This window comes from Achromobacter mucicolens (genome assembly GCF_029866465.1).
GTDB lineage: Bacteria > Pseudomonadota > Gammaproteobacteria > Burkholderiales > Burkholderiaceae_B > Achromobacter > Achromobacter mucicolens.
In genome coordinates this window covers 5,158,445-5,604,703 of the sequence record NZ_CP123364.1, presented here as the reverse complement: position 1 = coordinate 5,604,703, position 446,259 = coordinate 5,158,445, and the positions used below count along the sequence as shown (strand labels likewise).

The window sequence follows — 446,259 nt, the reverse complement described above, 5'->3', positions numbered from 1 at the left end:
TTTTGCCGGCAACGCGCGGCTTGGCGACACTTACAAAAAACTTTGACAGTAGCCCTTCATCTCAGTTATGCTAAAGGGCTTACTGCTTTATTTCGCGCGCAAAATCAGCACGCTCAGGCAGACAGTTCAGGGTCATGGTCGAAGGTGCGTCACGAGCCTTTTGTCCTTGCTCCAGCTTGTAGCAACTGTTTTTCTGGCTGCCCCCGATTTTGTGCGTTTGTCATGGTTTGTTGGCAAGCCCGCTCTTTTACGTATTTGAACGTTTGAGGCGGTTTTGCGCGAACTGCCTTCTCCGAAAGCTCACCCGCTCCAGGAGACGAGTACGTAAGTACTTACCAGTGGTACGTAAAAGGGATTTCAAAGGTCATGCCTACCATTAGCCAACTCGTGCGCAAGCCGCGCGAAGTCAGCATCATCAAAAGCAAGAGCCCCGCGCTCGAAAACTGCCCGCAACGCCGTGGCGTGTGCACCCGCGTGTACACCACCACCCCCAAGAAGCCGAACTCCGCTCTGCGTAAGGTTGCCAAAGTGCGTCTGACCAACGGTTACGAAGTCATTTCGTACATCGGCGGTGAAGGCCACAACCTGCAAGAGCACTCGGTGGTTCTGGTGCGTGGTGGCCGTGTGAAGGACTTGCCCGGTGTGCGTTACCACATCGTGCGCGGTTCCCTTGACCTGCAAGGCGTCAAGGACCGTAAGCAAGCCCGCTCGAAGTACGGCGCCAAGCGCCCGAAGAAGGCTTAATTACAAGTCAGAAGTACCCCCACGTGACGGAAGTCCGTCACCCGGGAAGTGCGACCGCGCCATCCAGATGATGGGAAGGTGCGCGGCACGTAAGGGGTCGTCCCAATGGGCGGCCATGGCCGTGTAATGAAACACGGTTCAACTGAACAGACACAAGGAAGCAACAATGCCCCGTCGTCGCGAAGTACCCAAGCGCGAGATTCTGCCCGATCCCAAGTTCGGCAGCGTCGAGCTCGCCAAGTTCATGAACGTCGTCATGCTGGACGGCAAGAAGGCCGTCGCCGAGCGCATCGTTTACGGCGCCCTCGAGCAAGTCGCCACCAAGACCGGCAAGGAGCCGATCGAGGTGTTCAGCCTGGCGATCAACAACATCAAGCCGATCGTCGAAGTGAAGAGCCGCCGCGTTGGCGGTGCCAACTACCAAGTGCCGGTTGAAGTGCGCCCCGTGCGCCGCCTGGCCCTGGCTATGCGTTGGCTCCGTGAAGCCGCCAAGAAGCGTGGCGAGAAGTCGATGGATCTGCGTCTTGCTGGCGAACTGATCGACGCCTCCGAAGGTCGTGGCGCCGCGATGAAGAAGCGCGAAGACACGCACAAGATGGCAGAGGCCAACAAGGCCTTCAGCCATTTCCGCTGGTAATTTAAGGATTAATCCACCATGGCCCGCAAAACCCCGATCGAGCGCTATCGCAACATTGGTATCTCTGCGCACATCGATGCAGGGAAAACCACCACGACCGAACGTATCCTGTTCTATACCGGCGTCAATCACAAGATTGGCGAAGTGCATGATGGCGCAGCCACCATGGACTGGATGGAGCAAGAGCAAGAGCGTGGCATCACCATTACGTCGGCTGCTACGACGGCGTTTTGGCGTGGCATGGCCGGCAACTACCCCGAGCACCGCATCAACATCATCGACACCCCGGGACACGTGGACTTCACCATCGAGGTGGAACGTTCCATGCGCGTCCTGGACGGTGCCTGCATGGTCTACTGCGCGGTGGGCGGTGTTCAGCCGCAGTCCGAAACCGTGTGGCGTCAAGCCAACAAGTACGGCGTGCCGCGTCTGGCCTTCGTCAACAAGATGGACCGCACCGGCGCCAACTTCTTCAAGGTCTATGACCAGCTGAAGAACCGCCTGCGCGCCAATCCCGTGCCGATCGTCATCCCCATCGGCGCCGAAGACACGTTCCAAGGCGTGATCGACCTGGTCAAGATGAAGGCGATCATCTGGGACGAAGCCAGCCAAGGCACCAAGTTCGACTACAAGGACGTTCCGGCCGAGCTGGAAGGCACCGCCGCCGAATGGCGTGAAAAGCTGGTTGAAGCCGCCGCCGAGTCGTCGGAAGAGCTGATGAACAAGTACCTGGAAACGGGTTCCTTGGACGAAGCCGAAATCAACTTGGCCATCCGTCAACGCACCATCGCTGGCGAAATCCAGCCGATGCTGTGCGGCACCGCCTTCAAGAACAAGGGCGTGCAGCGCATGCTGGACGCGGTCATCGACTACCTGCCTTCGCCCGTGGACATTCCCCCGGTCGACGGCCAGGACGACGATGGCAACGCGATCAAGCGCAATGCCGACGACAACGAGAAGTTCTCGGCGCTGGCATTCAAGCTGATGAGCGATCCGTTCGTGGGTCAATTGACCTTCGTGCGTGTGTACTCGGGCGTCCTGAAGTCGGGCGATACGGTCTACAACCCCATCAAGGGCAAGAAGGAACGTATCGGCCGCATTCTGCAGATGCACGCGAACAACCGCGAAGAAATCAAGGAAGTGTTGGCCGGCGACATCGCCGCCGTGGTTGGCCTGAAGGACGTGACCACCGGCGAAACGCTCTGCGACGTCGATTCGCACATCCTGCTGGAACGCATGGAATTCCCCGTGCCCGTGATCTCGCAGGCCGTGGAACCCAAGTCCAAGGCTGACCAGGAAAAGATGGGTCTGGCGCTGTCGCGTCTGGCTCAGGAAGATCCGTCGTTCCGCGTGCGCAGCGACGAAGAATCCGGCCAAACCATCATTTCCGGCATGGGCGAGCTGCACCTGGAAATTCTGGTCGACCGCATGAAGCGCGAATTCGGCGTGGAAGCCAACGTCGGCAAGCCGCAGGTGGCCTACCGCGAAACGATCCGCAAGGTCTGCGAAGAAGTCGAAGGCAAGTTCGTCAAGCAGTCGGGCGGTCGCGGCCAGTACGGTCACGTGGTCCTGAAGGTCGAGCCCCTCGCTCCTGGCGGTGGCTACGAATTCGTCGACGCCATCAAGGGCGGTGTGGTTCCTCGCGAATTCATCCCCGCGGTGGACAAGGGCATCCAGGAAACGCTGCCTTCGGGCATCCTGGCCGGCTACCCGGTCGTGGACGTCAAGGTCACCCTGTTCTTCGGTTCGTACCACGATGTGGACTCGAACGAAAACGCGTTCAAGATGGCCGGTTCGATGGCATTCAAGGAAGGCATGCGCAAGGCTAGCCCCGTGCTGCTGGAACCGATGATGGCCGTCGAAGTCGAAACGCCGGAAGACTACGCTGGCACCGTGATGGGCGATCTGTCCTCGCGTCGCGGCATGGTCCAAGGCATGGATGACATGGTCGGCGGTGGCAAGACCATCAAGGCCGAAGTGCCCCTGGCCGAGATGTTCGGTTACGCCACGAACCTGCGTTCGCTGACGCAAGGCCGTGCCACGTACACGATGGAATTCAAGCATTACTCCGAGGCCCCCAAGAACGTCGCTGACGAAGTCATCGCCGCTCGGGCCAAGTAAATAACCCTTGCCGGGTCCGTCCAACCGGACGGCCCCGGCAGATATCAAGTTTCCTTGAAAGTCAAAGGATAGAGATCATGGCAAAAGGCAAGTTTGAACGTACCAAGCCGCACGTGAACGTGGGTACGATTGGTCACGTTGACCACGGCAAAACGACGTTGACGGCGGCGATCACGACCGTTCTGTCGACCAAGTTCGGCGGCGAAGCCAAGGGCTACGACCAGATCGATGCAGCTCCTGAAGAAAAGGCGCGCGGCATTACCATCAACACGGCTCACGTCGAGTACGAAACGGAAACGCGTCACTACGCGCACGTTGACTGCCCGGGCCACGCCGACTACGTCAAGAACATGATCACGGGCGCTGCCCAGATGGACGGCGCGATCCTGGTCGTGTCGGCCGCTGACGGCCCCATGCCGCAAACGCGCGAGCACATCCTGCTGAGCCGCCAGGTTGGCGTGCCGTACATCATCGTCTTCCTGAACAAGGCTGACATGGTTGACGACGCCGAGCTGCTCGAGCTGGTGGAAATGGAAGTTCGCGAACTGCTGTCCAAGTACGACTTCCCGGGCGACGACACCCCGATCGTCAAGGGTTCGGCCAAGCTGGCGCTGGAAGGCGACAAGGGCGAACTGGGCGAACAGGCCATCCTGTCGCTGGCTGCCGCGCTGGATTCGTACATCCCGACGCCTGAGCGTGCCATCGACGGCGCGTTCCTGATGCCGGTTGAAGACGTGTTCTCGATCTCGGGTCGCGGCACCGTGGTGACCGGCCGTATCGAACGCGGCATCATCAAGGTCGGCGAAGAAATCGAAATCGTCGGTATCGTTCCGACGGTCAAGACGACCTGCACGGGCGTGGAAATGTTCCGCAAGCTGCTGGACCAAGGTCAAGCTGGCGACAACGTGGGCATCCTGCTGCGCGGCACCAAGCGTGAAGACGTCCAGCGCGGTCAGGTTCTGGCCAAGCCGGGCTCGATCACCCCGCACACGGACTTCACGTCCGAGGTGTACATCCTGTCCAAGGAAGAAGGCGGCCGCCACACCCCGTTCTTCAACGGCTATCGTCCCCAGTTCTACTTCCGCACGACGGACGTGACGGGCACGATCGACCTGCCGGCCGACAAGGAAATGGTTCTGCCGGGCGACAACGTGACGATGACCGTCAAGCTGCTGGCCCCGATCGCCATGGAAGAAGGTCTGCGTTTCGCCATCCGTGAAGGCGGTCGTACCGTCGGCGCCGGCGTCGTCGCCAAGATCCTGAAGTAATCGGATCTACTGAGCAGCACCCAACCAGCGAGGGCGTGATCCCGCCCTCGCATCTCGTTCTTTAGGAAACGCCATGAAAAACCAAAAGATCCGCATCCGCTTGAAAGCCTTCGATTACAAGCTGATCGATCAATCGGCCGCCGAAATCGTCGACACCGCCAAGCGCACGGGCGCTGTCGTCCGCGGTCCGGTGCCGCTGCCCACGCGTATCCGTCGCTATGACGTCCTGCGTTCGCCGCACGTCAACAAGACGTCGCGTGACCAGTTCGAAATCCGTACCCATCAGCGCCTGATGGACATCGTTGATCCCACCGACAAGACCGTTGACGCCCTGATGCGTCTGGACCTGCCGGCCGGCGTCGACGTCGAAATCGCGTTGCAGTAAGACGCTCCGAGCCTGCTACCTTCGCCGGCAGGTTCGTCAAAAATGGCCGCACTCCTTCGGGAATGCGGCCATTTTGTTTTGCGGCTCCTGAGGTCCAAGTGAGCAGGCGCTCACTCTCGTGCAATGTGCGCCCCCAGGCCATGCGCGTACCTGGCCGCAGCTCCGGGCGCGCAAACCGTCGCAAAAATGCCCACCGCGGCATGCCTTGAATCCGCTAAGTGCTTGTGCCGCTTAGAAAAAACATGCTAATATGCGAAGCTTGCCATTTTGTGGCAAGTCTAACTATGGATAAAGCGAAAACCGCCCTGCAGTTCGAGGACGGCGCGCCAAGTCCAGGTTGAACATAGTCGTAGGGCAAAGGCCGTTACCTTTTGCCTGATTAGCCCCGACCAATCGCAGTCGGGAATGGAGAAAACGATGTCGAATTCGACACCCACGCCCGCCGCTCACCGGCTGGGGCTGGTGGGTCGCAAGGTCGGCATGACCCGCATTTTTACCGAGGAAGGTGAATCCATCCCGGTGACCGTGCTGGACGTGTCCAACAACCGCGTGACCCAAGTTAAGTCGCTGGAAACCGACGGCTACGCCGCTATCCAGGTGGCTTATGGCACTCGTCGCGCCTCGCGTGTGGCTCAGCCGCAAACGGGCCACTACGCCAAAGCCGGCGCTGAAGCCGGTAGCATCCTCAAAGAATTCCGCCTTGATCCCGCTCGCGCCGCTGAATTTTCGGCCGGTTCCGTGATCGCCGTGGAATCCGTGTTCGAAGCCGGCCAACAGGTCGACGTCACGGGCACGACGATTGGTAAGGGCTTTGCCGGTACCATCAAGCGTCACAACTTCGGTTCGCAGCGCGCGTCGCACGGTAACTCCCGTTCGCACCGCGTTCCCGGCTCGATTGGTCAAGCTCAGGATCCGGGTCGTATTTTCCCGGGTAAGCGCATGGCTGGTCACCTGGGTGACGTCACCCGCACCGTTCAAAACCTCGACGTCGTTCGCGTTGACGTTGAGCGCGGCCTGCTGCTGGTCAAGGGCGCTGTCCCCGGCCACGCTGGCGCCGACATCGTTGTGCGCCCGGCCATCAAGGCCCCGGCCAAGAAGGGAGCGTAAGTAAATGGATCTCAAGCTCCTGAACGACCAAGGTCAGGCCGCTGCTACGTTCAGCGCGCCCGACACGATCTTCGGCCGTGACTTCAACGAAGCGCTGATTCACCAGATCGTCGTGGCTTTCCAAGCCAACGCGCGCTCCGGCAATCGTGCTCAGAAGGACCGTACGGAAGTCAAGCACTCCACCAAGAAGCCCTGGCGTCAAAAGGGTACCGGCCGCGCTCGCGCCGGTATGACTTCGTCGCCGCTGTGGCGTGGCGGTGGTCGGACTTTCCCGAACTCGCCCGAAGAGAACTTCAGCCAGAAGGTCAACAAGAAGATGTACCGCGCCGGGATCCGTTCGATCCTGTCGCAGCTCGCTCGCGAAGACCGCATCGCCGTCGTTGAATCGTTTGATCTGGAATCGCCCAAGACCAAGGCAGCCGCTGCAAAGCTGAAGAGCCTGGGTCTGGACTCGGTCCTGATCATCACCGACAGCGTCGATGAAAATGTTTACCTCGCCACCCGCAACCTGCCGCACGTTGCCGTTGTCGAGCCCCGTTATGCCGATCCGTTGTCGCTGGTCCACTACAAGAAAGTGCTGATCACCAAGCCGGCCATCGCTCAACTCGAGGAGATGCTGGGATGAACGCTGAACGCTTGATGCAAGTCATTCTGGCTCCGATCGTGACCGAAAAGGCCACGTTCGTCGCTGAGAAGAATCAGCAAGTCGCTTTCCGTGTCGTGGCTGACGCTACCAAGCCGGAAATCAAGGCTGCCGTCGAACTGCTCTTCAAGGTGCAGGTCGAGTCCGTGCAGGTCCTCAACCGTAAGGGCAAAGTCAAGCGCTTTGGCCGATTCGTTGGCCGCCGCCGCAATGAGCGCAAGGCCTACGTCTCGCTCAAGGACGGCCAGGAAATCGACTTTGCGGAGGTGAAGTAAATGGCCCTCGTAAAAGTTAAGCCGACTTCGGCTGGCCGCCGTGGCATGGTGAAGGTTGTCAGCCCGAACCTGCACAAGGGTGAGCCCTACGCGCCGCTGCTCGAAAAGAAGACCCGTGGTTCTGGCCGTAACAACAACGGTCACATCACGATCCGTCATCGTGGCGGTGGTCACAAGCAGCACTACCGTATCGTCGACTTCCGTCGCGATAAGGACGGCATCCCGGCAAAGGTCGAGCGTCTGGAATATGACCCCAACCGTACGGCGCACATCGCTCTGCTGTGCTACGCCGACGGCGAACGTCGTTACATCATCGCTCCCCGTGGCCTGGAAGTCGGTGCGACCGTGCTGTCGGGCACCGATGCTCCGATCCGCGCTGGCAACACGCTGCCGATCCGCAATATCCCGGTCGGTACGACGATCCACTGCGTCGAAATGCTCCCCGGCAAGGGTGCCCAGATGGTCCGCTCGGCCGGCGCTTCCGCCGTCCTGCTGGCTCGCGAAGGCATCTACGCTCAGGTGCGTCTGCGCTCGGGTGAAGTCCGCCGTGTGCACATCGAATGCCGCGCCACCATCGGTGAAGTCGGTAACGAAGAACACAGCCTGCGCCAAATCGGCAAGGCCGGTGCAATGCGTTGGCGCGGTGTCCGCCCGACCGTTCGTGGCGTTGCCATGAACCCGGTGGATCACCCGCACGGTGGCGGTGAAGGCCGTACCGGTGAAGCACGCGAGCCGGTCAGCCCGTGGGGCACTCCGTCGAAGGGTTACAAGACCCGTCGCAACAAGCGGACGAACAATATGATCGTCCAACGGCGCAAGCGCAAGTAAGAGGCGAACACTATGTCACGTTCGATCAAGAAAGGCCCGTTTGTCGATGCTCACCTGATCAAAAAGGTGGACACGGCCGTCGCGGGCAAAGACAAGAAGCCGATCAAGACCTGGTCGCGTCGTTCCACGATCCTGCCCGAGTTCATCGGTCTGACGATCGCTGTGCACAACGGCAAGCAGCATGTTCCCGTGTACATCAACGAGAACATGGTCGGTCACAAGCTGGGCGAGTTCGCGCTGACCCGTACGTTCAAGGGTCACGCCGCGGACAAGAAGGCGAAGAGGTAAGCGATGGAAACTACTGCCATTATCCGTGGGGTTCACATCTCCGCACAGAAGACCCGTTTGGTTGCGGACCTGATCCGTGGCCAGAAGGTCGGCCGTGCCCTGGAAATCCTCACCTTCTCGCCGAAGAAGGCTGCCGTCATCCTGAAGAAGGCTGTCGAGTCCGCCATCGCCAACGCCGAGCACAACGACGGCGCCGACATCGACGAACTGAAAGTCACCACGATTTTTGTGGACAAGGCTCAGTCGATGAAGCGCTTCTCCGCTCGCGCCAAGGGCCGCGGCAACCGTATCGAGAAGCAGACCTGCCACATCACGGTCAAGGTCGGAGCTTAAGGAGTCACGATGGGTCAGAAAATTCACCCCACTGGGTTCCGTCTCGCGGTCACCCGTAATTGGTCCTCGCGTTGGTTCGCCGACGACAAGGCCTTCGGCTCGATGCTGGCCGAAGACATTCGCGTTCGCGAGTACCTGAAGAAGAAGCTCAAGAGCGCCTCCGTTGGTCGCGTGATCATCGAGCGTCCCGCCAAGAATGCCCGCATCACCGTCTACTCGGCTCGTCCGGGCGTGGTGATCGGCAAGCGCGGCGAAGACATCGAAAGCCTGAAGGCTGATCTGCAGCGTCTGATGGGCGTGCCCGTGCACGTCAACATCGAAGAAATCCGCAAGCCGGAAACCGATGCTCAACTGATCGCCGACTCGATCTCGCAACAGCTCGAGAAGCGCATCATGTTCCGCCGCGCCATGAAGCGCGCGATGCAGAACGCCATGCGTCTGGGTGCCCAAGGCATCAAGATCATGAGCTCGGGCCGTCTGAACGGTATCGAAATTGCTCGCACCGAGTGGTATCGCGAAGGCCGTGTGCCGCTGCACACCCTCAAGGCCAACATTGACTACGGCACCTCCGAAGCCCACACCACGTACGGCGTGATCGGCATCAAGGTCTGGGTCTACAAGGGCGACATGCTGGCTAACGGCGAATTGCCGCCGGAAACCGCAGCCCCGCGTGAAGAAGAACGTCGTCCGCGCCGCGCTCCGCGTGGCGATCGTCCGGACGGTGCTCGCACCGGTCGTCCGGGTGGTCGTGGCCGCGCTCCCCGCAAGGCGGATGCTGCTCCGGCGCCTGAAGGAGAATAACCATGCTGCAACCCTCCCGCAGAAAGTATCGCAAAGAGCAGAAGGGCCGCAACACCGGTCTGGCGACCCGTGGTACCCACGTGTCGTTCGGCGAGTTCGGCCTGAAGGCTACCGGCCGTGGCCGTCTGACCGCTCGTCAGATCGAAGCTGCTCGTCGCGCCATCAATCGTCATATCAAGCGTGGCGGCCGTATCTGGATTCGCATTTTCCCGGATAAGCCCATCTCGCAGAAGCCTGCCGAAGTCCGTATGGGTAACGGTAAGGGCAACCCGGAGTACTGGGTTGCTGAAATCCAGCCCGGCAAGGTGCTCTACGAAATGGAAGGGGTTAGCGAAGAGCTCGCGCGTGAAGCTTTCCGCCTGGCCGCTGCCAAGCTGCCGATTTCGACCACGTTCGTCGCGCGTCATATCGGTGCTTAAGGAGTACTAACATGAAAGCTAGCGAACTCCGTTCGAAAGACGCCGCCGAGCTCGGCAAAGAGCTCGAAAGCCTGCTGAAGGCACAATTCGGTCTGCGCATGCAGAAAGCCACGCAGCAACTGGCCAACACCAGCCAGCTGCGCAACGTGCGCCGCGACATCGCTCGCGTCCGCACCTTGCTGACCGAGAAGGCAGGGAAATAAAGATGAGCGAAACTCAAAACACCCAAGTGGCCAAGCGCCAGCGCACGCTGGTTGGCAAGGTCGTCAGCAACAAGATGGACAAGACTGTCGTCGTTCTGGTTGAGCGCCGCGTCAAGCACCCCATCTTCGGCAAGATCATCATGCGTTCCGCGAAGTACAAGGCGCACGATGAATCGAACCAGTACAACGAAGGCGATACGGTTGAAATCGCTGAAGGCCGTCCCATCTCGCGCTCGAAGTCGTGGCGTGTGGTGCGTCTGGTTGAAGCCGCACGTATCATCTAAGTGAAAGCTGCACCTCGGAACGGTTCGCCGTTCTGATATAAAACGGCAAGGGCCAAAACCCTTGCCGTTTTTTTATGTCTCGCATTTGGGAAACCTGAAAGTAAGCATGCTCAGCGTCAGCAAATCAGCCCGGCTTGCCGGTGCGGCCCTGTGCTGGATGGTCATGACCGCCGACGCGGCGATGGCGCAGGAGCTCGCCGCGCCCGTGCAGCCCGACCTGCCGCCGCCGACACCGTCTCCGAAGCCGTCGCCATCCCCGACGGACGCCACGACGCTCGGCCAGCAGCTGCTGAACGCCGGACCGGACCCTCGGGTGGAACTGGACGGCAGATCCCGCGACCATGCTGCCATCTTTGGCACCGATGACCCTGATGAGCGGGCCTTGCTGGATCAGGAACGCGCGCTGCAGGCGCAGCGCGACCAGCTCAAGGTTCTGGAACGCGTGCTGAACGCGCCGCCGCCGGGCGCCGATTCCCATCCGCCCGCGATGATTCCCCTGACTTCCGGGCGTCCCATGAATGTGCCGCAGTTGCTGCCCGCGCCTTCCGGTTCGCAACTGGATCAGCAGCGCAGCGAAACCCGGCGCAGCGTCGACGACATGCAGCGGCGCGTCGACGGACTGAGACGGGAGGCCGATGCGCTCAGGCAGGGCGGCAAATAGCCTGGGCCTGGGTCAGGGACAAGCGCCCGGGTCGCGCAAGTAAGTCGTACCGCAAGCGCGCGATCGCCTGTGCGCTACGTGCGTCTTGCAAGCTCCCTGAGCCGTCCAGCGACACCGGTCGGAAAGTAGTACACCGACAGCACGAACAGAATCCCAAGCCACAGCAGCCAGCGATCTGGCTCGAACAAGAGCGCCAGCGGCGGGATGCCGGAGACGACCTCGTGCACGGCGTGCAGGCCGTCCTGCAGGTAGCTCTGGGCGAACACGAACAGGGTGGCGCCGACCACCGCGCCGTACATCGTGCCCATCCCGCCAATCACCACCATCAGCAGGATGTTGAGCATGATCTCGAACGACAGCGTCGTATCAGGGCCGTTGTAGCGCAGCCAGAGCGCGTACAGCGCGCCGGCCAGCGTCGCGAACGCGGCGGCAAGCAGGTTCGAGAGGCTGCGGTAGAGCACGGTGCGATAGCCGATCGCCTCGGCCCGAAAGGGGTTTTCGCGGATGGCTTGCAGCACGCGGCCAAAGGGCGAGTTCACGATGCGCAGCAACATCAGGAACAGCACCAGGCAGACCGCTGCAATCAGGTAGTAGGTGATGATCCGCCCGTCCACGGTGACGCCGAACAGGGGCTCGGACAACGGGCGAAACGCGGGCCGCAGCATCTGCGGGACCTTGAAGTTCAAGCCGTCCTCGCCGCCCGTCAGTTCGGATAGCTGCGATACCAGCGTTTGAAACGCCGCGGCAACCGCCAGGGTGATCATCGCGTAAAAGATGGCCCGCACGCGCAGGCTGGCCAGACCGATCACCAGCGCGAAGGCGAGCGACACCGCCAGGCCGGCGGCGGTGCCGGCAAGCACCGCGGTCCATCCCGGTTCCATGCGGATGCTGGCGATCGCCACGCCGTAGGCGCCGATGCCGAAGAACATGGTGTGCGCGAAGCTGACGATGCCGGTGTAACCCAATAACAGGTCGTAGCTCGCAACCAGCACGATGAAGACCAGGACCTTCGCCGCGACCGCCAGCGCTTTGGGACCGGGGAACAGGAAGGGCGCTGCGGCCAGCGCGGCCACGATTGCAACAAACAGCAGCGCCAGGATCGCGCTGCGCGGAGGATCGCCGGAAAGCAGACGAAACGACATGTCGGCGGCTCCTAGCGGTTGGTGACGGGATACACGCCTTGCGGCCGCCACAACAAAATGGCGACCATCAGCGCGATGTTTGAGAACAGGGCGGCCTTGGGCATCAGAAAGCCCGTGTAGTTGGCCATCAACCCGACCAGCAACGCGCCGATCAGGCAACCCACGGTGGAACCCAGGCCGCCGATCATGATGACGATGAAGATCAGCACGTTCACCTGTGCGCCCAGCTGCGGCACGATCGACTGCTGATACATCCCCCACAGCACGCCGCCCAGGCCGGCCAGCATCGAGCCGGCGACGAACACGCCGACAAACAGATGCCGGATCCGGTAACCCAGGCTTTCGACCATTTCGCGGTCCTCGACGCCGGCGCGGATCAGCAGGCCAAGCTTGGTGCGGTTAAGCACCCACAGCATGCCGCCCAGCACGATGAGGCCCACCGCCAGCGCGACGACGCGGTATTTCTCGATGGCGGCGTCGCCCAGCAGGAATGCGCCGCGCAACGATTCCGGCAGGGGCAGCGTGATCGCCTGCGGTCCCCACATCATCTTGATGATCTCTTCGCCGATGATCATGCCGCCCATGGTGATGAGGATCTGCTTGAGGTGCTGACCGTAAACCGGGCGCACGATCACGCGCTCGAAGGCAAAGCCGACCGCGCCCGCCACCAGCATGCCCACGATCATGGCCGGCAGCACCGCGGCCAGATTGGTCCACAGGCTGCCCGACTGCGTCCAATCCGCCATGGAACCGAGCACGGTGGCCGCCATGTAGGCGCCGATCGCGATGAAAAGGCCATGCCCGAAGTTCAGCACGTCCATCAGCCCGAAGACGAGCGTCATGCCCGACGCCACGATGAAGATGATCATGCCCATTGCCAGGCCGGCGAAGGTGAGCGTCACCCAGGTGGAAAACGAACCGACCAGCGGCAGCGCGATCGCGGCCAGCGCCAGCACCAGCAGCACGGGCATGAGATCCGCGCGCGCGCGGGGCAGGGGAGCTTCGATGTCCAGCGTGCTCATTGATGGCTTCCCAATGACAGGCCCAAGAGGCGCGTCTGCAGCGCCTCGTCCTCGGCCAACTCGGCCATCGTGCCTGCGTGCACGACCTGGCCGTTGTCCATGATCGCCGCGAAGTCGCCAACGCGGCGGGCGAAGTTGAAGTTCTGTTCGACCAGCAGGATGGTGGTGCTGGACTGCTTGAGTTCGATGAACGCGTCGATCATGTTCTGGATGATGGCGGGCGCCAGGCCCTTGCTGGGCTCATCGACCAGCAGCAGGCGCCGCGGTTCGATGATCGCGCGCGCCATTGCCAGCATCTGCTTTTGCCCGCCCGACAGCTTGCCCGCCGGATGCAGCCAGAACTTCTTGAGCGCTGGGAAGAACCCGAAGATCCATTCCAGCCGCGCGGTGTCCAGTTGCGCGGCATTCCTGGCCATGCGCGCGGCCAGAAGGATGTTCTCCTTCACGGAGAGGTCGCCGAAAATGCCCATGTTCTCCGGCACGTACGCCATGCCCATGCGCGCCATGTCGGGCGGAGAGGTGCGCGTGCCAGGACCGCCGATTGGCGTGCCGTCCAGGCAGACCTGGCCCTGCGTCGCGCGCCACAGTCCCATGATGGTGCGCAGCGTCGTTGTCTTGCCCGCACCGTTGCGCCCGAGCAGCATCGTCACGGCAGACGCCGGCACCGACAGGTTTACGCCGTGCAGGATGTGATACGCGCCGATGTGCGTATGGACGTCCTTCAGTTCCAGAAGCGGCTGCACGGTCATGATGCCTCCGGCGCGCTGATGCCCAGGTAGGCCTGCTGCACGATCGGCGAAGCGATCACGGTGGCCGGATCGCCATCGGCCATCAGCCGGCCGTTGTGCAGCACGACGATCCGGTCGGCCAGTTCGCGCACGACGTCCATCTTGTGTTCGACGAGCAGGATCGTCTTGGACGCGTCAGCCTTCAGTTCGCGGATGAGGTCCAGCACGATGGGCACATCATCCACGCTCATGCCGGCGGTGGGTTCGTCGAACATGAACACCGCCGGTTCCAGTGCGATGAGCATGGCGATTTCAAGCTTGCGCTGATCGCCATGCGGCAGGTCGGCGGCGGGCTGGTCGCGGCGCGCCGCGAGCCGCGTTCGCTCGAGCAGCGCGTCGGCGCGATCCATGAGGCCGCGATCGTCGCGCCACGTGCGCCAGAACCGGATGTGGCGCCACCCCATGCCCTGCTGCCGCGACTGCAGCGCCAGCCGCACGTTCTCGTGAACGCTCAGCCGGGGGAAGAGCTGTGTGAGCTGAAACGCGCGTCCCAGCCCCGCGTGCATGCGCGCCGGAGCCGACAGCGTGGTCAGGTCTCGTCCGTTCAATGTCACGGTTCCGGCGCTGGCGCGCAGCTGGCCCGAGATCAGGTTGAAGTACGTCGTCTTGCCAGCGCCGTTCGGGCCGACGATGGCGGTCAAGGTGCCGGGCGCGTAGGCGCAGCTGACATCGTTGACCGCCACGTGGCCGCCGAACCGCACCGTTAGCGATTGGGTCTCAAGCATGAGTGCGGGGCATCAGCGCTTGTTCTGGATGGGAACGGCCATCTGGTCCGGCGTGATTTCCTTGACCAGGTCCTGTACCGCCCACGGCACCGACGGGTCGTTCTTGATCCGGAAGTGGTACATCGACTGCATGGCCTGATGGTCCTCCGGCCGGAAGGTCATCTTGCCCTTGGGCGTGTCAAAGCTCATGCTCTCCATCGCCTTGATCAGCATGTCGGTGTCCGATTTGCCGCCTGTCTTGTTCAAGGCGGCGACGATGGCGATGCCCGATGCCATGCCGCCGGCCGTGAAGAAGTCGGGCGGCTGGCCGAATCGTTTCTGGTGCTCGGCCACCAGCCAGTCGTTGACCGGGTTCTTGGGGATGCCGTAGTAGTAATAGGTGGCGCCTTCCATGCCCGCCAGCGACTTGAGCGGCGTCATGGCTGTCAGCGTGTTGCCGCCCGTCGCGATCTCGATGCCGTAACGCTTGGGATCCAGATCGGCGATCTTGAACGGGTTGCCGGCGCCGGCCCACAGGATGAAGATGATCTTGCGGCCGGGCTTGTCCTTGAGCGCATCGAACAGCCGCTGCGCGCCTGCGGTGAAGTCCGTCGCGTTGGCGGGCAGGTATTCCTCGTGCACGATCTTGGCATTCTTGAGCGCGCCCTTGAATGCCTTCACACCGTCGCGGCCAAAGGCGTAGTCCTGCGCCAGCATCGCGATCGACGTGCCTTCCTGGTCGAATGCCACGGCGTTCGCGATGGCGTCCTGCGAGGAATTGCGGCCGGTGCGGAAGATGTACTTGTTCCATTTTTCGCCGGTGATCGAGTCCGCCACCGCCGGCTCCACGAGCAGGATCTTTTCGTACTCTTCGGCGATGGGCAGCATGGCCAGCGCCACGCCTGACGACGTGGGACCCACGGCGATGTCGGCGTTGTCGTCGGCATAGGCGGACGCCAGCTGCGCGCGGGCGACGTCTGGCTTGCCCTGGTTGTCCTTCTCGATGACGCGGATCTTGCGCCCGGCCACCGTCATGGTGCCCTGCGTGGCGTACTCGAGTCCCAGCATCAGCCCGTTCTGCGTCTGCTTGGCGTAGGCCTCCAGCGGGCCGGTCTTGTCATAGACATGCGCGACAACGAAGTCCTTTGCCGCCAGCGCGGAACTCATGCACAGGCTGGCCATTGCGGCGAGCAAAATGCGTTTCATGGAAGTCTCCTGGTATCAGTGGGCGCGCGTGGCGGTGTCGTCCGGTGCGGCAAGGAATTGGCGGATGGGGTCTATCTGGGATGCCACATTCAGGGCGGGGGCGTGACCGCAGCCGGGAAAGTCGATGCGGTGCGCGCGGGGACCGCGCTGCGTCATGGCGTGTGCGACCTCCGGCAGCAGCAGGTCCGAATCGGCGCCGCGCAGCAGCAGGGTCGGCATGCGCAGCGTGTCGTATCCCGCCCACCGGTCGTAGTCATGGGGATGATGGCTGAATTGGCCGACGATGGCCGGGTCGTAGTGGGCGGTGACCTTGCCATCGGGCAGACGGCGCACGGAGGTCTCGGTCATGCGGCGCCATTGTTCGTCGCTCTGCCAGCCGTAGGGCTTGTAGGCGGCGCGCAGCCAGGCTTCCAGTTCCGTCACCGTGTCGAAGGCGGGCGGGTTGCCGGCATACGCCAGGATGCGCTCGATGGCTGGCTGTGGCAGTTCCGGTCCGATGTCGTTGACGACCAGGTGCGAAATGCGATCGCGCAACGTGGTTGCCGCGGCGTGCATGCCCGTGGCGCCGCCCATGGAGGTTCCCACCCAGCGCACACGCGTGAGCGACAGACCGTCCACCAATGCGCGCGCCAGCGTGGCGTAGAAGTCGAGCCGGTACTCGGCCACCGGATCGGGACTCCATTGCGACAGGCCTCGGCCGATCGCATCGGGACAGATGACGCGGTAGTCGCCGGCAAGGGCCCGCGCCAGTTCGTCGAAGTCGCGGCCCGTGCGGGCCAGGCCATGCCACATGATGATGGGGGGCGCTTCGGCATGGCCCCATTCGGTGTAGTGCAGCTCGCGTCCCGCGCAGCGCAGATAGCGCGAAGCCAGCTTGGGGGGCGTGCCTGCCGTCCCTGCCTCGTCCATGGGTCTCCTCCCGGGTTGGCCAGGTTGTGTGCTTATCGGGCTGAATATAGACTTGCGACACGCGCGCCCACAATGCGCCGTCCACCCCACAGCAGGGTGAGTCAACAATATGTAGACGCAAGATCAATTTGCGCGCCCGTGCACCAGGAGACGTGCCATGCCAGATACGGAATTCGCCATTTCGGCCAGCGCCGGCGCCGACCGGCGCGATCAGTGGCGCGCCGCGCTGGCCGATGCCTTCGGGCCGTTCGAGGTGCACGGCGGCAAAGCCGGCCAGTTTGCGGGCCACGTCCGCTACGCGCGCCGCGCCAGCCTGCAATTCAACGACCTGCATTACCAGGGCCAGCGGTTGGAACGCACCGCAGGCAATGTGTCGCGGCTGGACCAGGAGTTCTACACGTTTGGCCTGCCGCTGGCCGGTCCGCTGGCGGTGCGTCAGCAGGGCCGGGAATTCCAGGTGGAACCGGGTTGCGTATACCTGATGAACCAGAGCCTGCCCTACCAGGCCACCGCCAACGGCGCGACGGGCTATCGAAGCCTGAGCGTCTCGTTTCCCCGTAGCGCGTTGTCGCAGCGGGATTCGCGCATCGGCGCCTTCTACAAGCTGCGCACCGACGACGGATCGCCGCGCGGTGCGCTCCTGGCCGGCTACATGGATCACCTGTTCAAGGGCATGGAAGGCTGGTCCGATACCGAAGCGGCCGAACTGGGCGAGCGGTTGATCGATCTCATCGTGCTCTTTCTGGTGCAGCCCGGGCACGGGCAGGTGTCGGAGGCGGACAGCAGCGTCACGGTGGCGCATCGCGCGCGCGTGCTGGCTTACATCCGCCAGCACCTCGCCGATCCTGATCTGTCGCCCTCACGGGTGGCGCAGGGCTGCGGCGTTTCCGTCGCCTATCTGCACCGCATCCTGCGCGCGGGCGGACTGTCCGTGGAGTCATTCATCTTCGAGCAGCGGCTGGACCGGTGCCGCGAACTGCTTCTGGACGCGCGGCATCGTCATCGCGGCATCGCCGAGCTGGCGTATCAGGTGGGCTTTTCCCATCCTTCGCATTTCAGCCGGCTGTTCAAGCAGCGCTTTGGCGTGACGCCCCGGGATCTGCGGGCAGGTGGCCGTGCCACCCAGGATTGAGCACGAATCGCCAATGCGCAACGGCCCGCTGGATCAGCGGGCCGTGGGCCTTTCAGGGCAGGTGATACCCGCTTAGAACGGCGAAGGCTGGTTGGACAGGTTGACGATGCTGTTGGTGGTCAGGTCCAGGCGGATGTGCTCGGACGGCGCGCCGTTTGCCAGCTTCAGCATGATCGCCATCAACGGCTTGAAGCGCGCCTTGAACAGATCGGCCGGCGTGTTGGCGTTGCTGACGCTGTTGCCGTTCATCTGCACGGCGGCGTTGGTCTGGTTAAGCGCCTGGGCCAGCAGTTTGTACTGGCTGGCGCGCTGCGCCGGAATATCCGTGAACGCGAGGTCGCCCGCATTGGCAAGGCGGACGAAGTCGCCCGCCATTTCCAGCGCCGTCCACTGCGCGAAGTCCGACAGCTGCATGCCGTTGGCCTGGGCCAGGGCTTGTGCGCGCGTCTGGGCGTTGGCCGCATCCGCGGCATAGGCCGCATTGCTCGCGCCGCTGCCGCCGCCATCAGACAGGCACGCGAAGAACGCGGGCGTCAGGTTGTTCTGGTTGCCGGTGTTTGCCAGTTCCTTCAGCGTCACCGTCGTCTGCAACTGGGACAACGCCAGCAGGTCCGCGCCCGTCAACGGGCTCTTGACCAGTTCGCGCATTTCGCAGCGCCAGTCGTCGTTGAGCAGACGCAGACGCACCAGCTCGCTCATGTAGCGATACGTGAAGTCGCCGTAGTCCTTGGCGTCCAGGATCGACACGTCCCAGCGCGGCGGCACGGTGTAGGCGTTCTCGGCGCGGTAGAGGTCGAACAGTTCATCAAAGCGCGGCACCTCGTCCAGACGGATGGTCTGCACTTCGATTTCGTCGGCGCTCTGCAGCGTCATGAGTTTGTACGCGGGCACGTAGGCCGCCATGGAGGGCGCCTGGATGTTGAAGAGCGCGTGTTCGCCGCCGTAGTTGCGCAAGGCCATGTCATTGAAGTGCATGTGGCCGCCCACGTGCACCTTCAGGCCGGTCTCGGCCAGCGCGCGGGTGGTGTTCTCCGCGGGGCGGCGGATCATCTGCATCTTGTTGGCGCCCAGCAGCGCCTCGATGTCGTCTGACGCGCCATTGAAGAACTCGGACATCGGGAAGTGGCTGAAGGCGATGACCTGCTTGCCCTGCGCCTTGCCGCGCGCGACCACGTCGGCCAGCCACTTGATGACGTGGGCCTTGTGGGTCAGCATCTTGTTGTAGCCCTGGTCGCCCGAACCGGTGAAGTCGTTTGCGCCCGGGCCCGTGGGCACATAGACGTTGGCGTCCAGGCCCACCAGCCACACGCCCTTGACGGGTTCGACCACGTAGGACGTGTCGGGCACCATCTTGCAAAGCGTGTAGTTCTGCGGCTTGTTCGGTCCGCCAGTGCCTTCGGCGCAGATCTCGTACTGGCGGTTGATCCAGTTGGCTTGCGCCGCCGCGGTCGCGTAGTCGTAGTCTTCGTACTTGTAGGTGCTGTAAGGCGTCTCGTAGTACACGTTTTGCGGCTGGGGCATGAAGCCGTGCTGCTCGAGCGCGGCCGTGATGCCCGAGTAGCCCATGTGCAGCACTTCCTCGGTGCAGTACGTATTGCCGATCCGCGTCCAGTCGCCGCTGTAGGCCGTGTTGCACACATTGGCGCCGCGGCTGTAGATCGGTTGCGAGAAACCGATCGCGCCCGTCACGGGATCCAGGCCAAGATAGTCGCTCTTGCCGGCCGGCTGGTTGAAGGGGCGGTTGGGATCGTGGTTGCCCGGTGCGGCGAAGAACTGGATGCCGTGCTTCTTCGAATAGTCATCCATGATCTTGACCAGGCCGCGCATGTGCACAGGCTGGCCGTCGTCCGAGAAGTCGCCCGGCAGCGCGATGTACTTCACGCCGCGCTTTGCGGCATCGTCCAGCGCGGCCAGGAACGCAAAGTAGTTCTCGTTGAACAGACGCGTGGACGTCAGTTGCGCGTACATCGTGCGGATGGTCGCGTTGTCGCCGGCCTTCGGGTTCGGAATGCCGGGGAACGAGCCATCCTTGAAGTCCGCGTAGACGTCATGGAAGTGGATGTCGGGCATGAATGCAACCTGCACGGGGGCGGGCGGCTGCGCGGGCGTTTCGGTCGGGGGCGGCGTCTCCGCAACGGGCGGCGTCGTGTTGTCGTCGTCCTTGTCGCCGCCGCATGCGGCGAGTAGGGCAACGAGCAGCAGCGAGGCTGCGGTGCGGACGGGGCGGTAAGGGCGAAGCGTCATCGGGCTTGGATATCCTGGATAGTTCGGTGCGGCGGCGTTCGGGCAGGGGTGTTGGTCATGCCGGGCCGGCAGCCGCAGGTCAGCTGCCTGGGTCGGTTTTTTGGGTCAGCTACTTGTAAGCGGGCCCAATGCTCACTGACCCGCATGACAGCGTCATGAATGCCGAACCGGTCCGCGTCACGCGACAGGCAAAAAAAAGCCCCGCACATCAGGTGCGGGGCTTTGCGATGCGGCAGTCGCAGGATCAGACGTGCGTGATGAACTTCGTGACCAGGTAGCCTTCGAAGGTTTCCGTGCCGCCTTCGCTGCCGATGCCGCTGTCCTTGATGCCGCCGAAGGGCGTCTCGGCCAGGGCGCTGCCGAAGTGGTTGATGTTGACCATGCCGGCTTCCAGGCCGTTGGAGACCTTGGTCGCGGTCTTCAGCGAGTTCGTGAACACATACGAAGACAGGCCGAACGGCAGGCTGTTGGCGCGGCGCAGCACCTCATCGGTGTCGCTAAAACGAACCACGGGTGCGACCGGACCGAAGGGCTCCTCGGTCATCAGCATGGCGTTGTCGGGCAGGTCCGTGACCACGGTGGGCGCAAAGAAGAAACCCTTGCGATCCAGCGGACCGCCGCCGACCACCACCTTCGCGCCGTGCTTCTTGGCGTCGTCGATGAAGGCGCTCATGGCGGGCACGCGGCGCTCATGGGCGAGCGGCCCCATCTCGGTGCCGGCTTCCAGGCCGTCGCCCACCTTGATGTTCTTGAGCACTTCCGAGAACCGTGCAAGGAACTGCTCGTACGCACCGTCCTGCACATAGAAGCGGGTGGGCGACACGCAGACCTGGCCGGCGTTGCGCACCTTGAACTTGGCCAGCATCTCGGCCGCGCGGTCGATGTCCGCGTCGTCGAACACGAGCACGGGCGAATGGCCGCCCAGTTCCATGGTGACGCGTTTCATGTGCGCGCCGGCCAGCGCCGCAAGCTGCTTGCCTACCGGCACGGAGCCAGTGAACGACACCTTGCGCACGATCGGCGAACGGATCAGGTAGTCCGAGATCATGGCGGGCTCGCCCCAGACGATGTTCAGGCAGCCCTTGGGCAGACCGGCGTCGTGGAACATGCGCGCAATGGCCATGACCGCGCTGGGCGAATCCTCGGGCCCCTTGAGCACGACCGTGCAGCCGGCGCCGATGGCGGCGGCGATCTTGCGGATGGCCTGGTTGTACGGGAAGTTCCAGGGCGTGAAGGCGGCGCAGACGCCGATGGGCTCGCGCACCACGATCTGGCGGACGTCGGGGTTGCGCGGCTGGATAACGCGGCCGTAGATGCGCCGGCATTCCTCGGCGTGCCAATCGGCGTGCTCGGCGCAGGAGGTGACTTCGCCCACGGCTTCGGCCAGCGGCTTGCCCTGATCCAGCGTCATGTTGCGGCCGATCTCCTGGGCGCGCTCTCGCGACAGCGTGGCGACCTTGCGCAGGATCGCCGAGCGGTCCATGGGCGAGGATTTCTTCCACGATTCGAAAGCGCGCTGGGCGGCGGCAAGGGCGCGATCCAGATCCGCTTGCGTGGCGTGGGGCAGCTGGCCGAGCACCTCGAGCGTGGCCGGGTTGATGACGTCCTGGGTGCGCCTGCCCTCGCCGGCGACGAATTCGCCGTCGATATACAGCGCCAACTGTTCATACATGCCTGTCGTTCCTTGCGAAATAGGAATGGGTAGCGGAAGGGAGCAGCGGCTGCTGCTGCCCACGGCAGTCTAAACCAGCTTGTCCCGGTCAAACGGAGCCAATCCCCGATGTGAGCTTGGGGCCATTGGGCTCATCGCATGCTTGCGCGCGCGCATCGCCAGGGGCAAAAATAGGGAATCTTCGGCTGTCTTTTCGTCTACCTATGGTGCAACCCGTCGATGCGCGCCCGGCCACCCATCCCAGCCTATACTCCCGGGTGTTTTTCGGTTTCATCGACTGGCTGCGCCAGCGCATCGCGCAGGCCTCGCTGGTGGGCGACAAACCCATATTCCAGAACAGCCAGTTCCCCTGGATTGCCGCCCTCGAAGCGCGGGCGCCCGCCATCCGCGCCGAACTGACCGGCCTCTTGGCCGACCGCCAGGCCTTGCCTGCCTTCCATCAGATTTCACCGGACGTGGGCATGATCACGTCCGACGACCAATGGAAGACCTTCGTCTTCATGGGCTACGGCCTGCGCTCCGAACGCAATCTTGCGCGCTGCCCGGATACTGCCCGCGCGCTGCAGGACATTCCGGGCATCCGCACCGCCTTCTTCTCCATCCTCGAGGCCGGCAAGCGCATTCCGCTGCATACGGGGCCGTACAACGGCGTGTTGCGCCTGCACCTGGGCCTGGTCGTCCCCGAGCCGCCGGAGCAGTGCTGGATCGAGGTGGGCGGCGAACGCTATAGCTGGCGCGAAGGTCAGGCTGTCGTCTTCGACGACCTGTATCCCCATCAGGTGCACAACGACACCGACGGCCTGCGGGCGGTGCTTTTCGTGGACTTCGAGCGTCCTTGCCGCGCTCCTGTAAAATGGTTGAATCGCCTGGTGCTCATGGCTGCGCCGTTCACGGACGAAATCCGTCGCGGCAAGGCAAATCATGACGCCTGGGAGAAGGGCTACTACCGCCAGAAATAGGGGCGGATGGCCCGCCAAACCGACCCCCTTGACAGGGGGCGTGGTCTTTTGTGCGCAATCCCAACAAAGTGCTTGCGCTCAAAAATTAACCACGTTAGAATTATCAGCTTTCCCAGATTGTCGATTCATCGAAGCCGAAGGCTAGATGAGCGCGTCGGGGGGAATACCCGCAGGATTTCAACCCAGGGTCGTTGCGTTGCCAACCGGTTGCTGGTCCAAGTAGTTACGGACTTGCCGACATAAAAGCAGGGCGGCTGACCTGACGGGACCAAAACTGGCAGGAATTGCAGTGTTCCCTTGTTGGGAAAACCGTATTTCCAGTTAAGTTGGAACAGGAAAAATCATGATCCAAATGCAGACCACGCTGGACGTGGCCGATAACACTGGTGCGCGTCATGTCATGTGCATTAAGGTGCTCGGTGGCTCCAAGCGCCGTTATGCCGGTATCGGCGACATCATCAAGGTGAGCGTCAAAGATGCGGCTCCGCGCGGACGCGTCAAGAAAGGCGAAATTTACAATGCCGTGGTGGTTCGTACCGCCAAGGGCGTGCGCCGTAAAGACGGTTCGCTGATTCGTTTCGGTGGCAATGCCGCCGTGTTGCTCAACGCCAAGCTGGAGCCTATCGGCACCCGCATCTTCGGACCCGTTACGCGTGAACTGCGTACCGAGAAGTTCATGAAGATCGTGTCGCTGGCCCCGGAAGTGCTGTAAGGAGCCCTACGATGAACAACATTCGTAAAGGCGACGAAGTCATCGTCCTGACCGGTCGCGACAAGAAGCGTCGCGGTACCGTGCTGGCCCGCGTTGGCGCCGACCACGTCCTGGTCGAAGGCGTCAATGTTGCCAAGAAGCACGTGAAAGCCAACCCGATGGCTAACAACCCGGGCGGGATTGTCGAAAAGACCATGCCGATCCACATCTCGAATGTGGCGCTCTTCAACCCCGCAACCGGTCGTGGCGACCGCGTGGGCGTTCAAGAAGTCGAAGGTCGCAAGGTCCGCGTGTTCCGTTCCAATGGTGCCGTTGTCGGCGCCAAGGCGTAAGGGGCGATAGACATGTCTCGTTTGCAAGATTTCTACAAGAGCAAGGTCGCTGGCGACCTGCAGGCCAAGTTTGGCTACAAGAGCGTCATGGAAGTGCCGCGCATCACCAAGATCACCCTGAACATGGGTGTCTCGGAAGCGGTCTCCGACAAGAAAGTCATTGAACACGCTGTGTCGGATCTGACCAAGATCGCCGGCCAAAAGCCTGTCGTGACGAAGACCAAGAAGGCTATCGCCGGTTTCAAGATCCGCGAAAACTACCCGATTGGTTGCATGGTCACGCTGCGTGGTCAACGCATGTACGAATTCCTGGATCGCCTGGTGGCGGTTGCGCTGCCTCGCGTGCGCGACTTCCGCGGTATCTCGGGTCGTGCGTTCGACGGCCGTGGCAACTACAACATCGGGGTGAAAGAGCAAATCATTTTCCCCGAAATCGAGTACGACAAGATCGACGCGCTGCGTGGGCTGAACATCAGCATCACCACCTCCGCGAAGACCGACGAAGAAGCCAAGGCGCTGTTGACGGCCTTCAGCTTCCCGTTCCGTAACTAAGGGGCTGATGACGTGGCTAAACTTTCCCTCATCAATCGCGACATCAAGCGCGCCAAGCTGGCTGACAAGTTCGCTGCCAAGCGCGCTGAGTTGAAGGCGATCATCGACGACCAGTCGAAGACCGACGAAGAACGTTACCAAGCTCGGCTCAAGCTGCAACAGCTGCCGCGCAATGCCAACCCGACGCGTCAACGCAACCGTTGCGTGGTCACCGGTCGTCCTCGCGGTGTGTTCCGCAAGTTCGGTCTGACGCGCCACAAACTGCGTGAAATGGCGATGAAGGGTGAAATCCCCGGCATCACCAAGGCCAGCTGGTAGGAGAAACAATATGAGCATGAGCGATCCCATCGCCGATATGCTGACCCGCATTCGCAATGCGCAGCAAGTGGACAAAGTTACGGTGAGCATGCCCTCCTCGAAGCTGAAGGCGGCTATTGCCGCTGTGCTGAAAGACGAAGGCTACATCGACAGCTTTGAAATCAAGGGCACCCAGGCCAAGCCTGAGCTCGAGATCACCCTGAAGTACTACGCTGGCCGTCCGGTCATCGAGCGCATCGAACGCGTCTCGCGTCCTGGTCTGCGTATCTACAAGGGCCGTACCAGCATTCCTCAGGTCATGAACGGCCTGGGCGTGGCTATCGTTTCGACCTCGCGCGGCGTCATGACCGACCGTAAGGCTCGCGCCAACGGCGTCGGCGGCGAAGTGCTGTGCTACGTGGCCTAAGGAGAAATTCGAATGTCACGTATCGCTAAGTATCCGGTCGAACTGCCCAAGGGTGTCGAAGCTGACATCAAGCAGGATCAGATCACCGTCAAGGGCCCGCTGGGTTCCTTGACCCAACCCCTGACTGGCGACGTCACGATTTCGCTGGACGGTGGCAAGCTCACGTTTGCCGCTGCCAACGATTCCCGTCACGCCAATGCCATGTCGGGTACCGTGCGCGCGCTGGTGGCCAACATGGTCAACGGCGTGAGCAAGGGATTCGAGCGCAAGCTGAACCTGGTTGGCGTGGGTTACCGCGCCTCGGTTCAAGGCGACGCCGTTAAGCTGCAGCTCGGTTTCTCGCACGACGTTTTGCATCAGTTGCCGGCCGGTATCAAGGCCGAATGCCCCACCCAGACGGAAATCGTCATCAAGGGCTCCAACAAGCAAGTCGTCGGTCAGGTGGCCGCTGAAATCCGCGCGTACCGCGAACCCGAACCCTACAAGGGCAAGGGCGTGCGTTACTCGGACGAACGCGTCGTCATCAAAGAAACCAAGAAGAAATAACGGCGCACGCAAGGACGAATCATGGACAAAAAAGTTTCCCGTTTGCGTCGTGCGGTTCCGACTCGCCGGAAGATCAACGAGCTGCGCGTTCATCGCCTCTCGATTTTCCGCTCGAACCAGCACATCTACGCCAACATCATTTCGCCGGAAGGCGATCGCGTTCTGGTCAGCGCCTCTACGGTGGAAGCCGAAGTGCGTGCGCAACTGGCCGGCCAAACCGGTCAGGGTGGCAACAAAGCCGCTGCGACGCTGGTTGGCAAGCGCGTGGCCGAAAAGGCCAAGGCTGCCGGTATCGAACTGGTCGCTTTCGATCGCTCGGGCTTTCGTTACCATGGCCGCGTCAAGGCGCTGGCCGATGCCGCGCGTGAAGCCGGCCTGAAGTTCTAAGCGAGGATCTGTCAAATGGCTAAAGTACAAGGCAAGAACGCCGCGGAAAAAGAGAACGATGACGGCCTCCGCGAAAAGATGATCGCGGTCAACCGCGTGAGCAAAGTGGTCAAGGGTGGTCGCACCATGAGCTTTGCCGCGCTGACCGTGGTTGGCGATGGCGATGGCCGCATCGGCATGGGTAAGGGCAAGGCGCGTGAAGTGCCGGTGTCCGTTCAGAAGGCCATGGAACAAGCCCGTCGCGGCATGTTCAAGGTCGCTCTGAAGAACGGCACGCTGCACCACACCGTGGTTGGCAAGCATGGCGCCGCTACCGTGCTGATTTCGCCCGCTGCTGAAGGTACTGGCGTTATCGCCGGCGGCCCGATGCGCGCTATTTTCGAAGTGATGGGTGTGCGTAACGTGGTTGCCAAGAGCTTGGGCTCGAGCAACCCCTACAACATGGTTCGCGCCACGTTGAACGGCCTGCGCGCCTCCCTGACCCCGGCCGATGTTGCTGCCAAGCGCGGCAAGACGGTCGAAGAAATCCTGGGGTAAATCATGGCTCAGAAGCAGATCAAAGTGACCCTCGTGCGCTCGGTGATCGGTACCAAGCAATCGCACCGTGATACGGTTCGCGGTTTGGGCTTGGGTCGCATCAACAGCAGCCGCGTGCTGGTCGATACGCCCGAGGTGCGTGGGATGATCCGTAAGGTGGATTATCTCGTTTCCGTCTCGGAAGCCTAAGGAATCACCATGTCGGATATGCAACTTAATACGCTGAAGCCCGCCGAGGGCAGCAAGCACGCCAAGCGCCGCGTCGGCCGTGGCATCGGTTCGGGTCTGGGTAAGACCGCCGGCCGTGGCCACAAGGGTCAGAAGTCGCGCTCGGGCGGTTTCCACAAGGTTGGCTTCGAAGGCGGTCAAATGCCGCTGCAACGTCGCCTGCCCAAGCGTGGTTTCACCCCGCTGGGTCAACACCTGTATGCACAAGTTCTCTTGTCGGACCTCGAAGCCCTGCCCATCGACGAAATCGATGTGCAAGCGCTGAAGGCGGCCGGCGTGATTGGCCAGGCGGTTCGTTACGCCAAGGTCATCAAGTCTGGTGAACTCTCGCGCAAGGTCGTGCTCAAGGGCATTACCGCGACGGCCGGCGCTCGCGCCGCCATCGAAGCCGCGGGCGGCTCGCTTGCTTGATCAGAGGTGACGAGTGGCTAACGCGCAGGCATTGGGCAAATCCGGAGCACGATACGGCGATTTGAAGCGCCGTCTGGTGTTCCTGGTGCTCGCCCTGGTGGTTTACCGTTTGGGTACACACATCCCGGTTCCGGGTATCAACCCGGACGCGCTGGCGGACTTGTTCCGTCAGAACCAGGGCGGGATCCTGGGCCTGTTCAACATGTTCTCGGGCGGGGCGCTCTCGCGTTTCTCGATTTTTGCCCTGGGGATCATGCCGTACATTTCGGCATCCATCATCATGCAGTTGATGTCGGTGGTGGTGCCGTCGCTGGAAGCGCTCAAGAAAGAGGGCGAGTCCGGTCGTCGGAAGATTACCCAATACACCCGCTACGGCACGGTCGTGCTGGCGCTGGTGCAAGCAGTGGGCATTTCGGTGGCGTTGGAGTCCCAACAGGGACTGGTGATCGATCCGGGCATGCTGTTCCGCTTCACGACCGTCGTGACCTTGGTCACCGGCACCATGTTCGTCATGTGGCTGGGTGAGCAAATCACGGAGCGCGGTCTGGGCAACGGGATCTCCATTCTGATCTTCGCAGGTATCGTTGCGGGTCTGCCCGCGGCGCTGGCTGCACTGCTGGACCTGGTCCGCACCAACGCGATGTCTGTGCTTTCGGCGCTGTTCATCGTGGCTCTGGTGGTGCTGGTTACCGCTTTTGTGGTGTTCGTGGAACGCGGACAGCGCAAGATCACGGTGAACTACGCCAAGCGTCAGGTCGGCAACAAGGTCTACGGTGGTCAGAGCTCGCATCTGCCGCTGAAGCTGAACATGGCAGGGGTGATTCCGCCGATCTTCGCGTCGTCGATCATTCTGTTCCCGGCCACGATCACGAGCTGGTTCTCCAGCAGCGAGAACATGCGCTGGCTTAGCGACCTGGCTGCGGCCCTGTCGCCTCGTCAACCGCTCTACATCACGCTGTACTCGGTCGCGATTATTTTCTTCTGCTTTTTCTACACGGCTCTGGTTTTCAACAGCCGCGAAACGGCGGACAACCTGAAGAAGAGTGGTGCGTTTGTTCCGGGCATCCGTCCGGGCGAGCAAACGGCGCGCTACATCGACAAGATCCTGATGCGTTTGACGCTCGCAGGTGCCATCTACATCACGTTGGTGTGCCTGTTGCCGGAATTCTTGGTGATGCGCTGGAACGTTCCTTTCTACTTCGGTGGTACGTCTCTGTTGATCATTGTGGTGGTGACGATGGATTTCATGGCGCAGGTTCAGGCCTACATGATGTCTCACCAGTACGACTCGTTGCTCAAGAAGGCCAACTTCAAGGGCGCGGGTTTGCCGATGCGGTAAGCAAAAGAATGTCCAAGGACGACGTCATTCAGATGCAAGGTGAGGTTCTTGAGAACCTCCCGAACGCGACATTTCGCGTCAAGCTCGAAAACGGCCACGTGGTGTTGGGCCATATTTCCGGCAAGATGCGTATGCATTACATCCGGATCCTGCCGGGTGACAAGGTCACAGTGGAGCTCACGCCCTATGATCTGACGCGAGCCAGGATTGTTTTCCGCTCCAAGTGAGCGAAACCGGATTACGGAAAATTAGGAGTCAACCATGAAAGTAATGGCATCGGTTAAGCGGATCTGCCGCAACTGCAAAGTTATCAAACGTCACGGCGTGGTGCGCGTTATCTGCACCGACCCGCGTCACAAGCAGCGTCAAGGCTAACTCGGGTTAGCGACTACGCAACGGATTTATTCAAGGAACAGTCATGGCCCGTATTGCTGGCATTAACATTCCGCCGCAACAGCACGCCGAGATCGGCCTGACCGCCATTTTTGGCATCGGTCGTACGCGCGCTCGCAAGATTTGCGAAGCGGCAAACGTACCCTTTGACAAAAAGGTCAAGGATCTGAGCGACGCTGAATTGGAACGCGTCCGCGAACATGTTGGTTTGTTCACGGTTGAAGGCGACCTGCGTCGTGAAGTACAGCTCTCGATCAAGCGTTTGATCGACCTGGGAACCTACCGCGGTATGCGTCACAAGCGCGGTTTGCCCGTGCGCGGCCAGCGCACTCGCACCAACGCCCGGACCCGCAAGGGCCCGCGTCGTGCTGCTGCGTCCCTGAAGAAATAATCGAGGAACAGGATTATGGCGAAAGCTTCCACCAGCGGCGCTTCGCGCGTGCGCAAAAAGGTCAAGAAGAACGTCTCGGACGGCATCGCGCACGTTCACGCTTCGTTCAACAACACCATCATCACCATCACCGACCGTCAGGGCAACGCGCTGTCGTGGGCCACGTCGGGCGGTGCTGGCTTCAAGGGTTCGCGTAAGTCGACCCCGTTTGCCGCGCAGGTTGCCGCTGAAACGGCCGGCCGCGTTGCGCTCGAGTACGGCATCAAGACGCTGGAAGTCCGCATCAAGGGCCCCGGTCCTGGCCGCGAGTCGTCGGTTCGCGCACTGAACGCGCTGGGCATCAAGATCTCGTCCATCGCCGACATCACGCCCGTTCCGCACAACGGCTGCCGTCCGCCGAAGCGTCGTCGTATCTAAAGGGAATCCACATGGCACGTTATATTGGACCCAAATGCAAGCTCTCGCGCCGCGAGGGTACTGACCTGTTCCTGAAGAGCGCCCGCCGCTCGCTGGATTCCAAGTGCAAGCTGGATTCCAAGCCTGGCCAACACGGCCGCACTTCGGGTGCCCGCACTTCCGACTACGGCCTGCAGCTGCGCGAAAAGCAAAAGCTCAAGCGCATGTACGGCGTGCTGGAAAAGCAATTCCGCAAGTACTTCGCTGAAGCCGAGCGTCGCCGTGGCAACACCGGCGAAACGCTGATCCAGCTGCTGGAATCGCGCCTGGACAACGTCGTCTACCGCATGGGCTTCGGCTCGACGCGCGCCGAAGCTCGCCAGCTGGTGAGCCACCGCGCCATCGAACTGAACGGCCACACGGCTGACATCGCTTCGATGCTGGTCAAGGCTGGCGACGTCATCTCGGTTCGTGAAAAGGCCAAGAAGCAAGGCCGTATCAAGGAATCGCTCGACCTGGCCACCAGCATCGGCATCCCCCAGTGGGTGGAAGTCGACGCGGCCAAGCTGACCGGCACGTTCAAGTCGGCTCCCGATCGCGCTGACGTCGCTCGCGACATCAACGAATCGATGGTCGTCGAACTGTACTCGCGTTAATCACGCCTGCCGGCACCTCCTTCGCAAGGTGCTGGCAAGCTGGTCCCGCGACCCGGTCGACCCGTTTGCACGTCCCGCAGCAGCCCGCTTTCGCCGTTTTGGTGGAGCGGGCTTTGCGGTAAGTATCGGGCGGCTTTTCGCAGCCCGTGTTTCAAGCTTTACCGTCTCACCCTGTCCATCAGCCTTATCGGTGTAACGAGCCGAGGGTATTGAAAAGGAATTCAGTACATGTCCACTCAAGGTTTCCTGAAGCCGCGCTCCATTGAAGTCGAACCGGTCGGCACGCACCATGCCAAGATCGTGATGGAGCCGTTCGAGCGTGGCTACGGTCACACGCTGGGCAACGCCCTGCGCCGCATCCTGTTGTCTTCGATGACCGGCTACGCGCCGACCGAAGTCCAGATGACCGGTGTGGTGCACGAATACTCGACCATCCCGGGCGTTCGCGAAGATGTCGTCGACATCCTGCTGAACCTGAAGGGCGTGGTCTTCAAGCTGCACAACCGCGACGAAGTGACGCTGGTTCTGCGCAAGTCTGGCGCCGGCACCGTGCTGGCCAGCGACATCGAGCTGCCGCACGACGTCGAGATCATCAACCCCGGCCACGCCATCTGCAACCTGACGGAAGCGGGCAAGCTGGAAATGCAGATCAAGGTCGAGAAGGGCCGCGGCTATGTGCCCGGCAACGTGCGCGCGCTGTCGGAAGACCGCACGCACACCATCGGCCGCATCGTTCTGGACGCCTCGTTCAGCCCGGTTCGCCGCGTGAGCTACGCCGTTGAAAGCGCCCGCGTGGAACAACGCACCGACCTGGACAAGCTGGTTCTGGACATCGAAACCAACGGCGTGATCTCGCCCGAGGAAGCGGTGCGCCAATCGGCCCGCATCCTGATGGACCAGATCTCGGTGTTCGCCGCCCTGGAAGGCGCCGGCGATTCGTACGAAGCCCCGGTCCGCGGCACGCCGCAGATCGATCCGGTGCTGCTGCGCCCGGTCGACGACCTGGAGCTGACGGTGCGTTCGGCCAACTGCCTGAAGGCCGAAAACATCTACTACATCGGCGACCTGATCCAGCGTACCGAAAACGAGCTGCTCAAGACCCCGAACCTGGGTCGCAAGTCGCTCAACGAGATCAAGGAAGTGCTGGCTGCACGTGGCCTGACCCTCGGCATGAAGCTCGAGAACTGGCCGCCCCTGGGCCTGGAGCGTCCCTAAGTCTTGAAAGGGTGCCGCCCCTGCGAAGGGGCGTCTCCCACAGCGCCCGGCCTTCGTTGCCGGGCGATTTGCGAAATCGTCGTAAAATGCCCCGTTTTCTACCGGACCGCAGCCTGATTGCAGGCTGATAGAAGAGCCGGCAACCCGATGGCGGAAACGCCGTCTTTAGATTCAAAGGAAACTTATCATGCGTCACGGTAATGGCTTGCGTAAGCTCAACCGCACCAGCAGTCACCGTCTTGCCATGTTCCGCAACATGGCTGTTTCGCTGATCACTCACGAAGCAATCAAGACCACGCTGCCGAAGGCGAAAGAATTGCGCCGCGTCATCGAACCCCTGATCACGCTGGGCAAGGAGCCCACCCTCGCGAACAAGCGTCTGGCCTTTGCCCGTCTGCGCGATCGCGATGCGGTTGTGAAGCTGTTTGCCGAAATCGGCCCGCGCTACGCGGCCCGTAACGGCGGCTACACCCGCGTGCTGAAGATGGGCTTCCGTCAAGGCGACAACGCTCCCATGGCTTTCATGGAACTGGTTGACCGTCCGGAAGTCGATGAAGCCGCTGAGGACAGCGCCGAGTAATTTCGGCAGCTAGATAAGCGACAAGGGCGGGTCTTCGGACCCGCCCTTGTTTTTTTCGCCTTCCTTCGCTTACTGCGCGCATTCGCCGCGTTCATTTTCCACGTTCGGGGCCGCCGCGCAGTTGCCCGCGCAATTGCGCGGCCGTGGCCGCCAGCGCTTCCGGCGGCGACTGAGGCGGCATCTTGAAAGTCAGATCCTGCTGCTCGATGTACTGCGTCGATGTCACGTCCTGCGGGTGGTGCATCGGGATGACGTGCGCATGCGCGTGCGCAACGTGGATCCCCGTGAAGGCAAAACCCACGCGCTCAACGCCGTACAGGCGCTTCATCTGGCGCCCCAGCCGCTGACCCAGGTTAACGATGCTGGCCGCCAGGTCGGCCGGCATGTCCTCGTAGTAGGGATAGTGCTGCTTGGGGATGATGAGCGTGTGGCCGGCGCGCACGGGGTGGATATCCAGGAAGGCCAGGAGGCGGTCGTCCTCTTGGACGACGTGCGCGGGGATCTCGTGACGGGCGATGCGGCAGAACAGGCAGTTGTCGGACATGCTTGCCTCGGCGTGAAAAGGGATGGCGCGGCGGCCGCGCGACCGGCAGCGCCGGGGAGTTGGCCGCAATATCGATAAAATACCTCGAGTTACATCCCACGCGGGTATCCCAAGGAGGTTCCATGTTGCGCGATGACGACGTCGTGCTGGTCATCAGCAATGCGCCGGATCTGCTTCTGGCCAAGCGTATCGCGCACGTGCTCGTCGAGGACGGGCTGGCAGCCTGCGTGAACCTTGGCGCGCCGGGGTTGTCCATCTACCTGTGGAACGGAGAGGTCGAAGGGACGGAGGAAATTCCCATTCACATCAAGACGACCTACGCGCGGCATGCGGCCGTCGTGCAGGCCCTGTCGCAGATGCACCCCTACGACGTTCCCGAGATCATCGTGCTGCCAGTCATCGGCGGCGCGGCGCCATACCTGGACTGGGTGCGCGAGCAGACGGCCATTACGCAGAACAAGAGAAACTGATGTTGCAACTTGCCGGTACGGTTGGCGCGCGCGGGCGCGCCGGCAGCGTGACCCCTTCGATCCTGAGGCACTGCCTGGCATTGCTGGCAGTGATGCTTCTGCTGCTGGGATGGCAGACCGTCGCGCGTGCGCAAGCCGAATTCCTCGAACCGGAAAGAGCCTTTGTGTTCAGCGCGCAGATGGCGTCGCCGGATACGCTCGAATTGCACTATCGCGTGGCGCCCGGCTATTACATGTACCGCGAGCGCTTCGGGATTGCGATCACCCCGGCCGACGCCACCACGCTCGGGCAAGCCGTTTATCCCAAGGGTGAAGTCAAATACGACCCGACCTTCGAAAAAGACATGGAGGTCTTTCACAAGGACGTGACGATCCGCGTCCCCGTTGGCGCGGGAGGACAGCCCTTCACGCTGACGTTGACGGGCCAAGGCTGCGCGGATGCCGGGCTGTGCTATCCGCCAATGGACAGCACCGTCAAACTCACGCCCGTGGCCGGCGGTTATGCGGTGGCGGGCACGGGAATTGGCGGGGCCGCGTCTGCGGCGCCGGCAACTTCCGGCGGATTGTCCGCGTTGGTGAACGCGGGCGACACGGGCCTGGCCGATGCCTTGGGCGGTCTGGGTTGGATCAAGACAGCGGGCGTCTTTTTGGTGCTGGGCCTGCTGCTGGCTTTCACGCCATGTGTGCTGCCCATGATTCCCATCCTGTCGTCGATCGTGCTGGGCGGGGCGCAGCACCACCGGCCGAGCCGCAGTCGCGGTCTGGCGCTGGCCGCGACGTACGTGCTGGGCATGTCGGTCGTGTACACCGCGCTGGGCGTGGCGGCCGGGCTGAGCGGCGCGGGGCTTGCCGCCTGGCTGCAGACGCCGTGGATCCTGTCGCTTTTCGCCATCCTGCTGGCCGTGCTGGCGCTGGCCATGTTCGACGTGTTCACCTTCCAGATGCCTTCCGGCATCCAGGCCATGCTGTCGGACCGGTCCTCGCGCATGCCGGGCGGGCGATATACCGGGGCGCTGGTGATGGGCGCGCTGTCGGCCCTGATCGTCGGGCCCTGCGTGGCAGCTCCGCTTGCTGGCGCCTTGCTGTACATCTCGCAGACAGGCGACGTGGTCTTGGGCGGATCGGCGCTCTTTGCAATGGCGTGGGGCATGGGCGTGCCGCTGCTGATCGTCGGCGCGTCGTCTTCGGCATTGCTGCCCAAGGCCGGTCCCTGGATGGACGGCGTCAAGCGGCTGTTCGGCATGCTGTTGCTGGCGACGGCGTGGTGGATGCTCATCCCCGTCGTGCCGACGTGGGTGCAGATGACGGGCTGGGCATTCCTGGCCGTCGTGTCGGCCGTGATGCTGCGCGCCTTTGATGCCCTGCCGCCGGGCGCAGGCGCCGGTCGCATGTTTGGCAAGGGACTGGGCCTGCTGCTCGCCCTGGCGGCCGCGGCGTGGCTGTTGGGGGCCGCCAGCGGGGGCCGCGATGTCCTGCAGCCGCTCTCGCACCTGGCCGCGCGCGGTGAAGCGCCGGCAGCTGGCGAGGCCGCGGCGGGCGAGGTCCAGTTCACCCGGGTTCGCAGCAACGCCGAACTGGACGCGGTGCTGGCGCAGAGCACCCGGCCGGTGATGCTGGACTTCTATGCGGACTGGTGCGTGTCGTGCCGCGAGATGGAGCGATTCACCTTTACCGATGCGGGGGTCGCGCAGCGCATGGCTGGAATGGTGCTGGTGCAGGCCGACGTGACGGCGAACAATGCCGACGACCGCGCGCTGCTCAAGCGATTCCGTCTGTTCGGCCCGCCGGGCATCATGTTCTTCGAGCCCGGCGGCAAGGAGATCGCGGAAGCTCGCGTCGTGGGATTCCAGGACGCCAAGCGCTTTACCGAGTCGCTGGACCGCGTCCTGGTCCGCTGAGGGCGCGGCGGACAAGCAGGCGGTGCGCCATCGTCTGATGCGCGCAACGCGGACCGCCGCGCATTGAATCAAGGGAAGGGGCGATATACCATGATCGCTTCGCTGCCCGCGCGGCGCATCCATCTCCCTCCAGGCTGACGCCGTGACGTCCCCCACCGTTGATGCAAGTCAGGACCGGCATGGTCTGATCTATCTTCAATTGATGTTCGTCATGGCCACCTGGGGCCTGAACATCGTCTCCATCAAATATCTGACGCAGCACATGGACATCCAGGCGCTGGCCGCCGTTCGGATCGTCATTGCGTTTGTCACCGTCACACTCATCATCAAGGCGCGCCGCGGCCGCATCCCGAAGCTGGGTGGCGCGCAGTTGGGCTGGGTGGCGCTGGCCGGGTTCCTGGTGGTGTACGCGCACCAGGTGGCACTGGTGTCGGGACTGCGCTTTTCATCGGCGGCCAACGGCACGCTCATCATGGCCACCAGCCCGTTGCTGTCCGCCTTTCTGGCCGCCATCTTCTACCGCGAAAAGCTCACGACCACCCGCATCGCCGGCGCGCTGCTGGGCCTGTTGGGTGTGGGCATGGTGGTGGTGGGCGGCGGCGCGCAACTCGGACTGACGGGCTGGGGCGACGCGGTGGTGTTCGTGGCCGTGCTCGTCTTTGTGTTTGGCGGCCTGGTGATTCAGCGGATGTCGCGGATGATGGATCCGCTGGGCATGCTTTGGTACATGTATCTGGCCGGCGGATTGATGCTGGTCGGGCATGCCGCGCTGACGCCGTCTTCGTACCAGGCGGGCACGTGGCAGATGGCATGGTGGCCCTGGGCCGTGCTGATGTTTTCGGCGGTGATCGCCTCGGGTGTCAGCAACATCGTCTGGAACGCGGGCATCGCGCGGCTGGGGATCAGCCGCGCCGCGCTGTTCGTGAATTGGTTGCCGATTTTCGGGCTGCTGTTCGCGGCCCTGTTCCTTGACGAGCACGTCACCCTGACCCATGTCGTCGGACTGGGGTGTGTGCTGGGCGGAACGTGGCTGGGCCTGCGCCGCGGCGCACAACCGGCACGCGCTGCCGCTGCAAAGGCCTGATTCGATGGGGGTTGCCGGCGCGCAGGCCGCCAAAGCGGGGAAAGGGCGCAGACGGCAGTCCGCCGCGCCCGCCGGCTTTAGCGCTGGCTTTTCAGCAGCTTGGCCGCTTCGATGGCGAAGTACGTCAGGATGCCGTCGGCGCCGGCGCGCTTGAAGGCGAGCAGCGCCTCCATCATGACCTTGTCGTGGTCGAGCCAGCCATTGGCGGCGGCGGCCTTGATCATGGCGTATTCGCCGCTCACCTGATAGGCGAAGGTCGGTACGCGGAACGTATCCTTGACCCGGCGCAGCACGTCCAGGTACGGCATGCCCGGCTTGACCATGACCATGTCGGCGCCTTCCTGCAGATCGCCGGCCACTTCGCGCAGCGCCTCGTCGAGGTTGCCCGGATCCATCTGGTACGCCATCTTGTTGGACTTGCCCAGGTTGGTGGCCGAGCCCACGGCGTCGCGGAACGGACCGTAGAACGCGCTGGCGTACTTGGCCGAATAGGCCATGATGCGCGTGTGGATGTGACCGTTGGCTTCGAGCGCGCGGCGCACCGCGCCGATGCGGCCGTCCATCATGTCGCTGGGGGCGACCATGTCCACGCCGGCTTCGGCCTGCGTGAGCGCCTGCTTCACCAGGATTTCGACGGTGGGCTCGTTGACCACGTAGCCGTCCGCGTCGATGACGCCGTCCTGGCCGTGGCTGGTGTACGGGTCCAGCGCCACATCGCACAGCACGCCCAGTTCCGGGAAACGCGACTTCAGTTCGCGGACCACGCGCGGGATGAGGCCGTCGGGATTGGTGGCTTCGATGCCGTCCGGGGTCTTGAGCGCCGGGTCGATGGCGGGAAACAGCGACAGCACCGGAATGCCCAGCGCCACGCATTCCTCGGCCACGGGCAGCAGGGTGTCCAGCGAATAGCGGACCACGCCGGGCAGGGACGCCACCGGCTGGCGCAGGCCGGAGCCTTCGGCCACGAATACCGGGTAGATCAGGTCATTGACCGTCAGGGCGTTCTCGCGCACCAGACGGCGGGTGAAGTCGTCGCGACGCAGGCGGCGGGGGCGGGAAACCGGAAACTCAGGGGTGATGATCTGCGGGTTCATGGTACGACCTTCGGGGAAATCCAATTTTCGATGTGAGCGCCGGCCTCTTCGAGCCCGATGCGCTCGGGCGCCGAGAAGGGGACCGTATGCAGCGCGCCGATGTCGGCGAGGTCCTTGCGGACCGAGAAGACGGTGCGCATGCGCTGGCCGTACGGCAGCTTGTCGGCCTTGGTCAGCAGGGCCAGCACCGGGCGGCCGGTGGGCGCGATGAAGTTGGCCAGGCGCCGGTCCAGTTCGGTCACGCCGCGGCGGATGTCGATGAGCAGGACGATGCCGACCAGCGATTCACGGTCGCGCAGATAGCCGCCCAGGATGTCTGCCCACTTTTCCTTTTCGTTGCGGGCCACGGACGCATAGCCGTAGCCGGGCAGGTCGACCAGATAGCCGATGTGGGCTTCCGGGTCCAGCGGGTCGGGCAGGCTGAACATGTTGATCAGGCGCGTGCGGCCCGGCGTCTTGCTGGAGAACGCAAGACGGCGCTGGTTGCACAGCACGTTGATGGCCGTGGATTTGCCGGCGTTGGAGCGGCCAACGAAGCAGACCTCGGGAGCGCCGGCGGGCGGCAACTGGTCGAGGCGAGCCGCGGAGGTGAGGAAGGAGGCGCGATGTAGGAGGGACACGGATGGCTTTCGATACGGTTGGTTTCGAGCCCTATTGTATAATCCGGCGTTTGCTACAGTGGTCCGCGTGTGCGGAGCCGTCTTTTTTGCTTACTGTTTAGCTGCCATCCAGACGTTTTGTAGCCCTTCTTGGGCCGATGGATGCAGCACCGCAGCAAGATCGCAAAGCAGGACAAGCAAAACAGGTTCGATACGGTTTACTGCAAGTGCGGGCAGGCGTGGGCGCCTTTTTGCGCCTTGATCGATGTGATCGTCGAGGTCTTCATGAAGCGTGTGCTGTCCCGGATGTTGGTTGCGAGCGGGCTGTTGCTCGGCGCCTCCGCCTTCTCTGCTACGAGTTTCGCCGCCAATGGCGCTGCGGGCCCGGCCAAACCAGACGCCGCCAAGGGCGGTCAGCTGTTTGACCAGGGCGACGCGTCCCGCGGCATCATTGCCTGTGCTTCCTGTCACGGCGCGGCGGGTAACAGCACCATTCCGGTGAACCCGAACCTTGCCGCGCAGCCGCACGAGTACTTGGCCAAGCAGCTTGCCGACTTCAAGGTGAAGGAAGGCGCCAAGACCCCCGTGCGCAATGGCCCCGACGGCAATCCCAGCCCCATGACCGCCATGGTGCAGAACCTGACGCCGGCAGACATGCAGAACATTGCTCTGTATCTGGCCCAGCAGCCCCTGAAGGAACCCGCTACCGCCGGCCATGAGAACTTGGTTGAGCTAGGTCAAAAGATCTGGCGTGGCGGTTTGCCTGACCGCAACGTCCCGGCTTGCGCGGCGTGCCATTCTGCCAATGGCGCGGGCATCCCTGGCCAGTACCCCCGTTTGTCGGGGCAGTTCCCCGTGTATATCGAAGAGCAGCTGAAGCTTTTCCGCAGCGGCGACCGCAAGAACGACGTCATGCACGCCATCGCGGACCGCATGTCGGATGCCGACATCAAGGCGGTGTCGGACTACGCGGCTGGCCTTCGGTAAGCAATTGGCCGCAACGTGCGCGGCCGGTCCGCGTTGATGCAACTTGCGCGCGCCGGAACCTCGTTCCGACTCGCACTGTCTATGAGGGGGGTAGCCGATAGCGCGGCCCCCCTTTTTTCATGAATTCGACCCGAACCCACTCCCGCCCCTCTCTGCGCAGCCTGCCAGGCGATCTCTTTGAACTTCTGGGTTCGATGCGTTTTGCCGTCAGCCTGCTGATGTTCATCTGCGTGGCCAGCCTGGTGGGTACGGTGCTGCAGCAGAACCGATCGTCCAACAATTACATCGACCAGTTCGGGCCGTTCTGGTTCGAGGTCTTTGACAAGTTCTCCATCTGGCACGTCTACAACAGCTGGTGGTTCCTGCTGATCATGGGCTTTCTGGTCGTATCGACCTCGGTGTGTCTGATCCGAAATGCCCCCAAGATGCTTCGCGACGCGCGTTCGTTTCGCGAGCACGTGCGCGAAGGCAGCCTGCGCGCCTTTCCGCATCGCGTAGAGACCACCGAGCCCACCGGCGTGCCGCAGACGGTGACCGGCCTGAAGGCGCTGCTGGGCCGCATGGGTTACGCGGTGCGCGTGCGCGAGGCCCAGGATGGCGTTCTGCTGGCCGCCAAGAAGGGCAGCGCCAACCGGCTGGGCTATGTGTTCGCCCACGCCGCCATGGTCATCATCTGTATCGGCGGCCTGCTCGACAGCGAACTGCCGGTGCGCCTGCAGGTCATGTTCGGCGGCAAGCAACCCATCGTCGAAAACATGCTGATTTCCGAGGTGCCTGAAAGCGGGCGCCTGTCGGTCAACAACCCGAGCTTTCGCGCAAGCGTCCTGGTGCCCGAGGGCGGGCAGGCCAGCACGGCGGTCGTGATGGTGGGCGATGGCGCGCTGGTGCAGCCCATGCCTTTCACGCTCAAGCTCAAGAAGTTCATCGTCGACTACTACTCCACCGGCATGCCCAGCCGCTTTGCCAGCGAAGTCGAGGTCACGGATCCGGACACGGGCAAGACCTTCGACTCGACCATCGAAGTGAACGAGCCGCTGCGCTTCAAGGGCATGACGGTGTATCAGTCGAGCTTTGACGACGGCGGCAGTACAGTCGTGCTCAAGGGGTACCCGCTGGTGGGCGTCAACGACGCGACCTTCTCGGTCGACGGTACGGTGGGCAAGACCAGCGAGCTGACCGCACAAACGGCCAAGGGCCCGCGCAGCATGGGCATCGAGGTCACGGCCCTGCGTCCGATCAACGTCGAAGACCTGACCCGCGGCGACCCCAAGGGCGCCGACCAGAGCTTTGCCGAACACGTGGCCTCGGTCGCGGGCAGCGCGGCCGGCAAGAAGAACGAAAATCTGCGCAACGTGGGGCCCAGCGTCGAATACAAGCTGATCGACGATGCGGGTCAGGCGCATGAGTTCCAGAACTACATGCTGCCCGTCGAACTGGACGGCGCGGCCGTGTTCCTGGCCGGCGTGCGCAACAACGCCGGCGAGCCCTTCCGCTATCTGCGCATCCCGGCCGACGACGACAGCTCCATCGCCGAATTCATGCGTCTGCGCGCCACGCTGGCCGATCCGGCCGCGCGCAAGGAAGCCGCCCGCCGGTTCGCCGAGCGCAACAGCCCATCGGGCGCCGATCGCCAGCCGCTGGAAACCGCGGCCGAACGTGCGCTGGACACCTTTGCCGCCGGCGGCCTGCAGGCCGTCGCGGCGTTCCTGCAAGCCAATACCCCCGCCGCCGATCTGGAGCGCGCCGCCGATGTCGTGATTCGCCTGATCGGCGCCAGCATGAACGAATTGCGCGCCATCGCGCGCGAACGCGCCGGTCAGCAGCCGGTGGCCGTCGATGGTCCGGAAGGCGAGCGCGCGGCAGTATGGTCGCGCCTGGCCGTGGCCGCGTTGTCCGACCTGACCGTCTATCCCGCACCCGTGTTCCTGTCGCTGGCCGACTTCAATCACGTGCAGGCCAGCGTCTTCCAGGTCAGCCGCACGCCGGGCAAGAACACCGTCTATCTGGGCAGCCTGTTGCTGGTCCTGGGCGTGTTTTCGATGTTCTATATCCGCGACCGCCGCGTCTGGATCTGGGTCAAACCGCAAGACGGCGGCAGCAGCGTCCTGGCGGCCATGACGTCACAGAAGCGTACACTTGACTTCAATCAAGAGTTCGAACGCTTCAAGCAGGCGCTGCTGCGCCAGAAAAAAGGGTCTTAAGGTTATTTATGTCCACCACGACCACCACGCCACCCCCGTCGCCTGAATCGCTTTGGCAGGACGCCTTGTCCGAAACCGGCGACAGCCGCGCGCAACGCGGAAAGCCCGACTGGACTGACATCGTCTTCTTTCTGCTGCTGGCGGTGGGGGCAGGTTTCGCGCTGACCCGCTACGGGCACGCGATGGACTATTACGAGAAGATCATCCTGTGCGGCACGGTGCCGGCGGTGGCCTGGCTGGGCTGGTTGTGGCGTCCACTGCGCCGTTTGATGATCGCCTGTGCGATCTCCGCGGGCTTCGCGCTGATGCTGTACGGCAACGATCTGGCTCGCGCCGAGCAGGTGTTCTTCCTGAAGTACCTGTTTTCCTCGCAGTCCGCGATCCTGTGGATGAGCGCGCTGTTTGCGCTGTCGATGGTGTGCTACTGGATCGGCCTGTTCAGCCCGACCGCCGCCTGGCTGGGCACGGCGCTGAGCTGGGGCGCGGTGTTCGCGGGTGTCACGGGCTTGCTCGTGCGCTGGCGCGAGGGCCATCTGATGGGTCCGGACCTGGGGCATATCCCGGTCAGCAACCTGTACGAAGTCTTCGTCCTGTTTTCGCTCATCACCGCGCTCTTCTACCTGTACTACGAACGTAAGTACGCCACGCGCGCGCTCGGCGGCTTCGTGATGCTGGTGGTGACCTCGGCCGTCGTGTTCCTGCTCTGGTATTCGTTCACGCGCGACGCGGGACAGATCCAGCCGCTGGTGCCTGCGCTCAAGAGCTGGTGGATGAAACTGCACGTGCCGGCCAACTTCATCGGCTACGGCACGTTCTCGCTGGCGGCGATGGTGGGCTTCGCATACCTGGTCAAGCAGCATGGCCACACGACCTCGTGGGCCAAGCTTGCGCCGCTGTTCATCCTGGGCGTGTTGCTGTGCGCCGAGCCCATGGTGTTTCGCACCGATGGGCTTTCCGCGACCTGGATGTTGTACTTCGGCGTGGGCGCCGTGATCGTGGGCGCCATCCTGCTGGGCCGCCGCCGTATTGCGGACGCGCTGCCGTCGCTGGAAGTGCTGGACGACATCATGTATCGCGCCATCGCGATCGGGTTTGCCTTCTTTACCGTCGCCACCATCCTGGGTGCGCTGTGGGCGGCCGATGCGTGGGGCGCGTATTGGCAGTGGGACCCCAAGGAAACCTGGGCGCTGATCGTCTGGCTGAACTACGCGGCATGGCTGCACATGCGCCTCATCAAGGGCCTGCGTGGCGCCATGGCGGCCTACTGGGCGCTGTTGGGCCTGCTGATCACGGGCTTTGCCTTCCTGGGCGTGAACATGTTCCTGTCGGGCCTGCACTCGTACGGCCAGCTCTAGGCCCGCGCCCACGCGGTGTACAAAAAAGGCCCCTGCATGCAGGGGCCTTCGTGTTTTACGGCGCGCTGATTCAGGGAAGCAGCGATTCGCCGCGGAGCTGATCGGCCAGCGTTTCGCGCTGGCGCACGACATAGTATTTGTCACCGTCGACCATGACCTCGGCCGGGCGGCCGCGCGAGTTGTAGTTGCTGGCCATGGTCATGCCGTAGGCGCCGGCCGATTCCACCGCCAGCACGTCGCCTTGGCGGATGGCCAGCAGGCGCTGCTTTGCCAGCCAGTCGGCGCTTTCGCAGACGGGGCCGACGATGTCGTACTCGGCGGTGTCGCCGGCGCGCGGGTGCAGGGGCTGCACGCCGTGAAAGGCCTCGTAGAGCGCCGGGCGCAGCAGGTCGTTCATGGCCGCGTCGACGATGGCGAAATTGCGGGCTTCGGCGTGCTTGATGTATTGGACGGTGGTGAGCAGCATGCCGGCATTGCCGACGAGCGAGCGTCCCGGTTCCAGGACCAGATGCAGATGCCCCTGGCCGCGCGCGTTCAGCCGCTCGAAGACGCGGTCCAGCAGGGCGCGTGGCGATGGGGGCGTTTCGTCCTGGTAGCGGATGCCCAGTCCGCCGCCCAAGTCCAGGTGTTCGATGCGGATGCCCGCCTGTTCCAGGCTTTCGATCAGGTCCAGCAGCTTTTCCAGCGCGTCGAAGTAGGGACTGATATCGGTCAGCTGCGAGCCGATATGGCAGTCCACGCCGACGATACGTAGGCCGGGCAGCGACTGCGCGGTGCGGTAGGCAGCCAGCGCCTGCCCGATGGCGATGCCGAACTTGTTTTCTTTCAGGCCGGTCGAGATATAAGGGTGTGTGCGGGCGTCCACGTCCGGATTCACGCGCAGCGATACCGGGGCGCGCACGCCCATGTTTGCCGCGACGTCCGACAGGCGATGCAGTTCGTCCACCGATTCAACGTTGAAGCACTTCACGCCGGCGAGGAGGGCGTCGCGCATTTCCCAGGCCTGCTTGCCGACGCCCGAGAACACGATTCGCGATGCGTCCGCGCCCGCGGCGAGCGCGCGATGCAGCTCACCGCCCGACACGATGTCAAAGCCGGCGCCCAACCGGGCGAATTCGCCCAGCACCGCCAGGTTGGAATTGGCCTTCATCCCGTAGCAGACTAATACCGCACGCTGGCCGATGGCGCTGCAATAGGATTGCCACGCGGCTTTCAGCGCCGCGCGGGAGTAGACGTAAAGGGGCGTTCCCAACCGTTCGGCCAGATGGTCAAGCGGCACATCCTCGGCGTACAACACATTATTGCGGTACTGGAAGTAAGGATGGCCGGCCAATTCTGGCGGGGTGGGGAACGGGGGCGTCATGGGAGGGACGGGGCCGGAGGGATTTGCGCAGGCGGCGGTGTTTGCTGCGTGCGGGCCGGCGCCTTGCCTTCAGGGGGCGGGGGCATGAAGAGCGGCCCCTTGTACCCGCAGGCCGCCACGATGCCGGTCGCCAGGAGCGTGGCTACAATGCGAAGAGCCATGCGGCTGTATGCCAATTGGAACACTGGGAACTCCGTAATTCTTGCAGGCTCGATTATGACCGAAACCGAATTTCTTGCGTTGATCGACCAGGTGCTGGACAGCATCGAAAGCCAGGCCGATGACTGGGCGGCTTCGCTCGACGTCGATGTGGAAACCAGCCGCAGCGGCAATGTGCTGACCATGGTTTTCGAGGACAACACCCACGTCGTGGTGAACAGCCAGGCTGCCATGCAGGAGCTGTGGGTCGCCGCGCGCAGCGGCGGCTTTCACTACCGCTACGATGGCCAGCACTGGAACGATACTCGGGGCGGGCCGCAGTTGCCGGACGCCCTGTCCCAGATCTGCTCGGCTGCCGCCGGCGTCCCCGTGACGATCCGGCTGTAAAAAAAGGCCGGCCCGATGGGCCGGCCTTTCTGCATCAGAAGGGAATCTTCTGCGACCAGGGCGTGGCGGTCTGCGTGCCCACGCCCGGCGCGACCTTGATCCGGGTGTCTTCGCCGGAGCCGCTGGTGAGGCCGTTCAGGAATTCACCCAGCGTGTCGGCTTCCGGCAGTCCCAGACGGGCCACTGCTTGTCCCGGCGGGAACTCGGAGAAGTAGAACTCGCCGTTTTCCACGAGCAGGCCGTCCGGACGCGGGCGCTGCTTTTCTTCCGGCACGCCCTTGAGCACGCTCTGCATGTAATCCACCCAGATCGGCATGGCCACGCCGCCGCCGGTTTCGCGCGAACCCAGCGACTTGGGCTGGTCAAAGCCCAGCCAGGCGGTCGCGGCCAGCGTGGGCGTATAGCCCGAGAACCAGGCGTCCACGGATTCGTTGGTCGTGCCCGTCTTGCCGGCGATGTCGCCGCGCTTGAGCAATGCACGCGCACGCGCCGCAGTGCCGTACGTGGTGACGCCGCGCAGGATGTCGTCCATGACCCAGGCGGTGCGCGGGTCGATGGCGCGGGCTGCGGCGTCGCCAGCGACAACCGGCTTGGACTGCATGATGACCTTGCCGCTGCTGTCGGTGACGCGGTCGATCAGGTAGGGCGTGACGCGGTAGCCGCCATTGGCGAACACCGAGAAGGCGCCTGCCAGCTGCAGCGGCGTGACCGAGCCGGCGCCCAGCGCCAGCGGCAGCACGGCCGGCTGGCGCGCCTTGTCAAAGCCGAAGCGGGTGAGGTAGTCCTGCGCGTACTGCGGACCGATGGCCTGCAGGATGCGGATCGACACCATGTTCTTGGACTTGTACAGGCCCTGACGCAGCGTCAGCATGGGCTCGTACTGGTTGCCGTAGTTCTTGGGGTTCCAGGCCTTGGAGCCGGTTTGCGCGGCGGTCAGCTCGAACGGCTGGTCCGAGATCTGCGTGCCCGGCGTCAGGCCGCGTTCCAGCGAGGCGGCGTAGATGAAGGGCTTGATGTTCGAGCCCGGCTGGCGCCATGCCTGCGTCACACGGTTGAAGTTGCCGCGGTAGAAATCAAAGCCGCCGACCATGGCGCGGATGGCGCCGTCCTGCGGCGACAACGCCACGAAGGCCGCCTGCACCGAAGGCATGTTGATGATTTCCCAGTTGTCGCCGAACTTGCGGATGTAGACCACGGAACCGCGCTTGATGCGCTGTTCCGGTTTGGCCTTGTCGTTCAGCGCGCGGGCCACCACGCCCAGCACCTTCTTGTCCGTGACGGTGATGATTTCACGCGAGCTGCGCGCCAGCTTCACTTCGGTGGGGCTGGCCGACAGCACCACTGCGGTCAGCAGGTCGCCGCTGTCGGAGAACTTGTCGAACACGCCATCCAGGAATTCGTCCAGCGCGGCGGGGTTGTTCTCGGTGCCCGGGGGCAGGTCGAGCTGCTCTTCCGGCCCGGGATAGGGCGCGCGGCGCGTGTATTCCAGCACGCCTTCGCGCACGGCGCGGTAGGCGGCTTCCTGGTCCTTGGACTGCACGGTCGTGTAGATGTTGATGCCGCGCGAATAGACGTTGTCCTGGTACACGTTGTAGAGCAGCTGGCGCGCCAGCTCGGCCACGTACTCGCCATGGATGGAATAGCCGCCGGCCGGCGTGCCTTCCGCGGACTTCATGACGATCGGCTGCGCCATCGCCTGCTTGTATTCCGGTTCGGTCAGGTAGCCCAGCGAATGCATGCGGCCCAGCACGTAGCGCTGGCGCAGTTCGGCGCGGGGGCGGTTGGCGATGGGATTGAAGCGCGAGGGCGCCTTCGGAATGCCGGCCAGCATGGCGGCTTCGGCCGGCGTGACTTCCGACAGCGGCTTGCCGAAATACGTGCGCGAGGCGGCCGCAAAGCCGTAGGCACGGTGGCCCAGGTAGATCTGGTTCATGTAGAGCTCGAGGATCTGGTCCTTGGTGAGCTCGGATTCAATCTTGAATGTCAGCAGCAGTTCGTAGAACTTGCGCGAGTAGGTCTTTTCGGACGACAGGTAGAAGTTACGCGCGACCTGCATCGTGATCGTGCTGGCCCCCTGCGTCTTGGACATGCTGATCAGGTTGGTCAGGCCGGCGCGCACCACGCCCATCCAGTCGATGCCGCCGTGCTGGTAGAAGCGGTCGTCCTCGGCCGCCAGCACCGCGGACTTCATGACGTCCGGGATTTCGTTAAAGCGCAGCACGTTGCGGCGTTCTTCGCCGAACTCGCCGATCAGGACGCGGTCTGCGGTGTACACGCGCAGCGGCACCCGCGGCCGGTAGTCCGTCATGGCGTTCAGGTCGGGCAGGTTGGGCCACGCGAGCGCCAGCGCCATGCCCGCGAGCAACACACCGCACAGGAACAGGCCGGCGAAAAGAATGCCGGTTTTTACGAAGAACCGCAGTATCGGGGAGCCGCTGCTGGCGGGCTTGTCTTTCTTGGAGGAATTCTGGGGCTTGCTCATCGCGGCGATTTTACGGGTATCTCCGGTCCCGCCTTATCGCGGGGGATCGGTTTCTGTAACAAAATAGGTCAGTGTGGTGCGCGGGCAACTGCGGCAAATGTGATAATGCCGGCATGAACTTTGCCGCTAACTCATGTCCGGAGGCAGCCCCGGACCCGGCGCGCGCCGACGCAGCGCCTGAAAGCCAGCCCTGCGCCGTCGAGTGCACGGGCAAGACCGTGTCGTTGCCGCACGACCTGCCGGTATTCTTGGTCGGAATGATGGGCGCGGGCAAGACAACCATAGGCCGTAGCCTGGCGCGTGCGCTGGGGCGCGACTTTATGGATCTGGATCATGAGCTCGAGGCGCGTTGCGGCGTACGGGTGCCGGTAATCTTCGAAATCGAGGGCGAAGCCGGTTTTCGTCGCCGAGAGTCCGCCGCCTTGGAAGAGTGTACCCAACGGCGCAACATAATTCTTGCCACCGGCGGCGGCGCCATTCTGGCCCCCGAAAACCGGGAGCTCTTGCGTCAGCGCGGGATTGTCGTCTATCTGAGGGCCAGCGTGGATGAATTGTTCCGCCGGACCTGCCGCGACCGTAACCGGCCCCTGTTGGCCACTGCCGATCCGCGCGGCACGCTGCGCGACCTGATGACCCGGCGCGAGCCGCTATACAAGGAAGTGGCCGACCTGGTGGTGGAAACGGGGTCCATGCCCATCCACACCCTGGTCAAGGCGCTGCTGCCGCAATTACAAGCTTTCGAGAAGCGCATATGAACGTTGTTGACGTCGACACCCCGGGTGGAAGCTATCCGATCCACATCGGACCTGGCCGCCTGGATTCCCTGGATCAATGCATTCCCGCGGATGCGACCGCGATCGCCGTGGTCACCAACCCCACGGTGGCGGCCCTGTACGGCGAGCGCGCTGAAGCGGCGCTGGCGCGCACGGGCAAGCGCGTGCTGCGCATTGAACTGCCTGACGGCGAAGCCTACAAAGACTGGCAGTCTCTTAACCTGATCTTCGACGCGCTGCTCGGCAACCGCCTGGACCGCCGGTGCGTGCTGGTTGCGCTGGGCGGCGGCGTCATCGGCGACATGACCGGCTTTGCCGCGGCCGTGTACATGCGCGGCGTGCGCTTCCTGCAGGTGCCCACGACGCTGCTGGCGCAGGTGGACTCGTCGGTGGGCGGCAAGACCGCCGTGAACCACCCGCTGGGCAAGAACATGATCGGCGCGTTCTATCAGCCGATCGCGGTGGAAATCGACACCGATGTGCTGAACACCTTGCCCGCGCGCGAGGTCTCGGCCGGCCTGGCCGAAGTCATCAAGTACGGCCTCATCCTGGATCCGGCGTTCTGGAGCTGGTGCGAGGACAACGCGCAGAAGCTACGTGCGCTGGACGGCGACGCCGTGGCCTACGCGATCCGCCGCTCGTGCGAACTGAAGGCGCAGGTGGTGGGCAAGGACGAGCGCGAATCCGGGTTGCGCGCCATCCTGAACCTGGGCCACACATTTGGCCACGCCATCGAGTCGGGTCTGGGCTACGGCGCCTGGCTGCACGGCGAGGCAGTGGGTTGCGGCATGGTGCAGGCAGCCGAGCTGTCGGCCGATGTGGCGGGCTTCGATCGCGCCGACGTGGCGCGTGTGCGTGCGCTGGTGCAGGCCATCGGGTGCCCGGTCGTCGCGCCCGACCTGGGTGCGGACCGCTGGCTGGACCTGATGCAGGTGGACAAGAAAACGGAAGGTGGCTCGATCCGCTACGTGCTCATGCCGCGCATCGGCGAGGCCGTGATGCGGCCGGCGCCGGACGATGCGGTGCGCGCCGTGCTGGCCCGAACTACCCAGTAAACGCAGTGATGGACGGTGTTGCAGATGAATGAACTGGCTTCCTATGCTTCTCACCCGTCCCGATCGCGCGGCCGGACCCACGCCGAGCCGCCGCCGGAAAACCGCACGGAGTTTCAGCGCGACCGCGATCGCATCGTGCATTCCAGCGCCTTCCGGCGTCTGGAATACAAGACGCAGGTCTTCGTCAACCATGAAGGCGACCTGTTTCGCACACGCCTGACGCATAGTCTGGAAGTGGCCCAGATCGCGCGCACGCTGGCGCGCAGCATGGGGCTGTCCGAAGACCTGACCGAAGCCATCTCGCTGGCGCATGACCTGGGCCACACGCCGTTCGGCCACGCCGGGCAGGACGAGCTCAATGCCTGCATGCGCGAACTGGCGCCGCAGGCGGGCGGCTTCGAACACAACCTGCAAAGCCTGCGCGTGGTGGACGAGCTTGAAGAACGCTATGCCGACTTCAACGGCCTGAACTTGTGCTTCGAGACGCGCGAGGGCATCCTCAAGCATTGCTCGGTCGCCCATGCACGGATGCTGGGGGAGGTCGGCGAACGGTTCCTGAACCGCACGCAGCCGTCGCTGGAGGCGCAGCTTGCCAATCTGGCCGACGAGATCGCGTACAACAACCACGACGTCGACGACGGTTTGCGCTCGGGGTTGATCACGCTGGATCAGTTGAAGGACGTGTCGATTTTCGAGCGCCACCATGCGTATGTGCTGGACCGCTATCCCGGGCTGGCGCCGCGGCGCGCGGTGGCCGAAACGATACGCCGAATGATCAACACGCTGATCGTCGATCTGACCCGCACGTCGCTGGCGCGCATCCGCGACGCGGCGCCGGCCAGCGCGGACGATGTGCGGCGCTCGCCACCGCTGGCGGGTTTCTCCGACGATATCCGCCGCGAAGCGGACACGCTGAAGAAATTCCTGTTCGACAACCTGTACCGGCACTACCGCGTGCTGCGCATGACGAGCAAGGCGCGCCGCATCGTGCGCGAGCTGTTTGCGGCCTTTCTGGACGATCCGCGCCTCTTGCCGCCCGATTACCGCCGCGAGCAGTTCAACGATCAGGCCCGCGCCATCGCCGACTACATCGCCGGCATGACCGACCGCTACGCCATCCGCGAACACAAGCGGCTGTTCGACATGGCGTAGCCGCGCCGCGGGCAAGCCCGTCGTCAGCGGTGTTTGCGGTAGGGTTCGTCCGCGTCGACGAAGGTGGCTTCGGCCAGCGCGTCCCGCGTCCACTCCTGCATGGCGGGCAGCGCCAGCACGGCATCCATGTACTCGCGCACGGGGCCTGCGGCCGCGATGCCGTAGGTCGTGAAGCGCGAGACCACCGGCGCGAAGAACGCGTCGGCAATCGAAAACGCGCCAAACAGGAAGGGGCCGCCCTGGCCGAACTGCCCACGCGTTTCCTGCCAGATGGCCTGCACGCGCGCCACGTCCGCGCGCGCCGCTTCCGGAAATTCGATGCCCGGCAAGTGGGCTTCGACGTTCATTGGCATGGCCTGGCGCAGTGCGCCAAAGCCGCTGTGCATCTGCGCGGCCAGCGAACGCGCCCGCGCGCGTGCCTTGGCGTCCTGTGGCCACAAGGCGGCCTCGGGGTGGCGCTCGGCGGCGTACTCGCAGATGGCCAGCGAATCCCACACGGCAAAGTCGCCGTCCAGCAGCACAGGCACGAGGCCTGCGGGCGACACCTGCGCCACCCGCTCTGAAAACGCCTCGGTGAACAGGCCGACCTTCTGCTCCGCGAATGCGATGCCGGCGGCGCGCAGGGCGATCCACGGACGCATGGACCAGGAAGAGTAGTTCTTGTTGCCGATGATGAGGGTGTACATGCTGGCGTTTCCTATGCAGATAGGGAAGGTTCAGTCGGCCGGCTTGCGGCGCAGTAGCTTGCCCAGGTACTGGCCGGTGTGGCTGGCCTTGGCCGCCGCAACCGTCTCCGGCGTGCCTTGCGCCACGACACGGCCGCCGCCGTCACCGCCCTCGGGGCCCATGTCGACCAGCCAATCCGCGGTCTTGATGACGTCCAGGTTGTGCTCGATGATGAGCACGGTATTGCCGGCGTCCACCAATTGATTGAGCACCTGCAGCAGCAGCTCGATGTCGCGAAAGTGCAGGCCCGTGGTCGGTTCGTCCAGGATGTACAGCGTGCGGCCGGTGCTGCGGCGCGACAGCTCCTGCGACAGCTTCACGCGCTGCGCTTCACCGCCGGACAGCGTGGTCGCGCTTTGCCCCAGGCGGATATACGACAGGCCCACGTCGATGAGCGTGTGCAGCTTGCGCGAGATGGCGGGCACCGATTCGAAGTACTCGAGCGCCTGCTCCACGGTCAGGTCCAGCACTTCGCTGATGTTGCGGCCGCGGTAGCGGATTTCGAGCGTCTCGCGGTTGTAGCGCTTGCCGTGGCAGACGTCGCAAGGCACATACATGTCCGGCAGGAAATGCATCTCGACCTTGACCACACCGTCGCCCTGGCAGGCTTCGCACCGGCCGCCCTTCACGTTGAAGCTGAAACGGCCCGGATCGTAGCCGCGCGTGCGCGCTTCCGGCACACCCGCGAATAGCTCGCGGATGGGTGTGAACAGGCCCGTATAGGTGGCCGGGTTGCTGCGCGGCGTGCGCCCGATGGGGCTTTGATCGACGCTGATGATCTTGTCGAAGTTCTCCAGCCCCTGCATCGACACGTAGGGGGCGGGCTCGCTCTGCGCGTGGTGCAGCTGGCGCGATACGGCCACGGCCAGCGTATCGTTGATGAGCGTGGATTTGCCCGAACCGGACACGCCCGTCACGCACACGAGACGGCCAGCCGGCACACGCAGTTCGACGTTCTTGAGGTTGTTGCCGGTGGCGCCGGTCAGCGTCAACCACGGCAGTTCGTCGTCGACGGGACGGCGCTTCGGGATGGCGATGGCGCGCGCGCCGCTCAGGTACTGCCCCGTCAGCGAATTGGGATCGCGCTGCACGGTCTCGGGGTCGCCCTGGGCGACGACTTCGCCGCCGTGTTCGCCGGCGCCGGGGCCCATGTCCACCACCCAGTCGGCCATGCGGATCATGTCTTCGTCGTGCTCGACGACGATGACGCTGTTGCCCAGATCGCGCAGATGTTGCAGCGTGCCGATCAGGCGGTCGTTGTCGCGTTGGTGCAGGCCGATGGAGGGCTCGTCCAGCACGTACATCACGCCCGTCAAGCCCGAACCGATCTGGCTGGCCAGACGAATGCGCTGCGCTTCGCCGCCGGAGATCGTGTCCGCGCTGCGGTCCAGCGACAGATAGTTCAGGCCCACGTTGTTCAGGAAGCTGAGCCGCGCCTCGATCTCGCGCACGATACGCTGCGCGATCTCCTGTTTGGCGCCGGTCAGGTTCAGATTGCGGAACCATTCCAGGCAGCTGGACAGCGGCATGGACTCGACTTCATAGATGGCCTGGCCGTGGCGCTCGCCGCCGCGCGGGTCGTGCCCGATGAGCACGTTGCGCGCTTCGGGGCGCAGCCGCGAGCCCGCGCAGTCGGGGCAGGTCTTGATGTTGCGGTACTTGCCCAGTTCCTCGCGCACCGTCGCTGAGTCCGTTTCGCGCCACCGGCGCTCCAGGTTCGGGATGACGCCTTCGAACGTATGGCGCTTGACGGTGCTGCGGCCTTTTTCGTTCAGGTACAGGAACGAGATCTCTTCTTCGCCGGACCCGTACAGGACCTTGTCGCGCAGCGCCTCGGGCAGCTCCTCGAAGGGCGCCTCGATGTCGAATTCGTAATGGGCGGCCAGGCTGGTCAGCAGCGAGTGCGTGAACGCATTGCGGCGGTCCCAGCCGCGGATCGCGCCGGCGGCCAGGCTCAGTTCCGGAAAGGCGACGACCCGCTTCGGATCGAAGAAGCCCACCTGGCCGATGCCGTCGCAGCTGGGGCAGGCGCCCATCGGATTGTTGAAACTGAACAGGCGTGGCTCCAGCTCGGGCAGGCTGTGGCTGCACACCGGGCAGGCGTAGCGGCTGGAGAAGACCTGCTCGCGCTCGTTGTCCATGTCCAGCGCCAGGGCGCGGCCTTCTGCAAGCTGCAGGGCGGTTTCGAAGCTCTCGGCCAGGCGCTGCTTGCTCTCGGGCCGGATGCGCAGGCGGTCGATGACGACGTCGATGTCGTGCTTCTCAGTCTTTTTCAGCGGCCCCATGCCGTCGATTTCCAACATCTGGCCGTCGACGCGCAGGCGCACATAGCCCTGCGCCTGCAGGCTGGCGCATTCGTCCTCGAAGCTGCCCTTCTTGCCGCGCGCGATGGGGGCCAGCACGGCCAGCCGCGTCTCGGGCGTCCAGCCCAGCACCGCGTCGACCATCTGGCTGACGCTCTGGGCCTGCAGCGGCAGGCCGTGATCGGGGCAGTAGGGCGTGCCCACCCGCGCGTAGAGCAGGCGCAGGTAGTCGTGGATCTCGGTGATGGTGCCGACCGTGGAGCGGGGATTGTGTCCCGCGGCCTTCTGCTCGATCGAGATGGCCGGCGACAGCCCCTCGATGAGATCCACGTCAGGCTTGTCCATCAGTTGCAGGAACTGGCGGGCGTAGGCGGAAAGACTTTCCACATAGCGCCGTTGGCCCTCCGCGTACAGCGTGTCGAACGCCAGCGAGGATTTGCCGGACCCGGACAGACCTGTGACCACCACCAGCTTGTGGCGCGGCAGGTCCAGCGAGACGTTCTTGAGATTGTGGGTGCGGGCACCCCGGATGCGTATGCTCACGTCTGTATGGGTAACGTCCAGTTGCGTCGAAGACGCCTTTGATCCCGCGCACCCTTTGGGCGCATTTAAGCGGTTTCAAAGGCCAACTTGGTACTATAGCGCGCCGAATCCCCTCGCGTTCAAGGTCCTCCATCTGGTGGGACGGAACCGGGGCCGGCGCCGCACCGCCAGAATCAGACCGTGAGCGTATGACGTCAGATGCATGCGCGCCGCCCTAGTCATCGTTGAAATTTCCGCATGCCGGCAGACACCAAACTGAAATTGACCCCTTCCGAGCGCCGCGCCAGCGTGGCCTTGGCCGGCCTGTTTGCCGCGCGGATGCTGGGACTGTTCCTGTTGCTGCCGGTCTTTGCAGTGGCCGCAAGCGGCATGCCGGGCGGCGACGATCCCGCCCGCGTCGGCCTCGCCTTGGGGATGTACGGGCTGACCCAGGCTTTCATGCAGATTCCCTTTGGCCTCGCGTCCGACCGGTGGGGGCGCCGCCCCGTGGTGCTTTTCGGGCTGCTGCTATTCGTCATCGGCAGCGTCGTCTGTGCGCAGGCGACCGATGTGTTCTGGATCACGATCGGCCGCGCCATCCAGGGGGCGGGGGCCATTTCCGCGGCCGTCACCGCCTGGCTGGCCGACGCCACCCGCGACGAGGTGCGCACGCGCGCCATGGCGATGGTGGGCGGATCGATCGGCCTGTCGTTCGCCGTATCGCTGGTGCTTTCGCCCGTGCTGGTGGGCTGGTGGGGGCTGTCGGGACTGTTCTGGACGATCGCCTGCCTGGGCGTCGTCTGCCTGGCCGTGGCGCGCTGGGTGGTGCCGGTGGTGCCTCGCACGCAGGCCCGCACCATGCAGGCGGCCAGGCCGCGCGAGGTCCTGACCCATCGTGACCTGCTCCGGCTGAATTTCGGCGTGTTCGTGCTGCATCTGATCCAGGTGTCGCTCTTTGTCGTGGTGCCGGCGCTGCTGGCCAAGGTCGGGGGGCTGGACGCGCGCGACCTCTGGAAGGTCTACCTGCCGGTCATCCTGGTGTCTTTCGTTCTGATGGTGCCGGTGGTGTTCGTCGCGGAAAAGCGGCGCGCGCACCGCGGCGCGCTGCGGGCGTCGGTGGCCGGGCTGGTGCTGGTGTGCGCGCTGCTGCCGGCCGCCAGTCACGGCTTCTACACGCTGGCCATCGCCCTGACCGGCTTTTTCGTCGCCTTCAACGTGCTGGAGGCTTTGCAGCCCTCGCTCGTGTCGCGCGTGGCGCCGGCGGCCTACAAGGGGCTGGCGCTGGGCTTTTACAACACGGCGCAGGCGGCAGGGCTGTTTGCGGGCGGAGCCCTGGGCGGATGGCTGGCCGCGCATTCGGGCGCCAGCGCGGTGTTCGTGGCCGCGGCGGTGCTGTCGGCGATCTGGCTGGCGGTCACCTGGGCGCTGCGGCCTCTGGCGTGATCGCTGGGACTTTCCCGCAGCGTGAGGAAAGTCGCCGATCTGGTCGCAAACGGCGTCCAACAGCGTCGAAATGGTTTGCCAGCGGTGATCGATTTGTCACCGAACCCGTTTGGCGCGGCGAGCGCTTTCGTCGATAATACGCATCAACACAGGCTTCACCTGAGCAATCGCCGGTCATCGCTTCGCTGACCGGCGACTTTCATGAAGCCGGTCTTCAACATCGCTTTTTTATGTTGTTGCCGGCGCGCTCGCGGCAACGCGAATCGCAGGCTGTCAACAACAGAGGGACATCGGCATGGCATCGGTTAACAAAGTCATACTCGTGGGCAATCTGGGTCGCGACCCGGAAGTCCGCTACAGCCCCGACGGGGCCGCAATCTGCAACATGTCGATCGCCACGACCTCGTCCTGGAAGGACAAGGCCAGCGGCGAAAAGCGCGAAGAAACCGAATGGCACCGCGTCGTCATGTACAACCGCCTGGCTGAAATCGCCGGCGAATACCTGAAGAAGGGCCGCTCGGTCTACATCGAAGGCCGCCTCAAGACGCGCAAGTGGCAAGACAAGGACACCGGCGCCGACCGCTACAGCACCGAAATCGTCGCTGACCAGATGCAAATGCTGGGTGGCCGCGAAGATGGCGGCGGCGGTGGCGGTGGCGGCTACGACGACGCCCCGCGCCAGCAACGCGCCGCCCCGGCGCAGCGCCCCGCGCCCCAGCAGCGCCCGGCGGCTCCCGCAGCGGCCCCGGCCAGCAGCGGCGCCAATCTGGCGGACATGGACGACGATATTCCGTTCTGAGCGAATTTCAATTCGGCCAAAAATGGCGGACCTTCGGGTCCGCCATTTTTTTCGTCTCGAAGGGCGGGCGGAGAGGTCTACGAACTTGCTTACCTGCATCTCGGGTATCAACCATGCTGTGTAGCGGTTGAATTTCACGCATTCCGATTAAGTTCTGCCACCAAGTCTGGACTTCACCGGTTTTGGTGGAACAAAAATGTGCGCATCTGCCAGCGGAACGGACCCTCCGCACGACGGCTTACCAGACCTAAATTACATCTATAGCTGCAAGGTAATAATTTCACGGGTTACGCAATGGTTGGTGGATATTGGTAACAATGTGAATTCTATATATGGATTGCGCCGATTGTTTAACTATTCCGGGCTTTGCCTTGTGTCCGGAGCGGCGCTGCCGCTTGCCCCGGACGTGACTCTCTGATAGCCTCTTCGGCGGTCAACCGATTGTTCTGAAAAAATGGTCCGTCACTGGCCTAAAATGCTGCGAAAAAGGAACATCGATAGTGCGCGACAATAACTTGATTAACGCCGCGGCCCGGGAAAACGGTGCTGACGCGCCGGTGACGCCGCGTGGCGATTATCCAAGGGAAATTTTTTGGGGGCGTTTATTCTGCAACTGGAAAACACTGGCAATCGCTGCAGTGTTTGGAGTCGCCTGCGGCGTTGCGGCTTATTTTTTTGTGCCGAAAAAATGGCCGGCGATTCTTATCGTCCGTGTCGGCGATGTCAAAGCAGGACATGACCTAAAACCCGAATTGCTGGAACAGGTCTCGCTGACTTCGGAGTGGATGAAAAGCCACGAATTCGTTGACGCGGTGGTGTCGTCGGCAAATGCTGCGTCGCCCGGCCAGGGTGGCGGCGCATCGCGCGACGCTAAACTCTTTCGTGAGTCGCTGACTGTAAGGCCGATTCCCGGCACCCAACTGCTTAGAGTGGATTACCTGGGATATTCGCACCACCAACTGCAGGTCTATGTCAACGCAATTGAAAAGCAGGTACGCGCGTCTCACGACAAGGTGATGGACGCGCGCCTGGAAGCGCTGATTGACTTACGTAATAAATATGATGGCGAGGTCGCGGCGGAGGGAAGAAAATTTGAGAGCTTGGGCCGCAAGTACAACTACGTTGTGCGGGGTGATCCTGATGTGTCGCTCTGGCTTGCTCCGCAATTAAGAGCCGAAATTTCCCAGAGCGAACTGATGATCGGAATTTTGCGCCGATCCATAGACGAGTTGGATGATCGCATTGCTTTGGCAGGGCACTATTCGGCGGATGTCGCCCAGGCCGAAATCCTTGTGCAGCCGGTATTTCCAAGACTGAGAAATCTGCTGCCTCCGGCGATGTTGTTGGGGATTTTGTGCGGCTTCATCTTTTTGGTTATTCGAGGCAAGACGCGTTTTGTTCTCTTAAAGTAGCAGTCGACGTCTTGACGCGGCGCCTGCGGCATCCTTGACGGCTTGTGGGTTCGTAGCAATGAAGATTGCCTGGAAGGGCTTCGAATGTCAGCCCTAGAGCATCCTTTATGTTACGGAAACTTCCTTTGGTCTATCCGTGAAATTAATCCGACATTCCGTTTACAACCTGCTCGGCCTGGGGCTTCCGCTACTCACCGCAGTATTCAGCATTCCGGTTCTCATCCGCGAATTGGGGGATGCACGGTTTGGGTTGTTGACGCTGATCTGGGCAGTCGTCAGCTACCTGAGCCTGTTTGACCTGGGACTCGGCCGTGCGTTGACGCAGCATCTTGCGGTGATGCTCGAAGGCAAGGAGCGGCGGCGAGTGGGCGCCCTGGTGGTTACCGCCATCGCAGTGATCGCGCTTTTCAGCATCGTTGCGGGCGCATTGATGGCTGCGGTGGGCCCCTGGGGGCTGGGATTCATCAGCGCCGTGCCGGACCAGGCGGAAGTGCTCAATGCCATCTGGATCATGGCGCTGGCCATGCCCGCTGTCGTGTTGACTGCGGGCTTTCGAGGGATTCTGGAGGCCAGGCACGCATTCGCGGTCATCAATCTGATCAGGCTGCCGATGGGCCTGTTGACCTTTTTGGGGCCTCTGGCCGTGGTGCTTTATGGCCCGCCCCGGCTGGACGTGATAACGATGGTTCTGGCCGGTGGGCGTGTGGTGACGTGCGCATTGCATGCGTGGTACGCGAAGCGCTACCTGCCGGACGATGTGGGGCCCTTCAAGTTCGACAAGTCACTGATTCGGCCGCTATGCAGTTCAGGGGGGTGGATGACAATCAGCAATATCGTCAGCCCCGTCATGAGTTACGCTGATCGATTCATTGTGGGCGCTGTCATCTCGTCGGCCGCCGTTGCTTATTATGTTACGCCGCAAGAGTTGATCACCAAATTGTCGATTCTGCCTGGCGCCTTGACGGCCGTGTTGTTCCCGGCTTTGGCGGCGCAGATTGCCCGGCAAGACAAAACGGTAATGCCGTTGATAAACAAGGCAGTGGGCTGGATTTTCCTGACCCTGTTGCCCATTACGGTGGCCATCGCGATTTTTGCCAAAGAGCTTTTGACGTTGTGGGTGGGTGAATCCTTTGCGTCGCAAAGCTATGTGCTGCTGCAAATATTCTCGGCTGGCATGTTTATTACCTGTATTGCTCAAATACCCTTCACCGTCATTCAAGGGGCCGGAAAATCGCATTTGACAGCCATATTTCATATGATCGAGGTGCCGCTATTTCTGGGAGCGTTGCTTCTTCTCGCGCGGAATTATGGCTTGACAGGGGCCGCCATCGCGTGGTTTCTCCGTGTCGGGGTTGACGCCATTTTGATGTTCTGGGGCGTCAAGCTTGTGCTGAACCGTTCGATGTTCACCAGTGCGAAGCTTCGACTCCTTTCGGTTTCAGGCCTGGCAGTAGTGGGATTCGTGGGAGCGCTCGTGCCAAGTCCATCCGTCCGTGCCGCCTGGCTGGCTGCGGTTGTCGCATTGGTGTTGTTGATTGCTATGCGCGGCAGCGCGCGTTTTGGCCGTGGGAGCAGGGCATGACTCAGGATATGGCGTTGCCTTACCGTTTCGACACGCGGCTTGCGTTGTTTGTCATCCTGCTTCCGTTCTTTCTGTTGTTCGTCGGCGATATACAGGTGCCTGTTGGCGTAAGCACGATGACCGTCCCGATGGGATTATTCATTGTCCTGCCGCTGCTGCTCACGGCAATTGCGCTTCCCCGGATTGTGATTCCCGCGCCCGCCATATTGCTGGCGGGAGCGGTAGTTTTTGGGGCGGTTGGCGTGGCGATGACGCCCGAGGGAGCACATATGCGGGCGGCCGCCGGCGCCTTGCCGATGATCTATGCAATTTGCACGTTGATTTTTTACGCGCAGTTTCACCAGTTCATCAAGCAGGATTGGATCGTGCGCATGATGCTGACCGGCGGCGTCGTGCTGGCACTTACCGTCATTGTGCTGTTTTACATCGCTACATATAGTCCGGGCGATTATTACGCGCGTAAGTTGTTTATCGCGACGCCGCTTGGTAGATCGAATTATCTTGCCGCCTTTCTCGTATTTTTGTTTGCACTTGCTTCGGCTAGAATGCGCGTGCTGCGGTGGCTTTTTGCGATCGCCATTTTGTGCACGATGTCCCGCGGCGGTGCCATCATATTGGCGTTGTACCTCGTTGCGCTAATGATGGACAGGAAGCGGCTGCTGTGGCTCGTGTGGGTCGTGCCAGTGGTCGGATTCGCGTTGGCGATTCTATTTTTTTCGATTGATGGTCAAAACCAGCTTCGTGACTATGGTGGGCCGTTTGCCAGCGAACTGAGCTCCGCGGTAAATCGCATGTTGCTGTGGGCGTTCAGCTTCGACCTTTGGCTTCAGCACCCTTGGTTTGGCATTGGCCCCAATACATTCCGGACGTTCATCGAGGCCAACCCGGGCATCGAGGACGTCTGGGGGACGCATAACTCCATCCTCCAGCTGCTTCTGAATTACGGACTATTCGGGGCCGTATTGTATGGATGGTACTTGCGGCTAATCTATAGGCACCTGGTCCGGGCAGAGCAGACGTCGCCGTGGTTCCGCTATCTGCGCGTGGTTTTTGTTGTACTGCTGGTGTTTTCCCTGTTCGAGCCCCTGGTGGGTTCGGCAGCATTCGAAGTGTTGCTTGTATTCATGTTGATTCTGGCACTGACACACGCCCTCCCCGCCGGCTCGGGAAGACTGATGATAATTGCGATAAGTTATTCAGAAAATGGAAATATTGCTATCCGTTGTGATTCCCACGCACAATCGCTCCAAGTATGCGATTCATGCGGTTCGCTCCATACTGGCCATCGGGGATCGCAGCCTGGAACTGGTTGTCAGTGACACCAGTACAGACGGACTGCTCGAAGAGTTGGTTCGCCAGGGTGATAATCCGCCCTGCGATGACCCCCGGTTCAAATATTTGCGGCCCGCAGAAAAGCTGGATATGACCGGGAATCACAATAATGTGATCGGCGCCGCCTCCGGAGAGTTTGTCTGCCTGATCGGCGACGACGACACCATCACGGAAGACGCGTTGCTGGCGGCGCGGTGGGCCAAGGAAAATCAGATCGACGTTATCGCGCCGAAGGTCATGTCGAATTATGTATGGCCGGATTTCAGGTCCAAGATTTTTGGCGCGGGGCACGCCGGCAGGTTGTATCTGCCGAGCCGGATCGGACCCGTGGTTGTTCGCGAGTCTTCCGACAGCCTGTCCGCAGCCTTGTTGAATGCCGCCCAGGGAACGGATGGCCTTCCAAAGATCTACCACGGGATCGTGCGGCGCAGCCTGCTCGAAAAAATGAAAACGCTGTCTGGCGCGTTTTTCCATGGATCCAGCCCCGATGTGTCCGGCGCGATCGGCTTGGCGCTGTGCGGTGGCCGGTTCGTAGAGATCGACTATCCTCTGACCATTCCTGGCGCGTCGGGCGGCAGCAATACAGGCCGCAGCGCCATGAACCAGCACAAGGGAAAGCTGGGAGTCGAATCGCAAACCAAGGCGTTCGTAAGCGCCGGTTGGACGGAAGGGGTGCCGCGCTTTTTTTCCGTTGAAACCGTCTGGGCGCATGCGGCGCTGGAGACCATTGCAAAAATATCCCCGGCCGAGGTGTCGCGATTCAATTTCGCGCGGTTGATCGCCGTGTGCCAGACGTTGCACGGCGAGTACGCTTCTGAGATTGAGCAGGCGATTCCGCTGGCCGCAGGCATCGTCGGCATGCCGCGCTCTGATTTCCTTAAGAAAGTGGCATTCGAGAAAAGGCGTTATCGCCGCCAGCGGCTCGTCAGGCTCCTGCGCCGGGCGTTGCGTCCCACGGTTGCCGGCGGGCGGGAATATACCGGTGCCATCGATACGGTGGCTCAGACGCCGGCGGTGCTCAAGGCGCACATGGCGGGCCGTCATTGGAGCTGGGACAAGGCGGTCAAGCGCTGACCCGCCAGACGCTGCTGGTCGCGGCGGCTACTTTTTCCCGGGGGCCGGCGTCGGTTGTTCGTCGGCCGGGAGAAGGGCCTGCACCAGAAAATCAATGAAGGCGCGCGCGCGGGCGGTCTGATTGCGGCGCTGCGGATAGTAGACAAATAGGTCGGCCGACGGCAGCGTGAAGTCGGGCAACACCACCCGCAGCCGGCCGCTTTCCAGGTATTTGGCCAGATCCCATTCCGACCGGATCAAGATGCCGTGGCCGTCCAAGGCCCAGCCCAGAACGATGTCACCGTCGTTGCTGGAAAGCCCGCCTTCGACCTTCACCACCTCTACATTGCCTTGATGCGTAAAGCGCCAGACGCCGTGCGCTTCGTCGTTTTGCCGGTGAAGAATGCATTGGTGATGGGCGAGGTCGGCAAGGGTGGCGGGCGTGCCGTGCGCCTTCAGGTAGTGAGGCGAGGCGCAAAGAAAGCGGCGATTGGTCATGATGCGCCGCGCGGCAAGACGCTTGTCGGGGAGTTCGCCGAAGCGGATGGCCAGGTCGAAGCCGCCTTCCACCAGGTCGATGGGACGGTCGGTCACCTCCAGTTCGACCTGGACCTGCGGATAGCGCCTTGCAAAGTCCGAGACCAGCGGCGCGATGGTCGTGCGGCCGAAACCCAGCGTGGCATTGACCCGGATAAGGCCGCGCGGTTGCGCGCTGCTGCTCGACACCACGTCCTCCATTTCCCGCAGGTCGGCAAGGATCCGAGCCGCGTAGGTCAGATAGGTTTCGCCTTCATTGGTCAGACTGATGCTGCGCGTCGTGCGGTTGACCAGCCGCACGCCGAGGCGCTTTTCCATCAGCGCGAGCCGCTTGGTGGCCGCAGGAGGCGTCAGGTCCAGTTGCCGCGCCGCTGCGGACAGGCTGCCCAGCCGCGCGATCAGCACAAAGAATTGCAGCTCTGAGGCAAGGTCCGCTTTCACTGGAAGTTAATAATCAAATGAACTTGGGTGAATTCTAGGGCAGGGATGCGCCACTAATCTATCGATTCACGATGCGCCCCAACTGGAGACTAGCCATGAGAATCGTCGATATCCGCGAGCAGACCCTGCCCATCAGTTCACCTATCCGCAACGCCTACATCGATTTCAGCAAGATGACGCTAAGCCTGGTCGCGGTGATCACCGACGTGATCCGCGACGGCAAGCCGGTGGTCGGTTACGGTTTCAACTCCAACGGCCGCTATGGCCAGGGCAAGCTGATGCGCGAGCGCTTCATCCCGCGCGTGCTGGAGGCGGACCCGGATTCGCTCACGGATGCCACGGGGCGCAACCTGGATCCGCACAAGGTCTGGGATGCGATGTTCAAGAACGAGAAGCCCGGCGGCCACGGCGAGCGATCGGTGGCGATCGGCACGATCGACATGGCCGTGTGGGACGCGGTGGCGAAGATCGAAGGCAAGCCGCTTTTCCAATTGCTGGCCGAACGCTATGGCAATGGCCAGCCCGACCGTCGGGTGTTCGTGTATGCGGCAGGCGGCTACTACCACCCGGGTCAAGACCTCGCCGCGCTCAAGGACGAAATGCGCAGCTATCTCGACCGCGGTTATACCGTCGTGAAAAAGAAGATCGGCGGTGCATCGCTGGACGAAGACCTGCGCCGGATCGACTCGGTGCTCAGCGTGCTGCAGGATGGCCAGAAGCTGGCTGTCGACGCGAACGGGCGGTTCGATCTGGATACGGCGATTGCATACGCCAAGGCGCTGTCCCAGTACGATCTCTTCTGGTACGAGGAGGCCGGCGACCCCCTGGACTTCGAGCTTCAGGCGACGTTGCGCAACTACTACGACAAGCCCATGGCGACGGGCGAAAACCTCTTTTCGATGCAGGATGCCCGCAACCTGATCCGCTACGGCGGCATGCGCGCGGACCGCGACTATCTGCAGTTCGATTGCGCGCTCAGTTACGGGCTGGTGGAGTATCTGCGCACATTGGCGATGCTTCGTCAGCACGGCTGGTCTGCCAGCCGGTGCGTGCCGCATGGCGGGCACCAGATGTCGTTGAACATCGCGGCGGGCCTGGGGCTGGGCGGCAACGAAAGTTATCCGGATCTGTTCCAGCCGTTCGGCGGGTTTCCAGATGGCGTGAAGGTGGAAGCTGGCCATGTGACGATGCCCGATCTGCCTGGCATCGGCTTCGAGGGCAAGTCCGATCTGTATGCCGTCATGCGCGCACTGTCGGCGTGACGCAGGGTGGGGCGGCTCCGTTGGCTGAGTCGCCGGACCGCCCGGCGCAGCGTTGCGCGTGCCGCCGGGCCCCTACAGGCTGTGTTGCCAATCCGCCCCACGAAATAAATTGTTTCACTTAAACCGCTTGCGCTGTCTATCTAGTAGTAGGTAAGATTCATCCATCGACGCGGCGCACCCAACAAAACCGCCCGGCGCCGAACCCAGAAATACAGTAGGACCGCTTTTTTATTTCGCTCGACATCTACCTACAAGTAGATAGCTAACTGAAACGCACACTTTAACTTATCTCGGAGATTGACCATGAAGACCCTCGTATCCGCCCTGATTCTTTCCGCTTCGTTCATCGGCGCCGCCCAAGCCGGCGAACTGGACTACCCGCCTGCCCTGGACACGCACAGCACGGTGACCCGCGCTCAAGTCCAGCAAGAACTGGCCGCTGCCCGTGCCAACGGCGCACTGGCGTTTGGTGAAGAAGGCTACGCCGCCGCCCCGATCGCTTTCGCCGGTGACAAGACCCGCGCCCAAGTGAAGCAAGAACTGGCTGCCGCCCGCGCCCAAGGCCTGACCGACAGCGGCGAACTGGACTACCCGCCCGTTCAAGGCTGATTTTTTTCGACCGCTTATCTATCTATAACTAGATAGCTGTAACCCAACTTCGACGCAGCAACTCACATTGACTGGAGCATTCTCATGAAGACCCTCGTATCCGCCCTGATCCTGTCCGCTTCCTTCATCGGCGCCGCCCAAGCCGGCGAACTGGACTACCCGCCCGAACTGAACACCCAAAGCACCGTGACCCGCGCTCAAGTGCAGCAAGAACTGGCTGCCGCCCGTGCCAACGGCGAACTGGTGTTCGGCGAAGAAGGCTACGCCGCCGCCCCGATCGCTTTTGCCGGTGACAAGACCCGCGCCCAAGTGAAGCAGGAACTGGCTGCCGCCCGGGCTCAAGGCCTGACCGAAAGCGGCGAACTGGACTACCCGCCCGTTCAAGGCTGATTTTTTCCAGCCTCTTATCTATCTACAACTAGATAGCACCAACGCAACTTCGATATAGCAACTCACATTGACTGGAGCATTCTCATGAAGACCCTCGTATCCGCCCTGATCCTGTCCGCCTCCTTCATCGGCGCCGCTCAAGCTGGCGAACTGGACTACCCGCCCGCCTTGAACACGCAAAGTACGGTGACCCGCGCTCAGGTGCAGCAAGAACTGGCCGCCGCACGCGCCAACGGTGAACTGGTGTCGGGCGAAGAAGGCTACGCCGCCACCGCGTATGCCCACGCCGGCGACAAGACGCGTGCCGAAGTGAAGCAGGAACTGGCCGCCGCCCGCGCCCAAGGCCTGACCGACGGCGGCGAACTGGACTACCCGCCCGTGCAAGGCTGAAGCAGATGGCAATCGAAGCGGACCCCGGGAACGGGATCATTCCCGGCCGGGGTTCGCTGGCACTGTCGGCGGCTTGAGCGGCCCTCTCGGCAATACCGATCAGGGACCGTCCCAATGACGAGCCGACCTATTAGTAGGTAATATGCAGCCATGGATACCCCGACTTCCAACACCACTCGCGAATTGCTTCTGGCGCATGCCGAGAAGCTGATCCGCATGCGCGGATGCAACGGCTTCAGCTACCGCGACCTGGCTGAGCATGTGGGCGTGAAGACGTCCAGCATCCACTACTACTTTCCGGGCAAGGACGACCTGCTTTACGAAGCCGTCGAAGCCTACAGCACGCGCGCTCTTGGCGCGGTGCGCGGAATCGATGCCACGCTGCCGGCGCAGGCGCAGCTTGAAAAATACCTCTCGATGATGGAATCGGCCGCGTGCGGTTCCGGTGAACTCTGTCTGGGCGGCATGCTGGCCGCCGACGTGATGAGCCTGTCCGAGCGGGTCCGCGGCGCGTTGCAGGGATTTTTCCGCGCGCACGAAGCGTGGTTGGCCCGCGTGCTGGCCGAAGGCGCGGCGCAGGGCACGCTGAAGTTTTCCGGAACGCCCGAAGCCGCGGGGCGCGCCGTGTTCGCGACGATCCAGGGCTGCCTGCTGGTGTCGCGACTGTTTCAGCAGCCGCCGGCGCTGTGCGAAGCAATCAGCGCGCTTTACGTCGAATGCGAAGGCAAGACGACGGGACACGCAGCCTGAACGTTGTGCTTCGGCACCCGCCTTTCACGGATTCACGGCCGCCTTGCGTTTGCAGGCGGCCGTTGTCATTGGGCCCAGGGGCACCACTGGGGCAGCACGGCGGCCGGCCTATGCCAACGCGCGGGCCATGTCGGTACTGGTGCGTTGCTGCACGCCAAGATCCCGCATGCGATGCAGAAAACCGGCCTGCGCGTTGGCAAAGCCCGCGACAGGACTCATGCAGTCGGTCAGCAGCACGATGCGCGACAGATTGCCGCCGGGCAGATGCTCGGCCAGGTGCTCGACGGTGGCCTTCACGCAGTGGCTGCCCGCTTCGCCCGCCACAAGAATCAGATCCGCGCGGTCCAGCGAGTCCAGCAAGCCGCGGTTGAGCTGGCTGCGCGGATCGTCGGCGTCTGGCACTTCGGCCATCAGTGCGCTGTAGTGTTCCGTCCAGGGGTTGGCGCCCTTGGGCACCTTGCGCACGATGAACTGGCGGTCTTCCTCCCAGCGGCCGTAGGCGGCGCGCACGTCGGCATGCACGTTGTGGCCCCAGGTGCCGATTTCGCAATGCACCGGCCAGGCCATCAGGGTGTAACGGCCGCGGGCTTCCAGTTCGTCCAGGTAGTTCAGGGTGCGGGGCACGTCGTCATCATGCCGTGGCACGAATTCGCCCGCGCGCAACTGAGCGGCCGTGATCGGCGTGAAGGGCGGCACCGGGTCGCCGTTGCCCATGCGCCAGAAGGTGGGGTGCGCGATATCCAGCCGGTGGTGCGAATCGAGCGTGACCGTGATCGACGAGAGCGCGTGAGCGGTGGCGTCGATGAAGCGCGCCAGCCGCTGCATGTCCGCGTGCGCGCCTGCGATGGGCAGGGCGGGCTCGACCGGCGATCCGGTCAGGGGATCGGTGGGCCGATAAGCGTCGGGCAGGTCGCAAAAATCGTTTTGCGGGTCGACGATCAGCAGATGAATGGAGCGCGTCATGGTGTGTGGGGCGGAGTGGAAACCGGACGGTATTCCCGGGCGCCCGGACTCAGAACAGCACGAGATGGTCGGCGCGGTCGGGCAACTGGCGCAGCAGCGCGCGCCACTGGCGCCAAAGGACGGAGGATACGCCTAATGCGCCTATCGGAATGAGAATCCACATGGCCTGCTCCTGTCAATATTCGCACGGTCGTGCGAAATTTAGCGAAAGTAAATGCCGGGACGGAGCCGGCAAGGTGGGACTACTCGATGTACTTGAAGCTGCGATATGTGGAGATGAGGCGTTCGTAACCTGCCTTCACGCGCTCGTGCGCCTTGGGATCGCGAAGGAACCGGGCGTCGTGCATCAAGCCGATCATCAGGCTGTAGACCTCGAACACCAGCTGCTGCGGATCGGTGTCGGGACGCAGATGCCCGGCCTCCAACGCCTGGTTCACCGTGCGCACCATGGCGGCGCGCCAGCGTTTCAGGTTGTGTTCCAGCACCGAGCGTAGCGGGGAGTCGACGTCGTCGTATTCAAATGCGCCGGCCACGTAGATGCAGCCGGTAAGCGTCTCGACATTGCTGGCGCGGTCGATCCACAGCGAAACCAGGGCATTCAGGCGCGGCAGACCGCGCGGATACGCCATGGCCGGCGTGAAGACGGCTTCGACGAAGCGCCGGTCGTATTCATCGAGCACCGCCTGCTGCAGGGCTTCCAGCGAGCCGACGCGCGAGAACACGCCGCTCTTGCTGATGCCGAGCCGTTTGGCGACCTGGCCCAGCGAAAGGCTTTCCATGCCTTGCGCGGCGGCCATGTCGAGCGCCGTGTTCACGATCGCCGCGAAGGTGAGTTCGCTTTTCTCGGTCTTTGCTGTCATGGTGGGAATTTAGCACGATCGTGCGAAAAGGTCGCTGCCTTTAATTCGGGGCGGATGCTGGCGTGAGATCCGGCTTGCGCGATCGCCTTGGCGGGCAGTGTCAGCCGAAAAAAAAAGCCGGACGGCAATGCCGTCCGGCGTGGTCACGCTTGCACAGCCTGGATCAGGCGCGCGCGGCCTTGTACTCCAGGCGGTACTTGTGCAGCAGCGGCTCGGTGTAGCCGTTGGGCTGCGTCAGCCCTTCGAACACCAGCGCGCACGCGGCCTTGAACGCCAGCGAGGTGTCAAAGTTGCCTGCCATCGGCTGGTAGAGCGGATCGCCCGCATTCTGCCCGTCGACGATCTTGGCCATGCGCTTGAAGGTCTCCATGACCTGATCGCGGTTCGTGATGCCGTGGTGCAGCCAGTTGGCGATGTGCTGGCTGGAGATGCGCAACGTGGCGCGGTCTTCCATCAGCCCCACGTTGTGGATGTCGGGCACCTTCGAGCAGCCCACGCCCTGGTCGATCCAGCGCACCACATAGCCGAGAATGCCTTGCACGTTGTTGTCCAGTTCCTGCTGGATGTCGGCGGCGGACCATTTGGAAGGATCGCCGACCGGCACGGTGAGCAGGCCATTCAGAAGCTCGTCGCGCACGCTGTCCAGCCGGGTGCGTTCGAGTTCCTGCTGGACCGCCTGCACGTCGATCTGGTGGTAATGCAGCGCGTGCAGCGTGGCGGCCGTGGGCGAGGGCACCCAGGCGGTGTTGGCGCCCGCCTTGGGATGCGCGATCTTCTGTTCGAGCATGGCGGCCATCAGGTCGGGCATGGCCCACATGCCCTTGCCGATTTGGGCGCGGCCGCGCAGGCCGGCGTCCAGCCCGACCAGCACGTTGTTGCGTTCGTAGGCGGCGATCCATGCGCTGGACTTCATGTCGCCCTTGCGCATCATGGGGCCGGCTTCCATGCCCGAGTGCATCTCGTCGCCGGTGCGGTCCAGAAAGCCCGTGTTGATGAAGGCGACGCGCGAGGCGGCGGCTTCGATGCAGGCCTTCAGGTTGACACTGGTGCGGCGCTCTTCGTCCATGATGCCCATTTTCAGGGTGTTGCGCGGCACGCGGATCAAGTCTTCGACGCGGTCGAAGAGCTCGCTGGCGAACGCGGCTTCGGCGGGGCCGTGCATCTTGGGTTTGACGATGTAGACCGAGCCCGTGCGCGAATTGAGCTTCTTCTGGCGGTCCTGAAGCGCGGCCAGGCTGGTGACGACGGCGTCCAGAATGCCTTCGGGGATCTCCTGGCCGTCGCGGTCCAGCACGGCCGGGTTGGTCATCAGATGGCCCACGTTGCGCACGAACATGAGCGAGCGGCCATGCAGCGTCAGCGCCGAACCGTCCGGCCGCGTGTAGTTGCGGTCCGCGTTGAGCTTGCGGGTGAAGGTCTTGCCGCCCTTGGTGACGTCCTCGGTCAGGTCGCCCTTCATCAGGCCGAGCCAGTTGCGATAGATCTGGACCTTGTCGTCGGCGTCGACCGCCGCGACCGAATCTTCGCAGTCCATGATGGTGGTCAGCGCCGCTTCGACCACCACGTCCTTGACGCCCGCCGCATCGGTGCCGCCGATCGTGCTGGCGCGGTCGATCTGGATCTCGAAATGCAGGCCGTTGTTCTTGAGCAGGATGGCCGTGGGGGCGGACGCATCGCCCTGGTAGCCGACGAATTGCGCGCCGGACTTGAGGCCGGTTGCGCCGGTGGCAAGCGCCACGCGGAGCTCTCCGCCCTCGACCGTGTAGCCCTTGGCATCGGCGTGCGAGCCCTGCGCCAGCGGCGCGGCCGTGTCCAGGAAGCTGCGTGCGCGCGCGATGACGGCCGCGCCGCGTTCCGGGTTGTAGCCGCGGCCCGTGTCGCCGGGCGTGGCGGGGATGGCGTCGGTGCCGTACAGGGCGTCGTACAGGCTGCCCCAACGCGCGTTGGCGGCGTTCAGCGCATAACGAGGATTGGACATCGGCACGACGAGCTGCGGGCCGGCCTGCTGCGAGATTTCGGTATCCACGTTGTCGGTGGTGGCGCGCACGGTGGCCGGTTGCGGCAGCAGATAACCGATGCCTTCAAGGAACTTGCGGTAGGCGGCCGGATCCGTGATGGGACCAGGATGGGCGCGGTGCCAGGCGTCGAGCTCGGCCTGCAGGCGGTCGCGCTCGGCGAGCAAGGCCCGGTTCTTCGGCGCCAGATCGTGCACCAGGGCTGCAAAGCCTTGCCAGAAGCCGTCGGCATCCAGGCCGGAGCCGGGCAGCGCTTCCTGTTCAATGAATTGACTGAGATTGGCCGCCACTTGCAGGCCGTGGTGCTGGATGCGTTGAGTCATGCGGATCTCTGGCGATAAGTAAGGCAGACCGGCGCGCCGCGCCGGGTGAGGGGTGCTGACATCATCGTCCGCGCCCGCCCCGATGTCCATACGAAAACCAGCTGGTCATACCAGTTTGTGACGTAAGCGTCAGGCGAAGCACCGATTTTTGTGGTTTGATATCAGCCACTTACCGAGGCAAGGCCGAGCCGCGCAAGCGTCGACCGCGCATGGTCATACCACTGGTGCGGAGATTGCATGCACGCGGAAATCGAAGAAAAGCCCCGTCAGGTGGCCGATGAAGTCGCCGAACGGATAGAGCGCCTGATCCTGGATGGCGTGCTCAAGGCGGGACAGGCCCTGCCGTCCGAGCGGCGCCTGACCGAAAAGCTGGGCGTGTCGCGCACGGCGCTGCGCGAGGGCCTGAAGCTACTGCGCGCGCGCGAGATCATCCACACCGCGCAAGGCAAGGGCTCGTTCGTGGCGCAAATCTCGAAGGTGGACGCCGGCCCGCTGATGCATCTGTTCAATTCGCAGCCGCGCACGCTGTATGACCTGCTGGAAGTGCGGTCGTTGCTGGAGGCCGAATCGGCGCGGCTGGCGGCCATTCGCGGAACCGAGGCGGATTTCATCATGATCCGGCGCCGATATGACGAGATGGTGTCCGCGCAGGGCGCCGCGACCGACACTGCCACGCACGCGCATCTGGATCACGCCTTTCATCTGGCGATCTGCGAGGCCTCGCACAATCCCGTGCTGGTGCATACGCTGCAATCGCTGACGGATCTGCTGCTGGGGTCGGTGTTCGCCTGCGTGAACAACCTGTATCACCGCGAACCGGAAAAGCGGCAGATCGACCGGCAGCACACGCGGCTTTTCAATGCCGTGATCGGGCGCCAGCCCGAGCAGGCCCGCAAGGCGGCGGCGGACCATGTGGATAGCGTGCGCCAGAGCCTGGCGGACATCGAGCAGGAAGAACAGCGCCTGGTGCGTGCGACGCTGCGCCTGGAAGGCTGGACGTAACGCCGCACGCACGAAAGCGGGGGGCGCGCGTGCGGCCCCGGAACCGCTAGCGGTCGGCTACCGCGCAGCCGGCCAGCGCCAGGGGCTTGCCCGCATAGATGCGGCCGAAGCGGTTGGTGAGCAGCGCGTCCAGACCAATGGCCTCTTGTCCCACAAAGCCCTGCTGCGCCAGCACCCCGTGCGCCACCAGATCGAGCGCGGCGCAGATGCCGGCAGCGGTGGACAGCTGGATCGCGCTGAGCCGATGGCCGTCCACCTCGGCGCCGAACACGCGGATCGGATACGACTCTTCTTCCAGGCGGCCATGCCGATAGCCGGAGGCCGATGCCTGGATGACGATCACGTCCTGCTCGGTGGTGGGGATGGCCGACTCGAAGATGTCCTTGAGCAGATCGCGGCGATCGCGCAGGCGCAGGTCATTGAGCAGCAGCTTCATGATGCTGCAATGACCGGGATAGCGCACCGACTTGTAGTCGACGTTGCGGGCGCGGCCCAGCAGCGTGGCGGGCAGGGTGCCCAGGCCGCCCGAGGTGTTGAAGGCCTCGTATTCGACGCCGTCCAGCGCAAAGGTTTCGTAGCCTTCCAATGCGGACACGCTGGTCAATTGTCCGTCGACGATGGCCTCGCACGGATTGCAGTATTCGTTGATGAGCCCTTCGGTGCTCCACGTCAGGTTGTAGCGCAGGCTGTTGGAGGGATAGCGCGGCAGTGCGCCGACCCGCATCCGCAGGTCCAGCAGGGTGTCGAAGCGGCGCGCCAGCGCATTGCCGACGATGCCGATGAAGCCGGGCGCCAGGCCGCATTGCGGCATGAGCACGCTGCGCGCTTCGCTGGCCAGCGCCTGGATCGCATGCGTGCTGGCGACGTCTTCGGTGAGGTCGAAGTAATGCACGCCGGCCTTGGCACATAGGCCCGCCACCGCGACTGCGCGATGAAAGGGCAGCGCATTGACCACGGCGTAAGCGCCTTCAATGCAGCGGGCCACGCCGGCGTCGTCGCTTACCTGTCGCGTTTCGCAGCCCAGTTCAGCCAGCACGGCAAGGCGGCCAGCGTCCTGGTCCGCGACCAGAACCGAATAATCGCCGCTGCGTTCCAGCATCAGCGCGATCGCGAAACCGATTTTTCCGGCGCCCAGCAGAACGATGGGTTTGGTGTGCGTGGACATGATGCTGCTCCTGCAATGAGAGGGAAGGGAAGTGGCCTCAATCCTATGCGGGAGTGCTGTCGATTTGTAGCAGCAAAAATGTCGAATCGGTTTTAAGTAACGTCGTTATGACTTATTTATCTGTCGAAACGTCAAACAAAAAGCCCTCTGGCTTGTGGCCAGAGGGCTGCCTGGTTGTGATTCACGGCCGGCGCGGCCCGTGGATCAGCTGCCCAGGTGGGGGGGATAGTCCATGTTGCCGAAGGTCACCAGGCCTTCGGTCTTGGCTTGCGCCAGTTGCGATTCAACTTGGGCGCGGGTCAGCGTCGAGGCGGAAGCCGAAGCCGCGACGGGCGGGTAGTCCATGTTGCCGAAGGTGACCTGGCCGGCGTTCTTGGCCTGGGCCAGTTCAGCTTGCACTTGCTGCGAGGTCAGGCTGCTGCGCTGGGCGATGGGGGCGGGGTAGCCTTCTTCGCCAAAGGTGTATTGGCCCGAAACCTTGGCTTGTTGCAGCTCGGCTTGAACCTGAGCGCGGGTGGTGGCTTGGTCGGCTTCGGCGGCTTGGGCGCCGGCGGCCAGAACGGACATGGACAACATCAATGCGGTAGCAAGGGTTTTCATGGCAGACCTCCGAGTCTTGTGAGCTTGGGATTCGAGCCTCAGACCTGATTGCCTGGGCTCGCTTGCTGTGTCCCGATGAGAGGCATTCTGTGCCTAAACAACCCTGGGATAAACCCTTATTCCTTGAAAACATCTTTCCATAATCATGGCTAATCGACATGGATTGTCCATGTTGGCGCCATGGGTGGCGATATTTCCATGGGATGACGTGTCAGATTTCCGGCAGCGCGCCGGGGGCTGGCGGGTGCAGCGAAGACAGGGGGAGGGGGGCCAGAAGTCGGCCAGAAGGAGATGGCCGGAAGTCGGCCGGAAGGAGGTGGCCAGCGCGGCGAGCCGCCCTGGCCAGCAGACTGCGGCGGATCAGCGGTTCAGATCGGCCAGTGCGTCGTTGTATTCGGCCTGCGCTTCTTCGAGTTTGCGCTGGGCCTTGTCGATCTTGTCCTGTTTGCCCTTGGCCTTGGCCTCTTTCAGCTCCTGCTCGCGCTCAGTGACCTTGGATTGCTTCTCGCGCACGTCGGCCTCGCGCTGCGATTGCAGGCGGCTGTCGGTGCAGCTTGCCTTGGCCTCGGACAGCGCCTTGCGCAGACCCGCCTCGCGGCGTGTGTTGTTCTGCGCCTGCGCGGCGGCGATGTCGTTTTCGATGTGGCAGAACTTGGCCGCGCAACCGCGCAGCGGTGCGCAGTCGGTGGCGGCCTGCGCCGGCAATGCGGCAAAGAGGGCGCACGCGGCGGCGGCGACAGTCAGGGATTTGAACGATGCGGGCATGCGGTGACTCCGTGACGTGGGCGGAAAGGCCATCATCGCCCGCGCGCGGCAATCCCGCAAACAGGCGGGCCGAAGCGGCAAACGCCACGGCCGGGCGCCGTGGCGTTTGCTGGGGATCAGCGGATCAGCGCACCCGCCAGCGCGGCCACGACAAGCAGCGCGCCCAGCCACAGGTTGGCGCGAAAGAGCATGAAGTTACGATCGGGGCGCTGAATGTCGAAGACTTTCAATTGCCACGCGAGGTGCGCCGCCACGGCGATCATGCCCACCTGATAGGCCCACGACAGGCCCATCGCATGCCCGCCCCAGGCCCACAACAGCACCGTGCCCACGTAGAAACCGCCGATCCAGAGCTTGCCCTGGTCGCCAAAGCGCATGGCGGTCGAGTGCAGGCCCAGGCTGCGATCGTCGCGCACGTCCACGTAGGCGTAGATGCTGTCGTAGCCTACCTGCCACAGCACGGCGCCCATCCACATGGCGATGGCGGCAAGCGGCACATGGTTCTGCGTGTCCGACCAGGCCATGAGCATGCCCCAGTTAAAGCAGATGCCCAGCACGACCTGCGGCCAGTACGTGACGCGCTTGCACAGCGGATAGATGAAGACGAAGGGCAGGACCGCCACGGCCAGCCAGCGGCTCATGTCGTTCAGGAAAAAGAGCAGCGAGCCGCAGACCAGCAGCTGGCCGAGCAGGAACCAGATGGCGTTCTTCATCGTCAGCTGGCCGCTGGTCAGCGGACGGAAGCGCGTGCGTTCGACGTGCTTGTCGAAGTTGCGGTCGCACATGTCGTTGACGGTGCAGCCGATGCCGCGCATGAGCAACGCGCCCAGCGAGAACACGATGAGGCGTTTGAAGTCGGGCAGGCCGCCCGCGGCCTGGACCAGCGCGGCGATCGCCGGCAGCAGGGTCAGCCAGGTGCCGATGGGGCGGTCCAGGCGGCACAGGCGGGCATAGGGACGCCATGACTTCGGAAGCCAGCGTTCGACCCAGTCGGTGAAGACGATGTCACTGAGGTCGGCGGGGGAAGGTTGCGAAGCGCTCACTGTCTCGGTCAAAAGAGGTCGGGAAAGCCGACAGCATAAAACAACGGCCGGGCGCTGCGCCCGGCCGATCGGTGATCAACGCATCCGCGCCGCCCCTTCGGGGACGGCCGCGGACGTTGTCATTCCGCCTTCAGCAGCTTGCCCAGGATGGCGATGCCGGTGCGGATCTTGTCTTCCGGCACGGTCGCGAAACTGAGGCGCAGCGTGTTGCGCTTGCCTTCGCCGCTGTAGAACGGCGCGCCGGGCACGAAGGCCACGTTCTGCGCGATGGCTTTTTCGAGCAGCTTGGTGCTGTCGATGTGCTCGGGCAGCGTCAGCCAGATGAACATGCCGCCTTCCGGCTTGGTCCAGGTGACGGTGGACGGGAATTCCTTCTGGATGGCGTCCAGCATGCAGCTGCCCTGCGCGCGGTAGATCTCGCGCACGTTCGGCAGATGTTCGGCCAGGAAGCCGTCCTTGACGATTTCGTACACGGCCATCTGGGTCAGCGTGGGCGTGTGCAGGTCCGTGGCCTGCTTGGCCTGCACCAGCTTGTTGATCAGGGCGCGGCCGCCAACGATGTAGCCCAGGCGCAGGCCCGGCGCCAGCACCTTGGAGAACGTGCCCAGGCGGACGACGTTCGCGCCGTATTCCTTGGCAAGCGCGATCAGGCCGGGCTGCGGCTCGCCGGCGTAACGCAGTTCGCCGTAGGGATCGTCCTCGACGATGGTCAGGCCCAGTTCGGCGGCGCGCTTGACCAGCGCGATGCGGCGTTCCAGGTTGAGCGTGCGGCCCGTCGGGTTCTGGAAGTTGGGCAGGGCGTACAGGAAGCGGGCGCCTTCGGCCAGTTCGGGCGTGATCGCTTCGGGGATCAGGCCGCCTTCGTCGGTGGGCACCGGCACGAAGTTCGGCTGGTACAGGCTGAACGATTGCAGCGCGCCCAGATAGCTCGGGTCTTCGACCAGCACCTTGCTGTCCTTGTCGATGAGCACCTTGCCCAGCAGATCCAGCGCCTGCTGCGAGCCGGAGACGATGAGGACCTGGTCGGGGGCGACGTCGGCGCCGGACGCGGTCAGTTCATCGGCGACCCACTTGCGCAGGGGCGCATAACCTTCGGTGGGGCCGTATTGCAGGGCCGCGCGGCCGTTGGTGGACAGGACCTTGTCGAATGCCGCACGCACCACTTCTACCGGAAAGCCGCCGGGCGCGGGCAGACCGCCTGCGAACGAAATGACTTCGGGGCGCTCGGTGACCTTGAGAATCTCGCGGATGGCGGAGCTGGTGAGTTGCAGGGCGCGTTCCGAAAAGGAAAACGCAGGTTCGATAGGCTTGTCCATGGAGTGCTTCTTGATCAAGAAGGGTGGGTCGGGTGATACGGTTGACAACAAAGTATTGTCCCATACGGTAACAGCCCGGCCCCTTTATCGGGGGGAACCCCTAAAATCACCTGCATCGATAACCGCCTGTACAGTTACATTCCATGTTCGAAGCCGCTCCCATCGTCGCCGAGTCCAAAGCCGCCCTGTATGCCGAACTGGCCGTCCAGGCGCGTGCGCTGCTGCAAGGCGAGCCCGACCGCATCGCCAACGCCGCGAACCTGAGCGCGCTGGCGTTCCAGGCCCTGCCCGAACTGAACTGGGTGGGGTTTTATTTCTTCGACGGCACGGAACTGGTGCTGGGCCCCTTCCAGGGCAAGCCCGCCTGCGTGCGCATTCCGCTTGATCGCGGCGTCTGCGGCGCGGCGGCCAGCCAGCGCCAGACGCAGCTCGTGCCGGACGTGCATGCCTTCCCCGGCCACATCGCCTGCGACGCGGCTTCGCGTTCGGAAATCGTGGTGCCGCTGGTGCACCGGGGCGAACTGATTGGCGTGTGGGACGTGGACAGCCCCGTGCCGGACCGCTTCGACGAAGACGACCGCAAGGGCATGGAAGCGCTGTGCCAGGTGTTCCTCGCGACGCTCGGCTGATTGCCCTCCCGCGGCCACCGGATTCGGCCGGAAATGCCTGTCGTTGACACCGCCGCGCCCGCCCGGTAGATTGCTGCATCCGCCGCCTATCGCGTCCCCGCTCATTCATGATTCATCAGGCCCACCAGACTGCTAGCCACCTCCGCGCCCTTGGCGTGGTGCTGGCTGCCGCCGGCCTGAAATCCAAAAAACAGCCGCTCATCTGACCGGAGCATGCTGTTCCGTCAGATGGGCGACGGAACAGCGGCCTGCCGGCAGCGCTTTGGCGCACCCGCGCGCACCCCCACTGATATCCCGAGCACTTCTGTACGGTCCCCCAACGGTCCATACGAAGGAGTGTTCTCATGCAATCGAATCAATCTCTGTTCCAGGGTGTCTGGGTGCCCCTGGTCACGCCGTTTTCGGGCGGCCATGTCGACGGCGGAGCCCTGCGCCGCCTCGTGCGTCACTATCTGGCGGCGGGCGTGGACGGCCTGGTCGTGTGTGGCAGCACCGGCGAGGCGGCGGCCCTGGACGATGCCGAGCAGCTCGCCGTGCTGGACGCGGTGCTGGCCGAAGCCGGCCCGCTGCCCATCGTGATGGGACTGGCCGGCAATCACCAGGGCCATGTGCTGCAGCGGCTGTCGGCCTTCGGCACGCGGCCGCTGGCCGGCATCCTGGCGCCCGCGCCGTATTACGTGCGCGCGGGCCAGGAAGGCGCCGCCGCCTACTTCCGCTGCCTGGCCGATGCCTCGCGGTTTCCGCTGGTGCTCTACGACATTCCGTACCGGACCGGCACCACGCTGGACACGTCCACGCTGCTGACGCTGGCGGCGCACCCGAATATCGCCGCCATCAAGGACTGCGGCGGATCCCTGGAAAAGACGGTGGCGCTGATTGCCGATGGTCAGATGAACGTGCTGGCGGGCGAAGACCTGCAGTCGCTGTCCGCAATGTGCCTGGGGGCCACAGGCATGATCGCTGCCGCCGCGCACGTGCGTCCCGATCTTTTCGTGGCCATGCACCGCGCGGTGCGGGCGCAGCGGCTTGACGAAGCCAGGACCCTGTTTCATGCGTTGGCGCCGGTGATCCGGCTGACGTTCGGCGAGCCGAATCCGGGGCCGCTGAAGGCGCAACTTGCCCGCCAGGGGCTGCTGTCGAACGAATTGCGTCTGCCCATGTTGCCGGCCAGCGCGGCGCTCGCGGCGCAGCTGGATGCCGCGGTGGATGCGCTGGATCGTCGGTTTCCGGCGGGTGGACCGGCGCTGCGCGCGGCATGAGCGCTTTGTGGCGTCCGGATTCAATTGGTAATACTTGCCCTACCGGGAAGCTGACGGATTGCTTATGATGCGGCCATTCTTCGGGGTGAAACAAAACCTTCATGGGCCAAGCTTTTGAAGCCTTGTCCGCCTGGCAGGTCATGCTGGCGGGGCTGCTCTTTTTCGGCGGCATCTACCTGGTCTTTGGCGCGGCCACTTGGCTGCTGACGCGGCACATCCTGCCGGCCCTTGGCCTGGGCCGGCCGCTCGATCCGCGGCCCCTGGCGCCGGGACAGCTGCGGCGCGAGCTGGCGCAGTCGGGTCTGTCGATCCTGCTGTTCGGCACCGGCATGATCTTCCCGTGGGGCCTCTTGCAACTGGGTTGGGCGCGCCTTGACCCGGACGCGAGCTGGCAGCAGATCGTGCTGGAAATCCTGGCGCTCGTGGCCTGGAACGACGTGCATTTCTGGATCAACCACCGGCTGCTGCATACGCGGCTGCTGCGCCGCTTTCACCTGCCGCACCACCGTTCGGTCGTGACCACGCCGTTCTCGACCTACAGCTTCCATCCCATCGAGGCGCTGATGCTGGGCAACGTGATCCTCTTGCCGATGGTGGTGCATGATTTCAGCTTCTGGTCGCTGCTGTCGGTGCCGCTGTTCAGCCTGTTCTTCAATTGCATCGGTCACGCCAACTACGATTTCTTTCCCAAGGTGTCGTACGCGCACTGGTTTGCCGCCAGCCGCCGGCACCATCTGCACCATGCCTGCTACAACGGCAACTACGGCTTCCAGTTCACCTTCATGGATCGCCTGTTCCGCACGCGGCTGGGGGCGGACGCCGCCGAACGCCAGTTGCAGGCGCACCGCCAGCGCGAGTCCGGCGCGGGCCTGCGAGGCTCCGCATAGTGGCGCCAAGCTTGGGCCCGCGGCGCACGCTCCCCGCGCTGCGCAATCGGCGCGATTGGCAGAGCCTGGCCTACCTGGCCGCGCTGCCCCTGCTTGCCGGCTGGCAGTGGTTCCACGGGTTCTGGTGGCCGGCCTACGCGCTGATGCTGTTCCTGACGCTGGGCATCGGCGTCATCCATCACAATCACACGCACTTGAGGATGTGGCGCGGCCGCCGCGCCAACCGCGTCACCGATTTCTGGATCACATTGCTGCAGGGCCATCCGACGTTCGTGTTCTACCCGGCCCACGTCGCCAATCACCACCGCTTCAAGCACGGCGCGCGCGATGTGGCGCGCACCTATCGGTTTGGCGGCGATACCAACCATCTGTGGGGCTACCTCATCCATCCGGTGCAGGCGGCCTGGGTGCTGTATCCGTTGTTCTTTGCGTGGCTGGGCCGGTTGCGCCGGCACTGGCCAGGCGCCTGGCGCTATTGCATGGCGCAGTACGGCGCGTGGCTGGGCCTGTGGGCCGGTCTCATCGCCGTGAATCCTGCCAAGGCGCTGGTGTTCGTGATCGTGCCGCAGCTTCACGGCCTGCATTGGCTGCTGGCCACCAACTATCTGCAGCACGCGCACGCGGACGGCGGGCCGCGGCAGGTGGCGGGCCTGAACTATGCGCGCAATTTCGAGGGGCTGGTCAATCCGCTGCTCTTTAACATCGGCCTGCACACTGCGCACCACGAGCACCCGCGCGCGCACTGGTCCGAACTGACCCGCCTGCATCGCGACCACTACCGCGGCCGCGTGCGCGCCGAATTGAATGAGCGCGGCCTCGCGCCCTACATGTTCCGCGTGTTCGTGCTGGGCGCCTTCGTCCCCAGGTTTCGCAGCCGTTCCTGCATGGCGCCCGAGCACGTCCGCTAGCGCCGCACTCCCCCTTTTCTAACCAGAGATCCGTCATGCCCATTGCGTTTCATCGTGTCTACCTGGAGAGCGCCGGTTATTTCATGCCGGGCGAGCCCGTGTCCAACGAGGCCATGGATGACTACATCGCCCCGCTGAACCGCATGTCCAGCCGGATCAAGACCCGCATCCTGGCCGAGAACGGCATCAAGCAGCGCTACTACGCCATCGACCCCGAGGGCGCGACCGTGTTTTCCAATGCGCAGCTGGCGGCCAACGCCATCCGCGATTGCCTGCGGCGCCACGACACCGACCTGTCGGCCATATCGATGCTGGCCAGCGGTTCGTCCGGGGGCGATGCGCTGATGCCGGGGTTTTCCAACATGATCCAGGGCGAGCTGGCCGCGCCGCCCATGGAAACGCTGTCGGTGCATGGCATCTGCGCCGCGGGTGTGTCGGCGATCCAGGCGGCCGCGCAAGGCGTGGAACTGGGCGCGCATGCCAGCGCGCTGGCGGTCGCCAGCGAATTGCCGTCGCGCCTGTTCAAGCGCTCGCGCTTTGCCGCGCGCGGCTACGACGCGGACTTCGACGCGCACTTCCTGCGCTGGATGCTGTCGGACGGGGCCGGCGCGGTGTTGCTGGGCAACAGCGGACGGCCGCTGCCCGGCGCCTCGCAGGGCGTGCGGCTGCGCCTGAAGTGGGTGCATCAGCGCTCGTTCTCGGGCGACTATCCGGTGTGCATGCAGCTCGGGCTGTCCGCCGACCGGAGCAAGGGGCATCTGGACTACCCTTCGTGGAATGAGGCCGAGACTGACGGTGCGCTGTCGCTGCGCCAGGACATCCGCCTTTTGCCGCATCTGTTCGACATCGGCATCCACGAGTACGCCAAGCTGGTGCGCGACGGATGGGTGGATCCGGACCAGGTCGATCATTTCCTGTGCCATTACTCGTCCGAGAAATTCATTCCCGTTGTGGAAGACCTGATGGAGAAGGCCGGGCTGGTTATCCCGCGCGAGCGCTGGTTCAGCAACCTGGCGTGGCGCGGCAACACCGGCGCGGCATCCATCATGATCATGCTGGCCGAGTTCCTGGAGACGCGCGAGGTCAAGCCCGGCGAGCAGATCTTCTGCTACATCCCCGAATCCGGACGCTTCATGGCGGCCTACATGCTGCTGGAAGCCGAAGCGGTGCACGCAACGCCCGCAGTGGCTGCCGGTGCGCCCGCCGCGGCCGCGCGCGAGGATGCCGGGTCCGCCGATGCCGACGCGATCGCGCCGCCGCATGATCCCGACATGGCGCCGCAGGGCCTGGGACAACTCTTGACCGAGCTGGCGGCGATCTGGCACGACTACCGCTCTCGCGTATGGCGCACGCCGGTGATCCGGCGTCTGCGCAACCGGCAGTTCCAGACCGCGGACTACCTGGCGTGGATGGAGAACTGGATTCCGCAGGTGCGCGAAGGCAGTAAGTGGATGCGCGAGGGCGCCGCGTCGCTGTCCGAGCAATACGCGCCGCTGGCCGCGCTGATCGACATGCACGCGGGCGAGGAGCAGAACGACTTCCAGATCCTGTTCCAGGACTATCGCAACGCCGGCGGCGCGGTGGACAGCATCGACGCCTTGCGCCGCAATCCGGGCGGCGAAGCGCTGAACGCCTATCTGCACAGCCTGGCCGCCACGCGCGACCCCATCGGACTCTTGGGCGCGATCTACATCATCGAAGGCACGGGGCAACGCATCGTGCCTGCGCTCTTGCCGCTGCTCAAGGCCAGCCTGAAACTGCCGCCCGACGCCTTCCGCTTCCTGGAATACCACGGCCACAACGATGAGCACCATCTGGCGCGGTGGCTGTCGGCGGTGGAACTGGCGCTCGATTGCGACGAGGATGGGCGCGCCGAACAGCGCATTGTCGACACCGCGCGCCGTACGGCGGCGCTTTACCTGATGCAGTTTCATCATGTGATGGAGGCGGATGCGGCATGAAGAAGGAACCCGAATTCCTTGCCCGGGAACACGATCCGGCAGACCCCAGCCCCTGGCTGGCCCTTTACCTGGATCGCAGCACGCCGCTGCCGGACAAGGTCAAGAAAGCGTGGCTGACGGATTCCAGCTGCGCGTCGCGGCAATACCTGCTGCCGTTCCTGCGGCCGATCGCGCGCGCCTTCATCATCCTGATCCAGATCGTCAAGACGTTCCTGCCGCGCCGCTGGTCGCATTCGCGGCTGCTGCACCGCATCCTGGCCTGGGGCTTGAAGCGCTTCGTGTCGCCCGAGGCGAACTGGCTGATTTTGCGGCACTTCCATCTGGGGGCGCAGGCGCTGTCGTTCATCGCCGCGAACTCGCCGGTGCCCATCAGCACGACGCCGCTTGAGCCGATGACGATCGACGATCTGAAGGACGACCTGTTCGTCAAGCACGACCTGAACCTCTTTAACTTCGTCATCCGGCTGAACCAGGCGCTGCGCGACGCGGGCGTGGAGATGCATGCCCCGCAGACGGTGGACTATTCGATGCTGCGCGATCCGCCGATCCGGCTGGAGGACATGCCGCAGGGCAAGCTGAACTTCCTGGACCTGCAAAGCGCCATCGAGCTGTTCACGCCGCTTTACCAGCTTTTGCTGACCGACAACGATTTCTGGCGCGCGGCCAATTCGCTTCAGCTTGACGAGACCGTGGGCATCTATGCGGCCAAGCTGCTGGGGGCCCCGCAGCACCTCATCCTGGTCAACAACAACCATCCGCTGGTGCCGATGTCCACGCTGCGCGCGGGCTACCGGCTGGTGCTGCACGGGCTTTCGACGGAAATGCTGCACAGCCTGCTGATGGAGATGAAGGCGGCGCAGGCGGGCGCCGAGCCGCCGGCCCCGATCGCGTAGAAAAGGCGGCAGGGATCAGTGTTGACCCTGCGTTACACCGGCCGGGCGCTGGGCTATATTGCGACGCTTGTCCGACAAGCCCGGCGGCGCCCGTAGCCGCCCGGCACCCTAGGAAATGCCGCAAATGCCTCAGACGCTAGAGGTCATCGCCACCATCCTGTTCGCCGTGGCGGTCCTCCATACTTTCTCGGTTCCCTTCTTCGCGCGGCTCGCGCATCGAGGGGGGCCGCACGCGGGCTTCTGGCATCTGTTCTCCGAGGTCGAGGCCGTCTTCGGCGTCTGGGCGTTCGCGCTGATCGTGACCATGGCCGCGCTGGCCGGGCCGGCGACCGCCATCGACTACATGGACACGCGCAACTTCACGGAGCCGCTGTTCGTCTTCGTCATCATGGTCGTGGCGGCCAGCCGGCCGATTCTTGAACTGGTGGGGCTGCTGGTGCGCATCGTTGCGCGAGCCCTGCCCATGCCGCGCGAGCTGTCCACCTTCTTCGTCGTGATGGCCATGGTGCCGCTGGGCGGCTCGTTCATCACCGAACCGGCCGCGATGACGCTGGCCGCGATCCTGCTGCGCGACGCCTACTTCCGCAGCAGCGGCCGGGCCGGTTTCAAGTACCTGACGCTTGGCGTGCTGTTCGTGAACGTGTCCATCGGCGGCGTGCTGACGTCCTACGCGGCGCCGCCCGTCCTGATGGTGGCGGGCACGTTCGGCTGGGATTCGGCGTTCATGCTCCAGCACTTCGGCTGGCGCGCGGCGCTGGCGGTCTGCCTCAATGCGGGGCTGCTGACGTTCATCTGCCGCAAGGCGCTGCTGGAAGGCGCGGTGGGCACGCGTGGCGGCGTCGATGCGCCGGATGGCGCGGGCAAGCGCGCGCCGGTGCCGGCCATCGTGATCGCGGTGCACCTGGTGTTCCTCATCGCCATCGTGCTGACTGCGCATCATCCGGCCATTTTCCTGGGCCTGTTGATGATGTTCATCGGGTTCTCCGAGGCCTACAAGCGCCACCAGGACCGCCTGATGATCAAGGAGGGCCTGATGGTGGGCTTCTTCCTGGCCGGACTCGTGGTGCTGGGCGGACTGCAGAAATGGTGGCTGCAGGACCTCTTGGGAGGGCTGGAGCCCTTCGTCCTGTTCTGGGGCGCGACCGCGCTCACGGCCATTACCGACAACGCGGCGCTCACCTACCTGGGTTCGCTCGTGGAGGGCACCAGCGAGGCCTGGCGTTACATGCTGGTTGCCGGCGCCGTCACGGGCGGCGGGCTGACGGTGATCGCCAATGCGCCGAACCCGGCCGGCTTCGCGATCCTGAAGAACCATTTCCCGGACGGCAGCATCTCGTCCGGGCGCCTGTTCCTGTGCGCCCTGGGACCGACCCTGGTGGCGGCCGTGATGTTCCTGCTGCCGGTGTAGGGAGCCGCCCGCCTGCCCGGGCGGTCTGCCCCCCGGGCGGGGCCCGGGGCCTGCAGGCCGGGCCGGACTCCGACGCTTTATGAAAAACCGCTAAAATTCAAGACTTTCCCGTATTTTTCTAGCCTGGCCCAGCGGCCGCGCCCCGCGCCCGCGCGCGGCGGCAGGCCGATTTTGATATGCCCGGCTTTTCGCCTGGGAGTCCTCGATGCCCATCTATGCCTACAAGTGCAGCGCCTGCGGCCATGCCAAAGACGTCTTGCAGAAGATCTCTGACGCGCCGCTTTCGGAATGCCCCGAATGCGGTCAAAGCACGTTCTCCAAGCAGGTGACCGCGGCTGGATTCCAGCTCAAGGGCTCCGGCTGGTATGTCACGGACTTCCGTGGCAACGGCAGCGGCGGCAGCCAGGGCGCAGCGCCCGCGGGCGCGTCAGCCCCGGCTGAAAGCGCCGCATCCGCCGCCGCGCCTGCCGCGGCGCCGGCAGCCACGCCCGCCCCGGCGGCGCCTGCTGCCGGCAGCGCCGCCTCCTAGAGCGCTCGCGATGCGAATGCGCGTCATCAAGAAGTACTTCATCACCGGGCTGTTGATCTGGGTTCCCCTGGTCATCACGGTGTGGGTACTGGGGCTGCTGGTCGCCACCCTGGAAGGGTTCGTGCCTGGCTTTCTGTCCTCCGAATCGCTGTTCGGCCTGGACATTCCCGGTTTCCGCTTCGTCCTGGTGATCGCGGTGGTGCTTCTGACGGGCGTGTTCGCCGCCAACCTGATCGGCCGCACGATGGTCGACCAGTGGGAAAGCCTGCTGGGCCGCATCCCGCTCGTGCGCTCCATCTACAACTCGGTCAAGCAGGTCAGCGATACCGTGCTTGCCCCCAACGGACAGGCGTTTCGCCGCGCGGTGCTGGTGCAGTATCCGCGCGCGGGGGCCTGGACCATCGCTTTCGTCACCGGCACGCCCAGCGGTGAAGTGGCCGACAGCCTGCCTGGCGACCACATCAGCGTGTACGTGCCGACGACGCCCAACCCCACGTCCGGCTTTTTCCTGATGGTGCCTCGCGCCGAGGTGATCGACCTTCAGATGAGCGTGGACGCGGCCCTGAAGTACATCGTTTCCATGGGCGTAGTCGCCCCGGCCCCGGCGGCAACGCCCGTGGTCCGGCCGGCTGCGCTCTCTCCGGCGCCGGGCGTGCAGGACGCACCCCGCGCCGATTCGTAACCCTTAAACACCAAGCACACAACGGAGTCATCCCGCATGCGTACCTGCTACACCGGCCAGGTTTGCCGTGACCATCTCGGCCAGACCGTCACCCTGTACGGCTGGGTGAACCGCCGCCGCGACCACGGCGGGGTCATCTTCATCGACCTGCGCGACCGCGCGGGCCTGGCGCAGATCGTGTTCGATCCGGACAACGCCGCCTTCGCCACCGCCGAGCGCCTGCGCAATGAATTCTGCATCCGCGTCACCGGCCTGGTGCGCGAGCGTCCGGCGGGCACGGCCAACGCCGAACTGGCCTCCGGCGAAGTCGAAGTGCTCTGCAAGGAAGTCGAGATCCTGAACGCGTCGGTCACCCCGCCGTTCCAGCTGGACGACGACAACCTGTCGGAAACCACCCGCCTCACGCACCGCGTGCTGGACCTGCGCCGCCCGCAGATGCAGCGCAACCTGATGCTGCGCTACCGCGTGTCCATCGAAACCCGCAAGTTCCTGGACGAGCTGGGCTTCATCGACATCGAAACCCCGATGCTGGCCAAGAGCACGCCCGAAGGCGCGCGCGACTACCTGGTGCCCTCGCGTGTGAACGCCGGCCACTTCTTCGCGCTGCCGCAGTCGCCGCAGCTGTTCAAGCAGATGCTGATGGTGTCGGGCTTTGACCGTTACTACCAGATCACCAAGTGCTTCCGCGACGAAGACCTGCGTGCCGACCGTCAGCCGGAATTCACCCAGATCGATTGCGAAACCTCGTTCCTGAACGAGATCGAAATCCGCGAGATCTTCGAGAACCTGATCCGCCACGTGTTCAAGGTGGTGCAGGGCGTCGACCTGCCGTCGCCGTTCCCGATCATGCCCTGGACCGAAGCGATGCGCCGCTACGGCTCGGACAAGCCCGATCTGCGCGTGCAACTCGAGTTCACCGACATCACCGACGTGATGCGCGACGTGGACTTCAAGGTGTTTGCCGCCGCCGCCACGGCGCCCGGCAGCCGTGTGGTCGCCCTGCGCGTGCCGGGCGGCGCCGAGATGTCGCGCAGCGAGATCGACGCCTACACGCAGTTCGTCGGCATCTACGGCGCCAAGGGCCTGGCCTACATCAAGGTCAACGACGTGGCCAAGGGTCGTGATGGCCTGCAATCGCCCATCGTCAAGAACCTGCACGACGCCGCGCTGGCTGAACTGGTCAAGCGCACCGGCGCCCAGGACGGCGACATCATCTTCTTTGGCGCGGACCGCGAGAAGGTCGTCAACGACGCCATCGGCGCGCTGCGCGTGAAGATCGGCCACAGCGAATTCGGCAAGAAGACGGGTCTGTTCACGGCCGGCTGGAAGCCGCTGTGGGTGGTCGACTTCCCGATGTTCGAATACGACGAGGAAGACGGCCGCTACACCGCCGCCCACCACCCGTTCACCAGCCCCAAGGACGGCCACGAAGACTTCCTGGAATCCGATCCCAGCAAGGCGTTCGCCAAGGCCTACGACATGGTGCTGAACGGCTGGGAAATCGGTGGCGGCTCGGTCCGTATCCACCGCGAGGAAGTGCAGAGCAAGGTGTTCCGCGCGCTGAAGATCGGCGCCGAGGAAGCCCGCGAGAAGTTCGGCTACCTGCTGGACGCGCTGCAGTACGGCGCGCCTCCGCACGGCGGCATCGCCTTCGGCCTGGACCGCATCGTCACCATGATGACCGGCGCCGAATCGATCCGCGACGTGATTGCCTTCCCGAAGACGCAGCGCGCCCAGGATCTGCTGACGCAAGCGCCTTCGGAAGTCGACGAGAAGCAACTGCGCGAGCTGCACATCCGCCTGCGCAACGTCGAAAAGGCGTAACCACTTCCGAAGCGTCCTTGGCGCTTCGGAAGCGGGTGTCTGACACCCAGGTGCGGGGCTCTCGGATTGAAGGGCCTCTCGCGCGGGTGTCAGACACCGGTGCCGAGCTCACGCTGTCGCAAAGATGGGACGGCCGGCTGAAATGGAGTAATCTGGCTAACGCCGCCAACCACGGCGGCGGCTGGCCAGAGGACCTTCCGGGACCCGGCCGGCAGTTCCCAAGATTTGAAAGGCGCCATTGCTTCCATGTCGCTCATCCGAGTCGTCAGCTACAACATACACAAGGGCCGTTCGGCACTAGGCCGGCGCGACTCCCTGAATGAACTTCGCCTGGGCCTGTATGGCCTGCGCCCAGATCTGGTCTTCCTGCAGGAAGTCCAGGGCCGCAACGAGCATAAGTCGCTGCTCGACGCGCAGCACGAATCCCTTGCCGCGGCCTTGCGGCTGGATGTGGCCTACGGCCGCAACGCCGTGCGCCATGCCACCGATCATGGCAACGCGCTGCTCTCGCGCTATCCCATCATCGACCACGAAAATCTCGACATTTCCGATCACCGTCTCGAGCAGCGTGGACTTCTGCACGCGCGCGTCGAGGTCGGGGATCGTGCCGTGCATTGCTTCGTGGTGCATCTGGGCCTGTTCGCCGGCAGCCGCAGCCGCCAGATCCTGGCGCTGACCGAGCGCATCAAGCGCATGGTGCCCGATGGCGAGCCCATCCTGATCGCCGGCGATTTCAACGACTGGAACGACAGGCTGGCGCCGATGTTCGTGCAGCAGCTCGGGTTGTACGAAGTGTTCTCGCATGCCCCGCGCAGCCATGGCGGCGATCTGCCGCGCCTGCGCGACTCGGTCAAGCGGTTGTCCAACGCCTTGCGCGGATTGCCCAATAGCGGCGTCTCGGTCATGGAGCGGACTAACCAGCTTGGCATGGGGGGAAGTTCGTTGCTCGCTCCGCCGCCGCGAACGTTCCCGGCGGTGTTTCCCTGGTTCCGCCTGGACCGCATCTACCAGCGCGGCTTCGCGGTGCGCAGCGCCCGCGTGCTGCGCGGCCGCGAATGGGCCAAGCTGTCCGATCACTCCCCCTTGCTCGCGGAGCTGGAACTCCCGTGAAGGACGAGCAGGACAGGCTGGAATGGGTGCCGGGCAACGATATCCGTCTGCTCCAGAATGGCGCCGACTTCTTTCCCGCGCTGTGCGCGGCGATCGATGCCGCCACCGTGAGCGTGCATCTGGAAACCTACATCTTCATGATCGACCGCACCGGCGCGAAGGTGCTGGAGTGCCTGGCGGCGGCCGCGCGCCGTGGCGTGAAGGTGCGCGTGGTGCTGGATGGGTTTGGCAGCGCCTTGCATGGCGAGCGCGTGCGGGTCGCGCTGACCAATGCAGGCGCGCAGTGCCGCATCTTCCGGCCTGAGCCGCGCTGGTTTGCGCGGTACGTGCCGTCGCGCAGCCGCCTGCGGCGCCTGCATCGCAAGGTCACGATCATCGATGGCCGCATGGCGTTCATCGGCGGCATCAACGTCATCGACGACTACGACGATCTGGATCCGACCGACGGCCTGACGGGACCGCGGTTCGATTTCGCCGTGCAGGTCGAAGGCCCGCTGGTCACGCAGGCGGCCCACGCGCAGGAACTGTTGTGGGTGCGCCTGAACTGGGCGCGTCTGCGGCGCCATCCGCGCGACTGGCATCGCCTGCAGCTGCTCAAGCCGCGCGACGTTCCCGCGCCGCCAGGCGGCATGCTGCGTGCCGCGCTGGTGCTGCGCGACAACCTGCGCTTTCGGCGCACGTTCGAGCGCGCCTATCTGTTCGGCATTTCGCGCGCGCGCCGCGACATCCTGATCGCCAATGCCTATTTCTTTCCCGGCGTGCGCTTTCGCCGCGCGCTGGCCAAGGCCGCGGCCCGCGGCGTGCGGGTGCGCCTGCTCTTGCAGGGCAAGGTCGAGTACCGGATGCAGTACCACGCCACGCGTTCGCTGTACGACAAGCTTTTGCGCGACGGCATCGAGATCTACGAGTACATGCCGGGTTACCTGCACGCCAAGGTCGCGGTGATCGACAACGTGGCCACCGTGGGCTCGTCCAACCTGGACCCCTTCAGCCTGCTGCTGGCGCGCGAGGCCAACGTCGTGGTCGACAGCCAGCCGTTCGCGTGGGACCTGCAAGAACGCCTGGAAACCGCCATCCGCGAGGGCGGGCGCTTCATCCGGCCGCTGGACTATCAGCGCCGGGGATTCGTGCGGCGTTGGATCGACGCGGCGTCCTACGCGCTCTTGCGGATCGGCGTGGCGTTCACGGGAACGTCGGACAAATACTGAGCACGGGCGCACCCCGTCGCGGCAGTAAACTACCCGCTTTGGAGGCCTGCCCTCCGATCAGGCACAACGCAATGAGCATTCTCGTCACCGGAGGCGCCGGGTTCATCGGATCCAACTTCGTGCTGGATTGGCTGGCGCTTGGCGATGAGACGGTCGTCAATCTGGACAAGCTGACCTACGCCGGCAACCGCGCCAATCTGGGTAGCCTGGCGCACGACGCGCGCCATGTGCTGGTCGTGGCGGACATCGCCGACACGCATCGGGTGACCGAGGTGCTGCGCCAGCATCGTCCGCGCGCCATCATCAATTTTGCCGCCGAAACCCATGTCGACCGTTCGATCGCGGGCGCTGGCAATTTCGTCAGGACCAACGTCGGCGGCACGTTCGGTTTGCTGGAAGCCGCCCGCACGTTCTGGAGTGAACTGGACGGCGCCGCGCGCGATGCATTCCGGTTCCTGCATGTGTCGACGGACGAGGTCTACGGCTCGCTGGCGCCATCCGATCCGGGCTTTACCGAAACCAGCCCCTACCAGCCCAACAATCCCTACGCCGCCAGCAAGGCGGGCGGGGACCATCTGGTGCGCGCGTGGGCGCAGACCTACGGACTGCCGGTGCTCATGACGCACTGTTCGAACAATTTCGGCCCTCGGCAGTTTCCCGAAAAGCTGATTCCCCTGATGATCCATCACGCGCTGGCGGGCAAGCCACTGCCCGTTTACGGAGATGGCCTGCACGCGCGCGACTGGCTGTATGTCGCCGACCATTGCGACGGCTTGCGCAAGGTGCTGGAACGCGGCCGGCCCGGCGAAACCTACAACCTGGGCGCGGGTAACGAGCGCACCACGCTGCAGGTCGTCGAGGCGGTGTGCGCCTTGCTGGATGTCTTGCGGCCGCGGCCCGATGGCAGGCCGTACCGCGGCCTGATCGCGCTGGTCGCCGACCGGCCCGGCCACGATCGCCGCTACGCCATCGATGCGCACAAGGCGCGGCAGGCGTTGGGTTGGCAGCCCGCCGAAACGTTTGCCTCGGGCCTGGAAAAGACCGTCCGGTGGTATCTGGATCATCCGCAGTGGCTGCGTGATGGGGCAGGGCACGCGCGCCCGGCCGAAGGAGATGCGCCATGACGGCAACGGGCGCGCGCAAGGGGATCATCCTGGCGGGCGGGTCGGGCACGCGGCTGCATCCCGCGACGCTGGCGGTCAGCAAGCAGCTCATGCCCGTCTACGACAAACCCATGATCTATTACCCGCTCACCACGCTGATGCTGGCCGGCATACGCGAGATCCTGATCATCTCCACCCCCGACGACCTGCCGCGGTTCCGGCAGTTGCTGGGCGACGGCGGGCAATGGGGCCTGTCGCTGGAATACGCGGTGCAGCCGGCGCCCGAAGGCCTGGCGCAGGCGTTTCTGATCGGGGCGGACTTCATCGGGCAGGCGCCCTGCGCGCTGGTGCTGGGCGACAACCTTTTCTACGGGCACGATTTTCACCAGCTGCTTGCCGGCGCCATGGCGCGTCAGGCGGGCGCCACCATCTTTGCCTATCATGTCCAGGATCCGCAACGCTACGGCGTGGTCGAGTTCGACGCGCACGGCAACGCGCTGCGTATCGAGGAAAAGCCCGCGTCGCCCAAATCGAACTACGCAGTGACTGGACTGTATTTCTACGACAATCGGGTGATCGACCTGGCGCGCCAGATCCGTCCGTCCGCGCGCAACGAGCTGGAAATCACCGACGTGAATCAGGCGTACCTGGAACTCGGGGCGCTCAACGTCGAAATCATGGGACGAGGGCATGCGTGGCTGGATACGGGCACGCACGATAGCCTGCTCGATGCATCGCAGTTCATCGCGACGCTTGAACGCCGGCAAGGCTTGAAGGTGGCATGCCCTGAAGAGATCGCATTCCGTAAGCGCTGGATCGACGCGGCGCAACTGGAAACGCTGGCCCGTCCGCTGGTCAAAAGCGGCTATGGCCAGTACCTGATGAACCTGCTTACCCGGCTGCCTCATTGATGCGCGTGACGCCCTTGTCCATACCCGAGGTCCTGCGCATCGATCCCGTGATGCACCAGGACGACCGCGGCTATTTCGTCGAGACCTATGTGCAATCGGTCTTTGACGCGGTAGCCGGCCGGCCGGTCCGCTTTCTGCAGGATAACCAGTCGCACTCGCGGCGCCATGTCCTGCGCGGCCTGCATTATCAGACGCTGCAACCGCAGGGCAAGCTGGTGCGCGTCACGGAAGGCGAGATCTTCGATGTCGCGGTCGATATGCGGGAAGGATCGCCCACGTTCGGCCAATGGACGAGCGAGATCCTGTCGTCGGAGAACCTGCGCCAGCTCTGGGTGCCCGAAGGCTTTGCGCACGGATTCCTGGTGCTGTCCGAATACGCCAATGTGGTCTACAAGACGACCGCGCCGTACCTGCCGGCGCATCAGCAATGCGTGATGTGGAATGACCCGGCGATTGCGATTGCCTGGCCGGTGCAGGCCGAACCGATATTGTCCGACAACGACCGGCGAGGTCTTGCCCTGGCGCAAGCGCCGCGGATGGCGCCGGCCTGACCGGGCGTTCAGCGGGGACGCTTCATTCCGACCAGTCCCAACGCCAGCGCGGTGCCGACAAGAATGATGCCCGCGCCCGCGAGGATGGGCGCGGTGATGGCTTCGTCCAGGAACCACGCGCCCCAGACCACCCCGAAGATGGGAACCAGGAACGTGACACTGACCGCGCCGGTCGGGCCCACGTTGGCGATCAGCCGGAAGAACACGATGTACGCGGCGCCGGTGCACACGACGGCAAGCAGGACCGTCGCGCCCCAGGCCTCCCAGGACACCGGCTGTTGCGGCCAGGTGGCCACGGCCGCGGGCAGCAGGACCAATGCCGCCGACACCATGCTGCCCGTTGCGCTGGTCAAGGGGTCCACTCCTGTCAGGAACCGCTTCGTCCAGTTTGCGGCAACGCCGTAGAAGACGGGCGCGGAGACGGCGGCGAGCACGGCAAAGCCCGTGCCGCCGGATTGGAAGTCGAGCTTGTCCCAGACCAGCACCACGATGCCGGACAGACCGATCAGCAGTCCCAGCGAGCGCGTCCACGGCAACCGGTCTTTCAGCCACAGCCAGCCGATCACGGCGCCCCACACTGGCGTCACGGCGTTGGCGACGGACAAAAAGCCCGCGCCCAACGACTGGGCGGCGTACGCGTAAAGCAGGAAGGGCAGCGCGGCATTCAAGGTGCCGACCACGAGAATGGCTTTCCAGCGGCGCGCGATCAAGGGCAGCTTGTTGCGCCAGATCGCGGCGGGCAGGAGAAAGAGCGCGGCCAGTCCCACGCGCAGTTCGATGAGCGCCACCGGCCCGAACTCCGGCACGGCGACACGCATGAAAAGAAAAGAGCCGCCCCAGACGGCGGCTAGAATCAACAGGTCCTGCAGATCGCGGCGTTGCATGTTCAGCTCTGAATCAACCGTGGCTGCGGCTCGTGACCAGGTTTCTCATCTTCACCCGGTGCGCCAGCACCGCGCACGTGAGGGAGAGGAAAATACACAGGATCAGGCCGGTGCGCACGCCCGAGAGCACCGTGCTGTGGGAAATCAGGATGCCGACCACGGCGGTGCCCAGCGCGCTGCCGATGGCGCGCGTCGTCTGCACCAGCGCCGAGGCGACGCCCACGTCGCGCCGTTCGCTGAGCATCTGCATGAAAAGCGTCAGGTTGGGCAGCAGAAAGCCCAGTGCACAGCCGTTGACGAAGAATGCGCCAAGAATCCACCACGCCGACGTGCCTGGCGAAATCAGCAGCACCATCAGCGATCCGGCCGCCAGCAGGACGCCGCCGAACACCATCAGGCGCTGCGGTTCGGTCTGCTTGGGAAACATCCGGCCGTTGATGATGCTGCCCACCGAGATCGCGGCCACCAGCGGCGTCAGCAGCAGTCCCGCCTGGCTGGGCGTGTAGCCCAGCACCTGTTGCAGCAGCAGCGGGCTGTAGAAGATCAGGATGAACATCACCGCGCCGACCATCATCGCCGCCACGTTCAGCAGGCGCGGTTCGCGACCCGAGAGCACGCGCAGCGGGAAGATGGGTGACTTCACGCGGCGCTCGGTGGGAATCAGGATGGCGATGGCGGCGGCGCCGACCAGCGCCAGCGTCAGCCCAAGGATCGGGTGCGCGTGTTCGCCGCTGGCAAAGGCTAGCTCCAGCGCGGCCAGCGGCGCGCCCACGGCCAGCACGAGCAGGATGGCGCCAAGCCAGTCGATCTTGCGGCTGCCGTCATGGATGGGCCGGATGCGCGGGAAATAACGCGCCAGGAGGAAAAAGGCGCCCGCGGCCGCGATGGGCGAGATGAAGAACGCGGCGCGCCATCCCAGGGCCTGCGTGGCCGCGCCGCCCAGCACTGGACCGATGCCGCTGGCCATGGCGAAAGCGGCGGACACCAGCGCCATCCATCTGACCCGCTGCTTGGCGTCGGGAAACAGGTCCGCCGGCGCGGCAAAGGCGGTGGCGATCATCATGCCGCCGCCCACCCCCTGCAGGGTGCGGAACACGATCAGCTGCGTCATGGACTGCGCCAGGCCACAGGCAATGGAGCCAAGCGCGATGATGAGCACCGACACCAGCATCAGGGGCTTGCGGCCAAACATGTCGCCAAGCCGGCCGAAGATCAGGATGGAAGCCGCCGTGGCAAGCAGATAGCCCGTGCCGACCCAGGCGTACAGCGCCATGCCGTTCAGGGCCTCGGCCACGCGCGGCAGCGTGGTGCTGATGATGGTGGAATCCAGGGCGGCAAGCACAACGGTGGCCGACACCCCCGCCATCGCCATCAGCAAGTCCCGTCTTGAACGTGCGGGATCAGTGGCTGGCTGAGCGGGTGGCGGCGGCGGAGTCATGCCGCCTAGGATATCACCGGCACCCTAGGGTTATCACTTGTAAAAAGCGTGGTATCCCCAGAATACGGCGATCACCAATACGACCAGCATCCAGGACCAGCGGGAATTGGACAGGCCCCGCGGTTCGGGTTCGGGCGGCGGTGGCGGGGGCGCCAGACGCGGCTGGGCCGCCATGTGGTCGATGAAGGCAGTGAAGAACTTGTCGACGATTTTCTCGGCGGCCTTCAGGAGCACGCCTTCCCCGCACTCGCCCAGCTTGCCGCCTGCCATGCCGGCAACGGTGTAGGCCACGCGGGTGCCCTCGTCCTTGGTGGTCAGGTTGACCTGCGCCGTGCCGATCGCCAGGCAGGCGGCTCGCCCCTTGCCTTCGAACACCAGCGTGCAGCTGTTCGGGGCGTTGACATCGGAGAGCAGGATCTCACCGTCGTAGTCGGTGTCGATACCGGCGATCTTGGCGCGCAGCGTGACCGCGTACTCGGTCGGGCTGCGCATCGCGACTTCCACACACCCCGGAATGCACTTCTGTAACACTCGCGGGTCGGTCAACGCATCCCAGGTCTGGTGCTGCGTCGAAGGAATCCATTGGGCATCGGCAATGCGCATGGCTGTCTCCCTGTTCCAACAGTGTTGTGAATCCATTGTGGACCGGTCTGGAGAAAATAGCCACGAGACGGCGGCACCGCCAGGTCTTAGTAATAGTGAGACGTACTATTGTTTGTAGATCTGAATGAGTAATACCGTCGGAAAATCCGCTTCGGCCTGCGTTTTCAGCATGTTATGATGTTCAGTTGCACTAAAACTTAGTATGCGCACCTTGCGCCCTGAGGTTTCGTCCGTTCATTTTGAATAATTTGCAAAACCAATGTTGCGAATAATTTGCTGGTTGTAATTTGGACGCCCGGCCTTTAAAGCGATAGGTCGGCAGCATATTACGGCGCTTTTTTCCTGATGAATCAGCCTCTGAATGGCCGCTCCCGGGTTTTGGCGGCGTCAGTAATGCAATTATTTCCAATAACTTTATGTCCGCCCCGGATTTCGTAAGAAGCGGGACGGTCAAGTGGGATAGGTAGTGTGAATCCTCATCAGGCACAGCGTGTATCTCCGGCTGCGATGTTCGACAGCATCTGGAGCAATCGAAAGCTCGCGGTTCAAATGTGCAAGCGGGAAGTCCTGGGCCGCTATCGCGGCTCGATCTTCGGGCTGGCGTGGTCTTTTTTCACGCCGCTGCTCATGCTGACGGTATACACGTTTTTCTTTACCGTAGTGTTTAAGGCGCGCTGGGGCGTCAGCCAGGACGCCAGCCACGCGAATTTCGCGGTCGTGCTGTTCGTCGGGTTGATCGTTCACGGGCTGTTTTCCGAGTGCATCAGCCGCGCGCCAGGCCTCATCCACAGCAACGTGACCTACGTGAAAAAGGTCGTCTTTCCCCTGGAGATCTTTCCGTGGGTGGCGATGGGCGCCGCGCTCTTTCATGCGGCGATCAGCGTGTGCGTGCTCTTGATTGCTCAATTGGTGCTCAGCGGCTCCATCAGCTGGACGGCGATATTTTTCCCGGTCGTGCTGATGCCGCTGCTGATGGTGACCATGGGATTTGCCTGGTTCCTGTCGGCAACGGGTGTTTATGTGCGCGACATCGGCCAGACGATCGGCCTGTTGATGTCGGTGCTGCTGTTCGTCTCTCCCGTGTTCTATCCGATTTCAAATCTGCCGCCCAAGGTGCAGATGGTTGTGATGCTCAATCCCCTTACCTTGATTATTGAAGAATCCCGCAAAGTGCTGCTTTACGGTGAATTGCCGAATTGGGGCGCGCTTGGTATTTATGCGGCCATCAGCATGGTGATTGCGTGGGCAGGTTTTTGGTGGTTCCAGAAGGCGCGCAAGGGGTTTGCTGATGTCCTCTGATGGCAATGTCATTCGCGTAGATCGCCTGAGCAAGTGTTATCAGATCTACGATCGGCCGCATGACCGGCTGAAGCAGTTTGTCGCGCCCCGTCTGCGCAGCATGCTTGGCCGGCCGCCGGTCAACTATTTCCGCGAATTCTGGGCGTTGCGCGACGTGTCCTTCAATGTGGGCCGCGGCGAGACCGTGGGCATCATTGGCCGCAATGGCTCGGGCAAGTCCACCCTGCTGCAGATGATCTGCGGCACGCTGATGCCGACCTCGGGCACCGTGGAGACGCAAGGCCGCGTCGCCGCTCTGCTGGAACTGGGCGCGGGATTCAACCCCGAGTTCACCGGGCGCGAAAATGTGTTTCTGAATGCGATGGTTTTGGGGTTGAGTCAGCTCGAAATCGAGGCGCGTTTTGATGAGATTGCGGCATTTGCCGATATTGGCCAGTTTATCGAGCAGCCGGTCAAACATTATTCCAGCGGCATGTACGCCCGCCTGGCTTTCGCTGTGGCGATCAACGTGGACCCGGATATCCTCGTCGTTGACGAGGCACTGGCCGTTGGTGACGAACCCTTCCAGCGCAAATGTTTTGCGCGAATCGACGCGATCAAGAATCGCGGCGCTACGATCCTGTTCGTTTCGCATTCGGGCGCGGCCATTATCAATCTGTGCGACCGCGCGGTGCTGCTCAATGCAGGCGAACGCCTGTTCACCGGTATTCCGAAGCGGGCCGTTTATTTTGGCCAGAAGCTCGGCAACACCACCAGCGATAAAGCCGTCGAGCTGATCGCGGAAATCCGCCGGATCGACGCCGAGGGCGAGAGCGCGGCCAGTCTGGCCGAGCCGGCGGCCGGCGAAGCCAAGCCGGCCGCTGCCGCCGATTCGGTCCCGTCGGGCGGCCTGGAGCCGTTCTTCGATGCGAGCTTCGTGCCGGATACGCTGTCCTACGACGAAGTGGGCGCCAAGCTGTCCGCGCCCATGCTTCAGACATTGGGCGGTGCGCAGGTCAATCACATTCTTCGCGGCCATCGCTACAAGCTCAAGTGCAGCGTGCAGTTCACCGAGGATTGCCCCGCGGTCCGGTTCTACGCGCTGATCCGCACCACGTCGGGTATCGATCTGGCGGGCTGCGCCCACCCCATCCTGGACGAACACGGCATCGACTTCACCGCCGGCACCTCGTTGGACCTGGAATTCGAGTTTGAATGCTCGCTGAACCCGGCAACGTATTTTTGCACCTTCGCCGCTCAGGGCGAGGACGGTTCATTGCATCATCGTATTGTCGACGCGATTGTGTTTCGCGTGATGGCTGACGAGCCGCGTCCAGCCACTGGCCTTTTCGACATCGGATTTCAACCCAGGATCTTGCTGGATGCCGTTTCCGAGTAATCGGCGACGCCTGGCAGGATAGAGAACTGAAATGCACAATCTTCCGACGGATTACAAAGAACACAAAGGAATGCTGTTTCCGGAGACGGACGGCAGTATTCCCGAATTCACGTACACCGATGGCGCCGACTTCGAACAGCAGATCGAGCGCATCATCGCCGACGCCAAGGATCGCTCGCTGTTTTCCCGCGAATTGGTGGGCGCCATCTGGGACTGGCGGTCCGCCTGCCACCTGTCGCCCGTGCGCGCCAACATCCTGCGCCCGCTCGAGAAGTTGTGCCGGGGCCGCGTGCTGGAACTGGGATCCGGGTGCGGCATCATCACGCGGTATCTGGGCGAGCTGGGCGGCGATGTCGTGGCCCTGGAGGCCTCGGCTCACCGCGCCTCGATCACGCGCCAGCGCACGGCCGACTTGAACAATGTCACCGTCGTCTGCGACCGCATCGAAGATTTCAACGCCGAAAAGAAATTCGACGTCGTGACGATGATCGGCGTATTGCAGTACGCCCGGCTTTTTTCCCATTGCGGCGACCGCGCCGAACTGGACCTGCTGGCCAATGCTGCGCGCCAGCTCAATGACGACGGCGTTCTGGTCATCGCCATCCAGAACAAGCTGGGTCTGAAGTATTTCTCGGGCTTTCCCGAGCCGAACGTGGACGTGCCCTACTACGGCGTGGAGGGGCAATACGGGCCCGAGACCATAATCCGTTTCGGGCTGGATGAGCTCAAGGGCATCCTGGGTTCCGTCGGACTGAGCGCGCAGGAAGTGTATTTCCCGCTGCCGGACTATCACATGCCGGTGTCGCTCCTGACCTCGAAGGGGCTGGATCCGAAGGGCCAGTTTGCCGCCCGTCCGCTGTTGACCGGCACGGTCGGCCGCGACCGCGCCCGGCCCGACTGGATCGTGCCGGCTTTCTCGCTGGAGCAGGCCTGGGCCTCGATCCACGAAAACGGCCTGGCTGAAGACCTGGCGAACTCGTTTCTGATCATTGCCGGCAAGTCGGAGCGGGCCGTGGCCGCGCTGCGCGAAGCGCAGGATCTTGCCTGGCACTATAGCGTCGAGCGCCACCCGGCGTTTGCCACCGCGAAGCGCTTCTACCTGGACGGCGGCGAAGTCCGCACGGCGCGGGACCGCGTGACGCAGGAAGCCGCGCCGGCGTTGCCGGTCAGCCATTCGATCGACGATGGACCGTATCTGAAGGGCAATCTCTGGTGGCTGGGCCTGGTAAAGGTGCTGAACACGCCGGGCTGGTCGGCGATGGACGTGTGCAACTGGGCGCGGCCCTGGATCGACGCGATCTGCCGCGAGGCGGATCTGGGCCCGGCGGTGTCGCTGTCGCTGGACAAGTCGGTGCCCGGCGCTCTGTTCGACTGGACCCCCTTGAACTGCATGGAAGTCGCGCCCGGCGAGCTGGCCTTCTTCGACAAGGAATGGAAGCTCGAATCGGACCTGACGCTGTCCTACGTGATCCTGCGTGGCCTGTTCGGCAGTCTGGCCAGCGTTTCCAGCTGCGCCCAGCCCGCCGAAGGCACGCCGCTGGAAATCCTGGAGCTGTTGCGTGAATCGCTGCGGATGCAGAGCATCGGCATCACCGATGATCACGTCGAGAAGTACATCGCACAAGAATCCAGCGTGCAGCACTGGATCAACGGCGGCGTTGAAGGCCGCATCGGCGCGCCTTGGGTTACCTACGTCAAGTCCGCCAAGCTGGTGGTGCGCATCGACGGCCGGCACATGCGCGCGCTGCTCGAGGACGCCAAAGCGCATGACGCGAACCAGCAGGCGGTGATCCAGACGCAGGCCGCGGAGATCGCTGCCATGCGCACGACGCTGGAACAGTATCAAAGCAGGGCGCTTGCGGAAGCCGGCTCCCGGTGGCGGCGTGCGTTCCGGGCGTTGTTTGGACGGTCCGCCTGAGCCTTACGCGGTTTTTGGGGCGACGACATTAGCGCATGGTTGCGTTGTCGCTATTACAAGAGTGAATGAAATCCCATGTAGCGCCAGGCGGAGGGGAAACCATGAAAAACGTACATGGTCAGCGTTCGCAACAGGCCTGGTTCGACATAAGAGGATTGGCGGGCACACGATGAGAGTTTTGCAAGTTAACGGATACCAGTCGCCGGGACGCCGCTTCAATGGGCTGTCCCTGAAGCCTCATCTCGAGGCGCTTGGTGTTTCCTCCAAGCATTTCGTGTGGGAGCAGGACCGGCAGGAAGAGGGCGTCGTGAGCCTGCACGGCAAGCTGCTGCGCAAGGTCAACCGGTTGACGCGAGGCGTCGAGAAAGTGCTGTCGCTGCAATCGCAGCTGTATTCGAACGGCATGCACATGCGCCGCATGGAGGCGTTCCGCGAAGCGGACCTGGTTCACTACCACATCATCCATTCGGGTTTTCTGAGCATGCAGTCGCTGCCGGCGATGACCGCCGAGAAGCCCTCGCTGTGGACGCTGCACGATCCGTGGGCGATGACCGGCCATTGCATTCACCCTTTTTCGTGCCAGCGATGGAAGACGGGCTGCGGCCAATGCCCCGATCTGAAGACCGATTTTGCGATCCAGCGCGACACGACAGCGCTGAACTTCCGGCTCAAGCGGATGGCCTACCGGCGCTCGAACTTCGAGATCCTGGTGGCCTCGAGCTGGATGGAGAACATGGTCCGGCAGTCGCCCCTGATGGACGGCGTGCCCGTTCATAAGGTGCCGTTTGGCCTGGACCTGGATTTCTTCAGACCCGGTGACCAGGCAGCGGCCAAGGCCCGCCTGGGCATCGAGCCGCATCGGCTGGTGCTGTGCTTCCGGTCCGTGGTCAACGACTTCAAGGGCCTGCAGTATGTGATCGAGGCGCTGGACCGCTTGCAGACGCAGGTGCCCATCTGCCTCTTGACGCTCAACGACAAGGGTCGGATCGAGAAGTTCAAGGACAGGTTTCAGGTCGTCGAACTAGGCTGGACGAATGACGATAGCGTGATGCAGGACGTCTACAGTGCGACTGACCTGTTCCTCATGCCGTCGCTGGCCGATTCGTTTGGGTTGATGGCGGTCGAGGCGATGGCTTGCGGCAAGCCCACCATCTGCTTCGAAGGGACCGCCTTGCCCGAGGTCGTGTTCACGCCGGAGGCGGGGCTGGCGGTGCCGTCCCGCGATTCGGCCGCGCTGGCGGCGGCGATGGAGCGGCTGATCGGCGATCCCCAGGAGCGGCTGGCACGAGGCGCAAGATCGCGCCAGCTGGCCGAGCAGCACTATGACATACGCTTGCAGGCCGAGCGTATGGTGGACGTTTACGAACGTGTGATCCACGGAAGGCAGTCGGGAAAATGACAACGGCGGATACGTTGACCACCAGGATTGCGGATCCGAAGTCCGACGCGGTGCCTGGCAAACAGAGAGCGGCCTGGGCGGACCTGTGCCGGGTGGTGGCCATCTATGGCGTGATCCTGATTCACTCCTGCGGCGCGGCGTTCTACGCCTTCGGCAAGAGTCCGTTGCCCGACTGGCTGTCGGCCAACGCGCTGGATTCCGCCGTGCGCGTGGCGGTGCCGCTGTTCGTGATGATTTCGGGCGCGATGCTGCTGCGCCCGGGGATGCAGGTGGTCTCGACCGGCAACATCCTGCGCCGGGTGCTGAAGGTGTTCATCCCGCTGGTCTTCTGGAGCGCCGCGTTCCTGTACCGCAACGGTGCGCTGGGCAGTTACGGCGCGGGCCTGCTCGCGATGTTTTCCGAGCCGGTGATGTACCACCTGTGGTTCGTGTACATGATCGTCGGGCTGTATGTCCTGCTGCCTTTCCTGCAGGCGATCTACGAAGTGCTGCGCAGCCGGCCGGCGCTCGGCGTCTATTTCTTCGTGATCTGGTTTGCTGTCACCAGCGTGCCGCAGTATTGGCCGCTGCCGGTCCTGCGGATCATGCAACTCACCAGCTTTCTTGGGTATGGCGGGTTGTTCATCCTGGGCGGCCTCTTGGCCGGCGTTGACCGCAAGGCCATCCCGCGGTGGGCGTGCATTGCCGTCTATGCCATCTGCTCGGCGATCACGTTCTATCTGACGTGGCGCTTCAGCGAAAAGGCCGGCGTGCCGGTCGAGCGCGCCTACGTCTATTTCACGCCTAACGTGGTCATTGCGTCGATCGCGGCGTTTCTGGCGTTCGTGACGGTAGATCTGTCGGCCCGGTCCGCGGCGATTGCGAAATGGCTGAGCGACCGCGCCTTCATCATCTTTTTCGTGCATGTGGTGGTGCTGGAGCATGTTCGCTTCAGTAGCGCGATCCGCATTGCGACGGAGCACCTGCCTGCCGGGCTCGTGATCCTGTTGATTTCCCTCAGCACGTTTTTGATCTGCGGCGTTATCGCGGCCGCGATTCGCCTGATTCCGGGAGCCAGCCGTGTTGCCGGATAACGATTCGACCACCATGGACCATCCGAACGCGCGCAAGGGCAGGATTCTGCTGTTCAGCTACGCCTTCCCGCCCATGCAGGTGCAGATGACGGCAGCGGTCTACAAGCCCATGGCTGCGCTGGCCCGGTCCGGATACGACGTCGACGTCGTGTGCGCGGACTCCTTCTGCGCGGAATTGCCGCTGGACCACAGCCTGCTGCCGTTCGCCGAGAAGACGTTCGGCCGGATCGACCGGCTGCGGCCTGCGAAGAACCTGATGAGCCTGGTGCGATCCTCCATCCGCAAGCTCGATCGCGTTCCGGACCTGATGACCGTGCTGCGCGAATCCGCGTACAGCAAGCTCATGGACATGGATCTCAGCCAGTACGACGCCGTGATGACCTGGTCGCCGTTTCATTCGGTCAACGCCGTGATGACGCGCGTGAAGAAGGCGCGGCGCAACGTGAAGTGGCTGGCACAGTTCAGCGACCCCTGGGCGGGCAATCCGCTTGAGGTCAGCCGGCTGACCAAGCTGTGGAACGCCCGGCACGAGCCGCGCGCGGTGGCGGCAGCCGATTTCATCGTGCACAGCTCGCGATATTCCCTGGATCTGATGATGCAGGGGCAGCCCGAATCCGTGCGCCGGCGCACCGATGTGATTCCCCATGCCTTCGATGAAGCCCTCTTTCCGCAGCGTCCGAAAGCAAGGAACGATCGCATCGTCATGCGTTATGTGGGCGTGTTGTACGGCCGCCGCTCGCCCGAACCGCTGTTCCAGGCACTGGGACGCCTGTTTCAGCGCCGGCCGGACCTGCGCGGCGTGCTTTGCCTCGAGCTGATCGGCCTGGTGCCGCCCGAGATGCTTGCCACCGAGGCCGCCATGAGTCTGCCGGAGGGCACCGTGCGCGCCGTCGGCAACGTATCGTTCGTCGAATCGCTGGAGCAGATGTACGACGCGGACATTCTGCTGCTGATCGAAGCCAATGTGCGCCAGAACCTGTTCCTGCCCAGCAAGCTGTCCGACTACATCGGCGCGGATACGCCCATCGTGGGCCTGACGCCGCCGGGCGGTTCCGAGGACGCAATGAAGCACCTTGGCTGCTGGCACGCCCGCCCGTCCGAGGTCGAGGATATCGAGAAGGCGGTTGAAGGCGCCGTGGACCACGTGCTGCGCAAGGACGGGTCCGATTGGTGCAATCAGGCCTACCGCGATACATTCAGCGGCAATCGGATCGCGCAGCGCTTTGGCAAGATCCTGGAGGGGCTCTGACGCTGGCTTGCCCGCAGGCAACGCCAGTTCCCGCATACCCATGCCCATAAGCTACTAATCAAAATGGCTGTAGAAGTCGTCTTATACGCACCCAACGTGCATACCGGCGGCGGCCTTGTGCTGCTGCAGGCGCTTTTGGGCGCCTGGCCGGCCGGTTCGCCGCTGCGTCTTTTTCTGGACGCCCGCAACGAACTGCGGGTGCAGATTCCTGAGGGCGCTGCCGTGCATTGGGTAGCGCCGACGGCGCTTGCCCGCCTGAAGGGAGAATTCGCGGCGCGCCGGGCCGCGGGACCCGACGACATCCTTTTCTGCTTTCATGGCCTGCCGCCGGTGCTGCCTTCACGCGCTCGCGTCGTCGTGTTCCTGCAGAACCGGAATTACCTGCGCGGCGTACGGCTGTCGCAGTTTCCGCTGCCCACGCGGCTGCGCCTGATCTTCGAGCGGACAATCGGGCGGTGTTTCCGCCATCGGGTTTCGGAATACGTGGTTCAGACGCCGACCATGCGCCGCGAGGTGCTGGATTGGCTTGGTGCCGCCGAGCGGGTGCCGCCCGTCAGGATCGCGCCTTTCGTGGCCGACATCACCGTGGGCGATCCCGCAGTGCAGGCAGAGCGGACCCGCCAGTGGGATTTTGTCTATGTGGCCGACGGCGTGGCGCACAAGAATCATCGGCGCCTCCTCGAAGCTTGGCGGCTGCTGGCCGAGGACGGTTTGCGTCCGTCGCTTGTTTTGACCCTGGGCCCTCGGGACAAGGTCTTGGCGCAGGAACTTCTGGCCGTGGCGGACCGCCACGGGCTGCGGGTCGAGAATCGGGGCGAGCTGACGCGTGAAGGCGTGGCGGCGCTGTATGCGCAGGCGGGCGCGCTGGTGTTCCCGTCGTTCGGCGAATCGTTTGGCCTGCCGTTGATCGAGGCCGCCAATGCCGGCCTGCCGATCGTGGCGTCCGAGCTCGATTATGTGCGCGACGTGTGCGTGCCCGTCCAGACGTTCGATCCGGGCTCGGCCACGTCGATTGCAAGGGCGGTGCGCCGCCAGCTCGCCGTGCCTAGCCCAATTGTGGCGCCCGACACGCCTGCCCAGTTCTGGGCCCGGCTCCGCGACTCCTCAGCAGCGAGCGCCTCGTGAGAATCCTGATCGTCAGCCAGTATTTCTGGCCGGAGCAGTTCTTCATCAACGACTTCGTGCGCGCATTGACGGCGCAGGGGCATGTGGTCGAAGTGCTGACCGGCAAGCCCAACTATCCGGACGGCAAGATCTTCGACGGCTACACCGAGGAGGGTTGCACGAACGAGCAGTGGGATGACGGCACCGTGATTCATCGGGTGCCGCTGCGCACGCGGCGCGCGGGCGGTGGCAAGAATCTGGTCCTCAATTACCTGTCGTTTGTCATAAACGGGCTGCGCCATGGTTACCGGGCTGTCGGGCACAAGGATTTCGATGTCGTCCTGGCGGTGGCATTTTCGCCGATCACGTCGGTAATCCCCGCTATTTACCTCAAATGGCGCAAGAGGCTGCCGCTGGCGATCTGGATTCAGGATCTCTGGCCGGAAAGCCTGAGCGCGACCGGCTTCGTGCGAAACCGCACGATTCTTGCCGGCGTGGGCATGATGGTGCGCGCGATATATGGGGCCGCATCGCTGCTGCTCGTGCAGTCCAAGGCATTCCGCGAGCCCGTTGCACGCCTGGCTTCTGACCGCAAGATCGTCTACTACCCCAATTCAAGTCCCGATCCGCGCGCAACGCCACTGAAGCCTTGCACGTTGCCGGCCTCCCTGCTGGCAACGCTGGAGAATAATTTTTGCGTCGTCTTTGCAGGTAACCTTGGGACTGCCCAATCGCTGCATACAATCCTTGCCGCCGCGCGCAAGCTCAAAGGGCGCAACGATTCCAGAATCGTGCTGGTGGGCAGCGGCAGCGTGCTGGGGCGAATCCGAGACGAGGTGGAGCGAGAAGGCTTATCCAATGTCGTGCTTGCCGGGCGCTTTCCCAATGATCAGATGCCGCATATCTTTGACAGGGCGGCGGGGTTGCTGGTCACTTTAAATAGGGACGCGATCCTGGCGCAGACGATTCCCAGCAAAGTGCAGGCGTACTTGGCCGCGGGCCGACCGATCATCGGCGCGCTGGACGGGGCGGGCGCCGAGGTCATTCGTGATGCGGGCGCCGGACTGGTATGCGCCGCCGAGGACTCGGATGGTCTGGCCGATTGCATAGAACGCCTGCGCGCAATGAATGAGGGCGAGCGCGAGGCGCTTGCCGCCTCCGGCCGCCGGTTCTACCTTGAGCATTATGAGATAACCCGTCAGGTCGACCGATTAGTGAGTATTCTTTCTGAGAAACTCGAATTGAAAGAGAAGGCTTAGCATGAAAATTTTGGTTCTAGGGGTAACGGGCATGCTGGGTAGCGCGGTTTTTTCGCGCTTCAGCGACGATCCGGCATTCGAGACGTACGGGACGCTGCGCGGTGCGGCTGGCCTGCGCCATTTCGATGAGCGCCATCGCAATAATCTGCTGACCGGCGTCGACGTGCTGGATAATGATTCCCTCGTGACGGTAATGGCCCGGGTCAAGCCGGACGTGGTCATCAACTGTGTCGGTTTGATCAAGCAGCTTGCCGATGCCAAGGATCCCTTGGCGGCGCTGCCGGTGAACGCCATGCTGCCGCACCGGCTGTCGCGCCTGTGCGCGCTGGCGTCGGCCCGCCTGATCCACGTCAGCACCGACTGCGTGTTCGATGGCCGCAAAGGGATGTACCTGGAATCGGATCCCTCCGATGCCGAGGACCTTTACGGCAAGTCGAAGTACATTGGCGAGGTGACGTCCGACGTCAACGCCATCACCCTGCGCACGTCGATCATCGGTCACGAATTGGGCAGCAATGTGGCTCTGGTGGACTGGTTCCTGTCGCAACCGGGCCCCGTCAAGGGATTCACGCGCGCCGTGTTTTCCGGCCTGCCGACCACCGAGCTGGCGCGGGTGATGAAGGACTTCGTGATTCCCCACCCCGAGCTGCACGGCCTGTATCACTGCGCCGTTGCGCCGATCGACAAGTATTCGCTTCTGAAGCTCGTGGCGCAGGTGTATGGCAAGGACATCGACATCATTGCAGACGATCAATTGAAGATCGACCGGTCGCTGGATGCCACGCGCCTCTTGCAGGCGACGGGTTATGTGCCTCCCTCGTGGCCGGAATTGATTCGTGAAATGCACGCGCATCGCCTGGTTCCCTAACGGATTGAATGGTTAATTTATGTTCGACAATAAAGTTCTCATGATTACCGGCGGCACCGGGTCCTTTGGACATACGGTGCTCAAGCGTTTCCTTTCCACGGATGTGCGAGAGATCCGCGTCTTCAGCCGCGACGAAAAAAAACAAGAGGACATGCGCATTGCCTTGGCCGACGACAAGGTCAAGTTCCACATCGGTGACGTGCGCGATTACGACAGCATCGCCCAGGCGATGATCGGCGTGGACTATGTGTTTCACGCGGCCGCGCTCAAGCAGGTGCCGTCCTGCGAGTTCTATCCCATGGAAGCGGTCAAGACCAACGTGCTCGGCACGGAAAACGTCCTGAACGCGGCGATTGCAGCCGGCGTGCAACGCGTGGTCGTGCTGAGCACGGACAAGGCGGTGTACCCGATCAACGCCATGGGCATCTCCAAGGCAATGGCCGAGAAGCTGGTGGTGGCCAAGTCCCGCGTCGCCGTCAATAACGGTCCGGTGATCTGCGCGACGCGCTACGGCAACGTGATGGCCTCGCGCGGGTCGGTGATTCCGCTGTTCATCAGCCAGCTGAAGACGGGCGAACCGCTTACCGTCACCGATCCCAACATGACGCGCTTCCTGATGTCGCTCGAGGATTCGGTGGACCTGGTGCTGCATGCGTTCGAGCACGCCAAGCAAGGCGACATCTTTGTCCAGAAGGCGCCGGCTTCCACCGTCGCCGACCTGGCGGTTGCGCTCAAGGAACTGATTGGCGGTGACAGCCCGCTCAAGGTGATCGGCACGCGGCACGGTGAAAAGCTGTACGAGTCGCTGATCTCGCGCGAGGAAATGGCAAAGGCCGAAGACATGGGCCGCTATTACCGGATTCCCGCCGATAACCGGGATCTGAACTACAAGAAGTATTTCGTCGAAGGCGAAACCGAGATTTCCGAGTTGGACGATTACACGTCGCACAACACGGAGCGGCTGGATGTGGAAGGTGTGAAGAAGTTGCTGTTGAATCTGGAATACATCCGGGGGCAGATCGATGCTTAAGGTCATGACGCTGGTCGGCACGCGTCCGGAACTCATCAAGATGAGCCGCGTCATCGCGGAACTGGATGCGCAGGTCGATCATGTACTGGTGCATTCCGGCCAGAATTACGACTACGAACTGAACCAGGTGTTTTTCGACGACCTGCAGATTCGCAAGCCGGATTATTTTCTGGGCGCAGCGGGCGATACCGCGGCCAAGACGATCGGCGACGTCATCATCAAGTCCGACGAGATCTTCGAACAGGAAAAGCCGGACGCGCTGCTGCTGTACGGCGACACCAACACCTGCCTGGCGGTGATCGCCGCCAAGCGCCGCAAGATTCCGGTGTTCCACATGGAGGCGGGCAATCGCTGTTTCGATCAGCGCGTGCCCGAAGAGCTGAACCGCAAGGTGCTCGACCACCTGAGCGACATCAACATGGTCCTGACCGAGCATGCGCGCCGCTACCTGATCGCCGAAGGCATCCGTCCCGAGACGATCATCAAGACCGGTTCGCACATGCAGGAAGTGCTGGCGTACTACATGGACGACATCCAGAAGTCGGACGTGCTGGCGCGCGAAGGCCTGACTGAAGACAAGTTCTTCCTGGTCAGCGTGCACCGCGAAGAAAACGTGGACACGCCGCAGAACCTGCGCGATCTGCTCGACACGCTGCGCCACCTGGCCGACACGTACGAATACCCGATCATCGTGTCGACGCACCCGCGCACCCGCAAGCGCCTGGAGGCGTTGGGCGACGCGCTGGACCATCCGCTGATTCGCTTCGTCAAGCCGTTTGGTCTGCTTGACTACATCAAGCTGCAGATGGGCGCATTCTGCGTGCTGTCCGATAGCGGCACGATCACGGAAGAAGCGTCGCTGCTGAACCTGCCGGCCATCACCGTGCGCAATGCGCACGAGCGTCCCGAAGGCATGGACGAGGGCACGTTGATCATGAGCGGCCTGAAGGCCGAGCGGGTGGCCGACGCGGTTCGCGTGGTCACCAGCCAGCATCGCCGCGGCGAGCGCGTGATTCCCGTGGTCAAGGACTACGAAGGCGGCCCGGTCTCCAAGCAGGTCGTGCGCGTGGTATTGAGCTATACGGACTATGTGAACCGGACTGTGTGGTCGAAATCCTGAACCGTCACCTGACTGCTGAATCATGCCTACAGTGATTTTCTGGTGCATTCTGGCGGCGGCCCTGGGTCTGGCCTGGGTACTTACCGGCGCGCTGCGCCGGTATGCCCTGGCCAGCCGCAGGCTGCTTGACGTCCCGAACAGCCGTAGTTCGCATGTGGTCACCACCCCGCGTGGCGGCGGCGTGGCCTTTGTGCTGAGCTTTCTGCTCGGCCTGCCGGTGCTCGTCTGGCTGGGCCTGCTGCCCGCGGTGACCGCGGTGGCGTTGGGCGGAGCGGGCACGGCCGTGGCCATCATCGGATTTCTGGACGACCGCGGCCATGTCGCGGTCCGCTGGCGGCTGCTGGTGCATTTCGGCAGCGCGGCCTGGCTGATGGCCTGGTTTGGCGGGCTGCCCGCGGAAGCGCTGGGCCAGGCGTCCGCGTTCTGGGCGGCCGTGGCAAGCGTGCTGGGTGTTTTTGCACTGGTCTGGCTGCTCAACCTGTACAACTTCATGGATGGCATCGACGGCCTGGCTGCCTCGGAGGCGATCTGCGCGGCGGTCGGGGCAAGCGTGATCTACGTTCTGACCGGCCATGAAGGCGCCATTGTGGCGCCCCTGCTGCTGGCTGCGGCCGTGGCGGGTTTTCTGTTGTGGAATTTCCCGCCGGCGCGCATTTTCATGGGCGATGCCGGCAGCAGCTTTCTGGGAATCGTCCTGGGTGGCCTGGCGCTGCACGGCGCGTGGCAGCAGCCGGCCTTGTTGTGGGCCTGGCTGATCCTGCTGGGCGTCTTTGCCGTGGATGCAACCTGGACGCTGCTGCGACGGCTGGGACGCGGGGAGCGCGTCTATCTGGCGCATCGCATGCACGCGTACCAGCACGCCACGCGACGCTTCGGCGCGCACAAGCCGGTCCTGCTGACGGTGATTGCGTTGAATGTGTTCTGGCTGTTCCCCATCGCGCTTTGCGTGGCGCGCGGCTGGCTCTCGCCGCTGGCAGGCGTGCCTTTGGCGTATGGCCCTTTGCTGGCGCTTGCGATAGGCTGCAAGGCGGGCGTGCCCGAGAACCCCGGTCACCATCCGCAGGCGTCATAAGACGGCACTGAGGCAACCTCAGTTATGTGTTTTTCCCGGTCCGCTTGCGTGGCGGCCGTATTGCTACACTTTCATTTCGAGTCTTGGATTGAGACCACGAAGACCAAACGCCCACAATGACGAGCGGCATGAGTTTCCGGCAGATGCCGCTCGTTTGGGGTGACAAAAAGGGACAACAAGAGACGATGGCGAGATCGCTAGTGATTATCGGGGCGGGCATGCACGGACGCGCGGTGGCCGAGGCCGCCGAGCTCAGCGGCCATTGGCAGGAAATCCTGTTTGTGGACGATCGCTGGCCCGCCTTGCAGGAGACCGCGGGCCGCAAGGTCGTGTCCAATCTGGCGGGCTTGAGCAGCTTGAGCGGCTTGGCGGCCGATCAAGCCCAAGCGATTGCGGCAGTCGGCAATAACGCGTTGCGCGCCGGCTGGGTCAAGGCCATCGAAGCCGCGGGCTTGCCCCTGGCGACGGTGATTCATCCGGCGGCCTGCGTCAGTCCCAGCGCCACCATCGAGGCAGGTACGGCCATCCTGGCGATGGCGATGGTGGGGGCGAGCGCCCATATTGGCACGGGGTCCATCCTGAACGCGCACAGCACCGCGGATCACGATACCCATCTGGAAAACTATGCGCACCTGGGCACCGGCGTGCATCTGGCCGGCGGCGTGAGAGTCGGCGCGGGCGCCTGGCTTCAGGCGGGCTGCTGTGCGGGCTATGGCGTGGTCGTTCCCGCGGACACGGTGTATCCCCCGGGAACCGCGCTGAGCCATTGATTCGTTTTGACCGAATTTGTCGTCAATCCTTTAACTGGACGTCGCTGGACGTAAACCGTGCCATTACCCATCGCTTTTCGTTCGCTCATGGTGTTTCTGTTCGACCTGTTGGCGGCCCTCGTCGCCTGGGTGGGGGGCTTTCTACTGCGCTTCAATTTCGAATGGCCGGTGGGTTACGGCAACCAGATGCTGTTCGGCCTGCCGCTGCTGCTGATCGTGCACGCGATCGCTTGCCGTTGGGCCGGTCTTTATCGCGGCATATGGCTCTTCGCCAGCCTGCCCGACCTGAAGCGCGTCCTGAAGGCCGTGGCGGTCTCGGCGATCGCGCTGCTGATCGTCGCCAACCTGGTTCCCCCCTCGTTTTCGATTCCCCGCTCGCTGTTCCTGCTGTACCCGCTGCTGCTGCTCCTGTTCATGGGCGGCGGCCGGGCGGCGTGGCGGATGTGGAAGGAGCACCGGCTGTACGGCGGCCTGATCGCCCAAGGCAAACCCGTGGTGCTGGTGGGGGCGGGCATGCGCGCCGCTTCGCTGGTGCGCGAGCTTGAGCGCAGCCCGGACTGGCAGGTCGTCGCGCTGGTCGACGACAACCCCAAGAAGTGGGGCCGGGAGCTGGGCGGCTATCCCGTCGTGGGATCGCTGGATCGCTTGCCCAGCGTGTTGCAGGAGTTCAAGGCGCGGCACATCATCCTGGCCATGCCGGGCGCGTCCGCCGACGTCAAGCGCCGCGTGACGGAGTTGGCCGTGCATTCGGGCGCGCAGGTCTTTGTGCTGCCCGAGGTGGACGACCTGATGAGCGGGCGCGTCGCCATCAGCCAGATGCGGCCTGTCGAGATCGAGGATCTGCTGGGCCGCGACCCGGTGCAGATCGACTCGGCCCACGTCAGCACGCTGTTGCGGGGCACCACCGTGCTCGTGACCGGGGCCGGCGGGTCGATCGGCAGCGAGCTTTGCCATCAGCTCGTGCGCTTTGCGCCGGCGCGCGTCGTGCTGGTCGAAACGAGCGAATACGCGCTCTACAAGATCGAACAATGGTTTTCCACGCATTGGCCGGGCGTCAGCCTGATCACGCTGGCGGGCGACGTGAAGGACGCCGACCGCATGGACGAGATCTTTGCGCGCTACCGGCCGCAGGTGATCTTCCACGCCGCCGCGTACAAGCATGTCCCCCTGATGGAGGTCGACAACGCGTGGCAGGCGGTGCGCAACAACGTGGGCGGCACGCTGGTCGTGGCCCAGTGCGCGCAGCGGCACAAGGCTGAACGCTTCGTCCTGATTTCCACCGACAAGGCGGTCAACCCCACCAATGTCATGGGCGCGACCAAGCGCCTGGCCGAAATGGTGTGCGAGGCCTTCCAGGCCGAAAAGGGCGGGACGCGCTTTGGCATCGTCCGATTCGGCAACGTGCTGGGCAGCACCGGCAGCGTCATCCCGAAATTCCATCAGCAGATCCAGCACGGCGGGCCGGTCACGGTCACGCATCCGGACATCACCCGCTATTTCATGTCCATTCCCGAAGCCGCGCAGCTGGTGCTGCAGGCGGCCGCCATGGGCGACGGGGGCGAGATCCATGTGCTGGACATGGGGTATCCGGTCAAGATCGTGGATTTGGCACGCAACATGATTCGCCTGTCGGGGTACGACGAAGAGCAGATCCGGATCGAGTTCACCGGCTTGCGGCCGGGCGAAAAGCTCTATGAAGAATTGCTGGCCGATTGCGAACAGACGCGGCCGACGCCGCATACCAAGTTGCGCATCGCCCGCTCGCGGCCCGTGCCGCCGGCGTTCCTGCGGGAACTGACCGAATGGCTCGAAAGCAGCAAAACCTACAGCGACGAAGTCGTGCGCGCCGGGTTGTTGCGATGGGTGCCGGAGTACACGCCCAAGGCGCATGAGGCCGGGTCCGGAGCGATGGCGGACGTTTCCGCGCGCACGGAGGCATCGTCATGATGGCCGTCACCGATACGCGTCGCGTGGGCGTGCTGGGCGCGACCAGCCTGGTGGGCGCCGCGCTGCTGAGCGAACTGAAGGCCCAATCATTCGCGCCCATCGCCTATTCCCGCCGGCGCGCCGCGTCCGCGGACGATGGCGTCCAGTGGCGCGCGCTTCCCGAGGCCGGCGGCAAGCCGGAATCGGTGTTTGGCGAACAAGACATTGCGGTATGGGTGTCGCTGGCGCCCATCTGGATCCTGCCGCAGTATTTCGACGCGCTGCGCGCCAGCGGGGCCAAGCGAATTGTCGCCCTGTCCTCGACCAGCCGGTTCACGAAGACGTCGTCTTCGGTGGAATCCGAACAGGCCCTGGCGCGCAAGCTGATCGACGCCGAGGCCGCGCTGATCGCCTGGGCTGAAGCGGCCGGCGTCGAGTACGTGATCCTGCGTCCGACCCTGATCTACGGGGGCGAGCACGACGGCAACATTTCCGAAATTGCCCGTTTCATCCGCCGGTTCGGCATGTTCCCGGTGTTTGGCGCCGCGCGCGGGCTGCGGCAGCCCGTCAAGGCCGCCGATATCGCGGCGGCAAGCGTTGCGGCCGTCACCGCGCCGGCGGCGGCCAATCAGGCGTACAACCTGTCGGGCGGCGAAACCCTGCAATACCGGCAGATGGTGGCCCGGGTGTTCGCGGCGATGGGCAAGCGCCCGCGCATCCTGACCGTGCCGCTGGGCATCTTCAAGCTTGCGCTGGCCGGCGTGCGCCTCGTGCCGCGCTACCGGCACTGGTCGGTCGGCATGGCCGAACGCATGAACGAAGACCTGGTGTTCGCGCATGACGACGCTCAGCGCGACCTGGGCTATCGGCCTTCAAAGTTCGAACCCTAGGCAAGGCACCGGGCGCGCATGGATCCGGCGGTTTGTTGTAAATTGCCGGAATTCGCGGGATTTTCCATTGCCTTTCAATTGGTCCAAGCAACCGTGATCGACGCTTGCACACGGCCTGAACCATTGCATTCTTCTTGATGCCCACTCGCATTCTCATTGTCCGCACGTCTTCCCTGGGCGACCTCGTCCACATGCTGCCGGCGATCACGGATATCGCCCGGCATGTGCCGGACGCGCAGATCGACTGGGTCGTCGAGGAAGCGTTTGCCGAGATCCCGACGTGGCATCCCGCTGTCAACGAAGTCATCAAGGTCGCGCACCGGCGCTGGCGTAAGTCGTGGTGGTCCGCCCAGGTGCGGGCCGAGCGCCGCGCGCTGCGCGAGCGCCTGCGCGCCGTGCGCTACGACATCGTCCTGGACATGCAGGCCCTCTTGAAATCGGCCTGGCTGGTGCGCCAGACGCAGGGCGTCAAGCACGGGCTGGACTGGCGGTCGGCGCGCGAACCGCTGGCCTCGCTGTTCTACAACGTGCGTCATCGCGTCGAGTTCTGGCAGCCCGCCGTGATCCGCCAGCGCAAGCTGGCCGGCCTGACGTTCGGCTACCAGCATGCCGGCCTGCCGGATTTTGGATTGCAATCCTTTGCGCGCCAGGCCACGCAGGCGCCCGAGCCGGTCGTGGAAGTGGGCAGCGGCGGCCTGAACGCCGCCGAGCTGCCCCGGCTGCATCACCTGGACACGGACCGCGGCTATGCGGTGATCATGCCGTCGGCCAGCCGCGACGACAAGCTGTGGCCCGAAGAGGACTGGCGCGTGGTGTTCCGCCGCCTGCGCGAGGCCGGCTGCACGCTCAAGCTGCTGGCGGGCAACGAACAGGAAGCCGAACGCGCCCAGCTGCTGGTCGCCGGCATGGAAGGGGCCGAGGTGATGCCCCGCATGGACCTGACCGCGGTGGCCAAGCTGCTTGCCGGCGCGCGCCTGATGGTGGGGCTGGACAGCGGCCTGACGCATCTGTCGGCCGCCCTGGGCCGTCCCACGATCGGCATCTACCGCGCATCCACGCCGGTGCGCACCCCGCTGGTCGGATCCAATTACACAGCCAGCCTGGGCGACCGCGGCGCCTCGCCGTCGCGTGAGGCCGTCATGGCCTCGGTCGAGCAGGCGCTCGCCGCGCAGTGACATGAACCGCGGCGTCTACACGCTGGCGCTGCGGACCCTCGCGCCGCTGATCTGGCTGTGGATGGCCCGCCGGGCCAAACGCGCAGGCGGGCGCTGGGAAATCTTTTCACCCGAGCGTTTCGGCCGCCTCGAGCCCGCCTCGCAGTCACCGGACAACCCCGTCTGGGTGCATGCCGTCAGCCTGGGCGAGACACGGGCCGCGCTGCCGCTCTTGAACGCGTTGCTGGCGCAAGGCCTGCCTGTGTTGCTGACGCACACGACGGCGACGGGCCGCGCCGAGGGCGAGCGCCTCTTCAAGGACGCAATCGCCCAGGGACAGCTGCGCCAAGCCTGGCTTCCCTACGATTTTCCCGGCGCGACCCGCCGCTTCATGGCGGCGCACCGTCCGCGCTGCGGTCTGCTGATGGAGCGCGAGATCTGGCCGAATCTGCTGGCAGCGGCCCGGCAGGCCAAGGTACCCATGGCGCTCGTCAGCGCGCGCTATTCCGCGTCGTCGCTACGGCAGGCGCGCCGGATGGGCAGCGTGATGCGCGAGGCGCTGGCCGGTCTGGATAAAGTACTGGCGCAGACGGCGGAAGATGCCGGCCGGCTGGCGCAGGCTGGGGCGCCCGCGGCCGAGATCACCGGCAATCTCAAGTTTGACCTTGTGCTGCCTGCAGCGCAGGTCGAGGCAGGACACGCCTGGCGCGCGCAACTGGGACGTCCCGTGGTGGCCGTGGCCAGCACGCGTGAGGGCGAGGACGCCCCGTTCATCGCGGCAATCAAGCGCCACGCGGCTGCGCCGGGCGCGCCGCTCTTTCTGTTGATTCCGCGGCATCCGCAGCGGTTTGACGAAGCGGCGGGGCTGCTGTCGAACGCGAAAGTGCCGTTCGAACGGCGCTCGGCGGGCGGGACCGCGTCGCCGGACACGGCCGTGCTGCTGGGCGACACGCTGGGCGAAATGGCTTTTTATTACGCGGCTTCGGATGTGGCGATCGTGGCGGGCAGCTTTGCGCCGCTGGGCGGCCAGAACCTGATCGAAGCCTGCGCAGCGGGCGTGCCCGTGATCGTCGGGCCGCATACGTTCAATTTCAAGCAGGCGGCCGAGGATGCCATCGAGGCCGGCGCGGCACGCCGCGCGGCGGATCCGGCGCAAGCGGTGGACGCCGCGATGGCGCTGCTAAGCGATACGGCCGGCAGGCGTCAGGCGAGCAAGGCGGCCAGGGCCTGGTTCGACCAGCACGCCGGCGCGACGGCGCGCACGATGGCCGCGCTGGCGCCCTGGCTGGACGAGCCGGCCGCGCGCCGTTAAGGCGTTCGTCAGGGCGCTCTTCAGGGCGCTAGTTAAGGCGTTTTGCGCGGCGTCAGCGTCACGGCGCCGGGGTTCAATTCCTGGCTGAACCGCCGCGCATCCCGGCCCTCGTCCTCGGGCCGGGCGCCCAGCCAGCCCTGTCCCAGCGCAAAGACGCCCAGGTTCGCAAGCAGGATCAGGATGAAGAGCACGCGCATGCCGGACCTTCGTCAGAAAGAGGTGTTCAACGTGGCGCGCGCCACGGCGGCCAGCCCGTCCAGGACGGGATGGTCCAGGTAGACGGGAACGGGCGTCGCACCAAACGCGCCGCCCGCATCGGCCAGCAGGCGTTCGATTTCTTGATGTACTTCGGGCCAGCCGCCGCCGGCCGCGTAGATCTGCGGCGTCTGGCCGTAGCGCTGGCGGCCCGCCAGCCATTGGCGCACGACGGCGCCGGCCTGGGCCGCGGCAATGCCCGAGGCGATGGCCTCGTGCGTGTCCGTGGGGTAGGGCACGACCTGGCCGTTGGCGATGGGCAGGTTGGCCGTGCCGTGTGCAAGCGAGGTGCGCATCATGGCCGGGCCCGGCAGGATCAGGCCGCCCGCGAAGACGTTGTCCGGTCCGACGGTGTCGATGGTGGTGGCGGTGCCGAAGCTGGCCAGCACGAAAGGCGGATGCGTGCCCGGCAGGCGCGAGAGCACGCCTAGCAGCGATGCCCAGCGGTCGGCGCCCAGCTGGGTGGGGGTGCGATAGCTGTTGACCAGACCCAGCGTCGTTGCTTGCGACAGCGACCAGGTGACCGCGCAGCCGTGTTTGCTCAGGATGTCCGCGATGGCGTCGCCGCGGGCCGCGCCGGCGACGTTCACGCCCAACGCGCGCAGCGGCGGCCGCGGCAGGGCGGCCAGCCAGTCATCCAGCGCGTTCAGGTCCAGGCCGTCGAAGGCGACGGCCGCGGGCTCGCGCGGCATGTCCGGATTGCTGGCGTCCAGCCAACCCACTTTGAGTCGGCTGTTGCCGGAGTCGATGAGAATAATCATGCTTGGCGTCGAATCGAAATTTCACCGACCGAGATCGGTGTGGCGCCCTCGGGCGTTTGCACCAGCAGGCGGCCTTGATCGTCCACGCCACAGGCGGTGCCGCTTAGAAGAATAGCGCCCTTGTCCAGCACGTTCACCTTGCGGCCCGCCAGGGCGTCCACCTGGTCGAAACGCTGCCGGAATACGCCGAAGCCTTCGCGTTCGAGCGTGCGGACCGCCTCGTGCCAGGCCGTGGCGCTGGCGCAGACCAGATCGGCGGCCGCAGCCGCGTGCGCGGCGCCGGCCTGCACTTGGGTCCAGTCCGCGACCTCGCGGCCCAGGGCAAGCGACAGCTCGGCCGCATCGATAAGGTTCACGCCCATGCCGATCACCACGGTGTATCCGGCGTCGCGGCCGCCCGGATTGCGGGTGGTTTCCACCAGGATGCCGGCCAGCTTGGCGTCGTGCCATTGGACGTCGTTGGGCCATTTCATGCACAGGCCGCGCGGCTCGGGCCCGGCGACGGTGCGCAGCGCCTCGCAGGCGGCCACGCCGGCCAGCGGCGATAACGCGGCCAGTTGCGTGGCCGGCAGGTGCACGTCGAATGCGCACGAGAACATCAGCGTGGAGCCCGAGCGGTTCTGCCACGGGCGGCCGGCTCGGCCCCGGCCGGTCTCCTGCAGATGCGTGCCCAGCAGCCAGGGCTTGCCCGCGCCGGCGCCCGTGCGCGCGCGCGCAAGCAGGTCGGCATTGGTCGATCCGGTGCTGCGGGTCCAGGCAATGTCCTGGAAGGCGGGCAGGCGGTCCGCGAGCGTCCGGGCAAGCGATTCCGGGGCGGGCAGGTCGATGGGGCAAACGGGGGCGGGCATGGCCGCGATTGTAGGGCACGCGGGCCGCGCTCGCGGCTGCGGGGCCCCAGCGTTTATGATTGGCGATACATTTTGCATCGGTACCCTGACGACATGCCGCATTCCGCATTGCTTGCGACCGCCGCCGCGCCTTTTCGCTACGAAGGCGGGGTTTGCCACGTGGGCGGCGATTGGAGCGTCCTGGCGCTGGCCGAGTCGGGCGAGGTCGAACGCAGGCGCGCGGCCCTCGCGCAGGCGGCCAAGGACGGCGCCCGTTGGGACATGCACAGCATCCATCGGCTGGACACCATCGGCGCGCTGATCATCTGGCAGGCCTGGGGCGAGAAGCTGCCCGAGCGCGTGCGCTGGGGCGCCGGGCAGCAGGATGTCTTCAACACGCTGGCGATGAACAAGGGCGAGACGCCCGCGGCGGCGCCCAAGCCCGAGACATGGTCGTGGGTACGCGCCACCGGCGGCGCGGTCCTGCAGGCCGCCGAAAACGGCAAGGCGCTGCTCATCATGCTGGGCCAGCTCGTGCTGGATGTCGGCGCGATGCTGCGCCGGCCCTGGCTGGGCCCGTGGCGCGAGATCTCCGCGCAGGTGTACCGGACCGGCGCGCAGGCGCTGGGCATCACCGCGCTGGTGGGCTTTCTGATCGGCGTGGTGCTGTCTTACCTGTCGGCCCAGCAGCTACAGATGTTCGGCGCCGACCGCTTCATCGTGCGCCTCCTGGGGGTCTCCATCGTGCGAGAGCTGGGACCGGTGCTTGCGGCGATCCTCGTGGCCGGCCGGTCGGGATCCGCGATTACGGCGCAGATCGGGGTGATGCGCGTGACGCAGGAACTGGACGCGATGCTGGTGATGGGCATTTCGCACGGCCAGCGCCTCATCCTGCCGCGCGTGGTGGCGCTGGCGGTCACGATGCCGCTGCTGGTGCTGTGGACCAGCGCCATGGCGCTCCTGGGCGGCATGCTGGCGGCGATGGCGCAGCTGGGCGTGTCCGCGCAGTGGTTTTTGCAATCGCTGCCCGATGCAATCTCGCTGACCAATTACTGGATCGGCATGCTCAAGGGCGTGACCTTCGGCATCCTGATCGCGCTCATTGCCTGCCACTTCGGCCTGCGCATCCAGCCCAACACCGAAAGCCTGGGACGCGGCACCACGACATCCGTGGTTACGTCGATCACGGGCGTGATTTTGCTGGATGCGGTGTACGCGGTCATCTTCAGCACGGTGGGCATTTGATGAATAGCGCCGCGCAACACCGGCTGTTTACCGAAGAGGGCGTCACCGTCGAGCCGGTCATCACCGTGCGCGGCCTTCGCACGGCCTTCGGCGATCACGTGGTGCACGAGAACCTGGACCTGACGGTGTTTCCGGGAGAAATCCTGGTGCTGGTCGGCGGCTCGGGCACGGGCAAAACGGTGCTGCTGCGGCAGATCATCGGGCTGGACGTGCCGGCAGCGGGCACCGTGAAGGTGCTGGGGCATACGCTTTCGGAACTGTCTCCGGGCGAACGCCGGCGCCTGTCATACCGCTGGGGCATGCTGTTCCAGGCGGGCGCGCTTTTCTCGGCGCTGTCGGTGTTCGACAACGTGGCGCTGCCGCTGCGCGAACTGCGCACGGTGCCCGAAGACCTGGTGCGCGACGTGGTCATGTGCCGGCTTGCGATGGTGGGCCTGTCGTCGCGCGATGCGGACAAGCGCCCCTCGGACCTGTCCGGCGGCATGGTCAAGCGCGTGGCGCTGGCGCGCGCGCTGTCGCTGGACCCGGAATTGCTGTTCCTGGACGAACCCACGGCGGGGCTCGATCCGCTGCGGTCCGACGAATTCGTCGACCTGGTGCGCAGTTTGCACCGGCAGCTTGGCTTTACCGTCGTCATGGTGACGCACGACCTGGACACGCTGCTGGCGCTGGCCACGCGCGTGGCCGTGCTGGCCGAGAAACGGGTGATCATTTGCGACACGGTGCCTGAAGTCCTGAAGTTCGATCACCCGTTCATTCATACATTCTTCCTGGGCGAGCGCGGCTTGCGCGCGCTGGGAGATTTGGCACCGAAGGGAATGCACCATGGAAAACCGTAGTCATGCGCTCATGGCCGGTATCTTCACGCTGGTCCTGCTGGCTGCCGCGACGCTGACAGCCATCTGGATCGGCCGCGACCGGACGCAATTGCAGCCATACGAAATCATTTCGGCCACGGCCGTCACCGGCCTGAATCCGCAATCGGCGGTGCGGTACCAGGGCGTGCCCGTGGGCCGCGTGCAGTCGCTGGCGCTCAATCCCGACAAGCCGGGGCAGGTGCGCATCCGGATTGGCGTGGCCCCCAACACGCCGATCACCGAATCGACCTGGGCCGAACTGGGCGTGCAGGGCGTGACCGGCATGGCCAACGTGGACCTGCGCGATGACGGCTCATCGCTCAAGCGCCTGACGTCCACGGCCGAGCATCCGGCCGCCATTCCGCTGCGTCCGGGCTTTCTGGACCGCATCGAAAAGCGCGGCGACAAGCTGATTTCCAACGTCGAGGTGGCGACGGAGCAACTGAAGCGCGTGCTGAGCGAACAGAACGTGCAGGCCCTCACGGCCAGCCTGCAGAACGCCACCGACATCTCGCAGTCCCTGAAGGACGCCACCCGTGATCTGGCGCCCACGCTGGCCAAGCTTGGTCCGTTGATGGATTCCTTGAACACCACCTCGCGCCAGGCCGACCGCGCCGCGCGCGAGATCGGCGACCTGGCCCAGCAGGCCCGCCAGTCGCTCGCGCGATTGAACGCGCCCGACGGCCCGCTGGCCGTCGCGACCCGCAGCCTGAACGACATCGCGCTGGCCGCCGCGCGGCTCGATGGCGAGACCTTGCCGGCCTTCACCACCATGGCCAACGATGTCAGCACGGCCGCACGGGGCGCCACCACCACCTTGCGCCGTGTGGACAGCACGCCGCAATCGTTCCTGTTCGGTCCCGCGCCCATTGCGCCGGGACCCGGCGAGCCCGGCTTTGCCGGATTCCGGAGATAGATCCCATGAAGATGCGCAGCGCCATTCTGATCCTGACCCTGGCCCTGGCCGGTTGCGGCATCGGCCGCGTGGACGCGCCGCCCCAGTTGTTCGACCTGGGGCTGGACGCGCGGCCCGTGCCTGCGTTGCCGGCGCGCGATCCGATCGCGCTGTCGTTCCAGGCCGCGCCGGGGCTGTCCGACACCGGCATGATCTGGCGCGTGGGCGACAGCGCCGCGCCCCGGTCGTACGCCACCTATCGCTGGGCGGCGTCGCCCGCCGAGCTGGTGCGCCAGCGCATCACCGATCGCCTGTCGCGCCAGGGCGCGGTGCTGGGCGACCGCGTCACGTTGCAGACGCCGCAATTGCAGGTGTCGCTGGCGCAGTTCGAGCAGGTGTTCACCGAGGACGGCCAGTCGAGCCAGGGACGCCTGCTGTTGCAAGCCGTGTTGCTGAACGGGCGCGAGGTCGTGGACCAGAAGCGCATCATGGTGGCCGCGCCCGCGCCCACGCAGGACGCCGCAGGCGGCGTGGCCGCGCTGCGCCAGGCCACCGACGAGGCCAGCGACCAGCTGGCGCAATGGCTGGCGGCGACGCTGCGACCGCCTGCCGCCGCCCGCGGAAAGTGAGCTCGGGCTCGCGCTTGCGCGCGCCGTTGACGGTTGACCCGGATTTCGCCGCGCGGGCCGGGCGGTTAACATCGTTCCTTTTTCCGCACGTTGAGTCCCGCCATGTCCGCACGCACTGAAACCCACGCTTTCGTCGGCGCCGCCGGCCGTATCGATTGCGCCATCGACTGGCCCGCCGACGCGCCGCGCGGCTGGGCGCTGGTGCTGCATCCGCATCCGCTGCAGGGCGGCGCACGCGAGAACAAGGTGGTCACGACCCTGTCGCGCGCCTGCGTGCAGCACGGCCTGGTGGCGGTGCGTCCCAACTTCCGCGGTGTCGGCCACTCCGAAGGCGTGTTCGACAAATCCGTCGGCGAAACCGAAGACATGCTGGCCGTCGTGGCGCAGATGCGCGAGCTGCACCCCGAGCTGGCGCAGGCGCCGTGGGTGCTGGCGGGATTCTCGTTTGGCACGGCGGTCGCCGCGCAGACCTACGCCGCGCTGGCCGAGCAGGGCGACGCCGTTCTGCCGTCGGCGCTGATGCTGATGGGGCCGGCGGTCAACCGCTTCCAATCGCACGAAGTGCAGGTGCCCGACGACACGCTGTTGGTGCATGGCGAAGAAGACGAGGTGGTGCCGTTGTCCGAAGCCATGGACTGGGCGCGGCCGCGCTCGATTCCGGTCGTGGTGGTGCCGGGCGCCTCGCATTTCTTCCATGGCAAGCTGCTCGTGCTGCGTCAGCTGGTGCAGGCCCGCCTGAAGGTCGCGCTGGACTGAAACGGGCCTTGCCGCCGCGGCAGGTTGCATCAGGTTGCATGTTTTAGGCGCGCAGGGAACCCTGCGCGGCCGGGATGGGTCTGATCGACTGCCTATAATTGTCAGCCACTTGCCCCGCGCCGGCGGGCGTCATTCCTGGACCCACGTTGCCGATGAAGAAATTGCCTCACTCCGCTCAATCCCCCGTTGTCTTTACCCGCCGCCTGATCTCGGGCGCCGTGTTGTCAGCGATGCTGGCGGCCTCACTGCCGGCGTGGGCGCAGCAGGCGCCAGCCGCACCCGCCGCCGCGCCGGCCGCGACGGCCCCGGCGCCGTCGCCCTCGGGTGCAGTGCCTGTTGGCGACGTGTCGGCCGTCCCGGCTCCCACCATCGCGGCCAAGGCCTGGATCGTCATCGATGTGAACAGCGGCCAGACGCTGGCCGCATCCAACCCCGACATGAAGGTCGAGCCGGCCTCGCTCACCAAGATCATGACGGCCTACGTCGTGTTCAACGCGCTGGACGAAAAGCGCCTGACGCTGGAGCAGACCGTGCCGGTGTCCGAGCACGCGTGGCGCACGGGCGGCTCGCGCATGTTCATCGAGCCGCGCAAGCCGGTCACGGTGGACGAACTGAACCAGGGCATGATCGTGCAATCGGGCAACGACGCCTCCGTGGCGCTGGCCGAAGCCGTGGGCGGCAGCGAATCCGCCTTTGCCGCGCTGATGAACCAGGAGGCCGAGCGCCTGGGCATGAAGAACACGCACTTCATGAACGCCACGGGCCTGCCCGATCCCCAGCACGTGACGTCCACGCGCGATCTGGCCACGCTGTCCGCGCACCTCATCACGGATCACCCGGACTTCTTCCACTACTACAAGCAGAAGAGCTACACCTACAACAAGATCACGCAGCCCAACCGCAATCGCCTGTTGTGGGCCGACCCCTCGGTCGATGGCATGAAGACCGGCCATACCGACTCGGCCGGCTACTGCCTGGTCTCCACGGCCATGCGTGGCGACCGCCGCATCCTGGTGGTCGTGGTGGGCACCGACAGCGAAGCCACCCGCGCCGAAGAAAGCCTGAAGCTCCTGAACTGGAGCTTCCAGAACTTCGACACGGTCAAGCTGTTCGACAAGAGCCAGCCCGGCATCGACGCCCGCGTCTGGGAAGGCACCGCCGAAAACGTCAAGCTGGGTCCGCCCAATCCGGTGTCCATCGCCGTGCCGCGCGGCAAGGCCGGCGACTTGAAGCCGGTTGCCCAGCGCACCGATCCGCTGATCGCGCCGCTGGCCAAGGGTCAGCAGGTCGGCACGCTGCAGTTCACGCTGGACGGCAAGGTGCTGCGCACCGAACCGCTGGTGGTGCAGGACGCCGTCGAGCGCGCCGGCTTCTTCGGCCGCATGGTCGACACCGTCAAGCGCTGGTTCCAGTAAATCGGCGCACCGCGGCCAGGGCCGCGGGTGTAAGCTAGCAGCGGGCGTTTCGTGCGCGAAACGCCCGTTTTGCATTCTTCGGGGGCGGGCCGCGCGGCTCGTCCCTGTTCCATTTCAAATTCAGGAGTGCCTCATGATTCCGGGCGTGCCGGGCGAAAGCCAGGTGTATCTCAACGGTGAATTCCTGCGCATGGACGAGGCCAAGGTCTCCGTCCTGGACCGCGGCTTCATTTTCGGCGACGGCATTTACGAAGTCGTCCCCGTGTACCAGGGCAATGCGTTCCGCATGGCCGAACACCTTGACCGTCTTGACCGCAGCCTGGCCGCCTTGCGCATCGCGCAGCCGTTCGACCGCAGCGGGTGGATCAACCTGATCGAGCAGTTGCTGGACCGCTCCAACCTGGACACCTGCATCGTCTATCTGCAAGTGACGCGCGGCGTGGCCAAGCGCGACCATCCGTTCCCGTCGCCGGCCGTCACTCCCACGGTGTTCGGCATGATCGCGGCCTGGTCGCCGCCGACGGCCGCGCAACGCGCACAGGGCCTGTCCGCCATCAGCATCCCCGACGAACGCTGGCTGCACTGCGAGATCAAGTCCGTGTCTCTGTTGGGCAACGTGCTGGCCAAGCAGCAGGCCGTGGATGCGCAGGTGGACGAAGTCCTGCAGTTCCGCGACGGCTACCTGACCGAAGGCGCGTCCACCAATATCTGGGTCGTGTCCGGCGGCAAGCTGCTGGCCCCGCCCAAGAACAACCTGATCCTCGAAGGCATCCGCTACGGCCTGATGGGTGAACTGGCCGCCGAGGCCGGCATCCCGTTCGAGTCCCGCCGGATCTCGCAAGCCGAGGTGGAGCAGGCCGACGAGCTGATGCTGTCGTCCGCCACCAAGGAAGTGCTGGCCATCGTTTCGCTGGACGGCAAACCGGTCGGATCGGGCAAGCCCGGCCCTGTTTTTGAGCAATTGCGTGCGGGTTATGATGCCCGCATCGCCGCGCTGTAGTCCCGGCGCGGGGCGGCCCGCTTGCGATACCTGCGGGTCGGCCGCCCGCCCCGGCGGCGCCCGCCGGCACTTGCCGGCGCGCCGCTTGCCCCCATATAAGAACATTCAGGGGCAACTCTTACTTTAGGCACATCATGCACATTCCGCCCGAAGATTCGTTGATCGAATATCCCAGCGACTTTCCCATCAAGGTCATGGGCAAGCACCATCCCGACTTTGCGCAGACGCTGACCGAGGTCGTATTGCAGTTCGATCCGGCATTCGACGCCGCGACCGTCGAAATGCGGCCCAGCAAGGGCGGCAACTATCTTGGCCTGACCTTCACCGTGCGCGCGACCTCGCGCGAGCAGCTCGACGCGCTGTACCGGGCGCTGCATGGCCATCCCATGGTGTCCATCGTCCTGTAAGGCAAGACCGCTGTGATCAAGTGGCTCGCGCGGCCGGTGGATTACCTGCCGGTCTGGCAGGACATGCAGGCGTACACCAGTCAGCGCGACGCCGGCACGCCAGATGAAATCTGGCTGTGCGAGCACACGCCGGTCTACACGCTGGGCCAGGCGGGCCGGCCGGAGCACGTGCTCAACCCCGGCAACATTCCCATCGTGCATTGCGACCGGGGCGGTCAGGTGACCTATCACGGCCCCGGGCAGGTCATGGCCTACGCGCTCTTTGACCTGCGCCGCGCCGACATGTACGTCAAGGAATACGTGGCGCTGCTGGAATCGGCCGTCATCGACACGCTCGCGCAGTTGGGCGTGGGCGGGGCCTGTCGCAAGCCCGGTGCCCCGGGCGTCTACGTGCCGCATCCCGAAGGCGGTGAGCTGGCCAAGATCGCGGCGCTGGGCATCAAGATCCGCAACGGCCGCGCCTACCATGGCGTGTCGCTGAACGTCGAGATGGATCTGGCGCCGTTCCTGGGCATCAACCCCTGTGGCTACGAAGGCTTGCGCACCGTCGACATGGCGGCCTGTGGCGTGCGGTGCTCTCCCACCGAAGCGGGCGATGCGCTGGCGCAGAACCTGGCGCTCGCCTGGAATTGCCGAAGGAACGCGAATTGAAGACCTACACCGCGGCCGAGGTCGCCGCCACCACGCCCGAACAGCTTGCCCGGCTGCGCGAATCCGGGCCGCCCGAGGAATACGCCGCATGGATCCGCGCCGCCGCCGACCTGGGGCTGACCGAGGCGCAGACGATCTACGGGCAGATGCTGCTGGACGGCGTGGGCGTCGAACGCCAACCCGCCGAGGGCCTGTCGTGGTTCAAGCGCGCGGCGCACGCCGATCACCCCATGGCCATCAACATGGTGGGGCGCTGCTATGAAAACGGCTGGGGCGTGGCGGCCGACGATACGGTCGCGGCCTACTGGTTCCGGCGTGCGGCGGACGCGGGCCTGGATTGGGGCATGTACAACTACGCGCACATGCTGCGCACGGGCCGCGGCGGCGTCACGCAGAATCAGGCCGCGGCGCTGGCGCTGTACCAGCAGGCTGCTCAAGCCGGCCACGTGAAGTCGATTGGCGTGGTGGGCCGCTATCACGAAGCGGGCGACGTGGTCCCGCAAGACCTGGAGCGCGCGTTCGACTGCTATCGGCGCTGCGCCGAGGGCGGCGATTTCCGGGGCATGTTCCACCTGGGCCGCATGCTGCTGTTGCAGGGCCGCAAGGAAGACGCCGTGGCGTGGCTTGTGCGCGTTCCCGAAACCGCCACGCAGGCTTTCCTGAAGGAAGCCAACGGCATGCTGCAGGACTGCGGCTTTCCCGCCCTGTACGAGGTCGCGGACTGACGCGGATCAGGTGCTGAGCCGCAGGTCCAGCACCACATCGATCATGTCGCGCTGGCCCGCGCCGCGCTCGCCTTCCAGCCGGTCCAATAGCAACTGGCCGGCCCGCCGGCCCAATTCGGCGGCGTCCACGCCCAGCGTGGTCAGGCCCTGCACCCACTGCACGGCGCTGCCGTCATCCGAAAACCCCAGCACGGCCAGATCCTGCGGCACCTGCAGGTCGCGGTTGTGCGCTTCCGACACGGCGGCGGCCGCCAGCAGGTCGGACGTGCAGAACACCGCATCGAAGATCGTGTTGGTGGCCAGCAAGCGCAGAAAAGCCATGCGGCCGTCGTTCATGTGCTGGACCTCGGGCTGCACGATGTCGGCGACCCGTTCCAGGCCCAGCGCGGCGGCGCTGCCGACGAAGCCCTCGCGCCGGGCGCGCTCCCAGGGCGTGTCGGCGCTGACGCAGGCGACGCGCAAATGGCGCTTTTCGGCCAGGTGCCGAGCCGCCATGCGGCCGGCCTCGGCGTTGTCGATCGCCACCGCGCTGTCCAGCATCTGGGGCGAAACGCTCCAGGTCTCGACGACCGGAATCTCCAGCGCAGCGAGCGTGGCGCGCAGCGCGGCGTTGTCCAGGGGACCGACGACGAGGGCGGCCGCTGGCCGCAGCGCCTCCAGCAGCGGCAGCGCCGCGGCGTCGTGCCAGGGCGCCGCCGCCAGGTAGTAGCCGGCGGGGGCCAGCCGCTCGCTGCACGCCTGGAGGGCACGGGCGGTCGGGCCGGCATCCAGACGGGCGGCAATCACGGCAATCGGGGCGGGCGAGGGCAGGCAGGGCATGGCAAAAGGCAGGAAATGCGTCAGGCCAGACGATAACCCAGGGCCGGCGGTCCCCGGGGGCGTGGGACGTTCCCGCGGCGGATCGGGCCGTGAGGGGTAAAATGCCTGTTTTCTCCCAGACCCGGCCGTTTTTGCGCGCCGGTCACGAAGGTGTCCCATGTCCACGCTCGCCGAGTCTCCTGTGCCCTCGAACGAATCCGCCGCCGCGCCTGCCGAGGCGGTCTACGATCCGACGCAAAAGCAGAAATCGCAGGCCAAGACGGCGCGCATTCCCATCAAGATCATTCCGGCCGAGCGCCTGAAGAAGCCCGAATGGATCCGCGTGAAGGCCGCCGCGCCCGGTTCGCGCTTCTACGACATCAAGCGCATCCTGCGCGAGCACAACCTGCACACGGTCTGTGAAGAGGCCTCGTGCCCCAACATCGGCGAATGCTTCGGCAAGGGCACCGCCACCTTCATGATCATGGGCGACAAGTGCACGCGCCGCTGCCCGTTCTGTGATGTGGGCCACGGCCGGCCCGATCCGCTGGACACCAAGGAACCCGAAAACCTGGCGCGCACCATCGCCGCCATGAAGCTGTCGTACGTGGTGATCACCTCGGTCGACCGCGACGACCTGCGCGATGGGGGCGCGGGCCACTTCGTGGACTGCATCACGCATATCCGCGAACTGTCGCCCACCACCCGCATCGAGGTGCTGGTGCCCGACTTCCGCGGCCGCCTGGACCGCGCGCTGACCATCCTGAACGCCGGTCCCCCGGACGTCATGAACCACAACCTGGAAACCGTGCCGCGTCTGTACAAGCAGGCGCGTCCGGGCTCGGACTACATGCACTCGCTGAAGTTACTGGCCGAGTTCAAGAAGCTGCATCCGGAAGTGCCCACCAAATCGGGCCTGATGCTGGGCCTGGGCGAGACCGACGAGGAAATCCTGCAGGTGATGCGCGACATGCGCGAGCACAACGTGGACATGATCACGATCGGCCAGTACCTGCAGCCGTCCGAACACCACCTGCCGGTGCTGCGCTATGTGCACCCCGATACGTTCGCGATGTTCGAGCGCGAAGCGTACGCGATGGGGTTCTCGCATGCGGCGGTCGGCGCGATGGTGCGGTCTTCGTACCACGCCGACGAGCAGGCGCACGCGGCTGGCGTGAACTGATCGTCTGATCGGTATGGGCGTGGCCTTGCGTGGCCGCGCCCGCTACGCCTGCGAAAAAAACTTCTCCACGCCGCAGGCCACGAGCGCATCCAGGCTCTCGTCCACATACGTGGTCCAGTCGGCCGGCGCAAAGCCGGTTGCCAACGCCAAGGCCGTTGTGTCCAGCCGTGAGTTGCGCGGCCGCGCGGCGTCTGCCGCATAGTCCGCCGACGCCACGGCGGCAATCTGCTCAGGTTTCAGCGTTAGATTGACGCCCCGCTTGCGGGCGCCCGCGACAAGGTACTGCGCGTACGCATGCCAGCTTGTGGAGCCGGCGGCTGCGACGTGATAAAGCCCCGACGGCAGCGTCCGCGCCTGATGCAGGGCGATGCAGCGCACCGTGGTTTGCGCGATCAGCGAAGCGGGCGTTGGCGTGCCGTGCTGGTCCGCCACGACCTGTAGCGATGCACGCGTGCGGGCCAGGCTCAGGATCGTGCGAAAGAAATTGCGCCCGTGCAGCGAATGGATCCAGCTGCAGCGCAGCACCAGCGCCTGGCAACCGCTTGCCGCAATGGCGCGTTCTCCGGCCAGTTTGGTGGCGCCATACACATTGATGGGATTGGGCGCGTCGGCTTCGGTGTAGGGCCGCGCAAGCGCGCCGTCAAAGACGTAATCCGTGGAGTAGTGAACCAGCAGCGCGCCGCTGGCCGCCGCGTGCCGTGCCAGCGTGGACACCGCCACCGCGTTCACCTGGGCGGCTGCTTCGGGTTCGCGCTCGGCCTGGTCGACTGCGGTCCATGCGGCCGCGTTGACGATGATGTCGGGGCGATGCGCGTCCAGCGCAGCGGTAATGGCCCCCTGGTCGCGCATGTCCAGGGCATCCCGGCCCAGCGCCGTCAGATCGCCCGCCGCCGGCAAGACGGCCTGCAGCGCACGGCCCAGCTGGCCGTCCTTGCCCAATAACAGGATGCTTGGCATGAGGGCGGGCTCCGGAAGGCGCGAGGACAGGTCAGCGGCGCGCCTGCGCGCCGGCCCAGAAGGTGTCCTGCTGACCAAGATGCCGGTTGACGTAGCGAGCCAGCACGAACATCAGGTCCGAGAGCCGGTTCAGGTATTGCCTGACCGGCGCGTTGACGGCTTCGACGCCCGCCAGCGCCACAACGGCGCGTTCCGCGCGCCGGGCCACCGTGCGGGCCATGTGCGCCAGCGCCGCGGGCCGGGAACCGCCGGGCAGGATGAATTCACGCAGCGGCGGCAGCGCCGCGTTGTAATGCGCCAGGCGCGCATCCAGGTGGGCAACCTGTTCATCCTTGACCGCCACGTGGCCGGGGATGCACAGCTCCGCGCCCATGTCGAACAGGTCGTGCTGGATGGTGAGCAGGTCGGCGGCCACGTCCTCGGGCAGCGCTTCGGTCAGCAGCAGGCCGATGACGCTGTTCAGCTCGTCCACGTCGCCCAGGGCGGCGATGCGGGGGGCGTCCTTGGGGATCCGGGATCCGTCCCCCAGTCCAGTGGTGCCATCGTCACCGGTGCGGGTGGCAATGACGGATAAGCGGTTGGCCATGGTGATGTGATTCGGTGTGGTGAGAAGCGTGTGGTGAAAGAGGTAAGCGGCTTGCGTCCGACGGTAAGCGCGCCCGCCACGAACAGGGGCTGTCAGCAAACAACCGTCAGGATTGTTGCGCACTGGCAGCGGAACTGTTGCATTCGCGCAGTATCCTAGCACTGTAAAAAGCGGCAAGACCGCCTCGGCATCTTGCCCGCTCGGACCGCATAGGGAGGTTTCATATGGGTTTTAACCGCAAATACACAACGCCCATGGCCGTTGCCACCGCAATGGCCGTCGTCTCGCTGGCCACGCCCCTGGCGTTCGCGCAGCAGGCCGACGCCACGGGCGAGGTGCGGCGCGTGGACGCCGCTGCGGGCAAGGTCACGATCAAGCACGATGCCATCAAGGCGCTGGACCTGCCGGCGATGTCGCTGGTCTATCAGGCCGATCCGGCGTTGCTGGCCAATATCAAGGCGGGCGACAAGGTGCGCTTTACCGCCACGCGCAAGGACGGCAAGTACGTGGTGACGGCGATCTCGAACTGACGCCGGCCTAATGAAAAACCCCGCCGCAATCGCTTGCGGCGGGGTTTTTTGCGTCCGGTTGCGCCGGGGGCGGGATCAGAGCACGTAACGCGCCAGGTCCTGGCTGCTGGCGGCTTCGGCCAGCTGCGCGTTGACGTAGGCGGCGTCGATCCTGACGTGCCTGTCCTGGCTGGAGGTCGCATCGAAGGACAGCTCGTCGAGCAGCTTTTCCATCACCGTGTACAGACGGCGGGCGCCGATGTTCTCGGTGGTTTCGTTGACCTCGAAGGCCAGCTCCGCCAGGCGGCGCACGCCTTCGTCGGTGAATTCGAGCTCGACGTCCTCGGTGGCCATCAGCGCCGTGTACTGCTTGGTCAGCGACGCATCCGTGTCGGACAGGATGCGCACGAAGTCTTCGGCGGTGAGCGATTCGAGTTCGACGCGGATCGGGAACCGGCCTTGCAGCTCGGGGATCAGGTCCGACGGGCGCGACAGGTGAAAGGCGCCCGACGCGATGAAGAGGATGTGATCGGTGCGGACCATGCCGTAGCGCGTGTTGACGGTGGTGCCTTCAACCAGCGGCAGCAGGTCGCGCTGCACGCCCTGGCGCGAGACATCGGCGCCGCCGGATTCCTGGCGGGCGGCAATCTTGTCGATCTCGTCCAGGAAGACGATGCCGTTCTGCTCGACGTTGGTGATCGCCACGCTGCGCAGGTCTTCTTCGTTGACGCGCTTGGCGGCTTCTTCGTCGACGATGAGCTTGAAGGCTTCGCGCACCTTCATCTTCTTGGGCTTTTTCTTGTCGCGCGCCATGCCCGCGAACATGCCGCGCAGCTGCTCGGCCATTTCTTCCATGCCCGGGGGCGTCATGACGTCCATTTGCGGCACGGTCTGGGCGACTTCGATCTCGATCTCCAGATCGTCGATCAGCCCTTCGCGCAGGCGCTTCCTGAAGGTCTGGCGGGCGCTGTTGTCTTCGCCGCGCTGCGGTTCGCCCGAGGCGCCGCGGGGCGGAGGCACCAGCGCGTCCAGGATGCGGTCTTCGGCGGCGTCCTCGGCCTGGGTGCGCACGCGGCGCATTTCCAGCTCGCGGGTCTGCTTGATGGAGTATTCGGTCAGGTCGCGGATGATGGTGTCCACGTCGCGGCCCACGTAGCCGACCTCGGTGAACTTGGTGGCTTCGATCTTGATGAACGGCGCGTTGGCCAGCTTGGCCAGGCGGCGCGCGATCTCGGTCTTGCCGACGCCGGTCGGGCCGATCATCAGGATGTTCTTGGGATGGATTTCGTGGCGCAGGGGTTCGGCGACCTGCTGGCGGCGCCAGCGGTTGCGCAGCGCCACGGCGACGGCGCGCTTGGCGCGGTTCTGGCCGACGATGTACTTGTCGAGTTCGGAGACGATCTCTCCGGGCGTCATGTTGGATGCGGACATGAGGGCGGATCCTTGAAGCTAGGGCGGGCTGGGAGGGCGCCGCGGCGCAGGCTGCGCCGCGTGGCGGGCGTCACTCGCCCAGCGTTTCGATGACGTGGTTCTGGTTGGTGTAGATGCACAGGTCGCCGGCGATCTCGAGCGATTGCTTGATGATCGTCTCGGGCGGCAGGTCGGTGTTGCGCAGCAGCGCGAGGGCGGCCGACTGGGCGTACGCGCCGCCGGAGCCGATGGCGGCCAGGCCGTGCTCGGGTTCCAGGACGTCGCCATTGCCGGTGAGCACCAGCGTGTGCTCGGCGTCAGCCACGATCAGCATGGCTTCCAGACGGCGCAGGACGCGGTCGGTGCGCCAGTCGCGGGTCAGTTCGACCGCGGCGCGCATCAGGTTGCCCTGGTGCTTTTCAAGCTTGGCCTCGAAGCGTTCCTGCAGCGTGAACGCATCGGCGGTGGCGCCGGCAAAGCCAGCGAGAATCTTGTCGTGATAGAGGCGGCGGATCTTGCGGGCAGTGCCCTTGATGACGATGTTGCCCAGGGTGACCTGGCCATCGCCGCCCAGCGCGACGCGGTTGCCGCGGCGCACACACACGATGGTGGTGGCGTGAAATTGTTCCATGCGTTCCTTCCTATGAAAAAGTTAGCTGGGGGCGGTCGCGGGGATATCAAGGTCTGGGGACTTCATGCGCCCCGGGGACGATAAAAAAGGCCATGCGCGGAAACCGGCATGGCCTTTCAGGGGACGGAGCGAATGCGGGACGGGTCAGTCGCCGTACAGCTTCTGACGCATCTCGCGGCGTTCCTGCGCTTCGAGCGACAGGGTGGCCGTGGGGCGGGCGAGCAGGCGCGGGATGCCGATGGGCTCGCCCGTTTCTTCGCACCAGCCGTATTCGCCGCTGTCGATGCGGGCGATGGATTGCTGCACCTTCTTGAGCAGCTTGCGCTCGCGGTCGCGGGTGCGCAGTTCCAGGGCGTGCTCTTCCTCGATGGTGGCGCGGTCGGCGGGATCGGGCACGAATTGCGTTTCACGCAGGTGCTCGGTGGTCTCGCCGGCGTTGGCCAGAATGTCCTGCTCGAGTTGTTTGAGCCGTTCCTTGAAGAACGCCAATTGGCGGTCGTTCATATAGTCGGACTCGGGCATGGCCAGCAATTCCTTCTCGCTGGGCAGATCAATCGCCGTATCGCTCGTCGACTTGCTTGATTTTTTGGTTGCTGCCTTGGTAGCCATGTAAACACTCCACTATGAATCGATCCTGGCGCGGGCGTCCGTCCCGGTCCGTGTTACTTGTTGCCTACGCTATCCGTACCTCACAGTACTGCCTTCGTCGCATCGCGTCACGCAGGAATGGGGATTACCCCGCCAGGCACTGCTCCAAGCCCCGGGTAAAAATCTCCTGGGGCAGCTTACGTCCGATGAACACCATCTTGGTGGACGGTTTTTCGGCCGCGGTCCACGGCTTGCCGGGTTCGGCGCCCATCATCATGTGCACACCCTGGAACAACATGCGGCGGTTGATGCCCTTCATGTACAGGATGCCCTTGTAGCGCATCAGGTCGGGGCCATAGACCTGCACGACGCCGCCCAGGAATTCCTCAAGGCGCGCGGGATCGAACGGCTTGTTGGAACGGAACACGAACGCGCCGATTTCGTCGTCGTGCTTGGGGTGGTGATGATGGGCATGATTGCAGTGCGCGCCGCATTCGCCGTCGTGGTCATGATCGTGACCGTGGTCATGGCCGTGGCCGTGATCATGGTCGTGATCGTGCCCGTGGGCGTGGTCGTGCGCGGCGTCCGGATGCTCATCGGCCAGGAACTCCGGGTCGATGTCCAGAATGGAATTCAGGTTGAAGCCGCTGATGTCGATGATGGACTTGAGGTCGACGTCGCCGAAGTTGACGGCGGTGATCGGCGCGCGCGGGTTCATGTGAACCAGGCGGTGGCGCAGCGCTTCGTAGTCGACTTCGTTGACCAGGTCTTTCTTCGAGATCAGGATGCGGTCGGCGAAACCGACCTGCTTCTGGGCTTCGGGTTGTGCGTCGAGCGTGGCCATGCCGTGCTTGGCATCGACCACCGTGACCACCGCGTCCAGGCGGTAGTACTCGGCGATGTCGTCATCCATGAAAAACGTCTGGCACACGGGGCCGGGGTTGGCCATGCCGGTGGTTTCGAGGATGACGCGTTCGAAATTCAGGTCGCCGGCTTCGCGCTTGGCGCGAAGATCGGACAGCGTGCGCATCAGGTCGCCGCGCACCGTGCAGCAGACGCAACCGTTGGACAGTTCGATGATTTCTTCGTCGCTGTCCTGCACGAGCAGGTCGTTGTCGATGCTTTCCGGCCCGAATTCGTTTTCGATGACCGCGACGCGGCGGCCATGGAATTCGGTCAGGATGCGTTTGAGCAGGGTGGTCTTGCCCGCACCGAGGAAGCCGGTGAGGATGGTGACGGGAACCATTTTGTCCAAACTGCGCGGGGTATTCATGGCGAAGCTGCTAGCGTGATGTCAGGGGCGTGAAACACGGCGCCTGACGGGGTTTTCAGTCCCTGCCGGAGATGTCTGCCACAGGCTGCGACAGCCGCCGATAGCGGCCGGACGCAGGATTACAGCACAGTCGGGGGCAGGGGGCAAACCCCGGGCCAACCCGGGGGGCCGTGGCCGCCAGATGGCAGCCGTACGCCGTCAAGTATGGGGCGATACCCCTATTTTGGGGCGGTTTGCGGGGTTTCAAGGGCGCATGGGCGCGCAAGCGGTAACCGCGCTGAAACGTTCCGGTCAGGCGGGCGCATCCAACGGATGAAACGAAAGTGGGAAGATCCCCGTTCAGTGGTGATGGTGGTGGTGACCCGCGTCGGCCGGCTGCGTCTTTTGGCACTGCGGGCACAGGGCGCGGATCTCGGTTTCGTGCGTGGCCAGCGCATAACCCGTCTGGGCGACGCGTTCGGCCAGCTGCCGGCTCATGGCCGGGTCGGAGACTTCGGCAACGGCGCCGCAACCGGTACAGACCACGAGCAGGTCGTGCGGCGCGCCGCCGGCGTCGTGGCAGGCGCTCCAGGCGTTGACGGCATCCAGGCGGTGTATCAGGCCTTCGTCCATCAGGAAGTCCAGCGCACGGTACACCGTGGGTGGCGCGGCGCCGGGGTGAACGGCGCGCATCGCGTCCAGCAGCTCGTAGGCCTTCAGGCTACGGCCATGGCGCAGCAGGAGTTCAAGGACCTTGCGGCGGATGGGGGTCAGGCGGCGTCCGCGCTGCGCGCACAGCGTTTCGGCGACGCTGAGCTGAGCGCCTACGCTGTCGTTGCGGGGTGGACGGGACGGTGCGGACATGGCGGGCTTTATCTGAATGGAAAGCGCGCGCGCGATGCGCGCGCGAGATGCCTGGAAGGTAGCAGAAAACCCCTGGGTCCGGGAACTGGCCGGCGGGCTAGTTCGGTTTGGTTATGATATAACATAATAAAACCATCGCTGTTCCTTTACGCTGCCGCTTTCCGCTGTTGCCTGCCATGTCCCACTTCACGCTCCTGCCCCCGCGGTCCGGCGCCGCGCCCGGCCGGCGCGCGCCCGCCCGATCCGCATTTCTTGTTTCCGCATGGCGCCGCATGGCGTATGCCGCGGTGGCCGCCGCCGTGCTGTGGGCGCTGACGGGCTGGGCGCTGGACTGGTGGACGCTTGCGGGGTGGCTGCGATGACGGCGGCGCCCATCACCGTCGAGCTGGCCGACGCCTCGTTCGGCTGGCACGGGCGGCCCGCGCTGCGCTCGGTCTCGGGCAGTTTCGCGCCGGGCGTCATGACGGCCGTGGTCGGCCCCAACGGCGCGGGCAAGTCCACGCTCATCAAGGGAATCATGGGCGTGCTGCGCCCGATGACGGGCAGCGTGCGCATCCAGGGCGCCGGGCGGCCGGCGCTGGCGTGGCTGCCGCAGGCGGCGGAACTGGATCGGTCGTTTCCCACCACGGTCCTGGACCTGGCGGCCATGGGCGCCTGGCGACGCGTGGGCGGATGGCGCGGGTTCGGTGGCGAGGAACTGGATTGCTGCATGCAGGCGCTGGAAACCGTCGGCCTGGCCGATGCCGCGGACCGGGGCGTGGACACGCTGTCGGGCGGGCAGATGCAGCGCGCCCTGTTTGCGCGGATGCTGGTGCAGGACGCGCCAGTGCTGCTATTGGATGAGCCCTTCGCGGCCGTGGACAGCCACACGGCCGAGGACCTGATGGCCCTGCTGTGCGGCCTGCATGGACAGGGCCGCACCGTGATCGCGGTGCTGCACGATCTGGACCTGGTGCGCGATCACTTTCCGCAATGCCTGCTGCTGTCGGGCTCGGTGGTGGCGTGGGGCGACACTGCCGCGACGTTGAGCGAGGCCCACCTGAAGGCGGCCCGGCAGCGGCAGGCGGGAGCCTGGTCATGACGCTTGCACAGTGGCTGGTGTCGCCGTTCCTGGACTACGGCTTCATGCGGCGCGCGTTGGCCGGCGCCTGCGCGTTGTCGCTGGGCGCGGCGCCCTTGGGCGTTTTTCTCGTATTGCGGCGCATGAGCCTGATGGGCGACGCGATGTCGCACGCCATCCTGCCAGGCGTGGCCGCGGGCTTTCTGATGGCGGGCCTGTCGCTGGGCGCGATGATGCTGGGCGGCATCGCCACCGGTTTGGCCGTGGCATTGCTGGCCGGGCTGGTGGCCCGGCTGACGCCGCTGCGCGAAGACGCCAGCTTTGCCGCCTTCTACCTGATCTCGCTCGGGCTGGGCGTGCTGCTGGTGTCGCTGCGCGGCTCCAACATGGACCTGCTGCACGTGCTGTTCGGCACGGTGCTGGGGCTGGACGACGCTGCGCTGCTGCTCGTGACGGCCACGGCCAGCGTGACCTTGCTCGTCCTGGCGGCAATCTACCGGCTGCTGGTGGCCGAATGCCTGGACCCGGGGTTCCTGCGCGCCAGCGGCGGCATGGGCGGCCTTGTGCACATGGGCTTTCTGGTGCTGGTGGTCGTGAACCTGGTGGCGGGCTTTCAGGTGCTGGGCACGCTGATGGTGGTGGGAATCATGATGCTGCCGGCCGCCGCGGCGCGGTTCTGGGTGCGCAGCGCGGCCCGGCAGATTCCGCTGTCGGCGGCGATCGGCGTGGCGTCTTCCGTGGCCGGGCTGCTGGTCTCCTATCACTTCGACGTGCCGGCCTCGCCCGCGATCATCCTGGCGGCCGGCGCCTGCTATCTGTTTTCCATCGTGGGCGGCCCGCAGGGCGGGCTGCTGCGGGCAACGCGCCGCGCGCGACCTGCCTGAGACTTCCTGAGGAGATTGACCATGCGTTCGATTCTGCCGGCCCGCCGCCGCGCACTGCTGGCCCTGGCGGGCGCCTGCCTGACGGCCGTCCTGGGCACGGCACAGGCGGCTGAGCCGTTGAAGGTGGTGGCCAGCTTTTCCATCCTGGGCGACATCGTGCGGGAAGTGGGCGGCGCCGACATCAGCCTGACCACGCTGGTCGGCCCCGACGGCGACGCGCACGGCTACGAGCCCACGCCGGGTGATGCAAGAAAGCTTGCCGAGGCGCGCGTGCTGGTGGTGAACGGGCTGGATTTCGAGACCTGGCTGCCCAAGCTGACAAAGGCGTCCGGCTTCGCGGGACAGAAGGTGACGGCGTCCCAGGGCGTCGCGCCGCGCAAGTTCGCGGGGCATGGCGACGGGGACGGTCACGACCATGATCACGATCACGACCACAAGCACGATCACAAGCACGATCACGACCATGATGATGACCAAAAGCATGACCATCATCATCACCACGGCGACGCCGATCCGCACGCGTGGCAGAGCCTGGCCAACGGCGTCATCTACGCGCGCAATGTGGCCAACGGCCTGGCGGCCGCAGACCCTGCGCACGCGCAGGCCTACCGCCAACGCGCCGACACGTATATCGCCAAGCTGCAGGCGCTGGACGCCAGCGTGCGCAAAAGCTTCGATGCCATTGGCGCCGACCGGCGCAAGGTTGTGACCTCGCACGACGCGTTCGGTTATTTCGGCGACGCCTATGGCGTGACGTTCATCCCCGCGATGGGCGTGTCGACGGACGCCGAGCCGTCGGCGCGCGAGGTGGCCGGGATCATCGAACAGGTGCGGCGCGACAAGGTGCCGGCGGTGTTCGTCGAGAACATCAGCAGTCCCAAATTGGTCCAGCAGATTGCCCGCGAGACCGGCGCCAAGGTGGGTGGTACGCTCTACTCCGATGCCCTGTCCAAGCCCGGACAGCCGGGCGCCACCTATCTGGAAATGTTTGAATGGAACGCACGCCAGCTTGCCGCGGCCTTGCAACCCTGAGCGCCGTGGCGGCGCTGCTGACGGCGGGCGCCGCCAACGCGCACCCGCATATGTGGATCGATGCGCGCGCGCAGATCGATGTCGATGCCGAGCAGCGCATCACCGCCGTGCGGCAGGTGTGGCGGTTCGACGACATGTTCGGCGCCTATGCGACGCAGGGCTTGAAAAAGGGCAAGGACGGATCCCTGCCCGCGGCGACGCTGCAAGGCATGGCGCAGGACTGGATGAAGGCGCTGGGCGAACCGATCTCCCACTACTTCACCCGGGTCACGGTCAACGGCAAGAGCGCGGCATTCGCCGCGCCGCGCGACGCCCGCGTCGACTGGAACCCCAAGACCACGCGGCTCACGCTGTCCTTCACGTTGCCGCTGGCCGAGCCCGTCGCGCCGGGCGCGGGCGGCGCGCAAGTGGACATCTACGACCCTACCTATTTCGTGGCCTACGCATTTGACGCGAAGGGCGCGGTGTCGCTGGGCGGACCGCAGGGCGCGGCCTGCACGGCCGACTATCGCAAGCCCAAGGAACTGGATTGGAAAACCATGCAGGAACTGGCCGCGATCCCGGCCGACCCGGACGCCTTGCCGGACGAGCTTTTTGCCATCACCAAGGGGCTCACGCACCGCATCGAGGTGCGATGCCCGTAACCCGGCCGCAACGCGCGCTGGCGGTCGTTCTGCTGCTGATGCTGGGCGGCATATCGGCCGCCGCCGCGCAAGGCGCGCATCCGTTCGGCGTGCCCGAAAGCGGGGGCGGGCTGGCAGGGCCCGGCTGGCTGTCCAGCTTCTTTGGCAGCGTGTCCGTCTGGCAGTCGCACTTCTACCGGCAACTGACGGGCGCCGTGCGCGCCTGGCAGGCGGACGGCGGCGCGGCGTGGGCCCTGATGGGCCTGTCCTTTGCCTATGGCGTCTTTCATGCGCTGGGACCGGGCCACGGCAAGGCGGTGATCTCATCCTATGTGCTGGCCAACCGCCAGACGGCGCGCAACGGGGCGCTGCTGGCCTTGGCGTCGTCACTGATCCAGGCGCTGGTGGCGATCGTGATGGTGGCGGTGCTGGCGGTCGTGTTCAACGCCACCGCGGCCACCATGAACGAAGCCACGCGCTGGCTGGAGCTGGCTTCGTACGCGCTGGTGACGCTGTTGGGCGTGTGGCTGGTGTGGATCAAGGCCGTGAGACCGCTGCTGCGGCGGGCCGGCGCGCGTGGGCAGGCAGACGCGCAGGGACACGCACATGCGCATCATCACGAACACGCACATGCACATGCAAACGCGGAGGCCCACGCCCATCACCACGGCTACGATCCCAACGACCATCACCACGATCACGATTGCGGCTGCGGACACGCGCATGTGCCCGCGCCCGAGCAGGTCGCCGGTCCGCTGAACTGGCGGCGCGCGTGGTCCGCCATCCTGGCGGTGGGCCTGCGGCCGTGCAGCGGGGCGTTGATCGTGCTGGTGTTCGCGCTGTCCCAGGGCTTTTTCATGGCGGGCGTGGCGTCGGCGCTGGCGATGGGATTGGGCACGGGACTGACGGTGGCGGCGTTGGCCTGCCTGGCCGTCGCGGCCGGGGGCGCCGCCACGCGCCTGGGCAGCCGCATGTCCAGCGCGGGCGCGGCATGGCTGCGTTATGGCATCGAGGCGTTGGCGGCGACTGCCGTGCTGTTGCTGGGGGTGATGCTGCTGGGCGGCATGGTCGCCGCGGGCGGCTAGCGGTCGATGACGGGCAACTCGCGGCGTGGCCGCGGGTGTCAGGACTTGCGCCCGGCGCGCGGATGCGCCTGGTCGTAGGCCTTGGCCAGATGCTGGAAGTCCAGCCGCGTGTAGATTTGCGTGGTCGAGATGTTGGCGTGGCCCAGCATCTCTTGCACGGCGCGCAGGTCCTGCGCGGACTGCAACACGTGGCTGGCAAAACTGTGGCGCAAGACGTGAGGATGCACATGCGTGGGCACCCCGGCCGTCTGCGCGATGCGTGCGAGCTGCAACTGCACCACGCGCGGCGAAATGCGGCGTCCGCGTGCGCCCAGAAACAGCGCGGCAGCGTCTTCGGGCAGCGGCGAGGGCGGCGCGAGCTGCGGACGCACCTCGATCCATTTGCGCAGCGCGGCCATGGCCTGCTGGCCTACCGGCACCGAGCGGCGCTTGCCGCCCTTGCCCAGCACCACGACCTCGGCTTCGTCCGGATTCAGCCAGCCGCGCGACTCGTAGTCGGCAGTGCGCGTGTAGCGCAGGTCCAATCCCACCAGCTCCGACAGGCGCAATCCGCTGGAATACAGAAGTTCGAACATGGCCTGGTCGCGCAGAGCGGCCGGTTCGGTGGCGACCTGGGCTGGCGCGTTGTCCAGGAGGGCCTGGGTCTGCTCGACCGACAGCGCCTTGGGCAGGCCGCGGGGGGCCTTGGGCGCGCGCACGCCTGCCACGGGGTTGCCGGCCAAATCGGCGGCCGGCGCCCACCATTGGTAAAAGCCACGCCAGGCCGCCAGCGTGCGCGCCAGACTGCGCGGGCCGCGGCCCTGCGCGTGCAGGCGTGCCACGAATTGGCGGATGTGCCCGTTGCCGAGCTTGTCCAGCGGCAGACCGGCCTTGTCAGCGAGTTCGCGCAAAAAGTGCAGTTCGCGCCGGTAGCCATCCAAGGTATGGGGCGAGTACCGGCGGTTGGTCTCCAGATGGCGCAGCCAGGCGCTCATCGGATCGGGCAGGGCGGGCGGATTGGCGTTCGGCTCGGTGTCGCGCATCGCGTTGTCCTTGTCCGCCCGGCAGCCTTACGCCTTGGGCGAAGCCGGATTCAGCCGATGCAGCGCGGCCGACGCGAGCTGGGCGATCGACTCCAGGAACGTCGTGCCCATTTCGGGCGTGAAACGTTCGGGGTCGTCGGAGCCCAGCACCAAGAGGCCGACGGCCGGGCCGTCGGCTTCCAGGCGCAGGGGCACCAGTGCCAGCGACTTGGGCTTGGCGTCCAGCCAGGCCACCGCTTCGAAGGCAGTGTCGGTGCCGACATAAGGCGTCTTCAGGCTGTCGGTGAAGGTGCGCACGTCTTCGGAGACGGGCTCGCCGTAGCCTTGATTGGGCAATTCGGACAGGTTCCACAGGCGCAGCGCCACGTGGTTCAGTTCGAATTGCTCGGCCAGACCCAGCGCGATCTCGCCGGGCACCAGTTGCGGATCGCATTCGGACAGGAGGCGGCAGCACCACTTGGCCACGTGAGAACCAATGGTCTCGTTGGCGGAGGCGTTGCGCACCAGTTCATTCAGGCGCCATTCCAGTTCGCGGGTGCGCTCGCGCAGCGTGAGGATCTGGCGTTCGCCCAGCGAGATGGCGCGCGAGCCGTGCGGGTGCGGCACCTGCAGGGTGGCGAAGACGTCGGCGTGTTCGTCGAAGAAACCGGGGTTTTCTTGCAGAAAGGCTGCGATGTCCTGGGCGGTGAAAGCGGTATCGGTCATAGGGGTTATCGGTTCAGCGCCATGGAGAAAACGAGCTTGTCGATGTCAACCTGGCCCGTGAAGACGGATTCGGCCGGGCCGGTCATGCGCAGTTGTTCGCCATTCCAGGCGACGGTCAGCACACCGCCGCGCGTTTGCACGCGCACGGGCGAATCGAGCAGGCCGCGGCGGATGCCGGCCGCGACCGCGGCGCAGGCGCCCGTGCCGCAGGCCAGCGTTTCGCCGGCGCCGCGTTCGAAGACGCGCAGGCGGATGTTGTGGCGGTCAACAACCTGCATGAAGCCGGCGTTGACGCGGCGGGCAAAGCGCGGATGGGTTTCGATCAGCGGACCCAGCACGGCGACGGGTGCGGTGTCGACGTTCTCGACCACCTGCACGGCGTGCGGATTGGAGATGGCAACCGCCGACACGGCGACCACGCGCGGCAGGCCGGCGGGCGCGTCCAGATCCAGTTCCCAGACGGTGTCCTGGCCCTGCGTGGCCGAAGGCAGGCCGGCGGTGTCAAAAGGCAGCGCGGCCGGGTCGAAGCGCGTGCTGCCCATTTCGACGGTGACCTGCTCGTCGTCGCCTTCGTCCAGGACCAGGATGCCCGTGGCGATTTCCGCGCGCAGCGGGTTGCGGTCGGACAGGCCTTGCTCGTGCACGAAGCGCACGAAGCAACGGGCGCCGTTGCCGCAGTGTTCGACCTCGCTGCCGTCGGAATTGAAAATGCGATAGCGGAAGTCGGCGTCCGGCCGCGTGGCGCGTTCGACCAGCAGGATCTGGTCGGCGCCGATGCCGAAGTGGCGGTCGCCGAGCGCGCGCGCGCGCTCGGGCGTCATCTCGATGGTTTGGCGAACGCCATCGAGCACAACGAAATCGTTGCCCGCGCCGTGCATTTTGGTGAAGTTCCAGTTCATCACCGGATTATCGCCCATTCTCGCGGCGCGGCGAGCGACGGCGGTCAGTACAGCTTGGGCTCGCCTTCGGGGCGCGTCTTGAAGCGGCGGTGGACCCAGTAATACTGGCTGGGGCAGCGGCGCACCCAGCTTTCGAGTTCGCGGTTCAGGCGGGCGGTGGCCGCTTCCAGGCTGTCGCTGCCGGGGAAGTCTTCAAGCGGCGGCAGCACGTCGACGTGGTACTTGCCGGTGTCCGGATTCCAGAATCCAACGATCGGCAGGACCGCGGCGTTCCATTTCTGGGCAAGTTGGGCCGTGGCGAGCAGCGTGGCGGCGGGCACGCCGAAGAACGGCACGAAGACCGAGCCCTGCCGGCCGAAGTCCATGTCCGGCAGGTAGTAGACGGGGCGGGGCGCGCGCAGATGCCGGATGAGGTCGCGCACGCCGTCCTTGCGGCTGACGAGGAACACTTCATTGAAGCGCGCCCGCCCGGCGGCCACGACGGCGTCGATGTGCGGATCGCTTTGCGGCGTGTACATGGTGGCCGCGCTGGGCACTTCCATGGTGAGGCGGGTGGCGGCCGCGTCCAGCGCAATGAAGTGCGGCGCAAGCAGGATGACGGCGCGGCCTTCGGCGGTCAGCGCATTGATGCGGTCGGCGCCCGTCTGCGTGACCATGTCCTTGATGGCGTCGGGCGTGCCGTACCAGAGCACGCCGCGGTCGACGATGGACTGCGCCAGCGCCCGGAAGTGGTCGGCCACCCATTGTTCGCGCACGGCCTCGGGCTGGTCGGGAAAGCACAGTTCCAGGTTGCGGCGCACGATGCGCGCGCGCGACTTGGCCAGCCGGGGCGCCAGCCAGCCCAGCACGGCGCCGATGCGCAGGCGCGTCGACGGCTTGATACGGCCGAACCATTTCAGCAGGGAGACCAGCGTGCGCGTTTTTTTATCGTTCATGGATGCGGAATGAGACCGGGCGGCGGGATCGGCGGAAAGGCTCAGGCGGCCGGGGGCGGCGGTTCGGCGCCGGGCGCCGGGCTGGCGCCGCGCGGGGTCTTGTAGCGGTTGTAGCTCCAGAGGTACTGGTCGGGGCAGCGGCGGATCAGTGTTTCCATTGCGGCGTTGATGAGCGCGGCCTGGGCCTCGGGCTCGGCCGGCAGCGGCTCGGGCACCCGGACGTAGTGGATGCGCCAGCCGCGGCCCTTGGGCAGGCGTTCGCCGGCGGTGAGGATGATGGGGACATTGGTCTGCGACGCGAGCTTGCCGGGCAGTGTCATGGTGTAGGCCAGGCGTCCGAAGAAGGGCACCCACACGCCGTCGCCCACGCTGGGGGCCTGATCGGGCAGCATGCCGACGGATTCGCCGCGGCGCAACGCGCGCACGAATTCGCGCACGCCCTGCATGTTGGCGGGCACCGCATTGACGGCCGAGCTGTTGCGCGCCGTTTCCAGCAGCGGCGCCAGCGCTTGCTTGCGCGGGGGGCGGAACATCACCGTCATGGGCATCTGGCGGGCCAGATAGCGGGCGGTGATCTCGAAGCAGCCCAGGTGGGGGGTCAGAAAGAGAATGCCCCGGTTTTCGGCGCGGGCGGCGGCGACGACGTCGTCATCGTCCGAGACCACCTGCGCCAGGCTTTCCTGGTTGCGGAACCAGACGCGGGGATTTTCGAGGATCATCGCGCCGGCTTCGGCCGCTGCGCGCCGGGCGAATGCTGCGCCGGGGTAGCCGGCCTGCGCCGCATTGGCCTGCAGGCGCCGCCGGTACTTGCCCGGCAAGGCGTAGATGGCGCGTCCCGCGAACCGCCCGATCGCATGCGCGACGGGGAGCGGCAGGGCGGCAAAAAGTCGGAACAGGGGCAGCAACATGCTTCAAAAGGTTGAAATCGGGCAGGGTAATACCGCTGATCGAGGCATATGGATACACCCCGGCCGCAAGCATAAGAACGGCATTTTCGCTTAAAATGCGCCCAGTCGCCGAGTTAACCGACAACTTGCGGGGCGACGGCAAGGGCAAAGCGCTTAGCGCGGCCCGCGCCAAATCCGCTAAAGCGTCGCGCCCAGTTGGCATTGTCATGCAGACCGGGGTGCAACGCGCCTCGAGAACCTATGCGCCGGCAAGACCGGACACTAAGGACGCATCTGTGGCCAACAACGATTTTCTCTTTACTTCCGAATCCGTCTCCGAAGGGCACCCCGACAAGGTTGCCGATCAGATCTCCGATTCGATCCTCGACGCCATCTTCACGCAAGACCCGAACGCGCGTGTCGCAGCCGAAACGCTGTGCAACACCGGCCTGGTCGTGCTGGCTGGCGAAATCACCACCACCGCCAACGTCGACTACATCCAGGTCGCGCGCGACACGATCCGCCGCATCGGCTACGACAACACCGAGTACGGCATCGACTACAAGGGTTGCGCGGTGCTGGTCGCCTACGACAAGCAGTCGCCCGACATCGCGCAGGGCGTGGACCGCAGCTCGGAAGACTACCTGAACCAGGGCGCGGGCGACCAAGGCCTGATGTTCGGCTACGCCTGCGACGAAACCCCCGACCTGATGCCCGCCCCGATCTGGTACGCGCACCGCCTGGTGCAGCGCCAGAGCGAACTGCGCAAGGACGGCCGCCTTGGCTGGCTGCGCCCGGACGCCAAGTCGCAGGTCACGTTCCGCTACGTCGACGGCCGTCCCGCCGAAGTCGACACCGTCGTGCTGTCGACCCAGCATGCACCGGAAGTCTCGCAAGAGACCATCCGCGAAGCGGTCATCGAAGACATCATCAAGCCCAGCTTCCCCGAAGGCCTGATCACGCCCAAGACCAAGTTCCTGGTCAACCCGACCGGCCGCTTCGTCATTGGCGGCCCGCAAGGCGATTGCGGCCTGACCGGCCGCAAGATCATCGTCGACACGTACGGCGGCGCTTGCCCGCACGGCGGCGGCGCGTTCTCGGGCAAGGATCCGTCCAAGGTCGACCGTTCGGCCGCCTACGCCGCCCGCTACGTGGCCAAGAACATCGTGGCCGCCGGTCTGGCGCGCCAGTGCCAGGTGCAGGTCAGCTACGCCATCGGCGTGGCCGAACCCATCAACATCACCGTCTACACGGAAGGCACGGGCGTCATCCCCGACGACCAGATCGCCAAGCTGGTGCGCGAGCACTTCGACCTGCGTCCGAAGGGCATCGTGAACATGCTGGACCTGCTCCGCCCGATCTACACCAAGACCGCCGCCTACGGCCACTTCGGCCGCTCCGAGCCCGAGTTCTCGTGGGAAGCCACGGACAAGGTCCAGGAACTGAAGAAGTCCGCCTGACGCCAACCGCTACCCCGGTTGAAAAAAGCGCCCGATCCGATCGGGCGCTTTTTCTTTTTCAGAGTCCCCAGGCCGACAGGTCCGGATGCCGCGGCACGGGCGACAGCACCGCTTCCAGCGCCGCCGCGCAATCGAGCAGCGCGGCATCGGCACCCGCCGGCGCCAGCAATTGCACGGCGCTCGGCAAGCCCTGCGCGTCCAGGCCTGACGGCAGTGCGATCGCCGCCGCACCCAGGAAGTTGGCCGGGCGCAGCAGCTTGCCCAGGCCGGCGTGGCGCGTGTCCTGCGCGTCCAGCGCCTGCGCGGCCTGATCGATCGCGGGCATGAGCAAGGCGTCGATGCCCTGCATGGCCTGCCCGAAGGCCGCCATGTCGGCCTGGCGGCGCGACAGCGCGGTCTCGTAGCTGGCCTGTGTGATCCGGCCGCCAGCGGCGATGCGCGCGCGCACCACGTCCCACAACGGCTGCGAAGGGTCTTCGGCCAGCGCGCCGAAATGCCGATAGGCCTCGTAGGCCAGCACCAGCGAGTTGTCGTCGGCCATGCGGGCAAAGGACAGCGACGCGGGCGGATGCCAGGCGGTGGGCGTGTAGCCGGCCTGAGACAGACGTTCCTGCGCCGCATGCCAGACCTGCAACGCCTCGTCGGTGAGCGGGGCGGGCCAGGACTGCGGCGCCAGCACGGCGACGGCGCCCGGCTTTCGGGGGGCGCTGTGCCGCAGGCTGGTGAAGCAGGTGGCGGGCAGCGCAAGCGTGGCGGCGTCATCGACGTCCGGCGCGGCCAGCAGTTGCGTAAGCAGACGTGCGTCGGCGACGGTGCGCGCGATCGGACCCAGTACATCCAGCGTTTCGGACAGCGGCAGGCAGCCGGCCCGGCTGATGAGACCGGAGGACGTCTTGTAGCCCACCACGCCGTTCAGCGCCGCCGGCGCGCGCACGGAGCCGCCCGTGTCGCCGCCCAGTGCGATCGGGGCCAGGCCCGCGGCCACAGCCACGCCCGCGCCGCTGGACGAACCGCCAGGCGCGCGCGCCATGTTGGCGTCCCACGGATTGCGGGCGGTGCCCTGCGTCGGGTTTTGACCCGACAGCCCGAACGCGAATTCCGTCATGCGCGTCTTGCCCAGGATCACCATGCCCGCTGCCGCCAGTCCGCGAGCCGCGGCGGCGGTCTCGGTGCTGACGACGCCGGCGCGCGCCTGGGAGCCGCCGCTGACGACGGTGCCTTCCCACTGCACGCTGTCCTTGACCGCGACGGGCACGCCATGCAGCGGACCGGCGCAGACACCGGCGTCCAGCAGCCGGTCCGCCGCCTCGGCCTGCGCCAGCGCGCGCTCGGCCGTGACCACGCTATAGGCCGCCAGCGCCCCGCCGCGTTCGATCCGGTCAAGGAAATGCAGGGTGAGATCGCGCGAGCGCAATTTGCGCTCGCGGATGGCGCGGGCAAGCTGGCGCGCATCCTGGAAATGCAGGTCGATGTCTTGGACGGGCATAAGTCTCATCGAAAAGGAAAAAGCCTTCCGGTCCGCGGCGGGACCGGAAAGCGATGTGTGGGAAGGGCGCGAGAAGAGGACGGCCTATTTCAGGACCTGGCCCTTCGTCTCGGGCATGCGGATGAAGGTGATCAGCGTGATCACGGCGCCGGCCAGCACGTAATAGAAGAACCAGCGCTCCATGCCCTTGCTTTGCAGCCAGGTCAGCAGGTAGGGCGTGGTGCCGCCCAGCAGCGCGACGACCAGGTTGTACGGCGTGCCGATGCCGACGGCGCGCACGCTCGTGGGGAACTGTTCGGACATGATGGCGGGCGCAATCGCGGTGTACATCGCGTACAGCACCAGCCCGAACAGCTCGACCGCCAGGATCGAACCGAACGACGGCCCGAGCGTGGTCATGACCGGGTAGAAGAAGATCAGGTAGCCTGCGGCAAAGAAGATGAGCTGCGGCTTGCGGCCGATGCGGTCGGACAGCATGCCGAACAGCGGCTGCACCAGCATGAACACGATCAGCGCGACGGTGTTGGCCGCAAACGCGGTCTTGGGATCGGCGCCAACCTGCCGGATGGCATAGGTGGGCACGTAGGCCACGAAGATGTAGAACGCAAACGTGGTCAGGACCGAGAAGCCGACGATGCGCAGCACTTCGCGCGGGTGGTCGCGCAGCAGCGTGCGCAGCGGCTGCTTTTCAACGCCGGCCTTCTTGGCGTGCGAGAACGCTTCGGTTTCCGGGATGGCGCGGCGGATCCACATGCCGGCCAGGCCGCCCAGCGCGCCCAGCATGAACGGGATGCGCCAGCCCCACTCGGCCATGTCGGCCTTGGTGAGAACGGTGGTGAGGATCCAGCCCACGGCCGAGGCGGCCAGGATGCCGACCGCGGCGCTGAAGAACACGAAGCTGGAGTAGAAGCCGCGCTTGTTGGGCGGCGCCATTTCCGCCAGAAAGGTCGTGGCCGAGGCATACTCTCCGCCCAGCGACAGGCCTTGCAGCAGGCGTGCGGCGGTCAGCAGCAGGGGAGCAGCGATGCCGATGGTGGCGTAGGTGGGCGTGATGGCGATGATGAGCGAGCCGCCCGCCATCATGAGGATCGTCAGGCCCAGCGCGGCCTTCCGGCCATAGCGGTCCGAGAAGATGCCCAGCACCCAGCCGCCGACGGGACGCATGAAAAAGCCCACCGCAAAGATGCCGAACGTCGCGAGCAGGGCGGTGGTTTCGTTGCCCGGCGGAAAGAACTGGCTGGAAAAGAAGATGGCGAACGACGCGTAGATGGTCCAATCGAACCATTCCACCGCATTGCCTACACTACCGGCCAGAATCGTGCGGCCGCGCGAAACGGGCGGGGCGCTTGCCCCTTGCGCCTGACGCAAGGTTGCGGATGTGCTGCTCATGACGTCCTCAAAGTAGGTTTTGTTTTTTGGTCAAATAGACCAATAAAATTTGTGTTTTTATCAATGCGCGAACGTTAGATTAATGAATATGGTCACGTCAAGTAAGGGTAATTCCCTAATCGGCGAGTTGGACGAGACGGATCTCGCGTGCCTCGTCGCTTTGCAGGCGCAGCCTCGTGCCTCCTGGCGGGAGCTGGGCGCGGCAACCGGCATCGCAGAGCGAACCGTGGCGCGGCGCATCAAGCGCCTGATGGACGCGGACGCGCTGCGCGTCATCGCGGAACCGGATCCGCTGGCCACCGGGCGTGGCGTGGTGCTGCACGCGTGGGTGCGTTGCCGCTCGGGCCGCGTGCCGGACGTGGCCGAGCGTCTGGCGCGGCTGGACATCAGCCAGCTCGTCGTGACGCTGGCCGGATCGGCCGACCTGATGGCCGAGCTGACGCTTGCCGACGCGGCTGACATGCCGGATGTGGTGACCCGCGTGCTGCCGTGCATCGACGGGGTCGAACACGTGGAGGCGCGACTGGTGCTGCGGCCATTCCGGCGCGCGGGCCAGTGGCGCATCCAGCCGCAGGCCGGCGGCGATGCGGACGCGCCGCGGCTGTCGCCGCCCGCGGCGTTGACGGATCCCGAACAGCGCATGGTGACGCACCTGATGCGCGACGGGCGCGCCAGCCTGGCCGAATTGGCCGAGCGTTCCGGCGTCAGCGAACCGACCGCGCATCGCCTGCTGCAGAACCTGGTGGAGCGCCGCGCGCTGAGCTTTCGCGTCGAAGTCGAGCCGGCGTTGGTGGGCTTTCCGGTAGAGGCGGTGATTTCCGTGCAGGTGCGGCCGCAGGCGGTCGACGCGCTGGCCGCGCATCTGGCGCTGGACCCCAACACGCGCTGCCTGTTCGGCACCAGTGGCGCCTCGCAGCTCTTCTGGCATGTGCTGTGCCGCGACAGCCTGCATCTGTGGGACGTGGTGACGCGCCGGCTGGGCGAGCTGGACGGTGTGCTGAACAGCGAGGTGGGCGTGGTGATGCGCGCGCACAAGCGTTGCGGCATTGTGCGCGCGGGGGCGCGGCTGGATCCGGACGCGGCGTGACGGGGAGACGGCGGCCGGCGGGGCAGCCGCCTTGCCGCCGCCCCGCCGGTCAGGCGCCGAGGTACGCGCGGGCCAGCGCGCCGTCCTGCGCGATGTCGGCCGCAGCGCCGTGCGCTGCAACCCGGCCAGATTCCAGCACGTACGCGCGGTCGGCCAGCGACAGCGCCAGCGCGGCCATCTGATCCACCAGCAGGATCGTCATCGATTCCTTGCGCAGCCGGTCCAGCGCCTCGAACAGCTCGTCGATGATCTTGGGCGCCAAGCCCAGCGACGGCTCGTCCAGCAGCAGGATCACGGGCTTGGCCATCAGGCCGCGCGCAATCGCCAGCATCTGCTGCTCGCCTCCGGAAAGCAGTCCCGCGCGCTGGTGCAGCCGTTCGCGCAGGCGCGGAAAGCGCGTCAGCATTTCCTCGACGCGCGCCTCGCGGTCCTCCGGATGCAGGAAGGCGCCCAGCCGGATGTTGTCCAGCACGCTCAGCCCCGGAAACACCTGGCGGCCTTCGGGCACCAGCACCAGGCCGCGCGCGACGATGCGGTCCGCGGCCAGGCCGTGCAGTTCCTGGCCCTGCAGGTGCATGCCGCCCTGCGCCGGCCGGTGCAGCCCCGCCAGCGTGCGCATCAGCGTGGATTTGCCCGCGCCGTTCGCGCCCAACAGCGCCACCATCTCGCCCTGCCTGACCTGCAGATCGATGCCGTGCAGCACGGGGTTGGCGCCGTAGCCGGTTGTCAGGTTGCCCACGCCCAGCACCTCGGGCGGCAGCGCCTCGCCCGCCGGCCTGTGCCGAGCGGCCGGCGCACGGCGCGCGGCCTCGTCGCCCAGGTAGGCTTGCCGCACCTCGGGGGATTGCTGGATCTCGGCGACGCTGCCCTGCGCCAGTTCGCGTCCGGCATCGATTGCCACGATGTGATCGGACACGCCCATCACCAGCGTCATGTCGTGCTCGACCAGCAGCACGCCCGCGCCCGCGTCGGCGATGCGCCGCAGCAGTCCGGCCAGCCGCGTCTTGTCCTCGCGCGAGAGGCCCGCCGCGGGCTCGTCCATCAGCAGCACGTCGGCGTCGGTGGCCAGCGCCCGCGCAATTTCCACCAGCCGCCGGTCCACGTGCGGCAGGTCGGCGGCGGCGATGTCCAGCGCGCCTTCGTAGCCGCAGAACGCGAGCAGGGCGCGCGCACGTTCGCGCACGTCGGCCGCCAGGTATCGGTGCGAGGCCAGCAGCCCGCCCAGGCGGCCTCGCAACATGCCCAGCGCGACGTTGTCCTCGACGCTCAACGTGTCAAAGAGCTGCGAGGTCTGGTAGGTGCGGGCGATGCCGCTGCGCGCCACGCGGTGGGCCGCCAGCGCGGCCAGCGGCGCATCGCCCAGCTTCACGTTGCCGCTGGTCGGCTGGTAGTAGCCGCTCAGCATGTTGATGACGGTGGACTTGCCCGCGCCGTTGGGGCCGATCAGCGCGGTCACGGCGCCGGGCGGCACGGTGAACGACACCGCCTGCACGGCGCGCACGCCGCCGAAGGTCATGGTGAGCGCGTCGGCATGCAGTGTGCGGCGGGCCCGCACGGACGTGGGCATGGCGCCGTGGCGGGGCGCCAGACCCTGCGTCTGCGCGCGCCGGCGCCAGCGTGCCAGCAGTCCGGCGGCGCCTTCCGGCGCGGCCCACAGCACCACCAGCAGGAAGGCGCCGAAGAACAGCAGGCGGTATTCCTCCAGGCTGGAGAGCATTTCCGGCAGCAGGCCCACCACCACCGCGCCCAGCAGCGGTCCGGCCAGCGAGCCCGCGCCGCCGATCGTCACCGCCAGCACGAACAGGATGGACTGCATGAAGTTGAAGTTGTGCGGCGTGATCATGCCGGTCAGCGGCGCATACAGGCCGCCCGCCAACCCGACCACGGCGGCCGACACCATGAAGGCCACCGCCTTGACCGCCAGCGGATTGATGCCGATCGATTCGCTGGCCGTCTCGCTGTCCTTGACCGCGCGCATGGCCGCGCCCCATGTGCCGCGCGACAGCAGCGCGTAGCCGATCAGCGCGGCAAACACCGCCACGATGGCCAGCATGGCCACGCCGCGGTCGCCGCCCAGGCTGCCGATGGCGGGCTGCACGATGCCCATCAGGCCGTTCTGGCCGCCGGTGAGGGCGCCGCCCTCGATCAGCGCGTGCTCCACGATGAAGCCGAAGGCAATCGTGATCATCGCCAGGTAGGGGCCTTTCACGCGCAGCGCCGGCACCGCGAGCAGCAGGCCGAACGCGGCGCACACCAGCGCGGCGGCCGGCCACGCCAGCCAGAAGCTCCACCCGGCCTGGCCGGTCAGGATGGCGACCGTGTAGGCGCCGATGGCGTAAAAGCCCGCGTGGCCGAACGACATCTGGCCGGTCAGGCCCAACAGCACGTTCAGGCCGATGCCGGCCAGCGCCAGCAGCGCCACGTTGCCCAGCACGAAGACGTAATAGCCGTTCACGGTGGCCGCCAGCATCAGGGCCACCGCGGCCAGCAGGGCGTACAGCGCCGGCGGCAGCCAGCGCATTGCGGATTGCGTGTTCATCAGACCTTCCTCACATCGGCGCGCCCGAACAGGCCATTGGGCAGCACGGCCAACATGACGATCACCAGCGTGAAGCTGATGATCTGCGTGTACCCCGACCCCAGCGCCACGGTGATCAGCGCTTCGACCACGCCGAACAGGAGGCCCGCGATCATCACGCCCCACGCGCTGGTGATGCCGCCCAGGATGGCGACCACGTAGGCCTTCAGCCCGAACAGCGTGCCCATGTCCGCCGTCACGTTAAAGAGCGGCGCGACCAGCGCGCCGGCCACGCCCGCGAACAGCGTGGATACCGCGAAGGCGGCCATGATGGCGTGGCGCACGGGGATGCCCATGAGCCGCGCGGCGTTCGGGTTCTGCACCACGGCAAGCAGCGCCACGCCCCAGCGGGTGCGGCGCGACAAGGTGTGCAGCGCCGCCGCCAACGCCAGTCCGACCACCGGAATCAGCAGTTGCAGCGGGTAGATGCCCAGCCCCAGTCCGCCGATTTCAAGCGGCGCTTGCGCCAGCGGCGACGGCAGGCTGCGCGGCTCCTTGCCGAACGTGAACATGACCACGTTGTCCAGCACGATGCCCAGCGCCACGGTGGACATGAGCCACGCGTTCGAGCCGCGGCTGGCAAACGGCCTGACCGCCAGCCGTTCCACGACCAAGCCGTAGAGCGCGCACAGCGCCAGGGCGAACACCAGCGCAATGGCCAGCGGCCAGCCCAGCGTCTGGGCGAACGTGTAGGTCAGCACGGCGCCCAGCATCATGGAGCTGCCCTGGGCGAAATTCACCGTGCCGGACACGGCGTAGGTCAGGTAAAAGCCCAGGGCCATCAGGCCGTACATGCTTCCCAGGCCCAGGCCGCTGACGATGGCGGACATCAACAACATGCGCGTCTCCCGCGTGGTCCGGCCGCGTTACTGCGTGCCCTTGACGGGCAGGATGCGGTTGTCGATGAAGTGCGTCCAGACGTAGTCCTCCTGGCGCAGCGCGTCGTGCGTGGCCGGCGTGAAGGGCTGCTCGTACGTCTTGATCAGGCCTTCGTACTTGCCGATCTTGTAGAAGCCCTGGCGCACCGCGTCGCCGTCGGTGGAACCGGCCTGCGCGATAGCCAGCGCGGCCAGCTGCATGCCGTCGTAGGCGTTGGCCACGCCCACGGCGGGCGTGATGTCCTGCGGTCCCTTGATGTCGGAGTACTTGGCCTTGAGCGCCTGCATCACCTTCTCGCCCACCGGTCCCTGCTTGCCGAAGAAGCTGTAGGTCTGCACGAAGTGCACGTTCTTGGCATTGGGACCGGCCAGTTCCGTGAAGCGGCCGCCGGCAGGGCCCCAGTGCGAGACGACCGGCACCTTCCAGCCCATGCGGTCCAGCGACTTCACCACCTGCGCCGACGGGCCTACGTTGCCCACGAGGAACAGCGTGTCGGCGCCCGCGGCCTTCAGGCGGCTCAGTTGCGGCACGATGTCCAGGTCATTGGGCTGGAATTTCTCGACGCCGGCGGGCGTGACCTTGGCCGCGGCCAGCGCGGCATTCAGGCCTTTTTCGTTGGACTCGCCCCACGGGTTGTTCACCAGGATCATGCCGGGCTTGGCGCTCTGGAACGTCTTTTGCGCGTACTGCACCATCGCGCTGTCGACGATCTCGTCCATCGCGGACACGCGGAACACGAAGTTGGGGTTGCCCTTGTTCTGCGTGATGGCCGTGCCGGCGGCCCACGGGCCCATGAACGGCACTTTTTCCTGGTTCACGATGGGCACGATGGCCATGGAGACCGGCGTGTCCAGGCCGCCAAACAGCACGGCAACCTTTTCCTTGTAGATCAGCTCGCGCGCGGCGGCCATGCCCTTGGCGGGATTGCCTTCGTCGTCGCGGCGCACCAGCACGACCTGGCGTCCGCCCAGAAGGCCGCCGCGCGCGTTGATCTCGTCGATGGCGACCGTCATGCCGCGCGTGAGCGCTTCGCCCGCGCGCGCCGACTCCCCGGACAGCGCGGTGATCAGGCCGATCTTGATCGGGTCCGCGGCCAGCGCCGGCTGCGTGGCCAGGCCCGCGGCGAAAAGGGCGGCGGCGGTCGCGCGGCGCATGAAGGAACGACGGGTCGAGGTCATCGGGACACTCCTGAAAAAGTGGAATGAATCTTGCATGGGGTTAAGTGCTGCTTCGTTCCCTCATGCAAGATCCATGCCACCTGTTCCACGCCGCCTGCCGTATGCCGACTGCGCCCCGCCGCCGCAGGGCGCGGGTGGCGCAGACGGGGTTTGTGCACACCGATGCCAGGATTTTGTCGCCAAAACCGCAGCAATTTTGTTCACAATCATGCTTCAGGATTTGCACCAAAATGAATCCATCCTCGCTTCAAAGCACTAAACCGGGGCGCGACGATCAGTCGCCGTGGACGCCGCAACCCCTGGCGTGCCACGGCCGCTTTCCGTATCGCGGCATCGCCGGCCGCGCCGATTATTCGTGGCCCAACGGCGCGCGCCTGGCTGTGTACCTGGGGTTCAACATCGAGCACTTCGCCTTCGGAGAGGGGCTGGGCGCCGAGCTGGGCCCGCCGTCTCCGCATCCGGACGTCCTGAACTACGCCTGGCGCGAATACGGCAACCGCGTGGGGGCCTGGCGCTGTCTGGAACTGTTCGACGAACTGCGCCTGCCAGCCGGCGTGCTGATCAATACCGCGCTGTACGAGCACTGCCCGGAACTGGTGGATGCCTTTCTTGCGCGCGGCGATGAGTTGATCGGCCACGGGTACAGCAACGCGCACCGGCAGGGCGGGCTGCCCGAAGCCGAGGAACGCGCGCTGCTTGCGCATTGCCGCGATCGCATCCTGCGGCATGCGGGCAGCGAGCCGGCCGGCTGGCTGTCGCCCTGGATCTCCGAGAGCCACGCGACGCCCGACCTGCTGGCCGAGGCGGGCTACCGGTACACGCTGAACTGGTGCCATGACGACCAGCCGATGCGCATGCGCACCCGCGCGGGCGACCTGTGGGCGATTCCTTATCCGCAGGAGCTCAACGACATTCCGATGATCATGGGCCGCAAGATGGACGCGCGTGATTTTGCCGATATGATCCTTGACCAGTTCGAGGAAATGCGCGCGCAGGCGGTCCGCCAGCCGCTGGTCATGGGGATCGCGCTGCATCCGTACATCGTCGGCCAGCCGTACCGGCTGCGTCACCTGCGGCGCGCGCTGGCGCCGCTGGCCGCCGCCCGCGACCGGGGCGAGATCTGGTTCACCACGCCGGGCGAGATCTGCCGGCACGTGGACAGCCTGCCGCCGGGCGTGATCGACTAGGCGCTGTCCCGCCACCTTGATGTGTTTCCCTTGTTGAACCGAGTCCCGCATGTCCACCAAAAGCGCCGCCAAACCCCGCAGTCCCGCCTCCGCGCGGTCCAAGTCCGCCAAGCCCGCCGCGGACGATGACGTCCTGCCCGACGCCGACATGGAGCGCCGCATCTGCGAAGCGGTCTACGAAAGCGTGATGAGCCAGCGGCTCACGCCCGGCACCAAGCTGCCCGAAGCCGCGATCTGCGAACTGTTCGGCGTGTCGCGGTCGGTGGCCCGCAAGGCGTTGCAGCGGCTGGCGCACGAGCATGTGGTGGACCTGCATCACAACCGCGGCGCGGTGGTGGCTGAACCCACCCCTGAAGACACTCGCCAGATCTTCCAGGCGCGCCGCGCGCTGGAAGCCGCGCTGCTGCCGCTGGCCGCGGCCCGCGCCACGCGCGCCGACTACGCCTCGCTGCGCCGGCAGCTGCGCGACGAGCACGCGCTGCTGCATCGTGCCGGGCAACCGGCCTGGGCGCGGCAGGCCAGCGCCTTTCACGTCCGCCTGGGCGAACTGTCCGGCAACACCATCCTGCACGGCTACCTGGCCGAGCTGGTGTCGCGCTGTTCGCTCATCGTGGCGCTGTACGAGCCGCCGGGCAATGCCGCCTGCGAACACGGTGAACACGTGCTGATCGTGGACATGCTGGAGCGCGGCGACGTGGCTGAAGCCGTGCGGATCAACGACAACCACCTTGCGGACCTGGAGCGGCGCATCAGCCTGGAGCGCCCGCAGCCCGCGCAAACCCTTGCCCAGATGCTGGGACTGGCCTGATATGGAAATCGACTTCGACGCTATCACCGAATACCAGCGCTACAAGCTGATGGCCAGCCTGATCGTGCCCCGGCCGATCGCGCTGATCACCACGCTGTCCGAGACAGGCGTGGTCAACGCCGCGCCGTTCAGCATGTTCAACATGCTGGGCGAGGACCCGCCCATCGTGATGGTCAGCATCAACCGCCTGGAAGACGGCGGCCTGAAGGACACGGCGGTCAACATCGCGCGGGACAAGGAATTCGTGGTCCACCTGACCGACGAGGCCATGGCGGAAAAGATGCACCGCTGCGGCGACCGCCTGCCGTCCTATGTCAGCGAACTGGCGCATGCGGGCCTGGACGCCGCGCCCAGCCACCGCGTGGCGCCGCCGCGCATCGTGCAGGCCCCCGTTGCGTTCGAATGCACGCTCTTTGAAACCCTGGAGACAGCCAGCCGCCAGATCTTCATCGGCCAGGTCCGCTGGCTGCATGCGCGTGACGGGCTGATCGACACGGAAACGTGGCGCGTGCGGCTGCAGGACTACTTTCCGGTGGGGCGGTTTGGCGCCAGCTTCTATGTGCGCACGCGCGACCGCTACGCCATCGACGCGGACAGCGCGCCCGCGGGCGCTGCCGCCCGCACGCCCATCGACGAGATCTGAGCGCTCACCACACCGCGGCGTCCGAGCCCGGCGCGCGCACGCGTCGCGCAAAGCGTCGCGACAGGAAGTCGACGAAGGCCAGCGTCTTGGCCGGCAGGTTCAGCCGTTCCGGATACAGGGCGTGGATGTCGGCGGGCGGGGTGCGCCAGTCCGTCAGGACCTCGCGCAGCCGGCCTTCGCGCAGGTGCGCCGCGGTTTCCCATTCGGAGCGCATGACGATGCCGTGGCCGTCCAGCGCCCATTCCAATGCGCTCTGGCCGTCGTTCGAACTGACCGGCCCGCGCACCTTCACGGTTTCCGCGCGGGTGCCCGATTCCAGCCGCCAGGTGCCGTAGGCCACGTCGTTCTCGCGCACGACGATGCAGCGGTGGCGCTGCAGGTCGCCGGGCGTGCGCGGCTCGCCATGCGTCTCCAGGTAGCGGGGCGATGCGCACAGCAGACGCCGGTTGGACGCGATCCGGCGCGCGGTCAGCCGCGCATCGGGCAGGTCGCCGAACCGCACCGCCACGTCAAAGCCTTCCTCGATCAGGTTCAGCGGCCTGTCGGTCAGCCGCATCTGCACTTCCACTTCGGGGTACTGCCGGCAAAAGTCCGAGACGGCCGGCACGATGTGGGCCCGTCCGAAGCCGAACGTGGCGTTCAGCCGCAGCAGCCCCTGGGGCTGGGCGCGCGCACTGGACACCGATCGCTCCAGCGCCTGCAGGTCGGCCAGGATGCGGGATCCCTCGGCAAGATACAGCTCGCCTTCCTGCGTCACGCTGACCCGGCGGGTGGTGCGGTTCAAGAGGCGCACCCCCAGGCGCTGCTCCAGCTTGGCCAGGCGCGTGCTGACCGCGGGCGGGGTCAGCCCCAGTTCGCGGGCGGTGGCGGACAGGTTGCCGTGCTTGACCACGAGCGAGAAAAAGGCGAGATCGGAGAGCGCATCCATGGCTATTTATAAATCCGATTTAACAAAGCTTTATTTTTTCTCCGAATTATAAGAACCGACTGGGTCTATACACTGGGTTCACCGATACAGAGCCGCATCCACGCGGCCAACCGAGGAGACCCGAAAAATGAAGACAGCCAGATTGGCCGGCGCAGTGTGCGCCGCCCTTGCCGCATCCTGTTGGGCCCATTCCGCCGCCGCCAGCAACGCCTTTCCCGAGCGTGCGGTGACGCTGATCGTGCCGTTCGCGCCGGGCGGCAGCGTGGACATCGCGGCCCGCCTGATCTCCGATGCGTGGGCCAAGGAACTGGGGCAAAGCGTGATCGTGGAGAACCGCGCCGGCGCGTCCGGCAACATCGGCATGACGGCCGTGGCGCGCGCCGAGCCCAACGGCTACACGCTGGGCATCAACACCATGTCGCTGGCCATCAATCCGGCGCTCTTCAAGACCATGCCGTTCGATACCGCGAAGGACCTGCGTTCCGTGGGCACGGTGGGCACGTCGCAGCATGTGCTGACGGTCACCAATGCGTTGCCCGTGCAGTCGGTGAGCGAACTGCTGGCCTATGTGCGCGCCCGTCCCGCCAACGACCTGAGCTTTGGTTCGGCCGGCACCGGCAGCACGTTCCACATGGCGGCCGAGTTGTTCAAGTCCGTTTCCAAGACGCAGATCATGCACGTGCCGTACAAGGGCGGCGGTCCCGCCATGCTGGACACGATCAGCGGACAGGTGCAGATGAGCTTTCCGGTGCTGTCCGCGGCCAAGCCGCAGGTCGATGGCAAGAAGCTGCGCGCGCTCGGGGTGACGGGCACGGCGCGCTCGCCGCTGCTGCCCGACGTGCCGACCATCGCCGAGTCCGGCCTGCCCGGCTACGAATTCAACACCTGGTTCGTCATCAGCGCGCCGGCCGGGACGCCGCAGCCGGTCATCGACACGCTGAACGCCAAGCTTGGCCAGGCGCTGAAATCGGCCGCGCTGACGCAGCGCATGCAGAAAGAGGGCTTCGAACCCCTGATCACGTCGCCGGACAAGACCGATGCGATGGTGGCCGCGGAGATGACGCGCTGGTCCGGCATCGTCAAGGAAGCCGGGATCGAGGCGAATTGATCGCCTTCCAAGGTTTAACGCGCATTACCCGCCCGCGCGCGCCGCGGGCGCATTCTTCAAGCAAGGAAGCACAGACATGCCCGGCATGACGCTATACGACAAACTGGTGGCCAGCCATGAGGTGGCCCGGATCGACGGCGAGCACGTGCTGCTCTACGTCGACCTGCACATCATGAACGAGTACACCAGCCCGCAAGCCTTCAGCGGCCTGGCCGCGCGCGGCCGGGGCGTGTTGCGGCCGGGTCAGCAGATGGCGGTGGTGGACCACATCATCCCCACGCATCCCGTGCCGTCCGCGCTGCGCGTGATCGCCGACGACGCCTCGTCGCGCCAGGCGCTGAACCTGAAGCGCAATTGCGACGAACAGCGCATCGCGCTCTTTGACACCACCGATCCGCTGCAGGGCATCGAGCACGTCATCGCGCCCGAACTCGGCATGATCCTGCCCGGCATGGTGGTGCTGTGCGGCGACAGCCACACCACCACGTATGGCGCGCTGGGCGCCCTGGGCTTCGGCATCGGGACGAGCGAAGTCGAGCACATTCTGGCGACGCAGACGCTGGTGTACCGCGTGGCGCGCAACATGCGGATCCGCATCGACGGCACGCTGCCGGCGCATGTGTCGGCCAAGGATCTGGTCATCTACATCGTGCACCGCATCGGCGCGCAGGGCGCGCGCGGCCATGCCGTGGAGTTCTGCGGCGAGGCCGTGGCCGCGCTGTCCGCCGAAGCGCGCATGACCCTGTGCAACATGACGGTCGAGGCCGGCGCGCGCGCCGCGCTGATCGCGCCGGACGCCGTCACCGACGCCTACGTCACGGCGCACGCGCCGCAGCTGCGCGGCGCGTTGCTGGACGAGGCGCGCGCCTGGTGGGCCACGCTGCGCTCGGACGACGGCGCCCGCTTCGATGTGGAACACGTGTTCGACGCGAGCCGCATTGCGCCCTTCGTGACGTGGGGCACGAGCCCGGACCAGGCGATTGCCGTCGACGGCGCGGTGCCGGATCCGCGCGACGAGCCGGACACGCTGGCCCGGCTGGCGCTGGAGAAGGCGATGGACTATATCGGCCTTGCCGCCGGCGAGCCGATCGCCGGGGTGCCGATTGATCGGGTGTTCATCGGCTCCTGTACCAATGGCCGAATCGAGGACCTGCGCGTCGTGGCGGGTCTGGCGCGCGGCAGGAAGGTGGCCGCGGGGGTGCGCGCGATGGTGGTGCCGGGGTCCGGCGCCGTGCGCGCGCAGGCCGAAGCCGAGGGGCTGGCGGCCGACCTGATCGCGGCGGGTTTCGAATGGCGCCAGCCCGGCTGTTCGATGTGCCTGGCGATGAACGACGACGTGCTGCGCCCGGGTGAGCGCTGCGCATCCACCACCAACCGGAATTTCGAGGGACGTCAGGGGCGGGCAGGGCGCACGCACCTGATGAGTCCCGCCATGGCCGCCGCCGCCGCGCTGGCCGGCCGTATCGTCGACGTGCGCGCATGGGGAGACGCCAAATGACTGCAATGATCGAAGGCGTGGCCGCGCCGCTGCCGTATTCCAATCTGGACACCGACCAGATCATGCCCAAGCAGTTTCTGCGCATCATCGACAAGGCCGGGCTGGACAAGGGCCTGCTGTACGACCTGCGCTTTGACGAACAGGGCGCGCCGCGGCCGGACTGCGTGCTGAATCAGCCGGCCTATGCGGGCGCCAGCATTCTGGTGGCGGGCCCCAACTTTGGCTGCGGCTCCAGCCGTGAACACGCCGTCTGGGGCTTGCAGCAGTTCGGCATCCGGGCGGTGATCGCGTCCAGCTTTGGCGAGATCTTCTATTTCAACGCGCTCAACAACGGCTTGCTCTTGGTGACGCTGCCGCCCGCCGAGGTCGACGCGCTGCTCTCGAAGGTGTCCAATACCCCGGCGGCCGGATCCAACCGCGTTGGCATCGACGTGATCGCCGGCCAGGTGCGCGCCGCCGATGGCTGGCAGGCCCGCTTTGACCTGCCGGCGCGGCATCGCAGCATGTTCGCGCAGGGGCAGGACATGGTGGGCGCGACGCTGCAGCAGTTGCCAGAGGTCGCGCGTTTCGAAGCCCGCCATTGGGCGCGCTTTCCGTGGATGAAGGACGTGGCGCGCCAGGTGCGCGACCGGCTGGACGCCGCCTGACGCGGCAGCCGCGCCACGACGATAGGAGATGACGCAGATGACCGCCTTTTTCGACCTGCCGGTGCGGCGCTTTGCCGCCAACGGTGTGGAGATCGCCGCCCGCATCGACGGTTCGGGTCCGCCGCTGCTGCTCTTGCACGGGCATCCGCAGACCCACGCCATCTGGCACCGCGTCTGGCCCGAGCTGACGCGTCATCGCACCTGCGTGGCCGCGGACCTGCGCGGCTATGGCGACAGTGACAAGCCCGCCGCCAGCGCCGATCACGCCAAGCATTCCAAGCGGGTCATGGCGGCGGACATGGTGGCGCTGATGCGCGGGCTGGGTCACGACCGCTTCGAGATCCTGGCCCATGACCGCGGCGCGCGGGTCGCGCACCGGCTGGCGCTGGATCATCCCGAGGCCGTCGCCCGCATGATGCTGCTGGACATCGCGCCCACGCTGGATATGTACGAAGGCACGACGCGCGCCTTTGCGCAGGCCTACTTCCATTGGTTCTGGCTGATCCAGCCGGCCCCCGTGCCCGAAACGATGATCGAACACGACCCGGTCTTCTACCTGCGGTCCGTGATGGGCGGCCGGCCGGGCGGGCTGGCGCACTTTTCCAACGAGGCCATGGCGGAATACGAGCGCGCCGCGCGTCAGCCCGGGTGGGCCACGGGCATCTGCGAGGACTACCGCGCCTCGGCCACGATCGATCTTGCGCAAGACGAAGCGGGCCGCGCGGCCGGCGAGCGCCTGCGCATGCCCGTGCGCGCGATGTGGGGCGAGCGCGGGGCCGTCGGCCGCAACTTCGATGTGCTGGCGCTGTGGCGCGCGGTGGCCGACGACGTGACGGGCGGGCCGCTGCCGGGCGCGCATTACCTCGCCGAGGAATCGCCGGACGCGGTGCTGGCCGAGGCAGGCGATTTCTTCGGTTGGCGCTGAGGCAGGCGGGGCGGGTCCGCGTGTCAACCAAGCCTTGGCGGGCGATAGGGATATCCAAAAAGGGACGCACCCCTGGTGTTAACCTTCGCCCCATGAATCGTTACTTCGCCGATCTTTCCGAATTGCCCGACGCCGAGGACGCGCAACGCGCCTTCAAGGCCTCGGATTCGCCCTGCGTGGCCGTCTGCTCTACGCTGTTTGACGACATCTGCCGCGGCTGCGGCCGCACCGCCATGGAAGTCGCCAACTGGGTGTTCATGTCGGAAGCCGAAAAGCGCGAAGTCTGGATCCGCATCCGCTCGCAAGGGTATCCGCGGCGCAACAACTGACGCGCCGCGCCGGGGGCGCCACACCGCTTTCGTGGCCTTGAGGGCCGGGACCCTGTCCCCGTCTTGGGCTTGTCATATGGCGTAGGCTCAATAGCGCCATTGCCCACTTCCGGCTCCATCATGCGCATCGTTCTCGTCACGGATGCCTGGCATCCGCAAGTCAACGGCGTCGTCCGCACCTGGACGACCATGCGGCAGATCCTCAGCGAATGGGGCCACGAGCTGATCGTGGTGAGCCCCGAGGGCAGCCGAACCCTCCCCGCGCCTTCCGAACCCGATCTGCGGCTATGCCTCACGCCCGGCCGCCAATTGCGCCGCGTGCTGGGCGACACCATTCCCGATGCGCTGCACATCGCCACGGAAGGCCCGCTGGGGTTGGCGGCCCGACGCATGGCGCTGCGGCGCGGCTGGCGCTTCACCACGTCCTTTCACACCATGTTTCCCGACTACCTGCAGGCGCGAATGGGCATCCCCGCCGCGCTGCCGTGGCGCTACCTGCGCTGGTTTCACCGGCCGTCGCAGTGCGTGCTGGTGCCCACGCCCACGGTGCGCGACATCCTCGTGCGGCGCGGTCTGGCGAATCTGCGGGTCTGGTCGCGCGGGGTGGACCCGCGCAAGTTCCAGCCCGCGTCCAGCCAGGCGTTCCGGGATCTGCCCCGGCCCGTCTGGCTGAGCGTGGGCCGCGTCGCCAAGGAAAAGAACCTGGATGCCTTCTTGTCCCTGGATCTGCCGGGCACGAAGGTGGTGGTGGGCGCGGGACCCGACGAGGCGCGCCTGAAAAAGCGCTTTCCGGACGCCGTCTTCCTGGGCATGCAGCAGGACGGCGCGCTGCCGGGGTATTACGCGGCGGCCGACGTCTTCGTGTTTCCCAGCCTGACCGATACCTTCGGGCTCGTCATGCTGGAGGCGATGGCCTGCGGCACGCCGGTTGCCGCCTTCCGCAGCGAGGCGCCCATTGCCGTGGTGCAGGAGGGCGTCACGGGCCGGCTGGACGACGACCTGAAGCACGCCTGCCTGGCCGCGCTGCCGCTGGACCGCGACGCCGTGCGGGCACACGCGCTGACCCGCAGCTGGGATTCGGTCGCCGCGGACCTGCTGGATGCACTGGTGCCGCTGACGCAGGGGGACTCGCGCGGGGCGGCCAACGCCTGGGCCACCACAACCTGATACAGACGCGCGGCCCGGATGTGCTGGCCGTTCGGGGCGCCAACCTTGTACAATGCCCGGCAATCCTGAGGAGCGTTGCGACGACCCTGCGGTCCCCCAGATGGCCCCCTTGCGCGGCCACCCCATGCGGACCCCGGCTCGCCAGGCTCAGGAATCCTTGTTCAAGCGCCGCGCCTTGCGCGTCGCTACAGCAACGGCGCTCACCTTTGTCGCGTATGGCGGGAAAGGCGAGCACTCGACTGTCGTGGTGTATTCGCGTTGTCCGGCCATCTCGTGCGCCGTTCGTAATTTACGTGGAGCCTACACACCATGAACGCTGTGACTGATAAATCCTTTACCGACTACCTCGTCGCCGACATGTCGCTGGCCGGCTGGGGCCGCCGCGAGCTCGCCATCGCCGAAACCGAAATGCCCGGCCTGATGGCCATCCGCGAGGAATTCGCCGCGTCGCAGCCGCTCAAGGGCGCGCGCATCGCCGGCAGCCTGCACATGACCATCCAGACCGGCGTGCTGATCGAAACGCTGGTGGCGCTGGGCGCCGAAGTGCGCTGGGCCTCGTGCAACATCTTCTCCACGCAGGACCACGCCGCCGCCGCCATCGCCGCGTCCGGCACGCCGGTCTTCGCCGTCAAGGGCGAGACGCTGGAAGAGTACTGGCAGTACACGCACAAGATCTTCGAATGGCCCAACGGCCAGAACGCCAACATGATCCTGGACGACGGCGGCGACGCCACGTTGATGCTGCACCTGGGCACCAAGGCCGAAAAGGACCTCTCCGTCCTGGCCAACCCGGGCAGCGACGAAGAGCGCATCCTGTTCGCCGCCATCAAGGAAACGCTCAAGCGCGATCCGAAGTGGTACTCGACCCGCCTGGCGCTGATCAAGGGCGTGACCGAAGAAACCACCACCGGCGTGCATCGCCTGTACCAGATGTCGCAAAAGGGCGAGCTGGCGTTTGCCGCCATCAACGTCAACGACTCGGTCACCAAGTCCAAGTTCGACAACCTGTACGGCTGCCGCGAATCGCTGGTTGACGGCATCAAGCGCGCCACCGACGTCATGGTCGCCGGCAAGATTGCGGTTGTGGCCGGCTACGGCGACGTGGGCAAGGGCTGCGCCCAGGCGCTGGTAGCGCTGCGCGCGCAAGTGTGGGTCACCGAAATCGACCCGATCTGCGCCCTGCAGGCCGCCATGGAAGGCTTCAAGGTCGTGACGATGGAAGAAGCCGCCGCTCACGGCGACATCTTTGTCACCGCCACCGGCAACTACCATGTGATCACGCGCGAGCACATGAACGCCATGAAGGACCAGGCCATCGTCTGCAACATCGGCCACTTCGACAACGAAATCGACGTCGCTGCCCTGGCCGACTGCCAGTGGGAAGAAATCAAGCCCCAAGTCGACCACGTCATCTTCCCGGACGGCAAGCGCATCATCCTGCTGGCGCAGGGCCGTCTCGTGAACCTGGGCTGCGCCACCGGCCACCCCTCGTTCGTGATGTCGTCCTCGTTCGCCAACCAGACGATCGCCCAGATCGAACTGTTCACGCGCAACGACGCCTACAAGTCCGGCGAAGTCTACGTGCTGCCCAAGCACCTGGACGAGAAGGTCGCCCGCCTGCACCTGAAGAAGCTGGGCGTCAAGCTCACGACGCTGCGCCAGGATCAGGCCGACTACATCAGCGTGCCGGTCGAGGGCCCCTACAAGCCCAATCACTACCGCTATTGATGGATGTAGCACAATAGGAAAATACCGCGCCATGTCGGCGCGGATTTTCCGATCTGCGGGTCACGCCCGTCTTCGCCCGGCGTCGACGGGTCCGCGGAGCGTCAATACAGGAGTTCGAACATGGTGACACTGATACTCGTCTGGATCCTGAACGCGGTGGCCTTGCTGGCCGTTGCCTACCTGCTGCCCGGCATCACGGTGGCCAGTTTCGGTTCGGCGCTCATCGCCGCGCTGGTGCTGGGCCTGGTGAACATGCTGGTCAAGCCGGTCCTGGTGCTGCTGACGCTGCCCATCACGATCGTTACCCTCGGGCTTTTCCTCATCGTCATCAATGCCTTGCTGTTCTGGTTCGTGGGCTCCGTGCTCAAGGGCTTCCAGGTCAACGGGTTCTGGTGGGCCGTGGGTGGCGCGATCCTGTACAGCATCATTTCCGGTCTCCTGACCAAGCTGATCCCGTAGAGGGCCCCCCCGAGCGCTGCGCGCTTCCCCCAGGGGCGTGCCTGCGGACCGGCGGAGCCGGATCCGCGGCACCCCGCGCTGTCACACTGGCCGAATGCGGCGCTTAGCCATAAAAATACTGATATGTCCGAATCGATTTCTCCTGCTTTCAGTCTGGAATTCTTTCCTCCCCGCGACCTGGCCGGCCAGGAGCGGCTGGTGCGCGCGGCCAAGCAGATGCTGGCCATCCAGCCCAAGTACGTCAGCGTGACGTTCGGCGCGGGCGGCTCCACGCGCGCCGGCACCGCCGACGCCGTACGCACGCTGCGCAACCTGGGTTGTGACGCCGCGCCGCACCTGTCGTGCGTGGGCGCCTCGCGCCAGGACCTGCGGGACATCCTGCAGGCCTACAAGCGCGAAGGCGTGCGGCGTGTGGTGGCCCTGCGCGGCGACCTGCCGTCGGGCATGGGCGGCGACGCGGGCGAGCTGCGCTACGCCAACGAGCTGGTGTCGTTCATCCGCCAGGAAACCGGCGACTGGTTCCACATCGAAGTGGCCGCCTATCCCGAAATGCATCCCCAGGCCGCCAATCCCTCGGCCGACCTGGATCATTTCGTGACCAAGGTGAAGGCGGGCGCCGATGCCGCCATCACGCAGTACTTCTTCAATGCCGACGCCTATTTCGACTTCGTCGACCGGGCCCGCGCCAAGGGCGTGAACGTGCCGATCGTGCCGGGCATCATGCCCATCACGAACCATACGCAGCTGCTGCGGTTCTCCGAGATGTGCGGCGCGGAAGTCCCGCGCTGGATCCGCCTGCGCCTGGCCGAATTCGGCGACGACAAGGCCTCCATCCGCGCCTTCGGCGTGGATGTCGTGACCGAGCTGTGCCAGACGCTGCTGGACAACGGCGCACCCGGCCTGCATTTCTACACGCTGAATCATTCCGAAGCGCCGCTGGCGATCTGGAAGGAACTGACAGTGTAAGCGGTCGGCGGCGCGGCGGCGGACATACCGCTGGCTGCCGTCGTGAAAGGCCGGCGTCTTCCCCAGTCTTAATAAGTTGGTCAGATCGATCCCCACGAAGCGTTACGCTGCGTGGGGATTTTTCTTTCTGGTAACTCAGACTCGCGCCTCAGCAGTTTCGAAGTATTCATATGTGCAAGGGCGCGGCTCCGCCTTAGATTGAACGACTTTTTGTTCAATCAACGAGTGAAACTCACATGGCGGGAGCGGCGACTGATTTGATGGCCGATGCGTCCAGATGGACGCGTCGGGTGGTAAGTACATTGCCATGTCCGGATTGGACCTCGCTGGAACACGGTATCCGCCCCTGGATTTTTCTGGACGGCGCCCGCAGCGACACACTCGAAAGCGACGTTCTGCGAATCACAAGGGCATTCGAGCACCGGTGGGTCTGGCGCGACACGCCTCGGGAGTACCGCAACCCAGGCTATCGCCATGGTCCCCTGCTCGTGCCCCTGGACGAGGCCTTGTTCACTCACGCCCTTGACCATTGGTTCCGTCAGCAAACCGGGATCATCCTGCTCGCCTCTGACGATCACGACACCCTGGTCGCCCATCTGCAACAGTTGCATCAACTGACGGGTTCAGACGGACTTCCGATCAGCTTCAGCCTTAACGGCGCGCGGGCGCTTGAAGAGTTCTGTGAAGGCTTGAACGCGCACGCCCTGGCCAGGCTGTTCGGCCCCCTCCAACGCTTCATCTGGTATGCGGGCAACCCGCATCAGGGCGAATGGCTGGTTGCGGACTCTCCGGTATCGGGGCAAGCCATGCCTGCGCTGGACGAGCCCCTCGCCTTGACGAAAGCCGACGAGATCTCACTCGACCAGGCCAGCCTCGCGTGGTTCATGCGCGACTGCGTGCGTAGTGTCCGCCAACAAACCTCTGCGTATAACGACCCCAAGAATGATCCGGCCTTGTGGCGGCACGCGGACCTGTTCGTTCGCGAGGCGGCGGATCAACTTGCATTCACCCTGGAACGCGACGTTCGCCGCTACGTCGATCTGCGCTTTCGCTACCCGCAAGCGGCTTTCTCCACAGACAACGTGCTTCGCGAAATGCTGACCAGCCGGCACATTCCGGGAAAACAGCGGTTGGTCGACGCCGAAGCGCGGCTCTCGACCCTTGTGGCGCGGTAAAGGAGCCTCATCAGGTGGACGACAAAGCGGTGAACTACAAAAAGGCACTGGGCTCCATTCGCCCGAATGAAAAGCGCCTGGGCAAAGCCATCTCCCCACCGCCCTGCGAACGCGGTGTGCCCCTGTATCCGCTGCGCTATGGCATTGCCGATTACGCGTGGGACAGGGAGGTGTTTCCCCGCCTGAACACCGAGGGCTATCCCGCACTCACGGCAGGCAAAGCGTACGGATTGCGCACCTTGCGTCCGGGCACTTACGTCTACCTCTTCTACTTCGAGCACGGGCGCATGTGGACGCAGCATTACCAAGTCACCGAAGACGTCCGCTTCGCCCGTATCTGGTGGAGTGATGCGGACGACGACGATGCCACGCCGGGCCGGCTCAGCCGGCCCGATACGGTGGGTGCTCAGACGTATCTCTTCGCGCCGGACGCAAAGACTGCCGAAACCGTTCACATCCTGGTCAGCGACACGCTGCTGTCCCACCGCACGTTGTGGGCCATCGAGACCAATGATGGCGGCCTTCGCGATGTATTGAGCACGCAATGCAGGCCTGCGGGCAATGCGTATCAAGAACACATCTTCGACGCGACGCTGCTGGGCGAGGCCGCACCGGAACTTGTCTCGCCATCCGGACATGGCGCTCCCCGGCCTTTTGGATGGAGCGAAATCCAGTTCTCGGAAATGGCGCCCAACCACCACAACGTTCTGGCCAACATGTACCTCGCGTTGCTGCCACGCAAGGACTTCACGCCCCTGGTGGTTGCGTTGCAGGATCCGATCGGGATCGCCAGCGAGCTTCATTATCGGATTACCCATTCCGTGACCCGCAAGACGGAATACGCCGGACGCAACGCGCACAAATTGCAGAGCGCAACGCTCATCCGCAATTACTTCGAGGCGATGAAGAAAGAGGCGGGTAAAAACCCAGACGTCGCCAACACGATCACGCGGCAGCAAAACTTGGTGAACTACAGCGGCGCCATGTCATTCCCCGACGTCTACGCGAAGGAAATCGAAGCGTTTGACCGCACTATCGCAGCAGCGGTAGCGGATTCCGTTGCGTGGGTTCGCCTTATCGATCCGTCGCGGCTACTCGGCAAGACGCTGCGTTGCTTTGATCGCGGCGTGATCCACAACGCCCATGACTATGAGGACGCCGTCCTGCAGTGCATTGGCGGTCTGGTGCACGCGAAAGATGGAATACAGGTGCTGAACGACCTGATCAATCTTCCGGTTGAGAAAAGTCCCTTTTGGCTCGCGCTGGCCAATGGCAGTGAACTGCTTCTTGCCCGTCTGAAGGCCAGTTCCGGGGAGCTTGCCAAGAATCTTTTCAGCGTCTTGGACAGGTTTCTGGAAGAGCACAAGCTAACGGCAGCCTCCAACGCCCTCATTGGGCTGCTGCAGGCTGTGCCGGAATCCAAAGTGGCGGAGGCATTTGTGCCTCGTCTGCGGCACGTGATGGAGATCAGAGCCGGCATCGCCATTGTGCGATATGACTTCGGAATTGCGGATTTGCAGCGTGCAGCTTACGAATTTCAAGGGTATCAAGCCTTAGGCGAAGAGAAATTTCGTGAGTGGAAGATGCCGCCCCCGAAGATCAATCCCGCAGACTCCGCAAAAAGGGCGTCAGTCTTTGACTGCGTGCAGGCTGATGACGCGACTTCCCGAACAACTGATCCGATCCGAGGCGATCGATCTGCACTCCCGGCACCACGTTCAATTCAGATGACGGGCAATCCGTTCATCAATATGTTGAACCGTGTGCGAGGGCCCCTAGGACATTTGTTTTCCGGTCTGGGTGGGCTCTTAGCTTTAAAAGGCTTGGCTAGTGCCTGGAAGAAACAGAAAGACAACAGCGCTCCGGTTGCCAACTATGTGGGTCTTTTCGGAGCCATGAGTACGGTCGTCGCTGCCAGCATAGAACTTGGCACATCTATGGTTTCCAGCACGACCACAGGACGTGCGAGCAAACTTGCCGAAAGGGGAATGAAAATCCTTTCAGCAAAATATGGGATGGCAGTTTTTGGAGCATTGGGATCCGGACTTGTGTCCGCATCTGACTCCATCAGATCGATCAGCGCTTTTAAAGACAGTAACCCTGTCCTTGGGGGAATGCTGATGGGTTCAGCGTTAGCAGGTGGCGTGCTGACCGCAGCCACGTGGGGAGGCGGCATGGCAGCAGCCGCGACTATCAGCAATGGCGGGGCAGCCGTTGCCGCCCTCGGGCTCACTCCGTTGGGCTGGACAATCGTCGCGGGCGTCGCGGTTATTTTCATTGTGGGGTTTGCATTCGGTGCCGACCTGGCCAAACACGGTCCGGTCGAAATCTGGCTTAAACACAGTGCGTGGGGTGTTCACGAACGTCATTATTCCAACCATGAAGAACTCGACGCTATCCACAGTTTGTACTACCGACCGCGTTTGACACCCGCCTGGAATAATGCGCCAGATCATTCAGTGGGCAACCTCCGGATCAGTTGCCAAATCCCTGGAATATGCGACATGCCGGCAGAAAGATTCCAGACAAAACTGGTCTTCTCCTTAAGCGGCATAAAGCTTTCTCCCGTGCATGGACCAATCATCCTCGCCCGCGGGTCGAGCGCGATCGACTACCGCCGAGAATGCCTCGTTACCTCATTAGGCAGCACTGGCAATGAGTGCGGCTGGGCGATTCAAATGCATAAGGACACAAAAGTAGAACTGCAATATCTCTACTTCCCCGACCCCGATGAACACCCTGATCTCATGCTGCGACAACCTGATGCGCCTGCGCCAATGGTATTCACTTCGAGTGGTTGGTTTCGTAACTCAATCGATCCGGCAAAACTCGAACCCATAGGTGCGCCGAGATGACCGGCACAATAAAGCGCCTCCCAAAGAGCTTTCGCTTTGGAGGCACACCTCTATCTGAAAGGGACGCCCTGTCTGCACGTCCGGAACCGGATGGCGTACGAAGGGTCAACGCGAACTGCATTGAGCTCGATACCTATGCCAACTATGCACAACGCGGTGCCGCAGCATCAATCGGCATGTCCATAAACATCGCCATCGCAACATTTATCGTCGGCGTCCTTGCGGTTGGCCTCGAAAATATGTCCCTGGAACGGACCATGATGATGATTGCCCTGTCGCCTGCTCTGACCGTCATGGCGTTTATCTTTTATCTCGCCAGCGGCGCCCACAGAAGTCGTGGCGCGTTCGTACGCATCCATCGAGGCACTCGTAAACTGTATTTCGTCTATCCAAGCCGGAAGCTCCTTCACGTTCTCGACTGGGACGAGCTCGAAGCGATGGCCGGCTACATCCCTATCGTCTCAGCAAGCGGCTATACCAGCCGACACCCGCTTTACCTGATCGGCGTCGACTATGCGATGGATCCGCCAACTGAAATCTGTGCGGCATGCGGCAACCTCGGCCTGTTGGACGGAGACCGATCAGCCAAGTCGCTGTGGTCTTATCTCCAAGCCTTTATGGCTCGTGGACCCGAAGGTTTGCCCCAGCCTGCGCCGTTACCCCCTCGACTTAGCCGCACACAAGAGACCCTTCAACCTTACCGAGACTGGTATGCCGGATTGCGCGGCAGGCTCGTTCGGCCCTACGGCGTCTTGAAAGCGCCGATCACCATTCCGCTGTGGATCGGCTGGCTCTTGATCATTGTTTTCCCCGACAGCGTGGAGGCCTTCATTCAGTACAACGTGCCTTACGCTCGGTTTCCCAAGGAAATTGACCAGCTGTGCGGATTCGACGATATCCAGCCAGGGGCCATTGGCATCAGCGGCGACCGCATTCCCCCCTAGAGCAGGCTCAAGCGATGACGCCCTAAGCCTGCGTCATCGTGAACCAGCGCGGGTCTACCGCCTAGAACGAAGCCGTCCGAACGCCAACGTCCCTGGCTGCATCAAGTGTTTTCCGACAAGGCCACCGCTTCTGAGGCGTACCCCTTCATTCGGAGGCGTACCCCTTCATACGGGCGCTGCCGAGATGGCCTTGTTGTGTTCCGCTGCGGCGCCCAGGCGGGCGCCGCAACATGCCTCAATCCGCGTACACGCCCGCCTTGCGAATCACGCCGCCCCACTTGTCGACTTCAGAGTTCAGCCACGTCTGCAGGCCCTCAGGCGTCTGCTTGGCTTCGGGCACGATTTCGGCGCCCAGCTCGGCCATCTTCTGTGTGAAAGCCGGGTCCTTCAGTGCGGCGCGCAGCGCGGCGTTGAACTTGTTGATGGCCTCGGGCGGCGTGCCCTTGGGGGCGTAGACACCGTGCCACACCTTGACCTCGAAATCCTTCAGGCCGCCTTCTTGCAGGGTGGGCGCGTCGGGCAGCGTCTTGATGCGTTCCTGGGTCGTGACGCCGTACAGCTTGACGCGCTCGGCCTTGATCTGCGGGATGGTCTGCGTGGTCTGGTCGCACAGCACGTCCACCTGGCCGCCCAGCAGCGCGGTCATGGCGGGCGCGGTGCCCGCGTAGGGCACGGTCGTGAACTGCACGCCCAGCGACTCCTGTAGCAGCATGCCGCACAGCTGCGACACGGCGCCCAGGCCGGCATTGGCCAGGTTGATCTTGTTGCCGTTTTCCTTGGCGTACTTGATGAAGTTGGCCATGCCGTCGGCCGGCAGATCCTTGCGGCCCAGCAGGGTCATGGGCACGTCGGCGACCTGGCCGACATAGGCGAAGTCGGTCAGCGGATTGAACGACAGCTTGCGGTACAGCGCGGGCGCCGTGGCCATGCCATTGTGGTGGATCAGGAAGGTGTAGCCGTCGGGCGCGGCGCGTGCCACGTGTTGCGAGGCCAGGGTGCCGCCCGCGCCGGTGCGGTTTTCGATGACGACGCTCTGGCCCAGCGTCTTGGCCATGGAGGCGCCCAGGCTGCGGGCCACGACGTCGGTGGGACCGCCCGCGGCAAACGGCACGACCAGTGAAATCGGGTGATTCGGGTAGGCCCCCTGCGCGCCGGCGTTGCCAACAGCCAGGCAGGACAGGGCCAGCACGGGCCAGGCTGCGCGCTTGATCGCGCGCGCGTATCGGTGGGACATGTCTCGCTCCTTGTAGTGTCTTTGGCCCGCGATGCTGCGCATGGCGGGCAGGCATCGGCAGTGTGGCGCGACAAGGGCGAGGTTGGGAATTCGCGGTTTCGCAAGCCGGGCTTCGGCGCGCGGAAAGGAGGGTTTACGTGGATTTGCCCGCAGAAGCGATAAGAAGCGTGCGTGTAGCGCCTCGGATGGGCAGGGTCTCACTTGGGGCCGGGCCGGTGCGAACTGCGCGCACGGGTTCCCGAATGCGCCCGCGCCGGGCCATCACGGCTCCGGGATGTTTTCCCGGAAGATCACCTGCAGCCGCGGCAGGTAGCTGGGTTCGGGCGCGCCCTTGACGGCCGCCACCAGCAGCTTGACGATCTCGCGCGCCTCGACGCGCGGGTTCTGGTCGATCACCGCGTCCATGGTGCGATCGAGCAGCAGGCGGCGCGTGGCCTCGGTGAGGTCGTGACCGACGAAGACGATGCGAGACGCAGAGGACGCCTTGCTCGGCCGGGCCGCGTCAGGCCGGGCCGCGTCAGGCCCCGCGTCGCCCGCCCATGCCTCAACCGGCCGGGCCTCCTTCAGCGCCCGTGCGATACCTTGATTGCCGGCGCCGATGTTGTAGATCGCGTGAGGCGGGTCCTTGCGCAGCAGATCCTGCGTGACGGCAAAGGCGCGGTCGCGGTCGTCGCCGATCTCAAGAATGTGGGCGATGCGCAGGTGCGGAAACTCTTCGCTCAGCAGCGACCGAAAGCCCATCTCCCGCTCTTCGTGGCCGCGATAGGCCAATGACCCGACGAACACCGCGACCTTCCGTTCGGTGTGCTGCGGCAGAAACCGGCCCAGCAACAGCGCGGCCAGACGGCCCGCGGCGCGGTTGTCGATGCCCACGTACCCCAGGCGCGCCGAGATCGGAATGTCCGACACCAGGGTGCTTACGTGCACGCCGCTGTCGCGCAGCGCCATGATGGCGTCGCGCACCTGGGGATGGTCCAGTCCGACCAGGCCAACGGCCTGCGTCTGATCGCGCAGTTCGTAGAGCTTTTTTGCGAGCTTGTTGGCATCGAACCCCTCGATCAGATGCAGGCGGGCCTGCACATCGGGGCGGGTGGCGGCTTCTTCGAGCAGGTGCCGGCCCAATGCGGTCATGAAGCTGTTGGTGCCGGCGGGCAAAACGAAATCGACCCGCACGTCCTGACTGGCGGCCTCGGCGCCCGGGACGAAGTAGCCCAGGCGATTGGCAATCGCCAGCACGCGGTCGCGGGTCTTGCCGCGCACGCCGTCGCGGTCGTTCAGTACCCGGTCCACGGTGGCGGTGGACATGCCGGCTTCGCGGGCAATGAGGGAAATGGTGGGGCGCATGCGGGATCGGGCTCTCAAGACACCATCAGGACGATGGCGGCGCGGCCATCATAAGCCATCATTTGCAATCATTCGAGATCAAAAAGGTAACGCCGCCGTCCTATGAGCGCCTATCGCCTTTACCCCTGATTGTTTTGATGTGAATATCGCGGCTCAATACATCAAACACCGCACGGCAGGGTGCCAGGCAGTCGACAGGGCACACCACGCCGGCAGGAGGAGACCATGTCGCACCCTACCTTGGTGCCCGACCCGCCCGTCCGGGAACGGCGCTTTCGCATCGGCTGCATCGGCGCCGGCATGATCATGGCCGAATGCCATCTGGCCGCCTACCAGCAGGCCGGCTTCACGGTGGCGGCGATTGCGTCGCGTACCCGCAGCAAAGCGGCCGCGGTTGCCGAGCGCTACGGCATCCCGCGTGTGCACGAGGATCCCCTGGCCCTGATCGCCGATCCGCAGATCGAGATCGTGGACATCGCATATCCGCCCGACCTGCAGCCCGCGCTGATTCGCGCCGCATTGGCCGCCCCGCACGTGCGCGGCGTGCTGGCGCAAAAGCCCCTCGCCCTCTCGCTGGATGAAGCCCGCGCCTTGCGCGACGAGGCGCGCGCCGCAGGCAAGATCCTGTCGGTGAACCAGAACATGCGCTACGACCAGTCGATGCGCACGCTCAAGCAGCTGCTTCACCAGGGCGTGCTGGGCACGCCGGTGTTCGCGCAGATCGACATGCACGCGATCCCGCACTGGCAGGATTTCCTGCGCGGCTATGACCGGCTGACGCTCTCGAACATGAGCGTTCATCACCTCGATGCCCTGCGTTACCTGTTTGGCGAGCCCACCGAGATCACCAGCATCACCCGCCCCGACCCGCGCACCGAGTTCGCGCATCGGGATGGGCTGGTCTGCACCACGCTGCGATTTGGCAACGGCCTGCTGGCGCTGTCGCTCGAAGACGTGTGGTCCGGCCCGCGGGCCGAGGGATACCCCGACGACCAGCACATCCGCTGGCGCGTGGAAGGCACCGAGGGCGTGGCGCGCGGCACCATCGGCTGGCCCACCGGCGAGCCGTCGACCCTGAGCTACGCCTCGCGCGCGGCCCAAGGCCATACCGACGGGCGATGGGTGACGCCCACGTGGGACACGATGTGGTTTCCGCATGCCTTCATTGGCGTGATGGAGCAGTTGCAGTACGCGCTGGCCAGCGGCACCGAGCCTGCGTTGAGCGTGACCGACAACGTACGCACGATGGCGCTGGTCGAGGCCGCGTATACGTCCATCGCCGAAGGCCGCACGGTACGGCTGCCGGCTGTTGAATAACCAGACAGAAAAACAGACGGAGACAACCATCATGATCCAGACCGGAATCTTCTCGGGCTACTTTCCCTATGAGCTGGAGCGCACCGCCAAGGTGATCCGCTCGCACGGCTTCAACACCGTGCAGCTGGACCTGCATTTCAAGGACATGGAGCTCGGCCCGGGGCAGCTGACCGCGCAGAAATGCACGCAGATCCGCGACACCTTCCGCAACTATGACCTGCCGGTGTCCTGCATCTCGGCCTATACCAACATCGTTCATCCCGATCCCGCCGAGCGCCAGCGCCGTAACGGCTATCTCAAGGAGATCCTCACGCACGCGCGCCAGCTGGGTTCGCCTTACGTGATCTCGGAAACGGGCACGTTCGACCCCGACAGCGACTGGGTGCATCACCCCAAGAACAAGACCGAGGAAGGCTGGGACCAGTGCCGCGCGGTGATCGCCGAGCTGTCGCAGCATGCCTATGACCATGGCGCGGTGTTCCTGCTGGAGACCTACGTGAACAACGTGGTGGGATCGGTCGAGGAGACGCTGCGCATGTTCGCCGAGGTGGATCACCCTGGCCTGGGCCTCCTGATGGATCCGACGAACTACTTCGAAGCGCACAACATCGACCAGATGGACAGCACGCTCAATCAGGTGTTCGACGCGCTCTCGGACAAGATCTGCATCGCGCATGCCAAGGACGTGAAGCGTTCGGGCGATGACAAGTCGGAAAAGCACAGCGATATCGGTGACGAGGGCGCGGCCGAAAGCCATACGTTCCGTGGGGTCGGCGAGATCGAGCTGCCCGCGCCGGGCCTGGGCGCGCTCAATTACGACCTGTACTTGCAGCGCCTGGCAAAGAAGCACCCCAACATTCCCATCATCATCGAACACCTGACCGAAGACGACGTGCCGCGCGCCAAGCAGTTCCTCGACGAGCGGCTGCGCGCGAACGGTCTGTAGGCCGGCGCCGCACGCGAACCAGGCGCACCGCGAAGCCATCCTCGAACAAGGCCCGCGGCGCGCCGCTCGAACACGATTCTGAACACCGACACCGGCAGACGCGCGCCCGCGCATCCGCCAGGGAGAACTCATGCCTGATATTTACGGAACCTGGATGACGCGCCGCGACGTAGAGGCGCGCACCGGACAGCTTGCGCAGTTTGCCGGCGTACGCCTGATGACGCTGGACGACGGGCTGGAGCGCGGTATCCGCATGCTGGAGTTCCGCAGCGGCACGGGCCTGCGTTTCACGGTGCTGGTGGATCGTGCGATGGACATCGCCGATTGCGAATACCGCGGTTTTGCCATGGGATGGCAATCGCCCTCGGGCTTTCGCCATCCCGGACTGCATGACTACGAAGGCGAGGGCGGGCTGGGCTGGATGCGCTCGTTTTCGGGACTCATGGTCACCTGCGGGCTGGATCACATCCTGTTCATGTACGACGCGCCGGCCGACAACTATGTGTACGGCCCCCGCAAGACGGCCAAGCAATCCATCCATGGCCGCGTCGGCACCATTCCCGCGCGGCTGACCGGCTACGGCGAACGCTGGGACGGCGATCACTGCGTGCTGTGGGCCGAAGGGGTCGTGAGCCAGGGCACCGTGTTTGGCGAGCATCTGGAGCTGCACCGCCGCATCGAGATCGAGGTGGGCACCAACGACATCAAGCTGTCGGACCGTGTGGTGAATCGCGGCTTTTACCGCACGCCCCATATGCTCTGCTATCACATCAACCTGGGCTATCCGGTGCTGGACGCCGGCTCGCGCTATCTGGCCCCGATCCGCGAGGTGGTGTGGGCCGCGCACGAGCAGGACTACCGCAAGCAGGGCGTGGGCTACCGCCGCATGCCGGCGCCGCAGCTGGGCTTTCATGAGCAGGTGTGGCAGCACGAGATGGCCGCCGCGGCCGACGGCAGCGTGCCGGTCGCCCTGGTGAACGATGCGCTGGGCCTCGGGATGCAGGTCAGCACCTACAAACATCAATTCCCCTGCCAGTATCAGTGGCAGAACCTGCAATCGGGCCAGTACGCGATGGGCATCGAACCGTCCACCAACCATGTGTTGGGGCAGGGCGCGGCGCGCGAGCGCAACGAGCTCATCTGGCTGGAGCATGGCGAGGCGCGCTGCTACGACACGACGTTCAGCGTGCTGGGCTCGGCCGCCGACATCGCAGCCTGCGAAGCACGCATCCGCGCGATTGCGGCGCAGCCCGAGACCGACTATCCGCCGTTGTCGGGGCGCTTTGCGCCCATCGCGGGGCGCCCATGAGCGCGCGCTTTTCCTTGCAAGGCCGCCGTGTGCTGTACACAGGCGCGGCGGGCGGCTTTGGCGTGGACACCACGGTCGCGCTGCTGCAAGCGGGCGCCCATGTGATCGCGCTGGATAACCACGCCGGGCATATCGATCGCCTGCGCAGCACCGTGCCGGCGCAGCTTGCCGGGCAGCTTCAGATCCTGCAGGCCGACCTTGCCGACGCCAGCGCGCTGCAAGCGCACCTTGAGCAGCTGACCGCCGAGGGCACGATCGATGTGGTCATCAACAACGCGGCCATCTATCCCTCGCGCCCGTTCGAGGAATACAGCGATGCCGAGCTGGCGCGCGTGCACCGCGTGAACGTGGAGGCCGCCGTGCAGATCGTGCGCGCGGCGCTGCCGGGCATGCGCGAGCAGCAATGGGGCCGCGTGATCAACATCTCGTCGATCACGCTGTCGGGCGGGTGGGAAAACCTGCTGCCCTACGTGCAGTCCAAAGGCGCGATGGTGGGCGTCACGCGCGCCTTCGCCCGCGAGTTTGGCAAGTGGGGCATCACGGTCAACGCCATTTCGCCGGGCGCGTTCCCGACCGACGCCGAGAAGATCCATCCCGATCCCGAGGGCTACAACCGCATGGTGCTCGAACGCCAGTCGGTCAAGCGCCGCGGGCACGCCGGCGACATCGCCGCGGCCATCGTGTTCCTGGCCTCGGACGAGGCGGGTTTCATTTCCGGACAGACGCTGGCGGTGGACGGCGGCTGGGTCATGCATTGAAAGGCGCATCGGCGCCACGCAGAGGGTAGAAGCAATGAGCATTCTTTCTGGCTACAAGGTTCTGGACTGCTCCATCGCCATGGCGGGGCCGTTCGCGGCGCAGCGCCTGGGCGACCTGGGCGCCGACGTCATCAAGATCGAGCCACCCACCGGCGAATGGCAGCGGCACGCGCCCGCCGGCGGCATCACGGGCAACAAGATCAACGTGTCCTTTCTTTCGCTGAACCGCAACAAGCGTTCGCTCGCGATCGACCTGAAGAGCGCCGGCGGCAAGGAGATCATCCAGAAGCTCGCGGCGCAGGCTGATGTGTTCATCCAGAACTACCGGCCGGGTGTCGCCGGCCGCCTGGGCGTGGACTACGAGACCTTGTCGGCCCTGAACCCGCGCCTGATTTATGTATCGATGTCGGGTTTCGGCGAGGACGGCCCCTATGCCACGCGTCCCGGACAGGATCTGCTGCTGCAGGCGATGTCGGGCGCGATGCTGTCGTCGGGCCGGGCCGGCGAGGCGCCGCGCGCGGCGGGGCAGTATGTGGTCGACGCCGTCACCGCGTATTGCGCGTTCGAAGGCGTGCTGGCCGCGCTGCTGCACCGCGAGCGCACCGGCGAAGGCCAGAAGGTCGAGGTCAACATGCTGGATGCCATCACCACGATCCAGATGCAGGAGCTCTCGGTGTACACGGTGGGGCACAAGCCGCAGGTGCGCAGTGCCGAGCCGCATGCCCACGTATACATCCGCGCGCCCTATGGCACCTTTGCGACCAGCGACGGCTATCTGGCGCTGGCCATGCCCGATATGAACGTGCTGGCGCGCGTGACTGAAGAACCGCGCCTGGCGGACTACGCCGGCGAGCGCGACGGTTGGGAAAAGCGCGACGAGATCTACGCGCTTGTGCGCGACACGTTGGCCCGCGCCTCGACCGCCGACTGGTTCGCCAAGCTGGATGCCGCCGGCATCTGGTGCAGCCCCGTGTATGGCTACGCCGATCTGGTCGACGATCCGCAGATCGCGCACAACGGCACGTTCGTCGAATACGAACATCCGACCGAAGGCCGGATCAAGACGCCGGGCTTTCCGATCCGCTTTTCGAAAACCCCTAGCCAAGTGGTGCGCGGCGCGCCGCTTACCGGTCAGCACACCGACGAAGTGCTGCGCGACTTCGGCTTCAGTGCCGACGAGATCGCCGCACATGCGGCCTCGGGCGCGGTGCTGCGAGGGGCCTCGGAATGAGCGAGCGTGCGTTGCCCTATCGCGGCCTGACCTGGGATCACCCGCGCGGCTACAACGCGCTGCACGCGGCCACCGCTCACACGCCGCTGGTGCACTGGGACAAGCAATCGCTCGAGGGCTTCGAGTCCGCGCCCATTGCCGAACTCTGCGCGCGCTATGACCTGGTGGTGCTGGATCACCCCCATCTTGGCGAAGCCCTGGCGCACGATTGCCTGCAAGCGCTGGACACCGTGTTCGCGCCCGACGAGCTGGCGCCGATCGCGCGCGACAGCATCGGGCTGTCGTACGACAGTTACCGCATGGCCGGTCGCCAATGGGCGTTGCCGCTGGACGCCGCCACGCAGGTGATGGCCACGCGCGCTGACCGGTTGGACGGCTCCGTGCCGCGCACCTGGCATGAGGTGCTGACGCTGTCGCAACGCAGCGGCTCGGTCGCGCTCAGCTGGGGCGGACCGCATCCGTTTCTGTCGCTGCTGTCGATTGCCGCCGCGCTTGCACCCGATACGGACTTGCGGCCGCACGGCGCCTGGCACGACGAGGCGACGCTCGCCGACGCATGCGACGTGCTTGTCGAACTGGCGCGGCGCACGCCCGCGCACGCCTTGGCTTACAACCCGATCGCGCTGCTGGGCCACATGAGCGCGCGCGACGACATCACGCTATGCCCGCTGGTCTACGGCTACGTGAACTACGCCACCTCCGCGGTCGCCAAGCCGCTCACGTTCCGCGACGCGCCCCAGGCCGACGCTGGCCGGCCCGGATCGATCCTGGGCGGGACCGGCATTGCGATATCGCGGCGCTGCGTCGTGGGGCCGGCGTTGCGCGCGCACCTGTTGTGGTTGCTGGCAGCCGACACCCAAAGCCGCTTCATCCCGCAGCATGAAGGCCAGCCCAGCCATCGCGGCAGCTGGGCCGATGCAGACGTGAACGCGGCCAGCGGCAACTTCTATGCCAATACGGCCCGCACATTGGAAGCGGCCTCGATCCGGCCGCGGCACGACGGCTACATCGCCTTCCAGGGCGAGGCCTCGCAGTTTCTGCGCGACGGCGTTGCCGCCCGCGCACCCTCCCACACCTTGGCGCGCGGCCTGACCCAGCGCTTTAAGGCCAGCCTGGCCGCCGCCTCCCCGCACCCCGCTGCATAAGGATTTCGACGTGAGCGCACTCGTCAATCTCAGTATCGATGGCCATGTCGCCATCATCGAACTCAACCGTCCCGAGAAGCTGAACGCGATGACGCCCGAGATGGCCGACTTGCTGATCGCCGCGGTAGAAGCGTGCAATGCCGACGCGCAGGTGCGCGCGGTAATCCTGACCGGCGCGGGTCCCAAGGCCTTCTGCGCCGGCTCGGACATCACCGAGCTTGACCGCTACGCCACGCCCTGGGATTTCCGCAACCGGCTCGATTACTGCGACTGCGTGCGCATGTTGAAGAAGCCCACCGTGGCTGCGATCAACGGCTATACGTTCGGCGGCGGCCTGGAGATGGCATTGGCTTGCGATATCCGCATCGCCGCCGACAACGCGCGCCTGGGCGCGCCCGAGATCAAGCTGGGATGGATTGGCGGCGGCGGCATGACCGCGCAACTCGTCCATGCGATCGGCCCGAGCAATGCCGCCCTGATGGTGCTGACGGGCGATCCCATCCGCGCCGAGCAGGCGCTGGCCTGGGGGCTGGTGAGCGAGGTGGTGCCGCAGGAGCAGCTTCGCGAGCGCGCGCAGGCGCTTGCCGCCACCATCGCCTCGCGCGCGCCCATTGCGGCCGAGACGGCCCGCGTCAATCTGCGCGCCGCGTTGTCGATGCCGCTGGAAAAGGCCGTGGAATACGAGCGCGATCTGCAGGCGATCTGCTTTGCCACCGCCGACGCCAAGGAAGGCCGCAAGGCATTCGAAGAAAAGCGCGCGCCGAAGTTCGAGCGGCGCTGACGCGGCGGGCGCCGTCCAGCGCGGCGCCGGAACCCTCTCAGTTGGGCTGGTCCTTGCCCGGGTCTTCGGCCAGCACCTGCGGCGTCACGTAGGCGCTGCGCGCCGCATCGGCCGGCTCCATGCGCAGGGGCTGGTGCACCCGCGACGGCGGCACCAGCGAGCCCGGCGCGTCCGGGTTGGTCCACAGCGGATCGGGGATCTCGGCAAAGACCTGGCGCAGGCGTTCGCCCCAGGTGCCGCGGATCATGCGGAAATACTCGTTGTGCTCGTCGATGCTGGCAAAGTGCGTGACGCGCAGCGAATTGGCGTCGTACACCAGCAGGTCCAGCGGCAGGCCCACCGAGATATTCGAGCGCAGCGTGGAATCCATCGAGATCAGGGCGCACTTGGCGGCTTCGTCCAGCGAGGTGTCCGGTTGCAGCACGCGGTCCAGGATGGGCTTGCCGTACTTGGCCTCGCCGATCTGGAAGTACGGGCATTCCTGGCCCGCCTCGATGAAGTTGCCGGCCGAATACACCTGGAACAGGCGGCATTGCTCCATGCCGATCTGCCCGCCGAAGATCATGCTGACGTTGAAGTCGACACCCTGTTCGTGCAGGGCGGCGGCCTCGCTGTGATAGACCTCGCGCACCGCCGCGCCCACCAGGCGCGTGGCCGTGAACATGTCGGGCGCGTTCCAGAGCGTGTCGGCGCCTTCCTCGCGCTGGCGGGTCAGCACGTTCAGCACGGCCTGGCTGACCGCCAGGTTGCCGGAGGTCATCAGGACCATGACGCGCTCGCCCGGCCGCTCGAACACGGTCATCTTGCGAAAGACACTGATCTGGTCGACCCCGGCATTGGTGCGGGAGTCGGAAAGAAACACCAGGCCGGCGTCCAGGCGGGCAGCTACACAGTAGGTCATGATCGGAAAGAGGGAAAAGCCACCCCGCATTGTATTGCGGCGGGGCGGGGCGGATGTTACGGCTTACTGCTGCGCGCCGGCCTGGACCTGGACGCTGATTTCCATGGACTCCTCGCCACCGCCGGTGCGCACGCCCCGCACGGGCGATGCCGAGTCGTAATCCCGGCCCACGGCCAGCCGGCAATGGCATTCCGAGGCGAACTGGCTGTTGGTGATGTCCACGCTGGTCCAGCCCAGGTCGGGCAGCCAGACGTCGGCCCAGGCGTGGCTGGCCGCGTGCTCGGCCGTGGTGTACAGGTAGCCGCTGACGTAGCGCGCGGGCACGTTCAGGCCGCGCACGCAGGCAAGGAACAGGTGGGCGTGGTCCTGGCATACGCCATGACCCAACGCCAGCACCTGGTTGGCGGCGGTGGTGACGTCCGTGGTGCCGGGCTCGTACGCCACGCGCCCGTGGATGGCGTCCGCCAGCGTCAGGATGTCGTCCGAGGTCGACAGTCCGTTTGGCAGCACCGCGCGCGCGAACGCAAGAACCGTCTCGTCCGCCTGCGTCAGCCGCGTCTGCACGCAATAGGCATGCACTGGCAGCCGGCTGTCCTCGCCGCCCAGCACGCCGCGCACCAGCGGCGCCACCAGCACCTGGCCGGACACGCGCAGCTCGATGTCGCTGTGCGGCTGGTTCAACGTCAGCGTGTGCGTGATGTTGCCGTAGGCGTCGACCTGCTTGTCCAGCTCGCCCGGCGCCTCGATGTTCCAGCGCAGAACACGCTGGTGTTCGTCGTCGCGCGGCGTCAGGCGCAGGGTCTGGATGCTGTAGTTGACCGGCGCGGTGTAGCGGTAATGCGTGACGTGCGTGATGATCTGCTTCATGGCTGTCTCCGTGTTATGCCGACAGCGGCACCAGGAAGTCCTGGCTGATCCGGTTGCCCAGGTCGTTGATACGGTCAAGGAACCGGTCCAGGTACCGGTGCAGTCCGCTCGCCAGGATGTCCTCGACGCGGCCGTACTGCAGCTCAGCACACAACATGCCCGCGCGCCGCTCCGTCTCGGTGGAGCGCTGGTTCGCCACGCGCGCCAGGTCGTCGGCCACCGCCCGCATCGAGGCCAGCAGCGACCGCGGCATGTCGCCGTGCAGGATCAGCAGTTCGGCCACGCGATCGGGGGTAATGACATCGCGGTACACCTTGCGGTAGATCTCCAGGCCGGACACGGAGCTGAGCAGCGCCGACCAGCGGTAGAACTCGCTTTGCACGGCTGCGGCGCTGGCCGGTTCCGCGCGGCTCTCCTGCGCGCCCGCGCTGCTGCGTTCGTGGAACTTCACGTCCAGCATGCGGGCGGTGTTGTCGGCGCGCTCCAGGTGCATGCCGATGCGCATGAAGTACAGCGCCTCGTCTTCCAGCATGGTGCCGATCGTGACGCCGCGCGCCAGGTGCGAACGGAACTTGACCCACTCGAAGAATTCGCCCGGATTGCGTTCCAGCAGCCCCGTGTGCAGATGCTTGAGCAGCTCGAGCCACGTCGTGTTGTAGGTTTCCCAGACTTCCGTCGTGAGGCTGCCGCGCACGGCGCGCGCGTTTTCGCGGGCGGCGCGCATGCACGAATAGATCGACGAGGAATTCTCCGGGTCGCGCACCATGTATTCCAGCACGTCGTGCGGCGAGATCGACGCGTACTTGCTCTGATACAGCCCCTGCAATTCGGAGATGCGCAGCACGCCCAGCCACGAGCCTTCTCGCGTATGCGTGTCCTGCGGCAGCAGCGACATCTGCAGGTTCACGTCCAGCATGCGGGCGGTGTTTTCGGCGCGCTCGGTGTAGCGGCACATCCAGAACAGGTTGTCGGCGGTTCGGCTCAGCATGATCAGTCCTCCAGCACCCAGGTGTCCTTCGTGCCGCCGCCCTGGCTGCTGTTGACCACCAGCGAGCCCTCGGTCAGCGCCACGCGGCACAGGCCGCCCGGCACGGTGCGGATCTCCTTGCCGCACAGCACGTACGGCCGCAGATCCACGTGGCGCGGCGCGACGCCCGATTCCACGTACGTGGGCGTGGTCGACAGCGCCAGCGTGGGCTGCGCGATGTAGTTGGCGGGATTGGCGCGCACGCGGTCCCGGAACGATTCCACCTCGGCGCGCGAGGCGGACGGCCCGACCAGCATCCCGTATCCGCCCGCGCCATGCACTTCCTTGACCACGAGGTCCTGCATGTTGGCCAGCACGTGCGACAGCTCGTCCGGCCGGCCGCAGCGCCAGGTCGGCACGTTCGACAGGATGGGTTCCTCGCCCAGATAGAAGCGGATCATGTCGGGCACGTAGAGATACGTGGACTTGTCGTCGGCGATGCCGGTGCCGATCGCGTTGGCGAGCGTGACGCGGCCGGCGCGATACACCGACAAGAGGCCCGGCACGCCCAGCGCGGAATCGGCGCGAAAGGACAGCGGATCGAGAAAATCGTCGTCCAGCCGGCGGTAGATCACGTCGACCTTGCGCGGCCCGCGCGTGGTGCGCATGTAGACGGTGTTCTGCTCGACGAACAGGTCCTGGCCTTCCACCAGTTCCACGCCCATCTGCTGGGCCAGGAAGGCGTGCTCGAAGTAGGCGGAGTTGTACATGCCCGGCGTCAGCACCACCACGGTGGGATCGTCGCCGCCGTGCGGCGCGACCTCGCGCAGGTTGTCCAGCAGCAGGTCGGGGTAGTGCGCGACGGGTTCGACCTTGATGCGGCCGAACGCGTCGGGCATGAGCCGCATCGACATCTTGCGGTTCTCCAGCATGTACGACACGCCGGACGGCACGCGCAGGTTGTCCTCCAGCACATAGAATTCACCCGCGCCCGCCCGCACGAGGTCCACGCCGGCGATGTGGCAGTAGATGTCCTCGGCCACGTCGACGTCCTGCATCTCCGGACGGTATTGCGCGTTCAGGAAGACCTGCTCGGCCGGCACGATGCCCGCGCGCACGATGTCGTGGCCGTGATAGATGTCGCGAATGAACAGGTTCAGTGCGCGCACGCGCTGTTTGAGGCCGGCTTCCAGGTGGCGCCATTCCTCGGCGGGAATGATGCGCGGGATGAGGTCGAAAGGGATCAGGCGCTCGGTGCCGGCGGCGTCGCCCGCGACCGAGAATGTGATGCCGACGCGGCGAAAGCTCAGGTCGGCCTCCAGCCGGCGCACGGACATGGCTTCGTCCGACTGCTCGTTGTGCCAGCGCTCGAACGCCTGGTAGTGGGAGCGGATGCGGTTCTCGCCATCGCGCATTTCGTCAAAGGCGGATGGACGGGCGGGTAGGTCCTTCATGGCTCCTCCGTGCAGATGCTTGCGGCCGCTTGCACGCGGCCGTCATCCGGCCGTGGCCGGCCGGTCAAGGTGTACAAGCAACCCGCATGCCAGCTTTGTCGGCAGACGGGGCGACACGGCATCAATATGCGCTGCGGGTGGGGGAAATGCCATCCCCGGGGCGGACGACGGCGTAATCCGGGGACGGGAGGCCGTCAGGGGGGCGAAGGCGGCTGGAGAGCTGCCCGGGCGCGCGCACCAAGCTGGTGCGTCACGCCGGACGAAACTGGTGCGTCAGCGGGGACCCGTCAATTCATGCGATAGGAATGCAGCACCGATCCGCTCTTGCCACCTTGCTCCAGCGGCGCATGCGGCACCCAGCCGTCCTGCGTCAGCACCGCGTCCAGGCGGACATCGTGCGCGGCGGGGACATATCCCGGGTCCAGCTCGCCGCAGCTCCAGGCGATGCCGATGGCGGTGAAGGGGTGGCCGCGGTCGCGCAGGGCGGCCAGGGTGCGGTCGTAATAGCCGCCGCCATAGCCCAGGCGGTCGCCGAGTTCGGTATAACCCAGCGTGGGCACCAGCACCACGTCGGGCAAGAGTTCCGGACCGGCCACGGGTTCCTGGATGCCGTAGGGGCCGGCGCGCAGTTCGGCCTCGGGCGTCCAGGGCAGAAAGGCGAGCGGCGCGTTGCGCTCGCGCACGACCGGCAGTGCCACCGTCATGCCGGCCTCGCTCCATTGCGTCAGGAGCGGGCGCAGATCGGGTTCGTCGGCCATGGGCCAGAAGGCGGCGACAGTGGTGGGTGCCGGATGGCCGGCCTGCACGGCCTGGTCGCGGGCCACATTCAGCCAGGTGAAAAGGCGTGCGCGCATGAGCAAAGCGCCCCGGCTGCGCTGGTCTTCAGGCATTTCGGTGCGCAATTTCCGCAATCGCGTGCGGTGGACTGCGGTATCCTCTGGAGTATTTTGCGTAGTCATGCGGTGGCTGTAACCGGGGGGTTGAATATGAAGGCAAACATGCTGAAGACGAACATGCGTATGCTCAGCATGCGGGTGCGTCGCGAGACAGGCGCCCGGCAGCCCCCACGGTATCAGAATTCCTCGTTGCAAGCCGCCGACGCCCGCGCCGGGCTGCGCCGCTTGCTGCCGCTGGTGGCGCTTTTCACGGCTGCCTGTGCGCCCGTCGATGCGCAGCAGCGCAGCGCCGCCGTCAATCCCCAGCCTCAGCCCGCCGTGCAGGCGGCCCAGCCGATGATCGCCGTGCCTCCCGTGGTGCTGGCAGGCCTGCCGCCGACCGCGGAAACGCCCGCGCTGGCCGCCGTGGTCGCCGCCCGCGAAGCCATGAACCGCAAGCAGTGGTCGGTGCTGGGCGCGCTGGTGCCGCAGGCCAAGGGCGACCCGCTGGGCATGTATCCGGAATACTGGCTGCTGCGCTATCAGCTCTGGACGCCGCCCGCCTCGGGCCGGCCCGTGGCGGCGCTGCAGCAGTTCATCAACAGCAATGGCGACGCCTACCTGGCCGACCGCCTGCGCGGCGACTGGCTGCTCGCCGCCGCCCGCAGCGGCGACTTCGAAACGGTGCGCAAGCTGGCGCCCGTGAAAAACAGCAACGCGCAGATCGAATGCGCCATCCTGGACGGCAAGCACATGACCGGCCAGCGCGCCACGGCCGCGCAGGCAATGGCCGTGTTCTCGCCCGGCAGCGCATGCTGGGCGCTGTACGACCAGCTCGTGGCCGACGGCATCCTGGGCTGGGAGCAACTCGAGCCGCAGCTGCGCGACGCCATCGAGGCCAACAAGACCACCGATGCGCGCAAGTTCGTGCAGTACATGTTCGAACCGCGCGACGTGAAGACCTACGACGTCATCATGAAAGACCCCATGAAGTGGCTGACGCGGCAGGACCGCATGCCCGTGGGTCGCAACGAAAAGGAACTGGTCACGATCGCGCTGGCCCGCCTGGCGCGCTCGGACGTCAGCGTCGCCGACTCCTACCTGCGCCGCGAATGGGCCAAGTCGATGTCCAAGTCGAACCTGGCCTGGGTGCGCGGCCAGTACGCGCTGACCGCCGCGCTGGGCCTGGACAGCCGGGCGAACGATTGGTACCGCGAGGCGGGCCATATCCGCATGACCGAATACAACGCCGCCTGGAAGGTGCGCGCCGCGTTGCGCCAGCCGAAAATCGACTGGAAGTGGGTCATCGAATCCATCGACGAAATGCCGCCTTCGCAACAGGCCGAGACGGTCTGGGTGTACTGGAAGGCCCGCGGCCAGGCCGCGACGGGCAACAAGGACAAGGCGCAGGCCGCCTACGCCAGCATCGCCGACCGCTTTGATTTCTACGGCCAGCTGGCCGCGGAAGAGCTGGGCCGCCGCATCAATGTGCCGCCGCGTCCCGCGCCCATCAGCGACCGCGAGATCGCCGAGGCCCGCGCCAATCCGGGCCTGCAACGCGCCGTGCTGCTGTTCCGCCTGGGCTGGCGCGCCGAAGCCGTGCCCGAATGGAACTTCACGCTGCGCGGCATGAGCGACCGCCAGCTGTTGGCCGCCGCCGAGCTGGCCCGCGCCGAGAACATCTACGACCGCGTGGTCAACACGTCGGACCGCACCGAAAAGGAATTCGACTTCAGCCAGCGCTTCATCGCGCCGTTCGAGGGCCGCGTCACCGCGAAGGCCAACGCCATCGCGCTGGATCCGGCCTGGGTGTACGGGCTGATCCGCCAGGAATCGCGCTTCATCATGGATGCGCGCTCGCACGTGGGCGCCTCGGGGCTGATGCAGCTCATGCCCGCCACGGCCAAGTGGGTGGCCGGCAAGATCGGCATGAGCGACTTCACGCCGGCCAGCGTCAACGATTTCGACACCAATACCGTACTGGGCACGAACTACCTGAACATCGTGCTGCGCGATTTGAATGGTTCGCAGATGCTGGCCAGCGCCGGTTACAACGCGGGCCCGGGCCGGCCGCGCAATTGGCGTTCGACGTTCACGCATCCCGTCGAAGGCGCCATCTTTGCCGAGACCATCCCGTTCACCGAAACCCGCATCTACGTCAAGAACGTGATGTCCAACGCCACGTATTACGCGGCCATGTTCACCGGCCAGCCGCAATCGCTGAAGGAGCGCCTGGGCAACGTCGTGCCGGCAGGCACCGAAACCGCCGCCGCGCCATGACGCGCGATCCGGCGACCGAAGGCCTGCGCGCCTATATCGTTGGCGGCGCGGTGCGAGATGCGCTGCTCGGCCTGCCGCACGGCGATCACGATTGGGTCGTGGTGGGCGCCACGCCCGAAGACATGACCGGCCGCGGCTTCATCCCCGTCGGCGGCGATTTCCCCGTCTTCCTGCACCCCCGCACCAAAGAGGAATACGCCCTGGCGCGCACCGAACGCAAGTCGGGGCGCGGCTACAAGGGCTTCACCTTCTACACGGGCGCGGACGTCACGCTGGAGGACGACCTGCGCCGGCGCGACCTGACGGTAAATGCCATTGCCCAGGACGAAGACGGCCGGCTCGTGGACCCGCTGGGCGGCGCGGAGGACCTGCGCGCCCGGATCTTTCGTCATGTGGGCGATGCGTTCGAAGAGGATCCCGTACGCATCCTGCGCCTCGCCCGCTTTGCCGCGCGCTTTGGCGATTTCAGCATTGCGCCGGAAACGATGGCGCTGTGCCGCCGCATGGTCGAGGCCGGCGAGGCCGATGCGCTGGTGGCCGAACGCGTCTGGAAGGAGTTGTCGCGCGGCCTGATGGCGCAGGCGCCTTCGCGCATGCTGGGGGTGCTGAACGAATCCGGCGCGCTGGCGCGCGTGATGCCCGAATTGCAGGGCGTGGACGAAGTGGCTGCGCAGTTGGATCGCGCCGCGGGGCAGGGCTTGCCGCTGGCAAGCCGCTACGCGCTGATGTGCCGCTTGACGCCGCAGCGCGAAGCGCTGGGACGGCGGATGCGCGTGCCCACGGAATGCAACGACTACGCGCGACTCTTGCCTGAAGTCCTCGACGCATTGGGTGCGCAGGATGGCATGCCGGATGGCCCGGACAGGGCCGATGCGCAGTTGGCGCTGATGGAGCGCGCCGATGCCTTGCGCAAGCCGGAACGCTTTTTTGAACTGTTGGATGCCGCGGCCGTGTTGCGCGCGGTGGACCTTCCCGCGTGGCAATCGCGGGTGGCGGCGGTGCGCGGCGTGGACGCGGGCGCCATCGCCAAGGCTTGCGCGGGCGAGCCGGCGCGCATCAAGGACAGCGTGCGCCAGGCGCGCCTGGCGCGTCTGGCCGACTTGCAGGCCGTCTGATCCGGCTTGCGCGCTACAGCTTGCCCAGCCGGTCGCCGCGCGAGAACCCGCTCAACGGCGCCGTCATGCCGCGGCCGACGGCCAGCACCTTGAACAACTCGCCCATCTCCGCCTCCGATAGCAGCTTCTGCACCGGTGCCACCGCCTGCGCGTAGGCCTGCGCATCGGACGGATCCAGTCCGGCCAGCAGGTCCATGAGGCCCGCGTTCATCAGGAAGCGCGCCTGCGAGGTGTAACCCAGCACCTGCATTCCCGCCGCCAGCGCGGCGTCCGCCATCGCGGTGAAATCCACGTGCGCCGTGATGTCCTGCAGGCCCGGCGCGGTGAACGGGTCGCCGTGCGCGTGGTGCCGCAGGTGGCACATCAGCGTGCCGCCCGCGCGCTGCGGGTGGTAGTACTCGCCGCGCGGAAAGCCATAGTCCACCAGCAGCGCCGCGCCGCGTTCCAGCCAGCTGCCCATTGCCGCGATCCACGCCTCGCCCTGCAGATTGATTTCCGACACGTAGCCCGGCAGCGCCGGCATGCGCGCCGCGACCGCGGCCGCGAGGGTGGCCGGGGCGGGGCGATCTTCCCAGGTGAAACCGCCGTCGGCATCCACCGCCACGCCGCGTTCCAGCACCTGGCCGGCGTCGCTCCAGACAAAAAGGGAAACCGGCATCGCGTCCAGCACTTCGTTGGCCAGCACGCATCCGGAAAACGCGTGGGGCAGGGCGTCCAGCCATTGCACCCGGTCGCCGAAGGGCGCCAGCCGTTCGGCCTGGCGCGCGCGCAGGTCCGCCGACACTTCCAGAATCAGATAGCGCGTGTCGGACAGCCCCAACGCGTCCAGTTCGCGCAGCACGCCTTCGGCGAGCGCGCCGGTGCCGGCCCCGAATTCCAGCACGGCGCGCGTGTCCGTCTGACGCAGCACCTCGGCCGCCTGGCGCGCCAGCGTGCGCGAGAACAGCGGCGTGAGCTGCGGCGCGGTCACGAAGTCGCCGGCGGGCGTCTTGCCGCCGTCGTCGGCATCGGCCAGCTTGACGTTGCCCGCCGCGTAATAGCCCAATCCCGGCGCGTACAGGGCCTCGGCCATCCAGTGATCGAACGGCAGCCAGCCGCCGCTCGCCGCGATGGCGGCGCGCAGGTGGGCGGCCGTGGCGTCGCTGTGTTCGCGTGCGGCGGGGGACAGGGGCGGAAGATTGGCGGGGGCGGGGCGTTGCATGAGCGGATGGTACCGGGGCAAACCGGCATTTTCCCAAAAAAAAGCCCCGCAGCATGGCCGCGGGGCTTTTTTCGGATCAGTGACCCGTCCTGGAATTGGTTGACACCTTTTCGAGAGAAAAAAGGAGAGTCAATTGGAATCAAGGATCAAGCGAACCCAGCGGGACTACAGTCTGGCTTTTAAACTGTCGGTGGTCGAGCAGGTGGAAAAAGGCGAGCTGACGTACAAAGAGGCTCAGCGCCGCTATGGAATCCAAGGCCGGTCGACAGTGCTGGTGTGGCTGCGCAAACATGGCCGCCCGGGCTGGAGCGGCTGGAGCCTGCCGACGGTCAGAGGAGTGGACATGGATCGTCAAGGCAAAGTGCTTACCCCCGAGCAGCGGATCAAGGAACTGGAGATTCAGCTCAAGGAAGCCCGCGAGAAGGCGCAGTTGTTTGAGGCCGTGGTCAATGTGTTGGAGAAGGATTACGGGGTACGCGTCGTAAAAAAGCCTTTGGGCAAGTCCTCACGCAAAAGCTCGTCCAAGGGCTGAGCGTGGCAAGGGCTTGCCGTTACATGGGCCATAGCCGCCAGGCGTATTACAAGAGCAGGCACAGAGAGCGCGAGCGCCAGCAGCAGGCATGCCAAGTAGTATCGATGGTCACCGCGCTGCGGGTACGTCAACCGACGTTGGGTACGCGCAAGCTGCATCACATGCTGGGCCAGCCGCTACGCGAGGCGGGGATCAAGGCCGGGCGCGATGCGCTGTTCGACATTCTGCGCAGCGCCCGGATGCTGGTGCGGCCACGCCGGGCGTATCACAAGACCACCGACAGCCATCACCGCTTCCGACGCCACCCGAACCTGCTCAAGGAAGGCGAAGGCCAAGTGGTGCCGACGGGGCCCGAGCAGGTCTGGGTAGCCGATATCACCTACCTGCCGACCGCCCAACGGTGCACCTACTTAAGCCTGGTGACCGACGCCTACTCGCGCAAGATCGTGGGCTACCACGTGGCAGAGAATCTGCAGACCGAAGGGGTGCGCCGCGCACTGGAGATGGCGTTGCGCTCGCGGCGCTCGAGCCAACCGCTGGTGCACCACTCGGATCGAGGCATCCAGTACTGCTCAACGTACTACCAGCGCCTGCACGCGCGGCACGGCATCCGTTGCTCGATGACTGACGGCTACGACTGCTACCAGAATGCCTTGGCTGAGCGGGTCAACGGCATCCTGAAGGGAGAGCTATTGCTCCACAAGCCCGCCGATCTGGCCCAAGCCCGGCTCATGGTCAAGCAGTCCGTCGAAATCTACAACACCGAGCGTCCGCACCTGTCCCTACAATGCAAAACACCCGATGAAGTTCACCGGGTGTTCAGTCCGTAGCCTGCTACGGATACCGTGCCGTAGGTGTCAACCTATGGCAGGACGGGTCACAGACGGACAGATTAGCCGCGGCGATCGGTCGACTTGGTGAAACGCTTGGCGGGACCGCCGGGGCGCTTGTCGAACGAGGGCTTGCCACGGAAGCCGCCTTCGGGACGGTCGCCGCCACGGAAGCCGCCTTCGCGCTGGGGACGGTCACCGAAGCTGGGACGGTCGCCAAAGCTGGGGCGCGCGTCGCGATCGCCACCGCGGAAACCGCCTTCACGAGGGCCGCGCTCGCTGAACGGACGGGCGTCGCGCTGGGGACGGTCGCCGTAGCTGGGGCGGTCGCCAAAGCTGGGACGCGAATCGCGGTCGCCGCCACGGAAGCCGCCTTCACGCTGGGGACGGTCGCCGAAGGGGCGATTGCCCTGGTAGCCGCCTTCGCGCTGCGGACGATCGCCGAAGCTGGGACGGTCGCCAAACGAACGCTGCGGGCGGTCGCCGAACGGACGGTCTTCAAAGGAACGGTTGCCCTGGTAGCCGCCGTCGCGCGGCTTGAACTCGCCACGCGGGCCGCCGAAGGAACGGCCTTCACGCGGGGCGCCGTCGCGGGCGCCGGCAAAGCCGCCCGACCCATGACGCGAACCGCCGAAGCCGCCGGGACGCTTGCCGAAAGGCTTGCCAAAGGGCTTGCCACCGCCGCCACCGGTGGACGGACGCGGGGTGCGCTTGGGTTCCAGACCGGCGATCACTTCAGGCGTGATCGACTGGCCGATGTAGTGCTCGATGCGGCGGACCTTGTGGCGCTCGGAATGCGTGGCCAGCGTGAACGCCAGGCCGCTGCGGCCGGCGCGGCCCGTACGGCCGATGCGGTGCACGTAGTCTTCAGCCTGCATCGGCAGGTCGAAGTTGACGGCGTGGCTGATGCCTTGCACGTCGATGCCGCGGGCGGCCACGTCGGTGGCCACCAGGATGCGCAGCTGGCCGCGTTGCAGTTGCGACAGCGTGCGGGTGCGCTGGCGCTGGTTCATGTCGCCGTGCAGGGCGGCGGCGGCAAAGCCCTGGTCGGCCAGGCGGTCGGCCAGGTCGTCCGCGCCGCGCTTGGTCGACGTGAAGACGATGGCCTGATCCAGCGAGGCGTCGCGCAGCACGTGGTCCAGCAGCTGCATCTTGTGGCTGGCGTCGTCCGCGTACAGCAGGCTTTGCGTGATGTTGGTGTGCTTTTCCTTGGCGCCGGCGATCTCGATGCGCTGCGGCTCGCGCATCATGCGCGCGGCCAGCTTGGCAACGGTGCCGTCCAGGGTGGCCGAGAACAGCAGCGTCTGGCGCTCTTGCGGCAGGCGCTCGATGATGGTCTCGATATCTTCGATGAAGCCCATGTCCAGCATGCGGTCGGCTTCATCCAGCACCAGGGTGTGCACGGTGTTGAGCTTGACGCGGCCCGATTGCAGGTGATCGATCAGGCGGCCGGGGGTGGCGACCAGCACGTCGACGCGGCGCGACAGCGCCTTCAGTTGCGCGCCGTAAGGCATGCCGCCCACGACGGTCGCGGTGCGCAGGTCGGCCAGCTTGCGGCCGTAGGTGGCGGTGGCGTCCGTGACTTGCAGGGCCAGTTCGCGGGTCGGGGTCAGCACCAGCACTTGCACGCCGACGCCCTTGTTGGCGGGCATCTGGGCAATGCGATGCAGGGCGGGCAGCATGAAGGCCGCGGTCTTGCCGCTGCCGGTCTGCGAGGACACCATCAGGTCGTGGCCGGCCAGCGCTTGCGGAATGGCGGCGGCTTGAACGGTGGTGGGGGTGGTGAAGCCAGCTTCTTGAACGGCCGACAACAGGGCGGGCGCGAGACCCAGGGTTTCGAAAGACATTACTTTCCCTTGCCGCAATCAATGCGACGCAGTGCTTGGTCGGGCCAGGGGATTAGGCGGCCGGATCCAGGCGACGGTTGATGGAGCATCGTGCCGACCGGATCAACCATGCGCGTGGCGCGTTCTCTTGTACTGATGGAACGCAGGGCGAAAGGAAAGGGGTCAGGAATCGATGATAGTTCGGCATGAGGCCGGGGGTTGGTTTCCCGGCGGACTGCAAAAAATTCCGCTAAATCAAGGCGGTAAATGCCGAACTCGTTTTGTGCAGTGCGGCGATCATAACCTGAATTCACCCTGCAAGGGAATTATTTTTTTGTCCAGCCCCCAATCAATAGGGTTTTTCCCTTGGTTTTCCAGCCACGCGTTGGTGGCCCGGAAATGACCGCAGCCCAGGAACGGCACCGGGGGGCGCCGGGCGGACAGCGGGGAGGGGTGGTTGGACATCAGCACCAGATGGCCGCTGTCGGGCGGCAGCAACAGCCGCTTGGCCTGAGCGTGGGCGCCCCACAGCATGAACACCTTGGGCGACGGATCGCGCGCGACGAGCTTGATGAGGGCATCGGTCACCGTTTCCCAGCCGCGCTTGGCGTGCGACGCGGGCTGGCCGTCTTCCACGGTGAGCGCCGTGTTCAACAGCAGCACGCCCTGCTCGGCCCAGGCGGTGAGGTCATTGCCGGCCGGAACGCCCACATCCGGATAGTCGCGCGCAATCTCGTTGAAGATGTTGCGCAGGCTGGGGGGGCGCTTGCAGTCGTCCGGCACCGAGAACGCCAGCCCCTGCGCCTGGCCGGGGCCGTGGTAGGGGTCCTGGCCCAGGATCACGACCCGTACGTCCGAGGGCGCCAGGCCTTGCAAGGCGCGAAAGGGCGTGGCGGGATACACCACGGCGCCCTGCGCCAGGCGCGCTTCCACATGGCTGGTCGCGGCGGCGAGGGCTGCGGCCACGGCGGGGTCGGCGGACAGGGCGGCCTGCCAGGCGGCAGGCAGTTGCCCGGCCTGCGTGGCCAGGGCGTTGGGTGTAAGGCGGTTGTCGGTCGGCATGGGCGCGATTTTGGCATATCCGCCTGGTCAGCCCGACCGGCGCCGCCCGCCCGTTCAGACCGGCCAGCCGGCCTGCCGGTGCGCCGAGTCCCAGAACATCCATTCCAGTTGGGCGGCGTGCGTATAGGCCTGGTGCATCGCTTCGACGGTCTGCGGCGAGGCGGTTTGGGCCGCCCGATCCACGGTGGCGATCACCGCGCGGACCAGCGCGTGGAAGTCATCGCCGGCGTAGGTGTCGATCCAGGCGGCGTACGGATTGGGCCGAACGGCGCGCGCGTGGATGTCGCGCCCGATCTCCGCGTAGATCCAGAAGCAGGGGAGCAGGGCAGCCAGGGCGACCGGATAGGGTGCGCTCCAGGCGGTGGCGATGAGGAAGCTGGTGTAGTGATGGCTCGCCGGCGTCAGCGGCGTGGCCTCGAACGTGGCCGCGTCGATGCCGAACTGTTGCATGAAACCGGCATGCAGGCTGCGTTCGGCCACGACGGCGCCCTTGGCGGCTTCGGCAAACTGCACGACGCCGTCTGCGTCGTCGGCCTTGGCGGCGGCAATGGCCAGCGCGCGTCCAAACGCGACCAGATAGTGCGCGTCCTGGATCATGTAGTGCTTGAACGCATCCTCGGCAAGCTGGCCGCTGGCCAGTTCGCGGTTGAACGGCATGTCGCGCGTCTTTTCATAGAGCGCGGCGTTGCGGGTCCAGGCGTCGGAGCTGAAAGACATGGAATTCCTCTTAGGCGTCGCCTCGCGCGCGCGTGGATGCGCGGCGCCGGCGGGGCATAAGCGTACCAAGACAGCGGGGGGAGATTCAGGCCGCGCGCTTGCGGTGATGGCGGGCGAATTCCAGGAGCGCGTCGCGCAGCACCACGGCCTGATTGTGTTCGGTGTTGCGCGCACCGTACAGCAGGGTCAGGGGGCGATCGCCCGCGGCCTCCAGCAAGGCCGCCATGCGCGCTTGCTGCTCGGGCGTGGCCAGTTCGGCCAGGTACTTGGCGCGGAATGCGTCCCAGCGTTCCTCGACGTGGCTGAACCATTTGCACAGTTCAGCGCTGGGGGCGATGTCGCGGGCCCATTCGTCCAGGCCGAGGTCCGCGCGGCGCAGGCCGCGAGGCCACATGCGGTCGACGAGGGCAAGGTAATGCCCTTGCGGACCGGTGCCTTCGTAAACGCGCTGCACGATGATGCGGGACGATTTCATGCCGGCTCCTGCGACGTGGGTGCGGACAGTCTACTTCACGGGCCGAGCGGCCAAGGCCACGCGCGCGGTCAGTTTGCACGTCGTTGAGCCGCTACGGCAAGAACCTGAACGGTAACTGAATGTATATAACCTGCGTCTTTCTTCCCTGAAATCGAGGTCTATTGCCACGGAAGTCACGTCATCTGCGGGCTGTGTCCCCGCCTCGAGACAGAGAGGCTTGTCGGGCTGCGGCGTTGTGGTTTACATTCGCTTAAATTCTATGTAACAACTCCGTTGGAGGCCGACCCAGTCGGCCTTTTTTTGAACCCACGCCCAACAGTCGTGGCTTGGCCAGGCTGCCTGGCGCCCCTTGCCGTCATGCCGCCACGCCATCATCCCGTCCTCCTTGCCTTGCCTGGCACCGCCGACACCCTTTGCCGGCATCGGCAGGCCCCTGCGCAACCCCCCTGCAGCAGCCCGCTGCTCCGCCCATGCTGAATTCCGACGATCTTCCCGCTAGCCACGCCGGGACGGGCGGCTCCTTGCGCATCCTGCATACGGAAGCCGCCACGGCCTTCGGCGGCCAGGAATTCTGTATCTATAAGGAGATGGTCGCCATGCGCGAGCGCGGCCATCACCTGGAAGCGGTCTGCCAGCCGCACGCCGAACTGACGCAGCGGCTTCGCGACGCCGGGTTCACCGTGCACACCGTGAACATGGACGGCGCCGTCAATTTCGTGCGCAGCGTGGCGTTCGTGCGGCGCGTGGCGGCGCGCGGCCGCTTCGACGTGGTCAACACGCACAGCCGCTGCGACACGGTGCGCGCGGCAATGGGCGCGCGCCTTGCCCGCACCCCGCTCATCGTGCGCACCCGCCACCTGGCCAAGCCGATCAACTCGTTGTACGCCTACACGTGGCTGGCCCACCGCGTCATCGCCGTGAGCCGGCACGTGCAACGCCAATTGCTGGATGGCGGCGCGCCGCCCGAGGCCGTCGCCACCATCCATTCGCCGATTGTGTTGCCCGAAGGCGACGGCAAGGGCAGCCTGCGGCAGGAACTCGGCCTGCCGGCCGATGCGCTGGTCGTGGGCTGTGTGGCCGTCATGCGCACGGAAAAGGGCCATGCCGACCTGATCGACGCTTTCCAGCGGGTGCTGGCCGCGTTTCCGCAAGCCCATCTGGTGCTGGCCGGAGACGGCATGCCGGTGTTCGAGCGCCTGAAGGGACAGGTTCAGGCGCTGGGCCTGGCGTCCCGCGTGCACTTTCTGGGCCGGCGGCATGACATCGGCAACGTGCTGCAGGCGTTTGACGTGTTCGCCTTGCCGACCCATCGCGAAGCCTTCGGCACGGCATTTGTCGAAGCTGCCGCCATGGGCGTGCCCGTGATTGGCACGGACGTGGGGGGCGTTCCCGAAACCATGCAGGCGGGCGTGACCGGCCTGCTCGTGCCGCCGCGCGATCCCGCTGCATTGGCCGCCGCGCTGGAAAGCCTGCTCGCCGACCCCGAACGCCGCCGCCGCATGGGCGAGGCGGGCCGGGAGCTCATTCGGGGGCAGGGGCTTTTCAGCGTCGACCGCGCGGCGCAGTTGGTCGAAGCGGCCTACGCACGCTGGCTGGGAGAACGGCGGGGGCGGGCCCCCGCGGCGCCCAGCGGCTCGATGCCGTAGAACGGTTGGTGCGGTAGAAAGCCAGTGCGGTAAAACGGTCAGTGCGCGGGACCGCTCAATGCCACAGCAGCGCGTTCATCGCTTCGACCAGACGGTCGCGGTAGCGCGGCAGCAGGGCCGACACCGCTTCTTGCCGGCGCTTCCAGGAATCGGGCTCGGCGCCCGGCGCGATGCGCGGCGCCGCCCAGATCGGATCCGGAAAATGCCGGTCGCCGCGCCAGCGCGGGATCACGTGCCAATGCAGATGCGGCACCATGTTGCCGAGCGATGCCAGGTTGACCTTGTCGGGCGTCAGGATCGCCTGCTGCGTCTCCTCGACCACATACACCGCCCGCATGAGCAGGTCGCGCCCGTGCGTGGACAGGCTGGTCATCTCGGCCAGGTGAGCGTTCCAGATCACCCGCGTAAACCCCGGATAGTCGGGGTCCTCGACCTCGATGATGCGCAGGTGCGGTCCCCGCCACAAGAGCGTGCCGCCGTCTTCCTGGCACAGCGGACAGTTGGGATCGCGCGCGCTCAAGCCATCACCTTGCGGTACTGAATGAAGCCGGACCGGTCGGCAATGCGGTCGTAGAGCTGCATGGCGGTCGCGTTGGTTTCGTGCGTCAGCCAGTAGACGCGGGCGCAATTGGCCGCGGCGGCTTCGGCGTAGACGTGTTCGATCAGCTTGCGCCCGGCGCCCGTGCCGCGCGCCTCCTGGTCCACATACAGATCCTGCAAATAGCAGTAATCGCCCGCGGTCCAGGTGGAGCGGTGGAAGATCCAGTGCACCAAGCCCACCGCGCGGCCGCTTTCGTAGGCTAGCGCCGCGTGCATGGGCTCGGCCGGATCCAGAAAGCGCGCCCACGTGTTGCGCGTGACGGCGTCGTCGATGTTGACGCGGTAGAAGTCCTGGTAGCCCTTCCACAGCGGCAGCCATGCGTCGAAGTCAGCGGCAACGATGGGACGGATATCTGCGGTACTCATGGGGCGGAGCCTCCTGGCGGAATTCAGAGTTGGTTTTCCATGGCTTCGACGATATGCCGCAGCACTTGCAGCCGAGCGTAACGCTTGTCGTTGGCCGACACCAGATGCCAGGGCGCGTGGGGCACGTCGGTCCGCATCATCATCTCGTTGGCCGCCGCCGAGTACTCGGGCCATTTTTCGCGGTTGCGCCAGTCCTCGGGCGTGATCTTGAAATTCTTGAACGGCGATTTTTCGCGTTCGCGAAAGCGGGCAAGCTGTTCGTCGGGCGTGACCGCCAGCCAGAACTTGAGCACCAGCGCGCCGCTGGCCGCCAGCTGTTCTTCGAAGTCGTTGATCTCTGCGTAGGCCCGGCGCCACTTGGCGGGGGGAATCAACTTCTCGACTCGCTCGACTAGCACGCGGCCATACCAGGAGCGGTCGAAGATCGCGATCCGGCCATGGCGCGGAATGCGGCGCCAGAACCGCCACAGGTAAGGACGGGCCAATTCTTCGGAGCTGGGCGCGGACACGGGCGTGATGTCGAATTGCCGGGCGTCCAGCGCGTGCGTGACGCGGCGGATGGCGCCGCCCTTGCCGGCCGCATCCTGACCTTCAAACACCAGGATCAGCGAGCGATCCTTGAACTTGTCGGAGCGGGCGGCGAGCGCCAGCCGGCCTTGCAGCAGGCCGAGTTCGGATTCGTAGTCTTCCTTCTCGACCTTGGCGTCATAGTCCAGCTTGCCCAGGCGGTCGACGATGCGCGTCGTGCTGGAATGCGCCACGAAGGCGGGCGGCAGGCGCGGCACGCCGCGCCGGCGCAGCGCCGTCAGCACCGCCTCGGCCGTGCGCGCGGTGCGCATGTTCTCGTCGGCGCTGGGGATCACCACCCAGGGCGCGTGACCGCAGTCCGTGTGATTGAGCACGACGTGCGCGCCCGACCGGATGCGGTCGAAACGCTTGTTCACCTTCATGTCGACCGGGCTGACCTGCCACGCGGTCTCGGGACTGGCGAGCAGGCGCTGCGCCCGTTCCTTTTGCGCCTTGGCCGACAGGTGGAACCATAGCTTGACGATCTGCACGCCTTCCGAGGCCAGCATCGTTTCAAAGCGCATGATGGCGGCGGCATGGGCCTCGATGGCGTCTGCATTGGGCTTTTTGCGCACGGCTTCGATGACCAGCGGCGTGTACCAGGAGCCGAACACGATGCCGGTGCTGCCCTTGGGCGGCAGATCGCGCCAATAGCGCCACAACGGCGGGCGATCCAGTTCGTCGCCCTCGCGTGGCCCATAGGCCAGCGTGCGGATGTGGCGCGGATCCATCCATTCGTTGAGCAGGTTGATCGTGGCGCCCTTGCCGGCCCCGTCGATGCCCGCCACGACGACCAGAAGCGTCTTGTCGGCCTGGCGCAGGCGTTCGTACTGCGCATTCAGCAGTCCGACCCGCAGCCGCGTTTCCAGCGCCTTGAATTCATCTTTGGAGAGGGTAGGGTCTGCTTCGGCTTCGGCGAACATGGATGCGTCGGATCGGGTGGCTGCGATCGGGCGATCTTGCGGGATATGGCCGTGCGGCGCAAGTGCGCCGCGGCCAGGTGTCAAAGCGCGTTGACGGGAATCTTCAGATACCGCACGCCGTTGTCCTCGGCCGGCGGGAAATGTCCCGCGCGGATGTTCACCTGGATGGCGGGCAGGATCAGTGTGGGCATCGATAGTGTCGCGTCCCGCCGGGTGCGCATGGCGACGAATTCATCTTCGGTGATGCCATCGCGCACGTGGATGTTGCCGCGGCGCTGGTCGGCCACGGTGGTCTGCCAGGCGGCGTCGCGGCCCTCGGGCGGATAGTCGTGACACATGAAGAGGCGCGTGTCGTCGGGCAGGCTCAAGAGGCGCCGGATCGACTGGTACAGCAGGTGCGCATCGCCGCCCGGGAAATCGCAGCGCGCCGTGCCGACATCGGGCATGAACAGCGTGTCGCCCACAAACGCTGCATCGCCGATCAGGTAGGCCATGTCGGCTGGCGTGTGTCCCGGCACGTGCACCGCCGTGGCGGTCAGCGCGCCAATCTGAAAGGTCTCGCCGTCGGCGAACAGATGGCCGAACTGCGATCCATCGAGCTGAAAGGCCGGCTCCAGGTTCAGGATCTTCTTGAACACGCCCTGCACGCTGCGGATGCTTTGGCCGATGGCGATGACGCCGCCCAGCTGCCGTTGCAGATAAGGCGCGGCGGACAGGTGATCGGCGTGGGCATGGGTTTCCAGCAGCCAGACCGTCCGCAACCCCCGCGCGCGGACATAGTCGGCCACACGGTCCGCATTGGCGGTGCTGGTGCGGCCCGACTTGGGGTCGAAGTCCAGCACCGAATCGATGATGGCGCAGGCGCCGCCGGGCCCTGCCTCGTGAACGACATAGGTGATGGTCGAGGTGACGGGATCAAAGAAGGCCTGGATGTGCGGATTCATGGGGGCTCGGGAATGGAGGGCGGGCACGTCGGAACAGTTTACGTAAAAAAATAATATTTGCGAATAGTTTATTCAGAAATATAATGACGACGCTGTTGCCTCGTTTTTCCTCCACTGTCAGCGCCCCGCCATGAATGCCCCGCTTACCGAATGTGAAGTCTCCTCCCTGCGTGAATCGGCCTCCCAGGCCTGCACGCTGCTCAAGGCCCTGGCCAACGAAGACCGCTTGCTCCTCTTGTGCCAGCTCGTCCACCACGAACGCAACGTCGGCGAGCTGGAATCGCTGACCGGCATCCGCCAGCCCACGCTCTCGCAGCAGCTTGGCGTGCTGCGCGACGAAGGCCTCGTCGTCACGCGGCGCGAAGGCAAGTACGTCTACTACCAGATGGCCAGTTTCGAGGTCAGCCAGGTGATGAAAACCCTGTCCAGCCTGTACTGCGGACGCGCACTGGAGTCGCTCAAATGAACGTGGACTGGTCTGCCTTTACGCCCCTTGCCGGCACGGCGGGGGGGCTCCTTATCGGCGCCGGCGCGGTCTTGCTGATGCTGGGCGCCGGGCGCATTGCCGGCATCAGCGGCATCGTGGGTGGTCTTTTCACCCCGACCCGAGGCGACGGTTGGCGCGTCGCCTTCCTGCTGGGACTGTGCGCCGCGCCATGGGTCTACCGGCTGTTCGCCACCCTGCCGTCCATCACCGTCGATGCCAGCACGCCCCGGCTGATCGTGGCCGGCCTGCTCGTCGGTATCGGCACGCGATACGGGTCCGGCTGCACCAGCGGCCACGGCGTCTGCGGTCTGTCCCGCGGATCTCGCCGTTCGTTCGTCGCGACGGCAATCTTCATGGCGGCCGGATTCGTGACGGTCTACGTGTTGCGCCACGCGGTGGGAGGCTGACATGGCTGCGATCTACGCTTTTGCCGCCGGGCTCGTCTTCGGATTCGGCCTGTTGGTGTCGGGACTTGCCGACCCCGCGCGCGTGTTGGGATTTCTGGACCTGGCAGGCTTGTGGAATCCCACCCTGGCGTTCGTGATGGGCGGCGCGGTCGTCGTGGCCAGCATCGGATTTGCGCGCTTGCGTCGCCGCCGCGCCAGCCTGTCGGGCGAACCCATGCGCTGGCCGCAGGCCACGCAGCTGGACTGGCGTCTGGCCGGCGGCAGCCTGGCGTTTGGCGTGGGCTGGGGCGTGGCGGGATTCTGTCCCGGACCCGCCGTCGTCGCCGCGGCGGCCGGCATCGGCGAGGCCGGCATTTTTGTGGTCGCCATGCTTGCGGGGATGGCGATCCACGCCATCATCGAACGCGCCCGGCGCGGCGGGGCCTGACCCGGCGTCCGCCGCCTTACTCGTACGTGCGGATGTCGTCGATCACCTTGCCGTCGTTCGGCAGGCCGCCTGCGTCCACCCATTGCACATCGGCGCGCAGCTTGGTCACGTCGCGCGCCGAATCGGCGATGCGCTTGGCCAGGTCATCGTTCTGCTCGCGCGACTCCACCTTGAGCACCATGCGGTCCGAGCCCGTGCTGCCGCTGATGACCAGCCGCGCCCGCAGGATTTCCGGATGCCGCCGGACCACGTCGGCCACCTGCGAGGGGTGCACGAACATGCCGCGCACCTTGGTCGTCTGGTCGGCGCGCCCCATCCAGCCCTTGATGCGGGTGTTGGTGCGCCCGCACGGCGAAACGCCGGGCATCACCGCCGACAGGTCGCCGGTGCCGAACCGCACCAGCGGGTAATCCGGGTTCAGCGTGGTCACCACGACCTCGCCGACTTCGCCGTCGCGCACGGGCTCGCCGGTGCCCGGACGCACGATTTCGACGATGATGTCCTCGCCCACCACCAGCCCCTCGCGGGCAGGCGTCTCGAAAGCGATCATGCCCAGGTCGGCGCTGCCGTACGCCTGGTAGCCATCGATGCCGCGCGCCGCCAGCCAGTCGCGCAGCGAGGGTGGGAAGGCCTCTCCGGAAACCAGCGCGCGGCGCAGCGAATCGAGCTTCACGCCCAGTTCATCGGACTTTTCCAGGATGATCTTCAGGAAGCTGGGCGTGCCGGTGTAGCCGCTGGGCGACAGGTCCTGGATCGCGCGCACCTGCTGTTCGGTCTGCCCGGTGCCGCCGGGGAATACGGTGCAACCCACCGCATGGGCAGCCGTCTCCATCATCGAGCCGGCCGGCGTGAAGTGATAGGAAAAGCAGTTGTAGGCCAGTTCGCCGGCGCGAAAGCCCGCCGCGTACAGGGCGCGCGCAAAGCGCCAGTAATCCGATCGCGCGCTTTCCGGTTCGTAGATCGGGCCCGGCGAGGCAAACACCCGCATCGCTTCGCCCCAGCCGATCGCGGAAAAGCCGCCGAAGGCCTTGGCGGGCCCAGTGGGTCGGGCGGCGTCATCGCGGCTGTGCTGCTGGCGTTCAAGCAATTCGTGCTTGCGCAGCACCGGCAGCCGGGCCAGCGCCTCGCGCGAGGTGACCGTGGCCGGGTCCACGCCGCGCAATTGCTCGGCGATGGCCGGCGCGCGCGCGATGGCCCGCGCAATCGCCCCAGGCAGGGCCGCCATCAGATCGCGCTCGCGTTGCTCGGGCGCTCGGGTTTCGAGGTCATCGAAAAACTCGGACATGGAATCGCACCTTCTCGTGTGCCGGTTGGCGGCGCCGTTGCCGGCGCCATGCGGCAAGCGCTGGCTTGCCCGCGTCGGAAATCAGGCCAGCCAGCGTTTGCGGCGGCGGTAGAACTTGTTGTCCCGGAAACTCTTGCGCTCTCCGCTGGAGATGCCCAGGTAGAACTCCTTGACGTCCTCGTTCTGCGCCAGGTCGGATGCGGCGCCGTCCATCATCACGCGACCGTTCTCCAGGATGTAGCCGTAATCGGCGTAGCGCAGGGCGATGTTGGTGTTCTGCTCGGCCAACAGGAAACTCACGCGCTCGCGCTGGTTCAGGTCGCGCACGATCTCGAAGATTTCTTCGACGATCTGCGGCGCAAGACCCATCGACGGTTCATCCAGCAGGATCATGTTCGGGTTGGCCATCAGCGCGCGGCCGATCGCGGTCATCTGCTGCTCGCCGCCCGAGGTGTATCCGGACTGGCTGGTGCGCCGCTGCTTCAAGCGCGGGAAATACTGGTAGACCCGTTCAAGCGCGGCGGCGGTGTCGCCGCGGCTCATGCTGCGCGTATAGGCGCCGGTCAGCAGGTTTTCCTCGATGGTGAGGTGGGCGAAGCAGTGCCGGCCTTCCATCACCTGCACGACGCCGCGCTTGACCAGCTCGGCCGGCGTCAGCTTTTCGATGCGCTGGCCGCGGTACTGGATGTGGCCCTTGGTGACGTCGCCGCGCTCGCCCTTGAGCAGATTGGAGATCGCGCGCAGCGTGGTGGTCTTGCCCGCGCCGTTCGCGCCCAGCAGCGCCACGATCCTGCCTTCGGGCACCTGCAGGGACACGCCCTTGAGCACCAGGATCACGTGGTTGTAGATCACCTCGATGCCGTTCACATCGAGCAGCACCGGCGGGGCGCCTGCGGCGGCAATATTGGCGTCGTTCATAAACATTCCTGCAGCGTGGCGGCGGCCGGCCGGAAAGCCGGCCGCCGGGTCATATCAACATGCGTTGCGCACCCGCGGCGTGGCCGCCGCGGGCGCTCCAGGGGCATCACTCACACTTGCGGGGCGTAATGTTCTTTTCCTTGGCGTACTTGGCCGCCGATTCCTTGACCATCGGGTCCAGGATCGTCTTGTCGGCCTGATACCAGTCGGAAACGACCTTGAACTTGGAACCGTCCCACTGCACGATGCGAGCCCAGTCGTCGCCCTTGTGGTTGGCGCACGAAGTCTTGACCGGACGCATGATCTGGCCAAAGCCCAGCTTGTCGAGCTTTTCCTGCGTCAGGTCGAGGTTCTCGAAGCCCCAGCGCACCTGCTCCGGCGTCAGCGCCTTGCCCTTGCCGTACTTCTCCTGCGCGGCGCGGATCGCTTCGACCTGCAGCATCGAGATCATCATGCCGCGCGTGTGGGCGATGGTGCCCAACGTGGTCTTGCCGGTCTTGTCCGCGCCTTGGCCCTTGTCGTAGACGTACTTCTTCAGATCGTCGTAGACCTTGTCGCTGTCGGCGCCGCTGTTGTGGATGGTGATGGCGTTGTAGCCCTTGGCGACATCGCCCAGGTCCTTGACGTCGCCTTCCGAGCCGGCCCACCAGATCGCGTACATCTTGTCGCGCGGATAGCCGCTGGCCTGTGCTTCGCGGATGGCGGTGGGCGTCATGATGCCCGCGCTCCACAGCAACACGTAGTTCGGGCGTGCCTGGCGGATCTGCAGCCAGGTGGACTTCTGCTCCACGCCCGGCGCCGTCACCGGGTACAGCAGCAGTTCAAAGCCTTCCTTGGCCGCGCGCTTTTGCAGCAGCGGGATCGGCTCCTTGCCGTACGGCGAGTCGTGATAGACCAGGGCGATCTTCTTGCCCTTGAGCTTGTCCATGCCGCCTTCTTTCTTGGCGATGTCCTGGATCATCACGTCGGCGGCGGTCCAGTACGTGCCCAAGAGCGGGAAGTTCCACTCGAACACGCTGCCATCCACCGATTGCGACAGGCCGTAGCCCATCGTTTCCACGGGCACCTTGTCGACGATGGCCTTGTCGCTGACCGCGAAGGTGATGCCGGTGGACTGGGTGTCGAAGCCCGATGCGCCGGTGCCCTTGCCCTTCAGGCGCTCGTAGCATTCCACGCCGCGGTCCGTGGCGTAGGCGGTTTCGCATTCTTCGTACGTGATCTTGACGCCGTTCACGCCGCCATCGCGCTCGTTCACGAGCTTCAGGTAATCCAGCTTGCCATCGGCCCAGGGAATGCCCAGCGGCGCGAACGATCCCGTGCGATACACCAGCAACGGAACGAACTGCTCTTCGGCCGCCATTGCCGGCGTGGCCACGGCGCCTGCGGCGCCGGCTGCGGCCATCAAGGCTGCCGCCAACTTCAGGTTAAGACGCTTCATCTCCATTTACCTCCTGCGTGGTGTTTGGGTCGTTCAACCCTGTGACACCGGGATTGGCCCGGTCTTGAGCCGGGTATTCGGGGCGGGGGTCCAGCGCGGTTGTGCTGCGATGGACCCACGGAAATCAAAACGAAACACGATCAGTGCGGGAACGGCCAGATCCTCAACTTCTCCTTGCCGATGTTCCACAGCCGCGCCAGGCCGTGCGGCTCGGCGATCAGGAAGAACACGATCAGCGCGCCGAACACCATGTGCTCGATGTGGGCGGCGGTGTCCACCGACAGCGGCAGGCCAAGCATGTGCGGAATGTTGGACAGCGCCACGGGCACCAGCACGATGAACGCGGCGCCAAAGAAGCTGCCGATGATCGAACCCAGCCCGCCGATGATGACCATGAACAGCAGCTGGAACGAGCGGCCCAGGTCGAACGCCAGCGGCTCCCACGAACCCAGGTGGATGTAGCCCCACAAGGCGCCGGCCACGCCGACGATGAACGAACTGACCGCAAACGCCGTCAGCTTGGCGTACATGGGCCGGATGCCGATGACGGAAGCGGCGACGTCCATGTCGCGAATCGCCATCCATTGGCGGCCGATGGCGCCGCGCACCAGGTTCTTGGCCAGCAGGCTGAAGATGACGACCAGGATCAGCACGAACAGATACTTCTCCATGGCGCTCTGCACCGGCAGCCCGAAGGCCGTGAGCGGCGGCACCGACACGCTGCCCGAGGACGAATAGTTGGTGAAGAAGGGGATGCGCAGGAAGGCCCAGTCCACGAAGAACTGCGCGGCCAGTGTCGCCACCGCGAGGTACAGGCCACGGATGCGCAGGCTGGGGATGCCGAAGATCACGCCGACAAGGGTGGCAAAGCAGCCCCCCAACAGAATCTGCACCACCAGCGGCATGCCGGGAAAGCGCACGCCGAAGTTCCACGCCGCATACGCGCCCACCGCCATGAAGGCGCCTGTTCCCAGCGAGATCTGGCCGCAGTAGCCGACCAGGATGTTCAGGCCCACGGCGGCCAGCGCCAGGATCAGGAACGGAATCAGGATGGCGCGCAGCAGATAGTCGCTGGCCATCGCCGGCACGGCGATGAACGCCACCGCCATCAGCAGCCAGATGAAGACGCGATCCTGGCGGATCGGGAAGATCTGCTGGTCAGCGCGATAGCTGGTCTTGAATTGGCCGTTTTCGCGATAGAACATGTTTTATCCTCGGTGACGCAGGCTTAGACGCGGTCGATGATCTTCTCGCCGAACAGCCCTTGCGGACGGAACAGCAGGAACACCAGCGCCAGCACATAGGCGAACCAGATTTCGATGCCGCCGCCCACCAGCGACCCCAGATACACCTCGGACAGCTTTTCCCCCACCCCGATGATGAGCCCGCCCAGAATGGCGCCCGGCACCGACGTCAAACCGCCCAGGATCACCACCGGCAACGCGCGCAGCGCGGCGGTGGACAACGTGAACTGCACGCCGAACTTCGATCCCCAGATGATCCCGGCCACCAGCGCCACCAGACCCGCCACGCTCCACACGATCACCCAGATGCGGTTCAGCGGAATGCCGATCGACTGCGCAGCCTGATGGTCGTCGGCCACGGCGCGCAGCGCACGGCCCGTCGAGGTGTACTGGAAGAAGAGCGCCAGCGCCGCCACCAGCAGCGCCGCAATGACCGCGGCGGTCAGGTCCTCCAGGTTGATGAGCAGCCCCCCCTCGAACACCGAGTCCAGGATCAACAGCGGATCCTTGGGCATGCCGACATTGATGGAATACACCGAGCTGCCGAACGTGATCTGGCCCAGTCCGTCCAGGAAATAGCTGATGCCCAGCGTGGCCATCAGGAGCGTGGTGGCTTCCTGGTTGACCAGATGGCGCAGCACGAAGCGTTCGATCGCCACGGCCAGCAGGAACATCACGATCGCGCTGACAATGAACGCCAGCACGTTGGCCAGGATCATGTTGTCAAAGCCCAGCCAGCGCGGCAGCCATTCCGAAAAGCGCGCCATCGACAGCGCCGCCACCAGCACCATCGCGCCCTGCGCGAAGTTGAAGACGCCGGACGCCTTGAAGATCAGCACGAAGCCCAGGCCGATCAGCGCGTACAGCATGCCGCTCATCAGGCCGCCGAATAAGGTCTCTAGAAAAAATCCCATGTCTTTCCGCCTTGGGTTGTCCGGCTTAGTGCGACACGCCGAGATAGGCGCGAATGACGTCTTCATTTGCCCGAACTTCATCGGGCTTGCCGTCGCCGATCTTCTTGCCGTAGTCCAGCACGACCACGCGGTCCGAGATGTCCATGACCACGCCCATGTCGTGTTCGATCAGCACGATGGTCGTGCCAAACTCATCGTTCACATCCAGGATGAAGCGGCTCATGTCCTGCTTTTCCTCGATGTTCATCCCGGCCATCGGCTCGTCCAGCAGCAACAGGCGCGGCTCCATCGCCAGCGCGCGGCCCAGGTCGACGCGCTTTTGCAGGCCATAGGGCAGGCGGCCGACCGGCGTCTTGCGGTAGGCCTGGATTTCCAGGAAGTCGATGATGTTCTCGACGAACTCGCGATGCTGGATCTCTTCGCGCTCGGCAGGCCCCAGGCGGAACGCCTGCGCCAGCAGGCCGCTCTTCATGCGCAGGTTGCGGCCCGTCATGATGTTGTCTAGCACGCTCATGCCCTTGAACAGCGCCAGGTTCTGGAACGTGCGCGCGATGCCCATCTCGGCGGCGCGGCGCGGGTTCATGCGCGAGAACCGCTGGTTGCGGAATTCAATGCCGCCTTGCTGCGGCGTGTACACGCCGTTGATGACGTTGAGCATGGAGCTCTTGCCCGCGCCGTTGGGCCCGATGATGGCGCGGATCTCGTGCTCGCGCACGTTGAAGGAAATATCGGTCAGCGCCTTGACGCCGCCGAAGGACAAGGAGATGTTCTGCATGTCCAGCATGACATCGCCGATACGCTGGTCGCGGTCGTTATGGCTCATGATCTCTACGCGGCTCGGGCGGTGATGGCGGGAAACGTCTTGACCGGGCAGATCCGCAGATCCGCCGAAATCTTGCCGGTGCGTCCGTCTTCGAATTTCACTTCAGTCTCGATGAACTGCGACTGCTTGCCGCCAAAGAGCGCATCGATCAGCACGCCATACTTCTGCGCGATGAAGGCGCGGCGCACCTTGCGCGTGCGGGTCAGCTCGTCGTCATCGGGGTCCAGTTCCTTGTGCAGGATCAGGAAGCGGCTGATCTGCGAGGCCGCCAGCTTGGGATCGGTCGCCAGGTCCGCATTGACCTGCTCCACGCATTCGGCAATGAGCTGATAGACCTCGTCCTTGCCCGCCAGGTCCGTGTAGCCGGCGTAGGCCAGGCCGCGGCGCTCGGCCCAGTTGCCCACGGCTTCCAGGTCGATGTTGATGAACGCGCACACATCCTCGCGGTTCGCGCCAAACGCCACCGCTTCCTTGATGTGCTGGAAGAACTTGAGCTTGTTCTCGATGTACTTGGGCGCGAAGAGGCTGCCGTTGGCCAGCTTGCCCACGTCCTTGGCGCGATCGATGATCTTGAGCTGTCCGTCGGTGTCCAGGTAACCGGCATCGCCCGTGTGGAACCAGCCATCGGCGCTGCGCGCCTCGGCCGTGGCGTCCGGATTGCGGTAGTACTCCTTGAACAGGCCCGGGCTCTTGACCAGGATCTCGCCGTTGTCGGCCACGCGGATTTCCACGCCGGCCACGGGCGGTCCGACGGTGTCGTCGCGCACCTGCCCGTCGGGCTGCACGCAGACGAAAACCGAGGTCTCGGTGGACCCGTACAACTGCTTCAGGTTGATGCCGATGGAGCGGTAGAACACAAAGAGGTCGGGCCCGATGGCCTCGCCCGCCGTGTAGGCCACGCGCACGCGGCTCATGCCCAGCGCGTTGCGCAGCGGGCCGTAGATCAGCACGTTGCCCAGTGCATAGCGCATGCGGTCCCAGGCGTTCACGGACTCGCCGTCCAGAATCTTGGTGCCGACGCGGCGCGCCAGCTTCATGCAGGAGCCAAACAGCTTGCGCTTGAGATATCCCGCGTCTTCCATGCGGATCATCACGTGCGTCAGCAGCCCTTCCAGCACGCGCGGCGGCGCAAAGTAATAGGTGGGGCCAATGTCGCGCATGTCGATCGACACGGTATCCGGCGACTCGGGATGATTCACCGTGAAGCCCGTGACCAGCAGCTGCGTGTACGAAAACATGTTCTGGCCGATCCAGGCGGGCGGCAGGTAGGCCAGCACGTCTTCCTGGTCGGTCAGCTTTTCCATGTCGGACACGGCGCGCGCGCGGTCGATGAGCGCGTGGTGCGTCAGCACGACGCCCTTGGGCTTGCCCGTCGTTCCGGATGTGTAGAACATCGCCGCGGGGTCCTGCGGCTGCACGGCGGCCACGGCGCGCGCATAGAAGTCCGGGTGCTTGGCCGCATATTCGCTTCCCAACGCTTCCAACTGCTCGTAAGACAGCAGCATGGGATCGGCGTAGTGACGCAAACCGCGCGGGTCGTCGAAGACGACGTGCTTGAGCGCGGGGCATTGCTCGCGCACCTCGATCATCTTGTCGACCTGTTCCTGGTCCTCGACGATCGCGACGCTGATCTCCGCATCCTGCAGCACGTAGACCATTTCCTGCGCGACGGCGTCCTGATAGAGCGGAACCGGAATCGCACCGAGCGACTGCGCGGCCATCATGGCCATGTACAGACGCGGGCGATTCTCTCCGATGACGGCCACGTGCATGCCGGGCTGGATGCCAAGCGATGCGAGACCCTGCGCGACGTGACGGACATGCTCCGCCACTTCGGACCAGGTCAGGGTTTGCCAGATCCCCAGGTCTTTCTCTCGTATCGCGGGCCGCGACCCACGAACGTTGGCATGCGCGAGCAGCAGCGCCGGAAAGGTGTCCGGCGCCGCCGGCATCTGTGCAGATGCGGGCGATGAATGTGCCACGTTGTCTCCTCCGGTTTGGGCGCATCGCGCGCGGTGCCTGCGTTGAAGCGGCTGCGGCGGCGTGCTTGACCAGTTGGTTTTAGATTTACGGCAGGAGTTAAGGTATAAGGTTGGGTTGCTACCAACTGTCACCATCGCGACATTCAAGGACCTTTTAGGGTATTCCCGATGCAGCTATCCGACTCCCTGCAACTCGCCGCCGCCTGGTTCCGCGTCCTCGACGCAGAGCAGCAAGCGCGCGTGGAGCGGGACCTTTCCGTGCAGCAAGTCGTTGCCGGATCGATCATAGAGCGCAAAGGCGAACTCGCCCAGGCATGGATCGGTGTGCTTGCGGGACTGGTGAAGGTGTCGGTGGGCAATTCGGAAGGCAAGGTCGCATCGCTGACGGGCGTGCCCGCCGGCGGCTGGATCGGCGAAGGTTCGCTCCTGAAGCGCGAGGTCCGCAAATACGACATCGTGGCGCTGCGCGACTCGGTGGTGGCGCGTCTGCCGGGCGCGACGTTCGACTGGTTGCTGGATACCAGTATTCCGTTCAACCGCTATCTGCTGCACCAATTGAACGAGCGCGTGGCGCAGTTCATCGGCAAGGCGGAGTACGACCGTCTGCTGGATCCCGACGCGCGCGTCGCCCGCTGTCTGGCCGAGCTCTTCAACCCTTTGCTGTATCCGGGCATGGGCATGCGCCTGACGATTACGCAGGAAGAAGTCGGCTATCTGGCCCGTGTCTCGCGCCAGCGCGCCAATCAGGCGCTGCGCAAGCTTGAGGAAGCGGGATTGCTGAATGTCGAATACGGCGCGGTGCGCGTGCTGGATCTGGACGGCCTGAAGCAATACGGCTCGGATCGGGGCACGTCGGAAACGGAGCAGGCAGCGTAAGCCAGGGCAAGCCAAGGCGCAAAAAAAAGTGTTGACGATAAATCGCGCGCTATTTAATATTGCGCCATGAAATCCAGAAACAAGACCAAAGGCGCTTTCAACCCGCTGCTGCTGGACAGCCAGTTGTGCTTCGCCTTGTACTCGACCTCGCTGGCGATGAACAAGGTGTACCGCAAGCTGTTGCGCGGGCTGGATCTGACCTATCCGCAATACCTGGTGATGCTGGTGCTGTGGGAAGGCGACGAAATCACGGTGACGGATATCGGTGATCGCCTGTTCCTGGATTCCGCCACGCTGACGCCGCTGCTCAAGCGCCTGGAAGCCGCCGGACTGGTGACGCGCAAGCGCGCCGTGAACGACGAACGCCAGGTAATCGTGAGCCTGACCAAGCAGGGCCGCGACCTGCGCGAAAAGGCCGAAGCGGTGCCGCATGCGGTCGGTGCGGCGGCGCAGTGTTCGCTGGACGAAGCGCAGGGCATGACGAAGACGCTTCACGCGCTGCGGGAAAAGCTGGTCGAAAGTCTTTAAGGTTGGGGGTGATGCCTGTCATCATCCGGTTTTATAAGTAGCGCACGATATTGTTGTTCGCTATTTAAAGTTTCAGGAAAGTCGCAAGTTCATCGTTGACCGCCAACCCGGGAAGGGTCCCGCAAGGCAAGCAGTACAAACTTCATTCAAAGGAAATACACCATGTCGATCGAAAAAGTCCTCTACCGCGCCAACGCCACCGCCACCGGAGGCCGCGAAGGCCGTGGCGTCAGCGACGACGGCAACCTGGACGTCAAGCTGACCACGCCGCGTGAACTGGGCGGCGCCGGCGCCGCGGGCACGAACCCGGAACAACTGTTCGCCGTCGGCTACTCGGCCTGCTTCCTGGGCGCCATGAAGTTCGTCGCCAACCGCGACAAGATCGCGATCCCGGCAGACGTGTCCGTGAACGGCACCGTCGGCATCGGCGCGATCCCCACCGGCTTCGGCATCGAAGTCGAACTGAAGATCTCGCTGCCGGGCCTGGACCGCGCCGAAGCCGAAAAGCTGGTCGCAGCTGCACACATCGTGTGCCCGTACTCGAACGCCACGCGCGGCAACATCGACGTGACGCTGACGATCGTTTGAGGTTGACGTTGCATTGAGGGTGATGTGACGTGAGCGTGGGCCTTGCAGGGGATGACCGAGTTGGTCGGTTGCCTGTGAGGCCCATCTTGTTTTGTGCGAGGGACTGTTTATTGGGTCGTTGGTGTTGTGGCAGGCGGTTCTTCGTGGGTTGTTGATCTTGCTGCTACGAGGTGCTTCGTAGGTCGCCCGACGCCGCGGTCACCGTGGGCACGATCGCCCACGATTGCGGTCCGGAGCCTTCGCTCCGGACTCCCCCCTCGTCATCTTCGTCCGCCTTCGGCTCCCTTCAGATTCCCTCGGGCGCATCGACGGCGCTCGCACCCACGGTGCCCACGACGCCGTGCTGCGAGGGTCTGTGGTATGTGGCGCTGTAAGACCTGTGGTCAGGGAAGGGGATTTGCGGGGCCGCCGAATTGCTGCCGCCCGGGCGGCGGCAATCGGCATCGGAGACGTGGGTCGTCGGTGCGGGGTGCGCTTGCGCGCGGGCGCAGATCAGTTTTCGAATGACGCTCGTCAGAGGGGGGAGAGCGGTGATGGGCGGCGCGGCGACGGTCAGCTACAACTTGCCGACCCGTACGCGCCGCCCATCGGGCACCGCGGTTCAAGTGACGATTAATGCCGTGGCTGCCTGAACCTGCCAAGAGCGTCTGCCGCTGCCGGTGTCTGACACCCTCGGGAGACGCCCTCGGTGGGGAGTGTCAGTATTTTTGTGTTTGAGGCGTTAGAAGCCTGATAGTTGTTTCTATCAGGCTTATGGATGCTATCTCAGCGATACGGGTCAGTGAAGCGTTCTGCATAAATCACGGCGAACTGGTTCATAGCGGCCTTCCAGTCGTGCGTGGCGCTGCCCCAGGCCCCGGTGATGTTGCGCAAGACCAGCCACAGTAGCTTGGTGGCCGCTTCGTCGCTCGGGAAGTGACCTCGCGTTTTCACCGCGCGGCGCAGTTGGGCATTAATGCTCTCGATCGCATTGGTGGTGTAAATCACCTTGCGGATCGCCGGTGGGAACGTAAAGAACGGGATCACACGGTCCCAGGCCCGGCGCCATGCGTCAGCGATCGGGGCGTAGCGCTGGCCCCAAGGGCCTTGCTCGAACTGCACGAGCGCGGCCAGCGCTGCCTCCACGGTCGCTGCCGTGTAGATCGGCCTTAGCGCCGCAGCCACCGTGCGGCGCTCCTTCCAACTGGCGTATTCCAGGCTGGAGCGGATCAGGTGCACGATGCAAGTCTGCAGCGTCGTGGCCGGGAACACCGCATTCAGCGCCTGCTCCATGCCCTTTAGACCGTCAGTGACAGCGATCAGGATGTCCTGCGTGCCACGGGTCTTGAGCTCGTTGAACACCTTCATCCAGAACTTGGCGCCCTCAGTCTGCTCGATCCACAGGCCCAGGATGTCGCGCGTGCCGTCTGGCAACACCGCCAGCGCCAAGTACACGGCCTTGTTGCGCACCACGCCGTCCTCGCGGATCTTGACCCGCAGCGCGTCGAAGAACACCACCGGATACATCGTCTCCAGAGGCCGCGTCTGCCAGGCCGTGACCTCCTCCATCACCGCGTCGGTCACCGAGCTGACGAACTCCGGCGAGACTTCCGTGCCGTACTGCTCGAGCAGAAACCCTTGGATCTCGCGCACCGTCATGCCGCGGGCGTACATGGCGATGATCTTGTCGTCGAACCCGGTAAAGCGGCGCTCGTGCTTGGGGATCAGGATCGGAGCGAAGCTGCCATCGCGGTCGCGTGGGATCTCCACCCGCAGCGGCCCGTCATCGGTCAGGACTGTCTTGGAACTCTTGCCGTTGCGTTGATTGGTGGCCTGCTCGGGGCGCTCGCCGCCCGCCGGATAGCCCAGGTGGTGGCCCAATTCTGCTCCCAGGGCCCGTTCGATCAGCGCCTTCTTGAACGCCATCGACAGGTCCTGCACCGCCTCGGCGGTCATAGGGCCTTTGACGAATTGATCAACCAACTCTGCTGGAATCGCCGGCAGTTCCCTCAGCGGCGTTTTTTTCTTGGTAGCCATACATGCTCCTTGAGCAACATGTTAGGCCCCAAACACAAAATTTATGACACTCCCCCTCGGTGTGAAGCGAATCTCCCCAGGGTGTCAGACACCTAGAGCAGAAGCAGCCACACGCGAAGCGTCATCGCCCCGACGCAAGACGGCGCGTAAGCCCCCGAAGGCCGCCCGCGCGGCCGCCGCGGGCGGGCCCCGCAAGATCTTTCTCTCTCCCCCCTCCGTGGGCAAGAACCTAAAGAACTCAACTCGCCCCGCAGACCGCAAAGCTGAATCTACAAGAGCCCGTCGCAGCGGGGGCCGAGGCGCGCGGGGCGTGTAGATGCGCCCGAGGGAAACCGAAGGGAGCCGAAGGCGTACGAGATTCTATGGTCTCGGTCAAGTAATTGACGGTCGCAATTTCTCTGGATCAAAGGGTTGGCCTGTTCGCCATACCCCGTATGCGATCCGCAAGAGTTTGCGGGCAATTATGACCAAGGCGGCAGTCGAGGCCAGCCCTCGAGCCCTGAGCATGGCGTAGTAATCCTTGAATTGTGCCGTGCGCGCCGCTGAGCTAGCCGCGTTGTAGAGCAATGTCCTCGCCGCCTTATCGCCCTGCTTGCTTAGTCGGCGGCGACCGACTTTTCTTCCGGATTCGTGCGGCCTCGGATCCAGGCCACAGAAGGCGACCGCCGCATCGCTGCTGGCAAAGTCGATCCGGCTGAACAAGCTCGTCAGGGCAACGCCGGTTATCGGTCCTATGCCGCATATGCCGGTGAGCAGACCGTATGTCTTGGCCCAGTCACTCTGGGCCTTAATCTTGGCAATCATTTCCCGTTCGAGCTGATCTGACCACGCCGTCAAACTTGCGAGAGCCTTCTTCTGATGGCTGCTTACGCAACCATGTCGCTGAGCCGACAATCGCAAGGATGTGCCCACTCGGACCACCGTCGATCTCAACGCCTGAAGTGCTCTGACTTCCTGCAATTCTGGAGATATCGGTTCGTAACGATGCAGTTTTTTGTGATGCTGCGCGATGTATTGCGCGATGACGGCGGCATCCAGTCGATCTGTCTTGCCGCGGTTCCCCAAAGAGATGGCGTAATGATGGACGTGGGTCGGATTAAGGACATAAACCTCAAATCCACGCTCATGCGCCGTACGAGCCAGGAGCTCTTGATAGCCTCCTGAGGCTTCCATGGCGATCACACTAGGGGCCGGCAGACGCTTTAACCAGCCCACGATGCTGGAGCGATTGTTAGGCAAGACGCCCGTCACGATCTCTCCGTCAGACGCGGCTACTTGAAGCTCAAACTTGCCGACATCGACCCCAATAAAAACGACTGAAGTTTGCATGACAGCTCTCCCTGCGATACGTTAAGTCCGCTGGGGTAGCCACGCCTCGGGCGTTACCTTGCGATCAATCGGCGGTCTCGGCCGCTAGATTCCTTATCGACGCGTGAGGCGGGGTGGGATGCTCTCGTCCTGGCAGTCCGGGTGCAACCGGCTGATGGTTGACAACGTCCCTTACCCCAGCGCCTTTCTTCTTCGAAAGACGCATCCACACCATACAAGGTTGACGAAGGGGCAGTCCGGAGCGAAGGCTCCGGACCGCAATCGTAGCCCCGCGCGCCTCGGCCCCCGCTGCGGCGGGCGTCTAAAGAACCACCCTCAACGCCAGCCTAAAAAAAACCCCCCAAAAAAACCTCAATGCGACCCACCCAAATAAGCCGCCACCACCGCCGGATCATGCTTCAGCTTCTCCGCACTCCCGTGCACAGAAATCCGCCCATTCTCCAGCACATACCCATAATCCGCGACATTCAACGCCGCCGCCGCGAACTGCTCCACCAGCAGCATCGTCACGCCTTCTTCCTTGAGCCGCGCAATGATCCGGAACACTTCCTCCACCAGGATCGGCGCCAGTCCCATCGACGGCTCGTCCAGCAGCACCAGTTCGGGATTCAGCATCACCGCACGCGCCATCGCCAGCATCTGCTGCTCGCCGCCCGATAACGTGCCTGCCAGCTGATCGCGCCGTTCCTTCAGCCGAGGGAACAGATCCATCGCCCGCCCCAGATCCGCCTGTACGTCACCCTTCGGCCGGCTGCCCGTCAGGCGAGGAAACGCGCCCAGCAGCAGGTTGTCCGTCACCGACAGCGTCGGAAACACCCGGCGGCCCTCTGGTGAATGCGCCAGTCCCAATCGGGCAATCCGATGCGACTCCAGCCCGTCGATGCGCTTGCTGCCCAGCGTGATCTCGCCCGCCGTCGGCCGGATCATCCCCGACAATGCCCGCATCGTCGTCGTCTTGCCGGCCCCATTCGAGCCGATCAGCGTGACCACCTTTGCCTTGGGCACCTCCATGCTGATGCCGTGCAGCACCTTCACCTTCCCGTAGCCTGCTTCCAGATTCTTGATCGATAGCATCTTGTTGTCCCCTTGGCGTCAGGCGGGCGCGCCGCCCAGATACGCCTCGATCACCTTGGCGTTGCTTTGCACTTCATTCGGCAGCCCTTCGGCGATCTTCTGGCCGAAGTCCAGCACCGACACGGTGTCGCACACGCCCATCACCACATCCATGTGGTGTTCGATGAGGATCAGCGTGATGCCGTGGTCGCGCACCTTGCGGATGATGGCCAGCAGCTCCACGATGTCGGGCGCTGTCAGGCCGGCCGCCGGTTCGTCCAGCAGCAGCAGTTGCGGATCCAGCGCCAGCGCGCGTGCGATCTCAAGCAGGCGTTGCTTGCCGTACGGCAGGTTGCGCGCTTCTTCGTTGGCCAGCGATTCCAGCCCCACGAACTCCAGCAGCGCCATGGCCCGCGCCCGCGCGCCCTGTTCCTCGGTCTTCCATTTTGGCGTGCGCAGCGCGATGCCCGCCAGGCCCGTCGTGAAGGTGTGGTGCAGGCCCACCAGCACGTTCTCCAGCGCGGTCATCTCGCCAAAGAGCTGCACGTTCTGGAATGTGCGGGCGATGCCGGCTTCGGCGATGTGGGCCGGGGGCAGGCCGACAAGCGACTTGCCCGAGAATTCCACCGCGCCGGCCGTGGGCACGTAGATGCCGGTCAGCACGTTCATCATCGTGCTCTTGCCGGAGCCGTTCGGTCCGATCAGCCCGTGGATCGTGCCGCGTTTGACGGTCAGGTCCACTTCGTTCAGCGCCTTCAGACCACCAAACTGCATCAGCACGCTCTTGGCCGCCAGCAGCGTCTCGCCCTTGCCCGCCACCGCGTCGGGCACGGCGTCCTGTTCTTTCACCAGGTCCTTCTTCACCGTCAGCGCGGCGCGGCGCGAGGAGAAGAACAGGTTGCGCACGAAGCCCACGATGCCGTCGGGCAGGTAATACACGACGAACAGGATCATGGCGCCGAAGATGGTCAGGCGCCAGTCTGTCACGGCCTCCAGCCAGTACGAGAAGACTGCCAGCACGATCGTCCCGATCACCGGCACCGCCACCTTGCGCGGTTCGGTGCGGCCTTTCGAGATGGCCACGGCGCTGCCTACCGTCACCAGGATCGCCACCGCCAGCGCGATCAGGCGGAACGTGCCGATGTCGTCCAGCATCTTGGGCAGCAGCACGATGATCGACGCGCCCAGCAGCGCGCCCGTGCGGCTCTTGCGTCCGCCCATGATGATGGCCAGCAGGAACAGGATCGTGAGCTCGAAGTTGTACGTGTTCGGCGAGATGTACTGTTCCGAATACGAATACAGCGCGCCCGCCAGGCCGGCAAAACCCGCACTGATGACGAACGCGATCACCTTGTGGCGGTACACCGACACACCCATGCAGTCCGAGGCGATCGGACTGTCACGCAGGGCTTCGAACGAGCGGCCCAGGTGCGACTTCAGGATCCGGTGCACCACGATCAGCGAGATCACCAGCAGCGCGGCGACCAGCCAGAAATACTCGGCCTTGGTCAGTACGTGCCCCGCGATGGACGGCTTGGAGATCTTGATGCCCAGCGGGCCTTCGGTCAGGAAGGTCATCTCGTTGATCAGGATCTGGATGATCGTGCCGAATGCCAGCGTCACCATCGCCAGATAGGGGCCCGTGACGCGCAGCGCCGGCAGGGCCAGCACCGCACCGAAAGCGGCGGCGATGAGGATGGCGGCAGGCAAGGTCAACCAGATCGGAATCTGCAGGTGAAAGACCAGCACGCCGGCCACATACGAGCCGATGCCGAACAGGCCCGCGTGGCCCAGCGACACCTGGCCGGTGTACCCCACCACGATATCGAGCCCGAACAGCAGGATCGAATAGATCATGATGGTTTCAATCAGGTGCAGGTAGTACGTGTTGGTCACGCCCAGCGGCACGGCGGCCAGGCAGGCCACGGCCACGATGGATAGGAGAAGGTGCAGGGGTTTCATCGCTTACACCTTCTTGATCGCGGTCTTGCCGAACAGGCCGGCGGGCTTGAAGGTCAGCACGAGCAACAGCAATACCAATCCCGGCACGTCTTTGTATCCCGTTGATAGATAGAAACCGGTGGTCGTCTCGGCGATCCCCAGGATCAGCCCGCCCACCACGACGCCCATCCCGCTGGACAGGCCGCCAATGATCGCGACGGCAAACGCCTTCAGGCCAAGCACCGCGCCCATCGTGGCGCCGGTCAGCGTCAGCGGCGCGACCAGCACGCCGGCGAACGCGGCGGTCAGCGACGACAGCGCATACGAGAACGTGATGACCATGCCCGTGTTGATGCCCATCAGGCCGGCCGCGTCGCGGTCGTTGGACGTGGCGACGAAGGCCTTGCCGTAGATCGACTTGCGGTTGAAGATTTCCACCAGGATCATCATGCCCAGCGCGCCAAACACCACCAGCAACTCCATCGGCAGCACGTTTGCGCCCAGCACCTGGATGGGCGCCTCGGGCAGCGGCGAGGGAAAGCGCAGGTCGTCACGGCCCCAGATGTTCTCGGCCACGTTCTTGAAGATGATGCCCAGCGCAATGGTGGCCATGATCCAGCCGAATTCGGATCGCGTCTTGATGGCGGGCCGCACGCCCACGCGCTCGACCAGCGCGCCCTGCGCGAAGCCGAAGATGCAGACGATGGGAATCATGACCCAGTAGTTCACGCCCAGTCCGACAAGCGTCAGACCGACGAGCGCACCCAGCATCAGGGCTTCGCCCTGGCCGAAGTTCAAGGTGCCGGACGTGGCGAAGGTGAGCTGGTAGCCAAAGGCAATGACCGCGTAGATCATGCCTAGCGCGATACCGCTATAGATGAGCTGTAGAAGAATCATGGTGTGTGTCTTGAGGCGCTGTGTTCCGTCCCAACCCCCTTGGGCAGAACGCTGTTTTCAGGCGGCTGCATGCCCCGCGCCCTGAGTTTGGGGCGCGGGCGGCGGCGGCCGGGCAGCCGCCGCCTTCCTGCTTGTCGGGATTAGTTGGCCTTGACGACCCGGCCGCCCTTGACCTCGCCGATGACCACTTCCTTGGCGGTGATCGCGTCGTGGTTGTCGTGCGAGAAGGGCTTGTTGTAGGTCATCACCACGCCCTCGACCGGGGTCTGCAGGTTTTCCAGCGCTTCGCGCACCTTGGGACCGTCGGTGGAGTTTGCCTGCTTGATGGCGGCTGCCAGCAGGAAGATCGAGTCATAGCCCTGCGCGGCCGACACGGGCGAGTCGATGCGGTTGTTCTTGGGCTTGAACTTGGCCAGGTAGGCGTCGATGAACGCCTTGCGCTTGGGCGTGTCCGGGTCCTGGATGAAGGTCTGCGGCATGCGCGCGCCTTCGCCGTTGGCGCCGGAGTTGTCGATGTAGTTGGCCATCGACAGCGTCCAGCTGCCGATGATCGGCACCTTCCAGCCCAGCTTGGTCATGCCGTTGGCGATCTGCGCCAGCTCGGGGCCGATGCCGTAGGTCAGCACGGCTTCGGCGCCCGCGGCCTTGGCCTTGAGCAGCTGGGCCGTCATGTCGACGTCCTTGATGTTGAACTTTTCCACGGCCACGGGCTTGATGCCCTTGGCGTCCAGCGCTTTCTCCAGGTCCTCGCGGCCAAGCTGGCCGTAGTTGGTGGAGTCGGCCAGGATCGCCACTTTCTTGAAGCCGCGGCGCGTGATCGCTTCTTCGACGATCATCGGGGCCTGGATGCTGTCGTGCGCCGCGTTGCGGAACACGTAGTTGTCGGGGTATTCCGGCGCCTTGAACTGATGCGTGATCACGCTGCCGGTGGCCACGTTGTTGAACACCGGGATCTTGGCGTCCTGGTAGAAGCGCTGGGAGGCCAGCGCCACGCCCGTGTTGATGTAGCCGACGGTGGCGGTCACCTGTTCCTTGTTGATCAGCTCCTGCGCGATCTGCACGCCGCGCTCGTTCTTGGCTTCGTCATCGCGTTCGACGGCGACGAGCTGGCGGCCCAGCACGCCGCCATTCTTGTTGATCTCTTCGATGGCCAGGCGCACGCCGTCGCGCATGCTGACGCCCATGGAGGACGAGCCGCCGGTGTAGGGGCCGGCCACGCCGATCTTGATGGGGTCGGCGGCGTAGGACGCGGCCGATACGGCAAATGCAAGAGTTCCTGCAAGCAGCTTCAAACGAAAATCCATGGATGTCTCCGTTGTAATTGGGTGAACTGCGTGGAAAGCCGTGTGCCGGCGCCAGTCGGCGTGGGTTGTTTTGTTGGCGCGCTCCTTTATTGCGTGTCGTGACTGTCTGCTTAATCGCTTACGCGAATCTGACCCGGCGGTGCTTTTCCGCGTAAATACCTAGTGCCGCTGCAAGGTTCCTTTCAGACTGCTGAACGTCTTTAGCCTGATGGCGGGCCAGCAGCCGCATCGGTGCGCCGGGCGCGCGCAGACGTGCTGGCCGCATCCTAGCGATCAGGGTGCGGCGTCGTGCGGAAATTCATTCCGCAATCAAGTGGAAATTTATTCCTGACCGGCCTCGGGCCCGCATGGCCATTGGGCTGCGCGCTGGCAGACCTCTGTCAGCCATAGGGAAAACGCCTGGACTGCGCCGCCAGGTGCGCGTGTGGTTTCGGTGCACAGGTAGTACTGCGACTCGCCGGGGATTTCCACGTCCAGCAGGCGGACCAGCTTGCCTTCGTCCAGCCACTCGGCGGCCAGCGACCGGCGCGTCAGCGCCACGCCCTGGCCCGCGCGTGCGGCGGCGAGCATCATGCCCAGGTCCACCAGCCACACGCCGCGCGACGGCTCGGGCCAGTCCAGGCCGGCGGCCGCCAGCCAGGGACGCCACGGTTCCATCGGACAACGCAGCAGGTCCGCGCGCGCCAGGTCCGCTGGCCGCAGGAACGGGCCACGCGCTGCCTGGTAGCCAGGCGAGCACACGGCGAACACGGGATCGTGCGTGAGGGGGTGGGCGTTCAGGCCGGGATACTTGCCGCTGCCAAAGCGGATCCAGACGTCGGCGTTGGGCGGCATGATGTCCAAGTAGGGAATGGACAGCATGATTTCCAGTTCGACGTCGGGATGCGCGGCGGTGAAGCCGGGCAAGGCGGGGATCAGCACCTGCCGGGCGAACGTGGGCGTGGACACCACGCGCAGCGTTTCCAGCTTGGGTTCGTTGCGCTTGTGCAGCGAGGCGTCCGACAGCAGGTCGAGCGCCGTGCGCACCTGTTCCAGATACTCGCGTCCGGCCGCGCTCAAGGTTGCGCCGCGGCTGCTGCGGATGAACAGGGTGACGTCCAGCAGCGTCTCAAGCGAGGCAATACGCTTGCCGATGGCGCTGGCGGTGACAAAGAGCTCTTCGCTGGCGCGCTCGAAAGAACCCAGCCGGGCCGCGGCTTCGAACGCCTGGATGGCGGCAAGCGGCGGCAGGCGCACGTCTTTGGAAGGGGAAGGTCCGCGCATGGAGCGGTGGCGGGCCGGCCCTGCGCCCGACGGAAAGTGGTGAGGCGACGATTATAAAAGTGGTGGCCTGCGAGCCTCAGACGCCCTTGACCGCCAGGCTGACCGCCAACCCGGCCATGACTGCGGCGATGACGCCGTCCAGGACCCGCCAGGCCGTCGCGCTGGCAAAGAACGGGGCGAAGAGGCGCGACCCGATGCCCAGCACGGCGAGCCACAGCAGGCTGGCCGTGAAGGCGCCGGCCGCGAAGGCCATGCGGGCGTCTTCGAAGCCATGCGCCAGCGAGCCCACCACCACCATGTCCAGCCAGAAATGCGGATTGAGCAGCGAAAAGCCCAGCGCGCCCAGCATGGCGGCGCGGCGCGACGGCACCACGTCGCGGGCGGCGGCCAGGCCGCCCGTGGCCGTCCAGGCGCGGCGCGCGGACTGCGCCGCGTACCAGGTCAGGAAGGCCACGCCGAACCACAGCACGGCGGTGGTCAGCCAGGGGAACCACGCGGTCAGCGCCTGCAGGCCGGACACGCTCGCGAAGATGAACACCAGGTCGATCAGCGCGCAGATGGCGACGACGCTGAGCAGGTGGGCGCGCATGAGGCCCTGGCGCAGGATGAACGCGCTTTGCGCACCCACGACAGCGAACAGGCCGAGGCCCGTGGCCGTGCCGCTGGCCCAGGCGGTGAGGAAGGCGGGGGATGACAACGTCGCAAACATGGAAGGGATACCTGTGAAACCGGTGACTGCAACGCCTGTGGCGGCGTTTCGATGGGTGGCCGGGCGCGTGGAGCGGGCGGCATGGTGTGATTTTCCCTTGCCATGTGTATGAAATACAGCTAATTTTCCTTCACTATATTAAGCATAGCTAATGTCATGAGAATCGATCACGGCAACCTGCGCGCACTGGCCGCGGTGGTGCGCGAAGGCAGTTTCGAGCGCGCGGCGCTGTCGCTCAGCGTCACGCCGTCGGCGGTGTCGCAACGGATCAAGGCCCTGGAAGACCGCATGGGCCGGCTGCTGGTCCAGCGCACCGTGCCCGCCGCCGCCACGGCCGATGGCCAGGTGCTGGTCCAATTGGCCGAGCAGACCGCCTTGCTCGAGCACGACGCGCTGAACCGGCTGGGCGTGGCCGATGACGACATCCCCCACGCCAGCATCCCGATCGCCGTCAATCACGACAGCCTGGAAACCTGGTTCGTCGACGCCGCCCTGCAGTTCGCCGCGCGCACCCGCGCCACGCTCGACATGCTGTCCGAAGACCAGGACCACACGGCTGCCCTGCTGCGCAACGGTTCCGTGCTGGGCGCCGTGACCACGCTGGCCGATCCCGTGCAGGGTTGCCGCATCCATGCGCTGGGCAGCATGCGCTACGTGGCTACCTGCACGCCCGACTTCCACAAGCGCTACTTCGCGTCGGGGGTCAATGCGCAGACGCTGGCCCAGGCGCCCGTGCTGGTGTTCAACCGCAAGGACGCCCTGCAGGCGCGCTTTGCGCACAAGATCGCCGATCCCGCGCCGTGGGAGCCGCCGGTCTGGTGGGTGCCGTCCACGCGCGCATTCGTGCAGGCGACGCTGGGCGGGTTGGGTTGGACCATGAACCCGCTGCCGCTGGTGCAGGAACACCTTGATGCCGGTCAACTCGTCCTGCTGCGCGGCCGGGCGTGGGAGGACGTGCCGCTCTACTGGCAGCATTGGCGGGTAAACTCCGAGGCCATGGAAGCCTTGACCGACGCGGTGCTGTCAGCCGCCCGCAGCCTGGTCAGGCGCCGTTAACGTCTCAGGAGGACACGCATGAACATCCGCAAGTTTGCCGCCATTGCCGCGATTGGCCTGTGCACCGCCGGTTCGGCGTGGGCCAAGGACTACAAGGTGGGCCAGGTCGAAATCGACGATCTCTGGGTGCGCGCTTCCGCGCCGGGCCAGGCCAACGGTGCGGGCTACATGGATATCGACAACGACGCCAAGGCACCGGACCGCTTGCTGTCCGTGTCGTCGGATGCCGCCGAGCGCGTGGAACTGCACACCGTGCAGACCGAGAACGGCGTGTCCAAGATGCGTCAGGTCGAAGGCGGCATCGCGCTGCCCGCCGACACCGAGGTCAAGCTCAGCCCGGGCGGCTACCACGTCATGTTCATCAAGCTGAAGGCGCCGTTCAAGGACGGCGCCACCGTGCCCGCCACGCTCAAGTTCGAAAAGGCGGGCGAAGTGGCGGTGCAGTTCAAGGTCATGCCGGCCTCGCACAACCCCGGCATGAGCCACGGTCATGGCGGCATGAAGCACTGATCCCGGCAAGCCCGCGTCCTCGGGGCGCGGCAGGCTTGCCAAGTGGCTGCGGCCTTGCCGCCGCCAATAAAAAGGCCGACTCGCAAATGAGTCGGCCTTTTGCTTGGTCCGCTTACCTGCGCCGCTGCGGGCGAGGGTCAGCGGGCAGAGATCAATACAGGCCTTGCTGGCGCATGGCGTCCGCGACCTTCACGAAGCCGGCGATGTTGGCGCCGTCCAGGTAGTTCACGTACTCGCGCTCGGAGTGGCCGTGACGCACGCAGTTTTCGTGGATGTCGCGCATGATGGCGTGCAGGCGGGCGTCCACTTCCTCGCGGGTCCAGGACAGGCGGGCCGAGTTCTGCGCCATTTCCAGGCCCGACACGGCCACGCCGCCGGCGTTGCTGGCCTTGCCCGGCGCGTACAGCACACGGGCGGCAACGAAGGCCTTGGCGGCTTCGAGCGTGGCGGGCATGTTCGCGCCTTCGGCGACGGCCAGCACGCCGTTCTTGATGAGCGTCTGCGCATCCGACAGCTCCAGCTCGTTTTGCGTGGCGCAGGGCAGGGCGACGTCGACGGGCACGTGCCACGGGCGCTTGCCGGCCTCGTACTGCAGGCCGAATTGGCGGGCGTAGGTGTCCAGGCGGCCGCGCAGGTCGTTCTTGATGTGCATCAGCGCCACGAGCTTCTCGTGGTTGAAGCCGGCCTCGTCGACGACGGTGCCGTTCGAATCCGACACGGTGATGACGCGGGCGCCCAGGGCCATCGCCTTCTCGATGGCGTATTGCGCCACGTTGCCCGAGCCCGACACGGAAACGCGCATGCCATCAAAGGACTTGCCCACGCGCTTGAGCATTTCTTCGGCGAAGTACACGGTGCCGTAGCCGGTGGCTTCGGGACGGATCAGGCTGCCGCCAAAGGTCAGGCCCTTGCCGGTGAACACGCTGGCCGTCGAGTTGGACAGCTTTTTCATCATGCCTGCCATGAAGCCGACTTCGCGCGCGCCCACGCCGATGTCGCCGGCCGGCACGTCGGTGTCCGGGCCCAGGTGGCGGTACAGCTCGATCATCAGCGCCTGGCAAAAGCGCATGACTTCGGCATCGGACTTGCCCTTGGGATCGAAGTCCGAGCCGCCCTTGCCGCCGCCCATGGGCAGCGTGGTCAGCGAGTTCTTCAGGGTCTGTTCGAAGGCGAGGAACTTCAGAATCGACAGGTTCACGGACGGGTGAAAGCGCATGCCGCCCTTGAACGGGCCGATCGCCGAGCTGTGCTGGATGCGGAAGGCGCGGTTGACCTGGGCGCGGCCCTGGTCGTCTGTCCAGCAGACGCGGAACTGGATGACGCGCTCGGGTTCGACCAGGCGTTCGAGCAGGGCGTGTTCAGCGTAGTGGGGATGCTTCTCGACGAAAGGCCACAAGCTGAGCATCACCTCCTGGACGGCTTGCATGTACTCGGGTTGCTGCGGGTCGCGCGCGGCGACGCCACGCAGAAAGTCGTCCAGACTCTGCACTTTCACCATGATCTCCTCGGGGGTGCTTCGAATAGGTGCGGAAATTGCGCCAAATTGGGGCGCGATCAGTTTGTTTTGGTGCAAGACTGCACCGGTATGGTGCGGCGATTGTAGGGGCAAAATGTTGCCCTGCGCAAAGCGAAAAACCGCGCCATCACGTTGATAACAAACGGATTTTTCGAAGCAAAAATCGGGGACGTATTTCCGGGGCGGCGTCTCGCGATGCGGAATCCAAAGGTGCGCGTTTGGGCGTGATGCTTGAAATATCAGGGGAAATTAATATGTCCCCATTTTAAATTCCTGCCTCGTCATAGAGGCGGCTGCCCGTGCCCTCAGGCCGCGAGGTCATTGTCAGGCCGCTTGCATGCGCAGTGGCCCGCGACTCGCACGTAATGCGACCCCAATTAAATATTGAGAAAAATCACGCGCGCAAGGTGGTGTCGTAATCGATCGTCAACGGCGCGTGATCCGAGAAGCGCTCGTCCTTGTAGATGGCCACGTTACGCGCCTTGGCGGCGATGCCCGGCGTGGCGATCTGGTAGTCGATGCGCCACCCGACGTTCTTGGCCCAGGCCTGGCCGCGGTTGCTCCACCAGGTGTATTGGTCCGGACGGTCATCAATGGTTCGAAACACGTCCACAAAGCCGCGCTTGTCGAAAACGTCCGTGAGCCACGCGCGCTCTTCGGGCAGGAAGCCGGAATTCTTCATGTTGCCCTTCCAGTTCTTCAGGTCGATTTCCTTGTGCGCGATGTTCCAGTCGCCGCAGATGACGAATTCGCGGCCGGTCGTCTTGTGCTCATGCATCAGGGCATCGATCCACGGCCCGAACCGGTCCAGGAAGCGGTACTTCGCCTGCTGGCGTTCGTCGCCGCTGGAGCCGGAAGGCAGGTAAGCGCTGATGATCGACAGATCCTTCCAGTCGGCGCGGATGATGCGGCCTTCGTTGTCGAACTCTTCACAATCAAAGCCGTTGTTCACGCGCTCGGCAGCATCTCGCAGGTAGATGCCCACGCCGCTGTAGCCCTTTTTCACGGCGTGGTGAAAATGGCCGGTGTAGCCGGGCGGATGCCGCAGGTCGTCGGTCAGGTCCTCGTGGGACACCTTGATTTCCTGCAGGCACAGCACGTCGGCGGCGTGCTTTTCCATCCACGGTTGCAGGCCCTTCTTGAAGGCGGACCGGATGCCATTGAGGTTGATCGACGTGATGCGCAGCAAAGCGAAACTCCTGTAATGCGGCCGCAGGGGGGCGGACAATGCCAGGAATTTAACCGACTCGGCGGCGCCGTCCGGGAAAGTCCCCGACAGCGGATAAAATGCGGGGTCTGCCACCTACCGGAACCCCTTGCATGCCCGCCGCCCAGTCCTCCGTCACCGCCCTGGATTTCGTCCGCTTCGCCTTGAACGAGGGCGTTCTGCGCTTTGGCAGCTTCAAGGTCAAGTCGGGCCGTATCAGCCCCTATTTCTTTAACGCGGGCCTGTTCAACAATGGCCGCTCGGTCGGCAAGCTGGCGCAGTTCTACGCGCAGGCCCTGCTGGATTCCGGCGTCGAGTTCGACATGCTGTTTGGCCCGGCGTACAAGGGCATCCCGCTTTCCACCGCCACCGCCGTGGCGCTGGCCGGCCATCCTGACATGCAGGGCCGCAGCGACGTGCCGTTTGCCTACAACCGCAAGGAAGCCAAGGACCATGGCGAAGGCGGCACCCTGGTCGGCGCGCCGCTCAAGGGCAAGGTCGTCATCATCGACGACGTCATCACTGCCGGCACGTCGGTGCGCGAATCGGTGGAAATCATCCGCGCCGCGGGCGCAGAGCCGGCCGCCGTGCTGATCGCGATGGACCGCATGGAGCGCGCCGGCCCGGACGACGCCTTGTCGCCCCACTCGGCCGTGCAGGACGTGGCCAAGACCTATGGCATCCCCGTGATCGCGATTGCTTCGCTGACTGACATCCTGGCCTTGCTGCAAGACGATGCGGCGTTTGCCGAGAACCGGGATGCCGTGCTGGCGTATCGGACGAAGTACGGGGTGAAGTAAACGGGCCGGTCTGCCGGAAGCAACACGTAGGGCGGCCAATGGCCGCCCGTTTTATTGGCAAACATAATTCGCGACGGGTTCGGCGACCCCATGGGGTTGGCCGAACACGGTAACGCCGCTGGCACGCGCCGCGTCCGCCAGCTTTCGGTCGAAGGTGGCCAGACAGGCGCGGTGCCGAAGGGAGAGCTCGAGATAGCTCGCGTCGTAAGCCGTCAAACCATGGGTGCGGGCGATCTCGCAGGTGCGCGCGATGTGGTGAGCGGCATCGTCGTGGTCAGGGCGAAAGGGCAGGCTGTCCAGAAGCTGGTTGAATGCAGCGACCTGATCCTGCGAGATACGCCGGCTGCGCTCGGCACGCAGAACGCCATTGGCGACCTCGACGCGCCAGATGTGAGGCACCGTGTTTTGCGAGCCGTGGGCGACGTCGAGCAGGTGCCGGGCAAGGAGCGATTCGTGAATATCCACACGATCGAGCAGCCATGCAAGCGCGACCGACGCATCGGGTACCAGATTGAAGGTGTTCATTCTCTCCCTTCTTCGATCCATTCGCGGATGGTTTCGTGAGAGACGGGGGCCGCTGTCTGCAGGCGCTTCATGGCCTCAAGGGCGTCGTGCGCGCCGAGCGAGGTTTCGGGCAGGACGGGCGTCAGCCTGGCACGGCGCACGCCGTCGACCGCGATGATGAAGTGCTGCCCCTGGTTTAGGGCCTGCAGGTAGTCGGTGAATCGGTGCAGCAGGTCGTTGCTGCTGACCTCGATGTATTTCATGGCCAAGTCTCCGGCGAATTCGACCAGATCATTCTTGGCCAAGCAAAAGGCCGCGGCAAGATGCCGCGGCCTTTGACTTAGTCTGATATTGCGCCGGTCCCCCGTTTGGCGAACCGGCTGCCCATCAACTATCCAACTTCTGCTTCAGCAAGTCATTCACCTGCTGCGGGTTGGCCTTGCCGCGGGCGGCCTTCATGATCTGGCCGACCAGGGAGTTGAACGCCTTCTGCTTGCCGGCGCGGTACTCCTCGACGATGGCCGGGTTGGCGGCCAGCACCTCGTCGATCATCGCGCCGATGGCGCCCGTGTCGCTGATCTGCTTTAAGCCGCGGGATTCGATGATGGCGTCGGCGTTGCCGCCGTTCTCGCCGGCCCACATGGCGCCAAAGACCTCGCGGGCGATCTTGTTGGAGATCGTGCCGTCGATGATGCGGCCGATCAGGGCCGCCAGCGCGGGAGCGGCGACGGGCGATTCGGCGATGGTCTTTTCTTCCTTGTTAAGCACCGCGGCGACTTCGCCCATGACCCAGTTGGACGCAAGCTTGGCCTGACCGGCCGGCAGCGCGTGCGCCACGGCTTCAAAGTAGGCGGCCAGGTCGCGGCTGACGGTCAGTTGGGCCGCGTCGTAGGCGGGCAGGCCGTATTCCGATTCGAAGCGGGCGCGCTGGGCGGCCGGCAGTTCGGGCATGGCGGCGCGGACCTCGTCCACCCAGTCGCTGGAGATCACCAGCGTGGGCAGGTCGGGGTCGGGGAAATAGCGATAGTCGTGCGCGTCTTCCTTGCTGCGCATGCTGCGCGTTTCGTCGCGGTCGGCGTCGTACAGACGCGTTTCCTGGACGACGGTGCCGCCGTCCTCGATCAGCTCGATCTGGCGGCGCGCTTCATAGGTGATGGCGCGTTCCAGGAAGCGGAACGAGTTGACGTTCTTGATCTCGGTGCGGGTGCCGAATTCCTTCTGGCCCACCGGGCGCACCGACACGTTGGCGTCGCAGCGGAACGAGCCTTCCTGCATGTTGCCATCGCAGATGCCCAGCCACACGACCAGGCTGTGCAGCGCGCGCGCATAGGCCACGGCTTCGGCGGCCGAGCGCATTTCGGGTTCGGTCACGATTTCCAGCAGCGGGGTGCCGGCGCGGTTCAGGTCGATGCCGCTGGCGGGGCTGCCATTGGCCAGGCTGAAGTCGTCGTGCAGGGACTTGCCGGCGTCTTCCTCCAGGTGGGCGCGCGTCAGGTTGACGGTCTTTTCTTCTTCGCCCACGAAGAACGACAGCGAACCGCCCACCACCACGGGCAGCTCGTACTGACTGATCTGGTAGCCCTTGGGCAGGTCAGGGTAGAAGTAGTTCTTGCGCGCAAAGACCGAGCGCGGCGCGATCTTGGCGCCCACGGCCAGACCGAAGCGGATGGCGCGTTCGGCGGCGCCGCGGTTCATGACCGGCAGGCTGCCCGGCAGGGCCAGGTCGACTTCATTGGCCTGCGTGTTGGGCGCGGCGCCGAATTGCGTGCTGCTGCCCGAAAAGATCTTGGAGTCCGTGGAAAGCTGCGTGTGCGTTTCCAGGCCGATGACGATTTCCCAGTTCATGTTCTCAGCCTTGCTGGACAGGGGCACGCTGATGCCAGTCCGTCACGTGTTGGTAGCGGTCGGCGATGGCCAGGAGGCGGCCTTCGTCGAAGTAGTTGCCGATGATCTGCAGGCCGATGGGGCGATTTTGTTTTTCGCCTCCGAAACCGCAGGGGATCGACATGGCGGGCAGGCCCGCCAGGCTCACGCCCAGCGTGTAGACGTCGGCCAGCCAGTCGGCGGTCGGGTCGTCGCGGTTGTCGCCGATGTTCTTGGCGACCGTGGGCGTGACCGGTCCCATGATGACGTCGCACTGGTCCGCAAAGGCGCGCTGGAAGTCCTGCGCGATCAGGCGGCGCAGGCGCTGCGCCTGCAGGTAGTAGGCGTCGTAATAGCCGTGGGACAGCACGTAGGTGCCGATCAGGATGCGGCGCTTGACCTCGTCGCCGAAACCTTCGGCGCGTGAGCGGCTGATCATCTCGTTCAGGTCGCCGTACTGCTTGGCGCGGTGGCCGTAGCGCACGCCGTCGTAGCGCGCCAGGTTGCTGGACGCTTCGGCGGGGGCGATCACGTAGTACGCCGGAATGGCCAGCTCGGTGCGCGGCAGCGAGACCGGCACGCGCACGGCGCCCAGCGCCTCGAACTGCTCAAGCGCGGCCTGCACGGCAGCGGCCACGTCGGGCGCCAGGCCAGCGCCAAAATATTCCTCGGGCACGCCGATGCGCAGGCCCTTCAGGGGCTGGCTGCCGGCGGCGTCGAAACGCCCTTGCGCGGCGTCGAAGTCGCGGCGCACGCGGCCGGGCTCGTTGACGGCGCCGTCGCACTTTTCAAGGCTGGTGGCGTCGCGCGGGTCAAAGCCGCTGATGACGTCCAGCAGTTCGAGCAGGTCGCGGCTGCTGGGGGCCAGCGGGCCGGCCTGGTCCAGGCTGGAGCCGAAGGCCACCATGCCATAGCGAGACACAGTGCCATAGGTGGGCTTGATGCCGCTCACGCCGCACAGGGCGGCGGGCTGGCGAACCGAGCCGCCGGTGTCGGTGCCGGTGGCGGCAGCGACCAGGCGCGCGGCCACGGCGGCGGCCGAACCGCCTGACGAGCCGCCGGGCACGGCAGCGTGGTCCCACGGGTTCTTCACGGCGCCGTAAGCGGAGTTCTCGTTGCCGGAGCCCATGGCGAATTCGTCGCAGTTCAGCTTGCCCAGCGAAACCGCGCCGGCCGCTTGCAGGCGCTCCACGACGGTAGCGTCGAACGGGCTGGTGTAACCCTCGAGCATCTTGCTGCCCGCGGTGGTGCGCCAGCCGCGTGTGACGAAGGCGTCCTTGTGGGCGATCGGGATGCCCGCCAGCGGCCCGGCGGTACCGGCCGCCAGCGCGGCGTCGGCTGCGCGCGCCTGGGCCAGCGTCAATTCGGCGTCAATATGTAAAAAGCTGTTCAGGCCGCTGGCCGCTTCGGCGGCCGACAAGGCGCTTTGCGCCAGGTCGACGGCACTGACTTCGCGTTGGGCGAGGGCCGTGCGCAGGGCGGCGATCCCCTCGAACTGGGTGTGCAGGGCAGGTTTCGTCATGACTTATTCCAGGACCTTGGGAACCAGGAACAGGCCGTCCTGGGCATCCGGCGCGTTGGCCAGCAGTTCCTCGCGGCGGGCTTGCGAACCGGCTTCGGTCACGGCGTCTTCACGCAGGCGCAATACGATGTCTTCGTGGGCGGACAGCGGATGGGCCAAAGGTTCCACGCCTTGCGTATCGACGGACTGGAGCCGCTCGATCAAGTGGAGGATGCCGTTGAGTTCGGCCTGCGCGACGGTGCGCTGGTCGGGGGTCAGTTCGATTCTGGCCAGCCGGGCAATGCGGGCCACATCTTTGTCGTTGAGCGCCATGGGGAATTGCAAAAATCGGTGAGCGAAGGCCGCGGGGCGGGAGTGGGCAGTATGCACATGCCAAACCCGTTACAAAGCTTGAATAGCCTGCATTTATGCGCTATTTCCGGGAAAATTATAAGTTATGATTCACGGTTTAATCGCCGTGATGACAGGCGGACCCGTCGTTTTACGGGCCAAACGCCCCGCGGCTTGACCCCAATTCCCCCCAGAATTTAGCTGAGCTCCCATGTTCGGATTCCTGCGCAGTTATTTTTCCAGCGATATGGCGATTGACCTCGGTACCGCCAATACGCTGATTTACGTCCGCGGCAAGGGCATCGTTCTCGATGAGCCTTCCGTGGTCGCAATCCGTCATGAAGGCGGGCCCCACGGCAAGAAGATCATTCAAGCCGTCGGGCACGAAGCCAAGCAGATGCTCGGCCGCGTTCCAGGCAATATCGAGGCCATTCGGCCCATGAAGGACGGCGTGATCGCCGACTTCACGGTCACCGAGCAGATGCTCAAGCAGTTCATCCGCATGGTGCACCCCCGCAACATGCTGGCGCCCAGCCCGCGGATCATCGTCTGCGTTCCCTGCGGTTCCACCCAGGTTGAACGCCGCGCCATCCGCGAATCGGCCCTCGGCGCCGGCGCCTCCCATGTATTCCTGATCGAAGAACCCATGGCCGCTGCCATCGGCGCCGGCCTGGCCGTGTCCGACGCCAGCGGCTCGATGGTCGTCGACATCGGCGGCGGCACCACCGAAGTGGCCGTCATCTCGCTGGGCGGCATGGTCTACAAGGGTTCCGTGCGCGTCGGCGGCGACAAGTTCGACGAGGCCATCGTCAACTACATCCGCCGTAACTACGGCATGCTGATCGGCGAACCCACGGCCGAACTGATCAAGAAGGAAATCGGCTCGGCGTTCCCGGGTTCCGAAGTCCGCGAAATCGAAGTCAAGGGCCGCAACCTGGCCGAAGGCGTGCCGCGCAGCTTCACGGTTTCGTCCAACGAGATCCTGGAATCGCTGACCGATCCGCTCAACCAGATCGTGTCCGCCGTCAAGATCGCCCTCGAACAGACGCCGCCCGAGCTGGGCGCCGACATCACCGACAAGGGCATCGCCCTGACCGGTGGCGGCGCGCTGCTGCGCGACCTGGACCGCTTGCTGCAAGAAGAAACCGGTCTGCCGGTCGTGGTGGCCGACGATCCCCTGACCTGCGTCGTGCGCGGTTGCGGCGAGGCGCTGGAACACCTTGAGAAACTGGGCGCCATCTTCATCAACGACTAATATTGCCCGCCAGCCCGGAGCCCCGCTTTTTTCTGGCTCCGGCCGCTGCGGGGGCCTCGGACGCGGGCGCCCGGGCTGAGATTCATGCAACGACAAGGGACTCCCCCCCTATTCAGGCGCGGCCCACCGGCAGAGGTGCGGCTGGTTGTTCTGGTCGTCCTTGCCCTGGCCCTGATCGTCATGGATTCACAATGGCGCATGCTGGAGCCGGCGCGCCGGACGATCGCCGTGGCGCTTTATCCCTTCCAGCGCGCCGTCATGGCGCCGCGCGACCTCGTCCAGCAAGTCAATGAGTGGGTCAACGCGGCCAATCTCATCCGCAGCGAAAACGAGGCCCTGCAACGCCAGCGCATCGAGCTTGCCCAGGTCGCGTCCCACGCCGCCCAGCTCGCCGCCGAAAACTCCCAGTTGCGCCGCCTGCTTGGTGTGACCGACACCGTGGCGCAGTCCGCGGTGGTGGTCGAAGTCATGTACGAACCCACCAACGCGTTCACCCAGCGTCTGGTCTTCAACAAGGGCAGCAAGGCCGGTCTTGCCCCCGGCATGCCCGTCATCGACGAAGGCGGCGTGGTCGGCCAGATCGTCCGCGTGACGCCGATGACCGCCGAGGCGGCCCTGGTCACCGACGAACAGGTCTCCATCCCGGTGCAATTGCTGCGCAACGGACTGCGTCTGATTGCATTTGGCGGCAATTCCCCTGGCAAGATGGAAGTGCGCTACCTGGCGGCCAATGCCGACATCAAGGAAGGCGATACTATTGTCACCAGCGGCGTCGGCGGCCTCTTTCCCGCCGGCCTGCCCGTGGCCAAGGTGACCTCGGTCGAACGCGATACCGCATCCGGTTTCGCGCGCGCCGTGTGTGAACCCCTGGCCCACCCCGAACGCTATCGCCACTTCCTGGTTCTGCAAGTGGATGTGGATCGCGCCGAGTCCAACCGTCAGGAGGTCGATTCCGGTGGATCGGACTAACCAACAAGCCGCAGGGCAGTCTCCGCGCCGCCTTGGCACGCCCAGCAACGTGCAGCCCGACAGGCTGTCGGGGCCCGCGCATGCCTTCTTCGTGTGGGGCACCGTGCTGCTCGCGTGGCTGGTGTCGCTGCTGCCGTGGCGCCTGTGGCAGGGCGCGCCCGACGTGCTGCTGCTCATCATCGCCTTCTGGTGCGTGCACGAGCCGCGCCGCGTGGGCCTGTTCACGGCCTTCTTCTTCGGCCTGCTGATGGACGTGCACGACGCGGGCCTCTTGGGCGAGCATGCGCTGTCGTACACGCTCGTCGCCTACGGCGCGGTGGTCCTGCACCGCCGGCTGCAGCGCTTCGACCTCTGGAGCCAGGCGATGCACATGCTGCCTGTGTTCTTCATTGCGCGCTTTGTCACCCAGATCATCCACGCGTGGCTGGCCGGCAAATGGCCGGGCTGGGACTGGGGCATCAGCGTGCTGTTGACCGCCGCCCTGTGGCCGCTGGCGGGCTGGGTGCTGCACCTGCCGCAACGTGGTGTCGACGACGCCGAATCCTCATCCGCCTGACGGCGGCGTCGCGTCATGTTTGAATTCAAGAAAACCGGCCAGCAGCAGAAGCAGCGCTTCCGCCTGCGCGCGTGGGTGGGCGGCGCCTTCGCGCTGGTATGCTTTGGCGTGCTGGTGGGCCGGTTCTGGTACCTGCAGGTCGACCGCTACGAAGGCCTGTCCGAACGCGCCGACCGCAACCGCATCGCGGTCGTGCCGATTCCCCCGCGCCGCGGCGAGATCCTGGACCGTAACGGCGAGGTCCTGGCCCGCAACTACCGCACCTACACCCTCGAAGTCGTGCCGGCCCACGCGGGCAACATGAACGAACTCTTCGAGCGCCTGACCGAAGTCGTCTACATCAGCCCGTCCGACCAGCGCCGCTTCAAGCGCCGCGCCGCCGAGTCCAGCCGCTACGCCAGTCTGCAGCTTCGCAACAACCTGAACGAGACCGAGGCCGCGTGGTTTGCCGCGCACGCGTTCCAGTTTCCGGGCGTGGAACTGCGCGCCCGCTGGGTGCGCGAGTACCCGCAGGGCGTGTCGGCCGCGCACGTGGTGGGCTACATCGGCCGCATCGCCGACAACGACATCGAGGAACTGGACCGCGCCGGGCAACTGGGCAACTATCGCGGCACCGAGGTCATCGGCAAGAAGGGCATCGAAAAGACCTGGGAAGAGCAACTGCACGGCCGCACCGGCCTAGAAGAAGTCGAGGTGACGGCGGGCGGCCGGCCCATGCGCACGCTGCGCCGCATCGATCCCGTTCCTGGCTCGGACATCATGCTGTCCATCGACATGGGACTGCAGAAAGTGGCCGAAGAGGCGTTCGAAGGCCAGCGCGGCGCGCTCGTCGCCATCGATCCGGACACGGGCGAAGTGCTGGCTTTCGTGTCGCAGCCGTCATTCGATCCGAACCTCTTCGTGGACGGCATCGATGTCGACAATTGGCGCATGCTGAACGAATCGCCGGACCATCCCCTGATCAACCGTCCCCTGTACGGCACCTATCCCATCGGCTCCACCTACAAGCCCTTCGTGGGCCTGGCCGCGCTGGAACTGGGCAAGCGCCGCGCGACCGACCGTATCTCGGACCCGGGCTACTACGAATTCGGCGGACAGAAGTTCCGCAACGCCGGCGGCGCCGCCTATGGCATGACGGACATGCACAAGGCCATCGTCGTGTCCTCCGACACGTATTTCTATTCGCTTGGCCCCGAAATCGGCGTGAACGCCCTGCACGATTTCACCAAGCAGTTCGGGTTTGGCCAGATCACGGGCATCGACCTGGAAGGCGAAAAGCGCGGTGTGCTGCCATCCACCGACTGGAAGCGCGCGGCCTACAAGGACAAGGAACGCCAGCGCTGGTACGCGGGCGAGACCATTTCCGTCGCGGTGGGCCAGGGCTACAACGCGTTCACGCTGCTTCAGCTGGCGCAGGGCACCTCCACGCTGGCCAACAACGGGCTGTACCGCCGTCCGCACCTGGTGCACGCGGTGCGCGATCCGCGCTCGGGTGTGGCCAAGCCGACCGAGTCGCCGCCCGACTATCGCATTCCGCTCAAGCAGGCCAATGTGGACGTCATCAAAAATGCCATGGCCGACGTGGTGCGGGCCGGCACGGCGCGGCGCGCGTTCGCCAACACGCCCTACCAGGCCGCCGGCAAGACCGGCACCGCGCAGGTGTTCAGCCTGCGCGGCGGCCACTACCGCGCCAGCGCCATCGACGAGCGTCTGCGCGACCACGCGCTGTTCATGGGCTTCGCGCCGCTTGAGCACCCGCGCATCGCCGTGGCGCTGATCGTCGAGAACGCCGGTTGGGGCGCCAGCGTGGCGGCCCCCGTCGCGCGCAAGGTCTTCGACTACTGGCTGGCCAAGGACCGCCAGGACAAGATCGTTCGTCCCGAGCGCGCAGACACCATGGCGACCGTCGACGACATCGCCTCCGACCTGGTGCGCCAACAATGAAGCGTCTTGGCCTGATCCTGCTGCGCGTCTTCACGGCCTTCGACTGGCCGCTGCTCGCGATCCTGACGATGTTCGCGGCGCTGGGCCTGACGGTGATGCACTCGGCCGTCGGCGGCACCGACTGGCGTTTTGCGGAACAGTCGCGCAATTTCATCATCGCCTTCTTCGCGATGTGGACGATGGCGCTGATTCCGCCGAAGCTGCTGATGAAGCTGGCCTTGCCGTTCTACGTGGTGGGGGTGGTGCTGCTGCTGGGCGTCGAATTCTTCGGCGAGACCAGCAAGGGCGCGACCCGCTGGCTGAACCTGGGCGTGACGCGCATCCAGCCGTCCGAGATGATGAAGATCGCGGTGCCGATGATGCTGGCCTGGTACTTCCAGCGCCACGAAGGCGCAGTCCGCGTGCGCGACTTCCTCGCCGCGGCCGCGATGCTGGCCGCGCCTTTCGGCCTGATCGTGCTGCAGCCCGACCTGGGCACGGCGCTGCTCGTGTTCGGCGCGGGCTTTTTCGTGATCTATTTCGCCGGCCTCTCGTTCAAGCTGCTGGTGCCGATCATGCTGGCTGGCATCATTGCCATCGGCACGCTGGTCTACTACGAAGACCAGCTCTGCGAGCCGGACGTGGACTGGGTGGTGCTGCACGATTACCAGAAGCACCGGGTCTGCACGCTGCTCAATCCCAGCTCCGATCCGCTGGGCAAGGGCTTTCATACGATCCAATCGATGATCGCGGTGGGCTCAGGCGGCGTCTACGGCAAGGGCTACATGAAGGGGACGCAGACGCACCTGGACTTCATCCCCGAACGCACGACCGACTTCATCTTCGCGGTGTACGCCGAGGAATTCGGCCTGTACGGCGGCATCGCGATCCTGGTGCTGTACGGCCTGATGATGGCGCGCGGTTTGACGATCGCCTCCCGGGCCTCATCGCAATTCGGCCGCCTGCTGGCCGGCGCGCTGACGATGATGCTGTTCATCTATGTCTTCGTGAACGTGGGCATGGTGACGGGGATCCTGCCCGTGGTGGGGGTGCCGTTGCCTTTCATGAGCTACGGGGGGACGGCGTTGTTCACGATGGGGATTGCGTTTGGGATCATGATGAGTATTAGTCGGCATCGGTCTGTGAAGACTTGATGTTGATGGTTGTTCTTCGTAGGGCGATAGTCTTTGCGCTACGGAGTTCTTCGTAGGTCGCCCGACGCCGCGGTCACCGTGGGCACGATCGCCCACGATTGCGGTCCGGAGCCTTCGCTCCGGACTTGCCTAGGCGGCCCCCCCCTTCGTCATCTTCGTCCGCCTTCGGCTCCCTTCAGATTCCCTCGGGCGCATCGACGGCGCTCGCACCCACGGTGACCGCGTCGCCGTGCTGCGAGGGTCTTTGGTATGTGGCGCTGTAAGACCTGTGGTCGGGGAAGGGGATCTGCGGGGCTGCCGAATTGCTGCCGCCCGGGCGGCGGCAATCGGCATCGGGCCGGTGGGACGTCGTGGCGTTGTGCGCTTCGCGCTGGCGGAGGTTTGTGTGCTGATGGCATCACGAACAAGGGGAGGGGCGGTGATGGGCGGCGCGCGTCGACCGCCAGCCACAACTTGCCGACCCGTACGCGCGCCGCCCATCGGGCACTGGGGTTCAAGTGACGATTAATGGCGAGCCGGGCGTGATTCGCAGTTGGGTTCGGACAGCGCAATGAGTGTCGGCTTTCTGCCGGTGTCTGACACCCTAGGGAGAAGCACTTGGTATGACGGAAATCTCACCAGGGTGTCAGACACCTTGAGCCGTCGCAGCCACACGCGAAGCGTCATCACCACGACGCAAGACGCCGCGTAAGCCCCCGAAGGCCGCCCGCGCGGCCGCCCGGGGGCGGGCACCGCAAGATCTTTCTCTCTCCCCCCACCGTGGGCAAGAACCTAAAGAACCCAACTCGTCCCGCCGCCAGTAAAGCTGAAGCGACTGGAGCACGTCGTAGCGGGGGCTGGGGTGCGCGGGGCGTGTAGATGCGCCCGAGGGAAACCGAAGGGAGCCGAAGGCGTACGAGATTCTATGGTCTCGGTCAAGTAATTGACGGTCGCAATTTCTCTGGATCAAAGGGTTGGCCTGTTCGCCATACCCCGTATGCGATCCGCAAGAGTTTGCGGGCAATTATGACCAAGGCGGCAGTCGAGGCCAGCCCTCGAGCCCTGAGCATGGCGTAGTAATCCTTGAATTGTGCCGTGCGCGCCGCTGAGCTAGCCGCGTTGTAGAGCAATGTCCTCGCCGCCTTATCGCCCTGCTTGCTTAGTCGGCGGCGACCGACTTTTCTTCCGGATTCGTGCGGCCTCGGATCCAGGCCACAGAAGGCGACCGCCGCATCGCTGCTGGCAAAGTCGATCCGGCTGAACAAGCTCGTCAGGGCAACGCCGGTTATCGGTCCTATGCCGCATATGCCGGTGAGCAGACCGTATGTCTTGGCCCAGTCACTCTGGGCCTTAATCTTGGCAATCATTTCCCGTTCGAGCTGATCTGACCACGCCGTCAAACTTGCGAGAGCCTTCTTCTGATGGCTGCTTACGCAACCATGTCGCTGAGCCGACAATCGCAAGGATGTGCCCACTCGGACCACCGTCGATCTCAACGCCTGAAGTGCTCTGACTTCCTGCAATTCTGGAGATATCGGTTCGTAACGATGCAGTTTTTTGTGATGCTGCGCGATGTATTGCGCGATGACGGCGGCATCCAGTCGATCTGTCTTGCCGCGGTTCCCCAAAGAGATGGCGTAATGATGGACGTGGGTCGGATTAAGGACATAAACCTCAAATCCACGCTCATGCGCCGTACGAGCCAGGAGCTCTTGATAGCCTCCTGAGGCTTCCATGGCGATCACACTAGGGGCCGGCAGACGCTTTAACCAGCCCACGATGCTGGAGCGATTGTTAGGCAAGACGCCCGTCACGATCTCTCCGTCAGACGCGGCTACTTGAAGCTCAAACTTGCCGACATCGACCCCAATAAAAACGACTGAAGTTTGCATGACAGCTCTCCCTGCGATACGTTAAGTCCGCTGGGGTAGCCACGCCTCGGGCGTTACCTTGCGATCAATCGGCGGTCTCGGCCGCTAGATTCCTTATCGACGCGTGAGGCGGGGTGGGATGCTCTCGTCCTGGCAGTCCGGGTGCAACCGGCTGATGGTTGACAACGTCCCTTACCCCAGCGCCTTTCTTCTTCGAAAGACGCATCCACACCATACAAGGTTGACGAAGGGGCAGTCCGGAGCGAAGGCTCCGGACCGCAATCGTAGCCCCGCGCACCCCAGCCCCCGCTGCGGCGGGCGTCAAAAGAACCCGCCTGAATGCCAGCCTCAACGTTTCGCCATTGAAACGGCCACCGCTAACACCGACCGCTTCAACGCCGCCGTTTCAAAACCTTCCTCAAGGCAACGCTTCAGGCACCCCAAGCTCCACGGCCAACTTCGTCAACCCGTCCCAAATCCGGCTATCAAACTCCACCGAATCCGCATTGACCGCCCGATTGCGAGCCTCGTACTCCCCCGGATACTGCACCGCTTCCACGCCGGGTTGCGGCTTGCACGCATGCAGGTAGTCGATGAAGGCGCCGACTTCCATCGACCGCCAATCCGTATTGAAGTCCACCTGCGGATCCAGCAGCAGCGCGAACATGTTGTTCGTCGCCACGCCGATGCGCGGATGTTCCGGTTGGATGGTGCCGCCGCCGGACAGCACGCCGGCGAGCAGTTCGGCCACCAGTCCCAGCGCGTAACCCTTGTGGCCGCCGAATGGCAGCAGTGCGCCGGGCGGGTCGGTGAAGAGCGCGCCCGGGTCCGTCGTTGGGTTGCCGTCGGCATCGATCAGCGACCCCGGCGGCGCCTGTTCGCCCTTCGCCGCCAGCACGCGCGCCTTGTTCACCGCGATCGAGCTGGTGGCCATGTCCACGATGAACGGCGGACGGCCGCCGGGCAGGGGACCGGCAAAGCACAGCGGGTTCGTGGTCAGGCACGCCTGAGCGCCGCCGAACGGGGCGACGGTGGGCGAGCGGTTGATCACGTTGGTGAAGGCCAGCAGGATCAGGCCCTTGGCCGCCACCATTTCGCCAAAATGGCCCATGCGGCCAAGGTGATGGCTGTGGCGCAGGGTCAGGATGCACTGGCCGTGTTCCTGTGTGCGCTCGATCGCCTTTTCGATGACGACCTTGCCCACGTACTGGCCCAGTCCGTGGTGGCCGTCGTAGGCCAGCATGGCGCCGCGGTCGTTGAGGAGTTCTGGCCGGCCGTCGGGTTGGGCCAGGCCCTCGGACAACACGCGGCGGTAGTTGGTCAGGATGGACAGGCCGTGGCTGGTGTAGCCGACACGGTCGGATTCCACCAGGTGTTCGGCCACGTCGCGGGCGATGTCCTCGGGCACGCCCTGTGCCATCAGCACCCGGCGGCCGTATTCGTTGGCTTGGGCAATCGTGATCTTCATGAAGATTCCTTACAGCCAGCCCAGCCAGCGCCAGTACGTCATGCCCATCAGCAGCATCAGCAGGTAGCCGACGATGGTCACAATGATCCCGACCTTGGCGAACTGCTTGGCGTTGAAGGTTTCGGTACCCAGGCACACCATGTTCTGCGGTGCGTTGATGGGCAGGATGAAACCGTAGCTGACCACGAAGCCCAGCAGCATCGTCATGCCCAGGCGGCTGAAGTCGCCCGGCAGCGTTGCCAGCACCGAGATCAGGATGGGCAGCATGGCCGAGGTCAGTGCCGTGGCGCTGGCAAAGCCCAGGTGGATCACGATCAGGAAGGCGGCCAGGATGGCGAAGATGGCGAGCGGGCCAAGGTGGTCCAGGCCGGTGTGATGCACCACCTGGTTGCCCAGCCATTGGCCGGCCTGCGTCGTCAAAAGCGCCGTGCCCAAGCTGATGCCGACGCCGAACACGATCACCGTGCCCCATGGGATGCGCGATTGCACGTCTTTCCATGTCATCACGCCAAAGCGCGGCAACATCAGCAGCACGAGGCCGAAGTAGGTGGTCGAGGTGGTGTCGAATTTGTGCAGCTTGCCTTCGGTCGACCAGAACAGCAGCAGCATGATGGACACAGCCATCAGGCGCTTTTGCGCGCCGGTCATGGGACCGAGGTCGAGCAGCGACTTTTCGACGGCTTCCTTGCCGCCGGCAATGCTGTTGCTTTCAGGCGGCAGCAGCTTGAGCACGATGACGATCAGCACGGCGGACATGATGAGCGACCAGGGGGCGCCGGCAATCAGCCAGTCCGACCAGGCCACGCGTTCGCCCAGCATCTTTTCCATGAAGCCGACCGTCAGCAGGTTCTGCGCTGCGGCGGTCTGGATGCCGACGTTCCAGATGCTGGTGGCCTGGGCCACGATGATCATGATGCCGGCGGCGATGTTCGAGCGCTTGTCCACGCCGAAGGCCGCGATCACGCCCATCATGATGGGAACCACGGCGGCGCTGCGCGCGGTGGCGCTGGGCACGACCAGGCTCAGCACGATCGTCACGGCGATACATCCGATGAGGATGCGGCGCGTGCTGGTGCCCACCTTGGACAACGTGACCAGCGCGATGCGGCGGTCCAGCCCCGTGAAGGTCATGGCGGCGGCAATGAACAAGGCGCCGGTGACCAGCGCCAGCGCCGAATTTGCGAAGCCGGTGAGCGCCATGCTGATGGCGGCCGACGTGCCGTACAGCACGTTGGGATCCTTGATGGTGGGTGCGGTGCCCAGCAGGAAGGCCATCAGTGTCGTGATCATGATGGCGCTGGCTTCGTAGGAGACGGCTTCAGTGATCCAGACGACCACGGCAAACGCCAGGATAGCCAGCATGCGGTGTCCTGCAACGGGCAGGTCCGCGGGCAGGGGCATCATTAAAACGCCGATCATCACGAGGATGCCGGCGATGAGCCCGATTGGTATTTTGGCTTTTTTGGGGGCTTGCGAGGCGGGGACTGCGGTTTCCGCGGCCATATCCTTCTCCGGTTGAGGTCAAACTGACGAAACACCGCCCGCGAGCACGGGGTCAATCAAATCGGTGTGTCGACGCTACAGGATGATCGTGACGGCATTGAGGAAAACCCGTATTGATGAACATCAAGCAAGCGGAGAACAGCGCTTGTGGAAAACTTGTCCCGGGCATTATGCTCGTCGCCCCCTGCGTGGGGCAAGCAAGTGAGTGTTGCATTTACACGAACCAATCGGGTCACGATGAATGCGTTTTACCCCGCAAGGGCCGCGCGCATTGTTCCGTGAAATGACGCTAATGCAGGCGGTTCAGCCCAAGGCCAGGCGCAGTTGTTCGTCCAGATGCAGCGTGGGGGTGACGCGCCATCCGCTCTGCGCGTAGCGCAGCCAGCGGCCCAGCACCAGATGCGTCAGCAGGCTGGCGTGCGCGGCGACATTGGCTTCCTGCGGCAGGCCGCCATCGGTGATCGCGATGCGCAGCGACTGTTTTAGCGACGCCTCGATGCGATCGTTGATGTGGTTGATGCGTTCCTGCAGCCGGTTGTCTTCGGTGACCAGCGCGTCGCCGGTCAGCACTCGCGTCATGCCCTTGTTGCGTTCCGAGAAGGTCAGCAGCATGGCGACGGTCTTGTGCGCCTGGGGCACGCCGTAGGGCTCGGCGGTGGCGATCTGGTTCACCAGCGTGAAGATGCTGGTTTCGATGAATTCGATCAGCCCCTCGAACATCTGCGCCTTGCTGGCGAAGTGCCGGTAGAGGGCGGCTTCGGAAACCTCAAGGCGCGCGGCCAGCGCGGCCGTGGTGATGCGGGACGCGTGCGGCTGCTCCAGCATTTCGGCCAGAGTCTGCAGAATCTGGGTCTTGCGCTCGCCGGGTTTGCTCGCCATGGAAGGGACTGCTTCGCGCAGGATGACGGGTGGAGGGGGAGTGGAACGCGCCGTCAGGCCCGCAGGGGGCGTCGGCGTAACAGCAAATCACTGACGCAGTTTACCCGCAAGTCGACGTAGGCCGGACGGTGCGAGCGTCCGCGGCCGAAGGGCGTGCCGGGGTGGTAGACGTGGACCGTCTTCAAGCCCGCCACGCGGGCGCCCCGCAGGTTGGCGAGCGTGTCCTCCACGAGCACGGCGCGGTGGGCGGGAACGCCTTCGCGCGCCAGCACGTAGCGCAGCAGTGCCGCGGAAGGCTTGGGACGGTATTGGCCATGCAGCCGCATGTGCTCGATGGCCCACAGGCTGTCGAACTGGCGCAGGATGCCCAGGTGCGACAGGACGGAGCGCGCATAGTGCAGCGGCGCGTTGGTAAGCAGCACCTTGCGGCCGGGCAGGCGGCGCAGCTTGTCGGCGAGCGCCTTTTCCGACCGCATCAGCGGCGCGACGTCGAAGTCATGGCTGCGATGCAGGAAGTCATGCGCATTGACGCCGTGGTGCCGCACCATGCCGATCATGGTGGCGCCATAGCGTTTCCAATACTGCGACCGCACCAGGTTGGCGGCATCCACGTCCACGTTGAGCGCCTCGGCCACCGCCATCGTCATGCCGTGATCGATCTTGGAGAAGATGGCGTGCGAGGTGTCGTGAAGCGTGTTGTCCAGGTCGAAGAGCCACAGGCGCTCGGGCGCGCCCGTGGCGATCCCGCGCGACCGGCGCATGCGGACCGCGGGCCGCAGCAGCTGGCGACGTGCTTGCATCATGAGAGGCTCACGGCGCGCAGTGCTGCGAAATCGGGCTGCATCAGTGCGAGCTGATCATCGTGCCGACGCCCTGGTCGGTCAGGATTTCAAGAAGCAGGCAGTGCGGCACGCGGCCGTCGACGATGTGCACCGAGTTCACGCCGTTCTTGGCTGCGTCCAGCGCGGACGAGATCTTGGGCAGCATGCCGCCGGAGATCGTGCCGTCGGCAAAGAGCTCGTCGATGGTCTGGGCGGACAGGCTGCGCAGCAGCTTGCCGCCCTTGTCCAGCACCCCGGGGGTGTTGGTCAGCATCAGCAGCTTCTCGGCGCCCAGCACTTCGGCCATCTTGCCGGCGACCACGTCGGCATTGATGTTGTACGCCGTGCCGTCTTCGCCATAGCCGATGGGCGAGATGACGGGAATGAACTGGTCGTCCTGCAGGGCCTTCACGACGGCCGGTTCGACCATGGTGATGTCGCCCACGAAGCCGATGTCGATGGGCTCGGACGGGTTGTCCTTGTTGGCCATCAGTTTCTTCTGGGCCTGGATCAGGCCGCCGTCCTTGCCGGTCAGGCCCACGGCCTTGCCGCCGACCTCGTTGATCATCATGACGATGTCCTGCTGGACCTGGCCGCCCAGCACCCATTCCACGACTTCCATGGTCTCGGCGTCGGTGACGCGCATGCCCTGGATGAAGGTGCCTTGCTTGCCAATGCGGCGCAGGGCGTCATCGATCTGCGGACCACCGCCGTGGACCACCACCGGGTTCAGACCCACCAGCTTGAGCAGCACGACATCGTGCGCGAAGCTGCGCTGCAATCGCTCTTCCGTCATGGCGTTGCCGCCGTACTTGACCACGATGGTCTTGCCGTGAAATCGTCGGATATACGGCAGAGCCTCGGACAGCACGGCGGCTTTGACGGCGGGAGACGAAACGGCAGCAGGGTCGGGGGTGTCGGTCATGGCAGCTAAGTCGGCAAATAAATAACAGGTAAGTTAGCGGGCGTTAAAAAAATGCCTGCACAAGAACGCGGTTGGAACGCGGCTAGCGCAAGCATACGACGGATTGTAGTCCCCTCAGGTTTCTTATGCTGGAAAGCCATGTCCTTATGCCCGACAAATAACCGGCATTCAGGTAAATTGGGGGCGTTTTCACAACGGCTGGCCCCGCAAAAGGGGGCTCGCCCGAACCTGCGGGGACATCTATCCCCGTTTTTCATACATAAAAGAGGCAAGACATGCGTTTGAACTTCGTCCGTTCCGCCCTGGCGGCGTCGGTCCTTCTGGTTGCCGCCAATGCGGCCCATGCCGAGAAGGTGGTCGTCGGCGCCACGCAGGTTCCGCACGCCGAGATCCTTGAAGTGGTCAAGCCCAAGCTGGCCAAGGAAGGCGTGGAGCTCGACATCAAGGTGTTCAGCGACTACGTGCAGCCCAACCTGCAACTGGCGGACAAGCAGCTGGACGCCAACTTCTTCCAGCACAAGCCGTACCTGGACAGCTTCAACAAGGACCGCAAGGCGACCCTCGTGCCGGTGGCGCTGGTCCACGTCGAGCCCTTCGGCGGTTACTCCAAGAAGATCAAGAGCCTGTCGGACCTGAAGGACGGCGCCACGGTCGCCATCCCCAATGATCCGTCCAATGGCGGCCGCGCACTGGTGCTGCTGCAAAAGCAGGGCGTCATCAAGCTCAAGGACCCGGCCAACATCCTGGCCACGGCCGCGGATGTTGTCGAGAACCCCAAGAAGCTGAAGTTCCGCGAACTGGAAGCGGCCATGCTGCCGCGTGCGCTGGACGACGTGGATCTGGCGCTGATCAACACCAACTACGCGCTGGAAGCCGGCCTCGTGCCGACCAAGGACGCCCTGTTCATCGAAGGCGCCGATTCGCCCTACGCCAACGTGCTGGTGACCCGCAGCGACAACAAGGACGCCCCGGGCATCAAGAAGCTGGTCGACGCGCTGCACTCGCCGGAGGTCAAGACCTTCATCCAGGAAAAGTACAAGGGCGCGGTAGTTCCCGCCTTCTGATGCACGGCGCGGGAGGGGGGCGTGAGCCGCCCGCTCCCTCCCATCGGCATGCCCCCAAACAAAACGCCGCCCGTTATTTTGCGGGCGGCGTTTTGTTTGGGGGCTGCTTGCTTGGGCGGATCAGCCGGCGGCCAGGGCCTTTTCCACCGTGGCGTGGAATTCGGCCTTGTCGTATTCGCCCAGATAGCGCTTGATGATGCGTCCCTCTTTGTCGATGAGGAACGCCGTGGGCGTCAGGCGGATGTCGCCGAAGGCGCGCGCGATGTCGCCCTTGGTGTCCAGCGCAACGGGGAACGGCAGCTTGCGGGTCTCGGCGAAGTTCAGCACGAAGTTGGGCGGGTCGTAATTCATGGCGACCGCAATGGCCTCATACCCTTTGTCCGCATACTCGTTGTAGGCGGAGATGGTGTCGGGCATTTGCTTGACGCACGTGACGCAGCTGGTCGCCCAGAATTTGACCAGCACGACCTTGCCGCGCAGGTCCTGCATCGAGAACGTCTTGCCTTCCAGGGTGGTGAAGGTGACGTCGGGGGCGGTCTGGGCCGGACGCATGGCGAACCACGCGCCGATGCCGACCGCGACCAGGACTGCGAGGGCTACGATGGCTTTTTTCATTTGATGGGCATTGCTTCGACGCCGCCGCTCGTGCCGCCGGTGCCCGCCGCGTTGTCGGTGGCCGGACCGGTGCCGCTTTCGATGGGCGCCTTGCTTTCGGTGGTGGCGGGTTTGGAGCCGCTTCCCGACAGGCGGATCGCCTCTTCGCGGCTGATGGTTTCAAAGAGCTTGACCACCTTGGTCACGCCACCGACGTCGGCGGTGGCGTTGGCGGCGTAGTCGCCTTCGGCCTGGGTGACCTTGCCCATCAGGTAGACGACGCCGCGGTCGGTCGTGACGGCGATGGTGCCGGAGGGCACGTACTTGGTGTTGAGCAGGGCGGTCTTGACCTTGGAGGTCAGCCAGGTGTCGTTGGAGCGCTGGCCAAACGAGGCGATGGGGCCGACATTGAGCTGGTTGATGACCTGCTTCACGTTTTCCACGCCCTGGGCAATGGTCGTGGCCTGGTTCTTGGCTTCTTCGGAGGGCACGTCGCCCGTCAGCAGAAGGTGGCCGCCGTAGGCCATGGCATTGACACGTGCGGTATCGCCCAGCTTCTGGGAGATCAGGTTCTGCGCCTTGAACGCCATGTTCTGGTCTTCGAGCTGGACGCCGGACGTGCGGCGGTCGGTGACGACCACCGCCGTGGTGGCGGCGGCGCCGCCCACGATCAAAGGCGCGCAGGCCGTCAGCGAAAGCGCCGCGGTGGACAGCGCGGCGGCAAGCATCAGCGGGCGGACTGCGGGTCTGACGTCAAGAATCATTCGGTGTCTCCAAGCAGAAGAGCGTCGATGCCGTCGCACAGCGCGTGCAGCAGCAGAATATGGACTTCCTGGATGCGCATGGTGCGATCGCTGGGAACACATAGATGGACGTCCATCGGGGTAATGAGTTCCCCCATGACGCCGCCGCCCTTGCCGGTCAAGGCCAGGACGTGCATTTCGCGTGCGCTGGCGGCTTCCATGGCGCGGACCACGTTGGGCGAATTGCCGCTGGTGGAAATGGCCACGAGCACGTCGCCGGCCTGCCCGAAGGCGTTGACCTGCCGTTCAAAGACTTCGTCAAAGCCGTAGTCGTTGCCGACCGCCGTGAGGATGGAGGTGTCGGTATTGAGCGCGATGCCCGCGAGCGGCAGGCGTTCGCGTTCGAAGCGGCCCACCAGCTCGGCGATGAAATGTTGCGCGTCGGCGGCCGAGCCGCCATTGCCGCAAGCCAGAATCTTGCCGTTGTTCGCCAGGGCGCCGAACAGCACGTCCACGGCCACGGCCAGCGGTTCGGCCAGGACGTTCATGCTTTGTTCGTGAGCGGCCATGGCGTCGCGAAAGTGCGACGTCATACGAGAGGTCATATCCATGGGCGCGATTATCTCACGGGGCCGGGCCGCGGTTCTGTCCTCGCGCAACGATCGCCGAGGGCCGGCGCCGGACTGCGCCAGCCGGATCAGGGCAGCCAGAAAGCGCCGCGCAGCCAGGCCGGCTCGCCGTCGTCGAAAACCACCGCGTCGAAACGGGCGGGCGGGGGCGTGCCTTGCCAGTGGCGGCGGGCCAGTTCGGGCAGCCACAGCGCCGCCGCCCGCGCCAGCCGCGCCTGCTTTTCCCGGCCGATGCTGGCGGCGGCCCCGCCGAACCGGCGGTTGGCGCGCGCCCGGACCTCCACGAAGACGAGCGTGTTGCCGTCGCGCATGGCCAGATCGATTTCACCGGCGCGGCAGGCCAGGTTGCACGCCAGCAGCGTCAGGCCGTGCGCCAGCAGCAGGCGCAGCGCGGCCGCTTCATGATGATCGCCGCGCCGCTGCGTGGGCGAGCGGCGCGGGGGCGGACGGTCGGCCGGCGTGCGTCCGGTGCGCCGCCGGCGTTTGGCGGCGCGGCGGCGGGCGGCCAGGGCAAGTTCGCAGGCCAGGCGCAGGGTGTCGTCCGTCATGGATTCCAAAGGCAGCGGGCATAGGCGGCTACACTGACATGGTTTTCCGAGTCCGCAGGCTGCAATGAATCAAAACGTCTCACCTCCCGTTGCCAGCGATGCCTGGTCCCGCGTGTCGGAACGCGTGGCCGGCCAGCATTGGCCCGCCTCGACGCTGTATGTCGTGGCCACGCCCATCGGCAATCTGGGCGACCTGGGCCTGCGTGCCTGGCACGCCCTGCAGCGGGCTGACGTGATCGCTGCCGAAGATACGCGCGCCAGCCGCACGCTGCTCGATGCCTGGGGCGTGGGCACGCCGCTCATGGCGGCGCACCGCCACAACGAGGCAGCCGCGGCGCAGGCCATCTGCGAGCGCCTGGCGCAAGGCCAGCGCGTGGCGCTGGTGTCCGACGCCGGCGCGCCCGCCGTCAGCGACCCCGGCGCGCGGGTGGTCCGGGCGGTGCGCGCGGCCGGCTATGCCGTGGTGCCGGTGCCCGGCCCCAGCGCCGTGATCGCCGCGCTGATGGGCAGTGGCGTCACCACGGACGAGAACCCCGCCTACGCCTTCGCGGGCTTTGCGCCACCGAAGGCGGTGGCCCGCCAGCGCTGGCTGCGCCAGTGGTGCGCATTGCCCGCGCCCGTCGTGATGTTCGAGTCGCCGCACCGGCTGGCGGCCACCTTTGCCGACCTGCTCGAGGTGTGCGGTCCCGACCGCGAACTGACCGTGGCGCGCGAGCTGACCAAGCGTTTCGAAGAGATCGGCACTTTCCGGCTGAGCGAGGCGTCCGCCTGGCTGGCCGCGGATCCGCACCGCGAGCAGGGCGAATTCGTGCTGATCGTCCATGCCGAGCCCGAAGCGGCCGCGGACGAGGATGTGGACCCGGCCCACGACGTTCTGCTGGACGCCTTGCTGGAATCGCTGTCCGTGCGCGATGCCGCGCGCGTCGCCGCCAAGGTGACCGGCCAGCCTCGCGACGTCCTGTACAACCGCGCCCTGGCGCGCAAGAAGACGCAGGAATAATCCATGGCGTATTCGACGCTCGTGTCCAACAAACCGGCCGACCCGAACGAGCGGCTGACCTATCGCGACATGCCGACGCCGCTGGGCGAGATGCGCCTGGTCGCCAGTCCCAAGGGATTGCGCGGCGCCTGGTTCACCGATCAGGCGCTGCTGCCGTCGCCGGAAGGCTGGACGCTGTCCGGCAACGACCCCTTCCTGGAACAGGCGCGGCGCGAACTGGACGAGTGGTTCGCCGGCGAGCGGCGCGTGTTCGACGTGACGCTCGACCCCGTGGGAACGACGTTTCAGCATCAGGTCTGGCATGCGCTGTGCGCGCTGGAATTCGGCGTGCTCACCAGCTACGGCGAGCTGGCCCGCGCCGTGGACCGGCCCAAGGGCGCGCAGGCGGTGGGCGGTGCCGTGGGCCGCAACCCCATCAGCATCATCATTCCGTGCCACCGCGTGATCGGCGCGGACACGTCGCTGACGGGTTTTGGCGGCGGGTTGCCCCGCAAGCAGGCGCTGCTGGCCCACGAGGGCAATCGCTATCTCAGCCGCAGCGCGCGCGCCCGCCGGGTCTGCGACGGGCAGGCAGAGCTATCCTGGTAGGCAAGTCCGGCGCCCGGCCGTTTATTTGGGCGCCGACTAGGCCGCTGATTTGGCCGCCGGCCTGGCCAATTACCGCGATGCGTTATTGCGACGCGATGGTCGGCAGAATGCCGATGCGGTCCGACACGAGCGGCACGGCATTGAGCGCGCTCTGGCGGTCGGGATACGGACCGATCCGCACCCGGTAAAGATTGTTGGTCTGTTCCACCGTCGCCGCTGGCGCGCCTTCGGCGCCCAGTTGCGTGTTGATGCGGCTGACCAGCGACTGCGCATTGGCGGGCTGGCTGAACGCGCCCACCTGCAGGTAGACGCTGCCGCTGGCCGCGCCGGCCGCCGGACGCATCGGCGCGCGGCTGGGCGCGGCTGGCGCCAGGGGCTCAGGCGTCAGCGCCACGGGCGTCGCGGCCACGGGCGCCATCACGGGCGTCGAGCCTGTGGCCGATTCCGGCTCCGGCGCGGGGGCCGCGGGCGCGCCTTGCGAGGCCAGCCGGCGGATCTCGTCGGCCTGGATCGCTTCCACGACCACCTGGCCGCTACCCGGGCCAATGATGCCCAGCTTGTAGGCGGCCACGTACGACAGGTCCATGATGCGGTCGCTGTGGAAGGGCCCGCGGTCGTTCACCCGCACGATGATCGTCTTGCCGTTGACCAGGCTGGTCACCCGCGCATAGCTGGGAATCGGCAGCGTCGTGTGCGCGGCCGTCATGGCATACATGTCGTAGGTCTCGCCGATCGACGTGGAGTTGCCATGGAACTTCTTGCCGTACCACGACGCGATGCCGCGCTTTTTGTAGGGCTGTCCGCTCGTGTCCGGCACGTAGCGCTGGCCGAACACGACGTAGGGCCGGTTCGCGCCGCTGGCGTAGGGTTCCAGCTTGGGCACGGCGTCTGGAATCTGATCCAGGTTCGACGGCGGATTGGCATCCGGCCCGTCGTCCTTGTAGTAACCACCCTTCTTGCGTCCGCCGCTGGTCGAGCAGCCTGCCACGGCGATCGCCAGCAGCAGCACGGAAATGAGATGTAGGGGGCGGGAAAGCGTCATGCGGTTTCGTCGGGCAGTTGCGTGCGGTGGCGCACCAGGAGCGGGTCGTGATCGGCAAAGCGCAGCGCCAGCTGTTCCACCACGTACACCGAGCGGTGCTGGCCGCCGGTACAGCCGATGGCCACGGTCAGGTAGTTGCGGGTGTCCTGCGTGTACAGCGGCAGCCAGCGCTTCAGGAAGCCCGCGATGTCGTCGATCATCAGCCCCACCTGCTCGTATCCCGCGAGCCACGTGGCCACGGGCTCGTCGCGGCCCGTCAGCGGGCGCAGATTGCGGTCGTAATGGGGATTGGGCAGGCAGCGCACGTCGAACACCAGGTCCGCGTCTCCGGGCACGCCGCGCTTGTACGCGAAGGATTCGAACGTCAGCACCAGCGGCGCGCGGTCTGCCTTGATCAGGTCGCGGATCCAGGCGCGAAGCTGGCCGGGCGTCAGGTCCGAGGTGTCGATGACGTGTTCCTGCTCGCGCAGCGGCGCCAGCAGTTCTCTTTCCAGGGCGATGCACTCGGTCAGCGACGGCGCGGTGCCGCCGCGCTGTAGGCGGTCGGTCAGCGGATGGCGGCGGCGCGATTCGGAATAACGCTGCACCAGCGTGGCCGTGTTGGCATCCAGGAATACGACCCGCAGGCTGGTGCCCATGGCGCGCAACGCGGTGACCACATCGGGCAGTTCGGCAAGCTCGCCCGGCGAGCGCACGTCGATGGCGACCGCCACGCGCTCCATGCCGTCATCGCGCGCCTGGGCAATGAACTCGGTCAGGAAGCGAACGGGAAGATTGTCGACGCAGGTATAGCTTGCGTCCTCGAGCATGCGCAGCGCGACGGATTTGCCGGAGCCGGAAATGCCGGTGACGAGGACGACTTTCAACATGGACATGATTGTGGCACGCTTTTCCAGGACGATGCCGGCGGGATAGCATCTGATATGGCCATAAACTCAGGAACTGCTTCTGTTCCCTGCTGTTTGCCCTGACGTAAGCTAGGGGCCGCAAACTCCGCAGTTCCATCGCAGTTCCACTTTACGCGCCCCGCCGTCTCGATTCGGGGTTTGGAATTCGACCTAGATGTTAGCCCTCATTTCCTCTTGTAGTGTTTCACTGCTGCGGTTTTGGACGATCCCAAGGGCCTTGGCCGCGGCGGCTGTTGTGTTTATGTCCGCGCCCGCGCTGGCGCAGCAGCCCGACCCGCCGGTCTTGCAGCCCGACACCATGGCGGCGCGCGTGGCGGCCTGTACGGCCTGTCATGGCGCGCAGGGCAGGGCGGGGGCCGATGGCTACTACCCGCGGCTGGCCGGCAAGCCGCAAGACTATCTCTACCACCAGCTGCTTAATTTTCGCGACGGACGGCGGCAGTACCGGCCCATGACGCACCTGCTGGCGGGACTGCCCGACGACTACCTGCGCGAAATGGCCGCGTATTTTGCCGACCAGCATGTGCCGTATCCGGCGCCCGTGCGCGCGGACGTGTCCGCGGCCACGCTCGAGGCTGGCCGCAAGCTCGCCCGCGATGGCGACGCGGCGCGCGGCCTGCCGGCCTGTGCGTCCTGTCACGGCGCGGCGCTCTCGGGCATGCTGCCCGCGATTCCCGGCCTGCTGGGGCTGCCCCGCGATTACATCGGCGCGCAGATCGGCAGCTGGAAGAACGGCCTGCGCCGCGCCGCCGCGCCGGACTGCATGGCCGACATCTCCCACAAGCTCACGCCTGCCGACATCGGCGCACTGGCGGCCTGGCTGTCGTCGCAGCCTGTCGTCGAGCCCTACGTGCCTGATGCCGCGAATTCGGTCCGGCTGCCCGCGGAATGCGGCAGCCAGGCGCAACGCTGAACGGGGCCGCGAATGACGCTGACGAAAAGAGTGCTGGGTGTCCTGTTGCTGGTGGCCGTGGCGGCCGTCGGCGGGTTGTATTGGCTGGGCACGCGTGACGATGCCAGTACCGGGCCCACTGCCGCGGCAGCCGAGGGCGCCACGCTGATCGAACGCGGCCGCTATCTGGCGCTGGCCGGCAACTGCATGGCGTGCCACACCAGCCAGGGCGGCAAGACGTTTGCAGGCGGCACGCCCATTCCCACGCCGTTCGGCACGGTCTACGGGCCGAACATCACGCCCGATCCGGAGACCGGCATCGGCGCATGGACGGCCGACGACTTCTGGCAGGCGTTGCACAACGGGAAATCGAAGGACGGCACCTTGCTGTATCCGGCGTTCCCGTACACCGAGTACACGCGCGTCAACCGCAGCGACGCCGACGCGCTCTTTGCCTATCTGCGCAGCGTGTCGCCCGTCAAGCAGGCGAACCGTCCGCCCGACATGAATTTCCCGTACGACCAACGCGCGCTGCTGGCGGCGTGGCGCGCGCTGTACTTCAAGCCTGGCGTGCAAGCGCCCGATCCCGGTCAGTCGGTCCAATGGAATCGCGGCCGGTATCTGGTCGAGGGGCTGGGGCATTGCGCGGCCTGCCATACGCCGCGCAACAGCCTGGGCGCCACGCGCACCCGCGACGCGCTGGCGGGGGGCGTGATTCCAGTGCTGGATTGGTACGCGCCGCCGCTCACGAACGACATGCAGACCGGCATGGGGCGCTGGTCCGCGCAGGACATCGCCGCGCTGCTCAAGACCGGCATTTCGGCGCATTCGACCGTCAGCGGGCCGATGGCCGAAGTCGTGCTGGGCAGCACCCAGCATCTGACCGACGACGACGCCCTTGCCATCGGCACGTATTTGAAGTCGTTGCCCGCCACGCCGCCCGCGACCGATGCGCGTGCCGCCGTCCCCGCGCCCGCAGCCATGGAGCTGGGCGGCAAGCTCTACCGCCAGCAATGCGCGCAATGCCACCAGGCCGACGGCAAAGGCAGCGGCACGGCATGGCCCGCGCTGGCCGGCAATCCCACGGTGACCGCGCCATCGCCCGTGAACGCCATCCGCATGGTGCTCGACGGCGGCTACGCCCCGGCCACGGCCGCAAACCCGCGTCCGCACGGCATGCCGCCGTTCGGCCAGGTGCTCAACGACAACGACATCTCGATGCTGGTGACCTACATCCGCAACAGTTGGGGGAACGAAGCAGGCGCGGTGAGCGGCCTGGAGGTCAAGCGCGCACGGGCGTCGTCGACGTTGAACTAGCGCCCGGCGGTGGCCGCGCGGCAGGCCTCGTGCGCCAGGTCGCCCAGCGTGCGGATCGCCGCTTCGGTGCTTGCGTCCCACGGGTGCCCGTAGTTCAGGCGTAGCGCGCTGCCAAATTGGCCGCTGGCAGAGAAGATCGGGCCGGGCGCCACGCTGATGCCGCGCGCCAGCGCCTGGCGGTGCAGCGACAGCGCCTCCACGGCGGCCGGCAGTTCCAGCCACAGGAAGAATCCGCCCTGCGGCCGGGTCACGCGCGTGCCGGCAGGAAAAGCCTGCGCGATGGCGTCGGCCATGCGCTCCTGCTGCGCCTGCAAGGTCTGCCGCAGCCGGCGCAGATGGCGGTCGTAACCCCCCTGTTCCAGGTATTCGGCAATCGCGCCCTGCGCGGGGCCAGACGCCGACAGCGTTGATGACAGTTTCAGCCGTTGCACCTGCTGGGCGTAGCGCCCGGCGCTGGCCCAGCCAATGCGATAGCCGGGCGCAAGGCATTTCGAAAACGACGAGCAGTGCAGCACCAGCCCGCGCGTGTCGTAGGCCTTGGCGGGAACGGGCCGCGTCGCGCCGAAGTAGAGCTCGCCATAGACGTCGTCTTCGATCAGCGGAATGTCGTGCCGGGCAAGCAGTTCGACGAGCCGGCGCTTGTTGTCGTCAGGCATCAGGCAGCCCAGCGGATTCTGGAATTGCGTCATCAGCCAGCAGGCGCGTGGCGCGTGGCGCAGGATGGCCGCCTGCATCGCGTCCAGGTCGATGCCGGTGCGCGGATGCGTGGGCACTTCCAGCGCTTTCAGCCCAAGGCGTTCCAGTGCCTGCAATGCGCCGTAGAACGTCGGCGCTTCCACCATGACGGTGTCGCCCGGCTGTGTGACCGCCTGCAGGCAGAGATTCAAGGCTTCGAGCGCGCCATTCGTGACGACGATGTCGGTGGCGGGCAGGTTGATGCCGCCGATCAGGTAGCGCAGCGCGATCTGCCGGCGCAGGCGCGGATTGCCGGGCGCCAGGTCTTCAACGGTGTCGCGCGGGTCCTGGCGCTTCAGATGCGTGGCCATCGCCTGCGCCAGGCGCGGCAGCGGAAAGAGCAGCGGCGAGGGGAAGGCCGAGCCCAGCGGGGCGACATCGCGATTGCGCACCGAGCCCAGGATGTCGAAGATCCGTTCGCTGATCGCAAGTTCGGTCGATTCACCGTCGGGGCATGAGGCGCCGGGTTCGGGCGGCAGCGATTCGGCGGGGGCGTTGACGTAGTAGCCCGAGCGCGGCTGCGCGCGGATGAGGCCGCGTGCTTCAAGCAGGTAGTAGGCCTGGAACACCGTCGAGGGGCTGACACCGCGCGCGGCACACGCGTCGCGCACGGAGGGCAGCTTGTCGCCGGCGCGCAGCACGCCGCTTGCGATCGACGTGGCGATCTCGTCGGCCAGGGTCTCGTAGAGGCTCAAGATGCCGCAGGGCGACGACGCGGGCTCATTTGCTGCTTTGGAGGATCGCCATGGCCTGGCGTTCCATGAATTCGCCCAGCGTGTCGATGCCGCGCAATTTCAGGATGGTGTTGCGCACGGCCGCCTCGACCAGCACGGCCAGGTTGCGGCCCGCGGCCACCTGCAGCATCACTTTACGCACGGGCAGACCCAGCATGTCCTGCGTGATGTCTTGCAGCGGCAGGCGTTCGAACTTGTCCTGCGCGGTGGCGCGCACCAGGTGAACGATGAGCTTGAGCCGCATCTTGCGGCGCACCGAGGTTTCGCCAAAGATGGTGCGGATGTCGAGCAGGCCCAGGCCGCGGACTTCCAGCAGGTTCTGCAGCAATTGCGGACAGTGGCCTTCGATCATGTTGGGCGCGGTGCGCGAGAACTCGACTGCGTCGTCGGCCACGAGGCCGTGGCCGCGCGAGATCAGTTCCAGCGCCAGTTCGCTCTTGCCCAGACCCGATTCGCCCGTGATCAGCACGCCTAGTCCCAGCACGTCCAGGAACACGCCGTGCACCGTGGTGGTGGGCGCCAGCTTCTTGCCCAGATAGATGCGCAAGAGGTCGATCAGTTGCGCGGCCGCGACCGGCGTGGACAGCAGCGGTACCTGGTGCTGGTCGCATTGGTCGACGAGGTCTTGCGGCGGCGTCAGGCCATCGGCCAGCAGAATCGCAGGGACGCCGCCGATCAGCAGCTCGTCCATGTGGTGCATGCGGCGGCGCAGGTCGAAGCGCGTGTAATACGCCAGCTCTTCCTGGCCAAACACCTGGATGCGAGATGGGTGGATCAGGTTCAAGTGGCCGACCAGGTCGGCGGCCGCCATGCCGTCATCGGGAATCGCGCGGTCCGCCGCGCCTTGGCCCGAGATCCAGTTAAAAGGGATTTTGTCGGCGTTGTCGTCGACGAGTTCCTGCACCGTGAGCATGGCAGCGATTCCGCGTGGGATCAGAGTTGGCCGGTCGTGAGCATTCTGTGCACGATGGCCGGGTCGGGCTCGGTGGCCAGCGCCTCGCGCAATGCCTTGTTGGACATGAGCTGGGCGAGTTCGGCCAGGATGTCCAGGTGCTGCTGCGTAGCCGTTTCAGGCACCAGCAGGCACAGCAGCATCGACACGGGTTGTCCGTCGGGCGCGTCGAACGTGATGGGCTGGGCAAGGCGGATGAATGCCGCCAGCGCTTGTTCCAGACCTTTCACGCGGCCGTGCGGCACGGCCACGCCCTGGCCGAGGGCGGTTGACCCCAGACGCTCGCGGGCAAAAAGGCTGTCGAACACGAGTGCGCGTGCCAAGCCGTTGTTGTTTTCAAAAAGCAGACCGGCCTGTTCGAACGCACGTTTCTTGCTCGTGGCGAGCATATCGAGCACGACGTTGCCGGCGGGGAGGATGCGCGACAAATGATTCATCAGGGCATTATAGGGTTATATGACGCACTGCAACAATCAACCGCCCCGGACGTTTCGGACGACCGGAAGCGATCGGGGCACAAGAGCGACAGCATAGTCTGATCGCGGCGCGTTGTGGGCATTCTGGGGGGTGGCGATCATCACGGCGCGGCGCACGTCCGGCAAAAGCCAAGTAAAACGCCAATCTGCCGGCGGGCGCCAGCGGGATGAAACACGAGGGGGGAGGGGACTTTGCCGATGCCCCGGCTGGACACAAGGTCTAGCGGGACACCGGGACTTGGGCAGGATCCTGGGATCCCTGTACGGCTAGTCGCTCAGGTGAGCGGTCATGAAGCGCGTTACTGCTGGGGTGGCGACAGGGTCGCCGCTTGCCGCTTCACGGACTCTGCTGAATGACTTCTTACCTTGTCCTTGTGCTTGATGACCTGACGGTCGACTTTGTCAGCAAGAAGGTCGATGGCTGCATAGAGGTTTTCATCGGTTGCTTCACAATGAATGTCCTTGCCGCTCAGTCGCATGGTGATTTCGGCTCTATGCCGCAGGGGCTCTACTGAGAGCATGACCTGGGTATCGATGACGTGATCGAAATGCCGCAGCACTCGCGCCAGTTTGTTCATGACATATTCCCGGATGGCCGGGGTGACGTCGAGGTGACGACCGCAGATGCTCAGGTTCATAGTGTGCTCTCCTTCTAAAAGAGGAAAAAGGTGCGCAAAAGGCGCGGTGAAGTCGTTAGGCGTTCTCCTTCAATAAGCAGGTTCGTTTAGTACTAGTGTATAGACTCGGGCCGATAAAACAAGCTGACCTACCGCAAGTTCATGGCAATTTTATGGCTGAGCCCCTAGGGCGTATGGCCCTTCTTTCCCAGGCGTTACGGTGTCTTTCAGCATGGGGTTACATCCGGAAGTGTTCGCCCAGGTACACGCGGCGAACGGCGGGGTCGCCCACGATTTCCTCGGGGTGGCCGTCGGTCAGCACCTTGCCTTCGCTGATGATGTAGGCGCGGTCGCAGATGCCCAGGGTTTCGCGCACGTTATGGTCGGTGATCAGCACGCCGATGCCGCGGCCCTTCAGGAAGCGCACGATGCGCTGGATCTCGATGACCGCGATGGGGTCCACGCCGGCAAACGGTTCGTCCAGCAGGATGAAGCGCGGGCTGGTCGCCAGCGCGCGCGCGATTTCCACGCGGCGGCGTTCGCCGCCCGACAGCGAAATTGCGGCATTGCTGCGGATGTGGCCGATCTGCAGTTCTTCGAGCAGCGACTCCATCTGTTCATTGATCTTGGGCGTCGTCAACGGACGGCCGTCCGGACCCACCTGCAATTCCAGCACGGCGCGGATGTTCTGTTCGACCGTCAGGCGGCGGAACACGGAAGCGTCCTGCGGCAGGTACGACAGGCCCATGCGCGCGCGCTTGTGGATGGGCATTGCCGTGATGACGGCGCCGTCGATTTCGATGCGGCCCGCATCCGCGGGCACCAGGCCGACGATCATATAGAAGCTGGTGGTCTTGCCGGCGCCGTTGGGGCCCAGCAGGCCCACGACTTCGCCGCTGACCACGGACAGGGACACATCCTGCACCACGGTGCGGCCGTTGTAGGTCTTGCGCAGTCCGGTTGCGCGCAGGCTGCCCTGCTTGACGCCCGAAGGGGCGGAGGTCACGGGGGTCGGCACTGAAGGTTGGTTCATCGTGGCTGCGATTGGTGTTGCATGGGAAGCGCTTCAGCGCCCTTTCTTGGCTGCCTGCTGCTTGCGGCATTCGGCGACGGCGGCGTCCAGCTTGGCGCGCGGTTCGGCCAAGGAACGCACGCGTCCGCCGGCCGCGGCGGAATTCGGGCCGCCTTGCGCTTCGTACGTGCCGGACTTCTCGTTGTAGCGTACCCGTTCGCCGCGAATGGTATCGAACGGTTTCCCACAGACGTAGCGGGTCACGATGGCCTGGCCGATCAGGTCGAACGTGCTGTTCGTGCCGTCGTATTCGGCGCGCAGGCCCTTGCCTTCGATGAGTTCGAAGTTTTCGGGGCGTTCCTGGCGGATGGTGACGACCTTGCCCTTGTTGGCGGTGGCCGTGCCGTATTGGTTGCCCTGCGCGTCCTCGTTCATCTGCAGCGTGTCGGACGTCAGCGTCATCAGGCCGCGGGTCATGTTGACGTTGCCGGTGAACACGCTTTGTTTCTTCACGTCGTCGTAGTGCAGCGTGTCCGACAGGATCAGCGTGCTGGGCTCTTCTGCTGGCGTTGCCGCCTTCGGGTCCGCGGCATGGGCCGGCGCAAACGCGCAAGCCGTCAACAGCACGGCGCCCATCAGGCGGGTCGTCGGGGCGAAGAGGGTCCGAAGGTCGGTCATGGTTTTTTCTGGTTAGAGTTGTTGGCAGGAATTTCGGTGCGGCGCTGCTGCCTGCCTTCCGAACCGGCAATTTCCACGTCGGTCGACGCCGACACCTGCAATTGGCGAGTCTTGTTGTTGTAGTGCATGCCCGTGCCCTGCATGCGCGAGCGGCCCTTCAGGACCGTGGCGGGCAGGTCGGTGAAGACCACGTCGTCATCGGGCAGGATGATGAGTTGCTGGCTGCGCACGTCCAGCATGTCGTTTTCGGCATCGGGCTGGCGCAGCACGTGGGCATCCCCCTGCATGACGATCCGCTTGCCGCCCTGTTCCATCACGGCCGTCTTTGAAACCGCGACCGTGATCGGATTGGTCTCGCGCTGGCCCACCGCGCGCGGCGCGGTGACGTGATACGAATCGTCGTCGGGAAAGTGCTCCATGTAGTCGCCTTCCAGGCGATTGATGGGCTTGCCCGTGGGATCGGTGCGCAGCATCACGAATTCGCGCGACCATGCGTCCATTTCGTGGGTGACGCGGCGCGGCGGGTCCACCTGGATGGCGCGCTGCGCGTAATCGGCCGCCCACCACGAGCTGGTGACCAGCACCAGCAGCAGGAACAGCGCGATCAGTGAGGGAAAACGTTCTTTCATCGGGTGCGCCGCGAGGGCGTATTCGTTAACGGGGCGATCACTGGATGGCTCCGGGGCCGAGCAGGCCCGGCGAAGCCAGGAACGCGCCCAGGCGGCCTTGCGAGGCCAAGAGGAGGTCGCAGCATTCGCGTACGGCCCCGCTTCCGCCGGGCAGGGTGGAAACCCAGTGGGCCGCCTGGCTGACGTAGCCGGGAGCGTTGGGCACGCTGGCCGCAAAGCCGGCGCGCTGCAAGGCCGGCAGGTCGATGATGTCATCGCCCATGTAGCCGGTTTGATTCAGTTGGACACCGCAGCGCTGCGCAAGTTCGGTCAAGGCGCTGCCCTTGTCGCGCACGCCCTGGATGACTTCGGCGATGCCCAGTTCCGCGGCGCGGCGGGCGACGATGGGGCCGGAACGTCCGGTGATCAGCGCCACTTTCAGGCCGCCTTCCATCAGCAGCCGCAGCCCGTGGCCGTCCAGCGCGTGGAAGCGCTTTTGCAGTTCACCGCCTTCGCCGTAATAGAGGCTGCCGTCGGTCAGCACGCCGTCCACGTCGAAAACCATCAGGCGCACGGCCGCGGCGCGTTCGCGCACGATGGCAGGGATACGGGCAAGCACCAGCGCTTCGGCCGGGTGATTCACGGAAGCAGAAAGGTTCATAGTCATACCACTTTAGCGGCCATCAGATCGTGCATGTGCAATGCGCCGACCAGCGCGCCGTCATTGTCCAACACCAGCATGTGATTGAGCCGTTGTTCGTCCATCTGCCGGGCGGCCTCGACCGCCAGCGCCTCGGGATTGATGCTGCGGGGCGAGCGCGTCATGCCCGCCTCGACGGTCAGGCTGCGGATGTCGCCGTGCCGCGCGATGAGACGGCGCAGGTCGCCGTCGGTGAAGATGCCCTGCGGGCGGTGCTGCGCGTCGGTGACGACGGTCATGCCCATGCCCTTGGCCGACATGACCTCCAGCGCCTGCGATACCGGGGTGCCCGCCATGACGATGGGCAGGGCGTCTCCCTGGCGCATGACGTCGCGCACGTGGGTGAGCAGGCGGCGGCCCAGCGCGCCGCCCGGGTGCGAGCGGGCGAAGTCCTGCGGCCCGAAACCGCGGGCCTCCAGGCAGGCGACAGCCAGGGCGTCGCCCAGCGCCAGGGCGGCGGTCGTGCTGGCGGTGGGCGCCAGGTTCATCGGGCAGGCTTCCTGGGCCACGCTGGCATCCAGGTGGATGTCGGCCTGCCGGGCCAGTTCGGATTGCGGGTTGCCGGTGATGGCAACCAGCCCCGCGCCCATGCGGCGCACGACGGGCAGGATGGTCAGCAATTCCGAGCCTGAGCCGGAATAGGAGATCGCGATGAGGACGTCGTCGCGGGTGATCATGCCCAGATCGCCGTGGACGGCCTCGGCTGCGTGCACGAAGAAGGCGGGCGTGCCGGTGGAGGCCAGCGTCGCGGCGATCTTGCGGGCGATGTGTCCCGTTTTTCCGATGCCGCTGACGACCACCCGGCCGCGGCAGGCGAGCAGCAGGTCAACGACACGCGTGAAGCTGTCGTCCAGCCGGGCGGACAGGTCTTGCAGCCCTTGGCTTTCAATCTGAAGCGTTCTGCGCGCAGATGCCAGCGCGGTGCCGGACGAAGAGGTGGGATGGTCGTTCATGGGGCGGATTTTAATCGCAGTACGCTAGTTTGCCCCGCGCAGGGGCGTATGGCATGCTGGCGAGTCTTTCAACGGCTTTCAAACTTTCCTTCCAGGCCCGCTCCATGTCCAGCATTTCCAGTCCCGTCCTTGGCACGCCACTGTCCCCCTTGGCCACCCGCGTCATGCTGCTGGGTTCCGGTGAACTGGGCAAAGAGGTCATCATCGCCCTGCAGCGCCTGGGCGTCGAAGTCATCGCGGTGGATCGGTATGCCGACGCCCCGGGCCATCAGGTGGCGCACCGGGCGCATGTGGTGTCGATGACCGACCCGCAGGCCTTGCGGCAGGTCATCGAAGCGGAGCAACCGGACGTTATTGTCCCCGAAATCGAGGCCATTGCCACCAGCTTGCTGGTGGAACTGGAAGCGGCCGGCGTGGCGCGGGTCACCCCCACGGCCCGCGCGGCACAGCTCACCATGAATCGCGAAGGCATCCGCCGCCTGGCGGCCGAGACGTTGGGGCTGCCGACCTCGCCCTACCGTTTTGTCGACACCGAGGACGAGCTGCGCCAGGCCATCGACGGCGGCATCGGCTATCCCTGCGTCATCAAGCCGGTCATGTCCTCGTCGGGCAAGGGGCAGTCGGTCATCAAGAGCGCCGACGACGTGGCCTCCGCGTGGCGCTACGCCCAGGAAGGCGGACGGGTCGGGGGCGGCCGCGCCATCGTCGAGGGGTTCATCCGCTTCGACTACGAAATCACGCTTCTGACCGTACGGGCCCGCGGGGCCGACGGCCAGGTCGAGACCTGCTACTGCGAACCCATCGGCCACAAGCAGGTCGACGGCGACTACGTCGAAAGCTGGCAGCCGCACCCCATGTCTCCGGCGGCGCTCCAGCGTGCGCGCGACATCGCGCTGGCCGTCACGTCCGAGCTGGGCGGACTGGGCATTTTCGGCGTCGAGCTCTTCGTGGCGGGCGACCAGGTCTGGTTCTCCGAGGTCAGCCCGCGTCCGCACGACACCGGCATGGTCACCATGATTACCCAGGTGCAGAACGAGTTCGAACTGCACGCGCGCGCGCTGCTGGGGCTGCCGGTCGACCCCAGCCTGCGCCAGCCCGGCGCCAGCAGCGTCATCTATGGCGGTGTGGAAGCCCGGGCGGTGACGTTCCATGGCGTGGCCGAGGCGCTGGCCGAGCCCGGCACGGACATCCGCCTCTTCGGCAAGCCCGAATCCTTCGTGAAACGCCGCATGGGCGTGGGCCTGGCCGTGGCGGAAGACGTTGCTGCCGCCCGCGCCAAGGCCAAGCGCGTGTCGGCCGCCGTGACCGTCAAGGCCGGTTGATCGTCCGCGCGGGCCTGTCCCGGACCGGGTAGCGCCCGCCGTTACCCCGCTTTTTCCCCCCCCATCAACGCCACCCGCCAACCGGCCGGTGGCGTTTTTGCTGGGCGCCATTCCCCGATTTGTGTTGTATGGCTGTCACGTTCGGCGGCTAATTTGGCCTGCCCGTGCCCTGAATGGCGCCCGGTTGCGCCTTCGCCCCTGAGCGCAGTGTGGTTTGCGCTTTCTCATCGTTTGTTCGATAATTTCAGAAATTTCTGAAATCGAAGTAACTGCATGTGTCGTGCTGCCCTTCGCTGTGTTACTGGCTGATCCTCATGGCGCTTTCCCCCCAGATCGAACGATTTGTCCTGCACTTTGGTGAAATGGGCAGCCGTTGGGGCGTGAACCGCACCGTCGGCCAGATCTACGCGCTGCTGTTTCTCGCGCCGCAGCCGCTGAACGCCGACGATATCGCCGAGGCCCTGGGCTTTTCGCGCTCGAACGTCAGCCTCGGGCTGAAAGAGCTGCAGTCCTGGCGCCTGGTCAAGCTGATGCATCAGGTGGGCGACCGCCGCGACTACTTCGAGACCCCCAAGGACGTCTGGGAAATCTTCCGCATCCTCATGGAAGAGAAGCGCAAGCGCGAAGTCGACCCCACCCTCACGCTCCTGCGCGACACGCTGCTGGAGTCGCCGTCCGGGCCCGACGAGGCTTACGCGCAACAACGAATGACCGAAATGCTGGAGCTCATCGAACTATCCACGGGGTGGTTCGATGAGGTTCAACGGCTGCCGCCCGAAACCCTGCAAAGCCTCATGAAACTTGGTTCCAAGGTTCAGAAGGTGTTGGGTTTCGCCGGCAAATTGCGGGGCAAGGGCTGACCCGTCACGCCTCGATTTTTCAGGAAACCTCTATGAAGTTGTATGCAACGCCCCTAACATGGCGCGGTAGACGGCCTGGGAACCATGCCGGTTGCCGCAGCGCGTCGACGCCTTGGGAGCAGCCTCATGATTGATCTCGATGTCGTGAATCTCTCGCGGTTCCAGTTCGCCGCGACTGCGCTCTACCATTTCATCTTTGTCCCGCTCACGCTTGGCCTGTCGTTCATCCTGGCCATCATGGAAAGCGTGTACGTCATGACCGGACGCGCCATCTGGAAGAAGATGACGATGTTCTGGGGCACGCTGTTCGGCATCAACTTCGCGCTGGGCGTGGCCACGGGCGTGGTGATGGAGTTCCAGTTCGGCATGAACTGGTCCTACTACAGCCACTACGTGGGCGACGTCTTCGGCGCGCCGCTGGCCCTTGAAGGGCTGATGGCGTTCTTCCTGGAAGCCACCTTCGTCGGCCTGTTCTTCTTCGGCTGGAACCGCATGTCCAAGGTCAGCCACCTGGCCGTGACCTGGCTGGTGGCCTTCGGCACGAACTTCTCGGCCCTGTGGATCCTGATCGCCAACGGCTGGATGCAGAACCCTGTCGGCGCGGTCTTCAATCCGGACACGATGCGCATGGAAATGACCGACTTCGCCGCGGTCATCTTCAACCCGGTCGCGCAAGCCAAGTTCGTGCATACCGTCAGTGCCGGTTACGTGGCGGGCGCCATGTTCGTCATGTCGATCAGCGCGTGGTATCTGCTGCGCGGCCGTCATATCGACCTGGCCAAGCGCTCGATGGCGGTAGCTGCCAGCTTCGGCCTGGCCGGCGCACTGTCGGTGGTCGTGCTGGGCGATGAAAGCGGCTATCTCACCACCGAACACCAGAAGATGAAGATCGCGGCCATGGAGTCCATGTGGCACACCGAGCCCGCGCCCGCGTCCTTCAACCTGATCGCCATCCCGAACCAGGCCGAGCGCCGCAACGATTTCGCGATCGAGATTCCCTATGTCATGGGCATCATCGGCACGCGTTCGCTGACCACGCCGCTGCTGGGCATCAACGACCTGATCCTGCGCGCCGAGAATCGCATCCGCGACGGCATCGTGGCCTACGAGGCCCTGCAGAAGATCCGCGCGAACCCGAAGGATGTGGATGCGCGCATGGTGTTCGACAGGACCTGGCCGGACCTGGGCTACGCGCTCCTCGTCAAGCGCCATCAGCCCGACATCAGCAAGGTCACCGAAGCGGACATCAAGCAGGCCGCGATCGATACCGTGCCGACCGTGGCGCCGCTGTTCTGGGCGTTCCGCATCATGGTCGCGGTGGGCATGTACCTGATCCTGTTCTTCGGCGTGGCGTTCTGGCTTGCCTCGCGCGGCCGCCTGGACAAGCGTCCGGCGCTGCTCAAGGTGGCGTTGTGGAGCCTGCCGCTGCCCTGGGTCGCCATCGAAAGCGGCTGGTTCGTCGCCGAGTACGGCCGCCAGCCCTGGGTGATCGAAGGCGTGCTGCCCACGTACTACGCGGCGTCGGGCCTGACCATGACCGACCTCGTCATCAGCCTGTCGATCTTCCTGGTGCTGTACACGATCCTGCTCATCATCGGCGTGAAGGTCATGCTGCACGCCATCAAGGCCGGACCGAAATCCGACGGGCCGGCGCCGGGTGATGCCGCCGCCGATCCCGTCCACGCCGCCGTGCGCGCCTGAGGGGAGAAACGCAAATGGATACCCTAATTCCTTTTGACTACGGCACGCTGCGCGTGGTGTGGTGGGTGCTGCTGGGCGCCTTGCTCATCGGCTTTGCCGTCATGGACGGCTTTGACCTGGGCGTGGCGGCGCTGTTGCCGGTGGTCGCCAAGACCGACGCCGAGCGCCGCATCGTCATCAACGTGGTGGGGCCGGTCTGGGAAGGCAATCAGGTCTGGCTCATCACCGCGGGCGGCGCCATCTTTGCCGCGTGGCCCTTGCTCTATGCCGCCTCGTTCTCGGGCTTTTACCTGGCGATGATGCTGGTCCTGCTGGCGCTGATCCTGCGGCCGGTGGGCTTCAAGTACCGCAGCAAGATGGAAGGCACGCGCTGGCGCAATCGCTGGGACGCCGTGCTGTGCTTCTCGGGCGTGGTGGCGTCGCTGGTGTTCGGCGTGGCGATGGGCAACATCGTGCTGGGCGTGCCGTTCACCTTCGATGCCGTGACGCTGCGCCCGATCTACGAAGGGCACTTCTTCCAGCTGTTCATGCCGTTCGCCCTGCTTGCAGGCGTGCTGAGCGTGGTGATGCTGGCCATGCACGGCGCGGTGCTGCTGGCGTGGCGCACGGATGATCCCGTGTCCGCGCGCGCTCGCAACTGGGGCCGCCTGTGCGCGGTGCTGACGGCAGTGCTGTTCGTGGCCGGCGGTTTCTGGGTCGCGGGCGGCGTGCCGGGCCATGCAATCACCAGCGCGGTCGATATGTCCGCACCGTCCGATCCGATGCTCAAGACCGTGTCGGTGCAGACAGGCGCCTGGATGGCCAATTACGCGAAGTGGCCGTGGATGTGGATCGCGCCCGCGCTGGGCGTGGCCGGCGCGGTGCTGGCGGCGCTGCTCTTGACCGTGCGCGCCAACATGCTGGCATTCCTGTCGTCCTCGGCGTCGATCGCCGGCGTGATCCTCACGGTGGGCTTCTCGCTCTTTCCGTTCATCATGCCGTCCTCGACCAATCCGAAGGCCGGCCTGACCATCTGGGACGGCTCGTCCAGCCACCTGACGCTGTGGATCATGGTGATTGCCGTGGCCATCTTCCTGCCGATCGTGACCGTCTACACCGGCTGGGTGTACCGCGTCATGCGCGGCAAGGTCACCCATGATTCGGTGGGCGACACGCCCAACTCGTACTGATAAAGGAGCCTCGTCCATGTGGTATTTCTCGTGGATTCTCGGCCTTGGCCTGGCGTGCGCATTCGCCATTCTCAATGCGATGTGGTTCGAGCTGCGCGAAGGTCAGACCCATGACCCGCGCGCCAGCCGCGACGTCGAGTGAGCGGCGGCGCAAGCAGCCTCGAGCACGACCCGTCGGCGTCCCTGCAGAAGCCGCCGCGCGAACAGTCGCGGTGGCTGATGGGACTGGCCAGGACGGCGCGGTATCCGCTGATCGTGGCGGGCGCCGCGCCGCTGGTCAGCGGCGCATTGCTCGTCGTGCAGGCCTGGCTTCTTGCCAGCGTGCTGGACTCGGCGATCGTTGGCGGCGTGCCGCGGCATGAACTGCTGGGCGGCATCGCCGGTATTGCGGGGCTGATGCTGCTGCGCGCGTGCATCGCCTGGGCGGGCGAGCGCGCCGGCGCGGATGCCTCCGAGCGCATCAAGCGCCACGTTCGCCAGTCGCTGTTCCTGCGGCTGGTGCAAAAAGGCCCTTACTGGAGCCGCGGCAAAACGTCGGGTGAACTGGCGAGCGCGGTGGTCGACCAGGTCGAGGCGCTGGATGGATTCTTTGCGAAGTATCTGCCCGCGATGGCCGCGGCCGCGATGCTGCCGGTGGCATTCGCGGTGGTGCTTCTTCCCGTCGACGTGATCGCGGGCTTGGTGCTGCTGATCACGGCGCCGCTGATTCCGCTCTTCATGGCGCTGGTGGGGTGGGGCGCGCAAGGCGCCAGCCGCCGCCACCTGCGAGCCTTTGCCCGGCTGTCGGGGTTTTTCGCGGACCGGCTGCGTGGGCTGTCCACGCTGAAGCTGTATGGGCGCGCGCAAGCCGAGGCCCAGTCCGTCGTGGCGGCCAGCGATGCGCTGCGCCAGCGGACGATGTCGGTGCTGCGCATCGCGTTTCTGTCCTCGGCCGTACTGGAATTTTTTGCCGCGTTGGGCGTGGCGGGCATTGCGGTATACATCGGCCTGACTTACCTGGGATTTCTGGACATGCGCTGGTCGCCGCTGACGCTGCAGGCCGGGCTGTTCTGCCTGTTGATGGCGCCCGAGGTCTACGCGCCGCTGCGCCAGTTTGCCGCGCATTATCACGACCGCGCGACGGCGCTGGCCGCCGTCACGCAAATCGCCGTCCTGTTCGATGGCCTGCCGCAAGCCGAGGCCGAAGCAGCGCCCGCTTTGGGCGGCAAGCCCGCGCATGCCGGCAAGGGCGCCGCGGTTGCCATCGATGGCTTGCGGGTCGAGGCGCCGGGACGCGGCCACGCGGTGCTGGCCGATGTGGCGCTTACGCTCGCGCCGGGCGAGCATATGGCGCTGATGGGACCCAGCGGCATCGGCAAGTCCACCCTGATCGAAGCCATCGCGCGCCTGCGGCCCGCCGACGGTGATATTCGCATCGATGGCCTGCCGCTGGCGCAATGGGACGAGACCGCCTTGCGCCAGCGTGTGGCGCTGATCGGCCAGCGGCCGCAATTGCTGGCCGGATCGATCGCCGACAACATCCGGCTGGGCCGGCCCGGCGCCACGGATGCGCAGGTCGAGGATGCCGCGCGTCGCGCTTGCGTGCTGGAATTCGCGCAGGACCTGCCGCAAGGATTGGATACCGTGCTGGGCAGCCGCGGCCACGGCTTGTCCGGCGGGCAGGCGCAGCGCGTGGCGCTGGCCCGCCTGTTCCTGCGCGATCCGGGGCTTATCCTGCTGGACGAACCCACCGCCCACCTGGACGACGCGACGCAGGCCCGGGTGCTGGATGAGATTCTGCAATTTGCCGCTGGCCGCACCTTGGTGCTGGCGACGCACGCGCCCGCGGTGGCCGCGCGCTTGCCGCGCGTGGCGCGCATCGCCGCCGGCGCCGTGGAAGACGCATGAAGAATCTGTTGTTGCTCCTGCCGCTATACGCACGCCGCAAAGGCGGGCTTTTGCTCGCATTGTTCTGTGCGCTGGCGACCGTGGCCGCCGGCGTGGGACTGCTGGGCGTGTCGGGCTGGTTCCTGACGGGCGCGTTCCTGGCCGGCGCCGGCAGCGTCTTCAACCTGTTTGCGCCGTCCGCGCTGGTGCGGGGACTGTCCTTCCTGCGGATCGTGTCGCGCTATGCCGACCGGGTGGTCGGTCATGCCGCCACGCTGCGCTTGTTGGCGGATCTGCGCGCCTTGGTGTTTTCGGCGCTGATCCGGCTGACGCCGCGTCAGCTTGCGCGTTATCGCAGCGGCGATCTGGTCGCCCGCATGACGAACGACGTCGATGCGTTGGATACGGTCTTTCTGTTTGTGCTGGCGCCGCTGGCCACCGCCATCGTTGCCGGCGCGGTGCTGACCGCCGTGCTGGGGCAATGGGTTCCCGCGGCGGCGCTGGTCTTTGCACTGGCGCTGCTGACGGCGTGCGTGATCGTGCCCCTGTGGCTGCTGCGCGCGGCGCGCAAGCCGGGCGCAGCCGCGCAGGAAAGCGCGGCGGGGTTGCGCGCCGCCACGCTGGATGCGGTTGACGGCCACGCCGACATGGTGGCCCTGCATGCCCAGGCCGAGACGCTGGCGCATTTCGAGCGTCTGTGCGAAGCCAGCGCCCAGGCGCGCCGCAGCCAGGCGCGGGTGGCGGTGCGCGGGCAATGGTTCCTGCAGGTGGCCGCGGGCGTGGCGGTGATGGCGCTGTTGTGGTTCGGGCTTGCCGCGCATGAGGCGGGGCGGATCGAAGCCCCCGTCCTGGCGGGCTTGCTGCTGGCCGTCATCGGCATTTTCGAGGTCGCCGGTCCGATCATGCGGGGCGCATCCCGGATGGGATCGGCAATGTCGGCCGCCGCGCGCATCCGCGAGGTCACGCAATGCGAACCCGACATGCAGGATCCGGCGGGGCCGCGCCCCTTGCCCCACAGCGGCGCGCTGGAACTGGATGGTGTCGGCTTCGCCTATCCGGCCCGCGCCGCCGGCGATGGCGTGCGGGTACTGAAAGACATCAACCTGCGAATCGAACCGGGCGAACGCGTGGCCATCCTGGGCCCAAGCGGCGCGGGGAAGTCCACGCTGCTGCATCTGATCCTAAGGCTTGAGGATCCGCAGGCAGGGCAGGTCCGCTTCGGCGGGTGCGATGCGCGCGAATGTGCGCAGGCCGACTGGCACCGGCGGATCGTCCTGCTTTCGCAGGATTCGCCCCTGTTTCTGGGCACGCTGCGCACGAACCTGTTGATCGGCAATCCCGACGCCGACGATGGCGCGCTTTGGCAGGCGCTGGATGCAGCAAGACTCGGTGATTTCGTGCGCGGCCTGCCCGATGGCCTGGACACCTGGGCTGGCGAAACCGGCTCGCAGCTGTCGGCCGGGCAAGCGCGGCGCCTGTGCCTGGCCCGGGCGTTGCTGGCGCCCGCCGCGGTCATCGTGCTGGACGAGCCGACCGCGGGATTGGATGGCGCGGCAGAAGCGGCATTCTTTGCGGACCTGGAACACGCGGTGCGCGGACGCACCGTGGTGCTGGCCACGCACGCGGCCCTGCCCGAGGGCGCGGTGCACCGTTGCCATGTGTTGCGCAACGGTCGGCTGCATGACATGTCATCGCATGCGGCAATCCTGGCTTAAGCGCGGCGGCGCGGTTATAGTTCGCCTTGCTTCAATTCACTCAGGGCCGTATCCATGCAGACCGACAACGCCGAGTTCATCCGGCGCACCATCCGCAGCGTTCCGGACTGGCCCCAACCCGGTGTCACGTTCCGCGATATCACGCCGGTGCTGCAGGATCCGCGTGCGTTCCGCGTCCTGATCGATCTCTTCGTCTATCGCTACATGCGCCAGCGCCTGGATCTGGTGGCGGGTGTGGACGCGCGCGGCTTCATCGTGGGCAGCGTGCTGGCCTATGAACTGAATCTGGGCTTCGTGCCCGTGCGCAAGAAGGGCAAGCTGCCTTACCGCACGGTGGCAGAGGAATACTCGCTCGAATACGGCAACGCGGCCGTCGAGATGCACACGGATTCGGTCCGTACGGGCCAGCGTGTCCTGCTGGTGGACGATCTGATCGCCACGGGCGGCACCATGCTCGCGGCCATCAAGCTGCTGCAGCGCCTGGGCGCCAACGTGGTGGAAGCCGCCGCGATCATTGATTTGCCGGATCTGGGCGGGTCCGCCAAGGTGGCTGCCACCGGCACGCCGCTCTACACGGTCTGTCAGTACGGCGCAGACACGACGCCGTAGCGGTACGGCATCAGCCGCCTCCTTCGCAGGAGGCCGCCCTGCGCACCTTCCTCAGGCGTCAGACAAGCGGGGCTGGATGAAATCCAGAAAAGCCTTGGTCTTGGCCGGCAGCATGCGCGAGGGCAGCAGCGCAAACAAGGGCAGGGGCGTCAGGCTCCACTCCGGCAGCACGCGCACCAACCCCGTTTGCTTGATGGCGCGCTCCATCGCGTCGAACACCAGCAGCGGGGTGATGCCCAACCCCTGACCGGCCAATCGTCCCAGCATCCCCACGTTATTGGCCGACAGGCGGCCAGACACCTGCACGCGCTCGACCTTGTCGCCCGAATGGAGCATCCAGAAGGACGATTCCTCGCGCATGGTGGGGCGCAGGCATTCGTGGTGGGTCAGGTCCGCCGGTACCCGCGGTTCGCCGTGGCGGGCCAGATACTCGGGCGACGCATAGAGCTGGTGCGCCATCAGCACGATCTTGCGCGAGATGAGGCTGGAATCGGGCTGCTGCCCGAAACGCAGGATCAGGTCGAAGGGATTACTGATGGGATCGATCGGGCGCATGCTCAGATCGAAGTCGCATTCGATATCCGGATGCTGTTCGCGAAATTCGCGGATCACGGCGGGCAGGAACAATTGCGCCAGGCTGGTCGGCAGCGAGATCCGCAGACGGCCCTTGGGCTGCACGGCCATGTCCAGCAGTTGGTCGTGCGCGATGCGCGCCTCTTCGACGATATGGCGGCAACGTTCGAAGTAGATGGCGCCGGCTTCGGTCAGATCGATCTTGCGGGTGCTGCGGTTGAGCAGCCGCATGCCCACGCTGCGTTCCAGTTCGCTGACCCGGCGCGAGAGCGTGGAGGTCGGGATATTCAAGGCTTCGGCGGCGTGGCTGAAGTTCTTGCGCTTGGCGACCTCGACGAATAGCGCGATGTCGTTAAGCTGAATGTCCATGAATGTCCTCGAGACTCAAGTTTCCATTTCTGGCAGATTCGTATGATAAATGGAATTATTGTCCCGCCAGTAGAAATGTCTATTTCTCCACTTTGAACAACAATTCCATCGCGTGGGGGCTTCATATTGCGATACCCACCTTGCGGGAAACTGAACAAATTCGAGGTTTGGCATCATCCTGCGCAACCATTGCGGGCCCGTTCCACATAGAGCCATGACGCGGATCCGGCAAGCAATTGTCCCATCCGTGCAAATATGTTCCCCAAATTAAGGGTTTTTACTAAGCGCCAATCGCCAGATACTTCGTCCCAGCAATCAAATTGTCATATCGAGCCCGCCAGCCTGGCGCAAGACGATGTGCAACGTTTAGGATGGAGTCATCGCAATGAAAGCCCTAGCAACCGCACTCATGGTTACCGCTACTCTGGTTGGCATGTCCGCCGCTCACGCCGATGGCAAGACGCGTGAACAAGTCCAGCAGGAACTACAAGCCGCCAAGGCCGCAGGCACCGTCACGTTCGGCGAACTGGACTATCCGCCCGCTGCCCCCCAGACCACCAGCCTGTCGCGCGATCAGGTTCAGCAGGAACTGCAAAGCGCCAAGGCCGCAGGCCAGGTGACGAGCGCTGAACTCGACTATCCGCCCAAGGCCGTCTCGCAGACCGCCGGCAAGACCCGTGCGGAAGTTCGCCAGGAACTGGCCGATGCCAAGGCGCGCGGCGAATACACGTTCGGCGAACTGGATTACCCGCCCAAGGGCCGCTGATTCAAAACCGGCTATCCAGCCGCCCGGAAGGTCACCGAAAGAACCCCTTGTGACGCCGAGGGGTTTTTTTGCGTCCTGCTTTTTTTGCGTCCTGCGTTTTGTGCGGCGGCTGAATCCGTGTGGCATTTACGCTGCAAAAACTGTTCCGCTCCCGCTACATCTGTTTCCCGCCAGGACGCGCGCCGCATGGCCGATCCGGTGATGTGAAAGCGCGATGCGAGCAATGATTCATATTTGAGATCAAGGTGTTAGCAGGCGCCAAGTGACGCCGCGCGCCTTCAGGGGCGCGTCATTATCCCAACCATGGAAAGTAGTTCGTCGAAATCCGGGTTACTACGAACTGCTACAAGCCGGACACTACCTCCAGTGCATCAGCCGCGCGATTGGACGCAGCGGCATGCGAGGTTCCGCGGTCTTGCGGCGCCAAGCAGTGCGCCTTTCATCTCGCCATTTTGGGGTTTCAAATGAAGAAGACGTTTTTGGCCGTCGCGTTGCTGACCGGCTTTGCCGGCGCCGCGCAGGCCGCCGATTCCGTGACGCTGTACGGTTTGATCGACGCTGGCCTTGGCTACGAAAAAGTGAAGTTCAAGGGCGACTCGCAGAGCCGCATCGGTGCGGTGCAGGGCGTGAGCAGCGGTTCGCGCTTCGGTCTGCGCGGCACGGAAGACCTGGGCGACGGCCTGCGCGCGGTGTTCACGCTGGAAGGCGGCTTCGGTCCCCTGAACGGCAACTCGCTGCAGAGCAACCGCCTGTTCGGCCGTCAGGCCACCGTCGGCCTGGACAGCGATTCGTGGGGCCGTCTGGAATTCGGCCGTCAGACCAACCTGGCCTCGAAGTACTTCGGCTCGATCGACCCGTTCTCGATCAGCTACAACAACGCCAACATGGGCACCACGTTCGGCAGCGCCAACACGATGCGCCTGGACAACATGGTCCTGTATCAGACCCCCAGCCTGGGCGGCCTGAAGGTCGGCCTGGGTTATGCGTTCAGTGCGGACGACACCGTTACCGACTCGACGCAGAAGGGCTTTGCGACGGGCAACAACAACCGCGTGATCACCGCCGGCGTGCAGTACGTCAACGGCCCGCTGAACCTGGCCGCCGCCTACGATCGCTTCAACCCGTCCAACGACCGCGTCGGCGGCAAGGATGCGGCGCGCATTCAGGAATACATCGTCGGCGGTTCGTACGACTTTGAAGTCGTGAAGCTGGCCGCCGCCTTTGGCCAGACCCGCGACGGCTGGTTCATCGGCCAGAACATGGGCACCACGCCCGACGGCATGAACAAGCTGGGTTCGTTCAAGCTGGCCGACGGCTTTCGCGCCAACTCGTACATGGTCGGCGCCACCGTGCCGCTGGGCCGCCACGCCGTGTTCGGCTCGTGGCAGCGCGCCACCGCCAGCAATGACAAGCTGACGGGTGACGACGCAACGTTCAACGTGTACAGCCTTGGCTATACCTACGAGTTCACCAAGCGCACGAACCTGTACGCGTACGCCTCTTATGGCGACAACTACGCGTTCCAGCACGATGCCACCGATACGGCGGTTGCCGTCGGTCTGCGTCACCGTTTCTAAGCAACAGCGCGTCCGGCCGGACCTTGCTGAATGCGCGGGCCATTCTCCGTGGACCGCCGAGTGACAGCGAACCCCCCCTACATTGGGTTCGGCCGGGCGTGACTTGCGCCCAGAAGGGAAGGGCCTCCGCAAGGAGGCCCTCTCGCATTGCAGCGCCGGAACTACAGGAAGAGCTTGTAGGCCGGGTTGTCGGTCTCGTTCCAGTGGGGATAACCCAATTCCGCCACGAAGTTGCGGAACAGCTTCTTGTCCGCGGGCGGCACCTGGATGCCGATCAGGATGCGGCCGTAGTCCGCGCCCTGGTTGCGGTAATGGAACAGGCTGATGTTCCAGTCGGGATTCATCGCATTCAGAAAGCGCATCAGCGCGCCCGGACGCTCGGGAAATTCAAACCGGTACAGCAATTCGTTTCGCGCCAGCGCCGAGCGGCCGCCCACCATGTGGCGCAGGTGGGTCTTGGCCATTTCGTCGTGAGTCAGATCCAGCGTGTCGAATCCGTGCCGGCGGAAGTTCGCGGCGATCTTGTCGGGTTCCGCGGCGGACGAGACCTGGATGCCGACGAACACGTGGGCGCGATCCGCGTCCGAGATGCGGTAGTTGAATTCGGTGACGCTGCGTTCGCCCACCAGTTCGCAGAAGCGGCGGAAACTCCCGCGCTGCTCGGGCATGGTGACCGCGAAGACGGCCTCGCGCATTTCGCCGACCTCGGCGCGTTCGGCCACGAAGCGCAGCCGGTCGAAGTTCATGTTCGCGCCGCATGCAATGGCGACGAGCGTCTTGTTCTTCAGGTTGTGCTCGGCCGCGTACTGCTTGGCGCCTGCCACCGCCATCGCGCCGGCCGGCTCCAGCACGCTGCGCGTGTCCTGAAAGACGTCCTTGATGGCCGCGCAGATCGCATCGGTGTTGACCACCACGTAATCGTCCACGTACTTGCGCGCCAGCTTGAAGGTCTCGGCGCCCACCATCTTGACCGCCGTGCCGTCCGAGAACAGGCCGACGTCGTTCAGCTGGACGCGCCGGCCCGCGCGCACGCTGCGCAGCATGGCGTCGGAGTCCTCGGTCTGCACGCCGATGATCTTGATTTCGGGACGCAGCTGCTTGATGTACGCCGCGACCCCGGCAATGAGGCCGCCGCCGCCGATGGCCACGAAGATCGCATCGATGTGGCCGGGGTGCTGGCGCAGGATTTCCATGCCGACGGTGCCCTGGCCGGCGATCACGTCGGGATCGTCGAAGGGATGGACGAAGGTCAGCTTCTCTTTCTTTTCCAGCACCTGCGCGTGCGCGTAGGCATCCGAAAAGCTTTCGCCGGCCAGCACGACCTCGCCGCCCAGGCGGCGCACGGCATCGATCTTGACCTGCGGGCTGGTCGTGGGCATGACGATCACGGCGCGGCAGCCCAGGCGGCTGGCCGCCAGCGCGACGCCCTGCGCGTGGTTGCCGGCCGAGGCGGCGATGACGCCGCGGTTGCGGGCCGCCGGACTCAGGTTCGCCATCTTGTTGTAGGCGCCGCGCAGCTTGAAGCTGAACACCGCCTGGGTATCCTCGCGCTTGAGCAACATCGTGTTCGACATCCGCTGCGACAGCAGGGGCGCTGCCTCGAGCGGGGATTCGACCGCAACGTCGTAAACCTTGGAAGTCAGGATGCGTTTCAGATAATCAGTGGACATGGACCGCGCGACAGGGCAAGAGTGGGGACTGGCCAGGATTATTGCAGGGAATGCCTGTCGCCTTCCCGGTTTCCCGCGGCTACACTGCCGCAACCATGGAAGAAAGTCTCTTATCCGCAGTTCATTGGCTCTTGGGGGTGCTGGCGCTGCCCTCCGTGGGCCTGCCGGCCATCTTCACCGTCTCGCTCGTGTCCGCGACCCTGCTGCCGCTGGGCTCCGAGCCGGCGGTGTTCGGCTATATCAAGCTATCGCCGGACATGTTCTGGCCCGCCGTCCTGGTGGCGACGGCCGGCAACACCGTGGGCGGGGCCATCAGCTACGCGATGGGGCTTGGCGCCGAGAAAGCGGTCGAGCGCTGGAAGGAAAAGCATCCCCATCCGCATCCCAAGGCCACCGAAGGCGGCCGGATGCGCGGACGCTGGAACGAGCGTGCCCACGATTGGCTGCATCGGATGGGGCCGCCGGCGCTGCTCTTGTCCTGGTTGCCCGCGGTGGGTGACCCCCTGTGCGCCGTCGCGGGCTGGTTGCGCCTGTCCTTCTGGCCCTGCGTCTTCTACATGGCCATCGGCAAATTCATGCGCTATCTGTTCATGACTGCCGGCCTGCTCTGGTTCTTCCCGGGCAAAATCTAGCGCTGACGCCACACTTAAACGGGGACGAAACACGTCGTCCCCGATGCGCTTTTGCACGGCTTGCCCGGGTTATTCGGGGCCAGGTCGGGACAATGGCATAAAATACTTTTTTAAGGGCCCCCTCTTGCCGCCATGAACGCCCCACTCGCCAGCCACATCTTGAACGGGGCGATGCCGCCCGCCGCACCCGCGCGATTGCGCGAAATCCCCTACAACTACACGTCGTTTTCCGACCGCGAAATCGTGGGCCGGTTGCTGGGCGAAGATGCCTGGAGCCTGTTGAGCGATCTGCGCGGCGAGCGCCGCACGGGCCGTTCCGCCCGGATGCTCTACGAAGTGTTGGGCGATATCTGGGTCGTGCGCCGCAACCCTTACCTGCAGGATGACCTGCTCGACAATCCCAAGCGCCGCAAGCAGCTCATCGAGGCCTTGCATCACCGCCTTGGCGAAATCGACAAGCGCCGCGAACCGGGCGCGCCCGCCGAAGCCGGCCACGATCCGCATCGCGACGAGAAGGTGGTCGGGCTGCTGGCCCGGGCGCGTTCGGCCATTGCCGCCTTCGAAGGCGAGTTCGACCAGACTGCCATGATGCGCAAGCAGGCCCAGAAGGTGCTGGGCCGCATCACGGCGCGCGACAACATCAAGTTCGACGGCCTGTCGCGCGTGTCGCACGTTACCGATGCGACCGACTGGCGCGTGGAATACCCCTTTGTCGTGCTCACGCCCGACACCGAGGACGAGATCGCCGCGCTGGTCACCGCCTGTATCGAACTGGGCCTGACCATCGTGCCGCGCGGCGGCGGAACCGGGTACACCGGCGGCGCCATTCCGCTGACCTGGAAGTCGGCGGTCATCAACACCGAGAAATTCGACAAGCTGGGCAAGGTCGAGTCCTGTATCCTGCCCGGCCTCACCGAGCCCGTCGCGGTCATCCATGCCGGCGCCGGCGTGGTCACCAAGCGCGTGTCCGAAGCGGCCGAGGCGGCCGGCTTTGTGTTCGCCGTGGACCCGACGTCCGCCGAGGCCTCGTGCGTGGGCGGCAACATCGCCATGAACGCCGGCGGCAAGAAGGCCGTGCTGTGGGGCACCGCGCTGGACAACCTGGCCTGGTGGCGCATGGTCGATCCGGACGGCAACTGGCTGGAAGTGACGCGCCTGGACCACAACATGGGCAAGATCCATGACGTGGAAGTGGCCCGCTTCGAACTCAAGTGGTTCGACGGCAAGGGCAAGCCCGGCGAACGCCTGCTCAAGACCGAGACGCTGGAAATCCAGGGCCGCGTGTTCCGCAAGGAAGGCCTGGGCAAGGACGTCACCGACAAGTTCCTGGCAGGTCTGCCCGGCATCCAGAAAGAAGGCTGCGACGGTCTGATCACGTCGGCGCGCTGGGTGCTGCACCGCATGCCGCGCCACACGCGCACCGTCTGCATGGAATTTTTCGGGCAGGCGCGCGACGCCATCCCGTCGATCGTCGAGGTCAAGGGTTACCTGGACGGCGAAGGCAAGGCGCGCGGCGCCATCCTGGCCGGCCTGGAGCACCTGGACGAACGCTATCTGCGCGCGGTGGGCTACGCCACCAAGAGCAAGCGCGGCGTGCTGCCCAAGATGGTCCTGATCGGCGACATCGTCGGCGATGACGACGACGCGGTGGCCGCAGCCGCCAGCGAGGTCGTGCGCCTGGCCAACACGCGCCACGGCGAAGGCTTTGTGGCCGTCAGCCCCGAGGCGCGCAAGAAATTCTGGCTGGACCGTTCGCGCACCGCCGCGATCGCCCGTCACACCAACGCCTTCAAGATCAACGAAGACGTCGTGATCCCGCTGCCCCGCATGGGCGAATACACGGACCACATCGAACGCATCAACATCGAGCTCTCCACGAGCAACAAGCTCAAGCTGCTGGGGGAACTTGACGCCTATCTGTGCACGCCGCTGCCGGTGGGCAAGATCGACGATGCCGACATCGAAACCACCCGCGCCGAAGCGCTGGCCGAGCGCACGCGCCAGGCCATCGAACTGATCGCCGCCACGCGCCAGCGCTGGCAATGGCTGCTGGACAACCTGGACCTGCCGCTGGGCGAGGCGCTGCCGCAACTGGACGGACTGGGCCTTGGCGAACTGCGCGCCACGTTGACCCAACGCCTGGCCGCCCAGCCCGGCGCACGCGTCTTTGACGTGGTGCAGGACCGCACCATCCGGGTCTCCTGGAAGACCGAGGTGCTGGCGGGCCTGCAGCGCGCGTTCTCGGGCGCGGCCTACAAGAAGATCGTCGACGAACTCGTCGCCATTCACGCCCGGGTGCTCAAGAGCCGCGTGTTCGTCGCGCTGCACATGCACGCCGGCGACGGCAACGTGCACACCAACATCCCGGTCAACTCGGACGACTACGAAATGCTGCGCGAGGCCCACGCGGCCGTCGAGCGCATCATGCAGATCGCCCGCGACCTGGACGGCGTGATCTCCGGCGAACACGGCATCGGCCTGACCAAGTACGAGTTCCTGACCGAAGCCGAGCTGGCCCCGTTCCAGGACTACAAGCGCCGCGTCGACCCGAATGGCCACTTCAACGCCGGCAAGCTCATGCCCGGCGCGGACCTGCGCCATGCCTGGACGCCCAGCTTCAACCTGATGGGCCACGAGTCGCTGATCATGCAGCAGAGCGACATCGGCGCCATCTCGGAATCGATCAAGGACTGCCTGCGCTGCGGCAAGTGCAAACCGGTGTGCGCCACGCACGTGCCGCGCGCGAACCTGCTGTACTCGCCCCGCAACAAGATTCTGGCCACGTCGCTGCTGGTCGAAGCCTTCCTGTACGAAGAGCAGACCCGCCGCGGCGTCAGCCTGAAGCACTGGGAAGAGTTCGAAGACGTTGCCGACCACTGCACCGTCTGCCACAAGTGCTACAACCCCTGTCCGGTCGACATCGACTTCGGCGACGTGTCGATGAACATGCGCGCCGTGCTGCGCCGCATGGGCCGCAAGTCGTTCAACCCGGGCACGGCCAGCGCCATGTTCTTCCTGAACGCCAAGGATCCGGCCACCATCAACGCCACCCGCAAGGCGATGGTGGGCGTGGGCTACAAGGTGCAGCGCGCCGCGCACGACCTGTTCTCGGGCCTGGTCAAGAAGCAGACGGCCAAGCCGCCCGCCACGGTAGGCAAGCCGCCGCTGCGCGAGCAGGTGGTGCACTTCGTGAACAAGAAGATGCCGGGCGGGCTGCCCAAGCAGGCCGCGCGCAAATTGCTCGACATCGAAGACGCGAACTACGTGCCGATCATCCGCGACCCCAAGGCCACCACGGCCGACACGGAAGCGGTGTTCTACTTCCCGGGCTGCGGTTCCGAGCGCCTGTTCTCGCAGGTGGGCCTGGCCACGCAGGCGATGCTGTGGCACGCCGGCGTGCAGACCGTGCTGCCGCCCGGCTACCTGTGCTGCGGCTATCCCCAGCGCGGCAACGGCATGACCGACAAGGCCGAGCAGATCATCACCGACAACCGGGTGCTGTTCCACCGCGTCGCCAACACGCTGAACTACCTGGACATCAAGACCGTGGTGGTCAGCTGCGGCACCTGTTACGACCAGCTTGCCGGCTATGAATTCGAAAAGATCTTCCCGGGCTGCCGGCTGATCGACATCCACGAATACCTGCTGGAAAAGGGCATCAAGCTGGAAGGTGCCAAGGGCGTGCGCTACATGTACCACGACCCCTGCCACACGCCGATGAAGCTGCAGGAACCCATGAAGACCGTGCGCGCGCTGGTGGGCGATGGCGCGATCAAGAGCGACCGCTGCTGCGGCGAGTCGGGCACGCTGGCGGTCAGCCGACCCGATATCTCCACGCAGGTGCGCTTTCGCAAGCAGGAAGAGCTGCAGAAGGGCGATGCCGCGATCCGCAACGACGGCTTCACGGGCGACGTGAAGGTCCTCACCTCGTGCCCGTCGTGCCTGCAGGGCCTGTCGCGCTACGAAGGCGACACCGGCATGGAAGCCGACTACATCGTGGTCGAGATGGCGCGCCACATTCTTGGCGAAGGCTGGATGGAAGACTACGTGCGCCGCGCCAACGCGGGCGGGATCGAACGGGTCCTGGTGTAATCCTCGCCCTGCGCAATCGAGAACCGCGGCCAGCGATGGCCGCGGTTTTTTTTTGCGTCGCGCAATGCGGGAAACCGGGCAATGAAGGCGGTGGCACCAGCCCTTTTTTCCCCCCTTGAAACTCCAAAAACCGCTCCCATACTTGGCACTGAAGCGATCAGACGTGCGGTCGCGGTGGTGGCGATTGTGGCGCGTCTGCATCGGTCCCTTTTTTGATCCGAGGAGACCTTCATGAGCAACTTTCCGTTCAACGACAGCGGCTTCGCGTCGGCCTTTGACGCCATTCAGGAACACATGGGCCGCGTGCTGCGCGGCGCTGGGGTGCCTGCCGCCTTGCGCGCCACGCCCCAGGGGTACTTTCCGCCCGTCAACGTCGGGGTGTCCGGCGATTCGATCGAAGTCGTTGCGTTCATTCCCGGTGTGGATCCGGATGGCTTGAACGTGTCGATCGAAAAAAGCCTGTTGACCATCAGCGGCGAGCGCAAGCCGCAGGACCTGCCCGAAGGCGCCCGCTACTACGCGCGCGAGCGTACGCAGGGCCGTTACACGCGCGTTATCGAGCTGCCTGCCGACGCCGATCCGGACAATGTGCAGGCGCGTTACACGGACGGCTGCCTGGCCATTTCGATCAAGCGTAAGGAATCGGCCAAGCCGCGCACCGTGACCGTGCAGTGACCCGCCAACGCAACCGCATAGGAGTAACGATCATGAATGAACGCAAAGACCTGACCGTGCCCGCCGAAGCGGCCGTCTCCGAAAAGCGCGACGGACGCGGGGTGACCGTGCCGGCCGTGGACATCTACGAGGACAAGGAAGGCATTACGCTGCTTGCGGACCTGCCGGGCGTGTCCAAGGAAAGGCTGCGCATCAACGTCGAGGCCGACGTGCTGCAGATCGAGGGCGAGGCCTCGGTCGAGACGCCGAGCGACCTGCGGCTGGTGCTGGGTGAAATGCGCGCGCCGCTCTTTCGCCGGGCGTTCCGGCTGGGGCAGGAGTTCGACCGCGCGCAGATCAGCGCGAGCCTGAAGCAGGGCCTTCTGACGCTGCGCATTCCGCGCGTGCGTGAGGCGCAGCCGCGGCAGATTCCTGTCGTGGCGGGGTGATTCGGGCGTCGGGACGCCATTTGGCGCCGGCCCACGGGTGTCGGGCGCCCGACGAGTCTCCACGGCAAATGGGGACTGTCTGCGCCGGGTGTCTGACACCATTCCAAGCAGGCCCATGAAAAAGCCGCGGTCGACTGACCGCGGCTTTTTGCCTTGCCGGATGGCGCCGGAGCGATCACTCCAGCTTGATGTTCGCCTTCTTGATGACGTCGGCCCAGGCGCTGCGCTCCTGATCGGCATACGTCTTGAAGTCCTGCGCCGACATCGGCATGGGGATGACGCCCATGTCCAGCATCTTCTGCGAGACCGCGGGCGACTTGAGCGTGGCGTCCAGGTCGGTCGACAGCTTCTTGACGACGGCTTCCGGCAGGCCGGCCGGGCCGACCAGGCCTTGCCAGGCGTAGGCCGTGAAGTTGGCCACGCCCTGTTCGGCCATCGTCGGGACGTCCGGCAGCACCGTCACGCGCTCGGGCGTGGCGGCGGCCAGCACGCGCAGCTTGCCGGCCTTGACGTTGGGCAGGCCCGATCCCAGATCGATGAACATCATGTCGACCTGGCCGCCCAGCAGGTCCTGGATGGCGGGCGCCGCGCCCTTGTACGGAACGTGCAGCACGTTGACGCCCGTGCGTTGCTTGAAGAGTTCCAGCGCCAGGTGATGCGGCGAGCCCGCGCCGGCGGATGCAGAGGTCAGCTTGCCCGGTTCCTTCTTGGCGGCAGCGAGTACGTCTTCGACCGTCTTGTACGGCGAATTGACGTTTACGGCCAGCAGCAGCGGGAACTTGGCGATGCCGCCGATGTAGGTGAACTTGGCGGGGTCGTAGGACAGCTTGGCGTAGAGCGACGAATTGAAGGCCAGCGTGCCGGAGTCCGCCGTGCCCACCAGGTAGCCGTTGGGTTCGGCCTGGGCGATGGCCGTGGCGCCGATGATGGTGCCGGCGCCCGGACGGTTCTCGACAACGATGGTCTGGCCCAGCGTCTTTTCCAGGCTGCTGGCCACGGTGCGGGCCACCACGTCGGTACCGCCGCCGGCGGGGTAGGGAACGATCCAGCGGACCGGTTGCGTGGGCCAGGATTGGGCGGATGCCGCGGTGGCGGCCAGCGACAGGGCGGCAAGCGCCAGCAGGCGCTTTGCGTGCTTGTGCATGAAGTGTCTCCTCGTGCGGGATATCGTGAGCGCGGCGCTTGCGTCGTTGATCGACGTCAACTTACGCCGCATATTTTTTGCGTGGCTATTATGCCTTGCGCCTGCGCAAAAAGGGGCCCGTGCATTGGGCCCCCTCAAACTCCCGCATCTCCGTCTTATTGCGGATCCGGATAACTTCGCGCGCCGAAGATGGCCGAGCCGATGCGGACCTCGGTCGAGCCCTCCTCGATGGCCAGTTCGAAGTCGCCGCTCATGCCCATCGACAGACGGTCCAGCGAAACGCCGGGAATGTTCTCTTTTGCCAGCCCATCGCGCAGCTCGCGCAGCGCGCGAAAGCAGGCACGGACTTCATCGGCATTGGGGGAGTTGACCGCCAATGTCATCAGCCCCTGCACGCGCAGCGTGGGATAGTCGGCGGCGATGCGGCGCAGGAACGGGCCGACCTCTTCGAGCGCCATCCCGTACTTGCTGGGTTCGGACGAGGTCTTGACCTGCACCAGCACGTCCAGCGTGCGGCCCGCATTCTGCAGGCGGCGGTGCAGGGCGTCGGCCAGTTCCACGCGGTCCAGGGATTGGACTTCCGACGCATCGCGCGCGGCGTCCTTGGCCTTGTTGGTCTGCAGGTGCCCGATCAGCACCCATTGCAGCCCCAAACCTGCCAGCGCCTCGGCCTTCTGGCGGATCTCCTGGGTCTTGTTCTCGCCAAAGCGGGTCAGGCCCAGCGCCATCGCTTCGCGGATGGCGTCCTCGCCAAAGGTTTTGCTGACGGGCAGCAGGGTCACGCTGCCAGGAGGACGGCCCGCCCGTTCGCAGGCCTCTCGGATGCGTTGCTGGATCCGGGCGAGGCGCCCGGCCATGGTGTCGTCGGCGGTCATGCAGCTCTCTGGGAAAACGGGATGTCCCATAGTGTAGGACGTGTTTTGGCGCTTGTCGGCGCGCGGACTAATAACCGGGCAAGGCTGGCGTTGACCCTGTCAGAGGGGCAGGCTTAGAATTTGCGGAGATTTGTTTATATTTCAAAGTTCTATGCCGTCCGGCGCCGCCCATTCGGGCGACACGATCCCCCTCCTACTCAGCCATTCCGCCATGTCCAGTGCAGCGCCCGAATACGTCTTTGCCACGCCGTTCCTGAACCCTCCCGCCTCGCCCATCCGATCGCTCATGCCCTACGCCATGCGTCCGGGCACCATTTCGCTGGCTGGCGGATATCCGGCGCAGGAATTGTTCGACGTCGACGGCTTGTCGATCGCGTCCACGCAGGTCATGGCCCGGCTGGGCGCCTGCCTGCAGTATTCCAACATCGACGGCCAGGCCAGCCTGCGGCATGAGCTGGCGCGCCTGTCCGCGGCGCGTGGCCTGCATTGCAATGCCGATACGGAACTGGTCGTGACGGGCGGCTCGCAGCAGGCGCTGGCGCTCCTGACCCGCGTGATGCTGCAGCCTGGCGACCACGCCATCATCGAATCGCCGGCCTTCCCGAACTCCGTGCAGGCCTTGCGCTACACGGGGGCGACGGTCCACACCGTGCCTTCTGGCCCGGATGGCATCGATGTGGACGCGCTGGACGAATTGGCCGCGCGCGTGAAGCCCAAGATGGTCTGCGTGGTTGCCTCGTTTTCGAACCCCTGCGGCGCCACCATTTCGCGCGCGCGCCGCCTGCGGTTGCTGGAGCTGGCGGTCAAGCACCGTTTCCTGATCGTCGAAGACGACCCTTACAGCGAACTGCGCTTTGCCGGGCAGGCCGTGCCGCCCATCGCGGCGCTGGCCGAGGGCGAGGCCCGCCATTGGGCGGTGTACCTGGCCAGCATGTCCAAGACCATGGCGCCCGCGCTGCGCATCGGCTGGCTGGTCGCGCCGCCCGAAATCCGCCGCCGCTGCGTCGCCGCGAAGGCGGCCGACGACATGGCGTCCTCGGCCTGGATCCAGGAGGTCGTCGCCCAGTATCTGGCCAACGGCCGCTATGACGAACACGTGCCGCGCATCCGCGCCGCCTACGGCTTGCGCTGCACCGCCATGGCCGACGCATTGGCGCGCGAACTGGATGGCCGCATCACTTTCAGCAAGCCCGAGGGCGGCATGTTCTTCTGGGCGCGCCTGACTGGCGATGTGGATGCGACCCGCCTGTTGCCCTACGCCATCGAGCACGAAGTCGTCTACGTGCCGGGCAAGGCGTTCTACGCCGACGCGGCGCAGGCGGATCTGTTCGCCATGCGCATGTCGTTCGCCACCATGAATGAAACCCAGATCGCACAGGGCATGGTCCGCCTGGGCCGCGCGCTCGACGCGTGCCAGGCCAACGAGCCGGTGTCGATTTCGCTGGCGGCTTGACGGCGCGCAGCGTCACGCCCACCCCGCGTTGCTATCCTTTCTGCGCAGGTCCGCCGGCACGCGCCGGCGGCATACCTAAATAAGCGTCCGTTATTTGGCGGGGGCGCTTCATGTCTATAAGCTGCTTGCCTTGGCGCGCTTTCGCGCCCGGTAGCAGAAAGGAATTCTTGTCATGAACATTGTAAAAGGGTTGGTGGGCGCGGCGCTTCTGATGGCAGCCGCGCAGGGCGCGCAGGCCGCAACACTGGACATCGTGAAACAGCGCGGCGCCGTCGCATGCGGCACGACCACGGGCTTTGCGGGCTTTTCCGCGCCCGACGCGCAAGGCAAATGGCAGGGCCTGGACGTGGACCTGTGCCGCGCCATCGCCGCCGCGGTGTTCGGCGATGCGAACAAGATCAAGGTGGTGCCGCTCAATTCGCAGCAGCGCTTCACCGCGCTGCAATCCGGCGAAGTCGATGTGCTGACGCGCAACACCACGGTGACGCAGCAACGCGACACGGCGCTGGGCATCATCCATGCCGGCATCAATTTCTACGACGGGCAGGGCTTTCTGGTGCCCAAATCGCTGGGCGTGAAAAGCGCCAAGGAAATCAACGGCGCCACGGTCTGCCTGCAGACCGGCACGTCCAACGAGAACACCCTGGCCGACTGGGCGCGCGCCAACAACGTGACCTACAAGCCCGTCGTCATCGAGACCTTCAACGAGGTCGTCAACGCGTTTGCCTCGGGCCGTTGCGACGTGTTCTCGACCGACGCCTCGGGCCTGGCCTCGATCCGCATCTCCAAGTTGCAGAATCCCGACGACTACGTCGTGCTGCCCGAGATCATCTCCAAGGAGCCGCTGGGCCCGTTCGTGCGGCAGGGCGACGACGCGTGGCTGAATATCGTGCGCTGGTCGTTGTCGGCCATGATCGAAGCCGAGGAATACGGCGTCACGTCCAAGAACGTGGACGAACAGGCCAAGAGCGCCAATCCCAACATCAAGCGCATCCTGGGCGTGACGCCCGGTAGCGGCGCGAATCTGGGGCTGGACGAGAAGTGGGCCTACAACATCGTCAAGCAGGTGGGCAACTACGGCGAGAGCTTCGAGCGCAACGTGGGCGAGGGCAGCCCGCTCAAGATCAAGCGCGGCTTGAATGCGCAGTGGACGCAGGGCGGGTTGATGTACGCGTTGCCCATCCGTTGATCCCGTGTGTCTAAGTCTCCGCGTGTCAGGCACCTTGTGTGTCTGACACCGGCTGAATTTGGACGGAATCAGGCGCTCTTGTACAACTCTCCGATCTTCACAAACGCCGCGCGCAGTTCTCGCGTGCCGCCCTGAAAAATCACCGGCTTTCCGCGGTGTGTGAAGACGACGAGCCGCTTGGAAAACACCATTGGCACGAAGCGCGCGAAGCGCACGTCTTCCCAGGCCACTTCGCGCCGCGTGAACCATGTCTGGCGGATGCCGTGATCGTCGATCGTGGTGATGGACGTCTGCATGTGCCACGAGACAAACAACAGCGCCACAAAGCACAGCACCACGCCCACTGCCAGCAGCGTGTCGAAGGGCTGTGAGGGCGCGCGGATGGCGGTGGTGACAACCTGCACGCCCAGCACCGCAAGCAACACCCAGGTCAGGATGCGCACCCAGTCCGGCCAGGCCTGGCCCGCCAGGGGCAACGGGCCGATGGCGCGGAGCAGCGCCGCGAGGTCTTCGGGCGCGCGGGTGGCTGTCGGGGTGGTCATGCGGGCCGGGTCATGCGGACGGGGGCGTGCGGCGCGGGATCAGGCCGCGCGCTTGGCGGCGATGGCGTTGCCGGCGCGGCTGGAGCCCTTGCGGTTCAGATGCGCGGACATCCATTGCCCGATGTCGACCACGGCGTCGAAGTCCACGCCCGTGTCGATGTCCAGGCCGCGCAGCATGTACAGCACGTCTTCCGTCGCGACGTTGCCGGTGGCGCCCTTTGCGTAGGGGCAGCCGCCCAGGCCGGCCACCGACGTGTGGAAGATGGAAATGTTGGTTTCCAACGCTGCCAGGATGTTGGCAAGCGCCTGGCCATAGGTGTCGTGAAAATGGCCCGACACGCGCGCCGGATCCACGACCTGCGTGACGGCGGCCATCACTTCGCGCACACGCTTGGGGTTGCCCACGCCGATGGTGTCGGCCACGTCGATCTCATCGACCTGCATCGCCAGGTAGCGCTGCGCCACGTCCACCACGGCCTCGACGGGAACTTCGCCCTGGTAGGGACAGCCCAGCGCGCAGCTGATGCTGCCGCGCACGCGGATGCCGGCTTCGCGCGCCGCCTGCACGACGGGCTCGAAACGCGCGATGGATTCGGCGATGGAGCAGTTGATGTTCTTTTGGGAAAAGGCCTCGCTGGCGGCGCCGAAGATCACGATTTCGTCCGCGCGGGCGGCCAGCGCCCCTTCAAAACCCTTCATGTTGGGCGTCAGCACCGAATAGATGGTGCCGGGCCGGCGTTCGATGCGCGCCATCACGTCGGCGCCGTCGGCCATCTGCGGCACCCATTTGGGCGACACGAACGACGCGGCTTCCACATTGGGGAAGCCTGCGGCGCTCAGGCGGTTGACCAGTTCCACCTTGATGTCGGTGGGGACGAATTCCTTTTCGTTCTGCAGACCGTCGCGAGGCGATACCTCGACGATCTTCACGCGGGAGGGCAATGCCATGTCTCTTCCTGTGTCGGTATTGGGTGGCCGGTGCTACAAGGCTGCGGCGCTGCCGAACATATTAGCGCCATCGCATCCGGCCCCGTTGCAGTGCTAGTGCAAACGCTGGTAGCGGCCATCGTCCAGCCGGGCGATGCGGCCCTGCAATTCCAGTTCGACCAGTTGCGTCTGCAGGTCGGCCGTCTCCAGGCCGCACCGCGCCTGGATCGCGTCCAGATGCAGCGGGTCGAAACCCAGGACGTCGAGCACGGGATGGGCGGGGGCCGGGGCCGGTGTCTGCCTGCGCGCGGGCGGCGTCGGCGTGGGGCCCCCGCCAAGCTCGTCCGTGATGTCCATGGCGGTTTCGACCAGCTTGGCGCCCTGGCGGATCAAGGCATGGCAGCCGCGCGACAGCGGCGAATGGATGGAGCCGGGGATGGCAAAGACTTCGCGTCCGCATTCTCCGGCTAGCCGCGCGGTGATCAGCGACCCGCTCTGCTTGGCCGCTTCCACCACCAGCACGCCGCGCGCCAGGCCCGCCACGATGCGGTTGCGCTTGGGAAAATGCTGCGGCCGCGCGCCGGTGCCCAGCGGCAGCTCCGACACCAGCGCACCGTGCGCGGCGATGCGGTGCGCCAGGTCGCGATGGCTGGCCGGGTAGATGCGGTCGATGCCCGTTCCCATGACCGCAACGGTGCCCGCGCCCTGCGGGCCGGCGTCCAGCGCCCCTTCATGTGCGGCGGCGTCGATGCCTAGCGCCAGGCCGCTGACGACGCGCCAGCCGTTGCCCGCCAGATGCCGGGCAAACGCGCGCGCATTTTCCTGGCCGCCGGGCGTGGCATTGCGCGCGCCCACGACCGCCAGCGACGGCCCCTGCAGAAAAGCGGGATCCCCGGCGACGTACAGCAGGATGGGCGGGTCGGCGATCGTCAGCAGGCTTTGCGGATACGCGGGATCGGCCAGCGTGAGGACGTGGCGGCCGGGCTGCTGCACCCATTCCAGCGCCGCCTGCACCTGCTTTTCCATGTCGGCCGGCATGGGCGCGGCCAATTGCCGCGCCAGCGCTTCCGGCACGTGCCGCGAGAGCGCGGTGGCGCGCTGCGCGTAGATCTGGTCGGGCAGACCAAGGGCGGCGAGCAGCTGGCAGGCGGTCGCGGAACCGACGTTGGGTTCGAGGGACAGCCGCAGCCAGGCGGCGAGTTCTTCGGGCGATTGCGTGAGGGGCATGAAACGGGCGCGGAAAAGGCGTCTGGGGTTCGAGAGTGTCGCATGCGCCACGCGCGTCCATCAGGACCGGGGTGGACGGATATGCGCGGCCGCGCAAATGGCGAAACCCCCCTGCAAAAACGGTGCCGCAGCAATGTCCGCAATCCCTGAATTAGCCGAAAACTATTAGAAATCAAGACTCTAATGAATTAAACTCTCGACCAAGCATCACTACTGGCGATCCCTCTTCAATGGCTTTACTTCCCATCCTTCGCTACCCGGATCCGCGCTTGCACAAAAAGGCCAAGCCGGTTGCCGAGGTCGACGACCGCATCCGCCAACTCGTGCGCGACATGGCCGAAACCATGTACGACGCGCCGGGTGTCGGCCTGGCCGCGACCCAGGTCGACGTGCATGAGCGCGTCGTCGTGATCGACGTATCCGAGGAAAGCAATGCGCTGCTGACGCTGATCAACCCCGAGATCACCTGGCGCAGCGACGACTACAAGATCTACGAAGAAGGCTGCCTGTCCGTTCCCGGCGTCTACGACGAAGTGGAACGCGCGTCGCGCATCCGCTGCAAGGCGCTGGACATCGACGGCAAGCCTTTCGAGTTCGAGGCCGACGGTCTTCTGGCCGTTTGCGTGCAGCACGAACTCGATCATCTGGAAGGCAAGGTGTTCGTCGAGTACCTGTCCAACCTCAAGCAGAATCGCATCAAGACCAAGCTCAAGAAGGCCGAGCGCGAAGCGCTGCGCGCCTGACGGAGAGCCGGTCCATGCGTATCGTCTTTGCCGGAACCCCGGAATTTGCCCGTATCGCGTTCGACGCCCTGCGGGCCGCGGGCCACGAAATCCCCTTGGTCATGACGCAGCCGGACCGGCCGGCGGGGCGGGGCCTGAAGCTCACGCCCAGCCCGGTCAAGCAGGCGGCGCTGGACGCCGGCATTGCCGTGGCCCAGCCGCGCAGCCTGCGTCTGGATGGCCGTTATCCGGACGAGGCCGCCGAGGCCCGTGCGTTGCTGGAAAACGTGGCGCCCGATGTCATGGTGGTGGCCGCGTACGGATTGATCTTGCCGCAATGGGTGCTGGATCTGCCGCGTCTGGGCTGCCTGAACATCCACGCCAGCCTTTTGCCGCGCTGGCGCGGCGCCGCACCCATCCAGCGCGCCATCGAGGCGGGCGATGCACGTACCGGCGTCACCATCATGCAGATGGACGAAGGCCTGGATACGGGCGACATGCTGCTCGAACGCATCGTGCCGATCTCGGACGAGACCAATGCCGCGCAGCTGCACGACGCGTTGGCGCAGGCGGGTGGTGAAGCCATCGTCCAGGCGCTGGATGCGTTGGCCAATGGCGGCCTGACCGCGCGCAAGCAGCCGGAAGACGGCGTGACCTACGCGGCCAAGCTGGACAAGGCCGAAGCCGCGCTCGATTGCAGTCAGCCCGCCCAATTGCTGGCGCGCCGCGTGCGGGCTTTCAATCCCGTCCCGGGCGCCAGCATCCGGTTGCCGGGGCTGCCCGATGCCGTGAAGGTCTGGCGCGCCCAGGCGCTGGCCGAGACCACCACGGCGGCGCCGGGCAGCGTGCTGCGCGCCGATGCGGCGGGCATCGACATCGCCACTGGCCAGGGCGTGCTGCGCCTGCTTGAACTGCAAAAGGCGGGCGGCAAGCGCCAGCCGGTGGATGTGTTCGTGCGCGGCTGGCAGCCCGCCTGACGGCGCTGCGCCAGGCGGCTCACGCCTGGCCGCGCGCCGCCAGCAGATCCAGATACGCGCCCGACAGCAACTGCTCGGGCGCGACGCCCAGCCCGGCCATCAGCGTTCGGGCCTCTTCCATGCCTGCTTCGACGCTTTCGTCGTCGCGCAGCACCACTTCCAGTTCCAGGAATTCGCCCAGGCCCTGCACGCGGTCCAGGTGGATGCGCGTGCGCCCGGCGATGAACACCGTGCGGTGTTTCCTGACGCGGCCGATCACGCCATAGGCGTGCGACAAGGCCTCGCGCAGTGTGTCGGGCGCGTCGGTGGGGGAGATGACGTAGAAGCTTTCCTTGGGGCCGCTATCGTCGGCGCGCCGATAGAAGATCAGCTCGCCCGAGCCGTCCGCGAAGGCGCGCAGCTTCAGGCGGCCGTTCGCGCACGTGAAGAAGGTGTCGTCCTGGTCGATGAAGACCGGCTCTTTTCCCGATAGCGCCGCGGCCAGGTGTTCGAGGGCATCCAGGCTGTCCACCCGCGCCTTGATCTCGACATTGCGTGCCATGGCCGCGCTCCGGAATCAGTAAAGCGAACCGGCCACGCGGGCGGGCAGTTCGCGATCGTAGGTCACGCCGTCGAACGTGCCCGCGGTCAGGTCGGACAGAATGCGGCCGACGCTGGGCAGCGCGGTGCGGGGGATCTGCGTCTGCGGGTCCCAGAGGCGCGAGCGCAGCAGGGCGCGCGAGCATTGGAAATAGACCTTCTGCACGTCGATGACCAGCACGGAGCGGGGCAGCTTGCCGTCCATCTCGAAGCGCGCCAGAAGCGCCGGGTCGACGCTGATGCGCGCCGTGCCGTTCACTCGCAATGTTTCGCCCACGCCCGGCACGAGGAACAGCAGGGCCACGCGCGGATCGGCAATGACGTTGAGCAGGCTGTCCACGCGGTTGTTGCCGCGGCGGTCGGGCAGGAGCAACGTCTTTTCATCTTCCACCGCCACAAACCCGGCGGGGTCGCCGCGCGGCGAGGCGTCCAGCCCATCCGGTCCCGCCGTCGCCAGCAGCGCGAACGGCGCGGCCTCGATGAACGCGCGGTAGTGCGGATGCACGTGGTCGACCTCTTTTTTCAGGGAGGCTTCGCCGGGCGAACCGTAAAGCGCGTGCAGGGCGTCGGCGTCGGTAATCAGGTGAGCGGGATCGGTAGGCATGGGGTCTGGGCGTTATGCCAGTGCGTTGGGAAGGTCTTGAACCGCCAGGAACAGCTCGTCGGGGCCGCGGCCGCGCAGGGCGTCGACATGGTTGTAGCCCCAGGCAACCGACCCGACACGCACGCCCGCCTTGCGGGCCGCGTCGATGTCGCGCATTTCGTCGCCCACCAGCAGGAACCGCTCGGGGGACGTGCCGTGCTGCTTGAGCAGGCGGTCGATCTTGGCGGCCTTGCCGAACAGGTCGCTGCCGCATTCGTAGTCGTCAAAGAGCGCCGCGGTTTCCTCGCCCAGCACGCGCTTGACGTTCTCGACGGAGTTCGAGCTGACCACCGCCAGGCGCAGGCCGCTCGCCTTCAGGCGGGCCAACGCTTGCGGGATGCCGTCAAACAGCTGCACGCTGGGATCGATTTCCTGCATCAGCGTGCGCACGTGCGTCATGATCGCGGGCAGCTTCCATAGCGGGATGTTCAGATACTTCAGGATCTCCATCGCATCGCGGCTGCGAAGCGCTTCGCGTTCGGACGCATCGATCTTGCGGAAGTTGTACTTCTCCGCGACGGTATTGAGAATGGTGTTGAACCACGGCATGGTGTCTGCCAGGGTCCCGTCGAAGTCGAAGGCTGCAATGTCGTATTTCAATTCTTGAATCCAATGCCGGCAGGCTGGGCGGGGACGCCTCTCCCACGCTGACAGGCGTCGTCGCGCATCCCTACATGCCGTGCGGGTGAAGCAAATAGTGCACGACCGGCGCCAGGTCTTCAAGCGGCGGAGCGCCGGCGACCACGCGCGCTGCGCTGGTCCAGGGGTAGTCCAGGGCCAGCAGCCAGCCGAACACCGCGGACGCATCGCCCGGGGGCAGGGTCACCATGGTTTCGATCGTGATGGTCAGGCGCTTGGCGCGATACGGGTCGGGCTGAAATTCCCAGTCGTATCGCCCACAGCCCACGCGCACGTTGCCGGTCGCCTTTTCGGTCATGCCGACCAGCCAGTCGCAGTGGTAATCCGGCAGGCGCGTGTCCGCCGGGGGGCGCGACAGGTAGAAGGTGTAGACGTTGTCGTAGGTCTGGCCGAACTTGCGCACCAGCGTGTCGGTGATGGCGGCCAGGCCATGCGATTCAGGCGGAAAGGCGATGGCCTGCGTGCGCAGGGCCATTTTCAGCACGGCGTCGGGCGCGAAGGCGCGGGCCATGTAGTGCGGGCGGTTCTCGTCCTTGGCGTGAAAATAGTCGCGCAATACGGACTCGGTGCAACCGGGGAACAACGAATCGGTAGGCATTGCGGGGGCTTCCGTTCAGGTCTTTGGCGTGGGGGTCAGGGCTTTCGGATCGGATCGAACCACTTCGAGACGTTGGGCGGCTCGTAGATGGCGTAGCGATCCAGCAGCAAGGCAGGGTCTTCTTCCACCACCAGCATGTCGCGATGCTGGGGACGGATGAATGCTTCTTCCACGGAGTGGTCAATGAATTGCATCAGGGCATCGTAGTACCCAGCCACGTTCAGCAATCCGCAGGGCTTCTGGTGCATGTTCAGTTGCGCCCAGGTCCAGACTTCGAAGAATTCTTCCAGCGTGCCGGCGCCGCCGGGCAGGGCGACAAAGCCGTCGGCCTTCTCCATCATCATCGCCTTGCGCTCGTGCATGTTTTGCACCGTGTGCAGCTCGGTCAGCCCCAGATGCGCCTGTTCCTTCTTGAGAAGCAGTTCGGGGATGACGCCGATGACGCGGCCGCCGCCGGCCAGCACTTCGTTGGCCACCACGCCCATGATCCCGACGATGGATCCGCCATACACCAGGCCCAGGTCGCGCTTGACGAGTTCGCGCGCCAGCACGCGGGCCTGCTCGACGTAGTCCGGGCGCGTGCCCGGGTTGGAGCCGCAATACACGCAGATATTCTTCAGAGTCATAAAACGGGTGGGAAATTGCCGGCCGCGTTACAGATTGCGTCACGCGGCCTTTCGCGAAGCCGATAGTTTACGCAAGGTTGCCGGGGGACTCCCGAGACCCTGGGCGAGCACCGCGGGCAGACGCGGGCAATGTTTGGACACAGCAAGTTCCGGCGCGCTCGGTAGACTGAAGATGGCGAAAACGACTGGAAGTCCAGCGTCGTGCTGCTTTCACGGACTAGAGGAGCTAACGATATGGAACAAGCAAACCGCAACCCGCAGGAAAACAAGCGTCCCTTCGATATGGACGTGAAGGCGATTCGCGCCAAGGCGCGCAAGGACATTGAATCCGGCGCCATCACCGACACGTATCGCGCAGACCGTGAAACCGTGCTGAAACTGCTGAATGAAGCGCTGGCCACGGAAATCGTCTGTGTGCTGCGCTACAAGCGCCACTACTTCATGGCCCGCGGCCTGAATGCGGAACCGGTCGCGGCCGAGTTTGCCGAGCATGCTGCGCAGGAGCAGGATCACGCCGACAAGCTGGCCGAGCGAATCGTGCAGCTGGGCGGCGAGCCGAACCTGTCGCCCAAGGGCATCCTGGACCGCAGCCATTCCGAATACGTCGAAGGCGATTCGCTGGAAGAGATGATCAAGGAAAACCTGATCGCCGAACGTATCGCCATCGACAGCTATCGCCAGATGATCGATTACATCGGTGAACAGGATTCCACCACGCGCCGTCTGCTGGAGGAAATCCTGGCGGTGGAAGAGGAACACGCCGACGATCTGTCGGACTTCCTGGCCAAGTCCTGATCGGGCGCCGCCCCGTTCGCGGGGCGGATTGATGGGCGGTAATGGGGTCCCGGGATCCCGCCCCGTGCTCGTCCAAAGAAAAACGCCGTCCGGCGCGTGATGCGCCGGACGGCGTTTGTCCGAAGGCGCTGCGATTACAGCGCGTCGGCCCAGAGGTCGTACTCGTCGGACTCGGTGACGCGCACGCGCACCATGTCGCCCGGCTGCAGAGGCTTGTCCGAACTGACGTAGACGCAGCCGTCGATTTCCGGCGCGTCGCCCGCGCTGCGGCCCACCGCGCCGTCCTCGTCAACTTCGTCGATCAGCACATCGATCTCTCGGCCGACCTTCAGCGCCAGGCGCTGGGCGGAGATGGTCTGCTGCAGCGCCATGAAGCGCTCCCAGCGATCCTGCTTGACGTCGTCCGGCACCGGATCGTCCAGCAGGTTGGCCGGCGCGCCTTCAACCGGCGAATACTGGAAACAGCCCACGCGGTCCAGCTGCGCTTCCTGCATCCAGTCCAGCAGATATTGGAAGTCTTCCTCGGTTTCGCCGGGAAAGCCGACGATGAAGGTTGAGCGGATCGTCAGGTCCGGGCAGATTTCGCGCCAGCGCTTGATGCGCGCAAGCGTCTTGTCTTCGAAGGCCGGGCGCTTCATCAGCTTCAGGATGCGCGGACTGGCGTGCTGGAACGGGATGTCCAGATAGGGCAGGATCTTGCCCTCGGCCATCAGCGGAATCACTTCATCGACGTGCGGGTACGGGTACACATAATGCAGGCGCGTCCAGACGCCCATTTCGGACAAGGCCATACAGAGCTCGGTCATGCGGGTCTTGACCGGGCGGCCGTTCCAGAAGCCGCTGCGGTATTTCAGGTCCACGCCGTAGGCGCTGGTGTCCTGCGAGATCACCAGCAGCTCTTTCACGCCGGCCTTCACCAGGCGCTCGGCTTCATTGAGCACATCGCCCACGGGACGGCTGACCAGGTCGCCGCGCATCGAGGGAATGATGCAGAAGCTGCAGCGATGATTGCAGCCTTCGGAGATCTTCAGGTAGGCATAGTGGCGCGGCGTGAGCTTCACGCCCTGCGGCGGCACCAGGTCCACGTAGGGATTGTGGTCCGTGCGCGGGGGCGCCACGCCGTGCACGGCGCGCACGACCTCTTCATATTGCTGGGGACCGGTCACCGACAGCACGCTGGGATGCACGTCGCGGATCACCGATTCCTCGACGCCCATACAGCCGGTCACGATGACCTTGCCGTTCTCGGCCAGGGCTTCGCCGATGGCTTCCAGCGACTCGGCCTTGGCGCTGTCGATGAAGCCACAGGTGTTCACGACGACCACGTCGGCACCGTTGTATTCCGGCGTGATTTCGTAGCCTTCGGTGCGCAGCTGGGTCAGGATGCGTTCGGAGTCGACCAGGGCTTTGGGGCAGCCCAGCGACACGAACCCCACGCGCGGCGCGCGCCCCGGGTTGGCTTCCTGGGCGGCGGCCGTGATGGCGTCCAGCGTCGCGTCGGCGCCGTTGCTGGGAGCAGTGCCGGCGCCTTTGCCGGGGCGGGAATGTTCAATAACTTCCAATCTAATTCACCGTAGGTTCGCGCACGGGCATTGGGCGTGCGGCGGGGTAATCGTCAAAGGGTCAGGGCCAGGCCGGGGCGTCCACGGAGGACAGGTGGCGCAGCGTTTCGGGATGCAGCATGGCAACCCGCAGCAATGTCTGCGCGGCGCCTGAAGGGTTGCGCCGGCCTTGTTCCCAATCCTGCAAGGTACGCACGCTAACGCCCAGCAACGCCGCGAAATCGGCCTGCGGCAGGCCCACGCGGTTGCGCGCTTCGCTGATGTGCGACGCCTGCCACCGGACGGACCGGGCAAGCGGAACAGCCTTATTCATAACTCAGTCAGGGGGGAGGGGGGGCGGCGTTTTCCCGCCAACCGGATTCCAGGCTGGCGGCCGCTCCCGTGGCGATAGCGGGGAAAGCGCAGAATTATACGGCATTGCCGTAGGCGCGGATAGCGCCGGGTGCGCAACCGGCCTGCGAAAAGGGGGGGCGGAGAAGCGGACGCGGACCGTCGGCCCGTGTCCGGTTCAGGCCGCGGTTCGCCGATACAGCGCCAGCGTCCCGGCCAGACCGATCAGCATGCCCCCGCAGATCCGGTTCAGCCAGCGCAGGCCGCCCGCCTGGAAGGCGCGGACCATCTGGGCGCCCAGGGTGGCGTACGCCAGCATCGTCGCCACGTTCAGCAGTGCCAGGATCCCGGCCAGGATGGCATATTGGGCGGGCAGCGGCGCCGCGGGGTTGATGAACTGGGGCAGAAAGGCCGACATGAAAAGCAGGGCCTTGGGGTTGGTCAGGGCCACGACGAAGCTGCGCATGCCAAGGGCCAGGCCGTCCGGACGGGCGTCTCGGGGGCGCTCGGACGGCAGGGTCAGCGCCGCGTCCGAACGTACGAGCTTGACACCCAGCCACGCCAGATACGCCGCGCCCGCCCATTTGACGATCTGGAAGGCGACCTCGGAGGCCGCCAGCAGCACGCCCAGGCCGCAGGCCACCGCGCCGATCAGGACCAGATCCGCCAGCACGGCGCCGCCCATGCCCCAGCATGCGGCGCGCACGCCGTGGCGCGAGCCGTTGGACAGGGCGAGAAGCACGGTGGGACCGGGCGTGATGATGGCGACGGCAGAGGCCAGGACGAACAGCAGCAGCGTGGCAAGGGTCATGATCGGGCTCCGGGGCAGGCACCCAGTGTGCCGCGCCCGCCGCCCTCTCGTCCAGGTCCGGGCTACCATAGCGGTCTTACTCTTTGATTTCGCCCCATGTCCACGCGTTCCGACTCCCCCAATCTGGCTCCTCCGCTCTCTTCAGTCCTTCTTGCCAGCGCGGAAGTGGTGGAGGATGTGCTCGACGGCCGTTCGCTCACCGAGGCGCTGGCCGACGTGGACGCCGCGCTGCGTCCGGCCACGCAGGCCGTGTCGTTTCATGCGATGCGCTACCTGGGTTGGGCCGATGCGGTCGGGCGCGAGATGGTGCAGCGCTATCCCAGCGTGCTGTTCGAATCCCTGCTGCTGGTGTCGCTGACGCTGCTCAAGGAAGAGGGCGATGCGGCCGTGGCCTTGCCCGGCATGCCGGTCTATGCGCCGCACACGGTCGTCGACCAGGCGGTGACCGCAGCCGCCGGCTCGCGCGCCCTGGCGTCGTACAAGGGCATGCTCAACGCCTGCCTGCGCCGCTTCCTGCGCGAACGCGCCGCGCTCGATGCCGCGGTGGCCGACAGCCCCGAGGCGCAATTCAATCATCCCGGCTGGTGGGTCAAGCAGCTGACCGTGGCCTATCCCAAGCAATGGCGTGACATCCTGGCCGCCGCCAACCTGCCGGCCCCGCTGACGCTGCGGGTGAACCGTCGGCGCGCCACGCGCGAACAGGTGCTGGCGGCGTTTGCCGATGCGGGCCTGGCGGCCGAGCCGGTGGGCCAGTCGGGCGTGGTGCTCGCCACGCCCAAACCGGTGACGCAGTTGCCCGGCTTTGCCGAGGGCTGGTGGTCAGTGCAGGACGCGGGCGCGCAACTCGCCGCCGAATTGCTGGCGCCCGCGAACGGCATGCGGGTGCTGGACGCGTGCTCGGCGCCGGGCGGCAAGACGGCGCATCTGCTTGAGCTGGCCGATATCGACCTGCTTGCCCTGGACGCCGATGCCGACCGGCTTGCCCGCGTGGAACAGAACCTGGCGCGGCTGGGATTGGGCAGCGGTCACGTCCGGCTCAAGGCGGCCGATGCGGCCGACCTGGATGCCTGGTGGGACGGCAAGCCCTTTGACGCGGTGCTGGCCGACGTGCCCTGCACGGCGTCGGGCATCGTGCGGCGTCACCCCGACATCCGCTGGCTGCGCCGCGAGAACGACCTGCGCCGCACGGCCAGCCTGCAGACCCGGATCCTGGACGCGCTCTGGTCCACCGTGGCGCCGGGCGGCCGCCTGCTCTATGTGACATGCTCGGTCTTTCCGATTGAAGGCACGCGCCAGGCCCTGGAGTTTCTGCAGCGCCACCCTGACGCAACCCGCCTGGAGGCGCCGGGCCAATTGCTGCCAGTTGCGGTCGATGCAACACCCGCGGCGCAACACGACGGGTTTTTCTACGCCTTGTTTGCCAAGCAGTCCTGAATCCCGAAGAATAGGGGCATGACGTAGTCCCGGTGCCGTATGTCCATTATTTCGCGCGTATTTCTTGGGTTGTTGCTGGTATCTGCCGTGCTTTTGACCGCGCCGGGCGGCTTGGCGCATGCGTCCGAACCCCGCGTCACCCGGGTGGATCCGGTGGTGCGGGACGGCAACCTGGAAATCGACGCGGATATCGAATTCGAGCTGAATCAGCAGTTGCGCGACGCCGCCCAGCGCGGCGTCGCCTTGTATTTCACGGCCGACCTCACCATCACCCGCGAGCGCTGGTACTGGTTCGACAAGTCGCTGGTGGACACGTCCCGCACCTGGCGGGTGGTCTATAACGCGCTGACCCGGCAATGGCGGGCGGGCGTGGGCGAGCTGTCCTTTCCGGTGGCCTCGCTGGACGACGCGATGAGCGCCATCCGGCACATCCGCAATTGGCGGGTGGCAGAGGCGAGCGAGTTTGATGCGGGGTCGGAATACAACGGGCAATTGCGCCTGAGGCTGGATACGTCGCTGTTGCCGCGGCCGTTCCAGGTCAATGCCCTGAACAGCAGTTCGTGGGCGCAGGCGACGCCGTGGATGGACTTCTCGTTCATGTTGGGCGACAAGGAGAAAGATCCCTCATGAGGCTTTTGCTTCGGCTGGCGCTGATGGTAGGCGCCGTGAGCGGTCTGGCGCTGCTGGGCCTTCTGGCCTGGTCCACCGGAAACGCCTCGCGCTTTGCGCGCTACTACGACACGCTGCTGGTCCTGAACGGCATTTTCGCGCTGGCGCTCTTTGTCTGGGTGGTTGCGCTGACGGTGCGGCTGGCCCGGCAGATCCGGCGCCGGCAGTTCGGCGCGCGGCTTACCGCCCGCTTTTCCCTGGCGTTCGCCCTAATTGGCGTGGTGCCCGGCGCGCTCATCTACACCGTGTCGGTGCAGTTCATGTCGCGCTCGATCGAATCCTGGTTCAACGTGCGCGTGGATACGGCGCTGGAAGCCGGCCTGAACCTGGGCCGCGCCGCGCTGGATTCGCTGCTGGCGGACCTGGACGCGCGGGCGCGCTCGATGGCGGTCGAACTGAACCGCAGCACCGACAGCGGCGTGACGCTGGCGCTGACCCGGCTGCGCGAGGCCAACGGCGTGCAGGAAGCCATGGTTTTCACGGGCAGCGGCCGCATGGTGGCGTTTTCGACCAGCCAGTACGGGCAACTGCTGCCTGCAATGCCGCCGTCCACGGTGATGAACCAGTTGCGGCTGGCGCGCGGTTACTCGGCGGCCGAAGCCGACGATCCCGTAACGCCGGGCGCCGAGGGCGGCCTGCATCTGCGCGTGGTGATCCCGCTGAACGGCCCGGACCGCTACGACAACCTGCTGGGGCCGGCCTCCGAACCCCGCTGGCTGCAGCTGCTGCAGCCGGTGCCCGAGCAGATCGCGCACAACGCCAACCTCGTGCAGCAGGGCTTTCGCGATTACCAGGAACTGGCGCTGTCGCGGCTGGGCCTGCGCAAGCTCTACGGCATCACACTGACGCTGGCTCTGCTGCTGGCGGCGTTCGGCGCCATCGCGGTGGCGCTGTCCCTGTCCAAGCGGCTGGTGCGCCCGCTGCTGAGCCTGGCAGGCGGCACGCAGGCGGTGGGCGTGGGCGACTACCGGCCCTTGCCCGAACCGCCGGAACGCGACGAAGTCGGCCAGCTTACGCGCTCGTTCAACGCCATGACGCGCCAGCTCGACGAGGCGCGCCGCATGGTCGAAAGCAACCGCCAGCAGCTCGAGCGCTCCAATGTCTACCTGGAAAGCGTGCTGTCCAACCTGTCCTCCGGCGTGCTGGTGTTCGATGAAGCCTTCCGCGTCACCACGGTCAACCAGGGGGCCCAGACCATCCTGGGCGCCGACTTGCGTTCGGTGATCGGCCGCCCGCTGGAGACGGCGGACGGCATGCTGGAATTTGCGAACATCGTGCGTCAGGCGTTTTCCACGCATGCGGCGGTCGGTTCCGAACGCCAGCACTGGCAGCAGCAGTTCGAAATCGCGCCCGCCGCGGTCGAAGGCGAGACCGCATCGCAGCCGCTGACGCTGCTGGCGCGGGGCACGCACCTGCGCGTGGACGGGCGCGGCAACGGCTATCTGGTGGTGTTCGACGACATCACCGAAGTGATCTCGGCCAACCGGACGGTGGCGTGGGGCGAGGTGGCGCGCCGTCTGGCCCACGAAATCAAGAATCCGCTGACCCCCATCCAGCTCTCGGCCGAGCGCCTTGCCATGAAGCTGGAAGGCAAGCTGCCGCCCGCCGAGGCCCAGATCGTGGCGCGCTCGACCAACACGATCGTGAACCAGGTGGCGTCGCTCAAGCAGATGGTGGACGACTTCCGCGAATACGCCCGCACGCCGCCGGCCGTCATGCAACGCATCAACTTCAACGCGCTGGTGGCGGACGTGTTGTCGCTCTACGGCTGGGAGCCCGAGGGCGGGTCCTCGCGCCTGACGGAGAAGGCCCTGAATCTGGACGTGAGCCTGGCGGCCGGCCTGCCCGACATCGAAGGCGATCCGACCCAGCTTCGGCAGGTGATTCACAACCTGCTGTCGAATGCCCGCGATGCGATCGCGGAGCTGGGCGGGCAGGGCCGCGTCAGCGTGACGACGCAGCTCATGCGCAGCGAACAGCCCGATCGCGTGGCCCATCAGGCGCTGCGTTTCACGGTGGCCGACACCGGTCCGGGCTTCCCGCCGCAGGTCATGCAGCGCGCGTTCGAGCCCTACGTAACCACAAAGTCCCACGGGACTGGGTTAGGATTGGCAATCGTCCGCAAGATCGTGGAAGAGCATGGCGGACGTATCGACCTTGCCAACCGCAAGGAAGGAGGGGCGCGGATTTCCATCCTGTTGACCCGGCTCGCGCCCGGGTCCGATACTATGGACGCCACCGCGCAAGAAAAGGATAATGCGGCTACGCAATAGGTGGATGCTTTATGGCCAGAATTCTGGTGGTTGACGACGAAGTCGGTATACGCGAGCTTTTGTCGGAAATCCTTTACGACGAGGGACACACGGTCGAGCTGGCCGAAAACGCGGCGCAAGCGCGCGCTGCCCGTCTTCGCATGCGTCCCGATCTGGTGTTGCTGGACATCTGGATGCCGGACACCGACGGTGTCAGCCTGCTCAAGGAGTGGGGCTCGCAAGGCTTGCTGGATATGCCTGTCATCATGATGAGCGGCCACGCCACCATCGACACGGCAGTCGAAGCCACGCGCATCGGCGCCATGGATTTCCTGGAAAAGCCCATCACGCTGCAGCGTCTGCTCAAGACCGTTGCCGCGGGTCTGGCACGGGGCCGCGTGCCGCATCCGGCGCCGGCCGCCGCCAATCCGGCGGTCGCCAGCCCGGTGGTCGCACTGGAAGACGAACTCGATCCGCCGGCCGCGCTGGCTGCCGTGTCCGTCAACGATGCGCCGGCCACCTCCAACGGCCAGCTTGGCAGCATCTCGCTGGACCAGCCGCTGCGCGAGGCGCGCGACGAGTTCGAGCGCATCTACTTCGAATATCACCTGGTCAGGGAAAGCCACAGCATGACGCGCGTGTCCGAACGCACCGGGCTGGAACGCACCCACCTCTACCGCAAGCTCAAGCAATTGGGCATCGAGTCCGCGCGCAAGCGCAGCACATGAAGATCCTCATCATGGGCGCTGGTCGCGTAGGCACCAGCGTGGCGGAAAACCTGGTGTCCGAGCAAAACGACATCACGGTCATCGATTCCGCCCCCGCCCAGCTGCAATACCTGCAAGAACACTTCGACCTGCGTGTCGTCCTGGGAGACGGCTCGCAGGTGTCGGTGCTTGAAAACGCCGGCGCCGCCGATACCGATCTTTTCATCGCCTGTGCGGCTTCCGACGCCGCCAACATGGTCGCGTGCAAGATTGCGCGCCAGCTCTTCAACATTCCCCGCCGCATCGCCCGCATCCGTTCGGCCGAGTTTCCCGAACATCCCGAACTCATGAGCGAAGAAGGCTTCTGCATCGACGCGCTCATCAGCCCCGAACGCAGCGTCACCACTTACCTTCACAGCCTGATCGAATTTCCCGAGGCCTTGCAGGTCGTGGAATTTGCGGAAGGGCGCGTCAGCGTCGTGACGGTCCGGGTGGGGCATGGCAGCCCGATGGCGCATTCGTCCGTCGACAAGCTGCGCGACGTCTGGCCGGACGTGAAGGCGCGCGTGATCGACGTGCTGCGCGGCGGGCGTCCCCTGCGCGCGGGCAGCGGCACCGTCATCGCGCCGGGCGACGAAGTCGTGCTGGTCGTGGATTCCGACCATGCCCGCCGCGCGGTACGCAAGCTGCGAGACGCCGAGCGGGCCGTGCGCCGCGTGATGATCGCGGGCGGCGGCAATATCGGCCTGCGCCTCGCGCGGCAGCTCGCCGAAGAAAAGTACAGCGTGCGCATCATCGAGCACGACCTCAAGCGCTGCGAGTACCTGGCGACCCAGCTGCCGGACAGCGTACTGGTCCTGCACGGCAGCGGCACCGACGAGGCGCTGCTCGAGCGCGAAAACATCGAGGACATGGACACCTGGCTGGCGCTGACCAGCGACGACGAGGACAACATCATGTCCTCGCTGCTGGCCAAGCGGTTGGGCGCACGCAAGGTGATCGCGCTGATCAACCGGCAGGCGTACGGCGAGCTGATGCAGGGCAGCCATATCGACATCGCGGTGTCGCCGTCGCAAGCCACCATGAGCGAACTGCTGCGCCATGTGCGCCGCGGCGACGTGGTCGCCGTGCACCGGCTGCGCCAGGGCGTGGCGGAGGCCCTGGAGGCCATTGCCCACGGCGACCGCTCCACGTCCAAGGTGGTGGGCCGCGCGGTGGGCAAGATCAGCCTGCCCAAGGGCGCCAGCATCGGCGCGCTGGTGCGCGGCGAAGAAATCATCCTGCCCGACGCCGATACCGTCATCGAAACCGACGACCACGTCATCGTCTTCGTGCCCTCGCGCCAGCAGATGCCGCGCGTGGAAAAGCTGTTCCAGGTCTCGGCGTCCTTCTTCTGATGCGCTGCCCCTCTCACTCCTTGCGTGGGCCGCGCGCGGCCGGATAAGCCTTCATGAAGCGCGTTCTGGCCACCCTGTACATCCTGGGCCTCACCATGGTGATGTTCGCCCTCACCATGCTGATCCCGCTGTTCATCGCCTATGTAGGGGCGGACGGGGCGCGCGACGCGTTCCGGAACGGGTTTCTCATTTCGGTGGGCATTGGCGGCGGCCTGGCCGCGCTGACCCGGCGCAACCGCAGTGAATTGCGGGCGCGCGACGGCTTCGTGCTGGTGTCTGCGGTGTGGGCGGGCCTGCCCTTGCTGGCGGCCATTCCGCTCTTGCTGTATTTCCATGGCGCGGGGCTGCCCTTGTCCTTCACCGGGGCCTATTTCGAGGCGATGTCCGGGCTGACCACGACGGGCGCCACGGTCCTGACCAACCTGGACACCTTGCCGCCGTCGATCAACCTGTGGCGTGCCACGCTGATCTGGATCGGCGGCATGGGCATCCTGGTGCTGGCCGTCGCCATTCTTCCCCTGCTGGGCGTGGGCGGCCACCAGGTGGTCCGGGCGGAAACCCCGGGCCCGATGAAGGACGAGCGGCTGACCCCGCGCATCGCCAGCACGGCCAAGGCGCTGTACGCGGTGTACTTCGTGTTTTCGATTCTCTGTTTCCTGGCGTACCGGCTGGCCGGCCTGTCCTGGTTCGAGGCCTGGTGCCACATGGCCACCACCATGGGGCTGGGGGGCTTTTCCACCTGGGACGACGGGTTCGCGCACTTTGACTCCGTGGCGGTCGAAATGGTGGCGATGGTGTTCATGCTGATCGCCGGGATCAACTTCGCGACGCACTTCAACGCCTTCCGCCAGCGCAGCCCGCGTGCCTATTGGCGCTGCCCGGAGGCCATCCCGTACCTGGTCGTGGTGCTGGGAGTGGGCGTGATCATCTCGGTGTACCTGTTCATCAAGGACGTCTACACGGATCCCCTGGAGGCGCTGCGCTACGGGATGTTCAACACCATCTCCATGGCCACCACCACGGGCTATGCCAACACGGACTTTGCGCAGTGGCCGCTGTTTGCGCCGCTGACGATGCTGCTGCTGTCGGGCTTTGCGACCTCGGCCGGGTCGACGGGGGGCGGGATCAAGATGATCCGCGCCATCCTGCTGATCAAGCAGGCCCGCAACGAGCTGGTGACGATGCTGCACCCGCATGCCGTCAGTCCGGTCCGGATCAACGGCAGGGCGGTGGAGACCCGGACCATGTCGTCCGTGCTGGCCTTCATGCTGTTCTACGGCCTGTCGATCGCCGTGTTCACCAGCCTGCTGCTGCTCTCGGGCCTGGACCCCATCACGGCGTTCTCGGCGGTGTTTGCCAGCGTGAACAACACGGGGCCGGGGCTGGGGCCCGTGGGTCCGATGGGCTCGTTCGCCGTGCTGTCGGACTTCCAGATCTGGGTCTGCACCTTTGCCATGCTGATCGGCCGCCTGGAGCTCTTGACCGTGCTGGTCCTGTTCACACCGATCTTCTGGCGCAAATAGCCGCCGTCCGGCGTCAATTTGATAAGGGATAACCCTAATGAGGGTTATCCCATCCCCCCTCAGAATCCCCGTCAATACAGGCTTTCGGCGCCTGGCGCGCTGGCGACCCGCGCCAATCCTATGCTGTGAGCGCTTGCTTACTTTTCTTCAGAGGGCAAAACCGGATGATTCGCGATGTTGCACACAAATGTCACGATTTTCAATCGTTTTGCCACAAAGCTGCGGCTATCATGCGTTCACAAGCCGCCGTCTAGCGCCCCCCGGGAAGTTGCCGGGCTTCAAGGTCGAACGGCGCATACCCTCATCAAACATTCAAAGGAGTCCGAGATGGAACAAATCCCGTTCATTTCGTCGGCCCCCAACACCCTGGGCATCGAACTCGAGCTGCAACTGATCGACCCCCGCAGTTTTGACCTTGCTGCAGCCTCTGACGAACTGTTGGCCCAGATGGCCAACCATCCTATTGCCGACCGCGTCAAACCCGAAATCACGCGGTCCATGATCGAACTGAACTCCTCGGTGCACGAGCACCCCATGCGCCTTCTGGCCGAAATGCGCGAGATGCGCGATGCCCTGGTTGAAGCGGCCGACGCGGTGGGCGTGTCGGTGGCGGGCGGCGGCGCCCATCCCTTCATGCGCTGGCAGGAACGCTCCATCTCGGATACCCCGCGCTTCCAGTACCTGGCCGAAATGTACGGTTACCTGGCGCGTCAATTTACGGTTTTCGGCCAGCACATCCATCTGGGCGTGAAGAGCGGCGACGATTCCATCAAGCTTTTGCGCCGCCTGTCGCCCTACGTGCCGCATTTCATCGCGCTGTCGGCCTCTTCGCCCTACTGCGAGGGGGTGGATACCCTGTTCTCGTGCTCGCGCCTGAACGCGGTCAACAGCTTCCCGCTGGCCGGGCATATGCCCGCCGAGGTCAAGGACTGGTACCAGTTCGAGGCCCATCTGTCGCAACTGCGCGCCTTCGGCCTGGCTGAAAGCATCAAGGACCTGTACTGGGATATCCGTCCCAAGCCTGAATACGGCACGGTCGAGATCCGTGTTTGCGACACGCCGCTGACCGTGGAACGCGCCTGCCAGGTGGCGGCGTTTGCCCAGGTGCTGGCGGTGCTGCTGATGCGCGAGGAAGATCCCAGCGACAACGCGTGGCTGTCCTATCGCAGCAACCATTTCCAGGCCTGCCGTTTTGGCCTGCAGGGCAGCTACGTGACGCCGGAAGGGCAACGCGTGCGCCTGATCGACCATCTGCGTGCGCTGTTCCAGCGTCTGATGCCGGTGGCCGAGGAACTGGGCACCGGCGACATGATCGCCGCCCTGCGCGACGATGCCATGCGCGCCGGCAACGATGCCCGCTGGCTGCGTAGCCAGTATCACCGCCTGCGCGACCTGCCGCTGATGGTGGAGGCCATGTCCAATGCCTGGCGCGGCACGGCGGCCCCCGTCGCGCCGCCCGCGGAGCCCACTGCGGTGCTGCGCCGCCGGATCCGGGCGACGTCCGAGCCCATGCAGAGCCTGGCCGCGTCCGAGCCCGGCGTCATCGTGCCCGAACGGCTGCACTAGGAAGCCAGCGGCGGGGCCCCCGTGTCAGGGGGCGCCGCGGTGCCGGCCGCCGATCGCGCTGACGGACAGGCGGGTTTCTCCCGCCACGGTCCGATGCGCGGCGGCGCGCCAGGCGTGGCCGTACGCCACCTCGATGCTCAGCACGATAAGACCATCGGCATTGCGCTGCGCTTCCAGCGCGGCGCACAGGCGGTCGCGCCAATCCCGTCCCACCAGCCCGCCGCGGCGGCCTTCGGCCGGGTTTCCGCCCAGGGCGCGCACGTCCTGCAGCAGCTTTTCCGGGCTGCGATAGGTCAGGGTCAGGATTTCCTGGTCCATGACCGGATCCGCGAAGCCGTTCTCAACCAGCAGGTCGCCGAAGTCGTGCATGTCCACGAAGGACGGCGTGGCGGTGCGCAGGCCCGCGTCGGCCACCGCCTGGCGCAGTTCGCGCAGGGTGGCCGGGCCCAGACAGGAAAACATCGCCAGGCCGCCCACTTTCAGGATGCGGCGCCACTCGGCCAGCACGGCGTGCGGTTCGCGGTGCCAGTGCATGGCCATGTTCGACCACACCAGTTCCAGCGATTCGGGCGGCAGGCCCGTGTTTGCCAGATCCGCATTGACGAACGCGGGGGCGGCGGGGCCGCGGCGCGCCAGCTTGCCAATCCAGGCCGACAGGCCGCCCGGCGCGTGGCGCTTGCGCGCTTGGCCGAGCAGCGGCTCACAGTTGTCCAGGCCGGTATAGGCGGCATCCGGGTAGCGCTCGCGCAGCAACGGCAGGTTGTCGCCGGCGCCGCAGCCGGCGTCCAGCAAGGCTTGCGGCTGCACGCGGATGTACTGCAGCCGGCCGAGCATGCGGCGCGCCACCTCGCCATAAAGGAATTGGGCGTCAGCCAGGTCGCCGCGGCGCGCGAACTGGCGCGGCACGTCGGCGCTGACGAGGGGCAGGGAGGGGGGCGTTGCGGTTTCTGGCAGGGACATTTCGGTCGCGCCCGCGGGATCGCCCGGGGCGGAGCATGGTTTGATCTGGGATGGCACACATTATTGCGCATCCCGGCCGCAGGCTCCGATTGCCCCTACTGGACATGGGGCGACGGCTGCTGTCGCGCGTAGGCGGCGATTGCCCGTTATGCGGTGCCCGGGTCGCGGGGGCGCGGCTGTGCGCCGGCTGCCAGGCAGACATCATGGCCGGGCCGCCAGGCACACCTGACAGATGCCCGCAGTGCGGGCTTCGCCTCAAGGACGGCGGGCAGCATTGCGCGGCCTGCCTGGCCGCGCCGTGCGCGTTCAGACGGACCGTCGCCGCCTTCGATTACGCGCCGCCCGGCGACTCGCTGATCCTGATGCTCAAGACGCAGCTGCGGCTCAGCATGGCGCCGGTGCTGGCGCGGTTGATGGCGCAGGCGTTGCTGGCGTCGGACGGGGCAGCCAGCCAGGGCAAGGGCACCTGGCCTGCCGATCTGCTCCTGGTCCCCATCCCGGCCAGCCGCGCGTCGCTGCGCCAGCGCGGCATGAACCCGGCGGCCGAGATCGCGCGCAGCCTGGCGGCCGAACTGTCGCTGCCCGCGCCGCGCCTTGTCCTGGCGCGGCGGCGCGAGACGCCCCGCCAAGCCACGCTGGACCGGCGCGCCAGGCAGCGCGGGGCCGTGGGTCTTTTCACCTGCTCCGGCACCGTTCTTGGCCGGCATGTGGCGGTGGTGGACGACGTGATGACCACCGGCAGCACCGCTGGGGCCGCGGCGCAGGCCCTGATGGCGGCGGGCGCGGCCAGCGTCACGGTGCTGGTCGCCGCGCGCACGCCCTGACGCCGGATTGCATCGGCCGGCGTCCAGGCCGGGCCGCCTGGATGGCCCGCCGCGCGCCGGCCCATCCAGGCAAATCGGCGACAATCACGCCTGCGGCCGCTTCCGGCCGCACGCCTTTTATCTTCCCTGCACCATGTTCCACGTCATTCTTGTCTGCCCGGAGATCCCGCCCAACACGGGCAACGCCATTCGCCTGTGCGCCAATACCGGCGCGCAGCTGCATCTGGTGCGGCCGTTGGGGTTTGAACTGGATGATGCCCGCATGCGGCGGGCCGGGTTGGACTATCACGAGTGGCAACCCGTGCGCGTGCACGACACGCTGCGCGAGGCGCTGGAAGATACCGGCGCGGCCGCGTCCAGCATCTATGCGCTGACCACGCACGCGCAGCGCAGCGTGGCCGATGTCAGTTTCAAACCGGGGGATGTATTCGTGTTTGGCCGCGAAAGCGCCGGCCTGTCCGACGAGCACCAGGCGATGTTTCCGCCGCAGCAGCGCCTGCGGCTGCCGATGCGCGCCGGCCAGCGCAGCCTGAACCTGTCGAATGCCGTGGCGGTCACGGTGTTCGAAGCCTGGCGCCAGCAGGGATACGAAGGGGGCGCGTAGGCGCCGCCCTTCGGCCGGGAAGCTCAGTCCAGCGACAGTTTGAGCTTGTCGATCACCTGGTCCCAACGCGCCTTTTCATTCTTGATGCGGGCGGTCAGGGCTTCCGGGGTGGACGGGGCGGGCGTGAAGTATTGCAGCGCAAGCTGCTTGCGCACGGCATCGCTATTGATGATGCGCGCCAGTTCGCTATTGAGCCGTTCGACGATCGGCGTGGGCGTGCCGGCCGGCGCCAGGATCGCATTCCACGAGATGGCCTCGAAATCCGGATAGCCTTGCGAGGCCATGGTCGGCACGCCGGGCAGGGCGTCGCTGGGCTGCAGGCTGGTCACGGCCAGCAGCTTGACCTTGCCGTCGCGCGCCTGCGGCACGGCGATCGCCGGCACCATGAAGCCCGCCTGCACGTCGCCGCCGATGATGGCGGTGATGACCTGGGGAAAGCCGGAGTACGGAATGTGCGCCAGGTCCACGCCCGCGCTCTCCTTGAACATCTCCATGGCCAGGTGGGCCGAGCTGCCCGGGCCAACCGACCCGTAGTTCAGCGAATTGCCGCGGCCTTTGACCAGCTTGACGAAGTCCTGGACGTTGTCGACCTTCAGGCTGCCCGGCACCACCAGCACGTTGGGGCTGGTGCCCACCAGCGACACCGGCTCCAGATCGGTCAGGGGGTCGTAGCCCAGCGTCTTCTTGTACAGGGTGGGGGCGGTGACCAGCGGGCCGTTGATCGTGTAGAGCAGCGTGTAGCCGTCGGGCTTGGCCTGCGCCACCATGCGCGTGCCGATGTTGCCGCCCGCGCCCGGCTTGTTGTCGATGACGATGGGCTGACCCAGGGCCTGGGAAAGCGGCTCGGAAATCGTGCGCGCCAGGATGTCGGGAGACGAGCCCGGCGGAAAGGGCACCACCATGTGGATCGGGCGCTCAGGCCAGTCGGCGTGGGCGGCAAAGGGCACGATGGCGGCCAGGCTCAGGCAAAGGCCACGCAGCAGCGGGCCGACCCGGAACTTGCGGGTTTGCGTCATGAAGGATGTCTCCTCGGGGTGGGTGTCGTGTGTTGTTGTCGGAGCGGAATGGACAGAGGCGCGGTCTAGGCGGCGCCGAAGGCCTCGCCGGAGCCGGACCCTTCGTAACGCGCATCCCGCGCCAGCAGGGCCGAGACGGCCGTCATGGGCGCCACGCCTTCGAACAGCACGGCGCACACGGCTTCGGTAATGGGCAATTCGACATTGATGGCGCGGGCGCGTTCCAGCGCGGCGCGGGCGCAGCGCACGCCCTCGGCGGTGATGCCGCTGGCCAGGATGTCAGCCAGCTTGCGGCCGGCGCCGATCTCCAGGCCCACGCGCCGGTTGCGCGATAGCTCGCCCGTGGCGGTCAGCACCAGATCGCCCAGGCCGGTCAGCCCGGCGAAGGTTTCGGCCTGCGCGCCCAGCGCGACGCCAAAACGGGTCATCTCGGCCAGACCGCGGGTAATCAGGGCCGCGCGGGCATTGGTGCCCAGCGCAAGGCCGTCGCAGATGCCGCAGGCAACCGCGATCACGTTCTTTAGCGCGCCGCCCACCTCGACGCCGACCAGGTCGGTGCTGGCGTAGACCCGCAGCGCCGCGCCATGGAACGCCGCGGTCGTGGCCTCGCGCAGCGCGGGGCTGCTGCTGGCGACCGTCAGCGCGACGGGCAGGCCTTGCGCGACCTCGCGGGCGAACGAGGGGCCTGACAAGGCGCCGCCCGTTGCGCCGGGCAGGGCCTCGCGCATGATTTCGTGGGGCAGCCTGGCCGTGTCGGCTTCAAAGCCCTTGCACGTCCAGACGATGGGAGTGTCCTGCAGGCCCAGCGCGGGCAGCCGCTGCGACAGCGCTTCGCAAATGGACATGAGGCCCGCGACGGGCACGCCCAGCACGATCAGGGGGCGCGCGGCGTCGTCCTGCAAGGTGCGCAGCGTGGCGTCCAGATCGGCGGAAAACTGCAGCGTCTTGGGCAGGGAAATGCCCGCCAGATAGCGGGCATTTTCGTGGGTGGCGGCCATGGCGGCCGCTTGCGCGGCTTCGCGCGCCCAGAGCTGGGTGGGGTGGCGGCGGCTGGCGGCCGCCGCCAGCGCGGTGCCCCAACTGCCCGCACCCAGGACGGCGACGCGCAGGCGCGGCTCGGCGGGTTGGTTCATGGGGCGCCGCGGGGTGCTTACTGGCGGGTCGCGCCGGGGGGCAGGATGATGCCCGAGTCGCCACCGCTACCATTGGCGGCGCCAGCCTGCTGCTGTTGCAGTTCGGCGATGCGCTGTTCGTACAGGGCCTGGAAGTTGACTTCGGTCAGGTGCAGCGGGGGCATCGAGGTGCGGGTGATCGCGTCGGCGATGTTGGCGCGCAGGTACGGGTAGAGCATCGTGGGGCAGACAATGCCCAGCAGCGGATCAAGCTGTTCTTCGGGGATGTTGGCCGCTTCGAAGATGCCGGCTTGCGTGCCTTCGACCAGGTACACGACCTTGTCGTTGATGCGGGTGGTGACGGTGACGGTGACCGTGGTTTCGAACACGGTTTCGGCCAGGCGCTGACCGCCCACGGTGATGCTCACCTCGACCTGGGGCGCTTCCTGCTCCAGGAACACGTGAGGCGCGTTAGGCATTTCCAGCGAGAGGTCTTTCAGGTAGACGCGCTGCAGATTGAACGAGGGCGCGTCGTTGCCGCCTTCTTGCTGGGAGTTTTGGTCTTGATCAGCCATGAGTGTTTCCGTTGGTGGGAGAGGCAAAAAGGGGCGATTAGCCGTTCAGCAAGGGGGTGAGTCCACCCGAGCGGTCCAGGGCCATCAGGTCGTCGCAACCGCCGACATGGGTATCGCCGATGAAGATCTGCGGGACGGTGCGCCGGCCGGTGCGTTCGATCATGACATCGCGCTGGGACGGTTCCCGGTCGATCTGGATGATTTCCAGGTCGGTCACGCCGCGCTGCTCGAGCAGCGACTTGGCGCGGGCGCAATAAGGGCAATAGTCCTTGCTGTACATGACGACTTTGTTCATAGGGCGCTCCTGTGGGTACAAGGATAGGTAGATGGGGGCGAGTCCGCCCGCTTCAACCCTTCTGGGTGACCGGCAGGCTGGCGGCGGACCAGGCGCGCATGCCGCCTTCCAGCGGCACGACGTCGGTAAAGCCCTGAGCGCGCAGCTTGGCGGCGGCGCGGGCCGAATCGCGGCCATTGTCGCAAACCACCACGAGCGGCTTGTTCTTGGGCAGCGAGCTGGCCTTCTGCTCGATGTCGGCTGCCGGCACGTTTCGTGCCTGGGCAATGTGGCCGGCCTGGAATTGCTCGGCAGGGCGCACGTCGACCCACACGGCATTGCGCTGGTTGACCATCTGGATGGCTTCATTCGTGCTGATGGCAGATCCGGTACGGCCCTTGCGCAGGGCCGGAATGATCAGCATCACGCCAGACACCACGGCGACGGCGACAATGAAAATGTTGTTTTTATCGAGCAAGAATTGCAAAAGGTCCACGAAGGCTTCCTGTAGTACGTCGGCTGGCGCTACGCCGGCTTGCATGTCGGCAAGTCCGCCGGCCAGCCGGGTAGGGGCGAACCCTGATGCATCGCGTCCAGGACATGGACGCGGTGCGCCGGGGCAGAATCACGGGCAAAATCACTCAATTATAAAATGAGCCCATTCCTTAACCATCCTCCAACTTTAACCCGCGCTGCGGGCGCCCCAAACCATGCACAAACTCGTACTGATGCGCCACGGTGAAAGCCAGTGGAATCTTGAAAACCGTTTCACCGGCTGGACCGACGTCGACCTGACCGACACGGGCCGCGAACAGGCCCGCAAGGCGGGCGAACTGCTCAAGAAGGAAGGCTTCGCCTTCGACCTGGCCTACACCTCCGTGCTCAAGCGCGCCATCCGCACCCTGTGGATCGCGCTGGACGCCATGGACGCCATGTACACCCCGGTCGGCGTGAACTGGCGCCTGAACGAGCGCCATTACGGCGCCCTGCAAGGCCTGAACAAGTCCGAAACCGCCGCCAAGTACGGCGACGAGCAGGTGCTGATCTGGCGCCGCGCCTACGCCATCGCCCCGGAACCGTTGTCCCTGGACGACGAACGCCACCCGCGTTTCGACAGCCGCTACGCCAAGATTCCGGCCGACCAGCTGCCCGCCACCGAGTGCCTGAAGGACACCGTGGCCCGCGTGCTGCCGTTCTGGAATGAATCGATCGCGCCGGCCATCCGTTCCGGCCGCCAGGTGCTGATCGCCGCCCACGGCAACAGCCTGCGCGCCCTGATCAAGCATCTGGACAACGTGTCGGACGACGACATCGTCAACCTGAACATTCCGACCGGCCAGCCGCTCGTCTATGAACTGGATGATGACCTGCGCCCGATCCGCCACTATTATCTGGGCGATGCCGCCGAGATCGAGGCGGCCATGGCTGCGGTTGCAGCCCAGGGCAAGGCCAAGAAGGACTGATATCTCTATGCGTCGCACGGCGGGGTTGTTGTTGGCGGTCATGTTGGCCAGTGGGACGCTGCCTGCGCGCGCCGCGTCCAGCGACCTTGCCGGGCGTCAGTCCGATGCCGAGAAACAGCAGGCCGCCTTGCGCGACCGCATCGAGAGCCTGCAAAAGGAAATCGACGACCGCGAGGCCGCCCGCAAAGAGGCGGCCGACGCGCTCAAGCAGTCGGAATCGTCCATTTCCCGGATCAACCTGCGCCTGAAGGAACTGGCCGAGGCCAACCGCAAGGCGACGGCCGATCTCGCGTCGCTGGAAAAGCAGATCGCCGCGCAGGAGGCCGTGCTGGCCAAGCGCCGCGTCGAACTGGCCGACCAGCTGCGCACCCAATACACCAGCGGCCTGTCGCCCTGGACGGCGCTGCTCTCCGGCGACGATCCCCAGGTGCTGGGCCGTAATCTGGGCTATCTGGACTACGTGTCCCGCGCCCGGGCCGACGCTGTCAAGGCCTTGCGGGCCGACATCGACCGCCTGGCGGCGTTGCAAGCCCGCGCGGATGAACGCCGCGCCGAAATCGAAAAAGGGGTCGCCGAGACCTCCGAACAGAAAACCGCGCTGGTCGCGCAGCAAAAAGAGCGCGCCAGCCTGCTGGCCCAGCTGGAAGGGCAGATCGCCGCCCAGCGCGCCGAGGCCAACAAGCTCGGACGTGACGACCAGCGCCTGTCGCGGCTCATCACCGATCTGGACGCGGCGATTGCCAAGCAGATCGAGGACGCGCGCAAGGCGGAAGAGGCGCGCAAGCGCGCCGAGGAAGTCCGCCGGGCCGAGGAGGCGCGGCGTGCGGCCGAGGAAGCACGCCGCGTGGCCGAAGAAACCAAGAAGCGCGCCGAGGCCGAACGCCGCGCGCAGGACGCCCGCCGCAAGGCCGAGGCCGACCGCAAGGTCGCCGAGGACGGCGCCCGCCGCGACAACGAAGCCCGCGAGGCCGCCCAGGCGCGCGAACAGGGCGAGGCGGCCGCCCGCCAGAATCGGGGCCCGGTGGCCGTGGCCGACCCGGATGCCGCCGGATTGCGTCCCGCCGAGCAGCGCCAGACCCGCATTGGCGGCCCTGCCGATACGCCGGCGCAAACAAAGCCTGCCGAACCGCCCAAAAAGACGGAACCGATTGACGAGCCCGCCACTCCAACGCGCAGTGCATCGGCTCAGCAGACCGCAAAGGCGCCGCCCGTGGGCGGCGGCAGTGGTCTGCGGCACGGGCTGACCATGCCGGTGCGCGGCCAGGTGCAGGGCAGGTTCGGGGTGGATCGCCCGGACGGGGGCGTATGGCGGGGCGTGGTGCTGCGCGCGCCAGAAGGGACGCCCGTCAAGGTGGTGGCCCCCGGTACTGTGGTTTACGCCGATTGGCTGCGCGGCTTTGGCAACCTGATCATTGTGGATCATGGCCAGCAGTACCTGACCGTCTATGCTTACAACCAGAGCCTGCTCAAACGGGTGGGCGATCCGGTGGCTGGCGGCGATACTATTGCAACCGTCGGCGCAACCGGCGGCCAAGTGGAATCCGGCCTATACTTTGAAATTCGCCATCGTGGCGCTCCAGTGGACCCGGCCCAATGGCTGGCGCAGTAGATGTAGGTCGTCCGGTCGTGCACCGGTTTGCTGGGATGCGATCGGCGCAGATGCTGTCGGTAAATGAATGTCGTTGGAAAAATACCGTTGGTAAATTACCAAACCCATCGGCGAAAACAAAATTCGGGAAGTGTGCATGGGCACTCGTAAGTTTCGCGGTTTCGGTCTGATTGCCATCGGTGCGGTGGCTGGCGTGTTGCTCAGTGTTGGCGTGACTGCGGTCGCCCAGCGCGGCAGCCCCCTGCCTCTGGACGAGCTCAGGCAACTGAGCAATGTGTTTGCCGCCATCAAGAACAACTACGTCGAGGCCGTCGACGACAAGACCCTGATCGACAATGCCATCTCCGGCATGGTGTCGAACCTGGATCCCCACTCCGCCTATCTGGATGCCGACGCGTTCCGCGAGATGCAGACCGCGACGCAAGGCGAGTTCGGCGGCCTGGGCATCGAGGTCGGCGCCGAAGACGGCTTCGTGAAGGTCATCTCGCCCATCGAAGACACGCCCGCCGCCCGCGCGGGCGTCATGGCTGGCGACCTCATCATCAAGATCGACGACACGCCCACCAAGGGCATGACCCTGAACGACGCGGTCAAGCTCATGCGCGGCGCGCCCAAGTCGCCCATCACCCTGACGATCATGCGCGCCGACCGGCCGCAGCCGATCGTCGTGAAGATCGTGCGCGACATCATCAAGGTGCGCAGCGTGCGCAGCAAGATGCTGGACAACGGCATCGCCTACGTGCGCGTCGCCCAGTTCCAGGAAAAGACCGGCGCCGATCTCGCCCGCCAGCTCAAGGAGCTGGGCGCGAAGGAACCGCCCAAGGGCCTCGTGCTGGACCTGCGCAATGACCCGGGTGGCCTGTTGACCAGCGCCATCGGCGTGTCTGGCGCGTTCCTGCCGCCAGATGCGCTCATCGTGTCCACGGACGGCCGCACCCCGGACGCCCGCCACAAGTACCTGGCCACGCCTTCGGAATATGCTCGCGGCGAAAGCAACTACCTGTCCGGCCTGCCGGCCTGGACCAAGACGGTCCCGATGGTGGTGCTGGTGAACGTGGGCTCGGCTTCGGCATCCGAAATCGTGGCCGGCGCGCTGCAAGACCACAAGCGCGCCAAGGTGCTGGGCAACCGCACGTTCGGCAAGGGCTCGGTGCAGGTGATCCTGCCGCTGTCCGAATCCACCGCGGTCAAGCTCACCACGTCGCGCTACTTCACGCCCAGCGGCCGCTCCATCCAGGCGACCGGCATCGAGCCGGACTACGTCGTTGCCGACACGGCCGACGGCGATCTGTTCCGCCTGCCGCGCGAAGCCGACCTGCAACGCCACCTGTCGAACCAGCAGACCACCAACGAGATCAAGTCCAGCGCCGACCAGGACAACGTGGAACTGCCGGCCAAGGTGTTTGAATTCGGCGGCAAGGACGACTTCCAGCTTCAGCAGGCGCTGAACCTGCTGGCCGGCAAGCCGGTGCAGAAGGGCTCGGCCCGCGCCCAGGCCAAGGCTGACGCCAAGGCCGGCGGCGGGACGCCCCAGCGCATGAAGATCACGCCGACCGGAGTCGAGCCCAGCAAGGACAAATGAACGACGAGCAACTGCTGCGCTACGCCCGCCACATCCTGCTGGACGAACTCGGGATCGAAGGGCAGGAAAAACTGCTGGCGGCGCGTGTGCTCATCGTGGGGGCGGGCGGATTGGGTTCGCCCGCCGCGCTCTACCTGGCCACCGCCGGTGTGGGCGACATCACGCTGGCCGACGACGACGTCGTCGAACTGAGCAATCTGCAACGCCAGATCCTGCACACCACCGCCAGCGTCGGCCGTCCCAAGGCCGAGTCCGGCCGCGACATGCTGGGCGCCTTCAATCCGCAGACCCGCGTTCATGCCCGGGTCGAGCGCTTGAAGGACCAGGCCCTGTCCGACGCGGTCGCCCAGGCGGACCTGGTGCTGGACTGCACCGACAACTTCACCACCCGTCACGCCATCAATCGCGCCTGCGTGCAGCATCGCAAGCCGCTGGTTTCCGGCGCCGCGATCCGCTTTGACGGCCAGGTCAGCGTCTACGACCTGCGCGACGACAACGCACCGTGCTATCACTGCCTGTTTCCCGAAGCCGACGACGTCGAGGAAGCCAACTGCGCCACCATGGGCGTGTTCGCGCCGGTGGTCGGCATCATCGGCAGCATGCAGGCCGCCGAAGCCCTGAAGCTGCTGTCCGGGGTGGGCGAAAGCCTGTCCGGACGCCTGCTCTGGCTGGACGTGCGCACCATGCAATGGCGCAGCGTCAACGTGCAGCGCGACCCGGAATGCACGGTTTGCGGGCACCGCGGGCACGGGTAAAGCCCGCCCGTATTGCACCCAAGGACAATACTAAAGGTTTCAAATACCTGCTATAACGCCAGCCAGCCTACTGAATTCGGGTAGATGGTCATGGATATGACGGCGTGGATACAGGATTGAAGTTCAGCTTGCCCAAGTGGCGGCTGACGCGTTGGCTGACGCATTCCGGGCATGACACGCCTGCGGACATCCGCGCGGCGCTCATTGCCAGTCTGTTCGGCACGCTCCCCATTTTTGCCGGCGGGGTCATCAACACCCTGATGATCTCGGGCGTCGTCGCGTGGCGCCGGCCCGAACCGCTCTACGTCTCGTGGCTGATCCTGGAGATCGTGCTCGCGCTGGTGCGCGTCACGATTCTGCGCGCCGCCTTGCGGGCGGCCCCCAAGGGCGGCAACACCTATACCGATCTCTACATCCTGCTGGCGCTGCTCTGGGCGTTCAGCGTGGGCTATGGCGTGTTCGTCACCTTGCTGAATGGGGACTGGCTGGCGGCGACGCTGGCCGGCGTGTCGTGCGGCGCCATGGCGGGCGGGATCTGCTTTCGCAACTACGGCGCGCCCCGGCTGGTAGGCGCCATGATCTTCCTGAGCCTGGGCCCCATGTGCCTGGGCGCCCTGTTCACGGGCGAATGGGTGATGGCGATCGTCTTCATCCAGATCCCGTTTTATCTCATCAGCATGGTCATCGCCTCGCACCGGCTCAACCGGATTCTGGTGTCCACCATGCTGGCCGAGCGGGACAGCGACCGGCGCGCCAGCGAAGACGCGCTGACCGGCCTGGCCAACCGCGCCGGCCTGCTGGCGGCGCTGGAGCGTGTGTGTAGCAGCGCGCGCGGCCATGACAGCGCCGCCGCGCTGCTGTACATGGACATGGACGATTTCAAGCGGATCAACGACACCCACGGACACGCCGGGGGCGACCAGGTGCTCAAGACCATCGCGGAGCGCATGCGGGCCATGCTGCGGGTGGACGACGTGGCCGCGCGAATCGGGGGTGACGAATTCATCGTCCTGGTCACCGGCATCGACGCCACGGCCGCGCTGCGGCTGGGCGAGCATCTGCTGCGCGACGTCTCGCAGCCCATCACGCTGGCCGACGGCAACCGGGTCTGCGTGGGGCTGTCCATCGGCATCTCGATCATGTCGGGCGCCAACCGCACCCCGCAAGGCGCGCTGGATTCCGCCGACGCGGCGCTGTACCGGGCCAAGGCGCAGGGCGGCCGCTGCTGCGTGGTCGACCAAGGCCAAGTCATCGCTGAAAGCGAAGGCCTGCAAAGCGCGTCGGTCGCCGCTTGAAGCGACGGCGCTCGTCCGCCGCGGCCGTGCGGGGCCGAATCTGTCCAAATCTGGACGCCGTTCACTGATTTTCGCGCTTCACCATCACGGCATACGGGCCGCATGGCCGGCACTCTGAAACAATTAAAGTTATCAGATAACCTGAAAAATCTGCCTATAATCCGCTCATGTTGACCAAGAGCCTCACCCTGACCGAGCAGGTCGCCCGCCAGCTCGCCAGCGAAATCGCCGACGGCATCCATGCCGTCGGCGCCAAGCTGCCGTCCGGCCGTGTGCTGGCCGAACAGTACGGCGTCAGCGCCGCCGTCATCCGCGAAGCCACGGAACGCCTGCGCGCGCAGGGCCTGATCCAAAGCCGGCAGGGGTCGGGCAGCACGGTCGTCTCGCGCACGGGCGCACAGGGCTTTCAGGTGTCCACCGGCATTGCGGTCGACCGCGACAAGCTCGCCAATGTCTACGAACTGCGCATGGAACTGGAAGGCGGCGCAGCCGCGCTGGCTGCGGTTCGCAGCACGGCGTCGGACCTGGACGCCATGGCATCGGCCCTCGCCTCGCTTCAAGCCCATCTGGACCACCCCGAAGCGGGCGTCGAACACGACATCGCCTTTCACGTCGCCATCGCGACGGCCACGCACAACAGCTACTATCAGGACCTGCTGCAATACCTGAACCTGCAGCTGCGCCTGGCCGTCAGCACTGCCCGGTCAAACAGCCTCCTGCAAGAAGGCCTCACCGCCGCCGTGCACCAGGAACACGTCGCCGTGTTCGAGGCCATCCGCGCGCGCGATCCGGACCGCGCCCGCCAAGCCGCCATCCGCCACCTGCAGCAAGCCGCCGGCCGCCTGCAACTCGATCTTCTTTTTCCCGCTGCATCCCACATCTCATGAGCGCAACCGACTTTTCTCAACGGCTGGTCCAGGCCCTGGGCCCCGATACCGTGTTCACCGACCCGGCGGACATCGCCCCGTGGCTGTCCGACTGGCGCGGCCTGTATAACGGCCAGGCCCAAGCTGTCGTGCGTCCGCGCACGACCGCCGAGGTCGCCACATGCCTTGCCCTGTGCCAGGAAGCCGGCGTGCCGGTTGTGCCGCGCGGCGGCAACACCGGGCTGTGCGGCGGCGCCACGCCCGACGGCGGCGCGAACAACGTCGTCATCAGCCTGGACCGCATGAATGCGGTGCGCGCCATCGACACCGTCGCCAACACGATGGTCGCAGAAGCCGGCGCCATTCTCGGCAACCTGCGCCGCGCGGCCCAGGACGCCGGCCGCCTGCTGCCGCTCAGCCTTGCTGCGGAAGACTCCAGCCAGATCGGTGGCAACGTCGCCACCAATGCCGGCGGCGTGAACGTGGTGCGCTACGGCATGGCCCGCGAACTGGTCCTCGGTCTGGAAGCGGTGCTGCCCACCGGCGAAATCTTTCACGGCCTGCGTACCCTGCGCAAGGACAACACCGGCTACGACCTCAAGCAACTGCTCATCGGGTCGGAAGGCACGCTCGGCATCATCACCGCCGTCGCGCTGCGTCTGTACCCGCGCACCGACGTGCGCTCCGTCGTGCTGGCCGCCGTCGAATCCCCGGCGCAGGCGCTGCAACTGTTCGAGATCCTGTTCGAACAATGCGGCGCACGCCTGCAAGCCTTCGAATTCTTCACCGGCGATTGCCTGGACCTGGTGCTGACGCACGCCGAGGGCGTGCAGGAGCCCTTCGAACAACGCTACCCGGCCTATGTGCTGGTGGAACTGGCCGACACCACCGACGAGGCCGCGCTCAACACGCTGCTCGAAAACGTCATCGGCACGGCGCTTGAACGCGGCCTGTGCCTGGACGCCGCGGTCTCGGCGTCACTGGCCCAATTGCAGACGCTGTGGAAGCTGCGCGAGGAAATCTCCGAAGCCCAACGCGCTGACGGCCCCCACCTGAAGCACGACGTGTCGCTGCCGATCGAGCGCATTCCCGACTTCATGCAGTCGGCCGAAGCGCGCGTACGCGCCCTGTACCCCGACATCCGCCCGTTCATCTTCGGCCACTTCGGCGACGGCAACCTGCACTACAACCTGTCCCGCCCGGCAGGCGCCGACCGCAACTGGGTCGCGGAGCATGGGGCTGCGATCACGGATGCGGTGTTGGATGAAGTGAACCGGTATGGGGGGAGTATTTCGGCTGAGCACGGAATTGGTCAGCTCAAGCGTGAGCATTTCCTGCATAGCAAGGATGCCGTGGAGTTACGGTTGATGCGGGAGATCAAGAAGGTGATGGATCCTGCGGGGATTATGAATCCTGGGAAGTTGTTGTAGGCGTTGGTTTGGATCTTCGGGGGGGGGGGGACGGAGCTTTGTCGTGGCGTTAGATCTTCTTGGTTGCTTTAGATCTTTGTAGTTGCGGCGGATCTTCGTAGTTGCTTTAGATCTTCATAGTTGCGTCGGATCTTCGTAGGTCGCCCGACGCCGCGGTCACCGTGGGCACGATCGCCCACGATTGCGGTCCGGAGCCTTCGCTCCGGACTTCCCCGTTGTCATCTTCGTCCGCCTTCGGCTCCCTTCAGATTCCCTCGGGCGCATCGACGGCGCTCGCACCCACGGTGACCGCGACGCCGTGCTGCGAGGGTCTTTGGTATGTGGCGCTTCAAGACCTGTGGTCAGGGCAGGAGATCTGCGGGGCCGCCGAATTGCTGCCGCCCGGGCGGCGGCAATCGGCATTTGGGTGCTGGTACGTCGTGAGGGTGTGCGCTAGCGCGCTGGCGGGGATCGGCTTGCTAATGGTGCTCTCCGACGGGGGGGGGGGGCGGTGATGGGCGGCGCGCGTCGACGGCCAGCTACAACCTGCCCACCTCTACGCGCGCCGCCCATCGAGCACTGGAGTTCAATTGACGATCAATGGCGGTCGTGCCGGAACTTGGCGAGCGCGTTTGCCGCTGTCGGTGTCTGACACCCTCGGGGGGTGAACTCGCATGAAGCGCCTCTCACCAGGGTGTCAGACACCTTGAGAGGAAGCAGCCACACGCGAAGCGTCATAGCGACGACGCAAGACACCGCGTAAGCCCACGAAGGCCGCCCGCGCGGCCGCCCGGGGGCGGGCACCGCAAGACGTTTCTCTCCCGAACGACTGCGTGCAAGAACGCCAAGAACCCGGCTCGCCCCGCCGCCCGTAAAGATTCAACCGTAGAGCCCGGTGTGGCGTGGGCCTGGGGCGGGCGGGGCGTTTAGATGCGCCCGACGGAAACCGAAGGGAGCCGAAGGCGGACGAGGTTGAGGACGGGGCAGTCCGGAGCGAAGGCTCCGGACCGCAATCGGAGCCCCGTCCGCCCCAGGCCCACGACGCGCCGGGCGTCTAAAGAACCCGATCCGCCGCAAGCATCAAGCCGCAAGCCGCAAGCGGCAAGCCGAATGCCGCAACCCCTTCACTCCATCAACCTAAATCCCCCGCCAACAATTCACTGCCGGTGATAAACCTCACTCCCTTTCCGCACAAACTCCACCGACTTCTCCTGCATCCCCTTAGCCAGCGCTTCCTTCTCGCTGACTCCCTGAGCCGCCGCATAATCCCGCACATCCTGCGTGATCTTCATGCTGCAGAAATGCGGGCCGCACATCGAGCAGAAGTGCGCCACCTTCATCGAATCCTTAGGCAGCGTCTCGTCGTGGAATTCCTTCGCCGTATCCGGATCCAGACCCAGGTTGAACTGATCGTCCCAGCGGAACTCGAAGCGCGCCTTCGATAGTGCGTTGTCGCGGATCGCCGCGCCCGGATGTCCCTTGGCCAGGTCCGCCGCATGTGCCGCGATCTTGTACGTGATGATGCCGTCCTTCACGTCCTTCTTGTTCGGCAGCCCCAGGTGTTCCTTCGGCGTCACGTAGCAAAGCATCGCCGTGCCATACCAGCCGATCAGCGCCGCGCCGATGCCCGACGTGATGTGGTCGTAGCCCGGGGCGATGTCCGTCGTCAGCGGGCCCAGCGTGTAGAACGGCGCCTCGTGGCAGTGTTCCAGCTGCAGCTCCATGTTTTCCTTGATCATCTGCATCGGCACATGACCCGGGCCTTCGATCATCACCTGCACGTCGTGCTTCCACGCCACCTGCGTCAGCTCGCCCAGCGTCTTCAGTTCCGCGAATTGCGCCTCGTCGTTTGCGTCGTAGCCCGAGCCCGGACGCAGGCCGTCGCCCAGCGAGAAGCTCACGTCGTACGCCTTCATGATTTCGCAGATCTCTTCGAAGCGTTCGTACAGGAAGCTCTCCTTGTGATGCGCCAGGCACCACTTGGCCATGATCGAGCCGCCGCGCGACACGATGCCCGTCATGCGGTCCGCGGTCATCGGGATGAACGGCAGGCGCACCCCTGCGTGGATCGTGAAATAGTCCACGCCTTGCTCGGCTTGCTCGATCAGCGTGTCGCGGAAGATCTCCCAGGTCAGGTCCTCGGCCTTGCCGTCCACCTTCTCAAGTGCCTGGTAGATCGGCACCGTGCCGATCGGCACCGGCGAGTTGCGGATGATCCACTCGCGGGTTTCGTGGATGTGCTTGCCGGTCGACAGGTCCATCACCGTGTCGCCGCCCCAGCGGATCGCCCACGTCATCTTTTCCACTTCCTCGCCGATGCCCGAGCTGACCGCGGAATTGCCGATGTTTGCGTTGATCTTCACCAGGAAATTGCGGCCGATGGCCATCGGCTCCACTTCCGGGTGGTTGATGTTGGCGGGGATGATCGCTCGGCCGCGGGCGACTTCGGCACGCACGAACTCCGGCGTGATGGCGGCGGGGATGGCCGCGCCGAACGATTGGCCCGGGTGCTGGCGCAGCAGGCGCTTGACCATCTTTTCGCCGTCGGGGCCGCTGTCGCGTAGCGTTTGCAGGTAGTGCTCGCGGCGCAGGCTTTCGCGGATCGCCACGTATTCCATTTCCGGCGTGATGATGCCGCGGCGCGCGTAGTGCATCTGCGAAACGTTCGCGCCGGACTTTGCGCGGCGCGGCGGGCGCTGCAGGTCAAAGCGCATCGCCGTCAGCTTCGGATCGGTCAGGCGCGACTTGCCGTAGTCGCTGGTCGGGCCGGACAGCAGCTCCGTGTCGCCGCGTTCCTCGATCCACGCGCGGCGCAGTTCCGGCAGGCCGCGGCGGATGTCGATCTTGACGTCCGGGTCCGTGTAGGGACCGCTACAGTCATACACCGTCAGCGGCGGATTTTTTTCGCCGCCGAACATCGTCGGCGTGTCGTCCTGTTCGATCTCCCGGAAGGGGACCCGGATGTCCGGGCGTGAGCCCACTTCATACACGCGGCGTGATTTGGGCAGCGGTGCGACGGCCGCAGCGTCGACTTCGGCGGTCGCGGCCAAAAATTTGGGATTTGCGTTCATGGAAAGCTCCAAGCGAGTGGTTGGAGCCGATCGGGATGGACTCCCGCCAAGGACGTGCGAACACGCGTGGCGGGAATACGCTCCCAGCATCGGCATTATCCGTACTGGTACGAAGGGACTCTCTCAACACGTCGCCGCCGTCGATGGCGGGACGAGTACCCCTGCGTGAACGCGCAGTATAGAGCCAAGCAGACGCGGCGCATTGAACAATCTGCGAGCACCCTCGCAACCCGCGCGGATAGGGCATTTGAACGAGGCTGGTATTACTGCTTTACATTTGGATTCAGTCTAGACAGACACCGCCATGCAGGTTCGGTACACTTTTTTCCACACGCCGCGTGTACAGTCTTAGAGTCTTACCGTCCGGCATCAGCCCACTTAAGAAGGAATCGAGCATGCAACTGAACCTACGCACATTGGCGCCCGCCCTCGTAGTCGTGACATTGGCGCTAGCGGGTTGCAAGACGGCCCCGACTAAGACGTCCGACGCCACGGCCACGCCCCCGGCGGGCCAGCAATCGACCACGCCCGCGGCCGCCGCGCGCGTGGATTTCTATCTGGCCAAGCGCGAACCCGGCGCCGGCCTGCGTGAAGTGAACCTGCCCGACGGCAAGCTCTATCTGCAGGAAACGCCCGTGCTCACGCGCGCCGACCTGACCGATGCCGCCGCGCTGGTGGATCGCCAAGGCCAGAACTTCGTGGGTCTGCGCTTCTCCGAAGCCGGCACCCGCAAGCTGACCGCCGTCAGCACCGCCAACGTCGGCAGCGTGCTGGCCCTGGTGATCGATCAGGAACTGGTTGCCGCGCCGCTCATCGGCGAGCCCCTGAACCGTGGCGTCCTGGCCTTTGGCGTGCCCTCGGCCCAGGCGGCCTCCGAAATCGCCGCGCGCATCCGTGGCGATGCCGTGCCCGCCGCAGGCGGAACGGCACCCGCGCCGGCACCCGCTGCCAAACCCTGATCTCGGGGTGCGCAAAAAAACCGGCTTACGTGGCCGGTTTTTTTTCGTCTGCATTTTTGTCCTGGAAGGCGCATTCAACGTGCGCGCCAGGCGTCCGCGAGAACGGGACAAATTGGTCCGCCCGATGCGGCTCGCAGTGTCTTGATCTTGAAGCGTGGTCGCGGCGTGGCCCGATATGCAGCGGGCCGCGGGCAGGGGCCGCGATCAGCCGATCTTGCGGCCGCGCGGCTTGATGCCGCGGCGAAGCAGTGTCGTTTCGATGAAGGTCTGGGTTAACGCTTCGAGCATTGCCCGTTCGTCGGGCGTCAGCGATTCGAATTGCGACGGTGAAATGTTGGGATAGGGCCACGGCGCCAGCGGACGGGGCCGGCCGCCGGGGCGCGGCGCCGATTCGGAAACGCCTGATACTGGCAAAGTATTGCTCAGGTCGTAGGCGTCCAGGGGAAGCTCCATGGGACCCTTGCCGGTCTCCAGCCATTCGACTTCGATCTTCAACACCTGCGCCAGCTTGCGCGCGGATCGGCTTGAATGCCGCAGACCACTTTCGTAGCTGCCGATCGCGCTTTGCGAGATGCGCACCAGACGGGCGAGCGCCTTCTGCGTGTGGCCACGAAGAAGACGCGCATGCTTCAGTCGGTCTGAGAATGTTTTCACAGGGCGATTGAAGCTTGCCGATCTGTCACGTTGGTGGATATAAATAACACTAGGGTGATAACAGAGGAAAGGTCGCATGTGGGAGCGGGGCAGCGTATTTATCGTGCGATCCGAGGACGTTGCGGGGTGGCGGCTGGCCAGTGCGCTGCGCCAATTCGACTGGGACACGCGCGTCTTTGCATCGGTGGACGCCCTGCTCCAACACGTGTCCGGTGACGCGCCGGATCTGCTTGTCGTGCAAGGGCCTTGCGACAGCAAGGCGGATCTTGTTGACCGCGTGCGCCAAGCCGCGCCGGGCGCGCGGGTGGTGTGGCAGGACGGCGGCGCCACCACGGCGCAGCGCGCGGCGGCGCTGGACGCAGGGGTCGACGCCTGCGTGCCGGCGGACATGGAGCTTCTGGAGTGGGACGCGCTGCTGCGCAGCCTGTGCCGGCGCGCGCGGTGCGGACCGGGCGACTGGCGCGTCGTGGCATTTGGCCGCATGCTGGTGGGCCCCCGCGGTGAACGCCTGCCGCTTACCCTGCGCGAGCGCGCCGTTCTCATCCGGTTGTTCAATGCGCCCGGGCACTGTCTTCATCGCGAAAGCTTCTTTCCCGCGCAAGCGCGCGATCCCCTGGACAGCGCAAGGCGCGTGGACGTGGTCGTGTCTCGGCTGCGCAACAAGGCGCGCCGGTTCAATATCGATCTTCCGTTGCTGGCGGTGCGGGGGTGGGGATATATCCTGCTGCCGCGCCTTCCTACAGCACGACCAGATTGTCCCGGTGCATGAGCTCGGGTTCGGTCATGCTGCCCAGGATGCGCGCGATCTGCGACGAAGGCTGGCGCAGGATGCGGCGCGTGTCGGCCGACGAATAATTGATCAGCCCGCGGGCGCATTCATGGCCCTGGCTGTCGACGCAGGCCACGACGTCGCCGCGGCCGAATTCGCCTTCCACGTCGGTCACGCCGATAGGCAGAAGGCTCTTGCCTTCGCGTAGCAGCGCCTGCACGGCGCCGTCGTCCAGCACCACGCGGCCACGCAGGCGCAGGTGATCGGCCAGCCACTGCTTGCGCGCCGACCACACCGGCACGACCGCCTGCAGTTCGCTGCCGATGCACTCGCCCTGAGCCAGGCGCGTCAGCACATTGCGTTCGCGGCCCGAGGCGATGACGGTATGCGCGCCGCTGTGGGCCGCTCGCTTGGCGGCCAGCACCTTGGTCAGCATGCCGCCGGTGCCGATGCCGCTGCCCGCGCCGCCCGCCATGGCTTCTAGCGCGGGGTCGCCCGCCTGGGCGTGCGACATGAACTTGGCTTGCGGATTCTTGCGCGGGTCGGAGTCGTACAGGCCGCGTTGGTCGGTCAGGATGACCAGCGTGTCGGCTTCGATCAGGTTGGTGACCAGCGCGCCCAGCGTGTCGTTGTCGCCCAGCCGGATTTCGTCGGTCACGACCGTGTCGTTTTCGTTCACGATGGGCACGACACCCAAACGCAGCAGGGCAAACAGCGTGCTGCGCGCGTTCAGGTAACGGTGGCGGTCGGCCAGGTCTTCGTGGGTCAGCAAAATCTGCGCGGTGCGCAGGCCGTGTTCGGCGAAGGCGGCCTCATAGGCCTGGCACAGTCCCATCTGGCCCACGGCTGCCGCGGCCTGCAGTTCGTGCATGACGGACGGGCGCTTGCGCCAGCCCAGGCGCGCCATGCCTTCCGCGATGGCGCCGCTGGACACCAGCACGATCTGCTTGCCCTGCTTGTGCAGGGCGGCGATCTGTGCGGCCCAGTGGGCGACCGCGGCGCGGTCCAGGCCTCGGCCTTCGTTGGTGACCAGCGATGAGCCGACTTTGGCGACGATGCGCTGGGCGTGGGTGACGACGGAAACGGCAGGTGATTCAGCAGACATGATGGCGGCCGGCTGCGGCGAAAAAAAGCGTAATCGAAAGGACTGCGATTATGGCTTATTCGTTACCGCCGCGCGGCGCGGCCGGCTTGTCTGCGTCGGTGCGCGTGTCGTCAAAGCGCGGGTCCGGCGCCACGTAGGTGCCTTCGGCCTGATCCTGCGCAAGCTGTTCCTTTTCGCGCTCGGCGTCCAGGTAGTCCTGCAGCGCGTAGATCAGGTCCTGCGTGCCTTCTCCCGACAGGCCCGAGATGCCGAACACCGGACCGGTCCAGCCGTAGAGCTCGAGGAAGCGGCGCTTGGTGTCCTCGGGATCCGGCACCATGTCCAGCTTGTTCAGGATCAGCCAGCGCGGCTTGGCGGCCAGGTCGGCGTCATAGCGGCGCAGTTCCTCGACGATGGCGCGCGCATCGGCGACGGCCTGCTCGACGGGATCGGCGTCCGGATCCGGCGTGGACACGTCCACCAGGTGCAGCAGCACGCGGGTGCGCGCCAGATGGCGCAGGAACAGGTGGCCCAGGCCGGCGCCTTCGGAGGCGCCTTCGATCAGGCCCGGAATGTCGGCCACGACAAAGCTGCGCGACGGCGACGTGCGCACGACGCCCAGGTTCGGGTGCAGCGTGGTGAAGGGGTAGTCCGCGATCTTGGGCTTCGCATTGGAAATGCGGGTGATCAGCGTCGACTTGCCGGCATTGGGCAGGCCCAGCAGGCCCACGTCGGCCAGCACCTTCAGTTCCATGCGCAGGTGGCGGTGTTCGCCTTCCTTGCCGGGCGTCCATTGCTTGGGCGCGCGGTTCACGCTGGACTTGAAATGGATGTTGCCCATGCCGCCCTGGCCGCCGGCGGCCAGCACCACCTTCTGTTCGTGCTTGTTCAGGTCGAACAGGACTTCGCCGGTTTCGGCGTCATGGATGATCGTGCCCACCGGCACGCGCAGGGTGATGTCCGGGGCGGCAGCGCCGTATTGGTCCGAGCCGCGGCCGTTTTCGCCGTTCTTGGCGCGGTGCAGGCGTGCATAGCGGAAATCGATCAGCGTGTTGATGTTGCGATCGGCCACCGCGTAGATGGTGCCGCCACGGCCGCCGTCGCCGCCGTCGGGGCCGCCACGGGGAATGAATTTTTCGCGGCGAAAGCTCGCCACGCCATTGCCGCCTTTGCCGGCGACCACTTCAATGGTGGCTTCGTCTACGAATTTCATGGTGTATGCGCGTGTAGTGGGTGAGGGCGGGCGTCCACACGGGGAGCCGCCGGGAGGCAAAAGAGAGCTTACTCGCCAATTGCCTTCAAACAAAAAAGCCCTGCCGCACGCGACAGGGCTTTTGCCGTTCGGGAACTGCGGCGGACCGCGTCCCAGACCGTATGCGACCGCGGACGTGAAGTCCGCGGGCTTGCTAACCGATTACTCGGCAGCGACGATCGAAACGGTCTGCTTGTTCAATGCGCCCTTGAAGCCGAATTGAACCTTGCCGTCGACCAGCGCGAACAGGGTGTGGTCCTTGCCCATGCCGACGTTCACGCCAGCGTGGAAGCGAGTACCGCGCTGACGCACGATGATCGAACCAGCGGGAATCAATTCGCCGCCGAATGCCTTGACGCCCAGACGCTTCGATTCTGAGTCGCGTCCGTTCCGCGTAGAGCCGCCGCCCTTTTTCTGTGCCATGTTTAGCTCCTGCTAAGTGGTACCGAGTCGCTTCTTAAGCCGTGATGGCTTCGATGCGGATTTCGGTGTAGTTCTGACGGTGGCCCTGACGCTTCTGATAGTGCTTGCGACGGCGCATCTTGAAGATCTTGACCTTGTCGTGGCGGCCTTGCGCAAGAACCGTTGCCTTGACCACGGCGCCGGAGACGAGGGGCGTGCCAACTTTCAGTTGGTCGCCTTCGCCCACGGACAGCACTTGGTCCAGGGTGATTTCTTGCCCAATGTCAGCCGGTATCTGTTCTATCTTGAGTTTTTCGCCAGCGGCAACGCGATACTGCTTGCCACCGGTTTTTACGACCGCGTACATGGGGTATTCCTTAAATAGGTAAATGGGTTCGTTCGTGCTGCCTGCCCTGCTGGGCAAGAATGCCGTGCTGGCCTGCCGTACCAGTGCTGGTACTAGCGCTTGTACTAGCCGAAAGTCCGCTGAATCAGGACTTGCGATGATGCCAGGCGGCGTGCACGAACAACCGACGTAATTCGGCCATTGCTGACCGAATCCGAGATATTAGCCCGGGACTTTTGGAAAGTCAAAAAGCTGTTGCAGGCTAAGGGCTTAGGTGTGGCGTGCAGGCTTCAGGCGCCCGGAATCACGCGCAGCGCAATGTCGCGCGCCACGCGGCGGATGCCTTCCGTGGCGGCTTGCCGGTGGGCGTCGTCCAGGCGGTCGGTGGGGATGGACGTGCTGACCGCCACCCGCTTGCCCAGGGGTGTCACGCCCACAAAGGCCGCAAAGCACACGAGGGCGGTGGCGACTTCCTCCCGGTCGTGGGCCAGGCCGTGGCGCCGCACGTCGTCCAGTTCGCGGTGCAGGTGGGCGGCGTCGGCGATCGTGCGGTCGGTGACGCGGGGCAGTGTTTCGGGCAGCCGGGCGGCCAGGTCGTCGGGCGGCAGGCTGGCCAACAGGGCCTTGCCCAGCGCGCACGCATGTGCGGGCAGCCGCAGACCCAGGTCCGACACCAGGCGCACGGGCCGGCGCGCGTCCTCCCGGGCCAGGTAGACCACATCAAAGCCATCGAGCGCGGCCAGTTGCACGACCTCGTTGCAGCGGGCCACGAAGGCGCCGGCCGCCTGATGAAAGGCCGTCTGAAGCCCGTCGTGGCGCAGGTACGCAGCGCCTAGCGCCATCAGTTCCAGTCCGACGATATAGCCGCCGTTTAGGCGCTCGACCCAGCGGCGTTGCTCAAGGCAGTCCAGCAGCAGGTACAGCGTGCTCTTTGGCATCTGGCAGGCGCGGGCCAGCTCCGCGGCCTTTACCGGAGCGGGGCGGCCGGCCAGCACGCGCAGGATGTCGTGGGTGCGGCGGATGGCGGGAACGTCGTAATCGGCGGCCATGATTCCAATATGTTGGACAGATATGCAAGATGTTGGACATGATAAATGAAGTCTCCTAGACTGGCTGCGCCATGCCGGGCCAGCCGGCACAGAACACGAGCCCGCCGCCGGCAGGGCACCAACGCGAGGAGACGCCATGAACCCCCACAACCTGCTGCCCGCCGATCTGGCCGACGCCTTGCTCGTGGGCCGCGTCTGGCGGCCCGATCCCGTCGGCGGCCCGAGCGTGGTCGTGGTGCGTGGGGGAAAGGTCGTCGATATCACCGCCACGGCGCCGACCGTGTCCGACCTGCTGGACCATCCCGACCGCGTGTCGCTCGCGCGCCAGGCCAAGGGCGAATCCCTGGGTGACGTGCACGCGCTCATGGATGCCACGCTGCAAGGCGCGCAAGGGCCGCGTCTGCTGGCGCCCTGCGACCTGCAGCCGGTGAAGGCGGCGGGCGTCACGTTTGCCATCAGCCTCTTGGAGCGCCTGATCGAGGAAGAGGCGGGCGGCGACGCCGGCCGCGCCGAGGAAATCCGCGTGCGCATGCAGGCGCTGATCGGCTCCGATCTGTCCCGGCTGCGCCCGGGATCGCCCGAGGCCATCCGCCTGAAAGCCGAAATGCTCGAGCGCGGCCAGTGGTCGCAGTATCTGGAAGTGGGCATCGGCCCCGACGCCGAAGTCTTCTCCAAGACGCCGCCCATGGCCTCGGTGGGCTTTGGCGCGCGGATCGGCGTGCTGCCGGAGTCGCAGTGGAACAATCCCGAACCCGAGATCGTGCTGGCCGTCGACAGCCGGGGCGAAGTGGTCGGCGCCACGCTGGGCAACGACGTAAACCTGCGCGACATCGAAGGCCGCAGCGCGCTGCTCCTGACCAAGGCCAAGGACAACAACGGCTCCTGCGCCATCGGGCCGTTCATCCGGCTGTTCGATGACGGATTCACGATGGACAGCGTCCGGGGCGCCGATGTCTCGCTGCACATCGAAGGCCCCGACGGTTTCACGCTGGACGGCGTCAGTCACATGCGCGAGATCAGCCGCGACCCGCTGGACCTGGTGCGCCAGACTCACGGCGCGCACCATCAGTATCCCGACGGCTTCATGCTGTTCCTGGGCACGATGTTCTCGCCCACCAAGGATCGCAAGGGGCCGGGCACCGGGTTCACGCATGTGGCGGGTGACCGGGTGGTCATTGCCTCGGAGCGTCTGGGCGCGCTCGTGAACGAGGTGCAACTGGCCACGGAAATCCCGCCCTGGACGTTCGGCGTGCGCGCGCTCTACGCGAACCTGATGGCGCGCGGCCTGCTGGCGCGCGGGCGCTGATCCGGCCGGGGGATCCGACCGGCTGATCCGACCGGCGCGGGGCGCCTGGCGCCGGGCTGCGCGGCCCGGGCCGCGGGCGGCCGGACTTCCCGCGCACTCCCCGTATAATCCGTGGTCGAATCCCCCGCCGACCGCTGGCGGGCCCAGCGGTAAGAGCCGTTACGCGGCTCGCTTCACACTTGTCGGATACGTCTTGAATCTCCCCGCGCTCATTGCCCCCATTGCTGACGATATGAAAGCCGTCGACGCGGTTATCCGCGAGCGGCTGAATTCCGAAGTGGTTCTGATCCGCACGATTGGCGACTACATCATTGGGGCGGGCGGCAAGCGCATGCGCCCGGCCATGGTGCTGATGGTGGCGCGCGCGTTGGGCTACGAAGGCACCCATCACCAGCTGCTGGCTGCAGTGGTGGAATTCATCCACACTGCCACGCTGCTGCACGATGATGTCGTCGACGAATCCGACCTGCGCCGCGGCCGCGAAACCGCCAACGCGGTGTTCGGCAACGCGGCCAGCGTGCTGGTGGGCGACTACCTGTACTCGCGATCGTTCGAAATGATGGTCGAGGCCGACTCGATGCGCATCATGAGCATCCTGTCCGAAGCCACCACCGTGATCGCCGAGGGCGAGGTGCTGCAGCTTCTGAACGTGCATGACCCGGACGTCTCGCAAGAGCGCTACCTGCAGGTGGTGCGCTACAAGACGGCCAAGCTGTTCGAGGCCGCCGCCCAGGTGGGCGCCGTGCTGGCCGGCGCCACGCCCGAGCAGGAAGCCGCCGCCGCCGCCTATGGCCGCCATGTGGGCACGGCGTTCCAGCTGGTCGACGACGTGCTGGACTACAGCGGCGACGCCGCCGCCCTGGGCAAGAACGTGGGCGACGACCTGCGCGAAGGCAAGCCGACCCTGCCGCTGATCCGCGTCATGGAAGTGGGCACGCCTGAGCAGCAGCAGTTGATCCGCGACGCCATCAAGACGGGCGACGCCGACTTCGCTGCCGTGGCCGCCGCGATCCAGGCCACCGACGCGCTGGAACACGCCCGCTTGGCCGCCGTGGCCGAGGCCGATCGGGCCCGTGAAGCCCTTTCGATCTACCCCATTTCCCCTTTTCAAAATTCTCTGTTAGAATTCTGCGCTTTCGCGGTGAATAGAGATCGCTAGCCAAAAACGGCGGCGAGATCGGCAGGAAGTTACCGGGAAAGTGCAGTAAGCAGTAGCAGTAAGTGAAGTAATGTTTGGCGGTACTGAGCATCGCTAAATAAGTTGTCAAGATCGGGGCGTAGCTCAGCCTGGTAGAGTACTGCGTTCGGGACGCAGGAGTCGGAGGTTCGAATCCTCTCGCCCCGACCACTTCATGTGGTCGAGAATTCATGAAGGTGTTTCCCGACACCTTTGGCTGAAAGCCGGTATCGCGCAAGCGTTGCCGGCTTTTTTGCATTTGCGCGGGTAAATGCGAAAACTATTTCACAGCGGGCGGTGTCTGACACCCTTGAGCCACTGCGATTCGCCCGAAGTCATTTCGCCTGGGTGTCAGACACCTTGTATGGCGAGACTTTCCGAATCGCCTGCCGAATTATTCAAGGCCTGGCCATTTCATGGCCGTTTATTACCGGGCGATGAAAACCCAGGCATGTCTCGTGCTGATAGGGTGCATGCTGATCCCCAGTTTGGTGCGTATTTTTATATTGCCTCACGCAATAACCTAATAAGCAGCCGATCTGGATAATGATTTTTCAGTTTCGTTAAAACGGACCAAGAAAAACGTCTTTTCATATTTGATTACATTGCTCGCAAATTCGATGTTGCGGTTTGTGTAATGAATGTAATTTTTCTAGGGATTTCCCGGGTTTATTACGGGTTGTCCTGATTTATTTCCGCAGCAATAAAAATATTTAGAAAAAAGTTTGCTGTTCGACCCCTCTACGATGCCCAGGCTCGCTACCCAGTCCGTTAACGGGGTACCGAGCCAAATTCATTTTTAGCGATACGTCCGCCCCTATACGGCAACAGTATTTCGGCCTTATGTCGATTTACTCGCTCTGGGGCGTCGATTTCTAGTGTCTGCGACACGACGAAAACAGTGAGGTCCCCCGTGGTAAAGAGAATCGCAGTGTGTGGCCTTGGATATGTCGGCCTGCCCGTGGCAGTGGCATTTTCCAGGCGCTTTGATGTCATCGGTTTTGACGTGGACAAGCGAAGAATCGCACGGCTGAAAGAGGGTGATGACTGGACCGGCGAGATCGAACGCGACGTATTGCTTGCTTCCCCCATGCAGTTCACGGACCAGTTGTCCGAACTGGAAGGCTGCGACTTTTTCGTGGTCGCCGTCCCGACGCCCGTCGACGAAAAGAACAACCCCGACTTTTCCCTGCTGGTCCGTGCGTGCCAATCGCTCGGCCCCGTGCTTCGTCCGGGCTGCATCGTGGTCTTCGAATCGACCGTCCACCCCGGCGCCACCGAGGAAATCTGCGGTCCCGAGCTGGAAAAGGCGTCTGGCCTGCGCTGCGGCGTCGACTTCAAGCTGGGCTACAGCCCCGAGCGCATCAACCCGGGCGACCGCGAGCATCCGCTTGAGAAGATCGTGAAGATCGTTTCCGGCCAGGACGAGCAATCGCTGGAAGTCATTGCCGGCGTGTACGAGCAGATCATCGATGCCGGCGTGCACCGCGCATCCTCCATCAAGGTGGCCGAAGCGGCCAAGGTGCTGGAGAACACGCAGCGCGACATCAACATCGCGCTCATGAACGAGATGTCCAAGATCTGCGGCCTGGTCGGCATCCGTACGTCGGAAGTCCTGGCCGCGGCCGGCACCAAGTGGAACTTCCTGAAGTTCACCCCCGGCCTGGTGGGCGGTCACTGCATCGGCGTGGACCCCTACTACCTGACGTCCAAGGCCCAGGAACTGGGCTACCACCCCGAAGTCATCCTGTCCGGCCGCCGCATCAACGACGGCATGGCCGCACATGTGGCCTCGCGGCTGGTGCAGCAGCTGGCGCGCAACGGCCGCCTGAACGCCTCCACCCGCGTCGGCATCCTGGGCATGACCTTCAAGGAAAACGTGCCCGACATCCGCAACTCGAAGGTCGTCGATCTTTACAACGCGCTTGGCCAGTACGGCATCACGCCGGTGGCGTGCGATCCCATGGTCGATCCGGAGCAGATGGACCACGAATACGGCATCAAGCTTGTCGGCCGCGACCAGTTCCGCGACATGGACGTGCTGATCCTGGCGGTGCCGCACCGCGAAACCATGGAAACCATCTGGGAAGACCTGCCGCAGCTCGTCAAGAACGGCGGCATGGTGTGCGACTTGAAGTCCGTCCTGGACCCCAAACGGCTGCCGGCCGACCTCTTGTACTGGACTCTGTAGTTCAGGCGCGTAATCCATACCTACAGGAGAGACCCTGAATGACTGCTTTCACTATCGCTCCGATCGGAACCTGCCGCATCCATACGCCGCTGCGCGATGCCGTGGGCCGCTACCCGGTCAAGCTTCAACTCGGCCGCAACTACGGTTTCGTGCACACGGCCGCCGAAGCGCTCCAGCAGGCCCGTTTCATGTTCGGCCAAAGCGACATCCCCGCCGACGTGCAGCGCCTGATCTTCCGTCCGTCCAATGGCGAGCAGGCCCGCCGCGGCACACACAAGCCGGCCGACCTGTACATGGTCGAGCTGTCCTCGCGCAAGCTGCTGACCATTGACGGCCATCCCATCCAGTCCAATTACCTGGGCCGCTATTTCAGCGAGTTCTTCGCCGACCGCACGCGCACCCGCGCCTTCTGGTCCATGGCCGCCACCGACCGCCTGGCCGAACGCCGCGCGCAGCTCGATCAGGACCCGGTCTTCAAGAGCCTGAGCGCGGAAGACCGCGACCTGCTCGCCCGCATCGTCAAGCGTGACCAGACGGACGAGGAGATCGAGCAGGAGATGCGCCAGCTCGTCGAGCTGCTGGGCCGCGACAAGATCGTGTTCGTCACCCACGTGAATGCGCTCACGCCCGACAACGTGCCGATCGAACAGCGCCAGCAGCTGATCGCCGCCATTACCGCCGCCGCGCAGCGTATCGGGGTGCCGTGCTACGACCCGACGCCGCTCATGAACAAGATCGGCCAGGCCGAGGCGATGGAAGACGGCGGGCTGGACCTGACCCACTACACGCCGGTCTTTGCCGAGCGCCTGTACACGGACTGGTTCAAGAATTTCATCCGGCCGCGCATGAGCTCCTCGACCCCGCAGACCGCCGTGCCCAAGCTGGGCGCCGAGGAAAGCGTCGAGCGCATCGAGAAGCTGTGGGACTCGGGCGAACTGCGCGAAGCCTCGCGCCGTGTGCGAGACGTGCTGCGCCGCTACCCGGGCCTGCCGGATCACGTGGTGCTGTTTGCGCGCATCCAGGAAGAGCTTGGCGACTACGAAGGTTCGCTGGCGCTCCTGACCAGCGCCGACGGCACGCTGGCCTCGGGCAGCAAGGCCGAGCAGATCCTGATGCGTAACCAGTTCAAGCTGGGCCGCTACGACGTGGCGTACTCGCTGGCAGCCGGCCTGCTGGGCGACGAAATCGAAACGCCGGAAATCGTCCGCATCGCGGCGGTGTCCGCCGGCCACCTGGGCTATGTCGACGAAAGCCTGGGCAACTGGAAGCAGCTGTTCCGCATCAGCGCGCCGGGCGACGCCATGTCGCTGGAAGCGGCCGACACCGTGCTGTCGCTGTTGCAGACGGGCGGCGACATGGAAGCGGCGATTCGCTGGGTCCAGGAAGTCCGCGCGGCCAATCCCAGCTACGGTCGCGGCTTCGCGGTCCTGTGGCGCGACCGCCTGCTGGCCGGCGACCGCGACGCGCTGCGCGATCTGGCGGGCGAGCAGCCCAAGCTGGAAGAGGGCGACGCGCTGGAATTGGTCAAGGAAGCCTCGTGGCGCGGTTGCATCGTGGCCGCGGCGACGCTGGCGGCCTCGTGCAACCTGGCCAAGAGCGAGCAGGAAGACATCAGCGGCTGGCTGCAGGCGCAATCGGCGACGTGGGCCGAAGAAGGCAACCGCGCGCTGGAGGAAGGACGCCTGCGCGATGCGGCCGAACGCATCTGCGCGCACCGTCTGCTCAACCCCGACGCGCTGACCGGCGCACGGGCGCAGCGTGCATTCGAACGCGCCATGCGCCTCGGCGCGCGGGCCGCGCTGGTGGCGGGCAACCACAAGGAAGTGATCGACCTGACCAACCTGGCCATCGACACGAACGTGGACTTCCCCGAGCTGCACGCCATGCGTGGCCGCGCCGCCGACGCGCTGGGCGACAAGAAGACGGCCATGCGCCATCTGGAAGTGGCCGCCGCCGGCGAGTCCGCCCCGTTCAGCACGAAGCTGCACTTTGCCCGCGTGGCCTTCAATGGCGGCTGGTTCGGTGAAGCCATCGACGCCTACAAGGACGTGCTTGCCCATCCGGGCGCCGACCAGAGCGCCAAGGACGAAGCCGAGCGCCAGTTGGGCCGGTTGGGACCGCGCGCCATCCGCGGCGCCCGCGAGCTCCTGTCGAATGGCGATCATCAGGGCGCGTGGAAGCTGCTGGATCGCGTGGCCCAGTCGTGGCCCGGCATGCCGGAGGTCGATCACGAGAAGCGCCGCATCCTGGCCTATCTGTACGCCGAGGCGCGCGCCCTGGATTCGTCCAGCACGACCGAACGCCTGGCGCTGGGCGAACGTATCGTCTCGCTCGTGCCTGACGATCCCATCGGCCTGCGTCTGGCCGCAGTGGGCGCGATGCGTCTGCACCGGTTCGAACAGGCCCTGCCGTACTGGAAGACGCTGCAGGAGCGTTCCGAGAACCCGGCGCAATACGACAGTTACATCGAGCGCTGCCTCGCGTGGATCGAAAAGATCAACCGGAGAAAGGCAGCATGAATCCGCCACTGATTACCGAGCGAGCGGACGCCAAGTCCGAACTTCAGCAAGTTCAGGCGCAGTTGGAGGAAATCGTTGCGGCATCGGTGCGGGTTCAGGTCGCTCAGGAAAACCTGGCGCGGGCCAAGGCGCTTGCCCGCGGCCACATGCAAGACTCGAAGGTCCGGTTCCTGCTGCTTCGCCTGCAGGAATCGGCGGGCCTGAACGAAGGCATGGCCGAGCAGTGGACGACGCTGCTCGAGGAATGCCCGGACGACCTGCAGATCGTGCGCTATTGCGCGACGCGGCTGGTGAAGGAGCGGCACCTGGATGACGCCATGGCGCTGGTCGACCGCCACCTGCCCGCGTCCACGACGAATCCGGACCGCCTGTTCGCGCGGGCCAAGCTGCTGAGCGACATCCGCGCGCACGAGCAGTCCGACGCGCTGTTCCGCAGCCTGATCTCGCAGCACACGGACCGCAACATGCGCGTGGAGTTCGCCAAGCGCCTGCGCAAGCGCGGGCTCCTGGCGGACGCCTGGGAGGCGATCGCGCCGGTGGCCAAGCACCTGACCCCAGGCAGCAAGGCGGCCGAGCTGGCCGAAGGGCTGGCCAGCGACTACGCGTTCTATCAGCGTTTCGAATCCGAAGAGGCCTTGGCCGGCAAGGACGTGCGCATCATTTCGATGAAGCACGCGATCCTGCATTTCCGCCATCGCAAGCTTGCCGAGAACACGCCGGAAAAGGCCGTGTCCGTGGCGCTGGTCACCGGCAGCCTGGGACCGGGCGGGGCCGAGCGCCAGCTGACCCGTCTGGCCGGCGAACTGACCCGTCTGGCCGCTTCGCCGGAACAGCAGCCGCCCGACATCCTCATGCGCCCCAAGAAGGTCGAGGTGCTGGTCAAGCAGCACACCGAACCGTCCGGCGTTTCAAAGAAGCAGGATGATTTCTTCCTGCCGGTGCTCATCAAGGCGCAGATTCCCGTCACGGAGATCAACCGCCTGCCGGCAATCTCGGTGGCGCACCAGGCCCTGCCCGAAGGCAGCCTGGGCCGCCTGCTGGAGCAGCTGCCGCCGCCCGTGCACTACGGCGTGACGCGGCTGGCGCCGGTGCTGCGCGCGAACCGGTTCGACGTGGTGAGCCTGTGGCAGGACGGCACGTGCCTGTTCGGCGCCCTGGCCGCGCTTCTGGCCGGCACGCCGACCATCCACCTGGTGTTTCGGGGCCTGCCGCCGAACATCCGCAAGGACCGGTTCCGCGAAGAGTATCCCGAGCTGTACCAGGCGCTGGCGCAGGTGCCCGGCGTGGTGTTCGTCAGCAACAGCCGCAAGGCCGCGGAAGCCTATGCCGAATGGCTGGACCTGCCGCTGGAGCGCTTTCACATCCTGTACAACGGCGTGCCCGACCTGGCGACCGATGCGTCGGACGCCGACAAGGAAAAGTGGGAAGCCTTCGAGGCCCGCACCCAGGACGCCACGGAAACGATTGGCGGCGTGTTCCGCCTGGAACCCGACAAGCGTCCGCAGCTCTTCATCAAGCTGGCGGCGCTTTACCTGAAGGAGCGGCCGCAGGCGCGCTTTTTCCTGGTGGGCGACGGGCGCCTGCGCGAGAACATCGAAGCGCTTGCGCAGGAACACGATGTCCTGGACCGGTTGCTGCTGGTGGGCCTGTCGAACCACGTGGGGTTCTGGTATTCGAAGATGGACGCCAGCGTGCTGCTGTCGCGCTATGAAGGCTTGCCCAACGTCCTGATCGAGGCGCAGCTGCTGGGCGTGCCGGTGATTTCCACGCCGGCGGGCGGGGCAGAGGAGTGTTTCGTCGAGGACGAAACGGGCCACCTGCTCAGCGACGTCGATCACCCCGACATGCACGAGGCGTACAAGAAGGTCTTGAACATGGTGGATCAGGTGCGCAGCAATGCGGACCTGCGGGCACACAGCCGCCAGCGGGCGCAGAAGCTGTTCTCGCTGGATGCGATGCTGACCAAGTTCATGAGCATCTGCATGCCCGCCATGACCGAGTCCCAGAACGACGAGCGCATCGACGTGGCGCCCCAGCGCCGCATGCTGGCGTAATCGGCAGTTGTTCTTTTTCAAGTTGTTGACGCTGAAGGATCTTATGCAAATGAACGTCCCGGCCCTGGGATCGCGGCGACACGCGACCCTTGCCCTGCTGCTTCTGGCAGCGCTGACACTCTCGGGTTGCCAGCTCCCACGGTCCGGCCCGATGCTCAGCGAAATGACCGGCGCTCACGATGACAAGGACGTCATCGTGATGCCCGTGTCGCGTGAACTGGCGCAAAAGAGCAGGGTGCCCGACGTGGCCGATTTCCCTGTGCGCTACCGCGATCTGACGCAAGCCGGATTCGACAAGCTGGTGCCGGGCGACGGCATCAACGTGCGCGTCTGGGAGCGCGGCGGGCTGGGCGTGTTTGCCACGGACCCCTCCGGCATCAGCGACCTGGGCAACCAGGAGATCGATCGTTCGGGCCATGTCTCGTTCCCGATCATCGGCAAGTTCCGCGCCGAGGGCATGACGCTTGGCCAATTGCATGACGCCATCGTGGCGCGCCTGAGCAAGCTCGTGGTCGGCGCGGACGTCAGCGTCACGCGCGCGGCCGACGCCCGCGGCCAGATGGTGACGGTGCAGGGCAACCTGACCAAGCCCGGCATGTACCCCATCACGCAGACCGCCCAGCGCCTGAGCAGCGCGCTGGCGCAGGCCGCGCCGGTGCAGACCAATCCCGAGCAGCTCATCATCAGCCTGCGCCGCGACAATCAGGTCGCCTCGGTGCGGCTGGCGGACATCTACCGCAATCAGAACAACGACATTCTTCTGCGCTCGGGCGATGTCATCACCGCCTACGATGCCAAGGAATTCCTGACCGTGCTGGGCGCGGCCGGCCAGCAGGGCCGGGTCGAGATCAGCAAGCGCAACTACAGCGTGCTGGACGCGCTGGCCGATTCGCGCGGCCTGGACGACAAGCTGGCCGACCCGCGGTCGGTGTTCCTGTTCACGCCCGCGAGGGCGGGGGCCGAAGGCAAGCCGGACCTGCTGCCCGTCGTGTACCAGTTCGACCTTACGCGGCCGGAGCAGGTGGCGCTGGCGCGCGAGTTCACGGTGCATGAAGGACAGGCGATCTATATCTCGGACGCGCCGTTCACGCAGGTGCAGAAGGTGTTGTCGGCCTTCCGCGTCACGATGAGCGCCGGCTTCAGCGCCACGCGAGCCATCGACAGCGATTCGGGCGGCGGTTCGACCGGCGTAGCCCAATAGCGCGTCCATGAGCGTCCATGAGTAACGAGGATCGGATCAAGGGCTGGCGCTCGCGCCGCAAGGAAAGCAACTACACGGTAGGGTCTGGCGTCGCCAACTGGCGGCTGGACCCGGCCGCGCTGTTCGAGGCCAAGGCCCCGCCGGCCGTGCTGTTCAAGCCGCTATTGGCCCGCCTGCAGGGCGAGCCGCACGACTCCGTGGCGGCGCGGCGGGCGGTGTACGAGGCCGTGCAGGCGGAGCTGGATGCCGAGATCGCGCGCAGCGCGGTCGACGAGTCCCTGGCCGATTTTTCGCGGCGGCGCCTGCGCATCATCGTGCGCCTTCTGGAGCAGGACATCCGCGCGGGCGTGGACGTCTTCGCGCTGGGCTACATGCCGGCCAAGCTGATCGCCGAGGACGAACGGCTGGCCGCCGCGCATGCGCGGCGCGTGGAGCGGCGCAAGCAGGACGAAGCACGCGAAGCGCGGCGCCATGCGTCGCGCAACGACATCGCGCTGGAGATCGAGGTTCCGCAAAGCGAGGCGGGCGACCTGGCCATCCTGCGCGACCGGCTGCGCACCCTGCATGAAGGGCATTCGGACGATACGGCCGGCCATCGGCCGATCGGCCGCACGCTGATGGCGATGTTCATCTATCAGCTGCGCGTGATGCACGGCGAGAGCCGCATTGCGCTGGTGTGGGCGCTGGTGGGCCCCGTGGTGCTGCTGACGCTGATTTCGTCGCTGTACATCCTGATGGGCACGCACTACATCCTGGGCATGGACGTGCAGACGTTCTCGCTGCTGGGCGCCACGACCTGGATCATGTTCCGCCAGATCGCGTTTCGGAGCAGCACGGCCTATGTCTCGGCGCGTGGCCTGTTGAACTTCCAGGGCGTCACCCCGCTGATGTGCGCGCTGGTGCAGGCCATGATCTATGTATCGGTGTATCTCGTGGTGTTCGGGGTGCTGATCACCGCGGGCCATGCGATCGGGCTCATCACGCTGCCCAAGAGCTGGGCCGGCTTCATCCTGTTTGTCGTGCTGATGGGCGTGGCGGGCGCGGCGATGGGCGTGCTGTTCGGATCGATCGCGACGTTCTGGCATTTTTTCCTGCGGCTGGCGCCGATCATCGAGCGCTTTCTCCAGATCTTCGCGGCCGTGTTTTTCGTGTCGGAGCAGTTTCCGGAGCAATTGCGGCCGTGGTTGCTGTGGTCGCCACTGGCGCACGGCATGCAGTTGCTGCGCTCGGCCTACTTCCAGGCGTACGAGTCGCACGACGCCAGCCTGGGTTATTTCCTGACCTCGCTGGTGTTCATGATGGTGATCGCCCTGGTGGCCGAGCGCCTTGCCCGTCCCAATGTCCAGCCGATGTGAGGGTGACCAATGATCCATCTCAATGGCGTAACCGACGAACCCTATGCCTTCGGCAGCAGGCTGCCGCTGCTGGCCAACGCCACGCTCGACATTCCGGCCGGGCGGTATGCCTTGCTGTCGCCCGCGCCGGAAATGCACCGCCAGCTGGTGGACGTGCTGTGCTGCCTGCGGCCGCCGCGGCAGGGTTTCGTCAAGCACGACGGCAACGTCTCCTGGGCGATTGGCCGCCAGGGCTTCATCCGCGGCAAGGCCAGCGGCCTTGCCATGATCGATTTCGTCAGCGAGATGTACGAGATCGATCCCGACGCGACGTACGAACTGGTCGCGGACCTGATCAGCGATCCCAAGATGCTGGCCAAGCCCATGGAGCATTGGCCGCTCTACGTGCGGCAGGAGTTCTCGTTCGCGCTGGCGCTGGCGCCGGCGTTCGATGTCTACGTGATCGAAGGAAGCATTCCCTTCGAGCCTTGCCGTTTCACCCGGCTCTGGCTGGCTCTGTTCGAAGAGCGGCTGGTGGGCCGGACACTCATTTTTTCCAGTTATCGCCAGAATCAGTTGGCGGATTATTGCTTCAAAGGCTTGATCTATGAACGAAGCGCGCTCAGCATCGACGACGACCTCGACCAGTGCCTCCGCAGGTATCCCCCGCGACGATCTCGGAGCGACTCCGGCACAGGCGACGACGTCCTCGGAGGCGGCTTCGACGAAGGCCAGCTCGGCTTCTGAGGGCGGATCCGAAATCGAACGCCGCCGCCGCGAGCGGCAGTCGGCGCTGCGCGACCGCCGGCGCCATCGCTGGGTCAACGCGCTGATCGTCCTGGTGCCGGTGGTGCTGGCGCTGATCTACCTGTCCTTCGTCGCCACGCCGCGCTACGAGGCCGAGTCGCGCTTTTTCGTGCAGTCGGCGTCCAACCAGCAGGGCGGCGGGGGCGCGGCGGCCAGCCTGCTGACCACGGGCAACTCCGGCGGCATGCTGGGCGGCTTCGTGGACGGATGGGCCGTCGCGGACTTCCTGAAATCGCGCGACAGCATGCAGCAGCTTGACCGCAAGGTCGGCCTGCGGCGTTACCTGATGAACGACGGACTGGATCCGCTGAACCGCCTGGCCGAGGACGCCAGCGAGGACGATCTGTACCGCGCCTATCAGGCCTCGGTGCACGTCTCGTTCAACGCGCTGGAGCAGATCGATGTGCTGCGCGTCAGCGCGTTCTCGTCGGAAGACGCGGCCACGCTGTCCAAGGCGCTGATCGGCCTGGCCGAGGAATTCGTCAGCTCGATGAACGAGAAGGGGGTGGCCGACAAGCTGAAGGTGAGCGAGGAGTCGGTCAAGCTGGCCGAGGAAAAGGCGTTGGCGGCGCGCGATGCGCTGACGACCTGGCGCACCAAGCACGGCAACATCGATCCCAGCGCAACGGTGTCGATGCTGCTCAATCTGTCCAGCCAGCTGGAAGGCGAGCTGAGCACCGCGCAGATCAACCTGGACAAGATCCGGGCGCTGGATAACAAGGACCATTTCATGCTCAAGCCTGCGCAGATGCAGGTGGCGGCGCTGAAAAAGCGGCTTGCGTCCGTGCGCCAGCGCCTGAGCGGCGACGGCAATACGGAAGCCAAGCAACTGAAGGAATACGAGGCGCTGCGTAATGCCCAGGTGTTTGCGGATTCCAACCTGACGCTGGCGCAGCAGTCGTACCAGCAGGCGATGACGGACGCGCTGCGCCTGCAGCGGTATCTGTCCATCATCGCGCAGCCGGTTCCGACCGACCGCCCCAGCAGCCCGCGCACCGGCATTCTGCTGTTGCAGGCCCTGGCGCTGGGATTTGTGCTCATGTTCATCGCCCGCGTCGCGATGGCTTTGTTGAGGGGGCTGCGTCATGGTTGATACGGTCGTTGGAAGCTGCCCGCCGCAAGTCGGCGCCGAACCCAAGGACGCCACGGCGCGCCTGCGTGATGTCATCGGACAGATCCGCGCCTCGGCTGACCCGGCGCGCGACATGACCGCGCTGGAGCCGGCGCTGCGGCCGGCGAAGGATGGCTGGCGCGAGGTCCGGCGCCTTCTGGTGTCGCCGTACGTGAAGGAGGGCAAGCTGGCCCCCGCCGTCGCGGCGCTGGAGACGCTGACTGCCGTGTATCCCGACCGGGCCGACGACAGGCGCCTGCTCGCCAGTCTGCTCGCCCGCCTGGAGCAATGGGACAAGGCCATTGCGCAGGCGGACGCCGCCGCCGGCATCGAACCCGGCAATGCGTCGCTGCATGCCGCGCGCATCCAGCTGCGCGTGCAGGCGGGGCGCGTGCCCGAGGCGGCGGAAGTCGCCCGCACGACCCTTGCGCTTGCCCAGAGCGCGCCGGAAGATGCGTATTCGTGGCTGATGGCCTTCGTGCGCAACGGCGACGTGGCCGAGGCAGCAGGCATCGCGGCAGCGCTGGACCCGGACAACCTGCCCAATGCGCGCGTGGCCACGATGGCGGTTCGCGCGCTGCTCGCGGACCGCCGCAACGCCGCGGCCATTCGTCTTGGCGACGCCGCCTTGCGCGCGGGCCACGACTGCGCGGCGCTGCGATCGTCGCTGGGGCTGGCGCATCTGCGGCGCGGCACCGAGGAAGATCGCAAGACGCATGCGCCGGCGCACTTTGAAGCAGGCCTGAAGGCCGCGCCCGACGACGTGCGGCTGCTGACGCTGCATGGCGAAACGCTGCTGCGCGCCGGACGCTACAAGGATTCCGTGGCGCCATTGGCGCGCGCCATCGAACTGGCGCCCGATCTTGAACAGACGCGGGGCCTGTATGCCCGGGCGCTGCGCTACACCTTGCAGTACGACGCGGCGGCCGAGCAGATGATGTTCCTGCTGAAAAAGTCGCCGGACAACCTGCTGTGGCAGCGGTCCGCCATTGGCGCGCTGTCGCAGGCCGGGCGCAAGGACGAGGCCGAGGCGCTGTTCGAGCAATACGTGGCCAAGCGCGGCGCGCGGCTGCCGGAGACCTTCCAGGAAGCCTTGGCGCGCATGGAAGCGCAGCTGGACACCGCACCCATTCCGCAGGCGCGATTGGACTGGGCCTGGTCGATGCGCGGCGACACCAGCATCGACCGCGCCACGTGGGAACGCCGCGCGCGCTGGGGACACATGATCGACCATCTGCTGTTCGATTGGCTCGAATGCCGCGAGGAACGCGTCGAAGAGGCGATGGCCATGCTGGGTGAGCTGGACACCGGCGAGCGCTTCTTTGCGCCGCTGCTTGCCGCCGGCCGCGGTGTCGTGGTCGCCACTGCCCACGTCGGGCCGATGTATGCAGGCTTGATGGCCCTGGAACTGGTCGGCATCCCGTCGCGCTGGCTGGCGTCGGCGCCCAGCATCGCCCGCAGCAGCTACGCCGAGGCGCTGATCTCGACGGCCGACCAGACCGAAGCGCAGGTCGCCAAGGCCTGCATGCGCGCGATCCACTCGGGATTCGTGCTGTGCCTGGCGATCGACGGCGCGGCCAATCCCGCCGCGCCGCGCACGACGTTCGAAGGCCAGGACGTCACCTATTCCGGCTTTGCGGCGCATCTGGCGCACCGGATGGGCGTGCCGTCCGTGTTCTACGCGCCGCGCTGGGAGAACGGTCAGGTGGCCTACACGCTGGAAATGCTGCCGGCCGCCAATCCGGGCGAGGAGGCCGACGCCTACGCGCAGCGCTGGCAGAAGGCGTACTTCGAGCGGCTGCGCGAGCACCTTGCCGGCCCGCCGGAAAACCTGCGGCTGAGCGGCGGCATCTGGCGTCACGTGACGGCCGCGGATCCGTCCGCGTGATCCACAGGGAGCGATTTGTGATGCGACTTCAAAAGACGATGATGATCGGGCTGCTGGCGCTGGCCGGCCTGCATGGCGGTGCGGCGGCAGCCGCCGAGCCGTGCAAGGCGCCGGACGAGCAATGCCCGTTCGTTTCGGCGTTGCTGGCGCAGCGCGAAGGATATGGGGCCAAGGCGACGGGCGGCCTGGGCGGCAAGTTCATTGAAGTGACCTCCGACCAGGACGCCGGCCCCGGCACGCTGCGGGCAGCGCTGGCGCAGGCCCGCAAGGGGCCGACGTGGATACGCTTTGCCTCGGACATGACCATTGTCCTGAAGTCGCAGTTGCGGGTTCCGTCCAACACGACCATCGACGGCCGCGGCAAGCGGGTGGCCCTGATCGACGATGGCCTGGGCGTGTATGGCGCGAAGAACGTCATCCTGACGCACCTGACCATCGACGGGCGGCTCACCCGCCTCACGCAGGCCGTGAACGTGGCCAACGACAGCCGCGACGTGTGGGTCGACCATATGGATCTGTCCCGGATGTCGGACCGCCTGTTGAACGTGAAGAACGGCTCGACGGACGTGACGATCTCATGGACCAAGTTCCACAATTCGAACAAGGTGATGCTGCTGAACAACATCACGTCCAAGAACCTGTTCCAGAACTACGAGCGCGATTCGATTGCACGTGTAACGTTGCATCACAACTATTTCTTCAACACCGTGCAGCGCAATCCGCGCGCGCAATTCGGCACCTTCCACCTGTTCAACAACCTGCTCGAGAACTGGGACTTCTACGGCATGAGTTTCAGCCTGGAGGCCAAGGCGCTGGTCGAGGGCAACATCTTCAATAACGATGCGCAGCGCAAATGCGTGGAACCCGAGTTCTTTCCCACCGTGGAAGGCATCAATGTCAATTATTGTCGCTATATCCCGATTGCGCCGGCGCGCAGCGCATTGGAAAATGGCGACTCCGATCGCGGGGCCTATGAAAGGCGCAAGGAGGATCACGGGTACACTCGCGACTTCAAGGCGTTTCTGCGTCTGAAAGACAACCTGTACCTGGGCGATGCGAAGCCTGTGCTGCAGGATTACCGCCCCGAGTCGGCGCCCACGCCGCCGTATTGTTACGGCTACGAGAAGGCGACGCCCGAGCTGGCCGAGAAGATCCGCAAGTTTGCGGGCAATACATCGGGCGATACGCCCCTGCCGGCCTCACGCACGGGTGCGGGTTGCCAGGCTGAAAGTCACCGGCCGGGGTCTTGATTTCAGCGTTTTCCGATTGCGCGCCGTTCTGCAAGAGAGCAGGATGTCGTGCGAGATTTCACCAAGTGAGTGGCCATGGCCGATGTCGTCGTATTCGTTCGTAGCAAGTCGCGCTACGGCGACCAGATAGTGGCGTATCCCGCGCTGTATCAAGTCAAGAAATTGTGGCCGGACAAGCAGGTGCGCGTTGTGTCCCGATTTGCCGTCGAGGACTTCTATACGCAGCTGCCGTGGGTGGACCAGTTCGTCCGCGCGGACGCGTTCGGCGATCAGGTCCGGGCGCTTCCGCGGCGCGCCAGCGCGTCGTTGACCCTGCATCATTCCAGCGAGCGCTTTGCCCTGATCAACCTGCTGCGCCGTCCCCCGATGCGCCTGGGCTTCAGCAACCGCCGCCTTGGCGACTGTGTCTGGACGCATTCGCACGTCAAGGACATCCGCGAATACATCGGGCTGGCAAACCTGCGGCTGCTGTCCACGGTGCAGCACCACGACCCCGAGGTCATCGCGCGCCAGTGCTTCCTTGAAATCGCACGGCCCTGCGCGGACAAGGTGCAACCGGCCGACATCGTCTTCATCCCGGGCGGTGGCGCAGGCAAGTTCAAGCGGTGGCCGGTGGAGCATTACGTTGCACTGGCCGATCTGCTGCAGGCGCGGCTGGGCGGCGGGGCGACGTTCACGTTTGTGCTGGGGCCGGCTGAAGCGGCCGAGCGCGAACGCCTGCAAGCCCTGCAGCGGGCGGACTTCCGGCTTGAGAGCTGCCGGCCCGTGGCCGAGCTGGTCGCGCTGATGCAGCACGCGCGCCTCATTGTCTCCAACGATTGCGGCCCCTCCCATATCGCGCAGGGCCTCTGTGTGCCCTATGTGGGCGTGTTCAACGAATCCAACCCCGAATGGTTCTGGGCCCGCGAGTACACCCGCGACGTCGTGCCCGAAGCAGGATTTTCGAATATCGATTCGATTGAGCCGGGGCGTGTGCTCCAGGCTTGCCTGACGGTGTTGGACAAATCCCCGCAGCGACCCGGACTTGATCGCTGCGCCGCTTAGCCGGTCACTAGCCGGTCACTAGCCGGCGCCTTGCGCGCAAGCGATAAAAAAAGGCCACCCGCGAGGGTGGCCCTAATTTTTGGGCGACCAGGACGTCCCGGTCGCGCCGTCATCACACCCCGATCGGACCGCCGTCGGCACGGCGGATCACCACCGTGGACGAACGCGGGCGGACGACGCCCGTGGTGGCGACGGTGGCGTCATCGGTGTCGTAGGCCGGCCAGTTCACCGGATGCTGGATGTTCAGGAAGACGCTGGTGTAGTCCGGCGTGAAGGCAAAACCGGTCACTTCGGCTTCGTTCGGTCCGATGAAGAAGCGGCGCAGATCGGCCTGGTTGGTCGCATTGATCGCCGGGCCCGTGCCGGTGCTGTTGGCCAGGGCGCCGGGGATCACGGCCAGCATCTGGTCGTTGGTCGCGCGGGCCACGTCGTTGTTGCGGCCGCCGTCGATGCCGTTGTCGGTCTGGATCCACAGGATGCCGCGCGAATCGAACCCCAGGCCGTCCGGGCTGGCAAGCTGGTTCAGCGCGGTCAGGCCGGAACGGTTGGTGTCGGCATCGGCGCCGGCGTTCGAACCGAACACGAAGATGTCCCACTTGAACTTGGTCGAGCCCGGCTCGTCGTGCCAGCGCACGATGTGGCCGTTGACGTTGTTCAGGCGCGGGTTGGCCGGGTTGGTGCCGCGGCTGGCGTTGCGGCTGGTGTTGTTCGTCAGCGTCAGGTAGATGTCGCCGTTGGTCGGGTGCGTGGCCGTCCATTCCGGGCGGTCCATCGGCGTGGCGCCGACGAAGTCCGCTGCGCCGCGCGTGTTGATGATGATGTTTTCCAGGCTGCCGAATTCGTCGGCCAGCGTGCGGCCGCCCGCACCCACGGTCGTGCCGACGAGCGGGATCCATTGGCCCGTGCCGTCGGCGTCAAAGCGCGCGACGTACAGCGTGCCCTTGTCCAGGTACTTCGCGCCCACGGCGAGGCGGTCGGTGCGCTCGGCATCCTTCGGATCCCACACGGCTTCCGACACGAAGCGGTAGATGTACTCGAAACGGGAATCGTCGCCGCTGTAGAAGGCGAGCGGCTTGCCGGCTTCGGGCATGGCGTAGGCGCAGCCTTCGTGCGCGAAGCGGCCCATCGCGGTGCGCTTGGTGGCGATGCTGTTTTCGTTGAACGGATCGATCTCGACCAGGTAGCCGAAGCCGTTGACTTCGTTGCGCCAGTCCTGCGTGAAGTCGGCGCCGGTCTCGGTGACGTTAAAGCGCGCGAACTCGCCCTGGACTTCCAGCGGATCATTGGCGCCCGTTTCCCATTGGTAGCGGCCGGCGGTATCCGGCACGCCGACGCGAAGCTGGTGCGCGGGTCGCGTGCCGGTGTTCACGAAGCAGGCGGCCCAGTTTTCTTCAGCAGTGATGTACGTGCCCCACGGGGTGAAGCCGTTGCCGCAGTTGTTGTTGGTGCCACGCACCATCGTGCCGGTGGGCGAGTACGGCGTCTTGACCCAGTCCGTGCCGCCGACCGGGCCGGCCAGTTTCATCGGCGTGGCCGACGTGAAGCGGCGGTTGTAGCGCGAATTGTGAACGATGTTCCAGCGGCCGTTTTCCAGGCGCACGTGCAGGATCGCCACGCCGTGCGCGTTGATCTCCTTGCGGATTTCCTCGATGGGACGCACGCCTGCGACGTTCGTCGGGCCGTTCGGGTGCAGCGCGCCCTGGTCGATGTATTCGTGGTTGATCGCCAGCAGGCCTTCGGTGGAGCTGCCGTTGATCGGGAAGAAGTGCATGCCGTCGTGGTGCATGCCGGTGGAGTTGAGCAGGTCCGTCGAGCTGTTGTTGCCGTTGCGGTCCCAAGGATTGGCGTTGTCGTTGAACGGCGTGCCCCACGGCGCGAACACGTGGGCGGTGTAGCCGGCCGGCACGACACAGGCGTCGGTCATGGAGGTGGGCAGGGACTCGAAACCGAGCTTGATCGGGGCGGCAGGCTGCTCGCCGCCGGGCACTTCGGGCGCGGGATTCTGGCCGCCGTTGCCGGCGTCGTCGTCATCGTCGTCGCTGCCATTACAGCCGGCCAGGCCCAGGCTGGTCATCGTCGCGAACGCGGCGGCGATGCCGCCGCGCATCACCATGCGGCGGGACATGTTCTTTTCGAGGATCTCGCTGAACGGGGTGCTCTGGCTGGGGTTGCGGACAGTCTTGTCGGAGATGGACTTGCTCATTGGAACTCCTGGCTTTGGGTCTGATGCCCGATGGGGACGAGCAATACTAGAAGTCCGAAATGAAAGGTTAATGACAGTGCCCTGAAATTGCGGCGCGCGGCAAGCGCGTGGCCAAAAACAAATGGCTGACCCCGCATGTGCGGGCGTCAGCCACGGGACCCGATAAGGCAGGCGCGTCTATCTGTTCTCGTCGTCCATCGTCAGCGCGCCGTCTTTCATGATGCCTTGCGCGATCTCTTCGGCCGACTTGCCGGCAAAGCCGTGTTCGCCGGCAGTGATGCGCAGGCTGTCGCCTTCCAGCGGACTCATCAGCGTGGCCGAGGACAGGAGAATGCCGTTCGCGCGGAACTGCACGCGCTGGCCCACGCGCTCGCGCGTGAAGTTCGCCAGCGCCTTGCTGCTGTCCGGCTTGAGCTTGATGTCGACAATGCGGGCGTTGGTGTGCGGATCGGCGCCGGGCGTGGCCTGCTCGACCTGCAGGGTGACGGATTCGGCGAGGGCGGCAAGGGGGGCGGCGGCGGCCAGCGCCGCGGCCAGGGCGGTGGCCAGCATGGGATGTCGCAGGGACGGCATGGAAACGCTCCTTCTGATGGACGACGGCTCCATCCTATACGGATCGCCTCGGGGGGGGATGACCGTCTGATATATTCCTGACGAAATTTTGCCGGCTTGGGCCGCGCCCGAGGACAGTGAGAAATGACCATGATTGCACGCGCGGCCTGCCTGTTGTCCATCGCACTTCTGGCGGGCGCGGCCCACGCCGGTTCCGCGCCCGCTTCGCTGTCGTGCGTATCCGAAAGCGGCAAGGTGGCGCTCAAGGGCGATATTCCTTCGCCCTCGTCCGATGCGTTGGCCCTGACCTTGACGTACGCCGCGGCCACGCTGTCGTTCACGGCCGACGACGCGCCGGCATATGTGGTCGCCAATTTCTCGCAGTCGGTCTTCACGCTGGTCGCGCCGGCCGACGGGCAGGCGCTGACGCTGTACGCGCTGCCGTCCACTGTTGCCGTGAAAAAGACGGCGGACGGCGACATGGCGGGCACGTTCCAGGCCAAGTTGCTGGGCCCGCGTCCCGGCGGCAAGGCGGCCAGCGGTTATCCCGCGCCGCTGCAGGCCACGTTGAATTGCGATTACCGCTATTCGCTATAGGCCCCGCCCGCCGCGTTCACTGCCCAGGCATCGATTTGCGCCGCCGCGCCGCATTTGACGGGCGGGAGGCGGCACGCCCACAATCGGCCGGATGACAACCGGCAGGCGGGCCGGCGATGCCCGCCGCCACGATCCCGGAGGAACCCATGGCAGACACCCAGAAAGAAACCCAGAAAGAAACCCAGGCGCTGTTCGATCAAGGCCTGGCGCTGCGCCGCGAAGTGCTCGGCGCCGATTATGTCGACGGATCGCTGGCGCGCGCCAACGACTTCATGATGGCCTTCCAGAACATCACTACGGAGTGGTGCTGGGGCTATACATGGGGCCGTCCCGGACTGGAGAAGAAAACGCGCAGCATGCTCAACCTGGCCATGCTGACGGCGCTGAACCGTCCAGCCGAGATCAAGCTGCACGTCAAGGGCGCCCTGAACAACGGCGTGACGGTCGAAGAGATCAAGGAGATTCTCTTGCAGGCCACGGTGTATTGCGGCATTCCCGCGGGGCTGGACGCTTTCAAGGTGGCCAACCAGGTGCTGGATGAAGAAGGCGCATTCAAGCAGGCAGAGCAGGCCTGAGGCCCTTGCCGCGCGAAAAACGGCAGGAATCGCGCGGTGCTTTTTGCCTTGCTCGCCCGGAGGGCAGGCTATGATGACTTGTCATCAAGTGTGTTACAAACACACAACATTTGAAATAAAACGCATAGGCTTCACCGCAGGACTGCATCGCGCAGCCCTGCGTCTGACATTACGCGTCCGCGCCTTGGGCGCCGACGCATTTTCCGGCACAGTTTGCGACGTCGCGCCCTGACCGGGCGCCGCCGCGAAAGCAGTATGGCTACACAAACGCAGTTTCCCGATTCCACGCGGGTGATCGCGGCCTTCGACTTTGACGGCACGCTCACCCAGCGCGATACGTTCGTCCCCTTCCTGGCCCACTTGTCGTGGGTCCGTTTTCTGACGGCGCTCTTGCAAACCGCCCCGGCGCTGGCGGCCTTTGCCATGCGCCTGCGCAGCAACGAAGACGCAAAAAGATCACTGTGCCGCGCCGCGCTCCGCGGACGTGCGCGCGCCCAACTGGCCCACGTCGCCCGCGCCTGGGTGCACACCATCCCGCTGCGGCCCGCGCTTATCGACCGTCTTCGCTGGCATCAGCAGCGCGGCGACCGCTGCGTGCTGATCAGCGCGTCTCCCGATATCTACCTGGAAGAAGTGGCGCGATACCTGGGGTTCGACGACCTTATCTGCACGCGCATGGCGGTGGACGCGCAGGGCCGCCTGACCGGCGACTTTGACGGCCACAACTGCTGGGGACCTGAAAAGCTGCGGCGCCTGACCGAACGCTTCGGCGGCACGGACCAATACGAACTGCACGCCTACGGCGACAGCCGCGGCGACCAGTGGCTCATCGATGCGGCGCACCACGCGTGGTACCGCGGGCAGGCGGTCAAGCCATGACCGCCTGGCTTTCCCTCTTGCGTCCGCAGCAGTGGCTGAAGAACGGCTTCGTGCTGATCGGCCTGATCTTCAGCCACGGCTGGTCCGACCCGGCGCTGGTGTTCGCGGTGGGTGTGGGTTTCGTGGCGTTTTGCCTGGCCTCCAGCGCGGTGTATGTCCTGAACGACTATCACGACCGCGCCGCCGATGCGGCCCATCCCAAGAAACGGCTGCGCGCCATCGCCAGCGGCCGGGTGAGCCTGCCCGCCGCCCGCGCGCTGATCGCGGTGCTGTTCTGCGCGGCGCTGGGCCTGCCGCTTGCGTGCGGATTGGGGCCGGTGGCGCTGGCCGTGGCCGGTTACCTGACCCTGAACATTGCCTATACGCTGAGCCTGAAGCACAAGGTGCTGGTCGATGTGTTCTGCATCGCATCCGGCTTCATGATCCGCCTGGCCTGTGGCACTTACGCGGTGGGCATCGTCCCGTCGCGCTGGATGCTGCTGTGCAGTTTCATGCTGACCCTGTTCCTGGGCTTTGCCAAGCGGCGCGCCGAGATTGCCTCGGCGCCCCTGGATGCGCCGGCGTCGGAGGGCAGCACGCGCACCGTGCTGCGGCACTATTCCCCGCAACTGCTGGACATTCTGGTGGCCATTACGGCCAGCACGACGCTGCTGGCGTATGGCCTTTACACGGTGGACTCGGACACCGCCGCGCTGCACGGGACGCAGAATCTGATCATCACGCTGCCCATCGTCACGTTCGGCGTATTTCGCTATCTGTACCTGCTGTACAAGGGCGGATCGGGCGAAGAGCCGGGGCGCGATCTGCTTGCCGACAACCAGATCCGCCTGGCGGTGCTGGCCTGGGTGGCCGTGGTGGTTTTGCTTGTAAGGACGTAGACATGGCATATCTTTGGCTGATCCTCAGCGGGGCCTGTAGCGTGGCGGCCAGCGTGGCCCTCAAGGCGGCGGGAAGCAGCGCCGCACAAGCGGCCGCGCCGTCCCTGCTGAGCCAGGGGCTGCCCTATCTTGCCGCCATCGGCGCGTACGGACTGGGTTTTGGTTTTTATGCGCTGGCGCTACGCCAGCTGGATCTGACGCTGGCCTATCCGTTGATGGTGGCTTTTGCCATCGCTGGCGTCTTTGCCTACGGCCTGTTGTCCGGCACGGAAACTATCACCGCCCTGCGGATGGCGGGCGCGGCGTTCATCGCCATTGGCGTCTTCCTGATTTCGAAATAGGCGGGCACAGGCATGCAACGTTTCTTCAATGGCGCGTGGTACCGCGGGTTCCTGCTCTGCTGCGCCTACGTGGTGGTGGCGGCGGCCGTCATGAACGGCTTCTACACCAAGTGGCGGCTCAACGACGGCCACGCGGCCCTCGGGCTGACGCAGATGGTCGAGGGCACGGCCTACCGCCCCTATGTGTATCGCCAGTTCGTGCCGGCGCTGGCCAATGGCATCCAGTCGCTGCTGCCGGCGTCCACCGTGGCGCGCCTGTCCGAACGCCTTGCCGAACCCCGGCGGGTGGACAGCCGCTCGGGCCTGGCAATGCGCTATCCGGGGTCCGAGGCCCTCATGCCGGCCGTGACCCTGCGCTATCACCTGGTCTACTACCTGACCTTCGCCGCGCTGCTGACCTCGCTTTTCGTCATGCGCCGCGTGGCGCTGCGGGCGGGGGCTGGCGCCGCGGCCGCCACGATCGCGCCCGCGCTGCTTGCGATGGTGGTGCCGTTCTTTCTGACCGAGGGCGGCTTTTTCTATGACTTCGTCGAACTGATGTTCATCATGAGCGCCGTGCTGCTGGCGCTGGGCGCATCGCGCCAGACGCCGGTGCGGCTGTGCGCGTTGGTGGCGCTGGCCGGGCTGGCCACCTGGAACAAGGAAGCCTTCTTCTTTTTCACGCCCGCGCTGTATCCGCTCTTGCGGCGCAACCTGCCGCGGATGCACGCCGCAGGCGTGGTGGGCGTGCTGCTGCTGGTCAGCGGCTGCGTCTATCTGGCGCTGCGCCTGCGCTACGCGGGCAACCCCGGTTCGACGGTCGATTACCAGCTGTGGGACAACCTGCGCTTTTACGTGGACCCCGGCAACTGGCTGCGAACCGAGAACACCTATGGCGTCCTCTTGCCGCGCGGCTTCAGCATCGTGAGCATGCTGGCCTTTGCCGGCATTGCCATCCAAGGCTGGACGCGCCTGCCCCAGCCCCTGCGCTGGCACGCGCAGATGGCGCTGGCGATCAACCTGCCGCTGTTCCTGTTGTTCTGCTCGCCAGGCGAAATGCGCAACCTGAGCATGCTCTATCCGTCCCTGCTGTGCCTGCTGGCGCTGGCGCTGGCCAAATGGCTGGGCCCGTAGGGCGTCTCCCAACCGGCTGCTTCGGAAGTCCGATGATCCGTTTTTTCAATAGCGTGGTTTACCGCCGCTTTCTGCTGGCGATGTTGTATGTGATGGTGGCTGCGGCAGCCTTCAACGGTTTCTATACGAAGTGGCGGCTAAACGACGGGCATGGCCCGCATTCGCTGGCGGCCATGGTGGACGGCACCGCCCACCGTCCCTACGTGTACCGGCAATTTGCGCCGGCCATCGCCAACGGCATTCAGGACTTGCTGCCGGCCGCGACGGTGGCGCGTCTGTCCGAACGGCTGACCGAGCCGCGCCGCGTGAACAGCCGCTCGGGGCTGGCGATGCGCTATCCGGAATCGGAAGCGATGCAGGCCCCCGTGACGCTGCGCTATCACCTCGTCTATTACCTGACCTTCGCGGCGCTGCTCGGCTCGCTGTTCGCCATGCGGTCGGTGTGTCTTGCGGCAGGCGCCAGCGGGGCTGCGGCCACCGCCGCGCCGATGGTCATCGCGCTGCTGTTGCCCTTCTTCCTGACCGAGGGCGGCTTCTTCTACGACTTCTTCGAAGTGCTGTTCATGGCGTGCGCGATCCTGCTGGCCTGGCGCATTCCCGTGGAGCGCCCCATGCGTGCGGCGGGGCGGCTGGGCCTTCTGGCCGTCGTCGCGGCCATGGCGACATGGAACAAGGAGGCGTTCTTCTTCTATGTGGTGACGCTGTATCCGTTTCTGCGGCGCAGCCTGCCGCGCATCAAGGCAGCAGGCGTCGTGGCGGCCCTGGTGTTCGTCTGCGGCTGCGTGTATCTGGCGCTGCGCATGCGCTATGCGGGCAATCCCGGCGGCGCGGTGAGCTTCCAGCCGGGCGCGAATTTCTTCTACTTCCTCGATCCGGGCAACTGGTTCCGTACGGAAAGCACCTACGGCGTCGCGCTGCCCAAGGGCTTGAGCGCGGTAATGGTGCTGATGATCGCGGGCGTTGCCGCGACCGGCTGGCGCCTGCTGCCCACGCCGTTTCGCGTGCACGTGCTGATGGCGCTGGCGGTCAACGTGCCGCTCTTTCTGCTGTTCGCCGCCGAGGGCGAGGCGCGCAACCTGAGCATGCTGTACCCGTCGCTGCTAGCCCTGATGTCGATGGCGCTGACCGCGTGGATCGGCGCGGCGGCTGCATCGCCATCGGCTGCGCTTCGCACTGCCGATTCCTGACGCGCGGCCCGGGCGGCGCAGCGAGGGCGGGGCCCGGTAGCTGCGCGCCTCAGCGCAGGTTGCACCTGCCGCGACCAGCGTTCGCAGCGGGTTGCACCCGTGACGGGGCTACTGCAGGGATAACCCGCGAGTTTTAGCGTGCCGTGGGTTATCCCTACTTGAGCCGGGCAGCAACCGGTCGATATGCTTCGGTTAACCGTAGGGACCGCAGAGTCTTTCGGAGGAGTTTCAAACCGAGCCGGCAGTTGCTGAAAGGAACCGGATTTGCATAATGCACCTCCTTTGGGTTCAGCCGTCGCGGTCTCGCGGGACAAGCCAGTGCGCGTGATCCCGTGGGCCACGTGGCTGCACCGCGTTTTCGTGGTTCTCATGTATGCGTTCATGCTTAGCCCCATCGTGCTGGTGGTCTGGCTGAGCTTCTTCAAGGACGCCATCCTCTATTTCCCGCCATCGGGCTATACGCTCTCCTGGTACGTCAAGGCCTGGGAGAACCCCGCGTTCGCCAACGGCTTCCTTTTCAGCCTACAGGTGTCGCTGGTGGCCGCGTTCATCGGCGTGGTGATGGGCGTGCTGGCGGCGGTCGCGATCGCGCGCTACCGCTTCGCGGGCAGCAAGGGCGTCAACACTTTGCTGCTGTCGCCGCTGCTGATTCCCGGCATCGTCGCGGGCGTGGCCGTCTATCTCTTTTACCTGCGCGCTGAAAACGTGCTGGACCAGGATCTTGTCGGCACGTTCGGCGGTCTGGTCATTGCGCACGTGTGCCTCACCATTCCTTGGACCGTGCGTCTGGTCACGGCGGGCATGGCCGGGTTGGACGGCTCCATCGAGGAGGCCGCTCGCAACCTGGGCGCAAGCGCGCCAAAGGCATTCATGCGCGTGACGCTGCCCATGCTGCGGCCGTCCATCGTCGCAGCCGCGCTGTTCAGTTTTGTCGTGTCGTTCGAGAACCTGGAGCTGTCGCTGTCGCTGGTGGGCCCGGGGCGCACGACGCTGCCGATCGCGATCATGCAGTACCTCGAATTCAACCTGGACCCGACCATCGCGTCGGTGGCCTCGGTGCAAATCCTGCTGTTGGGCATCATCATGCTTGTGACCGACCGCTACGTGAAACTCAGTCAGGTGGTGTAAGAAATGGCGAAGGTCTCAATCGAAAACATCCGCAAGCAGTTCGGCGCGGCGGTCGCGGTGTCGGATTTTTCCCTGGAGATTGCCGAAGGCGAGCTGGTCACCTTTCTGGGGCCCAGCGGTTGCGGCAAGACGACGACGCTGCGCATGATTGCCGGCTTCATCACGCCGACGTCGGGGCGCATCCGCATTGGCGAAACCGACGTCACGCGGCTGCCGGTGCACAAGCGCGATACCGGCATGGTGTTCCAGCGCTATGCGCTGTTTCCGCACATGACGGTGGCCGAGAACGTGGCGTTCGGATTGGAAATGCACAAGGTGCCCAAGGCCGACCGCGATGCGAAGATCCGGCGCGTGCTGGACATGGTGCGCATGACTGAGCTGCGCGACCGCTATCCGCGCCAGTTGTCCGGCGGCCAGCAGCAGCGCGTGGCGATTGCGCGCGCGCTGGCGATCGAACCCAAGGTGTTCCTGCTGGATGAACCGCTGTCCAACCTGGACGCCAAGCTGCGCCTGGAAGTGCGCGAGGAAATCCGCGCGTTGCAGCGGCGCCTGGGCCTGACCACCGTCTTTGTCACGCACGACCAGGAAGAGGCGTTGGCGATTGCGGACCGCATGGCCATCATGCACGACGGCATCGTGCAGCAGGTGGGCGCACCCGACACGCTGTACGAGCGGCCCGCCAACCTCTTCGTGGCGGACTTCCTGGGCAAGATGAATGTCTTCACGGGACGCGGCCAGGCCGGCGATCAGTTCGAGACCAAGGCCGGCCAGCGCATCGCGGCGCCGGGCGGCGGCAACGCCACGCATCTGGGCGTGCGGCCGGAGCGCGTGCGCCTGCAGACGCAGCCGTCCGGCGGCAACGCGCTGCCGGGCGTGATCGAGTCGTCGCTGTACCTGGGGTCGGTGCTTGAGGTGCGGGTGCAGCTCGATGGCGGCGACCGCCTGATCAGCCAGATCGTCAATGCGGGCGCGCGCGGCGCGCCGCCAGCCGCCGGCGAGCGCGTCTATGCGTGCTTCGAGCCCGACGACTGCGTCGCCTTCACGCAATAGGAGGCGCCATGACGACCGCAACGCAGGATGGGCGCCCCAGCCGATGGCTGGGCCCCGGGCTGGCCTTTCCGGCCTCGCTGGTGGTGCTGGTGATCATCATGATCCCGATCCTTCAGCTGGCGCGCTACAGCTTCAATCATTTCGACCCGGTCGAGATGATGCAGACCGCCTTCACGTTCGAGAACTACGCCAAGTTCTTCGGCGATCCCTACTACCGCGACATCTTCTTCACCACGCTGGGCATCGCGGCGCTGTGCACGGTGCTGGCGCTGGTGCTGGGCTTTCCTGTGGCGTACTTCCTGGCGCGCACGCAAAGCCGCTACAAGAGCCTCTTTGTGATCCTGCTGGTGTTTCCGCTGATGGTGGGCAACGTCGTGCGCGCGGCCGGCTGGATGGTGGCGCTGGGTAACGCCGGCGTGGTCAACGCCGTGCTGCAGGGCCTGGGCATCATCGACAAGCCGCTGACGCTGATGTACACGCCGACCGCCGTCGTCATCGGCACCACCGCAGTCGTCATGCCGTACCTGATCCTGACGCTGCAAAGCGTGCTGGAAGGCATGGACCTGTCCGTGGAAGAGGCCGCGCGCAATGTGGGCGCCAGCTTCTTCACCACATTCCGCCGCATCGTCTTGCCGATCGCCGCGCCGGGCGTGGCGGCGGGCACGATGCTGGTGTTCATTCTCTGCATGAACGCCTACGCCACGCCGGTGCTGCTGGGCGGTTCCGGCCTGACCATGATGGCGCCGGCGCTGTATGACCAGATCACCAAGGCCTCGAACTGGCCGTTTGGCGCCGCGCTGGCGGTCATCCTGGTCTGCGGCACGCTCGTCATCGCACTGATATCCAACTGGCTGATCCACCGGCGCTACATCAAGACCATGGCGTCCTGACCCAGACATCCCCCCAAGGAAATTCTCATGTCCGCTGTGCTGTTCAAGAATGCGAACCTGCTCGATCCGCTGCAATCCGAGCTGCTGGAAGGGCACCACGTCCTGGTGGAGGACGGTGTCATCAAGGAAGTGTCGGACAAGCCGATCACCGCGTCCTCGGCGCGCGTGATCGACGCCGCCGGCCGCACGCTAATGCCCGGCCTCATCGACCTGCACGTGCATGTGCTGGCCACGCAGCTGAATCTCAGCACGCAGGGCGTCCTGCCCGACGCGCTGGTGATGATGCGCGCGGTGCCCATCATGGCGGCAATGCTGCGCCGGGGCTTTACCACCGTGCGCGACGCGGGCGGCGCGGGCTGGGGCCTGAAGTGCGCCGTCAACGAAGGCACGGTCAAGGGACCGCGCCTGTTCATCTCGGGCCGCGCCATCAGCCAGACGGGCGGCCACGGCGATCCGCGTCCGCGTTCGGACCACCTGCGCCCCATGAGCTTTTGCGGCTGCTGCTTCCGGGCGGGCGACATCGGCCGCGTGGCCGACGGCATCGACGACGTGCGCAAGGCTGTGCGCCAGGAACTGCAGATGGGCGCGGACCAGATCAAGATGATGGCCTCGGGCGGCGTGGCATCGCCCACCGATCCCATTGCGTCCTTTGGCTACTCGGAAGAGGAAATCCGCGTCATCGTCGATGAGGCGGCCAGCCGCCAGACGTACGTGATGGCGCATTCCTATACCGCCGACGCCATCGAGCGCGCCATCCGCAACGGCGTGCGCACCATCGAACACGGCAACCTGGTCGACGAGCGCGTGGCGCGTTTCATGGCCGAGAAGGGCGCGTTCGTGGTGCCGACGCTCGTGACCTACGAGGCGCTGGCCAACGAAGGCGCCGATTACGGTCTGCCGGCCGATTCCGTGGCCAAGATCGCCACGGTGCGCACCGCGGGCCTGCATTCACTTGAGATCTACAAGAAGGCGGGCGTGAAGATCGGTTACGGCTCGGACCTGCTGGGCCCGTCTCAGCGCCTGCAAAGCGACGAATTCCGCATCCGCCGCGAGGTGCTGTCCGCGCAGGAAGTCATCCAGTGCGCCACCACGACGGCGGCCGAGGTGCTGAACCAGGTCGGCCAGCTGGGCCGCATCCAGGAAGGGGCGCTGGCCGACATCCTGCTGGTGGACGGCGATCCGTACCGCGACCTGTCGTGCCTCTTGGGGCAGGGCGAGCACATCGGCCTCATCATGAAGGGCGGCGTCATCGAACATAACGACCTGGGGGTGTAGGGGCCATGAGCGATCCCACGTTTTCGCAATCGGAAGTCGGCGAGGAATCCCGCGACGTCAACGCGGCCAAGGGGTGGCATCCGCCCTCGGCGCCCGCGCCCCGCGACCGCGGCCTGGGGCCGTTTCCGCGGCTGATCCTGCGCGGGGCCACGATCATCGACGGCACCGGCGCGCCGCCCTGGGGCCCGGTGGATATCGTGATCGAGAACGATCGCATCACCGCGCTGGTCAACGTGGGCACGCCGCACAAGGCCATCGACCCCAAGCGCCGCCCCGGCCCCGGCGATCACGAGATCGACTGCCACGGCAAGTTCGTGACGCCCGGCTTTGTCGACGCGCACGCGCACATCGGCACGCCGTATCACGCGATGAGCGGCATCGTGCCGCCCGCCGACTACATCTACAAGCTGTGGCTGGCGCATGGCGTGACCACCGTGCGCGAGATGGGCGCGATGGGCGGCCTGGGCTGGACGATGGAGCAGCGCGAGCTGTCCGCGGCCAACCAGATCGCGGCGCCGCGCATGATCGTGCATTCCGTGTTTCCCGCCGTGAACGACCGCGTCAAGACCATCCACACGCCGGAGCAGGGCCGCGAATGGGTGCGCAAGCTGGCCGCGCGCGGCGCGGACGGCATCAAGTTCTTTGGCGCGCCGCCGGCCATCATGGAAGCGGCGCTGGACGAGGCGGCCAAGGTGGGCCTGCGTTCGGGCTGCCATCACGCCCAGATGGCGGTGACGCGCGTGAATGCGCTGAAATCCGCGCGCTGGGGGCTGACCAGCTCCGAACACTACTACGGCCTGCCCGAGGCGCTGTTCGAAGACCGCGTCGTGCAGTCGTTTCCCACGGACTACAACTACAGCGACGAGTACTACCGCTTTGCGGTGGCGGGCCAGACCTTCATGCAGGCCGCGCAGCCCGGATCGGCCAAGTGGCGCCAGGTCATGGACGAGTTCCTGGAAATCGGTCACACCTTCGTGCCCACCTTCAACATCTACGACGCCAACCGCGACCTGATGCGCGCGCGCCGCGCGGACTGGCACGACGAGTACACGTGGAAGGCGGTGTGGCGCTACTTCCAGCCGCAGCGCGGCGGCCACGGCGCCTACTGGTACCGCTGGAGCACCACCAACGAGATCGAATGGAAGCAGAACTACCGGCTGTGGATGCAGTTCATCAACGAATACAAGAACCTGGGCGGACGCGTCTGCGCGGGCAGCGATTCGGGCTTCATCTACCAGATCTACGGCTTCGGCTTCATCCGCGAACTGGAACTGCTGCAGGAAGCGGGCTTTCATCCCATCGAGGTGCTGCGCGCGGCCACGTCGCACAGCGCGGCGCTGCTGGGCATCGATGACGACACCGGCTCCATCGACGTGCAAAAGCGCGCCGACCTCTTGATCCACGACCAGAATCCGCTCACCGACTTCAAGCTGCTGTTCGGCACCGGCGCCATGCGCCTGAACGACGACACTGCCAAGGTCGAATGGAAGCGCTGTCTGCAGACCACCATCAAGTCGGGCGTGGTGTACGACACCGCCGAGCTGCTGGCGGACGTGCGCGCGATGGTGCGGGACAGCTGGGCAGACGATCCCGACGGCGAGCGCCCGCCCACCGGCGGCGCGCCGGCTGGGTCGCCCTGCGACTCGGGCGACCCGGGCGAGGACGTGACCTGATGGCCGTCGACCTTTTCCTGTTGTGCGGGTTCCTGGGCAGCGGCAAGACCACGCTGCTGGTGGACTACCTGCGCGATCCGGAATCGCGCGATACGGGCGTGATCGTCAACGAGGCGGGCGAGGTCGGCGTGGACGGGGCCATCGTGGCCAACGACAGCGACAACGTGCCGATGACCTTGATGGCCAACGGCTGCGTGTGCTGCTCGTTGCGCAGCGATCTGGTCTACACGCTGAGCGCGCTGCTGGATGCGCCCCGGCCCGAAGGCGAGGGTCCGTTGCAACGCGTCGTCCTGGAGTGCAGTGGCCTGTCGCGGCCCGGACCCATCATCGCGTCGCTGGCGGATCCGGAGTTGGCCAGCCGCGGCCTGCGGCTGACGGTGGTCTGCACCGACGACTGCGCGCGCGATCCCGACGCGCTGGCCGAGATGGACGAAGCGATGGCGCAGTTTGGCGCGGCCCATCGCATCGTATTGACCAAGACCGATCTGCTCCCGGCCGTGCCCGGCGCGCTGGGCGAACGCGCCGCGCGCGCCGAGGCGTTGAATCCGCTTGCCGAGATCGTCGCGGAGCCGGATCGCCGGCGCGCGGTGCAGGCCGCGTTCGCGCCGTCGCAAGGCACGTCCGACCTGGCCGGCCTTGCGGCGCGAGTGCTTGCCTCAGGCGGGCAGGGCGCGGCGCATCCGCGCATCCGCGTCATGGCGGCACGCGCGCAAGGCGGTATCAGCTGGACCGATTTTTCCGAGTGGCTGGATAACCTGGCCGGCCTGTGCGGCGACCGTCTGCTGCGCGTGAAGGCGGTGGTGCGCGTCACGGATTGCGAGGAACCCATCCTGATCCAGTCGGTCGGCTCGACGTTCAGCCTGCCGCAGCGGCTGACGCGGCAGCCCGATGCGCGCGACGCGATCATCGTGATCGCGCGCGACATCGAAGCCGACGAGATCCGCGCGTCCGCGCCGGATGCGCCGGTGCAAATGCTGGTCTGAATCCTGTTGAACCCAAGGCCGCGCGCCAGACTGGCCTGCCGCGCGGCGCATCGTAGCAAGTCGTCAGTTCCCTTCGATACGAGGTTGTTATGCAAGAGAAAAACCTGAATCGCCGTGGCTTCATCAAGACCGCCTCCGGCCTGGCCCTGGCGCCCGCCCTGGGCTGGCTGCCCGGCATGGCCAATGCGGCCGAAAAGGAAATCGTGGTGGGCACCTGGGGCGGCGATTACCAGAACCTGCTGCAGCAGATCATCAATCCCATCGTCGCCAAGCAGGATGTGAAGGTGGTCTACGACACGGGTAACGCCGTGGGGCGCGTGACCAAGCTGCGCGCCGAGAAGAACTCGCGCCGCGGCAGCATGGACGTGGCGCTGCTGGGCGAAGTCGACATGTACGACGCCGAGCGCTCGGGCACGCTGGAGCCGCTGGACACCAAGAAGCTGCCCAACCTGGCCAACGCCATCGACACGCTGAAGACGCCGTATTCGATTCCGCACATCTTCAGCGCGATGACCCTGGTCTACAACACCGAGAAGTTCCCGACCCCGCCGGATTCGCTGCAGGTGCTGCTGGATCCGAAGTGGAAGGGCCAGGTCGGCTTCTCCGACATTCTCTATCTCTACAACTCGGTCTTCGTGGGCCTGGGCGCGGACGGCAACACCAAGGATTTCGAGGGCGGCAAGCGCTTTCTTGCCAAGCTCAAGCCCAACGCGCCGCGCATCTACCCGTCCAACGAAGCCGTTGCCGCCGCCTTCAAGTCCGGCGAAATCGCGATCGCCGTCATGTGGAAGGCGCGCGCGCTGCAATGGAAGGACAGCGGTCTGCCGCTGGGCTTCGTCATCCCCAAGGAAGGCTCTGTGCCGGTGTCGTTTGAAGCGGCCGTCGCCAAGAACAGCCGCAACAAGGATGCGGCCTGGGCCTACCTGAACGCCATGCTGGATCCGCAAGGGCAGATCGGCTTTGCCGAAAAGATGGGCTACGCGCCCACCGTGACCAACGCGCAGTTGCCGGAAGCCTTGAAGCGGGTCGGCTTTTCGGACGCCGAGGTCAAGCTGCTGCACGCCTACGACCTGAAGGGCTTGACCGAGAAGAAGGCGGACATGCTCGAGTTCTGGAACAAGGAGTTCAAGGCGGGCTGATCGACGGGCGGGCGCCGTTCCTGTCTTTCCGGTTGTCCGTTTCATCGTTGTCCGCGTCATCGAAGCGCGATTCCTGCAAGGGAATCGCGCTTTTTCATTCGGGAAGCTGCTGCAGCGATTATGAAATGTTATATCATCCGACTGCGTTTTGTAATGATATAACATCCGAGAGAGCGAAGATGAAAGGAAAGAAGCTGGGGTTGGGGAAAGCGCGCGTGAAGGTCTTGCACAGCCGTTCACATGGCCGGGCGCCGTTGAAACCGCTGGTGTGCTCGCTGATGCTGATGGCGCCCGTGGCGCAGGCGCAGACCGCGAGCGAGACGCGCGCGCAGACCGTCGCGCCGATCACCGTGTCCGCCAACCCGTTGGGGCTGGACTTGAACAGCACCACGCTGCCCGCCTCGGTCCTGGAAGGGGACGCGCTGATCGAGCAGCGCAACGGGACGCTGGGCGAGACCCTCAAGAACCTGCCGGGCGTGAACAGCGACACGTTTGGCGGCGGCGCCAGCCGCCCGGTGATCCGCGGGCAGACCGCGCCGCGCGTGAAGGTGCTGTCCGATGGGTCCGAAGTGATGGACGCCTCGGCTATCTCTCCTGACCATGCCGTGACGGTCGAGCCCCTTTTGGCTGATCGCATCGAGGTCCTGCGCGGGCCGGCCACGCTGCTGTACGGCGGCGGCGCGATCGGCGGCGTGGTGAACGTGGTGGACAAGAAAATCCCGACCGAGGTGCCGGAGAAAGGCATCGCCGCCGAAGCCGAGCTGCGCGGCGCCACCGGCACCAAGGAGCGCGCCGGTGCCGTGGGCATCACGGCGGGCGAAGGCCAGTTCGCGGTGCGCGTCGAAGGCATGAAGCGCCGCACCAGCGACTACGACGTGCCGGACTGGCCCGGCGGCAAGCTGGAAGGCTCGTACAGCGAATCGACGCAGGGCTCGGTGGGCATGTCGTGGATCACGCCGCGCGGTTATGTGGGCGTGGCCTTCACGCATCTGCAAAGCGAATACGGCCTGCCCGGCCACAACCACGAGTACGAAGGGTGCCACCCGCACGGCACGCATCTGCACTGCGGCGGCCACGATCATGACCACGGCGACGAGGGCGAGGAAGACCACGACCACGATCACGAGCACGGTGGCGTGCCCTACGTGAAGCTGCGCAGCAACCGGGTGGATCTGCGCGCGGAATACCAGGATCCGTTTGCCGGCTTCGAGAAGATCCGCTTTCGCGGCGGCCTGACGGACTATCAGCACGATGAGATCGAAGGCGGCGAGGTTGGCACGCGCTTCAAGAACAAAGGCTACGACATGCGGGTGGAGCTGCAGCACAAGCCCATCGCCGGCTGGCGCGGCGTGATCGGTCTGCAGAATGCGTACAGCGATTTCAGCGCCGAAGGCGAAGAGGCATTCCTGCCGCCCAGCAAGACCCGGTCGAACGGCATTTTCGTGCTGGAGGAATACCAGTTGAACGACTGGCGGTTCGAGCTGGGCGCGCGTCAGGACTGGCAGCGCGTGTCGCCGTCGGGCGGCGCGCCGCGCAGCAGCCTGTCGGGCACGTCGCTGTCGGCCGCCGCGATCTGGGACTTCGCGCCGCAGTATTCGGTGGCGCTGTCGCTGTCGCGCTCGCAGCGCCTGCCCAACGCGCAGGAACTGTATGCGGACGGCGTTCACCTTGCCACCAATACGTATGAACTGGGTAATCCGGACCTGACGCGCGAAACGTCGCACAACATCGACCTGACGCTGCGCAAGCATTCGGGCGACACGACGTTCTCGGCCAGCGTGTTCCACAACCGCGTCAAGAACTACATCTACGCCAATACGCTGGATCGCTTCGAGGATTTCCGCCTGATCGAATACACGCAGCAGGATGCGGAATTCACGGGCGTGGAAGGCGAGCTGCGGCACCAGTTCACGCCGGTCTTCTCGGCGGCGGTGTTCGGCGACTACGTGCGCGGCAGGCTGACGGGCGGCGACGGCAATCTGCCGCGCATTCCTGCGGGGCGCGCGGGCGTGCGCGGCAACTTCAAGTGGCAGCAGTGGTCGGGCGGCGTCGAATACGCCCGCGTGTTCGCGCAGAAGGACATTGCGGCGTACGAGGACACCACCCCGGGCTACAACATGGTCAACGCGGTCGTCGCGTATCGCGGCCAGTACGGCGCGACGGGCTACGAGGTCTACCTGCGCGGCACCAACCTGTTGAACAAGCTGGCCTACAACCACGCGTCGTTCATCTCGTCGGTGGCGCCGTTGCCCGGACGCAGCGTGTTGCTGGGCGTGCGCATGACGTACTGACCGGGTTGGGGGCGGCGCCCGGCTGTGCTATTTTCGGCGGATGCCGCCGCCCGCGGCGGCATCACGCGCCAGGAGCCCGCCATGCTGAAGTTCGCCGCCAATCTGTCGATGATGTACCCGGAACATGCGTTCCTGGACCGCTATGCGGCGGCAGCGGCCGACGGCTTTGCGGGCGTGGAATGCATGTTTCCGTATGAAGCGCCCGCCGCGTTCGTGCGCGAGCGCATGGATGCCGCCGGCGTGGCGCAGGTGCTGTTCAATGCGCCGCCCGGCATCACCGCGCAGGGCGACCGCGGCCTGGCGGCGCTGCCGGGCAGGCAGGAAGAGTTCCAGGCCGGCATCGAGCAGGCGCTCTGCTATGCCACCGCGCTGTCTTGTTCCAACGTCCACGTGATGGCGGGCGTAGTGCCGCCGGACGCGTCGCGCGATGAGATGCGGGACTGCTATCTGGCCAATCTGGACTGGGCTGCGCGCGAGGCCCGGTCCGCCGGCGTCACGCTGCTGATCGAGCCGATCAACACGCGCGACATCCCCGGCTACTTCCTGAACCGCCAGGACGAGGCGCACGCCGTCGTGCAGGCTGTCGACGCACCCAATCTGAAAGTCCAGATGGACCTCTATCACTGCCAGATCGTCGAGGGCGACGTCACCGCCAAGCTGCGCGAATACCTGCCCACCGGGCGGGTCGGCCATCTGCAGATCGCCGGGGTGCCGCTGCGCCAGGAGCCCGACCGCGGCGAACTCGATTACGGCTGGATCTTCGGCGTGCTGCGTGAGTTGCAGTACGGCGGTTGGATCGGCTGCGAGTACCGCCCCGCGGGCGCGACCTCGGCCGGCCTGCGTTGGCTGAACGCCGCCCGCGCCTGATCCCGCGCAATGCCCCCAATCGAAGTGCAAAAGGAGTGAGCTTCATGTTTCAGGGCGTGCTGCGCATGCTGTTGTCGGCCGCATTGGCGGCGGCCATTCCGGCCGCGTCGGTGGCGGGCGGATATCCCGATCGCCCCATTCGCTGGCTGGTGCCGTTCAGTGCTGGCGGCGGCAGCGATCTGGCCACGCGCATCGTGGCCCGTCATGTCGGCCAGACGCTGGGTCAGCCGGTGGTGGTCGAGAACCGGCCGGGCGCGGCCACCATCGTCGCCGCGCAGGAGGCCGCGCGCGCGCAGCCGGATGGCTACACGGTGCTGACCGCCGGCATGAGCACGCTGGCGCTCAACCCGTGGCTCTACAGCGATTTGCCCTACGATCCCCAGGCCGATTTCACGCCGGTGTCCACGCTGGTGGCGCTGCCCATCGTCCTCGTGACCGCCCCGGATTCCGGGCTGCGCACGCTGGACGACGTCAAGACCTATCTGAAGCGCAACGAGCCGGGCAGTTACGCCTCGCTGGGCGTGGGCAGTCCGCACCATCTGGCGATGGAATTGTTCATGGAAACGATCGGGGGACGCGCCACGGCCGTGCCGTACAAGGGGACGCCGCCGGCGCTTCAGGACGTTGCTGCTGGCGTGGTGCCGCTGATGATGGCGGACCTGGCCGCCGCGCGGCCGCTGATCCAGGCGGGCAGGCTGCATGCCATCGCGGTGCCGTCCGCCGCCCGATCCGGGCAACTGGCCAACGTGCCGACCTTTGCCGAGGCGGGCGGTCCGGCTTTCGAGGCGGCGGCCTGGCAGGGCGTGGTGGCCCCGGCCGGCACGCCGGCGCCGGTGGTGGAGACGCTTAGCCGCGCAATCCGGCAAGCCCTGGCCTCGCCGGACGTGGTCAAGCAGCTTACCTTGCAGGGCATGGAACCGGCGGGCAGCACGCCGCAGGCGTTCGAGGCTTACGCGCGGCAGGAGCACGCGCGCTGGGGCGCGGTCATCCGGAGCAAGGGGCTGTCGGGCGAGTGAGCGGGCGGGCGCCGCCGGAATGTTCAGTCGGGCACCGGGATCGGCGCCTTGCGGCTGCGCTGCGCTGTGGCCGCGCAGCCGGCGGACGCGACGATGATGCCGAAAATTGCCAGCCATTGCGTCTGGGACAGGTGCTCGTTAAGCACCACCACCCCGGCCAGCGCGCCCATCGCCGGCTCCATGCTGAGCAGCACGCCGAAGGTCTTTTGCGGCAGCCGCCGCAGCGCCACCATTTCCAGCGAGTAAGGCAGGGCGCTGGACAGGATGCCGACGGCCACGCCGGCCAGGATCAGTTTGGGATCCAGCAGCGCCATGCCCGCGTGCGCCGCGCCGACCGGCAGGGCCACCATCGTGGCCGCCAGAAGGCCCAGCGACGTGGCCTGTCCGCCATGCACGTTTCCGGCCATCTTGCCGAAGATGATGTACAGCGCCCAGCACACAGCCGCGCCCAGTGCGTACGCGATGCCTTGCGGATCGAGGTCGTGCACGGATTGCCCGGTGGGGATCAGCAGGATCAGGCCGGCCAGCGCGCAGGCGATCCAGACGAAGTCGATGGCGCGCCGCGACAAAACCACGGCGAGCGTGAGTGGCCCGGTGAATTCGATGGCGATGGCAATGCCGAGCGGAAGGGTTTTGAGCGCCATGTAGAACAGCAGGTTCATGCACGCCAGCGTCACGCCATACAGGGCGATCTTCGCGGCGTTGCGGCGCGTGAGCGGAAAGCGCCAGGGCCGCCAGAAGGCCAGCAGGATGATGGCGCCGATGACGATGCGGTATGCGGTGGTGCCTTGCGCGCCCACTTCGGGAAACAGCGACTTGGCGAACGACGTGCCCACGCACAAGGAGGCCATGGCGCCGATCAGCGACAGGGTGGGCAGCAGGGTGGACGTGGCGCTGGGGTGTCCGTTGTTCAAGGTGGCGGCGGTCATGGAAGGCTGAGGGTGTGCAATGGCGTCGTTGGTTCAGGCGGGCGGATGAGCGGTCAGGGCTGTGGATGCATCGCCGTGGAAATCAGCACGTAGATCGCCAGCCCGAACATGATTGCGCCCAGCAGCCCCTGCTGCATGCGCAGGAACCAGGGGTTGCGTCCGACCCAGCCGCGGATGCGCGACGCGCCGTACGCAAAACAACTGCCGTACGGCAGGCTGAGCGCCTTCATCGTGACGCCCAGCACCAGCATCTGGATCCAGACCGGTCCGTTGTCCGGCGAGGTGAACTGCGGCAGGAAGGCGATCATGAAAAGCAGCACCTTCGGGTTCAGCAGATTGGTGATGAAGCCCTGCCAGAAGGCGTCGCGCGCGTCGCTGGGCTGGGCCGCCAGCGACACCTCGGCGGCGTTCGCGCACCGGATCATGGCCTTGATGCCCAGGTAGCCCAGGTACAGGCCGCCCGCCGCCTTGATGCCGACAAACAGCGTGGGAAAGGTTCGCAGCACCGACGCCAGCCCCAGCACCACGGCGGGCACCTGGACGAACCCGGCCGCCACGTTGCCCAGCACGCTATGGAAGGCGGGGCGGAATCCCTGCGTCATGCCTCGCGACAGCGTAAGCGCCATGTCGGGGCCGGGCGTAAGCTTCAAGGCCGCATCGGCGGCCAGGAACAGCAGGAACAACTGGAGTGAGGGCATTGCGGGTGCAGCGTGAAAAATCCCGCATGTGCGGGCGGAGGGCTCCCAGTGTAAGCAAGCGGCCTGAATAATTCCTGCGTCCCGCGGCCCCGAAATGAAGTTTCCCGTCGAAATCGCGAAGGATTGCATCGCCGCCCCGATTAGAATCCTCGAATAGCCTCTCCCCGCGCCATCCTGGGCGCCATTTCCCCGCGTTCCGAGCGCCTCATGGAACTAGACGATTTCGACCTGCAGATCCTGCAAAGCCTGCAGGAAGACAACCAGCGCACCAGCCAGGACGTCGCGCAACGCGTGAACCTGTCGCCGGTATCGTGCCTGCGCCGCATGAAGCGGCTGCGCGAAGCCAAGGTGGTGACGGCGGACGTGTCCGTCGTGGATCCCGCCGCCGTGGGCCGCGGCATCACGATGGTTGTGCTGGTGTCATTGGAAAGCGAACGCGCCGACAAACTCGACCAGTTCAAGCGCGCCATGCAGAACGCGCCCGAAATCATGCAATGCCTGTCGGTGACGGGCGAGGTCGATTTCGTGCTGACGCTCACCATGCGCGACATGGCCGAATACGAGGTGTTCGCGCAGCGTTACTTCTGGGGCAATCCGAACGTAAAGCGGTTCTCGACGCTGGTGGTGATGAGCCGGGTGAAGAACGGGTTGACGGTGCCGGTGATGGCCGGCGGGTGAACCGGCGCCGAGGCCGGCGCTTTAGGTACAGGTTCAGCCCGCAGGCGGGGCGTCCGGTCCGGGTTGCCTGGCCGCGAAGATCGCACGGCCCGCCTCTTCCGAAACACTGCGCAGGTGCAAGTCCCGCTGCGGAAAGGGGATCTGCATGCCCGCGTCACGCAGCGTGTCGTACATCCGCGCCAGCATGTCGCTGCGGATCTCGATCCACCGGTCGAAGTCATAGGTCCACGCGCGCAAGCTGAAATCCAGTGTGCTGGCGCCAAAGCCCATGAAGAGCACCATCGGCGCAGGCTCCGTGACGACGCCCGGCGTCTGCCGCGCGACGTCGTCCAGCAGCGCGAGCACCTGCCGCGGGTCGGTGCCGTAGGCCAGCCCGATGCTGATCTCGATCCTGCGGCTGCGGTCCAGCATCGTCCAGTTGGTCAGCTTGTCGGACAGCAGCGTGCCGTTCGGGACGATCACGTCGGCGCCGTCGAACGTCTTGATGCGGGTGGCGCGCATGCCGATATCCCGCACCTGGCCCGACGTGCCGCCGATCTCCACGACATCGCCGGGCTGGATCGGACGCTCGAACATCAGGATCAGGCCTGACACGAAGTTGTTCACCACGCCCTGCAGGCCAAAGCCGATGCCCACGCCCAAGGCGCCGAACACGATGGTGAGCTGGCTGGTCTGGAAACCCGCTGCCGACAGCGCGATGCCCAATCCCAGCAGCAGCACCAGGTAGTACGACAGCGAGGCGATGCTGTTGCCGACGCCGCGCGGCAGCGACATGCGGGTCAGAACCTCGTCGTGCAGGATAAGACGCACCGCGCGCGCGGCCCAGAAGGCAATCACGACCGAGATCGCGAAGACCAGGATGTTGCCCAGGCTGATCGAGACCTCGCCGACTTCCAGCGTATAGGACAGCACCTGCGTCACGAAGGCGTAGGTGGCGCGCAGGACGCGGAAGCGGTCCATGGTGTAGACCGCCCAGCCCACGACCGCGGCGGCGCTGACAAGCCGGATCAGCAGCAGCACCAGCGGCGGCGCGTGTTCGCGCGCAAGCCGGAAGCGCGAGATGCCCTGGCGGGCCAGCAGAAGCTGCAGCAGCGTGATGATGACGGTCACGCCCGCGTACAGCACCAGCCCGAAGTAGCCGCTGCCGATGATGCCGCTGGTCAGCATCTCGGACAGCGACACATTGCCGATGAGGTTCGCGCCCAGCGACACGCACAGCAGTCCCGCTGCGCACCAGGCGACGGCGCGCAAGGCGCGCACCAGCCGCTCGGAGCCGGGCGGATAGGTCTGGCGCCGTCCGCGCGCCAGGAGCCACAGAATGGCCGTCAGGGCCGCCACCGCCGCGGCCACGGTCGACAGCCGATAGAAGAGGGTGTTGGCCAGGAACAGGAAGCCCAGCCGCTCGGCAAGGAAGAGCACGGTGATGACGCGCGGCCAATGGTCCAGATGCCGGCGGCTGGCGGGCGGAAGCAGGCGCAGCACCGGCACCGCCGCCAGCACCAGGGCGATCTGCTGCACCATCAACGGCGCGTCCGGCTCCAGGGCCAGCACGCCCATCATCGACAGCAGGACCCACGTGGAGATGGGCCGCCCGAGCACACCGGCGGCGGTTTCGCTCATGACGCCGGTGCGGATGGCGTTGCGGCTCTTTCTGGCCAGCCAGATCAGCAGCGGCAGCAGCAGCAGTTGCAACGTGTGCAGCGCGCGCTGGTTGCTGGCGCCCGCGGCGCCATAGTCGCGCGCGAAACGGACTTCAATGTCCAGACCCTGGCGCAGAAGGGTCATGGTGTCCTGGTCGGATCTTCCGGACCAGTCCAACGCCCAGAGCGGCGGCGAGTCCACCCGCAATAGCCGCGCGTCGACGTAGCTGATCGCCTCCATCACCTGACGCTGGCCTGCCTTGATCTGTTCCTCGATCGCATTGGCCCGCTGTTCCAGTTCGACCTGGCGCGACAGCGGCACGGACAGCGCCTGACTGGCCGCCAGCAATTGCGCGATCACCACGTCGACGCGGTCGGCCAATGCCGCCGGCAGCCCCGCCGCGCCCGGCGCATCCTTGATCGCCTGCCAGGCCGTGCGCCTACGCAGCAGCTCGGCCGCGTCGCTGGCGTACCAGGCCGTCGCCTGCCGCATGTCGACCCGCCAGCGCGCCAGCCGCCGCACGTCGAAAAGCCAGTGCCGCTCCAGGCTTTCCAGCCGCATGATGGGAAAGTTGCGCAGCTGGGCCGGCTGGAATTCGTAGAGCTTTTCGTCGGCGGACTTGGCGATGGCATCGAGCGGCGGCATCAACGCGGTCAGCGGATCCGCCGTCGCCGCGCGCTGCAACACGCCCTCGGCGTACCGCAAATCCGTGTCCGCCCGCAGCGGAATCTCGGCCATCTGGATCGCGGCAGGCGGCGCGGCGGGCGCGGGCGTTTCCGCCGCAAGCGCCACGCGCGCCCACCCCAGGACCAGGCCAGACAGCCAGAAGAGGATTCGTGCGCGGGCGCGCATGGTGCGACTCCGTGGTGGGGGACGGACGTGCGGTTACTTGGCATCGACTGCGAAACGGCGGCATGTCACGATATCGCGAAATGCGGCGGGCCAGAAGGGCTGTTGCGGGAAGGGTTGTTCGCAAGCGTGAGGAAGGCTCCAATTTGGAAACCGCCTCTGGCGCTGAGCGCCGTATATAGCAGTTGCAAAAAACTGGTTCATGGGTGATATTCGCTATTCGCGAATAGCGAATATGCTCATGGACCTGAAGCCTCAAGACCTCCTGGTACTGCTCAAGGCTGCTGCCCACCCGCCGCAGCACTGGACCTACGCTGCGCTGGGTTCGGCGCTGCACATGAGCGCCTCGGAGGCTCACGCAAGCGTCAAGCGGGCTGTCGCGGCAGGGTTGGCGGTGGCGCCGGCACGCGGCAAATGGCGGCCGGTAAGAGCGAATATTCTGGAATTTGTCGTCCACGGCGTGCGATATGTCTGGCCAGCGATACCGGGGCCGGTCAAGCGTGGCATTCCAACTGCTTTCGGCACCGAGCCGCTAGCCAGCCGCTTGAACGCCGCGCCGGGGGAGGCCCCCGTCTGGGCGCATCCCACGGGCGCCGCCAAGGGACCAACGCTTTCGCCGCTGTATCGCACGGCGCCGCAGGCCGCGCTTGCGGACCCGGCCTTGCACCGCATGCTGGCGTTGGTGGATGCCTTGCGCACAGGCAGAGCCCGTGAGCGCGACCTCGCTACCCAGCTTTTGGAGACCGAACTGATGCACGCCGATGCAGGAGTCCTCGATGCGAATGGATGACCCCAACTTGCCCTATTTACGCAGCATCGCCAGGGCGCTGGGTGAATTGCGGGAACAAGTTGTATTTGTCGGGGGCGCTGTGGCGGGCCTGCTGATCACGGACCCTTTGGCCGACCCCGTACGCGCGACGCGCGACGTGGACGCCGTGCTGGAGGCCAATCGTGCCGCTTTTCATAGGTTCTAAGAAGCCGTTGCGGCGCGTGGGTTTGCGCGCGATGTCAGCAGTGATGTCATTTGCCGCTGGGTGCACAAAGAATCCGGCGTGCTTTTCGATCTCATGCCCGTTCAGCCGGAGATCTTAGGCTTTTCCAATCGATGGTATTCCTACGCCGTCGAGACGGCTGGCGACATGGAGCTGGAATCTGGGGTGACGATCAAGCTGATTAGCGCCGCCGCGTTTGTCTCCACAAAATTGGAGGCGTTTGCTGGCCGGGGAGGTGGCGACTTCATGAACAGCCACGACTTGGAAGATGTATTGAACATCGTGGACGGTCGAGAAGAATTGGCCGCAGAACTTGCCGATTCGCCTGCCGCGTTGCGCCAGGCCGTGGGGTCCGCCATCGACAAACTCATCGAAAATCCCGATTTTGCGAATGTGCTTCCAGGCCTGCTTGCAGAGCCCGAGCGTGCCGACCTGATCATGGGACGGCTGAAAATGCTGAGGAGCTTAGATACCCGGGGGGCTTAGTGTGGGGGGCGACCGAGCGAGCAGTCTATTTGCTTGGCGCGGCGTGTGCTGCCTTTGGATTGCGAGCGACGCGTGGGTTAATGCCTATTCATAGCCGTAAAAGGCATCTCGGAATTCTCCCGCCTCGACTTCGGCGACTTCTGGGCGCTCCTTGAACCAGCGGACGACAGATTGCCGCTGTGCTTCAGTTGGAGATCCCACCGAAGTGAGCACCATGCCATCGATCCTGCCTCGACCGACGTAACCGGCAAAGTAGAGATCGCAGCTTTCGATCCACGCGATGAACGCATCGAGCAGCGCATCGCCATCATCGATGTCGCTAACGAGCGACCCGCGAACTTCGAAAAGACAGTCTTGGAATTCACCGACGTGCAACTTCTTGCGCTGGCGACGGTTGAGCCGGCGCAAGCGGCCATTTACCGGGGCAATCGATCGATATTTACGCACGGAGACCTCGCGGGCGTTGAAGACGGGGAGATGCGATGGAATTTGTACGCCGCGGTGCACGACCGCGATGTCGGCGTGGCACTCTCGCCCGCTAGCTATCGGGCAAGCAGCAGCCCGAGCTGGGGATACGATCCCCGGCATGGCGAAGATCTGAATTTTTGGTGGCCTGGGGCGGAATCGAACCACCGACACAAGGATTTTCAATCCTCTGCTCTACCGACTGAGCTACCAGGCCAACGAAGCCCGCCACTATACACAAAATGTCGGGACAGGTGGAGGCGCACACGCCGCCACCACCAAAAAACTCAACAAAAAACCCAGCGCGAGGGCTGGGTTTTTCGTGGGAACCGAAGTCCCGAATGCTTTTGGTGGCCTGGGGCGGAATCGAACCACCGACACAAGGATTTTCAATCCTCTGCTCTACCGACTGAGCTACCAGGCCAACGAAGTCCGCAACTATACACAATTTTTCTGACTTGTGCCAGCCGGGGAGGCGATGTGCCACTTTTTTCCGAACCGCACGGATTTCCCGGATCGCCCGTCGCCGCCGACTGTTGGCTTCACGGCACGAAAAGGCGTCAACTGACGGCAATCGGGGGCAGAAGTGGCCTGGGGATAACCCGCAGGAGTATAATCGACAGCGGTTTTGTTGTTACAGCCGGATGCTTTCCCGCCTTTGACGCGAGACAAGCGGGCTGCGACACATTGTTCTTATAGTGGCAGTTCTTAACGCTTAGCCGCGGGTGGCTTTCCGCCATCCCTCACACATGTCGGTAGCTGTCCTTGCCTTCGGTCTGAATCACACGTCCGCGCCGGTATCGGTCCGCGAGCGCGTGTCCATGCCCGTCGATCTGGTCAAGCCCGCCCTCGAAGGCTTGCGTTCGGCGTTCGGCGGCTCTGTCCGCGAAGCCGCCATCCTGTCTACCTGTAATCGCACCGAGATCTACTGCGCGGCCGACGGCCACGTGGCGGATCAGTTGCCCGCCTGGCTGGCTGAACACAACCGCCTGGACGCCGGCACGCTGCGCCCGCACCTGTATCGCCATCATCAAGACGACGCCGTGCGTCACGCCTTCCGCGTGGCGAGCGGCCTGGATTCCATGGTGCTGGGCGAAACCCAGATCGTGGGCCAGATGAAGGACGCGGTGCGTGCCGCCGGCGAAGCCGGTTCCCTGGGCACCTTGCTGCATCAGATGTTCCAGCGCACCTTCTCGGTCGCCAAGGAAGTCCGTTCGCAGACCGCCATCGGCGCCGAGTCCGTGTCCATGGCCGCCGCCGCGGTTCGCCTGGCCGAGCGTGTGTTCGGCAATCTGGACCAGGCCCGCACGCTGTTCATCGGCGCGGGCGAAATGATCGAATTGTGCGCCACGCACTTTGCCGCGCAGCGTCCGCGCAGCATGGTGGTGGCCAACCGCACGGCCGAACGCGCCGAACTGCTGGCCAACCGCTTCTCGGCCAGCACGATGAAGCTGTCCGACCTGACCGAGCGGCTGTCCGAATTCGACGTCGTCGTTTCCTGTACGGCAAGCTCCCTGCCCATCCTCGGCCTGGGGATGGTGGAACGGGCCACGCGCCTGCGCCGTCACCGCCCGATGGTCATGATCGATCTGGCCGTGCCGCGCGACATCGAACCCGAAGTCGGGCGCCTGGACGACGTGTACCTGTATTCCGTCGACGATCTGGGCCGGCTGGTGCAGACCGGCACCGACGCCCGCCGCGCCGCGGTGGTGCAAGCCGAAGCCATCATCGAAACCCGCGTCCAGGGCTTCATGCACTGGATGCAATCCCGCGAAGTGGTGCCCGTCATCCGCGACCTGCACCAGGCCGCCGAAGACGTCCGCGCCGCCGAACTGGAACGCGCCCGCCGCCTGCTCGCGCGGGGCGAATCGCCCGAAGCCGTGCTCGAACAACTGGCGCACGGCCTGACGCAAAAGTACCTGCACGGCCCGCTCGCGGCGCTGAACCGCAGCGAAGGCGACGACCGCAAGCAACTGCTTGCCTGGATGCCGCGCCTCTTCCCCGGCCGCGACTCCCGCCGTTAGCGGCTCTGCCCCACGCCCCGCCTCATGGCGGGCGTTCGCTTTGTGGGCGCCCGCTTTTTCTGTCTTCTCCTTGGGTCTTCCCCTCATGAAATCTTCCATGCGCAGCCGGCTGGAGCATTTGTGCCATCGCCTGATCGAGGTCGATGCCTTGCTCGCCGAACCGGAAACCGCGTCCGACATGGACCGCTTTCGCAAGCTTTCCCGCGAGCGCGCCGAACTGGAACCGGTGGTCGAAGCCTTCACCGCGTTCGCCCGTACCGAGGAAGACATCGCGACGGCGCAGGAGATGCTGTCCGAGCCCGACATGAAGGCGATGGCCGAAGAAGAGATCAAGACCGGACGCGGCAAGCTGGAAACGCTGGAAGCGGCGCTGCAACTGCTGCTCCTGCCGCGCGACCCCAACGACGGGCGCAGCGTGTTCCTGGAAATCCGCGCGGGCACGGGGGGCGACGAAAGCGCGCTGTTCTCGGGCGACCTCCTGCGCATGTACACGCGCTACGCGGAACAGCGCGGCTGGCGCGTGGAACTGATGTCCGAAAGCCCGTCCGAGCTGGGCGGCTACAAGGAAGTGATCGCGCGCATCGACGGCGACGGCGCGTATGGCCGTCTGAAGTTCGAGTCGGGGGCGCACCGCGTGCAGCGCGTGCCGGCCACCGAGGCGCAAGGCCGCATCCACACGTCGGCCTGCACGGTCGCCATCATGGCCGAAGCCGACGCCATGTCCGAGATCGTCATCAATCCCAGCGACCTGCGCATCGACACCTTCCGCGCCAGCGGCGCGGGCGGCCAGCACATCAACAAGACGGATTCGGCGGTGCGCATCACCCACTTGCCGACCGGGCTGGTGGTCGAGTGCCAGGACGACCGTTCGCAGCACCGCAACAAGGACAAGGCCATGCAGGTGCTGGCCGCGCGCCTGAAGGACAAGGAAGAGCGCGAGCGCCAGAGCAAGGAAGCGGCCGAGCGCAAGAGCCTCATCGGCACGGGCGACCGCTCAGAGCGCATCCGCACCTACAACTATCCGCAGGGCCGGGTGACCGATCACCGCATCAACCTGACGCTGTACAAGCTGCAGCAGATCATGGAAGGCGACCTCGAGGAACTGACCGGCGCGCTGATCGCCGAGCACCAGGCCGAGCAGCTTGCCGCGCTGGGCGACGACATCTGAGGCCGACGCGATGACCGCGCCCCAGATCAAGAGCCTGCTGCTGGACACGCGCCTGCCGCGCCTGGAAGTGCGCATGCTGCTGGAGCACGTGCTGGACAAGCCGCGCGCCTGGCTGCTGGCGCACGACACCGATGCGCTGGCGCCCGAGGTGGCGGCGGCGTACGAGGCCCTGGCGCTGCGCCGGCTGGCGGGCGAACCCATGGCCTACCTGCTGGGCCATCGCGAGTTCATGGGGCACCGGTTCCGCGTGACGCCCGACGTGCTGATTCCGCGGCCCGACACGGAAGTGCTGGTCGAAACCGCGCTGGAATGCATTGCTGGCGTCACCGGGCCGATGGTGCTGGACCTGGGCACGGGCAGCGGCGCGATCGCGGTGTCGATCGCGCTGGCGCGGCGCGACGCGCGCGTGATGGCGTCAGACGTCAGCGCGGCCGCACTGGCCGTGGCTGCCGCGAACGCGTGGGAGTTGACCGCTGCCGTGCGCTTTGTCGAAGGCAGCTGGTACGAGGCCGTGCCCGCCGGCGAGGGCTTTGACCTGATCGTCTCCAATCCGCCCTACGTGGCCAGCGACGATCCGCATCTGGACCAGGGCGACCTGCGCTTTGAGCCGCGCGGCGCGCTGACCGATGGCGCGGGCGGGCTGGAGGATCTGGCGCGCATTGTCGAAGGCGCCGGCACCCACCTGAAGCCCGGCGGCTCGCTCTGGATGGAACACGGCTGGGATCAGGCGGAGCAGGTACGCGACATGCTGCGCCAGGCCGGGTTTGCAGACGCGCACAGCCGGCAGGATCTGGCGGGGATCGAGCGGATCTCGGGCGGGCGGTTGCTGATCGCAGGTGTCTGACACCCTGGATATGCCCGTTCAGGTTGGCGCGCCGTCACCCGGGTGTCTGACACCTTCCCGCGCAGCTCGCCCGGCCCGACACGTGTTGTTGCGTTTGCCCCGGATATACCGGCCCCGCGCCGGGGTAATCGGGCGCTTTTCCCGGCTGTACCTATAATTGACCCATTCCGTTTTGCCAGTCCAAGAGACCACCATGAGCGACGTTCAAGAATTCATCCGTGAAACCGTTACCCAGCACCCCGTGGTGCTGTTCATGAAGGGCACCGCCCAGTTCCCGCAATGCGGGTTCTCCGGCAAGGCCATTCAGATCCTGAAAGGCTGTGGCGTGAAGAAGCTCGTCACGGTCAATGTGCTGGAGGACGACGAAGTCCGCCAGGGCATCAAAGAGTTCTCCAGCTGGCCCACCATTCCGCAGCTGTACGTGTCCGGCGAGTTCATCGGCGGCTCGGACATCATGAATGAGATGAACGAGTCCGGCGAACTGAAGACGCTGCTGGAGCAATCCGGCGCCACGGCCTGACGCATCATGCGGCGGCTCGTCGTCGGCATCACGGGCGCCACCGGCGCGCTCTACGCGGTGCGCATGCTGCAGGCGCTGCGCAACGTCGAAGACGTCGAGACGCACCTGGTGGTGTCCGCCTCGGGCGTGCTGAACATCAAGCATGAGCTCGATGTCAGCCGCCACGACGTCTATGCGCTGGCCGATCATGTGCACAGCGTGCGCGACGTGGGCGCCACGCTGGCCAGCGGCGCGTTCCAGACCGCGGGCATGGTGATCGTGCCGTGCTCCATGCGCACGCTGGCGGCCGTGGCCCACGGCCTGTCCGACAACCTGATCACCCGCGCCGCCGACGTCACGTTGAAAGAGCGCCGCCGCCTCGTGATGATGGTGCGCGAGACGCCGTTCAATCTGGCGCATCTGCGCAACATGACGGCGGTGACTGAAATGGGCGGCATCGTGTTTCCGCCGCTGCCGGCGTTCTATCACCGTCCCGCGTCCATCGAAGAGATGGTGGATCACACCGTGGCGCGCGTGCTGGAGCTGTTTGACATCGTCGTGCCCGGGCCGCATTGGGAAGGCACGTAGGCGCTAGCCTCCCGTCCTGTCCAAGCGGGCAAGCCCCGCCGGCGCTACTCCACCAAGCCCAGCCCGTTCAACGCCGCCAGGTTTTCCGGCCATTTGCGCGCGCGCGCGTTCTGCAGTTCGATGCGCGCCCAGGCCATCCATCCGGCCCACTCGATGCGCTTGTCCCACGCCGTGCCCCAGGCCTGCAGCGCGGCCAGGCCGGCGGCAGCATGCTGTTCCGCGGCCTCGAATTCTCCTGACGTCAACGCCAGTTGCGCCAGCAGCAGGCGCGGTTCGCCGACCCACGGGTTGTGCTCCACCGCGGCTTCCAGCATGTGGCGGGCGCTGTCCATTTCGGTCAGGGGATGCATGCGCGTGATGACCTGCCAGTACAGCGCGCTGGCCGCCGCTTCGTCGCGCGGGCTGAGCGTGACGCGGCAATTGTCGAAGGCGGGCGGCAGCGGAATGCCGGTGTCCTGCGGCATGCGCGACAGCGGCGCCAGCAGATGCGACAGCATCGACAGGATGTTCGACGGCGGCTTGAGCGGGCCGGGCCACAGCGACGAGGCCCAGTTGGTCTTCAAGTCGCGGCGCTGCTGCTGCGGATAGCAGGCAAAGATCTCGTCCTGCCAGCTATGCCATTGCTCGCCCATGTCGGCGGCGGACACCACCGTGAATGCGGCGACCTGGCGCGGCGTGAACGTGAACACCTGCCCGTCGGCGCCTTCCAGCGTCAGGCCTTCCGGTCCCGTGCCCTGGCCCTGCAGGATGGCCTGCACGAATCGCGTGCGCGGCATGGCGCAAAAGAGGCTGACCCATTCTTCGGCTTCGGCGCCGAGCACATCGCGCAACGTGTTGCGCTCGCGTTCACGGTCAAAGAGCGTGAGGTCCACGTATTCGTTGCCGTACACGCTGTGAAACAGGCCCAGCAGACGAACCTCGCGCGGCTGGTTCCACAGCGCCAGCGTGCGGTAGACGCCCAGCAGGTGATGCTTGAACGTGCCGGCCTTGTGCCAGTCTTCGCCGGCGCTGCGCGCAAACAGCAGGTCGAGCAGGGCGGGAAGGTCGGCGTCGACGGCGGCGTAATGGTCAGCCAGCAGCGCGCGCGCATGCGGATGGAGTTCGGTAGTCGTGGACATGGAGGCGGGTGGGTTGATGAAAGCAGGCTCTATTGTGTCCGCATGCGCCGGCGCTGTCATCGCGGTCTTTATATTGAAATCCACATATCAATATGAATATTCATCGCTTCCGGTTTTGAGGCGGCGTCTCTAGAATCCGGGGTCTCATTACGACTACCTCTAGAGATCTCCCATGCGCCTTCGTCATTCCCTGGCCGTTCTTGCCACCCTCATCGGTTTTGCCGGCACCTCGGCGATGGCGCAGGACGCCGAGTTGAAGGTGGGCGTCACCGTCGGCCCGCACGCGCAGATCGGTGAAGTCGTGCAGCAGGTGGCCGCCAAGGAAGGCCTGAAGGTCAAGCTGATCGAATTCAGCGACTTCATCCAGCCTAATGCCGCGCTGGACGCCAAGGAGCTGGACGTGAACATCTACCAGCACAAGCCTTTCCTGGAATCGCAGAACAAGGCGCGCGGGTACAAGCTGGTGCCGGTGGCGACGGCCGTCGTGCAGCAGATGGGCATCTATTCCAAACGCGTGAAGTCGCTGGACGATCTGCCGCAGGGCGGCAAGGTGGCCATTCCGAACGATCCGACCAACGGCGCCCGCGCGCTGCTGGTGCTGCAGGCCGCCAAGCTGATCAAGCTGAAGGACGGCGTGACGGTGACGGCGTCGATCTTCGACATCGCCGAGAACCCCAAGAACCTGAAGTTCGTCGAGATCGAGGCCGCGCAGCTGCCGCACTCGCTCAAGGACGTGGATGCCGCCGCCGTGAATTCCGCCTACGCCATCCCCGCCGGCCTGTCGCCCGCCAAGGACGCGTTGGTGCTGGAGAGCAAGGACGCGCCGTTTGCGGCCGTCGTGATCGCCGCGCGCGAGGACAACAAGAACGATCCGCGCATCGCGCGCTTCATCAAGGCCTACCAGTCCGACGAAGTGAAGGCTTTCGTGGCCAAGAAGTTCCCCGGGGCCTACACGACCTCCTGGTAAGTCGTCCCGTCTGGTTCATGCGGCCGGGCGCGTGCGCGTCCGGCCTCGCGCCGTCTGGCGTTCGTCAGCCGCGGCCTCCCCGCGCGACAGCCACATGCGCGCCTCGTTTGCCAAGCCTTCCTGCAGCACCTGCGCCGGCGCGCTCATCGCGCGGTCGCGCGACCACACCACCGCCAGCACCGGGTCTTCCAGCGCCAAGAGGCGCCGCGCGGCCAGGCCCTGCCGCTCGGCGTAATGCGCGCCCAGGCTTTCCACGATGGCCACACCTAGGCCTTGCGCGGCCAGCGCGCACGCCGCCGATGATTGCGCCGCCTCGATGATGGGGCGATAGGGCAGGCCGCGTGCCTCCAGCGCCTGGCGCGTCGCGCGCCCGGCGGGCAGGGCGGGGGCCAGCACGATCGGACCGGCTTCGGCGACCTCGTCGAGCGTCAACGTGGCCTTTCTTGCCCACGGATGGTCCTTCGGCATGACGGCATGCAGCCCCAGGGGCGCCACCCGCAGGCTGGACACGCGGTCGATGTCCGGCGGCGAACCGATGATGATGCCCAGGTCGATGCGATGGTCCACCGCCATTTCGATAATTTCCAAGGCGGTGCCGGCGCGCACGGTCACGGCCACGGACGGATGGGCGCGGCGCACGCCGGCCAGGGCCGGCGGCAGCAGACTGGACGCCGCAATGGCGACGGCAGCGACATCCAGCCGTGCCAGCGCGCCCTGGCGGATGTCGACGGCCAGCCGGTCCACGGCCTCGATGCCGGCCAGCGCATTGAGGACTTCCGGGATCAGCGCGCGGCCCTGGCTGGTCAGGTGCAGCCGCCGGTTCTCGCGGCTGAAGAGCGCAAAGCCCAGCCGCGTTTCCATGTCGCGCAAAAGCGCGCTGGCGGCGGGCTGCGTCATGTTGACCGATGCCGCCGCGGCGGTGACGGTGTCGTGCCGGTACATGGCGCGCAGCAGCAGGAGTTCTCGCCGGTTAAACATATGAAATTCATATGGAAATAGTCAATTCATCTATTTGACCATATGAACCGGCGGCCGCCAGAATAGCCCATCGCATTCTGCATCCCGACCTCCGCGCCGCCATGCCCGCCAACACCATCGTTTCCGTCACCTGCATTCCCTTGCGCCTGCCGTTTCATCACTGGAGCCCGTCGCCGCTGTTCGCCGGCCGGCCGCGCGACAAGCTCGACAGTGCGCTGGTCCGCGTGCAGACCGAAGACGGCACGGTGGCGTGGGGCGAGTCGTACTGCGTGGAGCCGCGCGCCTTGCCCGCCATCTTTGAAACGCTGATCGCCCCGCTGGCCTGCGGGCGGGACGCGGACGACGAGACCTTGCTGCCGGGCATGCAGCGCACGCTGCACAACCTGGGGCGGTCCGGTCCCGTGGTGCACGCGCTGGCCGGGCTGGACATCGCGCTGTGGGACCTGCGCGCCAAACGCGCGGGCGTGCCGTTGTACGAACTGCTGGGCGGCAAGCGCCGCGAGCGGGTGCGCGTGTATGCGTCGCTGCTCCAGTACTACGGCAACGCCGAGCGCCTGGACGCCGTGACCACGCGTGCGCTGGACGAAGGCTTTACCGAAATCAAGCTGCACGAGCGCACGGCCGATGCGCTGGCTGCCGTGCGCCGCAGCACGGGGCCGGGCGTGCCCATCATGGTGGACACGAACTGCGCCTGGCTGCCCGGCGAGGCCGAAGCCGCCATCGAGGCGATGCGCCCGCACGATCCGTTCTGGATCGAGGAACCCTTGTGGCCGCCGGAAGACGACCGCGCGCTGGCCCGTTTGAAGGATGCCTGCGGCATTCCCCTGGCGGTCGGCGAGAACGCCGCCAGCGCGACCGACCTGGAGCGCGTGGTGGACACGGAAGCGGCGCAGTACGTGCAGCCCAGCGTCATCAAGCTGGGACTGACCGCCGCGTGGCGCATCGCGCAGAGATGCGAGGACACGCGCGTCGTGTGCGCGCCGCAGGTGGCGTTCTTCGGCCCTGGATACCTTGCCAGCCTGCATCTGATCGCCGCGCAACAGGCCGAGGTATCGCTGGAACGCCTGTACGTCGAACTGGCGCACGTGCCCTATGGGCGCAGCGTGCCCATCCGGGACGGCTGGGTCGACGTGCCGGATGCGCCGGGCTTGGGCGCGGACCCGGAGGCGGAACTTGCCGAGGGCCGCTACAGCAGCTGAAAGATACGCATCCGCGCTAGCCCCAGTCACGAAGAAAGACACACCAAAGACACACCGAAAGACGAACCGGCCCGCAGAGGCCGCACCGCACATGAACCTGGAGACACCCCCATGCACCCCTCACGCAGAGCGTTCCTGATCAATGGCGCGGCCCTGGCCGCCGGCGCCGCCGTGTTGCCGTGGTCTTTCGCGGCGCGCGCCGCGCAGTATCCGGACAAGGCGGTCCGCCTGACCATCCCGTATCCGCCGGGCGCGGCCACGGACACGCTGGGCCGCATGGCGGGCCAGGTGTTTGCCGAGGCGCTGGGCCAGCCCTTCGTCGTGGAGAACCGGGGTGGCGGCGGCACCACGATCGGCACGCGCGCCCTCGCAGTGTCGGCGCCCGATGGCTACACCATCGGCATGGTCGACTCCACGTTCACGATCAATCCCGCGCTGCTGGGCGAGCGTCAACCGTACGACGCCATCAAGGACTTCGCGCCGATCTCGCTGATGGCGACGGCGCCTTTCGTCATGGTGGTGCACCCCTCGGTCAAGGCGACGGACATCGCGTCCTTTGTGGCGCTGGCCAAGGCGCAGCCGGGCACGTTGTCGTTCGGGTCGGCGGGCGTGGGCAGCGGTCCGCATCTGGCCGGCGAGCAACTGCGCCAGCAGGCGGGCGTGGACGTGCTGCACGTGCCGTACCGCGGCGGCGGCACCGTGATCACCGACCTCTTGGGCGGTCAGGTGCAGTTCGGGTTTGCCACCGTGCCCACGATGCTTGAACACATCAAGGGCGGCAAGCTGCGGGCGCTGGCGGTCACCAGCCCGCAGCGCGTGAGCCAGCTGCCCGACGTGCCCACCTTTGGGGAAGCGGGCCTGCCGGGCGTGGATATCTCGCCGTTGTTCGGCCTGGTTGCGCCGGCTGGCGTGCCTGCGCCGATCATCGAGCGCCTGTCGCAGACGCTGGCCGAATCCGTGCAGCGCGGCGCGTTGCGGGACAAGCTGACGGGGATGGGCTTTCAGCCCGTCGGCAGCACGCCGGCGCAATTCGCGCAGCGCATTCAGGACGACGTGGTCAAGTGGACGGGCGTGATCCAGCGCGGCAACATCAAGGCCGAGTAGGCGCGGCGCGTCAGGCGTATTTGCCCGTCAGGCCGCCATCGACCAGCAGTTCGGTGCCGGTGATGTAAGACGCGTCGTCGGAAGCCAGAAAGGCCACCGCGTTGGCGACCTCCCAGGGCGTGCCCATGCGACCCATCGGCACCTGCCTGTCGCGCGCCGCGCGGGCGGCGTCCAGGTCGTTGGCATCGAACATCCTGGCGACGTTGCTGGCCACGCGCGGGGTGTCGATCAGCCCGGGAATCACCGTGTTCACGCGGATGCGGTCGGCGGCATATTGCTGCGCGGTCATCCGCGCAAAGTGGATGACGGCGGCCTTGCTGACGCTGTAGGCCAGATGCGGATAGCCGGTGTACCGGATGCCCGCGATCGACGACACCGCGACGATGGCCCCGCCGCCTTGCGCGCGCATCAGCGGGACCACCAGCCGTGTCGCGATCAGCAGGCTGGTCACGTTCACCTGCTGGATGCGGTCCCAGTCTTGCAGCGAGATGTCTTCGGGGCCGCCCACCTTGCCGATCCCCGCGTTGGCCTGCAGGATGTCGATGCGGCCGAAGCGGCCCAGCGCCGCCTCCACCGTGGCCTGCATTGCAGCCGGATCGGCCACGTCGGCCTGCACCGGCAGCGCGCAGCCGCCGGCCGATTCGACTTCGTGCGCCGCCTCGTCGGCGGCGGTCAGGTTGGCGTCCAGCGCGATGATGGCCGCGCCCTGGCGCGCCAGCGTCACGCAGCTGGCCTTGCCGATGCTCCAGCCGGGCGCCGATGTGCCCGCGCCCGCCACCAGCGCGACCTTACCGGCCAGGCGCCCGCCGGATGCCGCCGTCATGATTGCCCGCCGTCTTGCTGATGGGACTTGCCCTTGCCCACGTACGGAATGGCGTGGTCGATGGTTTCCCAGATAAAACGCCCGGAAGGGCTTTGCTGCTCTTCGGCAACGTGCGACACCAGGCCCGCCGCGCGCGAGATGACGGCAAAGCCGCGCATCAGGTCGGTGGGGACGCCGATTTCGCTGAGCAGCGCGGCCACGGCGCCCGTCGCATTGATGGTGATGTGCTTGCCGTATGTCTCGTCGATGGCGCTGGCCAGCCAGCGCAGGGCCTGCACGGACTGGCCGCTCAGTTCGCTTTCCGCCTCGGCCAGCGCCAGCAGCTTGATCGCGCGCGGATCGTCCGGTTTGTGCAGGTGATGTCCGAAGCCGGGCAGCGGGCTGCGCGAGGCGCGGTGCTCGCGCGCAATCGCCAGCGCCTCGGCGGGGCCGTCGGCGGCCTGCCGGATGCGGTCCAGCAGGCGCGAGCAGTTCTCCATGGTGCCGACGAACTGGCTGCCCACGGCCATCAGGCCGGACGCCACGGCGCCCTGCAGGTTCTCGGGGGCGCTCATGTAGATCAGGCGCGTGGCGATCGCGCTGGGCGTCATGCCGTGCTCCATCAGCGTGACCAGCACGGCGTCCACGATGCGCATGTCCACCGGGCGCGCGTCGCGTCCCAGGATCTGCATGATCATCACCTCGGTGAAGGACTTCTTGCCGATCAGGTCTTCGACCAGGTCGACGTCGCGGTACGACATGCCGGTCAGGTGATGGGCGCACAGGCGGGTTTCGGGCGTGTTCATGGCGTCTCCTTCATTGCGGCGTCGCGCACCGCGTTCTTCAGCACCTTGCCCACGCTCGAGCGCGGCAGGCTGTCGTGGAAATGGATCTGCTTGGGCGTGGCCACCGGGCCCAGCAGCGTGCGCACGTGCGCCTTCAGTTCATCGTCGCTCGCTTGCGCGCCGGGTTGAAGCTGAACGGCCGCGTGCACCGCTTCGCCCCATTTGTCGTCGGGCACGCCGAATACCGAGCACTCGTAGACGGCCGGATGCGCGGACAGCGCGTTCTCGACGTCCACCGGGTAGATGTTGAAACCGCCAGTGATGATGACGTCGCGCAGCCGGTCCTTCAGGAACAAATAGCCGCGCGCATCGATAAGGCCGGTGTCGCCGGTGTGCAGCCAGCCGTCGATCACGGTCTCGGCCGTTTTCTCGGGCAGCCGCCAGTAGCCGGTCATGACCAGATCGCCCTGGACCACCACTTCGCCGATCTCGCCGCGCGGCAAGAGCGTGCCGTCGGGGGCCATGATCGCCACGTCCGACAGCGGCGTGACCCGGCCGACCGACGCGCGGTTCTCAGGCGCTTCGAGGTCGGCGGGACGCAGCACGGTGACGATCTGCGGCGCCTCGGTCTGGCCGTAGGTCGTGCCCAGTACCGGACCGAAGAACGCGCGTGCGCGCTCGATTTTTTCGACAGGCATCGGCGCGCCGCCGTAGATCAGGTTGCGCAGGCGCGGGAAGTCCGCGCGGGACACGCCTGGCTGCGCCATCAGCATGTAGATGAGCGTGGGCGGCATGAAGCTCAGCGTGCCGCCCCGCTCGCGAAACGCCGCCGTGATGGTGGCGGGCGACACGGTGTCCAACAGCAGATGCGCGCCGCCTTGCGCCAGCACCGGCAGCAGATACGTGCCCGTGCCGTGCGTGATGGGCGCGGACACCACATAGCGGTCATCGGCGGTGAGGCCCCAGTTGAGGATCTGGTTGACGATGCCGGCGTTCCACGCGTGATACGGCTGCATCACGCCCTTGGGCAGTCCGGTGGTGCCGCCCGTGAACTTGATGGCCTGGGTGGCGTCGCGGGGCAGCGCGTGGCGCAGCGGCGCGCTGCCCGCAAAACCCGTCAATAGGCCATCCAGCGTCAGGTCGGCCGTCGTGTCTTCCAGCTCGATACGTCGCGACGGGCCCACGGGCACGAGCGGCCCGCCCACGCCGTCCACGATCACGATGGTGGGCTCGGTGGCATCCAGGATGCGGCCGATCTCGCGCGCCGTGCTGCGGTAGTTGAGCGGCACCCACACCTTGCCGCTGGCCAGCACCGCCAGCAGCGCCAGGATGTGACGCGCCGAGTTGCCGGCGCAAATGGCCACGCGGGTTTGCGGCGCCGGGTCCAGGTCCTGCAGGGCGGCCGCCAGCGCGCGGGTGTCGGCCGCCAGCCGCGCGTAGGTGACCTGCCCGTCGGGACCATCAAGCGCCACGCGGTCCGGGTGCATCTCGGCCGCGCGAAAGAAAAAATCAATCGGGTACACCTTGGCTCCTTGGATCGCTAGTTGGCCTTGAGGTTGGCGCTTTTCACGACCGCACCCCACTTGTCGATTTCGCTGGCGATCTTCTTGGCAAAGGTCTCCGGCGTGTTGGGCGGTTGCGGCGGGAAGAATCCGCCCTGCTTGTACGAGGTCTGCAGGGCGGGGCTGGCCAGCGCCTTGTTCACTGCCTGATTCAGGCGGTCGATGACGGGCTTGGGCGTGCCTGCCGGCGCCACCAGGCCGAACCACGATTCCACGTCGAAGCCCGGCAGGCCGGATTCGGCCAGCGTGGGCACATCGGGCGTGGCGGGCAGGCGCTCGGGCGAGGTCACGCCAATGGCGCGCAGCTTGCCCGCCTGCACGTGGGGCAGCGACGAGGGCAGGTTGTCGAACATGGAATCCACCTGGCCGCCCAGCAGGTCCGCCACCGCGGGGCCGCTGCCGCGATAGGGCACGTGCAGGATGTCGGTGCCGGTCTTCATCTTGAAAAGTTCGCACGACAGGTGAATGGACGATCCGCTGCCGGACGAGGCGCAGGTCAGCTTGCCGGGGTTCTTCTTGGCATACGCGATGTATTCCTGCACGGACTTGATCGGCAGCTTGGGATTGACCACCAGGATGTTCGGAATGGTCGCCAGCAGGCCGACCGGCTCGAAGCCTTTGACGAAGTCGTAGTTCAGCTGGCTGTACAGCGTGCGGTTGATGGTGTTGGCGATGGAACCGACATACAGCGTGTAGCCGTCGGGCGCGGCGCGCGAGACGATTTCTGCGCCGATGTTGCTGTTGGCGCCGGTCTTGTTCTCGACCACGACTGTCTGGCCCAGCTCTTCGGACAGCGATTTGGCCATCAGGCGCGCCACGATGTCGGTGGCGCCGCCGGCGGCGTAGCCGACGACGAGGGTGATTGGGCGTTCGGGATAGGGTTTGGCCGCCCAGGCGGGGGCGGCGGCCACGAGGGCGCCGCTCAAGGCCACCGCCGCAGCGGTCCAGCGCTTGCCGAATGTCTTCATTGTTGTCTCCGTCCTGTTTGTCTAATAATTGGACAGATCTCCGTCTGTCCGCCTTCATATTCGGCTTTGATGGAGGCCCTATCAACGCAAGGTGTCCAGAAATTGAACAAACCGGATTCCGAGGGTTCCGGTCCGCGCATCCTGCGGCGCGGGCTGAAGGTGCTGGGCGTGTTGCGCCAGGCCGGCGCGGCCGGCATGCACGTGGTGGACATCGCGCGGGCCGCCGGCATGCAGCGGTCCACGGTGTACCGCTACCTGGATGTGCTGGTCGAAGAGGGCTATGCCCTGCGCGAATCGGGCGCGCCGCGCTGGCGCGTCGCCGAACTGGGCGTGATGATGGCCGGCGATCCGCACGCGCAGGCCGTGCGCAGCCTGCGGCCGTTGCTGCGCCAGATCAGTGATGTCAGCGGCGATTCGGCGTTTCTCATCTGCCGGGCGGCGAATGACTCGCTCTGCCTGCATCGGGAGGTTGGCAACTACCCGGTGCAGGTGCTGGCCGTGACGGTCGGGCATCGGCAGCCGCTGGGCGTGGGCGCGGCGGGTCTGGCGCTGCTGGGCGCGTTGCCCGCCGCCGAAGCCGACGAGGTCGTGGCGCAAAACGAGCAGGCGCTACGCGCCTATGGCGGCATGACGGTGGCGCAGATGCGGCGGCTGGTCGAGAACACGCGCGGGCGCGGCTGGGCAGTTGTGGGCAACGCGGCGGTGCCTGGCGTGTTGGGCGTGGGGGTGGCGCTGTGCGATGCCGGCGGGTATCCGCGGCTGGCGGTCAGCGTATCCAGCCTGATCAGCCGGATGCAGGCGCCGCGCCAACGCAGCATCGCCGACCTGATCCGCGCGCAACTGGCGCAAAGCGGGTTCGGCATGCAGCTTGGGGCGGCGCCTGGCGAAGGGGACTGAGGCCGCAGGCGGCCTCGTTTATGTAGTCTCGTTCAGGCGGTTCGTTCAGGCGGCCGCGGGCGTGGGGACGCGGTATGTCTTCTGGTAGTGCACCGTGAACGTCTTGAAGGCGGCCAGCGCCTTGTGCGGATCGTGTCCGGGCTTGACGAGAAAGCTGTCAAAACCCACGCGCGCCTGGTAGTGGATGGTGTCGATCATCACGTCGCCCACCGCGCGCAGCTCGCCCTGCCACTGGTAGCGCGTGCGCAGCAATTGGGCCAGCGAGTAGCCCCGGCCATCGGTGTAGACCGGGAAGTCCACGGCAATGAAGGCAATGCCTTCGGGATGCAGCACGCCGTCGGCGTCCGCCAGATCGGTCAGATCGGCATCCGGCTTCAGCAGTACCGCCACGGGGTGCTTGTGGCGGCGCAGCGTGGCGCGCGACGTCTTCCAGACGGACAGCGGCACGATCCAGCCCGGTTCGTCGGCGGGCACCTGGCCCTCGGCCGGCACTTCGGGTTCGGGCACGAAGGGGCGCGACGTGTCGGCCTCCAGCTTGCCGTTGCGGATCAGGTGCGGGCCGGGCGCGTCGTGGGCGTAGATCTCAGACATGGGCGGGCTCCGCGTGCTGCGTGGGTTTGGCGAAGGCAGGGTCCGCGTACACGTCCTGCTTGAAGGGGTCGATGCCGACGCGGTCGACCACGTCGATGAAGCGCTCGGCCTCGCTGTCGCGCAGGCCCAGGTAGGTGCGGATCAGGCGATCAACCACGCCCGGCACCTGATGGCGCGCAAACGACGGGCCGATGATGCGGCCGATGGCCGCGCCGCCGCCGTGCGTGGATTCAAGGTCGGGAAGGGGCTTGGCAGCGCCGTTCTGGCGGCCGCCCACCGTGACCTGATACCACTCCTCGCCGGCTTTATCGACGCCGAGGATGCCGATGTGGCCGACGTGATGATGGCCGCAGGAGTTGATGCAGCCCGAGATGTTCAGGTCCAGTTCGCCGATTTCGAACAGGTAGTCCAGATCGTCGAACTGGCGCTGGATGGCTTCGGCCACGGGAATGGAGACGGCATTGGCCAGCGCGCAGAAGTCTCCGCCCGGACAGGCGATGATGTTGGTCAGCAGGCCGACATTGGGTGTCGCGAGATTCAGGGCCTCCAGTTTCTGCCACAGCTCATGCAGGCGCGCGCGGCGCACGTCGGCCAGGATCAGGTTCTGTTCGTGCGACACGCGCAGTTCGCCACAACCGAAGTCGTCGGCCAGGTCGGCCACGGCGTCCATCTGGTCCGCGGTGATGTCGCCCGGCGGCACGCCGGTGGGCTTGAGCGACACCGTTACCGCCGCGTAGCCCGCAACCTTGTGCGCATGCACATTGGTGCGCAGCCAGCGGGCAAAACGCTTGTCGCCCGCGGCCAGCGCGGCGGTGTTGTCGATGTCCGCCGCGGCGGCGGCATCGTGCCGCGGCCAGACGAAGCGCGACTTGATGCGGTCCACGAATTCCTGCGTGATGGTGTCGGGGCCGCCCTTGATACGCTGCCATTCTTCATCGACCTGCTGCGCGTAGACCTCGGGCGTCAGGTCCTTGACCAGGATCTTGATGCGCGCCTTGTACTTGTTGTCGCGGCGGCCATGCAGGTTGTACACGCGCAGCGCGGCTTGCAGATAGGTCAGCAGGTGCTGCCATTCGACGAACGGATTGATCAGCTTGCCGACGATGGGCGTGCGGCCCAGGCCGCCGCCGATCCACACGCGGAAACCCAGCTTGCCGTCGCGTTCGACCGCCTGCAGGCCGATGTCGTGCACGCCAACGGCGGCGCGGTCTTCCACGGCACCGCTGACCGCGATCTTGAACTTGCGCGGCAAAAAGGCGAATTCAGGATGCAGCGTGGACCATTGGCGGATGATCTCGCACCAGATCAGCGGATCGACGAGCTCGTCCGGCGCGACGCCGGCAAAGTGATCCGTGGTGGTGTTGCGGATGCAGTTGCCGCTGGTCTGGATGGCGTGCATCTGCACCGTGGCGAGCTCCGCCAGGATGTCCGGCACGTCTTCGAGCTTGGGCCAGTTGAACTGGATGTTCTGACGGGTGCTGAAATGCCCGTAGCCGCGGTCCCATTTGCGCGCGATGTGCGCCAGGGTGCGCAACTGGCGCGACGCCAGCAGGCCATACGGAATCGCGACGCGCAGCATGGGAGCGTGGCGCTGGATATACAGGCCGTTCTGCAGGCGCAGGACGCGGAAATCGTCCTCGGTAAGCTGGCCGTCGAGAAAGCGGCGCGTCTGATCGGCAAACTGCGCGACACGCTGCTCGACAAGCTGTTGATCGACGGGGTCATACACGTACATGTCTACTGCCCTTGAAATCTTCTCGGTCTGAACCCCGGAACGGGGCAGGCGCACGGCGCCGGAAAAACGGGATTCATAACCGTAACAGGCAGCCGTAAAGACCGTCTAAGTCATTCTGGTAATAAAGAAATAAGAGCCCCGGGGAGGGGCCCCACGCCGCGCGCGCTCCGCGCGCTAGCTGCCCCCCGAGGGGGCTGCCCCGCCTTCGGGCGGCCGGGCGGCGGGGCGGCTGTCAATGCCCCCACGCCGCGCGCGCTTTGCGCGCTAGCTGCCCCCCGAGGGGGCTGCCCCGCCTTCGGGCGGCCGGGCGGCGGGGCGGCTGTTTTTGCGGAGGCCGGGCGCTACGCCCTTTGCAAAGGTCGGCTGCCGGAGGGGCATGGTTTATGCGTGACGGGTATTTTTGCAAAGGATGCGTTTTCAGCCTTTGCGGGAAATCATCTGCACCGATGCCGTACAGCGGCGCCGTCGTTGCCTATAGCTAGTTGCAACTGGCTCGGCCGGTGCGCGTCGGCGACGCAGCTACAACGCCGCATTCACCGCCCAGCGCGCCACGAACACGAGAATGATCACCAGGCAGGCCGCGAGCAGCAGTCCGGTGGCGATGAGGGGGGCGGGTTTGTTGTGGGCGATGTCGGCGTCGTAGCCGCGGCCGCGGCGCACGCCGAAAAAGGCCCATAGCACGGAGCGGACCGTGCGCAGGAAACTGAGCATATGCGCCTCCGGGCAGATTCTTGACCGTCCACTGTAGACGTTGGGCGGGGGCGCAGACAGATGCAGATCCGGTTCAACCGACCGTATCAGTTGGCGCGGCGGCATGCGCGCCGATGCCGCGCACGATGTGGTCCAGCAGTTCGCGCGCGGCGGGCGAAATGTGGCGGCCGGCGCGGCTCAGGACGTGCAGGCTGCCCTGGTTCAGGATGGGATTGGCCAGCGGCAGGCTGGCCAGACGCTGTGCCTGCATGTCTACGGTGACGGCGATGGGGGGCGTAAGCGCATAGCCGATGCCGGCGGCCGCGAATTGCCACAGCGCCTTGAAGGACGAGGTGGTCAGCACGTTGTGCAGCCGCACCTGCTCGCTGATCTCGGCGGCCTGGATGTGCTGGCGCACGCCAAAGCCTTCCTGCATGGACGCACCGGGGTAGTCGGCCAGGTCGGTCAAGAGCAGGGGGCGGCGCAGCCGCGTCAGCGGATGCTCCTGGCGCACGATGGCGCGTATCGGTTCGGGCCGCGAGTAATGCGTGCGCAGCCGCGCGTCATTGGGCGGCTGGAACACCAGCCCGATGTAGGCGCGGTCGTCGACGATGCGCTGCACGATCTCGGAGGTGCGGGCCACGTCGATGTCCAGCGTGACTTCCGGGTGGCTGCGCCAGTAACCCGGCAGGACGCGGTCGAACATGAGTTCGACGAAGCCCTCGCCCAGCACCAGGTCGATGTGGCCGCGTTCGGCCTTGCGCAGGCTGTCGATCTCGGAAAAGAAGCTTTCCTGGATGTCCTGCTGGCGCTTCACGTATCGGGCAAGGATGTGGCCGGCATCGGTGGGCACCAGCCCGCGGCCGCGACGCTCGAACAGCGCCATGCCGCAGTCGCGTTCCAGCGCGGCGATGGCGCGGCTGACGGCGGACGGATCCATTTCCAGCGCTTCGGCAGCGCCACGCACCGAGCCCCGGCTCATGACCTGCATGAAGTAGTGCGTGCGGCGGGCGTCTAGTTGTTCATCCATGGCGGCGGCTTCGGGCGGGAATGCGGCGGATTTTCCACGCACACAATTAAGGGTTTACCCTTAACGAACGCTGTTCCGTGCAAAAATTTCCCAGGAAAAGGCAATTCGTTGCATTTTACGCAACGTTTCTCGGCGGCGGGTGTCATGGTTGCCCGCCAACGGGCAGAGCGAAAATTGCGCAGTCCGAACCGGCGCGCCCGTTGCGCGCCGTTCGTCATCAGGGGAAAAACAATGTCTCATGCCAGCGCCAGCCTGGCCTTGCCTTCCATGCCGCTATCGGGGCGCGTGCGCATGCTCGCCGCCATCCTGCTGGTGGTCGTCATCTCCGAAGCGATCGGCAGCGTGACCTTCTCGGTCGGTCCCGGCAAGATCGTCCTGCAACCCATGCTGTGGGCCATTTTCATCGGCGCGGTCGTGGCGGCTTTCGGTCAGCGGCTGCCGTCCGGCATCGGCATCGACAAGGCCATGCAGACCCGCATCAGTGGCTACCTGCAATATGCGTTGCTGCCGTTCCTGGCCAAGCTGGGCCTGATGGTCGGCGGCGCCTTGCCGCAGGTGCGCGAGGCCGGCTGGGCGCTGGTGTTCCAGGAGTTCGGCCACTTCTTCGGCACCATGGCCATCGGCCTGCCGCTGGCGCTGCTGCTGGGCATCAAGCGCGAAGCGATCGGCGCTACGTTCTCGGTGGGCCGTGAGCCCAGCCTGGCGATCATCGGCGAGCGCTACGGCATGAATTCGCCCGAAGGCCGCGGCGTCATGGCCGAATACATCACCGGCACCGTGATCGGCGCGCTGTTCGTGGCGCTGATGGCCGGCTTCATCACCAGCCTGAACATCTTCGATCCGCGCTCGCTCGCCATGGGCGCAGGCGTGGGCTCGGGCAGCATGATGGCCGCCGGCGTGGGCGCGATCGCCTCGCAGCAGACGCCTGAAATGGCGCATCAGGTGGCTGCCCTGGCCGCCGCGGCCAACCTGCTGACCACCGTGGTGGGCGTGTACTTCACCCTCTTCATCTCGCTGCCCACGACGATCTTCCTGTACGGCAAGCTGGAGCCCGTGCTGGGCCGCTTCTCGCGCGGCAAGAACGAGGCCGTGGTCGACGACAGCGTGTCGGAAGACGTGCCCGCGCACGGCGCGAAGATGGGCTTTGGCGACCGCCTGACCGCCTACATCATCTGTGGCCTGTTTGCGTTGGTGGGCAACCGCCTGGGCTACAACGTGCCGTTCGCGGACGCGCTGCCCGGCATGGGCATCATCGTGCTGCTGGTCGTCATCACTGACCTCATCCTGCGCGTCGTGCCCAAGCTGCCGGCGGTGTTCGTGCTGTCGCTGATCGCCATGACGGCCGGTTGCCCCGGCGTGCTGCCGTACTCGGACCAGATCATCGCAATGGTCGGCAAGGTCAACTTCCTGCCGTTCACGACGGTCATCCTGGCCATGGCCGGCCTGTCGATCCTGAAAGACCTGCCCGCCTTCCGCAAGCTGGGCTGGAAGATCGTGGTGGTGTCGCTGGCCGCCAACGCCGGCACCTTCATGGGCGCCACGATGATCGCGGAATTCTTCCACTGATCGGTCTTCGCGCCACGAGAAAGCCGCCTTTTCAGGCGGCTTTTTTCATGGACCGGCTTGGGGGCGGTGTCAGACACCCGTCGAGACGCCGTCGCCAATTGACGGGTGTCTCATTTGGGTGTCTGACACCTGGGTCAGCGCAAGGATCCTTCGGCTGCCTGACACCTGGGTCAGCGCGGGAATCAGGGCGCGGCGCCGGGCCGGTAGCGCGCGTTGTCGGTCACGTTCTCGGTGGGGCCGATGTTGGCCACCGCCGGAACGACAGCACTGGCTGCCTTCATGACAGCCGCGGCCTGCAATTCGACTTGCGGATTGCCCATGGCGACACGATAAGGTTGCAGCGGCGCCAGGCCTTCGATGGTGCCCCAGTCGTTCGCGGCCTGGGCGCGTTGGGCCACCGGGTCGGGCCGCGCGGCAAAGTCTTCGACCGCGCGCCGCATGCGGGCGTCCGCGTACAGGTCGCGCAATTCATCGATGTTGAGGGCGGGGGCGGCAAGAGCAAGGGGCGCGGCCGCGGGGTCAGCGTTTTCTCTGACGCGCGGGGCGTTTTGCTCGGCCCTGGCCAATTTGTCGGCCTGGGCGCGTTCCAGGCGCTGGGCTTCGCGGGCGGCCTGGGCCTGGGCGGTGCGCTGCGCCTGGCGGGCCGCGAAGTTCTGCGCGGCGCGTTCGGCTTCCCAGGCGGGGCGGTTCTCATCCAGCATCGATACGCGCGCCGGAAAAGGCGCGGCGACGTGGGGGATGGCGGAGATCGCAGAAATGGCCATGCGGGCGCTCCTTGTCGTGATTGACCTTTGGGTTGGTCTGTCAGGGGAGATGCACGTTCACTGTAGCAAAGCCTTCTGCGCAGGGGTTTATCCATCTGTGGATTTCGTAACCGTCTCCCACGCCGCCAATTCCTCCTGCAAGGCGGCCAGCTTGCCCCTGACCAACCCGAGCGCATCGCTGCCCAGCAGCAGGTGCGCGGGCGGATGATCGGCGGCGATGGCCGCCAGCATGGCGCGCGCCGCCTTGCGCGGGTCCCCCAGCTGTCGGCCGCTTTTCTCTTCGCGCGCCTTGCGGATGGGATCGAAGATGGCGTCGTAGTCCGCAATGGCGCGTGGGGTACGTGTCATGGATCGGCCCGCCCAGTCAGTGCGGAACGATCCGGGCGCCACGGCGGTCACGGCGATGCCCAGCGGCTGCACTTCCTTGCCCAGGGCTTCGGAAATCCCCTCCAGCGCGAACTTGCTGCCGCAGTAGTACGCGATCCCCGGCATGGTGATGTGGCCGCCCATGGACGTGATGTTCAGGATGTGGCCGCGCCGGCGCTGGCGCATGAAGGGCAGGACCGCTTTCATCATTGCGACCGCGCCAAAGACGTTCACGTCGAACTGGCGGCGCATTTCCGACAGCGGCGACTCTTCCATCACGCCTTCGTGACCGTAGCCCGCGTTGTTGACCAGCACATCGATGGCCCCGGCGCTGGCTTCGATATCGGCCACGACGCCGTCGATGGCGTCGAAGTCGGTGACGTCCAGGACGCGCCCGATGGCCGCGCCTGGGGACAAGGCCTCGAAGGCGATCCGCGCGGGGTCGCTGCGCACGGTTCCAACCACGCGATGGCCGGCGGCCAGGGCCTCCTCGGCCAATGCGCGGCCGAAGCCGCTGCTGACGCCGGTGATGAGCAGGGTTTTGGGGGAGGTCATGGAGTCGGCTCCAAAGTCAGTGGAGAATGCATGGTAGTCTCGCAAAAACGCGCGGATAAGCCGTATTCCGCTACTTATATTGCATAAAACTATGAACGCGATTTCCCCGACCGTGGACGGCGCGGCAGGCCGCGCTCTTGCCGAGAGCCGCATGGCCGAGCTGCTGCGCGGCTTGGCGCCCCATGAGGGCTACAACCTGACGGCGTTGCCCAGCGTGCGCGTGCTGCGCGCCAACCGCGCGCTGGCGCGCACGCCCGTGCTGTATGACCCCGGGATCGTGATCGTGTGCCAGGGCCGTAAGCGCGGATATTTCGGCGATCGGCTTTACCTGTATGACGAGCAGCACTACCTGGCCGTCTCCGTCCCAGTTCCTTTCAGCATGGAGACTGAAGCCACGCCCGAGCGGCCGCTGCTGGCGCTGTACCTGCACCTGGATTTTGTGTTGGCGGCGGAGTTGGCGTCGCAGATCGACGGCGCCGGGCACGCGGCGCCTGCGCAGGCGCCGCAAAGCATGATGTCGACCCCGATGGATGAAGCGATGCGTGCATCGGTGCTGCGCTTCATCGAGGCCATGGCCAAGCCGTTGGAAGCCGCAGTGCTGGGAGCGGGCCTGCTGCGCGAACTCTATTTCCGCGTGCTGACCGGCCCGCAGGGCAGTTCGATGCGGGAAGCGCTATCGCTGCGTGGGCAGTTTGGCCGTATTGGCAAATCCCTGCGTGTCATCCATGCGGAGTATGCCCAGCCGCTGGATGTCACCAGGCTGGCGAATGAGGCGGGCATGAGCGTGCCGAGCTTTCACAGCCATTTCAAGGCGGTGACGCAGGTTTCCCCGATGCAGTACGTGAAATCGACCCGCCTGCACCAGGCGCGCCTCTTGATGGTGCGGCAGGACCTGACGGCCGAGACGGCGAGCCAGGCGGTGGGCTACACGAGCCCGTCCCAGTTCAGCCGCGAGTTCAAGCGCCTATTTGGCCTGACGCCAGCGGCAGAGGCGCGGCGCATGCGTGAAGGCTTCGCCATGCCAGCCTTCGCGCAAGCCGCGTTCGTGTCGTCGCATTGATGCCGTCGCACTTACCGGCGCAAACCGCCGGCGGCCAGATCAGGGCTTGGTGGCCTGCATCGAGGGGCGCTGGCTGAAATCCTCGTACCAGGCAGCCGTGGCCGGGTGCGAGGCGCGCCAGTCCAGGTCAGGGAAGCGGAAGTCCAGGTAACCCAGCGCGCAGCCGATGGTGACGGTGCCGATGTCCAGGCGGCCTGCGAGGCCCGCGGCGTTCTTCTCGATGAGCGCAAGGCCGTCGCGCACCTTGCCCAACTGGCCCTCGACCCAGCCATCCCAGCGCAAGGCCTCGGGACGCAGCACGGTCTCGTAGCGCGCCAGCAGCGCCGCGCCCAGCATGCCGTCGGCCATAGCCTGTTCGGTCAGCACGGGCCAGCGGGCCTTGCCGGCAGGAAAGAACGATCCGCCGCCCAGGTCGTTCAGGTACTCGCAGACAACGCGGCTGTCGAACAGCGCCTGGCCTTCATCGGTGATGAAGGTGGGCACCTGGCCCAGCGGATTGCTCGGGATGATGGTCTGGTCGCGGGCGACCGGACCGGCGGCGCTGGGCAGCTTTTCAATCCGGTCGGCCAGCCCGAGTTCGTGGGCGATGACCATGCACTTGCGTACGAAGGGCGAAGCGGGCGAGAAGAAGATTTTCATGGGGTTCCCTGTCGGTGAGAGGCGTCAGTGTTGCGCAGCGTGCTAACGCTGTCCAGCCTGCTTGCGGATGACAATCGGGAAGGCATGAAGCGGGGAATCGCCAGCGGCAAGGGGAAGCGGCCGGCGGCGGAAAGGCGGAGAGGCGCGTCGGACGAGCCGCGCCCCGCGTGCTGACGACGCCGGAACCTTTGCGGACCGGCGCTCACGGCTTTATTCCGTAACGCCCGTTTCCAGGCAGGGCTTGAACTCGCCGGATTCCGGATCGCGCAGGAACAGGACGCCGGTGGCCACGCCAAAATAGGCACCGTGCAGTTCCAGTTCGCCCTTTTCGACGCGGCGGCGGATCGACGGGAACGTCATCAGGTTGTTCAGGCTGTGCGCGACGGTGGCCAGTTCCAGGCGCTTCAGGTTGGCCTGGCGATCACCGGTCTCGGGGGACATGCCCTTGGCGACGGGTTCGATCTGCGACATCCATTTGCCGATGAAATCGCTCTTGCTGAGCGGCGTGGCGTCGTCGAAGAAGAACCGGATGCCGCCGCAGGAGGCGTGGCCCAGCACGACGATGTGCTTGACGTTCAGGCCGTTGACCGCGAATTCGATGGCGGCGCTGGTGCCGTGGTACGACGATTCCGAGTCGGGATCACAGGGCGGTACGAGGTTGGCCACGTTGCGCACCACAAACATTTCACCGGGGCCTGCGTCGAAGATCACTTCGGGCGATACGCGCGAGTCGCAACAGCCAATGATCAGGATTTCCGGGCTTTGGCCGATTTCGGCCAGCTTTTGATAGCGGCTGCTTTCCGTCTGGAAGCGGCCGTCAAGGAAGGATTGGTAGCCTTCGGAGAGTCTTTTGGGAAACATGATCTTCAGTTCCTAATATCGAGGCCAGGCTTGCTGGCGCGCCGGCATACGCACGAAGGGGCTTCGTGTGGAAGCCCCTTTTATCGAGTCGGCAGTCGGGATTTTCCCATAATTGGGCTGATAGCCACCTGTCTAAACCCTGATATTGAAAGGGTTTTTTTGCGGCGGGTCGAAGCCCTGGGCGGCCTTAGCGGGCCGCTACGTCCAGCGGGGTCACGCGAGCGAATTCAAGCGGCGTGATGGCCTTGACCACCTTGATCTGGCCGGGGGCGAGAGGGTCCACGATGTCTTCGCTGACCCGGCCGACCTCGCGGTTCTGGGCGTCGTACAGGACGTACGTCAGAAGGACGCTATTGACGGGGCGTTCGGACTGGTTGGCCAGGAAACCGGTGATGGTCGAGACGTTGCGGGTGTTGTCGCGCACGGCCTGGACGTTGCCCAAAGTGACGCCGTAGGCAAGGCTTTGCGCGCCGGCGGTGGTGGCGCAGGCGCTGGCCAGCACGGCAATCGAGGCGAGGATGATTTTTTTCATGGGCGTCTCCTGGGGCTCGCGGCGCGGGTTTTGCCTATCTCACTCCTTTCCGGCCGGGGATACAACGGGTCAGATGGATGAATGGGTAACAGGTTGCGGCGGAAGTTGCCATCGCTGTGGGTTTGTCCGATGATGACCGGGCCGGCGCCTTGGCCGGCGGACCGTGCCGCCCGCGTCGCGCGTGCCATTGCGCGAGGGGCGCTCAAGGGAGGAACTCATGCTTTCCCGTACCACCCAGCTGGCCTCGGCCATCCTGTTGTCCGCATGTTTTGCCGGCGCGCAGGCCCAGACCCCCGCCGCGCCCACAACCGCCAAGACGCCCACGCCGCAGCAACAGCGCATGTCGGACTGCAACAAGGCCGCCGAGGGCAAGAAAGGCGACGACCGCAAGACCTTCATGAGCAGCTGCCTGAAGGGCGAGGAGCCGGCCAAGCAACTGACGCCGCAGCAGCAGAAGATGAAGGACTGCAACGCCAAGGCCGGCGAGCAAAAGCTGACGGGTGAGGCCCGCAAGACTTTCATGAGCACCTGCCTGAAGGGCTGACCGCCCGGCAAGCAAAAACGCCAGACGAGGTCTGGCGTTTTCTTTGGCCCGCTGACAGCGGCGCTACGCGCGTCACGCCGTGGCAATCGGCGTGACCGGCGACCCAATGGCATGCGGCAGGCGCAGCGGGGGCGCGGTCAGCATGAAGTGGTGGCGGCCGTTGGCATGCAGGAAATCCGCCAGGTCCTTCAAATACCAAAGCTCGGCCAGCGGCAGGCCCAACTTGAACAGGCAGTGGTGATGCAGCGGGAGCATGGGACGCGGGCCGGACTTTTCGCGGGCGGGGTAGGCCTCGACCGCGTAGTTGTCGGCGCAGATGGCGGCGATGCCGCTGTCGGTGATCCATTGCAGCAGCGCGTCGTCGGTGCCGTCCAGCGCGGCGCCGTAGGTGTGCAGCACCTCGGGGTCCGGGGCGCCGTTCATGGCGACCACGGCTTCGGCGTAGCCGGTGCGCAGTACCAGCATGTCGCCGGGCTCCACGGCGATGCCGTCCGCGTCCAGCACGTGCATGAGTTCGGCGTGGCCGATCAGCGTGCGGCCCGGGCCGTAATGGCGGAACAGGTCCACCAGCACCCCGCGGCCCTGCATGCCCTTTTGCGCCAGGTTCTCGACGCCCAGCTTCAGCGCGGCGGACGGGCCACCGCTGTTGCAGCCGCAGCCGGTGTGATCACCGTCGGCGGGGCCCACGACGTCCACGCCGGCCTGAAAGCCGTTGTAGTAGCGCAGTTCCGGCGTGCCGTCGCCATCGGCGTCAAACAGCGCGCCCACGTGCGCCAGCGCGTCCCACTGCGTCGAATACTGCATGGACAGCAGCACCTGGTCGTCGCTCAGCACATCGAGCGCGTCCGGGTTCACGTTCTTGAGCGGGAAGTTCAGGTACGGCGTGTCCTTGAGCTTCGTCGGGCTTAGCTGCGGCGGATGGCGGCGCGGGTTGAGCACGTTGCCGCCCGGCAGGTCCAGCGGCAGGGACAGGCAGAAGGTCTTGCCGGCGCGGATCTCGCGCGCGCCCTTCAGAACCTGTTCTTCGGTGATGAGGTTCAGGCGGCCGAGTTGGTCGTCGGGCCCGAAGTCCCCCCAGTTGGAGCCTTCGGGCCGGTGCTTCCAGCGTTGCATGCGGCTCACTCCGTCAGGAAGTCGACGACCACGCGGGTGAAGGCTTCCGGTTGCTCCCAGTTCGAGATGTGGGAGGTGTTCAGTTCGACATAGCGCGCGCCGGGAATGGCGGCGGCCAGTTCCTGGCCTTGCGCGGGCGTGGCGGCCAGGTCGTGCGTGCTGCTGATGACGAGTGTGGGCGCGGTGATCGAAGACACCTGTTCGCGGAAGTCGGCGTCGCGCAGCGCGGCGCAGTTGCCCGCGTAGCCCGCGTCCGGCGTGCGGCGCAGCATGTCGATCAGGACCTGCGTGAGGCCGGGTTCGGCGGCGCGGTAGCCGTCGGTCAGCCAGCGCTCGACCAGCGTGGGGGCCATCTTTTCCAGCGTCTGCTCAGCGACGGCGGCGATGCGGGCGCTCCAGCCTTCCGTCGAACCGATGCGCGCGGCGGTGTTGCACAGGACCAGCTTGCCGACGAGTTCGGGGCGCGCCAGCGCCAGCCACAGGCCGGTCGGGCCGCCCATCGACAGGCCGCAGAAGTGTGCGCGCTTGATGTCCAGGTGCGCCAGCAGTTCGGCGACGTCGTTGCCCAGCTGCTCGAAGCTGTATTCGCCTTCGGGGACCGAGGACTTGCCGTGGCCGCGGGTGTCGTAACGCAGCACGCGGAAGTGGCGGGTCAGTTCGGGGATCTGGCGGGCCCACATGTCGGCGCAGGTGCCCAGCGAATTGGAGAGCACGAGCACCGGCGCGTCGGCGGGGCCATCGATGACGTAGAACAGCCGTGCCTGGCTGAGATCGGCATAAGACATGTGGGATTCCTTCCGGAAAAGCCGCGGCCGGGCGTCGTTGACGGCGGCCGCGCGGGATTACAGGTGGCAGACGCCGTCGACGTAGGCTTTGCGCCAGCGGGTGATGGTCACGCGTTCGAACAGGTCGGCCTGTGCGAAGGGGTCGGCATCGATGAACTGCTGCGCGGCTTCGCGCGTGTCGACGTCGACGATGTACAGGCCGCCGCCGGCATCCTTGCCGTCATCCTGCAGTTTGGCGCCGCACGCCAACAGAAGCTGCTTGTTGGCGTCCAGGTATTCCAGGTGCTTGGCGCGATGCTGCTGGCGCATGTCCTGGTGGTTGGGCTTGTCGAAGGTTTCGATGATGTAGGGCATGCAAGGCTCCTGTCAGATCGCCGAGGGATGGCGCGCAAGCGCCGTGACTTCGATATCCATGTACGGGAAGAGCGGCAGGGACGACAGCAGCGCATGCAGTTCGTCGTTGCTTTCGACGTCGAAGATGCTGACGTTGGCGTAGCGGCCGACAACGCGCCACAGGCTCTTCCACTTGCCGTCGCGCTGAAGCTGCTGCGCCAGGGCCTTTTCGTCGGCCTTCAGTTTGTCGGCGCGGTCGGCAGGCATGTCGACGGGCAGATTGACTTGCATTTGAACCATGAACAACATGATGGACTCTCCATGATGCCGCCCCGGCTGGCGGGGCGGCGTATCGGCAATTAAGGGACTTCAGTTCGCAAACTTGAGCGGCAGGCCGGTCAGGCGCAGCAGCTCATCGGCGGTCATGTCGCCAAAGATGTCGGTGACGGTCACGCCGTCCTTGTTGATGTCGAACACCGCGACATCGGTGTACACGCGCGATACGCAGCGCACGCCGGTCAGCGGATAGGTGCACGTCTCGACCAGCTTGCTCTGGCCTTCGCGGGTCTGCAGTTCCATCATCACGAAAACGTCCTTCGCGCCGATGGCCAGATCCATCGCGCCGCCCACGGCGGGGATGGCGTCGGGCGCGCCGGTGTGCCAGTTGGCCAGGTCGCCGTGCTGCGAGACCTGAAAGGCGCCCAGCACGCAGATGTCCAGATGGCCGCCGCGCATCATCGCGAACGAATCGGCATGATGAAAGAACGAGCAGCCGGGCAGTTCGGTGACGGGCTGCTTGCCGGCGTTGATGAGGTCGTAGTCTTCCTCGCCCTTGGCGGGCGCCGGGCCCATGCCCAGCATGCCGTTTTCGGTATGCAGGATGACTTCGCGGCCGGCCGGCAGGTGGTTGGCGACGAGCGTGGGCAGGCCAATGCCCAGGTTCACGTAGGCGCCTTCGGGAATGTCCTGCGCGACGCGGGCGGCGATCTGGTCGCGGGTCAGTTTGGTGCTCATTGCTGCTCCTTGGCGGCCGCTTGGCCTGCGATCTGCACGACGCGCTTGACAAAGATGCCGGGGGTCACGACGGTTTCGGGGTCCAGCTCGCCCAGTTCGACGATTTCGCGCACTTGGGCCACGGCGACGCGCGCGGCGCTGGCCATGATGGGGCCGAAGTTGCGGGCGGTCTTGCGGTAGACCAGGTTGCCCCAGCGGTCGCCGCGTTCGGCCTTGATGAGCGCGTAGTCGGCGTGCAGCGGGTACTCCAGCACGTACTGGCGGCCGTTGATTTCGCGGGTTTCCTTGCCGTCGGCCAGCGGCGTGCCGTAGCCGGTGGGCGTGAAGAATGCGCCGATGCCGGCGCCGGCGGCGCGGATGCGCTCGGCCAGGTTGCCTTGGGGCACCAGTTCCAGTTCCAGCTTGCCGCTGCGGTACAGGCCGTCGAAGATCTGCGAGTCCGCCTGACGCGGAAACGAGCAGATGATCTTGCGCACGCGGTTGGCGCCCAGCAGCGCGGCGAGGCCGGTGGTGCCGTTGCCGGCGTTGTTGTTGATGATGACCAGGTCCTTGGCGCCCTGTTCAAGCAGGGCGTCGATCAGTTCCATGGGCTGGCCGGCGGTGCCAAAGCCGCCGATCATGACGGTGGCGCCATCGGGGACGTCCGCCAGGGCGGCGGCAGCGCTTGCAACAAGCTTAGAGATCATGATGTTCGCTCATAGGTGGCGTGTCATAATTTGTTCTTCTTTCGAACTTTCGTTCTTCTGAAGAACATCGTTTCATGGGGACTGCGAAGGCGTCAAGGCATGCCCGCACGCCGCACTCTCCATCGTTCGGAGTCGCCCGCAAGGGGCAACGCAGGGCTCGCCGGCGGCGGGCCTTTTACTCTTGGAACCAGACGGATGGCCGAGCAAGATCCCCAGCAACCCAGCGACAGTTACGTGCAATCCTTCGCGCGCGGCCTGTCGGTGATCCGGGCCTTCGGCCCCGACCGTTCGCAGATGACGCTGTCCGAAGTCGCGGCCGTGACGGGCCTGACCCGCGCGGGCGCGCGCCGCATTCTGCTGACGCTGGAACATCTGGGCTACGTCACCGTCGACGACCGCAAGTTCTCGCTGACGCCGCGCATCCTGGAGCTCGGTTACGCCTACCTGTCGGGCACGCCGCTGTGGAACCTGGCGCTGCCCTACATGGAAGAAGTCGCCGAGCTGACGCGCGAATCGTGTTCCGTGTCGGTGCTGGAAGGCGCCGACATCGTCTACATCCTGCGGCTGTCGACCCATAAGGTGATGACGATCAACCTGGCCGTGGGCAGCCGCTTGCCGGCCTGGGTGACGTCGATGGGCCGCGTGCTGCTGGCGGGCCTGCCGCCGGCCGAACTGGACCGCGTGCTGGCGATGAGCCAGATCCAGCGCTATACGGCGGACACCGTTACCGACATCGATGAGATCAAGCGCGTGCTGGCCGGCGTGCGCGCCGATGGCTACGCGTGCGTGGCGCAGGAACTGGAGCCCGGCCTGCAGTCGGTGGCGGTGCCCATCATCGACCGCAGCGGCCGCGTGATCGCCGCGATGAACGTCAGCGGCCATGCCAACCGGTTTTCGCGCGAGGCTATGCTGGAGGCCTTTCTGCCACCGCTGCGCCGCGCCGCCGACCAGATCAACCACGCGCTGCTGCGCCGCTAGGCGGCGCGGGCGGATGGCGAGGTCGGTCGGCAGGGACATGGCGGCCGCGTTCAGATGGGTGCGACGCCAAGCGTCGTACCGCCGCAGACATACAGCATCTGGCCGGTGACAAATCCGTTGTCGGGCGACAAAAAGAACATCGCGGCGCGCGCGACGTCTTCGGGGGTGCCCAGGCGCTTGACGACGATGCTGTTGATGATGCGCTCGGTCTGCGGCGCGCCGGCGGGATTGCTCTTGGTGAAAAGGTCGGTGGCGATGGGGCCGGGGCCGATGGCGTTGACGGTGATGCCGTCGCCGCCCAGTTCCATGGCCAGCGTGCGGGTCATGCCCACCAGTCCGGCCTTCGTGGCCGAATAGACGACGCGATCCGGCTTGCCCAGCGCCGCGCGCGAGGACATGTTGACGATGCGGCCGAAGCCGGCTTCGCGCATGGCGGGCAGCGTGGCCTGCACCAGGATGAGCGCGGTGCGCAGGTGCAGATTAACGACGTAGTCCAGGTCGGCCAGCGTGGCGGTGTCGGCGGTGCCGGGCCGCGTGGCGCCGGCGTTGTTCACGAGGCCGACAATGTTGAACGCGCTGGTGACTTCGCGGGCGACTTCCTGCGTGCGCGCTTCATCGGTCAGATCGGCCTGATACGAGACCAGACCCGCCGGCGGATTCTCGGGCAGCTTGTAGTCGATGTTGACGACCTTGTGGCCGGCATCGAGCAGCATGCGGACGATGGCGGCGCCGATCCCGGCGCTGCCGCCGGTGACGAGATACGCGGTGGGTTTGGTCATATCAATTCCCGTTCGGTTCAAAAAAACACGGCTCTGACAATAGCCCTAGTCCCGCCCCAGATCGGGGACACCGCCAGATCCGGCTCCGCCGGTCTGCAGGTGTCGCCCCTGGGGGCGCGCGTGAGCGCGTAGGGGGGGACCGATCAATGCGTCAGATAGCCCCATGCCAATACTGCGGTGATGTGGATCACGCCGACCCACAGCATCATGATGACGGTATAGCCCATCACGTCGCGCAGCTTCAGCTTGGACAGGGCGAGCGCGGGCAGGATCCAGAAGGGTTGCACGAGGTCGTTCCAGGCGTTGCCCAGCATGACGGCCATGGTGGTCTGGTTGAGCGCGCTGCCGATTTCCTTGGCGGCGTCGATCATGAACGGACCCTGGATGACCCAGTGGCCGCCGGCGGACGGCGCAAAGAAGTTGATGACGAACGAGCTGATCAGGCCCCAGAACGGCAGCGTTTCAGGCGTGGCGACGTCGACAAAGACCTTGGAGATCGAGGTGACCAGACCCGAGGCGGCCATGATGGCCATGATGCCGGCGTAGAACGGGTACTGCAGGATGATCCCGGAGATGGTCTTGATGCCTTCGGTCAGCTTGGCGACGTAGGCGGCGGGGGTGCCGAGCAGGATGATGCCCAGGAACAGGATGATGAAGTTGATGAGGTTCAGGTCCAGCGAACCGCCGTCCATGAAGTGAAAGACGACGTAGGCCACGCCGAGCGCGCCGATCAGCAGGCTGAGCAGGCGGCTGTTGTTGAGCTTGGAGGCGAGGGTGCCCTTTTCGAGCATGTCTTCGGCGGCGCTGGACGCGTTGGCGTCGCGGTCGATGTTGGGATCGACTTCGACGATGGCTTCACCCTTCTTGGGGTGCAGCCAGGCGTTGAGCAGCGGCAGGGTGATGATGATGATCAGGCTGGTGATCAGCATGGGCACGGAGAAGATGGTTTGGGACAGGGGGATGGTGCCCATCTGCGCGGCGGTGGGGTGGCCGGGCGTGGCGACGAGCACGGGGATGCTGGCCGACAGGCCAAGACCGTACATGGTGAAGCCGCTGTAGGCGGCGGCGATGATCAGGGGGTAGTGCACGCCCTTGACCTTCAGGGCCAGCTTCTTGGCGACGATGCCGCCGATGACCAGGCCAAAGCCCCAGTTCAGGTAGCTGCCGATGCCGCCGACGAGGGTGGCGACGATGATGGCGGTGTGCGGCTTGTGGACGTGGCTGACGATGCGGTTGAGCATTCGGTCGGTCAGCGGCGCGGTGGCCAGCACGTAACCCATGGCCAGGATGACGGCCATCTGGGTGGTGAAGGCCAGGAGGCTCCAGAAGCCTTTGCCCCAGGCGCGGGTGACGTCGCCGATGCTCTGGCCTTCGATGCCCATGGCCAGCAGCACGGTGAGCAAGGTGAGCGCGATCGCAAAGACAAAGGGATCGGGCAGATACTTGCGCATCAGCTCGGTAAAAAATGAAGCCAATTTATTCATGGTGCCTCCAACAACTCCGTAAGGCGGTTCTCTGATGTCCGGCGGCGCGCGTCATCGGGTGACGATGCGGGCGCGCGGGACGATTGCTTTTCTTTGTGTGGGTGGGCTCGTGGCCCGATGGCGCGGTCGGTCTTGGCCGCCGCGCTTTTTGTGGATGTTTGAGAACGGCTCAGGAGCCGCCGGCCTTGCCGTTCAGCCAGGCGGCCAGTTCGCCAAGGGCGGCGCTTTTCTCGCGCAGGACGCGTTCGCGGCGTTCGGGGCTCCAGGTGTAAAAGCCCTGGCCGCTCTTGGCGCCGAGGTGGCCGCTGTCGACTTTGCTTTTGAGCAGATCGGACGGTTCGGTGCGGTTCTCGAGGTCTTTGTAGAGGTAGCTGGCGATGGCGTAATGAACGTCGATGCCGTTCATGTCGCGCTGTTCCAGGGGGCCGGACAGGGCGAGGCGAATGCCGAGGCTCCACTTGACGACTTCGTCGATGTCTTCGGCGCTGGCAACGCCCTTTTCCAGCAGGGAGATGGCCTCGCGCGCAAGCGCATGCTGGATGCGGTTGGCGATGAAGCCGGGGATGTCCTGGCGCACGAGCACGGGGCGTTTGCCGCCGAAGCGCAGGGTGGCCATGACTTTGGCAACGGTGTCCTCGGAGGTGTCGTCGTTACGGACGACCTCGACGAGGGGGATGACGTCGGCGGGGGTGAAGAAGTGGGCGCCCACGAAGCGGTCGCGGCGCTGGACGGCGCTGGCGATAGCGTTGATGGACAGGCCGGAGGTGTTGGTGGCGAAGATCGTGTGCGCGGGGCACAGGGTGTCGAGCTTGGCGAAGATGCCGCGCTTGAGATCCAGGTTCTCCGGGACGGCCTCGATGACGAGGTCGCTGGCGGCGGCAGCTTCGAGGCCTTGCTCCATGCGGATGCGCTGGATGACCTGCTGGACTTCGCCGGGCGCGTAGACGTTCAACTGCCGTTCGATGGTCTTGAGGGCTCGGTCCAGGGCGCCGTCGACCGGATCGATCAAAACGACATTGAGTCCCTTCGAGGCGAACAGCGCGGCAATGCCGCTGCCCATGGCGCCTGCGCCGATGACGGCGAGATTTCTGAGGGGAGTGTCCATATGGCTCGCTTGGTGCTTGCGGCTGCTGCTTGCACGCGGGCACGCGGGGACCAGGAGGAACGCTGTCTCGTCCGAGGGTGCCTTTCTGTGCGCGGCTGGCCAGAAAAATCTTTGTGTTCTATATACGAACATTTGTGCGTGTATAGAATTTCTGTGGGGGATAGTACTAAAAGTTGCTGGGGGTGGACAAATGGGGGATGGGGGGTGTTCGGTGGGTGGACGGTGGTGCGTGCTTGGACATCGGGCTGGGGTATGTGGGCGGAGGATTGTCTGGCTAGGTGATGGCTTGTGAAGTTGTGACGTGTGCTGGTCGTGTCCGCTGGCTGCTGTCTTTGCGGATGGGGGAGTGTTTGGATTGTTGTGTGCAGGCCTATGAGGGAGTGCCCGGATTTTTGTGTGCAGGCCTTTGATGGTTTTCAAGGAGACTGAGGCAGTGTTCTTTTGGCGCCCGGCGCGTCGTCGGCCTGGGGCGCGCGGGGCTACGATTGCGGTCCGGAGCCTTCGCTCCGGACTGCCCCGTCGTCATCGTCGTTGTCGCCTCCGGCGACTGCCTTCCGATTCCCTCGGGCGCATCTACACGCCCCGCGCACCCCAGGCCGCCGCCACGCCGGGCTCGGGTGGATTCAGCTTGGCGGGCTCTGGGGAGGGGGGGTTCTTGAGATTCTTGCTTGCGGTCGTGCGGGTTTGAAGCGTCTTGCGGTGCCCGCCCCGCGGCGGCCGCGCGGGCGGCCTGGCGGGGCTTACGCGATGTCTTGCGTTGGCGTGATGACGCTTCGCGGTCGCGCGGACTTCTTGGTATCTGATGGCGGTCTAGATGCAGATGCTCTTAGGTGTCTGACACCCTTAAGCACTGTCGTTTGAATCTGCGGATCGTGTTGCCGGGTGTCTGACACCGGCCGCAAGCGGCAATCCTGGTGGCGCCATCGACATCCGCGGTTCCGGTTCCCGCCAGCGTTTCTACCCCGAATTCCGCAGTCCCGCCGCGATTCCGTTGATCGTCAGATGGATCGCGCGCTGCACGCGCTTGTCGACCTCTGCGGCGGGCTTTTTCTGCGCCGCGCGGTGGCGGCGGATGAGGTCGATCTGCAGATAGTTCAGCGGGTCGATATACGCGAAGCGTTCGCGCAGCAGGATTTGCAGCGTGGGGTTGTCGGCGAGCAGTTCGCGTTGGGTCAGCAGTTTGAGCATGGCGAGCGTGCGGCCGTGTTCGGCGCTGATGGCGCCGAAGATGCGTTCGCGCAGGGCGCGCTGGGGGACGAGTTGGGCGTAGCGGGCGGCGATGGCGAGGTCGGATTTGGCCAGCACCATTTCCATGTTGGAGAGCAGGGTGCGGAAGGCGGGCCAGTCGCGGGCCATTTCGCGTAGTTGGGCGAGGCGGCCGCGGCGGGAGCGGGGGGCGTCGGGGGCGCCGGTTTCGAGGTAGGCCTCGATGGCCGAACCCATGCCGTACCAGCCGGTGAGCATGAGGCGGCATTGGGCCCAGGAGAAGCCCCAGGGGATGGCGCGCAGGTCTTCGATGCGTTGGCCCTTTTTGCGGGAGGCGGGACGCGAGCCGATGTTCAGGCCGGCGATTTCGCTGATGGGCGTGGCGGCGAAGAAGTATTCGGCGAAGCCGGGGGTGTCGTAGACGAGGCCGCGGTAGGTGCGTTGCGCGGTGTCGGACATGAAGGACATGGCGGGGCCGTGGTGGGCCATGTGGGCATCTTCGGCGCTGGTGGCTTCGGCGCGCGGGGCGAGGCTGGATTCGAGGGTGGCGGCGACGAGGAGTTCAAGGTGCCAGCGGCCGACTTCGGCGTCCTTGTACTTGCTTTGGATGACTTCGCCTTGCTCGGTGAGGCGGATCTGGCCGGCGACGGTGCCGGGAGGCTGGGCAAGGATGGCGTCGAAGCTGGAACCGCCGCCGCGGCCGACGGAGCCGCCGCGGCCGTGAAAGAGGCGCAGGCGGACGTTGCGGCTGGAGAAGACATCGACCAGCGCGCGTTCGGCTTGGTAGAGCGACCAGTTGGAGGTCAGGAAGCCGCCGTCCTTGTTGCTGTCGGAGTAGCCCAGCATGACTTCCTGCGCGCCGTTTTGCGCGCGCTTCACGCGTTGGCGGATTTCGGGCAGGTCGAGCCAGGCGGCCATGATGTCGGCGCCGCGTTGCAGGTCGGGGATGGTTTCAAAGAGCGGCACGACCATGAGGCCGTCTTCGGGAAGGATGTCCTGGCCGGCGGGCGCGATGAGGCCGGCCTCTTTTTGCAGGACCATGACTTCGAGCAGGTCGCTGAGCGTTTCGGTGTGCGAGACGATGGTCTGGCGCACGGCCTGTTTGCCGTAGCGCGCGCGGCCGGCGGCGGCGGCGCGCAGGACGGCGAGCTCGCGGGTGGTGTCTTCGGAGTAGGCGATCCAGGGCGACGCGAGCGGGCGCGCCTGGGCGAGTTCGGCGCGCAGGAGTTCGACGCGTTCGTCTTCGGTCAGGGCCAGGTAGTCGAGAGGCTTGCCGTTGTGCGTGACGCCGGCGCGCGAGAAGAGTTCGGCAAGCGCGCCTTCGTGGACGTCGGAGCTTTGGCGCAGGTCGACGGTGGCCAGGTGAAAGCCGAAGACTTCGAGGGCCTGCTGCAGGCCGGAGAGGCGCAGCTTGGCGAGGGGGGCGCCGTGGTGCGCGGCGAGGGATGCGGCGATGACGGCGAGGTCGGCGGCGAATTCCTGGGGGGCGTCGTAGGCGGGGGCGGCGACAGTGCTGCGGCGGGCAAGGTTCTGGCCGGTCAGGCGCAGCGCGGTGGCGGCCAGCCGGGCGTAGACGCCGACGAGGGCGCGCCGGTAGGGTTCGTCGCGGCGGTGCGGGGAGTCGTCGCCGCTGCGCTCGGCGAGCGCGAGCAGTTCGGGGTCTGCGGCGATGAGCAGGGTGGTGATGGACAGTTCAGCGCCCAGCGCGTGGACTTCCTGCAGGTAGTGTTCAAAGAGGACGGTGGCCTGGCGCAGCAGGGCGCGTTCGAGCGTGGCGGCGTCGACGTTGGGATTGCCGTCGCGGTCGCCGCCGATCCAGCTGCCCATGCGCAGGAAGGGTTCAAGCGGCGGGGGCGGGGCGGCGAAGGGTTTGGCGGACTCGCGGTTGAGCAGTTTGGAGAGGTCGCCGTACAGGCGCGGGATGACCTGCAAAAAGGTGCTGCGATAGTACGAGAGCGCGTTTTCGATTTCGTCGGCGACGGTCAGGCGCGTGTAGCGCAGCATGCGGGTCTGCCACAGGGTGGCGACGCGGCCGAGCAATGCGGTGTCGAGTTCGGCCAGTTCGTCGGGCGTGAGCTGGGCGTCGCGCTGCGCGAGCGCGCTGGCGATTTCGCGGTGGACGTCGAGCGTGCTTTTGCGCTGCACTTCAGTGGGGTGCGCGGTGAGGACGGGCATGACGCAGGCTTCGGCCAGCAGTCGGCGGATGCGCGCCACGCCGACGCCCTGGCCGCCAAGCACCTGGATGGCTTCGCGCAGGCTGCCACGCGCGGGCGTGCCGTCGGTGAGGGCGCGGGCGCGCTGGCGGCGGTTCTGGTCGCGGTCTTCGGCGATGTTGGCCAGGTGCAGAAAGTAGCTGAAGGCGCGTGCGACGGAGTTGGGGTCGCTGCCTTGCAGGCGCTTGACGCGTTGTTCGAGCAGTTTGCTGTCGGCGTCGTCGCCTTCGCGGCGGAATTTGACGGCGGTGCGGCGTAAGGTTTCGATGGTGTCGAAGACGCGCTTGCCTTCGCATTCTTCGATGACTTCTCCTAACAGTCGGCCTAACAGCCGGATATCGTGACGCAAGGGTTCTGCGGAATCTGACTGCGTGCGCTTGGCATTCATCGTGCGGGGATCCGTCTGACGGCTGTTGGAAGAGGAAAAGTCGAAGCGGGCGTTGCGGGCAAACCTTGAAAATGATGGGTCGATTTTACGCAGCGTTCCTTACGGGGAAGGCGGTTTGCTCGGTTAAAGTGCGAGGTATCCCTTCGTTATTCCAGAAGCCCCCTTTATGCAAAATCATCAACGTCGCGCGCTCGTGCTGTTTTCGGGCGGCCAGGATTCCACCACTTGCCTCGCCTGGGCGCTTGACCGCTATGCGCATGTGGAGACGGTGGCGTTCGATTACGGGCAGCGTCATCACATCGAACTGTCTGCGCGGCTGAATGTGCTGCGCGAGATCCGGGCCAATTTTCCGGACTGGGCGGCGCGGTTGGGCGAGGATCATCTGCTGGACCTGAAGGTGCTGGGTCAGGTGGGCGATACGGCGATGACGAGCGACCGCGCGATCGAGATGCAGGCCAACGGGCTGCCGAATACGTTTGTGCCGGGGCGCAATCTGCTGTTCCTGACGTTGGCGGCGGCGCTGGGGTATCGGCGTCAGCTGGACGTGCTGGTGGGGGGGATGTGCGAGACGGATTTCTCGGGGTATCCGGATTGCCGGGACGACACGATCAAGGCGCAGCAGGTGGCGTTGGGGCTGGGACTGGGGGCACGGGTGACGATCGAGACGCCGCTGATGTGGATCGACAAATCTGAGACCTGGGCGCTGGCCTATGCGCTGGGCGGTGATGCGTTGGTGGAGACGATCGTCGAGGAAAGCCATACGTGTTATCTGGGAGAGCGGGGGGCTCGGCATGATTGGGGGTATGGGTGCGGGGAGTGTCCGGCTTGCAAGTTGAGGAAGATCGGGTGGGAGAAATGGGTGGTGGCTTCGGCGGCAGAGGGGTGAGTGGCTGGTCAGCTCGGCCGTGGCCTGGGGCTGGTTCTTGAGACGCTTGGTGTTTCGGCGGACTGGAGCTGGTTCTTGAGACGCCCGGCGCGTCGTCGGCCTGGGGCGCGCGGGGCTACGATTGCGGTCCGGAGCCTTCGCTCCGGACTGCCCCTTCGTCATCTTCGTTGTCGCCTTCGGCGACTGCCTTCAGATTCCCTCGGGCGCATCTACACGCCCCGCGCACCCCAGGCCGACGACACGCCGAGCTCTGGTGGTTTCAGCTTGGCGGGCGCTGGGGCGAATCGAGTTCTTGAGGTTTTTGCCAGCGCTAGCGCGGGGTTGGAGCATCTTTCGTTGCCCGCCCCACGACGGCCGCGCGGGCGGCCTGGCGGGGCTTACGCGGTGTCTTGCGTTTGGTGATGACGCTTCGCGTGTGGCTGCGGTTTGTTGGGGTTCTTCAAGGTGGCCGTCGGCATTTTGGTGTTGTTACCGCCCAAAGACGCATTAGATACCGTCTTGACCGTCAAGCGCTCAGGCGTAGTCGGGCCGATACGGTGTCCGAGTTTTAAGCACGCCGAAGCACAGATGCACCAGCTTTCTCATGGCCGCGCCTAGCGCGGCCATTTTGCTCTTTCCAGCTGCTAAGAGTCGCGCGTAAAGCGCACCAACGTGTGGGTTGAAGCGCTTGCTGACGATAGCGGCCATGTAGAGGGTGGCACGTACTGTGCTGGGACCCGTTTTAGATAGCCGCGGCCGGCTGTTCAGACTGGTGCCGGACTGGCGTTGCACCGGCACCACCCCCAAGTAGGAGGCCAAGCCCTCGGCTGACTCGATGGGCCGGTTATGCATGATCGACAGGATCGAGTTCCCCGCTCGATCCCCGATGCCGGGGATGCTGGTCAGCAGTTCCCGATCCTCCTTCAGGTCCGGGTGGCGGTCGATGTGGTCATTGATCGCATGATCCAGGCGTTTGATCTCTTCACGCAGGAACGCGATCGTTTTGGCGATGGATCCCTCGACCAGCACGGGTGGATCACTGAACTGCGTCTTCTCCTGGCGATTGAGTTCGCGCTGCAGATCCTTGGCCAGCGCGTCGCGCCGAGCCAACAAGGCCCGTAGTTGACGGGCATGCAGCGGTGCGGGGCGCCACAGCCCAGGCTTGAGCGCCTGACCGTAGCGGGCCAGCACGTAGCTATCGATCCCATCGGTTTTGGAGCGCACCGCCAGCGCCCCGGCGAAGTCGCGCACCTGGGCAGGGTTGACCAACGAGACACTGACTGAAGCGTCATGCAGGGCCGTGGCAGCCTGCTCGTGATATTGCCCTGTGGGCTCGAGCACGGCATGCAACTGCGCCGGCTCGGCTCCCTGCTTGGCGCACCACTGCAGCAGCGTCTGCACGCCCGCTATCGAGTTGGGTACGACCTTGGTCTTGCGTTTGTTGGCATCGCTGCCAAGCAGCGCGCAATCCAGCTTCGCCTTAGAAACGTCAATTCCGAGAAAAAACATAAACCTAAGCTCCCTTGCCAATACCAAAGAAGCCCGCTGCGCCCACTTGCCTTGTACATACAGGGTCCAATGCCCTAGGCTACCGTCCAGTGTCCAGCCGGCTCAGAGGTGCGGAACCGAGGCGTAATCTGAACCACAAAGTCCAGGCTCTAGGTGTCTGAACACGCTCATCGGTCCGCGTGTAGCGATAGCTAATCACTACAGTGGCCAAGATACAAGGTGTCTGACACCCTGCAGAAACGCCATCCCATCTAGCGCCTCCGCCTCCTGGGTGTCTGACACCGTCCCAAGGACGCCAGCGCTCAAACACCATCCCGCGCCGTCGGTACAACGGCAGGTGTGGCGGCCGCCATCACTGCCGCTTCATTCACCCGCCCGATGAACCTCCATCTCAGCATCAGCGCTGCCGCAGCAATGACGGCTGCCAGCGCTGCGGACGCCATCATTGCTGCTTTCGCGCCTTGCCACTCGATGACATACGCATACGCAACCGGTGCGGCGGCGGTCAGCAGAAAGCTGGGGATCAGCAACGCTCCGACCAGCGCGCCGTAGCTTCGGAAGTCGAAGAGCGCCAGCGGCAGGGTGCCGCGGGTGATGGTCATGAGGCCGTTGCAGGCGCCGTAGAGCAGGGTGTAGGCGGCGGTGGTGTAGAGGTTGCCGCCGGGAACGAGGGCGAGCAGGAAGCATAGGGGGAGGGCGAGGCCCACCGCCAGGTTGAGGGTCAGGGGATGCAGGCGGGCCCCGACGAGGACGTCGCCGAGGCGCGCGGCGAATTGGCCGATGCCCCATAGGGCGGCGACGCTGACGGCGGCGGCGGTGGCCAGGCCCAGGCCGGTCAGCAGGGAGAAGAGGTGGGCGGCGTTGCCGGCGGCCAGGAAGTTGGTCAGCATCGCCATGACGGCGTACAGGGTGCCGGCCAGGCGGCGTTCGGCGGCGGTGCGGGTCAGGGCGGTGGCGGCCTTGCCGGGGTCGGTGTGGGTGGCGGCGGTGTAGCGGCGGCGGGGCAGGGCCAGGTAGAGGGGGACGGTGGCGAGCGCCAGGGCGGCGTAGCACCAGGCGGCGCCGCGCCAGCCCAGCCATTCGGCAAGAAAGTGGCCGACGGGCCACATGACGGTGGATGCCAGGCCGCCGAAGAGGGTGATCTGGGACATGGGCCGGCGCGCGGCGGGGCCGGCGGCGCGGGCCAGGGCGGCGAAGGCGGCGTCGTACAGGCACAGGCGCATGCCGACGCCCAGCGTGGCCCAGGCCGCGAAGTAGAGGGCGTGGGAGTGCGTGACGGCGAGCAGGGCGCAGCCCAGCGCGGACAGCACGGCGCCGGCAGGCATGACGCGGTGGCCGCCCCAACGGTCCACGGCGGCGCCGGCGGCGGGCGATACCAGGGCCATGACGACAATGGCGGCGGAGAAGCCGCCGTAGATGGTGGCGGAATTCCAGCCGAGGTCGGCGGTCATGGCCGGGCCGAGGGCGCCGATGAGGTAGAAGGTGACGCCCCAGCCGACAAGCTGGGTGAGCCCCAGGCAGATGACGGCGCGGGGGCGGATCATGGGCGTTGCGGGGGCGTGGTGTCGCCGTCGCCCAGGCTGCGCTGCATGAGTACGGTGTCACGCCATTCGCCGTGCTTGTGACCGACGGAGCGCAGGGTGCCGACGGGGTGAAAGCCCTGGCTGGCGTGCAGCGCCAGCGAGGCGGCGTTGCGGCTGTCGCCCACGACGGCCAGCATCTGGCGCCAGCCGGCGGCGGTGCAGCGCTCGATCAGGGCGGCGAGCAGCTTGCCGCCGATGCCCAGTCCGGCGCGGCCGGCCTTGACGTAGACGGAGTCCTCGACGGTGTGCCGGTACGCGGGGCGCGGGCGGTAGGGCGTGACGTAGGCGTAACCGACGACTTCGCCGTTGATCTCGGCGACGAGGTAGGGCATTTCCTTTTCCAGGACGCCGGCGCGGCGCTGGCGCATTTCGGCGATGGAGGGCGGGTCGAGCTCGAACGAGGCGGTGCCGTGCTGCACGTGGTGCGCGTAGATGGTCTTGACGGCGGGCAGATCGGCTTCCGCGCTGTCGCGGATGAGGACGGTGGGCGAATGGGGCGACATGGAAATGGCCGGAAATTTAGGGGGCGATCGGGTGCGCAAGGAGCCGCAAGAATGGACGCGTGGTTGGGCAATGAAAACGTCAGTGTGGGCCAAGCGCTTTCATTAATAAAGCTTTGGTCTATTATGATTTTCATAAGCAAAACTTTGGTGTGAGCCATGCGCGGCTTGAATCTGGACCACCTGCGCACGTTTGCGCAGGTCATCGAACTGGGCAGTTTTTCCGCCGCCGCCGAGCGCGGGGGCGTGACGCAGCCGGCAGTCAGCCTGCAGATCCGGCAGTTGGAGCGGCGCTTTGGCCTGAAGCTGGTCGAGCGCGTGGGTCGGCGCGCCGGGCCGACGGCGGCGGGGCGGGAGCTGCTGGCGCACATCCGCGTGATCGACGGCGCGATTGCGCAGGCCGAGCAGGCAATGAGCGCGCATGCGTCGCAGGTGTCGGGGCGGATTCGGCTGGGCACGGGCGCGACGGCGTGCACCTATCTGCTGCCGCCGGTGCTGGCGGACCTGCGTCAGCGGTTTCCGGCGCTGGACGTCGTGGCCAGCACGGGCAACACGGCGGACATGCTGCGCGGGCTGGAGGCCAATACGCTGGATATCGTGCTGATCACGCTGCCCGCGCCGGGCCGCATGTTCCAGGCGACGCCGTTGATGGAGGACGAATTCGTGGCGATCTTTCCGGCGCGCGATGCGGCCGCCATCCCCGAGGCGGTGACGCCGCAGGCGCTGGCGCGGATGCCGCTGGTGCTGTTCGAGCCGGGCGCGCGTACGCGGCGGCTGGTGGACGACTGGTTCGGGGCGGCGGGCGTGGCGGCCAAGCCGATCATGGAACTGGGCAGCACGGAGGCGATGAAGGAGATCGTGGGGGCGGGCCTGGGCTGCGCGGTGTTGCCCCGCTTGGCGGTGTCGGGCGCGGGCCGGCGCGAGGCGCTGGAGGTACGCTCGCTGACGCCGCGCCTGTCGCGCGACCTGGCGATTGTCCTGCGGCGCGACAAGCCGCTCAGCCGCGGGCTGCGGCATCTGCAGGATGCGCTGCTGGCGCTGCGAGGGGATACGCCATGACGGCGTCCTCCCTGCCGCGCACGCCGGCCGAACTGGATCTTTATCCCTATGAGTCGTCGCGCCGTCCGGTGGCGGGGCTGGCCGTGGACTACCCGGACGGGCATCGCGTCAAGCGCCATCGCCATCGGCGCGGACAGCTGGTCTATGCGATCTCGGGCGTGATGGTGGTGGATACGGACGCGGGTATCTGGGTGGTGCCGCCGACGCGCGGCGTGTGGGTGCCGGCGTGGGTGACGCACGGCATCCGCATGAGCGGCGAACCGCGCATGCGCACCGTGTTTGTGGAACCCGGCGCGGCGGCGCATCTGCCCGCGCAGTGCTGCGTGTTGTCGGTGTCGCCCTTGCTGCGCGAGTTGATGGCGGCCGCCGCCCAGGTGCCGCTGGACTGGGCGTCGGACACGCGCGACGGCCGGCTGATGATGCTGCTGCTGGACGAGCTGCGCCAGGAGCCCGCGCTGCCGCTGCATCTGCCGCAGCCGTCGGAGCCGCGCCTTGCCCGGATCTGCCGGGCCATCGTGCGGCATCCGGAACGTCAGGACGGGGCGGCCGACTGGGCGCGGGCGTTGGGGGTGGATCCCAAGACGGTGCATCGGCTTTTTCTGCGGCATACGGGCATGACGTTCGGCCGCTGGCGCCAGCAGGCGCGGCTGCTGGCGGCGATGGAGCGGCTGGCGCGGGGCGATCGGGTATTGGATGTGGCGCTGGACCTGGGGTACGAAAGCCCCAGCGCGTTCGCGGCCATGTTCCGCAAGGCGCTGGGGGAGTCGCCCAGCGCCTTTGCGGCGCGCAGCGTGGCGTCCGCCTGACGGCCGCGTGTCCGTTTCAGCACGGCCTCGGGGCGGCCGGGGGCGGAACCAGCGTATTATTTACCGTTTTGCCGCCCACGCTAACAGCTACAGCCTGAGACAGATCATGCCGCACTACCGCTCCCGCACTTCGACCCACGGCCGCAACATGGCCGGCGCCCGCGCCTTGTGGCGCGCCACCGGCATGAAGGATGGCGACTTCGGCAAGCCGATCATCGCCGTGGTGAACTCGTTCACGCAGTTCGTCCCCGGCCACGTGCACCTGCGCGACCTGGGCGCGCTGGTGGCCAAGGAAATCGAAGCCGCCGGCGGCGTCGCCAAGGAATTCAACACCATCGCCGTGGACGACGGCATCGCCATGGGTCACGGCGGCATGCTGTATTCGCTGCCGTCGCGCGAACTCATCGCGGACTCGGTGGAATACATGGTCAACGCGCACTGCGCCGACGCCATGGTCTGCATCTCGAACTGCGACAAGATCACCCCGGGGATGCTGATGGCCGCGATGCGCCTGAACATTCCGGTCGTGTTCGTGTCCGGCGGCCCGATGGAAGCGGGCAAGGTCAAGTCGCCCACCGACGGCAAGGTCATCGCCAAGATCGATCTGGTCGACGCCATGATCAAGGCCGCCGATCCCAACGTGTCGGACGCGGAAGTCGCCGAAGTCGAGCGCAGCGCCTGCCCCACCTGCGGCTCCTGTTCCGGCATGTTCACCGCCAACTCGATGAACTGCCTGACCGAAGCCATCGGCCTGGCGCTGCCGGGCAACGGCACCATCGTCGCCACGCACGCCTGGCGCAAGGGGCTGTTCGAACAGGCCGGCCGTCTGGTCGTTGACCTGTGCCGCCGCTACTACGTCGAAGAAGACGAATCCGTCCTGCCGCGCAACATCGCCACCAAGAGCGCGTTCCAGAACGCGATGGCGCTGGACGTGGCGATGGGCGGTTCGACCAACACCGTGCTGCACTTGCTGGCCGCGGCGCAGGAAGCCGGTGTGGACTTCACCATGGCCGATATCGACCGCATCTCGCGCAAGGTGCCGTGCCTGTGCAAGGCGGCGCCCGCCACCGACAAGTACCACATCGAAGACGTGCACCGCGCCGGTGGCATCCTGGGCATCCTGGGTGAACTGGCGCGCGCCGATCTGCTGGACCTGTCCTGCGGCAACGTGCACAGCGGCACGCTGGGCAACGCCATCCAGCAATGGGACGTGGCCGGCAACGCCAGCGAAGAAGCCAAAAAGTTCTACCGCGCGGCGCCCGGCGGCATCCCGACCACGGTCGCCTTCAGCCAGGACGCCACGTTCCTGACGCTGGACACCGACCGCAAGACGGGCTGCATCCGCAGCAAGGAAAGCGCCTATTCCAAGGACGGCGGCCTGGCCGTGCTGTACGGCAACCTGGCGGAAAAGGGTTGCATCGTGAAGACGGCCGGCGTGGACGAGTCGCAATGGGTCTTCACGGGCCGCGCACGCGTCTTCGAAAGCCAGGACGACGCCGTTGAAGGCATCCTGGGCGACAAGGTCGTCGCGGGCGACGTGGTGGTGATCCGCTACGAAGGCCCCAAGGGCGGCCCCGGCATGCAGGAAATGCTGTACCCCACGTCCTACCTGAAGTCCAAGGGCCTGGGCAAGACCTGCGCGCTCTTTACCGACGGCCGTTTCTCGGGCGGCTCGTCCGGTCTGGTGATCGGCCACGCCTCGCCGGAAGCGGCCGAAGGCGGCACCATCGGCCTGGTCGAAGAAGGCGACACGATCGAGATCGACATCCCCAACCGTAAGATCCACCTGGCCGTGTCCGACGACGAACTGGCCCGCCGCCGCGCCGCGATGGATGCGCGCGCCGACGGCTGGGAGCCGGTGGGCCGCGAACGCGTGGTGTCGCAGGCACTGCAGGCCTACGCCGCGCTGGCCACGTCGGCCGATCGCGGTGCGGTGCGCGATCTGTCGCAGCTCAAGCTGAAAGGCAAGCGGTGATCGGTTGATGGTCGGTTGCTGAGAAAGGCGGCGCTTCGGGCGCCGCCTTTTTATTGTGCAGTGAGGCACGACGCGTATTAGTAGACGCCATCCAGCAATGTCTGAAATACAATATTCAAGCTGTATTTAGAATAAACAGTTTAAAAGCTGTTTTTCGGAAATACAGCTTGAATTGCGTATTCGAAATTTACAGCCTAGAATCTGTAAACCTTCATCTGCGCGAGTTTGGCATGCCCGACTTCACCGTCCACACGGCGGACCAGCTCCCCGCTTTGCTGCGGGCATTCCGCAAGCAGGCCGGCATGACCCAGGCTGCGGCGGCGCTACGTCTGGGCGTGACGCAGCAGACGCTATCGGCGTTCGAGCGCAATGCGGGCAAGCTCGGCGCCGACCGGTTGCTGGAAATTCTCGGCATCCTGGGCGTGGACGTCGTGTTGCGGCAGCGCACGGCGCCGTCCGCGACCGAGTCATCGACCACACCGGATTGGTAACCATGGGCCGACGATCCCAGCACCGCGCCCTGGATCTCTGGATGAACGGGGATTTTGTGGGCGTCTGGAGCGTCCAGCCCCAGACCGGAGAGATGCTCCACTACGACGAGACGTGGATCGCCTCCGAACGCGGCCGGCCATTGTCGTTGTCACTTCCATTCACGCCGGGCAACCCGCCGCATCGCGGCGAAGCCGTGCGTAATTACTTCGAAAATCTGCTGCCCGACAGCCAGAACTTGCGCGAGCGCGTCGCGCGGCGGTTTCAGACGGGATCCACCGATGCGTTCTCGTTGCTGGCTGAAATTGGCCGGGATTGCGTCGGCGCGGTGCAGGTCATGCCCCACGGCCAGGCGCCGGAGCATGTGACGCGGGTTGACGCCACGGCCCTCAGCGACGCGCAAGTAGCCCAGGCGCTGCGCACGACCCTGACGCCGGGGCCGTGGGCGGGGCGCAATGTGGATGACGATGACGAATTTCGCATCTCGATCGCCGGCGCACAGGAAAAGACGGCCATGCTGTGGTTCGATGGCCGCTGGTGCAGGCCTCACGGCGCCACGCCAACCACGCATATCTTCAAGATGCCGCTTGGCCTCGTTGGAAACTTGAAGTTCGACATGAGCGACTCGGTAGAGAACGAGTGGCTATGTTCCGAGATCCTCCACGCTTATGGAATGCCGGTGGCCCGCACCCGGCCTTTGATGTTCGAGGATATGAAGGTGCTCGCGGTCGAGCGCTTCGACCGCATGTGGTGGCGCAACGACGACGGCAAGCGCTGGCTGATCCGGCGGCCGCAGGAAGACATGTGTCAGGCGACGGCCACGCCGCCGCATCTGAAGTACGAATCCGATGGCGGGCCGGGCGTACGCACCATCATGAAGCTGCTGGCCACTTCGCGCGAGCCCGATGTTGATCGGCGCACGTTTTTTCAGGCGCAGGTCTTGTTCTGGATGTTGCGCGCCACGGACGGCCACGCAAAGAACTTCAGCATTTTTATGCGTCCGGGCGGCGCATACGCACTGACGCCGCTGTACGACGTGCTGTCTGCTTATCCCGTTATCGGGACCGGCGCCAATCAGCTTTCGCCCTTCAAGGCGCGCATGGCCATGGCAGTGCGCACCAGGAATCCCCACTGGATCATGCGCGATATCCTGCGGCGTCATTGGCTCGCGATGGGGGCGGAACACGGTGTGGTGGCGCCTGACGGCCGGGGCGTGGAGGCGGTGGTCGACGACTTGGTCTCACGCACGCCGGAAGTCGTGCGCGTGGTGCGCGACTTACTGTCACCCGCATTTCCGGACCACGTGGCCACTCCCATCCTGAATGGCCTGCAGGCCGCGGCAGACAGACTAGCGGGTTAGCCAGAAGGAGTCCAAACCCATGCCCCTGAACTCCGAAGCCTTGCGCCTGTTCCTCGGCGTGGTCGACGCCGGTTCCCTCAGCGCCGCGGCCGAAATGCTCGGCCAGACGGCGTCGGGCGTCAGCCGGGGCCTGCAGCGGCTGGAGGAAGACCTGGGCGTCACGCTGCTGAACCGCACCACACGCCGCATGGAACTGACCGAGGAAGGCCGGCATTTCCTGCCCAAGGCGCGCCAGATCGTGGCCGCATTGGAAGAGGCCGAGGAGTGCATGCGGATGGTGCACCAACGGCCGGCCGGGCGATTGCGCGTGGATGCGTCGGTGCCGGTGATGCTGCATTGCGTGGTGCCGCACGTGGCCGAGTTCCGGCGCGCATATCCGGAGATCTCGCTGGAGCTCACCAGCAACGACCGCATCGTGGACCTGATGGAGCATCGCACCGATGTCGCGCTGCGCATGGGGCCGCTGACCGATTCGACGCTGCACGCCCGCGCGCTACGGCCGTCGCCGCGCTGGATGATGGCCAGTCCCGACTACATCGCCCGCCGTGGCGCGCCGCGCACGGTGGAGGATCTGGCGGACCACGAATTGCTGGGCTTTACCCAGCCGGAAAGCCTGAATCTCTGGCCGCTGCGCCATGCGGGCGGTTCGAGCTTTCAGGCGACGCCGACGCTGGCGACCTCCAGCGGCGAAACGCAGCGGCAACTGGCGCTGCGCGGCGTGGGCATCGCCTGCCTGTCGGACTTTGTCGTGCGCGAGGACATCGCGGCCGGGCGGCTGGTGAAGGTGCTGGAAAGCGAATACACCGATTACCTGCAACCGATGCACGCGGTGTACCACCGCAATACGCAGCTATCGCGGCGCATTGCGTGCTTCCTGGATTTTTACGCGGGCCGGATTTGATGCGCGCAGGTGTCTGACACCCCGCGGACGTGCTCTGGGCATGTCGCCTGTCTCACGAGGGTGTCAGACACCGACATTGGCTACGCGTGCAATGCCCGTCCAAACGCCGCCAGCACCGATTCGTGCAGCGTTTCCGATAGCGTCGGATGCGCAAACACGGTGTGCATCAGGTCTTCTTCGGTGGCTTCCAACGATGCGGCCACGCCATAGCCCGTGATCAGCTCGGACGCCTCGGGGTGGATGATGTGCGCGCCCAGCAGTTCGCCCGATTTGGCGTCAAAGACCGTCTTGACGAGTCCCTGGTCCTCTCCCATCGCAATCGCCTTGCCGTTGCCGGCGAAGGTGAATTTGCCAACGCGAATGTCGCCGCCGTGACGGGTGGCGTGTTCGCGCGCGCGGGCTTCGGTCATGCCGATGCTGGCGACCTGCGGGTAGGAGTAGGTGCAGGCGGGAATGCGCAGCGGGTCGATGGCGTGCACGGGCAGGCCGGCGATGGCTTCCACGCACAGCACGGCTTCGTGGCTGGCCTTGTGGGCAAGCCACGGCGCGCCGGCCACGTCGCCGATCGCGTAGACGCCCGGCTCGCCGGTGCGGCACAGGCCGTCGGTGACGATGTGCGTCTTTTCGACTTTGACGCGCGTCTTTTCCAGGCCAAGATTCTCGACATTGCCGACGATGCCGGCGGCGACGATGACGCGGTCGAACGTCTGTTCGATCTTTTTGCCGTCGTGCTCCAGCGTGACCTTGACGCCGTCGGCGGTGGTAGACGAGGCCGTCACCGCGCAGCGGGTCAGGACGCGGATACCTTGCTTCTCGAAGGCCTTGCGCGCCAACTGCGAAATCTCGGCGTCTTCCTGAGGCAGGATCTCCGGCGTCATGTCGATCAGCGTGACCTCGGCGCCCACCGCGCGATAGAAGCTGGCGAACTCGGCGCCGATGGCGCCTGCGCCCACCACCAGCAGCGATGTCGGGATCGCGTCGGCAACCAGGGCCTGCCGGTAGGCCCAGATGCGTTCGCCCACGGGCAGCGCCGGCAACTCGCGGGCGCGCGCGCCGGTGGCCAGAATGATGTGCTTGGCCGACAGTGTGGCGCCGTTGTCCAGCGCCAGCTTGCCGGACCCGGCAAGCCGGGCGCTGGCGGCAAACACCGTCACCCCGTTCTTCTTCATCAGGTGCGCGACACCCTGGCCCAGCCGGCCGGCGACCTTGCGCGACCGGGCGACCATGGCGGCCAGATCGGGACGGGCCTCACCCGCGCCCGTCACGCCGTAATGCGCGGCCTCGCGGCAGGCGCGCAGCACGGTGGCGCTATGCAGCAGCGCCTTGGTGGGAATGCAGCCCCAGTTCAGGCAGATGCCGCCCAGTTCGGCGCGCTCGACCAGCGCGACCGACATGCCCAACTGCGCGCCGCGGATCGCGGCGACGTAGCCGCCCGGGCCACCGCCCACTACCACCAGATCAAAACTCGTCTTCGTCATGGCGGGGCTCACAGCAGGATGCGCACGGGGTTTTCGATCAGGGTGCGGAAGGCCGCCAGCCAGCGTGCGCCGACTGCGCCGTCCACGACGCGATGGTCCGCCGATAGCGTCACCGTCATCACGGTGGCGGCGGCGAGTTGACCCTCGGCGTCGACCACCGGGCGGCGTTCGGCCGCGCCCACGGCCAGGATGGCGGCCTGCGGCGGGTTGATGATGGCGGCGAACTGGCTGATGCCGTACATGCCCAGGTTGCTGACGGTCAGCGAGCCGCCCGTGAACTCCTCGGGCTTCAGGCGGTTGACCTTGGCGCGCCCGGCCAGCTCGGCGATCTCGCCCGAGATGGCGGACAGCGGCTTGACGTCGGCATCGCGCACGATGGGCGTCACCAGGCCACCGTCGGTGGCCACCGCCACCGAGACGTCGGCGCCAGCGTGGTACTCGATGTCATCGTCGTGCCAGGACGCGTTGACCTCGGGCACCTCGCGCAGCGCCAGCGCGGCGGCGCGCACGATGAAGTCATTGACCGACAGTTTGACGGCGCCGCCTTGGTTGGCCTGCGCGCGCAGCGCCAGCAGCGCGTCCATGCGGCAGTCGACCGTCAGGTAGAAGTGCGGCACGTGCTGCTTGCTTTCGGTGAGGCGGCGCGCGATGGCGCGGCGCATGCCGGTGTGCGGCACGCGGCGCGCGGCCGGCCGGCCAGCCAGCGGCGCGGCAGCGGGGGCAGCGGCCGGCGCACGGTCGCGCGCGGCTTCAACGTCCCGCCGCACGATGCGGCCATGCGGGCCGGTGCCGGTGACGCCCAGCAGGTCGACGTGCCATTGCGCGGCAAGGCGCCGGGCGACAGGGCTGGCGAAGAGGCGGCCGCCGGGGACGGACGCGGTCGCGGATGCGGATGGGGAATGCGCGGCGGACGCGGGCGCGTTGCCGGCTTGTTGCGAGGCAGAGGCAGAGGCAGAGGCAGCGCCAGCGGATGCCGAGGCAGCCGACGCTTCGGGAGCCGATGCTCCGGGAGCCGACGCTCCGGAAGCCGACGCGCCATCTGCCGACGCGCCAGCAGCCGACCCGGCAGCCACCGCCGCACCACCGTGCTCGGCCAACGCACGATCGATCGCCGCTGCATCTTCGCCATCCGCGACCAGCACGCCGATCACGGTGTTGATGGGCACCGAGGCCGGCCCGGCCTGCACGACGATGCGGCCCAGCACGCCTGCCTGTTCGGCGTTGATCTCGACGATGGCCTTTTCGGTTTCGACTTCCGCCAGTGCCTCGCCCACGGCGACGCGATCGCCTTCCTGCTTGAGCCACTGGTGCAGCACGCCGCCGGAGGCGTCGGCGGCAACGGAGGGGAGCTTGATAAGGTATGCCACGATGTTCTTCCTATTCAGCGGCGCGGGCCAGGTCGGGCCGGTACGCGGCGGGGTCGTCGTATTCGACGAGTTCGAGCACATTGCCTTCTGGGTCGCGGAAGAAGGCGAGCCACGTGCCCGGCCGCACTTCCATGGGCGCGGGCGCGCTGTCAAAGACCACGCCCTTTGATTGCAGATCGCGCACCACACCGCGCAGGTCACGCACGATGAAGGTCAGGTAGGCGGCGCCCTGGCGGTCCAGAATGGCCTTGCCGCGTACGGCCGGTTCGGGCGCCACGGCCGGCTGCAGCAGCTTGATGCGCTCGCCATAAGGCGTCTGCAGACGCGCCACGTCGTAGCCGTGCGGCGTGAGCCCCGTGGCCTGCGCCTTGCCGGCCGGCACGGTCACGCGATTCACCAGCGTCAGGCCCATCACATCGGTGTAGAACGCGGCCAGCGCATCAAGATCCGCGCAGCAGATGCCGACTTCCATCGGCACGGTCATGTGCAGGGCAGTCATGGCTGTTCCCCCAGGTCGGCCAGCACGTCGGCCAGGCCCGCCACCACTTCATCGGTATCGGCGAACGCCGCGCGCTCCAGCACCTTGGAGATGCTGGGCGAGGCCTCGCCGCCCGTGACGCGCTTGACCGGCTGGTCCAGCCAGTCGAAGTAGCGGCGCTGGATCTCGTCGGCCAGCATGGCGCCGTAGGACGTGCCGCGCGCGCCTTGTTCCACGATCAGCACGTTGTTGGTCTTTTTGATGCTGGCGCCGATGGTGTCCCAGTCCAGGCTGGCGCGGTCCAGCGTGCGCAGGTCGATGACTTCCGCATCCACGCCGGCCGCTTCGGCCGCCGCCAGCGCGCGGCTGACCATGGACAGGTACGTCAGGATGGTGACCTTGCCACCCTCGCGCCGCACTTGCGCGCGGCCGAACGGAATGGCGTAGTCCAGGTCATTCTCGGGGACCTCGCCCGAAGACGCGTACAGATCGACGTGCTCGATGACCAGCACCGGGTCCTTGGAGGCCAGCGCCGTGTTCATCAGGCCGACGTAATCGTGCGGCGTGGACGGGGCGACGATGCGCCAGCCGGGCGCGGTGGCGAAGATGCCGGCCGGGTCCATCGAATGCTGCGAGCCGTAGCCCGTGCCCATCGCGACCTTGGTACGCAGCACGAAGGGCACGTCGATGTCGCCGCCGAACATGTGGCGCGCCTTGCCGATCTGGTTGAAGATCTGGTCGGCCGCGACCCACATGAAGTCCGGGTACATGAATTCCACGACGGGCTTGTAGCGGCCATCCATCGCCAGCCCGCCGCCCAGTCCTGCAAAGGCGTTTTCGGAAATGGGCGTGCCCAGCACGCGGTCCGGATACTTGTCCTTCAGGCCGCGCGTGGCGCCGTTGGTGCCGCCCTTCAGGCGGTGCACGTCTTCGCCCAGCACCACGACGCCGGGGTCGGTTTCCATGCGGCGGTCCAGCACGTCGGCCACCGCATCGACGAACTTGCGCGTGACGGTGGCGCCGGTGTGGTCCGCCGCCTCCTGGTAGCGCAGGCCGGCCAGTTCCGAGCCATCGCTGCGCAGGCCCACGTCGCGGAAATCCGGGCTGGGCCACAGGTCGGCGCGCACGCGGCGCTTGCCGCCGTCAGCCGCTTCGGTCAGGCGGCCGGACACTTCCTTCATCACGTCCTTGCAGCGCTGGCGCAGCGCGTCCACCTCGGCCTGCGTGACCAGCTTGCGGCCGATCATCTCGGCCGCGATGCGGTCCAGCGGATCGCGCAGGCGCCATTGCGCCTCTTCGTCCTTGGTGCGATAGCCGAAGGCGCTGCCGGGGAAGGGGCCGTTCTGGTGGAAGAACCGGTAGACGTCCACCTCGACGATGGTGGGCCCCTTGCCCGCGCGCATGTGCGCCACGGCTTCCGACATGGCCAGGTGCACGGCCAGCGGGTCCATGCCGTCGACCTTCCACGCGGGAATGTTGAAGGCCAGGCCGCGCGCGGACAGGCGCGGCTCGGCGGTGGACTCTTCCACGGTCGTGGACACGGCGTAGCGGTTGTTCTCGATGAAAAAGCACAGCGGCGTCTTCCACGCGGCGGTCAGGTTCATCGTTTCCAGCACCGAGCCGATGTTCACCGCGCCGTCGCCGAAGTACGTCACGGCCACGCGATCCGTGCCCGCGTGCTTGTGCGCCCAGCCCGCGCCGGCGGCCAGCGGCACGCCGCCGCCGACGATCGCGTTGGTGCCCAGCGCGCCCGCTTCCAGCCAGCGCAGGTGCATGCTGCCCCCACGGCCGCGGCAGTAGCCGTTTGCCAATCCCATGATCTCGGCCAGCGTCTTGTGCAGGACCTCGTCGATGGCGGGCGTGAGCGGGTTGCGCGGATCCAGTCCCTGCGGCGCCACGTGCTGCAGCGCTTTGGCCAGGAACTGGTGGTGGCCGCGGTGCGAGCCGTTGATCTGGTCGCCGGCGCCCAGGGCCAGCACCGAGCCGACGGCGCCGCCTTCCTGCCCGACCGACGAGTGCGCGGGACCGTGCACCAGGCCTTCGGCGGCCAGTTCCAGCACGGCTTCCTCGAATGCGCGGATCCAGTGCAGTTGGGTCAGCATCGTGCCGAGCAGCGCGGGGTCCGCCTGCTGCCAGTCCGAGGCCTCGGCCGTCAGTTGCCGCCAGGGCGCCTGGGGCTCGAGCGGTTGGTAGGTGGCCATGAATGAATCTCCAGTGTGTTTTTTTAAGCGTCGGGGCAATCAGAGGTAGCTGTAGCGGCTCCAGCCGCCGTCTGCCACCAGGGTGTGTCCGGTGATGTAGGCGGCCTGGCGCGAAGCCAGGAAAACCGCCAGGTCGGCCATTTCGGCCGGCTGCGCCATGCGGCGCAGGGGCGTGCGTTGCTTGAGGCGTTCGGGGTCAAGCCGGCCGCGCGCGGCCAGGTCGCGCACCAGGTCGGTTTCGACATAGCCTGGCGCCAGCGCATTGACGCGCACGCCCGCCGGGCCCCATTCGACGGCCAGCGTCTCGGTCAGCAGCACCACCGCGCCCTTGGTGGCGCAGTAGGCGGCGCGGTCGGGAGCGGCCACCACGCCGTACATGGACGCCAGGTTGATGATGCTGCCCGAGCCGGCGGGCACCATGCGCCGTCCGGCTGCCTGCGCGCACAGGAAGACTCCGGTCAGGTTGATGTCGACGGCGCGGCGCCATTCGTCCACGGTGACTTCCAGCGTGGGCTTGTTGGCCGAGATGCCGGCGTTGTTGACCAGCACGTCGATGCCGCCCCAGGTGTCCGCAACCTGCGCAAAGGCGCGCTCGACGGCGTCGGCATCCGTGACGGACGCCTGCACCGCCATGGCCTGCGCGCCGTCGGCGGTCAGGGCCGCGACGGCGGCGTCCAGCGCGCCGGCATCCATGTCCAGCAGCGCGACGCGCGCGCCCTGGCGTGCAAAGGCCTGCGCCGTGCTGTAGCCGATGCCCTTCGCGCCGCCGGTGATGACGACCGCCTGGCCGCGCAACTCGGCATGAATGACTTCAGTGGTGTTGTCCACGATGTGTGCCTGTGTAAGGTGAGTACGTAAGGCGGCTCAGACCGCCAGCCATTCCTGGACGACGTCCTGGCGCTCATGCAGCTGCGCGGGCGGTCCTTCGAACACGATGCGGCCGTGGCCCATGACGCTGACGCGGGTGGACACCTTCAGCGCGATCGTCAGTTTCTGTTCGACCAGCACGACCGACACGCCCTGCTTGTGGATATCCCGGATGACGTCGGCGATCACCTCGACGATCTTGGGCGCCAGCCCTTCGGTGGGCTCGTCGATCAGGATGACCTTGGGATTGCCCAGCAGCGAGCGGCACATGGTCAGCATCTGCTGTTCGCCGCCCGACAGGTTGCCGGCGCGGGTATTGCTGCGTTCCTTCAGACGCGGGAAGTAGTCGAACATCTGTGCCAAGGTCCAGTACGGCGCATCGTCACGCCGGGGCTGCTCGCCCATGCGCAGGTTCTCGTCCACCGTCAGGTTGGCGAACACCTCGCGCTCCTCGGGCACGAAGGCCAGGCCCGCGCGGGCGATCTCGAAGGGACGCTTGTTGGTGATGTCGCGGCCTTCCATGGCGATCTGGCCGCCGGTCACGTCCACCAGGCCCATGATGCTTTTCATGGTGGTCGAGCGGCCCGCGCCGTTGCGGCCCAGCAGGCTGACGACTTCGCCGCGCCCGATCGACAGGTCGATGCCGTGCAGGATGTGGCTCTTGCCGTAATGGGCATGCACGCCCTGCAGCGACAAGAGGGGGGATTGCGTCGTCATACCGTTTCCTCTCCCAGGTAGGCCTCGCGCACGCGGGCATCGCCGCGGATCTCGGCGGGCGTGCCGGTGGCCAGGATCTCACCGTAGACCAGCACGCTGATGCGGTCGGCCAGCGAGAACACCACCTGCATGTCGTGCTCGACGATCAGCAGGGTGCAGTCGCGCGTCACGTCCTTGATGAGTTCGACCGTGTAGTCGACCTCGTGCTGCGACATGCCCGCCATGGGCTCGTCCAGCAGGATCACCTTGGGCCGCGACGCCAGCGTCATGCCGATTTCCAGCGAGCGCTGCTCGGAATAGTTCAGGTCGCCGGCTGCCGTGTCCTGGCGCGCCGTCAGCCGCACTTTCTCCAGCAGGCGGTCCACGTCCTCGTTGACGGCGCGGTTGCGTGCGATGGGCCGCCAGAAGTTGTAGACCAGGCCGTGCATGCGCAGCACCGCCAGTCGCAGGTTTTCGCGCACCGGCAGGCGCGGGAACACGTTGGTGATCTGGAACGAGCGCGCCAGGCCGAGCCGGTTGATGGCTTCGGGCGCCAGGCCGCCGATGGGGCGCGAGCGCAGGCTGATGTCGCCCGACGTGGGCGCGAACGAGCCCGACATCAGGTGAAACAGCGTGGACTTGCCCGCGCCGTTCGGGCCGATGACGGCGTGGCGTTCGCCGGCTTCGACCGCCAGGTTCACGCCGCGGATGATCTGCGCTTCACCAAAGGATTTGCGCACGTCGGTCAGGGTCAGGATCTCGTGGCTCATTGGGCGGGCTCCAGCAGGGGGGCGGCGTCGCCCGTGTCGCGCCACAGGGCCAGCGCCCAGCGGCAGGCGGCAAGGCCCGCGGCAAACAATGCCAGCGGCACCAGCCAGGTCGATACCGCAAGCGGCGCCCAGTCCTGGCCGAACAGCGGGATGGCGGGCCAGCCGGCCTCGGGGTTCATGGCGAGGAGGGCGCGGTAATCGCGCGCGAACATGCGTTGCAGCAGTTCCACCGTGAAGACGGTGGCGCCGGTGAGCAGCAGCCCTCCGGCCACAGACACCGCGGCGCGCGGCAGCCAGTTGGCCAGCCCGCGCTCGCGCAGCGACTTGGCCGCGCGCTGCACCAGGCCCACCAGGCCGTCCGGCACGAACAGCATCACCAGCGCGAAGAGAATGCCCTGGTACAACAGCCACGACCGCGTGATGTCGGCCAGCGTCTGCGACAGGAAGGTCAGGATGGACGCGCCCAGCACCGGTCCCAGGAACGCATTGACGCCGCCGATGTAGGCAAACAGCACGGCGTCGGTGGACAGCTTGACCTCGAACAGCACGTAGTTGCCGGCTTCGATGTTCAGCGCCTGCAAGCCGCCCGCGATGCCGGCAAACATGGCCGACAGCGCAAACACCATGGTCTTGAGCGCATGCGGGCGGTAGCCCAGGTAGCGCAGACGGTTGGCGTTTTCGCGCAGGCCCAGCGTCAGCCGGCCCAGCGGCGTGCGCGTCAGGCCATACAGCGCGGCCAGCGACACCAGCACCCACGCCAGCACCAGGTAGTACACCTCGATGTCCGAGCCGAAGGTAAAGCCCCATGCCGGCATGCGCATCGCGGACACGCCGGCCTCGCCGCCGAAGACGCTTTTCAGGTGCGGCGCCAGCGCGTGCAGCAGCTCGGCCAGCGCCAGCGTGATCATCGAAAAATACACGCCCGATCGCATGGTGGCGAACCAGCCGGCGACCAGGCCGAACAGCAGCCCGGCCACGCCGCCCACCAGTGGCATCAGCGGCGTGGGCAATAGGCCCGCGCCGCCCAGTGCATTCATCGCGTGGATGGTGGCGAAGGTGCCGACGCCAAAGTAGGCGGCATGACCAAAGGACAGCATGCCGCCCTGGCCGGCCAGCAGGTTGAAGGCGCAGGCGAACAGCGCGGCGATCAGCATCTGCACGGCCGCCACGAGCTGGCCGGCAGGCAGCAGCCACGGCAGCGCGCACAGCGCGGCCACGCACAGGATCAACAGCAGCGCGCCCGTGGCGCGGCGGGTGGAAGTCGCGGTATGGCTCATGCCTGCTCTCCCTTCAGTCCCGACGGCTTGACCAGCAGCACCACCAGCATCAAGAGAAACGGCAGCGTTGCGGCCAGGCTGGAGATCTTCACCGTCATCAGCCCGCCCACGCTTTCGGCCCACTCACGCGCGCCGAACAGACCAAACAGCGTCGCCAGGCTGGCGTCGATGCCGACCGAGAACGAGCTGATCAGGCCGATCAGAAGCGACGCGATCATCGCGCCTTCCAGCGAGCCCAGGCCGCCCACCACGACAACCACGAACACCAGCACGCCCAGTTCCAGCGCCATGTTCGGGTTGGTGGTGTAGAAGGCGCCCGCGACCGCGCCGGCCAGGCCCGCCATCCCCGCGCCCACGCCGAACACGCTCATGAAGACCAGCGGCACGTTATGGCCCAGCGCCTCGGCCATGCGCGGCCGGTAGATGGCCGAGCGCACCACGATGCCGACGCGGGTACGCGACAAGAGCAGGTAGATCACGGCGAACATCGCCAGCGACACGCCGCCCATCAGCAGGCGGTAGAACGGATAGTCCGCGTCGAACACGCGGAATGCCGCGAAGTTCAGGAACGGCGGCACGCGGTAGTCGACGGGAAAGTCGCCGTAGAACAGCTTGATCAGCTCGGCGACGATGAACGCCAGCCCGAAGGTCACCAGCAGTTCCTGCGCGTGGCCGAACTTGTGCACGCGGCGCAGGAAGAAGCGTTCGACGCCCATGCCCAGCACGCCCGCGATGATCGTGGCCAGCACCAGCGCCGTCCAGAAGCCCGTGACGGGCGTGAGGGTGTAGGCGGCATACGCGCCGATCATGTAGAACGATGCGTGCGCGAAGTTCAGCACACCCATCATCCCGAAAATCAGTGTCAGGCCTGCCGACACCATGAATAGCAGCAGGCCGTAGATCACGCCGTTCAACAGCGAGACGGTAAAGTATTCCATGTCCGCTCCAGGATTCTTGCGCGGGACGCCAGGCGTCCCGCGAGCGATTGCGCACGTTGTTTTTGCCCGGCCCGCGCCGGGAGTGCGCTTGTCATGTGCCGGCGGCGGCCCGCGCGCATTTCAGCGCACAGCCCGCCGCGCGGGCATCACTTCGGACGTTGCATCTTGCAGGTGCCCTGCACCGGCGCGGACACGTCCCCCGCGGCCAGCACCTTCACGGGTTCAAAGCCCATGTCGGTGCCATCGGCCTTGTACTTGGCGTTCTTGCCCACCTTGGACACCACCATCGGCAACTGCACCTGGTGGTCTTCGGCGCGCATGGTGTATTCGCCCAGCGCCGATTTGTAGGTGACCTTCTCCAGCGCCAGCGCCAGTTCGGGCACCGGCAGCTTGCCGTCCTGCGGCTTGACCTGCTTCAAGGCCTCGCCCAGGAAGCGCACGCCGATCACGGTCTGCGGCTCGGTGTAGCTGGGGTAGTGGCCGGTCTTGGACTTGTAGTCCTCGGCGAACGCCGCGCCTTCCTCGCCGGCGGCCTCGATGTTGTACGGGTGCGCGATGTAATGGCCCAGCGCGACCTCGCCGGCGTTGGCCAGGTTGCCGACCTGGTCCAGGAACACCGTGGCAAAGCGCACCTTCAGACCGGCGGCCTGCGTGGCCTTCATGAGCAGCAGCAGGTCGTTGGACCAGTTGCCGGTGACCACGGTGTCGGGCGTGGCCGAGCGGATGCGCGCGACATAGGGCGCGAAGTCCTGGATCTTGTTGACCTCGTGCAGCGTCTTGCCCACGACCTCGTAGCCGTACTCCTTGGCAAAGCGCTCGGTCGCGCCTTCCATGTCCTGGCCCCACGAGTAGTTCTGGTTGATGGCGTACACGCGCTTGCCCAGCGTGCCGTCGGCGGACATGACGGATGCCAGCGCCTTCACGCGCAGGTCGGCGTTGGTGGTGAAGCGGAAGTGGTAGAAGTGGCACTTTTGGCCGGTCAGCTCCAGCGCTTCGCCGCCCACGTTCAGGAACACGATCTCCTTGCCCGGGTTGCGCAGGTTGTGCTTGCGCACGTCTTCCGTGAGCTGGCCGGAAATGGCGGACGACGATCCCTGCACCAGCACCTGCACGCCCTCGGCGGCCGCGGCTCGGAAACGGTCCGAGGCGCCCACGGGGCCGCCCTGGTTGTCGAACTCCACCAGCTCCAGCGGCTGGCCATTCCAGCCGCCGGCGGCGTTGATGCGGTCCAGCTCGTATTTGACGGCGGCGCGGAACATCAGGCCGGTCGAGGCCTGCGGGCCCGACAGCGTTTCGATCAGGCCGATCTTGACGGGTGCGGCGTGGGCGGTGGCGGCGAGTCCGGCCAGGCACAGCAGACCGGTGGTGAAAGCCAATTTCATGCGTGTCTCCTCCGTGGAACGGGAGTGTGTTGATTTGCGTGGGTCAGGCAGGTGCGAACGCCGCATCGCCCGCGCGCCGCGAGGGCGGGCAGGCGATGCGGAGCGAAGACGGGGCAATGACGCCGGCCGTGGACGCGCGGGGCGCCAGGGCGAGGCGCCGGCCGGGCAGGGCATGAAGCCGCCGGGGCGTCTGAGGATGCGCCGTCGGACGTGCCGAGGGCGCGGATGCGGTCATGCTGCCGGTGAAGTTCACCTGGTTGTCCCCTGCCTGTTTATGCGGCGTGACGCCGTGTTTTTCTGACTGACTTGCCTGAAAGCGGCAGTTGATTTACGCTTTGGCGAACAAGTTGTCAGGCAACTTTATTAAGTTGTCCGATAAATCATAGGGCAAGCGTTTTTCTCGTGTCAAGCAACCGATTCAGGCGTTCAATCTGAATTCGAGCCGCTGCCGCGAACGCGACGCGGGCCGCCAAAAACAGCTTCAGGAGACAGGATGATTTCGTTCGAGGGGCAGGTTGCCGCGATCACCGGCGCGGGCAATGGCATCGGCTTGGCCACGGCGCGCCTCATGGCCGCGCATGGCGCGCGGCTGGTGCTGACCGACATCGACAACGCGCGGTTGCAGGAAGTGGCGGCCGAGCTCGATCCCAGCGGGCAGCGCGTCTACATGCACGCGCTGGACGTGTCGGTGTCGCACGACTGCGAACGGGTGTTCGAGGCCGCGGCCCGGCACTTTGGCGGGCTTGACCATCTGGTCCACTGCGCGGGCATCTACCCCGAGCAGCTCGTCAAGGACACCAGCGACGAGTCCTGGCGCACGCTGATGCGCGTGAACCTGGACGGCACGTTCTACGTGTGCCGCGCCGCCCAACGCCATCTGCGCCACGACGGTTCGATCGTCCTCCTGACGTCGCTGGCTGCGCAGCGCGGCAGCTACGCGCACGCCGCCTACGCCGCGTCCAAGGGCGCGGTGCAAAGCTTCACCCGCAGCCTGGCGCTGGAGCTGGCCCCGCAGATCCGCGTGAACGCGGTGGCGCCCGGCATCATCGCCACCTCCATGACGCACGACCTGATCGGGCAGAAGGGCGCGCAGCTGCTGGAAAGCACGCCGCTGCGCCGCTTTGGCACGGCCGAGGAAATCGCCGGGACCATCGCGTTCCTGTGTTCGCCGCTGGCGGCCTTCGTGACGGGCGAGGTCATGCAGGTCAATGGCGGGATCTATATCGCGTAAAGTGCCAGAACGCGGCGCGCCGGAAAAAAAACCGGCAAACCTATAATTTCCAGGGCGCTGCCGCGAACCAGCCTGTCGGGACCACCACGCGAGACATTCCTATAACCATGGCCGACGCGCCCGCGCGCCGCCCTCACGTTCGAACGATCCACATGCAGCCAAGTCAAGAACCCGATCCGGCGCGCGCCGCGCCCCGCAGCTCGCTATCGGCGGCGGTGGCGGACGCCCTGGCCGACCAGATACGCCAAGGCGTGCTGGCCCCCGGCGATCGCCTGCCGACCGAAAAGCAACTGACGGAGATGCACTCAGTCAGCCGCGCGGTCGTGCGCGAGGCCCTGGCTCGCCTCAAGTCCGAAGGGCTGGTCACGTCGCAGCAGGGCAGCGGCGTCTTCGTTGACCCGAATTTCCAGAAGAACGCGTTTCGCATCGCCGCGCCCACGCCGGGCGACAACCAGGACCTGGAGCACATCCTGGAACTGATGCTGTCGATCGAAGTCACGGCCGCGCGCTATGCGGCGCAGCGGCGCACCGAGCCCGACCTGAAGAAGATGCGGCAGGCGCTGGTGGGCATGGAGTACGCGCTCATCAACGACAAGCTGGGCGACGAGGAAGACTATCAATTCCACCAGGCCATCGTGCAGGCCACGCACAACCCGCACCTGGTGGCGCTGAACGACTACCTGGAAGCCAACGTGCGCCGCGTCATCCGCAGCGCGCGCCACAACACGGCCCGCAGGTATGCCGAGCGCATGGCCGCCGTGCAGAGCGAGCATCAGGCGATCTTTGCCGCCATTGAAGCCGGTGATTCCGACGCCGCGGGCCGCGCCGCCGAAGAGCACCTGCGCAACGCGGCGGACCGGCTGCGGTTGTTTCAGGCGGAGCGCCCCGCGCCCGTGTGACCGCGGGGCCGCGCCTACGCGAAAGTCTGCTCCATCTCGCGGCGGAACTGCACCGCGGTCGAGCGTTCGTCGTACTCCACGTCGCGCCAGCGGATCGCCTGCGACTGGCGCACGGGGTTCTTCAGCTTGACCTTGTTCGACAAGCCCAGCGGCAGATAGCCTTCCTCGACCGAATCGGGGGCAGGCATCAGGCGCCCGTACACCGTGTAGCCGCCTTCGCCGTCCAGGATCTGGCCGGCCTGCAGGTCGCGCTTGGCGGTGGCCACGACGTCGCCGTGCCAGCCTGCGGGTGCGCCGGTGGGCTCGCGCCGCAGGCCCACGCTGGCCACGCTGATGCCCAGTTCCAGGCCGATTAGGTGGTAGGGCTTGTACATGGCGGTGAAGTTGCCGCTGGGATCGGTGACCAGGCCATATTCCTGAAAGCAGCGCCGCACGTAGTCGCTGTCGGCCGCAAGCGTGACATACACGCCCCAGCGCAGATCCCGGAACACCGGCCGGCCGTCGCGTTCCAGCGACGAGATCACCTCGACCTGGCCGCGATGATGCAGCATGCCGCCGTCCTCGCGGGGACGCAGCACACGCGCCAGATCATCCACGCCGCACGGCGGAAAGTGCAGGCCCGAGGGCGACGGCAAAAGACCCGTGGCATTGGAGACGGCCGCCATCTCGATGGCGCTCTTGGTGCCGTCCAGAAAGCTGTTGAACATCTGCGCGTTGAAGTCGCCCGCCGCCACCATTTCGGCGGTGAAGCCGTAGTACGGCCAGACGGTGTCGGGGGTGGAGGTGTGGAATTCGGGCAGATACTTGGTGCCCTTGCCCGCGGCCATGACCTCGAAGCCGCTGGCGCGGGCCCAGTCGACCATTTCGCAGATCAGGGCAGGCTGGTCGCCGTAGGCCAGCGAATAGACGATGCCCGCTTCGCGCGCGCGGCGCGCCAGCAGCGGGCCGGCCAGGGCGTCGGCCTCCACGTTGACCATGATGATGTGCTTGCCGTATTCGCAGCAGGTGAGCACGTGGGTGATGCCGGCCGAGGCATGGCCGGTCGCGTCGATGACGATGTCGACGTCGGGGCTGGCGATGACGGTGCGCGCGTCGTCGCAGAAATAGACCTTGCCGTTCTTGTAGGCGTCATTGATGCTGCTGGCGTTGAGCGCGCCTGCCGGCCAGCCGACACGGGTCAGCGCGGCGCGGGCCCGATCCGGCACCAGGTCCGCCACCGCCACCAGGCGGATGCCCGGCGTGCGCGGGGCCTGGCTCATGAACATGGCGCCGAATTTTCCGGCGCCCAACAATGCGACTCGCAGAGGCTTGTGGTCGGCTTCTCGCTGCTTGAGCAGGCGGTACAGATTCATGGCGCGGGCTCCTCCCGGGTGGGGCGTACGACTCCACAGGATAGTCCCAAACGATGACGCCTGAACAGGATTCAGCCGGAGTCAGGCGTCTGCCGTATAGAGCTCGCCGGCCAGCACGTTACGCCAGTTCTGCCAGTTGATGCGCGGGCGGTCCGTCACCTCGCGGTTATAGGGCGCATCGAACAGAATGTGCTTCCAGCGCGGCCGCGCGGCGCCTTCGATATGCGGCTTGTCGTCGATCAGCAGATGGCCCTGCACCAGCGTCTTGTCCTTGGTCAGGATCAGCCGGTTGGTGGCCTCGCGGCCCAGGTTCTTTTCCACCCACAGGTATTTCTCGGCGACGCAGTTTTCAAACTGGGACAGCGGCGACGAGCAGATCCGCACGTCCATGCCCAGCGCCAGCAACTCCTTGAAGGCCGCGAGCGCGCCCGGGACCGGCGGCAGGTTGCGGATGAAACCCGGCGCTGTGTAGATGGCCTCGGCCATCCCGCGTAGTTCGGGGGCGTAATCCTCGCGGATGTAGAAGGACTTGCGGTTCTCGAACGCCACGGGCGCGACGTCAGGGTGGCGCGCGCGCCAGGCGTCAATGAAGGCGTGTTCAAAATCGGCCAGCACGCCGTCTTGATCCAGCAGGATGATCATGGGGGTCCCAGGAATTGGCAACCGTACGATTGTGCCCTAGCCGCCGAGCGGCCGGGATTGCGCCACGATGCGGTAGCGGCTGCCGCCGGTCAGCGACTCGGACGCGACCAGCACCATGCGGTCGTAATGCCAGTCCAGCGGCGCGGGCGCGTCGTCGGGCGGCTCGGCCTGCGTGATGTTGCGCAGCAGCGTGACGTGCGGGCGGAAAGGCTGGGTGGGCGGGGTGAGCCCGTAGCCGGACAGCCACTGCCAGAGATCGTCGTGGGCTTGCTGCAGGCCGAATGGCGTTTCGGACGGGCCCGCCCACAGGATGCGCTGGCGGCTGAACACCCCATAGCGTTCCAGCGGCACGTCGCCCGGCGCGAGCCCGCGGCCGGGCGTGGCGGCGGCCAGTTCATCGGCCAGGGCGCTGTCGACCGGCCCCAGGAATGCCAGCGTCAGATGCAGCGTCTCGGTGCGCATGGCGCGACCGCCGCATGTCAGCCTGGCCTGCTCCGCCCAACCGGCAAGTGACGCCGCCAGCGAAGGGGACGGCCATAGCGCGTAGAAGAGGCGGAGGGTGGACATGCGCAGATTGTAGGACGCCCACCCGCTATTGCACTCTGCCGCCCTGCGCGGCGGGCCGGCCGGGTTACGGCTTGGGACGCCGGGTCAGTCCGGTATCGAAGCGCTCCACGCCGGGACGCGCCGCGCTGGGGCGGGCCGCTTGCGCGGGGGCGGCGTCGGCCGGCGCGGGCCGGTCAAAGCGCTCGACGCCAGGCCGGGCAGGGCGGTCAAAGCGTTCCACGCCGGGGCGGGCGGCAGGACGGTCGAAACGCTCGACGCCGGGGCGGTTCAGCCGGTCGACGCCGGGACGATCCAGCCGTTCCACGCCTGGACGGTCGAAACGTTCGACGCCCGGCCGCGTAAAGCGCTCGACCCGTTGCGGCGTGGCGGTCTTGGCCGCCGCGCTTTGCGCGGCTTCCTGTTCGCGCTTGGCGATGATCTCTTCGGCGCGCTGGTGGTGCGGCGCCATCTTGCGCACCATCACCCGGCCGTCGCGCGGGAAATAATTGATGCGGCGCGCGTGCACGTCGCCCAGGTCCTGCGCCTTGACGGGGATGCCTTCGGTCTTCAGATAGTTCAGGACGAATTGGCCGTTGCGCTCGCCGATGTTCATCTGCTGCATGGCCGCCAGCACCGCGCCGCCGCCGAACACCTTGGCTTCCAGGCGGTCGCGCGAGGCGCCGGCCTTGAGCAGCTCGTTGATCAGCACTTCCATCGCAAAGGCGCCATAGCGCATGGTGGCCGATGCGGGGGACTGCATGTCGCCCTCGGGCAGCATGAAGTGGTTCATGCCGCCCACGCCCGTCACCGGATCGTGGATGCACGCCGCCACACAGGACCCCAGCACGGTCGAGATCATCATGTTCTCGTTGGTGACGTAGTACTCGTTGGGGAGCACTTTCACTGCCTGAGATTGGAACGCGCTGTCGTAGTAATGACGTGTTGCGCGGGCTTCAAGAGCGGCCATGGGACGGATATCTGGGCAAAAACGGCGATTGAGACACTGAAATGCGAGCGGAAGCGGTAATTGTGACAAAAAATGTACAAAAATGTCGCTTTATTCTTGCATATCCCGGCAGCGCTTGGAAGAAAACTGTGTAAATACGACCAAAGCGTCGTTTATTGGAACTCGTACCTGTCCCCCGCACGCAAAACGGCCCGCACGGATGGCAGGCAGTCATCGTACACAGGGCATTTGGGGGTCTTTCCCCGGATCACGGGGAGGAAGGGGCTTCAAACGGACCTTTAGACCCGCCGGCAGATAAGACACAGACGGCGGGCCGGGCGCGGACGGCAGTACCTGAGGGGGCGGGCCCCCCTCGCGGCGGGGTCAGAACCGGGTGCTGCGCGTGACCGACCAGCGGGCAGACAGCGCGCCGAGCGCGGCGGAGGCGACGACCGCGCCGATCAGGACGGGGGCGCCCGGCAGGTGCAGGGCGAACTCCGCCCCGTAGCTACGCGCCAGTCCCAGCAGGGCCTCGTTCAGGGGCGACAGCGCGACCGCCGCGACCCCGATGGCCAGCAAGGAAGCCAGGGCGCCGGACAGCGCGCCCAAGTAAAGGAACGGCCGGCGCACGAACGATTCGGTGGCGCCGACCAGCCGCGCCACGCCGATTTCCTCGCGTTGCGACAGCGCCTGCATGCGCACGGTGTTAAAGACCGTGGCCAGCACGACGACCGCCACGCACGCGGCCAGGAATCCCAGGCCGATCCGCGCGAAGCGCAGGATGGCTTCCAGCCGCTGGACCCAGGCGCTGTCCAGCTGGACGAGGTCCACGTGGTTCCATTGCTTCCAGGCCGAGGCCAGCGTATCGGCGCGTCCGGCCAGGTTGTCGCCATCGGCCAGCGTGACCACGACCGCATCGGGCAGCGGATTGCCGGGCAGCACGGCCAGCGCCTCCTGCCAGGCGGGGTTGGCGCGCAGGTCGGCCAAGGCGCTTTCGCGGCCCACCACGCGCACGGCGCGCACGTCCTGCGGGTAATCGTCCTTGATGCGCTTGGCCACGTCCGCGGCGGCGCCCGCCGGCGCGTCCACACGCATGAAGACGGTGACCTCCGGCGTGACGGACATCTCTCGCGCCACGGGTTGCACCGACACCAGGATGGCGCTGCCCAAGAGCGGCAGCGCCAGCGCCAGCGCCATGACCAGCAGGTTGGCGAGCGAGGAGAAGGGTTGTTTGATCAGCCGGCGCAGCGTGACCAGCAGCGCGTAGCGATGTTGCCGCAGCCAGGCGTTCATGCGGACTCTCCCGGATGACCAAGGCCTGGCTCGGTGCGGGCGGCGCGTGCCGGCGCAGCCTGTGCGGCCATGCCGTCCGTGGGGGTGGCGGGGCCGTGGGAGTCGGCAAACTTGCCCGGCTCGATCCGCAGGGTGCGGGTGGCGTAGCGCGCCATGAGTTCCTGGTCGTGCGAGGCGATCAGCGTGGTGACGCCGACGCGGTTGAAGTCGCGGAACACGTTCATGATGCGTTGCGCGTTGTCGTGGTCGAGGTTGGCGGTGGGTTCGTCCGCAATCAGGATGGCGGGCCGGTTGACGATGGCCCGGGCGATGGCCAGGCGCTGCTGTTCGCCGCCCGAAAGCTCGATGGGGTTGAGGTCTTCCTTGCCCGACAGGCCGACCTTGTCCAGGGCGGCGCGCGCGCGCGACGCGGCGGAATCCCAGGGGTGACCCTGGACCGCCAGCGGCAGCATCACGTTTTCGAACGCGCTTCGATCGAACAGCAGGTGCGTGTCCTGCAGGATGACGCCGACCGCGCGGCGCAGGTAGGGCCGGGCGCGGGCCGGCAGCTTGTCCAGCCGCTGCCCGTTCACCTGGATGGACCCCCGGCTGGCGGGCTCAAGACCGCCGATCAGCTTGAGCAGCGTGGACTTGCCGGCGCCGGATGGCCCCGATACGAAAACGAACTCTCCCGCGCTCACGCGGAAGTTGATGTCGGCCAGAATATTGCGGCCGCGACCATACGATTTGAATACGTGCTGGAATTCGATCATGGCGGCTGTCAGATGAAGCCGCCATAGTAACTCGGGGACAGTAAGGTGGCCTACATCTCTTGGCGCGGTCAGAACATGTGCGCATCATTCGGCCGGCTGAAACACAGGTTCGCAAATCTGAAAGCGCGTCCCTGTTTTTAGTCAAAAACAGCGTTTCATTTCATCCAGTGTCCCTATATTTCAAGGGAATTCCCGGATGCGCCGCGTGCTTTTCGGACGCTACCATCCGCCCCATGCGTGGGCCCAACCCGGCCTTTGCTTTGGATTCGCTTCATCCCACACGGAGATCACGATGAAAGTACTGAAACTCGCTGCCATTGGCGCTGCCCTGTTCGCTGCATCCTCGGCTGCCAATGCGGGCGCAACCTTCGATAACGTCAAGAAGAAAGG

At 65.6% G+C, this 446,259-nt stretch carries 435 protein-coding genes, 3 tRNA genes and 1 riboswitch (1 of these 439 running past the window's edge); of the genes, 249 read left to right on the top strand and 189 right to left on the bottom strand.

Going from position 1 to position 446,259, the window contains the following annotated elements; genetic code table 11:
* The first annotated feature begins 366 nt into the window (after positions 1–366).
* The 16 genes from rpsL (at position 367) to QEP15_RS25545 (ending at position 10,997) form a co-directional block, all read left to right on the top strand.
* The gene (gene rpsL / locus QEP15_RS25620) at positions 367–744 is read left to right on the top strand and encodes a 30S ribosomal protein S12 (RefSeq protein ID WP_005017264.1); all 378 of its coding nucleotides are present in this window, start codon (positions 367–369) and stop codon (positions 742–744) included.
* 166 nt (positions 745–910) lie between these two features.
* Entirely contained in the window at positions 911–1,381 is a 471-nt protein-coding gene (gene rpsG, locus QEP15_RS25615; protein ID WP_006389600.1) for a 30S ribosomal protein S7, read from the top strand.
* A gap of 18 nt (positions 1,382–1,399) precedes the next feature.
* The gene (fusA, locus tag QEP15_RS25610) at positions 1,400–3,502 is read left to right on the top strand and encodes an elongation factor G (RefSeq protein ID WP_280148241.1); all 2,103 of its coding nucleotides are present in this window, start codon (positions 1,400–1,402) and stop codon (positions 3,500–3,502) included.
* 77 nt (positions 3,503–3,579) lie between these two features.
* Positions 3,580–4,770 carry an elongation factor Tu gene (gene tuf / locus QEP15_RS25605; RefSeq protein WP_063953628.1) on the top strand — a complete coding sequence of 397 codons (1,191 nt, stop codon included), beginning with the start codon at positions 3,580–3,582 and terminating at the stop codon, positions 4,768–4,770.
* Between the two features lie 73 nt (positions 4,771–4,843).
* Positions 4,844–5,155 (top strand): 30S ribosomal protein S10, encoded by a 312-nt coding sequence (gene rpsJ, locus QEP15_RS25600; protein ID WP_003806903.1) that lies wholly within the window; start codon positions 4,844–4,846, stop codon positions 5,153–5,155.
* 417 nt (positions 5,156–5,572) lie between these two features.
* The gene (rplC, locus tag QEP15_RS25595) at positions 5,573–6,262 is read left to right on the top strand and encodes a 50S ribosomal protein L3 (RefSeq protein WP_056327035.1); all 690 of its coding nucleotides are present in this window, start codon (positions 5,573–5,575) and stop codon (positions 6,260–6,262) included.
* A 4-nt stretch (positions 6,263–6,266) separates the two neighbouring features.
* Positions 6,267–6,887, top strand: a complete 621-nt coding sequence (gene rplD / locus QEP15_RS25590) for a 50S ribosomal protein L4 (protein ID WP_008168948.1) — start codon at positions 6,267–6,269, stop codon at positions 6,885–6,887.
* Complete coding sequence (gene rplW, locus QEP15_RS25585) at positions 6,884–7,180, top strand: 50S ribosomal protein L23 (RefSeq protein ID WP_006216557.1); 297 nt, start codon at positions 6,884–6,886, stop codon at positions 7,178–7,180. Before rplD ends, rplW begins: the two co-directional genes overlap by 4 nt.
* Complete coding sequence (gene rplB / locus QEP15_RS25580) at positions 7,181–8,008, top strand: 50S ribosomal protein L2 (RefSeq protein WP_056327037.1); 828 nt, start codon at positions 7,181–7,183, stop codon at positions 8,006–8,008. It begins immediately after the preceding gene.
* Positions 8,009–8,020: 12 nt separating this feature from the next.
* Positions 8,021–8,296, top strand: a complete 276-nt coding sequence (gene rpsS, locus QEP15_RS25575; RefSeq protein ID WP_006216555.1) for a 30S ribosomal protein S19 — start codon at positions 8,021–8,023, stop codon at positions 8,294–8,296.
* Positions 8,297–8,299: 3 nt separating this feature from the next.
* Positions 8,300–8,629 (top strand): 50S ribosomal protein L22, encoded by a 330-nt coding sequence (rplV, locus tag QEP15_RS25570; RefSeq protein WP_006227021.1) that lies wholly within the window; start codon positions 8,300–8,302, stop codon positions 8,627–8,629.
* Between the two features lie 9 nt (positions 8,630–8,638).
* Entirely contained in the window at positions 8,639–9,430 is a 792-nt protein-coding gene (rpsC, locus tag QEP15_RS25565; protein WP_008168950.1) for a 30S ribosomal protein S3, read from the top strand.
* Between the two features lie 2 nt (positions 9,431–9,432).
* The gene (gene rplP / locus QEP15_RS25560) at positions 9,433–9,849 is read left to right on the top strand and encodes a 50S ribosomal protein L16 (RefSeq protein ID WP_006389610.1); all 417 of its coding nucleotides are present in this window, start codon (positions 9,433–9,435) and stop codon (positions 9,847–9,849) included.
* 11 nt (positions 9,850–9,860) lie between these two features.
* Positions 9,861–10,052 carry a 50S ribosomal protein L29 gene (gene rpmC, locus QEP15_RS25555; protein ID WP_003806912.1) on the top strand — a complete coding sequence of 64 codons (192 nt, stop codon included), beginning with the start codon at positions 9,861–9,863 and terminating at the stop codon, positions 10,050–10,052.
* Positions 10,053–10,054: 2 nt separating this feature from the next.
* Complete coding sequence (gene rpsQ / locus QEP15_RS25550; protein ID WP_006216549.1) at positions 10,055–10,336, top strand: 30S ribosomal protein S17; 282 nt, start codon at positions 10,055–10,057, stop codon at positions 10,334–10,336.
* Positions 10,337–10,442: 106 nt separating this feature from the next.
* Positions 10,443–10,997: a hypothetical protein gene (locus tag QEP15_RS25545; protein ID WP_233461889.1), complete on the top strand. Its 555-nt coding sequence runs from the start codon at positions 10,443–10,445 to the stop codon at positions 10,995–10,997.
* 74 nt (positions 10,998–11,071) lie between these two features.
* Here QEP15_RS25545 and QEP15_RS25540 read toward each other — a convergent pair whose 3' ends face one another.
* The 6 genes from QEP15_RS25540 to QEP15_RS25515 are packed head-to-tail and all read right to left on the bottom strand — an operon-like array spanning position 11,072 to position 16,768.
* Entirely contained in the window at positions 11,072–12,139 is a 1,068-nt protein-coding gene (locus QEP15_RS25540) for a branched-chain amino acid ABC transporter permease (protein WP_280148240.1), read from the bottom strand.
* Positions 12,140–12,150: 11 nt separating this feature from the next.
* Positions 12,151–13,161, bottom strand: coding sequence for a branched-chain amino acid ABC transporter permease (locus tag QEP15_RS25535; protein ID WP_152383009.1), 1,011 nt, complete (start codon positions 13,159–13,161; stop codon positions 12,151–12,153).
* Complete coding sequence (locus QEP15_RS25530) at positions 13,158–13,910, bottom strand: ABC transporter ATP-binding protein (protein ID WP_128829642.1); 753 nt, start codon at positions 13,908–13,910, stop codon at positions 13,158–13,160. Before QEP15_RS25530 ends, QEP15_RS25535 begins: the two co-directional genes overlap by 4 nt.
* Complete coding sequence (locus tag QEP15_RS25525) at positions 13,907–14,674, bottom strand: ABC transporter ATP-binding protein (protein WP_280148239.1); 768 nt, start codon at positions 14,672–14,674, stop codon at positions 13,907–13,909. The genes QEP15_RS25530 and QEP15_RS25525 overlap by 4 nt, the downstream gene beginning before the upstream one ends.
* 12 nt (positions 14,675–14,686) lie before the next feature.
* Positions 14,687–15,859, bottom strand: coding sequence for a substrate-binding domain-containing protein (locus QEP15_RS25520; RefSeq protein WP_280148238.1), 1,173 nt, complete (start codon positions 15,857–15,859; stop codon positions 14,687–14,689).
* 15 nt (positions 15,860–15,874) lie between these two features.
* Entirely contained in the window at positions 15,875–16,768 is an 894-nt protein-coding gene (locus tag QEP15_RS25515) for an alpha/beta fold hydrolase (RefSeq protein WP_280148237.1), read from the bottom strand.
* Between the two features lie 157 nt (positions 16,769–16,925).
* Between QEP15_RS25515 and QEP15_RS25510 the strand changes: the two genes are divergently transcribed.
* Entirely contained in the window at positions 16,926–17,900 is a 975-nt protein-coding gene (locus QEP15_RS25510) for an AraC-like ligand-binding domain-containing protein (RefSeq protein ID WP_056327052.1), read from the top strand.
* A gap of 72 nt (positions 17,901–17,972) precedes the next feature.
* Here QEP15_RS25510 and QEP15_RS25505 read toward each other — a convergent pair whose 3' ends face one another.
* Positions 17,973–20,144: a metallophosphoesterase gene (locus QEP15_RS25505; protein WP_280148236.1), complete on the bottom strand. Its 2,172-nt coding sequence runs from the start codon at positions 20,142–20,144 to the stop codon at positions 17,973–17,975.
* Between the two features lie 244 nt (positions 20,145–20,388).
* On the bottom strand, positions 20,389–21,816 hold the full coding sequence (locus tag QEP15_RS25500; RefSeq protein ID WP_056327056.1) for an NAD-dependent succinate-semialdehyde dehydrogenase: 1,428 nt from the start codon (positions 21,814–21,816) through the stop codon (positions 20,389–20,391).
* Between the two features lie 203 nt (positions 21,817–22,019).
* Between QEP15_RS25500 and QEP15_RS25495 the strand changes: the two genes are divergently transcribed.
* The 19 genes from QEP15_RS25495 (at position 22,020) to rplQ (ending at position 32,174) form a co-directional block, all read left to right on the top strand.
* Complete coding sequence (locus tag QEP15_RS25495) at positions 22,020–22,775, top strand: aspartyl/asparaginyl beta-hydroxylase domain-containing protein (protein ID WP_262760620.1); 756 nt, start codon at positions 22,020–22,022, stop codon at positions 22,773–22,775.
* A 343-nt stretch (positions 22,776–23,118) separates the two neighbouring features.
* On the top strand, positions 23,119–23,487 hold the full coding sequence (gene rplN, locus QEP15_RS25490; protein WP_006216531.1) for a 50S ribosomal protein L14: 369 nt from the start codon (positions 23,119–23,121) through the stop codon (positions 23,485–23,487).
* Positions 23,488–23,498: 11 nt separating this feature from the next.
* Positions 23,499–23,819 carry a 50S ribosomal protein L24 gene (gene rplX, locus QEP15_RS25485; protein WP_008168975.1) on the top strand — a complete coding sequence of 107 codons (321 nt, stop codon included), beginning with the start codon at positions 23,499–23,501 and terminating at the stop codon, positions 23,817–23,819.
* Positions 23,820–23,831: 12 nt separating this feature from the next.
* Positions 23,832–24,371, top strand: a complete 540-nt coding sequence (gene rplE / locus QEP15_RS25480; protein WP_006216529.1) for a 50S ribosomal protein L5 — start codon at positions 23,832–23,834, stop codon at positions 24,369–24,371.
* A gap of 12 nt (positions 24,372–24,383) precedes the next feature.
* Positions 24,384–24,689 carry a 30S ribosomal protein S14 gene (gene rpsN, locus QEP15_RS25475; protein ID WP_006216527.1) on the top strand — a complete coding sequence of 102 codons (306 nt, stop codon included), beginning with the start codon at positions 24,384–24,386 and terminating at the stop codon, positions 24,687–24,689.
* A gap of 10 nt (positions 24,690–24,699) precedes the next feature.
* Positions 24,700–25,095: a 30S ribosomal protein S8 gene (gene rpsH / locus QEP15_RS25470; RefSeq protein ID WP_006216525.1), complete on the top strand. Its 396-nt coding sequence runs from the start codon at positions 24,700–24,702 to the stop codon at positions 25,093–25,095.
* 12 nt (positions 25,096–25,107) lie between these two features.
* On the top strand, positions 25,108–25,641 hold the full coding sequence (rplF, locus tag QEP15_RS25465) for a 50S ribosomal protein L6 (protein ID WP_062838799.1): 534 nt from the start codon (positions 25,108–25,110) through the stop codon (positions 25,639–25,641).
* A 21-nt stretch (positions 25,642–25,662) separates the two neighbouring features.
* The gene (rplR, locus tag QEP15_RS25460; RefSeq protein ID WP_008168985.1) at positions 25,663–26,028 is read left to right on the top strand and encodes a 50S ribosomal protein L18; all 366 of its coding nucleotides are present in this window, start codon (positions 25,663–25,665) and stop codon (positions 26,026–26,028) included.
* 15 nt (positions 26,029–26,043) lie between these two features.
* Entirely contained in the window at positions 26,044–26,565 is a 522-nt protein-coding gene (rpsE, locus tag QEP15_RS25455) for a 30S ribosomal protein S5 (protein WP_008168987.1), read from the top strand.
* A 3-nt stretch (positions 26,566–26,568) separates the two neighbouring features.
* Complete coding sequence (gene rpmD, locus QEP15_RS25450; protein WP_006216520.1) at positions 26,569–26,754, top strand: 50S ribosomal protein L30; 186 nt, start codon at positions 26,569–26,571, stop codon at positions 26,752–26,754.
* A 9-nt stretch (positions 26,755–26,763) separates the two neighbouring features.
* Positions 26,764–27,204 (top strand): 50S ribosomal protein L15, encoded by a 441-nt coding sequence (rplO, locus tag QEP15_RS25445; RefSeq protein WP_056327061.1) that lies wholly within the window; start codon positions 26,764–26,766, stop codon positions 27,202–27,204.
* Between the two features lie 13 nt (positions 27,205–27,217).
* Complete coding sequence (gene secY, locus QEP15_RS25440; RefSeq protein WP_056327063.1) at positions 27,218–28,543, top strand: preprotein translocase subunit SecY; 1,326 nt, start codon at positions 27,218–27,220, stop codon at positions 28,541–28,543.
* A gap of 8 nt (positions 28,544–28,551) precedes the next feature.
* Positions 28,552–28,770, top strand: a complete 219-nt coding sequence (gene infA / locus QEP15_RS25435; RefSeq protein WP_003806927.1) for a translation initiation factor IF-1 — start codon at positions 28,552–28,554, stop codon at positions 28,768–28,770.
* 34 nt (positions 28,771–28,804) lie between these two features.
* Positions 28,805–28,918: a 50S ribosomal protein L36 gene (gene rpmJ, locus QEP15_RS25430; protein WP_003806928.1), complete on the top strand. Its 114-nt coding sequence runs from the start codon at positions 28,805–28,807 to the stop codon at positions 28,916–28,918.
* A 43-nt stretch (positions 28,919–28,961) separates the two neighbouring features.
* A complete protein-coding gene (rpsM, locus tag QEP15_RS25425; protein WP_008168996.1) occupies positions 28,962–29,327 on the top strand; it encodes a 30S ribosomal protein S13 in 366 nt (121 codons plus the stop codon).
* Between the two features lie 15 nt (positions 29,328–29,342).
* Complete coding sequence (rpsK, locus tag QEP15_RS25420; protein WP_006216516.1) at positions 29,343–29,744, top strand: 30S ribosomal protein S11; 402 nt, start codon at positions 29,343–29,345, stop codon at positions 29,742–29,744.
* 11 nt (positions 29,745–29,755) lie between these two features.
* Positions 29,756–30,379, top strand: coding sequence for a 30S ribosomal protein S4 (gene rpsD, locus QEP15_RS25415; protein WP_056327065.1), 624 nt, complete (start codon positions 29,756–29,758; stop codon positions 30,377–30,379).
* Positions 30,380–30,607: 228 nt separating this feature from the next.
* Positions 30,608–31,594, top strand: a complete 987-nt coding sequence (locus tag QEP15_RS25410; protein ID WP_008169002.1) for a DNA-directed RNA polymerase subunit alpha — start codon at positions 30,608–30,610, stop codon at positions 31,592–31,594.
* Between the two features lie 187 nt (positions 31,595–31,781).
* Positions 31,782–32,174, top strand: coding sequence for a 50S ribosomal protein L17 (gene rplQ / locus QEP15_RS25405; protein ID WP_006389635.1), 393 nt, complete (start codon positions 31,782–31,784; stop codon positions 32,172–32,174).
* A gap of 91 nt (positions 32,175–32,265) precedes the next feature.
* On the opposite strand, the gene QEP15_RS25400 is transcribed toward rplQ, so the two are convergent.
* Positions 32,266–32,718 (bottom strand): HIT family protein, encoded by a 453-nt coding sequence (locus QEP15_RS25400; RefSeq protein WP_280148235.1) that lies wholly within the window; start codon positions 32,716–32,718, stop codon positions 32,266–32,268.
* A gap of 122 nt (positions 32,719–32,840) precedes the next feature.
* Between QEP15_RS25400 and cutA the strand changes: the two genes are divergently transcribed.
* The 3 genes from cutA to QEP15_RS25385 all read left to right on the top strand — a co-directional run bounded on the left by cutA (position 32,841) and on the right by QEP15_RS25385 (position 36,170).
* Positions 32,841–33,188 (top strand): divalent-cation tolerance protein CutA, encoded by a 348-nt coding sequence (cutA, locus tag QEP15_RS25395; protein ID WP_056327070.1) that lies wholly within the window; start codon positions 32,841–32,843, stop codon positions 33,186–33,188.
* A 92-nt stretch (positions 33,189–33,280) separates the two neighbouring features.
* On the top strand, positions 33,281–35,086 hold the full coding sequence (dsbD, locus tag QEP15_RS25390) for a protein-disulfide reductase DsbD (protein ID WP_280148953.1): 1,806 nt from the start codon (positions 33,281–33,283) through the stop codon (positions 35,084–35,086).
* Positions 35,087–35,288: 202 nt separating this feature from the next.
* A complete protein-coding gene (locus QEP15_RS25385) occupies positions 35,289–36,170 on the top strand; it encodes a DMT family transporter (RefSeq protein ID WP_280148952.1) in 882 nt (293 codons plus the stop codon).
* 77 nt (positions 36,171–36,247) lie between these two features.
* Here the strand turns inward: QEP15_RS25385 and hemB are convergent, their stop codons facing one another.
* Together hemB and yihA are read right to left on the bottom strand one after the other, a co-directional pair.
* Entirely contained in the window at positions 36,248–37,264 is a 1,017-nt protein-coding gene (hemB, locus tag QEP15_RS25380) for a porphobilinogen synthase (RefSeq protein ID WP_056327072.1), read from the bottom strand.
* On the bottom strand, positions 37,261–37,884 hold the full coding sequence (gene yihA / locus QEP15_RS25375; protein ID WP_056327074.1) for a ribosome biogenesis GTP-binding protein YihA/YsxC: 624 nt from the start codon (positions 37,882–37,884) through the stop codon (positions 37,261–37,263). The genes hemB and yihA overlap by 4 nt, the downstream gene beginning before the upstream one ends.
* 264 nt (positions 37,885–38,148) lie before the next feature.
* On the opposite strand from yihA, the gene QEP15_RS25370 reads away from it, so the two are divergent.
* The 3 genes from QEP15_RS25370 (at position 38,149) to ccsB (ending at position 42,406) form a co-directional block, all read left to right on the top strand.
* Positions 38,149–38,850, top strand: coding sequence for a c-type cytochrome (locus tag QEP15_RS25370; RefSeq protein ID WP_108006863.1), 702 nt, complete (start codon positions 38,149–38,151; stop codon positions 38,848–38,850).
* 119 nt (positions 38,851–38,969) lie between these two features.
* Positions 38,970–41,051, top strand: coding sequence for a cytochrome c biogenesis protein ResB (locus QEP15_RS25365; RefSeq protein WP_280148234.1), 2,082 nt, complete (start codon positions 38,970–38,972; stop codon positions 41,049–41,051).
* A gap of 8 nt (positions 41,052–41,059) precedes the next feature.
* On the top strand, positions 41,060–42,406 hold the full coding sequence (gene ccsB, locus QEP15_RS25360) for a c-type cytochrome biogenesis protein CcsB (protein WP_056327078.1): 1,347 nt from the start codon (positions 41,060–41,062) through the stop codon (positions 42,404–42,406).
* A 70-nt stretch (positions 42,407–42,476) separates the two neighbouring features.
* On the opposite strand, the gene lysA is transcribed toward ccsB, so the two are convergent.
* Both lysA and lptM read right to left on the bottom strand, forming a co-directional pair.
* Positions 42,477–43,769: a diaminopimelate decarboxylase gene (gene lysA, locus QEP15_RS25355; protein WP_152382999.1), complete on the bottom strand. Its 1,293-nt coding sequence runs from the start codon at positions 43,767–43,769 to the stop codon at positions 42,477–42,479.
* Positions 43,766–43,930, bottom strand: a complete 165-nt coding sequence (lptM, locus tag QEP15_RS25350; protein ID WP_227741322.1) for an LPS translocon maturation chaperone LptM — start codon at positions 43,928–43,930, stop codon at positions 43,766–43,768. The genes lysA and lptM overlap by 4 nt, the downstream gene beginning before the upstream one ends.
* A gap of 55 nt (positions 43,931–43,985) precedes the next feature.
* Here lptM and cyaY point away from each other — a divergent pair, with 55 nt between their 5' ends.
* Positions 43,986–44,315 carry an iron donor protein CyaY gene (cyaY, locus tag QEP15_RS25345; RefSeq protein ID WP_056327082.1) on the top strand — a complete coding sequence of 110 codons (330 nt, stop codon included), beginning with the start codon at positions 43,986–43,988 and terminating at the stop codon, positions 44,313–44,315.
* A 34-nt stretch (positions 44,316–44,349) separates the two neighbouring features.
* Here the strand turns inward: cyaY and QEP15_RS25340 are convergent, their stop codons facing one another.
* Positions 44,350–46,797: a penicillin-binding protein 1A gene (locus QEP15_RS25340; protein WP_056327085.1), complete on the bottom strand. Its 2,448-nt coding sequence runs from the start codon at positions 46,795–46,797 to the stop codon at positions 44,350–44,352.
* 113 nt (positions 46,798–46,910) lie between these two features.
* On the opposite strand from QEP15_RS25340, the gene QEP15_RS25335 reads away from it, so the two are divergent.
* Genes QEP15_RS25335 through QEP15_RS25325 form a run of 3 tightly spaced genes read left to right on the top strand, consistent with a single transcriptional unit; the run spans position 46,911 to position 49,777 of the window.
* The gene (locus tag QEP15_RS25335; protein ID WP_062838805.1) at positions 46,911–47,552 is read left to right on the top strand and encodes a shikimate kinase; all 642 of its coding nucleotides are present in this window, start codon (positions 46,911–46,913) and stop codon (positions 47,550–47,552) included.
* Positions 47,549–48,625: a 3-dehydroquinate synthase gene (gene aroB, locus QEP15_RS25330; RefSeq protein ID WP_152382996.1), complete on the top strand. Its 1,077-nt coding sequence runs from the start codon at positions 47,549–47,551 to the stop codon at positions 48,623–48,625. Before QEP15_RS25335 ends, aroB begins: the two co-directional genes overlap by 4 nt.
* Positions 48,626–48,649: 24 nt before the next feature.
* Entirely contained in the window at positions 48,650–49,777 is a 1,128-nt protein-coding gene (locus tag QEP15_RS25325) for a deoxyguanosinetriphosphate triphosphohydrolase (RefSeq protein WP_152382995.1), read from the top strand.
* 23 nt (positions 49,778–49,800) lie between these two features.
* On the opposite strand, the gene QEP15_RS25320 is transcribed toward QEP15_RS25325, so the two are convergent.
* On the bottom strand, positions 49,801–50,463 hold the full coding sequence (locus QEP15_RS25320) for a glutathione S-transferase family protein (RefSeq protein WP_152382994.1): 663 nt from the start codon (positions 50,461–50,463) through the stop codon (positions 49,801–49,803).
* Between the two features lie 30 nt (positions 50,464–50,493).
* A complete protein-coding gene (gene uvrA, locus QEP15_RS25315) occupies positions 50,494–53,349 on the bottom strand; it encodes an excinuclease ABC subunit UvrA (protein ID WP_152382993.1) in 2,856 nt (951 codons plus the stop codon).
* Positions 53,350–53,586: 237 nt separating this feature from the next.
* Between uvrA and QEP15_RS25310 the strand changes: the two genes are divergently transcribed.
* From QEP15_RS25310 to QEP15_RS25285, 6 genes are all read left to right on the top strand, one after another.
* On the top strand, positions 53,587–54,771 hold the full coding sequence (locus QEP15_RS25310; protein WP_056327097.1) for an MFS transporter: 1,185 nt from the start codon (positions 53,587–53,589) through the stop codon (positions 54,769–54,771).
* Positions 54,772–55,066: 295 nt separating this feature from the next.
* Positions 55,067–55,570 carry a single-stranded DNA-binding protein gene (gene ssb / locus QEP15_RS25305; protein WP_280148233.1) on the top strand — a complete coding sequence of 168 codons (504 nt, stop codon included), beginning with the start codon at positions 55,067–55,069 and terminating at the stop codon, positions 55,568–55,570.
* A gap of 500 nt (positions 55,571–56,070) precedes the next feature.
* Complete coding sequence (locus QEP15_RS25300; protein WP_193725341.1) at positions 56,071–56,982, top strand: GumC domain-containing protein; 912 nt, start codon at positions 56,071–56,073, stop codon at positions 56,980–56,982.
* A 136-nt stretch (positions 56,983–57,118) separates the two neighbouring features.
* Positions 57,119–58,564, top strand: coding sequence for a flippase (locus tag QEP15_RS25295; RefSeq protein WP_280148232.1), 1,446 nt, complete (start codon positions 57,119–57,121; stop codon positions 58,562–58,564).
* Complete coding sequence (locus QEP15_RS25290) at positions 58,561–59,883, top strand: O-antigen ligase family protein (protein WP_280148231.1); 1,323 nt, start codon at positions 58,561–58,563, stop codon at positions 59,881–59,883. The genes QEP15_RS25295 and QEP15_RS25290 overlap by 4 nt, the downstream gene beginning before the upstream one ends.
* Positions 59,768–60,970, top strand: a complete 1,203-nt coding sequence (locus QEP15_RS25285; protein WP_152382989.1) for a glycosyltransferase family 2 protein — start codon at positions 59,768–59,770, stop codon at positions 60,968–60,970. The genes QEP15_RS25290 and QEP15_RS25285 overlap by 116 nt, the downstream gene beginning before the upstream one ends.
* A gap of 27 nt (positions 60,971–60,997) precedes the next feature.
* Here the strand turns inward: QEP15_RS25285 and QEP15_RS25280 are convergent, their stop codons facing one another.
* Entirely contained in the window at positions 60,998–61,927 is a 930-nt protein-coding gene (locus QEP15_RS25280; RefSeq protein ID WP_280148230.1) for a LysR family transcriptional regulator, read from the bottom strand.
* 95 nt (positions 61,928–62,022) lie between these two features.
* Between QEP15_RS25280 and QEP15_RS25275 the strand changes: the two genes are divergently transcribed.
* The 5 genes from QEP15_RS25275 (at position 62,023) to QEP15_RS25255 (ending at position 65,328) form a co-directional block, all read left to right on the top strand.
* On the top strand, positions 62,023–63,189 hold the full coding sequence (locus QEP15_RS25275; protein WP_226847582.1) for a mandelate racemase/muconate lactonizing enzyme family protein: 1,167 nt from the start codon (positions 62,023–62,025) through the stop codon (positions 63,187–63,189).
* Positions 63,190–63,492: 303 nt separating this feature from the next.
* Positions 63,493–63,798 (top strand): DUF4148 domain-containing protein, encoded by a 306-nt coding sequence (locus QEP15_RS25270; RefSeq protein ID WP_056327114.1) that lies wholly within the window; start codon positions 63,493–63,495, stop codon positions 63,796–63,798.
* An 84-nt stretch (positions 63,799–63,882) separates the two neighbouring features.
* Complete coding sequence (locus QEP15_RS25265; protein ID WP_152382986.1) at positions 63,883–64,188, top strand: DUF4148 domain-containing protein; 306 nt, start codon at positions 63,883–63,885, stop codon at positions 64,186–64,188.
* A gap of 84 nt (positions 64,189–64,272) precedes the next feature.
* Complete coding sequence (locus QEP15_RS25260; RefSeq protein ID WP_152382985.1) at positions 64,273–64,578, top strand: DUF4148 domain-containing protein; 306 nt, start codon at positions 64,273–64,275, stop codon at positions 64,576–64,578.
* A 150-nt stretch (positions 64,579–64,728) separates the two neighbouring features.
* Complete coding sequence (locus tag QEP15_RS25255) at positions 64,729–65,328, top strand: TetR/AcrR family transcriptional regulator (RefSeq protein ID WP_152382984.1); 600 nt, start codon at positions 64,729–64,731, stop codon at positions 65,326–65,328.
* 108 nt (positions 65,329–65,436) lie between these two features.
* Here the strand turns inward: QEP15_RS25255 and QEP15_RS25250 are convergent, their stop codons facing one another.
* The 3 genes from QEP15_RS25250 to QEP15_RS25240 all read right to left on the bottom strand — a co-directional run bounded on the left by QEP15_RS25250 (position 65,437) and on the right by QEP15_RS25240 (position 69,489).
* On the bottom strand, positions 65,437–66,291 hold the full coding sequence (locus tag QEP15_RS25250; protein ID WP_108696302.1) for a cysteine hydrolase family protein: 855 nt from the start codon (positions 66,289–66,291) through the stop codon (positions 65,437–65,439).
* A gap of 242 nt (positions 66,292–66,533) precedes the next feature.
* Positions 66,534–67,151, bottom strand: coding sequence for a TetR/AcrR family transcriptional regulator (locus QEP15_RS25245; RefSeq protein WP_056327123.1), 618 nt, complete (start codon positions 67,149–67,151; stop codon positions 66,534–66,536).
* 163 nt (positions 67,152–67,314) lie between these two features.
* Positions 67,315–69,489 (bottom strand): malate synthase G, encoded by a 2,175-nt coding sequence (locus tag QEP15_RS25240; protein WP_152382983.1) that lies wholly within the window; start codon positions 69,487–69,489, stop codon positions 67,315–67,317.
* 237 nt (positions 69,490–69,726) lie between these two features.
* Between QEP15_RS25240 and glcC the strand changes: the two genes are divergently transcribed.
* Positions 69,727–70,491 (top strand): transcriptional regulator GlcC, encoded by a 765-nt coding sequence (gene glcC, locus QEP15_RS25235; RefSeq protein WP_056327127.1) that lies wholly within the window; start codon positions 69,727–69,729, stop codon positions 70,489–70,491.
* 46 nt (positions 70,492–70,537) lie between these two features.
* On the opposite strand, the gene QEP15_RS25230 is transcribed toward glcC, so the two are convergent.
* From QEP15_RS25230 to QEP15_RS25210, 5 genes are all read right to left on the bottom strand, one after another.
* Positions 70,538–71,656, bottom strand: a complete 1,119-nt coding sequence (locus tag QEP15_RS25230) for a saccharopine dehydrogenase family protein (protein ID WP_152382982.1) — start codon at positions 71,654–71,656, stop codon at positions 70,538–70,540.
* A 204-nt stretch (positions 71,657–71,860) separates the two neighbouring features.
* Positions 71,861–72,256 carry a DUF4148 domain-containing protein gene (locus QEP15_RS25225; protein ID WP_082586414.1) on the bottom strand — a complete coding sequence of 132 codons (396 nt, stop codon included), beginning with the start codon at positions 72,254–72,256 and terminating at the stop codon, positions 71,861–71,863.
* A gap of 360 nt (positions 72,257–72,616) precedes the next feature.
* On the bottom strand, positions 72,617–73,021 hold the full coding sequence (locus QEP15_RS25220) for a DUF1090 domain-containing protein (RefSeq protein WP_152382981.1): 405 nt from the start codon (positions 73,019–73,021) through the stop codon (positions 72,617–72,619).
* Between the two features lie 116 nt (positions 73,022–73,137).
* Positions 73,138–74,064 carry a 4-hydroxybenzoate octaprenyltransferase gene (gene ubiA / locus QEP15_RS25215; protein ID WP_152382980.1) on the bottom strand — a complete coding sequence of 309 codons (927 nt, stop codon included), beginning with the start codon at positions 74,062–74,064 and terminating at the stop codon, positions 73,138–73,140.
* A gap of 119 nt (positions 74,065–74,183) precedes the next feature.
* Positions 74,184–75,380 (bottom strand): aminotransferase-like domain-containing protein, encoded by a 1,197-nt coding sequence (locus QEP15_RS25210; protein ID WP_152382979.1) that lies wholly within the window; start codon positions 75,378–75,380, stop codon positions 74,184–74,186.
* 143 nt (positions 75,381–75,523) lie between these two features.
* On the opposite strand from QEP15_RS25210, the gene QEP15_RS25205 reads away from it, so the two are divergent.
* The 15 genes from QEP15_RS25205 to rfbC all read left to right on the top strand — a co-directional run bounded on the left by QEP15_RS25205 (position 75,524) and on the right by rfbC (position 91,243).
* Positions 75,524–76,009 (top strand): GAF domain-containing protein, encoded by a 486-nt coding sequence (locus QEP15_RS25205; protein ID WP_142052253.1) that lies wholly within the window; start codon positions 75,524–75,526, stop codon positions 76,007–76,009.
* A 344-nt stretch (positions 76,010–76,353) separates the two neighbouring features.
* Positions 76,354–77,268 (top strand): 4-hydroxy-tetrahydrodipicolinate synthase, encoded by a 915-nt coding sequence (dapA, locus tag QEP15_RS25200; RefSeq protein WP_152382977.1) that lies wholly within the window; start codon positions 76,354–76,356, stop codon positions 77,266–77,268.
* Positions 77,269–77,369: 101 nt separating this feature from the next.
* Positions 77,370–78,155 (top strand): sterol desaturase family protein, encoded by a 786-nt coding sequence (locus QEP15_RS25195; protein ID WP_056327145.1) that lies wholly within the window; start codon positions 77,370–77,372, stop codon positions 78,153–78,155.
* Positions 78,155–79,063 (top strand): fatty acid desaturase, encoded by a 909-nt coding sequence (locus QEP15_RS25190; protein ID WP_152382976.1) that lies wholly within the window; start codon positions 78,155–78,157, stop codon positions 79,061–79,063. The genes QEP15_RS25195 and QEP15_RS25190 overlap by 1 nt, the downstream gene beginning before the upstream one ends.
* A 35-nt stretch (positions 79,064–79,098) precedes the next feature.
* The gene (locus tag QEP15_RS25185) at positions 79,099–81,024 is read left to right on the top strand and encodes an iron-containing redox enzyme family protein (protein ID WP_262760667.1); all 1,926 of its coding nucleotides are present in this window, start codon (positions 79,099–79,101) and stop codon (positions 81,022–81,024) included.
* Positions 81,021–81,917, top strand: coding sequence for a DUF6999 family protein (locus QEP15_RS25180; RefSeq protein ID WP_056327150.1), 897 nt, complete (start codon positions 81,021–81,023; stop codon positions 81,915–81,917). The genes QEP15_RS25185 and QEP15_RS25180 overlap by 4 nt, the downstream gene beginning before the upstream one ends.
* A 124-nt stretch (positions 81,918–82,041) precedes the next feature.
* Positions 82,042–83,325: a putative Na+/H+ antiporter gene (locus QEP15_RS25175; protein ID WP_217618377.1), complete on the top strand. Its 1,284-nt coding sequence runs from the start codon at positions 82,042–82,044 to the stop codon at positions 83,323–83,325.
* A gap of 205 nt (positions 83,326–83,530) precedes the next feature.
* Positions 83,531–83,854 (top strand): FmdB family zinc ribbon protein, encoded by a 324-nt coding sequence (locus tag QEP15_RS25170; protein ID WP_056327154.1) that lies wholly within the window; start codon positions 83,531–83,533, stop codon positions 83,852–83,854.
* Positions 83,855–83,870: 16 nt separating this feature from the next.
* On the top strand, positions 83,871–84,536 hold the full coding sequence (locus QEP15_RS25165) for a DUF502 domain-containing protein (RefSeq protein ID WP_370638990.1): 666 nt from the start codon (positions 83,871–83,873) through the stop codon (positions 84,534–84,536).
* Between the two features lie 36 nt (positions 84,537–84,572).
* Complete coding sequence (gene aspS, locus QEP15_RS25160) at positions 84,573–86,360, top strand: aspartate--tRNA ligase (RefSeq protein ID WP_175156962.1); 1,788 nt, start codon at positions 84,573–84,575, stop codon at positions 86,358–86,360.
* Positions 86,361–86,606: 246 nt separating this feature from the next.
* Positions 86,607–87,470: an endonuclease/exonuclease/phosphatase family protein gene (locus tag QEP15_RS25155; protein ID WP_056327159.1), complete on the top strand. Its 864-nt coding sequence runs from the start codon at positions 86,607–86,609 to the stop codon at positions 87,468–87,470.
* Complete coding sequence (clsB, locus tag QEP15_RS25150; protein ID WP_056327161.1) at positions 87,467–88,678, top strand: cardiolipin synthase ClsB; 1,212 nt, start codon at positions 87,467–87,469, stop codon at positions 88,676–88,678. The genes QEP15_RS25155 and clsB overlap by 4 nt, the downstream gene beginning before the upstream one ends.
* Positions 88,679–88,749: 71 nt before the next feature.
* Complete coding sequence (rfbB, locus tag QEP15_RS25145; RefSeq protein ID WP_152382971.1) at positions 88,750–89,802, top strand: dTDP-glucose 4,6-dehydratase; 1,053 nt, start codon at positions 88,750–88,752, stop codon at positions 89,800–89,802.
* A complete protein-coding gene (rfbA, locus tag QEP15_RS25140; RefSeq protein ID WP_142052271.1) occupies positions 89,799–90,692 on the top strand; it encodes a glucose-1-phosphate thymidylyltransferase RfbA in 894 nt (297 codons plus the stop codon). Before rfbB ends, rfbA begins: the two co-directional genes overlap by 4 nt.
* Before the next feature lie 5 nt (positions 90,693–90,697).
* A complete protein-coding gene (rfbC, locus tag QEP15_RS25135) occupies positions 90,698–91,243 on the top strand; it encodes a dTDP-4-dehydrorhamnose 3,5-epimerase (protein WP_338077656.1) in 546 nt (181 codons plus the stop codon).
* Positions 91,244–91,251: 8 nt separating this feature from the next.
* On the opposite strand, the gene QEP15_RS25130 is transcribed toward rfbC, so the two are convergent.
* From QEP15_RS25130 to QEP15_RS25120, 3 genes are all read right to left on the bottom strand, one after another.
* Entirely contained in the window at positions 91,252–92,127 is an 876-nt protein-coding gene (locus QEP15_RS25130) for a DMT family transporter (protein WP_056327168.1), read from the bottom strand.
* Positions 92,128–92,140: 13 nt separating this feature from the next.
* Entirely contained in the window at positions 92,141–93,499 is a 1,359-nt protein-coding gene (locus QEP15_RS25125; protein WP_193725339.1) for an MFS transporter, read from the bottom strand.
* Between the two features lie 99 nt (positions 93,500–93,598).
* Positions 93,599–94,168, bottom strand: coding sequence for an SRPBCC family protein (locus tag QEP15_RS25120; protein ID WP_056327172.1), 570 nt, complete (start codon positions 94,166–94,168; stop codon positions 93,599–93,601).
* Positions 94,169–94,675: 507 nt separating this feature from the next.
* Between QEP15_RS25120 and QEP15_RS25115 the strand changes: the two genes are divergently transcribed.
* From QEP15_RS25115 to QEP15_RS25035, 17 genes are all read left to right on the top strand, one after another.
* Positions 94,676–95,467 (top strand): ABC transporter permease, encoded by a 792-nt coding sequence (locus QEP15_RS25115; protein ID WP_056327174.1) that lies wholly within the window; start codon positions 94,676–94,678, stop codon positions 95,465–95,467.
* The gene (locus QEP15_RS25110; protein ID WP_280148229.1) at positions 95,457–96,845 is read left to right on the top strand and encodes an ABC transporter ATP-binding protein; all 1,389 of its coding nucleotides are present in this window, start codon (positions 95,457–95,459) and stop codon (positions 96,843–96,845) included. Before QEP15_RS25115 ends, QEP15_RS25110 begins: the two co-directional genes overlap by 11 nt.
* Before the next feature lie 70 nt (positions 96,846–96,915).
* Positions 96,916–98,763: a class I SAM-dependent methyltransferase gene (locus QEP15_RS25105; protein ID WP_193725338.1), complete on the top strand. Its 1,848-nt coding sequence runs from the start codon at positions 96,916–96,918 to the stop codon at positions 98,761–98,763.
* Between the two features lie 169 nt (positions 98,764–98,932).
* On the top strand, positions 98,933–100,162 hold the full coding sequence (locus QEP15_RS25100) for a glycosyltransferase family 4 protein (protein WP_280148228.1): 1,230 nt from the start codon (positions 98,933–98,935) through the stop codon (positions 100,160–100,162).
* A gap of 14 nt (positions 100,163–100,176) precedes the next feature.
* Positions 100,177–101,235: an acyltransferase gene (locus tag QEP15_RS25095; protein WP_280148227.1), complete on the top strand. Its 1,059-nt coding sequence runs from the start codon at positions 100,177–100,179 to the stop codon at positions 101,233–101,235.
* A complete protein-coding gene (locus QEP15_RS25090) occupies positions 101,222–102,484 on the top strand; it encodes a glycosyltransferase family protein (RefSeq protein ID WP_217618380.1) in 1,263 nt (420 codons plus the stop codon). The genes QEP15_RS25095 and QEP15_RS25090 overlap by 14 nt, the downstream gene beginning before the upstream one ends.
* 63 nt (positions 102,485–102,547) lie before the next feature.
* Entirely contained in the window at positions 102,548–103,609 is a 1,062-nt protein-coding gene (locus QEP15_RS25085; RefSeq protein ID WP_280148226.1) for a glycosyltransferase, read from the top strand.
* A complete protein-coding gene (locus tag QEP15_RS25080) occupies positions 103,606–104,847 on the top strand; it encodes a glycosyltransferase family 4 protein (protein ID WP_280148225.1) in 1,242 nt (413 codons plus the stop codon). Before QEP15_RS25085 ends, QEP15_RS25080 begins: the two co-directional genes overlap by 4 nt.
* Position 104,848: 1 nt before the next feature.
* Positions 104,849–105,715: a dTDP-4-dehydrorhamnose reductase family protein gene (locus QEP15_RS25075; RefSeq protein WP_062838849.1), complete on the top strand. Its 867-nt coding sequence runs from the start codon at positions 104,849–104,851 to the stop codon at positions 105,713–105,715.
* A 19-nt stretch (positions 105,716–105,734) separates the two neighbouring features.
* Complete coding sequence (locus tag QEP15_RS25070) at positions 105,735–106,745, top strand: polysaccharide biosynthesis protein (protein ID WP_056327192.1); 1,011 nt, start codon at positions 105,735–105,737, stop codon at positions 106,743–106,745.
* Positions 106,738–107,865 (top strand): non-hydrolyzing UDP-N-acetylglucosamine 2-epimerase, encoded by a 1,128-nt coding sequence (gene wecB / locus QEP15_RS25065; RefSeq protein WP_056327194.1) that lies wholly within the window; start codon positions 106,738–106,740, stop codon positions 107,863–107,865. Before QEP15_RS25070 ends, wecB begins: the two co-directional genes overlap by 8 nt.
* Positions 107,866–107,887: 22 nt before the next feature.
* Positions 107,888–108,937: an MraY family glycosyltransferase gene (locus QEP15_RS25060; protein WP_056327195.1), complete on the top strand. Its 1,050-nt coding sequence runs from the start codon at positions 107,888–107,890 to the stop codon at positions 108,935–108,937.
* A 218-nt stretch (positions 108,938–109,155) separates the two neighbouring features.
* Positions 109,156–109,707 (top strand): PglD-related sugar-binding protein, encoded by a 552-nt coding sequence (locus QEP15_RS25055; protein ID WP_280148224.1) that lies wholly within the window; start codon positions 109,156–109,158, stop codon positions 109,705–109,707.
* Positions 109,708–109,794: 87 nt separating this feature from the next.
* Positions 109,795–111,654 carry a polysaccharide biosynthesis protein gene (locus tag QEP15_RS25050; protein ID WP_280148951.1) on the top strand — a complete coding sequence of 620 codons (1,860 nt, stop codon included), beginning with the start codon at positions 109,795–109,797 and terminating at the stop codon, positions 111,652–111,654.
* Positions 111,651–112,523, top strand: a complete 873-nt coding sequence (locus tag QEP15_RS25045) for an NAD(P)H-binding protein (protein ID WP_217618384.1) — start codon at positions 111,651–111,653, stop codon at positions 112,521–112,523. The genes QEP15_RS25050 and QEP15_RS25045 overlap by 4 nt, the downstream gene beginning before the upstream one ends.
* Before the next feature lie 137 nt (positions 112,524–112,660).
* Positions 112,661–113,698, top strand: coding sequence for a lipopolysaccharide heptosyltransferase I (waaC, locus tag QEP15_RS25040; RefSeq protein WP_062838855.1), 1,038 nt, complete (start codon positions 112,661–112,663; stop codon positions 113,696–113,698).
* Between the two features lies 1 nt (position 113,699).
* Complete coding sequence (locus QEP15_RS25035; RefSeq protein WP_280148223.1) at positions 113,700–114,989, top strand: 3-deoxy-D-manno-octulosonic acid transferase; 1,290 nt, start codon at positions 113,700–113,702, stop codon at positions 114,987–114,989.
* A 32-nt stretch (positions 114,990–115,021) separates the two neighbouring features.
* Here QEP15_RS25035 and QEP15_RS25030 read toward each other — a convergent pair whose 3' ends face one another.
* Genes QEP15_RS25030 through QEP15_RS25020 form a run of 3 tightly spaced genes read right to left on the bottom strand, consistent with a single transcriptional unit; the run spans position 115,022 to position 116,853 of the window.
* Positions 115,022–115,186, bottom strand: coding sequence for a hypothetical protein (locus QEP15_RS25030; protein ID WP_174245407.1), 165 nt, complete (start codon positions 115,184–115,186; stop codon positions 115,022–115,024).
* A gap of 12 nt (positions 115,187–115,198) precedes the next feature.
* Positions 115,199–116,005, bottom strand: coding sequence for a type III pantothenate kinase (locus tag QEP15_RS25025; RefSeq protein ID WP_226847557.1), 807 nt, complete (start codon positions 116,003–116,005; stop codon positions 115,199–115,201).
* Positions 116,002–116,853 (bottom strand): biotin--[acetyl-CoA-carboxylase] ligase, encoded by an 852-nt coding sequence (locus QEP15_RS25020; protein ID WP_217618387.1) that lies wholly within the window; start codon positions 116,851–116,853, stop codon positions 116,002–116,004. The genes QEP15_RS25025 and QEP15_RS25020 overlap by 4 nt, the downstream gene beginning before the upstream one ends.
* A gap of 93 nt (positions 116,854–116,946) precedes the next feature.
* Between QEP15_RS25020 and QEP15_RS25015 the strand changes: the two genes are divergently transcribed.
* The 10 genes from QEP15_RS25015 to QEP15_RS24970 all read left to right on the top strand — a co-directional run bounded on the left by QEP15_RS25015 (position 116,947) and on the right by QEP15_RS24970 (position 125,412).
* Positions 116,947–118,077: an MlaE family ABC transporter permease gene (locus QEP15_RS25015; RefSeq protein WP_056327209.1), complete on the top strand. Its 1,131-nt coding sequence runs from the start codon at positions 116,947–116,949 to the stop codon at positions 118,075–118,077.
* Positions 118,077–118,916, top strand: coding sequence for an ABC transporter ATP-binding protein (locus QEP15_RS25010; RefSeq protein ID WP_056327212.1), 840 nt, complete (start codon positions 118,077–118,079; stop codon positions 118,914–118,916). The genes QEP15_RS25015 and QEP15_RS25010 overlap by 1 nt, the downstream gene beginning before the upstream one ends.
* Entirely contained in the window at positions 118,903–119,850 is a 948-nt protein-coding gene (locus tag QEP15_RS25005; RefSeq protein ID WP_056327214.1) for an MlaD family protein, read from the top strand. The genes QEP15_RS25010 and QEP15_RS25005 overlap by 14 nt, the downstream gene beginning before the upstream one ends.
* Before the next feature lie 5 nt (positions 119,851–119,855).
* Positions 119,856–120,458 (top strand): ABC-type transport auxiliary lipoprotein family protein, encoded by a 603-nt coding sequence (locus QEP15_RS25000; protein ID WP_056327217.1) that lies wholly within the window; start codon positions 119,856–119,858, stop codon positions 120,456–120,458.
* Positions 120,459–120,560: 102 nt separating this feature from the next.
* Positions 120,561–121,214 carry an alpha/beta hydrolase gene (locus QEP15_RS24995; protein WP_152382956.1) on the top strand — a complete coding sequence of 218 codons (654 nt, stop codon included), beginning with the start codon at positions 120,561–120,563 and terminating at the stop codon, positions 121,212–121,214.
* A gap of 152 nt (positions 121,215–121,366) precedes the next feature.
* Complete coding sequence (locus QEP15_RS24990; RefSeq protein ID WP_142052305.1) at positions 121,367–122,629, top strand: D-alanyl-D-alanine carboxypeptidase family protein; 1,263 nt, start codon at positions 121,367–121,369, stop codon at positions 122,627–122,629.
* A 133-nt stretch (positions 122,630–122,762) separates the two neighbouring features.
* Positions 122,763–123,629, top strand: a complete 867-nt coding sequence (locus QEP15_RS24985) for a D-amino acid aminotransferase (protein WP_056327224.1) — start codon at positions 122,763–122,765, stop codon at positions 123,627–123,629.
* A gap of 134 nt (positions 123,630–123,763) precedes the next feature.
* On the top strand, positions 123,764–124,036 hold the full coding sequence (locus QEP15_RS24980) for a YbeD family protein (RefSeq protein ID WP_056327226.1): 273 nt from the start codon (positions 123,764–123,766) through the stop codon (positions 124,034–124,036).
* Between the two features lie 12 nt (positions 124,037–124,048).
* Complete coding sequence (gene lipB / locus QEP15_RS24975; protein WP_280148222.1) at positions 124,049–124,687, top strand: lipoyl(octanoyl) transferase LipB; 639 nt, start codon at positions 124,049–124,051, stop codon at positions 124,685–124,687.
* Positions 124,684–125,412, top strand: coding sequence for a tetratricopeptide repeat protein (locus QEP15_RS24970; protein WP_152382954.1), 729 nt, complete (start codon positions 124,684–124,686; stop codon positions 125,410–125,412). The genes lipB and QEP15_RS24970 overlap by 4 nt, the downstream gene beginning before the upstream one ends.
* A 6-nt stretch (positions 125,413–125,418) precedes the next feature.
* On the opposite strand, the gene QEP15_RS24965 is transcribed toward QEP15_RS24970, so the two are convergent.
* Complete coding sequence (locus tag QEP15_RS24965) at positions 125,419–126,231, bottom strand: LacI family DNA-binding transcriptional regulator (RefSeq protein ID WP_180097129.1); 813 nt, start codon at positions 126,229–126,231, stop codon at positions 125,419–125,421.
* Positions 126,232–126,388: 157 nt separating this feature from the next.
* Here QEP15_RS24965 and lipA point away from each other — a divergent pair, with 157 nt between their 5' ends.
* Positions 126,389–127,393, top strand: coding sequence for a lipoyl synthase (gene lipA, locus QEP15_RS24960; RefSeq protein WP_056327233.1), 1,005 nt, complete (start codon positions 126,389–126,391; stop codon positions 127,391–127,393).
* Between the two features lie 42 nt (positions 127,394–127,435).
* Here the strand turns inward: lipA and rfbD are convergent, their stop codons facing one another.
* Positions 127,436–128,350: a dTDP-4-dehydrorhamnose reductase gene (rfbD, locus tag QEP15_RS24955; RefSeq protein ID WP_280148221.1), complete on the bottom strand. Its 915-nt coding sequence runs from the start codon at positions 128,348–128,350 to the stop codon at positions 127,436–127,438.
* Positions 128,351–128,381: 31 nt separating this feature from the next.
* Positions 128,382–128,936 (bottom strand): cob(I)yrinic acid a,c-diamide adenosyltransferase, encoded by a 555-nt coding sequence (locus QEP15_RS24950; protein WP_180097133.1) that lies wholly within the window; start codon positions 128,934–128,936, stop codon positions 128,382–128,384.
* Positions 128,937–129,160: 224 nt separating this feature from the next.
* On the opposite strand from QEP15_RS24950, the gene QEP15_RS24945 reads away from it, so the two are divergent.
* Positions 129,161–129,466, top strand: a complete 306-nt coding sequence (locus QEP15_RS24945) for a copper-binding protein (protein ID WP_056327239.1) — start codon at positions 129,161–129,163, stop codon at positions 129,464–129,466.
* 75 nt (positions 129,467–129,541) lie between these two features.
* Here QEP15_RS24945 and hslU read toward each other — a convergent pair whose 3' ends face one another.
* From hslU to QEP15_RS24920, 5 genes are all read right to left on the bottom strand, one after another.
* Positions 129,542–130,876 (bottom strand): ATP-dependent protease ATPase subunit HslU, encoded by a 1,335-nt coding sequence (gene hslU, locus QEP15_RS24940; protein ID WP_056327241.1) that lies wholly within the window; start codon positions 130,874–130,876, stop codon positions 129,542–129,544.
* Positions 130,877–130,946: 70 nt separating this feature from the next.
* On the bottom strand, positions 130,947–131,486 hold the full coding sequence (gene hslV, locus QEP15_RS24935) for an ATP-dependent protease subunit HslV (RefSeq protein WP_062838867.1): 540 nt from the start codon (positions 131,484–131,486) through the stop codon (positions 130,947–130,949).
* Between the two features lie 144 nt (positions 131,487–131,630).
* Positions 131,631–132,095 (bottom strand): RNA polymerase-binding protein DksA, encoded by a 465-nt coding sequence (gene dksA / locus QEP15_RS24930; protein ID WP_056327244.1) that lies wholly within the window; start codon positions 132,093–132,095, stop codon positions 131,631–131,633.
* 124 nt (positions 132,096–132,219) lie between these two features.
* Entirely contained in the window at positions 132,220–133,347 is a 1,128-nt protein-coding gene (locus QEP15_RS24925) for a CobW family GTP-binding protein (RefSeq protein WP_056327246.1), read from the bottom strand.
* Positions 133,348–133,686: 339 nt separating this feature from the next.
* Positions 133,687–134,190, bottom strand: coding sequence for a Fur family transcriptional regulator (locus QEP15_RS24920; protein WP_056327248.1), 504 nt, complete (start codon positions 134,188–134,190; stop codon positions 133,687–133,689).
* A gap of 176 nt (positions 134,191–134,366) precedes the next feature.
* Here QEP15_RS24920 and QEP15_RS24915 point away from each other — a divergent pair, with 176 nt between their 5' ends.
* Genes QEP15_RS24915 through QEP15_RS24890 form a run of 6 tightly spaced genes read left to right on the top strand, consistent with a single transcriptional unit; the run spans position 134,367 to position 138,874 of the window.
* Positions 134,367–134,552, top strand: coding sequence for a hypothetical protein (locus tag QEP15_RS24915; RefSeq protein ID WP_062838869.1), 186 nt, complete (start codon positions 134,367–134,369; stop codon positions 134,550–134,552).
* Positions 134,549–135,271 carry a metal ABC transporter ATP-binding protein gene (locus tag QEP15_RS24910; RefSeq protein ID WP_280148220.1) on the top strand — a complete coding sequence of 241 codons (723 nt, stop codon included), beginning with the start codon at positions 134,549–134,551 and terminating at the stop codon, positions 135,269–135,271. Before QEP15_RS24915 ends, QEP15_RS24910 begins: the two co-directional genes overlap by 4 nt.
* Positions 135,268–136,134 (top strand): metal ABC transporter permease, encoded by an 867-nt coding sequence (locus QEP15_RS24905; RefSeq protein WP_142052320.1) that lies wholly within the window; start codon positions 135,268–135,270, stop codon positions 136,132–136,134. The genes QEP15_RS24910 and QEP15_RS24905 overlap by 4 nt, the downstream gene beginning before the upstream one ends.
* Before the next feature lie 21 nt (positions 136,135–136,155).
* The gene (locus tag QEP15_RS24900) at positions 136,156–137,166 is read left to right on the top strand and encodes a metal ABC transporter substrate-binding protein (protein ID WP_280148219.1); all 1,011 of its coding nucleotides are present in this window, start codon (positions 136,156–136,158) and stop codon (positions 137,164–137,166) included.
* Entirely contained in the window at positions 137,127–137,810 is a 684-nt protein-coding gene (locus QEP15_RS24895; protein ID WP_424917109.1) for a DUF1007 family protein, read from the top strand. The genes QEP15_RS24900 and QEP15_RS24895 overlap by 40 nt, the downstream gene beginning before the upstream one ends.
* Positions 137,801–138,874: a nickel/cobalt transporter gene (locus QEP15_RS24890; protein ID WP_280148218.1), complete on the top strand. Its 1,074-nt coding sequence runs from the start codon at positions 137,801–137,803 to the stop codon at positions 138,872–138,874. Before QEP15_RS24895 ends, QEP15_RS24890 begins: the two co-directional genes overlap by 10 nt.
* A 38-nt stretch (positions 138,875–138,912) precedes the next feature.
* On the opposite strand, the gene xerC is transcribed toward QEP15_RS24890, so the two are convergent.
* From xerC to QEP15_RS24865, 5 genes are read right to left on the bottom strand one after another with little or no spacing between them, the layout of a single operon-like run.
* Positions 138,913–139,896, bottom strand: a complete 984-nt coding sequence (xerC, locus tag QEP15_RS24885) for a tyrosine recombinase XerC (protein WP_280148217.1) — start codon at positions 139,894–139,896, stop codon at positions 138,913–138,915.
* A gap of 27 nt (positions 139,897–139,923) precedes the next feature.
* The gene (locus QEP15_RS24880; RefSeq protein ID WP_056327261.1) at positions 139,924–140,601 is read right to left on the bottom strand and encodes a DUF484 family protein; all 678 of its coding nucleotides are present in this window, start codon (positions 140,599–140,601) and stop codon (positions 139,924–139,926) included.
* A gap of 5 nt (positions 140,602–140,606) precedes the next feature.
* The gene (dapF, locus tag QEP15_RS24875) at positions 140,607–141,518 is read right to left on the bottom strand and encodes a diaminopimelate epimerase (protein ID WP_056327263.1); all 912 of its coding nucleotides are present in this window, start codon (positions 141,516–141,518) and stop codon (positions 140,607–140,609) included.
* Between the two features lie 26 nt (positions 141,519–141,544).
* A complete protein-coding gene (locus tag QEP15_RS24870; protein ID WP_175156922.1) occupies positions 141,545–142,435 on the bottom strand; it encodes a lysophospholipid acyltransferase family protein in 891 nt (296 codons plus the stop codon).
* 41 nt (positions 142,436–142,476) lie between these two features.
* Positions 142,477–143,343 carry a lysophospholipid acyltransferase family protein gene (locus QEP15_RS24865; RefSeq protein ID WP_152382942.1) on the bottom strand — a complete coding sequence of 289 codons (867 nt, stop codon included), beginning with the start codon at positions 143,341–143,343 and terminating at the stop codon, positions 142,477–142,479.
* Positions 143,344–143,618: 275 nt separating this feature from the next.
* Between QEP15_RS24865 and metK the strand changes: the two genes are divergently transcribed.
* Entirely contained in the window at positions 143,619–144,782 is a 1,164-nt protein-coding gene (metK, locus tag QEP15_RS24860) for a methionine adenosyltransferase (RefSeq protein ID WP_056327270.1), read from the top strand.
* Positions 144,783–144,840: 58 nt separating this feature from the next.
* Here the strand turns inward: metK and QEP15_RS24855 are convergent, their stop codons facing one another.
* Entirely contained in the window at positions 144,841–146,268 is a 1,428-nt protein-coding gene (locus QEP15_RS24855; RefSeq protein WP_280148216.1) for an amidase, read from the bottom strand.
* A gap of 84 nt (positions 146,269–146,352) precedes the next feature.
* On the bottom strand, positions 146,353–147,657 hold the full coding sequence (locus QEP15_RS24850; protein WP_142052337.1) for an MFS transporter: 1,305 nt from the start codon (positions 147,655–147,657) through the stop codon (positions 146,353–146,355).
* An 82-nt stretch (positions 147,658–147,739) separates the two neighbouring features.
* Between QEP15_RS24850 and QEP15_RS24845 the strand changes: the two genes are divergently transcribed.
* Entirely contained in the window at positions 147,740–148,744 is a 1,005-nt protein-coding gene (locus tag QEP15_RS24845; RefSeq protein ID WP_280148215.1) for an Lrp/AsnC family transcriptional regulator, read from the top strand.
* 49 nt (positions 148,745–148,793) lie between these two features.
* Here QEP15_RS24845 and QEP15_RS24840 read toward each other — a convergent pair whose 3' ends face one another.
* From QEP15_RS24840 to QEP15_RS24830, 3 genes are read right to left on the bottom strand one after another with little or no spacing between them, the layout of a single operon-like run.
* Complete coding sequence (locus tag QEP15_RS24840) at positions 148,794–151,283, bottom strand: branched-chain amino acid ABC transporter ATP-binding protein/permease (protein WP_152382939.1); 2,490 nt, start codon at positions 151,281–151,283, stop codon at positions 148,794–148,796.
* Positions 151,283–152,161: a branched-chain amino acid ABC transporter permease gene (locus QEP15_RS24835; protein ID WP_056327280.1), complete on the bottom strand. Its 879-nt coding sequence runs from the start codon at positions 152,159–152,161 to the stop codon at positions 151,283–151,285. The genes QEP15_RS24840 and QEP15_RS24835 overlap by 1 nt, the downstream gene beginning before the upstream one ends.
* Positions 152,162–152,188: 27 nt before the next feature.
* On the bottom strand, positions 152,189–153,379 hold the full coding sequence (locus QEP15_RS24830; RefSeq protein WP_152382938.1) for an ABC transporter substrate-binding protein: 1,191 nt from the start codon (positions 153,377–153,379) through the stop codon (positions 152,189–152,191).
* A gap of 230 nt (positions 153,380–153,609) precedes the next feature.
* On the opposite strand from QEP15_RS24830, the gene QEP15_RS24825 reads away from it, so the two are divergent.
* The 3 genes from QEP15_RS24825 to QEP15_RS24815 are packed head-to-tail and all read left to right on the top strand — an operon-like array spanning position 153,610 to position 156,017.
* Positions 153,610–154,566, top strand: coding sequence for a polysaccharide deacetylase family protein (locus QEP15_RS24825; protein WP_175156927.1), 957 nt, complete (start codon positions 153,610–153,612; stop codon positions 154,564–154,566).
* A gap of 49 nt (positions 154,567–154,615) precedes the next feature.
* A complete protein-coding gene (locus QEP15_RS24820; protein WP_152382937.1) occupies positions 154,616–155,374 on the top strand; it encodes a GntR family transcriptional regulator in 759 nt (252 codons plus the stop codon).
* 1 nt (position 155,375) lies between these two features.
* Positions 155,376–156,017 (top strand): flavin reductase family protein, encoded by a 642-nt coding sequence (locus tag QEP15_RS24815; protein WP_152382936.1) that lies wholly within the window; start codon positions 155,376–155,378, stop codon positions 156,015–156,017.
* A gap of 4 nt (positions 156,018–156,021) precedes the next feature.
* Here the strand turns inward: QEP15_RS24815 and QEP15_RS24810 are convergent, their stop codons facing one another.
* Positions 156,022–156,945 carry a LysR family transcriptional regulator gene (locus tag QEP15_RS24810; protein WP_152382935.1) on the bottom strand — a complete coding sequence of 308 codons (924 nt, stop codon included), beginning with the start codon at positions 156,943–156,945 and terminating at the stop codon, positions 156,022–156,024.
* Positions 156,946–157,072: 127 nt separating this feature from the next.
* Between QEP15_RS24810 and QEP15_RS24805 the strand changes: the two genes are divergently transcribed.
* The 12 genes from QEP15_RS24805 (at position 157,073) to QEP15_RS24750 (ending at position 170,746) form a co-directional block, all read left to right on the top strand.
* The gene (locus tag QEP15_RS24805; protein ID WP_152382934.1) at positions 157,073–158,053 is read left to right on the top strand and encodes a tripartite tricarboxylate transporter substrate binding protein; all 981 of its coding nucleotides are present in this window, start codon (positions 157,073–157,075) and stop codon (positions 158,051–158,053) included.
* Positions 158,054–158,129: 76 nt separating this feature from the next.
* Positions 158,130–159,551, top strand: a complete 1,422-nt coding sequence (gene leuC / locus QEP15_RS24800) for a 3-isopropylmalate dehydratase large subunit (RefSeq protein WP_152382933.1) — start codon at positions 158,130–158,132, stop codon at positions 159,549–159,551.
* Positions 159,548–160,198, top strand: a complete 651-nt coding sequence (gene leuD / locus QEP15_RS24795; RefSeq protein ID WP_152382932.1) for a 3-isopropylmalate dehydratase small subunit — start codon at positions 159,548–159,550, stop codon at positions 160,196–160,198. Before leuC ends, leuD begins: the two co-directional genes overlap by 4 nt.
* Before the next feature lie 37 nt (positions 160,199–160,235).
* Entirely contained in the window at positions 160,236–161,123 is an 888-nt protein-coding gene (locus tag QEP15_RS24790) for an alpha/beta fold hydrolase (RefSeq protein ID WP_063953738.1), read from the top strand.
* 92 nt (positions 161,124–161,215) lie between these two features.
* A complete protein-coding gene (locus QEP15_RS24785) occupies positions 161,216–161,452 on the top strand; it encodes a DUF1289 domain-containing protein (protein ID WP_056327298.1) in 237 nt (78 codons plus the stop codon).
* A 120-nt stretch (positions 161,453–161,572) separates the two neighbouring features.
* Entirely contained in the window at positions 161,573–162,619 is a 1,047-nt protein-coding gene (locus tag QEP15_RS24780) for a glycosyltransferase family 4 protein (RefSeq protein WP_253854129.1), read from the top strand.
* A 61-nt stretch (positions 162,620–162,680) separates the two neighbouring features.
* Positions 162,681–162,828, top strand: a riboswitch (S-adenosyl-L-homocysteine riboswitch).
* Between the two features lie 100 nt (positions 162,829–162,928).
* Entirely contained in the window at positions 162,929–164,347 is a 1,419-nt protein-coding gene (gene ahcY / locus QEP15_RS24775) for an adenosylhomocysteinase (protein WP_279989209.1), read from the top strand.
* Between the two features lie 123 nt (positions 164,348–164,470).
* Positions 164,471–164,806, top strand: a complete 336-nt coding sequence (locus QEP15_RS24770; RefSeq protein WP_056327402.1) for a phage holin family protein — start codon at positions 164,471–164,473, stop codon at positions 164,804–164,806.
* Positions 164,807–164,929: 123 nt separating this feature from the next.
* Positions 164,930–165,772 (top strand): methylenetetrahydrofolate reductase [NAD(P)H], encoded by an 843-nt coding sequence (gene metF, locus QEP15_RS24765; RefSeq protein WP_253854127.1) that lies wholly within the window; start codon positions 164,930–164,932, stop codon positions 165,770–165,772.
* Positions 165,773–166,032: 260 nt separating this feature from the next.
* Complete coding sequence (locus tag QEP15_RS24760; RefSeq protein WP_280148214.1) at positions 166,033–166,947, top strand: DUF4123 domain-containing protein; 915 nt, start codon at positions 166,033–166,035, stop codon at positions 166,945–166,947.
* 14 nt (positions 166,948–166,961) lie between these two features.
* Positions 166,962–169,802, top strand: coding sequence for a toxin VasX (locus QEP15_RS24755; protein WP_280148213.1), 2,841 nt, complete (start codon positions 166,962–166,964; stop codon positions 169,800–169,802).
* Positions 169,799–170,746 carry a DUF6708 domain-containing protein gene (locus tag QEP15_RS24750; RefSeq protein ID WP_175156932.1) on the top strand — a complete coding sequence of 316 codons (948 nt, stop codon included), beginning with the start codon at positions 169,799–169,801 and terminating at the stop codon, positions 170,744–170,746. Before QEP15_RS24755 ends, QEP15_RS24750 begins: the two co-directional genes overlap by 4 nt.
* Positions 170,747–170,981: 235 nt before the next feature.
* On the opposite strand, the gene QEP15_RS24745 is transcribed toward QEP15_RS24750, so the two are convergent.
* The gene (locus tag QEP15_RS24745; RefSeq protein WP_175156933.1) at positions 170,982–171,980 is read right to left on the bottom strand and encodes a tripartite tricarboxylate transporter substrate-binding protein; all 999 of its coding nucleotides are present in this window, start codon (positions 171,978–171,980) and stop codon (positions 170,982–170,984) included.
* 261 nt (positions 171,981–172,241) lie between these two features.
* The gene (locus QEP15_RS24740; protein WP_280148212.1) at positions 172,242–173,324 is read right to left on the bottom strand and encodes a LacI family DNA-binding transcriptional regulator; all 1,083 of its coding nucleotides are present in this window, start codon (positions 173,322–173,324) and stop codon (positions 172,242–172,244) included.
* Between the two features lie 225 nt (positions 173,325–173,549).
* Between QEP15_RS24740 and QEP15_RS24735 the strand changes: the two genes are divergently transcribed.
* The 7 genes from QEP15_RS24735 (at position 173,550) to QEP15_RS24705 (ending at position 180,811) form a co-directional block, all read left to right on the top strand.
* On the top strand, positions 173,550–174,641 hold the full coding sequence (locus tag QEP15_RS24735; RefSeq protein WP_152382924.1) for a Gfo/Idh/MocA family protein: 1,092 nt from the start codon (positions 173,550–173,552) through the stop codon (positions 174,639–174,641).
* Between the two features lie 31 nt (positions 174,642–174,672).
* A complete protein-coding gene (locus tag QEP15_RS24730; RefSeq protein ID WP_152382923.1) occupies positions 174,673–175,587 on the top strand; it encodes a sugar phosphate isomerase/epimerase family protein in 915 nt (304 codons plus the stop codon).
* A gap of 130 nt (positions 175,588–175,717) precedes the next feature.
* Positions 175,718–176,896 (top strand): aldose 1-epimerase family protein, encoded by a 1,179-nt coding sequence (locus QEP15_RS24725; protein ID WP_152382922.1) that lies wholly within the window; start codon positions 175,718–175,720, stop codon positions 176,894–176,896.
* Positions 176,893–177,654 (top strand): SDR family NAD(P)-dependent oxidoreductase, encoded by a 762-nt coding sequence (locus QEP15_RS24720; RefSeq protein ID WP_152382921.1) that lies wholly within the window; start codon positions 176,893–176,895, stop codon positions 177,652–177,654. Before QEP15_RS24725 ends, QEP15_RS24720 begins: the two co-directional genes overlap by 4 nt.
* 34 nt (positions 177,655–177,688) lie before the next feature.
* Positions 177,689–178,885 carry a CaiB/BaiF CoA transferase family protein gene (locus QEP15_RS24715; RefSeq protein ID WP_128830127.1) on the top strand — a complete coding sequence of 399 codons (1,197 nt, stop codon included), beginning with the start codon at positions 177,689–177,691 and terminating at the stop codon, positions 178,883–178,885.
* The gene (locus QEP15_RS24710) at positions 178,882–180,030 is read left to right on the top strand and encodes a type 2 periplasmic-binding domain-containing protein (RefSeq protein WP_280148211.1); all 1,149 of its coding nucleotides are present in this window, start codon (positions 178,882–178,884) and stop codon (positions 180,028–180,030) included. The genes QEP15_RS24715 and QEP15_RS24710 overlap by 4 nt, the downstream gene beginning before the upstream one ends.
* Before the next feature lie 10 nt (positions 180,031–180,040).
* A complete protein-coding gene (locus QEP15_RS24705; RefSeq protein WP_108007273.1) occupies positions 180,041–180,811 on the top strand; it encodes an enoyl-CoA hydratase/isomerase family protein in 771 nt (256 codons plus the stop codon).
* A gap of 37 nt (positions 180,812–180,848) precedes the next feature.
* On the opposite strand, the gene QEP15_RS24700 is transcribed toward QEP15_RS24705, so the two are convergent.
* From QEP15_RS24700 to QEP15_RS24680, 5 genes are all read right to left on the bottom strand, one after another.
* Positions 180,849–181,712, bottom strand: a complete 864-nt coding sequence (locus tag QEP15_RS24700; RefSeq protein WP_056327404.1) for a proteasome-type protease — start codon at positions 181,710–181,712, stop codon at positions 180,849–180,851.
* Between the two features lie 63 nt (positions 181,713–181,775).
* Complete coding sequence (locus tag QEP15_RS24695) at positions 181,776–182,579, bottom strand: transglutaminase family protein (protein WP_056327332.1); 804 nt, start codon at positions 182,577–182,579, stop codon at positions 181,776–181,778.
* A gap of 13 nt (positions 182,580–182,592) precedes the next feature.
* Entirely contained in the window at positions 182,593–183,567 is a 975-nt protein-coding gene (locus QEP15_RS24690) for an alpha-E domain-containing protein (RefSeq protein ID WP_056327334.1), read from the bottom strand.
* A gap of 2 nt (positions 183,568–183,569) precedes the next feature.
* Positions 183,570–185,000 (bottom strand): circularly permuted type 2 ATP-grasp protein, encoded by a 1,431-nt coding sequence (locus QEP15_RS24685; protein WP_062838905.1) that lies wholly within the window; start codon positions 184,998–185,000, stop codon positions 183,570–183,572.
* A 287-nt stretch (positions 185,001–185,287) separates the two neighbouring features.
* On the bottom strand, positions 185,288–185,959 hold the full coding sequence (locus tag QEP15_RS24680; protein WP_152382917.1) for a 5-formyltetrahydrofolate cyclo-ligase: 672 nt from the start codon (positions 185,957–185,959) through the stop codon (positions 185,288–185,290).
* A gap of 69 nt (positions 185,960–186,028) precedes the next feature.
* On the opposite strand from QEP15_RS24680, the gene QEP15_RS24675 reads away from it, so the two are divergent.
* Together QEP15_RS24675 and QEP15_RS24670 are read left to right on the top strand one after the other, a co-directional pair.
* Positions 186,029–188,155 carry a lytic transglycosylase domain-containing protein gene (locus QEP15_RS24675; protein ID WP_142055916.1) on the top strand — a complete coding sequence of 709 codons (2,127 nt, stop codon included), beginning with the start codon at positions 186,029–186,031 and terminating at the stop codon, positions 188,153–188,155.
* On the top strand, positions 188,152–189,270 hold the full coding sequence (locus QEP15_RS24670) for a tRNA nucleotidyltransferase/poly(A) polymerase-related protein (RefSeq protein WP_175156939.1): 1,119 nt from the start codon (positions 188,152–188,154) through the stop codon (positions 189,268–189,270). The genes QEP15_RS24675 and QEP15_RS24670 overlap by 4 nt, the downstream gene beginning before the upstream one ends.
* A gap of 13 nt (positions 189,271–189,283) precedes the next feature.
* On the opposite strand, the gene QEP15_RS24665 is transcribed toward QEP15_RS24670, so the two are convergent.
* Complete coding sequence (locus QEP15_RS24665; RefSeq protein WP_152382915.1) at positions 189,284–190,471, bottom strand: class I SAM-dependent methyltransferase; 1,188 nt, start codon at positions 190,469–190,471, stop codon at positions 189,284–189,286.
* 133 nt (positions 190,472–190,604) lie between these two features.
* Between QEP15_RS24665 and QEP15_RS24660 the strand changes: the two genes are divergently transcribed.
* A protein-coding gene (locus QEP15_RS24660; RefSeq protein WP_217619157.1) for an IS3 family transposase occupies positions 190,605–191,833 on the top strand; the annotation gives its coding sequence in 2 pieces (ribosomal slippage) (positions 190,605–190,952 and positions 190,955–191,833; 1,227 coding nt in all).
* A gap of 62 nt (positions 191,834–191,895) precedes the next feature.
* Here the strand turns inward: QEP15_RS24660 and QEP15_RS24655 are convergent.
* From QEP15_RS24655 to QEP15_RS24640, 4 genes are all read right to left on the bottom strand, one after another.
* Positions 191,896–193,680: a DEAD/DEAH box helicase gene (locus tag QEP15_RS24655; protein WP_152382914.1), complete on the bottom strand. Its 1,785-nt coding sequence runs from the start codon at positions 193,678–193,680 to the stop codon at positions 191,896–191,898.
* Positions 193,681–193,956: 276 nt separating this feature from the next.
* Positions 193,957–194,721: a uracil-DNA glycosylase gene (locus QEP15_RS24650; RefSeq protein ID WP_152382913.1), complete on the bottom strand. Its 765-nt coding sequence runs from the start codon at positions 194,719–194,721 to the stop codon at positions 193,957–193,959.
* A gap of 54 nt (positions 194,722–194,775) precedes the next feature.
* On the bottom strand, positions 194,776–195,438 hold the full coding sequence (gene tenA, locus QEP15_RS24645; protein ID WP_142052384.1) for a thiaminase II: 663 nt from the start codon (positions 195,436–195,438) through the stop codon (positions 194,776–194,778).
* An 85-nt stretch (positions 195,439–195,523) separates the two neighbouring features.
* Positions 195,524–195,913, bottom strand: a complete 390-nt coding sequence (locus QEP15_RS24640; RefSeq protein ID WP_217618408.1) for a DUF488 domain-containing protein — start codon at positions 195,911–195,913, stop codon at positions 195,524–195,526.
* A 470-nt stretch (positions 195,914–196,383) separates the two neighbouring features.
* On the opposite strand from QEP15_RS24640, the gene QEP15_RS24635 reads away from it, so the two are divergent.
* Complete coding sequence (locus QEP15_RS24635) at positions 196,384–197,559, top strand: glycosyltransferase (RefSeq protein WP_217618409.1); 1,176 nt, start codon at positions 196,384–196,386, stop codon at positions 197,557–197,559.
* Positions 197,560–197,614: 55 nt separating this feature from the next.
* Here the strand turns inward: QEP15_RS24635 and QEP15_RS24630 are convergent, their stop codons facing one another.
* The 4 genes from QEP15_RS24630 to QEP15_RS24615 all read right to left on the bottom strand — a co-directional run bounded on the left by QEP15_RS24630 (position 197,615) and on the right by QEP15_RS24615 (position 200,959).
* Positions 197,615–198,079, bottom strand: a complete 465-nt coding sequence (locus QEP15_RS24630; protein ID WP_056327353.1) for an HIT family protein — start codon at positions 198,077–198,079, stop codon at positions 197,615–197,617.
* The gene (locus tag QEP15_RS24625) at positions 198,076–198,525 is read right to left on the bottom strand and encodes a GNAT family N-acetyltransferase (protein WP_056327355.1); all 450 of its coding nucleotides are present in this window, start codon (positions 198,523–198,525) and stop codon (positions 198,076–198,078) included. The genes QEP15_RS24630 and QEP15_RS24625 overlap by 4 nt, the downstream gene beginning before the upstream one ends.
* A gap of 23 nt (positions 198,526–198,548) precedes the next feature.
* Entirely contained in the window at positions 198,549–200,015 is a 1,467-nt protein-coding gene (gene pap / locus QEP15_RS24620; RefSeq protein ID WP_142052391.1) for a polyphosphate:AMP phosphotransferase, read from the bottom strand.
* A gap of 80 nt (positions 200,016–200,095) precedes the next feature.
* Positions 200,096–200,959 (bottom strand): MBL fold metallo-hydrolase, encoded by an 864-nt coding sequence (locus QEP15_RS24615; RefSeq protein ID WP_142052394.1) that lies wholly within the window; start codon positions 200,957–200,959, stop codon positions 200,096–200,098.
* A gap of 130 nt (positions 200,960–201,089) precedes the next feature.
* On the opposite strand from QEP15_RS24615, the gene QEP15_RS24610 reads away from it, so the two are divergent.
* The 3 genes from QEP15_RS24610 to QEP15_RS24600 are packed head-to-tail and all read left to right on the top strand — an operon-like array spanning position 201,090 to position 202,280.
* Entirely contained in the window at positions 201,090–201,425 is a 336-nt protein-coding gene (locus QEP15_RS24610) for an ArsR/SmtB family transcription factor (RefSeq protein ID WP_056327361.1), read from the top strand.
* A complete protein-coding gene (locus QEP15_RS24605; protein WP_062838915.1) occupies positions 201,422–201,853 on the top strand; it encodes a YeeE/YedE family protein in 432 nt (143 codons plus the stop codon). Before QEP15_RS24610 ends, QEP15_RS24605 begins: the two co-directional genes overlap by 4 nt.
* A gap of 1 nt (position 201,854) precedes the next feature.
* Positions 201,855–202,280 (top strand): DUF6691 family protein, encoded by a 426-nt coding sequence (locus QEP15_RS24600; RefSeq protein ID WP_142052401.1) that lies wholly within the window; start codon positions 201,855–201,857, stop codon positions 202,278–202,280.
* A 16-nt stretch (positions 202,281–202,296) separates the two neighbouring features.
* On the opposite strand, the gene QEP15_RS24595 is transcribed toward QEP15_RS24600, so the two are convergent.
* From QEP15_RS24595 to QEP15_RS24565, 7 genes are all read right to left on the bottom strand, one after another.
* Positions 202,297–203,565, bottom strand: a complete 1,269-nt coding sequence (locus QEP15_RS24595) for a phenylacetate--CoA ligase family protein (protein ID WP_175156948.1) — start codon at positions 203,563–203,565, stop codon at positions 202,297–202,299.
* 81 nt (positions 203,566–203,646) lie between these two features.
* Complete coding sequence (locus QEP15_RS24590; protein WP_175235839.1) at positions 203,647–204,483, bottom strand: ABC transporter ATP-binding protein; 837 nt, start codon at positions 204,481–204,483, stop codon at positions 203,647–203,649.
* Between the two features lie 106 nt (positions 204,484–204,589).
* A complete protein-coding gene (locus QEP15_RS24585) occupies positions 204,590–205,927 on the bottom strand; it encodes an ABC transporter substrate-binding protein (protein WP_081100873.1) in 1,338 nt (445 codons plus the stop codon).
* A 134-nt stretch (positions 205,928–206,061) separates the two neighbouring features.
* On the bottom strand, positions 206,062–207,126 hold the full coding sequence (locus QEP15_RS24580; RefSeq protein ID WP_175156949.1) for a branched-chain amino acid ABC transporter permease: 1,065 nt from the start codon (positions 207,124–207,126) through the stop codon (positions 206,062–206,064).
* 23 nt (positions 207,127–207,149) lie between these two features.
* Positions 207,150–208,079, bottom strand: a complete 930-nt coding sequence (locus tag QEP15_RS24575; protein ID WP_056327372.1) for a branched-chain amino acid ABC transporter permease — start codon at positions 208,077–208,079, stop codon at positions 207,150–207,152.
* 25 nt (positions 208,080–208,104) lie between these two features.
* The gene (locus QEP15_RS24570) at positions 208,105–208,902 is read right to left on the bottom strand and encodes an ABC transporter ATP-binding protein (RefSeq protein ID WP_056327375.1); all 798 of its coding nucleotides are present in this window, start codon (positions 208,900–208,902) and stop codon (positions 208,105–208,107) included.
* 5 nt (positions 208,903–208,907) lie between these two features.
* Entirely contained in the window at positions 208,908–210,884 is a 1,977-nt protein-coding gene (locus QEP15_RS24565; protein ID WP_175156950.1) for an AMP-dependent synthetase/ligase, read from the bottom strand.
* Between the two features lie 168 nt (positions 210,885–211,052).
* On the opposite strand from QEP15_RS24565, the gene QEP15_RS24560 reads away from it, so the two are divergent.
* The 3 genes from QEP15_RS24560 to QEP15_RS24550 all read left to right on the top strand — a co-directional run bounded on the left by QEP15_RS24560 (position 211,053) and on the right by QEP15_RS24550 (position 212,876).
* A complete protein-coding gene (locus QEP15_RS24560; RefSeq protein ID WP_056327378.1) occupies positions 211,053–211,760 on the top strand; it encodes a Crp/Fnr family transcriptional regulator in 708 nt (235 codons plus the stop codon).
* A 66-nt stretch (positions 211,761–211,826) separates the two neighbouring features.
* The gene (locus tag QEP15_RS24555; protein WP_056327380.1) at positions 211,827–212,288 is read left to right on the top strand and encodes a MarR family winged helix-turn-helix transcriptional regulator; all 462 of its coding nucleotides are present in this window, start codon (positions 211,827–211,829) and stop codon (positions 212,286–212,288) included.
* Positions 212,289–212,450: 162 nt separating this feature from the next.
* Positions 212,451–212,876 carry an organic hydroperoxide resistance protein gene (locus QEP15_RS24550; protein WP_056327382.1) on the top strand — a complete coding sequence of 142 codons (426 nt, stop codon included), beginning with the start codon at positions 212,451–212,453 and terminating at the stop codon, positions 212,874–212,876.
* Positions 212,877–213,641: 765 nt separating this feature from the next.
* On the opposite strand, the gene QEP15_RS24545 is transcribed toward QEP15_RS24550, so the two are convergent.
* The 8 genes from QEP15_RS24545 to QEP15_RS24510 form a co-directional block, all read right to left on the bottom strand.
* Positions 213,642–214,892, bottom strand: a complete 1,251-nt coding sequence (locus QEP15_RS24545) for an IS256 family transposase (protein WP_280148210.1) — start codon at positions 214,890–214,892, stop codon at positions 213,642–213,644.
* A gap of 372 nt (positions 214,893–215,264) precedes the next feature.
* The gene (locus tag QEP15_RS24540) at positions 215,265–216,221 is read right to left on the bottom strand and encodes an IS110 family RNA-guided transposase (protein WP_280148205.1); all 957 of its coding nucleotides are present in this window, start codon (positions 216,219–216,221) and stop codon (positions 215,265–215,267) included.
* A 351-nt stretch (positions 216,222–216,572) separates the two neighbouring features.
* On the bottom strand, positions 216,573–217,295 hold the full coding sequence (locus tag QEP15_RS24535; protein WP_108005811.1) for an ABC transporter ATP-binding protein: 723 nt from the start codon (positions 217,293–217,295) through the stop codon (positions 216,573–216,575).
* An 18-nt stretch (positions 217,296–217,313) separates the two neighbouring features.
* Positions 217,314–219,236, bottom strand: a complete 1,923-nt coding sequence (locus QEP15_RS24530) for a branched-chain amino acid ABC transporter ATP-binding protein/permease (RefSeq protein ID WP_280148209.1) — start codon at positions 219,234–219,236, stop codon at positions 217,314–217,316.
* A 3-nt stretch (positions 219,237–219,239) separates the two neighbouring features.
* Positions 219,240–220,112, bottom strand: a complete 873-nt coding sequence (locus QEP15_RS24525; protein WP_006216335.1) for a branched-chain amino acid ABC transporter permease — start codon at positions 220,110–220,112, stop codon at positions 219,240–219,242.
* 140 nt (positions 220,113–220,252) lie between these two features.
* Positions 220,253–221,416: an ABC transporter substrate-binding protein gene (locus QEP15_RS24520; RefSeq protein ID WP_056319508.1), complete on the bottom strand. Its 1,164-nt coding sequence runs from the start codon at positions 221,414–221,416 to the stop codon at positions 220,253–220,255.
* A gap of 321 nt (positions 221,417–221,737) precedes the next feature.
* Positions 221,738–222,679, bottom strand: a complete 942-nt coding sequence (locus QEP15_RS24515) for a LysR substrate-binding domain-containing protein (RefSeq protein WP_175156953.1) — start codon at positions 222,677–222,679, stop codon at positions 221,738–221,740.
* A 76-nt stretch (positions 222,680–222,755) separates the two neighbouring features.
* A complete protein-coding gene (locus QEP15_RS24510; protein WP_056319516.1) occupies positions 222,756–223,388 on the bottom strand; it encodes a LysE/ArgO family amino acid transporter in 633 nt (210 codons plus the stop codon).
* Between the two features lie 156 nt (positions 223,389–223,544).
* Here QEP15_RS24510 and QEP15_RS24505 point away from each other — a divergent pair, with 156 nt between their 5' ends.
* Together QEP15_RS24505 and QEP15_RS24500 are read left to right on the top strand one after the other, a co-directional pair.
* Entirely contained in the window at positions 223,545–224,444 is a 900-nt protein-coding gene (locus QEP15_RS24505; RefSeq protein WP_056319519.1) for a LysR family transcriptional regulator ArgP, read from the top strand.
* 18 nt (positions 224,445–224,462) lie between these two features.
* Positions 224,463–224,954 carry a copper chaperone PCu(A)C gene (locus tag QEP15_RS24500; protein WP_217618565.1) on the top strand — a complete coding sequence of 164 codons (492 nt, stop codon included), beginning with the start codon at positions 224,463–224,465 and terminating at the stop codon, positions 224,952–224,954.
* Between the two features lie 151 nt (positions 224,955–225,105).
* Here QEP15_RS24500 and gdhA read toward each other — a convergent pair whose 3' ends face one another.
* Both gdhA and QEP15_RS24490 read right to left on the bottom strand, forming a co-directional pair.
* A complete protein-coding gene (gene gdhA, locus QEP15_RS24495) occupies positions 225,106–226,452 on the bottom strand; it encodes an NADP-specific glutamate dehydrogenase (RefSeq protein WP_056319526.1) in 1,347 nt (448 codons plus the stop codon).
* A 412-nt stretch (positions 226,453–226,864) separates the two neighbouring features.
* Entirely contained in the window at positions 226,865–227,659 is a 795-nt protein-coding gene (locus tag QEP15_RS24490; RefSeq protein WP_056319529.1) for an exodeoxyribonuclease III, read from the bottom strand.
* Between the two features lie 131 nt (positions 227,660–227,790).
* Here QEP15_RS24490 and pyrE point away from each other — a divergent pair, with 131 nt between their 5' ends.
* On the top strand, positions 227,791–228,477 hold the full coding sequence (gene pyrE / locus QEP15_RS24485) for an orotate phosphoribosyltransferase (protein ID WP_152382900.1): 687 nt from the start codon (positions 227,791–227,793) through the stop codon (positions 228,475–228,477).
* A gap of 51 nt (positions 228,478–228,528) precedes the next feature.
* On the opposite strand, the gene QEP15_RS24480 is transcribed toward pyrE, so the two are convergent.
* From QEP15_RS24480 to gatC, 5 genes are all read right to left on the bottom strand, one after another.
* Positions 228,529–229,002, bottom strand: a complete 474-nt coding sequence (locus QEP15_RS24480; protein ID WP_152382899.1) for a type II toxin-antitoxin system VapC family toxin — start codon at positions 229,000–229,002, stop codon at positions 228,529–228,531.
* Positions 228,999–229,244, bottom strand: a complete 246-nt coding sequence (locus QEP15_RS24475; protein ID WP_280148208.1) for a hypothetical protein — start codon at positions 229,242–229,244, stop codon at positions 228,999–229,001. The genes QEP15_RS24480 and QEP15_RS24475 overlap by 4 nt, the downstream gene beginning before the upstream one ends.
* Before the next feature lie 124 nt (positions 229,245–229,368).
* Positions 229,369–230,826, bottom strand: a complete 1,458-nt coding sequence (gene gatB, locus QEP15_RS24470) for an Asp-tRNA(Asn)/Glu-tRNA(Gln) amidotransferase subunit GatB (protein ID WP_280148207.1) — start codon at positions 230,824–230,826, stop codon at positions 229,369–229,371.
* Positions 230,827–230,830: 4 nt separating this feature from the next.
* A complete protein-coding gene (gene gatA, locus QEP15_RS24465; RefSeq protein ID WP_152382897.1) occupies positions 230,831–232,366 on the bottom strand; it encodes an Asp-tRNA(Asn)/Glu-tRNA(Gln) amidotransferase subunit GatA in 1,536 nt (511 codons plus the stop codon).
* 3 nt (positions 232,367–232,369) lie between these two features.
* The gene (gatC, locus tag QEP15_RS24460) at positions 232,370–232,678 is read right to left on the bottom strand and encodes an Asp-tRNA(Asn)/Glu-tRNA(Gln) amidotransferase subunit GatC (RefSeq protein ID WP_056319538.1); all 309 of its coding nucleotides are present in this window, start codon (positions 232,676–232,678) and stop codon (positions 232,370–232,372) included.
* 229 nt (positions 232,679–232,907) lie between these two features.
* Between gatC and QEP15_RS24455 the strand changes: the two genes are divergently transcribed.
* From QEP15_RS24455 to rodA, 5 genes are all read left to right on the top strand, one after another.
* Entirely contained in the window at positions 232,908–233,951 is a 1,044-nt protein-coding gene (locus tag QEP15_RS24455) for a rod shape-determining protein (protein WP_006216320.1), read from the top strand.
* 84 nt (positions 233,952–234,035) lie between these two features.
* Positions 234,036–234,920 carry a rod shape-determining protein MreC gene (gene mreC, locus QEP15_RS24450; RefSeq protein ID WP_056319540.1) on the top strand — a complete coding sequence of 295 codons (885 nt, stop codon included), beginning with the start codon at positions 234,036–234,038 and terminating at the stop codon, positions 234,918–234,920.
* A 49-nt stretch (positions 234,921–234,969) separates the two neighbouring features.
* A complete protein-coding gene (gene mreD / locus QEP15_RS24445; protein ID WP_108005818.1) occupies positions 234,970–235,476 on the top strand; it encodes a rod shape-determining protein MreD in 507 nt (168 codons plus the stop codon).
* Positions 235,477–235,491: 15 nt separating this feature from the next.
* On the top strand, positions 235,492–237,420 hold the full coding sequence (mrdA, locus tag QEP15_RS24440) for a penicillin-binding protein 2 (protein WP_056319545.1): 1,929 nt from the start codon (positions 235,492–235,494) through the stop codon (positions 237,418–237,420).
* Complete coding sequence (gene rodA / locus QEP15_RS24435; RefSeq protein ID WP_280148206.1) at positions 237,417–238,553, top strand: rod shape-determining protein RodA; 1,137 nt, start codon at positions 237,417–237,419, stop codon at positions 238,551–238,553. Before mrdA ends, rodA begins: the two co-directional genes overlap by 4 nt.
* A 914-nt stretch (positions 238,554–239,467) precedes the next feature.
* Here the strand turns inward: rodA and QEP15_RS24430 are convergent.
* The 6 genes from QEP15_RS24430 to argB all read right to left on the bottom strand — a co-directional run bounded on the left by QEP15_RS24430 (position 239,468) and on the right by argB (position 245,999).
* On the bottom strand, positions 239,468–240,424 hold the full coding sequence (locus tag QEP15_RS24430) for an IS110 family RNA-guided transposase (protein WP_280148205.1): 957 nt from the start codon (positions 240,422–240,424) through the stop codon (positions 239,468–239,470).
* A 397-nt stretch (positions 240,425–240,821) separates the two neighbouring features.
* Positions 240,822–241,871, bottom strand: coding sequence for an Ldh family oxidoreductase (locus QEP15_RS24425; RefSeq protein WP_056319551.1), 1,050 nt, complete (start codon positions 241,869–241,871; stop codon positions 240,822–240,824).
* 9 nt (positions 241,872–241,880) lie between these two features.
* The gene (locus QEP15_RS24420; RefSeq protein WP_152382895.1) at positions 241,881–243,374 is read right to left on the bottom strand and encodes a DASS family sodium-coupled anion symporter; all 1,494 of its coding nucleotides are present in this window, start codon (positions 243,372–243,374) and stop codon (positions 241,881–241,883) included.
* Positions 243,375–243,677: 303 nt separating this feature from the next.
* Positions 243,678–244,253 carry a nucleoid occlusion factor SlmA gene (slmA, locus tag QEP15_RS24415; protein WP_056319559.1) on the bottom strand — a complete coding sequence of 192 codons (576 nt, stop codon included), beginning with the start codon at positions 244,251–244,253 and terminating at the stop codon, positions 243,678–243,680.
* A gap of 53 nt (positions 244,254–244,306) precedes the next feature.
* Positions 244,307–245,053: a pyrimidine 5'-nucleotidase gene (locus QEP15_RS24410; RefSeq protein ID WP_062839048.1), complete on the bottom strand. Its 747-nt coding sequence runs from the start codon at positions 245,051–245,053 to the stop codon at positions 244,307–244,309.
* A 43-nt stretch (positions 245,054–245,096) separates the two neighbouring features.
* On the bottom strand, positions 245,097–245,999 hold the full coding sequence (argB, locus tag QEP15_RS24405) for an acetylglutamate kinase (RefSeq protein WP_013396740.1): 903 nt from the start codon (positions 245,997–245,999) through the stop codon (positions 245,097–245,099).
* 275 nt (positions 246,000–246,274) lie between these two features.
* Here argB and QEP15_RS24400 point away from each other — a divergent pair, with 275 nt between their 5' ends.
* Entirely contained in the window at positions 246,275–247,063 is a 789-nt protein-coding gene (locus QEP15_RS24400; RefSeq protein ID WP_056319563.1) for a MetQ/NlpA family ABC transporter substrate-binding protein, read from the top strand.
* A gap of 120 nt (positions 247,064–247,183) precedes the next feature.
* On the opposite strand, the gene QEP15_RS24395 is transcribed toward QEP15_RS24400, so the two are convergent.
* The 4 genes from QEP15_RS24395 to QEP15_RS24380 all read right to left on the bottom strand — a co-directional run bounded on the left by QEP15_RS24395 (position 247,184) and on the right by QEP15_RS24380 (position 249,577).
* Positions 247,184–247,678, bottom strand: coding sequence for a peroxiredoxin family protein (locus QEP15_RS24395; protein ID WP_056319566.1), 495 nt, complete (start codon positions 247,676–247,678; stop codon positions 247,184–247,186).
* Positions 247,675–248,421, bottom strand: coding sequence for a BON domain-containing protein (locus QEP15_RS24390; protein ID WP_056319569.1), 747 nt, complete (start codon positions 248,419–248,421; stop codon positions 247,675–247,677). Before QEP15_RS24390 ends, QEP15_RS24395 begins: the two co-directional genes overlap by 4 nt.
* Positions 248,418–249,011: a phosphoheptose isomerase gene (locus tag QEP15_RS24385; protein WP_056319572.1), complete on the bottom strand. Its 594-nt coding sequence runs from the start codon at positions 249,009–249,011 to the stop codon at positions 248,418–248,420. Before QEP15_RS24385 ends, QEP15_RS24390 begins: the two co-directional genes overlap by 4 nt.
* An 86-nt stretch (positions 249,012–249,097) precedes the next feature.
* Positions 249,098–249,577, bottom strand: coding sequence for a YraN family protein (locus QEP15_RS24380; RefSeq protein ID WP_280148204.1), 480 nt, complete (start codon positions 249,575–249,577; stop codon positions 249,098–249,100).
* 64 nt (positions 249,578–249,641) lie between these two features.
* Between QEP15_RS24380 and rsmI the strand changes: the two genes are divergently transcribed.
* Complete coding sequence (rsmI, locus tag QEP15_RS24375) at positions 249,642–250,577, top strand: 16S rRNA (cytidine(1402)-2'-O)-methyltransferase (RefSeq protein ID WP_152382892.1); 936 nt, start codon at positions 249,642–249,644, stop codon at positions 250,575–250,577.
* Between the two features lie 3 nt (positions 250,578–250,580).
* Positions 250,581–251,165, top strand: a complete 585-nt coding sequence (locus QEP15_RS24370; protein WP_152382891.1) for a methylated-DNA--[protein]-cysteine S-methyltransferase — start codon at positions 250,581–250,583, stop codon at positions 251,163–251,165.
* An 82-nt stretch (positions 251,166–251,247) separates the two neighbouring features.
* Here the strand turns inward: QEP15_RS24370 and QEP15_RS24365 are convergent, their stop codons facing one another.
* Together QEP15_RS24365 and rapZ are read right to left on the bottom strand one after the other, a co-directional pair.
* Positions 251,248–252,207, bottom strand: coding sequence for a septal ring lytic transglycosylase RlpA family protein (locus QEP15_RS24365; protein ID WP_152382890.1), 960 nt, complete (start codon positions 252,205–252,207; stop codon positions 251,248–251,250).
* Positions 252,204–253,076, bottom strand: a complete 873-nt coding sequence (gene rapZ / locus QEP15_RS24360) for an RNase adapter RapZ (protein ID WP_056319767.1) — start codon at positions 253,074–253,076, stop codon at positions 252,204–252,206. Before rapZ ends, QEP15_RS24365 begins: the two co-directional genes overlap by 4 nt.
* Before the next feature lie 193 nt (positions 253,077–253,269).
* Here rapZ and QEP15_RS24355 point away from each other — a divergent pair, with 193 nt between their 5' ends.
* Positions 253,270–254,028 carry a c-type cytochrome gene (locus QEP15_RS24355; RefSeq protein WP_081100876.1) on the top strand — a complete coding sequence of 253 codons (759 nt, stop codon included), beginning with the start codon at positions 253,270–253,272 and terminating at the stop codon, positions 254,026–254,028.
* A gap of 12 nt (positions 254,029–254,040) precedes the next feature.
* The gene (locus QEP15_RS24350; RefSeq protein WP_152382889.1) at positions 254,041–255,324 is read left to right on the top strand and encodes a c-type cytochrome; all 1,284 of its coding nucleotides are present in this window, start codon (positions 254,041–254,043) and stop codon (positions 255,322–255,324) included.
* On the opposite strand, the gene QEP15_RS24345 is transcribed toward QEP15_RS24350, so the two are convergent.
* The 9 genes from QEP15_RS24345 to QEP15_RS24305 form a co-directional block, all read right to left on the bottom strand.
* Positions 255,321–256,754 carry an aminotransferase-like domain-containing protein gene (locus QEP15_RS24345; protein WP_175156597.1) on the bottom strand — a complete coding sequence of 478 codons (1,434 nt, stop codon included), beginning with the start codon at positions 256,752–256,754 and terminating at the stop codon, positions 255,321–255,323. The two genes, QEP15_RS24350 and QEP15_RS24345, sit on opposite strands and share 4 nt — an antisense overlap.
* Positions 256,755–256,779: 25 nt before the next feature.
* Complete coding sequence (gene hprK, locus QEP15_RS24340) at positions 256,780–257,706, bottom strand: HPr(Ser) kinase/phosphatase (protein ID WP_006216298.1); 927 nt, start codon at positions 257,704–257,706, stop codon at positions 256,780–256,782.
* Positions 257,707–257,726: 20 nt separating this feature from the next.
* The gene (locus QEP15_RS24335) at positions 257,727–258,182 is read right to left on the bottom strand and encodes a PTS sugar transporter subunit IIA (RefSeq protein ID WP_056319588.1); all 456 of its coding nucleotides are present in this window, start codon (positions 258,180–258,182) and stop codon (positions 257,727–257,729) included.
* Positions 258,183–258,520: 338 nt separating this feature from the next.
* On the bottom strand, positions 258,521–258,859 hold the full coding sequence (gene hpf / locus QEP15_RS24330; protein ID WP_056319592.1) for a ribosome hibernation-promoting factor, HPF/YfiA family: 339 nt from the start codon (positions 258,857–258,859) through the stop codon (positions 258,521–258,523).
* A 217-nt stretch (positions 258,860–259,076) separates the two neighbouring features.
* Entirely contained in the window at positions 259,077–259,871 is a 795-nt protein-coding gene (lptB, locus tag QEP15_RS24325) for an LPS export ABC transporter ATP-binding protein (protein ID WP_056319593.1), read from the bottom strand.
* A gap of 33 nt (positions 259,872–259,904) precedes the next feature.
* Positions 259,905–260,528 carry a lipopolysaccharide transport periplasmic protein LptA gene (gene lptA, locus QEP15_RS24320; RefSeq protein WP_056319596.1) on the bottom strand — a complete coding sequence of 208 codons (624 nt, stop codon included), beginning with the start codon at positions 260,526–260,528 and terminating at the stop codon, positions 259,905–259,907.
* On the bottom strand, positions 260,525–261,157 hold the full coding sequence (gene lptC / locus QEP15_RS24315; protein WP_056319599.1) for an LPS export ABC transporter periplasmic protein LptC: 633 nt from the start codon (positions 261,155–261,157) through the stop codon (positions 260,525–260,527). The genes lptA and lptC overlap by 4 nt, the downstream gene beginning before the upstream one ends.
* 37 nt (positions 261,158–261,194) lie before the next feature.
* Positions 261,195–261,803 carry a KdsC family phosphatase gene (locus QEP15_RS24310; protein ID WP_271263764.1) on the bottom strand — a complete coding sequence of 203 codons (609 nt, stop codon included), beginning with the start codon at positions 261,801–261,803 and terminating at the stop codon, positions 261,195–261,197.
* The gene (locus QEP15_RS24305) at positions 261,800–262,789 is read right to left on the bottom strand and encodes a KpsF/GutQ family sugar-phosphate isomerase (RefSeq protein ID WP_062838940.1); all 990 of its coding nucleotides are present in this window, start codon (positions 262,787–262,789) and stop codon (positions 261,800–261,802) included. The genes QEP15_RS24310 and QEP15_RS24305 overlap by 4 nt, the downstream gene beginning before the upstream one ends.
* 104 nt (positions 262,790–262,893) lie before the next feature.
* On the opposite strand from QEP15_RS24305, the gene purT reads away from it, so the two are divergent.
* The 8 genes from purT to QEP15_RS24265 all read left to right on the top strand — a co-directional run bounded on the left by purT (position 262,894) and on the right by QEP15_RS24265 (position 272,031).
* The gene (gene purT / locus QEP15_RS24300; RefSeq protein WP_175156594.1) at positions 262,894–264,111 is read left to right on the top strand and encodes a formate-dependent phosphoribosylglycinamide formyltransferase; all 1,218 of its coding nucleotides are present in this window, start codon (positions 262,894–262,896) and stop codon (positions 264,109–264,111) included.
* 314 nt (positions 264,112–264,425) lie between these two features.
* Positions 264,426–264,971 (top strand): GbsR/MarR family transcriptional regulator, encoded by a 546-nt coding sequence (locus QEP15_RS24295; RefSeq protein WP_056319609.1) that lies wholly within the window; start codon positions 264,426–264,428, stop codon positions 264,969–264,971.
* A 126-nt stretch (positions 264,972–265,097) separates the two neighbouring features.
* Positions 265,098–266,672: a cytochrome ubiquinol oxidase subunit I gene (locus tag QEP15_RS24290; RefSeq protein WP_056319612.1), complete on the top strand. Its 1,575-nt coding sequence runs from the start codon at positions 265,098–265,100 to the stop codon at positions 266,670–266,672.
* A 14-nt stretch (positions 266,673–266,686) separates the two neighbouring features.
* On the top strand, positions 266,687–267,841 hold the full coding sequence (cydB, locus tag QEP15_RS24285) for a cytochrome d ubiquinol oxidase subunit II (protein WP_152382884.1): 1,155 nt from the start codon (positions 266,687–266,689) through the stop codon (positions 267,839–267,841).
* Positions 267,842–267,857: 16 nt separating this feature from the next.
* Positions 267,858–267,983, top strand: coding sequence for a cytochrome bd-I oxidase subunit CydX (gene cydX / locus QEP15_RS24280; protein ID WP_056319618.1), 126 nt, complete (start codon positions 267,858–267,860; stop codon positions 267,981–267,983).
* The gene (gene cydD, locus QEP15_RS24275; protein WP_416372821.1) at positions 267,980–269,728 is read left to right on the top strand and encodes a thiol reductant ABC exporter subunit CydD; all 1,749 of its coding nucleotides are present in this window, start codon (positions 267,980–267,982) and stop codon (positions 269,726–269,728) included. The genes cydX and cydD overlap by 4 nt, the downstream gene beginning before the upstream one ends.
* The gene (cydC, locus tag QEP15_RS24270) at positions 269,725–271,422 is read left to right on the top strand and encodes a thiol reductant ABC exporter subunit CydC (RefSeq protein WP_217618575.1); all 1,698 of its coding nucleotides are present in this window, start codon (positions 269,725–269,727) and stop codon (positions 271,420–271,422) included. Before cydD ends, cydC begins: the two co-directional genes overlap by 4 nt.
* 54 nt (positions 271,423–271,476) lie before the next feature.
* A complete protein-coding gene (locus tag QEP15_RS24265; protein ID WP_056319625.1) occupies positions 271,477–272,031 on the top strand; it encodes an adenine phosphoribosyltransferase in 555 nt (184 codons plus the stop codon).
* 51 nt (positions 272,032–272,082) lie between these two features.
* On the opposite strand, the gene QEP15_RS24260 is transcribed toward QEP15_RS24265, so the two are convergent.
* A complete protein-coding gene (locus QEP15_RS24260) occupies positions 272,083–272,973 on the bottom strand; it encodes a LysR family transcriptional regulator (protein WP_056319627.1) in 891 nt (296 codons plus the stop codon).
* Between the two features lie 385 nt (positions 272,974–273,358).
* On the opposite strand from QEP15_RS24260, the gene QEP15_RS24255 reads away from it, so the two are divergent.
* Positions 273,359–273,739 carry a DUF4148 domain-containing protein gene (locus QEP15_RS24255; protein ID WP_175156590.1) on the top strand — a complete coding sequence of 127 codons (381 nt, stop codon included), beginning with the start codon at positions 273,359–273,361 and terminating at the stop codon, positions 273,737–273,739.
* Positions 273,740–274,203: 464 nt separating this feature from the next.
* The gene (locus tag QEP15_RS24250; protein ID WP_062838947.1) at positions 274,204–275,316 is read left to right on the top strand and encodes a porin; all 1,113 of its coding nucleotides are present in this window, start codon (positions 274,204–274,206) and stop codon (positions 275,314–275,316) included.
* A gap of 161 nt (positions 275,317–275,477) precedes the next feature.
* On the opposite strand, the gene ilvA is transcribed toward QEP15_RS24250, so the two are convergent.
* Positions 275,478–276,986: a threonine ammonia-lyase, biosynthetic gene (gene ilvA, locus QEP15_RS24245; protein ID WP_056319636.1), complete on the bottom strand. Its 1,509-nt coding sequence runs from the start codon at positions 276,984–276,986 to the stop codon at positions 275,478–275,480.
* Between the two features lie 95 nt (positions 276,987–277,081).
* On the opposite strand from ilvA, the gene QEP15_RS24240 reads away from it, so the two are divergent.
* From QEP15_RS24240 to QEP15_RS24225, 4 genes are all read left to right on the top strand, one after another.
* A complete protein-coding gene (locus QEP15_RS24240) occupies positions 277,082–277,618 on the top strand; it encodes a YqaA family protein (RefSeq protein WP_056319771.1) in 537 nt (178 codons plus the stop codon).
* A gap of 132 nt (positions 277,619–277,750) precedes the next feature.
* Positions 277,751–281,710, top strand: a complete 3,960-nt coding sequence (locus QEP15_RS24235) for a DUF3683 domain-containing protein (RefSeq protein ID WP_175156589.1) — start codon at positions 277,751–277,753, stop codon at positions 281,708–281,710.
* Between the two features lie 231 nt (positions 281,711–281,941).
* Entirely contained in the window at positions 281,942–282,385 is a 444-nt protein-coding gene (locus QEP15_RS24230) for an Hsp20/alpha crystallin family protein (RefSeq protein ID WP_175156588.1), read from the top strand.
* A 32-nt stretch (positions 282,386–282,417) separates the two neighbouring features.
* Complete coding sequence (locus QEP15_RS24225) at positions 282,418–282,813, top strand: Hsp20/alpha crystallin family protein (protein ID WP_056319645.1); 396 nt, start codon at positions 282,418–282,420, stop codon at positions 282,811–282,813.
* A 175-nt stretch (positions 282,814–282,988) separates the two neighbouring features.
* Here QEP15_RS24225 and QEP15_RS24220 read toward each other — a convergent pair whose 3' ends face one another.
* Positions 282,989–283,957, bottom strand: coding sequence for a Bug family tripartite tricarboxylate transporter substrate binding protein (locus QEP15_RS24220; protein ID WP_056319648.1), 969 nt, complete (start codon positions 283,955–283,957; stop codon positions 282,989–282,991).
* 155 nt (positions 283,958–284,112) lie between these two features.
* Positions 284,113–284,832 (bottom strand): YggS family pyridoxal phosphate-dependent enzyme, encoded by a 720-nt coding sequence (locus QEP15_RS24215; RefSeq protein ID WP_056319653.1) that lies wholly within the window; start codon positions 284,830–284,832, stop codon positions 284,113–284,115.
* Between the two features lie 211 nt (positions 284,833–285,043).
* On the opposite strand from QEP15_RS24215, the gene QEP15_RS24210 reads away from it, so the two are divergent.
* Together QEP15_RS24210 and QEP15_RS24205 are read left to right on the top strand one after the other, a co-directional pair.
* Positions 285,044–286,285, top strand: coding sequence for an aminotransferase-like domain-containing protein (locus QEP15_RS24210; protein WP_152382879.1), 1,242 nt, complete (start codon positions 285,044–285,046; stop codon positions 286,283–286,285).
* A gap of 172 nt (positions 286,286–286,457) precedes the next feature.
* A complete protein-coding gene (locus tag QEP15_RS24205; RefSeq protein ID WP_280148203.1) occupies positions 286,458–287,474 on the top strand; it encodes an amino acid ABC transporter substrate-binding protein in 1,017 nt (338 codons plus the stop codon).
* A gap of 68 nt (positions 287,475–287,542) precedes the next feature.
* On the opposite strand, the gene QEP15_RS24200 is transcribed toward QEP15_RS24205, so the two are convergent.
* The 3 genes from QEP15_RS24200 to dprA form a co-directional block, all read right to left on the bottom strand.
* Positions 287,543–288,016 carry a hypothetical protein gene (locus QEP15_RS24200; RefSeq protein ID WP_152382877.1) on the bottom strand — a complete coding sequence of 158 codons (474 nt, stop codon included), beginning with the start codon at positions 288,014–288,016 and terminating at the stop codon, positions 287,543–287,545.
* 39 nt (positions 288,017–288,055) lie between these two features.
* Positions 288,056–288,964 carry a hydroxymethylglutaryl-CoA lyase gene (locus QEP15_RS24195; protein WP_056319662.1) on the bottom strand — a complete coding sequence of 303 codons (909 nt, stop codon included), beginning with the start codon at positions 288,962–288,964 and terminating at the stop codon, positions 288,056–288,058.
* Positions 288,965–289,057: 93 nt separating this feature from the next.
* Positions 289,058–290,170, bottom strand: coding sequence for a DNA-processing protein DprA (gene dprA, locus QEP15_RS24190; RefSeq protein ID WP_280148202.1), 1,113 nt, complete (start codon positions 290,168–290,170; stop codon positions 289,058–289,060).
* Between the two features lie 230 nt (positions 290,171–290,400).
* Between dprA and def the strand changes: the two genes are divergently transcribed.
* Both def and fmt read left to right on the top strand, forming a co-directional pair.
* Positions 290,401–290,913, top strand: coding sequence for a peptide deformylase (gene def / locus QEP15_RS24185; RefSeq protein ID WP_152382874.1), 513 nt, complete (start codon positions 290,401–290,403; stop codon positions 290,911–290,913).
* A 14-nt stretch (positions 290,914–290,927) separates the two neighbouring features.
* Complete coding sequence (fmt, locus tag QEP15_RS24180) at positions 290,928–291,869, top strand: methionyl-tRNA formyltransferase (protein WP_152382873.1); 942 nt, start codon at positions 290,928–290,930, stop codon at positions 291,867–291,869.
* A gap of 19 nt (positions 291,870–291,888) precedes the next feature.
* On the opposite strand, the gene QEP15_RS24175 is transcribed toward fmt, so the two are convergent.
* From QEP15_RS24175 to QEP15_RS24155, 5 genes are all read right to left on the bottom strand, one after another.
* Complete coding sequence (locus QEP15_RS24175; RefSeq protein ID WP_152382872.1) at positions 291,889–292,410, bottom strand: class IV adenylate cyclase; 522 nt, start codon at positions 292,408–292,410, stop codon at positions 291,889–291,891.
* Positions 292,411–292,425: 15 nt separating this feature from the next.
* Positions 292,426–293,052: a pyridoxamine 5'-phosphate oxidase family protein gene (locus tag QEP15_RS24170; RefSeq protein WP_280148201.1), complete on the bottom strand. Its 627-nt coding sequence runs from the start codon at positions 293,050–293,052 to the stop codon at positions 292,426–292,428.
* A 12-nt stretch (positions 293,053–293,064) separates the two neighbouring features.
* A complete protein-coding gene (locus QEP15_RS24165) occupies positions 293,065–293,691 on the bottom strand; it encodes an HAD hydrolase-like protein (protein ID WP_056319675.1) in 627 nt (208 codons plus the stop codon).
* A 70-nt stretch (positions 293,692–293,761) separates the two neighbouring features.
* Complete coding sequence (locus tag QEP15_RS24160) at positions 293,762–294,328, bottom strand: hypothetical protein (RefSeq protein WP_056319678.1); 567 nt, start codon at positions 294,326–294,328, stop codon at positions 293,762–293,764.
* A gap of 35 nt (positions 294,329–294,363) precedes the next feature.
* Entirely contained in the window at positions 294,364–294,954 is a 591-nt protein-coding gene (locus QEP15_RS24155) for an LOG family protein (protein WP_056319681.1), read from the bottom strand.
* A gap of 234 nt (positions 294,955–295,188) precedes the next feature.
* Between QEP15_RS24155 and QEP15_RS24150 the strand changes: the two genes are divergently transcribed.
* The gene (locus tag QEP15_RS24150; protein ID WP_056319683.1) at positions 295,189–295,749 is read left to right on the top strand and encodes a ferritin-like domain-containing protein; all 561 of its coding nucleotides are present in this window, start codon (positions 295,189–295,191) and stop codon (positions 295,747–295,749) included.
* A gap of 134 nt (positions 295,750–295,883) precedes the next feature.
* Here the strand turns inward: QEP15_RS24150 and rimO are convergent, their stop codons facing one another.
* The 3 genes from rimO to QEP15_RS24135 all read right to left on the bottom strand — a co-directional run bounded on the left by rimO (position 295,884) and on the right by QEP15_RS24135 (position 298,452).
* Positions 295,884–297,230 carry a 30S ribosomal protein S12 methylthiotransferase RimO gene (gene rimO, locus QEP15_RS24145; protein ID WP_062839051.1) on the bottom strand — a complete coding sequence of 449 codons (1,347 nt, stop codon included), beginning with the start codon at positions 297,228–297,230 and terminating at the stop codon, positions 295,884–295,886.
* Positions 297,231–297,372: 142 nt separating this feature from the next.
* On the bottom strand, positions 297,373–297,624 hold the full coding sequence (locus QEP15_RS24140) for a helix-turn-helix domain-containing protein (RefSeq protein ID WP_063952133.1): 252 nt from the start codon (positions 297,622–297,624) through the stop codon (positions 297,373–297,375).
* Between the two features lie 195 nt (positions 297,625–297,819).
* A complete protein-coding gene (locus tag QEP15_RS24135; RefSeq protein WP_152382869.1) occupies positions 297,820–298,452 on the bottom strand; it encodes a LysE family translocator in 633 nt (210 codons plus the stop codon).
* Between the two features lie 96 nt (positions 298,453–298,548).
* Between QEP15_RS24135 and rsmB the strand changes: the two genes are divergently transcribed.
* From rsmB to QEP15_RS24100, 7 genes are all read left to right on the top strand, one after another.
* Complete coding sequence (gene rsmB / locus QEP15_RS24130; protein ID WP_280148200.1) at positions 298,549–299,886, top strand: 16S rRNA (cytosine(967)-C(5))-methyltransferase RsmB; 1,338 nt, start codon at positions 298,549–298,551, stop codon at positions 299,884–299,886.
* A 39-nt stretch (positions 299,887–299,925) separates the two neighbouring features.
* Positions 299,926–300,516, top strand: coding sequence for a DUF4390 domain-containing protein (locus QEP15_RS24125; protein WP_128829524.1), 591 nt, complete (start codon positions 299,926–299,928; stop codon positions 300,514–300,516).
* The gene (locus tag QEP15_RS24120; RefSeq protein ID WP_180097267.1) at positions 300,513–302,828 is read left to right on the top strand and encodes a sensor histidine kinase; all 2,316 of its coding nucleotides are present in this window, start codon (positions 300,513–300,515) and stop codon (positions 302,826–302,828) included. Before QEP15_RS24125 ends, QEP15_RS24120 begins: the two co-directional genes overlap by 4 nt.
* 11 nt (positions 302,829–302,839) lie before the next feature.
* Positions 302,840–303,535: a response regulator gene (locus QEP15_RS24115; protein ID WP_063952136.1), complete on the top strand. Its 696-nt coding sequence runs from the start codon at positions 302,840–302,842 to the stop codon at positions 303,533–303,535.
* On the top strand, positions 303,532–304,911 hold the full coding sequence (gene trkA / locus QEP15_RS24110; RefSeq protein WP_056319722.1) for a Trk system potassium transporter TrkA: 1,380 nt from the start codon (positions 303,532–303,534) through the stop codon (positions 304,909–304,911). The genes QEP15_RS24115 and trkA overlap by 4 nt, the downstream gene beginning before the upstream one ends.
* Positions 304,912–304,964: 53 nt before the next feature.
* Positions 304,965–306,434 carry a TrkH family potassium uptake protein gene (locus tag QEP15_RS24105; protein ID WP_128829521.1) on the top strand — a complete coding sequence of 490 codons (1,470 nt, stop codon included), beginning with the start codon at positions 304,965–304,967 and terminating at the stop codon, positions 306,432–306,434.
* A 327-nt stretch (positions 306,435–306,761) separates the two neighbouring features.
* Positions 306,762–308,000, top strand: a complete 1,239-nt coding sequence (locus QEP15_RS24100; RefSeq protein ID WP_175156579.1) for a YbdK family carboxylate-amine ligase — start codon at positions 306,762–306,764, stop codon at positions 307,998–308,000.
* A 24-nt stretch (positions 308,001–308,024) separates the two neighbouring features.
* Here QEP15_RS24100 and QEP15_RS24095 read toward each other — a convergent pair whose 3' ends face one another.
* Positions 308,025–308,960: a methyltransferase domain-containing protein gene (locus tag QEP15_RS24095; protein WP_280148199.1), complete on the bottom strand. Its 936-nt coding sequence runs from the start codon at positions 308,958–308,960 to the stop codon at positions 308,025–308,027.
* Between the two features lie 203 nt (positions 308,961–309,163).
* On the opposite strand from QEP15_RS24095, the gene QEP15_RS24090 reads away from it, so the two are divergent.
* Both QEP15_RS24090 and QEP15_RS24085 read left to right on the top strand, forming a co-directional pair.
* Entirely contained in the window at positions 309,164–309,784 is a 621-nt protein-coding gene (locus QEP15_RS24090) for a ComF family protein (protein ID WP_425285971.1), read from the top strand.
* A gap of 133 nt (positions 309,785–309,917) precedes the next feature.
* A complete protein-coding gene (locus QEP15_RS24085) occupies positions 309,918–310,388 on the top strand; it encodes a tRNA (cytidine(34)-2'-O)-methyltransferase (RefSeq protein WP_056319784.1) in 471 nt (156 codons plus the stop codon).
* A gap of 23 nt (positions 310,389–310,411) precedes the next feature.
* Here the strand turns inward: QEP15_RS24085 and QEP15_RS24080 are convergent, their stop codons facing one another.
* The 5 genes from QEP15_RS24080 to QEP15_RS24060 all read right to left on the bottom strand — a co-directional run bounded on the left by QEP15_RS24080 (position 310,412) and on the right by QEP15_RS24060 (position 313,861).
* The gene (locus QEP15_RS24080) at positions 310,412–311,404 is read right to left on the bottom strand and encodes a Bug family tripartite tricarboxylate transporter substrate binding protein (RefSeq protein ID WP_056319730.1); all 993 of its coding nucleotides are present in this window, start codon (positions 311,402–311,404) and stop codon (positions 310,412–310,414) included.
* A 65-nt stretch (positions 311,405–311,469) separates the two neighbouring features.
* Positions 311,470–312,537, bottom strand: a complete 1,068-nt coding sequence (locus QEP15_RS24075; protein WP_280148198.1) for an NAD(P)H-dependent glycerol-3-phosphate dehydrogenase — start codon at positions 312,535–312,537, stop codon at positions 311,470–311,472.
* A gap of 17 nt (positions 312,538–312,554) precedes the next feature.
* Positions 312,555–313,091: a protein-export chaperone SecB gene (gene secB / locus QEP15_RS24070; protein ID WP_056319734.1), complete on the bottom strand. Its 537-nt coding sequence runs from the start codon at positions 313,089–313,091 to the stop codon at positions 312,555–312,557.
* A gap of 37 nt (positions 313,092–313,128) precedes the next feature.
* Positions 313,129–313,386, bottom strand: a complete 258-nt coding sequence (gene grxC, locus QEP15_RS24065) for a glutaredoxin 3 (protein WP_056319736.1) — start codon at positions 313,384–313,386, stop codon at positions 313,129–313,131.
* Between the two features lie 52 nt (positions 313,387–313,438).
* Positions 313,439–313,861: a rhodanese-like domain-containing protein gene (locus tag QEP15_RS24060; RefSeq protein ID WP_056319739.1), complete on the bottom strand. Its 423-nt coding sequence runs from the start codon at positions 313,859–313,861 to the stop codon at positions 313,439–313,441.
* 214 nt (positions 313,862–314,075) lie between these two features.
* Between QEP15_RS24060 and gpmA the strand changes: the two genes are divergently transcribed.
* From gpmA to QEP15_RS24025, 7 genes are all read left to right on the top strand, one after another.
* On the top strand, positions 314,076–314,828 hold the full coding sequence (gene gpmA, locus QEP15_RS24055; protein WP_180097276.1) for a 2,3-diphosphoglycerate-dependent phosphoglycerate mutase: 753 nt from the start codon (positions 314,076–314,078) through the stop codon (positions 314,826–314,828).
* Between the two features lie 7 nt (positions 314,829–314,835).
* The gene (locus QEP15_RS24050) at positions 314,836–316,437 is read left to right on the top strand and encodes a murein hydrolase activator EnvC family protein (RefSeq protein ID WP_280148197.1); all 1,602 of its coding nucleotides are present in this window, start codon (positions 314,836–314,838) and stop codon (positions 316,435–316,437) included.
* A 136-nt stretch (positions 316,438–316,573) separates the two neighbouring features.
* Positions 316,574–318,019, top strand: a complete 1,446-nt coding sequence (locus QEP15_RS24045; RefSeq protein ID WP_152382862.1) for a S41 family peptidase — start codon at positions 316,574–316,576, stop codon at positions 318,017–318,019.
* On the top strand, positions 318,016–318,774 hold the full coding sequence (locus QEP15_RS24040) for a HesA/MoeB/ThiF family protein (protein WP_128829518.1): 759 nt from the start codon (positions 318,016–318,018) through the stop codon (positions 318,772–318,774). Before QEP15_RS24045 ends, QEP15_RS24040 begins: the two co-directional genes overlap by 4 nt.
* A gap of 104 nt (positions 318,775–318,878) precedes the next feature.
* Positions 318,879–320,069 carry a GGDEF domain-containing protein gene (locus QEP15_RS24035; RefSeq protein ID WP_056319751.1) on the top strand — a complete coding sequence of 397 codons (1,191 nt, stop codon included), beginning with the start codon at positions 318,879–318,881 and terminating at the stop codon, positions 320,067–320,069.
* A gap of 167 nt (positions 320,070–320,236) precedes the next feature.
* The gene (locus QEP15_RS24030; RefSeq protein WP_217618587.1) at positions 320,237–320,956 is read left to right on the top strand and encodes a FadR/GntR family transcriptional regulator; all 720 of its coding nucleotides are present in this window, start codon (positions 320,237–320,239) and stop codon (positions 320,954–320,956) included.
* Positions 320,953–322,365 (top strand): FAD-binding oxidoreductase, encoded by a 1,413-nt coding sequence (locus QEP15_RS24025; protein ID WP_142052483.1) that lies wholly within the window; start codon positions 320,953–320,955, stop codon positions 322,363–322,365. Before QEP15_RS24030 ends, QEP15_RS24025 begins: the two co-directional genes overlap by 4 nt.
* A 1,136-nt stretch (positions 322,366–323,501) precedes the next feature.
* On the opposite strand, the gene thiC is transcribed toward QEP15_RS24025, so the two are convergent.
* Positions 323,502–325,415, bottom strand: coding sequence for a phosphomethylpyrimidine synthase ThiC (thiC, locus tag QEP15_RS24020; RefSeq protein WP_062838980.1), 1,914 nt, complete (start codon positions 325,413–325,415; stop codon positions 323,502–323,504).
* Positions 325,416–325,810: 395 nt separating this feature from the next.
* Between thiC and QEP15_RS24015 the strand changes: the two genes are divergently transcribed.
* Entirely contained in the window at positions 325,811–326,374 is a 564-nt protein-coding gene (locus tag QEP15_RS24015; protein ID WP_056320000.1) for a SecDF P1 head subdomain-containing protein, read from the top strand.
* Positions 326,375–326,578: 204 nt separating this feature from the next.
* On the opposite strand, the gene QEP15_RS24010 is transcribed toward QEP15_RS24015, so the two are convergent.
* Positions 326,579–327,028, bottom strand: coding sequence for a helix-turn-helix transcriptional regulator (locus QEP15_RS24010; protein WP_063952153.1), 450 nt, complete (start codon positions 327,026–327,028; stop codon positions 326,579–326,581).
* Positions 327,029–327,131: 103 nt separating this feature from the next.
* Here QEP15_RS24010 and QEP15_RS24005 point away from each other — a divergent pair, with 103 nt between their 5' ends.
* The gene (locus tag QEP15_RS24005; RefSeq protein WP_280148196.1) at positions 327,132–327,797 is read left to right on the top strand and encodes a response regulator transcription factor; all 666 of its coding nucleotides are present in this window, start codon (positions 327,132–327,134) and stop codon (positions 327,795–327,797) included.
* Here QEP15_RS24005 and proB read toward each other — a convergent pair.
* The 5 genes from proB to QEP15_RS23980 form a co-directional block, all read right to left on the bottom strand.
* Positions 327,766–328,902 (bottom strand): glutamate 5-kinase, encoded by a 1,137-nt coding sequence (proB, locus tag QEP15_RS24000; protein ID WP_056319998.1) that lies wholly within the window; start codon positions 328,900–328,902, stop codon positions 327,766–327,768. The genes QEP15_RS24005 and proB overlap by 32 nt on opposite strands.
* 55 nt (positions 328,903–328,957) lie before the next feature.
* Entirely contained in the window at positions 328,958–330,094 is a 1,137-nt protein-coding gene (gene obgE / locus QEP15_RS23995) for a GTPase ObgE (protein WP_152382859.1), read from the bottom strand.
* A gap of 201 nt (positions 330,095–330,295) precedes the next feature.
* Positions 330,296–330,556 (bottom strand): 50S ribosomal protein L27, encoded by a 261-nt coding sequence (gene rpmA, locus QEP15_RS23990; protein ID WP_006389959.1) that lies wholly within the window; start codon positions 330,554–330,556, stop codon positions 330,296–330,298.
* 34 nt (positions 330,557–330,590) lie between these two features.
* The gene (gene rplU / locus QEP15_RS23985) at positions 330,591–330,902 is read right to left on the bottom strand and encodes a 50S ribosomal protein L21 (protein WP_006216228.1); all 312 of its coding nucleotides are present in this window, start codon (positions 330,900–330,902) and stop codon (positions 330,591–330,593) included.
* A gap of 269 nt (positions 330,903–331,171) precedes the next feature.
* Positions 331,172–331,930 carry an IclR family transcriptional regulator gene (locus QEP15_RS23980; RefSeq protein ID WP_280148195.1) on the bottom strand — a complete coding sequence of 253 codons (759 nt, stop codon included), beginning with the start codon at positions 331,928–331,930 and terminating at the stop codon, positions 331,172–331,174.
* Positions 331,931–332,066: 136 nt separating this feature from the next.
* On the opposite strand from QEP15_RS23980, the gene QEP15_RS23975 reads away from it, so the two are divergent.
* From QEP15_RS23975 to QEP15_RS23915, 13 genes are all read left to right on the top strand, one after another.
* Positions 332,067–333,236, top strand: a complete 1,170-nt coding sequence (locus QEP15_RS23975) for a fumarylacetoacetate hydrolase family protein (RefSeq protein WP_280148194.1) — start codon at positions 332,067–332,069, stop codon at positions 333,234–333,236.
* Between the two features lie 193 nt (positions 333,237–333,429).
* A complete protein-coding gene (ispB, locus tag QEP15_RS23970) occupies positions 333,430–334,395 on the top strand; it encodes an octaprenyl diphosphate synthase (protein ID WP_056319988.1) in 966 nt (321 codons plus the stop codon).
* Between the two features lie 112 nt (positions 334,396–334,507).
* Positions 334,508–334,584 (top strand) — tRNA-Pro (locus QEP15_RS23965).
* 760 nt (positions 334,585–335,344) lie between these two features.
* Positions 335,345–336,604 (top strand): nucleotide sugar dehydrogenase, encoded by a 1,260-nt coding sequence (locus QEP15_RS23960; protein WP_128829408.1) that lies wholly within the window; start codon positions 335,345–335,347, stop codon positions 336,602–336,604.
* Positions 336,605–336,642: 38 nt separating this feature from the next.
* Positions 336,643–339,123: a hypothetical protein gene (locus tag QEP15_RS23955; protein WP_175156506.1), complete on the top strand. Its 2,481-nt coding sequence runs from the start codon at positions 336,643–336,645 to the stop codon at positions 339,121–339,123.
* On the top strand, positions 339,120–341,177 hold the full coding sequence (locus QEP15_RS23950) for a glycosyltransferase (RefSeq protein ID WP_152382854.1): 2,058 nt from the start codon (positions 339,120–339,122) through the stop codon (positions 341,175–341,177). The genes QEP15_RS23955 and QEP15_RS23950 overlap by 4 nt, the downstream gene beginning before the upstream one ends.
* 43 nt (positions 341,178–341,220) lie before the next feature.
* A complete protein-coding gene (locus QEP15_RS23945; RefSeq protein ID WP_152382853.1) occupies positions 341,221–342,378 on the top strand; it encodes a polysaccharide biosynthesis/export family protein in 1,158 nt (385 codons plus the stop codon).
* 17 nt (positions 342,379–342,395) lie between these two features.
* The gene (locus QEP15_RS23940; protein WP_152382852.1) at positions 342,396–343,733 is read left to right on the top strand and encodes an ABC transporter permease; all 1,338 of its coding nucleotides are present in this window, start codon (positions 342,396–342,398) and stop codon (positions 343,731–343,733) included.
* A gap of 9 nt (positions 343,734–343,742) precedes the next feature.
* On the top strand, positions 343,743–344,459 hold the full coding sequence (locus QEP15_RS23935) for a hypothetical protein (protein ID WP_056319973.1): 717 nt from the start codon (positions 343,743–343,745) through the stop codon (positions 344,457–344,459).
* Positions 344,460–344,580: 121 nt separating this feature from the next.
* A complete protein-coding gene (locus QEP15_RS23930; RefSeq protein ID WP_175156606.1) occupies positions 344,581–345,612 on the top strand; it encodes a KpsE/RkpR family capsule polysaccharide export protein in 1,032 nt (343 codons plus the stop codon).
* A complete protein-coding gene (locus QEP15_RS23925) occupies positions 345,605–347,518 on the top strand; it encodes a tetratricopeptide repeat protein (RefSeq protein ID WP_280148193.1) in 1,914 nt (637 codons plus the stop codon). Before QEP15_RS23930 ends, QEP15_RS23925 begins: the two co-directional genes overlap by 8 nt.
* A gap of 20 nt (positions 347,519–347,538) precedes the next feature.
* Positions 347,539–348,768 carry a pectate lyase family protein gene (locus QEP15_RS23920; protein WP_062838991.1) on the top strand — a complete coding sequence of 410 codons (1,230 nt, stop codon included), beginning with the start codon at positions 347,539–347,541 and terminating at the stop codon, positions 348,766–348,768.
* A gap of 75 nt (positions 348,769–348,843) precedes the next feature.
* Positions 348,844–349,812, top strand: coding sequence for a glycosyltransferase family 9 protein (locus QEP15_RS23915; RefSeq protein WP_056319970.1), 969 nt, complete (start codon positions 348,844–348,846; stop codon positions 349,810–349,812).
* Between the two features lie 112 nt (positions 349,813–349,924).
* Here the strand turns inward: QEP15_RS23915 and QEP15_RS23910 are convergent, their stop codons facing one another.
* Together QEP15_RS23910 and QEP15_RS23905 are read right to left on the bottom strand one after the other, a co-directional pair.
* A complete protein-coding gene (locus QEP15_RS23910) occupies positions 349,925–352,015 on the bottom strand; it encodes a PhoX family protein (RefSeq protein WP_056319969.1) in 2,091 nt (696 codons plus the stop codon).
* Positions 352,016–352,192: 177 nt separating this feature from the next.
* Entirely contained in the window at positions 352,193–352,588 is a 396-nt protein-coding gene (locus tag QEP15_RS23905; RefSeq protein WP_175156502.1) for a SecDF P1 head subdomain-containing protein, read from the bottom strand.
* A 123-nt stretch (positions 352,589–352,711) separates the two neighbouring features.
* Between QEP15_RS23905 and QEP15_RS23900 the strand changes: the two genes are divergently transcribed.
* The 17 genes from QEP15_RS23900 to QEP15_RS23820 all read left to right on the top strand — a co-directional run bounded on the left by QEP15_RS23900 (position 352,712) and on the right by QEP15_RS23820 (position 370,449).
* A complete protein-coding gene (locus QEP15_RS23900) occupies positions 352,712–353,164 on the top strand; it encodes a hypothetical protein (RefSeq protein WP_342032961.1) in 453 nt (150 codons plus the stop codon).
* Positions 353,165–353,310: 146 nt separating this feature from the next.
* On the top strand, positions 353,311–353,739 hold the full coding sequence (locus QEP15_RS23895) for a carboxymuconolactone decarboxylase family protein (protein ID WP_280148192.1): 429 nt from the start codon (positions 353,311–353,313) through the stop codon (positions 353,737–353,739).
* A 255-nt stretch (positions 353,740–353,994) separates the two neighbouring features.
* Positions 353,995–354,618: an HAD-IB family hydrolase gene (locus tag QEP15_RS23890; RefSeq protein ID WP_152382847.1), complete on the top strand. Its 624-nt coding sequence runs from the start codon at positions 353,995–353,997 to the stop codon at positions 354,616–354,618.
* Positions 354,615–355,496, top strand: coding sequence for a decaprenyl-phosphate phosphoribosyltransferase (locus tag QEP15_RS23885; protein WP_152382846.1), 882 nt, complete (start codon positions 354,615–354,617; stop codon positions 355,494–355,496). The genes QEP15_RS23890 and QEP15_RS23885 overlap by 4 nt, the downstream gene beginning before the upstream one ends.
* Positions 355,497–355,498: 2 nt before the next feature.
* The gene (locus QEP15_RS23880) at positions 355,499–355,837 is read left to right on the top strand and encodes a DMT family transporter (RefSeq protein ID WP_152382845.1); all 339 of its coding nucleotides are present in this window, start codon (positions 355,499–355,501) and stop codon (positions 355,835–355,837) included.
* A 12-nt stretch (positions 355,838–355,849) separates the two neighbouring features.
* The gene (locus QEP15_RS23875) at positions 355,850–356,950 is read left to right on the top strand and encodes a hypothetical protein (protein ID WP_280148191.1); all 1,101 of its coding nucleotides are present in this window, start codon (positions 355,850–355,852) and stop codon (positions 356,948–356,950) included.
* A gap of 32 nt (positions 356,951–356,982) precedes the next feature.
* On the top strand, positions 356,983–358,137 hold the full coding sequence (locus QEP15_RS23870; RefSeq protein ID WP_152382843.1) for a hypothetical protein: 1,155 nt from the start codon (positions 356,983–356,985) through the stop codon (positions 358,135–358,137).
* A 318-nt stretch (positions 358,138–358,455) separates the two neighbouring features.
* Entirely contained in the window at positions 358,456–359,265 is an 810-nt protein-coding gene (locus QEP15_RS23865; RefSeq protein ID WP_175156605.1) for an ABC transporter permease, read from the top strand.
* A 3-nt stretch (positions 359,266–359,268) separates the two neighbouring features.
* Positions 359,269–360,315, top strand: coding sequence for an ABC transporter ATP-binding protein (locus tag QEP15_RS23860; protein WP_280148190.1), 1,047 nt, complete (start codon positions 359,269–359,271; stop codon positions 360,313–360,315).
* Positions 360,316–360,323: 8 nt separating this feature from the next.
* Positions 360,324–361,205, top strand: coding sequence for an ABC transporter permease (locus QEP15_RS23855; RefSeq protein WP_056319944.1), 882 nt, complete (start codon positions 360,324–360,326; stop codon positions 361,203–361,205).
* Positions 361,206–361,232: 27 nt separating this feature from the next.
* Positions 361,233–362,480 (top strand): metal-dependent hydrolase family protein, encoded by a 1,248-nt coding sequence (locus QEP15_RS23850; protein ID WP_056319941.1) that lies wholly within the window; start codon positions 361,233–361,235, stop codon positions 362,478–362,480.
* Positions 362,481–362,485: 5 nt separating this feature from the next.
* Positions 362,486–364,153, top strand: coding sequence for an amidohydrolase family protein (locus QEP15_RS23845; RefSeq protein ID WP_180097316.1), 1,668 nt, complete (start codon positions 362,486–362,488; stop codon positions 364,151–364,153).
* A complete protein-coding gene (locus QEP15_RS23840) occupies positions 364,153–365,136 on the top strand; it encodes a CobW family GTP-binding protein (RefSeq protein WP_217618597.1) in 984 nt (327 codons plus the stop codon). The genes QEP15_RS23845 and QEP15_RS23840 overlap by 1 nt, the downstream gene beginning before the upstream one ends.
* A gap of 89 nt (positions 365,137–365,225) precedes the next feature.
* The gene (locus QEP15_RS23835) at positions 365,226–366,275 is read left to right on the top strand and encodes an ABC transporter substrate-binding protein (protein WP_056319935.1); all 1,050 of its coding nucleotides are present in this window, start codon (positions 365,226–365,228) and stop codon (positions 366,273–366,275) included.
* Positions 366,276–366,553: 278 nt separating this feature from the next.
* Positions 366,554–368,566: a TonB-dependent receptor domain-containing protein gene (locus tag QEP15_RS23830; RefSeq protein ID WP_280148947.1), complete on the top strand. Its 2,013-nt coding sequence runs from the start codon at positions 366,554–366,556 to the stop codon at positions 368,564–368,566.
* 81 nt (positions 368,567–368,647) lie between these two features.
* Entirely contained in the window at positions 368,648–369,433 is a 786-nt protein-coding gene (gene otnI / locus QEP15_RS23825; RefSeq protein ID WP_217618598.1) for a 2-oxo-tetronate isomerase, read from the top strand.
* A gap of 44 nt (positions 369,434–369,477) precedes the next feature.
* Positions 369,478–370,449 (top strand): Bug family tripartite tricarboxylate transporter substrate binding protein, encoded by a 972-nt coding sequence (locus QEP15_RS23820; protein WP_280148189.1) that lies wholly within the window; start codon positions 369,478–369,480, stop codon positions 370,447–370,449.
* A gap of 23 nt (positions 370,450–370,472) precedes the next feature.
* Here the strand turns inward: QEP15_RS23820 and QEP15_RS23815 are convergent, their stop codons facing one another.
* Positions 370,473–371,378, bottom strand: a complete 906-nt coding sequence (locus QEP15_RS23815; RefSeq protein WP_152382835.1) for an EamA family transporter — start codon at positions 371,376–371,378, stop codon at positions 370,473–370,475.
* Between the two features lie 53 nt (positions 371,379–371,431).
* Complete coding sequence (locus QEP15_RS23810) at positions 371,432–372,076, bottom strand: LysE family translocator (RefSeq protein ID WP_280148188.1); 645 nt, start codon at positions 372,074–372,076, stop codon at positions 371,432–371,434.
* 207 nt (positions 372,077–372,283) lie between these two features.
* Here QEP15_RS23810 and QEP15_RS23805 point away from each other — a divergent pair, with 207 nt between their 5' ends.
* Positions 372,284–372,754 (top strand): Lrp/AsnC family transcriptional regulator, encoded by a 471-nt coding sequence (locus tag QEP15_RS23805; RefSeq protein WP_056319925.1) that lies wholly within the window; start codon positions 372,284–372,286, stop codon positions 372,752–372,754.
* A gap of 33 nt (positions 372,755–372,787) precedes the next feature.
* On the opposite strand, the gene QEP15_RS23800 is transcribed toward QEP15_RS23805, so the two are convergent.
* Positions 372,788–375,247 carry a mechanosensitive ion channel family protein gene (locus tag QEP15_RS23800; protein ID WP_280148187.1) on the bottom strand — a complete coding sequence of 820 codons (2,460 nt, stop codon included), beginning with the start codon at positions 375,245–375,247 and terminating at the stop codon, positions 372,788–372,790.
* A gap of 199 nt (positions 375,248–375,446) precedes the next feature.
* Between QEP15_RS23800 and QEP15_RS23795 the strand changes: the two genes are divergently transcribed.
* The 3 genes from QEP15_RS23795 to QEP15_RS23785 all read left to right on the top strand — a co-directional run bounded on the left by QEP15_RS23795 (position 375,447) and on the right by QEP15_RS23785 (position 376,722).
* A complete protein-coding gene (locus tag QEP15_RS23795; protein WP_217484617.1) occupies positions 375,447–376,034 on the top strand; it encodes a hypothetical protein in 588 nt (195 codons plus the stop codon).
* Positions 376,027–376,218 carry a hypothetical protein gene (locus QEP15_RS23790; protein ID WP_280148186.1) on the top strand — a complete coding sequence of 64 codons (192 nt, stop codon included), beginning with the start codon at positions 376,027–376,029 and terminating at the stop codon, positions 376,216–376,218. Before QEP15_RS23795 ends, QEP15_RS23790 begins: the two co-directional genes overlap by 8 nt.
* Positions 376,219–376,296: 78 nt before the next feature.
* On the top strand, positions 376,297–376,722 hold the full coding sequence (locus tag QEP15_RS23785; protein ID WP_280148185.1) for a hypothetical protein: 426 nt from the start codon (positions 376,297–376,299) through the stop codon (positions 376,720–376,722).
* An 84-nt stretch (positions 376,723–376,806) separates the two neighbouring features.
* Here QEP15_RS23785 and QEP15_RS23780 read toward each other — a convergent pair whose 3' ends face one another.
* From QEP15_RS23780 to QEP15_RS23770, 3 genes are all read right to left on the bottom strand, one after another.
* Positions 376,807–377,310, bottom strand: a complete 504-nt coding sequence (locus QEP15_RS23780; protein ID WP_152382831.1) for a 50S ribosome-binding protein YggL — start codon at positions 377,308–377,310, stop codon at positions 376,807–376,809.
* Between the two features lie 18 nt (positions 377,311–377,328).
* Positions 377,329–377,404 (bottom strand) — tRNA-Phe (locus tag QEP15_RS23775).
* A gap of 131 nt (positions 377,405–377,535) precedes the next feature.
* Positions 377,536–377,611: transfer RNA gene (locus QEP15_RS23770), tRNA-Phe, on the bottom strand.
* A 325-nt stretch (positions 377,612–377,936) separates the two neighbouring features.
* Between QEP15_RS23770 and hemA the strand changes: the two genes are divergently transcribed.
* The 5 genes from hemA to QEP15_RS23745 all read left to right on the top strand — a co-directional run bounded on the left by hemA (position 377,937) and on the right by QEP15_RS23745 (position 382,310).
* Positions 377,937–379,211 (top strand): glutamyl-tRNA reductase, encoded by a 1,275-nt coding sequence (hemA, locus tag QEP15_RS23765; protein WP_056319920.1) that lies wholly within the window; start codon positions 377,937–377,939, stop codon positions 379,209–379,211.
* Between the two features lie 85 nt (positions 379,212–379,296).
* Entirely contained in the window at positions 379,297–380,379 is a 1,083-nt protein-coding gene (prfA, locus tag QEP15_RS23760; protein ID WP_056319917.1) for a peptide chain release factor 1, read from the top strand.
* 10 nt (positions 380,380–380,389) lie between these two features.
* Positions 380,390–381,223, top strand: a complete 834-nt coding sequence (gene prmC, locus QEP15_RS23755) for a peptide chain release factor N(5)-glutamine methyltransferase (RefSeq protein WP_280148184.1) — start codon at positions 380,390–380,392, stop codon at positions 381,221–381,223.
* 193 nt (positions 381,224–381,416) lie between these two features.
* The gene (gene grxD, locus QEP15_RS23750; protein ID WP_056319914.1) at positions 381,417–381,743 is read left to right on the top strand and encodes a Grx4 family monothiol glutaredoxin; all 327 of its coding nucleotides are present in this window, start codon (positions 381,417–381,419) and stop codon (positions 381,741–381,743) included.
* A 6-nt stretch (positions 381,744–381,749) separates the two neighbouring features.
* Positions 381,750–382,310: a UbiX family flavin prenyltransferase gene (locus QEP15_RS23745; protein WP_056319911.1), complete on the top strand. Its 561-nt coding sequence runs from the start codon at positions 381,750–381,752 to the stop codon at positions 382,308–382,310.
* 44 nt (positions 382,311–382,354) lie between these two features.
* Here the strand turns inward: QEP15_RS23745 and QEP15_RS23740 are convergent, their stop codons facing one another.
* Positions 382,355–383,428, bottom strand: a complete 1,074-nt coding sequence (locus tag QEP15_RS23740; RefSeq protein ID WP_152382829.1) for a tetratricopeptide repeat protein — start codon at positions 383,426–383,428, stop codon at positions 382,355–382,357.
* A 172-nt stretch (positions 383,429–383,600) separates the two neighbouring features.
* Here QEP15_RS23740 and QEP15_RS23735 point away from each other — a divergent pair, with 172 nt between their 5' ends.
* Positions 383,601–384,395: a MetQ/NlpA family ABC transporter substrate-binding protein gene (locus QEP15_RS23735; RefSeq protein WP_175156487.1), complete on the top strand. Its 795-nt coding sequence runs from the start codon at positions 383,601–383,603 to the stop codon at positions 384,393–384,395.
* Positions 384,396–384,410: 15 nt separating this feature from the next.
* Here QEP15_RS23735 and QEP15_RS23730 read toward each other — a convergent pair whose 3' ends face one another.
* Positions 384,411–385,373, bottom strand: coding sequence for a LysR family transcriptional regulator (locus QEP15_RS23730; protein WP_175156486.1), 963 nt, complete (start codon positions 385,371–385,373; stop codon positions 384,411–384,413).
* Between the two features lie 101 nt (positions 385,374–385,474).
* On the opposite strand from QEP15_RS23730, the gene QEP15_RS23725 reads away from it, so the two are divergent.
* Both QEP15_RS23725 and QEP15_RS23720 read left to right on the top strand, forming a co-directional pair.
* Entirely contained in the window at positions 385,475–386,572 is a 1,098-nt protein-coding gene (locus QEP15_RS23725) for a mandelate racemase/muconate lactonizing enzyme family protein (RefSeq protein ID WP_280148183.1), read from the top strand.
* 111 nt (positions 386,573–386,683) lie between these two features.
* Complete coding sequence (locus QEP15_RS23720; protein WP_280148182.1) at positions 386,684–387,676, top strand: Bug family tripartite tricarboxylate transporter substrate binding protein; 993 nt, start codon at positions 386,684–386,686, stop codon at positions 387,674–387,676.
* A 10-nt stretch (positions 387,677–387,686) separates the two neighbouring features.
* On the opposite strand, the gene QEP15_RS23715 is transcribed toward QEP15_RS23720, so the two are convergent.
* Genes QEP15_RS23715 through QEP15_RS23700 form a run of 4 tightly spaced genes read right to left on the bottom strand, consistent with a single transcriptional unit; the run spans position 387,687 to position 391,793 of the window.
* Positions 387,687–388,499, bottom strand: a complete 813-nt coding sequence (locus QEP15_RS23715) for an SDR family NAD(P)-dependent oxidoreductase (protein ID WP_280148181.1) — start codon at positions 388,497–388,499, stop codon at positions 387,687–387,689.
* A complete protein-coding gene (locus QEP15_RS23710; protein ID WP_063956507.1) occupies positions 388,496–389,284 on the bottom strand; it encodes a citryl-CoA lyase in 789 nt (262 codons plus the stop codon). Before QEP15_RS23710 ends, QEP15_RS23715 begins: the two co-directional genes overlap by 4 nt.
* Complete coding sequence (locus tag QEP15_RS23705) at positions 389,281–390,786, bottom strand: class I adenylate-forming enzyme family protein (protein ID WP_280148180.1); 1,506 nt, start codon at positions 390,784–390,786, stop codon at positions 389,281–389,283. Before QEP15_RS23705 ends, QEP15_RS23710 begins: the two co-directional genes overlap by 4 nt.
* A gap of 17 nt (positions 390,787–390,803) precedes the next feature.
* Entirely contained in the window at positions 390,804–391,793 is a 990-nt protein-coding gene (locus QEP15_RS23700) for a Bug family tripartite tricarboxylate transporter substrate binding protein (RefSeq protein ID WP_056319888.1), read from the bottom strand.
* 102 nt (positions 391,794–391,895) lie between these two features.
* On the opposite strand from QEP15_RS23700, the gene QEP15_RS23695 reads away from it, so the two are divergent.
* Positions 391,896–392,690 (top strand): IclR family transcriptional regulator, encoded by a 795-nt coding sequence (locus tag QEP15_RS23695; protein ID WP_056319887.1) that lies wholly within the window; start codon positions 391,896–391,898, stop codon positions 392,688–392,690.
* Between the two features lie 45 nt (positions 392,691–392,735).
* On the opposite strand, the gene QEP15_RS23690 is transcribed toward QEP15_RS23695, so the two are convergent.
* From QEP15_RS23690 to QEP15_RS23675, 4 genes are all read right to left on the bottom strand, one after another.
* Complete coding sequence (locus QEP15_RS23690) at positions 392,736–393,281, bottom strand: DUF934 domain-containing protein (RefSeq protein WP_280148179.1); 546 nt, start codon at positions 393,279–393,281, stop codon at positions 392,736–392,738.
* Positions 393,274–395,016, bottom strand: a complete 1,743-nt coding sequence (locus tag QEP15_RS23685) for a nitrite/sulfite reductase (protein WP_280148178.1) — start codon at positions 395,014–395,016, stop codon at positions 393,274–393,276. The genes QEP15_RS23690 and QEP15_RS23685 overlap by 8 nt, the downstream gene beginning before the upstream one ends.
* Positions 395,017–395,535: 519 nt before the next feature.
* A complete protein-coding gene (locus QEP15_RS23680; protein ID WP_280148177.1) occupies positions 395,536–395,727 on the bottom strand; it encodes a DUF2970 domain-containing protein in 192 nt (63 codons plus the stop codon).
* Positions 395,728–395,800: 73 nt separating this feature from the next.
* On the bottom strand, positions 395,801–396,736 hold the full coding sequence (locus QEP15_RS23675) for a LysR family transcriptional regulator (RefSeq protein WP_063955910.1): 936 nt from the start codon (positions 396,734–396,736) through the stop codon (positions 395,801–395,803).
* Between the two features lie 231 nt (positions 396,737–396,967).
* Between QEP15_RS23675 and QEP15_RS23670 the strand changes: the two genes are divergently transcribed.
* Complete coding sequence (locus QEP15_RS23670; protein ID WP_280148176.1) at positions 396,968–398,302, top strand: DUF3100 domain-containing protein; 1,335 nt, start codon at positions 396,968–396,970, stop codon at positions 398,300–398,302.
* A gap of 182 nt (positions 398,303–398,484) precedes the next feature.
* Here QEP15_RS23670 and QEP15_RS23665 read toward each other — a convergent pair whose 3' ends face one another.
* The gene (locus QEP15_RS23665; protein WP_280148175.1) at positions 398,485–399,066 is read right to left on the bottom strand and encodes a hypothetical protein; all 582 of its coding nucleotides are present in this window, start codon (positions 399,064–399,066) and stop codon (positions 398,485–398,487) included.
* Between the two features lie 87 nt (positions 399,067–399,153).
* Positions 399,154–399,987, bottom strand: a complete 834-nt coding sequence (locus QEP15_RS23660) for an oxidoreductase (RefSeq protein ID WP_280148174.1) — start codon at positions 399,985–399,987, stop codon at positions 399,154–399,156.
* 151 nt (positions 399,988–400,138) lie between these two features.
* Here QEP15_RS23660 and QEP15_RS23655 point away from each other — a divergent pair, with 151 nt between their 5' ends.
* On the top strand, positions 400,139–401,047 hold the full coding sequence (locus QEP15_RS23655; RefSeq protein ID WP_280148946.1) for an AraC family transcriptional regulator: 909 nt from the start codon (positions 400,139–400,141) through the stop codon (positions 401,045–401,047).
* A 39-nt stretch (positions 401,048–401,086) separates the two neighbouring features.
* Here QEP15_RS23655 and QEP15_RS23650 read toward each other — a convergent pair whose 3' ends face one another.
* From QEP15_RS23650 to QEP15_RS23640, 3 genes are all read right to left on the bottom strand, one after another.
* On the bottom strand, positions 401,087–401,686 hold the full coding sequence (locus QEP15_RS23650; protein ID WP_056319865.1) for a glutathione S-transferase: 600 nt from the start codon (positions 401,684–401,686) through the stop codon (positions 401,087–401,089).
* A gap of 210 nt (positions 401,687–401,896) precedes the next feature.
* A complete protein-coding gene (locus QEP15_RS23645; protein WP_152382816.1) occupies positions 401,897–402,547 on the bottom strand; it encodes a carbonic anhydrase in 651 nt (216 codons plus the stop codon).
* Positions 402,548–402,734: 187 nt separating this feature from the next.
* Entirely contained in the window at positions 402,735–403,079 is a 345-nt protein-coding gene (locus QEP15_RS23640) for an FxLYD domain-containing protein (protein WP_280148173.1), read from the bottom strand.
* Between the two features lie 217 nt (positions 403,080–403,296).
* Here QEP15_RS23640 and QEP15_RS23635 point away from each other — a divergent pair, with 217 nt between their 5' ends.
* Entirely contained in the window at positions 403,297–403,623 is a 327-nt protein-coding gene (locus tag QEP15_RS23635) for a PsiF family protein (protein ID WP_056319837.1), read from the top strand.
* A gap of 72 nt (positions 403,624–403,695) precedes the next feature.
* Here QEP15_RS23635 and QEP15_RS23630 read toward each other — a convergent pair whose 3' ends face one another.
* The 6 genes from QEP15_RS23630 to QEP15_RS23605 are packed head-to-tail and all read right to left on the bottom strand — an operon-like array spanning position 403,696 to position 407,554.
* Positions 403,696–404,736: a cyclase family protein gene (locus QEP15_RS23630; RefSeq protein ID WP_193725334.1), complete on the bottom strand. Its 1,041-nt coding sequence runs from the start codon at positions 404,734–404,736 to the stop codon at positions 403,696–403,698.
* Between the two features lie 5 nt (positions 404,737–404,741).
* Complete coding sequence (pcaD, locus tag QEP15_RS23625; protein WP_062839029.1) at positions 404,742–405,521, bottom strand: 3-oxoadipate enol-lactonase; 780 nt, start codon at positions 405,519–405,521, stop codon at positions 404,742–404,744.
* Positions 405,522–405,578: 57 nt separating this feature from the next.
* The gene (locus QEP15_RS23620) at positions 405,579–405,875 is read right to left on the bottom strand and encodes a YciI family protein (protein WP_226847370.1); all 297 of its coding nucleotides are present in this window, start codon (positions 405,873–405,875) and stop codon (positions 405,579–405,581) included.
* A 12-nt stretch (positions 405,876–405,887) separates the two neighbouring features.
* Positions 405,888–406,163: a muconolactone Delta-isomerase gene (gene catC / locus QEP15_RS23615; RefSeq protein WP_056319828.1), complete on the bottom strand. Its 276-nt coding sequence runs from the start codon at positions 406,161–406,163 to the stop codon at positions 405,888–405,890.
* 60 nt (positions 406,164–406,223) lie between these two features.
* A complete protein-coding gene (locus QEP15_RS23610; RefSeq protein ID WP_056319825.1) occupies positions 406,224–406,868 on the bottom strand; it encodes a 3-oxoacid CoA-transferase subunit B in 645 nt (214 codons plus the stop codon).
* Positions 406,865–407,554: a 3-oxoacid CoA-transferase subunit A gene (locus tag QEP15_RS23605; RefSeq protein WP_056319823.1), complete on the bottom strand. Its 690-nt coding sequence runs from the start codon at positions 407,552–407,554 to the stop codon at positions 406,865–406,867. Before QEP15_RS23605 ends, QEP15_RS23610 begins: the two co-directional genes overlap by 4 nt.
* A 195-nt stretch (positions 407,555–407,749) precedes the next feature.
* Between QEP15_RS23605 and QEP15_RS23600 the strand changes: the two genes are divergently transcribed.
* Positions 407,750–408,532 (top strand): IclR family transcriptional regulator, encoded by a 783-nt coding sequence (locus tag QEP15_RS23600; RefSeq protein ID WP_142052616.1) that lies wholly within the window; start codon positions 407,750–407,752, stop codon positions 408,530–408,532.
* Between the two features lie 50 nt (positions 408,533–408,582).
* On the opposite strand, the gene QEP15_RS23595 is transcribed toward QEP15_RS23600, so the two are convergent.
* From QEP15_RS23595 to ppc, 4 genes are all read right to left on the bottom strand, one after another.
* Complete coding sequence (locus QEP15_RS23595) at positions 408,583–409,311, bottom strand: SDR family NAD(P)-dependent oxidoreductase (RefSeq protein WP_152382811.1); 729 nt, start codon at positions 409,309–409,311, stop codon at positions 408,583–408,585.
* Positions 409,312–409,454: 143 nt separating this feature from the next.
* Complete coding sequence (locus QEP15_RS23590; RefSeq protein ID WP_280148172.1) at positions 409,455–410,795, bottom strand: short-chain fatty acid transporter; 1,341 nt, start codon at positions 410,793–410,795, stop codon at positions 409,455–409,457.
* Positions 410,796–410,964: 169 nt separating this feature from the next.
* Positions 410,965–411,900 carry a 3-hydroxyacyl-CoA dehydrogenase family protein gene (locus QEP15_RS23585; protein ID WP_142052620.1) on the bottom strand — a complete coding sequence of 312 codons (936 nt, stop codon included), beginning with the start codon at positions 411,898–411,900 and terminating at the stop codon, positions 410,965–410,967.
* A gap of 957 nt (positions 411,901–412,857) precedes the next feature.
* A complete protein-coding gene (gene ppc, locus QEP15_RS23580) occupies positions 412,858–415,707 on the bottom strand; it encodes a phosphoenolpyruvate carboxylase (RefSeq protein WP_280148171.1) in 2,850 nt (949 codons plus the stop codon).
* A 166-nt stretch (positions 415,708–415,873) separates the two neighbouring features.
* Here ppc and queC point away from each other — a divergent pair, with 166 nt between their 5' ends.
* Positions 415,874–416,593, top strand: a complete 720-nt coding sequence (queC, locus tag QEP15_RS23575) for a 7-cyano-7-deazaguanine synthase QueC (protein WP_175156473.1) — start codon at positions 415,874–415,876, stop codon at positions 416,591–416,593.
* Positions 416,594–417,106: 513 nt separating this feature from the next.
* On the opposite strand, the gene QEP15_RS23570 is transcribed toward queC, so the two are convergent.
* The 3 genes from QEP15_RS23570 to QEP15_RS23560 form a co-directional block, all read right to left on the bottom strand.
* Positions 417,107–418,081 carry an IS110 family RNA-guided transposase gene (locus tag QEP15_RS23570; protein WP_142051405.1) on the bottom strand — a complete coding sequence of 325 codons (975 nt, stop codon included), beginning with the start codon at positions 418,079–418,081 and terminating at the stop codon, positions 417,107–417,109.
* Positions 418,082–418,383: 302 nt separating this feature from the next.
* Positions 418,384–419,625 carry an MFS transporter gene (locus QEP15_RS23565; protein ID WP_280148170.1) on the bottom strand — a complete coding sequence of 414 codons (1,242 nt, stop codon included), beginning with the start codon at positions 419,623–419,625 and terminating at the stop codon, positions 418,384–418,386.
* Complete coding sequence (locus QEP15_RS23560; RefSeq protein ID WP_280148169.1) at positions 419,622–420,167, bottom strand: GNAT family N-acetyltransferase; 546 nt, start codon at positions 420,165–420,167, stop codon at positions 419,622–419,624. The genes QEP15_RS23565 and QEP15_RS23560 overlap by 4 nt, the downstream gene beginning before the upstream one ends.
* A 156-nt stretch (positions 420,168–420,323) precedes the next feature.
* Between QEP15_RS23560 and QEP15_RS23555 the strand changes: the two genes are divergently transcribed.
* The 6 genes from QEP15_RS23555 (at position 420,324) to QEP15_RS23530 (ending at position 426,754) form a co-directional block, all read left to right on the top strand.
* A complete protein-coding gene (locus QEP15_RS23555; protein ID WP_152382806.1) occupies positions 420,324–421,223 on the top strand; it encodes a LysR family transcriptional regulator in 900 nt (299 codons plus the stop codon).
* A complete protein-coding gene (locus tag QEP15_RS23550) occupies positions 421,220–422,029 on the top strand; it encodes an AraC family transcriptional regulator (RefSeq protein WP_280148168.1) in 810 nt (269 codons plus the stop codon). Before QEP15_RS23555 ends, QEP15_RS23550 begins: the two co-directional genes overlap by 4 nt.
* Before the next feature lie 106 nt (positions 422,030–422,135).
* On the top strand, positions 422,136–424,004 hold the full coding sequence (gene ilvD, locus QEP15_RS23545) for a dihydroxy-acid dehydratase (RefSeq protein ID WP_063954592.1): 1,869 nt from the start codon (positions 422,136–422,138) through the stop codon (positions 424,002–424,004).
* A gap of 230 nt (positions 424,005–424,234) precedes the next feature.
* Positions 424,235–424,495: a helix-turn-helix domain-containing protein gene (locus QEP15_RS23540; RefSeq protein ID WP_152382803.1), complete on the top strand. Its 261-nt coding sequence runs from the start codon at positions 424,235–424,237 to the stop codon at positions 424,493–424,495.
* Positions 424,496–424,497: 2 nt separating this feature from the next.
* On the top strand, positions 424,498–425,853 hold the full coding sequence (locus QEP15_RS23535; RefSeq protein WP_152382802.1) for a type II toxin-antitoxin system HipA family toxin: 1,356 nt from the start codon (positions 424,498–424,500) through the stop codon (positions 425,851–425,853).
* Positions 425,854–425,872: 19 nt separating this feature from the next.
* Positions 425,873–426,754 (top strand): LysR family transcriptional regulator, encoded by an 882-nt coding sequence (locus tag QEP15_RS23530; protein ID WP_152382801.1) that lies wholly within the window; start codon positions 425,873–425,875, stop codon positions 426,752–426,754.
* 80 nt (positions 426,755–426,834) lie between these two features.
* On the opposite strand, the gene lpdA is transcribed toward QEP15_RS23530, so the two are convergent.
* From lpdA to QEP15_RS23480, 10 genes are all read right to left on the bottom strand, one after another.
* Entirely contained in the window at positions 426,835–428,232 is a 1,398-nt protein-coding gene (gene lpdA / locus QEP15_RS23525; protein ID WP_152382800.1) for a dihydrolipoyl dehydrogenase, read from the bottom strand.
* A gap of 8 nt (positions 428,233–428,240) precedes the next feature.
* Positions 428,241–429,599 (bottom strand): pyruvate dehydrogenase complex dihydrolipoamide acetyltransferase, encoded by a 1,359-nt coding sequence (locus QEP15_RS23520; RefSeq protein ID WP_152382799.1) that lies wholly within the window; start codon positions 429,597–429,599, stop codon positions 428,241–428,243.
* Positions 429,600–429,609: 10 nt separating this feature from the next.
* On the bottom strand, positions 429,610–430,098 hold the full coding sequence (locus QEP15_RS23515) for a VOC family protein (RefSeq protein ID WP_180097422.1): 489 nt from the start codon (positions 430,096–430,098) through the stop codon (positions 429,610–429,612).
* A complete protein-coding gene (locus tag QEP15_RS23510; RefSeq protein WP_180097425.1) occupies positions 430,095–432,278 on the bottom strand; it encodes an alpha-ketoacid dehydrogenase subunit alpha/beta in 2,184 nt (727 codons plus the stop codon). The genes QEP15_RS23515 and QEP15_RS23510 overlap by 4 nt, the downstream gene beginning before the upstream one ends.
* 39 nt (positions 432,279–432,317) lie before the next feature.
* Positions 432,318–433,106 (bottom strand): SDR family NAD(P)-dependent oxidoreductase, encoded by a 789-nt coding sequence (locus tag QEP15_RS23505; RefSeq protein ID WP_152382796.1) that lies wholly within the window; start codon positions 433,104–433,106, stop codon positions 432,318–432,320.
* Between the two features lie 36 nt (positions 433,107–433,142).
* Positions 433,143–433,862: an ABC transporter ATP-binding protein gene (locus QEP15_RS23500; RefSeq protein ID WP_152382795.1), complete on the bottom strand. Its 720-nt coding sequence runs from the start codon at positions 433,860–433,862 to the stop codon at positions 433,143–433,145.
* Positions 433,859–434,611, bottom strand: a complete 753-nt coding sequence (locus QEP15_RS23495) for an ABC transporter ATP-binding protein (RefSeq protein WP_142052660.1) — start codon at positions 434,609–434,611, stop codon at positions 433,859–433,861. Before QEP15_RS23495 ends, QEP15_RS23500 begins: the two co-directional genes overlap by 4 nt.
* Complete coding sequence (locus QEP15_RS23490) at positions 434,608–435,888, bottom strand: branched-chain amino acid ABC transporter permease (RefSeq protein WP_217618241.1); 1,281 nt, start codon at positions 435,886–435,888, stop codon at positions 434,608–434,610. Before QEP15_RS23490 ends, QEP15_RS23495 begins: the two co-directional genes overlap by 4 nt.
* Positions 435,885–436,826, bottom strand: a complete 942-nt coding sequence (locus QEP15_RS23485; RefSeq protein WP_217618242.1) for a branched-chain amino acid ABC transporter permease — start codon at positions 436,824–436,826, stop codon at positions 435,885–435,887. Before QEP15_RS23485 ends, QEP15_RS23490 begins: the two co-directional genes overlap by 4 nt.
* Positions 436,827–436,972: 146 nt before the next feature.
* Entirely contained in the window at positions 436,973–438,208 is a 1,236-nt protein-coding gene (locus tag QEP15_RS23480) for a branched-chain amino acid ABC transporter substrate-binding protein (protein WP_217618243.1), read from the bottom strand.
* 493 nt (positions 438,209–438,701) lie between these two features.
* On the opposite strand from QEP15_RS23480, the gene QEP15_RS23475 reads away from it, so the two are divergent.
* Together QEP15_RS23475 and QEP15_RS23470 are read left to right on the top strand one after the other, a co-directional pair.
* A complete protein-coding gene (locus QEP15_RS23475; RefSeq protein WP_217618244.1) occupies positions 438,702–439,439 on the top strand; it encodes an SDR family NAD(P)-dependent oxidoreductase in 738 nt (245 codons plus the stop codon).
* A 152-nt stretch (positions 439,440–439,591) separates the two neighbouring features.
* The gene (locus QEP15_RS23470) at positions 439,592–440,338 is read left to right on the top strand and encodes a FadR/GntR family transcriptional regulator (protein ID WP_056320473.1); all 747 of its coding nucleotides are present in this window, start codon (positions 439,592–439,594) and stop codon (positions 440,336–440,338) included.
* Positions 440,339–440,352: 14 nt separating this feature from the next.
* On the opposite strand, the gene QEP15_RS23465 is transcribed toward QEP15_RS23470, so the two are convergent.
* From QEP15_RS23465 to QEP15_RS23440, 6 genes are all read right to left on the bottom strand, one after another.
* Positions 440,353–441,690, bottom strand: a complete 1,338-nt coding sequence (locus tag QEP15_RS23465; protein ID WP_175234831.1) for an NAD(P)H-dependent oxidoreductase — start codon at positions 441,688–441,690, stop codon at positions 440,353–440,355.
* An 81-nt stretch (positions 441,691–441,771) separates the two neighbouring features.
* Entirely contained in the window at positions 441,772–442,332 is a 561-nt protein-coding gene (locus QEP15_RS23460; protein ID WP_056320478.1) for a 5'-3'-deoxyribonucleotidase, read from the bottom strand.
* A gap of 36 nt (positions 442,333–442,368) precedes the next feature.
* Positions 442,369–442,899: an RNA 2',3'-cyclic phosphodiesterase gene (gene thpR, locus QEP15_RS23455; RefSeq protein WP_175156464.1), complete on the bottom strand. Its 531-nt coding sequence runs from the start codon at positions 442,897–442,899 to the stop codon at positions 442,369–442,371.
* 64 nt (positions 442,900–442,963) lie between these two features.
* Positions 442,964–443,845, bottom strand: coding sequence for a chemoreceptor glutamine deamidase CheD (gene cheD, locus QEP15_RS23450; protein WP_175156463.1), 882 nt, complete (start codon positions 443,843–443,845; stop codon positions 442,964–442,966).
* Between the two features lie 363 nt (positions 443,846–444,208).
* The gene (locus tag QEP15_RS23445; protein WP_063954607.1) at positions 444,209–445,117 is read right to left on the bottom strand and encodes a cell division protein FtsX; all 909 of its coding nucleotides are present in this window, start codon (positions 445,115–445,117) and stop codon (positions 444,209–444,211) included.
* Entirely contained in the window at positions 445,114–445,869 is a 756-nt protein-coding gene (locus QEP15_RS23440) for a cell division ATP-binding protein FtsE (RefSeq protein ID WP_056320486.1), read from the bottom strand. The genes QEP15_RS23445 and QEP15_RS23440 overlap by 4 nt, the downstream gene beginning before the upstream one ends.
* Positions 445,870–446,161: 292 nt before the next feature.
* Between QEP15_RS23440 and QEP15_RS23435 the strand changes: the two genes are divergently transcribed.
* Positions 446,162–446,259: the start of an amino acid ABC transporter substrate-binding protein gene (locus QEP15_RS23435; protein ID WP_062841275.1), read on the top strand. Its footprint extends 919 nt past the window's final position; only the first 98 of its 1,017 coding nucleotides appear in the window; its start codon is at positions 446,162–446,164; the stop codon falls past the right edge of the window.

Excerpts from the sequence above, each read along its gene's own strand:
- rpsL (WP_005017264.1), top strand. The coding sequence starts at position 367 with ATGCCTACCATTAGCCAACTCGTGCGCAAGCCGCGCGAAGTCAGCATC.
- rpsG (WP_006389600.1), top strand. The coding sequence starts at position 911 with ATGCCCCGTCGTCGCGAAGTACCCAAGCGCGAGATTCTGCCCGATCCC.
- fusA (WP_280148241.1), top strand. The coding sequence starts at position 1,400 with ATGGCCCGCAAAACCCCGATCGAGCGCTATCGCAACATTGGTATCTCT.
- tuf (WP_063953628.1), top strand. The coding sequence starts at position 3,580 with ATGGCAAAAGGCAAGTTTGAACGTACCAAGCCGCACGTGAACGTGGGT.
- rpsJ (WP_003806903.1), top strand. The coding sequence starts at position 4,844 with ATGAAAAACCAAAAGATCCGCATCCGCTTGAAAGCCTTCGATTACAAG.
- rplC (WP_056327035.1), top strand. The coding sequence starts at position 5,573 with ATGTCGAATTCGACACCCACGCCCGCCGCTCACCGGCTGGGGCTGGTG.
- rplD (WP_008168948.1), top strand. The coding sequence starts at position 6,267 with ATGGATCTCAAGCTCCTGAACGACCAAGGTCAGGCCGCTGCTACGTTC.
- rplW (WP_006216557.1), top strand. The coding sequence starts at position 6,884 with ATGAACGCTGAACGCTTGATGCAAGTCATTCTGGCTCCGATCGTGACC.
- rplB (WP_056327037.1), top strand. The coding sequence starts at position 7,181 with ATGGCCCTCGTAAAAGTTAAGCCGACTTCGGCTGGCCGCCGTGGCATG.
- rpsS (WP_006216555.1), top strand. The coding sequence starts at position 8,021 with ATGTCACGTTCGATCAAGAAAGGCCCGTTTGTCGATGCTCACCTGATC.
- rplV (WP_006227021.1), top strand. The coding sequence starts at position 8,300 with ATGGAAACTACTGCCATTATCCGTGGGGTTCACATCTCCGCACAGAAG.
- rpsC (WP_008168950.1), top strand. The coding sequence starts at position 8,639 with ATGGGTCAGAAAATTCACCCCACTGGGTTCCGTCTCGCGGTCACCCGT.
- rplP (WP_006389610.1), top strand. The coding sequence starts at position 9,433 with ATGCTGCAACCCTCCCGCAGAAAGTATCGCAAAGAGCAGAAGGGCCGC.
- rpmC (WP_003806912.1), top strand. The coding sequence starts at position 9,861 with ATGAAAGCTAGCGAACTCCGTTCGAAAGACGCCGCCGAGCTCGGCAAA.
- rpsQ (WP_006216549.1), top strand. The coding sequence starts at position 10,055 with ATGAGCGAAACTCAAAACACCCAAGTGGCCAAGCGCCAGCGCACGCTG.
- QEP15_RS25545 (WP_233461889.1), top strand. The coding sequence starts at position 10,443 with ATGCTCAGCGTCAGCAAATCAGCCCGGCTTGCCGGTGCGGCCCTGTGC.
- QEP15_RS25540 (WP_280148240.1), bottom strand. The coding sequence starts at position 12,139 with ATGTCGTTTCGTCTGCTTTCCGGCGATCCTCCGCGCAGCGCGATCCTG.
- QEP15_RS25535 (WP_152383009.1), bottom strand. The coding sequence starts at position 13,161 with ATGAGCACGCTGGACATCGAAGCTCCCCTGCCCCGCGCGCGCGCGGAT.
- QEP15_RS25530 (WP_128829642.1), bottom strand. The coding sequence starts at position 13,910 with ATGACCGTGCAGCCGCTTCTGGAACTGAAGGACGTCCATACGCACATC.
- QEP15_RS25525 (WP_280148239.1), bottom strand. The coding sequence starts at position 14,674 with ATGCTTGAGACCCAATCGCTAACGGTGCGGTTCGGCGGCCACGTGGCG.
- QEP15_RS25520 (WP_280148238.1), bottom strand. The coding sequence starts at position 15,859 with ATGAAACGCATTTTGCTCGCCGCAATGGCCAGCCTGTGCATGAGTTCC.
- QEP15_RS25515 (WP_280148237.1), bottom strand. The coding sequence starts at position 16,768 with ATGGACGAGGCAGGGACGGCAGGCACGCCCCCCAAGCTGGCTTCGCGC.
- QEP15_RS25510 (WP_056327052.1), top strand. The coding sequence starts at position 16,926 with ATGCCAGATACGGAATTCGCCATTTCGGCCAGCGCCGGCGCCGACCGG.
- QEP15_RS25505 (WP_280148236.1), bottom strand. The coding sequence starts at position 20,144 with ATGACGCTTCGCCCTTACCGCCCCGTCCGCACCGCAGCCTCGCTGCTG.
- QEP15_RS25500 (WP_056327056.1), bottom strand. The coding sequence starts at position 21,816 with ATGTATGAACAGTTGGCGCTGTATATCGACGGCGAATTCGTCGCCGGC.
- QEP15_RS25495 (WP_262760620.1), top strand. The coding sequence starts at position 22,020 with ATGGTGCAACCCGTCGATGCGCGCCCGGCCACCCATCCCAGCCTATAC.
- rplN (WP_006216531.1), top strand. The coding sequence starts at position 23,119 with ATGATCCAAATGCAGACCACGCTGGACGTGGCCGATAACACTGGTGCG.
- rplX (WP_008168975.1), top strand. The coding sequence starts at position 23,499 with ATGAACAACATTCGTAAAGGCGACGAAGTCATCGTCCTGACCGGTCGC.
- rplE (WP_006216529.1), top strand. The coding sequence starts at position 23,832 with ATGTCTCGTTTGCAAGATTTCTACAAGAGCAAGGTCGCTGGCGACCTG.
- rpsH (WP_006216525.1), top strand. The coding sequence starts at position 24,700 with ATGAGCATGAGCGATCCCATCGCCGATATGCTGACCCGCATTCGCAAT.
- rplF (WP_062838799.1), top strand. The coding sequence starts at position 25,108 with ATGTCACGTATCGCTAAGTATCCGGTCGAACTGCCCAAGGGTGTCGAA.
- rplR (WP_008168985.1), top strand. The coding sequence starts at position 25,663 with ATGGACAAAAAAGTTTCCCGTTTGCGTCGTGCGGTTCCGACTCGCCGG.
- rpsE (WP_008168987.1), top strand. The coding sequence starts at position 26,044 with ATGGCTAAAGTACAAGGCAAGAACGCCGCGGAAAAAGAGAACGATGAC.
- rpmD (WP_006216520.1), top strand. The coding sequence starts at position 26,569 with ATGGCTCAGAAGCAGATCAAAGTGACCCTCGTGCGCTCGGTGATCGGT.
- rplO (WP_056327061.1), top strand. The coding sequence starts at position 26,764 with ATGTCGGATATGCAACTTAATACGCTGAAGCCCGCCGAGGGCAGCAAG.
- infA (WP_003806927.1), top strand. The coding sequence starts at position 28,552 with ATGTCCAAGGACGACGTCATTCAGATGCAAGGTGAGGTTCTTGAGAAC.
- rpmJ (WP_003806928.1), top strand. The coding sequence starts at position 28,805 with ATGAAAGTAATGGCATCGGTTAAGCGGATCTGCCGCAACTGCAAAGTT.
- rpsM (WP_008168996.1), top strand. The coding sequence starts at position 28,962 with ATGGCCCGTATTGCTGGCATTAACATTCCGCCGCAACAGCACGCCGAG.
- rpsK (WP_006216516.1), top strand. The coding sequence starts at position 29,343 with ATGGCGAAAGCTTCCACCAGCGGCGCTTCGCGCGTGCGCAAAAAGGTC.
- rpsD (WP_056327065.1), top strand. The coding sequence starts at position 29,756 with ATGGCACGTTATATTGGACCCAAATGCAAGCTCTCGCGCCGCGAGGGT.
- QEP15_RS25410 (WP_008169002.1), top strand. The coding sequence starts at position 30,608 with ATGTCCACTCAAGGTTTCCTGAAGCCGCGCTCCATTGAAGTCGAACCG.
- rplQ (WP_006389635.1), top strand. The coding sequence starts at position 31,782 with ATGCGTCACGGTAATGGCTTGCGTAAGCTCAACCGCACCAGCAGTCAC.
- QEP15_RS25400 (WP_280148235.1), bottom strand. The coding sequence starts at position 32,718 with ATGTCCGACAACTGCCTGTTCTGCCGCATCGCCCGTCACGAGATCCCC.
- cutA (WP_056327070.1), top strand. The coding sequence starts at position 32,841 with ATGTTGCGCGATGACGACGTCGTGCTGGTCATCAGCAATGCGCCGGAT.
- dsbD (WP_280148953.1), top strand. The coding sequence starts at position 33,281 with ATGCTTCTGCTGCTGGGATGGCAGACCGTCGCGCGTGCGCAAGCCGAA.
- QEP15_RS25385 (WP_280148952.1), top strand. The coding sequence starts at position 35,289 with ATGTTCGTCATGGCCACCTGGGGCCTGAACATCGTCTCCATCAAATAT.
- hemB (WP_056327072.1), bottom strand. The coding sequence starts at position 37,264 with ATGAACCCGCAGATCATCACCCCTGAGTTTCCGGTTTCCCGCCCCCGC.
- QEP15_RS25370 (WP_108006863.1), top strand. The coding sequence starts at position 38,149 with ATGAAGCGTGTGCTGTCCCGGATGTTGGTTGCGAGCGGGCTGTTGCTC.
- QEP15_RS25365 (WP_280148234.1), top strand. The coding sequence starts at position 38,970 with ATGAATTCGACCCGAACCCACTCCCGCCCCTCTCTGCGCAGCCTGCCA.
- ccsB (WP_056327078.1), top strand. The coding sequence starts at position 41,060 with ATGTCCACCACGACCACCACGCCACCCCCGTCGCCTGAATCGCTTTGG.
- lysA (WP_152382999.1), bottom strand. The coding sequence starts at position 43,769 with ATGACGCCCCCGTTCCCCACCCCGCCAGAATTGGCCGGCCATCCTTAC.
- lptM (WP_227741322.1), bottom strand. The coding sequence starts at position 43,930 with ATGGCTCTTCGCATTGTAGCCACGCTCCTGGCGACCGGCATCGTGGCG.
- cyaY (WP_056327082.1), top strand. The coding sequence starts at position 43,986 with ATGACCGAAACCGAATTTCTTGCGTTGATCGACCAGGTGCTGGACAGC.
- QEP15_RS25340 (WP_056327085.1), bottom strand. The coding sequence starts at position 46,797 with ATGAGCAAGCCCCAGAATTCCTCCAAGAAAGACAAGCCCGCCAGCAGC.
- QEP15_RS25335 (WP_062838805.1), top strand. The coding sequence starts at position 46,911 with ATGAACTTTGCCGCTAACTCATGTCCGGAGGCAGCCCCGGACCCGGCG.
- aroB (WP_152382996.1), top strand. The coding sequence starts at position 47,549 with ATGAACGTTGTTGACGTCGACACCCCGGGTGGAAGCTATCCGATCCAC.
- QEP15_RS25325 (WP_152382995.1), top strand. The coding sequence starts at position 48,650 with ATGAATGAACTGGCTTCCTATGCTTCTCACCCGTCCCGATCGCGCGGC.
- QEP15_RS25320 (WP_152382994.1), bottom strand. The coding sequence starts at position 50,463 with ATGTACACCCTCATCATCGGCAACAAGAACTACTCTTCCTGGTCCATG.
- QEP15_RS25310 (WP_056327097.1), top strand. The coding sequence starts at position 53,587 with ATGCCGGCAGACACCAAACTGAAATTGACCCCTTCCGAGCGCCGCGCC.
- ssb (WP_280148233.1), top strand. The coding sequence starts at position 55,067 with ATGGCATCGGTTAACAAAGTCATACTCGTGGGCAATCTGGGTCGCGAC.
- QEP15_RS25290 (WP_280148231.1), top strand. The coding sequence starts at position 58,561 with ATGACTCAGGATATGGCGTTGCCTTACCGTTTCGACACGCGGCTTGCG.
- QEP15_RS25285 (WP_152382989.1), top strand. The coding sequence starts at position 59,768 with ATGGAAATATTGCTATCCGTTGTGATTCCCACGCACAATCGCTCCAAG.
- QEP15_RS25275 (WP_226847582.1), top strand. The coding sequence starts at position 62,023 with ATGAGAATCGTCGATATCCGCGAGCAGACCCTGCCCATCAGTTCACCT.
- QEP15_RS25270 (WP_056327114.1), top strand. The coding sequence starts at position 63,493 with ATGAAGACCCTCGTATCCGCCCTGATTCTTTCCGCTTCGTTCATCGGC.
- QEP15_RS25265 (WP_152382986.1), top strand. The coding sequence starts at position 63,883 with ATGAAGACCCTCGTATCCGCCCTGATCCTGTCCGCTTCCTTCATCGGC.
- QEP15_RS25260 (WP_152382985.1), top strand. The coding sequence starts at position 64,273 with ATGAAGACCCTCGTATCCGCCCTGATCCTGTCCGCCTCCTTCATCGGC.
- QEP15_RS25255 (WP_152382984.1), top strand. The coding sequence starts at position 64,729 with ATGGATACCCCGACTTCCAACACCACTCGCGAATTGCTTCTGGCGCAT.
- QEP15_RS25250 (WP_108696302.1), bottom strand. The coding sequence starts at position 66,291 with ATGACGCGCTCCATTCATCTGCTGATCGTCGACCCGCAAAACGATTTT.
- QEP15_RS25245 (WP_056327123.1), bottom strand. The coding sequence starts at position 67,151 with ATGACAGCAAAGACCGAGAAAAGCGAACTCACCTTCGCGGCGATCGTG.
- QEP15_RS25240 (WP_152382983.1), bottom strand. The coding sequence starts at position 69,489 with ATGACTCAACGCATCCAGCACCACGGCCTGCAAGTGGCGGCCAATCTC.
- glcC (WP_056327127.1), top strand. The coding sequence starts at position 69,727 with ATGCACGCGGAAATCGAAGAAAAGCCCCGTCAGGTGGCCGATGAAGTC.
- QEP15_RS25230 (WP_152382982.1), bottom strand. The coding sequence starts at position 71,656 with ATGTCCACGCACACCAAACCCATCGTTCTGCTGGGCGCCGGAAAAATC.
- QEP15_RS25225 (WP_082586414.1), bottom strand. The coding sequence starts at position 72,256 with ATGAAAACCCTTGCTACCGCATTGATGTTGTCCATGTCCGTTCTGGCC.
- QEP15_RS25220 (WP_152382981.1), bottom strand. The coding sequence starts at position 73,021 with ATGCCCGCATCGTTCAAATCCCTGACTGTCGCCGCCGCCGCGTGCGCC.
- QEP15_RS25210 (WP_152382979.1), bottom strand. The coding sequence starts at position 75,380 with ATGGACAAGCCTATCGAACCTGCGTTTTCCTTTTCGGAACGCGCCCTG.
- QEP15_RS25205 (WP_142052253.1), top strand. The coding sequence starts at position 75,524 with ATGTTCGAAGCCGCTCCCATCGTCGCCGAGTCCAAAGCCGCCCTGTAT.
- dapA (WP_152382977.1), top strand. The coding sequence starts at position 76,354 with ATGCAATCGAATCAATCTCTGTTCCAGGGTGTCTGGGTGCCCCTGGTC.
- QEP15_RS25195 (WP_056327145.1), top strand. The coding sequence starts at position 77,370 with ATGGGCCAAGCTTTTGAAGCCTTGTCCGCCTGGCAGGTCATGCTGGCG.
- QEP15_RS25185 (WP_262760667.1), top strand. The coding sequence starts at position 79,099 with ATGCCCATTGCGTTTCATCGTGTCTACCTGGAGAGCGCCGGTTATTTC.
- QEP15_RS25180 (WP_056327150.1), top strand. The coding sequence starts at position 81,021 with ATGAAGAAGGAACCCGAATTCCTTGCCCGGGAACACGATCCGGCAGAC.
- QEP15_RS25175 (WP_217618377.1), top strand. The coding sequence starts at position 82,042 with ATGCCTCAGACGCTAGAGGTCATCGCCACCATCCTGTTCGCCGTGGCG.
- QEP15_RS25170 (WP_056327154.1), top strand. The coding sequence starts at position 83,531 with ATGCCCATCTATGCCTACAAGTGCAGCGCCTGCGGCCATGCCAAAGAC.
- QEP15_RS25165 (WP_370638990.1), top strand. The coding sequence starts at position 83,871 with ATGCGCGTCATCAAGAAGTACTTCATCACCGGGCTGTTGATCTGGGTT.
- aspS (WP_175156962.1), top strand. The coding sequence starts at position 84,573 with ATGCGTACCTGCTACACCGGCCAGGTTTGCCGTGACCATCTCGGCCAG.
- QEP15_RS25155 (WP_056327159.1), top strand. The coding sequence starts at position 86,607 with ATGTCGCTCATCCGAGTCGTCAGCTACAACATACACAAGGGCCGTTCG.
- rfbB (WP_152382971.1), top strand. The coding sequence starts at position 88,750 with ATGAGCATTCTCGTCACCGGAGGCGCCGGGTTCATCGGATCCAACTTC.
- rfbA (WP_142052271.1), top strand. The coding sequence starts at position 89,799 with ATGACGGCAACGGGCGCGCGCAAGGGGATCATCCTGGCGGGCGGGTCG.
- QEP15_RS25130 (WP_056327168.1), bottom strand. The coding sequence starts at position 92,127 with ATGCAACGCCGCGATCTGCAGGACCTGTTGATTCTAGCCGCCGTCTGG.
- QEP15_RS25125 (WP_193725339.1), bottom strand. The coding sequence starts at position 93,499 with ATGGCGATGGCGGGGGTGTCGGCCACCGTTGTGCTTGCCGCCCTGGAT.
- QEP15_RS25120 (WP_056327172.1), bottom strand. The coding sequence starts at position 94,168 with ATGCGCATTGCCGATGCCCAATGGATTCCTTCGACGCAGCACCAGACC.
- QEP15_RS25115 (WP_056327174.1), top strand. The coding sequence starts at position 94,676 with ATGTTCGACAGCATCTGGAGCAATCGAAAGCTCGCGGTTCAAATGTGC.
- QEP15_RS25110 (WP_280148229.1), top strand. The coding sequence starts at position 95,457 with ATGTCCTCTGATGGCAATGTCATTCGCGTAGATCGCCTGAGCAAGTGT.
- QEP15_RS25105 (WP_193725338.1), top strand. The coding sequence starts at position 96,916 with ATGCTGTTTCCGGAGACGGACGGCAGTATTCCCGAATTCACGTACACC.
- QEP15_RS25100 (WP_280148228.1), top strand. The coding sequence starts at position 98,933 with ATGAGAGTTTTGCAAGTTAACGGATACCAGTCGCCGGGACGCCGCTTC.
- QEP15_RS25085 (WP_280148226.1), top strand. The coding sequence starts at position 102,548 with ATGGCTGTAGAAGTCGTCTTATACGCACCCAACGTGCATACCGGCGGC.
- QEP15_RS25075 (WP_062838849.1), top strand. The coding sequence starts at position 104,849 with ATGAAAATTTTGGTTCTAGGGGTAACGGGCATGCTGGGTAGCGCGGTT.
- QEP15_RS25070 (WP_056327192.1), top strand. The coding sequence starts at position 105,735 with ATGTTCGACAATAAAGTTCTCATGATTACCGGCGGCACCGGGTCCTTT.
- wecB (WP_056327194.1), top strand. The coding sequence starts at position 106,738 with ATGCTTAAGGTCATGACGCTGGTCGGCACGCGTCCGGAACTCATCAAG.
- QEP15_RS25060 (WP_056327195.1), top strand. The coding sequence starts at position 107,888 with ATGCCTACAGTGATTTTCTGGTGCATTCTGGCGGCGGCCCTGGGTCTG.
- QEP15_RS25055 (WP_280148224.1), top strand. The coding sequence starts at position 109,156 with ATGCACGGACGCGCGGTGGCCGAGGCCGCCGAGCTCAGCGGCCATTGG.
- QEP15_RS25050 (WP_280148951.1), top strand. The coding sequence starts at position 109,795 with ATGGTGTTTCTGTTCGACCTGTTGGCGGCCCTCGTCGCCTGGGTGGGG.
- QEP15_RS25045 (WP_217618384.1), top strand. The coding sequence starts at position 111,651 with ATGATGGCCGTCACCGATACGCGTCGCGTGGGCGTGCTGGGCGCGACC.
- waaC (WP_062838855.1), top strand. The coding sequence starts at position 112,661 with ATGCCCACTCGCATTCTCATTGTCCGCACGTCTTCCCTGGGCGACCTC.
- QEP15_RS25035 (WP_280148223.1), top strand. The coding sequence starts at position 113,700 with ATGAACCGCGGCGTCTACACGCTGGCGCTGCGGACCCTCGCGCCGCTG.
- QEP15_RS25030 (WP_174245407.1), bottom strand. The coding sequence starts at position 115,186 with ATGCGCGTGCTCTTCATCCTGATCCTGCTTGCGAACCTGGGCGTCTTT.
- QEP15_RS25025 (WP_226847557.1), bottom strand. The coding sequence starts at position 116,005 with ATGATTATTCTCATCGACTCCGGCAACAGCCGACTCAAAGTGGGTTGG.
- QEP15_RS25020 (WP_217618387.1), bottom strand. The coding sequence starts at position 116,853 with ATGCCCGCCCCCGTTTGCCCCATCGACCTGCCCGCCCCGGAATCGCTT.
- QEP15_RS25015 (WP_056327209.1), top strand. The coding sequence starts at position 116,947 with ATGCCGCATTCCGCATTGCTTGCGACCGCCGCCGCGCCTTTTCGCTAC.
- QEP15_RS25010 (WP_056327212.1), top strand. The coding sequence starts at position 118,077 with ATGAATAGCGCCGCGCAACACCGGCTGTTTACCGAAGAGGGCGTCACC.
- QEP15_RS25005 (WP_056327214.1), top strand. The coding sequence starts at position 118,903 with ATGGAAAACCGTAGTCATGCGCTCATGGCCGGTATCTTCACGCTGGTC.
- QEP15_RS25000 (WP_056327217.1), top strand. The coding sequence starts at position 119,856 with ATGAAGATGCGCAGCGCCATTCTGATCCTGACCCTGGCCCTGGCCGGT.
- QEP15_RS24995 (WP_152382956.1), top strand. The coding sequence starts at position 120,561 with ATGTCCGCACGCACTGAAACCCACGCTTTCGTCGGCGCCGCCGGCCGT.
- QEP15_RS24990 (WP_142052305.1), top strand. The coding sequence starts at position 121,367 with ATGAAGAAATTGCCTCACTCCGCTCAATCCCCCGTTGTCTTTACCCGC.
- QEP15_RS24985 (WP_056327224.1), top strand. The coding sequence starts at position 122,763 with ATGATTCCGGGCGTGCCGGGCGAAAGCCAGGTGTATCTCAACGGTGAA.
- QEP15_RS24980 (WP_056327226.1), top strand. The coding sequence starts at position 123,764 with ATGCACATTCCGCCCGAAGATTCGTTGATCGAATATCCCAGCGACTTT.
- QEP15_RS24965 (WP_180097129.1), bottom strand. The coding sequence starts at position 126,231 with ATGCCCTGCCTGCCCTCGCCCGCCCCGATTGCCGTGATTGCCGCCCGT.
- lipA (WP_056327233.1), top strand. The coding sequence starts at position 126,389 with ATGTCCACGCTCGCCGAGTCTCCTGTGCCCTCGAACGAATCCGCCGCC.
- rfbD (WP_280148221.1), bottom strand. The coding sequence starts at position 128,350 with ATGCCAAGCATCCTGTTATTGGGCAAGGACGGCCAGCTGGGCCGTGCG.
- QEP15_RS24950 (WP_180097133.1), bottom strand. The coding sequence starts at position 128,936 with ATGGCCAACCGCTTATCCGTCATTGCCACCCGCACCGGTGACGATGGC.
- QEP15_RS24945 (WP_056327239.1), top strand. The coding sequence starts at position 129,161 with ATGGGTTTTAACCGCAAATACACAACGCCCATGGCCGTTGCCACCGCA.
- hslU (WP_056327241.1), bottom strand. The coding sequence starts at position 130,876 with ATGTCCGCATCCAACATGACGCCCGGAGAGATCGTCTCCGAACTCGAC.
- hslV (WP_062838867.1), bottom strand. The coding sequence starts at position 131,486 with ATGGAACAATTTCACGCCACCACCATCGTGTGTGTGCGCCGCGGCAAC.
- dksA (WP_056327244.1), bottom strand. The coding sequence starts at position 132,095 with ATGGCTACCAAGGCAGCAACCAAAAAATCAAGCAAGTCGACGAGCGAT.
- QEP15_RS24925 (WP_056327246.1), bottom strand. The coding sequence starts at position 133,347 with ATGAATACCCCGCGCAGTTTGGACAAAATGGTTCCCGTCACCATCCTC.
- QEP15_RS24920 (WP_056327248.1), bottom strand. The coding sequence starts at position 134,190 with ATGTCCGCACCGTCCCGTCCACCCCGCAACGACAGCGTAGGCGCTCAG.
- QEP15_RS24915 (WP_062838869.1), top strand. The coding sequence starts at position 134,367 with ATGTCCCACTTCACGCTCCTGCCCCCGCGGTCCGGCGCCGCGCCCGGC.
- QEP15_RS24910 (WP_280148220.1), top strand. The coding sequence starts at position 134,549 with ATGACGGCGGCGCCCATCACCGTCGAGCTGGCCGACGCCTCGTTCGGC.
- QEP15_RS24905 (WP_142052320.1), top strand. The coding sequence starts at position 135,268 with ATGACGCTTGCACAGTGGCTGGTGTCGCCGTTCCTGGACTACGGCTTC.
- QEP15_RS24900 (WP_280148219.1), top strand. The coding sequence starts at position 136,156 with ATGCGTTCGATTCTGCCGGCCCGCCGCCGCGCACTGCTGGCCCTGGCG.
- QEP15_RS24895 (WP_424917109.1), top strand. The coding sequence starts at position 137,127 with ATGGAACGCACGCCAGCTTGCCGCGGCCTTGCAACCCTGAGCGCCGTG.
- QEP15_RS24890 (WP_280148218.1), top strand. The coding sequence starts at position 137,801 with ATGCCCGTAACCCGGCCGCAACGCGCGCTGGCGGTCGTTCTGCTGCTG.
- xerC (WP_280148217.1), bottom strand. The coding sequence starts at position 139,896 with ATGCGCGACACCGAGCCGAACGCCAATCCGCCCGCCCTGCCCGATCCG.
- QEP15_RS24880 (WP_056327261.1), bottom strand. The coding sequence starts at position 140,601 with ATGACCGATACCGCTTTCACCGCCCAGGACATCGCAGCCTTTCTGCAA.
- dapF (WP_056327263.1), bottom strand. The coding sequence starts at position 141,518 with ATGGGCGATAATCCGGTGATGAACTGGAACTTCACCAAAATGCACGGC.
- QEP15_RS24870 (WP_175156922.1), bottom strand. The coding sequence starts at position 142,435 with ATGAACGATAAAAAAACGCGCACGCTGGTCTCCCTGCTGAAATGGTTC.
- QEP15_RS24865 (WP_152382942.1), bottom strand. The coding sequence starts at position 143,343 with ATGTTGCTGCCCCTGTTCCGACTTTTTGCCGCCCTGCCGCTCCCCGTC.
- QEP15_RS24855 (WP_280148216.1), bottom strand. The coding sequence starts at position 146,268 with ATGCCCGTCCAAGACATCGACCTGCATTTCCAGGATGCGCGCCAGCTT.
- QEP15_RS24850 (WP_142052337.1), bottom strand. The coding sequence starts at position 147,657 with ATGAGCAGCACATCCGCAACCTTGCGTCAGGCGCAAGGGGCAAGCGCC.
- QEP15_RS24845 (WP_280148215.1), top strand. The coding sequence starts at position 147,740 with ATGAATATGGTCACGTCAAGTAAGGGTAATTCCCTAATCGGCGAGTTG.
- QEP15_RS24840 (WP_152382939.1), bottom strand. The coding sequence starts at position 151,283 with ATGAACACGCAATCCGCAATGCGCTGGCTGCCGCCGGCGCTGTACGCC.
- QEP15_RS24835 (WP_056327280.1), bottom strand. The coding sequence starts at position 152,161 with ATGTTGTTGATGTCCGCCATCGTCAGCGGCCTGGGCCTGGGAAGCATG.
- QEP15_RS24830 (WP_152382938.1), bottom strand. The coding sequence starts at position 153,379 with ATGACCTCGACCCGTCGTTCCTTCATGCGCCGCGCGACCGCCGCCGCC.
- QEP15_RS24825 (WP_175156927.1), top strand. The coding sequence starts at position 153,610 with ATGAATCCATCCTCGCTTCAAAGCACTAAACCGGGGCGCGACGATCAG.
- QEP15_RS24820 (WP_152382937.1), top strand. The coding sequence starts at position 154,616 with ATGTCCACCAAAAGCGCCGCCAAACCCCGCAGTCCCGCCTCCGCGCGG.
- QEP15_RS24815 (WP_152382936.1), top strand. The coding sequence starts at position 155,376 with ATGGAAATCGACTTCGACGCTATCACCGAATACCAGCGCTACAAGCTG.
- QEP15_RS24810 (WP_152382935.1), bottom strand. The coding sequence starts at position 156,945 with ATGGATGCGCTCTCCGATCTCGCCTTTTTCTCGCTCGTGGTCAAGCAC.
- QEP15_RS24805 (WP_152382934.1), top strand. The coding sequence starts at position 157,073 with ATGAAGACAGCCAGATTGGCCGGCGCAGTGTGCGCCGCCCTTGCCGCA.
- leuC (WP_152382933.1), top strand. The coding sequence starts at position 158,130 with ATGCCCGGCATGACGCTATACGACAAACTGGTGGCCAGCCATGAGGTG.
- leuD (WP_152382932.1), top strand. The coding sequence starts at position 159,548 with ATGACTGCAATGATCGAAGGCGTGGCCGCGCCGCTGCCGTATTCCAAT.
- QEP15_RS24790 (WP_063953738.1), top strand. The coding sequence starts at position 160,236 with ATGACCGCCTTTTTCGACCTGCCGGTGCGGCGCTTTGCCGCCAACGGT.
- QEP15_RS24785 (WP_056327298.1), top strand. The coding sequence starts at position 161,216 with ATGAATCGTTACTTCGCCGATCTTTCCGAATTGCCCGACGCCGAGGAC.
- QEP15_RS24780 (WP_253854129.1), top strand. The coding sequence starts at position 161,573 with ATGCGCATCGTTCTCGTCACGGATGCCTGGCATCCGCAAGTCAACGGC.
- ahcY (WP_279989209.1), top strand. The coding sequence starts at position 162,929 with ATGAACGCTGTGACTGATAAATCCTTTACCGACTACCTCGTCGCCGAC.
- metF (WP_253854127.1), top strand. The coding sequence starts at position 164,930 with ATGTCCGAATCGATTTCTCCTGCTTTCAGTCTGGAATTCTTTCCTCCC.
- QEP15_RS24760 (WP_280148214.1), top strand. The coding sequence starts at position 166,033 with ATGGCCGATGCGTCCAGATGGACGCGTCGGGTGGTAAGTACATTGCCA.
- QEP15_RS24750 (WP_175156932.1), top strand. The coding sequence starts at position 169,799 with ATGACCGGCACAATAAAGCGCCTCCCAAAGAGCTTTCGCTTTGGAGGC.
- QEP15_RS24745 (WP_175156933.1), bottom strand. The coding sequence starts at position 171,980 with ATGTCCCACCGATACGCGCGCGCGATCAAGCGCGCAGCCTGGCCCGTG.
- QEP15_RS24740 (WP_280148212.1), bottom strand. The coding sequence starts at position 173,324 with ATGCGCCCCACCATTTCCCTCATTGCCCGCGAAGCCGGCATGTCCACC.
- QEP15_RS24735 (WP_152382924.1), top strand. The coding sequence starts at position 173,550 with ATGTCGCACCCTACCTTGGTGCCCGACCCGCCCGTCCGGGAACGGCGC.
- QEP15_RS24730 (WP_152382923.1), top strand. The coding sequence starts at position 174,673 with ATGATCCAGACCGGAATCTTCTCGGGCTACTTTCCCTATGAGCTGGAG.
- QEP15_RS24725 (WP_152382922.1), top strand. The coding sequence starts at position 175,718 with ATGCCTGATATTTACGGAACCTGGATGACGCGCCGCGACGTAGAGGCG.
- QEP15_RS24720 (WP_152382921.1), top strand. The coding sequence starts at position 176,893 with ATGAGCGCGCGCTTTTCCTTGCAAGGCCGCCGTGTGCTGTACACAGGC.
- QEP15_RS24715 (WP_128830127.1), top strand. The coding sequence starts at position 177,689 with ATGAGCATTCTTTCTGGCTACAAGGTTCTGGACTGCTCCATCGCCATG.
- QEP15_RS24710 (WP_280148211.1), top strand. The coding sequence starts at position 178,882 with ATGAGCGAGCGTGCGTTGCCCTATCGCGGCCTGACCTGGGATCACCCG.
- QEP15_RS24700 (WP_056327404.1), bottom strand. The coding sequence starts at position 181,712 with ATGACCTACTGTGTAGCTGCCCGCCTGGACGCCGGCCTGGTGTTTCTT.
- QEP15_RS24695 (WP_056327332.1), bottom strand. The coding sequence starts at position 182,579 with ATGAAGCAGATCATCACGCACGTCACGCATTACCGCTACACCGCGCCG.
- QEP15_RS24690 (WP_056327334.1), bottom strand. The coding sequence starts at position 183,567 with ATGCTGAGCCGAACCGCCGACAACCTGTTCTGGATGTGCCGCTACACC.
- QEP15_RS24685 (WP_062838905.1), bottom strand. The coding sequence starts at position 185,000 with ATGAAGGACCTACCCGCCCGTCCATCCGCCTTTGACGAAATGCGCGAT.
- QEP15_RS24680 (WP_152382917.1), bottom strand. The coding sequence starts at position 185,959 with ATGACTACGCAAAATACTCCAGAGGATACCGCAGTCCACCGCACGCGA.
- QEP15_RS24675 (WP_142055916.1), top strand. The coding sequence starts at position 186,029 with ATGCGGGTGCGTCGCGAGACAGGCGCCCGGCAGCCCCCACGGTATCAG.
- QEP15_RS24670 (WP_175156939.1), top strand. The coding sequence starts at position 188,152 with ATGACGCGCGATCCGGCGACCGAAGGCCTGCGCGCCTATATCGTTGGC.
- QEP15_RS24665 (WP_152382915.1), bottom strand. The coding sequence starts at position 190,471 with ATGCAACGCCCCGCCCCCGCCAATCTTCCGCCCCTGTCCCCCGCCGCA.
- QEP15_RS24655 (WP_152382914.1), bottom strand. The coding sequence starts at position 193,680 with ATGTCTTTCGAAACCCTGGGTCTCGCGCCCGCCCTGTTGTCGGCCGTT.
- QEP15_RS24650 (WP_152382913.1), bottom strand. The coding sequence starts at position 194,721 with ATGCCGACCGACAACCGCCTTACACCCAACGCCCTGGCCACGCAGGCC.
- tenA (WP_142052384.1), bottom strand. The coding sequence starts at position 195,438 with ATGTCTTTCAGCTCCGACGCCTGGACCCGCAACGCCGCGCTCTATGAA.
- QEP15_RS24640 (WP_217618408.1), bottom strand. The coding sequence starts at position 195,913 with ATGAAATCGTCCCGCATCATCGTGCAGCGCGTTTACGAAGGCACCGGT.
- QEP15_RS24635 (WP_217618409.1), top strand. The coding sequence starts at position 196,384 with ATGCTGAATTCCGACGATCTTCCCGCTAGCCACGCCGGGACGGGCGGC.
- QEP15_RS24625 (WP_056327355.1), bottom strand. The coding sequence starts at position 198,525 with ATGAGTACCGCAGATATCCGTCCCATCGTTGCCGCTGACTTCGACGCA.
- pap (WP_142052391.1), bottom strand. The coding sequence starts at position 200,015 with ATGTTCGCCGAAGCCGAAGCAGACCCTACCCTCTCCAAAGATGAATTC.
- QEP15_RS24615 (WP_142052394.1), bottom strand. The coding sequence starts at position 200,959 with ATGAATCCGCACATCCAGGCCTTCTTTGATCCCGTCACCTCGACCATC.
- QEP15_RS24610 (WP_056327361.1), top strand. The coding sequence starts at position 201,090 with ATGAATGCCCCGCTTACCGAATGTGAAGTCTCCTCCCTGCGTGAATCG.
- QEP15_RS24605 (WP_062838915.1), top strand. The coding sequence starts at position 201,422 with ATGAACGTGGACTGGTCTGCCTTTACGCCCCTTGCCGGCACGGCGGGG.
- QEP15_RS24600 (WP_142052401.1), top strand. The coding sequence starts at position 201,855 with ATGGCTGCGATCTACGCTTTTGCCGCCGGGCTCGTCTTCGGATTCGGC.
- QEP15_RS24595 (WP_175156948.1), bottom strand. The coding sequence starts at position 203,565 with ATGTCCGAGTTTTTCGATGACCTCGAAACCCGAGCGCCCGAGCAACGC.
- QEP15_RS24590 (WP_175235839.1), bottom strand. The coding sequence starts at position 204,483 with ATGAACGACGCCAATATTGCCGCCGCAGGCGCCCCGCCGGTGCTGCTC.
- QEP15_RS24585 (WP_081100873.1), bottom strand. The coding sequence starts at position 205,927 with ATGGAGATGAAGCGTCTTAACCTGAAGTTGGCGGCAGCCTTGATGGCC.
- QEP15_RS24580 (WP_175156949.1), bottom strand. The coding sequence starts at position 207,126 with ATGTTCTATCGCGAAAACGGCCAATTCAAGACCAGCTATCGCGCTGAC.
- QEP15_RS24575 (WP_056327372.1), bottom strand. The coding sequence starts at position 208,079 with ATGGGATTTTTTCTAGAGACCTTATTCGGCGGCCTGATGAGCGGCATG.
- QEP15_RS24570 (WP_056327375.1), bottom strand. The coding sequence starts at position 208,902 with ATGAGCCATAACGACCGCGACCAGCGTATCGGCGATGTCATGCTGGAC.
- QEP15_RS24560 (WP_056327378.1), top strand. The coding sequence starts at position 211,053 with ATGCAGCTATCCGACTCCCTGCAACTCGCCGCCGCCTGGTTCCGCGTC.
- QEP15_RS24555 (WP_056327380.1), top strand. The coding sequence starts at position 211,827 with ATGAAATCCAGAAACAAGACCAAAGGCGCTTTCAACCCGCTGCTGCTG.
- QEP15_RS24550 (WP_056327382.1), top strand. The coding sequence starts at position 212,451 with ATGTCGATCGAAAAAGTCCTCTACCGCGCCAACGCCACCGCCACCGGA.
- QEP15_RS24545 (WP_280148210.1), bottom strand. The coding sequence starts at position 214,892 with ATGGCTACCAAGAAAAAAACGCCGCTGAGGGAACTGCCGGCGATTCCA.
- QEP15_RS24540 (WP_280148205.1), bottom strand. The coding sequence starts at position 216,221 with ATGCAAACTTCAGTCGTTTTTATTGGGGTCGATGTCGGCAAGTTTGAG.
- QEP15_RS24535 (WP_108005811.1), bottom strand. The coding sequence starts at position 217,295 with ATGCTATCGATCAAGAATCTGGAAGCAGGCTACGGGAAGGTGAAGGTG.
- QEP15_RS24530 (WP_280148209.1), bottom strand. The coding sequence starts at position 219,236 with ATGAAACCCCTGCACCTTCTCCTATCCATCGTGGCCGTGGCCTGCCTG.
- QEP15_RS24525 (WP_006216335.1), bottom strand. The coding sequence starts at position 220,112 with ATGATTCTTCTACAGCTCATCTATAGCGGTATCGCGCTAGGCATGATC.
- QEP15_RS24520 (WP_056319508.1), bottom strand. The coding sequence starts at position 221,416 with ATGGATTTTCGTTTGAAGCTGCTTGCAGGAACTCTTGCATTTGCCGTA.
- QEP15_RS24515 (WP_175156953.1), bottom strand. The coding sequence starts at position 222,679 with ATGCGCGGACCTTCCCCTTCCAAAGACGTGCGCCTGCCGCCGCTTGCC.
- QEP15_RS24510 (WP_056319516.1), bottom strand. The coding sequence starts at position 223,388 with ATGTTTGCGACGTTGTCATCCCCCGCCTTCCTCACCGCCTGGGCCAGC.
- QEP15_RS24505 (WP_056319519.1), top strand. The coding sequence starts at position 223,545 with ATGAGAATCGATCACGGCAACCTGCGCGCACTGGCCGCGGTGGTGCGC.
- QEP15_RS24500 (WP_217618565.1), top strand. The coding sequence starts at position 224,463 with ATGAACATCCGCAAGTTTGCCGCCATTGCCGCGATTGGCCTGTGCACC.
- gdhA (WP_056319526.1), bottom strand. The coding sequence starts at position 226,452 with ATGGTGAAAGTGCAGAGTCTGGACGACTTTCTGCGTGGCGTCGCCGCG.
- pyrE (WP_152382900.1), top strand. The coding sequence starts at position 227,791 with ATGCCCGCCGCCCAGTCCTCCGTCACCGCCCTGGATTTCGTCCGCTTC.
- QEP15_RS24480 (WP_152382899.1), bottom strand. The coding sequence starts at position 229,002 with ATGAACACCTTCAATCTGGTACCCGATGCGTCGGTCGCGCTTGCATGG.
- QEP15_RS24475 (WP_280148208.1), bottom strand. The coding sequence starts at position 229,244 with ATGAAATACATCGAGGTCAGCAGCAACGACCTGCTGCACCGATTCACC.
- gatB (WP_280148207.1), bottom strand. The coding sequence starts at position 230,826 with ATGAACTGGGAAATCGTCATCGGCCTGGAAACGCACACGCAGCTTTCC.
- gatA (WP_152382897.1), bottom strand. The coding sequence starts at position 232,366 with ATGACGAAACCTGCCCTGCACACCCAGTTCGAGGGGATCGCCGCCCTG.
- gatC (WP_056319538.1), bottom strand. The coding sequence starts at position 232,678 with ATGGCGCTCAACGACAAAGATGTGGCCCGCATTGCCCGGCTGGCCAGA.
- QEP15_RS24455 (WP_006216320.1), top strand. The coding sequence starts at position 232,908 with ATGTTCGGATTCCTGCGCAGTTATTTTTCCAGCGATATGGCGATTGAC.
- mreC (WP_056319540.1), top strand. The coding sequence starts at position 234,036 with ATGCAACGACAAGGGACTCCCCCCCTATTCAGGCGCGGCCCACCGGCA.
- mrdA (WP_056319545.1), top strand. The coding sequence starts at position 235,492 with ATGTTTGAATTCAAGAAAACCGGCCAGCAGCAGAAGCAGCGCTTCCGC.
- rodA (WP_280148206.1), top strand. The coding sequence starts at position 237,417 with ATGAAGCGTCTTGGCCTGATCCTGCTGCGCGTCTTCACGGCCTTCGAC.
- QEP15_RS24430 (WP_280148205.1), bottom strand. The coding sequence starts at position 240,424 with ATGCAAACTTCAGTCGTTTTTATTGGGGTCGATGTCGGCAAGTTTGAG.
- QEP15_RS24425 (WP_056319551.1), bottom strand. The coding sequence starts at position 241,871 with ATGAAGATCACGATTGCCCAAGCCAACGAATACGGCCGCCGGGTGCTG.
- QEP15_RS24420 (WP_152382895.1), bottom strand. The coding sequence starts at position 243,374 with ATGGCCGCGGAAACCGCAGTCCCCGCCTCGCAAGCCCCCAAAAAAGCC.
- slmA (WP_056319559.1), bottom strand. The coding sequence starts at position 244,253 with ATGGCGAGCAAACCCGGCGAGCGCAAGACCCAGATTCTGCAGACTCTG.
- QEP15_RS24410 (WP_062839048.1), bottom strand. The coding sequence starts at position 245,053 with ATGCAAGCACGTCGCCAGCTGCTGCGGCCCGCGGTCCGCATGCGCCGG.
- argB (WP_013396740.1), bottom strand. The coding sequence starts at position 245,999 with ATGACCGACACCCCCGACCCTGCTGCCGTTTCGTCTCCCGCCGTCAAA.
- QEP15_RS24400 (WP_056319563.1), top strand. The coding sequence starts at position 246,275 with ATGCGTTTGAACTTCGTCCGTTCCGCCCTGGCGGCGTCGGTCCTTCTG.
- QEP15_RS24395 (WP_056319566.1), bottom strand. The coding sequence starts at position 247,678 with ATGAAAAAAGCCATCGTAGCCCTCGCAGTCCTGGTCGCGGTCGGCATC.
- QEP15_RS24390 (WP_056319569.1), bottom strand. The coding sequence starts at position 248,421 with ATGATTCTTGACGTCAGACCCGCAGTCCGCCCGCTGATGCTTGCCGCC.
- QEP15_RS24385 (WP_056319572.1), bottom strand. The coding sequence starts at position 249,011 with ATGGATATGACCTCTCGTATGACGTCGCACTTTCGCGACGCCATGGCC.
- QEP15_RS24380 (WP_280148204.1), bottom strand. The coding sequence starts at position 249,577 with ATGACGGACGACACCCTGCGCCTGGCCTGCGAACTTGCCCTGGCCGCC.
- rsmI (WP_152382892.1), top strand. The coding sequence starts at position 249,642 with ATGAATCAAAACGTCTCACCTCCCGTTGCCAGCGATGCCTGGTCCCGC.
- QEP15_RS24370 (WP_152382891.1), top strand. The coding sequence starts at position 250,581 with ATGGCGTATTCGACGCTCGTGTCCAACAAACCGGCCGACCCGAACGAG.
- QEP15_RS24365 (WP_152382890.1), bottom strand. The coding sequence starts at position 252,207 with ATGACGCTTTCCCGCCCCCTACATCTCATTTCCGTGCTGCTGCTGGCG.
- rapZ (WP_056319767.1), bottom strand. The coding sequence starts at position 253,076 with ATGTTGAAAGTCGTCCTCGTCACCGGCATTTCCGGCTCCGGCAAATCC.
- QEP15_RS24355 (WP_081100876.1), top strand. The coding sequence starts at position 253,270 with ATGTTAGCCCTCATTTCCTCTTGTAGTGTTTCACTGCTGCGGTTTTGG.
- QEP15_RS24350 (WP_152382889.1), top strand. The coding sequence starts at position 254,041 with ATGACGCTGACGAAAAGAGTGCTGGGTGTCCTGTTGCTGGTGGCCGTG.
- hprK (WP_006216298.1), bottom strand. The coding sequence starts at position 257,706 with ATGCTCACGGTGCAGGAACTCGTCGACGACAACGCCGACAAAATCCCT.
- QEP15_RS24335 (WP_056319588.1), bottom strand. The coding sequence starts at position 258,182 with ATGAATCATTTGTCGCGCATCCTCCCCGCCGGCAACGTCGTGCTCGAT.
- hpf (WP_056319592.1), bottom strand. The coding sequence starts at position 258,859 with ATGAACCTGAGCATCTGCGGTCGTCACCTCGACGTCACCCCGGCCATC.
- lptB (WP_056319593.1), bottom strand. The coding sequence starts at position 259,871 with ATGAACCAACCTTCAGTGCCGACCCCCGTGACCTCCGCCCCTTCGGGC.
- lptA (WP_056319596.1), bottom strand. The coding sequence starts at position 260,528 with ATGACCGACCTTCGGACCCTCTTCGCCCCGACGACCCGCCTGATGGGC.
- lptC (WP_056319599.1), bottom strand. The coding sequence starts at position 261,157 with ATGAAAGAACGTTTTCCCTCACTGATCGCGCTGTTCCTGCTGCTGGTG.
- QEP15_RS24310 (WP_271263764.1), bottom strand. The coding sequence starts at position 261,803 with ATGACTATGAACCTTTCTGCTTCCGTGAATCACCCGGCCGAAGCGCTG.
- QEP15_RS24305 (WP_062838940.1), bottom strand. The coding sequence starts at position 262,789 with ATGAACGACCATCCCACCTCTTCGTCCGGCACCGCGCTGGCATCTGCG.
- purT (WP_175156594.1), top strand. The coding sequence starts at position 262,894 with ATGTCCAGCATTTCCAGTCCCGTCCTTGGCACGCCACTGTCCCCCTTG.
- QEP15_RS24295 (WP_056319609.1), top strand. The coding sequence starts at position 264,426 with ATGGCGCTTTCCCCCCAGATCGAACGATTTGTCCTGCACTTTGGTGAA.
- QEP15_RS24290 (WP_056319612.1), top strand. The coding sequence starts at position 265,098 with ATGATTGATCTCGATGTCGTGAATCTCTCGCGGTTCCAGTTCGCCGCG.
- cydB (WP_152382884.1), top strand. The coding sequence starts at position 266,687 with ATGGATACCCTAATTCCTTTTGACTACGGCACGCTGCGCGTGGTGTGG.
- cydX (WP_056319618.1), top strand. The coding sequence starts at position 267,858 with ATGTGGTATTTCTCGTGGATTCTCGGCCTTGGCCTGGCGTGCGCATTC.
- cydC (WP_217618575.1), top strand. The coding sequence starts at position 269,725 with ATGAAGAATCTGTTGTTGCTCCTGCCGCTATACGCACGCCGCAAAGGC.
- QEP15_RS24265 (WP_056319625.1), top strand. The coding sequence starts at position 271,477 with ATGCAGACCGACAACGCCGAGTTCATCCGGCGCACCATCCGCAGCGTT.
- QEP15_RS24260 (WP_056319627.1), bottom strand. The coding sequence starts at position 272,973 with ATGGACATTCAGCTTAACGACATCGCGCTATTCGTCGAGGTCGCCAAG.
- QEP15_RS24255 (WP_175156590.1), top strand. The coding sequence starts at position 273,359 with ATGAAAGCCCTAGCAACCGCACTCATGGTTACCGCTACTCTGGTTGGC.
- QEP15_RS24250 (WP_062838947.1), top strand. The coding sequence starts at position 274,204 with ATGAAGAAGACGTTTTTGGCCGTCGCGTTGCTGACCGGCTTTGCCGGC.
- ilvA (WP_056319636.1), bottom strand. The coding sequence starts at position 276,986 with ATGTCCACTGATTATCTGAAACGCATCCTGACTTCCAAGGTTTACGAC.
- QEP15_RS24240 (WP_056319771.1), top strand. The coding sequence starts at position 277,082 with ATGGAAGAAAGTCTCTTATCCGCAGTTCATTGGCTCTTGGGGGTGCTG.
- QEP15_RS24235 (WP_175156589.1), top strand. The coding sequence starts at position 277,751 with ATGAACGCCCCACTCGCCAGCCACATCTTGAACGGGGCGATGCCGCCC.
- QEP15_RS24230 (WP_175156588.1), top strand. The coding sequence starts at position 281,942 with ATGAGCAACTTTCCGTTCAACGACAGCGGCTTCGCGTCGGCCTTTGAC.
- QEP15_RS24225 (WP_056319645.1), top strand. The coding sequence starts at position 282,418 with ATGAATGAACGCAAAGACCTGACCGTGCCCGCCGAAGCGGCCGTCTCC.
- QEP15_RS24220 (WP_056319648.1), bottom strand. The coding sequence starts at position 283,957 with ATGCACAAGCACGCAAAGCGCCTGCTGGCGCTTGCCGCCCTGTCGCTG.
- QEP15_RS24215 (WP_056319653.1), bottom strand. The coding sequence starts at position 284,832 with ATGACCGCCGACGACACCATGGCCGGGCGCCTCGCCCGGATCCAGCAA.
- QEP15_RS24210 (WP_152382879.1), top strand. The coding sequence starts at position 285,044 with ATGTCCAGTGCAGCGCCCGAATACGTCTTTGCCACGCCGTTCCTGAAC.
- QEP15_RS24205 (WP_280148203.1), top strand. The coding sequence starts at position 286,458 with ATGAACATTGTAAAAGGGTTGGTGGGCGCGGCGCTTCTGATGGCAGCC.
- QEP15_RS24200 (WP_152382877.1), bottom strand. The coding sequence starts at position 288,016 with ATGACCACCCCGACAGCCACCCGCGCGCCCGAAGACCTCGCGGCGCTG.
- QEP15_RS24195 (WP_056319662.1), bottom strand. The coding sequence starts at position 288,964 with ATGGCATTGCCCTCCCGCGTGAAGATCGTCGAGGTATCGCCTCGCGAC.
- dprA (WP_280148202.1), bottom strand. The coding sequence starts at position 290,170 with ATGCCCCTCACGCAATCGCCCGAAGAACTCGCCGCCTGGCTGCGGCTG.
- def (WP_152382874.1), top strand. The coding sequence starts at position 290,401 with ATGGCTTTACTTCCCATCCTTCGCTACCCGGATCCGCGCTTGCACAAA.
- fmt (WP_152382873.1), top strand. The coding sequence starts at position 290,928 with ATGCGTATCGTCTTTGCCGGAACCCCGGAATTTGCCCGTATCGCGTTC.
- QEP15_RS24175 (WP_152382872.1), bottom strand. The coding sequence starts at position 292,410 with ATGGCACGCAATGTCGAGATCAAGGCGCGGGTGGACAGCCTGGATGCC.
- QEP15_RS24170 (WP_280148201.1), bottom strand. The coding sequence starts at position 293,052 with ATGCCTACCGATCCCGCTCACCTGATTACCGACGCCGACGCCCTGCAC.
- QEP15_RS24160 (WP_056319678.1), bottom strand. The coding sequence starts at position 294,328 with ATGCCTACCGATTCGTTGTTCCCCGGTTGCACCGAGTCCGTATTGCGC.
- QEP15_RS24155 (WP_056319681.1), bottom strand. The coding sequence starts at position 294,954 with ATGACTCTGAAGAATATCTGCGTGTATTGCGGCTCCAACCCGGGCACG.
- QEP15_RS24150 (WP_056319683.1), top strand. The coding sequence starts at position 295,189 with ATGGAACAAGCAAACCGCAACCCGCAGGAAAACAAGCGTCCCTTCGAT.
- QEP15_RS24140 (WP_063952133.1), bottom strand. The coding sequence starts at position 297,624 with ATGAATAAGGCTGTTCCGCTTGCCCGGTCCGTCCGGTGGCAGGCGTCG.
- QEP15_RS24135 (WP_152382869.1), bottom strand. The coding sequence starts at position 298,452 with ATGACCCTTGCCACGCTGCTGCTGTTCGTCCTGGCCTCTGCCGTCGCC.
- rsmB (WP_280148200.1), top strand. The coding sequence starts at position 298,549 with ATGTCCACGCGTTCCGACTCCCCCAATCTGGCTCCTCCGCTCTCTTCA.
- QEP15_RS24125 (WP_128829524.1), top strand. The coding sequence starts at position 299,926 with ATGTCCATTATTTCGCGCGTATTTCTTGGGTTGTTGCTGGTATCTGCC.
- QEP15_RS24120 (WP_180097267.1), top strand. The coding sequence starts at position 300,513 with ATGAGGCTTTTGCTTCGGCTGGCGCTGATGGTAGGCGCCGTGAGCGGT.
- QEP15_RS24115 (WP_063952136.1), top strand. The coding sequence starts at position 302,840 with ATGGCCAGAATTCTGGTGGTTGACGACGAAGTCGGTATACGCGAGCTT.
- trkA (WP_056319722.1), top strand. The coding sequence starts at position 303,532 with ATGAAGATCCTCATCATGGGCGCTGGTCGCGTAGGCACCAGCGTGGCG.
- QEP15_RS24105 (WP_128829521.1), top strand. The coding sequence starts at position 304,965 with ATGAAGCGCGTTCTGGCCACCCTGTACATCCTGGGCCTCACCATGGTG.
- QEP15_RS24100 (WP_175156579.1), top strand. The coding sequence starts at position 306,762 with ATGGAACAAATCCCGTTCATTTCGTCGGCCCCCAACACCCTGGGCATC.
- QEP15_RS24095 (WP_280148199.1), bottom strand. The coding sequence starts at position 308,960 with ATGTCCCTGCCAGAAACCGCAACGCCCCCCTCCCTGCCCCTCGTCAGC.
- QEP15_RS24090 (WP_425285971.1), top strand. The coding sequence starts at position 309,164 with ATGGCCGGGCCGCCAGGCACACCTGACAGATGCCCGCAGTGCGGGCTT.
- QEP15_RS24085 (WP_056319784.1), top strand. The coding sequence starts at position 309,918 with ATGTTCCACGTCATTCTTGTCTGCCCGGAGATCCCGCCCAACACGGGC.
- QEP15_RS24080 (WP_056319730.1), bottom strand. The coding sequence starts at position 311,404 with ATGACGCAAACCCGCAAGTTCCGGGTCGGCCCGCTGCTGCGTGGCCTT.
- QEP15_RS24075 (WP_280148198.1), bottom strand. The coding sequence starts at position 312,537 with ATGAACCAACCCGCCGAGCCGCGCCTGCGCGTCGCCGTCCTGGGTGCG.
- secB (WP_056319734.1), bottom strand. The coding sequence starts at position 313,091 with ATGGCTGATCAAGACCAAAACTCCCAGCAAGAAGGCGGCAACGACGCG.
- grxC (WP_056319736.1), bottom strand. The coding sequence starts at position 313,386 with ATGAACAAAGTCGTCATGTACAGCAAGGACTATTGCCCTTATTGCGCC.
- gpmA (WP_180097276.1), top strand. The coding sequence starts at position 314,076 with ATGCACAAACTCGTACTGATGCGCCACGGTGAAAGCCAGTGGAATCTT.
- QEP15_RS24050 (WP_280148197.1), top strand. The coding sequence starts at position 314,836 with ATGCGTCGCACGGCGGGGTTGTTGTTGGCGGTCATGTTGGCCAGTGGG.
- QEP15_RS24045 (WP_152382862.1), top strand. The coding sequence starts at position 316,574 with ATGGGCACTCGTAAGTTTCGCGGTTTCGGTCTGATTGCCATCGGTGCG.
- QEP15_RS24040 (WP_128829518.1), top strand. The coding sequence starts at position 318,016 with ATGAACGACGAGCAACTGCTGCGCTACGCCCGCCACATCCTGCTGGAC.
- QEP15_RS24030 (WP_217618587.1), top strand. The coding sequence starts at position 320,237 with ATGTTGACCAAGAGCCTCACCCTGACCGAGCAGGTCGCCCGCCAGCTC.
- QEP15_RS24025 (WP_142052483.1), top strand. The coding sequence starts at position 320,953 with ATGAGCGCAACCGACTTTTCTCAACGGCTGGTCCAGGCCCTGGGCCCC.
- thiC (WP_062838980.1), bottom strand. The coding sequence starts at position 325,415 with ATGAACGCAAATCCCAAATTTTTGGCCGCGACCGCCGAAGTCGACGCT.
- QEP15_RS24015 (WP_056320000.1), top strand. The coding sequence starts at position 325,811 with ATGCAACTGAACCTACGCACATTGGCGCCCGCCCTCGTAGTCGTGACA.
- proB (WP_056319998.1), bottom strand. The coding sequence starts at position 328,902 with ATGTCTGCTGAATCACCTGCCGTTTCCGTCGTCACCCACGCCCAGCGC.
- obgE (WP_152382859.1), bottom strand. The coding sequence starts at position 330,094 with ATGAAATTCGTAGACGAAGCCACCATTGAAGTGGTCGCCGGCAAAGGC.
- rpmA (WP_006389959.1), bottom strand. The coding sequence starts at position 330,556 with ATGGCACAGAAAAAGGGCGGCGGCTCTACGCGGAACGGACGCGACTCA.
- rplU (WP_006216228.1), bottom strand. The coding sequence starts at position 330,902 with ATGTACGCGGTCGTAAAAACCGGTGGCAAGCAGTATCGCGTTGCCGCT.
- QEP15_RS23980 (WP_280148195.1), bottom strand. The coding sequence starts at position 331,930 with ATGGCCGCCGATTACGACGTTCCCGCCATCCGCCGCACCCACGACATC.
- QEP15_RS23975 (WP_280148194.1), top strand. The coding sequence starts at position 332,067 with ATGAACCCCCACAACCTGCTGCCCGCCGATCTGGCCGACGCCTTGCTC.
- QEP15_RS23955 (WP_175156506.1), top strand. The coding sequence starts at position 336,643 with ATGACTGCTTTCACTATCGCTCCGATCGGAACCTGCCGCATCCATACG.
- QEP15_RS23950 (WP_152382854.1), top strand. The coding sequence starts at position 339,120 with ATGAATCCGCCACTGATTACCGAGCGAGCGGACGCCAAGTCCGAACTT.
- QEP15_RS23945 (WP_152382853.1), top strand. The coding sequence starts at position 341,221 with ATGCAAATGAACGTCCCGGCCCTGGGATCGCGGCGACACGCGACCCTT.
- QEP15_RS23940 (WP_152382852.1), top strand. The coding sequence starts at position 342,396 with ATGAGTAACGAGGATCGGATCAAGGGCTGGCGCTCGCGCCGCAAGGAA.
- QEP15_RS23935 (WP_056319973.1), top strand. The coding sequence starts at position 343,743 with ATGATCCATCTCAATGGCGTAACCGACGAACCCTATGCCTTCGGCAGC.
- QEP15_RS23925 (WP_280148193.1), top strand. The coding sequence starts at position 345,605 with ATGGTTGATACGGTCGTTGGAAGCTGCCCGCCGCAAGTCGGCGCCGAA.
- QEP15_RS23920 (WP_062838991.1), top strand. The coding sequence starts at position 347,539 with ATGCGACTTCAAAAGACGATGATGATCGGGCTGCTGGCGCTGGCCGGC.
- QEP15_RS23915 (WP_056319970.1), top strand. The coding sequence starts at position 348,844 with ATGGCCGATGTCGTCGTATTCGTTCGTAGCAAGTCGCGCTACGGCGAC.
- QEP15_RS23910 (WP_056319969.1), bottom strand. The coding sequence starts at position 352,015 with ATGAGCAAGTCCATCTCCGACAAGACTGTCCGCAACCCCAGCCAGAGC.
- QEP15_RS23905 (WP_175156502.1), bottom strand. The coding sequence starts at position 352,588 with ATGCCGTCCCTGCGACATCCCATGCTGGCCACCGCCCTGGCCGCGGCG.
- QEP15_RS23900 (WP_342032961.1), top strand. The coding sequence starts at position 352,712 with ATGACCATGATTGCACGCGCGGCCTGCCTGTTGTCCATCGCACTTCTG.
- QEP15_RS23895 (WP_280148192.1), top strand. The coding sequence starts at position 353,311 with ATGGCAGACACCCAGAAAGAAACCCAGAAAGAAACCCAGGCGCTGTTC.
- QEP15_RS23890 (WP_152382847.1), top strand. The coding sequence starts at position 353,995 with ATGGCTACACAAACGCAGTTTCCCGATTCCACGCGGGTGATCGCGGCC.
- QEP15_RS23885 (WP_152382846.1), top strand. The coding sequence starts at position 354,615 with ATGACCGCCTGGCTTTCCCTCTTGCGTCCGCAGCAGTGGCTGAAGAAC.
- QEP15_RS23880 (WP_152382845.1), top strand. The coding sequence starts at position 355,499 with ATGGCATATCTTTGGCTGATCCTCAGCGGGGCCTGTAGCGTGGCGGCC.
- QEP15_RS23875 (WP_280148191.1), top strand. The coding sequence starts at position 355,850 with ATGCAACGTTTCTTCAATGGCGCGTGGTACCGCGGGTTCCTGCTCTGC.
- QEP15_RS23870 (WP_152382843.1), top strand. The coding sequence starts at position 356,983 with ATGATCCGTTTTTTCAATAGCGTGGTTTACCGCCGCTTTCTGCTGGCG.
- QEP15_RS23860 (WP_280148190.1), top strand. The coding sequence starts at position 359,269 with ATGGCGAAGGTCTCAATCGAAAACATCCGCAAGCAGTTCGGCGCGGCG.
- QEP15_RS23855 (WP_056319944.1), top strand. The coding sequence starts at position 360,324 with ATGACGACCGCAACGCAGGATGGGCGCCCCAGCCGATGGCTGGGCCCC.
- QEP15_RS23850 (WP_056319941.1), top strand. The coding sequence starts at position 361,233 with ATGTCCGCTGTGCTGTTCAAGAATGCGAACCTGCTCGATCCGCTGCAA.
- QEP15_RS23845 (WP_180097316.1), top strand. The coding sequence starts at position 362,486 with ATGAGCGATCCCACGTTTTCGCAATCGGAAGTCGGCGAGGAATCCCGC.
- QEP15_RS23840 (WP_217618597.1), top strand. The coding sequence starts at position 364,153 with ATGGCCGTCGACCTTTTCCTGTTGTGCGGGTTCCTGGGCAGCGGCAAG.
- QEP15_RS23835 (WP_056319935.1), top strand. The coding sequence starts at position 365,226 with ATGCAAGAGAAAAACCTGAATCGCCGTGGCTTCATCAAGACCGCCTCC.
- QEP15_RS23830 (WP_280148947.1), top strand. The coding sequence starts at position 366,554 with ATGCTGATGGCGCCCGTGGCGCAGGCGCAGACCGCGAGCGAGACGCGC.
- otnI (WP_217618598.1), top strand. The coding sequence starts at position 368,648 with ATGCTGAAGTTCGCCGCCAATCTGTCGATGATGTACCCGGAACATGCG.
- QEP15_RS23820 (WP_280148189.1), top strand. The coding sequence starts at position 369,478 with ATGTTTCAGGGCGTGCTGCGCATGCTGTTGTCGGCCGCATTGGCGGCG.
- QEP15_RS23815 (WP_152382835.1), bottom strand. The coding sequence starts at position 371,378 with ATGACCGCCGCCACCTTGAACAACGGACACCCCAGCGCCACGTCCACC.
- QEP15_RS23810 (WP_280148188.1), bottom strand. The coding sequence starts at position 372,076 with ATGCCCTCACTCCAGTTGTTCCTGCTGTTCCTGGCCGCCGATGCGGCC.
- QEP15_RS23805 (WP_056319925.1), top strand. The coding sequence starts at position 372,284 with ATGGAACTAGACGATTTCGACCTGCAGATCCTGCAAAGCCTGCAGGAA.
- QEP15_RS23800 (WP_280148187.1), bottom strand. The coding sequence starts at position 375,247 with ATGCGCGCCCGCGCACGAATCCTCTTCTGGCTGTCTGGCCTGGTCCTG.
- QEP15_RS23795 (WP_217484617.1), top strand. The coding sequence starts at position 375,447 with ATGGGTGATATTCGCTATTCGCGAATAGCGAATATGCTCATGGACCTG.
- QEP15_RS23790 (WP_280148186.1), top strand. The coding sequence starts at position 376,027 with ATGGATGACCCCAACTTGCCCTATTTACGCAGCATCGCCAGGGCGCTG.
- QEP15_RS23780 (WP_152382831.1), bottom strand. The coding sequence starts at position 377,310 with ATGCCGGGGATCGTATCCCCAGCTCGGGCTGCTGCTTGCCCGATAGCT.
- hemA (WP_056319920.1), top strand. The coding sequence starts at position 377,937 with ATGTCGGTAGCTGTCCTTGCCTTCGGTCTGAATCACACGTCCGCGCCG.
- prfA (WP_056319917.1), top strand. The coding sequence starts at position 379,297 with ATGAAATCTTCCATGCGCAGCCGGCTGGAGCATTTGTGCCATCGCCTG.
- prmC (WP_280148184.1), top strand. The coding sequence starts at position 380,390 with ATGACCGCGCCCCAGATCAAGAGCCTGCTGCTGGACACGCGCCTGCCG.
- grxD (WP_056319914.1), top strand. The coding sequence starts at position 381,417 with ATGAGCGACGTTCAAGAATTCATCCGTGAAACCGTTACCCAGCACCCC.
- QEP15_RS23745 (WP_056319911.1), top strand. The coding sequence starts at position 381,750 with ATGCGGCGGCTCGTCGTCGGCATCACGGGCGCCACCGGCGCGCTCTAC.
- QEP15_RS23740 (WP_152382829.1), bottom strand. The coding sequence starts at position 383,428 with ATGTCCACGACTACCGAACTCCATCCGCATGCGCGCGCGCTGCTGGCT.
- QEP15_RS23735 (WP_175156487.1), top strand. The coding sequence starts at position 383,601 with ATGCGCCTTCGTCATTCCCTGGCCGTTCTTGCCACCCTCATCGGTTTT.
- QEP15_RS23730 (WP_175156486.1), bottom strand. The coding sequence starts at position 385,373 with ATGTTTAACCGGCGAGAACTCCTGCTGCTGCGCGCCATGTACCGGCAC.
- QEP15_RS23725 (WP_280148183.1), top strand. The coding sequence starts at position 385,475 with ATGCCCGCCAACACCATCGTTTCCGTCACCTGCATTCCCTTGCGCCTG.
- QEP15_RS23720 (WP_280148182.1), top strand. The coding sequence starts at position 386,684 with ATGCACCCCTCACGCAGAGCGTTCCTGATCAATGGCGCGGCCCTGGCC.
- QEP15_RS23715 (WP_280148181.1), bottom strand. The coding sequence starts at position 388,499 with ATGACGGCGGCATCCGGCGGGCGCCTGGCCGGTAAGGTCGCGCTGGTG.
- QEP15_RS23710 (WP_063956507.1), bottom strand. The coding sequence starts at position 389,284 with ATGAACACGCCCGAAACCCGCCTGTGCGCCCATCACCTGACCGGCATG.
- QEP15_RS23700 (WP_056319888.1), bottom strand. The coding sequence starts at position 391,793 with ATGAAGACATTCGGCAAGCGCTGGACCGCTGCGGCGGTGGCCTTGAGC.
- QEP15_RS23690 (WP_280148179.1), bottom strand. The coding sequence starts at position 393,281 with ATGTCTGAGATCTACGCCCACGACGCGCCCGGCCCGCACCTGATCCGC.
- QEP15_RS23685 (WP_280148178.1), bottom strand. The coding sequence starts at position 395,016 with ATGTACGTGTATGACCCCGTCGATCAACAGCTTGTCGAGCAGCGTGTC.
- QEP15_RS23680 (WP_280148177.1), bottom strand. The coding sequence starts at position 395,727 with ATGCTCAGTTTCCTGCGCACGGTCCGCTCCGTGCTATGGGCCTTTTTC.
- QEP15_RS23675 (WP_063955910.1), bottom strand. The coding sequence starts at position 396,736 with ATGGATGAACAACTAGACGCCCGCCGCACGCACTACTTCATGCAGGTC.
- QEP15_RS23670 (WP_280148176.1), top strand. The coding sequence starts at position 396,968 with ATGTCTCATGCCAGCGCCAGCCTGGCCTTGCCTTCCATGCCGCTATCG.
- QEP15_RS23665 (WP_280148175.1), bottom strand. The coding sequence starts at position 399,066 with ATGGCCATTTCTGCGATCTCCGCCATCCCCCACGTCGCCGCGCCTTTT.
- QEP15_RS23660 (WP_280148174.1), bottom strand. The coding sequence starts at position 399,987 with ATGACCTCCCCCAAAACCCTGCTCATCACCGGCGTCAGCAGCGGCTTC.
- QEP15_RS23655 (WP_280148946.1), top strand. The coding sequence starts at position 400,139 with ATGGCCGAGCTGCTGCGCGGCTTGGCGCCCCATGAGGGCTACAACCTG.
- QEP15_RS23650 (WP_056319865.1), bottom strand. The coding sequence starts at position 401,686 with ATGAAAATCTTCTTCTCGCCCGCTTCGCCCTTCGTACGCAAGTGCATG.
- QEP15_RS23645 (WP_152382816.1), bottom strand. The coding sequence starts at position 402,547 with ATGTTTCCCAAAAGACTCTCCGAAGGCTACCAATCCTTCCTTGACGGC.
- QEP15_RS23640 (WP_280148173.1), bottom strand. The coding sequence starts at position 403,079 with ATGAAAAAAATCATCCTCGCCTCGATTGCCGTGCTGGCCAGCGCCTGC.
- QEP15_RS23635 (WP_056319837.1), top strand. The coding sequence starts at position 403,297 with ATGCTTTCCCGTACCACCCAGCTGGCCTCGGCCATCCTGTTGTCCGCA.
- QEP15_RS23630 (WP_193725334.1), bottom strand. The coding sequence starts at position 404,736 with ATGCAACGCTGGAAGCACCGGCCCGAAGGCTCCAACTGGGGGGACTTC.
- pcaD (WP_062839029.1), bottom strand. The coding sequence starts at position 405,521 with ATGTCTTATGCCGATCTCAGCCAGGCACGGCTGTTCTACGTCATCGAT.
- QEP15_RS23620 (WP_226847370.1), bottom strand. The coding sequence starts at position 405,875 with ATGCCCTACATCATCGAAACCTTCGACAAGCCCAACCACCAGGACATG.
- catC (WP_056319828.1), bottom strand. The coding sequence starts at position 406,163 with ATGTTGTTCATGGTTCAAATGCAAGTCAATCTGCCCGTCGACATGCCT.
- QEP15_RS23610 (WP_056319825.1), bottom strand. The coding sequence starts at position 406,868 with ATGAGCACCAAACTGACCCGCGACCAGATCGCCGCCCGCGTCGCGCAG.
- QEP15_RS23605 (WP_056319823.1), bottom strand. The coding sequence starts at position 407,554 with ATGATCTCTAAGCTTGTTGCAAGCGCTGCCGCCGCCCTGGCGGACGTC.
- QEP15_RS23600 (WP_142052616.1), top strand. The coding sequence starts at position 407,750 with ATGGCCGAGCAAGATCCCCAGCAACCCAGCGACAGTTACGTGCAATCC.
- QEP15_RS23595 (WP_152382811.1), bottom strand. The coding sequence starts at position 409,311 with ATGACCAAACCCACCGCGTATCTCGTCACCGGCGGCAGCGCCGGGATC.
- QEP15_RS23590 (WP_280148172.1), bottom strand. The coding sequence starts at position 410,795 with ATGAATAAATTGGCTTCATTTTTTACCGAGCTGATGCGCAAGTATCTG.
- QEP15_RS23585 (WP_142052620.1), bottom strand. The coding sequence starts at position 411,900 with ATGGACACTCCCCTCAGAAATCTCGCCGTCATCGGCGCAGGCGCCATG.
- ppc (WP_280148171.1), bottom strand. The coding sequence starts at position 415,707 with ATGAATGCCAAGCGCACGCAGTCAGATTCCGCAGAACCCTTGCGTCAC.
- queC (WP_175156473.1), top strand. The coding sequence starts at position 415,874 with ATGCAAAATCATCAACGTCGCGCGCTCGTGCTGTTTTCGGGCGGCCAG.
- QEP15_RS23570 (WP_142051405.1), bottom strand. The coding sequence starts at position 418,081 with ATGTTTTTTCTCGGAATTGACGTTTCTAAGGCGAAGCTGGATTGCGCG.
- QEP15_RS23565 (WP_280148170.1), bottom strand. The coding sequence starts at position 419,625 with ATGATCCGCCCCCGCGCCGTCATCTGCCTGGGGCTCACCCAGCTTGTC.
- QEP15_RS23560 (WP_280148169.1), bottom strand. The coding sequence starts at position 420,167 with ATGTCGCCCCATTCGCCCACCGTCCTCATCCGCGACAGCGCGGAAGCC.
- QEP15_RS23555 (WP_152382806.1), top strand. The coding sequence starts at position 420,324 with ATGCGCGGCTTGAATCTGGACCACCTGCGCACGTTTGCGCAGGTCATC.
- QEP15_RS23550 (WP_280148168.1), top strand. The coding sequence starts at position 421,220 with ATGACGGCGTCCTCCCTGCCGCGCACGCCGGCCGAACTGGATCTTTAT.
- ilvD (WP_063954592.1), top strand. The coding sequence starts at position 422,136 with ATGCCGCACTACCGCTCCCGCACTTCGACCCACGGCCGCAACATGGCC.
- QEP15_RS23540 (WP_152382803.1), top strand. The coding sequence starts at position 424,235 with ATGCCCGACTTCACCGTCCACACGGCGGACCAGCTCCCCGCTTTGCTG.
- QEP15_RS23535 (WP_152382802.1), top strand. The coding sequence starts at position 424,498 with ATGGGCCGACGATCCCAGCACCGCGCCCTGGATCTCTGGATGAACGGG.
- QEP15_RS23530 (WP_152382801.1), top strand. The coding sequence starts at position 425,873 with ATGCCCCTGAACTCCGAAGCCTTGCGCCTGTTCCTCGGCGTGGTCGAC.
- lpdA (WP_152382800.1), bottom strand. The coding sequence starts at position 428,232 with ATGACGAAGACGAGTTTTGATCTGGTGGTAGTGGGCGGTGGCCCGGGC.
- QEP15_RS23515 (WP_180097422.1), bottom strand. The coding sequence starts at position 430,098 with ATGACTGCCCTGCACATGACCGTGCCGATGGAAGTCGGCATCTGCTGC.
- QEP15_RS23510 (WP_180097425.1), bottom strand. The coding sequence starts at position 432,278 with ATGGCCACCTACCAACCGCTCGAGCCCCAGGCGCCCTGGCGGCAACTG.
- QEP15_RS23500 (WP_152382795.1), bottom strand. The coding sequence starts at position 433,862 with ATGACGACGCAATCCCCCCTCTTGTCGCTGCAGGGCGTGCATGCCCAT.
- QEP15_RS23495 (WP_142052660.1), bottom strand. The coding sequence starts at position 434,611 with ATGAGCCACGAGATCCTGACCCTGACCGACGTGCGCAAATCCTTTGGT.
- QEP15_RS23490 (WP_217618241.1), bottom strand. The coding sequence starts at position 435,888 with ATGAGCCATACCGCGACTTCCACCCGCCGCGCCACGGGCGCGCTGCTG.
- QEP15_RS23485 (WP_217618242.1), bottom strand. The coding sequence starts at position 436,826 with ATGGAATACTTTACCGTCTCGCTGTTGAACGGCGTGATCTACGGCCTG.
- QEP15_RS23480 (WP_217618243.1), bottom strand. The coding sequence starts at position 438,208 with ATGAAATTGGCTTTCACCACCGGTCTGCTGTGCCTGGCCGGACTCGCC.
- QEP15_RS23475 (WP_217618244.1), top strand. The coding sequence starts at position 438,702 with ATGATTTCGTTCGAGGGGCAGGTTGCCGCGATCACCGGCGCGGGCAAT.
- QEP15_RS23470 (WP_056320473.1), top strand. The coding sequence starts at position 439,592 with ATGCAGCCAAGTCAAGAACCCGATCCGGCGCGCGCCGCGCCCCGCAGC.
- QEP15_RS23465 (WP_175234831.1), bottom strand. The coding sequence starts at position 441,690 with ATGAATCTGTACCGCCTGCTCAAGCAGCGAGAAGCCGACCACAAGCCT.
- QEP15_RS23460 (WP_056320478.1), bottom strand. The coding sequence starts at position 442,332 with ATGATCATCCTGCTGGATCAAGACGGCGTGCTGGCCGATTTTGAACAC.
- thpR (WP_175156464.1), bottom strand. The coding sequence starts at position 442,899 with ATGTCCACCCTCCGCCTCTTCTACGCGCTATGGCCGTCCCCTTCGCTG.
- cheD (WP_175156463.1), bottom strand. The coding sequence starts at position 443,845 with ATGGCCGCTCTTGAAGCCCGCGCAACACGTCATTACTACGACAGCGCG.
- QEP15_RS23445 (WP_063954607.1), bottom strand. The coding sequence starts at position 445,117 with ATGAACGCCTGGCTGCGGCAACATCGCTACGCGCTGCTGGTCACGCTG.
- QEP15_RS23440 (WP_056320486.1), bottom strand. The coding sequence starts at position 445,869 with ATGATCGAATTCCAGCACGTATTCAAATCGTATGGTCGCGGCCGCAAT.